At 71.1% G+C, this 457495-nt stretch carries 397 protein-coding genes, 1 tRNA gene and 28 pseudogenes (2 of these 426 only partly in view); 190 read left to right on the top strand and 236 right to left on the bottom strand.

The annotated features are described in order from the left end of the window. The 7 genes from P3T34_RS39345 to P3T34_RS39315 all read right to left on the bottom strand — a co-directional run. A protein-coding gene (locus P3T34_RS39345; protein ID WP_280671606.1) for a hypothetical protein crosses the window boundary here: on the bottom strand, positions 1-132 show its start. 162 nt of this gene lie to the left of the window's left edge; 132 of the gene's 294 nt are visible here — the first part of the coding sequence; the start codon lies at positions 130-132; the stop codon falls past the left edge of the window. 204 nt (positions 133-336) lie between these two features. Further along, complete coding sequence (locus P3T34_RS39340) at positions 337-1272, bottom strand: TauD/TfdA family dioxygenase (protein ID WP_280671604.1); 936 nt, start codon at positions 1270-1272, stop codon at positions 337-339. Further along, positions 1269-1643: a hypothetical protein gene (locus tag P3T34_RS39335; RefSeq protein ID WP_280671602.1), complete on the bottom strand. Its 375-nt coding sequence runs from the start codon at positions 1641-1643 to the stop codon at positions 1269-1271. Before P3T34_RS39335 ends, P3T34_RS39340 begins: the two co-directional genes overlap by 4 nt. 460 nt (positions 1644-2103) lie before the next feature. Continuing rightward, entirely contained in the window at positions 2104-2592 is a 489-nt protein-coding gene (locus P3T34_RS39330) for a hypothetical protein (protein ID WP_280671600.1), read from the bottom strand. 695 nt (positions 2593-3287) lie between these two features. Further along, complete coding sequence (locus P3T34_RS39325; protein ID WP_280664185.1) at positions 3288-4367, bottom strand: IS3 family transposase; 1080 nt, start codon at positions 4365-4367, stop codon at positions 3288-3290. Positions 4368-4369: 2 nt separating this feature from the next. After that, on the bottom strand, positions 4370-4774 hold the full coding sequence (locus P3T34_RS39320) for a hypothetical protein (RefSeq protein WP_280664184.1): 405 nt from the start codon (positions 4772-4774) through the stop codon (positions 4370-4372). 59 nt (positions 4775-4833) lie between these two features. Further along, on the bottom strand, positions 4834-5058 hold the full coding sequence (locus P3T34_RS39315) for a hypothetical protein (protein ID WP_280671598.1): 225 nt from the start codon (positions 5056-5058) through the stop codon (positions 4834-4836). 159 nt (positions 5059-5217) lie between these two features. Between P3T34_RS39315 and P3T34_RS39310 the strand changes: the two genes are divergently transcribed. The 3 genes and pseudogenes from P3T34_RS39310 to P3T34_RS39300 all read left to right on the top strand — a co-directional run. After that, positions 5218-5391, top strand: coding sequence for a multicopper oxidase domain-containing protein (locus P3T34_RS39310; RefSeq protein ID WP_280671597.1), 174 nt, complete (start codon positions 5218-5220; stop codon positions 5389-5391). Positions 5392-5621: 230 nt separating this feature from the next. Then, the gene (locus tag P3T34_RS39305; RefSeq protein ID WP_280671594.1) at positions 5622-6656 is read left to right on the top strand and encodes a hypothetical protein; all 1035 of its coding nucleotides are present in this window, start codon (positions 5622-5624) and stop codon (positions 6654-6656) included. 119 nt (positions 6657-6775) lie between these two features. Continuing rightward, positions 6776-7170, top strand: a pseudogene (locus P3T34_RS39300) (transposase); the annotation flags it as partial. A gap of 545 nt (positions 7171-7715) precedes the next feature. Here the strand turns inward: P3T34_RS39300 and P3T34_RS39295 are convergent. Continuing rightward, a complete protein-coding gene (locus tag P3T34_RS39295; RefSeq protein WP_280671592.1) occupies positions 7716-9545 on the bottom strand; it encodes an FAD-dependent oxidoreductase in 1830 nt (609 codons plus the stop codon). A gap of 432 nt (positions 9546-9977) precedes the next feature. Further along, positions 9978-10232, bottom strand: coding sequence for a hypothetical protein (locus P3T34_RS39290; protein ID WP_280671590.1), 255 nt, complete (start codon positions 10230-10232; stop codon positions 9978-9980). A gap of 549 nt (positions 10233-10781) precedes the next feature. Here P3T34_RS39290 and P3T34_RS39285 point away from each other — a divergent pair. The 3 genes from P3T34_RS39285 (at position 10782) to P3T34_RS39275 (ending at position 12731) form a co-directional block, all read left to right on the top strand. Continuing rightward, positions 10782-11351, top strand: a complete 570-nt coding sequence (locus P3T34_RS39285; protein WP_280671588.1) for a hypothetical protein — start codon at positions 10782-10784, stop codon at positions 11349-11351. A gap of 694 nt (positions 11352-12045) precedes the next feature. Further along, positions 12046-12246 carry a transposase gene (locus tag P3T34_RS39280; protein WP_280671586.1) on the top strand — a complete coding sequence of 67 codons (201 nt, stop codon included), beginning with the start codon at positions 12046-12048 and terminating at the stop codon, positions 12244-12246. Beyond that, a complete protein-coding gene (locus P3T34_RS39275; protein WP_280671584.1) occupies positions 12243-12731 on the top strand; it encodes an IS5 family transposase in 489 nt (162 codons plus the stop codon). Before P3T34_RS39280 ends, P3T34_RS39275 begins: the two co-directional genes overlap by 4 nt. Before the next feature lie 252 nt (positions 12732-12983). Here P3T34_RS39275 and P3T34_RS39270 read toward each other — a convergent pair whose 3' ends face one another. Continuing rightward, a complete protein-coding gene (locus tag P3T34_RS39270) occupies positions 12984-14045 on the bottom strand; it encodes an IS630 family transposase (RefSeq protein WP_280670005.1) in 1062 nt (353 codons plus the stop codon). A gap of 78 nt (positions 14046-14123) precedes the next feature. On the opposite strand from P3T34_RS39270, the gene P3T34_RS39265 reads away from it, so the two are divergent. Continuing rightward, a complete protein-coding gene (locus P3T34_RS39265) occupies positions 14124-14456 on the top strand; it encodes a hypothetical protein (RefSeq protein WP_280670004.1) in 333 nt (110 codons plus the stop codon). 100 nt (positions 14457-14556) lie between these two features. Here P3T34_RS39265 and P3T34_RS39260 read toward each other — a convergent pair whose 3' ends face one another. Together P3T34_RS39260 and P3T34_RS39255 are read right to left on the bottom strand one after the other, a co-directional pair. Continuing rightward, positions 14557-15051, bottom strand: coding sequence for a pyridoxamine 5'-phosphate oxidase family protein (locus P3T34_RS39260; protein WP_280671582.1), 495 nt, complete (start codon positions 15049-15051; stop codon positions 14557-14559). Positions 15052-15123: 72 nt separating this feature from the next. After that, entirely contained in the window at positions 15124-15549 is a 426-nt protein-coding gene (locus P3T34_RS39255) for an HAD-IA family hydrolase (RefSeq protein ID WP_348534745.1), read from the bottom strand. Here P3T34_RS39255 and P3T34_RS39250 point away from each other — a divergent pair. The 4 genes from P3T34_RS39250 to P3T34_RS39235 all read left to right on the top strand — a co-directional run bounded on the left by P3T34_RS39250 (position 15539) and on the right by P3T34_RS39235 (position 19163). Continuing rightward, complete coding sequence (locus P3T34_RS39250; protein ID WP_280664184.1) at positions 15539-15943, top strand: hypothetical protein; 405 nt, start codon at positions 15539-15541, stop codon at positions 15941-15943. The genes P3T34_RS39255 and P3T34_RS39250 overlap by 11 nt on opposite strands. 2 nt (positions 15944-15945) lie before the next feature. Continuing rightward, positions 15946-17025 (top strand): IS3 family transposase, encoded by a 1080-nt coding sequence (locus tag P3T34_RS39245; RefSeq protein WP_280664185.1) that lies wholly within the window; start codon positions 15946-15948, stop codon positions 17023-17025. 79 nt (positions 17026-17104) lie between these two features. After that, entirely contained in the window at positions 17105-18037 is a 933-nt protein-coding gene (locus tag P3T34_RS39240; protein WP_280671580.1) for a group II intron maturase-specific domain-containing protein, read from the top strand. Between the two features lie 91 nt (positions 18038-18128). Continuing rightward, positions 18129-19163 carry a hypothetical protein gene (locus tag P3T34_RS39235; RefSeq protein ID WP_280671578.1) on the top strand — a complete coding sequence of 345 codons (1035 nt, stop codon included), beginning with the start codon at positions 18129-18131 and terminating at the stop codon, positions 19161-19163. Here P3T34_RS39235 and P3T34_RS39230 read toward each other — a convergent pair. The 5 genes from P3T34_RS39230 to P3T34_RS39210 form a co-directional block, all read right to left on the bottom strand. Beyond that, positions 19060-21489 (bottom strand): FUSC family protein, encoded by a 2430-nt coding sequence (locus P3T34_RS39230; protein ID WP_280671576.1) that lies wholly within the window; start codon positions 21487-21489, stop codon positions 19060-19062. The genes P3T34_RS39235 and P3T34_RS39230 overlap by 104 nt on opposite strands. A 112-nt stretch (positions 21490-21601) precedes the next feature. Continuing rightward, positions 21602-22033 carry an OsmC family peroxiredoxin gene (locus P3T34_RS39225; protein ID WP_280671574.1) on the bottom strand — a complete coding sequence of 144 codons (432 nt, stop codon included), beginning with the start codon at positions 22031-22033 and terminating at the stop codon, positions 21602-21604. Positions 22034-22073: 40 nt separating this feature from the next. Next, entirely contained in the window at positions 22074-22916 is an 843-nt protein-coding gene (locus P3T34_RS39220) for a hypothetical protein (protein ID WP_280671572.1), read from the bottom strand. A gap of 571 nt (positions 22917-23487) precedes the next feature. Next, complete coding sequence (locus tag P3T34_RS39215; protein ID WP_280671570.1) at positions 23488-26232, bottom strand: AAA family ATPase; 2745 nt, start codon at positions 26230-26232, stop codon at positions 23488-23490. A gap of 63 nt (positions 26233-26295) precedes the next feature. Continuing rightward, entirely contained in the window at positions 26296-26847 is a 552-nt protein-coding gene (locus P3T34_RS39210) for a TetR/AcrR family transcriptional regulator (protein ID WP_280671568.1), read from the bottom strand. 93 nt (positions 26848-26940) lie between these two features. Between P3T34_RS39210 and P3T34_RS39205 the strand changes: the two genes are divergently transcribed. Continuing rightward, entirely contained in the window at positions 26941-28182 is a 1242-nt protein-coding gene (locus P3T34_RS39205) for an MFS transporter (protein ID WP_280671566.1), read from the top strand. Positions 28183-28412: 230 nt separating this feature from the next. Continuing rightward, positions 28413-28850 (top strand): ester cyclase, encoded by a 438-nt coding sequence (locus P3T34_RS39200; protein WP_280671564.1) that lies wholly within the window; start codon positions 28413-28415, stop codon positions 28848-28850. Between the two features lie 72 nt (positions 28851-28922). On the opposite strand, the gene P3T34_RS39195 is transcribed toward P3T34_RS39200, so the two are convergent. Next, positions 28923-29642, bottom strand: a complete 720-nt coding sequence (locus P3T34_RS39195; protein ID WP_280671562.1) for a hypothetical protein — start codon at positions 29640-29642, stop codon at positions 28923-28925. A 55-nt stretch (positions 29643-29697) separates the two neighbouring features. After that, on the bottom strand, positions 29698-30588 hold the full coding sequence (locus P3T34_RS39190; RefSeq protein ID WP_280671561.1) for an MBL fold metallo-hydrolase: 891 nt from the start codon (positions 30586-30588) through the stop codon (positions 29698-29700). Between the two features lie 256 nt (positions 30589-30844). On the opposite strand from P3T34_RS39190, the gene P3T34_RS39185 reads away from it, so the two are divergent. The 3 genes from P3T34_RS39185 (at position 30845) to P3T34_RS39175 (ending at position 33838) form a co-directional block, all read left to right on the top strand. Beyond that, a complete protein-coding gene (locus tag P3T34_RS39185; protein WP_280671558.1) occupies positions 30845-31573 on the top strand; it encodes an alpha/beta hydrolase in 729 nt (242 codons plus the stop codon). Positions 31574-32105: 532 nt separating this feature from the next. Then, complete coding sequence (locus P3T34_RS39180) at positions 32106-32957, top strand: alpha/beta hydrolase (RefSeq protein ID WP_280671556.1); 852 nt, start codon at positions 32106-32108, stop codon at positions 32955-32957. Between the two features lie 29 nt (positions 32958-32986). Beyond that, entirely contained in the window at positions 32987-33838 is an 852-nt protein-coding gene (locus P3T34_RS39175; RefSeq protein WP_280671554.1) for an alpha/beta hydrolase, read from the top strand. A gap of 53 nt (positions 33839-33891) precedes the next feature. Here the strand turns inward: P3T34_RS39175 and P3T34_RS39170 are convergent. From P3T34_RS39170 to P3T34_RS39160, 3 genes and pseudogenes are all read right to left on the bottom strand, one after another. Further along, positions 33892-34813 (bottom strand): annotated as a pseudogene (locus P3T34_RS39170) (transposase family protein). Positions 34814-34921: 108 nt separating this feature from the next. After that, positions 34922-35263 carry a hypothetical protein gene (locus P3T34_RS39165; protein WP_280671552.1) on the bottom strand — a complete coding sequence of 114 codons (342 nt, stop codon included), beginning with the start codon at positions 35261-35263 and terminating at the stop codon, positions 34922-34924. Between the two features lie 268 nt (positions 35264-35531). Next, positions 35532-36275: a helix-turn-helix transcriptional regulator gene (locus P3T34_RS39160; protein WP_280671551.1), complete on the bottom strand. Its 744-nt coding sequence runs from the start codon at positions 36273-36275 to the stop codon at positions 35532-35534. A 156-nt stretch (positions 36276-36431) separates the two neighbouring features. Here P3T34_RS39160 and P3T34_RS39155 point away from each other — a divergent pair, with 156 nt between their 5' ends. The 4 genes from P3T34_RS39155 to P3T34_RS39140 all read left to right on the top strand — a co-directional run bounded on the left by P3T34_RS39155 (position 36432) and on the right by P3T34_RS39140 (position 40352). Beyond that, the gene (locus P3T34_RS39155) at positions 36432-36632 is read left to right on the top strand and encodes a hypothetical protein (protein ID WP_280671549.1); all 201 of its coding nucleotides are present in this window, start codon (positions 36432-36434) and stop codon (positions 36630-36632) included. Positions 36633-37644: 1012 nt separating this feature from the next. Continuing rightward, complete coding sequence (locus tag P3T34_RS39150) at positions 37645-39624, top strand: CHAP domain-containing protein (protein WP_280671547.1); 1980 nt, start codon at positions 37645-37647, stop codon at positions 39622-39624. A gap of 144 nt (positions 39625-39768) precedes the next feature. Beyond that, positions 39769-40023 carry a hypothetical protein gene (locus P3T34_RS39145; protein WP_280671545.1) on the top strand — a complete coding sequence of 85 codons (255 nt, stop codon included), beginning with the start codon at positions 39769-39771 and terminating at the stop codon, positions 40021-40023. A 125-nt stretch (positions 40024-40148) separates the two neighbouring features. Then, positions 40149-40352 (top strand): helicase associated domain-containing protein, encoded by a 204-nt coding sequence (locus P3T34_RS39140; RefSeq protein WP_280671543.1) that lies wholly within the window; start codon positions 40149-40151, stop codon positions 40350-40352. 379 nt (positions 40353-40731) lie between these two features. Here the strand turns inward: P3T34_RS39140 and P3T34_RS39135 are convergent, their stop codons facing one another. From P3T34_RS39135 to P3T34_RS39120, 4 genes are all read right to left on the bottom strand, one after another. Continuing rightward, on the bottom strand, positions 40732-41136 hold the full coding sequence (locus P3T34_RS39135; protein WP_280671541.1) for a hypothetical protein: 405 nt from the start codon (positions 41134-41136) through the stop codon (positions 40732-40734). 249 nt (positions 41137-41385) lie between these two features. After that, positions 41386-41892 (bottom strand): hypothetical protein, encoded by a 507-nt coding sequence (locus P3T34_RS39130; protein WP_280671539.1) that lies wholly within the window; start codon positions 41890-41892, stop codon positions 41386-41388. A 388-nt stretch (positions 41893-42280) separates the two neighbouring features. Further along, positions 42281-42727 (bottom strand): hypothetical protein, encoded by a 447-nt coding sequence (locus tag P3T34_RS39125; RefSeq protein WP_280671537.1) that lies wholly within the window; start codon positions 42725-42727, stop codon positions 42281-42283. Positions 42728-43009: 282 nt separating this feature from the next. Next, complete coding sequence (locus tag P3T34_RS39120) at positions 43010-43450, bottom strand: hypothetical protein (protein ID WP_280671535.1); 441 nt, start codon at positions 43448-43450, stop codon at positions 43010-43012. Between the two features lie 162 nt (positions 43451-43612). On the opposite strand from P3T34_RS39120, the gene P3T34_RS39115 reads away from it, so the two are divergent. Next, positions 43613-46591 carry a BTAD domain-containing putative transcriptional regulator gene (locus tag P3T34_RS39115; RefSeq protein ID WP_280671533.1) on the top strand — a complete coding sequence of 993 codons (2979 nt, stop codon included), beginning with the start codon at positions 43613-43615 and terminating at the stop codon, positions 46589-46591. Between the two features lie 186 nt (positions 46592-46777). On the opposite strand, the gene P3T34_RS39110 is transcribed toward P3T34_RS39115, so the two are convergent. Then, the gene (locus P3T34_RS39110; protein ID WP_280671531.1) at positions 46778-47326 is read right to left on the bottom strand and encodes a transposase; all 549 of its coding nucleotides are present in this window, start codon (positions 47324-47326) and stop codon (positions 46778-46780) included. A gap of 108 nt (positions 47327-47434) precedes the next feature. Between P3T34_RS39110 and P3T34_RS39105 the strand changes: the two are divergent. Continuing rightward, positions 47435-48441, top strand: a pseudogene (locus tag P3T34_RS39105) (IS5 family transposase). A gap of 375 nt (positions 48442-48816) precedes the next feature. Here the strand turns inward: P3T34_RS39105 and P3T34_RS39100 are convergent. After that, positions 48817-49515 carry an SDR family NAD(P)-dependent oxidoreductase gene (locus P3T34_RS39100; protein WP_280671530.1) on the bottom strand — a complete coding sequence of 233 codons (699 nt, stop codon included), beginning with the start codon at positions 49513-49515 and terminating at the stop codon, positions 48817-48819. Between the two features lie 105 nt (positions 49516-49620). On the opposite strand from P3T34_RS39100, the gene P3T34_RS39095 reads away from it, so the two are divergent. The 3 genes and pseudogenes from P3T34_RS39095 (at position 49621) to P3T34_RS39085 (ending at position 51676) form a co-directional block, all read left to right on the top strand. After that, on the top strand, positions 49621-50499 hold the full coding sequence (locus P3T34_RS39095) for a helix-turn-helix transcriptional regulator (RefSeq protein WP_280671528.1): 879 nt from the start codon (positions 49621-49623) through the stop codon (positions 50497-50499). 86 nt (positions 50500-50585) lie between these two features. Beyond that, positions 50586-50708: pseudogene (locus P3T34_RS39090) on the top strand (IS3 family transposase); the annotation flags it as partial. 422 nt (positions 50709-51130) lie between these two features. After that, positions 51131-51676 (top strand): hypothetical protein, encoded by a 546-nt coding sequence (locus tag P3T34_RS39085; RefSeq protein ID WP_280671526.1) that lies wholly within the window; start codon positions 51131-51133, stop codon positions 51674-51676. Here P3T34_RS39085 and P3T34_RS39080 read toward each other — a convergent pair. Continuing rightward, positions 51633-51998, bottom strand: a complete 366-nt coding sequence (locus P3T34_RS39080) for a transposase (protein WP_280672667.1) — start codon at positions 51996-51998, stop codon at positions 51633-51635. The two genes, P3T34_RS39085 and P3T34_RS39080, sit on opposite strands and share 44 nt — an antisense overlap. Here P3T34_RS39080 and P3T34_RS39075 point away from each other — a divergent pair. From P3T34_RS39075 to P3T34_RS39055, 5 genes are all read left to right on the top strand, one after another. After that, on the top strand, positions 51924-52100 hold the full coding sequence (locus P3T34_RS39075) for a hypothetical protein (RefSeq protein ID WP_280671524.1): 177 nt from the start codon (positions 51924-51926) through the stop codon (positions 52098-52100). The genes P3T34_RS39080 and P3T34_RS39075 overlap by 75 nt on opposite strands. 68 nt (positions 52101-52168) lie before the next feature. Next, on the top strand, positions 52169-53287 hold the full coding sequence (locus P3T34_RS39070; protein ID WP_280671522.1) for a tyrosine-type recombinase/integrase: 1119 nt from the start codon (positions 52169-52171) through the stop codon (positions 53285-53287). Between the two features lie 495 nt (positions 53288-53782). Then, positions 53783-55525: a tyrosine-type recombinase/integrase gene (locus P3T34_RS39065; RefSeq protein ID WP_280671520.1), complete on the top strand. Its 1743-nt coding sequence runs from the start codon at positions 53783-53785 to the stop codon at positions 55523-55525. Further along, positions 55515-55955, top strand: coding sequence for a DUF6262 family protein (locus P3T34_RS39060; RefSeq protein WP_280671518.1), 441 nt, complete (start codon positions 55515-55517; stop codon positions 55953-55955). Before P3T34_RS39065 ends, P3T34_RS39060 begins: the two co-directional genes overlap by 11 nt. Positions 55956-56621: 666 nt before the next feature. After that, positions 56622-57089, top strand: a complete 468-nt coding sequence (locus tag P3T34_RS39055) for a transposase (RefSeq protein WP_280671516.1) — start codon at positions 56622-56624, stop codon at positions 57087-57089. Here the strand turns inward: P3T34_RS39055 and P3T34_RS39050 are convergent. Further along, the gene (locus P3T34_RS39050) at positions 57061-57549 is read right to left on the bottom strand and encodes a hypothetical protein (protein WP_280671507.1); all 489 of its coding nucleotides are present in this window, start codon (positions 57547-57549) and stop codon (positions 57061-57063) included. The two genes, P3T34_RS39055 and P3T34_RS39050, sit on opposite strands and share 29 nt — an antisense overlap. Before the next feature lie 506 nt (positions 57550-58055). Between P3T34_RS39050 and P3T34_RS39045 the strand changes: the two genes are divergently transcribed. Beyond that, positions 58056-58178: a hypothetical protein gene (locus tag P3T34_RS39045; protein WP_280671506.1), complete on the top strand. Its 123-nt coding sequence runs from the start codon at positions 58056-58058 to the stop codon at positions 58176-58178. Between the two features lie 12 nt (positions 58179-58190). Then, on the top strand, positions 58191-59141 hold the full coding sequence (locus P3T34_RS39040; protein WP_280671504.1) for a replication-relaxation family protein: 951 nt from the start codon (positions 58191-58193) through the stop codon (positions 59139-59141). A 223-nt stretch (positions 59142-59364) separates the two neighbouring features. On the opposite strand, the gene P3T34_RS39035 is transcribed toward P3T34_RS39040, so the two are convergent. From P3T34_RS39035 to P3T34_RS39025, 3 genes are all read right to left on the bottom strand, one after another. Beyond that, a complete protein-coding gene (locus P3T34_RS39035) occupies positions 59365-60087 on the bottom strand; it encodes an MFS transporter (RefSeq protein WP_280671502.1) in 723 nt (240 codons plus the stop codon). Positions 60088-60206: 119 nt separating this feature from the next. Further along, on the bottom strand, positions 60207-60665 hold the full coding sequence (locus tag P3T34_RS39030) for a cupin domain-containing protein (RefSeq protein WP_280671499.1): 459 nt from the start codon (positions 60663-60665) through the stop codon (positions 60207-60209). A gap of 29 nt (positions 60666-60694) precedes the next feature. Then, on the bottom strand, positions 60695-61108 hold the full coding sequence (locus tag P3T34_RS39025) for an ester cyclase (RefSeq protein WP_280671497.1): 414 nt from the start codon (positions 61106-61108) through the stop codon (positions 60695-60697). Positions 61109-61228: 120 nt separating this feature from the next. On the opposite strand from P3T34_RS39025, the gene P3T34_RS39020 reads away from it, so the two are divergent. Beyond that, complete coding sequence (locus tag P3T34_RS39020) at positions 61229-61849, top strand: helix-turn-helix domain-containing protein (protein WP_280671495.1); 621 nt, start codon at positions 61229-61231, stop codon at positions 61847-61849. 46 nt (positions 61850-61895) lie between these two features. On the opposite strand, the gene P3T34_RS39015 is transcribed toward P3T34_RS39020, so the two are convergent. Beyond that, complete coding sequence (locus P3T34_RS39015) at positions 61896-62681, bottom strand: SDR family oxidoreductase (RefSeq protein WP_280671493.1); 786 nt, start codon at positions 62679-62681, stop codon at positions 61896-61898. Between the two features lie 233 nt (positions 62682-62914). On the opposite strand from P3T34_RS39015, the gene P3T34_RS39010 reads away from it, so the two are divergent. Continuing rightward, complete coding sequence (locus P3T34_RS39010; RefSeq protein ID WP_280671491.1) at positions 62915-63829, top strand: helix-turn-helix domain-containing protein; 915 nt, start codon at positions 62915-62917, stop codon at positions 63827-63829. Positions 63830-63998: 169 nt separating this feature from the next. Here P3T34_RS39010 and P3T34_RS39005 read toward each other — a convergent pair whose 3' ends face one another. The 3 genes from P3T34_RS39005 to P3T34_RS38995 form a co-directional block, all read right to left on the bottom strand. Next, positions 63999-65078, bottom strand: coding sequence for an IS3 family transposase (locus tag P3T34_RS39005; protein WP_280664185.1), 1080 nt, complete (start codon positions 65076-65078; stop codon positions 63999-64001). 2 nt (positions 65079-65080) lie between these two features. After that, complete coding sequence (locus P3T34_RS39000; protein ID WP_280664184.1) at positions 65081-65485, bottom strand: hypothetical protein; 405 nt, start codon at positions 65483-65485, stop codon at positions 65081-65083. 438 nt (positions 65486-65923) lie between these two features. Then, the gene (locus P3T34_RS38995) at positions 65924-67183 is read right to left on the bottom strand and encodes a hypothetical protein (RefSeq protein WP_280671489.1); all 1260 of its coding nucleotides are present in this window, start codon (positions 67181-67183) and stop codon (positions 65924-65926) included. 172 nt (positions 67184-67355) lie between these two features. Between P3T34_RS38995 and P3T34_RS38990 the strand changes: the two genes are divergently transcribed. After that, on the top strand, positions 67356-69050 hold the full coding sequence (locus tag P3T34_RS38990) for an IS1634 family transposase (RefSeq protein WP_280671487.1): 1695 nt from the start codon (positions 67356-67358) through the stop codon (positions 69048-69050). A 109-nt stretch (positions 69051-69159) separates the two neighbouring features. Here P3T34_RS38990 and P3T34_RS38985 read toward each other — a convergent pair whose 3' ends face one another. The 4 genes from P3T34_RS38985 to P3T34_RS38970 all read right to left on the bottom strand — a co-directional run bounded on the left by P3T34_RS38985 (position 69160) and on the right by P3T34_RS38970 (position 72322). Beyond that, positions 69160-69435, bottom strand: a complete 276-nt coding sequence (locus P3T34_RS38985) for a hypothetical protein (protein ID WP_280671485.1) — start codon at positions 69433-69435, stop codon at positions 69160-69162. Between the two features lie 308 nt (positions 69436-69743). Then, the gene (locus P3T34_RS38980) at positions 69744-70649 is read right to left on the bottom strand and encodes an AraC family transcriptional regulator (protein WP_280671483.1); all 906 of its coding nucleotides are present in this window, start codon (positions 70647-70649) and stop codon (positions 69744-69746) included. Between the two features lie 489 nt (positions 70650-71138). Beyond that, positions 71139-71498, bottom strand: coding sequence for a hypothetical protein (locus P3T34_RS38975; protein WP_280671481.1), 360 nt, complete (start codon positions 71496-71498; stop codon positions 71139-71141). 53 nt (positions 71499-71551) lie between these two features. Next, the gene (locus P3T34_RS38970; protein ID WP_280671479.1) at positions 71552-72322 is read right to left on the bottom strand and encodes a phytanoyl-CoA dioxygenase family protein; all 771 of its coding nucleotides are present in this window, start codon (positions 72320-72322) and stop codon (positions 71552-71554) included. Between the two features lie 297 nt (positions 72323-72619). On the opposite strand from P3T34_RS38970, the gene P3T34_RS38965 reads away from it, so the two are divergent. Further along, positions 72620-73078, top strand: a complete 459-nt coding sequence (locus tag P3T34_RS38965) for a hypothetical protein (RefSeq protein WP_280672682.1) — start codon at positions 72620-72622, stop codon at positions 73076-73078. A 24-nt stretch (positions 73079-73102) separates the two neighbouring features. On the opposite strand, the pseudogene P3T34_RS38960 reads toward P3T34_RS38965, so the two are convergent. Then, positions 73103-73345: pseudogene (locus tag P3T34_RS38960) on the bottom strand (ATP-binding protein); the annotation flags it as partial. On the opposite strand from P3T34_RS38960, the gene P3T34_RS38955 reads away from it, so the two are divergent. The 3 genes from P3T34_RS38955 to P3T34_RS40030 all read left to right on the top strand — a co-directional run bounded on the left by P3T34_RS38955 (position 73322) and on the right by P3T34_RS40030 (position 75298). Then, positions 73322-73570, top strand: coding sequence for an HAD-IA family hydrolase (locus P3T34_RS38955; protein WP_280671477.1), 249 nt, complete (start codon positions 73322-73324; stop codon positions 73568-73570). The pseudogene P3T34_RS38960 and the gene P3T34_RS38955 overlap by 24 nt on opposite strands. Before the next feature lie 106 nt (positions 73571-73676). Continuing rightward, positions 73677-74858 (top strand): chromate efflux transporter, encoded by a 1182-nt coding sequence (chrA, locus tag P3T34_RS38950; RefSeq protein WP_280671475.1) that lies wholly within the window; start codon positions 73677-73679, stop codon positions 74856-74858. Further along, positions 74843-75298 carry a MerR family transcriptional regulator gene (locus P3T34_RS40030; protein WP_348534743.1) on the top strand — a complete coding sequence of 152 codons (456 nt, stop codon included), beginning with the start codon at positions 74843-74845 and terminating at the stop codon, positions 75296-75298. Before chrA ends, P3T34_RS40030 begins: the two co-directional genes overlap by 16 nt. Here P3T34_RS40030 and P3T34_RS38945 read toward each other — a convergent pair. The 5 genes from P3T34_RS38945 to P3T34_RS38925 all read right to left on the bottom strand — a co-directional run bounded on the left by P3T34_RS38945 (position 75240) and on the right by P3T34_RS38925 (position 78744). Continuing rightward, positions 75240-76088, bottom strand: coding sequence for an FAD:protein FMN transferase (locus tag P3T34_RS38945; protein ID WP_280671473.1), 849 nt, complete (start codon positions 76086-76088; stop codon positions 75240-75242). The two genes, P3T34_RS40030 and P3T34_RS38945, sit on opposite strands and share 59 nt — an antisense overlap. A gap of 5 nt (positions 76089-76093) precedes the next feature. After that, complete coding sequence (locus tag P3T34_RS38940; RefSeq protein WP_280671471.1) at positions 76094-76597, bottom strand: FMN-binding protein; 504 nt, start codon at positions 76595-76597, stop codon at positions 76094-76096. 13 nt (positions 76598-76610) lie between these two features. Continuing rightward, the gene (locus P3T34_RS38935) at positions 76611-77039 is read right to left on the bottom strand and encodes a hypothetical protein (RefSeq protein WP_280671469.1); all 429 of its coding nucleotides are present in this window, start codon (positions 77037-77039) and stop codon (positions 76611-76613) included. A 273-nt stretch (positions 77040-77312) separates the two neighbouring features. Continuing rightward, positions 77313-77669, bottom strand: coding sequence for a pyridoxamine 5'-phosphate oxidase family protein (locus tag P3T34_RS38930; protein WP_280671467.1), 357 nt, complete (start codon positions 77667-77669; stop codon positions 77313-77315). 79 nt (positions 77670-77748) lie between these two features. Beyond that, entirely contained in the window at positions 77749-78744 is a 996-nt protein-coding gene (locus tag P3T34_RS38925; protein WP_280671465.1) for a nitroreductase family protein, read from the bottom strand. Between the two features lie 185 nt (positions 78745-78929). Here P3T34_RS38925 and P3T34_RS38920 point away from each other — a divergent pair, with 185 nt between their 5' ends. Continuing rightward, on the top strand, positions 78930-79646 hold the full coding sequence (locus P3T34_RS38920) for a CBS domain-containing protein (RefSeq protein WP_280671463.1): 717 nt from the start codon (positions 78930-78932) through the stop codon (positions 79644-79646). Positions 79647-79685: 39 nt separating this feature from the next. On the opposite strand, the gene P3T34_RS38915 is transcribed toward P3T34_RS38920, so the two are convergent. Beyond that, positions 79686-80729, bottom strand: coding sequence for a zinc-dependent alcohol dehydrogenase family protein (locus P3T34_RS38915; protein ID WP_280671454.1), 1044 nt, complete (start codon positions 80727-80729; stop codon positions 79686-79688). A 243-nt stretch (positions 80730-80972) separates the two neighbouring features. Here P3T34_RS38915 and P3T34_RS38910 point away from each other — a divergent pair, with 243 nt between their 5' ends. Both P3T34_RS38910 and P3T34_RS38905 read left to right on the top strand, forming a co-directional pair. Next, on the top strand, positions 80973-81827 hold the full coding sequence (locus P3T34_RS38910) for a universal stress protein (protein WP_280671452.1): 855 nt from the start codon (positions 80973-80975) through the stop codon (positions 81825-81827). A gap of 79 nt (positions 81828-81906) precedes the next feature. Further along, a complete protein-coding gene (locus tag P3T34_RS38905) occupies positions 81907-82725 on the top strand; it encodes a hypothetical protein (protein WP_280671449.1) in 819 nt (272 codons plus the stop codon). Between the two features lie 30 nt (positions 82726-82755). Here P3T34_RS38905 and P3T34_RS38900 read toward each other — a convergent pair whose 3' ends face one another. Both P3T34_RS38900 and P3T34_RS38895 read right to left on the bottom strand, forming a co-directional pair. Continuing rightward, entirely contained in the window at positions 82756-83667 is a 912-nt protein-coding gene (locus P3T34_RS38900) for a universal stress protein (protein ID WP_280671447.1), read from the bottom strand. A gap of 90 nt (positions 83668-83757) precedes the next feature. Beyond that, the gene (locus P3T34_RS38895) at positions 83758-84648 is read right to left on the bottom strand and encodes an aquaporin (RefSeq protein WP_280671445.1); all 891 of its coding nucleotides are present in this window, start codon (positions 84646-84648) and stop codon (positions 83758-83760) included. A 24-nt stretch (positions 84649-84672) separates the two neighbouring features. Between P3T34_RS38895 and P3T34_RS38890 the strand changes: the two genes are divergently transcribed. The 5 genes from P3T34_RS38890 (at position 84673) to P3T34_RS38870 (ending at position 87716) form a co-directional block, all read left to right on the top strand. Beyond that, entirely contained in the window at positions 84673-84954 is a 282-nt protein-coding gene (locus P3T34_RS38890; protein WP_348534742.1) for an acetate--CoA ligase family protein, read from the top strand. A gap of 50 nt (positions 84955-85004) precedes the next feature. Further along, positions 85005-85382 (top strand): ML domain-containing protein, encoded by a 378-nt coding sequence (locus tag P3T34_RS38885; protein WP_280671443.1) that lies wholly within the window; start codon positions 85005-85007, stop codon positions 85380-85382. A 397-nt stretch (positions 85383-85779) separates the two neighbouring features. Further along, complete coding sequence (locus P3T34_RS38880; RefSeq protein WP_280671441.1) at positions 85780-86925, top strand: site-2 protease family protein; 1146 nt, start codon at positions 85780-85782, stop codon at positions 86923-86925. Between the two features lie 50 nt (positions 86926-86975). Beyond that, complete coding sequence (locus P3T34_RS38875; RefSeq protein ID WP_280671439.1) at positions 86976-87140, top strand: universal stress protein; 165 nt, start codon at positions 86976-86978, stop codon at positions 87138-87140. Positions 87141-87272: 132 nt separating this feature from the next. Next, complete coding sequence (locus tag P3T34_RS38870) at positions 87273-87716, top strand: universal stress protein (protein WP_280671437.1); 444 nt, start codon at positions 87273-87275, stop codon at positions 87714-87716. 24 nt (positions 87717-87740) lie between these two features. Here P3T34_RS38870 and P3T34_RS38865 read toward each other — a convergent pair whose 3' ends face one another. Genes P3T34_RS38865 through P3T34_RS38850 form a run of 4 tightly spaced genes read right to left on the bottom strand, consistent with a single transcriptional unit; the run spans position 87741 to position 89746 of the window. Further along, positions 87741-88685: a hypothetical protein gene (locus tag P3T34_RS38865; RefSeq protein ID WP_280671436.1), complete on the bottom strand. Its 945-nt coding sequence runs from the start codon at positions 88683-88685 to the stop codon at positions 87741-87743. Next, a complete protein-coding gene (locus tag P3T34_RS38860; protein ID WP_280671434.1) occupies positions 88682-89341 on the bottom strand; it encodes a cytochrome b N-terminal domain-containing protein in 660 nt (219 codons plus the stop codon). The genes P3T34_RS38865 and P3T34_RS38860 overlap by 4 nt, the downstream gene beginning before the upstream one ends. Then, a complete protein-coding gene (locus P3T34_RS38855) occupies positions 89338-89526 on the bottom strand; it encodes a hypothetical protein (protein ID WP_280669972.1) in 189 nt (62 codons plus the stop codon). Before P3T34_RS38855 ends, P3T34_RS38860 begins: the two co-directional genes overlap by 4 nt. A gap of 46 nt (positions 89527-89572) precedes the next feature. Next, positions 89573-89746 (bottom strand): hypothetical protein, encoded by a 174-nt coding sequence (locus P3T34_RS38850; RefSeq protein WP_280671432.1) that lies wholly within the window; start codon positions 89744-89746, stop codon positions 89573-89575. Positions 89747-89887: 141 nt separating this feature from the next. On the opposite strand from P3T34_RS38850, the gene P3T34_RS38845 reads away from it, so the two are divergent. Then, on the top strand, positions 89888-90595 hold the full coding sequence (locus P3T34_RS38845; RefSeq protein WP_280671430.1) for a response regulator transcription factor: 708 nt from the start codon (positions 89888-89890) through the stop codon (positions 90593-90595). Here the strand turns inward: P3T34_RS38845 and P3T34_RS38840 are convergent. From P3T34_RS38840 to P3T34_RS38830, 3 genes are all read right to left on the bottom strand, one after another. After that, complete coding sequence (locus tag P3T34_RS38840; protein ID WP_280671428.1) at positions 90587-92368, bottom strand: GAF domain-containing protein; 1782 nt, start codon at positions 92366-92368, stop codon at positions 90587-90589. The two genes, P3T34_RS38845 and P3T34_RS38840, sit on opposite strands and share 9 nt — an antisense overlap. A gap of 16 nt (positions 92369-92384) precedes the next feature. Next, entirely contained in the window at positions 92385-92846 is a 462-nt protein-coding gene (locus P3T34_RS38835; RefSeq protein ID WP_280671426.1) for a universal stress protein, read from the bottom strand. A gap of 103 nt (positions 92847-92949) precedes the next feature. Next, positions 92950-93567, bottom strand: a complete 618-nt coding sequence (locus P3T34_RS38830; RefSeq protein ID WP_280671424.1) for a TetR family transcriptional regulator — start codon at positions 93565-93567, stop codon at positions 92950-92952. Positions 93568-93694: 127 nt separating this feature from the next. Between P3T34_RS38830 and P3T34_RS38825 the strand changes: the two genes are divergently transcribed. The 7 genes and pseudogenes from P3T34_RS38825 (at position 93695) to P3T34_RS38795 (ending at position 97909) form a co-directional block, all read left to right on the top strand. After that, complete coding sequence (locus tag P3T34_RS38825; RefSeq protein WP_280671422.1) at positions 93695-94432, top strand: CocE/NonD family hydrolase; 738 nt, start codon at positions 93695-93697, stop codon at positions 94430-94432. 29 nt (positions 94433-94461) lie between these two features. After that, the gene (locus P3T34_RS38820) at positions 94462-94896 is read left to right on the top strand and encodes a DUF6069 family protein (protein WP_280671420.1); all 435 of its coding nucleotides are present in this window, start codon (positions 94462-94464) and stop codon (positions 94894-94896) included. A 224-nt stretch (positions 94897-95120) separates the two neighbouring features. Next, positions 95121-95309: pseudogene (locus P3T34_RS38815) on the top strand (long-chain fatty acid--CoA ligase); the annotation flags it as partial. A gap of 238 nt (positions 95310-95547) precedes the next feature. Next, positions 95548-95757 (top strand): BON domain-containing protein, encoded by a 210-nt coding sequence (locus P3T34_RS38810; protein WP_280671418.1) that lies wholly within the window; start codon positions 95548-95550, stop codon positions 95755-95757. A 211-nt stretch (positions 95758-95968) separates the two neighbouring features. Further along, positions 95969-96142 (top strand): annotated as a pseudogene (locus P3T34_RS38805) (CBS domain-containing protein); the annotation flags it as partial. Between the two features lie 400 nt (positions 96143-96542). Then, on the top strand, positions 96543-97016 hold the full coding sequence (locus P3T34_RS38800) for a DUF5994 family protein (protein WP_280671416.1): 474 nt from the start codon (positions 96543-96545) through the stop codon (positions 97014-97016). A gap of 35 nt (positions 97017-97051) precedes the next feature. Then, positions 97052-97909: a universal stress protein gene (locus P3T34_RS38795; RefSeq protein ID WP_280671414.1), complete on the top strand. Its 858-nt coding sequence runs from the start codon at positions 97052-97054 to the stop codon at positions 97907-97909. Positions 97910-97933: 24 nt separating this feature from the next. Here the strand turns inward: P3T34_RS38795 and P3T34_RS38790 are convergent, their stop codons facing one another. Beyond that, positions 97934-98620, bottom strand: a complete 687-nt coding sequence (locus P3T34_RS38790) for a pyridoxamine 5'-phosphate oxidase family protein (RefSeq protein WP_280671412.1) — start codon at positions 98618-98620, stop codon at positions 97934-97936. A gap of 93 nt (positions 98621-98713) precedes the next feature. Here P3T34_RS38790 and P3T34_RS38785 point away from each other — a divergent pair, with 93 nt between their 5' ends. Further along, positions 98714-99103: a DUF302 domain-containing protein gene (locus tag P3T34_RS38785; RefSeq protein ID WP_280671410.1), complete on the top strand. Its 390-nt coding sequence runs from the start codon at positions 98714-98716 to the stop codon at positions 99101-99103. A gap of 29 nt (positions 99104-99132) precedes the next feature. Here P3T34_RS38785 and P3T34_RS38780 read toward each other — a convergent pair whose 3' ends face one another. Together P3T34_RS38780 and P3T34_RS38775 are read right to left on the bottom strand one after the other, a co-directional pair. Continuing rightward, positions 99133-99768: a hypothetical protein gene (locus P3T34_RS38780; RefSeq protein ID WP_280671408.1), complete on the bottom strand. Its 636-nt coding sequence runs from the start codon at positions 99766-99768 to the stop codon at positions 99133-99135. Between the two features lie 148 nt (positions 99769-99916). After that, positions 99917-100354: a universal stress protein gene (locus tag P3T34_RS38775; RefSeq protein ID WP_280671406.1), complete on the bottom strand. Its 438-nt coding sequence runs from the start codon at positions 100352-100354 to the stop codon at positions 99917-99919. A 68-nt stretch (positions 100355-100422) separates the two neighbouring features. Between P3T34_RS38775 and P3T34_RS38770 the strand changes: the two are divergent. From P3T34_RS38770 to P3T34_RS38720, 11 genes and pseudogenes are all read left to right on the top strand, one after another. Next, a pseudogene (locus P3T34_RS38770) lies at positions 100423-100629 on the top strand (oleate hydratase); the annotation flags it as partial. A 76-nt stretch (positions 100630-100705) separates the two neighbouring features. Next, positions 100706-101599 (top strand): ABC transporter ATP-binding protein, encoded by an 894-nt coding sequence (locus tag P3T34_RS38765; protein ID WP_280671404.1) that lies wholly within the window; start codon positions 100706-100708, stop codon positions 101597-101599. Continuing rightward, positions 101596-103194, top strand: a complete 1599-nt coding sequence (locus tag P3T34_RS38760) for an ABC transporter permease (RefSeq protein WP_280671402.1) — start codon at positions 101596-101598, stop codon at positions 103192-103194. The genes P3T34_RS38765 and P3T34_RS38760 overlap by 4 nt, the downstream gene beginning before the upstream one ends. A 282-nt stretch (positions 103195-103476) precedes the next feature. Then, positions 103477-103617, top strand: a pseudogene (locus P3T34_RS38755) (carbamate kinase); the annotation flags it as partial. Positions 103618-103927: 310 nt separating this feature from the next. Then, complete coding sequence (locus P3T34_RS38750; protein WP_280671400.1) at positions 103928-106312, top strand: phosphoketolase family protein; 2385 nt, start codon at positions 103928-103930, stop codon at positions 106310-106312. A gap of 66 nt (positions 106313-106378) precedes the next feature. Beyond that, positions 106379-106564: pseudogene (locus tag P3T34_RS38745) on the top strand (universal stress protein); the annotation flags it as partial. A 419-nt stretch (positions 106565-106983) separates the two neighbouring features. Next, positions 106984-107202: pseudogene (locus P3T34_RS38740) on the top strand (histidine kinase); the annotation flags it as partial. Between the two features lie 252 nt (positions 107203-107454). After that, positions 107455-108297 carry an IS5 family transposase gene (locus P3T34_RS38735; protein ID WP_280671398.1) on the top strand — a complete coding sequence of 281 codons (843 nt, stop codon included), beginning with the start codon at positions 107455-107457 and terminating at the stop codon, positions 108295-108297. A 138-nt stretch (positions 108298-108435) separates the two neighbouring features. Beyond that, positions 108436-109104, top strand: a complete 669-nt coding sequence (locus P3T34_RS38730) for an MBL fold metallo-hydrolase (protein ID WP_280671396.1) — start codon at positions 108436-108438, stop codon at positions 109102-109104. Positions 109105-109369: 265 nt separating this feature from the next. Further along, positions 109370-109609, top strand: coding sequence for a hypothetical protein (locus P3T34_RS38725; protein ID WP_280671394.1), 240 nt, complete (start codon positions 109370-109372; stop codon positions 109607-109609). Positions 109610-109629: 20 nt separating this feature from the next. After that, a complete protein-coding gene (locus P3T34_RS38720) occupies positions 109630-110496 on the top strand; it encodes a DUF317 domain-containing protein (RefSeq protein ID WP_280671392.1) in 867 nt (288 codons plus the stop codon). Here P3T34_RS38720 and P3T34_RS38715 read toward each other — a convergent pair. The 7 genes from P3T34_RS38715 to P3T34_RS38680 form a co-directional block, all read right to left on the bottom strand. Further along, the gene (locus P3T34_RS38715) at positions 110440-111033 is read right to left on the bottom strand and encodes an alpha/beta hydrolase fold domain-containing protein (RefSeq protein WP_280671390.1); all 594 of its coding nucleotides are present in this window, start codon (positions 111031-111033) and stop codon (positions 110440-110442) included. The two genes, P3T34_RS38720 and P3T34_RS38715, sit on opposite strands and share 57 nt — an antisense overlap. Positions 111034-111228: 195 nt before the next feature. Next, positions 111229-112149 carry a substrate-binding domain-containing protein gene (locus P3T34_RS38705; RefSeq protein WP_280671388.1) on the bottom strand — a complete coding sequence of 307 codons (921 nt, stop codon included), beginning with the start codon at positions 112147-112149 and terminating at the stop codon, positions 111229-111231. Between the two features lie 175 nt (positions 112150-112324). After that, positions 112325-112459, bottom strand: a complete 135-nt coding sequence (locus P3T34_RS38700; RefSeq protein ID WP_280671386.1) for a hypothetical protein — start codon at positions 112457-112459, stop codon at positions 112325-112327. 78 nt (positions 112460-112537) lie between these two features. After that, on the bottom strand, positions 112538-113686 hold the full coding sequence (locus P3T34_RS38695; RefSeq protein ID WP_280671384.1) for a cytochrome P450: 1149 nt from the start codon (positions 113684-113686) through the stop codon (positions 112538-112540). Positions 113687-115333: 1647 nt separating this feature from the next. Continuing rightward, positions 115334-118294: a condensation domain-containing protein gene (locus P3T34_RS38690; RefSeq protein ID WP_280671374.1), complete on the bottom strand. Its 2961-nt coding sequence runs from the start codon at positions 118292-118294 to the stop codon at positions 115334-115336. 31 nt (positions 118295-118325) lie between these two features. Then, positions 118326-119837, bottom strand: coding sequence for an amino acid adenylation domain-containing protein (locus P3T34_RS38685; RefSeq protein ID WP_280671372.1), 1512 nt, complete (start codon positions 119835-119837; stop codon positions 118326-118328). A gap of 29 nt (positions 119838-119866) precedes the next feature. After that, on the bottom strand, positions 119867-121681 hold the full coding sequence (locus P3T34_RS38680) for an asparagine synthase-related protein (RefSeq protein WP_280671370.1): 1815 nt from the start codon (positions 121679-121681) through the stop codon (positions 119867-119869). Between the two features lie 507 nt (positions 121682-122188). On the opposite strand from P3T34_RS38680, the gene P3T34_RS38675 reads away from it, so the two are divergent. From P3T34_RS38675 to P3T34_RS38660, 4 genes are read left to right on the top strand one after another with little or no spacing between them, the layout of a single operon-like run. Then, positions 122189-123121: an aminoglycoside phosphotransferase family protein gene (locus P3T34_RS38675; RefSeq protein WP_348534740.1), complete on the top strand. Its 933-nt coding sequence runs from the start codon at positions 122189-122191 to the stop codon at positions 123119-123121. Between the two features lie 2 nt (positions 123122-123123). Beyond that, entirely contained in the window at positions 123124-124452 is a 1329-nt protein-coding gene (locus P3T34_RS38670) for an aminotransferase class III-fold pyridoxal phosphate-dependent enzyme (RefSeq protein ID WP_280671366.1), read from the top strand. After that, positions 124452-126221 carry a 1-deoxy-D-xylulose-5-phosphate synthase N-terminal domain-containing protein gene (locus tag P3T34_RS38665; protein WP_280671364.1) on the top strand — a complete coding sequence of 590 codons (1770 nt, stop codon included), beginning with the start codon at positions 124452-124454 and terminating at the stop codon, positions 126219-126221. Before P3T34_RS38670 ends, P3T34_RS38665 begins: the two co-directional genes overlap by 1 nt. Then, positions 126202-127560, top strand: coding sequence for a glycosyltransferase (locus P3T34_RS38660; RefSeq protein WP_280671363.1), 1359 nt, complete (start codon positions 126202-126204; stop codon positions 127558-127560). The genes P3T34_RS38665 and P3T34_RS38660 overlap by 20 nt, the downstream gene beginning before the upstream one ends. On the opposite strand, the gene P3T34_RS38655 is transcribed toward P3T34_RS38660, so the two are convergent. Beyond that, positions 127527-129254 (bottom strand): alpha-amylase family glycosyl hydrolase, encoded by a 1728-nt coding sequence (locus P3T34_RS38655; RefSeq protein WP_280671358.1) that lies wholly within the window; start codon positions 129252-129254, stop codon positions 127527-127529. The two genes, P3T34_RS38660 and P3T34_RS38655, sit on opposite strands and share 34 nt — an antisense overlap. A gap of 89 nt (positions 129255-129343) precedes the next feature. Here P3T34_RS38655 and P3T34_RS38650 point away from each other — a divergent pair, with 89 nt between their 5' ends. Genes P3T34_RS38650 through P3T34_RS38635 form a run of 4 tightly spaced genes read left to right on the top strand, consistent with a single transcriptional unit; the run spans position 129344 to position 133726 of the window. Beyond that, positions 129344-131050 carry a carbamoyltransferase N-terminal domain-containing protein gene (locus P3T34_RS38650; protein WP_280671356.1) on the top strand — a complete coding sequence of 569 codons (1707 nt, stop codon included), beginning with the start codon at positions 129344-129346 and terminating at the stop codon, positions 131048-131050. 57 nt (positions 131051-131107) lie between these two features. After that, positions 131108-131959 (top strand): SDR family NAD(P)-dependent oxidoreductase, encoded by an 852-nt coding sequence (locus P3T34_RS38645; protein ID WP_280671354.1) that lies wholly within the window; start codon positions 131108-131110, stop codon positions 131957-131959. After that, positions 131956-132498, top strand: coding sequence for a DUF1349 domain-containing protein (locus P3T34_RS38640; RefSeq protein WP_280671352.1), 543 nt, complete (start codon positions 131956-131958; stop codon positions 132496-132498). The genes P3T34_RS38645 and P3T34_RS38640 overlap by 4 nt, the downstream gene beginning before the upstream one ends. After that, complete coding sequence (locus P3T34_RS38635; protein WP_280671350.1) at positions 132485-133726, top strand: hypothetical protein; 1242 nt, start codon at positions 132485-132487, stop codon at positions 133724-133726. Before P3T34_RS38640 ends, P3T34_RS38635 begins: the two co-directional genes overlap by 14 nt. A 49-nt stretch (positions 133727-133775) precedes the next feature. Here P3T34_RS38635 and P3T34_RS38630 read toward each other — a convergent pair whose 3' ends face one another. Both P3T34_RS38630 and P3T34_RS38625 read right to left on the bottom strand, forming a co-directional pair. Further along, positions 133776-134804, bottom strand: a complete 1029-nt coding sequence (locus P3T34_RS38630; RefSeq protein WP_280671348.1) for a Gfo/Idh/MocA family oxidoreductase — start codon at positions 134802-134804, stop codon at positions 133776-133778. Then, the gene (locus tag P3T34_RS38625; protein WP_280671346.1) at positions 134801-135745 is read right to left on the bottom strand and encodes an aldo/keto reductase; all 945 of its coding nucleotides are present in this window, start codon (positions 135743-135745) and stop codon (positions 134801-134803) included. The genes P3T34_RS38630 and P3T34_RS38625 overlap by 4 nt, the downstream gene beginning before the upstream one ends. Positions 135746-135997: 252 nt before the next feature. Here P3T34_RS38625 and P3T34_RS38620 point away from each other — a divergent pair, with 252 nt between their 5' ends. Together P3T34_RS38620 and P3T34_RS38615 are read left to right on the top strand one after the other, a co-directional pair. Continuing rightward, a complete protein-coding gene (locus P3T34_RS38620) occupies positions 135998-136867 on the top strand; it encodes a TIM barrel protein (protein ID WP_280671344.1) in 870 nt (289 codons plus the stop codon). Between the two features lie 8 nt (positions 136868-136875). Then, positions 136876-137721 carry an endonuclease/exonuclease/phosphatase family protein gene (locus P3T34_RS38615; RefSeq protein ID WP_280671342.1) on the top strand — a complete coding sequence of 282 codons (846 nt, stop codon included), beginning with the start codon at positions 136876-136878 and terminating at the stop codon, positions 137719-137721. Between the two features lie 4 nt (positions 137722-137725). On the opposite strand, the gene P3T34_RS38610 is transcribed toward P3T34_RS38615, so the two are convergent. From P3T34_RS38610 to P3T34_RS38585, 6 genes are all read right to left on the bottom strand, one after another. Further along, positions 137726-140494 (bottom strand): LuxR C-terminal-related transcriptional regulator, encoded by a 2769-nt coding sequence (locus P3T34_RS38610; RefSeq protein WP_280671340.1) that lies wholly within the window; start codon positions 140492-140494, stop codon positions 137726-137728. 167 nt (positions 140495-140661) lie between these two features. Then, positions 140662-141528, bottom strand: coding sequence for a hypothetical protein (locus tag P3T34_RS38605; RefSeq protein ID WP_280671339.1), 867 nt, complete (start codon positions 141526-141528; stop codon positions 140662-140664). Further along, positions 141515-142888 (bottom strand): ferritin-like domain-containing protein, encoded by a 1374-nt coding sequence (locus P3T34_RS38600; RefSeq protein ID WP_280671337.1) that lies wholly within the window; start codon positions 142886-142888, stop codon positions 141515-141517. Before P3T34_RS38600 ends, P3T34_RS38605 begins: the two co-directional genes overlap by 14 nt. Beyond that, entirely contained in the window at positions 142875-143585 is a 711-nt protein-coding gene (locus P3T34_RS38595; RefSeq protein ID WP_280671335.1) for an HAD-IA family hydrolase, read from the bottom strand. The genes P3T34_RS38600 and P3T34_RS38595 overlap by 14 nt, the downstream gene beginning before the upstream one ends. Before the next feature lie 329 nt (positions 143586-143914). Then, positions 143915-144304 (bottom strand): hypothetical protein, encoded by a 390-nt coding sequence (locus P3T34_RS38590; RefSeq protein WP_280671333.1) that lies wholly within the window; start codon positions 144302-144304, stop codon positions 143915-143917. A 144-nt stretch (positions 144305-144448) separates the two neighbouring features. Further along, positions 144449-144793, bottom strand: coding sequence for a PRC-barrel domain containing protein (locus P3T34_RS38585; RefSeq protein ID WP_280671331.1), 345 nt, complete (start codon positions 144791-144793; stop codon positions 144449-144451). 607 nt (positions 144794-145400) lie between these two features. Here P3T34_RS38585 and P3T34_RS38580 point away from each other — a divergent pair. After that, positions 145401-147371, top strand: a complete 1971-nt coding sequence (locus P3T34_RS38580; protein ID WP_280671330.1) for a CARDB domain-containing protein — start codon at positions 145401-145403, stop codon at positions 147369-147371. A 25-nt stretch (positions 147372-147396) separates the two neighbouring features. After that, positions 147397-147576 (top strand): hypothetical protein, encoded by a 180-nt coding sequence (locus tag P3T34_RS38575; protein WP_280671328.1) that lies wholly within the window; start codon positions 147397-147399, stop codon positions 147574-147576. Positions 147577-148167: 591 nt separating this feature from the next. On the opposite strand, the gene P3T34_RS38570 is transcribed toward P3T34_RS38575, so the two are convergent. From P3T34_RS38570 to P3T34_RS40025, 6 genes are all read right to left on the bottom strand, one after another. Beyond that, a complete protein-coding gene (locus P3T34_RS38570) occupies positions 148168-149145 on the bottom strand; it encodes a hypothetical protein (RefSeq protein ID WP_280671326.1) in 978 nt (325 codons plus the stop codon). A gap of 563 nt (positions 149146-149708) precedes the next feature. Next, positions 149709-151304, bottom strand: coding sequence for an IS4 family transposase (locus P3T34_RS38565; protein WP_280671324.1), 1596 nt, complete (start codon positions 151302-151304; stop codon positions 149709-149711). A 303-nt stretch (positions 151305-151607) separates the two neighbouring features. Continuing rightward, on the bottom strand, positions 151608-152624 hold the full coding sequence (locus P3T34_RS38560; RefSeq protein ID WP_280671322.1) for a hypothetical protein: 1017 nt from the start codon (positions 152622-152624) through the stop codon (positions 151608-151610). Beyond that, positions 152621-152968 (bottom strand): PadR family transcriptional regulator, encoded by a 348-nt coding sequence (locus P3T34_RS38555; RefSeq protein WP_280671320.1) that lies wholly within the window; start codon positions 152966-152968, stop codon positions 152621-152623. Before P3T34_RS38555 ends, P3T34_RS38560 begins: the two co-directional genes overlap by 4 nt. A gap of 333 nt (positions 152969-153301) precedes the next feature. Then, the gene (locus tag P3T34_RS38550; RefSeq protein WP_280671318.1) at positions 153302-153553 is read right to left on the bottom strand and encodes a hypothetical protein; all 252 of its coding nucleotides are present in this window, start codon (positions 153551-153553) and stop codon (positions 153302-153304) included. Continuing rightward, positions 153520-153729, bottom strand: coding sequence for a cupin domain-containing protein (locus P3T34_RS40025; RefSeq protein WP_348534767.1), 210 nt, complete (start codon positions 153727-153729; stop codon positions 153520-153522). Before P3T34_RS40025 ends, P3T34_RS38550 begins: the two co-directional genes overlap by 34 nt. A gap of 426 nt (positions 153730-154155) precedes the next feature. Here P3T34_RS40025 and P3T34_RS38540 point away from each other — a divergent pair, with 426 nt between their 5' ends. The 5 genes and pseudogenes from P3T34_RS38540 to P3T34_RS38520 all read left to right on the top strand — a co-directional run. After that, positions 154156-154776 carry an L-threonylcarbamoyladenylate synthase gene (locus tag P3T34_RS38540; RefSeq protein WP_280671314.1) on the top strand — a complete coding sequence of 207 codons (621 nt, stop codon included), beginning with the start codon at positions 154156-154158 and terminating at the stop codon, positions 154774-154776. A 613-nt stretch (positions 154777-155389) separates the two neighbouring features. After that, positions 155390-156066 (top strand): annotated as a pseudogene (locus P3T34_RS38535) (ISL3 family transposase); the annotation flags it as partial. Between the two features lie 536 nt (positions 156067-156602). Continuing rightward, positions 156603-158390: a reverse transcriptase/maturase family protein gene (locus P3T34_RS38530; protein WP_280664059.1), complete on the top strand. Its 1788-nt coding sequence runs from the start codon at positions 156603-156605 to the stop codon at positions 158388-158390. A 106-nt stretch (positions 158391-158496) separates the two neighbouring features. After that, positions 158497-159324: pseudogene (locus tag P3T34_RS38525) on the top strand (transposase); the annotation flags it as partial. Positions 159325-159717: 393 nt separating this feature from the next. Beyond that, positions 159718-159868: pseudogene (locus tag P3T34_RS38520) on the top strand (helix-turn-helix domain-containing protein); the annotation flags it as partial. 212 nt (positions 159869-160080) lie between these two features. Here the strand turns inward: P3T34_RS38520 and P3T34_RS38515 are convergent. The 5 genes and pseudogenes from P3T34_RS38515 to P3T34_RS38495 all read right to left on the bottom strand — a co-directional run. After that, entirely contained in the window at positions 160081-161355 is a 1275-nt protein-coding gene (locus P3T34_RS38515; RefSeq protein WP_280671313.1) for a glycosyltransferase, read from the bottom strand. Then, positions 161352-162050, bottom strand: a complete 699-nt coding sequence (locus tag P3T34_RS38510) for a tetratricopeptide repeat protein (RefSeq protein ID WP_280671311.1) — start codon at positions 162048-162050, stop codon at positions 161352-161354. The genes P3T34_RS38515 and P3T34_RS38510 overlap by 4 nt, the downstream gene beginning before the upstream one ends. Positions 162051-162211: 161 nt before the next feature. Beyond that, entirely contained in the window at positions 162212-163846 is a 1635-nt protein-coding gene (locus P3T34_RS40020; protein WP_348534738.1) for a hypothetical protein, read from the bottom strand. A 384-nt stretch (positions 163847-164230) separates the two neighbouring features. Next, positions 164231-164727 (bottom strand): annotated as a pseudogene (locus tag P3T34_RS38500) (dTDP-4-dehydrorhamnose 3,5-epimerase family protein). Positions 164728-164801: 74 nt separating this feature from the next. Next, positions 164802-165354, bottom strand: a pseudogene (locus tag P3T34_RS38495) (transposase); the annotation flags it as partial. 390 nt (positions 165355-165744) lie between these two features. Between P3T34_RS38495 and P3T34_RS38490 the strand changes: the two are divergent. Further along, entirely contained in the window at positions 165745-167709 is a 1965-nt protein-coding gene (locus tag P3T34_RS38490) for a S9 family peptidase (protein WP_280671309.1), read from the top strand. Between the two features lie 87 nt (positions 167710-167796). Here the strand turns inward: P3T34_RS38490 and P3T34_RS38485 are convergent, their stop codons facing one another. Genes P3T34_RS38485 through P3T34_RS38465 form a run of 5 tightly spaced genes read right to left on the bottom strand, consistent with a single transcriptional unit; the run spans position 167797 to position 172076 of the window. Then, a complete protein-coding gene (locus P3T34_RS38485; protein ID WP_280671307.1) occupies positions 167797-168108 on the bottom strand; it encodes an L-rhamnose mutarotase in 312 nt (103 codons plus the stop codon). After that, a complete protein-coding gene (locus tag P3T34_RS38480) occupies positions 168105-169115 on the bottom strand; it encodes an aldo/keto reductase (RefSeq protein WP_280671305.1) in 1011 nt (336 codons plus the stop codon). The genes P3T34_RS38485 and P3T34_RS38480 overlap by 4 nt, the downstream gene beginning before the upstream one ends. Further along, a complete protein-coding gene (locus P3T34_RS38475) occupies positions 169112-169876 on the bottom strand; it encodes an SDR family oxidoreductase (RefSeq protein ID WP_280671303.1) in 765 nt (254 codons plus the stop codon). Before P3T34_RS38475 ends, P3T34_RS38480 begins: the two co-directional genes overlap by 4 nt. Continuing rightward, complete coding sequence (locus P3T34_RS38470) at positions 169873-171228, bottom strand: L-fuconate dehydratase (protein ID WP_280671297.1); 1356 nt, start codon at positions 171226-171228, stop codon at positions 169873-169875. Before P3T34_RS38470 ends, P3T34_RS38475 begins: the two co-directional genes overlap by 4 nt. After that, on the bottom strand, positions 171225-172076 hold the full coding sequence (locus P3T34_RS38465) for a fumarylacetoacetate hydrolase family protein (RefSeq protein ID WP_280671295.1): 852 nt from the start codon (positions 172074-172076) through the stop codon (positions 171225-171227). Before P3T34_RS38465 ends, P3T34_RS38470 begins: the two co-directional genes overlap by 4 nt. Before the next feature lie 474 nt (positions 172077-172550). Between P3T34_RS38465 and P3T34_RS38460 the strand changes: the two genes are divergently transcribed. The 4 genes from P3T34_RS38460 (at position 172551) to P3T34_RS38445 (ending at position 176979) form a co-directional block, all read left to right on the top strand. After that, a complete protein-coding gene (locus tag P3T34_RS38460; RefSeq protein ID WP_280671293.1) occupies positions 172551-173594 on the top strand; it encodes a sugar ABC transporter substrate-binding protein in 1044 nt (347 codons plus the stop codon). 80 nt (positions 173595-173674) lie between these two features. After that, the gene (locus P3T34_RS38455) at positions 173675-175237 is read left to right on the top strand and encodes a sugar ABC transporter ATP-binding protein (protein ID WP_280671291.1); all 1563 of its coding nucleotides are present in this window, start codon (positions 173675-173677) and stop codon (positions 175235-175237) included. Then, the gene (locus tag P3T34_RS38450; protein ID WP_280671289.1) at positions 175221-176252 is read left to right on the top strand and encodes an ABC transporter permease; all 1032 of its coding nucleotides are present in this window, start codon (positions 175221-175223) and stop codon (positions 176250-176252) included. Before P3T34_RS38455 ends, P3T34_RS38450 begins: the two co-directional genes overlap by 17 nt. Positions 176253-176283: 31 nt before the next feature. Continuing rightward, the gene (locus P3T34_RS38445; RefSeq protein WP_280671287.1) at positions 176284-176979 is read left to right on the top strand and encodes a FadR/GntR family transcriptional regulator; all 696 of its coding nucleotides are present in this window, start codon (positions 176284-176286) and stop codon (positions 176977-176979) included. Positions 176980-177149: 170 nt separating this feature from the next. Here the strand turns inward: P3T34_RS38445 and P3T34_RS38440 are convergent, their stop codons facing one another. From P3T34_RS38440 to xylB, 4 genes are all read right to left on the bottom strand, one after another. Beyond that, positions 177150-178967 carry a cellulose-binding protein gene (locus P3T34_RS38440; protein ID WP_280671285.1) on the bottom strand — a complete coding sequence of 606 codons (1818 nt, stop codon included), beginning with the start codon at positions 178965-178967 and terminating at the stop codon, positions 177150-177152. 166 nt (positions 178968-179133) lie between these two features. Continuing rightward, on the bottom strand, positions 179134-179805 hold the full coding sequence (locus P3T34_RS38435) for a FadR/GntR family transcriptional regulator (RefSeq protein ID WP_280671283.1): 672 nt from the start codon (positions 179803-179805) through the stop codon (positions 179134-179136). A gap of 71 nt (positions 179806-179876) precedes the next feature. Beyond that, positions 179877-181037, bottom strand: a complete 1161-nt coding sequence (locus P3T34_RS38430; protein WP_280672660.1) for an ROK family protein — start codon at positions 181035-181037, stop codon at positions 179877-179879. 72 nt (positions 181038-181109) lie between these two features. After that, the gene (xylB, locus tag P3T34_RS38425; RefSeq protein WP_280671281.1) at positions 181110-182540 is read right to left on the bottom strand and encodes a xylulokinase; all 1431 of its coding nucleotides are present in this window, start codon (positions 182538-182540) and stop codon (positions 181110-181112) included. Between the two features lie 116 nt (positions 182541-182656). Between xylB and xylA the strand changes: the two genes are divergently transcribed. Continuing rightward, positions 182657-183829 (top strand): xylose isomerase, encoded by a 1173-nt coding sequence (gene xylA, locus P3T34_RS38420; RefSeq protein WP_280671280.1) that lies wholly within the window; start codon positions 182657-182659, stop codon positions 183827-183829. Between the two features lie 68 nt (positions 183830-183897). After that, positions 183898-184557 carry an HAD family hydrolase gene (locus tag P3T34_RS38415; protein ID WP_280671278.1) on the top strand — a complete coding sequence of 220 codons (660 nt, stop codon included), beginning with the start codon at positions 183898-183900 and terminating at the stop codon, positions 184555-184557. 239 nt (positions 184558-184796) lie between these two features. Here P3T34_RS38415 and yicI read toward each other — a convergent pair. Continuing rightward, positions 184797-186206: pseudogene (gene yicI / locus P3T34_RS38410) on the bottom strand (alpha-xylosidase); the annotation flags it as partial. Positions 186207-186542: 336 nt separating this feature from the next. Then, positions 186543-187958: an arabinofuranosidase catalytic domain-containing protein gene (locus tag P3T34_RS38405; protein WP_280672658.1), complete on the bottom strand. Its 1416-nt coding sequence runs from the start codon at positions 187956-187958 to the stop codon at positions 186543-186545. Between the two features lie 507 nt (positions 187959-188465). On the opposite strand from P3T34_RS38405, the gene P3T34_RS38400 reads away from it, so the two are divergent. Then, positions 188466-189944, top strand: a complete 1479-nt coding sequence (locus P3T34_RS38400) for an endo-1,4-beta-xylanase (RefSeq protein WP_280671276.1) — start codon at positions 188466-188468, stop codon at positions 189942-189944. 122 nt (positions 189945-190066) lie between these two features. Here P3T34_RS38400 and araA read toward each other — a convergent pair whose 3' ends face one another. From araA to P3T34_RS38385, 3 genes are read right to left on the bottom strand one after another with little or no spacing between them, the layout of a single operon-like run. Next, positions 190067-191575, bottom strand: a complete 1509-nt coding sequence (gene araA, locus P3T34_RS38395) for an L-arabinose isomerase (protein ID WP_280671274.1) — start codon at positions 191573-191575, stop codon at positions 190067-190069. 10 nt (positions 191576-191585) lie between these two features. After that, positions 191586-192257 carry an L-ribulose-5-phosphate 4-epimerase gene (locus P3T34_RS38390; protein WP_280671272.1) on the bottom strand — a complete coding sequence of 224 codons (672 nt, stop codon included), beginning with the start codon at positions 192255-192257 and terminating at the stop codon, positions 191586-191588. Beyond that, a complete protein-coding gene (locus P3T34_RS38385; RefSeq protein WP_280671270.1) occupies positions 192254-193993 on the bottom strand; it encodes a ribulokinase in 1740 nt (579 codons plus the stop codon). Before P3T34_RS38385 ends, P3T34_RS38390 begins: the two co-directional genes overlap by 4 nt. Positions 193994-194384: 391 nt before the next feature. Here P3T34_RS38385 and P3T34_RS38380 point away from each other — a divergent pair, with 391 nt between their 5' ends. Genes P3T34_RS38380 through P3T34_RS38370 form a run of 3 tightly spaced genes read left to right on the top strand, consistent with a single transcriptional unit; the run spans position 194385 to position 198084 of the window. Continuing rightward, a complete protein-coding gene (locus P3T34_RS38380) occupies positions 194385-195548 on the top strand; it encodes a substrate-binding domain-containing protein (RefSeq protein WP_280671268.1) in 1164 nt (387 codons plus the stop codon). Next, positions 195545-197068 (top strand): sugar ABC transporter ATP-binding protein, encoded by a 1524-nt coding sequence (locus P3T34_RS38375; RefSeq protein WP_280671266.1) that lies wholly within the window; start codon positions 195545-195547, stop codon positions 197066-197068. Before P3T34_RS38380 ends, P3T34_RS38375 begins: the two co-directional genes overlap by 4 nt. Further along, positions 197065-198084: an ABC transporter permease gene (locus tag P3T34_RS38370; RefSeq protein WP_280671264.1), complete on the top strand. Its 1020-nt coding sequence runs from the start codon at positions 197065-197067 to the stop codon at positions 198082-198084. Before P3T34_RS38375 ends, P3T34_RS38370 begins: the two co-directional genes overlap by 4 nt. A gap of 175 nt (positions 198085-198259) precedes the next feature. Here P3T34_RS38370 and P3T34_RS38365 read toward each other — a convergent pair whose 3' ends face one another. After that, positions 198260-199249, bottom strand: a complete 990-nt coding sequence (locus P3T34_RS38365; protein WP_280672656.1) for a LacI family DNA-binding transcriptional regulator — start codon at positions 199247-199249, stop codon at positions 198260-198262. A gap of 282 nt (positions 199250-199531) precedes the next feature. Then, positions 199532-200785, bottom strand: coding sequence for an FAD-binding protein (locus tag P3T34_RS38360; RefSeq protein WP_280671262.1), 1254 nt, complete (start codon positions 200783-200785; stop codon positions 199532-199534). Positions 200786-201186: 401 nt separating this feature from the next. Between P3T34_RS38360 and P3T34_RS38355 the strand changes: the two genes are divergently transcribed. Together P3T34_RS38355 and P3T34_RS38350 are read left to right on the top strand one after the other, a co-directional pair. Next, positions 201187-201786 (top strand): alpha-L-fucosidase, encoded by a 600-nt coding sequence (locus P3T34_RS38355; RefSeq protein ID WP_280671260.1) that lies wholly within the window; start codon positions 201187-201189, stop codon positions 201784-201786. Positions 201787-202142: 356 nt separating this feature from the next. Beyond that, on the top strand, positions 202143-203063 hold the full coding sequence (locus tag P3T34_RS38350; RefSeq protein ID WP_280671258.1) for an NADP-dependent oxidoreductase: 921 nt from the start codon (positions 202143-202145) through the stop codon (positions 203061-203063). A 10-nt stretch (positions 203064-203073) separates the two neighbouring features. On the opposite strand, the gene P3T34_RS38345 is transcribed toward P3T34_RS38350, so the two are convergent. Genes P3T34_RS38345 through P3T34_RS38320 form a run of 6 tightly spaced genes read right to left on the bottom strand, consistent with a single transcriptional unit; the run spans position 203074 to position 207472 of the window. Then, entirely contained in the window at positions 203074-203439 is a 366-nt protein-coding gene (locus P3T34_RS38345) for a DUF1304 domain-containing protein (RefSeq protein WP_280671256.1), read from the bottom strand. Between the two features lie 45 nt (positions 203440-203484). Then, on the bottom strand, positions 203485-204000 hold the full coding sequence (locus P3T34_RS38340) for a universal stress protein (RefSeq protein WP_280671255.1): 516 nt from the start codon (positions 203998-204000) through the stop codon (positions 203485-203487). 4 nt (positions 204001-204004) lie between these two features. Next, positions 204005-205216 carry an SLC13 family permease gene (locus P3T34_RS38335; protein WP_280671253.1) on the bottom strand — a complete coding sequence of 404 codons (1212 nt, stop codon included), beginning with the start codon at positions 205214-205216 and terminating at the stop codon, positions 204005-204007. Beyond that, a complete protein-coding gene (locus P3T34_RS38330; RefSeq protein ID WP_280671252.1) occupies positions 205098-205859 on the bottom strand; it encodes a lactate racemase domain-containing protein in 762 nt (253 codons plus the stop codon). The genes P3T34_RS38335 and P3T34_RS38330 overlap by 119 nt, the downstream gene beginning before the upstream one ends. Then, positions 205856-206722, bottom strand: coding sequence for an amidohydrolase family protein (locus P3T34_RS38325; RefSeq protein WP_280671250.1), 867 nt, complete (start codon positions 206720-206722; stop codon positions 205856-205858). Before P3T34_RS38325 ends, P3T34_RS38330 begins: the two co-directional genes overlap by 4 nt. Positions 206723-206728: 6 nt before the next feature. Next, a complete protein-coding gene (locus tag P3T34_RS38320) occupies positions 206729-207472 on the bottom strand; it encodes a FadR/GntR family transcriptional regulator (RefSeq protein WP_280671248.1) in 744 nt (247 codons plus the stop codon). A 228-nt stretch (positions 207473-207700) separates the two neighbouring features. On the opposite strand from P3T34_RS38320, the gene P3T34_RS38315 reads away from it, so the two are divergent. After that, entirely contained in the window at positions 207701-209290 is a 1590-nt protein-coding gene (locus P3T34_RS38315; protein WP_280671246.1) for an SDR family NAD(P)-dependent oxidoreductase, read from the top strand. Between the two features lie 64 nt (positions 209291-209354). Here the strand turns inward: P3T34_RS38315 and P3T34_RS38310 are convergent, their stop codons facing one another. The 6 genes from P3T34_RS38310 to P3T34_RS38285 all read right to left on the bottom strand — a co-directional run bounded on the left by P3T34_RS38310 (position 209355) and on the right by P3T34_RS38285 (position 214836). Next, positions 209355-210137, bottom strand: a complete 783-nt coding sequence (locus tag P3T34_RS38310; protein ID WP_280671244.1) for a hypothetical protein — start codon at positions 210135-210137, stop codon at positions 209355-209357. Next, a complete protein-coding gene (locus tag P3T34_RS38305) occupies positions 210134-210664 on the bottom strand; it encodes a SigE family RNA polymerase sigma factor (protein ID WP_280671242.1) in 531 nt (176 codons plus the stop codon). Before P3T34_RS38305 ends, P3T34_RS38310 begins: the two co-directional genes overlap by 4 nt. Before the next feature lie 94 nt (positions 210665-210758). Then, complete coding sequence (locus tag P3T34_RS38300; protein WP_280671240.1) at positions 210759-211775, bottom strand: expansin EXLX1 family cellulose-binding protein; 1017 nt, start codon at positions 211773-211775, stop codon at positions 210759-210761. A 171-nt stretch (positions 211776-211946) separates the two neighbouring features. Next, a complete protein-coding gene (locus P3T34_RS38295; RefSeq protein ID WP_348534737.1) occupies positions 211947-212447 on the bottom strand; it encodes an LUD domain-containing protein in 501 nt (166 codons plus the stop codon). A 128-nt stretch (positions 212448-212575) separates the two neighbouring features. Continuing rightward, entirely contained in the window at positions 212576-214024 is a 1449-nt protein-coding gene (locus tag P3T34_RS38290) for a LutB/LldF family L-lactate oxidation iron-sulfur protein (protein WP_280671236.1), read from the bottom strand. Beyond that, a complete protein-coding gene (locus tag P3T34_RS38285) occupies positions 214021-214836 on the bottom strand; it encodes a (Fe-S)-binding protein (RefSeq protein WP_280671235.1) in 816 nt (271 codons plus the stop codon). Before P3T34_RS38285 ends, P3T34_RS38290 begins: the two co-directional genes overlap by 4 nt. 112 nt (positions 214837-214948) lie before the next feature. Between P3T34_RS38285 and P3T34_RS38280 the strand changes: the two genes are divergently transcribed. The 3 genes from P3T34_RS38280 (at position 214949) to P3T34_RS38270 (ending at position 219664) form a co-directional block, all read left to right on the top strand. After that, positions 214949-215620, top strand: a complete 672-nt coding sequence (locus P3T34_RS38280; protein WP_280671232.1) for a GntR family transcriptional regulator — start codon at positions 214949-214951, stop codon at positions 215618-215620. Positions 215621-215934: 314 nt separating this feature from the next. Continuing rightward, a complete protein-coding gene (locus P3T34_RS38275; protein ID WP_280671230.1) occupies positions 215935-218637 on the top strand; it encodes an SdrD B-like domain-containing protein in 2703 nt (900 codons plus the stop codon). Between the two features lie 190 nt (positions 218638-218827). After that, the gene (locus P3T34_RS38270) at positions 218828-219664 is read left to right on the top strand and encodes a hypothetical protein (protein WP_280671227.1); all 837 of its coding nucleotides are present in this window, start codon (positions 218828-218830) and stop codon (positions 219662-219664) included. Positions 219665-219703: 39 nt separating this feature from the next. Here P3T34_RS38270 and P3T34_RS38265 read toward each other — a convergent pair whose 3' ends face one another. Next, complete coding sequence (locus P3T34_RS38265) at positions 219704-221071, bottom strand: right-handed parallel beta-helix repeat-containing protein (protein WP_280671225.1); 1368 nt, start codon at positions 221069-221071, stop codon at positions 219704-219706. Between the two features lie 69 nt (positions 221072-221140). Between P3T34_RS38265 and P3T34_RS38260 the strand changes: the two genes are divergently transcribed. Beyond that, complete coding sequence (locus tag P3T34_RS38260) at positions 221141-222355, top strand: Dyp-type peroxidase (RefSeq protein WP_280671223.1); 1215 nt, start codon at positions 221141-221143, stop codon at positions 222353-222355. A 141-nt stretch (positions 222356-222496) separates the two neighbouring features. Here the strand turns inward: P3T34_RS38260 and P3T34_RS38255 are convergent. Continuing rightward, positions 222497-222585, bottom strand: a tRNA-Gln gene (locus P3T34_RS38255). A gap of 284 nt (positions 222586-222869) precedes the next feature. Between P3T34_RS38255 and P3T34_RS38250 the strand changes: the two are divergent. The 3 genes and pseudogenes from P3T34_RS38250 to P3T34_RS38240 all read left to right on the top strand — a co-directional run. After that, a pseudogene (locus P3T34_RS38250) lies at positions 222870-223547 on the top strand (ISL3 family transposase); the annotation flags it as partial. A gap of 536 nt (positions 223548-224083) precedes the next feature. Beyond that, positions 224084-225871, top strand: coding sequence for a reverse transcriptase/maturase family protein (locus tag P3T34_RS38245; protein WP_280664059.1), 1788 nt, complete (start codon positions 224084-224086; stop codon positions 225869-225871). Positions 225872-225977: 106 nt separating this feature from the next. After that, a pseudogene (locus P3T34_RS38240) lies at positions 225978-226805 on the top strand (transposase); the annotation flags it as partial. Positions 226806-226828: 23 nt separating this feature from the next. On the opposite strand, the gene P3T34_RS38235 reads toward P3T34_RS38240, so the two are convergent. The 3 genes from P3T34_RS38235 to P3T34_RS38225 form a co-directional block, all read right to left on the bottom strand. Then, a complete protein-coding gene (locus tag P3T34_RS38235; RefSeq protein WP_280671207.1) occupies positions 226829-227149 on the bottom strand; it encodes a hypothetical protein in 321 nt (106 codons plus the stop codon). Positions 227150-227281: 132 nt separating this feature from the next. Continuing rightward, the gene (locus P3T34_RS38230; protein ID WP_280671205.1) at positions 227282-228013 is read right to left on the bottom strand and encodes a hypothetical protein; all 732 of its coding nucleotides are present in this window, start codon (positions 228011-228013) and stop codon (positions 227282-227284) included. Between the two features lie 112 nt (positions 228014-228125). Then, positions 228126-228272 (bottom strand): hypothetical protein, encoded by a 147-nt coding sequence (locus P3T34_RS38225; protein ID WP_280671203.1) that lies wholly within the window; start codon positions 228270-228272, stop codon positions 228126-228128. Positions 228273-228582: 310 nt separating this feature from the next. Between P3T34_RS38225 and P3T34_RS38220 the strand changes: the two genes are divergently transcribed. Then, positions 228583-228759, top strand: coding sequence for an ATP-binding protein (locus P3T34_RS38220; protein ID WP_280671201.1), 177 nt, complete (start codon positions 228583-228585; stop codon positions 228757-228759). A gap of 109 nt (positions 228760-228868) precedes the next feature. Here the strand turns inward: P3T34_RS38220 and P3T34_RS38215 are convergent, their stop codons facing one another. Further along, a complete protein-coding gene (locus P3T34_RS38215; protein ID WP_280671199.1) occupies positions 228869-229390 on the bottom strand; it encodes a hypothetical protein in 522 nt (173 codons plus the stop codon). Positions 229391-229673: 283 nt separating this feature from the next. Here P3T34_RS38215 and P3T34_RS38210 point away from each other — a divergent pair, with 283 nt between their 5' ends. After that, on the top strand, positions 229674-230357 hold the full coding sequence (locus P3T34_RS38210) for a hypothetical protein (protein WP_280671197.1): 684 nt from the start codon (positions 229674-229676) through the stop codon (positions 230355-230357). Between the two features lie 448 nt (positions 230358-230805). Here P3T34_RS38210 and P3T34_RS38205 read toward each other — a convergent pair whose 3' ends face one another. The 5 genes and pseudogenes from P3T34_RS38205 to P3T34_RS38185 form a co-directional block, all read right to left on the bottom strand. Continuing rightward, positions 230806-231171: a cupin domain-containing protein gene (locus tag P3T34_RS38205; RefSeq protein ID WP_280672654.1), complete on the bottom strand. Its 366-nt coding sequence runs from the start codon at positions 231169-231171 to the stop codon at positions 230806-230808. A 56-nt stretch (positions 231172-231227) separates the two neighbouring features. Further along, positions 231228-231917: a transposase gene (locus tag P3T34_RS38200; protein ID WP_280671195.1), complete on the bottom strand. Its 690-nt coding sequence runs from the start codon at positions 231915-231917 to the stop codon at positions 231228-231230. Between the two features lie 215 nt (positions 231918-232132). Further along, positions 232133-232555: pseudogene (locus P3T34_RS38195) on the bottom strand (transposase); the annotation flags it as partial. A gap of 39 nt (positions 232556-232594) precedes the next feature. Next, a complete protein-coding gene (locus tag P3T34_RS38190) occupies positions 232595-232837 on the bottom strand; it encodes a transposase family protein (RefSeq protein WP_280671193.1) in 243 nt (80 codons plus the stop codon). Positions 232838-233223: 386 nt separating this feature from the next. After that, positions 233224-233607 carry a hypothetical protein gene (locus P3T34_RS38185; RefSeq protein WP_280671191.1) on the bottom strand — a complete coding sequence of 128 codons (384 nt, stop codon included), beginning with the start codon at positions 233605-233607 and terminating at the stop codon, positions 233224-233226. 396 nt (positions 233608-234003) lie between these two features. Here P3T34_RS38185 and P3T34_RS38180 point away from each other — a divergent pair. Together P3T34_RS38180 and P3T34_RS38175 are read left to right on the top strand one after the other, a co-directional pair. Beyond that, positions 234004-235404 (top strand): annotated as a pseudogene (locus P3T34_RS38180) (transposase); the annotation flags it as partial. Further along, the gene (locus P3T34_RS38175; RefSeq protein ID WP_280672652.1) at positions 235349-235702 is read left to right on the top strand and encodes a transposase; all 354 of its coding nucleotides are present in this window, start codon (positions 235349-235351) and stop codon (positions 235700-235702) included. The pseudogene P3T34_RS38180 and the gene P3T34_RS38175, both read left to right, overlap by 56 nt. Positions 235703-236072: 370 nt before the next feature. Here the strand turns inward: P3T34_RS38175 and P3T34_RS38170 are convergent, their stop codons facing one another. After that, positions 236073-236753, bottom strand: coding sequence for a CHAP domain-containing protein (locus tag P3T34_RS38170; RefSeq protein ID WP_280671189.1), 681 nt, complete (start codon positions 236751-236753; stop codon positions 236073-236075). A gap of 346 nt (positions 236754-237099) precedes the next feature. Between P3T34_RS38170 and P3T34_RS38165 the strand changes: the two genes are divergently transcribed. Continuing rightward, complete coding sequence (locus tag P3T34_RS38165) at positions 237100-237870, top strand: polysaccharide deacetylase family protein (RefSeq protein ID WP_280671187.1); 771 nt, start codon at positions 237100-237102, stop codon at positions 237868-237870. 147 nt (positions 237871-238017) lie between these two features. Here P3T34_RS38165 and P3T34_RS38160 read toward each other — a convergent pair whose 3' ends face one another. Further along, positions 238018-238650 (bottom strand): IS30 family transposase, encoded by a 633-nt coding sequence (locus tag P3T34_RS38160; RefSeq protein ID WP_280671185.1) that lies wholly within the window; start codon positions 238648-238650, stop codon positions 238018-238020. On the opposite strand from P3T34_RS38160, the pseudogene P3T34_RS38155 reads away from it, so the two are divergent. The 5 genes and pseudogenes from P3T34_RS38155 to P3T34_RS38135 all read left to right on the top strand — a co-directional run. Beyond that, positions 238621-238766: pseudogene (locus P3T34_RS38155) on the top strand (ISAzo13 family transposase); the annotation flags it as partial. The gene P3T34_RS38160 and the pseudogene P3T34_RS38155 overlap by 30 nt on opposite strands. Positions 238767-238955: 189 nt before the next feature. Continuing rightward, a complete protein-coding gene (locus P3T34_RS38150) occupies positions 238956-247067 on the top strand; it encodes an RHS repeat-associated core domain-containing protein (RefSeq protein ID WP_280671183.1) in 8112 nt (2703 codons plus the stop codon). Between the two features lie 37 nt (positions 247068-247104). Beyond that, positions 247105-247668 (top strand): phage tail protein, encoded by a 564-nt coding sequence (locus tag P3T34_RS38145; protein WP_280671182.1) that lies wholly within the window; start codon positions 247105-247107, stop codon positions 247666-247668. 8 nt (positions 247669-247676) lie between these two features. Further along, entirely contained in the window at positions 247677-248288 is a 612-nt protein-coding gene (locus tag P3T34_RS38140) for a phage tail protein (protein ID WP_280671180.1), read from the top strand. 10 nt (positions 248289-248298) lie between these two features. Then, positions 248299-248910 (top strand): phage tail protein, encoded by a 612-nt coding sequence (locus P3T34_RS38135; RefSeq protein ID WP_280671178.1) that lies wholly within the window; start codon positions 248299-248301, stop codon positions 248908-248910. 320 nt (positions 248911-249230) lie between these two features. On the opposite strand, the gene P3T34_RS38130 is transcribed toward P3T34_RS38135, so the two are convergent. Continuing rightward, entirely contained in the window at positions 249231-249764 is a 534-nt protein-coding gene (locus P3T34_RS38130) for a hypothetical protein (protein ID WP_280671176.1), read from the bottom strand. Positions 249765-250245: 481 nt separating this feature from the next. Here P3T34_RS38130 and P3T34_RS38125 point away from each other — a divergent pair, with 481 nt between their 5' ends. Next, positions 250246-250623 (top strand): hypothetical protein, encoded by a 378-nt coding sequence (locus P3T34_RS38125; RefSeq protein WP_280671174.1) that lies wholly within the window; start codon positions 250246-250248, stop codon positions 250621-250623. A gap of 195 nt (positions 250624-250818) precedes the next feature. Here P3T34_RS38125 and P3T34_RS38120 read toward each other — a convergent pair whose 3' ends face one another. Beyond that, a complete protein-coding gene (locus tag P3T34_RS38120) occupies positions 250819-251259 on the bottom strand; it encodes a hypothetical protein (protein ID WP_280671173.1) in 441 nt (146 codons plus the stop codon). Positions 251260-251657: 398 nt separating this feature from the next. Here P3T34_RS38120 and P3T34_RS38115 point away from each other — a divergent pair, with 398 nt between their 5' ends. After that, on the top strand, positions 251658-252674 hold the full coding sequence (locus P3T34_RS38115) for a substrate-binding domain-containing protein (protein ID WP_280671171.1): 1017 nt from the start codon (positions 251658-251660) through the stop codon (positions 252672-252674). Between the two features lie 36 nt (positions 252675-252710). Here the strand turns inward: P3T34_RS38115 and P3T34_RS38110 are convergent. Then, positions 252711-252821, bottom strand: a pseudogene (locus tag P3T34_RS38110) (IS630 family transposase); the annotation flags it as partial. Between the two features lie 165 nt (positions 252822-252986). Here P3T34_RS38110 and P3T34_RS38105 point away from each other — a divergent pair. The 3 genes from P3T34_RS38105 (at position 252987) to P3T34_RS38095 (ending at position 256987) form a co-directional block, all read left to right on the top strand. Next, positions 252987-254609, top strand: coding sequence for a hypothetical protein (locus P3T34_RS38105; RefSeq protein WP_280671169.1), 1623 nt, complete (start codon positions 252987-252989; stop codon positions 254607-254609). Between the two features lie 340 nt (positions 254610-254949). Then, positions 254950-255873 (top strand): hypothetical protein, encoded by a 924-nt coding sequence (locus tag P3T34_RS38100; protein WP_280671167.1) that lies wholly within the window; start codon positions 254950-254952, stop codon positions 255871-255873. Between the two features lie 478 nt (positions 255874-256351). Further along, positions 256352-256987 carry an ATP-binding cassette domain-containing protein gene (locus tag P3T34_RS38095; protein WP_348534736.1) on the top strand — a complete coding sequence of 212 codons (636 nt, stop codon included), beginning with the start codon at positions 256352-256354 and terminating at the stop codon, positions 256985-256987. Between the two features lie 44 nt (positions 256988-257031). On the opposite strand, the gene P3T34_RS38090 is transcribed toward P3T34_RS38095, so the two are convergent. Continuing rightward, positions 257032-259266, bottom strand: a complete 2235-nt coding sequence (locus P3T34_RS38090; RefSeq protein ID WP_280671165.1) for a hypothetical protein — start codon at positions 259264-259266, stop codon at positions 257032-257034. A 331-nt stretch (positions 259267-259597) separates the two neighbouring features. Beyond that, positions 259598-259912, bottom strand: a complete 315-nt coding sequence (locus P3T34_RS38085; protein ID WP_280672650.1) for a metalloregulator ArsR/SmtB family transcription factor — start codon at positions 259910-259912, stop codon at positions 259598-259600. Between the two features lie 359 nt (positions 259913-260271). On the opposite strand from P3T34_RS38085, the gene P3T34_RS38080 reads away from it, so the two are divergent. Beyond that, positions 260272-261060 (top strand): hypothetical protein, encoded by a 789-nt coding sequence (locus tag P3T34_RS38080; RefSeq protein WP_280671163.1) that lies wholly within the window; start codon positions 260272-260274, stop codon positions 261058-261060. 316 nt (positions 261061-261376) lie between these two features. Here P3T34_RS38080 and P3T34_RS38075 read toward each other — a convergent pair whose 3' ends face one another. Next, positions 261377-261655 carry a hypothetical protein gene (locus P3T34_RS38075; RefSeq protein ID WP_280671161.1) on the bottom strand — a complete coding sequence of 93 codons (279 nt, stop codon included), beginning with the start codon at positions 261653-261655 and terminating at the stop codon, positions 261377-261379. Between the two features lie 79 nt (positions 261656-261734). Between P3T34_RS38075 and P3T34_RS38070 the strand changes: the two genes are divergently transcribed. The 6 genes from P3T34_RS38070 to P3T34_RS38045 all read left to right on the top strand — a co-directional run bounded on the left by P3T34_RS38070 (position 261735) and on the right by P3T34_RS38045 (position 268771). Beyond that, positions 261735-262361 carry a sigma-70 family RNA polymerase sigma factor gene (locus P3T34_RS38070; RefSeq protein WP_280671159.1) on the top strand — a complete coding sequence of 209 codons (627 nt, stop codon included), beginning with the start codon at positions 261735-261737 and terminating at the stop codon, positions 262359-262361. Positions 262362-262453: 92 nt separating this feature from the next. Continuing rightward, positions 262454-262684 carry a hypothetical protein gene (locus P3T34_RS38065; protein WP_280671157.1) on the top strand — a complete coding sequence of 77 codons (231 nt, stop codon included), beginning with the start codon at positions 262454-262456 and terminating at the stop codon, positions 262682-262684. Continuing rightward, positions 262681-264939 carry a heavy metal translocating P-type ATPase gene (locus tag P3T34_RS38060; RefSeq protein WP_280671155.1) on the top strand — a complete coding sequence of 753 codons (2259 nt, stop codon included), beginning with the start codon at positions 262681-262683 and terminating at the stop codon, positions 264937-264939. Before P3T34_RS38065 ends, P3T34_RS38060 begins: the two co-directional genes overlap by 4 nt. A 129-nt stretch (positions 264940-265068) precedes the next feature. Then, positions 265069-266460, top strand: a complete 1392-nt coding sequence (locus tag P3T34_RS38055) for an MFS transporter (protein WP_280671153.1) — start codon at positions 265069-265071, stop codon at positions 266458-266460. Further along, the gene (locus P3T34_RS38050; RefSeq protein ID WP_280671151.1) at positions 266457-267737 is read left to right on the top strand and encodes a cytochrome P450; all 1281 of its coding nucleotides are present in this window, start codon (positions 266457-266459) and stop codon (positions 267735-267737) included. Before P3T34_RS38055 ends, P3T34_RS38050 begins: the two co-directional genes overlap by 4 nt. Before the next feature lie 89 nt (positions 267738-267826). After that, the gene (locus tag P3T34_RS38045) at positions 267827-268771 is read left to right on the top strand and encodes an isocyanide synthase family protein (RefSeq protein ID WP_280671150.1); all 945 of its coding nucleotides are present in this window, start codon (positions 267827-267829) and stop codon (positions 268769-268771) included. Between the two features lie 46 nt (positions 268772-268817). Here the strand turns inward: P3T34_RS38045 and P3T34_RS38040 are convergent, their stop codons facing one another. From P3T34_RS38040 to P3T34_RS38030, 3 genes are read right to left on the bottom strand one after another with little or no spacing between them, the layout of a single operon-like run. Continuing rightward, positions 268818-269615 (bottom strand): ABC transporter ATP-binding protein, encoded by a 798-nt coding sequence (locus tag P3T34_RS38040; RefSeq protein WP_280671148.1) that lies wholly within the window; start codon positions 269613-269615, stop codon positions 268818-268820. Continuing rightward, positions 269612-270676: an iron ABC transporter permease gene (locus P3T34_RS38035; protein WP_280671146.1), complete on the bottom strand. Its 1065-nt coding sequence runs from the start codon at positions 270674-270676 to the stop codon at positions 269612-269614. The genes P3T34_RS38040 and P3T34_RS38035 overlap by 4 nt, the downstream gene beginning before the upstream one ends. Continuing rightward, complete coding sequence (locus tag P3T34_RS38030) at positions 270677-271756, bottom strand: ABC transporter substrate-binding protein (RefSeq protein WP_280671144.1); 1080 nt, start codon at positions 271754-271756, stop codon at positions 270677-270679. Positions 271757-272020: 264 nt separating this feature from the next. Here P3T34_RS38030 and P3T34_RS38025 point away from each other — a divergent pair, with 264 nt between their 5' ends. From P3T34_RS38025 to P3T34_RS38010, 4 genes are all read left to right on the top strand, one after another. Continuing rightward, on the top strand, positions 272021-272239 hold the full coding sequence (locus P3T34_RS38025; protein ID WP_280671142.1) for a hypothetical protein: 219 nt from the start codon (positions 272021-272023) through the stop codon (positions 272237-272239). Between the two features lie 542 nt (positions 272240-272781). Continuing rightward, on the top strand, positions 272782-273696 hold the full coding sequence (locus P3T34_RS38020) for a permease (protein WP_280672647.1): 915 nt from the start codon (positions 272782-272784) through the stop codon (positions 273694-273696). After that, positions 273693-274427 carry a TIGR03943 family protein gene (locus tag P3T34_RS38015; protein ID WP_280671140.1) on the top strand — a complete coding sequence of 245 codons (735 nt, stop codon included), beginning with the start codon at positions 273693-273695 and terminating at the stop codon, positions 274425-274427. The genes P3T34_RS38020 and P3T34_RS38015 overlap by 4 nt, the downstream gene beginning before the upstream one ends. A gap of 28 nt (positions 274428-274455) precedes the next feature. Continuing rightward, positions 274456-275511, top strand: a complete 1056-nt coding sequence (locus P3T34_RS38010) for a hypothetical protein (protein ID WP_280671138.1) — start codon at positions 274456-274458, stop codon at positions 275509-275511. Between the two features lie 146 nt (positions 275512-275657). Here the strand turns inward: P3T34_RS38010 and P3T34_RS38005 are convergent, their stop codons facing one another. From P3T34_RS38005 to P3T34_RS37970, 8 genes are all read right to left on the bottom strand, one after another. Continuing rightward, positions 275658-277178 (bottom strand): ABC transporter ATP-binding protein, encoded by a 1521-nt coding sequence (locus P3T34_RS38005; RefSeq protein ID WP_280671136.1) that lies wholly within the window; start codon positions 277176-277178, stop codon positions 275658-275660. Next, positions 277175-279859 carry a class III lanthionine synthetase LanKC gene (gene lanKC, locus P3T34_RS38000; protein WP_280671134.1) on the bottom strand — a complete coding sequence of 895 codons (2685 nt, stop codon included), beginning with the start codon at positions 279857-279859 and terminating at the stop codon, positions 277175-277177. Before lanKC ends, P3T34_RS38005 begins: the two co-directional genes overlap by 4 nt. A gap of 100 nt (positions 279860-279959) precedes the next feature. After that, entirely contained in the window at positions 279960-280082 is a 123-nt protein-coding gene (locus P3T34_RS37995) for a class III lanthipeptide (RefSeq protein WP_280671132.1), read from the bottom strand. 126 nt (positions 280083-280208) lie between these two features. Then, positions 280209-280328 carry a class III lanthipeptide gene (locus tag P3T34_RS37990; protein ID WP_280671130.1) on the bottom strand — a complete coding sequence of 40 codons (120 nt, stop codon included), beginning with the start codon at positions 280326-280328 and terminating at the stop codon, positions 280209-280211. A 183-nt stretch (positions 280329-280511) separates the two neighbouring features. After that, entirely contained in the window at positions 280512-283418 is a 2907-nt protein-coding gene (locus tag P3T34_RS37985) for a LuxR family transcriptional regulator (RefSeq protein WP_280671128.1), read from the bottom strand. A 117-nt stretch (positions 283419-283535) separates the two neighbouring features. Next, positions 283536-283748 carry a hypothetical protein gene (locus P3T34_RS37980; protein ID WP_280671126.1) on the bottom strand — a complete coding sequence of 71 codons (213 nt, stop codon included), beginning with the start codon at positions 283746-283748 and terminating at the stop codon, positions 283536-283538. A 55-nt stretch (positions 283749-283803) separates the two neighbouring features. Next, positions 283804-286704, bottom strand: a complete 2901-nt coding sequence (locus P3T34_RS37975; RefSeq protein WP_280671124.1) for a type 2 lanthipeptide synthetase LanM family protein — start codon at positions 286702-286704, stop codon at positions 283804-283806. A 339-nt stretch (positions 286705-287043) separates the two neighbouring features. Then, positions 287044-287802, bottom strand: a complete 759-nt coding sequence (locus tag P3T34_RS37970; protein ID WP_280672645.1) for a DeoR/GlpR family DNA-binding transcription regulator — start codon at positions 287800-287802, stop codon at positions 287044-287046. A gap of 48 nt (positions 287803-287850) precedes the next feature. On the opposite strand from P3T34_RS37970, the pseudogene P3T34_RS37965 reads away from it, so the two are divergent. Both P3T34_RS37965 and P3T34_RS37960 read left to right on the top strand, forming a co-directional pair. Next, positions 287851-287922: pseudogene (locus tag P3T34_RS37965) on the top strand (DUF4406 domain-containing protein); the annotation flags it as partial. Between the two features lie 5 nt (positions 287923-287927). Beyond that, positions 287928-288605 carry an NUDIX domain-containing protein gene (locus P3T34_RS37960; protein WP_280671122.1) on the top strand — a complete coding sequence of 226 codons (678 nt, stop codon included), beginning with the start codon at positions 287928-287930 and terminating at the stop codon, positions 288603-288605. A gap of 231 nt (positions 288606-288836) precedes the next feature. Here P3T34_RS37960 and P3T34_RS37955 read toward each other — a convergent pair whose 3' ends face one another. Beyond that, positions 288837-289619, bottom strand: a complete 783-nt coding sequence (locus P3T34_RS37955; RefSeq protein WP_280671120.1) for a GntR family transcriptional regulator — start codon at positions 289617-289619, stop codon at positions 288837-288839. Between the two features lie 220 nt (positions 289620-289839). Between P3T34_RS37955 and P3T34_RS37950 the strand changes: the two genes are divergently transcribed. From P3T34_RS37950 to P3T34_RS37940, 3 genes are all read left to right on the top strand, one after another. After that, positions 289840-292293: a putative Ig domain-containing protein gene (locus tag P3T34_RS37950; protein ID WP_280671113.1), complete on the top strand. Its 2454-nt coding sequence runs from the start codon at positions 289840-289842 to the stop codon at positions 292291-292293. A 279-nt stretch (positions 292294-292572) separates the two neighbouring features. Beyond that, positions 292573-293418 (top strand): inositol monophosphatase family protein, encoded by an 846-nt coding sequence (locus P3T34_RS37945; RefSeq protein ID WP_280671111.1) that lies wholly within the window; start codon positions 292573-292575, stop codon positions 293416-293418. A gap of 10 nt (positions 293419-293428) precedes the next feature. Continuing rightward, positions 293429-293782, top strand: a complete 354-nt coding sequence (locus P3T34_RS37940; protein ID WP_280671109.1) for an MmcQ/YjbR family DNA-binding protein — start codon at positions 293429-293431, stop codon at positions 293780-293782. A 26-nt stretch (positions 293783-293808) separates the two neighbouring features. Here the strand turns inward: P3T34_RS37940 and P3T34_RS37935 are convergent, their stop codons facing one another. The 7 genes from P3T34_RS37935 to P3T34_RS37905 all read right to left on the bottom strand — a co-directional run bounded on the left by P3T34_RS37935 (position 293809) and on the right by P3T34_RS37905 (position 300081). Then, the gene (locus tag P3T34_RS37935; RefSeq protein WP_280671107.1) at positions 293809-294786 is read right to left on the bottom strand and encodes an acyl-CoA desaturase; all 978 of its coding nucleotides are present in this window, start codon (positions 294784-294786) and stop codon (positions 293809-293811) included. A gap of 302 nt (positions 294787-295088) precedes the next feature. After that, entirely contained in the window at positions 295089-295532 is a 444-nt protein-coding gene (locus P3T34_RS37930) for a hypothetical protein (protein WP_280671105.1), read from the bottom strand. Positions 295533-295621: 89 nt separating this feature from the next. Further along, entirely contained in the window at positions 295622-296068 is a 447-nt protein-coding gene (locus P3T34_RS37925; protein WP_280671103.1) for a hypothetical protein, read from the bottom strand. A 203-nt stretch (positions 296069-296271) separates the two neighbouring features. Next, on the bottom strand, positions 296272-296955 hold the full coding sequence (locus P3T34_RS37920) for an ATP-binding cassette domain-containing protein (protein WP_280671102.1): 684 nt from the start codon (positions 296953-296955) through the stop codon (positions 296272-296274). Between the two features lie 11 nt (positions 296956-296966). Further along, positions 296967-297710, bottom strand: a complete 744-nt coding sequence (locus P3T34_RS37915; protein ID WP_280671100.1) for an ATP-binding cassette domain-containing protein — start codon at positions 297708-297710, stop codon at positions 296967-296969. Beyond that, entirely contained in the window at positions 297707-299572 is a 1866-nt protein-coding gene (locus P3T34_RS37910; RefSeq protein ID WP_280671098.1) for an ABC transporter permease, read from the bottom strand. The genes P3T34_RS37915 and P3T34_RS37910 overlap by 4 nt, the downstream gene beginning before the upstream one ends. Continuing rightward, positions 299572-300081 carry a hypothetical protein gene (locus P3T34_RS37905; protein ID WP_280671096.1) on the bottom strand — a complete coding sequence of 170 codons (510 nt, stop codon included), beginning with the start codon at positions 300079-300081 and terminating at the stop codon, positions 299572-299574. Before P3T34_RS37905 ends, P3T34_RS37910 begins: the two co-directional genes overlap by 1 nt. A 157-nt stretch (positions 300082-300238) precedes the next feature. Here P3T34_RS37905 and P3T34_RS37900 point away from each other — a divergent pair, with 157 nt between their 5' ends. Then, entirely contained in the window at positions 300239-300877 is a 639-nt protein-coding gene (locus tag P3T34_RS37900; protein WP_280671094.1) for a hypothetical protein, read from the top strand. A gap of 35 nt (positions 300878-300912) precedes the next feature. Next, complete coding sequence (locus P3T34_RS37895; protein ID WP_280671092.1) at positions 300913-302244, top strand: ABC transporter substrate-binding protein; 1332 nt, start codon at positions 300913-300915, stop codon at positions 302242-302244. A gap of 38 nt (positions 302245-302282) precedes the next feature. On the opposite strand, the gene P3T34_RS37890 is transcribed toward P3T34_RS37895, so the two are convergent. From P3T34_RS37890 to P3T34_RS37860, 7 genes are all read right to left on the bottom strand, one after another. After that, positions 302283-302999, bottom strand: a complete 717-nt coding sequence (locus P3T34_RS37890) for a class I SAM-dependent methyltransferase (protein WP_280671090.1) — start codon at positions 302997-302999, stop codon at positions 302283-302285. Continuing rightward, positions 302996-303121, bottom strand: coding sequence for a hypothetical protein (locus tag P3T34_RS37885; protein WP_280671088.1), 126 nt, complete (start codon positions 303119-303121; stop codon positions 302996-302998). The genes P3T34_RS37890 and P3T34_RS37885 overlap by 4 nt, the downstream gene beginning before the upstream one ends. Positions 303122-303240: 119 nt before the next feature. Then, positions 303241-304914, bottom strand: coding sequence for an FAD-binding oxidoreductase (locus P3T34_RS37880; protein WP_280671086.1), 1674 nt, complete (start codon positions 304912-304914; stop codon positions 303241-303243). A 130-nt stretch (positions 304915-305044) separates the two neighbouring features. Continuing rightward, positions 305045-305569, bottom strand: coding sequence for a GNAT family N-acetyltransferase (locus tag P3T34_RS37875; protein ID WP_280671085.1), 525 nt, complete (start codon positions 305567-305569; stop codon positions 305045-305047). A 174-nt stretch (positions 305570-305743) separates the two neighbouring features. Beyond that, positions 305744-306409, bottom strand: coding sequence for a helix-turn-helix domain-containing protein (locus P3T34_RS37870; protein ID WP_280671083.1), 666 nt, complete (start codon positions 306407-306409; stop codon positions 305744-305746). Continuing rightward, on the bottom strand, positions 306406-307869 hold the full coding sequence (locus tag P3T34_RS37865; RefSeq protein WP_280671081.1) for an MFS transporter: 1464 nt from the start codon (positions 307867-307869) through the stop codon (positions 306406-306408). Before P3T34_RS37865 ends, P3T34_RS37870 begins: the two co-directional genes overlap by 4 nt. Before the next feature lie 104 nt (positions 307870-307973). Further along, the gene (locus P3T34_RS37860; RefSeq protein ID WP_280671079.1) at positions 307974-308702 is read right to left on the bottom strand and encodes a hypothetical protein; all 729 of its coding nucleotides are present in this window, start codon (positions 308700-308702) and stop codon (positions 307974-307976) included. 220 nt (positions 308703-308922) lie between these two features. On the opposite strand from P3T34_RS37860, the gene P3T34_RS37855 reads away from it, so the two are divergent. From P3T34_RS37855 to P3T34_RS37845, 3 genes are all read left to right on the top strand, one after another. Further along, entirely contained in the window at positions 308923-309762 is an 840-nt protein-coding gene (locus P3T34_RS37855) for a polysaccharide deacetylase family protein (protein ID WP_280671077.1), read from the top strand. Positions 309763-310063: 301 nt separating this feature from the next. After that, positions 310064-311473 (top strand): family 2B encapsulin nanocompartment shell protein, encoded by a 1410-nt coding sequence (locus P3T34_RS37850; RefSeq protein WP_280671075.1) that lies wholly within the window; start codon positions 310064-310066, stop codon positions 311471-311473. Continuing rightward, on the top strand, positions 311460-312815 hold the full coding sequence (locus P3T34_RS37845) for a SufS family cysteine desulfurase (protein WP_280671073.1): 1356 nt from the start codon (positions 311460-311462) through the stop codon (positions 312813-312815). Before P3T34_RS37850 ends, P3T34_RS37845 begins: the two co-directional genes overlap by 14 nt. A gap of 134 nt (positions 312816-312949) precedes the next feature. On the opposite strand, the gene P3T34_RS37840 is transcribed toward P3T34_RS37845, so the two are convergent. Further along, positions 312950-313846 (bottom strand): LysR family transcriptional regulator, encoded by an 897-nt coding sequence (locus P3T34_RS37840; RefSeq protein ID WP_280671071.1) that lies wholly within the window; start codon positions 313844-313846, stop codon positions 312950-312952. Between the two features lie 183 nt (positions 313847-314029). Here P3T34_RS37840 and P3T34_RS37835 point away from each other — a divergent pair, with 183 nt between their 5' ends. Continuing rightward, positions 314030-314608: a DUF6817 domain-containing protein gene (locus P3T34_RS37835; RefSeq protein WP_280671069.1), complete on the top strand. Its 579-nt coding sequence runs from the start codon at positions 314030-314032 to the stop codon at positions 314606-314608. A 70-nt stretch (positions 314609-314678) separates the two neighbouring features. Here the strand turns inward: P3T34_RS37835 and P3T34_RS37830 are convergent, their stop codons facing one another. From P3T34_RS37830 to P3T34_RS37795, 8 genes are all read right to left on the bottom strand, one after another. After that, positions 314679-314879 (bottom strand): hypothetical protein, encoded by a 201-nt coding sequence (locus P3T34_RS37830; protein ID WP_280671067.1) that lies wholly within the window; start codon positions 314877-314879, stop codon positions 314679-314681. Positions 314880-314922: 43 nt separating this feature from the next. After that, entirely contained in the window at positions 314923-315375 is a 453-nt protein-coding gene (locus P3T34_RS37825) for a hypothetical protein (RefSeq protein WP_280671065.1), read from the bottom strand. A gap of 128 nt (positions 315376-315503) precedes the next feature. Then, the gene (locus P3T34_RS37820) at positions 315504-316286 is read right to left on the bottom strand and encodes a hypothetical protein (RefSeq protein WP_280671063.1); all 783 of its coding nucleotides are present in this window, start codon (positions 316284-316286) and stop codon (positions 315504-315506) included. A gap of 139 nt (positions 316287-316425) precedes the next feature. Then, on the bottom strand, positions 316426-317100 hold the full coding sequence (locus P3T34_RS37815) for a response regulator transcription factor (RefSeq protein WP_280671062.1): 675 nt from the start codon (positions 317098-317100) through the stop codon (positions 316426-316428). After that, complete coding sequence (locus tag P3T34_RS37810; RefSeq protein WP_280671060.1) at positions 317073-318206, bottom strand: ATP-binding protein; 1134 nt, start codon at positions 318204-318206, stop codon at positions 317073-317075. Before P3T34_RS37810 ends, P3T34_RS37815 begins: the two co-directional genes overlap by 28 nt. A 170-nt stretch (positions 318207-318376) precedes the next feature. Then, a complete protein-coding gene (locus tag P3T34_RS37805; protein WP_280671058.1) occupies positions 318377-320089 on the bottom strand; it encodes a glycerol-3-phosphate dehydrogenase/oxidase in 1713 nt (570 codons plus the stop codon). Between the two features lie 38 nt (positions 320090-320127). Next, positions 320128-321645, bottom strand: coding sequence for a glycerol kinase GlpK (glpK, locus tag P3T34_RS37800; protein WP_280671056.1), 1518 nt, complete (start codon positions 321643-321645; stop codon positions 320128-320130). An 82-nt stretch (positions 321646-321727) separates the two neighbouring features. Further along, positions 321728-322573, bottom strand: a complete 846-nt coding sequence (locus P3T34_RS37795; RefSeq protein WP_280671054.1) for an MIP/aquaporin family protein — start codon at positions 322571-322573, stop codon at positions 321728-321730. A 178-nt stretch (positions 322574-322751) separates the two neighbouring features. On the opposite strand from P3T34_RS37795, the gene P3T34_RS37790 reads away from it, so the two are divergent. Both P3T34_RS37790 and P3T34_RS37785 read left to right on the top strand, forming a co-directional pair. Then, positions 322752-323108 (top strand): PRC-barrel domain-containing protein, encoded by a 357-nt coding sequence (locus tag P3T34_RS37790; RefSeq protein ID WP_280672643.1) that lies wholly within the window; start codon positions 322752-322754, stop codon positions 323106-323108. Between the two features lie 132 nt (positions 323109-323240). Next, positions 323241-324893, top strand: coding sequence for an APC family permease (locus P3T34_RS37785; RefSeq protein ID WP_280671052.1), 1653 nt, complete (start codon positions 323241-323243; stop codon positions 324891-324893). Positions 324894-324900: 7 nt separating this feature from the next. On the opposite strand, the gene P3T34_RS37780 is transcribed toward P3T34_RS37785, so the two are convergent. The 4 genes and pseudogenes from P3T34_RS37780 to P3T34_RS37765 all read right to left on the bottom strand — a co-directional run. Beyond that, positions 324901-325290 (bottom strand): helix-turn-helix transcriptional regulator, encoded by a 390-nt coding sequence (locus P3T34_RS37780; RefSeq protein WP_280671050.1) that lies wholly within the window; start codon positions 325288-325290, stop codon positions 324901-324903. Further along, complete coding sequence (locus tag P3T34_RS37775; protein ID WP_280671048.1) at positions 325290-325700, bottom strand: VOC family protein; 411 nt, start codon at positions 325698-325700, stop codon at positions 325290-325292. Before P3T34_RS37775 ends, P3T34_RS37780 begins: the two co-directional genes overlap by 1 nt. Before the next feature lie 135 nt (positions 325701-325835). Further along, positions 325836-326720: a geranyl diphosphate 2-C-methyltransferase gene (locus P3T34_RS37770; protein WP_280671047.1), complete on the bottom strand. Its 885-nt coding sequence runs from the start codon at positions 326718-326720 to the stop codon at positions 325836-325838. 17 nt (positions 326721-326737) lie between these two features. Next, positions 326738-327874 (bottom strand): annotated as a pseudogene (locus P3T34_RS37765) (family 2 encapsulin nanocompartment cargo protein terpene cyclase); the annotation flags it as partial. Between the two features lie 603 nt (positions 327875-328477). On the opposite strand from P3T34_RS37765, the gene P3T34_RS37760 reads away from it, so the two are divergent. Further along, entirely contained in the window at positions 328478-329080 is a 603-nt protein-coding gene (locus tag P3T34_RS37760; protein WP_280671046.1) for an acetate uptake transporter, read from the top strand. A gap of 107 nt (positions 329081-329187) precedes the next feature. On the opposite strand, the gene P3T34_RS37755 is transcribed toward P3T34_RS37760, so the two are convergent. Continuing rightward, on the bottom strand, positions 329188-332055 hold the full coding sequence (locus P3T34_RS37755) for a glycoside hydrolase family 15 protein (RefSeq protein ID WP_280671045.1): 2868 nt from the start codon (positions 332053-332055) through the stop codon (positions 329188-329190). Positions 332056-332455: 400 nt separating this feature from the next. On the opposite strand from P3T34_RS37755, the gene P3T34_RS37750 reads away from it, so the two are divergent. Beyond that, positions 332456-334519: a phospholipase C, phosphocholine-specific gene (locus tag P3T34_RS37750; protein ID WP_280671044.1), complete on the top strand. Its 2064-nt coding sequence runs from the start codon at positions 332456-332458 to the stop codon at positions 334517-334519. A gap of 80 nt (positions 334520-334599) precedes the next feature. On the opposite strand, the gene P3T34_RS37745 is transcribed toward P3T34_RS37750, so the two are convergent. The 7 genes from P3T34_RS37745 to P3T34_RS37715 all read right to left on the bottom strand — a co-directional run bounded on the left by P3T34_RS37745 (position 334600) and on the right by P3T34_RS37715 (position 341693). Continuing rightward, complete coding sequence (locus P3T34_RS37745) at positions 334600-335115, bottom strand: pyridoxamine 5'-phosphate oxidase family protein (RefSeq protein WP_280672641.1); 516 nt, start codon at positions 335113-335115, stop codon at positions 334600-334602. A 97-nt stretch (positions 335116-335212) separates the two neighbouring features. After that, positions 335213-336400, bottom strand: a complete 1188-nt coding sequence (locus P3T34_RS37740; protein ID WP_280671043.1) for a GTP-binding protein — start codon at positions 336398-336400, stop codon at positions 335213-335215. A 179-nt stretch (positions 336401-336579) separates the two neighbouring features. Continuing rightward, positions 336580-336990 carry a VOC family protein gene (locus P3T34_RS37735; RefSeq protein ID WP_280671041.1) on the bottom strand — a complete coding sequence of 137 codons (411 nt, stop codon included), beginning with the start codon at positions 336988-336990 and terminating at the stop codon, positions 336580-336582. Positions 336991-337060: 70 nt separating this feature from the next. Beyond that, positions 337061-337453 carry an AraC family transcriptional regulator gene (locus P3T34_RS37730; protein ID WP_280671039.1) on the bottom strand — a complete coding sequence of 131 codons (393 nt, stop codon included), beginning with the start codon at positions 337451-337453 and terminating at the stop codon, positions 337061-337063. 55 nt (positions 337454-337508) lie between these two features. After that, complete coding sequence (locus P3T34_RS37725; protein WP_280671037.1) at positions 337509-339545, bottom strand: NHL repeat-containing protein; 2037 nt, start codon at positions 339543-339545, stop codon at positions 337509-337511. A 178-nt stretch (positions 339546-339723) separates the two neighbouring features. Next, positions 339724-341088 (bottom strand): glycosyl hydrolase family 28-related protein, encoded by a 1365-nt coding sequence (locus P3T34_RS37720; RefSeq protein WP_280671035.1) that lies wholly within the window; start codon positions 341086-341088, stop codon positions 339724-339726. A gap of 170 nt (positions 341089-341258) precedes the next feature. Continuing rightward, positions 341259-341693: a CBS domain-containing protein gene (locus tag P3T34_RS37715; protein WP_280671033.1), complete on the bottom strand. Its 435-nt coding sequence runs from the start codon at positions 341691-341693 to the stop codon at positions 341259-341261. Between the two features lie 206 nt (positions 341694-341899). Between P3T34_RS37715 and P3T34_RS37710 the strand changes: the two genes are divergently transcribed. Beyond that, entirely contained in the window at positions 341900-342670 is a 771-nt protein-coding gene (locus P3T34_RS37710; RefSeq protein ID WP_280671031.1) for a GNAT family N-acetyltransferase, read from the top strand. 31 nt (positions 342671-342701) lie between these two features. Here the strand turns inward: P3T34_RS37710 and P3T34_RS37705 are convergent, their stop codons facing one another. Both P3T34_RS37705 and P3T34_RS37700 read right to left on the bottom strand, forming a co-directional pair. Then, the gene (locus P3T34_RS37705) at positions 342702-343625 is read right to left on the bottom strand and encodes an SDR family oxidoreductase (RefSeq protein WP_280672639.1); all 924 of its coding nucleotides are present in this window, start codon (positions 343623-343625) and stop codon (positions 342702-342704) included. Positions 343626-343672: 47 nt separating this feature from the next. After that, a complete protein-coding gene (locus tag P3T34_RS37700; RefSeq protein WP_280671029.1) occupies positions 343673-344866 on the bottom strand; it encodes a transposase in 1194 nt (397 codons plus the stop codon). A gap of 88 nt (positions 344867-344954) precedes the next feature. Between P3T34_RS37700 and tnpA the strand changes: the two are divergent. Both tnpA and P3T34_RS37690 read left to right on the top strand, forming a co-directional pair. Next, positions 344955-345287, top strand: a pseudogene (gene tnpA, locus P3T34_RS37695) (IS200/IS605 family transposase); the annotation flags it as partial. Further along, a pseudogene (locus P3T34_RS37690) lies at positions 345271-345679 on the top strand (TetR family transcriptional regulator); the annotation flags it as partial. The pseudogenes tnpA and P3T34_RS37690, both read left to right, overlap by 17 nt. 39 nt (positions 345680-345718) lie before the next feature. On the opposite strand, the gene P3T34_RS37685 reads toward P3T34_RS37690, so the two are convergent. From P3T34_RS37685 to P3T34_RS37675, 3 genes are all read right to left on the bottom strand, one after another. Then, positions 345719-346651 carry an aminoglycoside phosphotransferase family protein gene (locus P3T34_RS37685; RefSeq protein ID WP_280671027.1) on the bottom strand — a complete coding sequence of 311 codons (933 nt, stop codon included), beginning with the start codon at positions 346649-346651 and terminating at the stop codon, positions 345719-345721. A 53-nt stretch (positions 346652-346704) separates the two neighbouring features. After that, positions 346705-350217 (bottom strand): IucA/IucC family protein, encoded by a 3513-nt coding sequence (locus P3T34_RS37680; protein ID WP_280671025.1) that lies wholly within the window; start codon positions 350215-350217, stop codon positions 346705-346707. A 132-nt stretch (positions 350218-350349) separates the two neighbouring features. After that, positions 350350-352314 (bottom strand): ABC transporter ATP-binding protein, encoded by a 1965-nt coding sequence (locus P3T34_RS37675; protein WP_280671023.1) that lies wholly within the window; start codon positions 352312-352314, stop codon positions 350350-350352. Positions 352315-352639: 325 nt separating this feature from the next. On the opposite strand from P3T34_RS37675, the gene P3T34_RS37670 reads away from it, so the two are divergent. After that, positions 352640-353350, top strand: coding sequence for a hypothetical protein (locus tag P3T34_RS37670; protein ID WP_280671021.1), 711 nt, complete (start codon positions 352640-352642; stop codon positions 353348-353350). A 23-nt stretch (positions 353351-353373) separates the two neighbouring features. On the opposite strand, the gene P3T34_RS37665 is transcribed toward P3T34_RS37670, so the two are convergent. The 5 genes from P3T34_RS37665 to P3T34_RS37645 all read right to left on the bottom strand — a co-directional run bounded on the left by P3T34_RS37665 (position 353374) and on the right by P3T34_RS37645 (position 357811). After that, on the bottom strand, positions 353374-354069 hold the full coding sequence (locus P3T34_RS37665; RefSeq protein ID WP_280671019.1) for a ribonuclease H: 696 nt from the start codon (positions 354067-354069) through the stop codon (positions 353374-353376). Positions 354070-354123: 54 nt separating this feature from the next. Continuing rightward, the gene (locus tag P3T34_RS37660) at positions 354124-354903 is read right to left on the bottom strand and encodes an amino acid ABC transporter ATP-binding protein (RefSeq protein ID WP_280671017.1); all 780 of its coding nucleotides are present in this window, start codon (positions 354901-354903) and stop codon (positions 354124-354126) included. Next, positions 354900-355847, bottom strand: coding sequence for an amino acid ABC transporter permease (locus tag P3T34_RS37655; RefSeq protein ID WP_280671015.1), 948 nt, complete (start codon positions 355845-355847; stop codon positions 354900-354902). The genes P3T34_RS37660 and P3T34_RS37655 overlap by 4 nt, the downstream gene beginning before the upstream one ends. Before the next feature lie 11 nt (positions 355848-355858). Further along, a complete protein-coding gene (locus P3T34_RS37650; protein WP_280671013.1) occupies positions 355859-356737 on the bottom strand; it encodes an ABC transporter substrate-binding protein in 879 nt (292 codons plus the stop codon). A gap of 222 nt (positions 356738-356959) precedes the next feature. Beyond that, positions 356960-357811: an SAM hydroxide adenosyltransferase gene (locus P3T34_RS37645; protein ID WP_280671011.1), complete on the bottom strand. Its 852-nt coding sequence runs from the start codon at positions 357809-357811 to the stop codon at positions 356960-356962. A gap of 325 nt (positions 357812-358136) precedes the next feature. Here P3T34_RS37645 and P3T34_RS37640 point away from each other — a divergent pair, with 325 nt between their 5' ends. Beyond that, complete coding sequence (locus P3T34_RS37640; protein WP_280671009.1) at positions 358137-359408, top strand: MFS transporter; 1272 nt, start codon at positions 358137-358139, stop codon at positions 359406-359408. Positions 359409-359420: 12 nt separating this feature from the next. Here the strand turns inward: P3T34_RS37640 and P3T34_RS37635 are convergent, their stop codons facing one another. Further along, positions 359421-359657, bottom strand: coding sequence for an alpha/beta hydrolase (locus P3T34_RS37635; protein WP_280671007.1), 237 nt, complete (start codon positions 359655-359657; stop codon positions 359421-359423). On the opposite strand from P3T34_RS37635, the gene P3T34_RS37630 reads away from it, so the two are divergent. Continuing rightward, positions 359566-359874, top strand: a complete 309-nt coding sequence (locus P3T34_RS37630; protein WP_280671005.1) for a TetR family transcriptional regulator C-terminal domain-containing protein — start codon at positions 359566-359568, stop codon at positions 359872-359874. The two genes, P3T34_RS37635 and P3T34_RS37630, sit on opposite strands and share 92 nt — an antisense overlap. Before the next feature lie 65 nt (positions 359875-359939). Then, positions 359940-360944, top strand: coding sequence for a ribokinase (locus P3T34_RS37625; protein ID WP_280671003.1), 1005 nt, complete (start codon positions 359940-359942; stop codon positions 360942-360944). A 19-nt stretch (positions 360945-360963) separates the two neighbouring features. Here the strand turns inward: P3T34_RS37625 and P3T34_RS37620 are convergent, their stop codons facing one another. The 3 genes from P3T34_RS37620 to P3T34_RS37610 form a co-directional block, all read right to left on the bottom strand. Next, positions 360964-361617 (bottom strand): alpha/beta fold hydrolase, encoded by a 654-nt coding sequence (locus P3T34_RS37620; protein WP_280671002.1) that lies wholly within the window; start codon positions 361615-361617, stop codon positions 360964-360966. 794 nt (positions 361618-362411) lie between these two features. Next, positions 362412-363113: a hypothetical protein gene (locus P3T34_RS37615; protein ID WP_280671000.1), complete on the bottom strand. Its 702-nt coding sequence runs from the start codon at positions 363111-363113 to the stop codon at positions 362412-362414. 133 nt (positions 363114-363246) lie between these two features. Then, the gene (locus tag P3T34_RS37610; RefSeq protein WP_280670998.1) at positions 363247-364692 is read right to left on the bottom strand and encodes a glyceraldehyde-3-phosphate dehydrogenase; all 1446 of its coding nucleotides are present in this window, start codon (positions 364690-364692) and stop codon (positions 363247-363249) included. A 326-nt stretch (positions 364693-365018) separates the two neighbouring features. Here P3T34_RS37610 and P3T34_RS37605 point away from each other — a divergent pair, with 326 nt between their 5' ends. After that, positions 365019-365315, top strand: a complete 297-nt coding sequence (locus P3T34_RS37605; protein WP_280670996.1) for an SHOCT domain-containing protein — start codon at positions 365019-365021, stop codon at positions 365313-365315. 48 nt (positions 365316-365363) lie between these two features. Further along, entirely contained in the window at positions 365364-365807 is a 444-nt protein-coding gene (locus P3T34_RS37600) for a DUF6325 family protein (RefSeq protein WP_280670994.1), read from the top strand. A 120-nt stretch (positions 365808-365927) separates the two neighbouring features. Here the strand turns inward: P3T34_RS37600 and fusA are convergent, their stop codons facing one another. Then, positions 365928-368036 (bottom strand): elongation factor G, encoded by a 2109-nt coding sequence (gene fusA / locus P3T34_RS37595; RefSeq protein ID WP_280670992.1) that lies wholly within the window; start codon positions 368034-368036, stop codon positions 365928-365930. 362 nt (positions 368037-368398) lie between these two features. On the opposite strand from fusA, the gene pepN reads away from it, so the two are divergent. Both pepN and P3T34_RS37585 read left to right on the top strand, forming a co-directional pair. Next, positions 368399-370999: an aminopeptidase N gene (pepN, locus tag P3T34_RS37590; protein ID WP_280670991.1), complete on the top strand. Its 2601-nt coding sequence runs from the start codon at positions 368399-368401 to the stop codon at positions 370997-370999. Positions 371000-371259: 260 nt separating this feature from the next. Then, positions 371260-371994, top strand: a complete 735-nt coding sequence (locus P3T34_RS37585; RefSeq protein ID WP_280670989.1) for a YoaK family protein — start codon at positions 371260-371262, stop codon at positions 371992-371994. A 136-nt stretch (positions 371995-372130) separates the two neighbouring features. Here the strand turns inward: P3T34_RS37585 and P3T34_RS37580 are convergent, their stop codons facing one another. Continuing rightward, positions 372131-372931, bottom strand: a complete 801-nt coding sequence (locus tag P3T34_RS37580) for a phytanoyl-CoA dioxygenase family protein (RefSeq protein ID WP_280670987.1) — start codon at positions 372929-372931, stop codon at positions 372131-372133. 181 nt (positions 372932-373112) lie between these two features. On the opposite strand from P3T34_RS37580, the gene P3T34_RS37575 reads away from it, so the two are divergent. After that, a complete protein-coding gene (locus P3T34_RS37575) occupies positions 373113-373298 on the top strand; it encodes a hypothetical protein (protein WP_280670985.1) in 186 nt (61 codons plus the stop codon). Positions 373299-373353: 55 nt separating this feature from the next. On the opposite strand, the gene P3T34_RS37570 is transcribed toward P3T34_RS37575, so the two are convergent. Beyond that, positions 373354-373824 carry a DUF5709 domain-containing protein gene (locus P3T34_RS37570; protein WP_280670983.1) on the bottom strand — a complete coding sequence of 157 codons (471 nt, stop codon included), beginning with the start codon at positions 373822-373824 and terminating at the stop codon, positions 373354-373356. Positions 373825-374217: 393 nt separating this feature from the next. Between P3T34_RS37570 and P3T34_RS37565 the strand changes: the two genes are divergently transcribed. From P3T34_RS37565 to P3T34_RS37555, 3 genes are all read left to right on the top strand, one after another. Then, positions 374218-374832, top strand: coding sequence for a polysaccharide deacetylase family protein (locus tag P3T34_RS37565; protein ID WP_280670982.1), 615 nt, complete (start codon positions 374218-374220; stop codon positions 374830-374832). A 405-nt stretch (positions 374833-375237) separates the two neighbouring features. After that, entirely contained in the window at positions 375238-379257 is a 4020-nt protein-coding gene (locus P3T34_RS37560; protein ID WP_280670981.1) for a HAMP domain-containing protein, read from the top strand. Between the two features lie 58 nt (positions 379258-379315). Continuing rightward, entirely contained in the window at positions 379316-381784 is a 2469-nt protein-coding gene (locus tag P3T34_RS37555; RefSeq protein ID WP_280670979.1) for a SpoIIE family protein phosphatase, read from the top strand. Between the two features lie 43 nt (positions 381785-381827). Here the strand turns inward: P3T34_RS37555 and P3T34_RS37550 are convergent, their stop codons facing one another. Then, positions 381828-382280, bottom strand: a complete 453-nt coding sequence (locus P3T34_RS37550; protein WP_280670977.1) for an ArsI/CadI family heavy metal resistance metalloenzyme — start codon at positions 382278-382280, stop codon at positions 381828-381830. An 87-nt stretch (positions 382281-382367) separates the two neighbouring features. Between P3T34_RS37550 and P3T34_RS37545 the strand changes: the two genes are divergently transcribed. From P3T34_RS37545 to P3T34_RS37535, 3 genes are read left to right on the top strand one after another with little or no spacing between them, the layout of a single operon-like run. Then, positions 382368-382754: a metalloregulator ArsR/SmtB family transcription factor gene (locus P3T34_RS37545; protein ID WP_280670975.1), complete on the top strand. Its 387-nt coding sequence runs from the start codon at positions 382368-382370 to the stop codon at positions 382752-382754. Then, the gene (locus P3T34_RS37540; protein ID WP_280670973.1) at positions 382751-383500 is read left to right on the top strand and encodes an aquaporin; all 750 of its coding nucleotides are present in this window, start codon (positions 382751-382753) and stop codon (positions 383498-383500) included. The genes P3T34_RS37545 and P3T34_RS37540 overlap by 4 nt, the downstream gene beginning before the upstream one ends. A gap of 52 nt (positions 383501-383552) precedes the next feature. After that, positions 383553-384008: an arsenate reductase ArsC gene (locus P3T34_RS37535; RefSeq protein WP_280670971.1), complete on the top strand. Its 456-nt coding sequence runs from the start codon at positions 383553-383555 to the stop codon at positions 384006-384008. 23 nt (positions 384009-384031) lie between these two features. Here the strand turns inward: P3T34_RS37535 and P3T34_RS37530 are convergent, their stop codons facing one another. From P3T34_RS37530 to P3T34_RS37510, 5 genes and pseudogenes are all read right to left on the bottom strand, one after another. Further along, entirely contained in the window at positions 384032-385648 is a 1617-nt protein-coding gene (locus tag P3T34_RS37530; protein WP_280670969.1) for a glycoside hydrolase family 13 protein, read from the bottom strand. A 55-nt stretch (positions 385649-385703) separates the two neighbouring features. After that, positions 385704-386570 carry a carbohydrate ABC transporter permease gene (locus P3T34_RS37525; protein ID WP_280670967.1) on the bottom strand — a complete coding sequence of 289 codons (867 nt, stop codon included), beginning with the start codon at positions 386568-386570 and terminating at the stop codon, positions 385704-385706. Next, positions 386567-387436: pseudogene (locus P3T34_RS37520) on the bottom strand (sugar ABC transporter permease); the annotation flags it as partial. The gene P3T34_RS37525 and the pseudogene P3T34_RS37520, both read right to left, overlap by 4 nt. Positions 387437-387447: 11 nt before the next feature. Continuing rightward, positions 387448-388821 carry an extracellular solute-binding protein gene (locus tag P3T34_RS37515; protein WP_280670965.1) on the bottom strand — a complete coding sequence of 458 codons (1374 nt, stop codon included), beginning with the start codon at positions 388819-388821 and terminating at the stop codon, positions 387448-387450. A gap of 219 nt (positions 388822-389040) precedes the next feature. Beyond that, positions 389041-390051, bottom strand: a complete 1011-nt coding sequence (locus P3T34_RS37510; RefSeq protein ID WP_280670963.1) for a LacI family DNA-binding transcriptional regulator — start codon at positions 390049-390051, stop codon at positions 389041-389043. A 363-nt stretch (positions 390052-390414) separates the two neighbouring features. Between P3T34_RS37510 and P3T34_RS37505 the strand changes: the two genes are divergently transcribed. The 8 genes from P3T34_RS37505 to P3T34_RS37470 all read left to right on the top strand — a co-directional run bounded on the left by P3T34_RS37505 (position 390415) and on the right by P3T34_RS37470 (position 404087). After that, positions 390415-394023: a discoidin domain-containing protein gene (locus P3T34_RS37505; RefSeq protein ID WP_280670961.1), complete on the top strand. Its 3609-nt coding sequence runs from the start codon at positions 390415-390417 to the stop codon at positions 394021-394023. A 188-nt stretch (positions 394024-394211) separates the two neighbouring features. Beyond that, positions 394212-394406, top strand: a complete 195-nt coding sequence (locus P3T34_RS37500; protein ID WP_280670959.1) for a thiazolylpeptide-type bacteriocin — start codon at positions 394212-394214, stop codon at positions 394404-394406. Positions 394407-394462: 56 nt separating this feature from the next. Next, the gene (locus P3T34_RS37495; protein WP_280670957.1) at positions 394463-394639 is read left to right on the top strand and encodes a thiazolylpeptide-type bacteriocin; all 177 of its coding nucleotides are present in this window, start codon (positions 394463-394465) and stop codon (positions 394637-394639) included. 181 nt (positions 394640-394820) lie between these two features. Next, positions 394821-397559, top strand: a complete 2739-nt coding sequence (locus P3T34_RS37490; protein ID WP_280670955.1) for a lantibiotic dehydratase — start codon at positions 394821-394823, stop codon at positions 397557-397559. A 14-nt stretch (positions 397560-397573) separates the two neighbouring features. Beyond that, complete coding sequence (locus P3T34_RS37485; RefSeq protein WP_280670953.1) at positions 397574-398731, top strand: lantibiotic dehydratase C-terminal domain-containing protein; 1158 nt, start codon at positions 397574-397576, stop codon at positions 398729-398731. Next, positions 398728-400527 (top strand): hypothetical protein, encoded by a 1800-nt coding sequence (locus P3T34_RS37480; RefSeq protein WP_280670951.1) that lies wholly within the window; start codon positions 398728-398730, stop codon positions 400525-400527. Before P3T34_RS37485 ends, P3T34_RS37480 begins: the two co-directional genes overlap by 4 nt. Continuing rightward, positions 400524-402407, top strand: coding sequence for a TOMM precursor leader peptide-binding protein (locus tag P3T34_RS37475; protein ID WP_280670949.1), 1884 nt, complete (start codon positions 400524-400526; stop codon positions 402405-402407). The genes P3T34_RS37480 and P3T34_RS37475 overlap by 4 nt, the downstream gene beginning before the upstream one ends. Positions 402408-402440: 33 nt before the next feature. Next, a complete protein-coding gene (locus tag P3T34_RS37470; RefSeq protein ID WP_280670948.1) occupies positions 402441-404087 on the top strand; it encodes a thiopeptide-type bacteriocin biosynthesis protein in 1647 nt (548 codons plus the stop codon). Here the strand turns inward: P3T34_RS37470 and P3T34_RS37465 are convergent. Then, the gene (locus tag P3T34_RS37465) at positions 404073-404474 is read right to left on the bottom strand and encodes a MerR family transcriptional regulator (RefSeq protein ID WP_280670946.1); all 402 of its coding nucleotides are present in this window, start codon (positions 404472-404474) and stop codon (positions 404073-404075) included. The two genes, P3T34_RS37470 and P3T34_RS37465, sit on opposite strands and share 15 nt — an antisense overlap. Before the next feature lie 113 nt (positions 404475-404587). Here P3T34_RS37465 and P3T34_RS37460 point away from each other — a divergent pair, with 113 nt between their 5' ends. Continuing rightward, positions 404588-405253 (top strand): class II aldolase/adducin family protein, encoded by a 666-nt coding sequence (locus P3T34_RS37460; RefSeq protein ID WP_280670944.1) that lies wholly within the window; start codon positions 404588-404590, stop codon positions 405251-405253. Beyond that, positions 405250-405654 carry a carboxymuconolactone decarboxylase family protein gene (locus P3T34_RS37455; RefSeq protein WP_280670942.1) on the top strand — a complete coding sequence of 135 codons (405 nt, stop codon included), beginning with the start codon at positions 405250-405252 and terminating at the stop codon, positions 405652-405654. The genes P3T34_RS37460 and P3T34_RS37455 overlap by 4 nt, the downstream gene beginning before the upstream one ends. Positions 405655-405658: 4 nt before the next feature. Here P3T34_RS37455 and P3T34_RS37450 read toward each other — a convergent pair whose 3' ends face one another. After that, entirely contained in the window at positions 405659-406411 is a 753-nt protein-coding gene (locus P3T34_RS37450) for a TetR/AcrR family transcriptional regulator (RefSeq protein ID WP_280670940.1), read from the bottom strand. Positions 406412-406634: 223 nt separating this feature from the next. Here P3T34_RS37450 and P3T34_RS37445 point away from each other — a divergent pair, with 223 nt between their 5' ends. From P3T34_RS37445 to P3T34_RS37420, 6 genes are read left to right on the top strand one after another with little or no spacing between them, the layout of a single operon-like run. Continuing rightward, positions 406635-408305 carry an amidohydrolase gene (locus P3T34_RS37445; RefSeq protein ID WP_280670938.1) on the top strand — a complete coding sequence of 557 codons (1671 nt, stop codon included), beginning with the start codon at positions 406635-406637 and terminating at the stop codon, positions 408303-408305. Between the two features lie 26 nt (positions 408306-408331). Beyond that, positions 408332-409981, top strand: coding sequence for an ABC transporter substrate-binding protein (locus P3T34_RS37440; RefSeq protein ID WP_280670936.1), 1650 nt, complete (start codon positions 408332-408334; stop codon positions 409979-409981). Then, positions 409981-410928 (top strand): ABC transporter permease, encoded by a 948-nt coding sequence (locus P3T34_RS37435; RefSeq protein WP_280670934.1) that lies wholly within the window; start codon positions 409981-409983, stop codon positions 410926-410928. Before P3T34_RS37440 ends, P3T34_RS37435 begins: the two co-directional genes overlap by 1 nt. Beyond that, positions 410925-411830: an ABC transporter permease gene (locus P3T34_RS37430; protein WP_280670932.1), complete on the top strand. Its 906-nt coding sequence runs from the start codon at positions 410925-410927 to the stop codon at positions 411828-411830. The genes P3T34_RS37435 and P3T34_RS37430 overlap by 4 nt, the downstream gene beginning before the upstream one ends. Then, positions 411827-412837 carry an ABC transporter ATP-binding protein gene (locus tag P3T34_RS37425; RefSeq protein WP_280670931.1) on the top strand — a complete coding sequence of 337 codons (1011 nt, stop codon included), beginning with the start codon at positions 411827-411829 and terminating at the stop codon, positions 412835-412837. The genes P3T34_RS37430 and P3T34_RS37425 overlap by 4 nt, the downstream gene beginning before the upstream one ends. Beyond that, positions 412834-413607, top strand: a complete 774-nt coding sequence (locus P3T34_RS37420; RefSeq protein WP_280670929.1) for an ATP-binding cassette domain-containing protein — start codon at positions 412834-412836, stop codon at positions 413605-413607. Before P3T34_RS37425 ends, P3T34_RS37420 begins: the two co-directional genes overlap by 4 nt. A gap of 23 nt (positions 413608-413630) precedes the next feature. On the opposite strand, the gene P3T34_RS37415 is transcribed toward P3T34_RS37420, so the two are convergent. After that, the gene (locus P3T34_RS37415) at positions 413631-415103 is read right to left on the bottom strand and encodes a phosphatidylinositol-specific phospholipase C domain-containing protein (protein WP_280670927.1); all 1473 of its coding nucleotides are present in this window, start codon (positions 415101-415103) and stop codon (positions 413631-413633) included. A 244-nt stretch (positions 415104-415347) separates the two neighbouring features. On the opposite strand from P3T34_RS37415, the gene P3T34_RS37410 reads away from it, so the two are divergent. Then, on the top strand, positions 415348-416673 hold the full coding sequence (locus P3T34_RS37410) for a glycoside hydrolase family 18 protein (protein ID WP_280670925.1): 1326 nt from the start codon (positions 415348-415350) through the stop codon (positions 416671-416673). Between the two features lie 71 nt (positions 416674-416744). Here the strand turns inward: P3T34_RS37410 and P3T34_RS37405 are convergent, their stop codons facing one another. The 12 genes from P3T34_RS37405 to P3T34_RS37350 form a co-directional block, all read right to left on the bottom strand. Beyond that, entirely contained in the window at positions 416745-417269 is a 525-nt protein-coding gene (locus tag P3T34_RS37405) for a pyridoxamine 5'-phosphate oxidase family protein (protein ID WP_280670923.1), read from the bottom strand. A 122-nt stretch (positions 417270-417391) separates the two neighbouring features. After that, entirely contained in the window at positions 417392-418444 is a 1053-nt protein-coding gene (locus P3T34_RS37400) for an SDR family oxidoreductase (protein WP_280670921.1), read from the bottom strand. A gap of 84 nt (positions 418445-418528) precedes the next feature. Further along, positions 418529-419776: a beta-ketoacyl-[acyl-carrier-protein] synthase family protein gene (locus P3T34_RS37395; protein ID WP_280670919.1), complete on the bottom strand. Its 1248-nt coding sequence runs from the start codon at positions 419774-419776 to the stop codon at positions 418529-418531. 44 nt (positions 419777-419820) lie between these two features. Next, the gene (locus P3T34_RS37390; RefSeq protein WP_280670917.1) at positions 419821-420090 is read right to left on the bottom strand and encodes an acyl carrier protein; all 270 of its coding nucleotides are present in this window, start codon (positions 420088-420090) and stop codon (positions 419821-419823) included. A gap of 44 nt (positions 420091-420134) precedes the next feature. Continuing rightward, positions 420135-421421, bottom strand: coding sequence for an aspartate aminotransferase family protein (locus P3T34_RS37385; RefSeq protein WP_280670916.1), 1287 nt, complete (start codon positions 421419-421421; stop codon positions 420135-420137). Beyond that, entirely contained in the window at positions 421418-421933 is a 516-nt protein-coding gene (locus P3T34_RS37380; protein WP_280670914.1) for an SRPBCC family protein, read from the bottom strand. Before P3T34_RS37380 ends, P3T34_RS37385 begins: the two co-directional genes overlap by 4 nt. Next, positions 421920-423179, bottom strand: a complete 1260-nt coding sequence (locus P3T34_RS37375) for a GNAT family N-acetyltransferase (protein ID WP_280670912.1) — start codon at positions 423177-423179, stop codon at positions 421920-421922. The genes P3T34_RS37380 and P3T34_RS37375 overlap by 14 nt, the downstream gene beginning before the upstream one ends. Then, positions 423176-424312 (bottom strand): acyl-CoA dehydrogenase family protein, encoded by a 1137-nt coding sequence (locus P3T34_RS37370; protein WP_348534735.1) that lies wholly within the window; start codon positions 424310-424312, stop codon positions 423176-423178. The genes P3T34_RS37375 and P3T34_RS37370 overlap by 4 nt, the downstream gene beginning before the upstream one ends. A 57-nt stretch (positions 424313-424369) precedes the next feature. After that, the gene (locus P3T34_RS37365; protein ID WP_280670908.1) at positions 424370-425614 is read right to left on the bottom strand and encodes a cytochrome P450; all 1245 of its coding nucleotides are present in this window, start codon (positions 425612-425614) and stop codon (positions 424370-424372) included. Positions 425615-425852: 238 nt separating this feature from the next. Beyond that, positions 425853-426749 carry a YhjD/YihY/BrkB family envelope integrity protein gene (locus tag P3T34_RS37360; protein ID WP_280670906.1) on the bottom strand — a complete coding sequence of 299 codons (897 nt, stop codon included), beginning with the start codon at positions 426747-426749 and terminating at the stop codon, positions 425853-425855. Between the two features lie 67 nt (positions 426750-426816). Further along, positions 426817-427416, bottom strand: coding sequence for a DUF308 domain-containing protein (locus tag P3T34_RS37355; protein WP_280670904.1), 600 nt, complete (start codon positions 427414-427416; stop codon positions 426817-426819). Between the two features lie 143 nt (positions 427417-427559). Continuing rightward, complete coding sequence (locus P3T34_RS37350; RefSeq protein WP_280670902.1) at positions 427560-430247, bottom strand: MXAN_6230/SCO0854 family RING domain-containing protein; 2688 nt, start codon at positions 430245-430247, stop codon at positions 427560-427562. A 349-nt stretch (positions 430248-430596) separates the two neighbouring features. Between P3T34_RS37350 and P3T34_RS37345 the strand changes: the two genes are divergently transcribed. Beyond that, positions 430597-431157, top strand: coding sequence for a Uma2 family endonuclease (locus P3T34_RS37345; RefSeq protein ID WP_280670901.1), 561 nt, complete (start codon positions 430597-430599; stop codon positions 431155-431157). Positions 431158-431248: 91 nt separating this feature from the next. Here P3T34_RS37345 and P3T34_RS37340 read toward each other — a convergent pair whose 3' ends face one another. Together P3T34_RS37340 and P3T34_RS37335 are read right to left on the bottom strand one after the other, a co-directional pair. Then, entirely contained in the window at positions 431249-432376 is a 1128-nt protein-coding gene (locus P3T34_RS37340; protein WP_280670899.1) for a helix-turn-helix domain-containing protein, read from the bottom strand. Positions 432377-432494: 118 nt separating this feature from the next. Next, positions 432495-433124, bottom strand: coding sequence for a TetR family transcriptional regulator (locus tag P3T34_RS37335; protein ID WP_280670897.1), 630 nt, complete (start codon positions 433122-433124; stop codon positions 432495-432497). Between the two features lie 113 nt (positions 433125-433237). Here P3T34_RS37335 and P3T34_RS37330 point away from each other — a divergent pair, with 113 nt between their 5' ends. After that, entirely contained in the window at positions 433238-435565 is a 2328-nt protein-coding gene (locus tag P3T34_RS37330; protein WP_280670895.1) for an MMPL family transporter, read from the top strand. Between the two features lie 41 nt (positions 435566-435606). Here P3T34_RS37330 and P3T34_RS37325 read toward each other — a convergent pair whose 3' ends face one another. Further along, positions 435607-436653 carry an acyl-CoA desaturase gene (locus tag P3T34_RS37325; RefSeq protein WP_280670893.1) on the bottom strand — a complete coding sequence of 349 codons (1047 nt, stop codon included), beginning with the start codon at positions 436651-436653 and terminating at the stop codon, positions 435607-435609. A gap of 228 nt (positions 436654-436881) precedes the next feature. On the opposite strand from P3T34_RS37325, the gene P3T34_RS37320 reads away from it, so the two are divergent. Further along, entirely contained in the window at positions 436882-437433 is a 552-nt protein-coding gene (locus P3T34_RS37320) for a SigE family RNA polymerase sigma factor (protein ID WP_280670891.1), read from the top strand. 62 nt (positions 437434-437495) lie between these two features. Then, positions 437496-438299 carry a hypothetical protein gene (locus P3T34_RS37315; protein WP_280670889.1) on the top strand — a complete coding sequence of 268 codons (804 nt, stop codon included), beginning with the start codon at positions 437496-437498 and terminating at the stop codon, positions 438297-438299. Positions 438300-438356: 57 nt separating this feature from the next. On the opposite strand, the gene P3T34_RS37310 is transcribed toward P3T34_RS37315, so the two are convergent. The 6 genes from P3T34_RS37310 to P3T34_RS37285 all read right to left on the bottom strand — a co-directional run bounded on the left by P3T34_RS37310 (position 438357) and on the right by P3T34_RS37285 (position 442315). Beyond that, a complete protein-coding gene (locus P3T34_RS37310; protein WP_280672637.1) occupies positions 438357-439319 on the bottom strand; it encodes a hypothetical protein in 963 nt (320 codons plus the stop codon). A gap of 119 nt (positions 439320-439438) precedes the next feature. Further along, positions 439439-440758, bottom strand: coding sequence for a ricin-type beta-trefoil lectin domain protein (locus P3T34_RS37305; protein ID WP_280670887.1), 1320 nt, complete (start codon positions 440756-440758; stop codon positions 439439-439441). A gap of 249 nt (positions 440759-441007) precedes the next feature. Next, positions 441008-441331 (bottom strand): DUF6191 domain-containing protein, encoded by a 324-nt coding sequence (locus P3T34_RS37300; protein WP_280670885.1) that lies wholly within the window; start codon positions 441329-441331, stop codon positions 441008-441010. A gap of 201 nt (positions 441332-441532) precedes the next feature. Further along, positions 441533-441775 (bottom strand): hypothetical protein, encoded by a 243-nt coding sequence (locus tag P3T34_RS37295; RefSeq protein ID WP_280670883.1) that lies wholly within the window; start codon positions 441773-441775, stop codon positions 441533-441535. Beyond that, positions 441775-442059: a hypothetical protein gene (locus tag P3T34_RS37290; RefSeq protein WP_280670881.1), complete on the bottom strand. Its 285-nt coding sequence runs from the start codon at positions 442057-442059 to the stop codon at positions 441775-441777. Before P3T34_RS37290 ends, P3T34_RS37295 begins: the two co-directional genes overlap by 1 nt. Before the next feature lie 16 nt (positions 442060-442075). Then, entirely contained in the window at positions 442076-442315 is a 240-nt protein-coding gene (locus P3T34_RS37285) for a hypothetical protein (RefSeq protein WP_280670879.1), read from the bottom strand. A gap of 357 nt (positions 442316-442672) precedes the next feature. Between P3T34_RS37285 and P3T34_RS37280 the strand changes: the two genes are divergently transcribed. Then, positions 442673-444007: a DNA-binding protein gene (locus tag P3T34_RS37280; RefSeq protein WP_280670878.1), complete on the top strand. Its 1335-nt coding sequence runs from the start codon at positions 442673-442675 to the stop codon at positions 444005-444007. A gap of 56 nt (positions 444008-444063) precedes the next feature. On the opposite strand, the gene P3T34_RS37275 is transcribed toward P3T34_RS37280, so the two are convergent. Next, positions 444064-445101, bottom strand: coding sequence for an NAD-dependent epimerase/dehydratase family protein (locus P3T34_RS37275; protein ID WP_280670876.1), 1038 nt, complete (start codon positions 445099-445101; stop codon positions 444064-444066). A gap of 435 nt (positions 445102-445536) precedes the next feature. Between P3T34_RS37275 and P3T34_RS37270 the strand changes: the two genes are divergently transcribed. Both P3T34_RS37270 and P3T34_RS37265 read left to right on the top strand, forming a co-directional pair. Further along, positions 445537-445701 carry a hypothetical protein gene (locus tag P3T34_RS37270; RefSeq protein ID WP_280670874.1) on the top strand — a complete coding sequence of 55 codons (165 nt, stop codon included), beginning with the start codon at positions 445537-445539 and terminating at the stop codon, positions 445699-445701. Continuing rightward, positions 445698-446885: a methyltransferase domain-containing protein gene (locus P3T34_RS37265; protein ID WP_280670872.1), complete on the top strand. Its 1188-nt coding sequence runs from the start codon at positions 445698-445700 to the stop codon at positions 446883-446885. Before P3T34_RS37270 ends, P3T34_RS37265 begins: the two co-directional genes overlap by 4 nt. Here P3T34_RS37265 and P3T34_RS37260 read toward each other — a convergent pair. Both P3T34_RS37260 and P3T34_RS37255 read right to left on the bottom strand, forming a co-directional pair. Next, entirely contained in the window at positions 446872-447645 is a 774-nt protein-coding gene (locus P3T34_RS37260; RefSeq protein ID WP_280670870.1) for a carbonic anhydrase, read from the bottom strand. The two genes, P3T34_RS37265 and P3T34_RS37260, sit on opposite strands and share 14 nt — an antisense overlap. A 205-nt stretch (positions 447646-447850) precedes the next feature. After that, a complete protein-coding gene (locus tag P3T34_RS37255; protein WP_280670868.1) occupies positions 447851-448483 on the bottom strand; it encodes a hypothetical protein in 633 nt (210 codons plus the stop codon). 190 nt (positions 448484-448673) lie between these two features. On the opposite strand from P3T34_RS37255, the gene P3T34_RS37250 reads away from it, so the two are divergent. Both P3T34_RS37250 and P3T34_RS37245 read left to right on the top strand, forming a co-directional pair. Then, the gene (locus tag P3T34_RS37250; RefSeq protein WP_280670866.1) at positions 448674-450206 is read left to right on the top strand and encodes an XRE family transcriptional regulator; all 1533 of its coding nucleotides are present in this window, start codon (positions 448674-448676) and stop codon (positions 450204-450206) included. Between the two features lie 128 nt (positions 450207-450334). Next, positions 450335-451345 (top strand): GNAT family N-acetyltransferase, encoded by a 1011-nt coding sequence (locus P3T34_RS37245; RefSeq protein WP_280670864.1) that lies wholly within the window; start codon positions 450335-450337, stop codon positions 451343-451345. 53 nt (positions 451346-451398) lie between these two features. Here the strand turns inward: P3T34_RS37245 and P3T34_RS37240 are convergent, their stop codons facing one another. The 5 genes from P3T34_RS37240 to P3T34_RS37220 all read right to left on the bottom strand — a co-directional run. Then, on the bottom strand, positions 451399-451932 hold the full coding sequence (locus P3T34_RS37240) for a hypothetical protein (RefSeq protein ID WP_280670862.1): 534 nt from the start codon (positions 451930-451932) through the stop codon (positions 451399-451401). Between the two features lie 130 nt (positions 451933-452062). Continuing rightward, positions 452063-453310, bottom strand: a complete 1248-nt coding sequence (locus P3T34_RS37235; RefSeq protein ID WP_280672635.1) for a glycosyltransferase — start codon at positions 453308-453310, stop codon at positions 452063-452065. A gap of 156 nt (positions 453311-453466) precedes the next feature. After that, on the bottom strand, positions 453467-455011 hold the full coding sequence (locus tag P3T34_RS37230) for a HAMP domain-containing sensor histidine kinase (RefSeq protein ID WP_280670860.1): 1545 nt from the start codon (positions 455009-455011) through the stop codon (positions 453467-453469). A gap of 32 nt (positions 455012-455043) precedes the next feature. Beyond that, positions 455044-455808: a response regulator transcription factor gene (locus P3T34_RS37225; RefSeq protein ID WP_280670858.1), complete on the bottom strand. Its 765-nt coding sequence runs from the start codon at positions 455806-455808 to the stop codon at positions 455044-455046. A 131-nt stretch (positions 455809-455939) separates the two neighbouring features. Further along, positions 455940-457495, bottom strand: the 3' portion of a protein-coding gene (locus P3T34_RS37220; protein ID WP_280670857.1) for a glycosyltransferase family 39 protein. It continues 748 nt past the right edge of the window; the window shows 1556 of its 2304 coding nt (coding positions 749-2304); the start codon falls outside the window, past its right edge; it ends in the stop codon at positions 455940-455942.

The following is a 457495-nucleotide window of genomic DNA, read 5'->3' as shown; positions in this document are numbered from 1 at the left end:
CAGCACTTCGGATGGCCCGTCACCGCTGCACAGGACAGCCATCGAGGCCGCAGACCAGGGCTTGGCCGCGTAGATCACTGCGGCCGGATCAAGACCATCGAGGCCGGCTATGAGACTGATCAGCGGAATCATCTGGGCTTCTCCTTCGCCACGAGTGCTTGCCTGCCGGGCCGCCAACGAGTAGACCGGATGCCCGATCCAGGCTGCCGTGGCCGCGCAGGAAGTCCCATCGTTCATCCCAGGTCAGAGAGTATACGCGCCCTCAAGTCCAGGCCCTGGACCAGCAATTGGCCGGCGGATCCCGGCTCAGGAATCCTGAACTCGTGGTTCCCGTGGTCATGTCCCGTGGATAGGCACAGATGGTCTGCCGTCCACCCCTACCGGAACGTCGCCCGCGAGCATCACCCGGTGCATGACCCGGGGGTGGTCGAGGTGGGCTGTGTCACTGGGTTCCAGATGAATGGTGGCCCTGTTGTCCCAGAAGGCCACGCTGCCCGGCTCCCATCGGAAGCGGACGGTGTACTCGGGCCGGGTCGCCTGCTCCAGCAGCATCTCCAGGAGACGGCTGCTCTCCACGCGGGACACGCCCAGGATCTGTTCGACGTAGTAGCCGTTGATGAACAGCAGGCGCTCGCCTGTCTCAGGGTGCACCCGCACCAAAGGGTGGTCCGATGCGATCTGACGGTCCAACAGGTCGCGTGCGTAGGCGTCTTCGCCCGGCCTTGCCTGATATCCGACACCCCGGCGGTGCTCGGCACGCAGGCCATCGACGAAATTTCGTACGGGCTCTGACAGTCCCGCGTAGGCGGCTACCAGGTTGGACCAGGACGTGTCACCTCCGTAGGGCGGCACGGTCTCGGCGCGCAGGATGGTCGCGGCGGGCGGATCGATTCGGGCGCCCTTGTCACAGTGCCACCCCCGCAGCAGCGAATGGTTGCGCCGCCGACGCCACTCAGCGCGTTCCATCCCGTATCGCTCGGCCAACTGAAGCCGGTCGGCGGTCGTCTCGACCTCAGGGAAGTCCTGGGGCGACAGTCTGCCGAGTGGCTTTGGCGTGATCAGTTCGCCGAACCGGCGCGCGAAAGTGACGTGCGAGGCGTGATCCAGGTCCTGCCCCCGGAAGAACACCACCTTCCAGCGCAGCAGCGCCGCCCAGATCTCCGCAACCACTGCATCGTCCAGGACCTCTGCCAGGTGGACTCCCGTGATCTCGGCGCCGATATGGCCCGCGACCGGCTTCACCTCGATCCCCGCAACCCCGTTCGCCATCATCCGCGCTCCCTTGCATCCGGACTCACCGGGCCAAGCATGACCGTTCCCGCCTGCATACGACAGACCGCCAGCCGGTTCACGACCTTCGTCGGGGAGGACAGGCGCTTGCCGCCGCCCGCCTTGAAGCCCGTGATGACCGCCGGCTGTTCTTCGGAGCCGTCGTCCAGGCCGACGAACCCCAGGCCGGCCACCGCTCCCAGCTGAAACTCCCGCAGCCGCGCGCACAGCTTCTCGTAGCGGGCGACCGTGATCTCGCTGCAAGCGCCGCGGCGGGCCGAGGAGATCCACAGCAGCCGCCCTTTCGCATCGGCCAGGGCGAGGAACAGCAGGCCGTGCGCCCTGTGCTTGCCCGAGTAGTTCCTCCGGTTCACCCGCGTTGTGCGCCGGCCGGGTGCGGATCAGCATGCCGCCCAGCAGGACCACGCACCCGCTGCCCTTGGCCACCTTCGCCAGCGCGCGGTCCAGGCGGGGGGAGCGTGCGGCCAGCAGTCGAGCACCTCCAGCAGCCACCGGCGCACCGTGGAGGCCGAGACCGCGTTGCCGCCGGCCAGGCGGCCAGCCGCTCGTCGTTGCCCAGGTGGGGCAGTGCGATCACGGCGATCCGCCCGGTGTCCGGCTTGCGCCAGCGCGAGCGGATCTGTTTGCGGTGAGTGCGGATCAGGTCGGCCACGTAGTTGACGCTCTGGCTGGACGGCGGCAGGCGCACGGAGTAGACAAGGCTGATGTCGCCCCCCGCCAGGGCTGGTGTTCTTCTTCACACGTTTCCCAACTCCCGCCCGGTGCACATGCGTTACGGCCGAAATCAGCCCTTTCGCGGGGCCCGGCCGGGGGTTACCGGGGCAGGTAGCGCCCGGCCGGGGTTCGGGGGATCCAGCCGCGCTCGGCCAGCCTGCGCAACTTCCCGCGCACCGGCTCCACCGTCGTCGGCAGCAGATCCAGCTCCAGCTCCAGCTCGCGGGCCACGCCCTTGGCCCACAACGGGCCACCGCCGCCCGCAACGACCTCCATGATCGCCCGATAATCGGCGGGCAGGTCCTCCCGGCGGCTGTCGGGTCCGCGATGGCCGATCAGCAGCTGGCCGACGGCGCCCGGTGTCGCACCGGCGCCGGGAGCAGGCGCGACGGGCGCTCCGCCGGCGGCCTCCTCCAGGGCCTGCTGCCAGGCCGCGGCGTTGGGGCGCCCGGCGTCGGCATCCTCCTGATACTGCTGGCAGACGACTTCGGCGGCCTCCAAACGGGCCACTTCGGCCTCGGTGCCAGCCGGCTGCTTGCGCAGGTGCTCAACGCTTGTTCCAGCACCACCCGGCGCTCTGGCGGCCACACCATCAGGTTCCGAGCCATGTCCCCTCCCTTGCGGGCCCGCCACGGCGACCCCGCTCGCAGCGTAGGGGGACAAATGCGCAGCGTGCAGGCGAACCAGGAAGACGACCCGAAACGGAGTGACGGATGATCCCCCGAAGCGATCACGCCCGCGACATGCGCGAGCACCCCAACCACTCCTCACGCCAAGGCCGTTGACCTGCACGAATCACGATGAAACCTGCTCATTGGAGTGGTCCACTTCCCCGCCCGAGCAGCTGCTGGCCGTCGACCGCACCAGCGGCCCGCCGCTGCGCGCGCAGCTGGCGTACGGGCACCTAGGAAGACCCCGTGCCAGCACGATGTCGTCAACGTGAACGGCGGGCGCGGATCCTCCGGGCAGCGGCCAAACCTCCCGCCGCGCTGGCCGCGAGACCAACGACAGTAAATCCGAGACCAGGAAACAGAATCGTGCCCCACCCGAGCTGACTCGGAAACAGAGCGTGTCCGGGATGTGTCGGATCGAACAGGACGATCACCTTGTCGCCTACGGACATTCCGTCCGGTGCACTGCTCACATTGTCGATCGAGGCTTCCATCCGCTGATCATCTGTGAGCAGGGTAACGCTTATCCCTGAGGCGTCCTGCATGAGCTGCGGCTTGACATAGTCGGCGCTGGTCGGAACCTGTCAACGTGATCAAGGCAGGTGATCGTGCCTAACTTTGGGTCTGCAACTCCTTCTCGTCGGTCTCGTCGTCGGCGGGCCTGTTGATCCAGGCATGCTCGGGTATGGCCGGTGGTTCGGGGTGCTTGCGGACGAACCGCTCGGGGTGCTGGTTGTAGGCGTCGGTGAGGACCTTGGCCCGGAGTTCGCGGACGAGGTCGGCTTCGCCGTGGTGGACGTCGTAGGGAGTGTGATAGCCGATGCCGCTGTGCCGGTGGTCGAGGTGGTACCAGTCGAAGAACTCAGCGCACCACTGACGGGCGTGGGGCAGGGAAAGGAACCGGTCCGGGTAGTTGGGCCGATACTTGATCGTCTTGTACTGGGCCTCCGAGTAAGGGTTGTCGTTGGAGACCTTCGGCCTGGAGTGCGACTTCGTGACACCCAGGTCGGCCATCAGGACCGCGACGGACTTGGCGGTCTGGATCGCTCCCCGGTCCGAATGGATCGTCAACTCACCCCTGTCAACGCCCTGTTTGCCGACGGTGTCCTCGATGAAGTGCCTCGCGAGGTCCTCGCTCTCGCACGTGGTGACCATCCAGCCCACCGTGTAGCGGGAGTAGATGTCGATCATCGTGTAGAGGAAATAGAAGACCCGCTTGTCCGGACCTCGCAGCTTGGTCACGTCCCACGACCACACCCGGTTCGGCGCGCAGGCCATCAACTCGGGTTTCTTGCGCGGCGGGTGAGTGGCCTGCCGACGCCGCTCACGGACCTCGCCGCGCTCACGAAGGATCCGGTACATCGTCGACTCCGAGCACAGGTACACGCCCTCGTCCAGCAGCGTTGCGTAGACCTCGGCCGGTGCCGTGTCCTTGAACCGCTCGCCGTTGAGCTTGGCCACCACCGTCTCCCGCTCGGCGGGCGACAGCGCCTTCGGATGCGGCCGGCGCTCGCGCGCGGGCCTCGGCAGAGGCGGTGATTTGCGATGATGGCGATACCAGGTCGCCCGGTTGACGCCCAGCGCCGCGCAGGCCCGCACCCGCCCGACCACGCCGGACAGCTTCTCCAGGGCAGACGTGCGAGCGTCCTCGAAAACCGTTCCGGCCGTCCCTGTCAGACGGCGCCCGGCCATGGCTACTTCGTCTCGCCGTTGTCCGTCGCGCTGCCCGTGGCGAGCTGGTCCAGCAGCGCGGAGAGTTTTCCCTGCACCTCGATCACGGTGCGGGCGTTGCCCAACTCCTTCTCCAGTCGGGCAACTTCATTCCTGAGCTTGGCGATCTCCTTGTCGCGGGGGTCGGCCTTCGGCCTGCCCGCCGGTGCGGCCAGTGCCGTCGCGGCCCCGGTGTCGCGCTGCGACTTCCACGCCGCGATCAGCGACGAGTACAGGCCCTCCCGGCGCAACAGCGCGCCCTTGCCCTGCTTGTCCAGCCGCTCGTACTCGGCCAGGATCCTCTGCTTGTACGCCGCCGAGAACCGGCGGTTCGTCGAACGTGGTTCCACCTGCGGATTCGGGACCCCGTGGTCGTCGGTGCTGGCCACCTGGGACTACTCCTTCTCCGCCCTCGACTCAATGAATCATCCAGTATGCCTGACTTGTCTCACTTTGCCAGAGAGGGGGTGACGACTGCGGAAACCCGGCGAGCATCGCTGAAGTGCAGCCGCGCGGCCCAGTAGTCGAAGCTGCCCACGATGCCCACGATGACGAAGAGTGGGCCGATCAAGAGGCCCAGGAGTTGTCGGAAGTCGCCCTTGGGCGTCTTGGCTGCGCGTGGTTCATAAGCGTCGCTCCAGCCCTCCGCGGTCTCTACGTCGTGCGGCGTCACCACAGCCCCTCGCCTGTTGGGCCGATGTCACTCGGCTGATCGGTCGGTGATCGCTGGAAATCGTGCCGACGCTGCCCCACGCGACCGTAGCAGCCGGCTCACGTCAGCCGCTCCGAGGTTGGTTGGATCTTGACCCCGGGACTCACCTATCCGGGACAGGTGACCAGGCTGATCGCCCGCTGGGCGCCCAGCACGACCGGGGTGGACGCCGTGGCACCGGGCGAGAACCGCTTCCCCTTCGACCCCACCGAAGGACCGGGCTACGTCTGGCACTGCCACATCATCGACCACGAGGACAACGAGATGATGCGCCCGTACGCGCCGACGCGCTGACGCCGCTCGTGCCTGGCGACGTCCTCCTCCGGAGTCGCGGACGAGCAGTGGAGCTTGCGACCAACTGACGCCCAGGCCCCGACCGTTAGAACCCAAGACCGCGGTCGGAGCCTTCGTCGTTTCGGGGTCGCAGTTCCCTGTTTCAAGCCTGTGACGGCCACCGCATCAGGCCAGGACGCCTGCGGGGCAAGCTTTTCCCACTGTCGAACACCGTTCCGAGGGGAACCCTCATGCCCGCTCGCACTCCTCGCCGCGCCACCTCCGCCGCCGTCGTCCTCACCTTCGCCGTCACCGGCACCGCGCTCCTGCTCACGGGGTGCGGCCCGGCCGACGCCACCAAGGCCATGCCGTCCACCGCTTCCTCCGCGCCGACCGCCCCCACCGACCCGTCCGCCCCCACGAACCCGACCCTCGCCACCCCCACGAACCCGACCCTCGCCACCCCCTCCACAGCCCGGAGCACCCACACCACTCCCCCGGCCATGAACGGCACCGCGAACAGCAAGCTGACCATCAGCAACGGCACCCGGGACGTCCTGATGAACGGCACCTCGGTGGACTTCGGCACCGCCGTCCGTGACCTCACCTGGTCCCCGGACGGCAGCAGGGCCGCCTTCATCGACGGCGACGGCGACCTGGCCACCGCCAAGCCTGACGGCAGCGGGCGGGTGGTCGTCGCCAAGCACGTCGCCGGGCAGACCTGGTCCCACCCGGCCTGGGAGTTCACAGCCGACGGCCAGTTCATCTGGTTCGCGTCCAGTGCGGGCGGCGTCAGCACCCTGGAGAACGTCCCGGCCGACGCCGTCGACGGCACCCCTGGCACACCGCACCTGGTCCCCGGGTACCAAGAACCCGAGCTGCCACAGACCGCCAACACCTGGCCGAGCAGCCACGGTCTGAACGGCCTCGCCGTCCACGCCAACTCGCAGACCGGCGACATCTACGAGCGCACCGACTGGAACGACGGTCAGGGCACCGTGCTCACCGCCGGCTCCGAGCCGATGCTCTGCGCCAACGAGAACGAGGTGGCTTTCGTCCGCTCGGTCGGCGGGCACGACCACATCTTCTTGCTGCGCCTGGAAGGCCAGGCACCCGCCAAGGACCTCACTCCGAACGCGACCGTCGACTACACCGAACCGGCGATATCCCCGGACGGCGCCACCGTCGCCGCCCGTACACCCGACGGCATCGCCACCCTCCCCGCCGACGGCTCGGCCGCCCCCACCCTGATCTCCACCCACCCGGGACTCCCGACCTACCGCTGACCCACCCGGGCGGCCGCCCTTGTGTGATCATCCGTCATGTTCGTGTCAGGCCCCTATGATCAACCTCGGTCAGCACCACACAGCATTTGCGGGACACGGGCTATGCAGAAACAAGATCGGTCCTGGCCGGAGCGAACCGCCACGACTCTCCGCTACTCGCTCCCACCCTGGACCGGCTGGAGAGCCTTGGGCCGTTGCCCGACAACATCACTGTGCACCTGGACGCCGGCTACGACTCGGACAAGACCCGCGCCGAACTCGCCGCGCGCGGTCTGCGCGGCCGCATCGCGCACAAGGGCGAGAAGGCGCCGATCCAGGCAAGCCAGCGGTGGCACATCGAGCGTACCCACGCCTGGCAGAACGCCTTCCACCGGCTCGCCCGCTGCTACGAACGCCGAACCGCGGTCATCGACGCCTACTTTGACCTCGCCGATACGATCATCATCGGCCGGAGCCTGCTTCGTCGAGCGTGGACGACCCACCGCTGGGACACCGCCCGAACCGCCGCCCATGAGAGCACGCCTATCTGACCGCTGCTGGGTTGCCGATGCCAGTGCTGTCGTGCTCTTGGGCAGCCAACAAGCCGTAGACGCCGGCTGCGGAGCAGTTCGTCGTCCTCGTCCATGCGCGGCAGCATTCCAGGTGCCGCTGGTGGAGGCGCCCTTCGCGGCGCGGATGGGTGCCGGGGCGGCCGGTGTGTACGTCCGGCCGCCCCGAGGCGGGCTCGCCGCGCGGGGCCCGGGCCGTGGGGGGTGTGCGTTCCGGGCCGGTGCGCGGGCGGTGCCGCGCCGCGCCCTGGTGGGGGCGCTCGGCCGGATCAACGGGCGGCGGCGCGGGAGGGCACGGCCTGGTGCTGGTCTGGCAGTTGCGGGCGGCAGCGCGGTACGTCCCGGGCTTCCGGGAACTCTTGCAGGACCGCAGGGCGCTGCGGGCAGCGGGGCACGTGCGTCGGCGGGCGGGAGCGTGGATGTGGCGCCGGGCGGCTGGCCGCCGTGCTGGTGGCGGGGGTGTCCGCCCCGTTCCTCGTGGGGTGGGGCGGACACCCGGGGTCAGCGGGGGTCAGCGGGGGTGGACTTCCAGGAAGGCGCGGACCGCGGACTCCAGCGCCCCTTCGATCCAGGCGGGCTTGAGGCTGGTGTGTTCGCCGGCGAAGTGCACCCGGCCTTCCACCGTCCGGGTGGCGGGGTGGAGTTCGTGGAGCTGGCCGGGGGTGAACATGACGGCCTCGCCCAGCGCGTAGCGGGCGCGGGCCCAGGACTGGGTGGCGCCGACGCCGGTGAACTCGGTGCGGACCTTGGGGCCGAAGAGGCGTTCCATGTCGTTCAGGGCGAAGGCGTAGCGTTCGCCGGGGGTGAGGGAGTCCCAGCGCATGGCGTCGTCGGACCAGGTGTAGGCGGCCAGGACGACGCCGCCCGGGGAGCCGTCGGGGGCGTGGGAGGGGAAGTAGGTGAAGCGGCTGGCGCTGTCTGCGACGCAGCCGCCGCCGGTGAAGCCGTTCGGTCCGTTCTCCCAGAAGCGGGTCTTGAACTCCAGGAGGACCTTGGTGGCGGAGTCGTAGTGGAGTTCGGTGACGGCGCGGCGCTTGGGGTAGGACATCAGAGGCTGGATGTCGCAGAAGCGCAGGGCGCTGAACGGGACGGTGACGATGGCGTAGTCGCCTTCGAAGACCTCGGTGGGGTCGGTGGGGGCGCCGTCGCAGGACTCCTCGTCGCCGCTCTCGGCGGTGGTCTCGATCCGGACGCCGGTGTCGGTCTGCACCAGGCGGGTCATCCGCCGACCCAGGCGCAGTTCGCCCTGGAGGGGGGCGGCCATCGCCTGGGTGAGGGTGTCGGTGCCGCCCTCCAGCTCCCAGTAGCGGTTGGTGGGGCTGATGACGGCGTGGTCGATGAGGGTGGGGATGAGGGAGTAGTGGAGGCGGGAGGTCATGTTCTCCAGGGTGCCGACCGCCTGGACGGTGGGCAGGTCCCAGCCGGCCTCCTCGACGAGGTAGCGGTGGGTGGAGTGGCCGTCGTACTTCTGGAAGATGGTGGACCAGGCGGCGAGCCGGTCGGCAATCGGGCCGTCGGGGACGGTGACGCCCGTGAAGGCCTGGTCGACGGCGGCCGAGGTGGTGCTGGTCAGGGCGGTGCCGAAGGTGGCGTTGACGGCACGCGGTGACTGGGCGTAGGAGGCGCGGGTGCTCTGGGCGCCGTTGACGGAGATCTTGGTGCGGAAGTTGGCGGTGGGCGGCGTGAACGGGGCGCGCTGCTGCGCGCTGTCGCCGTTGCTCCACATCTCGCCGGTGAAGGAGCGGTAGGAGACGGGCGGGACGTCGCCGCTCGCGCTCGCGCCCGGGGTCACGTCGACGTTGTAGAAGAGGCGGCGCTTGAGGCCGAGCTTGTCGGCCAGTGCCAGGACCAGCGGGTGGAAGTCGGGTAGGCGCATCGCGCCGGCCTCGGCGTGCAGCGCCTTGTCCTCGAAGATCCCGCGGAAGGTCTTGACCCGGCCGCCGACCCGGCTGGCGTTGGCCTCGATGACGACCACCTCGTGGCCGGCCTGCTTGAGGAGCCCGGCGGCCGCCATGCCGGCGACGCCCGCGCCGACGACCAGGACCTTCTTGCGAGCCGCCCGGGCCGGCATCCGGCCATCGATCAGGATCTTCAGATAGTCCAGCTTCAGGTCCCGCTGCTCGTCGTCGCCGACCAGCAGCATCTTGCGCGCCAGGTCGCGGGCCTGACCCTCGTCCGCCCCTCCCCCGGCGGTTGCGGCGGCAGCCTGTGCCGGGGAGCCGCCGACGAAGCCGGCGCCTCCCGCAACCACCGCGACGGCGGCCGCCGAACCGAGCACGGCACGCCGCGACGGCCGTCCTGGACCGGATGCGGGGGTCGGCTGACTGGTGGACAGATCCACGGGAACTCCATCGACGTTGGGAGCAGGAAGTCGGAAACACTCGGGCCAACCCGCACCGCCTCGCCAAGGACACGACACAACCGGCAAGATCACCCGAAAGTGGCCCGACCCCTTCCAGATCCGCACCCACGCAACCAGGTGGCGCGACTGCGGCACCGCGGCCGTCCCTGCCTGCCTGCCGTGAGGCTTCCCATTGGGCATGACTTGGCATCAGCCGGTCTGCCGGACGGGAGCTTGCGCCAGCGCGAGCCGATCTTCTTCAGATGGCCGCGGATCAGGCCGCAGACCAGATCCAAGGTGGCGCTGGACAGCTCCAGGCGGCACTGGTGGACAAGGCCGTCAGGGCTCTCGGCGGGACTGGACTTCTTTCGCATGGAATCCCCAACTACCGCTGGGGGTCCGTTCGTTACGCAGAAATCCAGCCGGGACCGGTCATACGGAAGGCAGGGGCAGGGCGGTGAAACGGCCGGCGGGGGTGCGGTGCAGCCAGCCCCGGTCGGCCAGACGCTTGAGCTTGTCGCGGACCGGCTCGACCTGCCCGGGTCCAGTGCCCTTGCCGAGCTTGACGCTGACGTTCTTGGCCGGAACCGGGTCCGACGCCGCCGTCACGATCTTCATGATCGCCTGGTAGTCCGCGGGCAGCGCGCTGGTGTCCATGCCGTCCGCGCGGTGCGGGACCAGCAGCATCCCGCCCGCCCCCGGGCGACGTCGTGACCCGCTCGAACCCCTCAGCCATGACCGGGTCGTCGGTTGTCCCGGCCCGCTGGACGTCGGCGAACTGCCCGAACACCACCTCCGCCGCCTCCAGCCGCGCGACCTCGGCATCGATCTCGGCAAGCTCCTTGCGCAGCCGCTCGGCACGATCGGCCAGCACCACCCGACGCTGCATCACCCACACCAGCACATCCGCCACGAGCAGACCCTCCCCCGCATCTCTGCACGGAGAGTACGAGGCGGCTCCGGCCCGGCAGAGCGATTCCGGCGAAGCGGCCACGCAGCAGACGATCATCCCGCTACCGATCACGCCACCGACCAGCACGAGCACCCAACCCCCGCCCCAGACCCCGTGACCCGCAACTTTGAGGATGAAAACCTCTCATTTGAGAACGACACCCACGCGGCGCCACGGCTCCAAGGATTCCCAGGGGGTCGCCGGGGGCCGCTGCCCGCCCGTGCGACGGGCGCGGTACGGTACCAAGCCGGTTGATCGAAAGGGGGAACATGGTCCTGTCACGCGTGCCGAGAAGCCGCGCCGGGTGGCTCTGTCGAGCCTGGCTGGTGCTGGTGGCCGGGCTGGTCGGCGTCTTCCTGTTCGGCAGCAGCGTGCCGTACGAGCTCGGCTACGCCGGGAAGCCGGGGAAGCTGACCATCGAGTCCTGCGAGACCCACGGTCAGGGGAAGAGCCGCCGCACCGACTGCACCGGCTCCTTCACCTCGAACGACGGCACCGTGATGAACGAGTACTACGGCGACGAGAGCGCGTACCCGGCCGGCAAAGTGCTGAGCCGCCAGCGGGAGAGCGCCGACGTGCTGGATCCGGTGGGCTGGGGTGCCGCGGCACTCACCGTGAGCGCCGTACTGGGTTCGCTGGTCCTCGTCGGCGCCGGTCTGCAGGCCTTCGCCTCCGTCTCCCGACGCCATCCCACCGCTCGGCAGCGCGCGCAACGGCAGTCGCTCGCGATGCGCGGACGCACGCTGTACCCGCTGCCCCCGGCCCAACGCAGAGTTGAACGGGCTGCCTGGATCATCATCGCGGCCAGCCTGGTCGGCGCGGCAGTGATGCTCTGCATCGGCCTACTGGCCTGACGGACCGCCACCACACCCGCACCCGCAGCGAGCCGCCGCCCGGGCCACCGGGGTGGGCGGCGCGGGAAGGCTCCTCAGCGCCGCCCGCAGTGGTACGCCCCCGGACGGGTGACGCCCGCGCGGGGCGGCGGGGGCGCGGCCGGTCGGCGTGTGATCTTCCTGTCACCAAGCCCCACCCGGCTCCCATCCCGCCCCCTCGGAGCGTCCCGCTGTGAAACGCGCCAGTCCCCGCACCGATGACCTGGACGCCTTCGACGGCAACGGCCGTCAGATGCGGCAGCAGTGCATCAAGCCTCGCGACGCCGGCCGATGATCCCTTTGGCATGAGACGCTGCTGTCGTACCGATCATGGTGGGCATCGGTTCGAGTGTGGCGACTCTGTCGGGCGATCTCTCGCTTGTGCGCGCATGAAGGCAGGGCCTCCGGTTCAGCTCATGGTTGTCGAAGCCGGAGCGCACCAGGAGGCCCTGTTGTTGCAGTCTTACGCTCTCGTGTGGGTGGAGTCCAACTGGGCTGCCCCATCGTGTGATTGCGTCGCTCACCGGTTCGGGAACGCAGGTGATCGCCCTGGACGTGCACCGCGCTGTCCGTCGGACATGACGGACGCGGAATGGGCCCTCGTGCGCGACTGTCTGCCGGTGCCACTGTGGCTGGAGGGGCGGGGCGGGCAGCGGAGGGGTACTGCTACCGACAGATGTTGGACACTGTTCGCTATCTGGTGGCGGGCGGCATCACCTGGCGAGCGATGCCGGGCGACTTCCCGGCGTGGGACCGCGTCTACGCCTTCGCGCGGCGGTGGCGTGTGAAGGGCTTGCTCGCGGAACTGCACGACCGGTTGCGCGGCCTGGTCCGCGAGGAGACCGGCCGCGATCCGGAGAGCCGACCGCGGCGGTGATCGACGCGCAGTCACTGCGGGCGGCGGCCACGGTGCCGTCGGCCACCCGCGGCTACGACGGGGCCAAGAAGGTGCCGGGGCGCAAGCGGCACATCGTGGTCGACTGCCTGGGGCTGCGGCTGGCCGTGATGGTCACCGCGGCGAACGTGACGGACCGGGACGCCGCGATGCCGCTGCTGGAACGTGTCCGGGCCCGCTATCGCAGGATCGTCCTGGTGTGGGCCGACGGCGGCTACGCGGGTCGCCTGGTCAGCTGGGCGAAGCAGCAACTGGGGCTCGCTCTGGAGATCGTCAAGCGCAGCGACGACGCCTCGGGGTTCGTGGTGCTGCCCAGACGCTGGGTGGTGGAACGCACGCTGAGCTGGCTGATGCGCTCGCGGCGCCTGGTGCGCGACTACGAGACGCTGCGCGCCGTGCATGAGCAGATGGTGCTGTGGTCGATGACGATGCTCATGAACCGCCGGCTGGCCCGGCGGCGAGCGTGAACCGTCCCGGGGTGGGTTCGGGCCTTCACCCGTGAAGGCCCGAACCCACGATCGAGGGCGTCATACAGCACGATCTGGTCAATGTTGTCGAAGTGCTCCGCCGTGGCGAACAGGTCGGGATCGCACCTCACGCGATCGAGCAGCGCCGACAGGACCCGCGGATGTGCCGCACGACACAGGACGGCGAGGTTCACGTCGTGCGCCACCTCTAGTGCTGCTCCGCGGAAGTTCATGGAGGGGTGTTCAGACCGATCAGGCCGTCTTGAGTGGGGTGCCGTCGTAGGTCCACTGGTACGGCTTGGCAGTGGTGTTGTGGTTGATCACGAAGCTCTCCAGCTTGTCGATGAGGTCGTCACGGCTGGAGAAGTCGCCATACCGGAGGACTCTGCGGGCCAGGGTGGAGAAGAACAGCTCGACCTGGTTGAGCCAGGAGGCGTGCGGCGGGGTCCAGTGCACGTGCCAGCGCGGGTGGTCGGCCAGCCACTTCTTGGTGTGCTTGGCGGTGTGGGAGGACCCGTTGTCGAGCACGACATGGATGTCCTGGCCTGGGGCGATGACGGCGTCGAGCTGGTCGAGGAAGGCCGTGAAGGTCACCGCGTCGTTGCGGGTGATGATCTCAGTGAGGACCTCGCCGGTGCACACGTCCAGAGCGGCGACCAGGGACGCGGTGCCGTGGCGGCGGTACTCGAACTCGCGGCGTGCTGGCCGGCCCGGGGCGGCGGGCCGGCCGGCATGGCGGCGGGAGCGGGCGGCGATCGCGGTCTTCTCGTCGATGGAGAGCACCACCGCGCCTTCGGGTGGTTTGCGGTACAGGTCACAGATATCGGCGACGCGCTCCCAGAAGTCGGGGGTGTCGCGGCGGGTGAGCCAGCCGCGCACCCGGTGCGGCTTGAGGTCCAAATCCGCCAGGATCCGGCCGACTTGGGAGGGAGAGATCGCGGCGAAGACGGTGCCGGCGACCTTCGCGGCGATGGCCCGGTGCGACCAGGTCGACTCCGGATGCGCAGGCGCGCTGGTGGCCGTGGCCACGACCGCCACACGCACGTGGGAGTCATAGATCCTGGGTCGGCCCGACCGCGCGGCGTCCTTCAGCCCTTCCATGCCCCCGGCCGCGAACCGGCCACGCCATTTGCGCACCGTGTTCACGCTGACCTCCAGCTCGCGCGCGATGGCCCCATTGCTCCCCCCGTCGGCGGCGGCCAGCACGATCCGGGCCCGCAGCGCCGCCCGGACTTGCGACTTCAGCGAGGCCGCCGTGCGAATCAGGCGCTCGCGCACCGTCTCGTCCAGCTCCACCATGACCGCCTCGGTCATCCCCACCGCACCCTCCGCACCCCATGGCCAAGGCGATGATCATGGCGTGTGGGGGCGGCGCCCGGCAGGATGGACCCCGTGCCGAAGAACCCGCCCGAGTCCATGCAGCACCACCTGCGCCAGCGTCTGAGCGCCCGTGCGAGGGAACGCTGGCCCCAGCTCAGCGGCGTCCAGGTTCGCTTCCGCACCGGATTCGCCTATGTCGCGGGCGAGTTGCCCGACGAGGAGGAGCCGCAGCCGTTGTGCCGTCTGCGGTTCAGCGGCGTCCTGCACACCTGGGGTTTCGCCCTCTACCTCGCCAGCAGCGGCAAGTACGAGGACAACTTCCTTCCCACTGGGCTCCCCTTCGGCTCGCCGGAAGAAGCCCTGGACTGTGCCTGCGGCTTCTACCTCGGCGACCCCACGCCCTGATCAACACCCCTCCACGAACTTCCGCGGGGCAGCACTAGGTCATCCCATAGCAGCGCCGGGATCTCGTCCAGCCATGTCAGGTCGGCATCGTCGTGTCCGGTCACATCGACCTCGGGCGGGGCGACAGCGGTGAGTGTTCGATGTGACGCTCGATCCGAGCCGCGTCCCACAACGCGGCGAGAGCGATCGAGCGAGGACCATGGTAGTAGGCCTCCTCCACCTCGACGACGAGGCCCTGGATCATCCTGAGCTTGGGATCGATACGCTCGCCGCGAAGGTCCACCACGAGCTCAAGGACCCGGTTCTGATCCACCACGCGGGCGACTCCGTTCACTCGCACGGTGTCGTTCACACCCGGGATAATGAAGACCAAGCCAGCCTGGGGATTTACCTGGATGTTCCCGAAGCTCTGGAACAACCGGTTGCCCCACCGATCGGGAATGAGAAGGTGTCGATCGTCAAGCACCCGGACGAACCCGGGCTCGCCGCCGCGCGGCGAGGCGTCCGCCGCGCCGGTGCCGTCGGCCGTGGCCATCACGAGGAATGGCGACAGGCTGATGAATTCCTCGATCCAGGGGTGGAGCGTGCCGCGCACCTTGGCCGCGACCCGCGGTTTGGGTTCACCGAAGTTCCGGCGGAACGGTTGAGGATCCGCAGCACGCGATGCTCACGTGGCGTTCCGGCTCCCCCTGGACACATACGCGCCGAATACAGAGGTATCGAGATCCTTGAGGGACTCCAGTACCAGAGTGGCAATCGCAAAGCAAGGATCGCAGCGATCAGCGGCCTCGGGAACGGCGACGACCGTCATCTGGGCTGACACGCCAGCAAGGACGCCGTTGAGCGAGTCCTCGATCACAATGCATTCGTCGGGTGACGCGCCGAGGGCGGCGGCTGCGCGGAGATAGGCGCCCGGGTGGGGCTTGCCGTGTTCGTCGTCTTCGGCCGAAAACACGGCATCGAAAGATCGGTCAAGGCCGGTGCTCGCGAGCGCATGCCGAATCACCCTCTCTGGCAAAGTGAGACAAGTCAGGCATACTGGATGATTCATTGAGTCGAGGGCGGAGAAGGAGTAGTCCCAGGTGGCCAGCACCGACGACCACGGGGTCCCGAATCCGCAGGTGGAACCACGTTCGACGAACCGCCGGTTCTCGGCGGCGTACAAGCAGAGGATCCTGGCCGAGTACGAGCGGCTGGACAAGCAGGGCAAGGGCGCGCTGTTGCGCCGGGAGGGCCTGTACTCGTCGCTGATCGCGGCGTGGAAGTCGCAGCGCGACACCGGGGCCGCGACGGCACTGGCCGCACCGGCGGGCAGGCCGAAGGCCGACCCCCGCGACAAGGAGATCGCCAAGCTCAGGAATGAAGTTGCCCGACTGGAGAAGGAGTTGGGCAACGCCCGCACCGTGATCGAGGTGCAGGGAAAACTCTCCGCGCTGCTGGACCAGCTCGCCACGGGCAGCGCGACGGACAACGGCGAGACGAAGTAGCCATGGCCGGGCGCCGTCTGACAGGGACGGCCGGAACGGTTTTCGAGGACGCTCGCACGTCTGCCCTGGAGAAGCTGTCCGGCGTGGTCGGGCGGGTGCGGGCCTGCGCGGCGCTGGGCGTCAACCGGGCGACCTGGTATCGCCATCATCGCAAATCACCGCCTCTGCCGAGGCCCGCGCGCGAGCGCCGGCCGCATCCGAAGGCGCTGTCGCCCGCCGAGCGGGAGACGGTGGTGGCCAAGCTCAACGGCGAGCGGTTCAAGGACACGGCACCGGCCGAGGTCTACGCAACGCTGCTGGACGAGGGCGTGTACCTGTGCTCGGAGTCGACGATGTACCGGATCCTTCGTGAGCGCGGCGAGGTCCGTGAGCGGCGTCGGCAGGCCACTCACCCGCCGCGCAAGAAACCCGAGTTGATGGCCTGCGCGCCGAACCGGGTGTGGTCGTGGGACGTGACCAAGCTGCGAGGTCCGGACAAGCGGGTCTTCTATTTCCTCTACACGATGATCGACATCTACTCCCGCTACACGGTGGGCTGGATGGTCACCACGTGCGAGAGCGAGGACCTCGCGAGGCACTTCATCGAGGACACCGTCGGCAAACAGGGCGTTGACAGGGGTGAGTTGACGATCCATTCGGACCGGGGAGCGATCCAGACCGCCAAGTCCGTCGCGGTCCTGATGGCCGACCTGGGTGTCACGAAGTCGCACTCCAGGCCGAAGGTCTCCAACGACAACCCTTACTCGGAGGCCCAGTACAAGACGATCAAGTATCGGCCCAACTACCCGGACCGGTTCCTTTCCCTGCCCCACGCCCGTCAGTGGTGCGCTGAGTTCTTCGACTGGTACCACCTCGACCACCGGCACAGCGGCATCGGCTATCACACTCCCTACGACGTCCACCACGGCGAAGCCGACCTCGTCCGCGAACTCCGGGCCAAGGTCCTCACCGACGCCTACAACCAGCACCCCGAGCGGTTCGTCCGCAAGCACCCCGAACCACCGGCCATACCCGAGCATGCCTGGATCAACAGGCCCGCCGACGACGAGACCGACGAGAAGGAGTTGCAGACCCAAAGTTAGGCACGATCACCTGCCTTGATCACGTTGACAGGTTCCGCCCGGCCCCCGTGCCGGTGAACTGGCAGTGGGCTCACCGACCTTGATCAGGTACGCCGACGATCTGGTGGCGCTCTGTCACAGCCGTGACGAGGCCCAGCAGGTCAAGGCACGGCTCGCCGAGTGGCTGGCGCCCAGGGGTCTGGCCTTCAACGAGGAGAAGACGCGCATCGCGCACCTCGACGAGGGCTGCGACTTCCTGGGGTTCAACGTCCGCCGCTACCACGGCATGCTGCTGATCAAGCCGAGCAAGGCGGGCGTGCGACGGATCCGGGCACGGCTCACCGCCGAAGTGCTGGCCCTTCGGGGGCAGAACGCGGCGGCGGTGATCGCCAAGCTCAACCCGATCATCCGGGGCTGGGCTGCCTACTATCGGGGCGTGGTCTCCAGCGAGGTGTTCACCTCGCTGGACGACCACGTGTGGAGGCTGGTCTACAAGTGGGCCAGGCACACGCACCCGAACAAGCCGAGGCGCTGGGTCACGGCCCGCTACTTCGGCCGGTTCAACACCTCCAGGCAGGACCGGTGGGTCCTCGGCGACCGGGAGACCGGCCGCTATCTCGCCAAGTTCGCCTGGACCAAGATCGTCAGACACCAGTTGGTCATCAAGGGCGCATCCGTGGACGACCCGGCGCTGACCGAGTACTGGGCCTCACGGCGACGCAGGAACAAGCCTCCGCTGAGTCCGTTCTGGCTGCGTCTGCTCCAGACGCAGCAAGGACGGTGCCCGCTCTGCGGAAGTCTTCTCCTGCACGCCACCCAACAGCCGCAAAGCCCTCAGGAATGGGAGCAGTGGCTGCGGGCGACCCGAACGGCGGTCCGCGAGAACGCGATCACCGTCGAAGCGGGCGCAGGCAGGTCTGACGGTCGCGTCGCCTTCCGACTCATCCATGCCCATTGCCACCGCTGGCGCGGCGGCAATGGCAACAGGGAACCGGCACTTCTGGCTGCCCGTGGGCCTTCAGGGCCTGCTTGAGCCGGATGCCCGGAAAGCGGGCAAGTCCGGTTCTGAGGGGGGTGCGGCGCGGTGACGCGCCGCACCTACCCGACAAGTGGAGGTGACGTTCTTGGCCCTGCGCTCCACGATGCTCAAGGGACGCGTACTGCGCTCGGGTGACCCGCAGGGTCTGCGCCAGGAGATGTGGGCCCTGCTCACGGTCTACCAGCTGCTGCGTGCCGCGATGCTGGATGCCACTGATGCCCTTCCCGGATGCGATCCCGACCGCGCCTGCTTCACCGCGGCCCTGGGTGCCGCACGTGACACGACCACCCGCGCCGTCGGCGTCCTGCCCGCCACCGGCAGCGAGCTGACCAGCCCGATCACGGAAGCGGTGGCGGGCGCCTTACTCCCCGCCCGCCGTCCGCGGGTCAGCGCGCGCACGGTCAAGGGAGTCTCCGCCCGCTACGGACACCGCCGGTCCGACGAGGACCGCCCCACCCTCAGCACCCCGGTCACCGCCATCGACATCACCATCCATGCACCCGCCGTAGGCGATCTTCTGCCCGCCCCGTCGTCAGTCCCTGACAACCGAAATGACTTGCCGTCAGCCCCGTCGCGGGCATTGCCCTCCGTCACCACCGGTAACGTCCCTCACCGCCCGCCCGCCAGCGCCGACATGTTGTTGCCGCCTCCGGCCCCGGTGCACACCAGCAGACTGCAGGACATCCTCGCCGTCATGGGAGCCGCGCCGGACCGTGAGTGGCGAGCCATCGAACTGGCCACCGTCCTGCGACTGGACCGCAGCGACCTGACCGGTGAACTGCTCCGGTGGGCGCGACGCGAGATCCTCATCAAGACCGGACCCGGAACCTTCAAGATCCCGGCCGGGCCGCCCAGGCCCTCCAAACTCGCCGTTCGCCGCGAGGACGTGCTCGCTGTCATGGCGACCGCGCCCGACCGCCACTGGCACACCCGCGAGATCACCGCCGCGCTGAACACTGTCAAGGAGAACACTCTCGCCATCCACCTGAGCGCCTGGGCACGCAAGAACCTGCTGGTCAAGACTGCCCCGGCAACCTACGCCCTCCCCGAACACGCACCAGCAGACGCCCGAACCAACCAGCCCGATGCTGCGAACTCGCCGATCCACGCGTTGATTTGACAGAACTACTCAAACCATAACTTTTCGGCATTGCTTCGAGGTTGGTCGTGCCCGCGAGTTGGTGGTTGCTGTCGCGTGCGGCCGCGGCGATCGGCGCTTGGAGGCGTCGGGCCGCCTCCAGGTGGTCTCCTGTCCAGGCGATGCGGACGCCGGTGGCCGTTGCACGGCCGCTGGCGTCACCGAGGTCGCGGCTGACTGCTTCGAGCAACCGTGCGTTGTTCGTCCGGTCGGCCTGCAGGGGCACGGGCGGGGGCTCGCCGCGCACCAGGGCTTCGGCCAGGCCCTGGTACCAGCGCAGTATCCGGTCGGCCATGACCAGGAGTTCCTTCCGTGCTCCGGCACGGTCTTCGGGGGGCGAGTCGCCCGCGGAGCGGCGCCACAGTTCCAACACCGCGTCAGCGGCCAGGCGCAGTCCGACGACGCCGGTTACCAGGGTCGTCATCTCGCCGAGCGGGACGGCTTTGGCGCCGCGCTCGGCGAGGTAGGTGCGGAAGGCGTCGTCCAGTCGCCGTGCTGAGGCGGCGGCCCGGTGGCCATCCTGCAGGGCGGCGAGGGCTGGGGGTGGGAAGGTGCAGCAGGCCACGGCGTAGTCGACCGCGCCGGTGAGGTAGCGGGCGCTGTCGAGGTAGGCCTGGGCCAGGGTTTTGCCGACGGCGGCGGATGCGCCGCGCGGCCAGAAGAGCAGGCCGACGACCAGGCTCACCGCGCAGCCGAGCGCGATGTCCTCGATCCGGACCACGATGACCGACACGCCGGCGGGCTGGGCGATGTTGAAGAGGATCACCAGGGTGAGCGTGAACGCGGCTTGGCCGGCCGTGAAGGAGATCGCGGACGGGACGATGCCCGAGGCCATCACCGCGATCGGCAGCAGCGCCCACAGTACGGGCGGGTGGTGCCCGATGAGCTGGAGGAGAGCAGCGCCCACGATCGATCCGGCCAGTGTGCCGCCGAGGGCCCGGAAGGCGTTCTGCCCGGTGCTCAGGGCGTTGGACCGCAGCACCGCCAGGGTGCCCAGCAGGACCCAGAAGGCGTGTTGGACGCCGGCCGCATCGGCGGCCACGACCCCGATGCCTAGGCCGACAGCGCCGCGGACGCTGTTGTGCAGCCACACCGAGTGCGGCTGAAGGTGGGCCGCGGCGCGTTCCTGGGCGCTTTTGAGCGGGCCGGTCAGCGCCCCGGGTTCCCGCCCGAGCAGGCGGTCGGACCAACCGCGCTGGTGTGCTGCCCGCGCGAGGTCGAGGTTCTGGGCAATCTGCAGGACGACGAACGCCACTTCCTGGGACCGGAAGGAGATGTCGAGGCTGTCGATGACGGCTTCGAGGTCACCTTGGCTACTCTTCGGGGCGTCCGACGGCGGGAGGCGGTCGACCGCTGCGGCTTCCAGCGACGTCAGGGCGCCTCGGAGCTCCTCGGCCGCGGCGCGCAGGCGGGCGGGCGGGATGGTCGGGTCGTCCAGGATCTCGGCGGACAGGTCCAGCACCGTCGCGGCGGTCCGGCGTACCTGGCAGGCCTGGGGCGGGGCGGTCGGGCCGTTCTCGGCGGTGGGGGCGGCCTCGGCCAGGACGGCGCTGAGCCAAGTCAGCTCGTCGACGAGGCGTACCAGGGTGCGGGATTCGGTCGACAGGCCGGTGGGCCGGTAGGGGGTGGCGGTGAAGACGTGCCGCAGTCGCTGCGTGCTCGACGCGGTCTGCTGGGCGCAGCTGCGGCACCTCCCGTAGGTGGGTGTGGCGCGGCCTTCGAAGTGGTCGGCGTCGGCTCGCAGCTGCTGTGCCGCAGCGCGGCAGACCTGCGCCGCCGGGGCGCTTAGCTGGTCGGTGGCTCGTCTGGGCCACATCACCGCGACGGCGATGAAGGCCGACGCGCCGGCCAGGAGCACGCCGAGCAGCCGGTCCGGCAGCTGTCCGGGTGGTGCGGGGGCCGAGACGGGCAGGATGAACCCGAGGAGCAGCGCGGTCGTGCTGCTGGCCAGGACCGAGCTGACCACGCCCGCGAAGAGCACCGCGAGGCCCACGGTGACCGTCGCGGTAGCCGCGGTCCACACCGACCGGGTCGCAAGCGTGCCCAGTGTGACCAGGACCAGCCACGCGCCGGTCAGCGCTGTCTGCGCCCGCAGGCGTTGCGCCATGGGTCCGGTGAACTCGACCAGGAGGAGCATCGCGAACGCGCCGAACGCGGCGAACGTGCCCGTCACCGGCACGTGGAAGACCTGCGTGCACATGGCGAACAGGAACGGCATCACGACCGCGGTCCTGGCAGCACGGCGTGTGGCGGCCAGGCCCGGGTCGCGGCGGCGCAGCCACGCGGTGAGGTGGGTCAGCTGGTTCATCCAACGTCCGTCCTGGTCGGCTGGCGGGGGTGTGAAAGCGGGGCATGCCGCCCGGGGTATGCGCCGTCCCCGGGCTGCCGGGCGCTGCAGGAACGAGAGGGCTGGGAGCCCCCTATCCGTCTGAGAGCGTTGCCTGCAAGGTGACGTCGGGCACGCCCGCCAGCGCGCGGCTGACGGGGCAGTTGGCCTTGGCCGCGTCGGCGAACTGCCGGAACTTGTCCCCGTCGAGACCGGAGACCCGGCCGCTGGTGACGAGTTCGATGCGTGTGATCGTCGGGATGCCGTCGACAGGGCGCAGGGTTACCGAGGCGTCGGTCTCGATCGACTCGGCAGGGAAGCCGGCGTCGGCGAGTGCGCCGGCGAGCGCCATCGAGAAGCAGGAGGCATGGGCCGCAGCGATGAGCTGCTCGGGATTGGATCCCGGGCCGCCCTCGAAGCGGGACTTGTAGGTGACACCTCCGGTGACGCTGCCGCCGGCCGTGAACTCGCCGGATCCGGTGGGGATGTCGCCGTGCCAGGCGGCGTGGGCCTGCGAGACGGGCATCGGTCCTCCTCAGGGTATGGGATTTGGAGTTGGGCGGTGGTCAGGGCTTCTTGGCGCCGATCTCGGCGATCTGGGCGCGGGCGGCCGCGACGAGGTCCGCGTTGGTGTGGGCCTTTCCCGCGAGCCCCCAGCCGCCGTCCGGGGCCTCGGTCAGGAGCACCCAGGTGCGCTCCGCAATGGTCGGGTCGGCGGCGGCCTGGGCGACAAGGTCGGTCAGCCTGCGCACCACGGCGAGCTGCTTGTCGCGGTCCAGGGCGCCCGCGTTGGTCAGCACCTGAACGCGGACGTAGGTGCTGTCGCCGTCGACGTTGGCCAGGTGGTCCTCCGGCATCTCGTGCACGAACGCGGCGGTGTTCTGGCGGAACATCGGGATGTCGGGCACCTGCTCGACCTCCTTCAGCGTCGCCGCGAGGTCCTGGGTGAGCTTCCTGGTGTCGGCGAAGGTCCCGGCGGCGGCGTAGACGTCGATCATGGGCATGGTCTTTGCTCCTTGGGTAAGGGGTGACGTGCCGTCACTGCGGCGGCTATGGGCCCAGGACGTCTGGGTCACGCCCATCCGGTTGAGGGAGAACAGCTGGACCAGTGCCCGGCGCCGTTCGTCGTACCGCGACCCGATCAGCGTCGGTCCGCTGCCCTTGCGCTGCAGGCTCGCTCGGCGTTCCAGGAAGGTGCGCAGGATATGGTCGCTGAGCTCCGGGTCCTGGGTCACCAGCGTTTGGATCCGCTCCGCGGGGACGCGCAGCACGCGGCCGGGGCTGCTCATCAGGCCGGCGAAGTGGGCTCGCTCGCCGGTCAGCATGCCGATCTCGCCCAGGTACTCTGCGGGCCCGTAGGAGGCGACCAGCCGCTCGCCGGGTTCACCGCGCCGGTCGACCTGGTCCATCGGTGCCTTCTTTCACCCGGGCAGGCGGCGTGACAGGGTGGGTTCTCCTGGTCCAGGAATCTTCCGTCGCCTGGGGCCGGGTTTCCCTCACACGAATAGGTGAGGACTGCCTTCAGGTGGCCTGAACAGGTGAGGGAGCAGCGGGGCGGGAGGTGGAACTGTGGCTCACATCGGGGCCGACGATCCCTGTCGCCGTCCCCGCCTGTCAGCCCACGTGGAAGGCAGGAACCGACGTGACCACCACCCCTTCCCCCGCAGCGGCCTCCGGCAGATTCCTCCTCGGCGCCGACTTGCCGGTGCACCGCCTCGGGTTCGACGCGATGCGCATCACCGGTCCGGGCGTCTGGGGCGAGCCCAAGGACCTCGGCGAGGCGGTGCGGGTGCTGCGCCGGCTCGTTCGCGCCCACCTCGCCTCCGAGGACGTCCTGGCCTACTGCGAGCGCCACGACCTCGCCTTCATCCCCTGGTTCCCCATGGCGACCGGCGCCCTCGCCGACCCCGGCGGCCCGCTGGCGACCATCAGCAAGGACCACGGCCGGGGACCCGGGGCCCAGGGCGCGTGTGGGCGGCCTCAGTCGGACGGTACGTCCGCTTCGGCCCGGTGCAGAGCGTTGGCCAGTTGGACGCGCGACTGGACACCGAGCTTGCCGAAGACCACACGCAGGTGGGTCCCAACCGTGTTGACCGACACCCCGAGTTCGCCGGCGGCGGACCGGTTGGAGTGCCCCTCGGCGATCAACCGCGCCACCCGGCGTTCCGCACCAGTCAGGGCGCCCCAGCCGGTGTCGGGCCGAGGAGGGGCCGTGGGCCAGTTCGTCCGGCGGGCGCCGGCCTCGCACAGCACCCGTTGGACGTCGTCCCGGTAGACCCGAGCGTCCATCCGGTCGTAGTCGTCCCACGCCTGGTCGAGCTGCGCCAGGGCCGCCTCCTGCTGCCCGTCGGCCAGCAGGGCGCGCCCGTAGCGATCTGCTCCGTAGGCGCGCAGCAGGGGCCTTGGGCTGCGCGCGAGCACCCGGGCGCTCTCCGCCAGCATGGCCAAGTCGCCCTTCTCCCGCCCGCGCAGGCTCAGGGCCACACCCTCGAAGCTGGCCACGCCAGGGTTGCGAGATGCGGCGAGCTCGGCGACCTGGACGACGACCGAGGAGAACGCCCCGTCCGAGGCGGCGGCGCCGATCTCGAAGAACAGGCCCATCCAGCACGGCCACAGCGGCCAGTAGTTGCACGTGGTGGCAGCGCCGGACGCCACCGGCCCGAGAACCTCCAGTGCCGTGGCGACGTCGCCCCGGGCGGCCGCGAGCCAGCCGCGCATCACGGTCAGCCCCGGGCGGCGTACGTCGTCGTCGGTGTCGCTGAGCCGGTCGGCCTCCGCCAGCAGGATCGCGGCACTGCGGGTGTCACCGCGCAGTAGCGCCAGGGAAATCTGCACGATGATCGCGTCCAGTGCGTAGACGCCGTTGCCGAGCTGCTGGCCCAGGTCGAGCAGGGTCCGTGCCGAGGATTCCGCGTCGTCGCTGCGGCCCAGGTTGAAGTCCTGCCACATCTGGGCGTAGTGGAGCGCCGGGAGGATCGACCCGGTGGTGAAGGCGGCGTCGGACCGCACCTCGTCCATCAGGATCTGCGCGTGGTCGTAGCGGTCCAGGAACTGCAGCGCGGTGACCTCTTCAGCGAGCTGCTGCGGCCCGGCGAGGGCGCGCAGTTCCCGGAAGCTGCGCAGGGCTTCTTGGTGGCGCCCTTCGTTGCGGGCGGCTTCGCCGACGGCGTGCAGAGCCATGGCGAGCGCGTCGCGGTCCCCGCTCGCACGGGCCAGTTCGAGGGCGGCGGCGGCCTCGTGTGCGGCGCGGGCGCCGGTCAGCAGCCGGGTGTCCGCCAGGGCGTGGGCGGCGGTGAGGCGGGCGCTCACCGCCGGGGTGAGCGTGCCGGTGTCGAGGATCGGCCGGATGCGCGCGAGCAGTTCGCCGAGCCGGCCGCCCAGCCACAGGGCACGTGCGGCCTCGCTCTCGACCGCGCCGGCCAGGTCAGGGTCGTCCACGTGCGCGAGGATGGCGTCCGCCACGGCGATGGCATCCCCGGCGCGCTGGGTGCGGCACAGCACGGACAGGCAGCGTCGACTCAGCTCCAGCCATTGCGGCTGCTGCGGTCGCACGGTACGGAAGGCGAGCGCGGCCAGGTCGCCCGCATCCTTGGAGCTGGCGGCAGCCAGTTCCTCGGCTGCCGTGATCAGGATCCGCGCGCTGACCGTGTCGCCGCTGGTCACGGCGGCGCGGGCGTGCGGTGCGGCCAGCAACGCGTGGCCGGCGGCCAGATGGTGTTCGGCGAAGCGGCGGTGCAGGGTACGGACGTGCGTCTGCGGCATGGCCGCGCACACCGCCTCGCGCACGAGGTCGTGACGCGACGTCAGGGCCTGGTCGGCGAGGGTGATCAGAGCGGAATCCAGGGCCGCTGCGAGTTCGCTGTCGGTCCCCGAGCCGCCGGAATCCCTTGAGAAGCGCAGCGCCTCCTGCACCGCCAGCGGGCGTCCGCAGACCGCGACCAGTTCGACCAGCGCGCGCGCCTGGTCGGGCAGCGCGGCGAGCCGGCCCGCGATCGCGGCGCCGAACTCCTCGGGCACGGTGTCCGGTACGCCGCGGGCCGCCGCGCGGGTCAGGTTGTCCAGGACGTCGATGGCCAGCAGCGGGTTGCCCGCGGAGGCATCCAGGAACCGGCGGGTTCGCTCGTCGGGCCGCCGTCCCAGACGGTCCTGCGCGATGGCCGCCAGGTCAGCCGGGGTCAGCGGCGCGAGGCTGATGTGCTCCAGACGCGTCTGTACGGGGCCGAGGACCTCAGCGCCGTCCTCGCGGGTGGCCAGCAGCCAGACCACGGGCAGCCCGAGCAGGCGGGAGAGCAGAGTCCGCACGACGAAGGCGCTGACGCGGTCGACCCACTGGACGTCGTCGATCGCGATGAGGATCGGCCCCCGGGAAGCGGCGCGCTCCAGGGCCGAGGCGACGGCCTCGACCAGGAGCAGCGGTTCGTGCAGGACTGCGACGATCTGCTGGTACTCCTCGGCGGTGATCAGCGGCTCGCGGCCCGAGCGCAGCGCGGTGATCAGCGGTGCACCCGGACTGACCTGCTCGATCGGGTCGCAGGTGCCAAGAGCGGGGCGGACCTGGATCCGTCCGGCCTGCCGGCACACCTCCAGCACCAGCGCGGTCTTGCCGATGCCCGCCGCTCCGCTGACCAGCACCACTCCGCCCGAGCCGTGCCGGCTGGCGGCGCGGACCACAGCCAGCGCCCTCTCCATCGACTCGCTTCGGCCGCGCAACGTTTGGGGCTGCATCCACACCACTCCCTGACTCTGCTGACGAGCCATCAAAGCACTTGGTGAACATACGACATACGATCAGTCCGAGCCGTCGCCCAGTTGGTTGACGAGCGACCGGGCGTCCACTTCGGACAGCGTCCAGGGCAGGAAGATCACCCGGTAGATGATCGGGGCGACCACCTTGTCGATGACGTCGTCGCCGCTGAATCCGACACCAGGCCTGGCGGCGAAGGCGGCCGCTTCGGCCCGGCGGTCGCGCAGGCAGTCCGACTCGCCCTCCCCGGCCGCGGCGGCCCCGCCGCGCAGGAGGGCGGCGTTCACCGGCAGGCCGTAGTGGTCGAGCAGCTCCTGCGCCCACGCGGCCAGGTCGGCCCGCACGTCCCCGGTGTCGGCAAGCGGTCGGTCCGGGTCGAGCCGGTAGGTCGCCAGGTCGTTGATCATGGTCCGGGCATCCCCCCACCTGCGGTAGATGCTCGTATGGTTCACCCCCGCGCGCTCGGCGACCATCGGGATCGTGACCGCGTCGCTGCCCTGCTCGGCGATCAGCTCCTCGACCGCGTTGCGAATCGAGGTCAGCACCACCGCGCTGCGGCCACCCGTGCGGCGTCTGGGAGACGGTTCTGCACTCATGCAACCAGACTAACGCACACTCCTTGGCAATAAGAAGGGATTGGTCTATGTTGACTCCTAAGGCACACATCTTGGCTTTAGGAGATGCCCATCATGACCATCACCGAAGCGGAGCGGGTCCTTGGCTCCGGCCTCGCGGTGCCGACCGTCGGCCGGCCCCACCGGCGGCTTCCCTCCCACCTGGCGTTCGCCGGCTCCGCGGCCGCGTTCGCGGCGCTCTACGTGGCCGCCGGCGCGCCCACCCCGCTCCTGGTCGTCTTCGAGCAGCACTGGCACTTCCCCGCCTGGGTGCTGACGGTGGCCTTCGCCGCCTACGCCATCGGCCTGCTGGCCGCCCTGCTGGTCGCCGGGTCGCTGTCCGACCACATCGGGCGCCGCCCGATCCTGATCGGATCGCTCCTGGTAGAGCTCGGGGCGATGGTGATGTTCGCACTCGCCCCTGGCATCGGCTGGGTCATCGCTGCGCGCACCGTCCAAGGCATCGCCACCGGCGCCGCCACCAGCGCGTTCTCGGCCTCGGTCGTCGAACACGCCCCGGAGCGGCACAAGAGGCTCAGCACGATCGTCACCAGCATCGCCCCGGCCGGCGGGCTGGGCCTGGGCGCCCTGCTGACCGGTGCGGCAGTCCAGTTCAGCAGCCGCGCCGGTCTGATCGTCTTCAGCGCCCTCGCGGTCGTCATGGCCGTCGGCACGGCGGTCACCGTCTTCTCCCACGAGACCGCTCCCGGAAAGCCGGGAGCCGTACGCTCGCTGATCCCACGTGTCTCCGTGCCGGCGGCGGCGCGCCGTGAGTTCGTGGCGGCCGTCCCGGTCCACATGGCCGCATGGATGCTCGCGGGACTGTTCATGGGCCTGGTGCCCACGATCATCGAGAACATCCTGCACCTGCACAGCGGCCTGCTGAACGGCGCCACCGCGTTCGTCGAGCCGGCGGCCGCGGCCGCGGCGGGTCTCTTCCTCGGACGCCTGAGCACGCGGCGCACCATTCTGGTCGGCACGGTCGGCGTGCTGCTGGGGACCGCGGTGATCGAGGCGGGTGTCGGCGCCGGTGTGCTCGGCCTGCTGTGGCTGGGCGGCATCATCGGTGGGGTTGGGTTCGGTGCCTCGTTCTCCGGCGCGATCCGCCAGATCGCCCCGCTCGCCGAACCGCACCAGCGAGCCGGGCTGTTCGCGTCCGTATACGTGGTCGCCTACCTGAGCTTCGGCATCCCGGCGATCATCGCGGGGCTCCTGATCGCCCCGGTCGGCCTGCTGGCCACCGTTCTGGGCTACGGCGTCGTCATCCTCGCCGTCGCGGCCGTGGGCTGCCTCGCCCAGTACCGGCTCCACCGGTGACGTGCGCCAGACGGGCGTCGGCCGCGACGGGGTGGCAGTGTCCGGCGGACTCCTCTCACCCATTCAGGTGAGGGACGTCCGCTCGGTCCTGCAGAAGACTCAAGGCCATGACGTGAACGCCTCCTTGCCCTGCTGCACTTGACGGAACATCAGGCTGAAGGGGCGCGACGGAGTCGACCTGAACCGGCCGCCCTTCGGTGGCCGGAGCTGACGCCCAAGGAGTTGACCACTTGACGACCATCAACAAGTCGGTTCTCACTGTCGAAGAAGCGCGGCGGATCACCGCTCCGTTCTACGACTCCCTGAACCGACCGGCGGAGAAGGACGTGCCGGGCCTGCTGGCCCGGGCGTGCGTCGAAGACTACGAATCGCACCACACGAACGAGGACTTCCTGACGCGCGACCAGCTCGCCGACGTGTTCGAGTCGATGGGCAGGGCTGTCCCCGACCTCACGTGGGAGGTCGTCGACATGCACGTCATCGACGACAAGGTCATCGTGCGCGGGCGGGCGGCAGGGACGCCGGTGGCGGAGTTCTGGGGCGCAGCTCCCACCGGCAAGTCCTTCAAGACGATGGCGATCGACATCTTCACCGTCCGCGACGGCAAGCTCGCGAACTGCTACCACATCGAGAACTGGATGACCGCGCTTGATCAGTTGAACAGCTGACGCGGCGCCGGCGGCTCCGCCGGTGGCCGCGGCCTGCTCGGGCTGGTGAGCCTCGCGGGCTGCCCGGCTCGGTCATGCGACGTGCACCTCGTCGAGGTCGATCGAGATGAGGACCGGCTCCGATGCGGCCTGCCCGTCCTGGTCGACGGGCACGATGTACCGGTGGGTGGGGAAGACCAGCCCGGACGCGGTGATGTGCCGCTCGACGAGGTGCGCGGCGGGGGTCCCGCCGAGCACGTCGGGCGCGTAGTCGTGGCGGCGCAGCAGGCCGGCCTGGTCGTAGTAGAAGTCCTGCTCGGTGCAGTGCGTGGCCACCTCTGCCGGGAACTGCGCGCGCAGGCGCCGCCAGTCCTGGTCGGCCCCCCGCCACGGCTCCAGCTCCGTGACATGGACGCCGGGGCGGGTGAGCAGGTAGGGCGCGGTGAGGTAGTTCCACAGGGCGTAGCCGGCGAAGTAGAGCACGTGGAGTTCGTCCCACGGGTCGCCTTCACCCAGGCCTGCGAAGGCGTCGCGCGGGGTTGACCGGGCGGCGACGACCGCGCCGTTCGGCCCGAGGATCTCGACGTGGTCGGGGGTGAACACGCCGCGCAGCTGCGGGCGCGTGAAGCCGGTGAAGACCAGCCGCTGGCGGTGGACATCGACGGTCATGTCGGCGTCGGCGAGGATCCCCTCCTGGCCGACGAGGGTCCACAACAGCCCGCCGACGGCGCCCTTCGCGTGGATGACAGTCGCCGCCTGCCACCGGCTGAGCCCGCCGTGGGCGCGGAGTACGAGATCCAGCAGGTCACTCATCACACTTCCTCGCTTCGTGGGGGGCACGGCGTCCGTGTCGTCGCGCGACCGCCGGTCACAGCCAGGCGGTCAGCAGGTTCTGCAAGGGGTCTCCGCCCTCGCGGGCGAGGTAGAGCGCTCGCGCGCTGACCCACAGCACGGTGTGGCCCAGTCGCTCGGGGTAGCGCTCGTCCATCGCGTGGAAGAACCCGACCGGGCTGCCGTATCTGGCCAGGGCGTCTTGTGCGGTGTCGAGGTACTGGCGGGTCTCGGCGATGAGGCGTCGGGCGTCGTCGTCCAGGATCGGGTTCTGGTGGCTGGCGACGATGTGGCGCGGCTCCAGGGCCTCGACGGCGTCGATGCAGGCGCGCCAGGAGCCGAACTCGCCACCTGATTCCCCGAGGTACAGGTGGACGCCGTTGTAGATCACATCCCCGGCCACCACCAGGTTGAGGTCGGGCACGTGCAGCACGCTGCAGTCGTCGCTGTCCGCGTGCCCCACGTCCACGAGGGTGAGGTCGTGCCCTTCGAGGCTGATGCGGCCGCCGGGCGCGGGGACGGCGGTGACGGGCGAGGCGGGGATCTGCCCCGGCCACAGCGCGTCCCACAGAACCTCGCGGGCGGACACGTTGAGGTGCATCTGCTCGATGGCGGACGCAGAGGCGACCACTTGCGCGCCGAAGCGCCGGGCGAGAACGTCGGCGGTGAACCAGTGGTCGCCGTGTCCGTGGGTGGCGACGATGTGCGTCAGGCGCCTGCCGTGCGCCTGGACCCAGTCGCCGACCGCTTGGGCCTGCGCTGTCGTCAGCGGCGGGTCGACGAGCACGGCGTCGCGCGTACCGTGGACGAGCGTGACCGCGATCGGCTGGTAGAGGCGCGGCTCCCCGGTGGGCAGCGGTGCGGAGTCGTTCATCGGCGTCGGGTCGGCGACGAACACGTCGTAGCTGAGGGAAGAGTCCGTTGACATGATGCTCCGTCCAATCGGTCACCTGTGTCGGTCACCTGTGGGAGACAGCCACATCGTCGCCCCGTGGCCGAGTGTCGCGACATCACCCAAATACGTGAGCCCCACGGCGTGAGCTGCGGGAACGCGCCCGCGAAGTAGTCGCCTCACCTGTTCGCGTGATGTCGGCGCGGCCGGCGCAGTGGTGACCTTTCTTGGTAGAGCCCGGCGGATCGGGGTCGGTTGCGGCGTCCGCGGGCAGGTGCGGAGGTGGTGCGCGGTGAGCGATCGACCCGACACCCGGCCGGCGGAACACGGCCGGAGTGGGAGCGAGCGGCCCTGGGCGGCGCACGTGATCGTGCTGCCGGGCGGGGGCTATGCCGAGCACGCCCCGCACGAGGCGCAGCCGGTCGCTGCCTGGCTCTCAAGCCTGGGCCTGTCGGCGAGCGTCTTCCGGTATCCACTCAACGCGCGGCACCCCGAACCGCTCAACGCTCTGAGGGCGGAGATCCGGCGTCAGCGCGGGCAAGGCGCCGACCGCATCGGCGTGGTCGGCTTCTCAGCCGGCGGCCACCTGGCCGGGCACGCCGCCCTCGCTCCCAGCGAGGACCCGGCCGAGCAGGTGCAGTTCGCCGTCCTGGGCTACGCGATCACCTCCATGGAGACAGAGACCTACCGGCCCTCGCGCGTGATCCTGCTCGGCGAGGACGCCTCGCCCGAGCTGCGCAGGGCAACCTCGCTCGACTCCCTGGTGACCGGCGGGTCGCCTCCGTTCTTCCTGTGGCACACCGCCGAGGACATCTACGTCCCGCCTGAGCACACCTACCGGCTCGCCGCGGCCCTGGCCGCGCACGAGGTCCCGCACACCGTGCACGTATTCCCGCACGGCCCGCACAGCCTCGGCCTCGCCCAGGGCGCAGGCGACGCGGCCGCCTGGACGGCCTTCGCCAAGGTGTGGATCGCCGAGCAGGTCCGCGCGCCGATCCCACCGCGCGCTCACCGCTCCTGACCGCGACACGAAGGAGACCACCCACGAGGACCTTCGCTCCGATCCGGACTTCGCCAAAGGCCCCGACGTCCCGGAGTCGGTGGGCTACCACGTCACAACCTCGGCGGCCCCGCCCACCTGCTGGTCCGCGACAACGTGAAGGCATCGCGCACGAGCTCACCGCGCGGTTCATCCGGGAGGCGAACGCCCCCCGCCGGCCGGTCCCGAACGAGACCTTCAGCGGAACCAGCACCGAACTGAAGATCGACGGAGAGCGGTTCGCCCTGGCGTACACCGGTGACCGGCACCAGCCGGGCAACCTCGCTCGGGGAGGTGGACCCGGCTCAAGGTCTGGATCGACGCGGTCGTCGCCCGCGCCGCGGAACCGGTCGAATGCTGCGACCAGCGACCCTATGGCGCCTGGACATCACCTATTCGCGTGATGTCGGGGCCAACCGGCCGGGTGCTGTGCTGGTGAGGTACACACCGCCCGGCGCGTCTCGCGAATGCACCCCAGCTCCAGGGGCGACACGCCTCGAAAGGGATGACCAGGATGACGACGAGCATGACCGGCCATGCGCTGGTGACCAGGTCGGCCGACGGTCTGGGCATCCGAACGCTCGACACCGGCGAGGGCCCGGGGCCGACCCTGCTCATGACGAGCCCGTGGCCCGAGAGCCTGTTCGCGTTCCGCCGCATCTGGGACCGGCTCGCGCCGGTCGCCCGGCTCGTCGCCGTCGACCTGCCCGGGTTCGGGCACTCCGAAGGACGCACCGAGCTGTTCCGGCCCTCCGCGATGGCCCGGTTCCTGCACCGGCTGATCGGCGAATGGGACCTGGGCAAGCCCCACCTGCTCGCCCCCGACGTGGGGACCAGTGCCGCGCTGTTCCTGGCCGGCCGCTATCCCGGCACGCTCGCCTCACTGATCGTCGGCAGCGGCGCGGCCGCGTATCCGCTCGAAGTGACCGGATCACTCGCGAACATCATCGCCGCCCCCGACCTCGGCTTCCTGGACGGGTTCGACAGCCGGGCCCAGGTGGGCGCGACGGTGGAACAGGTGGCCCCCAGGGCGGAGGAGCCCGAGGTCTGGGAGGACTACGTCGCCTCCTACCAGGACGGCAGATTCGCGCAGTCGGCGCGCTACGTGCGCACCTACCCGGACGAACTTCCCATCCTGGCCGACCTCCTGCCCTCGATCACCACCCCGGTGCAGGTGATGAACGCCGAACACGACGCGCTCGTCCCGCCGTCCAACGGCGTCTACCTGCGCGCCCGACTGCCCTGCAGCCGCCTGACCGGCTTTCAGTCCGGCCACTTCCCCTGGGAGCAGAGCCCCGCCGACTACGCCGCGGTCATCGCCGGCTGGATCAACGGCGACTGCGACCACGTACGCGAAGCCGAATAGAGCCGCCACCCACACGGATCGGAACGACGATGGAGAACAGCTACAGCTACCTGGACGCCAAGACGTCGACCGTCGAGGGATCCAACGGCATCAGCTACGCCTACCGACGCCTGGGGCCGCAGAGAGGGCGCCCGCTGGTGCTCCTCCAACACTTCCGCGGCAACCTCGACAACTGGGACCCCGACCTCGTCGACGCGCTCGCGGCTTCTCGCGACGTCATCACCTTCGACAACGCGGGGGTGGCCGCGACCACGGGAACCACTCCCAACGCCATCGCCCAGATGGCGGACGACGCGATCACTTTCACCGAAGCGCTCGGGCTCGACAGCATCAACCTGCTCGGGTTCTCGATCGGCAGCTTCGTCGCCCAAGAGATCACGCTCACCAGGTCATCGCTGGTGAGCCGGGTAGTGCTGGCCTCGACGGCGCCGCAGGGCGCCCCGGGGATGCACGGCTGGGCGCCCGACATCATCTCCGCGGTCGGCGCGCCGACGACGCAACCCGAGGGCTACCTCCACGCGTTCTTCACCGACTCGCTCGGAAGCCGGGCCGCCGGCCAACAGGTCCTCGGCCGGATCTTCGCCCGGACCGAAGGCCGCGACGAGCAGAGCAACTGGCGGACCCGCAACGCCCAGTACGACGCGGTCCTGAAGTGGGGGACGCCGAACTTCGGGCTGCTGCAGCGACTCGCGGCGATCAAGCAGCCGGTCTTCATCGCGAACGGCGACGACGACCGGATGATCCTTCCCTGGTACTCCCACCTCACCGCCAGCCTCATCCCCGACGCACGCGTGAAGCTCTACCCAGACGCCGCCCACGGCTTCCTCTTCCAGCACGCCCAGAACTTCGCCACCGATGTACACACCTTCCTGGACGCTTAACGACCTGGTACGTGACTGCGGTGGCGATGTGACGGCCTGACGGACGGCCGTTGTCAGGTGGTAGCGGTGCGGTCGGAGACGAGGCCGGCGACGGCGACGTAGGTGGCCGGGAGGGTGTCGCGGCGGTGGGTCCAGCGGGCCAGTCCCTTCCAGCGCTTGTGGTCGACGAGGGCGTGTTCGACGGGAATGCGCTGGGAGGAGTGCTCGTAGCGGGCGCTCCTGGGCCTCGTGGACTTCCGGCGCGGCGATCTTGTTCGGTTTCCTCGGTGGTGTGACGGCCTTGCCAGGATGGTCCTTTCGCAGTCCCAAGTAGCCATCGTCGAGAAGCACTTGGACCTTGGGGAACTGTCGGAAGAGGTCGTCGATGCCCTCGCCCCGTATCGCGGTGGCGTCGTGCATGCGTCCGGGGCGGAGGTTGCCAGCCCACAGGGTGCGGCCCTTCGCGTCGGCGACGACGGTGGCCTTCATCGTGTTCTGCTTCTTCTTGCCGGAGACGAAGACCCGCCGCCCACCGCGATGCGGGGCCGGCCGGCGGACCTGGACCTCGGTAGCGTCCAGTCGCAGTACGACGCCCTCGGCCTGGGCGTAGGCAAAGACGTCCGCCAGGGTCCGCGACCGGACCCCGGGACGGTCGGGCACGGCGAAACCGCGGTTGGCGAGCAGGCCCCTGACCTCGCCGATTGCCCGGCTTACGGTGGAGCGGTCGACTCCGAGGAGCAGGGCCAGGACGGCATGGGGCAAGTCGTGGCGCAGGTGGATGAGCGTGACGGTCACCCGGTCGACGAACACGAGCCGATGCCTGGCACCCGCACCGGCCGCCCGTTGCCGTGCTCCACCGCGGGCAACGTCGCGCCGGCCCTCGACCACGGCCTGCCACGGAGTAGCCGGTTCGACGACCAGATCCGCCAGGTGCCGCCGCGAGATGCCGGTCAGCACCCGATGGCCGAGGACCGCACGGTTCACCTTGATCGTCACACCGTCAGATCATGCCGCCCACAACACCGCTGGTCACATCGCCGACGCAATCACGCACCAGGTCGTAAGTGCGGCGGCCTCCCGGCACAACGTCCGATCGACGTGTCGTCAATTGTCGGCCGCCAGCGGCCCGCCCCGCAGCACCACGGCCCGGTCGGCGTGGCGGGGCATCGGGACACCGTGAGTCAGCCGGCGTGCTGGATGATCCACTGCCGCTGCCCGGTCGGCGCCCGCGCAGCGGCAGTGGATCCGGTCCGAGCGCCCGTGCGCCGCCTCCCCCCGTGCCTGGTCGGCCAGGGCGTTCAGTTCGCGGGTGTGGTGCTGGAGGTCGAGCAGCAGCCCGGGGTCCGGGTGCGGGGCGGCCATCAGGCGGTCGTACGCCGCCTGGACCGCGGTGACCGCCGCGCGCAGGTCGCGTGGTGTTCTCGGCGGTTGAAGATGTGTCGCCATCTCTCCTCCTGCTTGTCTTGGCGGACATGGCACGGTCCACCGTCCACGGTCGCACCGCGCCGGGGTGCGAGTGAACGCGGGGGCTCACTCGGGCAGCTGACGCATTTCGAGCACACGCAGGCCTACCCCTGGAAGCGGATCAGCAGCCCGTATTCGTAGCGCATGCATGCCCCCTCGGGGCTGGGAGTCCGGTGGCGCCCCACCATCGTCGGTCCCGGCGCACCGGACGGCTTCGCCCGAATCAGGGGAAACCGTCCGGCATCCGCGCTCACAGCGGGCCGAGTTCCTGGGCCGGGTGAACGGCCTCGCTGCGGCGGGTGACGCACAGCTTGCGGAACACGCTCTTGAGATGCGTCTTGACCGTGTTGACCGACACGAACAGCTCGGCCGCGATCTCCTCGGTCGACAGCATCCGGACGGCCTGGTTCAGGACGTCCCGCTCCCGTTCGCTCAGCGGCTCGACCACGCCCGACGGTTGCCCGACACCCATGGTGCGCCCGTTCGTCAGGAGCAGCTCCGCCGGCAGCCAGCGGTGCGCCCACGCCAGCTGGGCGTCCCGGCGCAGCAGCCCGTGGACAGCGGACCCGCTCTCCACGAACAGGCGCCGCAGCTGCTCGGGCCGGCCCAGCGCGAGGGCCTGCGCCAGCAGGCGGTGCGCTTCGTCGAATTCGCCGCTCCTGAGCGCGGCCTGGACCCGCAGCAGACACGCCTGCACCCGGCTGGGCGGTGCCGACCGCCCGTCGGACGGCAGATCGGCGAGCGCCGTCAGGGCCGACCCGTCGCGGCCCGCGGCGAGCAGTGCCCGGGCCCGGGCCACGGTGTGCTGCGGCCATTCGCAGCTGACGACGTCCAGGGCGGCCAGCGCCGCGCCGGTGTCGCCGTCGGCCACGTGGACCGCGGAGGCGGCGACGGCGAGTTCGTCCAGCGCCCAGTGGCTCTGACCAGAAGCGGTGCAACCCGGTGCGTGACCGCCGCAGGGCGCTGCGGCGGACTCGTTCCCGGGTGGACACATGGTGCCAGGCCACCCAGTGCCATCGTGGGGTGCTTCCGGGCCGCCCAACCCGCGGCCAGACTCTTGTTCAGCAGCCGGAAGCACGACAGAGCCGGCGAAGTCCGGCTCCGGGACCAGGTCCGCAGCCCACCACGATGCCGAACGGGGAATACCGCCATGCTTTCGTCCACTCGCACCGTCCTGCGCACTGCAGCCGTCCTGCGCACCGTCGCGGGTGCGCTGGTCGGCACCGCGGGATCGGCCGCCGCGCAGCTGGGGCCGACCCGGACGGTGGCGGCCGCGGCCGCTGCCGCCGAGCAGCCGTCCGTCACCGGCCCGGTGACGGACGGCCAGGCGTGCCCGGCGTGCTGGAGCTGAGGAGCGTGGAGATCGTCCTGATCCGATTGAGGCTCAGGCTCGACACGCATACACCGGCCGACACGCTCCCACCCGCGATCGCGGCAGACATCGTGTGGGCCAACGCCCACCCGGACGACGAACTCGAGCACATCCGGGCCCGGCCCGCACCCCGGCTCCATCGGCCTCGCCCTGTTCCACCGCCACGCCGGACACCGAGCCCCCGAGACCAGCCTGCGCCTGGCTAGCCGGGCGATCACCGCCGCGCCCAGGCTGGCCGGCTGGACCGCCGAGCCCTGCACCCAGCCCTCGCCCACCACCCTCGACACAGACGACTGACTCACCCACTGCCCCACTGCCCCACAGCCCGGCACATTCCCCACGTCCGGACCCGCGCCACCGCCGCGCCCCGCCGACACAGCCGCTCGACGCGCCCGACCCACGCAACGTCAGGGGCGGCGAGGCATTGCCTCACCCGGCCAGGCGCATTCTCCGCCGGTGCGCCCCGTGCTCGTACCGATCGTGGCCATCGCCGCCCACGGGGAACCAGTTCCCCCGCCTTCTTCTCGTACCCACAGTCCGCTCAGCACCCCTACCGCCTCTGCGGTCGTCCTGCCGTCACTCGTCCTCGCGGCCGCCCCGGCCTGGGCGAACACTCCCACCAGCGACCGGATCACCACCATCAAGAACGGCGAGCCAGGACGTCCGCGCCCGGCCCGCCCGCACACAGAGTGCGATCCGCCGGTCTCGCACTCCCAGACACGTCACCGCCCGGAACCCCGGGCCCATCGCCGATCTCATCCGGGCGCAAGCACCGCTCGCCGACGGCCTGGACCACGTTCGCGCCACCGGCGATCCGCCAGACCACGCCGCCATCCGCTCATTCCGCGTGTCGCATCCAGCGTCGGGCGGACGGCTGATCAGCGCCGTCGCCGGCGTCCGGCCGGACGACACCCACCAGATAACCATGACCGCCTCGTCTCCCCCGGAGTTGACCATGCCTCGCACACCCGCACGTCGTGTAGCCGCCGGCGTGACCACCGCGCTGCTGTGCTCTACTGCGCTTGTCACGATCCCCATAGGATCGGTATCGGCGGCAACCGCCGCTCAGAACATCGCCAGCTATGCCACATCGCAGCTCGGTGCGGGCCCGTGCAGCAATACCGCCTCGGGATCCACCAACGGCAACGCTGGCTACTACGCGCCGCACACCACCCAGAACAACAGCTGCTCCCATCCTGGAACCGCAGCCAGCCCGCCGCAGAGCGGGCAGGCACAAGCATGGTGCGCCGACTTCGCCGGCTGGGCCTGGAGCCGGGCCGGCGTCACGGTCGACGGGAACCTCAGCGACGGCGCGAGCAGCTTCTACATCTACGCCAAGGCCCACAACACCTGGTCCACCGCCCCGCGCGTGGGCGACGCCGTGTACTTCGACAGCACGATCTACGGCGGCCACGGCCACGTCGCCATCGTCACCAACGTCCACAGCGACGGAACCTTCGACTCCGTCGGTGGTAACGAAGGAGACAGCTCAAGCCCGTACCTGGTCCGTCAGGACACCGGCCTCAAGGTCGGTGAGTACGTCTGGAGCGAGAACAATGTCGGGGTCTACGTTGAGGGGTTCGCCGGCCCCGTCGGCGGCACCCCGACTGCCACCCTGACGTCGATTGGCACCTGGAACGGCAGCGCGGCCAACTACAACAGCTCCCAGACCGTCTCCGGCACCGTCACTCTGACTGCCGGCGAGACGGCCGCCAGCAAGGTCTGGTACTACCTGGACGACACCAACCCAGCGGCCAACGGTGGCGCGGGGCTCATCAGCGCCAGTGACAGCGGCGGCGGCGCCAATCCGACCCACAACCTGGCGTTCAACACCGCCGGCCTGTCCGCCGGAGGCCACACCATCACCGCCGCCGCGTTCGATGGCACCAACACCAGCCAGATCGACTCGGTCAAGACGGTGACCATCACGGTGAACAACACGCCGTCGACGCCGACAGTGAGCGTGCCCGGGGGGCAAGCGGTCGGAACCGTCTCCCTGTCGTCCACCGACCTCAGTGGCAATACGGCCTCGGTCGTCTACACCATCGACGGCAACCGAACCTACACCTCGACGGCCGGCGGTGGATTCCCGGTGTACCTGGACTCCACCACACTGGCTGACGGCGTTCACACAGTCACCGCCGCGGCCTTGAACGTCGGTGGGGCAGCGTCTACTGCCTCGACCACAGCCACGTTCACCGTCAATAACTTCGCTCATGCGTCCTCGGTCGTCGATCAGAGCGGAACGACGTCCATCTTCACTGCGGACGCGTCGAACGGCCACGTCATCGATACGTCGGTCAGCAGCGCCGGCGTGATCAATGTCTATGACTTGACGGTGCACAACGGGACTCCGGCGACCAGTGGTAACCCGGTGGCGGCGGTGGACGGCAAGGGCACGGTGTCGGTCCTGACCCGTGATGGGAACGGGCACTTGTTCGACACCTCGATCACCTCAGCCGGCGCGATCAACCTGTACGACTGGACCGCCAGCAGCAGCACCCCCGCCATGGCCGGCGATGCGAGTGCGGTCGTCGACCCGAGTGGCACCCTTTCGATCTTCACGCACAACGCGGCCGACGGTCACGTGATCGACTCCTCGGTGACCTCGGCGGGCGCCCTGAACGTCTATGACTTGACGGTGCACAACGGGACTCCGGCGACCAGTGGTAACCCGGTGGCGGCGGTGGACGGCAAGGGCACGGTGTCGGTCCTGACCCGCGATGGGAACGGGCACTTGTTCGACACCTCGATCACCTCAGCCGGCGCGATCAACCTGTACGACTGGACCGCCAGCAGCAGCACCCCCGCCATGGCCGGCGGCGCGAACGCGAGCGTCGGTACTACCGGGACGCTGTCGATCTACACCTGCGATGCGTCGAACGGCAACGTGATCGACTCTTCCGTGACCTCGACCGGCGTCCTCAACGTCTATGACCTGACGGCGCACAACGGAACCCCGACCATCTAGATCCAAGGGCAGCGAGCTGCGTGGCTGTTCGGCATCGGACTCTCCGCCGCGCCCGCTGGCGCCGCCCCCGCGACCCCCGCTCCGGTGGCCGACGCCACAGACACGGCCCCTATGTACAGCGGGAGCGGGAGGGCTTGGACGCAGGTGGGTGGGCCGGGTGCGGAGTTCGCGGCCAGCAACAGCCACCTGTACGCGATCTCCGCGGACCACAGCGAGGTGGACATGTGGAACACCGGGCAGGCGTGGAACAATGCGACCAACCCGAACACCTGGACCAAGGTCGGTGGCCCCGCCGCCCACCTGTACGCCGGCAGACTGGATGTCGCACGGGATCGGGTGAGGGCTAACGCGCCGGTCAACGACGCGCGGCGGATCCATGCCCAAGCGCCGAAGCGTTAAGGGCGAACGTCACCTTGCCGTCGGCTGACGGCCCGCGCACATCCCCCGGGCCGCGGCCGAGGCGAAGCCGACGGTGTCCCGCACGGACCGGTTCCAGCAGGGCCCTGGCGGCCCTCGCCCAGTTCGTGGAGCGGAAGCGCTACGCAGGCGTCCGCCGCCCGCACGAGGAGCCGCTGGAGACCGTGGAGACCGGACCCGGCGGTGAGGAGCAGGTCGTGGTGCAGCAGTTCGCCCTGGGAACCTGGCTCAACAACCAGAAAAGCAGGAGGTCGAAGCTGACCCCGGGCCAGCTCGCGCAGCTCGCCGAACACGGCGTGGAGTGGGCGTGAACGGCGGCCAGAGGAAGGCGGAAGCGGCTGGCGGGGTGTGCTGGTGCCGCTGGTCGATGGCGATGCGGGTCCTGTGCGACGCATGCCTGACCCGCTGAACGGGCTGGTCGAGCTGGTCGAGCAATGGGACCGGCACAACGGGCGGCGCCGGACGGACCCGGGGGCCCGGACGGTCGACTGAAATGCCGAAAGCGGGACAAGAGGTCCGGTGCCCCGCCTGCGGGGCACCTCGGCTGGGAGACTCATGGGCGGCGGCCGTTCCTCGGTGCTTCGTTACTCGACATCTCGAAGCGTGAAGAACGGCCGCGCTACGTGCGCCCGGATCCCGGATCCCGGAGACCTCAGCCAGTCGAGTGACCAGCGACGATCAACGCCGGGCTCAGCACCGAGGGATGTTGGGGTCGCGGTTCACCGAGTGGGCGTTGTTGTCCACGTAGCCCGCGAAGACGTAGCCCGGCAGAGGGGCGTCCCCGAACCCGTACCCGCGGTTCTCATCGGTGACCTTGTACCAGGTGTCCCCGAGGTTGTCGATGCTCTGCCCGACCGTCCAGCACTGGGCCATGACCCACCACCCCGGGATGAGGTCAGTGGTGAGGTCCCCCTGGTCCGGGACAACCTTGCCACTTGCGGTGTTCGGGCCGTTGTAGATGCCGACCCAGTGGCTCGTGGTCAGTTGAACAGCGTCTGCTGCTGATGCGCTTCCGGTCGCCAACCCCACCCCCGTGGTGGTCAGCGCGGCCACCGCTGCGAGCGACGTGGCTCGGCGTCCCAACTTGAGCTTCATTTCTTCCTCCTTGGATCGCTGCTACTTCACATGAACGAGGCCACCAGCACGTCCAGCACGGGCGCAGCGAGGCGTTCGCCGTGCGGGCGGTTTCTGGTTGTTCTTCGGCCTCCCGTTCCAGGCGCTCCTTGAGCTCGACTGATGCTGAGCCCAGCTGTGGCTGGGGCCTGCCGGCAAGCGCTCCGTTCCCGTCGGCACCGCAGGGGTCGGACGAGCCCCCTGTGCTGCCGACGGGAACTTCGGTTAGTGCTAGAAGCCGGGGCAGGCGTCGCGGGTCTGCTGCCCATTCTCCGTGCCGCTCGCCCAGGTGGGGTGACCGTCGGGGGCATAGAAGACGAAGTTGCCGTCCTCCTGGACCTGGGCGTGGCCGCCGGAGGCACCGGAACCGATCTGGCAAGCGATCGATCCGTTGGAGTGCCTCAGCAAGATGCCGCCGGCGCTCTGCGACCAGTCCAGGTCGGTGACGCCATGCCCCCAGGTACCCGAGGCCCACATCACGGCGCCGTCCTGCTGACGGTGGATCACCAAATTTCCGTCGCTCTGAAACTTGATGTAGATGCTGGTGGGTGTCCAGGGGCTGCCCAGCGGCCAGGAGCCGAAGGAGGTGTTGTTCCCGGAATACCAGTCGGACTGGGCCGTGGTGAAGTTGGCGCAGACTTCGTCGGCGAAGGCGTTGGTGCTGGACGCGAACAGCCCGATCGCCATCAGTGCGGCGATCGCGCTGGTTTTGGCCAGCTTGTGCTTGAGGCGCATCATGGATCCTCCAGTCGTGACGCTTCGACATGCATGACGGGCCCACTGCGACCTTCTGGGCCCTGTGTTCCCGAAGGCCGCAGTAGGCCTTCGCAGTTCAGGTTCAGCGGGATGTGGCCCTGTGGGTTCGTGGAGCGATCGGTCGATGAGCATCCCGCGCGGGTACGGGGCGAGTGGCCCGCATCCGGGTCAACTCTGGTCACCGCTGGGTAGGGTTTGGGCATGCTTGGAAGGAGCGCCGAAGAAGACGAAGAGAAATGAGGTGCCGGATCCGGCTATGCCGGTCGGCCTACCGGAGTGCATCGCGCTGTCGGTCCGGTCGTGAACTGTGCTTTTGCCGCCTTGATCGAGTGCACCATTTCCGTTGGACAGCATCATGAGCGCCGCTGGATCAGGACAGCAGCTGCCAATCGGCGTTGCGGACGTCGGCGGGCAGGGCGTCGGAGTACCCGGGCCCGAGCCAGTGGACAGTTGTGCCGGGACCCGTGTTGTTATAGGTGAAGTTGGCTATCCCGACGTACTTATCGGTGTTGTTGACCAGCGAGGCGGCGTTACCGGCGACATTCACACCGTAGCCGGAGCCGTTGCCCCAGTTACTGAAGGTGAACTTACTGAGGTCGGGGTAATCGCCGGGGCTCCAGTGTTCGAACGACCCCCAGTTGTACCCGGGCGAGTTGTAGTAGAGGCAGATGCTGTTGCTGGGGCATGCCTCCGAGCCCCCAGGGCCAGCTGCGTAGGCCGATCCCGTCATCCCGGCGAGCGTGGCTGCCGCGGCTACAGCGACGATACTGATGAAAGCTGTCCGTTTCATGGCTTTTCCGGTGATCAACAGGTTCACGGGAGTCCCTTCCGGTCTCGCTGATGACAGTGCGAGTCAGCCCGCGCAGTAAGGGCGGCCTCATCGCGGTTGAGGACGGTGTGTTGCGGCGCGCCCGATGACAAGGCAGCCAGTGCAAGCGGTGCCGTATCGACTACGGCGGGTTGGCAACCGGTGATCGGGAGGCGAGCAGGTGGTGATCGCTGCGGGCCGGGGCCACGGCATCTGCTCCGCATGGCAGCCGCGGTAGACCGTGACGGTGGGAAGCCAGCAGCGGAGCGGTTGTGCGGGGCCGTTGACCGGTCAGCTGGAGTACATCGACCACGCGCCGTTGTAGAGGCCGGGGGGCAGCACGTTTGCGTAATGGGGCGGGAAGTAGCCCACGACCGGGTTGGACCCCGGGTTGTTGTAGGTGTAGTTGTACATGGTGAGGTTCTGGCTGGTGTTGTTGACCAGTGAGGCTGCGTTGCCACCGACGTTCACACCGTAGCCCGAGCCGTTACCCCAGTTGCTGAACGTGAACTGGCCCAGGTCGCCGTACTGACCAGGGCTCCAGTGTTCGAACGATCCCCAGTAGTGCCCGGGCGAGTTGAAGTAGAGACAGATGCTGTTACTGGGACACGTCTCCGAGCCCGTGGGGCCGACGGCGTACGCCGATCCCGTCATCCCGGCGAGCGTGGCCGCCAGGGCTGCGGCGACGACGCCGAGGGATGCCGTCCGCTTCCCTCCCGTTATTCCGATCATGCTCAGTTTCATGGAACTCCATTCTGGTCGTTGCGTTGGGCGGGAGCGGGCTGGCCACCCCACGGCGACGTTATGGACACCAGCCCGTCGGCCGTCCTAGATTCGTCCTTGTACGAGGTCAGCCGAGGGGGGCTGGCGCTGCTCGTGGAGTGCGGAGGGGACATGAGGTTCGGCGTGCTGGGGCCGTTGTATGCCCAGATCACCGGGCGCGAGGTCCGACTCGACGGACCGCGGCAGGCCAAGATGCTGGCCGCGCTTCTGGTCGACGCCAACAACCTCGTCGCCATGGAACGGCTGGTCGCTGTGATGTGGGACGGGAAGGCACCCGTCACCGCGGTCCGTCAGGTCCAGGACGCTCTCTCCGGGGTGCGCCGCAACCTTGCCGCGTGCGGAGCACCCGGTTCCTTAATCAGCACGCGGCGCGGCGGCTACCAGATCCACCTGGCCCCGGATCAGCTCGACCTGCTGGAGTTCGACCACGAGCGGCACCTCGCCGATCGGCACACCGCCCCGTTCGAGACAGCTGTCGCACTGCGGCGCGCGCTGACTTGCTGGCGTGGTGACGCCCTGGTCGACATCTCCAGCCAGGCCCTGGAGCTCGATGCGGCACGGCTGAACGAGAAGCGCGCGGCCACGCACAAGCTGTGCCTGAGCATCGAACTCGGCCTGGGGCGTCATCGGGAGGTCATCGAGGAACTGACCGCCCTGCTCCGCGAGCACCCCTACGACGAGCATGTCGCCGAACGCTTGATGGTCGCCCTCTACCGGTGCCAGCGGCAAGGCGAGGCACTGCAGGTGTACGAGGGGCTGCGCCGGACACTCGCACGCGAACTCGGCGTCGACCCCGCGCCGCCGCTCCAGGCGCTGCATGGGCGCATCCTGGCCGCCGATCCCACCCTGACGGACCCAGTCCCGGCGCGTGGCTCCTCGGACACGCGCCCCTCGGACACGCGCCCCTCGGTCACACGCCCCTCGGACACGCGACCGGAGGGTCCTGGCGCGGCGGCCACCGAACCGGTCATGGCGATGCCGGTGCGCCAACTGCCGTTCGACATACCCGACTTCGTGGGCCGAGCCGACGCGCTGGCCGAGATCGCCCGATTACTCGACGGGTCGGCGCGGAACCGGGCCCCGGTGGCCGTCATCGTGGGCGGTCCCGGTGTCGGCAAGTCCTGTCTGGTGACCCACGCCGCGCGGCTGGCGAGCGCCACCTATCCCGACGGCCAGCTCTACCTCAACCTCGCCGGGACATCGGACGGACCGCGGGACCCCGCGCTGATGCTGGCCGAGGCGCTCCGCGCGCTCTCGGTCGCCGGCAGCGCGATTCCGAACGGCCTGTCCGAACGGGCCGCGCTCTACCGGTCGTTGCTCGCGGATCGCCGGATGCTGGTGGTGCTGGACGACGCCGGTGACGCCGATCAAGTGCAGCCCTTGCTACCGGGGGCCGACGGCTGTGCCATGTTGATCACCAGCCGCACCCTGCTGACGCAACTTCCCGGCGCACGCCACATCGACCTGGACGTGCTGAGCCCGGCAGAGGCGCGGGAGTTGTTCACCGCAATTGTCGGGCGGCGGCGGGTCGAGCGGGAACCGGCGCAGGCCGACGCGATCATCGACTGCTGCGGCAACCTGCCGCTGGCGATCCGGATCGCCAGCGCCAAGCTCACCGGCCGCCCGGCTTGGTCGCTACGGGTGCTGCGCGAACGGATCGAGGACGAGTCCCGGCGGCTGGCCGAGCTGAGAATCGGGGATCTCAGCGTGCGCGCCAGCGTCGAACTGAGCTTGCGGCTGCTGCCGGCCGACGCGGTATGTGCGCTGAGCCTGCTGGGTCTGCTCGGCGCCCACACCCTGCCCGGCTGGGTGTTCGGCCCGCTGCTGGACCGCTCGGACGCCGAAGAGGTGCTGGACACCCTCGTCGACGCCAGCCTGGTGCGGCTCACCACAACCGACGCCATCGGCCAGCCGCGCTACCGGCTGCACGACCTGATCAGGGCCTGCGCCGTGGAGAATGCCGCCCAACTGCCGAGAGCGGACAAGCGGGACGCGATTGTCCGGGTGCTGTCCGCCTGGCTCGATCTGGCCGCGCGCGGCACCGATCGGCTGCCGACCGGGCTGCTGGCCGCCGCGCCCGGTTCGGCGCCGCGCTGGTCGCTGCCCGACACGGTCGTGGACCGGCTGCTGGCCGACCCGATCGGCTGGTTCGACGCGGAACGCGACACCCTGCTCGGCGCGGTGAAACTGGCCGCGGACTGGGGACTGGACGAGTTGGCCTGGGAGCTGGCGGCCAGCCCGGTGACCTACTACGACCACCGGTGCCTGTATCAGGACTGGGAGCACGGGCACCGGCTCGCGTTGGACGCGGCCGAGGCGGCCGGCAACGTGCGCGGCGCATCAGTGCTGCTGCGCGATCTTGGCCAGCTGCACATCTACCGAGACGAGTTCGAGGAGGCAACCCGTGTCCTGGAGTCCTCCGTCGGGCTGTGCCAAGACAGCAAGGACAAACGCGGCGAAGCGCTGTCGGTGGCGATGCTGGGCACGATCAGCCGGGTGCAGGGCCGTGACGACGAAGCCGCCGAGCGTGTCGAGCAGGCGCTTGCCATCGCGGTCGGTGAGGACGACCGGCACCTCGGAGCGCACCTGTCCTGTTCGATGGCCGTGATGCGGCTCATGCAAGGGGAACTCGACGAGGCGGAGTACTGGTTCGGTGAGGCCTTGCGCCAGGCCAGGTCACTCGCCGACGGGCACCGGGTGGCGGTCGTGCTGCGCCGGTTCAGCCGGCTGCACGATCGGCGCGGTGATCCGGACGAGGCGCTGCGCTGCCTGTGGCAGGCGTTGGCCACCTTCGAGGAACTGGCCGACGAGCGGTGCGTCGCGTACACGCTGCTGGAAGTCGGCCGCGTGTACGCCGGTCAGCACGACCGGGACGGGGCAAGCCCGGCGTTGGAGCGCGCGGCGGACCTGTTCCACCGGCACGGCGATCGTCAGGACGAGGCCGCGTGCTGGCAACTGATCGGCGACCTGGACGCCGCCGCCGGCGTCCACGACCTGGCGCGCCGGCATCGCGAGCGGGCGTTGCGGCTGTGGCAGACGATCGACGACATGAACCAGACGCATGCTCCAGCGCGACCATCATCGCCGTGACCTGACTGACGCTGCACATGCGCAAGCAGTGCGAGGCGATGCGGGACCGGCACAGGCAGCGTCCTCCCCGGGGCAGGTCAACGCCGCCCCCACCGCGCCGTCGCACCGTGCACGTCGAGCGGCCGATCGAGAAGCCGACGTCGGTCTCGTCCCGGTTGCGTATCCTGTGGGACTCTGTCGCTCGATTCACCTGTGGCGTGTTCGCGGAGTGAGGTCGAGGTCGGCGAAATGGGTGCGGCGGGTGGTGCCGAGGGGGCGTCCGCTCCGGTGGGCGTCGATGCGGTGGAGGTTGATCGCGGCGGCGCTGAAGACGTGGGCGAGGCTGGTCTTGGCCTGGCCGCGGTAGCGGCTGCGGCGGATGCTGATGGTGCGCACGGCCTGGGAGATCGTGCCTTCGACGCCGGCACGGGTGGCGTACTGCTGCTTCCACTCGTCGGTTTCCTGCAACTTGCGTTGTGACTGCAGGAGTTCGTGCTCCTCGCGGGGGTGCAGGGTCAGGCAGCGGGTGAAGCCGGTGGCGCAGGAGGGCCGGACCTTGCAGTTGCGGCAGTCCCACTCGGGGAAGATGACGACGGTGCGCGGATGGCCGTCCATGCGGGTGTGACCCCAGTAGCGGCTTTTGGCTCCACGCGGGCAGATCGCGTACTGCTCGTCCCAGTGGATGGTGAAGTCGGTGAGCGCGAAGCCCTGGCGCGGTTGGTATGAAGCAGACCCCGGTGACGACGACTCCGACATGCGGCCGTGGAGCGATGCTGCCAGCAGGCTCTAGGGCCTGTTCTGAGTTCAGATCACGGTTTGGTGGTTCGCCGACGCCGGACGGTCTCGGCCCGGTAGAACGGCGGTGTGACGCGTGGTGATCTGAGCGATGCCGAATGGGAGTTGATGGAGCCGCTCCTGCCGCTGGGCGAGCGTGGGCCGATCCCCGACCTGCGCCGACAGCTCGATGCGGTGATGTGGAGGTTTCGGACCGGGAGTCCATGGCGGGACGTCCCTGAGCGCTACGGATCCTGGTCGACCGTCTACGGCCGGTTCCAGATCTGGGCGACCACGGGGACCTTCCAGGCGCTGATGGAGGGGATGATCGCCGAGGCCGCAGCCCGTGGACAGGTCGATCTCAGCCTGGTCAGCGTGGACTCCACGGTCGCCCGCGCGCACCACCACGCGGCCGGGATGGTCGTCGACCCGGAGTTGCTGCAGGATCTGGAGAAGGCCGCCACGAAGGAAAAGGGGCTCCACAAAAGGGGCAAACCGATCCAGTAGTGGCGGCGCCCGGCCCGGCCGGCGAGACGGACGACGCGACTCGCGAGGAACGCCGTCGTGTCCGCCGTCGCCGCAAGGCCCGGCTCCGCGCGGCCGAGCTGGGACGCTCGCGCGGCGGGCTGACCACCAAGACCCACCTCGCGGCCGAACGCCAATGTCGGCCGCTGTCCTTCGTGCTCACGCCTGGGCAGGCCGCCGACAGCCCCCGCTTCATCCCGGTCATCGAGCGGATCAAGGTCCGCGTTCCGGTGGGCCGGCCCCGCACCCGCCCGGACGCGATCGCTGGCGACAAGGCGTACTCCTCCCGCGCCAACCGCGCCTACCTGCGCCGACGCCGGATCAAGGCCGTCATCCCGGAGAAGGTCGACCAGGCCGCCAACCGCAGGAAGAAGGGCTCGCGCGGCGGCCGTCCCGTCACGCACGACGCCGACCTCTACAAGGACCGCAACACCGTCGAGCGCTGTATCAACAAGATCAAGGAGTGGCGCGGTCTGGCCACCCGCTATGACAAGACCCCCGACAGCTACCTCGCCGGACTCCACCTACGCGGCGCCGTCATCTGGCTCCGCAGCCTACGGCCCGCCACATGATCTGAACTCAGAACAGGCCCTAGCTGAGACGCCCCAGAAGCAGCCCGCACCCAAGGGGCCGTCGACACCGCGCTGCTGTCAAAACCCGTGAACATCCAGAGCCTTGGCGATCACCAGGTGCTGTCCAAACCCATCGACAAACGCTGCTGTTCCTTGAAGCGAACGAAGCCAGTGGGGCGGCTGACAGGTCTGCGGGCCCATGCCGGCGGTCAGCAGCCAGGTGAAGCTTGCTGCCCGCCTCTGGAGCACTGAAGGAGAGCGGATTTCTGCCGGAGATTCCGCCGACGCCAGTAGCAGCGGCGGTTCTCCCGCCCAACCGGTCTCGATGTTCTGCCCGTTCTGTTCTTCAGGGCCGGTGACCCGGCACCGCCGGTGTCAGGACCAGGCGATCTCGCCATGGCGGTCGATGAAGCGTCCGGCGCCGGCGCCGGGCTCCTCGGTGGCGAGGGCGACGATCGCGTCCGTGCCCTCGGTGAGGGTCTGGGAGCCGCTGTGACCGTTTATGTCGGTCGCGGTGTAGCCGGGGTCGGCGGCGTTGACGCGAATGCCCTTGAGCCCCTTGGCGTACTGCGTGGTCAACATCGTCAGCGCCGCCTTCGAGGAGGCGTACAGCGGCGCGACGACGTGCGACTCGGACCGGCCGGGGTCGTGGGTGAAGGCGAGGGAGCCCATGCCGCTGCTGACGTTGATGATCACGGGGTCGTCCGAGCGGCGCAGCAGTGGCAGGAACGCGGTGGTGGTGCGGACGACGCCGATGACGTTGACGTCGAGGACGGCGCGGGCGTCGGCGGCGGTGAGGTCGCCGGGATCACCGCAGGGTCCCTGTACCCCCGCGTTGTTGATCAGGACGTCGATCCTGCCCTCGTGCTCGGCGACGTCCGCGGCGGCGGCGGCCACGGACGCGTCGTCGGTCACGTCGATGGGGACGAAGCGTGCGCCCAGCGCGGCGGCGGCCTCCGCACCCCGCTCACGGTCGCGGGCTCCCAGGAGAACGGTGTGACCGCACGCGATGAGGCGGCGAGCGGTCTCGCGGCCGATGCCCTTGTTGGCTCCGGTGATGAAAGTGATCGTCATGCCTTCGATGGTTGCCTTGACGAGGGAGCTGGACCAGGGACGCTTCGACGGTGGGAAGACCAGTACCACCCTTGCGCCCCCGCATGTGATCGGGGATGCAGGAGGATGAAGAGCATGACGACGACACCCCCCGGGGCCGGACTGGGCGCGGCGATCCGCACATGGCGGAACCGGCTGCCCCCGTCGGCCGCCGGGCTGCCGGTCGTCCGCAAGCGCCGGGCTGTCGGGCTGCGGCGCGAGGAACTGGCCGACCTGGCCGGAGTGTCGGTCGACTACGTCGTGCGCCTGGAGCAGGGGCGGGCCACGACACCCTCGGCGTCGGTGGTGGCGTCCCTGGCGCGCGCCCTCCAGCTGTCCACCGCCGAGCGGGACCACCTCTACCGCCTGGCCCAGATCGTGCCGCCGGCGGACGGCACGATCTGCGACCATCTCCCGCCCGGTATGCAACGAGTGCTCGTCCGCCTCGGAGACGTACCGGTTGCCGTGTTCGCGGCGGACTGGCAACTGGTGTGGTGGAACCACGGGTGGGCCGCCCTGCTGGGCGACCCCTTGGCCTCGCCCCCGCGGATGCGCAACTTCGCCCGCGACAGGTTCCCGGTGGGCGCCGATCACACCCCCCTCGTGCTGTGGCCGGTCACCGATACGGACCCCGACACCACCGACGCCGCCCTCGTCTCCGACCTGCGCCGCGCCACCGGCCGCTTCCCCCGGGACAGTCGCCTGGCCGCGCTGGTCCGCGACCTGAACGCAGGCAACGAGAGGTTTGCCGAGTTGTGGGCGAAGGGAGAGGTGACCGCGAACCGCGAGGTCCGCAAGACGGTCGACCACCCGTCGGTGGGCCCGGTCACGGTGGACTGCGATGTCCTGACCGACGGCGACACCGAGCTCAAGATCGTCATCATGACCGCCGCGCCGGGCAGCGAGGACGAGACCAAACTCCAGCTCACCACCGTCGTCGGCCCACCGGCCGGCACGCGTAACTGATCCGCCCCGCGCGTCGGCCGACCGGCGGCTCACGGTCCCTTGTCAATCGCTTCGCGTCGGACTACCAACGCATCCTCGACGCCTTTGCCACCGCCGAATGGGTCGACTGGTACAACCACCGCCGACTCCACTGTGAGATAGGCCACGTCCCGCCCGTCGAGTACGAGAACACCTACTACCTCACCACCACAAAACCGCAGGTTCGTTGATCGCCGCCTCCCAGCTCCCCTGCTGGATGAGCTCGCGGGCGCGCTCCTGCGTCGGGCGCGGCACCGGCAGCCGCAGAGCCTGCACGATGTCGAGGTCCCAGCCTTGCCTTCTTGCGCGCCACGAACGCAGTCGCGGTCCCATCAACCAGTTCACACATGCCCCCGGTGTCCCATAGCGGCGGCCCGCTTCAGTTGTGCTTGGTGAGGATACGGATTGGCGGGAGGCGGAAGGGAGCCTGGCCGCACATCGCCCTCTCGATCGTTTTGACCCTGTTGATGGCCCTCCGATGCCCGAGCTCCAGGCGAGAGTTAGTGGCTGTTGTCTTTCCGGGCTTGAGGGCTGCGTTTCTGCTGGTCGGGAGTAGGAGCGGTGGTCTCGGGAAGTGGTGACGTGTCGTGTCGTCGCTCTGGTGGAGGTCGGGATGCCGTCGGTCGTTGGGCTGTTGGAAGAGCGCGAGCTCACCGCTCGCCGTCGTGTGGACGGGCTGCGGGAGGAGGCCGACCGCATCCAGGCCGAGCTGGCCGTTGCCGAACGTGAGTGGAACGAGTGGGTCATCGCCCGCGCGCGCGTCGGTGAGGTGCTGGCACCGGGCGGTGGCGATGACGACGGCCCCGATGCCGCCGAGGACCTGGCGGACGGCGGTGGACTGCCGGTGCCACCCGGGCCTTCGGGATCGGCGAGGCCGAAGTCGGTGGTCCCGGTGTGGCGTGCGGGCCTGGCCCGGTCGGCCTTGTCGGTGGACTACCAGCGCATCGTGCAGGCCCTCGCGGACCGGGGCCGGCTCGGGCAGGGGGCGCTGACGTGCCAGGAGATGGCCGCCTTGTTCGGCCTGGATCCGGTGCCGGGGACGGTGGAGGGGCTGCGGGCGAAGGCGAAGCGGCTGGTGGCCCGGGGCTGGCTGGTCGAGTCGGCGCCGGGCCGGTTCACGCTCGCGAAGGCCGTGGCCGGGCAAGGCGGCGGGTCATGAGCATCGTCGCCGACCAGTAGACCATTGCCTCGGCGCTGCCGGTGGATCGCTCGAAGTCGCGCACGAGGCGGCGGCTTCGCATCAGATGGGCGAAGAACCGCTCGACGATCCAGCGTTTGGGCAGCACGACGAAGCCCCGCATGTCGTCGCTTCGCTTGACGATGGCCAGGACCAGGGCGAGGGCTGCGAGGCAGTGCTCGACGAGGCTGCCGGTGTAGCCGCCGTCGGCCCAGACCAGGGCCAGCAGGTGGTGCGCGGCCGCCACCTGAGCGAGCAGGAGCTGAGCGGCGGTGCGGTCGCCGATGTCGGCGGCGGTGACAATGACCCCGAGCAGCAGGCCGAGGGTGTCGACGACGACGTGGCGTTTTCGGCCGTTATCTTAAGCCCGCGCCGGCGTGTCCTTCATGTGCGTGAAGCACGCTGAAAGTCCCCCAACTCTCGTGGTGGATGCGGTTATCTGCCGCTGTCCATCACGGATGAGCTGGAGGCGCAATGCGCGTACAGAGGGTGGCGACGCCCGGGTCGACGACGGAGTCGTGGACGTTGCTGGGAGACGATCTGCGACCGGTCGATCCGGTGGAGTCGTTCCTGGCCTCTCTCGCGGCGATCGAGCGGTCGCCGAACACCGTCAAGGCGTACGCCCACGACCTGAAGGACTGGTGGTGCTACCTCGACGGCCGTGGACTGGACTGGAAGGCGGTCGATCTGGAGGCGATGGCCTCCTTCGTGGCCTGGCTGCGGCTGCCGCCGCCGGCCCGGAACGGGGCGGTGGCGGTGCTGCCGACGGTCGAGCACCACTGCACGGCCTCCAGCGTGAACCGCAAGCTCGCCGCAGTCAGCACGTTCTACGAGTTCCACGCCCGCAGCGGCATCGAGGTCGCCGACCTGCTGGTGACGATGCGCCCGGCCGGACGGCACCGATCGGCGGCCACCTCCTACAAGCCGTTCCTGCAGCACATCGCCTCCGGCAGACCCGAGCGGACCCGGACGATCAAGCTCAAGAACGGCCGGAAGCACCCCCGTGTCCTGACCGCCGCCCAGGTCCAGAAGATCCTGGACACCTGCGAACACCTGCGGGACCGGCTGCTGTTCGCCCTGCTCCTGGACACCGGAGTCCGTATCGGCGAGGCCCTCGGCCTGCGGCACGACGACATCGCGATCGCCGAGCGCCAGGTGACCGTGGTGCCGCGGCAGAACGACAACCGGGCCCGTGCGAAGGCCGGCCGGTCCCGCAGCATCCCGGCGAGCGCGGAGCTGATGCGTCTGTACTCCGACTACCTGCACCGGGAGTACGGCGCCCTGGACTCCGACTACGTCTTCGTGAACCTCTTCGCCGAACCTCACGGCCACCCCTGGGGCTACCCAGCCGTCTATGACCTGGTCAGACGGCTTCGGAAGAGCACGGGGATCGCTTTTGAACCCCACCAATACCGCCACACCTACGCCACCTGGCTGCTGCGTCGCGGTGCGGGGATGGAGACGGTGAAGGAGTGCCTCGGGCACGCATCGATCACCACGACGATCGACACATACGGTCACCTCACCGTCGAGGATGCCCGGCGGACGCTGGAAGCCGCGGGCTGGTTCACCGGCCGGGAGGTCCGGCTGTGACCTTCCCCGTCGAGAAGGCACCGGGCCGAACGAAGCTGCTTGAGCAGCTGATGGCCGTCGTCCGGCCCGAGTTCCGCACCGACATCTATATCCCCGCTCCGGACGACGCCGTCTTCATCGCCGACGAGTGCGCGGTCGCGGACTGCGACCGGACCGCCGAGTCGATGCGGCGCGGACTCTGCACCGCCCATGCCATCCGGTTCCGCAAGCGCGGCTGCCCGCCGATGGCGGACTTCCTCGCCGAGCCCGGACCGCCGGTCCGGGGCCGCCGGTCGCTGGCCGCCTGCGTCATCGACGGCTGCCGCTACGGACGCGGGGCCAGGAACGGCTTGTGCGCCAAGCATCGCGACCGATGGACCCGTGCCGGCCAGCCCGACCTGGCGGCCTGGGATGCCCCTGACCTGGCCCCGAACGACACCGCAACGTCCGAGTGCCGTCTGCCGTTCTGCAACCTCTGGGTCGCCAACCCCACCACGCTCTTCTGCGCGGGTCACGATGACCGATGGCATCGGCACGGCCGGCCCGACCCCCGTCCGCTTCATCACCGACTGCGAACTGGTCGGAACCGCCAGCGTCGATCTTCGCGACCTGGCCCCACAGCTGAAACTGGAGATCCAGTACGCGTTGCAGTGCCGGCACGACGCCCGCTCCCGCACCGCCGCCCCTCGCCTGGTCATGCCGGCCGTGCGACGCGTCGAGGCGCTCGGGGTCACCTCGCTGCTGGACCTGTCGGAACAGCAGTGGCGCCAGGAAGCCGGGGCCCAGGCCGACGAGTCCGCTCTGTTCCTCCTCGATGCCCGTGATGCGCTGGAGGTCCTGCGGGACGGCACCGGCTGGGAGATCGAGTACCCCAGAGATGTGTGGCGGCTCCACAAACTGCCCGGCATCACCACCCCGGCCGGGCGGCCCTGCCCGCGAGCCCGGCTACGGTTCGACCGCATCTCCCAGCCCTGGCTCCGTGAGCTGGGCAAACGATGGACCAGGCTGCGGCTGGCGTCCGGGCTGAGCATCGGCGCGGCCCGCGCCGGGGTCGACGCGCTCATCTGCTTCGGCGGCTTTCTCACGTTCGCCGGCGTCGATGCGTTCGCGCAGGTCGACCGGCCGCTGCTGGAGCGCCACCTCGCCCACGTGATGTCACAGCCGGGCGGGCACGGCATGAAGAAGACGAGGATCGGCGCGCTCAACCTGTTCTTCCAGAACATCCGGCAGTACGGCTGGGAGGACACGCTGCCCGGCACCGCGGCCTTCTACGTCGGCGACGTCCCGCCGGTCCCCGAGCAAGTCGACCGCCGTCTCGCCGAGTACGTCATGGCCCAGGTCGAGTCGCCCGGCAACCTGGACCGCTGGCCCGACGCGGCGGGACGACTGGTCACGCTCATCCTCACCCGCTGTGGTCTGCGGATCTCCAGCGCTCTGGCCCTCGACTTCGACTGCCTCCTCCACGACGGCCAAAGCGCCCCCTACCTGCGCTACTTCAACACCAAGATGAGACGCGAGGCCGCCGTGCCCATCGACGAGGAACTCGAAGCAGCCGTGCGCGAGCAACAACACCGGGTGCTGGACCGTTGGCCGGACGGGACACCCTGTCTGTTCCCCCGCCAGCGCGCCAACGTCTCGGGCAACCTCCCGCTGTCGGACGGCACTTACCGACGGATGCTCGGCCGCTGGCTGGCAACCTGCGAGGTCCGTGACGAACACGGCCGACCGGTTCATCTGACCCCGCATCAGTGGCGGCACACGTTCGCATGCCGACTCATCAACCGGGACGTCCCGCAGGAGGTCGTCCGGGTTCTGCTGGATCACGACTCGCACAAGATGACCTCTCACTATGCCAAGATCACCGACCAGACGGTGCGGCGGCACTGGGAGCAGGCAACCAAGGTCAACATCAAGGGCGAGCGCGTCTCCCTCGCCCCCGACGGGCCCCTCGGGCAGGCCCAGTGGGCCAAGACCCGCTACGGCATCGCCACCCAGACCCTGCCCAACGGCTACTGCGGGCTGCCTGTTCAGAAGACCTGCCCGCACGCCAATGCTTGCCTGACCTGCCCGGTCTTCCTCACCGGGCCCGAGTTCCTGCCGGAGCTTCGCGAACAGCGCACCCGCACCCTGACACTGATCGACAACGCCAGGAGCTGCGGCCACACCCGCGTGACCGAGATGAACCAGCAGGTCGCCGACAACCTCGACCGCATGATCGACGAGCTGGAAGACGGCCAGGAGGCTGAGCATGCCGGCTGACAACTCCCACCTGATCGTCACCGCGGCCCGTCAAAGAGCCGCGGCGACCCGCCGACGCGCGGTCGCCGCGCTGCGGCGGATGGATGCCACCGGCGCCGCGATCACCTTCGAGACCGTCGCCCGCGGGGCGGGCGTCTCCCGGTCCTGGCTCTACAACCAGCCGGACCTGAGAGCCGAGATCGAACGCCTTCGGGCCCGGCACCGCCCCGTCCCCGCAACCCGGACGGTTCCCGACCGCCAACGCGCCTCCGAAGCTTCCTTGCTCCGCCGCCTGGAGGCCTCCACCGAGCGCAACCGGCAGCTGGAGGCAGAGAACCGCGAGCTCAGGCAGGCCCTGGCACTGGCGTTGGGCGAACGCCGCACGGCCGACGTCTGCGGCATCCGCGCCACCGCGAAGCCACCAGCTCCCCGGACGATCGGCCCGTGCTGAGAAGCTGAGGCACTGCCATCACGACCACACTGTTCCGGCAGCCGCACGAGAGCTCGGCAAGGATATGCGGTCGACGAACGGAGGCTGCTGCGGCACCATCCGGGAAAGTCCGAGGACGAGGAGCACGGTGATAACCCAGGGCGTGAAGATCACAACGCGATGCGAGGCCTGCGGCGGCGTGCTGATACTCGACACCGGCCAGTTCATCGAACGCGGGCGCCTGCGCTGGGGAACCGAGGGGAACTGCCAGGCCTGCCCCGTCGCCTGGTGCGAGCAAGGCAGCGGCGACGTGACTCCGGAGGAGACCCGCCAGGCCCTCTTGGCAGAACACGGCCCCGCCCGACTGCGGCTGATAGAGCCCCAGACGAGTGCAGTGCCCGTCCTTCGTGCACTTCGAGATGTTCACGGACTGTCACTGGCACAAGCACGGGCCATAACACAGGAGTTGAAGACCACTGGTCTCGTGGGCACCCTCGTCGAGATGGAACTCGTAGCAGCCCGGCTCCGACATCATTCCGTCGAATCGACAGTCGCGACATCGTCCAGCTGACTCTCTGAGCGACACGCCGGGCGACACACTTTCCGCAGCCGGAACAGCCTCCGAGTCTCCGCGTCGAGGACACCGTCCACATCGCATCGCCCCAGGTCAGGATCGTCCTTATCGCGATGGCTCAAGATAACGGGCGCAAGCGCCACATCGCCGTCGACACCCTGAGCCTGCTGCTGGTCGTGATGGTCACCGCAGCATCGGTCAGCGACCGCGACGCCGGCCGCGACCTGCTCCAGTATCTCCGCACCCGCCACCGAGGCATCACCCTGGTCTGGGCCGACGGCGGCTACACCGGCTGGCTGGTCGAATTCGCCTCCACCGTCCTGGCCCTGGCCCTGACCATCGTCAAGCGCCCCGACAACGTGCGCGGGTTCACCGTGCTGCCGCGCCGCTGGGTGGTCGAACGCAGCTTCGCCCACCTGATCCGGGCCCGGCGCCTGGCCCGCGACTACGAAAGCCGCACCGACAGCGCCGAGGCCATGGCCTGGTGGGCCGCGTCCATCACCGCCACCCGCCGCCTGGCCCGCCGAGGAGCTCCCGCTCCCCGACGCCGCGTCAGCCGCCCCACTGCGGCTGCGGCCTGAACAGCCCCGGCCGCTCCTCGCGCAGCCACCCGCGCTCCACCAGCCGCTTGGCGCGGAACCGAGCGGCCTGCTCCCGCGCGTCACTGGCTTGCCAACCGAGATGATCACGCATCCGCCGGGCCCGCACGCCCTCCCCGCCGCCGGCCGCGTCGTCCTCGACCAGCGCCACGATCGCCGCGCAGTCACCCGCCAGCACCAAACGATCCAACCCCGGCCTCCAGAACGGCACTTCGACCTTCGGTACGACTGCTTTCACAGCCCCCACCACCTCGATCTCCGCCACGACCGGCGCTGCGGCCAGGGCCTCGACGACCTCCTCGCGCGCGACCGCCGCACGCCGCGCGGCCTCCTCGGCCTCGGCCACTGCACCCCGAAGCCGCTCCAGCTCGGCGCGCAACTCCTCCGCCCGGGCCAGCGCGGCCCGTTCGCGCTCCTCCAGCAACCCCACCACCGACGGCATCCGCCACCTCCGACACAGTGAACGTGAACCCAGCGGATCCAGCCTGCCTCCCAGCGCCGACCACATGCCTGACCTGCGAAAACTTGACACTACGTCCGCTTTGGGAATCGCTTCTGACGAGCTGACCGCCCTGGACTCCTCCAGCAAGGGCTTCCTCGCCGCGATCGCCGAACAACTCAGAAAATACGAGGTGAGGTTCATCGGCATGACGCAGATGGCACTGCGCCTCTCGGCGGTGACCCGCCAAGCCCTGCTGCAGAACCAGTCGTTGTTGAGCACGTGCGCGGCCGACTACGACGAGGCCGCCTTCGTCGCACGCCGCTGGAACGGCCACGTCACCCCGGAAACGATCACCGAACTCCCCAAGTACCACTACGTCATGTCGATCAACCTCGACGGCCAGGACCACCCCGTTCCGGGTCCGCGGCCTACCCGTCGAGGAGGTCTTCGCCCACTACGACAACCCCGACGGCATCCCCGACCTCGATGCGGCCATCGACGCCAACATGCGCCGCCGACCGGTCGGCGAGATCCTCGCCGACCTCGAACAGCTCGACACCGAGATCCTCGTCCACCACCTGGGCCTACCCGCCGGCCACGGCGGCGACCCCACCACCACCCTCGACTGAAAGAGCACCGCGATGCCGTACCAGCACCCCGCACCCAAGGGCATCGGCGCGATCGGCCAGCAGGCCATGACCGTGCTCTACCAGCACCGCCTCGTCTCCACCGACCAGCTGCACCGCCTCATCACCCCGCACCACACCGGGCCCGAGTACCTGCGCCGCCAGCTCCACGTCCTACGCGACGCCGGCCTCGCCGACCGCGTCGGACGCCGAACCCACGGGCAGACCAGCCTGCTGTGGTGGCTCACCCCCAAGGGCGCCGAAGCCGTCGAAGCCGCCGACCTCCTCCCGGCCCGGCCATACCGCATGAGCCCGCAGGCCGCCGCAGGACCACTCCAGGAACACACCCTGGCCACGATCGAAACCGGCTGCGCCTTCGTCGCCTGGGCCCAGCGGCTGGGCCACGAGTGCGGACCGCTCGACTGGTCACCCGAAACCGCCCACCACTACCGCGACGACACCCGCCCCGGCGAGGACCTCGCTCTCATCCCCGACGCCGTCCTCAACTACGTCCACACCGACCAGGCCGCCCGCCGGCGCGCCCTGCTGACCTTCTTCGTCGAACTCGACCGCACCACCATGACCATCGCCCGCCTCGCCCAGAAACTGCACGCCTACGCCCGCTACCGCCAGTACATCCCGCAGCCGCCCGGGCCTCGCACCACCCGCACCCCCGTCCGCAGCGCCGCCGCGGTCCCGGCCTGGCGCAGCCGCTACCCCGCCTTCCCCCGGCTGCTCCTGATCCTCACCGGCGCCGAACCGGCCCGCCTGCAGCGGCGCATCGCCGACCTGCGCAGCCTCGCCGCCAGCGACCCGCTCCTGACGGCCAGTGCGATCCGCATCGGCGCCACCACCCTCGACCAGCTACGTGAGCGCGGCCCCTTCGCCGCGATCTTCGTCCCCGTCCTCAGCGCGGACGGGCCGGTCGACGCCTGGCTGCGCCCGCAGAGCGCCACCCCGGCCTGATCCTGACCGCAGTGCTCTGCGGCACCATCGGGAAGCCTGGCTGACGGTTTATCAGCTGTCTCGGCGGAGCTGATAGCGCAGCCCAGGCGCCCTCTGCAGATCAAGCCGGAACGACGTTGCGGACTGCACCGACCTTGGTCGCGGGGACGGCTGGCGGCGGCGGACCTGCACGGGTGGCCCAGCGGGGAAACGATGGGGCACTTGACATGGCCTTACGACGGCATCACGCGGGTGCGCCTCCGCGTAGCCGGGGCGCGCTGCTCGGCGCGGTCACGGGGTCGGTCACGGGGTCGGTCGCCGGGAAGCGGGTGGCGACCCGTGCGGCGGTGGCGGTGGCGTGGCGGGTGGTGGTCACCAGGCCTATCGCCGCGATCAGCACGCCGCTTGCGGCGAGGATCCACCAGCCCGGGTGGCTGGCGGTGGCGAATCCGGCGTGGCCCGGGGCGCGGGTGCGCGCGGTGACGATCGCGCCCAGGACTGCGACGCCGAGGTTGTTGCCGACCTGGCGGCCGGTGGTGGTGATCGCGGCGGAGACGCCGGCCTGGGCGCGTGGCATGCCGGCCACGGCGGTGCTGGTGATCGGTGCGTTGACGAGGCCGAATCCAGTCCCGAGCAGCGCGTAGGCGGCGATCAGGATCACCCATGGCGTGGTCGGGGTGAGCGTGGTCAGCGTCAGCGCCGCGGCGGCGATCAGCAGGCCGGCGGCGACCAGCGGCGGGCGTGGGCCGCGCGCGGCGGTCAGGCGCCCGGACAGCGGTGAGGCGAGCGCGGTGGCGGCGGCCATGGGGAGGGTCAGCAGGCCGGCATGCAAGGCGCTGCAGCCGCGCACGTCCTGCAGGTACAGGGTGTTGAGGAACAGGAAGCCGGACAGCACGAGGAACGCCGTGACGGCGGCGACGAAGGAACCGGTGAACGGGACCGAGCGGAAGAACACCGGGTCGACCAACGGCTGTTCGCGGCGTCGTTCGTAGCCGGGCAGCGCCGCGGCCGCGACCGCGGACAGGACGAGTGGTGCTCACGGCATTCTCCTTGATCATTGTTGGGGCGGGTAGCCGGTGGGGGCGTTCAGGCGAAGTCGGTGGCCGGTTCGGTGGCGTACCGGCCCATCGCCTCGATCGTCACCTCGGGGGTGAGCGGCCGGCCGTTGGCGATCATGTCGCGCAGATCCCGGAAGTAGTTGACGTACAGGTCCGGGGTGAACGTGTTGAGCAGGACCGTGACGCCGTCGGTCGGGTTGGCGAAGGTGTGCGGGGCGCCGGGCGGGATCATGACCAGCGTCCCGGCGGGCGCGTCGTACACGCTCTCGCCGACGGTGAAGCGGGCCGCGCCGGACACCACGTAGAAGCCTTCGTCGTGCCGGGCGTGCCGGTGCTGCGGCGGTCCGTCGGTGTGCGGGGCGAGCGTGATCTCCCCGACGCCCAGGCGGTGCCCGGTTGTGCTGCCGTCCTCGAGGATCCGCATCCGGGTCGGGCCGAGCTGGATCGACTCACCGGCGTCCGGGCCGACCACTGAGACGTCTGCCATCTGAACCTCCAACGTAGAGAGTGCCATCGTTACAGGGCGCCGGTCTGGCGCAGCAGGGTCACCGCGTCGGCGACGGCCCAGTGCTCGAAGAACTGGCCGTCCCGGTAGCGGACCAGGTCCATCGCTCCGAACTCGACCCGGTTGCCGGACGGCGGAATGCCGAACCATGCTCCGGTGTGCCTGCCGCGGAACAGCTTGTGGGTGGCCACGAGATCTCCGTCCGCGATGCAGTGCAGCACCTCGACCCGCAGGTCGGAGAAGGCCTCGTGCAGGGCCGCCATGGTCTCGTGCACCCCCTGGCGGTCGTCGCGCTGCCCCGGCTCGACGGTGTGGTTGCGGAAGTCGGGATGGAAGAGCTCGTCGATCAGGTCGAGCCGGCCCTTCTCTTGCACCTGCTCGACGAAGTACCGCATGCGGTCGGTGGAGGACTCCTGTCCGCTCACGCCGCCACCACCTCTCTGGTTCGAATCGGTTCCCACGGGCCGCGATCCGGCCCGTGGGAATGGTGCGCCGCGGCGCGAACCGCGGTCCACGAAGATGCGGAAACTGCAAAACTGTCGGCCATGGCAACCGTCTCGGTGATCCCCCAGCGCCACCAGATCGCGCAACTGCTCCCGGAGATCGGCTCCCGGCTGCGTGTGCTGCGTCAGGCCGCCGGCCTGACGCTGCATCAGGTGGCCGCTCTGACCGGCATCGGCGCCTCCACGCTCTCGCGTCTGGAAGGCGGGCAACGCCGGCCCTCGCTCGACCTGCTGGTCCCGCTCGCCGCCGTCTACCGGACCCCTGTGGAGGAGCTGGTCGCGGTGGTGGAGCACGCGGGCGAGCCGCCGGTCGTGCACTCGCCGCAGCGACGCCGTGGCATCGCGGCGCAACGGCTCTCCCACCACACGGGCGGAATCCAGGTGTACCGGCTCGTCCTGCCCCCGCACGAGACGCCCGACCAGCGCCGCCACGAGGGCCACGCATGGATGTGTGTCCTGGTCGGGCAGGTCCAGCTCGTCCTGGCCGACACCCGGATCGCTCTCGGCCCCGGCGACGCGGCCGAACTGGACACCCGGACCCCCCACTGGTTCGGCGCAGCAGGCGAGGAGCTGGCCGAAGTGCTCTACCTGGCAGGCGGAGACGGACTGCGGGTACGCCTGCAGGCCCGTGCGACAGGCCGTCCGGTCGCCCCGCCCACCTAACGGGATGGAGCGCGGCGCGACTTCGGTCGGAATCCCGTCCTCGCGGTCATGCTTCGAGCCGGTAGAGGTCGCTCTGCCCGTCCGAGGCGGTCAGTCCGCCGTCCACGGGGATGTGCACTCCGTTGAGGTACCCGGCGTCGCGGCCGGCGAGGAACGCGATGACGGCGGCGACCTCGGCCGGTTCGGCCGGCCTGCCCATCGGCACGCGCTCCGTGAAGCGCTTGTGCAGCGCGGTCCCCTCGGCGAGCATGTCGCGCAGGAACCGGCTGCTGAGCGTCACGCCGGGGTGGACGGCGTTGACCCGGATCTCCCGTCCGTGGTCCAGTGCCATCGAGTTGGTGAGGTTGACCAGTGCGCCCTTGGTCATGTTGTAGGCGGCCTGGTTCCATTCACCGCGGAGTGCTGCGACCGATCCGACGTTGACGATGCATCCGCGCACCGCGCGCAGGTGGGGCAGCGCCGCCCGTGAGGTGAAGAAGGTGCCGTCGATGTTGGTACGCACCATGGTCCGGTAGCTGTCCACGTCGATCTGGTCGACGGTGCCCGGAACCGCGACCCCCGCGTTGTTGACCAGCACGTCCAGGCGTCCGAACCTCTCGGCCACACCGTCCATTGCCGCGGTGACGGCGGCGAGATCCGAGACGTCCACCACCCACGGGTGCAGCTCCGCACCCGTGGGGCCCTGCTCGGCGGTGTGCTGGAGGGTCGCTCCCGTGCGGCCCACGAGCACCACGGTGTACCCGTCGGCGGCGAACCGGTGCGCGGTCGCAGCTCCGATGCCCGTACCGGCGCCCGTGATGACGGCGACGGGGGCGGGACTCTGTTGGCTCACGAGATGCTCCTCCTGGGTAAGTGCTGGGCCGGAGCGGGAGGTTGCCCCCGCACTCGAAGCCTAGGAACATCGGCACAGCACAGGCTTGAACCACAGCGCCAACCGAGCAGAACATCGGCGCCAGACGGCGTCGGAGCGACCAAGGCAGGGGGCGACCGGCGATGCACAGCACTGGAGCGGAGGCCAACGGGGCAGACGGGGCACCCTCCGCGGATTCCGCACCCTCGGACAGCGTGCCACGAGCATTCGACGCCTTCCGCAGCGGCTGGGAGACGGAGATCGGCGACGGCTTCCCACTGCCGACCTTCAGCCCGGCCACGACCCGCGACTTCCGGGTCAAAAGCCGCGCCACCAAGGTCGGCGACGTGGCCATCACCGATCTCCACGGTGCCTCGGCCATCCGGACCGAGGGCCCGCTGGGCGGAGTCGAGGACCAGGTCCGGCTGTACGTCGTGCGGCGCGGCTCCTGGTCACTGGGGGCGCCGCTGGCCCGCAGCGAACAGACCGTGGCAGCCGGGCAGTTCCTCATCCGCCACATCGGCCGGCCCCTGCACTTCGAGACGGTTCCGGACACGACGGCGAAAGTCCTCGTCCTGCCCGCCGCCCTGCTGAAACCACTGCTTGGGACGCGGCAGAGCGTCAGCGGACCGGCAGACTGCGCCGAGGTGCGCCTACTGGTGGCCCACTCGAACATGATCTACGAAACGGTCGCCGACCTCGGACCGGCCGGAGTGCAGGCCGCCCACAGCACCCTCATCGAGCTGGCCAAGGCGGTGGCCAGGCGCCGGGTCGACGACGCGGAACCCCAGCTGGCCCCCGCGCTCGCCCAGGCCGCGAAGGACCTGGCGGACAGCCACCTGGCCGACCCCGAGCTCTCCGGTGCGATGCTGGCCCGTGAACTCAACGTCTCCGTCCGCAACCTGCAGCGCGCGTTCGCCGCGGCCGGAGAGTCGGTGACCTCCTACATCCGCCAGCGGCGGCTGGAAGAAGCCCGACTCGCCCTCACCGCACCCTCCGATCGGCTGAGCGTCTCGGAACTCGCCGCACACTGGCAGTTCGCCGACAGCAGCCACTTCATCCGCGCCTTCAAGAAGCACTACGGACGCACACCCACCGACTACGCCCGCTCGACCACACCGGGAACCTGACACCTGCACAGCGCACCATGCCCGAACGGAGCACGGGCCCACTGGCGGCGGAGCCCCGAGTGAGGCCAGCTGAAGGTGAGTTCTGGCTCCAGTGGCCGAGTCGCATGCTGGCGTTGAAGCAATCGGTCGGTCCGGAACCTGTCAACGTGATCAAGGCAGGTGATCGTGCCTAACTTTGGGTCTGCAACTCCTTCTCGTCGGTCTCGTCGTCGGCGGGCCTGTTGATCCAGGCATGCTCGGGTATGGCCGGTGGTTCGGGGTGCTTGCGGACGAACCGCTCGGGGTGCTGGTTGTAGGCGTCGGTGAGGACCTTGGCCCGGAGTTCGCGGACGAGGTCGGCTTCGCCGTGGTGGACGTCGTAGGGAGTGTGATAGCCGATGCCGCTGTGCCGGTGGTCGAGGTGGTACCAGTCGAAGAACTCAGCGCACCACTGACGGGCGTGGGGCAGGGAAAGGAACCGGTCCGGGTAGTTGGGCCGATACTTGATCGTCTTGTACTGGGCCTCCGAGTAAGGGTTGTCGTTGGAGACCTTCGGCCTGGAGTGCGACTTCGTGACACCCAGGTCGGCCATCAGGACCGCGACGGACTTGGCGGTCTGGATCGCTCCCCGGTCCGAATGGATCGTCAACTCACCCCTGTCAACGCCCTGTTTGCCGACGGTGTCCTCGATGAAGTGCCTCGCGAGGTCCTCGCTCTCGCACGTGGTGACCATCCAGCCCACCGTGTAGCGGGAGTAGATGTCGATCATCGTGTAGAGGAAATAGAAGACCCGCTTGTCCGGACCTCGCAGCTTGGTCACGTCCCACGACCACACCCGGTTCGGCGCGCAGGCCATCAACTCGGGTTTCTTGCGCGGCGGGTGAGTGGCCTGCCGACGCCGCTCACGGACCTCGCCGCGCTCACGAAGGATCCGGTACATCGTCGACTCCGAGCACAGGTACACGCCCTCGTCCAGCAGCGTTGCGTAGACCTCGGCCGGTGCCGTGTCCTTGAACCGCTCGCCGTTGAGCTTGGCCACCACCGTCTCCCGCTCGGCGGGCGACAGCGCCTTCGGATGCGGCCGGCGCTCGCGCGCGGGCCTCGGCAGAGGCGGTGATTTGCGATGATGGCGATACCAGGTCGCCCGGTTGACGCCCAGCGCCGCGCAGGCCCGCACCCGCCCGACCACGCCGGACAGCTTCTCCAGGGCAGACGTGCGAGCGTCCTCGAAAACCGTTCCGGCCGTCCCTGTCAGACGGCGCCCGGCCATGGCTACTTCGTCTCGCCGTTGTCCGTCGCGCTGCCCGTGGCGAGCTGGTCCAGCAGCGCGGAGAGTTTTCCCTGCACCTCGATCACGGTGCGGGCGTTGCCCAACTCCTTCTCCAGTCGGGCAACTTCATTCCTGAGCTTGGCGATCTCCTTGTCGCGGGGGTCGGCCTTCGGCCTGCCCGCCGGTGCGGCCAGTGCCGTCGCGGCCCCGGTGTCGCGCTGCGACTTCCACGCCGCGATCAGCGACGAGTACAGGCCCTCCCGGCGCAACAGCGCGCCCTTGCCCTGCTTGTCCAGCCGCTCGTACTCGGCCAGGATCCTCTGCTTGTACGCCGCCGAGAACCGGCGGTTCGTCGAACGTGGTTCCACCTGCGGATTCGGGACCCCGTGGTCGTCGGTGCTGGCCACCTGGGACTACTCCTTCTCCGCCCTCGACTCAATGAATCATCCAGTATGCCTGACTTGTCTCACTTTGCCAGAGAGGGGTCGGCGCACGGTGGCACAGGCACTGGAGTCGGCGCTGCCGGCCCAGCGGAGACGCCGACCTCCACTGCGTCCTCGAAACACGCACTCCAGACGGCTCCTGCGTGCCCCTCAGGCATGAAGATCACGATCTACGACTGTAGTACTGGCCGCTCTGGGCGTGTCTTTGGCGTGGGCGCACATGGGGCGCGTATCTGGTTGTGACCAGTCTGTGGATCCACCGTCGCGGCAGGGCCTGGTCCGGTAGATCCTCCTGCATGACACGCACGCAACTGACTGACGCGGAGTGGGAGTTCATTGAGCCTTACTGCCTATCGTGATCGGCACGTTGCTGACGCTGGGTGGCGGGGCCTGCTGCGGTGCTCATCCAAGCTCCCAGTGGGCCAAGGCGAGGAGCTGCGCGCCGGGGCGTCCGGCGCGCAGCAGGGTCGCGGTCCAGCGGTCGATGGTCGGTCGTCCGAGGGTGTCCCAGTCGGCGATCAGGCGAGTCAGACGGTCGGCCATCTCGTGAGTCCGCGGGTTGTGATCGCTGAGCAGGAGGGCGCCGCGTAGGACGCGCACCGCGTGGCTGCGGTCCCGGGTGACCAGCGCGCAACCGTTGCCGCTCTCGTCGGAGATGGGGACCTTGGTCGTGCGGCGGTCCTGGGTGGCCAGGTACATCCACAGGTCGTAGTAGGCGTCATGGGAGAGATCGTCTGGGACCGTGCCGCAGCGGTCATGGGTGAACGGCGGAACTGGCAGATCGTCGAGATGTCGGCCCGGGTGGAGAAGCCCTACCGCCACAGCGCGGCGGGCTGCTGCGATGGGACGGGCCCTCAGACCGCGGGGACCGGTAGTGATCCGGGCCAGGATCTCGAGCCCGCGGAAGCCGATCGGGCCGACGATATAGCCGCCCGGCGCAAGCTGCCCGATCCAGGCGGGCGGGACCCCTGCGATCGCGCAGGTGGTGATGATCCGGTCCAACGGCTCGTTGGAACGGGCGAGATAGCCGTCCTGTTGCTGGACGCTGACCAGTCGCCGAAGTCCAGCGCAGTCGACCGCAGCACGGGCTCGGTACGAGGTCGACCCGTCGACGTCAACGGTGAGCACCGTGGTTCCGGTAACGGCGGCCATAATGCATGCGGTCCGGCCGTCGCCTGCCGTCCCGATCTCCATGACCCTGAGGCCGGCCTTCAGGTCAGCGGCTCTCAGTACCTCGATCGCATCGCCGTGCACGCGTACCGGGGGTACGGGCGCGTAGTCCTGGTGCGGATCGGTCGGATCGCCGCCAGAGCGGCGCCAGAGGCGCTCAGCCGCGTACGCGAGGTCCTCGCCATGGAAGGGGCGTGACCGATCACGGAACAACCATCTTTTCCGGGAATGGAATTGATCAGCGGCTCGCCCCGCCATCGGCCATTGCGGTACATCAACTGCGGAGAAGGGTGGCAGCCCCACCTGTCCGGCCGACGCAGGGTCGGTCCGCATGAACTCGCCTGCTGCGAGCCACCCCACAGCGTCACCGGGCCCGCGCGGCCTGGTGGATTCGTCGCGGCCATTGACGTTGCCCAACCGAGGCCGCTCGACCGTCACTGACAACTGTCCTCGCTCGATGGGCGCGTAGAGGTAGCCCAGGCGCTCGGCCACGGTGCGCGCGCCGGACCCTGAGTTCCGCAGTTCGTGGGCACGTACAGGTCTGCCGGGCGGTGTCGGTGCAGGTCACGGTGTTGCCCGTGACGTTGGGTCAGCGAAACGTGTGGGCACACGTTTTCTGAAGTGAGGGTTGAATCCTCCTGGGGTGATCGTTCATGCTGTGGGCATGTACTTGCGGACCACTCAGCGGAAGAAGAAGGACGGGACGGCGGTCCGCTACGTGCAGCTCGCGCACAACCACCGCGTGGGCGGCAGCACTCAGGCCGAGGTGCTGCACAACTTCGGCCGCGAGGACCAGCTCGACACCGACGGTCTGCGCCGCCTGGTCACTTCGATCAACCGCTACCTCGGCGAGGGCGGTGACGCGGCGGCACCGGCGGTCGGCGGCGGCCTGCAGGTGACCGGCTCGCGTCCCCTGGGAGCGGTCTGGCTACTGCAGGGCCTGTGGCGGCAGTTGGACATCGACGCCGCACTCACGAAGATCCTGGGTCCGCGCCGGTTCCGCACCGACGTCGAGCGCGTGCTGTTCGCCCTGGTCGCCAACCGCGCCGTCGCCCCGGCCTCGAAGCTGTCGGCCGCCGAGTGGGCCGGCCGCGACGCGGCGATACCGGGCCTGCAGGCGATGGACGAGGACCAGGCCTACCGGGCGATGGACCTGCTGGTGGAGGCCGACGCCCAGGCCGAGGTCCAGGAAGCGGTGTTCTTCGCGGTCGCGAACCTCCTCAACCTCGAAGTCGACCTGCTGTTCTTCGACACCACCAACACCTACTTCGAACGCGACGAGCCCGACGCGGGTGAGAACCCGTTTCGCACATACGGCAAGAGCAAGGACCACCGCGACGACCTGCCGCAGATCACCATCGGACTGGCCGTCACCAAGGAGGGCGTGCCGGTTCGCTGCTGGTGCTGGCCCGGTGGCACCAGCGACCAGGCGATCCTGCCGCAGGTCAAAGACGACATGCGCGACTGGAAGCTGGGACGGGTGATCACCGTGGTGGACCGCGGCTTCTCCAGCGCGGACAACCTGGCCTACCTCACCCGCGCCGGCGGCCACTTCATCGCCGGGATGCGCATGCGCGACGGCAACGACCTCGCCGAGGCCGCCCTCGCCCGCCAGGGCCGCTACCAGAGCGTCCGCGACAACCTGCGGGTCAAGGAGGTCAAGCTCGACCAGGCCCCTGGCCGACGCTTCGTCATCTGCCACAACCCCGCCCAGGAGGAACGCGACCGCCACCACCGCGAGGAGGCGATCACCCGCATCGAGGCCGAACTGGAGCGCATCCGCACCCAGCGCGAACGCGACGCCAAACGCCTGACCACCGCCAAGGCCCGCGAGCGCGCGGAGGCCACGCACGTGCGCGCCGAATGCGCCCTGATCGAACACCCCACCTTGAAGCGGTGGTTGAGGACGTCGAAGAGCGGACGCCTGGCGATCGACCGCGCCAAGGTCAAGGCTGAGGGGCGGCTGGACGGCAAGTACCTGCTGACCAGCTCCGACCCGCACCTGACCGCCGAGGAGATCGCGGTCGGCTACAAGGCGCTCCTGGAAGCGGAGCGCGGATTTCGCGACCTCAAGACGGTGCTGGAACTGCGGCCGGTCTTCCACCGCCTCGAACACCGCATCCGCGCGCACGTGCTGCTCTGCTGGCTCGCCCTACTGCTGATCCGCGTCGCCGAACGCCGCACCGGCCAGACCTGGAACCGGATCAGCACCGAACTGGGCCGCGTCCACGAGGTCACCCTCACCGGCGACGCCGGACAGCTGACCCAGACCACCCCGCTCACCAGCGAGCAGGCCACGATCTACCGCGACTGCGGCATCAAACCACCACCCCGGATCACCGCAGCAGACCCCGCCTGACCAGCCACAACGCAACCGCGTGGGCACACGCCCACCCGGCCACGTTCCGCATGTTCCCGCAGCTCAGACCCCATATCGGACGCCTCCGCATGCCTACCAACTGCGGAAGTCAGGTGCCGGTGACGGCGGCGACTTCCTGAGCCAGGGCTGTCGCGTAGTCGGTCAGGCCGAGGCCGCCCGGATAGACGATCCGGCTGGACGCAGTCACGGTAGCCGGCGCGCCGGTGGCGACGGCGGTCTTGGGCGCGGGGATGACCACGCCGGCCCCGGCGCGCGCGGTGGCCGCCGCCGTCCCGGCCGGCAGCAGCGCCGCGGCCTGGAGCACGGTGATCAAGGCCGCCGGGGCGGCGATCGCCGCGATGCGTCGTCTGGTGAGCAGGTGCACTGCACTCTCCTGTCTGGTGGCGTGCGAGGGTTGCGATCCCGCGGCGCCGGTTTCCGGATCCCGCGCCTGCCTGGCCCAGGGCCAGGAGCAGTCAGCGGTTGAAGCTCAGGGCGTGGCGGCAGTCGAGGATGTGGCCCTGCGGCGCCGTCAGGTGCTGTTGCCGTGGGAGTGGTTCAGGGGGCCAGGCCGCAGCGCGTTGATGCCACGGCGCCGGTACGGCCGAGCGTGGCGTTGGCGGCGGGTGGTCATGCGCCGAGGCTAGGGACGGTACTGCGGCTTCGCGTTCCCGTTCCTCCGCCGTAAGTTGACTATGGTTCGCGGTGATCGCGGAAGGTTGTTCTGCAAACCGTGGGTGAGATGCCGTGGTAGCGGCGGAAGATCGTGGCGAACCGCTGCGAAGATGAGAACCCCAGCGTGTGAGCGACGGCCGTGACCGGCACCGCCGGGTCTCTTTGCAGCCAGTCGCGGGCGTACTCGGTCTTGCGGCGCAGCAGGTAGTCCTTGGGAGTGGTGCCGGTCGCGGTGCGGAACGCCTCGTAGAAGTGGCTCGTGGACAGCCCGGCCATGTCGGCGAGCTCGGCGGGGGTGACCGGGTCGGCGATGTGGTCTTCGATCCAGGCCAGCACGGGGACGATGCGGTGATGCGGCCAGGTCGCCGGCGGTGATCCGGTGTGAGTGAACGCCCGGGTGGCCTCCAGTACCGCTGCGGCGACGGTGTGCCGCAGCAACGCCTCGGTGGTCCAGTCGCGCTCGCCGCCGGCCAGGGCCAGGGCCCGCTCCAGGCTGTCGCGGACAGGGTCCGCCCCCGGGGCCATGAGCGGCCCCGGGACCATGAGCGCCTCCAGCGCCCGGTGGAGATCGTCCTGGCCGGGCAGCGTCGGGGCGTTGGTCCGGGCGATGAGCCAGATCAGCTCGCCGCGGGGCTCGGCGGTCAGGCCCGTGTGGTAGGCGGCGCCAGGCGGAACGCGGATGGCCTGGCCGGGGCGCACCCGATGGACCTCACCGTCGACGTCGAAGGCGAACATGCCGCGAACCGGCACGGCCAGTACCAGCAGGGTGCGGTGGCGCTCCGGCGGCCGTGCGGCATGGGCATACAGGTACCGGTAGCGGCCCAGGGCCAGCATCGGGCCCAGACCGAGCCCGGCCAGATCCACCACGGTGCGTTCGGCGGTCTGGCCCAGGTCCACCTCGTCGTTGAACGGCGGTGCCGTCATGGTCGTTCTCCCGCCCCGGGTCAGCAGACCCCGATCGTGCCATGGCACCACCGGTCGCGACAGCCGCCGTTGAACCGGCCCGCTGGCCGGCACCTGCGGAGCGATCGTCGCGCCGCCGGGATCAACGGCGTTGGGCCAGCCAGGCCGGTCCAAAACGGCGCTGCCCGTTCCGAGCCTCCGCATCACCCGGCCGGCACGGTCCAACACGGCCACCGCTGCCGACAACTCGCTTACCACGAGCGTGTCATGACGCCACGCCAGGGCGCTGGGCCTGCGCAGGCCCTCGGCGAACGTCCGCACCAGTCACCCCTGCGGACCCCGAACCACCACCCGGTCGTTCTCCCGATCCGCCAAGAGCACCTGGCCGCCATCGCGCACCATCGCGTGCAGGCAGCGAAAGGCACCGTTCCGACTGGCCGGAGCCGCCCCGAGATACTCCCCGGCGGTGCTGTGGCGGTGGACCAGCCCCGCGCCGTAACCGTCGCTCACCTAGATCGGACCCCAGTCCGGCAACGGCAGCACAGCGGTCGGCTCGAACCGTCGACCGTCATAGATCCGCAACGGGGGCAACGCGAGCTCCTCTTCGATCGTGCCGTCCAGACCCAGCGCCACCACCCGTCCGTGCCCCGGCGCATACCAGTGCCAATAGCCGCCGGACGGATCGGGGCGAGGCGCGGAGGCCGTGTCGGCGATCCACAGCAGTTCCCGTCCGCCCTCACCGAACCCCGACGTGACCCCGTGCGCGGTGATGACCGGCGTGGTGTGCTCGGCGATCAGCTCTCCGCCGGCGTCGGCGATTCGCAGGACGCTGTTCCCGGGGTCGAACGTCGCCAGACGGCCATCGGCCACGGCAGCGATACCGCGGTGCGCCCACGACGGGCGCTCCAAAGCCCTGGACACCGTCACCGCGCGTCCGCGTTGCGCACGGCCCGCACATTGCTCCGCAGACCATGGTCCATCCCCTTCTCCCGCTCCAACTTGACCATGGCGGCCGGACGGAAGTTCAGGACGTACGCGCGGCGGTGCCCGCCGGTGGTGTTGCCGCGGGAATAGTGCAGCGTCCCACCGCCGTGCGCGGCGGCATAGCCGGGGGCCAACGGCACCGGTGCTGCGCCCGGTTCGTCCTCCGAGCACTCGCACTCGATCGCGCCGCCGCCGGCACCGGCCGGCCAGTGCGGACGGATCAGGGTCTGGTGCGAGCCGCGGACGTACCACATGCAGCCGTTGTCCAACGTCGCCTCATCCAGCGCGACCCAGATGGACACGGCCCGGGTGTCCGGCAGTCCGACCCAGTAGGCGACGTCCTGGTGCCAGGGCGTCGGCACCGCGGTGTGCGGTGCCTTGTCGATCAGCATGTCGAAGTCCAGGATCACGTCCTCGCCCATCAACTCCCGGGCCTGCGCAAGAGAGCGCCGGTGCAGCGGAAGCTCGAGCAGCGCCGGAAACAGCGCGGAGGGCCACATGATCTGCGTGATGTTCTCGGAGGCGGTGCTGCGGGCACTGCCGGCACCGAGGTCCGAGCGCTTGTCACCGCAGTCGATCTCACCATTGAGGAAGCGGTCGTAGATCTCCCGGTACGCGTCGACCTCGGTCAGCGACAGCAGCTCGCCCAAAGCGGCATAGCCGTCCTGGCGGAAGGACGTGGTTCGCACGGAAACGGGGCGTGTGGTCATGCGCTCACGCTAGGACGGCGCGAGGCATCCGGCGTTCCCACTCCACCGCCGTAATTCCAAGACCATCAAACCTCGCGGTGACGTACAGACCTCAGCCGATCGACGCAGGCCCTCCGACGCGAACGCAGCACCCGCCGAGAGCAAGTGCATGAACCGGAACAGAAGCTCGCCGCCGCTCTACGGAGAGATCCTCCGCCTCCAACGTCGACTCCGCGAACACGGCCTCGACGATCGTTGACCCACCCGCTTCAACGGCCACCTCGGCGACCAATGCCGAGGCTTCGCTACGGTGCTGCCATGCCGAAGACCAGCGTCGACAACGCCACCACGAACATGCTCTGCCTGTGGCTGGAGCCATGGGGCACCGATCACTGGATGCGCCCGGGCGAAGAGTTCACGGTCGTCACCGAAGGTGAACCCGAAGAGCCAGCCTTCAACGTGGTCATCCACGATCAAGGCATCAGCGTGTGGGTGAACAACGCCAACGCCGCCGAGGTCTTCGACAAGAACGGGAACGAGGCCCCCTGCGGGCATCAGCGCCCGATCGAGGCGATCAGGCAGTTCCTCGCGGGCGCGGAGCGACTGCTGGAGCACGTCAACGCCGAGGGCAGGTCGCCTATGCACCAGGAGATGGCCCGGACCCAGTACGAGCGACTGCGGCAGGAACTCGCCGAGGCCGAAGCACTGCGAGAGGGCAAGCCGCACGTGGCAGACGGCGTCGGCAACGTCCTGAACAGCGACGACAGCGCCAGCTGAACCGACAACGCCAGATAACTGCGGCGACTTGTCCCATGGGAATCCGGCGGCCTTGATCCGCCGCTCGGAGCGGCGGCGGGCCCGGTCGTCGCACTCGGCCATCAGCAACTCGGCGAGAAAGCCGCGGTAGGTCATTTGGTCCTTCGCCGCCCGGTCGGCGAGCTCGGCGAGCTCGTTGCGGATCGACGGCAGCCTCAGGAGCCTGCAGGCGGTGTCGATGGCCGTGGTCGCGGCCTGCTCGCGGTGCTCGTCCACCACGGCATCCACCGACTCCGGCTGGACAAGCTGCTGCCCGTCATCGTCACTCTCGACGACGTACCCCGGGCAAAGCCGGCCTCCGACGCATACCTGGAAGCCGCCCGCCGTCTCGGCGCCGACCCGGCCCGGTGCCTGGCCGTCGACGACTCCGATGACGGCATCGCGGCTGCCCAAGCCGAGGCGTTCACTGCCCTGCCTGTCCTCGGCCGCCTACCTGGAGCCACCCACTTGTGACACCCTGCCAAGCCGCGGCGCAGCGACTCCTGGCAACACCCGAAGTGGTGCATTCCCAATTGCGGGTAGGGTCGCGGCGCGGTTCGGTCGACGAGGAGAGCACGACGTGGCAGCAGAGGAGGACCGGGCCGGTGGTGCCCGGGTCGGGCTAGGGACAGTAGCCCTGGAGTGGGGCCGGATCGGCTGCATCGGGTTCGGCGGTCCGCCAACGCATATCGCGCTGCTGCGCAAGCTCTGTGTGGAACGGCGGCAGTGGATCTCCGCCGCCGAGTTCGAGGACGGGATCGCGGCGACGAACCTGCTGCCGGGCCCGGCGTCGACTCAGTTGGCGATCTTCACCGCGTGGCGGTTGCGCGGGCTGGCCGGCGCGCTGGTCGGCGGGCTGTGCTTTATCGTGCCGGGGCTGGTGCTGATCCTGGCACTGGCCGCGCTGTTCCTGGCCGGGCATCCGCCGCTGTGGGTGCGGGGCACCGCAGCCGGCGCCGGGGCGGCCGTGGCCGCGGTCGCCGTCCAGGCAGCCGTCTCCCTGGTGCCTGCGAGCTGGAACCGAGCCGGCGACGGGCGGGCCGCGCGGGGCCGATGGATCGGCTATGGCCTGACAGGCGGGGCTGCGGCCGCGCTGGTGGGGCCGTGGCTGGTCCTGGTGCTGGTGGGTGCCGGCCTGGTCGAGGTCGCAATGCGGGCCGGCGCTGCGAGAGAGCGGAACCGGTGGGGCTCGTGGCCGGTGTTGGCCACCGCCCCGGCGGTAGGTGCCGGGGGCCTGCTGGCGCTGACGTGGGTGGCGTTCAAGGTCGGTGCGCTGTCTTACGGTGGCGGGTTCGTGATCATCCCGCTGATGCAGGCCGACGCGGTGCACCACTACCACTGGATGAGCGACGGCCAGTTCCTCAACGCGGTGGCGCTGGGGCAGATCACACCAGGTCCGGTGGTGCAGACCGTCGCGGTGGTCGGCTATGCCGCAGCCGGCGTGTGGGGCGGACTGCTGGCCGCCGCGGTGGCCTTCACACCGTCGTTCCTGTTCGTGATCTTCGGCGGACCCCGGTTCGACCGGCTGCGGGCCGACCAGCGGGTGCAGGCGTTCCTGACCGGCGCCGGGCCCGCCGTGATCGGCGCCATCGCCGGCTCCTCGATCCCCCTCGCTCTTGCCCTTGAGCACGCCTGGCAGTTCGGTGTGCTGGGCGCGGCGGCCGTGTGGCTGCTAGCTGCCCGCCGAGGGGTGGTCACCGCCCTGCTCGGGGCGGGACTGCTGGGCGCCGTCGCCGCCCTGGCCGGATGGCCGGTGGCCTGACCGCTGTCGGGCAGGAGCGCTCCAGCGGTCGGCGCCGGGATGGATGTTGCCCGACCAGCGGCAGAAGCGGGCTTGACCTTCGACACTGCTCCAAGGTTTACGGTCGCGGTGTGACCAGCCTTCGGATCTCCCAGCTCGCCGAACGCAGTGGTGTGCCCGCGACCACCCTGCGGTTCTACGAGGGCGCGGGCTGCTGCCCGCCGGCCGGACCGCGTCCGGATACCGCGTCTACGGCGAGGAATCGGTGGAGCGCTTGGCATTCATCGGCGCGGCCAAGCCCCCGCCGCCGGCGCCGGCCTGCTCGCCGAGCTGTTCGATCCGGCGTCCTGACCCCGTCCCCGCTCTCCGCACCCGTCGGCACAAGTCCTTCCCTCGTGCTCGTCACCCGCTCCGTTGCCCTGTTCCTTGGCGGTCAGGGTGATGGGCGGCGGGCGCGGTGAGCAGGCCGGTCAGGCCGGGGGTGTGGCGGACGGCGCCGTGCGGGTCGACGGTGAGTGCCTGGTAGCCGGTGCGGTGGGCGAGGTCGTCCAGCCAGGCGTGGGCGGTGGCCGGGCCGTGGGGGCCGGTGGTCATGGCGAGGGCGGCGGTGGCGTAGCCGTCGGCGAGGGTGAGGTCGGGGCCGGTGACGGTGACCTGGGCGAGGCCGGTGGCGGGGCGTGCGGTGCGCGGGTCGAAGACGTGGGCGCCGCGTTCGGCGGTGCCGGAGGTGGCCACCGCGCCGTCCTGCAGGTGGAGCACGGTCAGCACGGTGCCCGGGTGGTGGGGGTCGGTGATGCCGACCCGCCAGGGGGCGGGGTCGTCGCCGCTGTGCAGGCGGACGTCGCCGCCGGCGTTCAGGACGTGCCGGGGCAGGCCGTGGGCGAGGGCCAGGGCGGAGGCTGCTTCGGTAGCCCAGCCCTTCACCGCGCCGCACGGGTCGAAGTGCGGTGGGTCGCCGACCGCCCAGGCGTCGAACGCGCCGCCGCTGTCCTGCTTCAACTGCTCGCACAGGTCCAGGACTTCGCGGATCCGTGGGCCGTCGGGGTGGTCGGCGAGGGCGGTCAGGGGCAGGCGTCCGTCGCGGATCCGGCTGATCGGACTGTCCGGCTTGAACGGCGAGAAGACTTCGTCGTCGTAGTGGAGGTGGGCGAACACGGCAGCGGCTGCGGCCTGGAAGGCAGCGGGGTCGGAGGTGTCGGGGGCGGTGAGCGAGACGACGGTGCCCATGACGTGGTCGGTGGCGGTGCGCACGGCGGTCACCGGTGGGCCGCGTCGAGGGCGGCTTGGAGCGACTGCGCGTATCCGTTGGAGGTGTAGGTCGCGCCCGAGACGACGTCGATGTTGGCGCTCTGCGCCGCCAGTGCCTCGGACTTGAGTTGGGGCAGGGCGTAGGAGTCGATCTGCGAGCTGTGGCCGCCGGTGGTCTGCTGCAGCACGGTGATGTCGGTGATCTTGCCGTCGGTCAGGACGGCCTGGACCTGCACCGGGCCGTAGCGGGTGTCGACCACGCTGCCGGTGAACCGCCCGCTGGCCGAGGCCCCGGCGGAGCCCGACGACGGACTGTTCGACCCGCCCGACGGCGCGGCGGCGGTGGGTGCGCCGGGGTTCGTGGAGCCGCCGCCGGCCGGCGACTGCGCGCCCGAGGGGCCCGAGGTCGCCACGAGGGCGGAGTGCGGGGAGCTGGCGGACTCGACCTTGGCCCCGATGACCAGGGCGAGGCCGGCACTGGTGGCGAGCAGCGCCATCGTGGTCTTGTTCATGGGTCTTCCCGTCCTAGAGCTCGAACGCTTCGCTGTGGATCCGCCGTGCGGGGACCCCCAGGCGGCGTAGCTGGCGCTCGGTGGCCTGTGTCATGCCGGCGGGCCCGCATAGGTACACGTCCCGGTGGGCGGCGTCGGGCACGCTCTGGCGCAGCCGCGCGGCGGACAGCGGGTCGCCCTGGGGTCCGCTGCGCGGGCCGACCAGCGGGTACAGGCCGAAGCCGCGCCGGCGGGCGATCTCCTGCAGCTCCCGGTAGAGGACGAGGTCCTCGGCGCGGGAGGCGCGGTAGAGCAGGATGACGTCGCCGCCGCTGCCGGGCAGGCTCTCGTAGAGGGCGCGGATCGGGGTGATGCCGGCGCCTCCCGCGATCAGCAGGACCTTGCGGGTGGGGTTGCGGCGCTGTTCGGTGAAGGCGCCGTAGATGTCACAGCCATGGTCCACCGCCCGCGGCCCCCCTGCCCAGCACGGCGGGCGGTCCGACCTGCGTACCGGCCTTGACCCGAACGCAGCCAACCGCCGACAGCATCATCTGAGCCTCAGCGCATGAGTACTGGGCGACAGCGGAACACGAGGCCGTCGCGCCGATCCTGCAACGGGTGGGAGCCCGATTCAGAGGATCCTCGTAGCCATCGTCTGGTCGATGAGATGAACGGTGTGGACGTCGACACCGACGCACCCCTTCTGCTGACATTGTCCAAAGCTGACTCCTTCGTCTCAGAATCCGAGCCGCGTGCCGGTGACCAGCTCGCTCTCGATGCGCAGGTACGAACCCACGGCGCGGTGGCCCCACGGCTGCGGCCCCTCCTGGCGAAGGTCGGCGAGCTGAGCCGGGTCGGTAAGCAGATGGGATCGACCGATGACGAGCACGGACCAGCCCTGGAGTGTCTGTTCGTCGAGCCGATCAACTTGGAACCCCACGACGACGTCCTCCAGTGAGGTAGCCAGTCCTGAGCCTGCAGGCAGCGGGACGACCACGGCGCCGTCGGGGTCCAGTACGAAGCTCGTCGGACTGACGGCCGGCATCGCGCCCTCGGTGTGGATGAGGCGACCGACCGCCGTCTGACGCAGCAAGTCCAAGCTCTGCACGTGGGACCAGGTGTCGCCGGACTGACCGGACGGATCGGTCGGCAGACGCCCTGACCTGGGAGCCTCAGCGGGGATCATGGGGTTCACCGTCCAGGACGGCGTTCGCCGGACTGCGGGGGGTGGCTGCTCCTTCGGGCCCGTGTCCCAGGCGGATCAGCATCTGGGGGTGACCGGGGCCGTGGCGCGGGTCGCGCAGCGTCCAGCGCAGGTCGGGCCACTCCATGGCCTGGTGCAGCAGAGATGCCTGCAGGCCGTGGTCGGTGGCGAGCAGCAGGACGTGTTCGAGTGCTTGGCCGGCCCGCAGCCAGTCGGCGGGCGCGTCGTGCGCGGTGGAGAGCAGGACGATGCACGGGTGGGCCTCGAAGGGCGCGGGCGGCAGGTGCTCGGCGGGCCTGATGGCGGAGAAGTCCCTGACCGGCAGTCGACCTTCGGCATCCTGCGGGCCGAGCGCCGCCGGCGGAATACCGTACGGACCGTCGTCGGGCGCGTGAATTGCGTGGCGGCTCTCGGTGCCGCGCCGGGGCTCGGTGGTGCTGCGTCGCTCGGCTTCCGCGGTCACCGCCAGCAGCCGGAGAACCTCCACCTCGCCGGGCATCGCGAGTTCGGCACCCTCCGCACGGGCGGCAGCGGCGAGTTCGGCGAGGACCACCGGATCGACCGGCTGGTCGGTGAAGGGAAGGCGGCTGCTGTGTCGGCGCCAGATCGCCTCGTGCAGGTCCCGATCGCCGTCCGCGACGATCTGGGTGGGACCGGCAAGCCGGACGGCGGCCAACAGGTCCGGTTCTGCCGGGTGGGGCAGAAGCTGCACAACCGGTTCGCGCCCCAGGTGGCGGACGGCGACGCGCAGGTTGAACACGGCCGCACCGACGGAGATGTGGACCCCGCGTCCTGCGGAGTCGGTGACCTGCAGCGCCTGCTGCGGCACGGCCCGGACCTCCAGCGTGGTCGTCTCGGGACGGAAGCGGAAGCGCCAGGGCTGGGTGTTGTGCATGGATGGTGCCGCGACCGCGGCGGAGACCAGGTGCTCCAGGGCTGCGGCGTCGAGGGTCGAGGTGAGCATGAGGGCCTCCTCCGCCGGTGGAGGAGGGAGTTCCTCCTCCCACTGCCCATCGTGCGCGCGGCAGGCGTCTGCACACAGGGGCCGACCGGCCCCGCCTTCCCCGCCGAGCGGCCCTGTTCGCTTCGCCTGGCATCGGCGCAGAGTGGTTCTCGGGGACACCCGGACAGGACGAGGAGGCGGTCACCATGTCCCGGCAGCCGCACGGACGAGCCGGACTCCCGCGCCGAACCCGGGTGAGCGAGGTGATGTCCCGCCAGGTCCTCGCGATCGATCCCCGGGCAGGTTTCGCCGTAACCGTATCCGCCCTGCAGGACCACCACCACGACATGCTGCCCGTGGTCGACCGGGAGCGGCACGTGATGGGCATGGTCTGCGCCTCCGACCTGCTCACCAAGCTTGCCGTCCAGGCCCTCCCGCCCCGGTCCATGCTGTGGGAGCCCCGAAACATTCGGACGATCCGACGCAAGGCGGCCGCCGTCGAGGCCGGTGAGCTCATGAGCACGCCGGCCGTGACCGTCGGCGAGCAGACGACTGTCGAGCAGGCGGCCCTGCTGGCGCTGCGGCACCGCGTACACCACCTGCCGGTGGTCGACTCCCAACGGCAGCTGACCGGGATCGTCTGCCTGTGCGACCTGCTGAACGTCCTGCGACGCGACGACGCAGCCGTCCGTGCCGAGGTCGAGGCGGTCGCCCTGGCACCCGACCTCGGCACGGTGGCCGCGACGCTGCGCGTGGGCTGCGTACACGGTCGGGTCACCCTGGAGGCCCGCACCGTCCACCACCACCAGGCCGACTGGCTGCTTCACCGCGTACGCGCCGTCGAAGGCGTCGTCAGCGTCGCCGACGATCTGCGCTGGGAGATCGAGGACGAGGGACTGGCCGGTCCCCAGACTTCCGGCTGACCTGGGTGCGCCTGAGCACGACGAGCCTGACGAGTCCCCTTAGGTGCGGAAAAGGGCAACCTTGAGCGCGCCGTTCGCTCCGGCGTCGGCGAAGACGTCATATGCCTCCTGCATCTCGTCGAGGCCGAACCGGTGGGTGACCAGCCCGGAGACGTCGAGCCGGCCGGCGGCCAGCATGTCGAGGAGCAGCGGGGTGCTGCTGGTGTCGACCAAGCCCGTGGTGATGGTGACGTCCCTGATCCAGAGGTCCTCCAGGTGGAGGGTGGCCGGCTTCCCGTGCACACCGACGTTGGCGACCCGGCCGCCGGGACGCACCACACGGGTGCAGAGTTCGAAGGTCTCGGGCACGCCGACGGCCTCGATCGCCACGTCGACACCGCGGCCGTCACGGGTCAGGGCGCGGACCGCCTCCTCGGTGGCCTCGGCCGAGGTGAGGACGAAGTCGGCGCCGGCCCGCTTGGCGGCGTCCAGTCGGCTGGGCGCCAGGTCGACGGCGATGACCCGGGCGGGGCTGTAGAGCCGTGCGGTGGTGATCGCGGCCAGCCCGATCGGCCCCGCGCCCACCACCAGCACGGTGTCGCCCGGTTCGACCCGGCCCTTACGGACACCGACCTCGTAGGAGGTGGGCAGGATGTCGGCGAGCAGCAGCGCGGTCTCGTCGCTCACGCCGTCGGGGAGCCGGTGGAGGGAGTTGTCGGCGAAGGGGGTGCGGACGTACTTGGCCTGCGTACCGTCGATCAGGTGGCCGAGGATCCAGCCTCCGCCTCCGGTGCACTGGCCGTAGGTTGCCGCCCGGCAGTAGGCGCAGCGGCCACAGGCGGAGATGCAGGAGACCAGGACGCGGTCGCCGTCCTGCAGCGTCCGCACGGCCGCCCCCGTCTGCACGACCGTGCCGACGGCTTCGTGGCCGAGGACGCGGCCATCGGTCACCTCCGGGACGTCGCCCTTGAGGATGTGCAGGTCGGTGCCGCAGATGGTCACCGCGTCCACGCGGACGACCGCATCCTCGGCGTCCTGGATCACCGGGTCAGGGACGTCGCCCCAGGTGCGGCGTCCGCGGCCGTGGTAGGTCAGGGCCTTCATGTCCGATCACTCTCCTGGCGGGTGGCGGCTCGCTGACACCTCCAGGCTCCCGCTGCCCGCCCGGCCTGCACAGGGCCGGTCGGCCCCGGAGGGTGGGCCTCTGGGGGCATCCCGGCACCTGGGGACAGTGCATGCGGTGGCCCGCCCTGCCGCAGGGCGACCGCAGACATAGCCTGAATCGACAGCACCGACCAGGAACCCGGCGGGGACAAGGTCGTCCTCCGCGAGCGAAGGGAGCCGACGATGGGCAAGCCGGTCATCGTGGGTGTGGACTCATCACAAGCCAGCAGGCACGCGCTCGACTGGGCGGCCGACGAGGCGGTCCTGCGAACCGAGCCGCTGAGCGTCCGGCACATCTGGGTCGAGGAGACCACGAAGACGCCCGACGGCCAGGAGTCACCACCCAGCAGAGAAGCCGGCGAGGCGCTGCTCGACGAGGCCCTCGCCCGGACCCTGCGGCAGCACCCGGACCTGGAAGTCTCGATCGAGCTGCTGGACGGCCGGTTGCGCGACGCGATGACCGAGGCGGCACACGGCGCCGACCTGCTGGTGCTGGGGGCACGCGGGTCGGGCGGGTTCCCGGGCCTGCTGGCCGGCTCCACCAGCCTCTTCGTCGCCGCGCGCGCGACCTGCCCGGTGGTGGTCGTCCGGCCCACCGACACCGAGCCCGGCAGAGGCGGGGTGGTCGCGGGCATCCACGGCGACCACGGGGACGAGGAGGTCCTGGCGTTCGCCTTCGACTTCGCCCAGCGACAGCACCTGCCACTGCTCGCCGTGCACGCCTGGTCCTACCCGCTGATCGCCATGCCCGGCCACGCCAATCCTCCGATCTTCGAGGAGACCCACATCGGCGCGGAGCAGCGCCGGCTGGTCGCCGAGGTGCTGGCCGGCTGGCGTGAACGGTTCCCGCAGGTCGATGTCACCCAGTCGGCGGTGCGGGCCCATCCGGCCGGGGAGTTGGTGGCTCGCTCGCGCGAGCACCAGCTGGTCGTGGTGGGCCGCCACGGCGAACCGCGCGGCCCGCTCGGCCGCCTGGGCTCGACGAGCCAGGCCACCGTCCTGCACGCCGGCTGCCCGGTCGCCGTCGTGCCCACCTGACCCCCACGTCCGCAGGGGCACCGCTCCGCTGGCCGCCTCCGCCCGCGACGGGCACGCCGGGCCGCCGGCCGAGCAGCGGATGGACCTCGACCTGCGCCGCGGCGTGCTCACCCGGCACGCCCTGGTCGTGGACGCGCAGGGCCGGCGCACCCGTCTCGTGCAACGCCGGATCGCCAGCCAGGCCCAGCCTCACCTGGCCGTGCTGGAGACCGAGCTGCTGGCGGAGAACTGGTCCGGCCCGCTCGAAGTCCGCTCCGCCCTGGACGGCACCGTCGCCAACACCGGCGTCGCCCGCTACCGGGGCCTGACCAGCCGCCACCTGGTACCCGCCGGACAGGGCCTGGACGAGGACGGCACGCTCTGGCTGCAGGTCGCCACCGCCGGATCGCCCCTGCACATCGCCCTCGCCGCCCGCACCCGGGCGACACCGCACGAGCCGCACCGCACCAGCCGGCTACGCGACGGCTGGGCAGCCGACTCGACCTCCAGCACGGCACCACCGCCGAGGGCGTCCACCTCGGCGCGATGGCCGGCGCCGTCGACCTCCTGCACCGCTGCTACACAGGGCTGGAGATCCGCGAGGACACCCTCTGGCTGGACCCCCGCCTGCCCTCGGCGCTCGGCCGGCTCGAACTCGACCTGCGCTACCGGGGCCACTGGGGCGTCCGGATCGCCGTCGACCGGCACACGGTCACCGTCAGCCTGCGCGAGAGCCGCCAGCCGCCGGTCCGCGTCGCCTTCCGAGGCTCGACGACGGCGATCCTGCCGGGCAGAGGACGGCCGTGCCTACCTGGCCGAAACGGCCCGGCACCGCCCAGCCGTCCACGTGCAGCGCTACGCCATGAGCCGGGCCGACACCGCGCTGGCGGACCTCGCAGCCGACCGGGTCACCGAGTGACACCGCCGATCGTCCCTGGACGGGTGGAGCTCAGGGGGCGCCGCCGCCGTCCCGCCGGTCGCGGTCACCCGACGGTCCGGGCACGACGACGACCGGGCAGCGCGCGTGGTGCAGCACGCCCTGGCTGACGGAGCCCAGCAGCATGCCGGTGAAGCCGCCGCGTCCGCGTGTTCCGACCACCAGGGCCAAGGCGTGCTCGGATGCCTCGGACAGGACGGCCACCGGGTGACCGCGCACCACGTCGTGCGTCACGTCGACATCGGGGTACACCTGGGCGCGCCCGGCCGTGGCCTCGGCGACCACTCGGCGGGCCTCCTGCTCGGCCTGGTGCTCGTCGAGCCGGTCGGGGCGTCCGGTGTGGAGTCCGTAGATCACCCGCAGTCCCGCGCCACGCCTGGAGGCGGCCGCGAAGGCGTAGTCCACCGCGGCCTGCGACACCGGGCTGCCGTCCACTCCGACCACCAGGTAGGGGGGCTGCCGGGTCACGTGCTCGGGGTCCCGGACCACCACCACCGGGCAGCTCGCGTGCGCGATCAGCGAGACGGCCACCGAACCGGCGGTGAACAGCTCCCGCACTGCCGGGAGGTGCTGCGAGCCCAGGACGAGCAGCGCCGCCCCCTGCTCCTCCAAGCGCAGGACCTCAGCCGGCTCACCCTCCGCCAGCACAACGTCCACCACCAGCCCTGGCTGCCGTTCACCGGCGAAGCGTGCCGCCTCCCCGAGGGCCCACTCCCCCGCCGCATGGATCAGCCTGGCCTCCTCGTCCGCTTCGGCCCAGAGCAGCGGCCGCGCGCTCACGGGTGTCGGCGGTCGACAGACCAGCACCAGGCGCAGCGGCAGGTCGCGGCGGTGGGCCTCGTCGGCCGCCCAGGCGAGCACCATGCGGCTGGGGTGCTCGGGGTCGACTCCGACGACCGCGGCTGAGCGCCTCTGCGACTGCATCGCGTTCTCCTTCCGTCCGTTCGCACGCACTGACCGTCCCCCTCCAGCCTCCCCCTCCCGGCTCCCGAGGGCAGCCGGGGTGGAGTGCGGTCAGTCGAGCGGCCTACCGCACTCGGGGCAGACGGCCGACGGCTCGGCTACTGCATTGCCGGTGGGGCCGATGTCGGTCCGTTCCTTCACGAGACGAGCCCGCTGGCCCTGGGCCGCCAGGACAGCCGCCGCCGAGTGCGGCCCGCGCAGGATCCAAGCGAGCGGAACGGCGAGCACCGCACCTATCAGCGGCCCCACCAGGTAGATCCACACCTGGCCGGCGCTGCCGCTGACGACGGCGGGGCCGAGGCTGCGCGCGGGGTTCATCGATCCGCCGCTGGCGGGACCGGCCCAGAGCCCGGCCAGCACGACGTAGCCGCCGACCGCGATGGCGGCGTTGTGACCGATGTTGCGGGCCCCGGACGCTGTTCCCAGGATCACCGTCACCAGACCCAGGGTGAGCACGATTTCCAGGACCAGCGCGGTGCCGTCCCCCACCCCCGGACCGGGCACGGTGGCCCCCAGTCGGCCCACCGTGCCGAACAGCGCGCGCAGTAGGCCCGCCGCGGCGAACGCCCCGACCGTCTGGGCGAGGACGTATCCCGGCACCCGGCGCCAGGGGAAGTCCCCGCGGGCCGCGAAGGCCACCGACACCGCAGGATTGAGGTGGGCACCCGACGTCTCCCCCAGTGCGTAGATCAGCGCGAGCACCATGGCACCCGGCGCGACAGCCTGCGCGGCCGGGCTCACCTCCCCCCTGGACACCGCAGCGACCACGCCCGCACCTGCGGCCACCAGGACCAGGAAGAAGGTGCCGACGGCCTCGGCGGTCAGGCGCTCCCACTCCGGCCAGCCGCCCTTGACCGCCTCGGCCGCCGCGGCTCGGCGGGCCCGCACCTGTCGAATCCTGGAGACCACTTCGGGCGCCGCTCGCGCACCGTCGTCGCTCATCGTTCTCACCCCGCCCTTCAGCAGTTGCCTGTTTCATTCTCGGCAGCGGCCGACCGGGCCCCCAGGGCCGGAAGGGGTACAGCCGGTCGGGCCGGACTGGCCCGACCGGCCCTGATGGCCGTCCAGGACCTGCTCGCCCGACTCTCCCGGCTGGCCGACGACCTCCCCCATCTCGCCGAGGCCGACCTCAACCCGATCATCGCCACCCCCGACGGACTGCTCTGCGTGGACGCGAGGGTGCGGCTGGAGCCCCGGCACCCGCTCGACCCCTGCCTGCGTCGACTGCGCCAACCGGCAGCAGGCTGAAGGGCAGGAAACCGGCATCGCCCTGTAATCGTCACGCTACTGTGTGCAGCATGGCTAGTTACCAGGTCAACGACCCTTCAGGCACCAACCTCATGGAGGTCATCAACGATGTCCTGACGCCCGACCCTCCGGTGAAGGGCGCTGACCTGCGCATCGCCATCTCCGGGAAGCTGCGCAAGGTCCCCGCCAGCGGTGCGAAGGTCGACACCCTGCTGAAGTACGGCATGATCGCCATTGCTAAGCAGAGCGACGACTGGGCCCAACTCTTCGCCGGCAGCACCGCCCCGACTGCGCCTGGCCCGGTCACGTTCGCCGTCACCCTCCCATGTCCCAGTGACTCACCCAGCGGCAAGTACGCCTACTCCCTCACCGCCACTTCGGGGGACGACGTCATCGTGGACCTCACCGGAGCCTTCTTGCTCAGCTGAGGCCGCTCCCACACTGGCCCGTGTTCCCCACGCCGATCAGCGTGGCGAACACGGGCCAGTCGTCGATCCCACATACCGCCAACCGTTGTCGTGTTGGGCTCAGGAGCAGCTCCTCAGTCCCAGGTGGATGGGTGCGGTCACCCCATCAAAGTCCGCCGCTCAGAGCCAATTCGGTGAGAATCCGACAACACGGATGAGACCGAGCGAGAATCCGCCAGCTGCTCTGCGACAGGACATCTACTACGTGCGGTCGCGTGGGAGTAGAGCCGGGGCGGCACAGTCGCGAATGAGAAAGGGAATGAGGACGACGATAGAAGTGGCCTCCGTACCGACCGAGCAGGCACCAGCCGGCCCGGCCGGCCCCGGCAGCGGGGTAACACCAGAAGGCAGGGACACCATGAAGGGCACCGTACCCCTGGGACGGATCCTCGGCGTGCCGCTTCGCATCCACTGGAGCGCGCCCCTGCTGGTCCTTCTCCTGGCCGACAGCCTCAGCAGCAGCACTCTCCCCGCCTGGGCGCCGGGGCGCTCCGCCACCGTCTACACCACGGCCGGCCTCCTCGGTGCGCTGCTGCTGATGGCGAGCCTGCTCGCGCACGAGGCGGCGCACGCGGTCACCGCGCGACGGGCCGGAATCGAGGTCGAGGACGTGACGGTCTGGGGGCTGGGTGGGGTCACCCGGATGGGTCGCGCCCGGACTCCCCGGGTCGACCTCGCCGTCTCGGTGATCGGGCCCCTGACCAGCTTGGCGCTCGGCGGAGTCGCGATCGCCGCCGGTCTTGCGACGCAGCATGCGCTCCACTGGGCGATTCCCTCGGCTGTGCTGCTCTGGACCGGCTGGGCCAACCTGCTGCTCGGCGCGTTCAACCTGCTGCCCGCCGCACCTCTGGACGGCGGACGGGTCCTCCAAGCAGTGATCTGGTGGCGCCGGGGCGACCGCGAGCAGGCGCAGCGGGTCGCCGGCCGCACCGGCCAGGTCGCTGGAACGCTGATGGCCGTGGCCGGCTGGGTCGAGCTGACCCACGGCGCGAGTGCCGGCCTGTGGCTGATGCTCGTCGGCTTCTTCGTCTCGATGTCCGCTGTGGCCGAGGTCCGCCGCGCCACGCTGGAGAGCGCGCTGCGCGGAGTCCTGGTGGCCCAGGCGATGTCCTCACCCGTCGTCACCGGGGCCGACTGGTTGACCGTGGACCGATTCCTCGTCGAGGTCGCGACGAGGGGCCGCCACTCGGCGATCCCCCTGCTCGACCTCGACGGACACCCGAGCGGCATCGTCGAGCTGCGCCGACTCGCGACGGTCCCGCCCGCGCGGAGGGGCGAACTACGGGCGCGCGAGGTGGCCATCCCTCTCGCGCGCTGCGCACAGGCCGCGCCCGACGACAGCCTCCTCGACGCACTGGAGCGACCGGGTGTGACGATGCCGCTGCGGATCCTGGTGCTCGACGCCGGAAGACTGGTCGGCATCGTCACCGGCCACGACGTCTCCCGGATCGCGCAGCGGAGCGTGCCCGCGACGCATCCCATAAGGGGCCGCCCGACCGGCTGACCGTCCGTTCGGCCACGATGCGGGGCCGGGGGCTCTGCGCGAGGATGGCGATGCGTGGACCAGCGCGCCGGCAGCACGCGACGACCCCGGCCGGAGCCGACCTGCTCGTCCTCGGACGCCGGATCCGCCGACACGGCACCCCACGCATCGGACCCGCCGCGCACGCCCTGGTGCACCACATCCAGTGTCCGATCGCGGTGGTTCCCCATGTGTGACCAGCAACCTCCGGCGGCTCCCCGCAGTGGGGCCGGCCGTCCGGACGGGCCCGTGCCCGGGGCCGTCCGGCCCTGGGCGCCCGCGCGCCGAAAGAGCAGCCTGAGACTGTCAACCGAGTAGCGAGGTGCGAGATGAGTGCAGAAGAGTCGGCAGGGAGTCGGATCGTGGTCGGAGTGGACGGTTCGCCGTCCTCGAAGGCCGCGCTGCGCTGGGCGGTCGATCAGGCCCAGCGGACCGGTGCCGTGGTGGACGCGGTCGCCTGCTGGGCGTACCCGACGGTGTACGGCTGGGGAATGACCGGGGTGGATCCCGAACTTCCCGACGCCACCGGGAAGATGATCGCCCAGGCAGTGGCCGAGGTAGTCGGTGACGACCCGCCGGTGGAGGTCCGCGAGAGCGTCGTGCTCGGCAACGCCGCAGAGGTACTGCTGGACAGGGCTCGGCGGGCCGAACTCCTGGTGGTCGGCAGCCGGGGCCACGGCGGCTTCTCCGGCGCCCTGCTCGGCTCGGTGGGCCAGCACTGCGTGCAGCACGCACACTGCCCGGTCGTCGTGATCCGCCACGCCGAGAGCTGACCGGCCGGTGCAGAGCCCGCTTCGCTACCGCTGTTCGCGGTAGTGGTCGCGCCAGATCAGGCGGTACACCTTCGTCCACCGGGGGACGGACCGGACGCCGGGGATGAACGGCACCAGGACGAGACCGAGGCTGAGCACCGCCATGAGCACCCAGATCAGGGCGTCCGCGTTGGTCGAGCTCTTGAACGGGTCGATCTGGTACCAGAAGGTGTACAGCCACAGCCATGCCTGCCCCGGGTAGCTCCCGGTCTCGTTCATCATGCCCCACTGGTCGCCGGACAGGTGCTGGGCGTCGGCCAGGCCCGCCAGGTAGGCGCCGTCGGTCAGGAAGAGCATCGGCTTGGTGTAGTCGGTCTGGTAGAAGTGGCCCTGGGCCAGCAACTGTCCGTCCAGGCCGCCGGCCTGGGCAAGCGTCAGCAGCCGTCCGGCCAGTACCGGGACGGGTCCGTAGTCGCCCGGGGCGACCTGGGCGGGGTCGCCGCCCGGGGCCTTGCCGAGCGCGTCGGAGTAGGCCGCGGTCCACGTCTGCTGCCGGTCGCTCGACGCGGCGCTCCAGGCGGCGAGCGCGGCGGTGACCTCCGCCGGTTCGGGGGCCTGGCGCAGCGGGCGCAGGACGAAGTCCTCGGCGGTGTCGACCGGGATCCGCACGCCGGCGGCCCGTTGCAGGCCGAGCGGACCGATCTTCTGGCCCGCGCCGGGGGTGTCGTTGTACGGCGGACCGTACTGCGCCGTCGTGCTGGTGGCGCCGAGCTCGGCGACGGCCGTCGCGGTGAAGTCGCCCGGGGCGGCGGCGGACCAGGCCGCCAGGGTGACCGGTTTGTCGTCCGGGGAGGAGAACAGCGCGGCGAGGCCCGCGGTCAGCAGTGCCACCACGACCAGCGCGATGGTGAACTCCTTGAGCAGGTCGTACGGGCGAGTGGGGAACGCGGCGGACTCGGGCTCCGCCGCACGGCGGGAGAGCGGTTTCACGGCCGCCCCTGGACGGCGCCCGGTTCCGGGAGCGCGGCGTCGATCGGCGGCACGATCCCGCGGCGACGGACCAGCAGGACGTGCAGGCCGGTCAGCGCGCCCAGGGCGAGGGGCAGCAGCACGATGTGCCACATGAGCATCTGGCCGAAGTCCAGGACGTTGAACCAGGCACCGATGCCGACCGCGTTGAGGCCGTCCTTGGCCTGCCCGGAGATCCACTGCGAGTCGAAGTTCTGCTGCGTCAGATAGCCGGTGAAGGCGGCGCCGACCGAGGCGAGGAAGCAGACCGCCCCGGTCATCCACGTCATCGCCCGCCGACCGCGCCAAGCGGCCATGAAGAACTTGCCCCACAGGTGGATCACCATGAAGAACATGAACAGCTCCACACCCCACAGGTGCAGACTGTTGACGTACTTCCCGACGCCGGAGACGTGCCACCAGCCGGGGCCCTCCAGGGCGAGCAGGCATCCGGTGGCGACCACCACGACCAGCGCCGACACGGTGAGCACGCCGAAGACGTAGATCCACGAGGCCATGTACGCGGGCTGGGTGTCGGGCAGCAGCTTCTCCGGCGGGAGGGTGCGGACGGCGTACCGGCGTACCGCCCCGGTCCACCCGCCGGGGCGGACGTCCCTTGACGTCGCGGGGTCGCTCACCTGCGCCCCCGCCCCTTCGGGAACGGCAGCAGCACCGCCGCGACGAAGACCAGCACCATCAGGCCGACGACGACCAGGTTCGCCACCGAGATCTGCACCACGCCCCAATGGACGTAATGCCCGGTGTGGTTGAGATCCACGGGCGCTGCGAGCACTCGCTCCGCAGACGCCGCTGCCACCGCCATGGTCGGCCCCTTTCCTGGGCAGGTACGGCGTCAGTCTCGCCCGGCCTCAGGGGAACGGCACGCCGGTGCGGAGCCGAACGGCCGAGCCGCAGCTCGGCCGGTCCTGCTCCGCGGCGGCCACGTGCTGCTTCACCGCGACGCAGCTGTCGGGTGCCACGGAGATCGAGTCGATGCCGCACCGCACCACGAAGCGGGTGACGACCCCGATGAGCGGCGCCACCGGCGCAGCAGACCGTGGCCTCCTCCTGGCCGTGGCGCAGCAGCGTCGCCAACGCCCGGCGGCTCCCCTCGACGGGCCGGGCTCCGGCCTTCCCGGCACACTCGGAGATGACACTCCGGATCCGCCCCGGCGGGAGCACCCATGGACACAAGCGAAAGCTGCGACCCGCAGTCGATCCGCGTGTTCCTGCTCGACGACCACGAGGTGGTCCGGCGCGGCGTGCGGGACCTGCTGGAGGCAGAGCCGGACATCAAGGTGGTCGGCGAGGCCGGGACCTGCGCACAAGCGCTCGCCCGGGGGCCCGCGGTGCGGCCCCAGGTCGCCGTGCTGGACATCCGGCTTCCCGACGGCGACGGGATCAGTGTCTGCCGGGAGCTGCGCTCCCGGATGCCGGAGCTGCCCTGTCTGATGCTCACCTCCTTCGACGATGACGACGCGCTGCTGGACGCGATCATGGCTGGCGCCGCGGGGTACGTCCTCAAGGACGTCAAGGGCGCCGACCTGGTCACCGCGGTGCGGACCGTCGCCGCCGGGCAGTCGATGCTCGACCCGGCCACCACCGCCCACCTGATGGCGAGCCTGCGCTACCACGGCGATCCCCAAGCGGGTCCTGGGCTTGCCGACCTCACCCCCAGGGAGCAGGAGGTGCTGGCCCTGATCGGCAAGGGCGAGACCAACCGCCAGATCGGCCAGGAGCTCTACCTGGCCGAGAAGACCGTGAAGAACCACATCTCGCGCATCCTCGCCAAGCTGGGTGTCGAGCGCCGGATCCAGGCCGCGGTCATCGCCACCAGGCTTGAGCAGTCCGACGGTTCCCAGGGCACGCGCCGCCCTCGCACCTCATCCTGAGTTCCGGCCGGGCTCACCGAGGTAGGGCAGCGGCACCCGCCATTCCAGGCGTGTCCCGCCGGTCGGGGCCGCCTCGGCTCGGAAGGTCCCGCCGAGCCTCGCCGCTCGCTCGGCGAGATTGTCCAAGCCGCTGCGGCGCCCGCCGTCCGGCAGGCCGACCCCGTCGTCGGTGACGGTCAGCGCCAACTCACCCTCCACGGCCAACGCCACCTCCACCGTTCGGGCCCGCGCGTGCCGGGCGACGTTCGACAGCGCCTCCACCAGAACGGCCAGCACCTCCTCGGCCAGCGACGGAGAGACCCGCAGGTCGATCAAGCCCTGCATCCGCAGCGCCGGGACGAACCCCAGGGTGGCGGCGGCCCGTTGGACCGCGGCCACCGCGTCGGCCCGCAGGCCACTGCCGGCCGGGCCGTCCTGCCTGGTCCGCAGTCCGAAGATGGTCGACCGGATGGTCTTGACCGTGTCGTCCAGATCGTCGATGGCCCGCAGCACCCGCTCGGCGGCCTCCGGGTGCTCGATGAGCCTCACCGCGCCCTGCAGGGTCATCCCGGTCGCGAAGAGCCGCTGGATCGCCTGGTCGTGCAGGTCCCGGGCGATACGGTCGCGCTCCTCCAGCAGGGCGACCTGCTCGGAGTCCCGTCGCCGCTCGGCCAGCTCCATCGCCACCGCCGCCTGCCCCGCGAAGCCCGGCAACGGAGCACACTCCTGCGACTCGAACACCGGCCGGCCCGCCGCCCTGGCCAGCATCAGCACCCCGCGGACACCACCCTCGGTCGTGCCGATCGGGACGGCCACCGCCGGGCCCAGGCCCTCCCACCGCGGCGGACCAGCCGTGATCCTCGGGTCCCTGCTCACGTCGACGCTGGTGACCAGCCCCCCGCTGCGGACCGCTGCCCCCGCGAAGGAGCCCTCCAATGGAAGGACCAGTCGGCGGTGGGCCTCCGCCGCCAGGCCGACGGCGAACCGCACCTCGAGCTCGTGGGAGCCCGGTAGCGGCAGAGCAACCACGGTCAGATCGGCGCCGGCGATCTCACCGGCTCGGACGACCAGCAGATCCAGCACCTCCTCCTGGGAGTGCCCCGACATCAGACTGTTGGTGAGTTCGCCGGTCGCCAGCAGCCAACGCTCGCGCAACCGCGCCTGGGTGTACAGCCGGGCGTTGTCGATCGCCACCCCGGCGGCCACCGCCAGCGTCGCCAGCACCGCCTCGTCCTCGGCGTCGAACTCCCCGCCGCCGCGCTTCTCGGTGAGATAGAGGTTGCCGAAGACCTTGTCGCGCACCCGGATCGGCACCCCGAGGAAACTGTGCATCGGCGGGTGATGGGCCGGAAATCCGTAGGAGGCCGGATGCCCGGACAGCTCCGCCAGGCGCAGCGGTTCGGGATGGCGGATCAGCTCGCCCAGGAGACCGTGCCCGGCCGGCAACGGGCCGATCCGCCGGGTCTGCTCCTCGCTCAGGCCCACCGGGACGAACTGCGACAGCCACTGGTCCTCGCCGATCACTCCCAGCGCCCCGTACTCGGCATCCACCAGCGCCACCGCGGCCTCCACGATGTGCCGAAGCACCTGGCCCAGCTCCAGCTCCCGGCCCACCGACAGCACCGCCTCCAGCAGGCCGTGCACCCGGTCCCTGGTCCCCCGGGCCACGTCCAGCCTCGTCTGCGGCTCGTCCAGCAGGTCGTCGAGCTGAAGGCGTGGCACGTGCGGAGGGTCCGCCTTGGACGGACGGTCCACGGGTATCCTCCCTGCGCTCGGGGCGGGTACTGCCTTCATCTGGGCGGAGCCGACCTCAGTCGCCGCTGCCTTCCCCGGGGCCACGCACGATGACGACCGGGCAGGAGGCATGCTGCACGCAGTGCTGCCCGACCGAGCCGAGCAGGGCTCCGGCGAACCCGCCGTGACCACGGTTGCCCACGACCAGGAGGTGCGCCCCTCGGGCAGCGTCCAGCAGCACGGCGGCAGGATGTCCCCGGACCACCCGGGTGCGGATCTCCACCGGCCGATCGGGGCCGATGGCCCGGTCGATGGTCTCGACGAGGGTCTTGCCCGCGTTCTTCTCGTAGTCGAACACTTCCGCCTGCGGAGGCGTCCAGCCGTACCAGGCGGACGGGTACTCCCAGACAGCGACCGCCTCGACCACGCCGCCGATCAACCCCGCCTGGCGCACCGCCCACCACAGCGCCGCCTTCGACGGGTCCGACCCGTCGACCCCGACCACGATCCGTGGCGCAGCCATCTCGTCGTCGCTCATCGTCCACCGCCTCTGGCGCTCGGAACACCCGCTTCCCACCCTGCCCGGAGGAGCGGCGTGCAGCCACTCCAGGGCTCGTCGGCCTGCACCCGGACGGACCCGGTCAGCTCAGCGTCGAGCTGTCGCCGAGCTTCGTGGGCAGGGGGTCGGCGAGGTAGTGCTGGATGGTGGGGGCGAGGAGGTCGGTGACGGTGTCAGCGGGAAGGGTGGCGATGTCGCCGACCTGCCAGATGTAGCGGTTCATGACCAGGCCGACGATCTGGGTGGCGATGAGGCTGGCGCGCAGGCTGCGCTCGGAGTCGGTCAGGCTGTGCGAAACGGCGGCCAGGACGAGTTGGGAGAACAGCTGCCGCAGGCGTTGCATGGCGGCGGGTTCCTGGGCGGCGGTGAGGATGATGGCGCGCAGGATCTCGGCCGAGGCGGGATCCTCCCACAGGCGGAGGTTGGCCTGCACGAACGCGCGTCCGCGCTGGTGCAGGGGCTGTTCGGCGGCGGCGGCCACGGCTGCGCCGAACGCCTCGGGGGGTTCCATGACTGCTTCCAACAGTCCGGGCTTGGTGCGGAAGTAGTAGTGCACCAGGCCGGGGTCGACGCCGGCGTCCTGGGCGACCGACCGCAGTGAGGTCGCGGCGTAGCCGCGGGTGGCGATGGATCTGCGGGCGGCGGCGAGGATCTTGTCCGCCTGTTCTCCGCGTTCTCCCCGGGGACCTCGCCCAGTCACGCACTTCACCTTCCGCAGCAGGTCGTCGAGGACCTCCCTTGCCGTCCGCGACAGTTTCATCATACGCTGAAATTAATTTCCACATGCGATGAAATTAGGAGTTGGCCATGCACACATTCAAAGACGAGTGGGTCACGGCGTCCGACGGTGTCCGGATCTGCGTCGACGCTCCGGGCGCCCGCCGCGCGCGGAATCCGAATGGCCACCCCGGCGCGCCGAGCCGACCGCGCTCTACCTGAGCCCCGATCCCGCGCACGCCGTCGGCTCACTCAACGACGGCAGCCTCACCAGCACGGCGCCCAACCGGCCGGCCGGGCAGCCGACCGCCTACGACTACCCCAACCCCGAGTGGACGGTGGGCACCACCGTGATCACCGACGGCATCCCACAGCCCACCCGCGGCATCCTCACCTTCACCACCCCGCCGCTGGAGCGCGACACCGAGGTCACCGGGAAGATCACCCTCGTGCTGTACGCGGAGTCCGACCAGAGCGACACCGACTTCCACGTCAAGCTCTCCGAGCAGAAGGCCGTCCCGAAGCTCAAGCAGACCCTCATGCGCAGGGTCGCCAAGAACGTACCGCCGCCCTCCGCGACGGTCACCCGCGGCTGGCTGAAGGCCTCCCACCTCACCCACCCGCCCCAGCCGATCGAGCCGGGAACCGTCGTCCGCTACGAGATCGAGGTCTGGCCGACCTCCTACCTGTTCCCCAAGGGCAGCCGCATCCGCCTGGAGATCGCCAACGGCGACTCCCCGGTCGCCGACGGCCTGTTCCACCACTACTACGGCCACCAGCTGGGCCGCGACCTCATCCACCACGACGCCGACCACCCTTCCCACATCATCCTGCCCCTCATCCACTGACCCCCTACACCTCCCACGGAGCAGTCAACATGGCCACCACACCGTCGAGAACCCCTCGCCCTCCCAAGACCGCCGGCTGGGCGGTCCGACCGGCCGCCATCGGCATCGGTCTCCTCGCGAACCTCGCGTACGTGCTCGTCCTCACCGACATCGCCGGCTACGACCTCAGGACTCCCGCCGTGTTCGGCCAGCCGGCCCAGTCCATCCTGATCAGCCTGGTGATCGCCAGCTCCGTCGTCCCGCCGCTGCTCGGCTGGGGACTCCTGGAACTGCTGGAACGACGAGCCCCACGGCGCGCCACCGCCATCTGGGCGACGCTCGCCGTTCTGGTGCTCGTCGGCGGTCTCCCCTACAACGGGGCCGGCGTCACACCGTCCGACCAGCTCCTGCTGGCTCTGCTGCACCTCATCATCGGTGCGGCGGTGATTCCCGCCTTCGTGATCACGTCACTGCGCCGATCCTGACGCCAGCTCAGGCGCCCGAGGAGCTCGTGGTGCCATCACCGGCGCCGCCAACGACGCCCCGGCCTCCCCTCCTCCCCACCTGGCCCGCCCCACGCGCCGCCGCACCTCCCCCGGAGACCGTCATGACCATGCCCTACCTCGCCCAACGAGACCAGCAGCAGACCCTGGAATGGCTCCACGGCGAGCTGTTCACGGTCCTGCTCGACAGCCAGGCCACCGAAGGAAAGGTCGCAGCGGTGGTGGTCCTCAAACCCGAAGCGCACGCCACCGCCGAGGAGATCCGCGACCACGTGAAGGCACAGGTCGCCGCCTACAAGTACCCGCGGGTCGTCACGCTCACCGAGGCACTCCCCAAGGGACCGACCGGCAAGATCCTCAAACGGGAGATCGTCATCACCCCGACCGAGTCCTGACGGTGGCCGTCCACGCAGAAGCCAGGTTGCCCGATAGCCGGACAGGGACCGATCGGCCCTGGCCGGGGCGGCTGCGCGGGCGCAGTCTGGGAGCAGGAGGGCGCTCCTGCTCTCGGCAGGGATCCACACCCAGGAGGCGTGAGGGCCATGCAGCACCGTACCGTCCACGACGTGATGACCCAGGGGGTCGTCACCGCCCGGCCCGACACCCCCTTCAAGGTGAGGCCGGACGGCTGCGGTGGAGGTCACCGTGCACGACGGTGTCGTCACCCTGGCCGGCCGCGTCGAGCAGAAGAGCCTGATCCCGATCGTCGAACGGCTCTGCCGATCGGTCGACGGCGTCGTCGCCGTCCACCACACCCTGGGCTACGTCACCGACGACACCGACCTCGAGCTCGGAAAGCCCCTCCTCCACGGCGTGGTCGGCCCCCATACACCCCATCAGTGACGCCGCGGTCGCCACCGCGGACCGGCTCGCAGACCGCCTGGGAATGAGCTGCGCCGACCTCGGGACTTTCGGGCCCGGGTGAACGCCCCGACCGGCCCTTCGCGAACGTCCCCGTCACGAGGACCGTCGAAGGTGAGCGAACCACTCCGGGCACCGGCCAGTACGCCGATCGGCGTGCAGGACCCGGTGATCGGCCGTCGAGGAGGACACCATGAAGCATCCGCACACCGTCGGCGACGTCATGACCCACGCCGTGATCGCGGTGGGCCGCGACGCACCGTTCCAGGAGATCGTGGAGAACCTGCGCCAGTGGCGGATCAGCGCGCTGCCGGTCCTGGCCGGCGACGGACGCGTCGTCGGCGTGGTCTCCGAGGCCGACCTGCTGGCCCGATCCGTGCCCGGAGTCGTGGACGTACAGACCCTCATCAGCATCGGGCCGGCCCCGGGCACCGACAGCGATGCCGCTGCGGCCACCCGCAGCAGCGGAGCTGTCCGGTGAGGGGTCTATGCGGCCACCGCCGAGCACCGTCGGCAAGCACCCTGACCAGGCCGGACTGGCCCGTCCGGCAACCGACGGGGACCGGACGGCCCAAGCCCGGCAGGGCGCCGGCAGGGCACGCTGGAAGCGATCCGCCCGGATCATCCACTCCCCGCCGCCCGGTCGCGCAGACGCTGGACCTGAGCACCCTCCGGAACATGACGGAGCGAGCAGAACCATGAACCATCGCACGGGCCAAACGCAGTGCCCTCCGCTACTCCGACTCAATCCCTAGGCAGGTACAGAGATGACTACTTCCTTCGAATCCGCGACCGCCCAGCCGCCGGCCCTGCCCGCCCGGGTCTCGCTGACACCCGCCGGCGCCTCCCCCGGGAGACTGGATGGGGCCTGGTGGCCGCGCTCGCACGACCTCGTCCACGAACTCCCGGCGCTCGCAGCGGAGATGGACCCCCGGTGGGGACGGATCATCCGCGTCACCGTGAACCCGACCCACTGGCCGGTCATTCCCCGCGAGGTCCCGGTCACCGGCCACCTCATCCAACTCGGCTGGTTCGAACAGGAGCAGGACGCGGACGAGGTGATGGTCTGCTCCTTCGTCCCACGACGCCTGGAACTGCTGGTGATTCCCCCCGAGACCGAGGCATCCGTCGCCGAGCGCCTGATGGCGGCCGCAGCGGACCCGGCCAACACCCGCACCGGCACCGCCCTGCTGGCAGCCTACGGCGCGCCCACGGCTGGGAGGCCGACTGGTCGGGGGTGACACCCGCCCTGGTGTACTGAGTCTTAGGAAATCCGATGAGACACCCGGTCATCGTGGGAATCGACGGTACGGACGCCAGCCACGACGCGGTCGGTTGGGCCGCGGAGGAGGCCCGTCTGCGTGGCGTCCCCCTGCACGTCCTGCACGCCTGGCTCGGCGAGACCCTGAACGCGCCGGCCGGGCAGGTGACCCGGCAGACCCGCGACACCGGCGAGGAAGCCCTCGAAGCGGCCCGCGAACAGGCCCGCATGTACAGCCCGGGTCTGGAGGTCACCACCGAGCTGGTGGACGACTACGCCCGCGAAGCTCTGTTCGCCGCATCGGAAGAGGCGGACCTGCTGGTCCTCGGAACCCGCGGCTCCGGCGGGTTCTCGCGCCTGCTGGTCGGCTCGACGAGCCTGCACCTGTCCGCCCACGCCCTGTGCCCGGTCGTCGTGGTCCACCCGCGAGACGCCCGGTCGACTCCCGGCGGCGTCCTGGTGGGCGTGGACGGAGAGCAGGGCGGCAAGGGCGTGCTCGCCTTCGCCTTCGAGGCCGCAAGGAGGAGGAATCTGCCGCTGCAGGCCGTGCACGCCTGGAACTATCCCCTGGTCAACGGGCCGGGCCACACCTTTCCCGCCGTGTACGAGGAAGAGCACGTCGCAGCCGAGCGGGAGCGGCTGCTCGCCGAGGCACTTGCGGGGACACAGGAGAAGTACCCCGACGTGGAGGTGGCGGCGATCGCCGTGCGCTCCGGCGCGGCGAAGCTGCTGGTGACGCTCTCCGAAGCCCACCAGCTGGTCGTGGTCGGGCGCCACGGGGCGGTACGCGGGCCCCTGCGGCGTCTGGGCTCGGTGAGCCAAGCGGTCGTACAGCACGTGCAGTGCCCGGTCGCGGTAGTGCCAGTGGGGTGAGCGCACCTGGCGGCCGTGACGCGCTCAGGCCGGGCGAATGGTCCGGCCGGTGACGCGGGTCGGGTTGATCCGCACCCAGAGGTCACGCCTGCCGCCCGCCCAGGGCTCCACCGCGGACTGCTCCATCAGGCGCTGGACTGCTGCGGGCTCGGTGACGTGCTCGACCGTTCCGACGACCACAACGCTCCACCCCCGGCTGCGGGCCTCATCGATCTGGTCCACCTCGAAGGCCACCTCGCCGCCCGGCTCGGCCGCGGTCACGGTGCCGGGGGCCGTGCGGTAGACGACAGTTCCGCCGAGGACGGTGTAGTTGACCGGGACGATGGCGGGCCCGTCGGGCGTGCACATCGCCAGGCGGCCGACCCCGTGCGTGCCGAGCCGGTCGCGGGACTCCTCGGGACCCAGCTTCCACAGCGCCTGCCCGGATGCCGCGTGGCCCCGCCCGGGCGGACCGTCACTGCTGCCCTCCAGCAGCTCCTGCGGCGTCGTCTCCAGAGCTGCTGCCAGTCGGTGCAGGCCGACACTGTCGAAGTCGCCACCGAGTTCCTCCAGCAGCTGGAGGTAGCGGGGCGCCATGTCGGCACGAGTGGCCAGCTGCTCGTGGCTGAGTCCGAGCTGTCGGCGGCGCTGCGCCACCCGCTGGGCAAACCCGCCCTGGCGGCCCACGGTCGAACTGCCGGACCCGTCGGACGGCGTGATGTCCTCGCTCACGACCGATCACCTCCTCCCACCGAGCATGACACCGGCGGCGCAGAGAGGCTGTCCGGGCCACCATGGAGGGGCCCCTCAGCATCGGAGACCACCATGGACTACGGACTCAGTGTCTGGCTCGACCTCCCGTTCGCAGACGCGGTCGAACGCGTGCGAGCCGCACTGGCCGCAGAGGGTTTCGGCATCCTGACCGAGATCGACGTCCAGGCGACGCTTCGCGCCAAACTCGGGGAGGAGATGGAGGACTACCTGATCCTCGGCGCCTGCAACCCCCCGCTCGCGCACCGCGCCCTCGGCGTCGACCGCCGGATCGGCGTGCTGCTGCCGTGCAACGTGGTCGTCCGCACTGCCGACGGCGGCACCGTGGTGGAGGCCATGGACCCGCAGGTGATGGTGCGGATCACCGATCGAGCGGAGCTTACGCCGGTCGCGGACGAGGCGACGGCCCGGCTGCGTGCCGCGCTGGACACCCTGCACGACTGACGTCGACTTCGACGGCGGTGCCAGGGCCTTCAGCGTTCACCGTTGCCCGGGCGGCGGCTGCGCCCGGACCAGAACGGCTCGACCTGCTGCCAGCCGCGCTCCCAACCGCACTCGGCCCGCCGGTCGAGCGCCCGGCGGCGGACGGCGTAGCCGGCCCACACCGCTGCACCTGTCACGGCCAAGGCGCCGAGCCCGTACGTTCCGGCAGTCGTCTCCAGCCGACCGTCGGATTGCGGCGGCGCTGCCGGATTCCCGCTGTCGTCGACCCAGAGCGATATCCGAACCCCCGACGCCGTTCCGGGCGGTACCGGGACGACGCCGATCCGGTGGCCGGTCCGCGGGTAGTCCCAGGCCGCCTTCGCCGAGGTGGCGGTCGACGCCGGGTTGTCGCCTACGGCGGCCAGCGTGGTGGCGGTCACCTGGTGGCGGTGCTGGGCGGTTTGGTGGGCGTGCGCCAGCATGCCGTCCAGCTGGGCCAAGGCGAGCAACGTACTGATGGCCACGCAGAGCGCCAGGGTCACCGTGACGGTGAGCAGCAGCCGGCTTCGGGCCCGGTCGACCGGGCGGCAGAGCGGGTTGCGGTCCTGCCCGACGGCGCGCCGCAGCTGGCGCGAGAGAAGCGTGTGTGAGTACGGGTGCCGGTGCGAGACAGATGCGGCGGGCATGGCGCGCCTCCTCGGTGCTGCGCGGTTCCTGCGGCTCTGCCCTCAGTCTGTTGTGCCGGCCTGTGCGGTCCCTAGGGTCCAGCGGTACCGGAAGGTGGGCCGGTGGGCCCACCCCCCGGTACCGCTCGTACGGCCCCGCTCGGCCCGCTCAGCCCTCCCGCACGATGACCACCGGGCAGGGGGCATGCAACGCGCAGCGCTCGCTCACGGAGCCGAGCAGTGCCCGCGCGAAGGTGCCGTGACCCCGGCTTCCCACGACCAGGAGCTCGGCGCCGCGGGCCGCGTCGATCAGCACGTCGGCCGGGTTCCCGGGGACCAGCCGCCGCCGCACCTCCACCGGTTGCCCATCGCCGAGCACCTCGGCGAGCTCTTGATCGAACTTCCGGCGGGCGACCCCCTCATCGAGGTCCGGGGCGATCACGGGCGCTGACCAGCCGTACGCCACCAGCGTCTCCCACGCACCGACAGCGTCCACAGTCCCCCCGATCAGCTGCGCGTGGCGGATCGCCCACCGCAGAGCCGCGTACGACGACGGCGAGCCGTCGACACCCACCACAACCCGCGGTGCCGCCTCGTTCCCGGTCATCCCAGCTCACCTCACCGTCGCTACCGAACCCCTTCATCCCCCACGCTGCTCCCATTCCGCCCGACCGGCCAGCAGAGGCCTCGGCCCTCGCCTTCATCGGCCAGTTCGCCGAGGTCCCCGACGACGTCGTCTTCACCGTCGAGTACTCGGTGCGTACCGCCTGGACCGCCGTCGCGCAGCTGCTGAAGCTCGACAGGCAGCCGCCGCCCGTCTACAAGGGCCAACACGACCCGCGCGTCCTGGTGCACGCCCTGCAGACCATGCACCGCCGGTAACCCCGCGATCCGCTCCTGTGCCCGAATCTGTGCGGTTCGCTTCACGAACCGGCGCGAAGAGAGGAACCTCGGCGTCATGACAGCAGCAATCTCGGTCTCCGGACTGGTGAAGACCTTCGGCCGCACCCGCGCCCTCGACGGCCTGGAGCTGACCGTCGCCCAGGGCGAGGTGCACGGCTTCCTCGGGCCGAACGGCTCGGGGAAGTCCACCACCATCCGGGTCCTGCTGGGCCTGCTGCGCCGCGACTCGGGCACCGCACGGCTGCTGGGCGGCGACCCCTGGCACGACGCCGTCACGCTGCACCGCCGACTGGCGTACGTGCCCGGCGACGTCACGCTGTGGCGCAACCTGTCCGGCGGCGAGGCGATCGACCTGCTCGGGCGGCTGCGCGGCGGCCTGGACGCGGGCCGCCGCACCGAGTTGCTGGAGCGCTTCGAGCTGGACCCGACGAAGAAGGGCCGCGCCTACTCCAAGGGCAACCGGCAGAAGGTCGCCCTGGTCGCCGCGCTGGCCTCCGAGGCCGAACTGCTGATCCTGGACGAACCGACCTCCGGACTCGACCCGCTGATGGAGGAGGTCTTCCGCCGGTGCGTCAGCGAGGAGCGCGACCGCGGCCGGACCGTCCTGCTCTCCAGCCACATCCTGTCCGAGGTCGAGGCTCTGTGCGACCGGGTCAGCATCATCCGGGCCGGGCGCACCGTCGAGACCGGCTCACTCACCGAACTGCGCCACCTCACCCGGACCGCCGTCAGCGCCGAACTCGCCGCCGATCCCACCGGATTGGAGAGCCTGCCCGGCGTCCACGACCTGGTGGTCGACGGCAACCGGGTGCGCTGCCAGGTGGACGCCGAGCACCTGGACGCGCTGCTGCGCGCGTTCGGCCGCAGCGGCGTGCGCAGCCTCACCAGCCGCCCGCCGACGCTGGAGGAGCTCTTCCTGCGCCACTACGCGACCGAGGTGACGGCGTGACGGCCCTGACCGGCACCGGCCCGCTGCTGCGGCTCGCCCTACGCCGCGACCGGATCACGCTGCCGGTCTGGGTCTACCTGCTCACCGCGTCGGTCGCCTCCACCACGTACTCGTTCAAGAAGCTCTACGGCACGGCTGCTTCGCGCGATCAGCTCGCCGCGAGCCTGGCGGGCAACGGCTCGTTGCGGGCGCTGTACGGTCCGCTCGGCGACAGCAGCATCGGCGGCATCACGGTGTGGCGGATCGGCGTCACCGGTGCCGCGCTCGCGGCGGCCATGAGCATCCTGCTGGTCGTGCGGCACACTCGGGCCCAGGAGGAGGACGGCCGGCTGGAGCTGATCGGCGCGGGCGCCGTCGCCCGGCCCGCACCGCTGACCGCCGCGCTGGCCGCCGCCGCCCTCGCGAACGGGCTTCTCGCCCTGCTGACGACGGCCTCGCTGGTCGCCCTCGGGCAGCCGCTCGCCGGGTCGCTCGCCTTCGGCTGCTCGCTGGCGGTCTGCGGCCTGGTCTTCGCCGGCGTCGCGTCCGTCACCGCGCAACTGGCCGAGACCGGGCGGGCGGCGAACAGCCTGGCCGGCGCCGCCCTCGGCCTGGCGTACGTGCTGCGCGCGGCCGCCGACGCGTCCACCGTCCACGGGCCGGGCGCGTTGAACTGGCTCTCCCCGATCGGCTGGAGCGAGCAGGTCCAGCCGTACGGCGCCGACCGGTGGTGGGTGCTGCTGCTCTCGCTCGCGGTGGCAGGGCTGCTGGCCGGCGTGGCCTACACGCTGGTCGGCAGGCGGGACCTGGGGTCGGGGCTGCTGCCGCAACGGCCCGGCCCGGCCACTGCGGCGCGCACGCTGCGCACGCCGTTCGCGCTGGCCGTGCGGCTGCAGCGCGGCACGCTGGCCGGGTGGTGCGCGGCCTTCGCGGTGGCCGGTGGCGTGTTCGGCGCCATCGCCAAGGGGATCGTGGACCTGGTCGGCGGCAACCGCCCGGTGGCGGACGTGCTGCGGCGGATGGGCGGTCAGCACGGCGTCGCCGACGCGTACCTGTCCAGCATCATGGGCGTGCTCGGGATGCTCGCGGCCGTCTACGCCGTGCAGTGCGTGCTGCGGCTGCGTGCCGAGGAGACCGAAGGCCGCGCGGAACCGGTGCTGGCCGGCCCGGTGTCCCGGCTCAGCTGGGCAGCCGGGCACCTGCTCTTCCCCCTGCTCGGCAGCGCAGCTCTGCTGACGTGCGGCGGGCTCGCTGCCGGTGCGGCTGAGCACGCGACGCTCGGCGACCAGGCCGGATCGGTCGCCGAACTGCTCAGCGGTGCGCTGGTCCAGCTGCCGGCCGTCTGGCTGACGGCCGCCGCCACCGTCCTGCTCTTCGGCCTGGCGCCCCGGTGGACCTCGGCGGGCTGGGGCGTCCTCGCCGCCTTCGTGCTGATCGGCTGGCTCGGCCCCGCCCTGCAGGCGGACCAGTGGGTGCTCGACCTCTCCCCCTTCACCCACACCCCGCACCTGCCTGGTGGCACCTTCGCCGCCCAACCCCTGCTCTGGCTCACCCTCCTGACCGCCACCCTCACCGCAGCGGGGCTTACCGGGCTCCGCCACCGCGACCTCGGCTGACAATCGAGCCCCAGAGCGGATCCACGCCCGACCGCCACCGCGGCGCGGGCTCTGGCGGTGGCCCGGGCGGGGCTCGGGTTCGTGTTCCTCTGGGCGTTCTTCGACAAGGCGTTCGGGTGGGGCTACGCCACGTCGAGCAGTGGTGCGTGGGTCAACGGCGGCTCACCCATGAAGGGGTAGCGAGCTGGTGGTCGGGTTGTGTGAATAGGTGAGGAGTAGCTCGATCGGGTGAGCTTCGGGTAGAGAGGTGTGGGGCGGTCCCGCTGGTCGGTTAGCGTCGGTGGTGCGATCTGGCCCAAGGCCGACGCGGTTGCCACCTTCGTGGAACGCACCGGCGGCCTGGCCGCCATCGGCCCACTGGACGACGCCCTCGGCATCCTGCTCGGCACCACCGTCCGCCCCACCGCCCATGGTGGGCGGTGAAGCGAACGCCCCAACGGCCACAAGGGGCGCGAGGAAGACGTCAACCGGTACTGGTCCCCGCTCACCACCGGGGTGATCCCGCCCGCCGTGAGCACCCGGACGTCGACCGTGCCGGTGCCGGCCGGAGCCGTCGCCACCGCTCGCGCCCGTTCGGCCGTAGTAGGGGGCCGTTCGGCCCACCGCCCGCGCGGCCGTCGGCCCCGACCGGCCCTGTCCCCGGCCCTCGCCGCAGAGGACGGTATAGGACAGAGCGAAACCGCCGTACACACCCCGCACCGCGCCGCCCGCCGGACCCGAGGAGACCGTTCCCATGCGCGAGACCGCCCCTTCGACCACCGCCCCGCTACCCGACCAGGAACTGCGGGAGCTGGACGCCCACTGGCGGGCCGCCAACTACCTGGCGGTCGGCCAGATCTACCTGCTCGACAACGCACTGCTGCGCGAGCCGCTGCTCCCCGACCACATCAAGCCCCGCCTGCTCGGCCACTGGGGTACCTCCCCCGGGCTGAACCTGGTGCACACCCACGTCAACCGGGTGGTCAAGCAGCGCGGCCTGGACGCGATCTGCGTCTGGGGCCCGGGCCACGGCGGGCCGGCCGTCCTGGCCAACTCCTGGTTGGAGGGCAGCTACACCGACACCTACCCGGACATCACCCGCGACGCCGACGGCATGGCCCGGCTGTTCAAGCAGTTCTCCTTCCCCGGCGGAGTGCCCAGCCACGTCGCCCCCGAGACACCCGGCTCGATCCACGAGGGCGGGGAGCTGGGCTACTCGCTCTCCCACGCCTACGGCGCAGCGCTCGACAACCCCGGCCTGCTGGTCGCCTGCGTGGTCGGTGACGGCGAGGCCGAGACCGGACCGCTGGCCACCGCCTGGCACAGCAACAAGTTCCTCGACCCGGTGCACGACGGCGCCGTGCTGCCGATCCTGCACCTCAACGGCTACAAGATCGCCAACCCCACCGTCCTCGCCCGACTGCCCGAGGAAGAACTGGACGCCCTGCTGCGCGGCTACGGCCACGACCCGATCCACGTCACCGGCCACGACCCCCTCGCGGTCCACCAGTTGATGGCCGACGCGATGGACACCGCCGTCGACCGGATCACCGCCCTCCAGCAGGCCGCCCGAGTGCAGAGCGATACCAGCCGCCCGCACTGGCCGATGATCGTCCTGCGCACCCCCAAGGGCTGGACCGGCCCGGCGGAAGTCGACGGCCTGCCGGTGGAAGGGACTTGGCGCGCCCACCAGGTCCCGCTGGACCAGGTACGCGAGAACCCCGAGCACCTGGCCCAACTCTCCGCCTGGCTACGCTCCTACCGCCCCGAGGAACTCTTCGACGAGCACGGCCGCCCGACCCCGCAGGTGCTGGCCTGCATCCCCGAGGGCCGGCGCCGGATCGGGGCCAACCCGCACGCCAACGGCGGCCTGCTGCTGCACGAGCTCCCAATCCCCCCGCTGGAGCACTACGCCGTCCCCGTAGACAAGCCCGGCTCCACCCTGCACGAGCCCACCCGGGTCCTGGGCGACCTGCTGGCGCAGATCATGGCGGACACCGCCGAGCGCCGCGACTTCCGGATCGTCGGCCCCGACGAGACCGCCTCCAACCGCCTCCAAGCCGTCTACTCCGCCACCGGCAAGGCCTGGCAGGCCGAGGTGCTGGCGACCGACGAACACCTCGCCCACGACGGCCGGGTGATGGAGATCCTCTCCGAACACACCTGCCAAGGCTGGCTGGAGGGCTACCTGCTGACCGGCCGGCACGGCCTCTTCTCCTGCTACGAGGCGTTCGTCCACATCGTCGACTCGATGGTCAGCCAGCACATCAAGTGGCTGCGCACCACCCGGAAGATCCCCTGGCGCGCACCGATCGCCTCTCTCAACTACCTGCTCACCTCGCACGTCTGGCGCCAGGACCACAACGGCTTCTCCCACCAGGACCCCGGCTTCGTGGACCACGTGCTCAACAAGAGCCCCGAAGCCGTCCGGGTCTACTTCCCACCGGACACCAACACCCTGCTCGCGGTGGCCGACCACGTCCTGCGCAGCCGCGACTACGTCAACGTCGTGGTGGCCGGCAAGCAGCCCTGCTTCGACTGGCTCACCCTGGAGGAAGCCCGCGCGCACTGCTCGCGCGGCGCCGGCATCTGGCCCTGGGCCGGCACCGACGACGGCAGCCGCGAGCCGGACGCCGTGCTCGCCTGCGCGGGCGACGTCCCCACCCAGGAGGTGCTGGCCGCCTCCGACCTGCTGCGCGAGCATCTGCCGGAACTGGCCGTCCGGGTCGTCAACGTGGTCGACATCGCCCGCCTGATGCCCGCCGAGGAGCACCCGCACGGCATGCCCGACTCGGAGTTCGACGCGCTCTTCACCCGCGACAAGCCGGTGATCTTCGCCTACCACGGATACCCCTGGCTGATCCACCGCCTCGCCTACCGCCGCACCGTCCACCCGCACCTGCACGTGCGCGGGTACAAGGAGTCCGGCACCACCACCACACCCTTCGACATGGTCGTGCGCAACGACCTCGACCGCTACCGCCTGGTCATGGACGTCATCGACCGGGTCCCCGGCCTCGCCCTCCGTGCCACCGCCGTCCGCCAGCAGATGGCCGACGTCAGGATCCGCCACGAGGCCTGGATCCGCGAACACGGCACCGACCTGCCCGAAGTCACCGACTGGACCTGGCACGGCTGACCAGCTCACGACTCGCCGGGCCCGGCGGCACCGCTTCCCCCTGCAACCCGACGGAGGTCGACCACCATGTACTTACCAGTCGTCGTCGGAGTCGACGGCTCACCGGACGCTCTGGCAGCCGCCGCCTGGGCCGCACGCGAGGCGGCGGCCCGCCACCGCCCGCTGCGCATCGTGCACGCCGTGGCCCTGATGCCGCACCTGCTGCCCAGTTCTCCGCGTCCGGTCGCCGTCGTGCCCGGGCAGGCCGAGCGAGCCACCTGAGCGACGCACCGGCTCACGGTGCGTTCGAGAAGGTCACGGCACTGATCAACTTGTCCAGAACCGTCTCCGGCGGCAGCCGTGGCCTGCGCCGGTACGTACGACGAAGCTCCGATGGAACGGGGTGACCTTCCAAGTCGCCTCGCACCACCGAAGCTTCGATGTGTCGTCAGTCTGCCACTGCCCGCCGGACTCCCCGGGGTAGTTGGTGCCGAGCCCGACCAGTGCGCTCTCCGAAGACCTGCGACTCCGCCCAGCAGCGACGTAGGGTGACCGTTGTTGAAGCTCAGTGCGTGGTTACGGTCGTGGGCTCCCCAACAGTCAGGGGCCTCAGGGACGCCTCAAGGCCCTTGGCGCAGTCGGACACAGAGCAGGGGAGAGCGCCTGTGGGTGGGGACCAGGTACCGTCGCGGATGCCGCAGTTGCGGTTGGACGAGCTGCTGGAGGAGCTCCAGGCGCGCATCGACGCGGCCCGGGGCACTCGTGACCGGGTCCACAGCCTGCTGGAGGCCGTACTGTCGGTCGGCCGGGAGCTCGACCTCGCGCAGGCGCTGCGGCGGATCGTGGAGGCGGCCGCCGTGCTGGTCGACGCCCGCTACGCGGCGCTGGGCGTGATCGGTCCCGACGGGCAGACACAGATGGAAGGCTGAGGTATCCAAGACCAAGCTCGCCGACGCCTTGTGGCCCGTCCTGGAGCAGAAAATCGTTGCCTCGCTGCTGAACCCGGACGCTCCACTGCCTTCGATCGCGAGGGTACCTTCGAAACCAGATGGTGCTTAGAGGTCGCGCAGATTGGCGGGCTGATGCGAGCCACCAGGCAGACGGAACGGGCACAGGTTCCGTGATCATGGAGTTGCGACGCTCTGTGATCTTGGGGGAGACCTGTGCCTGTGCTGCCATCCTGGCTGACCGAACCGCTGTGGGACCAATTCGCCGCCATGCTGCCGCAGCGGCCGGAATTCGATCCGGCGCACCCGCTGGGCTGCCACCGGCGCCGGATCGGCGACCGGCTCGTCTTCGACAAGCTGCTGCAGGTCCTCCGGTTCGGCTGCTCCTACGAGGCGATAGCGGACTCCACCTGCTCGGCCACGACGATCTGCAACCGCCGCGACGAGTGGATACGCCTGGGGCTGTTTGCCCGGCTGAAGCAGATCGCGCTCGGCGCCTACGACCGCATCGTCGGTCTCGTCCTCGACCAGATCGCCGTGGACGGCGCCATCACCAAGGCCCCGGGCGGCGGCGAGGCGGCCGGACGCTCACCGGTCGACCGGGGCAAGCAGGGAATGAAGCGCTCGGGCATGACAGACGGCTACGGCATCCCGCTCGGCCGCGTCCTGGCCGGCGCCAACCGCCACGACTCCCCGCCGCTGGCCCCAACTCTCGATCTTCTGAGCGAACTTGGTCCTCTGCCCGACGAGATCACCGTCCATCTCGACGCCGGCTACGACTCGGCCAACTCCCGTATCCTGCTGGCCGAGCGTGGTCTGCACGGCTGGATCGCTCGCAAGGGGATCAAAGCTCCGATCCAGGCCACCCACCGGTGGCACATCGAGCGCACGCACGCCTGGCAGAACGCCTTCCACCGGCTCGCGCGCTGCTATGAACGCCGGACCAGCGTGATCGTGGCCTTCTTCGACCTCGCCGACACGATCATCATCGTACGCAGCCTGATCCGCCGAGCCTGGACCAGTCACGGCTGGGCAGCGCGCCCCCAATGCCGACCATGACCAGGCACCCATCTCCATCTGCGTCCCCCGGCCGCATGGAGAACGCGCATGGGCGAGCTGGATCACATCTCCGCACACCTGGTGAGCCGTCAGCGAACGAAGGCATAGCGGCGGGCCCGGCCGCGCAGGCTTGGGGGTATGGATGTGATCGAAGTGCGGCCGAGGCTGCACATGCTCCGCTTCCCGGTAGGGACCGCTTATCTGTGGCGGGACGGCGACCGGCTGACCCTGATCGATACCGGGACGGCGGACTGCGCGACGGAGATCGAGGAAGTGCTAGAGGGCGAACTGCGGCGGATCGTTCTGACGCACTGGCATGAGGACCACGCGGGCTCGGCCGCCGAACTGGCCGCCCGGCACGGGGCGGAGGTGGTGGCGCATCGGCTGGAGGCTCCGGTGATCCGGGGCGAGGCGACCGGGGCGCCAGCGGTGTTGGAGGAGTTCGAGCTATCTATCAGAGCGGCTCTTCCGCCGCTGCCGCCAGCTCCACCGTGCCGGGTGGACCGGGAAGTCGAGGACGGCGACATCCTGGACTTCGGTGGCGGGGCTGTGGTCATCGCGGTGCCTGGACACACCGAGGGGTCGATCGCGCTCCACCTGCCTGGACCGGGCGTGCTGTTCACTGGCGATACGGTCGCCAACGTCGGCCGGACCATGCTCGGTGTCTTCAATACCGACCGCGCCCGTGCCATCGAGTCGCTGCACCGGTTGGCCAAGCTGGAGGTCGAGACGGCGGTCTTCGGGCACGGCGACCCGATCGGCCGCGGCGCGACGGCTGCGCTGCAGGCAGCAGCAACAACGGTGTGACCGTGCCCCACTCGGCGCAATCGCAGGTTCCGTGATCACGGGGCCATGACGCTCCGTGATCACGGAACCTGCATTTGCCACGCCTGCCCACCGGACAAAGCTGTCGCCTATCTGTGCGACCTCTTAACTGTCTTGGGCTTCTTGGTCACGCCGGTAGTGTCACACTCCGCGGCCCCAGTCTGCTGCCCGTTCTGCCAACCTGGGGAGCAGGGATCCGCTACACGATCTTGCATGGCCGTCGTCGTCCTGCCTCAACATGCTGCACTTGGCAGAGAACAACCCTGCCCAGGCCACCCGGTACTGGCGGCCTGCCGACCTGGCCCGCCTTCCCATCCAGGCCACCGCGACGCTGACCGCGCCGAGCCCCCTGAAGGTCGCGCGGATGCGGGCAGCGACCGCCCGCTCCACACCCGCGCCGAGGCCGAGCACCTCCGCGCTCGCCTACACCACCGTCACCCGGCCTGCGGCGCTCCCGAGGCCCGCGCTCGCCGGCCGAGCCCGCTGACCCGCCGCGAGGACCCTGCCATGCCCAACACGCCTGACACGCCTCGCGAGTACCGGGTCGCCCCGCGCTACCTCGCCAACGCGGACGCCGACGGTTCCGAAGCCGTCCAGCCGCTGGTCGACGCCGGCTGGGCTTTGAGCCAGGACGACGAGGGGAACACCTTCGTCGTCTCACCGGACCTGCGCGCCCGCGTCGCGGACTTCACCACCGCACTCGCCGACGCCTACACCCACGGCCCCGGCGCGTACCTGAACCGCGACGACCGGACCGTCGGAGTCGAGACGTGCCTCGGACTCCTCGCCGGAAAGTGGAGCCTGAACCCCGCCACCCCCTTCCTCACCTACCAGTCCCCGGACCGTTTCGTCCGACTCCACGTCCAGGACAAACCCTTGCGGCACGACGCCGAGATGGCCAGCGACACCGAGCGCTGGCTGTTCGAGGCCGGACCGCCCGGCCAGTTCTGGTACGCCACCGCCTCCTCGCGCCTGCCCGAGCACCTCCTGCAGGCGCTGACCACCGCCGTCACCAACCCGGCCCCGGTCCACCGGTCCATGCGGCGCATCGACCTGGCCGACCTTCCTGCCGTGGCCACCGCGACGCCGACCGCGCCGAGCCCGCTGGAAGTCGCGCGCGTCCGCGCGGCCACCGCCCACTCGACCACCTCCCCTTCCTCGCGCCCCCCGCTGGAGGCCCTCCACCTTTCAGACCTGGAGGGCGAGCTACTGGAGAAGGTGTTCGGGGTGCGGGCTGCGGCGCTGGATCACCAGCTCACCGGCGCCCGCCGGTCGAGATCGACCAGCGGGCGCCGGCGGTATCGGTCGTGCGAGGTATCAGCTGAGCCGCTTGGCGAGTTGGGCGTAGAGCCCGGTCAGGGCGGCGGCGGGTGAGACGGGGAACATGTTGAGGAACCCGTGGATCAGGCCGTCGTAGTTGCGCACGAAGACGTCCACGCCCGCCTTGCGCAGCGCATCGGCGTAGGCCTGGCCCTCGTCGCGCAGAGGGTCGAACTGCGCGGTGCCGACGATCGCGGGAGCGAGGCCGGCCAGGCTTGCCGCGTTCAGCGGGGAGACCTGGGCGGAGCCGCGGACAGCGGGGTCGTCGCCGGCGTAGAGGTGCTGGATGTCGATGAGGTTCTCGGTGGTGAGCATGTACCCGGTGGCGTTCTCGACGCGCGAGGGGTAGGTGCCGGTGAAGTCGGTGGGCGGGTAGGCGAGCAGCTGGGCGGCGAGCGGGAGGCCCTCGTCGCGGAAGGTCTGGGCGATCACGGCGGCGAGGTTGGCGCCCGAACTGTCGCCGGCCGGGGCGCAATCGCCGGCTGGCGCCACGGGAGTGACCGCGCGGTGCGCGGCCGCCGCGGCGAGGGGCTGCGGGAACAGGACGAGCAAGGCTGATGCGAGCGCGAGTCGCACCTGTCGAGCGGTCAACCTGGGATCCTCGATTGGGGTGGGGACCTGTTCTGCCAGAACCTAGAGGACCCCGACCAGTCGCAGTCCCTGCTCATCTTCACCGCGACGCATGGCGCCGACAGCTACGACAAGCTGGATCTGTTGAACGTCCTCGGCGCGGACAGCTTCCCGATCGGCTCACGCACCCGGGGACGGCGGCACCGGACTCGTGAACTACTGCTCCAGGCCCAGCCGGAAGGCGTGGTAGGGGATACGACGCTCCCACGGCTCCCAGTGAGCCGTCCGCTCCGGCGTGATCATGTGTCCGATCGGGCCCGCGATGCACAGTCCGTCGAGGACCTCCTGCCGCACGGCGGCGCGGATCACCAGATCGGCGAGCTGCTGGCCGTTGCCGGTGACGTCGACATCCCACGTACCGGCGCTCAGGCCGCCCCGGACGGCCTGGACGGCCGCGGGCGTCCCGTTGCGGGACACCATGGCCACTTCGCCCAGCCGTCCGGTCTCCCTGAGGGCCTCGACGGCGCCCAGCATGGTCTCGTCGTTGTAAGGGATGAGGCCGTCGAGTCGGGGGAAGTCGGCCAGGATATTGAGTGCCTTCTGCCGGCCGCCCTCAGCCACATCGCTGACGTTCTTGTACCGGGGGTCCTCGGGGTCGTTCACCAGGTGCAGGCCCATCAGGCGCAGTCCCCGCTGGAGGCCCATGACCAACTCGTCGTCGTCCACGGAGCCGGGGCCGCCGATCACGGCGACGTCCGCTCCGGTCGGCAGCAGCGCGGCGAGATGCTCGGCCATGTAGACGCCGTGGTTGAAGTTCGGATAGACGATGGACGCGGAAACGGGATAGTGCGGGCGCTCCAAGGTGATGACGGGGATGCCCTGCCGCATCGCGGCCGCCGCCCCCACCGCTGCGGAGTCGGGGGTGACCACCCAGACCACGATCGCGTCCACCCCCGCCTTGACACCGGCCAGCATCGCGGCGTCGGCGGTGTCCGGCCAGTCCTTGTCGCGGAAGTCGGCGCAGATCACCCGCAGTTCGATGCCGCTCTCGGCGAGCCGGCACTGCAGACCCTGGCCGACCGCGTCGACGGCCGCGTTCGCGCCGTACTCCATCGGGCTGACGTACAGGACGCGCATGGTGGTCGATCTCCCTGCTCTCGGGCCGGTGACGGTGAGTCATGCCTTGTTCCCGCGCGTGGTTCCCGCCGCGCCAGTGGGTCTGGCGGTTCCAGAACGATCCGCGTCGCGGGAGCGCGGCGCGGATCGTCGGTGACCTTGCTTCACCGCCGGCCCAGGGGCTTGGCGGTGTTCCTTACGCCTCGTGCGTCCGGTAGGCCACGCTCTGCAGGACCTCCTGGGTGATCTGCGCGAGCGGCGCGGTGGCCGCGTCCTCGGTGAGCAGTTCCTCAGCGCTGGGCAGGGCCGAGGGGTCGATGTCATTGGACATGTCGGGCTCTCCTCTACTCTCGGGTATCTCCTGGTGCGGATTCATCAATCGCGTCGATTGCCGACGGCGGAGTGATGGTCAGGGGCCCAGTTCCAGGTGCACCCACTCCGGTCCCCACATCACGGGTACGGCTGGGCGGCGGCGGAATACCGGGTGGGGTTCGGCCAGGCGCGCGTTGTGCTCCGGGGCGGCCAGTGCGCCGCATATCTCCTCGGTGATGGTGGTGGCCAGATGGTTGCCGAGGCAGATGTGCGAGCCGACTCCGAAGACCAGTTCTCGTCCCTGGCGGGGACGTTCGTGCTTGAAGACGTCGGGCTCCGGAAAGCGGCTGGGATCACGGCTGGCACGCAGGACCACGGTGCGCACGAATTGGCCGCGCCGAATGGTCTCGCCGTTGATCACGACATCTCGTGTCGCGCGCCGAAGAGCCGTTTCCACTGCGGGACAGGCGAAGCGCAGGGTCTCCCGCACCACCTTCGCGAGTTCCCGCCTGTCCTGGCGAGCCTGTTCCAGGACGGTGGCGTCGCGGAACAGGTAGTACGCCGCGGCGGCGATCAGGTAAGTGGTCGTGTAGAGGCCGGCCGTGTAGAGCGCGCGGGCATTGGCTGAGATTTCCTGCTCGGAAAGCCCCCCGCCGTGTTTGCGCCGTTCCAGCGCATGGGCCAGCACGCTTCCGGCGGGCACCGCGCGTGCATCCGCCACCACCTCGCCGATGAGGCGGTCGATCGAGGTGACAGCCTCGACGACCTCGGCCAGCAGGCCCTCCGACCACTGCGGCGTTCCGAAGGCGCCTGCCCTGACCGTGACATCCGCCCACTGGCCGAACTCGGCGCGTGCGTCCGCGGGGATGCCCACGACCTCGGCCATCACCTCGCGGAGGACCGGCTTGCCGATGTCCTCGACGACCTCGGCCCGACCGGAGGGCAGGCAGCCAGTGACCGAATCATCAACCACCTCGCGGATGGAGGGGCGCCAGGCCTCGACGGACTCCCGGGTGAAGGCGTCACGCAGCTCATGCCGTAGTCGGCGATGGGCCTGCCCGCCAGTGTAGAGCGGGATGTGCCTGGCCTGCTCCCACAGCGGTTCCAGGGCCGTACGCTCTGCCGCGGTCCCAAGACCACGGGGCAACGGAAGGAGCGGAACCTCCAGCGCGCTGCTGCGCATGACCGCCACGGCCTCTGCGTATCCCTCGACCACCCAGCAGCCCAACGAGTCGCTGAAGTGCATCCCCGGACCCGGCCGACCTGCCGCTGCCATCTGCCCAGTCACAGGGCAGTTCGGCGAGGAAGCCGTCGACGGCTTGCCGGCCACTCCCGCGGCCAGGCCGCTGTGGAGGGAGCTGTCAGCCACGGGGAACGACCACCTCAAGCCTTCTTGGCAACGCATCGGTTGAGTCGAAGATCGGTTTGTAAGGCCGCTGCGTCGCCCTTGAGTTCCGGCGGGCATGTGCAGCTGGTTTCCGCGTCATCACGCATGCTCTATCGATCGGGCGAGCGTGAGCCAGGTACGGGCAAGGAGCATGCTCGAAGCAGCGCCGAACAGAGGGGCTCCAGCCAGCCGTTGATATGGAAATCAGCCAAGTGGAGGATGAGTTACAATGGTGCAACTTTGCTGACGGCGTGTCAATACTCTCCTGGACCTGCCCGTTGACCTGGGTCTTGCATGATGGCTCGTCGGACTCCCGGCAGTCGCATCCAAGGGCTGGTGCAAACCGTCACGGGGCGTAGATGCCGTGCTGAACCACCAAGTTCGCACGTCTGTTGGCGTTAAGAGTCCTACGCCTTGTCCGCGCGCGTATCGCCCGCACAATGCCCTGCGTGCCGAAATCAATGCCTTCTGAGCACCGTCCAGGACAACAGGATCACCGAAACCCAAGCCTTCTTCGGAGGTCGCGTCCCGAAAGGGCCGGACCTCATCGCCAACCCAGGCGGGCGCGTGCTGGCGGAACTCGGCCTGAGCGCGGCCGAGCAGGTGGAACCACTCCTCCTCGCTCCAGCCCCAGAAGGTCCCGCCGGTCTCCGCGCAGGCGTCAGCAGCACTGCGACCACGTCGAGCATGGCCCGTCGGCGATGCGGAGTGGGCGGGGAGTCCATTGCGGAGTTGACCGTGCCGTTCGGCGCGGTGCGCAGGGCGACGCGCGCACCAGGGGTGATGCTGGTGGCGCGCTGGATCTGGGCGGGGAGGATGAGGCGCCCGCGCTGCCCGATCGTGACGTCAGCGGCTCGTACCGGCAGCGCAGGTCTCCCGTGGTCCACTCCGAGAGATGAACCGAACGGTCGAGGCCGGGAGGTGGCGGGCCTACCGAGGCGAGCACTTCCGGAGGCCATCGGTCGGGCACGAGCTGCTGGCGCAACCGCGAGGGCAGGGAGACTGTCGACCAGGCCAACCGACCGGCAAGGTAACGCCGCGCCACCGGCAGGACGGCGCCCCGAACCTGCACCGCGCCAGAACGACTGGATGTCCCGTGAGTGGCCGGATGTAGCGGCTGGCGCTGCGGGCAACCAATGCCATGCTGCGAAGCCGGGGAGGACTCTTGCAATGGAGGCGGGGGAAGCAGCGGAGGCGGGGGCGGGGACAGCGGGGGCGACGGCGGGAGCAGCGGCGGGGACGGGGGGTGACAGGGGTCTGGGAAGCTGCCCGACCACCGTCGTCTCGGCTCCTACGCGGCCTGGATGCCACCGACAACGAGCTTCTGGTGGAATGTCAGCCGGCTCGCCGGTACTCGTTGATGAGGCCTGCGACGGCCTGGCGACGTTTGATCCGGGTACCGACCCTGCTGAGCGGTACGCCTGCTTGTCGAAGACGGCCGGCACTGAACGCCCCGGGTCCCTTTGACGTCATGTCAAGAGAACCCGGGGCGCGCTCGGACTGCGGCTACGACCTGGTCATGACCGCCCGGTCGAGGCTCCCGGCGAAGTCGGCGAGCAGCTCGGCGAGATCGCCCGCCAGTTGGCGTGCCTCGGCGACCGAGATGAATTCACCCCGGTGAGCGACCGTACTGGTGAGCTCGCCGTTGTGTTCCGTGAGCGTCACCGTGAGGCCGAACTGCTTGTCGTGCACCGCCAGGGACTCGGTGTACACCGGTGTCAGCACGGCGCCGCCGAGTTCGGCATGGCGGTTGGTGCGCGAGTTCATGTTGAGGATCAGATCGCCGAACGGAGTGCGCCCCTCCCTCCGTTCCGGGTCGAGGTGGGCGATCACCACGTCGAAGGGCACGCTGCTGTGCTCTGTCCCGTCCAGCGCCGCGGACCGCAGCTGCCGCAGCACATCGACCACCGCGGCACCGGGGGCGAGCCTCGACCGCAGCACCATGGTGTTCAGGCACGGGCCGAGAACGTCGGCGAACCGGCCCTGGTTCCGGCCGCGGGAGGCGATCGGGACCTCGAAGGTGATGTCGCTCTCGCCGCTCCATCGGTGGAACACGACCGCCAGTGCGGTCGCCGCGACGATGAACCAGGAGACGCCGAGTTCGGCCTGGACCGGCTGCAGTCGGCCGAGCAGTCCCCCGCCGGTCGCCATGGCCACCGACCCCTCCTCCTGCGGCGTGGCAGACGTAGGGACGTCCACATACGCCGGGGCACCGGACAGTGCGTCGGCCCAGTACCGTAGGTCCGCGGCCCAGGTCCCGTCCGTCTTCTCGGCCTGCTGCGCGGCGACGAACTCCCGGTACTGAACGGCTGCGGGTCCGGCCGCCCGTCCTTGCCGGGCAGCCGCATGGCACCGCTCCAACTCGGCGAGCAGGATGGGGATCGACTCACCGTCGATCACCAGATGGTGCACGCAGACCAGCAGGGCCCGGCGCCCGGCGCCGAGGTCGGCGACGGCCACCCGCAGGAGCCGACCGGACTCCGGATCGAACCTGCGCGTCGCGGCGTCCGTCAGCCAGGCGGTGATGCCGTCGTCAGGGCTCGCGGTGCCCCGCAGGTCGAGTTGCTCGATCTGCGGCTGCCACGGCTCTCCCACCTGCTGCACGAGCGCGCCGTCGCGCTCGACGAACCGGGTGCGCAGGATTTCATGGCTCTCCACCAGCATCGCCAGCGCCTTGCCCAGCAGGTCCGGCTCCAGCACGCCGGAGGTCTTCCACGCCAGGCAGACGTTTCCGCGCGCGGACTCGTCGGACTGTTCGATCAGCCAGATCCGCTGCTGGAAGTTGCTCGCGGGGACCTCCGCGCCGTCCGGCGCGACGGCGGCGTCCGGACCGGTCACCTCAGCGGTCGGGCCGACCGTCGCCAGGACCTGGTCCGTGAAGTCGCGCAACCGGGGGAAGGTGAACAGCACCCGGATCGGAACCTCCACCCCGAAATGCTTTCCCGCCTGTAGCGTCAGCGCCTCGGCCAGCAGCGAATGCCCGCCCAGCTCGAAGAACGAATCCTCGGGGCCGATCCCCTCGAAACCCAGTACCTCCTCCCACACCGCCGCCATCTCGGCCAGCCCACCGGACCCGGCCCCATCCGGCCTATCGGTCGGTACGACGGCCGGCACGACGGCCGGCTGGGGGGCCGGCTGGGGGGCCATCGTCGGCCTGGCGACGTGCCCGAGGACCGGGGCGAGGGTCGTCCGGGGATCGGCCGCGATGGTCTTCAGGATCGCCAGGTAGTCCTCGGCCAGGTCCGCCACGGCGGCCGGGCCGACCGCGCCCGTGGGGTCCTTCCACAGCACATGGGTACCGCCGGTGTCCTCCCTGACCATCACCGCGAGCGTGTACCCGGCGGTGCTCTCCACGTCGAGCATGCTCAGCGTGCAGGAGGTGCCACCGGAGCGCAGTTCGAGGTTCTGCACATCGACGTCGGCGCGCTGTCCCGCGTGCCAGTACTGGAACAGGGACTGATGGGTGTGGGCGCGGGCCTGCGGACCGGTGAAACCCGCCTCGCGCATGATGGCGGGAAGCGGAAGCTCGCCGTGGCTCAGGGACTCCTTGACCGCGGACCGCAGCGCGCGTATCAGCTCCGCATAGCTGTCGGTGGCTCGGAGCCGGTGCCGGATCGGCAGCGGGTTGACGAAGTAGCCGACCGTGTCCCGGAGTGAGGGGTCGGTCCGGCCGTGGAACGGGATGGACACCATGAGGTCGTCCAGGCCGCTGTGCCGCCGAAGCAACGCGAAGTAGGCACCGAGCAGCACGGTGAAGTAGGAGCACCCCAACTCCTCCGCGCAGGACCGGAGATGGTCCGCGAGTTCGGGAGGAACGTCAGCGCTGAACATGGTGCGCCGAGGCTCCGGGCCAGGGTTGGACGGCAGGGCGAGACCTGGGGTGCCGGAGCCCAGTGCCCGCTTCCAGTAGGCGCGGTGCGCGTCTCCGGCCTCGGTGTCCGCGAGCTCCCGGGACCGGCGGGCGAACGAGGTCAGTGTGTCGAGATGGTCGGACGGGCGCAGTGCCTCACCGGCATAGGCCCGCCGGAGCCCGTCCAGCATGATCAGGACGGAAGCGCCGTCGAACACCAGGTGGTGGACGACGAACAGGAGCGCCGTCCAGTCCGGCCCCCGCAGCACGTACACCCGTGCCAGCGGCCCCGAACGGAGGTCGATCGGCACCTGCCACGCCTCCCGCGCCGCCTCCATCACGTCGGCCGTCACGGTCCGCTCGATCACCGGGATCTCGGGCGCCTGCGCCCAGCTCACCACGGGGCCGTCGTGGGCCCGGGCGACCCGGGCCCGCAACTGGGGGTACGCCTCTCCCACGGCGGCCACGGCCTGCCGCAGCCGCGGCACGTCCAGCTCCCCGCGCACCAGGAACGCCAGGGGGATGATATGGCTCATCTGGTCGGGTTCGAGTTCCCAGGCGATCCACATCGCCTCCTGGCCGACGGACAGCGGGATGCCCTGCTGCGGCGTGCCCATGCCGTGCTCTCCTTGCGTAGTCGGTAGGCGTTCAGGCATCGAGCTCGGCCAGCGCCCGGCGGTCGGTCTTGCCCGACAGGCCCAGGGGAAGTCCCGGCAGCTGCACGAACCGGCTCGGCACCATATGTGCGGGGAGCACCGCACGCGCCCGCTCGGCCAGCACCGCGCCGGGCAGATCGGTGTCGGCGGTGTAGTAGGCGGTCAGGATCTGCCCGCCGATGCGGCTGCGACCGTTCACCACTGCCAGGTCCCCGACCTGTTCCACCTGCCGAAGCACCGCCTCGATCTCGCCCAGCTCGATCCGGAAGCCGTTGATCTTCACCTGGTCGTCGGCCCGGCCGGCGTAGCAGAACACGTCGGCCCCGGTGCGGGTGGCCAGATCGCCGCTGCGGTAGAACAGCCGCGTCGGTCCGCCGGGCAGCGCCAGCGAACGGAACCTCTGCGCGGTCAGCTCGGGCCGGCCGACATAGCCGAGCGCGACTCCCTCACCGGCCACCCAGATCTCGCCGACCGCGCCGCGCGGCACGGGCACGCAACTCTCGTCCAGTACCTGGAACTCCCAGCCGCGCAACGGCTCCCCGAGGTCGGTGGCGAACTCCCCGCCGCTCGGGGCGGCGTCCAGTTCGGCATCGCCGAGCAGCCTGGTGCTGACGAACACGGTCGTCTCGGTGATGCCGTAGGTGTTCACGAACTCGCAGCGCCCGGGCACCGTCTCCCGCCAGTCGCGGACCGCCGCCACATCGACGGCCTCCCCGCCGAAGATGATCCGTCGCACGGTGACCGGCGGCAGCGGCGACTGCCGCACCGCGGCCGCCAGATAGCGGAACACCGAAGGCACGATGCTGACCACCGTGACCTGCTCGCGCACCAGCAGTTCGGCGGTGGCCCGGGGCGAGAGAGCGGTCTCCGCCGACACGATCACCAGGGTCGCCCCGGTCGCCAGCGCACCCCACATCTCCCAGACGGAGAAGTCGAAGCAGTACGAGTGGAACAGTGTCCACACGTCGTCGCGCTCGAAGTCGAAGCGCTCGCGCACGGCCTCCACCATCGCGACCACGCTGCGCCGACGCACCTCCACGCCCTTGGGGCGACCGGTGGAGCCCGAGGTGTAGATGACATAGGCGGCCGCATCCGCGTCGGTCTCCGCGGGCTGCCACACCGGTGGTTGCGCCGACCAGTCGACGCGGTCCACCCGCAGGGTGGCCTCGGCCGACAGGCCCTCGGGCAGCTCCCGGTCGGACAGGACGACCGACAGGCCGCTGTCCGCGGCCACGAACCGCAGCCGCTCCAGCGGATAGGCCGGATCGATGGGAACGTAGACATGGCCGGCGGCGGTCACCGCCAGTACGGCGACCACGAGGTCCACCGTGCGCCCGAGATGCAGCCCGATCCGCACCGGACCGCTCGGGCACTGCTCGCGGATGGCCGTGACCAGCACACCGACCCGGTGGGCCAGTTCCGCGTAGCTGAGGGTCTCCCGCTGGTCGCGGACCGCCGGGCGCTCACCGGCCAGGGCCGCCTGATTGCTGAACAGTTGGAACATCGCCATCCGTTTCCTCGTGCCGGTAGCGGTCAGATGCTGACGCGCACGCGCAGCCGGCGCAGCCAGGCATCCACTTGCAGGACCATCTCCACGTTCGCCCGGCCGTACCACCCGCCCCGGTCCAGCAGGGCCGGGTCGGCCACGACCTGCCGCACCCCGGCGACGTCGATCAGCGGACGGACCGGAGCCGTCGAGTCGTCCAGCAGCGTCTGCAACCGCTGCACCAGCGCCGACTTGTAGCTGTCGGCATAGGTGATCGGATAGGGCACCTTGGCCCGGGTGAGAACCGACTCCGGCACGAGGTCCTTGGCGATGGTGCGCAACAGGCTCTTGCCCCGGCCGTCGAACCACTTCATGTGCACCGGAACGTTGTAGAGGAAGCTGACCAGCCGGTGGTCCAAGAAGGGGAAGCGCACCTGCAGTCCGGCGGTGGCGCCCAGCCGCTCGGAGTGGTGGGCCGCCTGCTCCAGGAGCCGGGTCGTGATCAGGTAGTCCGACTGCCGGCCCAACCGGTCCTGCCGGGAATCCCCGGGCAGCTGCGGCACCTCCGCGCTCGCCTCCCGGAACAGTCGGTCGCAGTAGCCCCCGACGTCCACGCCGCGCAGCAGTTCCGCGTCGAACAGCGCGGTGCCGATGCCGTGCTCCAGTCCCCAGGTGCGGGTGCGCTCGATCCAGGGGAACGCGGTGAACTCGCGGTCATCGTCGATACGGCCGCCCATACTGCCGAACACGGTGTCCGCCGCCTCGCCGCTCAGGGCCACCGGGACATGTCCGGCCACCCGTCGGCTGAACAGGAAGGGTGTGATGTTCTTGTCCCCGAAAGGCGAGGGATAGTCCTTGGCCGCCAGCACGGTGGCCAGCGTCACCGGATCGGACAGCTCCTCGGGACGGACGGTGACCTCCTCGTGCCGGCAGTTCCAGAACCGCACGACGTCCTGGGCGAACGGCCGGTCCGGGACTGCCGCGGCCGTGTCACCGAACGCGACGGTGAAGGTGCGCGGGGCGGTACCGGAGGCGCTGGCGGCCAGTCCGGTCAGCACACTGGAGTCCAAGCCTCCGGACAGCAGCACCGCCGGCTCGGTGCCGTGCAACTCTCCGGCCACGGCGTCGTCGAGCAGACCGCGCACCTGCTGGATCGTCTGCGCCAGGTCCAGCTCATGCGGCCGGGCCTCCAGGACCCAGTACCGGCGGCTGGTCTCCCCCTCGGGGGTCAGGTGCACGGTATGGCCCGGCGGCACCTCGCGCATGCCGCGCAACGTTCCGCGCCCCGGACTCCGGAGCTGGGTCAGCAGGGCGCACAGCCCCTCCGCGTCGATCTCGGGAGCCGCCAGGGGGTGCGCGGCCAGGGCGGCCACGTCCGAGGAGAACACCGCGCCGTGCTCGGTGGGTAGGTAGCTCAGCGGCTTCACGCCGAACCGGTCGCGGCCCAGCACCAGCTCCCGGCCGCGGGCGTCCCAGACGGCGAAGGCGAAAGAGCCCTCCAGCCGCTGCGCGGCCGCCGCTCCCCACCGCAGATAGGCGTGCAGCACCACCTCGGCCACCGAGGGCCCCTCCGGTGCGGCGGTCTCCCCGGGCCCGACGGCCGACCACAACTCCCGTGCGTTGTGCAGGTATCCGTCGCAGACCGCGACCGCGGCCGGACGACCGTCCTGCCGTACACAGGCGGGTTCCCTGCTGCCGGTCCACGCCGCGTCGACGCGCTGGGCCAGCACGGCGTGCCGGCTGTGCCACATCCCTGTGCCGGACCCTCCGCGGGCCACCAGGTCGGCTGTCAGCCGGGCGGTAGCCGCGTCCGCGTCACGCAGATCACGGACGCTGTCCACCCAGCCAGTGATTCCGGACATTCGCTACCTCCGGTTCGACGACGAGTGCCTCTGGAAATCCCGTCGTGGTCGAATATCCGCCTCGGCGAATCCGCCCCGGCTGCTTTCCGACGCGCACATCCCGCACGGTCTCCGCCGCTCGGTCGCCCATACTCACACCCCCGCGGTCTCGCGCACATCCCCCTGGCGGGCAGCCATCGGCTGCCTCCGCACACGAACCGCCGGCTACCCGACCGGGTGATGTGCCGCCACCCTGACCGGGTCGAGCATCTTATGCACGCAACGGACAAGGAATGACTCGGCCGGACTATCACGCGATGAATGGCGAGGGCAAAGGAAATGACGGATCATCATTCCCGCCGGCCCACTGTCACGGCAGGCTCGATCGAATGGGTTGATGATGTTCTTTCCACGCACTGGGGTGTGCGCCGGGAAAGCAGCCGACCGGTTCCGCTGACCAACGGCGGAGAGGCGCCGCTCAGTCACACGGCGGCTCTGTGGCGGACCGTGCACGGTGGGCGTGACCATGTGTTCAAGGTCCAGCTGAACACCGATGCCGTCCGCGACGCCCGCTTCTACCCGCTCAAGCAGCGGATACTCCAACGCTGCCTCCAGGTCGGCGTTCCGGTGCCCCTCGCTGTGCCGACCACCGCCGGTGAACCCGCGGCCTGGCGGGACGGACATGTCTGCGAGCTCATCCCGCTGGTGGCCGGAACGGCATCGGCGCACAGCACGGCCGCGCAGGCCCGCGCCGTCATCACCACCGGCCTCGGACTGCGCGCGGTACTGGACGGCCTTCCGCCGGAGCAGGTGGCGCAGTTGGCGTCGATCGGGCTGCCCGCCCTCGTCGACGAGGCGGACTGGCTCCGCGCCCTCGACGACGGCGTGGACCGCCTGCTGCCGTCGGCGCGGTCACGTGACGACTCCTGGGGAAGGGTCGCCGTCGAGGCGCTGGAGGGTCTCTCGGACGCCCGTCCCCTGCTGCTGGCGGCCCGCCCGTCCCTGATGGAGGTGCCTGCGGAGCGGCTACGGGTGATCCACGGCGACCTGCACCACCACCACTTCCTCTTCGGCGCCGGCGGTCGGCCCGAGGTTGCCGCTGTGCTCGACTTCGACAATCTGACGGTGGGAGACCGGCTGCTGGACCTCGCCTGGGTCGTCGAGACCTCGGCCCGGGTGCGGGGCGGAGCCGGGGCCCGCCAGGCCGCGCTGAGCGCCTTCCGCTCCCGCGCTGTGGGCCAGGGCCTGCTGGCCCCCGGCGAGGAGCGGCTGCTGATGCCACTGCTCATCGCCCGGGCCGTGCCCGTGGTCGTGGACATCGCCAAGGACATCCTCGAACGGGACCTTCTGAGTCCGGCCTGGACCGGCTACCTGGAACTGCTCGACACCCGCCGCCGACTCGCGCTGCACCGGCTTCTTTCCAGCACTTTCCCAGACGAGACCGAACTTCCCGAGGACTGAAGATGACCACTGAAGCGCCTGGCACTCCGAACTGGCCCGCCCCCGCCGACCTCTCCTCCTTCTGCTTCGAGGTGCCCTACTCCGAGGACTCCATCCTCTTCGAACGCGCCTCGGGCATCAGGCTGTTCGACACCGCGGGACGCGGCTACCTCGACGCCATGTCCGGTGTCTTCGTGACCTGCTTCGGATACGACTGCGAGCCGATCCGGAGCGCGGTGGCCGCGCAGCTCGGCCGGATGGCGTTCAATCCGCCGCTGCACGGGACCAACCAGAACGCCCTGGCACTCGCCGAGGCACTCGTCGGGCTCGCACCGCCCGGGATCGTCAGCGCCAAGCTGGTCAACGGCGGCTCGGAGGCGGTGGAGGCCGCGCTCCGGCTGTCCCGGCTGTACCACCGCGAGACCGGCGACAGCGGGCGCTACAAGACCATCAGCTACTTCCACGGCTACCACGGCGCCACCTTCGGCTCGCTCTCGGTGACCGGCCGTCCCGACGTCAGCCGCTTCGGTCCTGGCCTGCCCGGCGCCGTGCACGTCTGGTCGCCCGACGCCCTGGAGGACTTCCTCGGCGTCCCCGCGGAGGAGTCGGGCCGGCTCGCCGCGGAGCTGATCGAACGCACCATCGAGGCGGAGGGCCCGGACTCGTTCGCCGCGATCATCGTGGAGCCGGTGATCCACCTCCGTGGCATGGCCGTCGCCCCGCAGGGCTACCTGGCCAGGCTGCGGGAGATCTGCGACCGGCACGGCATCCTGCTGGTCTTCGACGAGATCGTCACCGGGTTCGGGCGTACCGGCCTGCCGTTCGCCGCGCAGACGTTCGGGGTCACACCGGACCTGATGTGCGTGGGCAAGGGCATCTCCGGCGGGTACGCGCCGCTGGCCGCAGTGCTGATCCACGAGCGGATCAGCGCCGTTCTCGGCGACGGCTCCGGGCCCGTCTCCTTCGCGCCCTCGCACACCTATGCGGCCAATCCGATGGCCTCGGCGGCCGGCCTCGCGGCGGTGCGGCTGTTCACCGGGGACGAGTACCCCAAGCGGATCGCCGAGCTCGCCGAGCGCTTCGAGTCGGCGCTGCGGGAGGCGGTGGGGAGCCGCGGGAACGTCCGAGCGCTGGGGCTCCTCTACGGCGTCAAGCTGTCCACGCCCGGGGACGTCGTCGACGGCAGCCTCGGCGAGCAGGTGGCCCGGGCATGTCTGCGGCGGGGGCTCATCATCCGCGGCCAGGACGACTGGATCGTGCTCGCGCCGGCGTTCGTCACCACCGAAGAGGATGTCCAGAGCATCTGCCGCACCCTCGCCGAGGCGCTCGACGAGACCCACGGGACCCGCTGATGGGCGCTCAGCCAGCGGACTTCGAGCGGGCCGTCGCCACCTCCGCGCCGCAGCTGACCCCCGAGGAGAACGCTGCCGTCCAGCGCGAGCTGTCGCAGCTGCGCCGGCTCGGACTGCGCGACGGGCTGCTGGCGACGATGCGGCAGATAGCGGCGGCCGTGCCGGAGCGCCTGTACCGGGACAGCGCCGAGGTCCTGCTGCGGATGCACGAGATCGCCGGCTCCGGCAACCACCAGAGCTGCCTGTCCTCCCTCCCGACCGTACGCGCCTGCTTCGAGCTGGGTCTGATCCCCCCGGCCGGTACGCGCGCGCCGGCCGACCTGATCGTCGGCCGCGGCCACATCGCGCCCAGCTTCTACGCCGAGCAGTACGTCCGCGGCGACCTGCCGTTCCTGCCCCTGGCCACACTGCACCAGGGCGGGATGACCGGTGTGGTCAACCAGGACTGGGGGTTCCGCAACACCATGCGCTACAGCCTCGGTGTCGGTGTCGCTCAGGCTGTCAGCCTGGCATGGGAGTTGAAGCGCCAGGGCGACGAGCGCAAGGTCGTGTGCCTGGCCGGCGACGGCGAGCTGCACGAGGGCGTGACCTTCGAGTGCATCCGCTTCACCGACGAGGCCGAACTCGGCAACCTCATCATGGTGGTCGACGCCAATGACATGGGGATCGAGCCGCTGCTCAAGCCGCTCAACCGGGACTACCTGCGCAGCTACTTCCGCTCCGTGGTGGAGGTCGACGGCAGGGACTCTGCCGCGGTCCAGGCCGCCCTGGCGGAGCTGCTCGCGACTCCGGGCCCGACCGCCCTGGTCTGCCGCACCCGCAAGGACGGCCACAGCTACCGGCGTCCGAGCACCGGATCCGCTCCGGCCCGGCCGACCTTCGCCTCCACCGGCGGCCGGCGGCTCGCGGAGCTCCAGCGCCGGTCGGGGCGCGAACTCGCGGTCTTCACCGCGGATCTGGCGGCCAGGTTCGGACTGTCAGGACAGGTGCCGTACCAGAACGTCGGGCTCGCCGAGAGCCTCGGCATCGGGCTGACGCTGTCCCTGCCGCCGGAGCACCTGAAGGTCGTCGCCACGGACGCGATGTACTACATGGACTCGCTCAGCATGCTCACCGAGGCGTCGACCAGCGTACGCAACCTGCTGGTGCTGGCGGGCCGCAACTGGGGGGCCTGGGGCGGCTCGGCGAACGCCTTCAACCTGCTCGCACTGATCGCCAACACCCGCGTGTACGAGCCGATCACGCCCGCGGAGTTCCAGGCGTGCACGGACCGGCTGGAGGGCGAACCCTCAACGGTCCACGTGCTGAGCATGGTCGACGCCCGGTTCGACGAACCGCCCGCGGACTGCTCCGCGGACATCGACGACGGGGTGTGGCTCAACGCCCCCGAGGCCGGCGACTGCGACCTGGCGGTGGTCAGCTTCGGCTACGCCAGCACCCTGCTGGCCCGGGCGAACGCCTCGCTGGGGATCCCCCACCTGCACTGCGCCGCGCTCAACCCGGTGCTCCGGCAGGAGGTTGTGGAGCGGCTGGCCCGGTTCCGGCACGTCCTGTCGGTCGAGTACAACGGCGTGCACGGTGGGTTCGGCGAGTGGCTGCGCAACCGCTACCTGCTGCCGGTCGCGGTGCACGGCGTCGAGGCGGACATCGACAACTGCGTCCACGACATCCAGCTCCAGCGGCACGGCATGAGCCCCGCACAGCTGCGCGACCTGCTGATGTCGTTCCGCAACAGCCAGGAGGCGCACTATGCGATTGCACGTACATGACTACACGGCGGTGAACCTCTCCGGAATCCTGGACGGTGCCGTGCTGATGCACCAGCAGATGGCGCAGCTGCTGTCGGCCCGTGCTGACGTCGTCCTGCACGATCAGACGGCCGGCCGCGACTGCCTGGCGAACGTCGGGGACGGGGACGTGGTCTACGCCGGGAACGGCCCGTACGCGCACCTCTACCACCTGTGGCGGGAGCAGCACGGCACCGACTTCCGGATCGTCCGGGAGGTGCACACCACTTTCTGGTCCGGTTACTGGACCCAGGAGGAGCTGTGCGCTCCGCTCACCCGCCCCGGCGACGTGGTCCTGTTCCCGAGCGAGTTCACCCGGCAGGTCTTCCTGCGCGAGTTCCCGGGTACCGGTCCTGGCAACTCCGCGGTGGCGTACCCGATGCTGGCGCGGATCCCGCACGCCGCGCAGGCACCGGTCCCACCGCCGGGCGCGCCCCTGCGGATCGGCTACCTCGGTGCGCTGTCGGAGGCGAAGAACTTCGACCAGGTGCTCGGGGTGTTCCAGCGGTACCACCGGGAGTCCGGAGGGCGGGCCGAACTCGTCTTCGCGGGCAAGCCCAACCACCCGCGCTGGGAGACCGGGACGATCCTCGCCCGGCTGGCGTCCGAGGGTGTTCCCTCCGAGGCCGTCACCCCGCTCGGGCTGCTCCACCCCTCGGAGCTGACCGACTTCCTCTCCCGGATCGACGTGCTGCTGTTCCCCAGCACCGCCTCCCGGGAGAGCCTCGGCCGAGTGGTGGTCGAGGCCCTCGCCCATGGGATCCCGGTCCTGGCCGCGGACATGGGACCGGCCGTCGAGCTGCTGCCCGCCCGCAACCTGGTGCCCACCACGCTGCACACCGAGACCGTGTTCGGGATGGACAGGATCGGACCGCTGGGGGTGGTCGACGAGGACGTGCTCGTGGCCCGGCTGCTGGAACGCGACTACGAGCCGGCCCGACTGCCGGACAGCACCGCGCCGTTCGAGGACGAGACGCTGTGGCGCGCCATGGCCGGCGAGCTCCCGTCGGCCAGGCTGCGCCACGACAGTGCCACGGTCGGCCGGGTCCGGGTGCGAAGGCGGCCCGGCGGCGGCCATGAGCGGCTGCTGGCCGAGACCGAGCAGGTCTTCCTGGAGTACTTCCAGCGCCGTGACCAAGCGCTGCTCGCCCGGATCGCCGCCAGCGAGCACGCCACCGGGCTCCCCCGGCCCGAGTTGCGCGCCATCGCCACCCGCCCGGGGCGCAGCCTCGCCGACTACCGTGCGCTCCCCGCGCTCGTGGACGCGCTGGCTGTCCCCCCGTTGACCTACTCCCTGGACTCCGGGCCGAGCGGGCGCTGAGCCGTAGCCGGGCGCAGCCAGACGGTGGTGTCGGGGGGCAGTACCCCTGCGGTGACGGGCGCGCTGGCCAGCAGGATCTCGTCGTCCGGGTCGAGCCGCAGCCCGCCAGGACCGAAGTTGACCAGGCAGCGCAGGTCCCGGCCCCGGTGAAAACCCAGCCATTCACCGGAGTCGGGACCATCCAGGCGGCAGCCGTCGGTGCCGGCGGGGTACGCGCGCCGCAGCCGCAGCGCGGTCCGGTACAGCGTCAGGGTGGAGTCTGCGTCGGCCTGTTGGGCCCGAACGGTGAGCGAGGACCAGTCGGCCGGCTGCGGAAGCCAGCAGTCCTCGGGCGGCGCGGCGCTGAAGCCGTACGGCGCCTCCTCCCCCGTCCAGGGAATCGGTACGCGGCAGCCGTCGCGGCCCGGGTCGGTGCGTCCTGACAGTTCCCACAGCGGGTCCCGGCGCCGGTCCTCGGGCACATACGCCTGCGGCAGGCCGAGTTCCTCGCCCTGGTAGATGTAGACCGCCCCCGGCAGCGCCAGGGTCAGCAGGGCCGCCGCCCGGGCGCGCCGCAGCCCGGCAGGACCGCCGCCGAGGCGGGTGACCGGGCGGACGGCGTCATGGCTGGACAGCAGCCAGGTCGCCGGGGCCTGCACGGCCGCGGTCGCGGCAACCGACTCCCCGATCACCCGACGCAGCTCCCGTCCCTCCCAAGGGCACTGCGCGTAGGCGAAGTTGAAGACGTGCTGCAGCTCCCCTCGGCGTACGTAGCGGGCCAGCCGTTCCTGGTCGAACAGGATGACTTCGCCGACGAGCAGTCTCTCGCCCGGTGGCGCCTCGACGTCCGGCGCCGGGTGGTCCGCCAGCAGGGCCCGCCACCGGCGGTAGAGCGGATGCACCTCCGCACGGTCGTAGTAGGGCATGAGGTGGTAGCGGTCCGGCTCCTGGTGCTGCCCGGGCCCGGCATCGGGCAGGTCCGCGGCCTTGAACAGCGTGTGGGCGACATCCACCCGAAAGCCGTCGGCGCCGTGGTCGAGCCAGAACCGCAGGATGCGTTCGTACTCGGCGACCACCTCGGGGCTGCGCCAGTTCAGGTCGGGCTGGTCCGGGGTGTGCAGATGGAGGTACCACTGGGCGGGGCCCATGTCGTCTCCTGGCACCCGGCTCCAGGCCGGGCCCCCGAAGGCCGACTGCCAGTCGTTGGGCGCGTCCTGCCCTCCCGGACCCCGTCCCGGCCGGAAGACGTACCGGTCCCGCGCCGGGGCGCCGGCCGGCGCGCAGAGGGCCTGGCGGAACCAAGGGTGCGCCACCGAGGTGTGGTTGGGCACCAGGTCGACCAGCACGCGCAGCCCCAGGGTGTGGGCCCGGTCGACCAGGGCGTGCCAGTCCTGCAGGGTGCCCAACTCGGGTGCGACCTCGGTGTGGTCGCTGATGTCGTAGCCGCCGTCCGCCAGCGGTGACGGGTAGAAGGGGGTGATCCACACCGCATCCGCTCCGAGCTCCGCTACATGGTCGAGCCCGGCCGCGGCACCCTTCAGATCCCCGGTCCCGTCGCCGTCGCCGTCCGCGAACGACCTCGGATACAGCTCGTAGCAGACGGCGTCACGCCACCACTGGCCCACGGTCCGGCTCCTTCGCTTGTCGCCTGCGCCCGCCCCGATGCTGATCGCCCCGATGCGTCGCCACATCACCCGGGTGTGCAGTCCCCGCACCGGGTGAGCTCCTGTACCCGACCGGGTGATGTGGCGGCGGTCCGCATGCGGCGAAGCTGGCGGAACGTCATCCTGGAGGCCAGCACACCATGTTGATCTGTGGAATCAAAGTCACTCATGACGGCGGGGTCGCCGTCATCGAGGACGGTCAGCTTCGCTTCAGCACCGAGGTCGAGAAGCTCGGGAACGGGGAGCGGTACAGCTCTCTCGGAGATCTTGAGCGGGTGACCGAGATCCTGCGGTCGGAGGGCTTGGAACCGGCCGACGTCGATCAGTTCGTCGTCGACGGCTGGTTCACGGGGGACGACTCCGAGCAGGTCGTGTCCACGGAGCCGTCCCGCATCCGCACGCTGAGCGGTGGCCGCCCGCTGGAGCTCACGGTCGCGCCGTACCACGATCGGGTGGGCGTGGGCGATCCCATCGCCCGGCACACGTTCGGTGACCACGACTTCGGCGCGCCCGGCAGCGGCTACGCCAGCTACCACCACGTCAGCAACCACCTCCTGGGCGCCTACTGCTCCAGCCCGTTCGCGGCCCGCGGCGAGGACGCCCTGGTGCTGGTCTGGGACGGTGGGATGGCACCACGCCTCTACCGCGTCGAGGCGGCGACCCGGACCGTTGCCTGGGTGGACACGCTGTTTCCGCTCGCCGGAAGCACCTTCTCCGATTTCAGCTCGCAGTTCGAGCCGTTCATCAGGAACACGGACGGCCTCACCCCCGATGAGGCGATGCGAAGCGACCTGTCCATTGCCGGGAAGGCCATGGCCTATGCCGCCCTCGGCAAGGTGGAGGAGTCCGCGTTCCCGGTGTTCGACACGATCCTCGCCGACTTCCGCGACGCGCCGTCCAACGACACCAAGGACGTCGGCCGGAAGGTCGCCGCCAACCGTGACGAGCTGTTCCCCGGGCTGACCAACGCGGACCTCATCGCCACCTTCCAGGCGTATGTGGGGAACCTCGTGCTGGAGCGGATGCGGTCGCTGGTACAGCGCGGATCGAGGGTGTCCAGGCCGAACCTGGTCCTCGGCGGTGGCTGCGCACTGAACATCAAGTGGAACAGCGCGCTCCGTGGCAGCGGGCTGTTCAGGGAGATCTGGATCCCGCCGTTCCCCAACGACTCGGGAGCGGCCATCGGCACCGCCAGCTGCGAGATGTTCCGACGGGAGCAGCGCATCGCCCTGGACTGGAACGTGTACTCGGGTCCGCGGGTGGCCGTCGGCGATGTGCCGGCCGGATGGCACCCGACGCCCTGCGATGAACGGCAGTTGGCGGGACTCCTGCACCACCGGGGCGAACCCGTTGTGGTGCTGTCCGGTCGGGCCGAGATCGGACCGCGGGCGCTGGGCAACCGCAGCATTCTGGCGCCGGCGACCAGCCTCGCCGTGAAGGACCGGCTGAACGCCATCAAGGACCGGGCGTCCTACCGGCCGGTGGCCCCCATCTGCCTGACCTCGCGTGCCGCCGAGGTCTTCACCCCGGGTGGCAGCGACCCCTACATGCTCTTCGAGCACCGCACGCGGGCAGGCTGGACCGAGCGCATTCCAGCCGTTCTGCACCTGGACGGCACGGCTCGGCTGCAGACCATCGACGCGTCGACGGACACGGCGACCAGCCGGATCCTGACCGCCTACGAGGAGATCAGCGGTATCCCCGTGCTGTGCAACACCAGTGCCAACCTCAATGGCAGCGGCTTCTTCCCCGATGTCGCATCGGCGGCCAGGTGGGGCGGTACCCACTACATCTGGTCCGACGGGACGCTCTGGACCGGCCCCGCGGCCGGCGCGACGGGAACCTGACGGAGCATCAACTCCTCCCGCTGCCTTCCTTCCCACCGACCCGGAGGTCGTACGCATATGAACACCCGACAGGAAGATCCGCCGGAGACGGCCGACGCCCACCGCGGCAAGGTGGTCCTCGTGGTCGGCGGCGGCCGGGGCATGGGACGCGCGGTGGTGGAGGCGTTCGCGCTGCGCGGCGCGCGGGTCGTCGTCGCCGACACGGACCATCTGGCGTCCGCGTACAACCACTACCGTTCCGCGGAGGTCGGCGGATTCGCTGCGGCCGGGGAACTCGCGGCAGAGCTGCGCGACCGGGGCTGCGACGTCACCGCCGTGGCGGCCGACGCCGCCGACGAGGGCTCGGTGCAGGCGCTGCTGGCCACCGTGGGCGAGCGCTACGGGCAGCTGGACACGGTGGTCAACGCCTTCGGTGTCACCCATGTCTGCACGGTCGAGCAGATGGAGCTGGCGGAGTTCACCCGAGTGATAGAAGGCAATCTCAACGGTGTCTTCTTGGTGTCCAAGCACGCTCTCCCGCTGCTGCGGGCCGACGGCGGCGGATCGATCGTCAACTTCTCCTCTGTCTCAGGCCGCAGCGGCTTCGCCAAGGTGGCGCACTACTGCGCGGCGAAGTTCGGGGTGATCGGGTTCACCGCCGCCCTGGCCCTGGAAGAGGCGCGCAACGGCGTGCGCGTCAACGCCGTCTGCCCCGGCATCGTCCGCACCAATATGTGGAACTACCTGCTCGAGGAGTTCACCCGGCCCGGGGAGACCGAGGAGGAGTGCTGGGAGCGGATGCGGATGATGATCCCGCAGCGTGAGTTCCAGCAGCCGCAGGACATCGCGGAACTGGTCCTCTTCCTCGCCTCCGCTCGCCGGATCACCGGGCAGGCGGTGAGCGTCGACGGCGGGATGTCAGCGCCGTGACGTCGTCCGCAGCGCCCTTCGACGACATCGGGCCGCGGCTGGAGTTGACCGCCCCGGCCGGCTCCGACCTCTACCGCCTGCCCGGCGTCAGGGAGATCGACGCGGTGCCCGAGGTGTCCCGGACGCTCGACGGCGACTTCACGCTGTCCGTCCGGGTGGCCGTCCAGGGCAGCCGGTTCGCGGACGCGGGCGGGCTGCTGGTGCACACCGCGGACGGCTGGACCAAGGCCTGCGTGGAGCGGGCACCGGACGGCCGGTGGTCGGTGGTGACCGTGGTGTCCCGGCCGGAGTCCGACGAGGCGGCCGGCCCGGAACTGGCCGGCCCCGCCACCGAACTCACGGTGGCGCGGGAGGGCCGCCGGCTGGCGTTCCTGCACCGCGAGGAGGCGGCCGGCGACCACCGGTTCGTCCGCACCCTGCGGATTCCCTCGGGACCGCTGAGGGTGTCGCTGTTCGCACAGGCCCCCTTCTCGGAGCGCTGCACGGCCACCTTCCTCGACCTCCGCTTCAGCCTGGAGCCGCTCCGTGACCGCCGTTGAGCACGCCGCACCTGCTCTGCCACGGGACCTCGTCGGCCATGTGACGCGGCTTTCCGAGCGGCTCGTCCGGCTCGACGCGCCGTTCGACGCCGCAACCGCGGTCGAGGACACCCGCCGTCGCGCCCGTGAGCTGGGGCTTGCGCCGGAGGACCTGGACGCGCACCTGCGCCGGGGGCTGAAGCAGTCCGGAGCCCTGGGGCCGGACGAGGTGGCCGAGTACCGCCGCAACCTCCGCGCCGTGCTCGACGCGGTCGGCGTGGCGGACCCTCGGCGGCCCACCGCGCCGGAGCTCTTCGCCGCGTTCCTCCGGATGGGCCGCGAAGTGGCCTCGTCACTGGCCGCGGCGCTGCCCCGGCAACCGGACCGCACGGTGGTGTTCCTGGGCACCGACGCGGAACACCTCAAGATCGTCCATGACCTGCTGGCAGACGACCCGCAGGCGTCAACGGTGTTCTACCTCAGCCGGCTGTCGCTGCTGAGCGACGCCGAACGCACCGTGCTGTCCCGTACGAGCCGGACCGTGTTCGGAGCGGACGAGGTCACCGCGCGCAGTTCTGAGGGACGCCACCGGGCATGGATGGACAACGGCCTGGTCGCCTCGCAACTGGCCAGGCTGGTGTCCGGTGCCCGCGCCCTGGCACAGCGGTCGGCGGCCGGCGGGGAGACGTTCGAGCAGCTGTTCCTCGCCCGTTTCGCCGACGAGGTCGCGCACCGCACGGACCAGCGGGCGCGGCTGCGCCAGGGTCCGCTGACGATGTTCGGCACTCCTTTGCCCGAGACCGACGCGGTGGTGCGGGCCGGCATCGACAGCGGCCTGTTCACCGAACGCTGCCTGGACGCGGGTCGTCGGCTGCTCGCCCGGTCAGCGGCCGACCCGCGGCCGCTGACCGTGGTCGACATCGGGGCGAACGGCACCCAGCCGGCGCTGCTGATGGGCGCCGCCGAGGTGCTCGGCTCGGCAGCCGAGGTCTCGGTGTGCCTGTTCACCCCGCACCCCGACCGGTGGGGACCGCCCGGCGGACGCTTCAGGCTTGCGCAGGCCACGTCGCTGTTCGCGCTCGGAGTGGAGACCGTCAAGACTTTCGCGACCGACTACCGGGGGGCCGCCCAGGGGGCCGGCCACACCCTGGCCGAGCTACCCGCGGACCAGCGGCTGCTGGCCCACCTGAAGCACCTCGCCTTTCATCGGGCCGCCCTGGAGGTCAGGGCACGGAGTGCCGAGGGGTGAGGCCGGGGTACCGAAACGCGGGAGCCCCGGCCCCACCGGTGCCGTGCGCTCAGGCCACGGACACGCTCTCGCCCGTCTCCAGGGAGCGGCGGACGGCCATGGCCAGCCGCACCGTGAGGACGCCCGCCCGCCGATCCGGCGACGGCGCGGTGCCGCCGCGCAGCGAGCCGATGAAGTGGCTGAGGGCGTACTCGCTGATCGCGCCCCGTGCGGGCAGGGCCCACGACTGCCGGGTCGGCTCGGCGGACGCCGCGGTGGCCCAGGTGAGGTCACCGAACATATGGTGAAGGCCGGTCAGCCGGGCCTGCCCCCGGGCCGTGTAGACCGACAGGGACGCCGGTGTGGCCATTGCCTGCGCCCCGAGCGCCCCGCCCGTCAGCACGGCTGTCGCGCCCGAGGCGAAGGTGATCACGACCGCGACGCCGTCCTCCAGCGGGTTGCCCAGGTAGGACTTCCCCGCCGCCATCACCCGGACCGGTTCTCCCATGAGGAAGCACAGGGTGTCGAGCAGATGGCACGTGTTCTCGTTGACCACGCCGTTGCCGTTGGCCGGATCCCAGATCCACGGCGGGGAGTCGTCCCGGGGAAGCATCAGGTCGGCGTTGACCACCAGCGCCTCGCCCAGCGGCCCGTCCAGCAGCTCGCGCAGCCCGGCGACCGCGGGCAGATGGCGCAGACAGAAGTCCATCATGATCGGCACGTCCGGGAACCGGTCGCACAGCTCGCCCATCTCCCGGGCGTGCTCGTCGTCCGTGGCGAAGGGCTTCTCCAGGAAGATCGCGACGCCCCGCTCGCCGGCCTCGGCGATCAGCCTCGCCCTTGCCCTCGGCGGAACGGCGATCACTATCGCGTCCAGTGATTCCCTGCGGATCATCTCCGTGCCGTCACGGTAGCCGTTGGCGCCCAGTTTCTCGGCATACGGTTCGAGGTCGATTCCCTGGCCCTCGGGATCGAGGTCGGCCACCGCGACCAGATCCACGCCGGCCATGGTGGACAACACCTTGGCATGGCACCGCCCGAATCCGAGGCCGACGACGCCCACGCGCACGTCCTCATGGTCTTCCGGTGCAGCGGTCATGCAATCTTCTCCTGCCATTCCTCGTTCTCCCCTTCGTTTTTCCAGGTGTTCTGCGGAACTTCGGCGAATATCGCGGTGACGGCCTTCAGCAATTCCGGGTCCGGGGCCGTACCGAACGCGCGGATATTCTCTTCCAGATGGCTTCTGCTGCCGGTCCCGGTGAGTACCGAGGCCAGGTCGTCCTGACCCGACGCGAACTGCATCGCCAGAAAGGCCAGATCGGTGCCGTGCCCGGCGCACAGCGCGGCGGCCCGGGCCGCCGCCGCCTTGAGCTCGGGGGCGGCGGGATGCCACGAGGGTGCTCCCCCTGTGGTGAGCAGGCCCATGGCCACCGGACTGCCGAGCAGGGTGGCGACCTGCCGACCGCTCCAGTCGGCTGCGGATCCCGCCAGGCCCTGGTCGTGCAGCCCGTAGCGGCAGTACGAGAGCACCACGTCGAGTGAGGCGGCTTCGAGCGCCGCGGCGAGCACCGGCAGCGTCAGTCCCGACACGCCGATCGCCCGTGCCCTGCCCTCTGCGCGCAACTGCTCGAGCAGCGGCAGTACCTCCCCGATGACCTGGCCCGGCTCGCCGAACTCGATGTCGTGGGCGAGCAGCACGTCGACGTGGTCGGTCCCCAGACGGTCCAGACTCGCCTCGAACTCCGCCCTGATCCGCCGCGCCGAGAAGTCGAACTCCTCCGGTGCGTAGCAGCCGACCTTGGTGCCCACCACGACCTCGTCACGCCGGCCGCGCAGGGCCCGGCCGACCATCTCCTCGGCCAGCCCGCCCCCGTAGGAGGGGGCGGTGTCGATGAGGTTGATCCCGGAGTCGAGCCCGTGCAGCAGGGTGCGCAGGGACTCCTCGGGGTCCCTGCGGCCGAATATCCCCATGAAGGACGTCGTCCCCAGGCCCAGGCGTGACACCTCGAGGCCGGTGTTCCCGAGCCGTCGATACTCCACGGAAATTCCTCCCCAGACCGACCGGCACATGGTGGGCGGTCTTATTTCTCTGAAAATTCGCCGGAACGGCAACGGGCATGGCTGCGGGTAATGATTCCCGAGCCGAACGTCCGCCATATCACCCGAACGTGCAGTAGCAAGGCCACTGATGCTCCCGGCAATCCCCCCGGACACTGCGGCGACCCTTTATCTGTACAGCCGCTAGACTGCTGGGACTCAGCGAAGGGATGGGAAAGGAGCGGTATGGGCGACATGAGAGATATCCCGCTGGCACCGCGGTTCGGATTCAATGCCGCCGGGCTCGCCGACCACCGGCTGCCTGATGCCCTCTCCGTCCTCGCTGACCTCGGCTACGACGTGGTGACCCTCGCCGTCGGCCACTGGCCCATCGACCCCTGGGTCGACGAACTGCAGCACGAGGTGGAGCTGCTGTCCAACCGCCTGGACCGGCTCGGGCTGGGCGTGGTGATCACGGCCGTGTCCCGCTACCTGCTGGACTCATGGCAGGCCGATGTGCCGAGCCTGCTCTCAGTGGAGAGCGGCCGGGAGCGGCGGGTCGGGCTGCTGCTCCGCGCGGTCCGCATCGCGGCCGAGCTGGACGCGGGGGCGGTGGTCTTCCGCAGCGGCGCGGCTCCCGCCGAGGCGTCGGACCGGACCGCCTGGAGGCGACTGACCGAGAGCTGCTCCAAGGTGCTGGAGTTCGCCGAACGCGAGGACGTGATGCTCGCGCTGGAGCTCTCGCCGGGGATGTTCATCCGCACCTGCGGTGACTTCGAGGAGTTGGCCGACCGACTCGGCCGACCGAACCGCCTGGCACTGGTCCTGGACGGTTCGGGTGACGGGGTGGCCCCGGTCCGGCTCGCGGCCGACGACGTCCGGCGGGTGCTTCCCGCCCTCACCCAGGTCAACATCACGGACGTGCCGGACTCCCCGACCGGGGAGGGAGTCGCCGCACGGCTGTCGCCGATCCTGCCGGTGCTCTTCGAGAGCCGGCGCCGGCTGCTCGTGTCGGTCGGCTCAACCGAGCACGGCGCGCTGACCCCGCAGTACGCGCAGCGCGCGCTGGCCGATCTCCGCTCGACCTTCGGCGGATCCTCCCTGGGACCGGGATCGGGTAGGTGATCGACGGTATGGGGATTCACCCGACGATCCACACGGTGATGTTCTGGAACCTGCACGTCGTCGGCTTCGAGCGGAAAGCCGGTGACGACACGCGGTGGAACCTCCAGCGTGACCTGATCAGGCAGCGCCGGCCCAGCGTGCTGATGGCGGCCGAGGGCTGGTGCTGGGATCTGGACGACCGGGCCCTGTTCGAGGATGCCAAGCGGAGCCTCGACATGGAGGGCGCGCTGTTCGAGGCGAAGACCGGATGCCATCAGGCGATCTTCTGGCGGCACGACGTGAGCCTGCTGGAGTCCGAGGCGCAGTGGCACGAGCTGGCGCAGTGGCACGGCTACGGCAGTGCGGTCCTGCGACTGCCGGGCCGCACCGAGCCGATCCGGTTCACCGTGTCGCACCTGGACCCGTACAGCCCGCTGAGCCGCGGGATCGAGTCCGACCGGCTGCGTGGCTTCCTGGGCGCCGACCCGACCACCCCGACCGTGCTGGCCATGGACGCCAACACGGTGCCACCGGGCGACCCCGAGCCCGACTGGTCGGCACTGCCCGCCCATCTGCTCGGCAACCATGTGCTGCCTGGCGGGACCGAGGCCGATCGGACGCCGGTGGAGCGCCTGTTGGGAAGCGCGCACGCGCCGATCCTCACCGATGTCGCCGCTCATCTCGGCGACCGGCGACCCACGTTCGCCGCGCCGCAGGAAGGAGATCCGCCGCGCCGCATCGACCTCTTCCTGGCCTCTCCGGGGCTGCTCCCCCATGTCGTCTCCTACCGTGTCGTCAGCAGCCCCGAAACTGATCCGGCCAACGGCCCCGCCGCGTCGGACCACCGGCCGATCGAGATGGACCTCGCGCTGTAGGGACTCACCCGTCCTCGTCGTCCCGGTGCATCCGGGCCAGCTCCACCCGCGAGCCGATGCCGAGCTTCCGAAAGACCTGCCGGAGATGGAAGTTCACCGTGTGCGGGGACAGGAACATCTGCCGAGCGGCCTCCCTGTTGGTGAGCCCGGTCGCCACGAGGTCCGCCACGGCGCGCTCGGTAGGGGTCAGGCTCCCCCACCCCGTGGACGGGCGGGTGTCGTAGGTCCAGTGCCTGCTGCGCACGCCGAGTCGGCGCAGCAGACTGCGGACCCGGGCCGTGTCCGGCGCGGATCCGGCCTCCTGGTATCCGCGCAGTGCGGCCTGGAGGTGATCGGCCGCCGCCATCCGGTCGTCGTACGGGACGTCACCCCCCGTGCGGGGCGCATCCTCGAGCAGCAGCAGGCCCAGGTCCTCCTCGGCCTGCGTCCGGGCCCAGGGATCGAGATGTCCGGCCGTGGCGCGCCTCAGCGCCGTCACCGAACCGCGCAGCACCGCGTCGGCATGGACGGCGGCATCGGCCAGGATCCTGACCCCCGGGTTGAGCGCGGCCGTCTCCTGCGCAAGAGCGACGATCCGTTGGGCGAGCACATGGTCGCCCGTGGTCTCCGCGGCACGCACCAGCCAGGCCGGGACCGCGGGCCCGGCCAGTGACACCGCGCGCAGGGTCGTCTCCGCTCCCTGCCCGAGGTCTGCGAGCGTCCGCAGGACCCCACCCGGTCCGTCCTGGGCCTGCGCGACCCTGAGCAGTGTCAGCAGGCCGTGGCCGACCCCCGCGTCGAGGCAGACCGTGTCCATCAGTGCCCGCAGGCGCCGGGCGCACTCGGCCACCTGGTGCTGGTCGCCCCGGCGCAGCGCGACCTCGGTCTGCACCGAGAGGGCCACCAGTACGGCGGCACCGATCTGGGCGCCCCCGTAGGCATCCAGTACCGCCTGCGCGTGTGTGTCGGCGTCGTCCAGGGCACCGGCCACGAGCGCCAGCAACGCACGCGGTGCCAGGACCAGCGGGTTCCAGGCCGGCAGGTCCAGGTCGGCCAGTTCCTTGGAGAGTTCACCGATCACCAGGTCGGCTTCGTCGAGTCGGCGCAGCTGGATGAGCATGGTGGCCAGCATCGGTCGGCTGTCCCAGACGTACCCCGCGACCGAGCCAGGACCCACGAAGTCCTGGACCGACCGGATCTCCGTCAGGGCCTCGGCCACCAGGCCGCTGTGCCAGCGGGTGACACCTCGCAGCAGCCCGGCGGCCACGACGGACTCCGGCTCCCCTGCGGACCGCAGGGCCTCGGCCTGGGCGTCCGCGGCCGCCGGATCACCGGGGCGGTAGCTCGCCCGGGCCCTCAGCGCATCGATCCTGCGACTGTGCGCCGCGGTCAGGCCCGGCCAGAGCAGTGCCGACCAGTCCGCCGTCCCCGCTGCTCCGGAAGCACCGGACGACGGAGCCCCGGTCATCAGGTCGATGGAGGCCAGGGTGTGGCGCAGCTCCGCCGCGGACATCGGGTCGCAGGAGCCGGCCAGTGCGACCCTGGCCGTCTCCGCCGCCCTGGCCAACTTCCCCTCGGCAGCCAGGCCGAGGACGGTGATGACCTGCAGGCGGGAATGGACGGAGCTACCGGACACCGGGTCCAGCGCCTCGCTCGCCAGGTCGACGGCGCGGCGCGGTGAGACCTTCAGCAGCTCCCGGGCGGCACGCTCGAGGTCTTCGACCGCCCGGCTCTCGCCCGCCTGCACGGCCTCGGCCAGCCGCTCGGCCGCCGACAGGTACTCCCCTTCACGCATCAGCGCCCCGCCCAGGTCCCGCAGGAGCGCCGACCGTACCGGCGGCGGAAGCTCGTCGCGGACACACCGCCAGACCAGTTCACGGCGGAAGCCCAGACGACAGCCCGTACTCTCCAGCAGACCCGACGACACCAGCTCCTGGACGGCCGGCAGCAACTCCAGTGCGCTCAGCCGGAGCAGGGACGTCAGGTCGGCGAGGGCGAAGGACCTGCCGACAACCGCGGCCACGTCCAGCAGGGAGCGGCTCCCGGCCGAGAGCCCGGTCAGCGGCCGCAGGACGAGCGACCGCACCTGCGGCGGCAACGGCCCGCTCACCGGAGTCGCCAGCCCCTGCCCGACCGTCAGGGATCCGGTGGCAAGGAGCGCATCCGCCAGGTCCAGTAAGGCACCGGGTGCTCCCTCCTCTGCCGAGCAGAGGTCGAGCAGTTCAGCCGACGGCTCTGCCCCGAGCGCATCGGCAAGGACCTGCGCCACCGCGCTCTCGGCCAGCGGGCCGAGCACACAGCGGACCGCCCCGTGATCCGCCAGCGCGGAGAACAGCCGGTCCATCCGGCAGCCGCCCCCGCCGGGCTGCCGCGCCAGGAAGAACGCTGCGGGCAACTGCCGTGTGGATAACTCGCGCAGGGCCACCACCGTGTCCGGGGCTGCCCACTGCAGGTCGTCCAGGACGACGAGCACGGGTCGCCCGGGCGGACCCGATCCCAGCTGCTCGCCCAGCCGCCGCAGCAGCTCGGCCGGTGGCGCCGCCGGATCCCGCAACGCGCCCGGATCGAGCCCCAGCGAAACCGGGAAGTCCGGGGCTCCGAGGTGATCGGCCGTCACCCGGCCGGCCGCGAACCCCCGAGCCCGGGCTGCGTCCATCACCTCGGTCAGCAGTCCGGTCTTGCCGCTGCCGGGGCCGCCCTCCACCAGGGCGAACGCGCTCCGGCCCGCGGCCGCTTCCTCCAGGAGTCCGGTGAGCAGGCCGAACTCCGCGTCCCTGCCCCGAATTGTGCGCATGGTCTCTCCCTTGCTCCAAGCAGCGTGTGTCCGTGTGCCGCCTGTCATGTGTCGCGGTACCCCGTATCGTGCGACCTTGCTGCCGGCTGAGCCCGCCCACCCGGACCGGGCCGCGCTCCTTCCGCACAGAGCCTCAAGGGGTAGGGCTGATCACCACGGGCTCGCCGTCAGGTCGTGGTGTGTCCGGCCGGAGGGCCGGCCAACGGCACGTCCAGTTCGCCCTTGAAGTAGCCGCACATGACGTCGGCGTCCCAGCCGCCCATCCAGAACTTGACCGACCAGGGCTCCTCCCCGTCCAGCTCGAGCCCGGCCAGCAGCTCGCCTTCCGCGACCGCCTTGCCGATCAGCGGGAAGTGGAACTCCTCGATCGCAGTCATGTTGACCACACGCTCGTTGGCCGGGTCGGCCAGCGCGATCTCCAACTCGCGGATCCGCTTGGCCAGGCCGGCCCGGCGCACCGGGTCGTCCTCCCGCTCCAGGTCCGCGACCAGGTCGCGGTGCCGCTCCACCCGGCTGGCCAGCGGGTCGGCGATGCCGGTACCCGAGCGGACCAGCTCGGGGTCGGTACGGAAGGCCAGGCCACCGAAGCGCTCCAGCCGGGCCCGCGGAATGCGGTGCACCGGGAGGTCCGGGTCCTCCGCCCACATGATCATCTCACGCTCGATCAGCAGTCCGGGCGCGCTGATCTCCAGGTGGAAGGGGACGATCGGCTCGCGACCGGCCACGGTCAGCACGAAATTGCGATTCTCGAAAATCGGATCGCCCAGCAGGTCGACCTTGGCCCCGACCAGGGCGGGCAGCTCGCTCCCCGCCGCAGTGGCCCGGGTCACCCGCACGCCAACCGGTGGCATATGGCTGCGCACCACCTGCGGATTGGGATCGTTCAGCACGATGATCCGGTCCAGGTCGGGCTCACCGGCCAGCGCGAAGGTGCTGCCGCTGACGCCGCGAAGCTCGTCGGTAGGATCCGGGTCGGTGGCGAGCCGGCACATGAACCAGCCCTCGAACTCCAGTGACAGGTCACGCGTTTCCATGGGATCCCGCTCCATTCGGCTGGACTGTGGTCGGTGTGTCGGTAGCGAGCTGCTCGGCGAAACGGCCGGCCATCAGCTCGACGTTCTCGGCTATGAAGGCGATCCGCTTACGGACCGCCGGTGCGGTCGCCGGGGACCGCCCGATCCGATCGGCGAGCCTGCGGCAGCGCGCGGCGAGGTCGAACAGCCGCTCGCCGAAGACCCGGTGGGCGATGGTGCGCTCGGGGATCAGCTGCAGCCCGCGGCTGAACTCGAAGGGCGCCCCGGCCCGCGGCCCCGCCCCGTCCGCACCGGCGGGCAGCTCGGTGAGGAGCTCGCCCAACGGGCGGATGAACATGGTCATCAGCGGGAAGAAGACCACCTCCTGCAGCCTGCCCATCTCGCCGGCGCTGTCGTCGGTGCGTCCGAAGAAGCGCAGCAGCATCAGCACCATCAGGCTGTAGCCGGCGTTGAACGCCTCCGCGGCCTCGCGGGCCAGAGGATCGGTGATCAGCCCGACGCCCGCGGCGTCGGACGGCCTGCGGACGGCCGGGTTGGTCAGCGCGGCGCGGGACGGCTCAAAGGCGAGGCCGACCGCCTCGGCCGCGGCGATCTCCGCCGCGAGCTGCTCGCGGATCCGCAGCAGGCGGCCGTAGTGCGAGCCCTCGGAGTTCTCGGGTGCACCCTCGCCCTGCTCGATGATCAGGTCGATCGCCCGCATCGCCGACGCCCGGTCGGTGATCGGGAAGGGCTCGGCCCCGTAGCCGGTGGCGACGTCGCCCTCGAAGACGCCGTCGGGGTCGACCACGGAGGCGGTGTCGATCTGGCGCTGGGCGGCGCCGATGAACAGCTCCTCCTCGTCCAGTTCGGTGAACAGGCCGCGGATCCGCTCGTACAGCAGGCCGACGGTCAGCCGCTCCCCGCCGCCGTCGGCCGGCTGCGGCACCCGGTGGATCTCGGACAGCAGGGCGGTCGGCAGCTCGTACACCAGGTACCGCTCCAGGGTGGCGGGCGTCAGCGGCTCGAGCGCGGAGGCCACCCCCAGCGGGTAGTACCGCTCCGGCTGGGGGAAGTTGGGGCGCTGCAGGTAGGGCGCCGCGCCAACGGCAGCCAGCAGGTTGAGCACCAGGCCGAGGTGGAGCATCTCCTCGCGGCTCAGCAGCAGCAACTGGCCCTTCCACTCGCGGATCGTCTCGATCTGCACCTGGTCCACCCCGCCGTCCTCCGGGCGGTTCTTCAGCGAGAACGCGGTGTACATGTACTGCAGGCACAGCGAGTGCTCCAACTCGGCGGCCTCACAGAGACAGTCAACCAGCTGGGCCCGCAGGGCGGCTGTCCGGGCGCTGCGCTCCGGCAGCACGTGATAGTCAGTCAGCGACACGGTGTCCCTCGTCGAAGAGCCGGCCGAGAAGCTCGGTCGAGATGTCAGGGTGGCCGGCGACCACCAGGTCGGCAGCGGAGTAGTCGAGCGTGCGGGTCAGCGCGGTGGGCACGGCGACGACTCGCAGACCGGCCGCGCGCGCGGCGTGGACACCGGTCAGCGAGTCCTCCACGGCCGCGCACGACGCGGCGGGCAGGCCGAGTCGTCGGACCGCCTCCAGATAGGCGTCGGGGGCGGGCTTGCGGAGTTCCACGTCGTCCCCGCCCACCAGCACCTCGAACCGGCCGCGCAGACCGTGCTGGTCCAGGCAGCGCTCGACCCACCGCCGGGGGGCGGCGGAGGCGACGGCGACCCGTACGCCCGCCTCCCGCAGCCGGTCGAGCAGGGCGACCAGGCCGGGCACCAGTGGGACGGTTTCGGGGCGCAGGTTCTCCTCCCACAGCCGCTCCAGCCGCCGCTGCATGGCCTCGGCGGCGCCCGGGTCGCCGGTCCGCGCGGCCAGCCCCGTGAAGAGGGCCGGGTAGCCGTCGGTGCGGCCACACACCGCGCGCGCCCAGTGCTGGGCCGGCAGGGCGGCACCGTACTCCTGGAACACCTGGGCGCAGGCAGCGTAGTCCGCCGTGATGGAGTCGACGATGACGCCGTCGTGGTCGAACACCACCGCCCGGGGAAGCCCGTGTCTGCTGTCGGACGACACACTGGACCCCTTTCCACTCGATGATGACGGGCGGTCGCTTCGACCCCCGTCCGACACCTGAGATCCTGCTCCGGGGCGTCGCGGCAGACATCACCCAAGCGTGCGGAGCCCGGCACCGCGGCGGGGTGCCCGGGGGCAACGCGGGTAGGATGCCGCCCGCAGATTTGTGCTATCCGCACAACCCGTCAGGATTCGGCATGATCCTGCGGCACAACGCTGCTCTGCTGCCGGAGCGGGTCCGCCTCCAGGTCACGGATGTCCACACCGTCCCAGTGGACTTCCCCCTCGGGTTGGCAGGTTGAGGCCGCAGAGTAGCCTCATGAAGGCGTTCAGGCGCGGGAGACGCGGACCAGCCGGTAGTCGGGGCGGTGCTGGGTCCGGTACGGGACCTTGGTCCGCTCGGCTCTGTCGTCCCCGAGCTCGACCTCGGTGCCCTGCTGCGCGTTCAGCTCCTCCTGCGCGTTCAGCTCCTCGACGGTGAAGGTCAGGGGACTGTGGACCGCCGCGCCGGCGTTGCCGGTGCGGGCCCCATCACCTCGTCCAGGCAGGAAGCGAGGTCGTTCCTCGATCATGTCGGTGTAGTCCTTTGTCTCGTGGTCCAGCACGAGGATCGTCCGCTGGACCTCCGGCTCCCCGGCACCGTCGACCGCTGGACGCCGGGCCGGCGATGAGTCGCCCGGGACGAGCCGTGCGACCTCCGCCACCCCACCCTCGCTCACGGGACTCCACCCGGCGAGGGCTGCTCGGGCACACCTGTTGCCCGTGAGGGCAGTCGGCGCCGGACGGCGGCAACCTGCCGCCGCTCGGCCTCCAGACGCAACCGGACTGACAACGACGAAGCCACCCGTCGGATGCGCCTGTGGCTACTGGCGCTGGTAGTGCTCCTGGACCTGCTCGCGGAAGGCGATGTCACCAGGTGTCTTGCTCGGGTCGTACTGGGGTGACTGCCTGATCTCGTCCTTGGTGCGGTCGACGTGGACGGTCCGTCCGTCGCGGTCGATGCGGGTGATGGTGCCGGCAGGGAGCAGGACGTGGGTGCCGAAGGTCCGCGGCCCGGTGTCGACCACGAGGTACGCGGAGCCGACCTCGTCGGTCTGCTGGTCGATCCTGCCGAGGTGGCCGTCGGTGGCCTCGACCCGGTAGCCGGTCAAGCTGAGGCCCGGTTCGTAGTTCGAGTCCGGGTGGTAACTCCAGAGTTCGCGGCTCATGGGTGAGGTCCTTCCTCCGATTGACGGAGCTGGGTGTCGGGTCCGCCCTGCCTCCCAGTGTCCGCCGGACCGACTGTCGACGGGAGGGCGGGCCCAGCCACGCAGGGCTCTGCTCGACGGCACCAGGTGGTCCACCGATACCGACAGCGCCGAAGCAGCTCAAACCAGCATGCGCACACAGCATCGCCATGACACCTATGCGTGACAGAACTTCGGGATTGCCGCACCAGAGACCTCACGCCGCCCGCTCTCGCACCCCGGCTGGCGGAGGCCCTTTACTACCGGACGCTCGAGTTCCTCGGGCTTTCGCCACGGCTTGAACGTCGTGGCGACGTCTGGGAAGCCCCCGGATAAATCCGGGGGAGGAATCACGTTCACCGCCGGCTCACCGTCGAACTAGGCGACACCGCCGAGCCCGGTGACCGCCATGTGCTGGCCGGCCAGCACGGCCGACCACCATGGTCTCGTCGTGCCTGCACTCGTTCGAACCCACGCCCAGTTACGCTTCGCCCGCACGTCATCACACTGAGTTAGCAGCGGCGTGTGTGCCTCCGTCCAGGGAGTGCACGAGATGGGCTGCTCATCCTACGACTGAGATGGAGACAACATGACGCGGAGCAGACGGTCCTGGGTGCGCGATGTGGTCACCGCGGCGCTCGGACTGGTGCTCGTTGGTACGCCGGCTGCTCTGGGAGGAGGGTCGGCGCTGGCCGCGCCCTCTGACCGGGCGGTGAGGGGGAATGCGCCGCACTCCCGGGCGGGCGTGTGTCCGCAGGTGCCGATCTGGATGAACACCGGTGGCGGCAACGACATGCTGATCGAGTACTCCCCGACCGGCACGCAACTGCTGAGCGTACCTGTGGTCCGGGACTACGGCGACATCGCGTTCACCAGCAACGGCACCCTCTACGGGGTTACCTTCGGCACTTCCGCCGTGTTGCCCTTCCTCTACACCATCAACCCGACCACCGGCACCGAGACGGCGTCGGTGCCGGTCACCGGACCGGCGGCCACGATCGGCGGACTGAACGCTCTGACGGCGCTGCCGAGCGGGTTGCTGCTGCTCGGCTCGAACAGCACCTCCACGATCTACACGCTCGACCCGGCGACTGGGGTGAGCGCGGTGTTCAGTGCCTCGTTCCCGGCCGGGGTCGCCTCCGCGGGGGACTTCCTCATCCTTCCCGGTGGCGACACCCTCGCGCTGGGGGTCAGTAACACGAGCTCCCCGGTCTTCCGCATTCATCCCGACAACACGGTCACCGAGATCGGCACCATTCCGCAGTCGTTCGGCGCCGCCCAGTCCGGCGGCAACGTCTTCCTCGCCGGTAGCAGCGGCGGCATCTACGAGCTGACGTCGGTCCCGACCGCTCCGTCGACCAGTCCGCTGCCCGTGACCACCGTCGTCACGACTACCAACGCCTTCTACGGCGCGTCGTCAGTACAGGACGCCGGGACCTGCAGCACGCAGTCGCTGAACATCACGAAGTCGGCCGCTGAGGCCGACTTCCAGGCCCCGGGCGAGACGATCCACTACACGTACACCGTCACCAACCTCGGCCTGGACCCGCTGACCAACCTGAGCGTGACCGACGTGACCCCGGGCGTCGTCATCTCGGGCTGCGGCACCAACCAGCTCGCCCCCGGCCAGTCCACGGCCTGCCAGGCCACGTACACCACGACCGCGGCCGACGTCGCGGCCAAGAACATCCCGGACCGGGGCCACGCCAGCGCCTACGACCCCAGCAGCAGCCAGACCGTGACCGCGACCAGCAACCAGGTCACCACCCCCCTGGTGGCCATCTCGGTGGTCAAGAACGCCGGCCAGACCGAGTTCACCGCCGCGGGGCAGACCATCAACTACACCTACACGGTGACGAACAACGGTGCGCAGCCGCTGACTAACATCGGCGTGGTGGACAACGGCCCCGGCACCCCGACGGTCGCCTGCCCCGCGGGCCCGGTGACACCGGGCTCCTCCATCACCTGCACCGCGATGTACACCACCACCGCCGCGGACGTGGCCGCGGGCAAGGTCGTCGATACCGCCCACGTGTCGGGCACCACCCCCGGCGGCCGGACCATCACCTCGACCAGCAACACCGTGACGGTGCCGTTCGCCGGCCTCAAGATCGTCAAGGCGGTCGAGGAGACCGCGTTCTCGATGGCCGGCCAGACCCTGCACTACACCTTCACCGTCACCAACACCGGTAACACGTCACTGAGTTCACTCGCGGTGACTGACGCGGCTCCGGGCTCGCCGCAGGTGACCTGCCCGGTGAGCACCCTGGCGCCCGGCGCCTCCACCACCTGCACCGCGACCTACACCACCTCCGAGGACGACGTGGACGCGGGAAAGATCACGGATACCGCGACTGTCGCCGGCACCGCCCCCGACGGCACCGACGTCACCGCGGACAGCAACACCCTCACCGTAGTGGCCTGCACCCCGTGCGAGGACAAGGACCACGGCGGCTGCAAGGGCGACCACCCGGGCGGCAAGGACCCCGGCTACGGTCACCACCGGCCCTCCACCGTGCCGAGCACGGGCCACGGCCAGCAGCGGCTCGCAGCCCGGTGACAGCGACTCCCACCACGAACACCCTGTGCCCGCAAAGCCGGCCTCCTACCACCAGGGCGGCTCCCTGGCCAACACCGGCGCACAGGTGAGCACCGCGAGTCTCGGGGCGAGCGGCTCGCTCGGTCTGGGCGCGATGGCCCTCCTCCTCAGCCGAGCCACCAAGCGTCGCAAGCCCGCAGAGCAGCAGCCCTCCACCCAAAGCTGACCACTGACGGCCGGCCAGGCACCCCACGACGGCCCCGGGGACCCAAGCTTGGGTTCCCGGGGCCGCTGCCGTCCATCCACGCCCGCAGCCATGTCCTCTGCCACTGATCCTTGACCGTTTGCCACTGAACATTGACCAACGCGATTTTCTGCCACTGAAGATTGATCACCGCAGGTCGGCGCGTTACTACTGTCGGCGGCGTGGCTTTGTTCACGAGTCCTGACAGCGGTTGTTCGGTTCTCCGGGAGGCACTCTCTGGGGGCCGAGGTCGATGTTCACGGGAACGGACAGCACCCGGTCGGCGGCACCGGCGCGGGTGAGAATGAGACCTGCTCAGTAGCTGCGGCTCGTCGGCCAGTGGAACCGTCAAGGACCCGGCCCGGCTCCACTCAGCGCACCGGGCAGACCGCTGGCGACCGTCGGGAAGAGCGGTCCTCCCGTGCCACCGCACCACACCGGATGACCGACAGCGCGCTGCTGCTCGGCGCCGAGCAGCAGCGCTCCCCCGGTCCCGTCGGCACCAGGACCAGGAGTTGTCCCACTCCTGATATCACCGGGTGTCACACTCCGGGCAGGGTGGTCCGGACGTTCTCAGTAGCGCAGCACGACACAGCCGTCCTGGCCGGGCGCTCCGGCCCGGCCCACCTTCGGCCAGCGGTTGTCGTAGTCCGCGTTCCAGGAACCCGCGTCCCCTCCGAATTCGCCGACGCCGCCGACTCCTTGGGAGGTCCCGCAGCCGTCCAAGCCCGACAGATTTCCGGAGTTTCCGCCGGTTACCCACTCACCTCCACGGCCGGCCCCGTAGGACTGGCTGCCGTCCCTTCCACGCTCGCCGTGCCTTCCCGGCATGCCCTTGTATCCAGAACAGTCCAGGCCCTTCCCCTTCGACTCCCCACCGCTGTCGGGGAGATCTCGACCGCCTTCACCGCCGTGGCCGCTCAGATCACGGGCGGTTTGCTGGCCATTTCGCTGGCTGTCCTGGCCGGCAGCGCCTCCCCACGCTCCCGAACCACCCCAGCCGCGAGCATAGTTGCCTGACTTCTTGTCCCACGCCCAGGACGAGCCGCCGCGATCGCCCCCACCACCGCCGTTGCCCTGCCACCGGAGTCCCTCAACAAGCGTGTAACCGCCGCCGGGGCCCCCGCGCCCGCCCTCCCCCACGACGATCTCGATGGTCTGCCCGGCCCGCACTGGCAGGACACATTCGGCGGCCCCGGCGCCGCTGCCACCCGCGCCGCCACCGCCACCACCACCGAAGGAGCCGTAGGGTGTCCCGGGGCGGTCACCGTTACCGCCGGCACCGCCGCCACCACCACCGCCACCACCACCGACCACCGTGGCCCTCACCTGCGTGACACCCTCCGGAACAGTGAAGACGTGCTCACCCGGCGCCTTGAACACCTCAATCCTGGGCGCCGCCGCGGCGACATCACCAGCACGCCCCTGCGCGGCGGCGGGCGTCACCGAACCAACCAGCACCGCAGCCACCACCATCACGGCCACCCGCCAGACCCGGCCACTGCCGCCGCCCTGCAAACCACCGATGCACGGACCAGACTCCTCGGCCACACCACTGTCCTATCTCTCGTATCAGACCGGACCTCACGACGCCGAAGCACGCAGGTTCGGGAAGCTGGAAGCCGCGCCACACAGCAGCGCCCCGGCCGTGACGACCGAGGCGCCGCTGAGCACTTCGACTTACCCGCCCGGTCCAACGACTCGGGTACGCAGTGGTCACCCGCCGGAAACCCACGCTGCCACCCCCGTGCTGTCGAAGCCCGTGAGCAAATCCCGTCTCCTCCAAGCGGTTCAGTGCCTCCCGAACCGCTGTCGAAGTGCTGTCACCCCTCACGGACATAGCCAGCGGCGCGGCGATGAGCTTCCGTCTTCAGTCGCCATCACAGCCACTGTTCGGCTGGCGATCAAGCCAATCTCCTGCCTCTGGGGCTGCTCCGGCAGGCCGCTGACCTGCGCGGTCAATCTTCAGTGGCAGAAACCGTCATCCGTCAATCCTCAGTGAGTACTTTTCAACCTGAAGTTGCTGGTCACGGGGTCTGGTGTGGGTCGGGGGTGGGGTGCTCGTGCAGGTCGGTGGCGTGATCGCTGGCAGGTGATCGTCCAATGCCGCGAAGTTAAGGGCTGGGAGCCGGTGTCCAGGTGTCGGGGCGCGTGAGTCTGTATGTGGCTCGGGCGGTGCGTTCCAGGAGTCCTTGGCGTGCCCAGCGCCCCAGGGCGACGCTCGGACTGTTGACGGGTTTTCGGCCGGTGATGCCGAGCTGTTGCGCAAGGTCCGGCGCCGTCCAGGGCCGGTCGGTGTCGGCCGTCATGATCGTGCAGATCCTTGTCCAGCGGCCGGCGCGTCCTTGAGCATTCGGGCTTCCGGTGGTCTGGGCGGTGGGCAGCGCGGGTGGATGGATGGCGATGTCGAGCGCCATGACGGGGATGCTCGCCAGTGGACGGCCGTCACGGTTCCACGTGTGGTAGCGAGAGATTCCACATTTCACGACGCGCGCTGAAACCCGCGGGCGACGCGGCGGCATTAGAGCGCCCAGGACTGCGACGCCGATGTTCCCGACCAGATCAACTCGCCTTTCAGATAGATGAGTTGAGAATGGTCGGCTGATCTGGACAACCGTGTCGCGGGCCGCCTCCAGGGCCACGGTGAAGGCGGCCCGGTCCGGGTCGCAGCCCGGAACGGTCTCCACCGCCGTGACCATCGCCGAGCGCAGGGCCTGATAGAGCGCCAGGAGTCCCCACATCTCCTGCACGAGACCGGCCGGGTCCTTCGACCTCAACACCCGCCCTTTGAGAAGGGTGTGACGTAGAGCGAGGAAGGACGACTCCACCTCCCAGCGTTCGTGATACAGGTGCACGAGGCGGCCGGCCGGGTCGGTTCGGTGGTCGACGAGGGTGGTGAGCAAGCGGTAGGTGCCGGTGATCTGGCCTCCGTCGGCGGTGTGTGCCCGCACTTCGGCCTCCACGACCCGCAGGGTCAGATCGGCGACACGGGTGAGGTACGAGCCGTCCGGCAGCAGCGTGAGCACAGGAAAGCGCCGACTGGAAGTGCAGCGAACCAGGAACTGGGCGCCCTGCTCGGTGATGGCGGTCAGCAGGTCATTGCCGCCGAAGGCGCGGTCGCCCAGGACCAGCATGTCGGCGCTGAGGCGATCCACCAGCCGCCGTGCGTACGCGATCTCGCCCTGGTCGACCGGGCCGAAACAGGCCCCGAGTAGACCGCGTGTCCCGGTCTCGCACAAGGTCATGAGCATCAACTTCGGATAGCCGACCTCCCCGAACCGGTTCGTGAACCGTCTCAGCCATGCGCGGTTGCGCTCGTGGTCGGGGACCGCGAGGCTGCTGCAGCCGTCGAAGGCCACGGTCCGCCACCGTCGATAGCACACCCCCGGGGTGGACGGCTGGGCCAGCGGGCCGGCCAGCACCTCGAACAGCTGCTTCAGGGGCGTCGCACCGATACGGCGGCGCAGATCACGAAGCGCCTTCTCGGATGGACCAGGAACCCGCACGGCAAGCCCCGCGATCAGCTTGCCCCACACCAGACGAGCGCCCACGTACTCGAACAGCCCCAGAGCAAGGACGAAGTAGACCCCCACCCGGGAGGGAAGATCACGCAACCGCTGTTCCCGGGCGCCGGTCTCGTCCAGGATCGCGTCGACCAGCTCTGATGGCACGACCTGCGTCAACTCGCCTATGTGGCCGGGCGCGAACACATCGACCTACCGGTGATCATGCCCCGAGCGGCCCGAGCACCCCAACCCCACCCCACATCAGCCCCGTGACCTGCAACTTCATGTTGAAAAGCACTCATTGCTCACGGGCAGCAGCGGCTCCAGGCACGCCCACTCAGCATCACCCAGATCCCCCTGACCAGTGATACGCGTACAACGAGTCACATGATCGGAGGGACACGGCCTGGTGCCTGTTGCGGAAGTGGATCTGTAAGGCGGGACGCCGCGCCGAGGGGGAAGTCGTGCGCGGTGTCCACCGAGAGAGCCGAGCGGGTGCGGGGTGGGCTACTTCGTGCTGAGGGGGTTCTGTGTTTCCGGTGTGGGCTTGAGGTAGCGGACGGCGGCTACTGTCACCAGGGTGACCAGCGTGACGGCGAGGAGGTAGCGGACGAGTACGCCGAGGTCGCCGTACCAGGAGCTGTACCAGGGGAAGACGCCGTAGAAGGCGAAGACCATGGAGAAGCTGAGGGTCAGCGGGAGGGCGGCCAGTGCGGTCGCGGCGGGCAGCAGCCGGCCCCAGCGCAGGGAGGCGAGCGGGAGCAGGTTCAGTACGAAGTAGACCCCGGTCAGCATGGCTGCGGTCTGGCCCGGGACGCCGAAGAGATCCAGGTGGTTCTGCAGGATGCTCACGGCTGGCAGCAGGACGGGCAGGACGGCGTCCCGGGGCCGGCGCACGGCGGTGCTGTCGAGCAGGTCGCCGGGGGCGGCGAAGACCAGCAGGGCCCACAGCACGCCCGCCCCGGCGGTGGAGACCAGGGAGGCGTAGTCCGGCGCCAGGCCCGGCGCCCACATCCCCTCGAGGAGATAACCGACGAACCACTGGGCGACGGCGGCCACTGCGGCCAGGACGGCCAGGATCCGGGCGGCGGTCCACCTGCGGAGCAGCATGGCCGCCACGACCAGCAGCCAGAGCACGCCGGGGACGGCTGCGGCGACCACCGAGGGGCGCCCGTCGCCGATTGTGTCGGCCGTGGGGATGGCCATTTGCCACTCTTGCGGGAGGTGCCACAGGAAGGGCAGTTGCTGGCAGAGCGCCATGGCGGCGGCCAGTGGTGCGGTGGTGGCGAGCAGCCGTCCGCCGGTGCCGCTCGCGGTGGTGCCGGTGCGCACGCGCAGGCCGTAGGCGGCGATGCCGGCGGTCTCGCGGGCGGTGGCCAGGCGGCCTGCGCCCTCGGTGGCGTCGGCGTGGACGGCGGTGATCTCCTCGCCGCGTTCGGCGCGGTAGGCGGCGGGGTAGGCCCGCAGGGCCAGCCGCAGCCCCCGCGACATGGTGGCGGTGGTTCTGGTGGTGCGGGTGTTCATGCGAGGGCTCCCCTGGCCGTCGGACGGATGGTGCTCAGACGGCGGTCTGCCTCGGCCACCACTGCGCGCAGCCTGTCGGCCTCGGCGGCCAGCGTGGCCCGCCCGGGCTCGGCGAGGGCGTAGGTGCGGCGGGCGCGGCCGTCGATCACCTCGTCGCGCTCGATCCGGATCAGGCCCTGCTGGAGCAGGCGGTCCAGCGCGCTGTAGAGCGTGCCGGTGCGCATCCTGACCCGGCCCTCCGAGATGAGGGCGATCTCCTGGATCAGGGCGTAGCCGTGCCGGGGGGCGTCCGCCAGTGCGGTGAGCAGAAGCAGCGTCGGCTCCTGCATGGAGCGTTCTGTCATACGGATACATATATCGCCCATCGGCATATGCCGTCCAGGGCCTCGCTCGTAGAACTTGCCGGCGATCAGTGGGAGCGGCTGGGTCCGGCATTCCGCGGCCGTCATCGCCTCTATCTCCTGCTCCTGCCGCTCGGCCTCCTTGGCCTGCTCGTGTGTGCGGCGCTGCTCGCGTTCCTGGGCGTCGCGGTCGAATCAGGCCGCCCTGCCCTCCGGGTCGGCGAGGGCGTCCTGGAGGATGCCGAGGCACGCCGCGCCTTGCTTCGTCAGACGTTGCCGACCTGTGCGGGTCACGGCGCGCGACAGGGTGGCCGCGCCGCGTTCGGTTCGTCTGGTCTACTGGGCGGGCAGCGCTCCGCGCATCACCACTCGGGCGTGCTCGACCAGGGCCTGCGGGGTCAGCTCGGCCAAGGTCTCCCAGGTGTGCGCGATCAGGGTGTGGGCTGTGGCTACCATCGCGGCCTCGTCGAGCGGGCGGCCCGGGAGGTCGACAGTACCGGTCAGCAGGGCCTGGAGCAGGGCGTACAGGTTCGCGGTGCCGACCTCGCGGACAGTCAGCGACAGGTGCGCCGAGGACTCCTCTCCCACCGCGCTGGCGAAGTGCGCGAACCCCTGGGCACGTAGAGGACTTCACCCGGTCGCAGCACAGTGTCCAGCAGCACCTCGCCGGGGTCGGCGTCCTCCCGGCTCGGCTCCCAGTTCCCGTCGGCCGGCCCGGCGTGCACCCGCCAGCGCTTCTCGCCGCTGATCTGGATCGCCAGCACGTCGGCGTCGTCCCGGTGCACCGGGCGGCCGGGTTCCGATGAAGGAGTTCTTGTGGTCCCGCAGGAACTCCATCAGCCGGATTACCTTGCGGAGGTTGTCGTCGGCGATGTGGTCCTTCTCCCGCATCCGGGCGGTGAAGCCAACGGGGTCGGTGTGCTCCCACCGGTTCTCGCCCCGGTTGACGATCACCTCCCGGCTGTCCTCCAGGAACAGGTGCGAGACGATGTCGACGTGCATGGAGTTGGCGTAACGCAGCTGCGCGCAGCGGCACTTGCGGGTGTGGGGCATGCAATTGGCCGGCGGATCCGGCTCAGGAATCCTGACCCCGTGGTTCTCTGTGGTCATGTCCCGTGGATAGGCACAGATGGTCTGCCGTCCACCCCTACCGGAACGTCGCCCGCGGGTGGATCCCGTAGAGTCGGCCAATGGCGAAGTATTTCGACGTGCACCCGCAGACCCCCCAGGCCCGCACCATCGGCACCGTGGCCGACAGCCTCCGCTCCGGGGCCCTCATCGCGTACCCGACCGACTCCTGTTTCGCCCTGGGCTGCCGTATGGGCAATCCCGAGGGCCTCGAACGGATCCGGTCGATCCGGCGTCTCGACGACCGCCACCACTTCACCCTGATGTGCGAGAACTTCGCCCAACTGGGGCAGTTCGTCCACATCGACAACGCTGTCTTCCGCGCGATCAAGGCGGCGACGCCGGGCAGCTACACCTTCATCCTCCCCGCCACCAAGGAGGTCCCGCGCCGTCTGATGCACCCGAAGAAGAAGACAGTGGGGGTCAGGATCCCCGACCACGTCGTCACGCGGGCCCTGCTCGCCGAACTCGGCGAGCCCCTCGTCTCCAGCACCCTGCTCCTCCCCGGCGAGGACGAGCCGATGACCCAGGGGTGGGAGATCAAGGAGCGGCTCGACCACGTGCTGGACGCCGTGGTGGATTCCGGCGACTGCGGTACGGACCCGACGACGGTCGTCGACTTCTCCGGCGACGGGGCGCAGATCGTCCGGCGCGGGGCCGGCGACCCCACGCCGTTCGAGTGACGACGCGGTCCGGCTGACAAAGCCGGCCACCGAGGAGAACCCGGCCGTCGCCGAGACGCCGGCCGGCGCCGCCCTGATCGAGGACCTGGTGCAGCGCGGACCTGCCGCGCCGATCTGGCACCCGCTCCACAACAACGGCCGGCGGCCGGGCGGGTGCCCGTCGGCGTAGGCGGTGCGCAGCCCGGCTTCGGCGACGTGCGATTCGAGGATCATGTTGGAGACCTGGCGGGCGCCGACCGGGTTGCCGGTGCGCGAGCAGGCGTTCGGGTCGGGACCGGTGCGGTGGTGCTGGTCGTGCATCCGGCGCCCCTACCCGGCCCTCCCGGGCCCGCCCCCTCCCCCGCTCCCCTCCTCCGGCCGGTGGCGCCGCAAGGCGGGGCCGCCGGGCCACCGCGCAGCGGCAACCCACCACGCCGTCGGCGCGACAAACGGGCGCTGAGCTGCGCAAACGCCGCTTCCGGCAACACCTCCTGACGCAACCCCGAGTAGCAAGCCCAGCGACAAGCCCGAGTGGGTCTGTACGGTCTTCGGCTCTGTCCCGTAATCGGTGGTAACGAAGGGTGACGACCGTCGTTGGCATGGTGTGCGCGATGTCAATGAGCTTGTGGGTGTGGTGTTTTCGGGACTGTCGGCCCTGGTCATTGAGGACGTGATGGACGAGGCGAGGTCATCCGGGTGTCGGCGCGGACTCGGGACGATCCGGTGCCGTGCCCGGTGTGCGGGCAGCCGACGGGGCGGGTGCATGGCTTCCACGGGCGGGTGGTCGCGGACGTGCCGGTGGACGGACGGCGGGTCGTGGCGTCGGTGCGGCTCCGGAGACTGGCGTGTCCGGTGCTCGGCTGCCCGCGGCAGACCTTCCGCGAGCAGGTTCCCGGCGTCGTGGAGCGCTACCAGCGTCGCACCAACCGTCTGGCCGACCAACTCGGATCCATGGTCAAGGAGTTAGCGGGCCGGGCGGGCGCCCGCCTCTCGCGTGTGCTGGCTTGCGCGATCTCCCGCTCGACCGCTCTGCGCCTTCTCCGCCGCATTCCGACACCGGTCGTGCGGATCCCACGGGTGATCGGGGTCGACGACTTCGCCCTCAAGCGCCGGCACCGCTACGCAACAGTGATCATTGACGCCGAGACCGGAGAGCGGATCGACGTCCTGCCCGACCGCACCGCCCGGACTCTGGTCGCGTGGCTGCGCCAGCACCCCGGGGCCCAGTACGTCTGCCGCGACGGTTCCGGCTCCTACGGTGAGGCGATCCGCCAGGCCCTCCCCGAGGCGGTGCAGGTCAGCGACAGGTGGCAGTGCGCCATGAGGCGCCTTGTCGTATCCCCGATTCAGTCGGGAAGAATTTGGAGGGAGGTTCTTGGGTCCAATGGCTTACCTAATCCGGAAACGGTGAGGGGACCGCAGCATGCCAGGAAAGTGACGACCGGGCCCAGGCATTGGGGACGGGGCGTCGCGGGACCCGCGTGATATGGCGAAAGCTGGATTGCCTGAATTCCAATCCCCAGAAGATTGAAGGTCGAATCCGCCGGAAAGATGCCTGAAACCGGCGCCGCGCCCTGCGACGGCTTGATGCCATGGCCGACGCAACCTCCAGAGCGCGGAGCGATGCCCAGCGAGGGCATTCAAGGGGATGAGTGGAACGCCTAAGTCACGCTGTTACGTACGACAAGGACGAACATGGGATCGCCTAAGGGAGGAGATCTTCCTATGGCGACGGAGGCCCCGTAGTAGTCGCCGGAGTCACGACCGGCCAAGGAGGACGGGAAAGCCGTCCGCACGGGCGAAGGGGGCCAGGTGATCGGGCACCCAAGAATCGGGAGGTATGCGCAATGCAGAGCGCCGAAACGGTGCTGGGTGTCCTCCGTGAACGCGGCAGGCGCGGCCTGCCGTGCGATGAACTATATCGACAGATGTTCAACCCGCAGTTGTATCTGCTGGCCTACGGGCGTCTCTATTCCAACAAGGGAGCGATGACACCCGGGGTCACCGGGGAGACCGTGGACGGCATGTCGCTGGGCAAGATCGAGCACGTCATCGACGCGCTGCGCCACGAGCGCTACCGGTGGAGCCCGGCCAGGAGGGTCTACATCCCCAAAGGGCGGGGCAGCACGAAACTGCGTCCGCTCGGCTTGCCGCCCTGGAGTGACAAGCTCGTCGGCGAAGTGGTCCGTCTGCTTCTTGAGGCGTACTACGAGCCGACGTTCTCCGACTCCTCCCACGGTTTCCGTCCCCGCCGGGGCTGCCACACCGCGTTAAGTGATGTGGTCCATACCTGGACGGGTACGGCCTGGCTTATCGAGGGCGACATCGCCCAGTGCTTCGACCGGCTTGACCATTCGGTCATGCTCCGAATCCTGGGCGAAAGAATCCGCGACAACCGATTCCTACGGCTGGTGCACAACATGCTCAAGGCCGGATACATGGAGGACTGGGTCTGGAACGCCACGCACAGTGGAAGTCCGCAAGGCGGGGTTGTTTCACCGATCCTGTCCAACATCTACCTGCACAAGATGGACGAGTACGTCGAGAAGGTTCTGATCCCGGAATACACCCGGGGAGGAGTCAGGCAGTCGAACCGCGCCTTTCATCGGGTGTGGGCGGCTATGGCACGCGCTCGCAAGCGTGGTGACCGCACCACAGTGCGGGAACTGCGCAAGCAACTCCGCAGCATGCCCAGCATGGATACTCATGATCCCGGCTACCGGCGGCTGCGGTATGTGCGTTATGCCGACGACACCCTGCTCGGGTTCGCCGGACCAAAGGCAGAGGCCGAGGAAATCAAGGAGCGTCTGGCGCAATTCCTGCGTGATGAACTCAGGTTGGAATTGTCGCCGGAAAAGACGCTCATCACTCATGGCCGCACCCAGGCCGCGAGGTTCCTCGGCTACGACATCACCGTGCACCACAACGACCGCAAGATCACCGGCGGACGGCGTTCCGTCAATGGGGTCATCAGATTGCGTGTCCCTCGTTCGGTGGTATCTGCCAAGCAAGCCCAGTACATGGAGCGCGGCAAACCCGCGCGTCGGCCCGAACTGCTGAACCAGGACGATCACGTCATCCTCAGCACCTACGGGTCGGAGTACCGCGGCATCGTCCAGTACTACCTGATGGCCGGCGACGTCTTCCGACTCTCCCGGCTGCAATGGGTCATGGAGACCTCGATGTTGATGACGCTGGCGAACAAGCACCGCTCGTCGGTGTCGAAGATGGCCCGCAAGTACGCGACCACCATCGAGACACCGCACGGGCCGCGCAAGTGCTTCGAGGCCCGCGTCGAACGCATCGGCAGGAAGCCACTGGTCGGACGGTTCGGCGGGATACCGCTGCGACGGGACAAGAAGACGGTCATCAATGACCGTCGGCTGGCCCCGGTCAACACCAAACGCAAGGAGCTGGTCACCCGGCTCCTCGCCGGGCGATGCGAGGCGTGCGGGCGCATCGACGAGGTGGAAGTCCACCACGTCGCCAAGCTCGCCGACCTCGGAAAGCCAGGACCAGACCGGCCCCCGTGGGCAGATCTCATGGCCGCACGGCACCGCAAAACCCTCGTGGTCTGCGGAAGTTGCCACGCAACCATCCACGGAAGGAAGTCCGTCCCAGCACTCACGGAGTAGTCACTGGAGAGCCGGGTGCGGTGACAAGCCGCAAGCCCGGTTCGGGCTGGGGGCCGTGGGAAAAGGGCCTGCTCAGCAGGCACCTCGCCGACGGCCCACCAGTACTCTGTGGAGCAACCTGTGCGGCAAGGTCCTGGCCGAGGTCCGCTCCCATGCCGCCTGCTGGGCCACCGCCGTGAACCCCGCCCGGCCCGGGGGCGTACGCGAACAAACCACCCGCCAGCGCTGGCAACAGGTCCACAACCTGCTCGACCAGGGCGTCGGCCTGCTCGAATGCGCTCGCCGCCTCGATGTCGCACTGAACACCGTCAAGCGATACGCCCGCATGCAGGAGCCCACCGCAGAGCGCCGCGCACCCCGCTACAAGCCCACGCTCGTCGACCCCTACCGCGACCACCTCCGCAGCCGCCGCGCCGCCGACCCGGCCGTCCCTGTCAAGCAACTGTTCCAGGAGATAAAGGAGTTGGGATACACCGGCAGCCTCAACCTGCTCTACCGCCACATCACCCAGGGCCGCGCCGAGGGCAACAAGCCCGTCACCACCCCGCAACGCTTCGCCCGCCTCCTCCTCACCCGCCCCGAGAACCTGCGTGACAAGGACACCGCACTCCTGCGGGAACTCACTGAAACCTGTGCCGAGATGACCGAACTCGCCCGCCTCAGCGCCGAGTTCGCGCAGCTACTGACCCCAGCGGAGGGCAACGACGCCAAGCTCACCGACTGGATCACCACAGTCCGCGCCGCCGACCTGCCCCACCTGCACTCCTTCGCGAACGGCCTCGAACTCGACCGCGCCGCCGTCGACGCCGGACTCACCCTCCCGTACCACAACGGCCGCACCGAGGGCGTCAACACGCGAACCAAGCGGATCATGAGGCAGATGCACGGCCGAGCCGGGTTCCCCCTGCTCCGCCACCGCATCCTCCTCCAGTGATCACTACACAGCGCTACCACCGATTACGGGACAGAGCCGTTGGCTGGACAGACCCACCGCACAGTGATGACGAAAGCTCGCCCACCACTGCGGGCGACCGAACCCGTTCAGCAGCCCGCGGGCCAGTGCGGGTTCGGTGTGCCGTCATCGCTCATGTGCGCCCGCCGCCAGATCTCGTTCCAGCCGTACGGCAACCCCGGCGCGAGCCGGTGGCCGCGCCCGCACGGACACGGCGCCGGCGCCCACGACACCGGCTGCACAGCTCGACCCCTCAGTGCCCGGTCGACTTCGGCTCCAGCGGTCCCTCGTCCCCGCAGGCTGTCGAGCCGCCGCTCAACGAGCAGGAGATCGCCTACCTGCGGAAGTTCGCCGGTACCCGGCGCATGGACCGTCATCGCCCAGCTGGTGCAGGCGGACGAGGACACTGGTGCGCGACGTTATCCACCGCCTCAACGAGATCGGACTCGCCCGCCTGGACCCTCGATGGGCGGGAGGCCGTCCCCGCCTGCTCAGTCCCGACGACGAGGACTTCGTCGTCCAGACCCTCGCCGCGCTCAGGTCGATCGGGCTGCCCGCCCGGACGGCGCCCCGGTCTACGTGATCCTGGACAACCTCCCTCGGGGGCTGGTACCTGCTCAAAGCCTGATCCGCAGGCGTCAAGGACGGGCCAGTTCGGCACTGTCTGACCAATCCCCCGGGCCGACCTGACCTTCCATCAGGTCGGCCCCGGTGGGGCACCTGCCGGCGCCCCGGGCATCAGACCAGCAGGAGACCACCGCACCGTTCGGCGCCGTCCTTCATCGCGACGAGGTTCGCCAGCACGTACGGGATGTTGTTCTTGGAATGCCAGTCGGTCGGGTAGTAGGTGACCAACCGCGAGCTCTGGAAGCGGGCCTGAATCTCCGGCACGAAGGCACGGTACTGGTCGTCCGTGTAGTACCAGAACGAGTTCTCGTTGTAGAAGGCGACATGTGTCGGGTCCTGGTACGCGCCCCGGCCGTCGGAGCTGGGAGTCAGGGTGAGGAGCAGGCCGCCCGGAGCCAGCAGCCGGTACAGCTCGTTGATCAGCGGGACCTTCGCGGGCACGTGCTCCAGAAAGTCCACCGCCCGGAGCAGGCCGACCGAGTCGTCAGGGAGGTCCATGCGACCAGGTAGCGTCGCGACGATGTCGACCCCCTCTCCCGGGTACTGATCCACCCCCAGGTAGCCGGGCGGCTTCCGGTGCGCCGCGCCGAGGTCCAGCGCGAGCAGTCCGCGCCGCTTGGTCCAGGCCAGCGCGTTGGCCTCGATGTACTTGTCGTACAGGGCGACGGTCTCGCGCTGGATGTAGGAATTGACCTCCGTGTCACGCTGGGTGTTGTCGATGTGCATCCGCTGCAGGTACAGGCAGCGGGGAATCCGGTGGAAGTCGCCCTCGTGGAAGAGCCGGCACATCAGGTCCTGGTCGTCCAGCACCGTGCGAGTGGCGTCGTACCCGCCGACCCGCTCGTAGACGTCCCTGCGGAACGCCCGCACGTGGTTGGGGGCGTACCAGATGTACGAGACGTTGTGCGGCGTCGGCGCCATCGAGACGGCCTGCAGAAGCCGGCGTCCATCGACGGTCACCTCCTCGTACTGCCAGCCGTGCGCCTCGTTGAAGCGCGTGTCGTCCCGGCCGCCGTCCTCGGTGATCTGAGCGGTATTGCTGTAGACGAGGACGGCCTTGGGGTTCTCGTCGAATGCCTTTGCCAGCTCCGCCAGGCAGTCCTTCGTCAGCAGGTCGTCGTGGTCGAGCTCGACGAGGATCTCGCCGCGTGCCAGTTCACAGGCCCGGCGCTTGGCCGCGCCGACCCCCCGGATCTCGTCCGCGATCTCCACGCGGACACGGTCGTCGGGGTGCTCCGGCCGCCATCGGGCACCGTTGTTGAGCAGCACGATCCACTCCCAGTCGGAGCGGGTCTGCGCTTGCAGGGTCGAGAGGCACTCGTCCAGGAAGCGCGGTCGGTGACTGGGGGTGAAGACGGAGAACTTCGGTGTCGGGGTCAACGTCATCTGCTGGTACCTGCCTGAGTGGCTGTCGGGGTCGGTGTGGGGGTCTGAGCGGGGATCTGGGTGCGATTCCGGGGCTGGATCGGTGCTGCGCTCGCGGAGTCCCGGAACCTTTCGGGGACGAGCTCCTGGAGCGACGGGTCGGTGCGCACGGCGCGGCCGAAGGCATCCTTGGCTTCGCTGTCCTGGCTCTTCTTCAGCTGGTCCTGCCCGAGCTGCAGGTACGCCGTGGCCGCCTTGGGGTCGGCGGCCACGATGCGCTGCAGGATCGCGATCGCCTGGTCGGTGTCGCTCGACCCGAGCAGGATCGCCTTGTTGTAGAGCGCCGACTCGAAACCCGGGTCGGTCTTCAGGGAGTTGTCGTAAGCCGTGCGCGCGGCAGCCGCGTTGTCGTCGTGCTGGGCGATGACGCCGAGGTTGTACCAGGCGAGTTTGTTGCCCGGGTCCAACGCCAGGACCTGCTGGAAGGTCTTCGTCGCCCCGGCGAAGTCGCTGATCTCCCCCTGCTTGATGCCTGCTTGGAGCAGTGCCCCAACCTTCGAGGCGGTTTCGGCCGCGGCAGCCGCGGCCGCCGCAGGCTTGGCTTTCGTCGTGGACGCGGTCGTGGAGTCCCCTTCGGACAGGTGGACCCAGCCGGTCACCACACCGCTGACCATGGCTGCCGCGGCGAGCCCTGTCCACAGGCGTCTTCGTTTCACGGGGTTACCTCATCAATCTGATAGTGCGACTCAGTCAGCCAACGGGAGGTGAGGACGAGGAACGGCGCGGACGGTGCCCCCGAGAAGGAAGTCGGGGGCACCGCCGTTGGGTGTAGCCATGACGCCGGATAACCGGACTGGGGATCACGCCCCGTCAGGGCCTACTTGGTGCACACCGCGTACACCGTGATCGGGATGATCACGCCGAGCGGAGAGAGCACGTTGGCCTGCCAGCCGGTGGCCGGCGAAGTCGCCGTACCACCGATAGGAGCGTCCTCCTGGACAACGGCTGCCAGCGTGGTTGTGAAACCGCCGCCGACGGCATAAGGCGTGGCAGCGGGGCAGTTCGCTGTGGCTACCGAGTTGAGCAGCCCCACGTTCTGAGCCGTCACCACCACACTCTGGGCGCCAGAGTCTGTGCCCTGGTTGCCCTGGTTGCCCTGGAAGCCCTGGAACCCCTGGTTGCCCTGGGTGCCCTGGTTCCCCTGGGTGCCCTGGTTGCCCTGAGAACCAGCAGTGCCCTGGTTCCCCTGGAACCCCTGGTTACCCTGAGTGCCCTGGTTGCCCTGAGAACCGGCAGTGCCCTGGTTCCCCTGAGTGCCCTGGTTGCCCTGAGAACCAGCAGTGCCCTGGTTCCCCTGGAACCCCTGGTTACCCTGAGTGCCCTGGTTGCCCTGAGAACCAGCAGTGCCCTGGTTCCCCTGGAACCCCTGGTTACCCTGAGTGCCCTGGTTGCCCTGAGAACCGGCAGTGCCCTGGTTCCCCTGAGTGCCCTGGTTGCCCTGAGAACCGGCAGTGCCCTGGTTCCCCTGGAACCCCTGGTTACCCTGGGTGCCCTGGTTGCCCTGAGAACCGGCAGTGCCCTGGTTGCCCTGGAACCCCTGGAACCCCTGGTTGCCCTGGTTGCCCTGAGAACCGGCAGTGCCCTGGTTCCCCTGGAACCCCTGGTTACCCTGGTTGCCCTGAGAACCAGCAGTGCCCTGGTTCCCCTGGAACCCCTGGTTACCCTGAGAACCTTGGTTGCCCTGGTTGCCCTGGAGCCCCTGGTTGCCCTGAGAGCCCTGGTTGCCCTGAGAACCAGCAGTGCCCTGGTTCCCCTGGAACCCCTGGTTACCCTGAGAACCTTGGTTGCCCTGGTTGCCCTGGAGCCCCTGGTTACCCTGAGAGCCCTGGTTGCCCTGAGAACCAGCAGTGCCCTGGTTCCCCTGGAACCCCTGGTTACCCTGGAACCCCTGGTTGCCCTGGTTGCCCTGGTTGCCCTGGAACCCCTGGTTGCCCTGGTTGCCCTTGGACCCATGGTCGCCCTGGGACCCCTGGGTGCCCTGGGACCCCTGGAACCCCTGGAACCCCTGGTTGCCCTGAGAACCGGCAGTGCCCTGGTTCCCCTGGAACCCCTGGTTACCCTGAGAACCGGCAGTGCCCTGGTTCCCCTGGAACCCCTGGTTGCCCTGAGAACCGGCAGTACCCTGGTTCCCCTGGAACCCCTGGTTACCCTGAGAGCCCTGGTTGCCCTGGTTCCCCTGGAGCCCCTGGTTGCCCTGAGAGCCTTGGTTGCCCTGAGAGCCGGCGGTGCCCTGATTACCCTGGAATCCCTGGGTGCCCTGGAACCCCTGGTTGCCCTGAGCACCGGCGTCACCCTGGGCGCCCTGCGCACCATCGTTACCCTGTGGGCCTTGCGGACCCTGGTCGCCCTGCGGACCGCAGAAGTCGTGGCGACCGTGGTGATCGTCGTCGCTCCCGCCATCGCCGTTCCAGTCACCGTTGCCCGACCACGCTGCACACGGCTCACTCCGCATGGCACCATTCGGGCCCGGCAACCCCTGAGCGTGATCGCTACCAGACCTCTCGATCGCGTCGGCCAGGGCTACCGAAGTCGGGCCCAGATTGACGACCATGGCGAGGGCACCCGCCAACGAGATTCTGGTGACGGCATTAATACGGGATCTTCGAAGCGACTGACGCTCCATACTGGAATCCTCCTCAAGGGTTCGAAGCGATCACGCGGATGCGCACGGATTCGTCAGTGCACAGAGGTGATGCCGCGCTGCCCATTTGGGCAATGGTATGTACCCGCACTAAGCGAGTTTCTACCAAACCCGGTCCCTGGAGCCGTAATATCACCCAACCGGTCGCAATCCATCAGGCGTCAACGGCATCCCGCTCCGACCAAACCGTCGGAGTCAGAGAACGACCGACTGGCCGAGTACCCGGCATGCGTCATATGAGGGCAGCAGCCCGGCCGCCACCGCCTCGGCCAGCGAAGGCGCCGCCGCATCCCTGGCAGAGAGCAGTGGGGTGCCGGCCGTCCACTCGATGCCCAACTCGGCATCGAGTGGGTGCACCGCGTGCTCACTGGCCGGGTCGTACGTCGTCGAGCACAGGTAGGTCAGCGTGGCGTCGTCGGTGAGCGCGCAGAAGCCGTGCCCCAGCCCCTCCGGGAGGTAGACGGCTCGACGCTCGACATCGTCCAGCCGGACGCCCTCCCAAGAGCCGAAGGTGGGTGAACCGACCCTCAGATCGACCACCACGTCCAGCACCGCGCCTGGGCGAGTCGCAGTGGGCGGCCCACGGCTTCGGCCAAAGGGTCGAAGCGGTACCACTCGGTGAACAGTCTGCGCTGGTCACCGTGCAGCCTAGGGATGATCTCGCAGGCGCCCGCGATCGTCAGCTCCCGGATTTCCACCGCTCGCCCTCCTCCTCCAGCAGTCCGAGCAGGTACCGGCCATATCCGCTCTTGAGCAACGGCTCCGCCAGGGCCTGCAGTCGTGTGAAGGCGGTTGCCAGGTCGTGGCGCCAGAGCCAGGTGGCGGCGATCCGCAGGTGTAGTCGGCGTGCGCCGCGGGTGACGCGGGCGGCGGCGTGCAGCAGTCGGTAGCGGAGTTTCTTCGGCTCGGCGGTGGCGAATTCGCTGTCCAGGAAGAGCGTTTGGGTCCAGGCGATGAGGTCGACGGCGGCCAGGGACAGCTCCAGCCAGGCTGCGTTGATCTGGAAGCGGCGGGAGGGGGAGCGGCCGAATCCGGTGGTCTTGCCGCAGCGGGCGGATGCGGTCTTCGACGCGGGCGTGCGCGCGGTGGCGGACCTCCAGCAGTTGCAGGGAGCCTTGGCCGCAGGGGGTGTCGGTGAGGATGACCTGGTGGCGCATGCCCTCGTCCAGGTCGAACAGGGAGAGCTGGGCGCCTGGGTGGGGTCGTTCGCGGCGGAGGATGATCCGGGTGCCCCCGGGCAGGTCCGGCAGGTCGACCAGGCCGGTGGGTTCGGCGACCTGGGCGCCTTCGCGCAGGGAGCCGTCCTGTTCGAGGGCGGGATGCCCTCACCCACCGACCCCCCTCCCAAGCAGCCATCACCGAAGTGGTGGACCAGGTCTTCCTCCCCCTGATCGGCCACTACCGTCGTCTTTCGAGCTGACAACTGCGCGCTCCATGAACACCGCCAACCCGCTCCCGCCCGCCGTTCCTGGCGGGGATCCGAGCCCTGACGGCTGGTCACCAGCGTCAAGCTCACTCGGAAAAGGACGACGATCAGGCATGCGGCTCGCCATCCTTCCGCCGGGACGTGTCCAGTGCCGGGCATGGACTGTGGCAGGGCAGTCGGGGCAGGGTCGCGTGCGGCACGATTCTCCGAAATCCGACTGACACAGGCTCGTCAGTGCGACAGGATGTCCGTTTGTCGTACCGGCGAGTGAAAGGCAGTCCGCATGCCGCACCCTGCACCGCGACCGGATCCCGAGTCGACCGACCTGCTCACCGCGGAACTGGTGGTGGACATGGCCACCCCTGTGGCGTCGGCCATCTCGCCGGACGGTCGCCTGGTCGCCTACAGCGTGGTCGCGAACAGCGGAAGGGACGGACGTCCGCACAGCTCCATCTGGGTCGCCGCCGCCGATGGCAGCGCAGCCCCGCGCAGGCTGACCGACGGCACGGCCCACGACGCCGCCCCGAAGTGGGCGCCGGACTCGGCTTTTCTGTTCTTCACCTCCGACCGCGAGGAACGGGGCACCGCTCAACTCCAGCGGATCCTTGCGGACGGCGGCGAGGGCATCGCTGAGGCAGAGTCCCTGACCAGGTGGCGCGGGGGCATCTGCGACTACTCCCCGCTCGCCGACGGCCGCACCGTCGCGCTGCTCGCCGAGGACGAGCCCACCGCGCAGGACGAACGGCGGGAGGCCGAGGGTGACGACGCGAAGGTCTGGGGCCGGCACCTCCCGGTCACCCGGCTGCGCCTGCTCGACCTGGCGACCGGCGCGGCCCGCACCGTGGACGGCCTCGGGGACCGCCATGTCGTGGAGGTGACCCAGCGTCCGGACGGCGGCCCGCTGGCCGTGCTGAGCTGGGCCACCCCCGAGCTCGACCCCGGCGTCACGACGGCAGGACTGCATCTGGTCGCCCCCGGGACGGGAGCCGTCCAGGACCTGGGCCCGGTCGGATTCGAGGCCCACTCCCCGCTCTGGTGGAACCACGACGGTGAATGGCATCTGGCCCACCTGGCAGTGACCCCTGGGCACTTGGTAGGCGCGCTCGCCGTGATCGACACGGTCCCGCCGGCGACCGGCCCGACCGTCGAACAGCGCAATCTCACGGTCGGCATGCCCGCCTGCCCCACCGAACTGGTGCAGGTCGCCGACGGGCCGCCGCTGGCGCTGTTCGCCGACGGGCTGGATACCGCGCTGTACCGGCTCGATCCGCAGTCGCTACGGTTCCACCGATTGTCCTGCGTGCCCGGATCGCTCGCCGGGCTGACCGCGAGTCACTCGGGAGAGACCCTGGCTGTGCTGATGAGCACCGCGCGCGAGCCCAAGAACGTCCACGCTGGACCCACGGGCGGGCCACTGCTCCGGCTCAGTGACACCAGTCCCGAACTGCGCGGGATCCGCTGGGGTGTCCAGGAACGGCTCAGCTACCAGGCGTCCGACGGACTCCAGTTGGACGGCCTGCTGATCCTGCCCGTCGGCCGGACCCGGGACGAGGGTCCATTCCCGCTCGTCACCCTGGTCCACGGCGGCCCTTACTTCCGCCATGCCGACGAGTTCACGCTCAGTGTGGTCGACTGCGGCCAGTGGCTGGCGACCGCCGGATACGCGGTCTTCCTGCCCAATCCCCGGGGCGGGTCGGGCCACGGCCAGGAATTCGCTGCCGTGGTGGCGGGCGCGGTGGGCGGCGACGAGTGGACCGACATCGTCGCCGGGATCGACCTGCTGGTCGCCGAGGGAGTCGCCGATCCCCAACGCCTGGGCATCTCCGGCTGGAGCCACGGCGGTTTCATGGCGGCCTGGGCCATCGGCCAAACCGAACGGTTCAAGGCCGCCATGATGGGCGCCGGCATCAGTGACTGGGGCATGCAGGCCGGGACCGGCGACTGGGGAATCATGGACGCGACGCTCGGCGGCAGCACTGGCTGGAACGGTCCGGGACCGCACCTCCATGACCGGAACAGCCCGATCTCCCACGTCTCCCGGATCCGCACCCCGGTCCTGATCCTGCACGGCGAGCAGGACACCAACGTCCCACTCGGCCAGGCGGTCCACTTCCATCGCGCACTGCGCCACTTCGGCGTCGAGCACGAGTTCGTCGTCTACCCCCGAGAGGGCCACGGGCTTCACGAGCGCGCCCATCAACTCGACGCTCTCCGGCGTATCCGCGCCTGGTACGACCGCTGGCTGTAGGCCCGTACCAGGGTGGGCAATTGAGTCGTGATCAATAGGTAGGGTCGCCCGGGCCTGCGCCCGGGCGGACCGTGGGCCGGAAAACCGTCACAGCTCCCACACCACCGGGAGGCCGGCACCCGCGCCGTCGGTCGAGTAGTCGTGGACGACGTCCAGCAGCTCCGCCATCCGGGCCTGCCAGGCGATGTTGACGGGCAACTGCTCCAACTCGGCGAGCAGGCGGGCGTAGTCCTCGCAGTCGAGCAGGTGGAACAGGTCGGTGCCGCTGCGCCAGATGGTCCACTCACGCACCCCGGCGGCGCGGATGGCGGCGGTGAGCTCGGCCGACACCTCGCGGTGGGCAGCCTCGTACTCGGCGATCCGGTCCGGGCGGACGCGGGTGTGCAGGGTGATCCTCATGACTGTTCCTCCGGTCCGTTCCCGGGGGTCGGCACGTCGGCCGGCAGCAACCCCAACTCCCTCAGCTCCTCCCACAGCACGTCCGGCACCGGGTGCCGGAGCATCGCCGCGGCGTCCTGCGCCTGTCCGGCGCTGCGCAGGCCGACCAGCACGCTCGCCACCGCCGGGTGCCCGAACGGGAACCGCAGCGCGGCCGCCCGCAGCGGGACCCCGTGCCGCTCGCAGACCGCCTTCAGCCGCAGCGCCCGGTCCAGCAGCTCCGCGGGCGCCGCCGCGTAGTCGTAGGTGGCCCCCGGCCCGGGGTCGGCCAGCAGGCCGGAGTTGAAGACCCCGCCCACCACCACGCCCACCCCGCGCTCGGCCGCCGCCGGCAGCAGTTCGGCCAGGCCGCGCTGGTCGAGCAGGCTGTAGCGGCCGGCCAGCAGCACCACGTCGATGTCGGTCTCGCGGACGAAGCGCGCGGGCAGCTCCGCCTGGTTCATCCCGATGCCGATCGCGCCGAGCAGACCCTCGCCGCGCATGCGTTCCAGCTCCGGGTAGGCCTCGGTGAGGGCCCGCTCGGCATGGTCGTCGGGGTCGTGCAGGTAGGCGATGTCGATCCGGTCCAGGTCGAGCCGGTTGAGGCTCTCCTCGATGGAGCGGCGCACCCCGTCGGCGCTGAAGTCCCACCGCCGACGGTGGGTTGCCGGCACGGCGAAGCCGTTGGCGAGATCGTCACCGCCGGCTCCGGGAGCCGGATCCAGGATGCGGCCGACCTTGGTGGAGAGTACGTACTCGCTGCGCGGCCGGCCGCGCAGTGCCTCGCCGAGCCGGTGCTCGGAGAGCCCGAGCCCGTAGTGCGGAGCGGTGTCGAAGTAGCGGATCCCCACCTGCCAAGCGGCGTCCACCGCCTCCTGGGCCTGCGCGTCGCCGACCGGGGTGAACAGGTTCCCGATGGCGGCGGCCCCGAAGGCGAGTTCGGTCACCGCCACGTTGCTGCGGCCGAGCCGGTTGCGACGGAGCGTCATCCCTTCGGCTCCGGCCGCAGGCGCAGGCCGGCCATCCCGCCGTCGACCGCGAGGGCGGTGCCGGTGGTGCTGGCGGCGGCCGGCGAGGCGAGGTAGGCGATGGCGGCCGCGACCTCCTGGGCCGTGACCAGCCGACCCGTAGGCTGACGGCCGTTCAGCGCAACCCGCTCCGCCACCGGGTCGTCGGCCGCGTCGAGCAGCCGGCCGACCCACGGGGTGTCCACCGTGCCGGGGTTGACGCAGTTCACCCGGATCCCCTCCCGCACGTGGTCGGCAGCCATCGCCAGGGTGAGGGAGAGTACCGCGCCCTTGCTGGCCGAGTACAGCGCGCGCTGCGGCAGCCCGGCGGTGGCGGCGATCGAGCAGGTGTTGACGATCGCGGCGTGCGCCGAGCGCCGCAGGTGCGGCAGCGCGGCGCGGGTGGTGCGGACGATGCCCAGCACGTTGACGTCCAGCACCCGGTGCCACTGCTCGTCGGGGTTGTCCTCCACCGTCCCGGCCGCGCCGATGCCGGCGTTGTTGACCAGGATGTCGATGCCGCCCAGGCGCTCGGCCGCGCCCGCCACCGCCTCCCGCACCGAGAGGTCGTCGCTGACGTCGGCGGTGAAGCCGAGCAGCGGCGGGGTGAGGTGGCTCGGGTCGAGGTCGAGCACGGCGACCTGGGCGCCACGCTCGCTGAGCAGCTCGGCGGTGGCCAGCCCGATGCCCGAGGCGCCGCCGGTGACCACTGCCTTGAGACCGTCGAGATCGTGCGTACTCACGCGGTCAGCTCCTTGTCTGCGACATCTGCGACATCGGCGACATCTGCGGCCCAGAAGGCGCCGTGGGGGTACTCGAAGGTGGCGATGGTGGCCGCGTGCAGCTCGGCGGAGAAGCCCGGCAGGGTGGGCGCCCGGTAGCGGCCGTTGTCGATCACCACCGGGTCGAGGAAGTGCTCGTGCAGGTGGTCGACGTACTCGATGACCCGGTCCTGGGTGCTGCCGGTGAGCGCGACGTAGTCGAACATCGAGAGGTGCTGGACGAGTTCGCACAGGCCCACGCCTCCGGCGTGCGGGCAGACCGGGACGCCGAACTTCGCGGCAAGCAGCAGGATGGCGAGGTTCTCGTTGACCCCGGCGACCCGGGCGGAGTCCAGCTGGAGGACGTCGATCGCCTCGGCTTGGAGCAGCTGTTTGAAGACGATGCGGTTCTGTACGTGCTCGCCGGTGGCGACCTTGATCGGCGCGACGCCCGCGCGGATGGTCGCGTGGCCGAGGATGTCGTCGGGGCTGGTGGGCTCCTCGATCCAGTGCGGGTCGAACTCGGCCAGCGCGTTGGTCCACTCGATGGCCTCGGCGACGTTCCACCGCTGGTTGGCGTCGATCGCCATCCGGATGTCCGGGCCGATGGCGGCGCGGGCGGTGCGGCAGCGGCGGACGTCGTCGGCCAGGTCGGCGCCGACCTTCAGCTTGATCTGGGTGTAGCCGTCGGCGATCGCCTGCTTGGCGAGTCGGATCAGCTTCTCGTCGGAGTAGCCCAGCCAGCCCGGCGAGGTGGTGTAGGCGGGGTAGCCGCGCTGCAGCAGTTCGGCGGCCCGCTCGCCCGCGCCCTCCTTGCCGCGGCGCAGCAGTTCCAACGCCTCGTCAGGGGTGAGCGCGTCGGCGATGTAGCGGAAGTCGATCTGGGAGACCAGCCACTGCGGTTCGGCGTCGGCGAGCAGCTGCCAGAGCGGCTTGCCCTCGCGCTTGGCGGCCAGGTCCCAGACGGCGTTGACCACGGCGCCGATCGCCATGTGCATCACGCCCTTCTCAGGGCCGAGCCAGCGCAGCTGGCTGTCGCCGATCAGGTCGCGGTAGACCGCCCCGGGGTCGGCGCAGATCTCGGCGACCGACCGGCCCACCAGGTGGCCGCGCAGCGCCTGGATCGCGGCCACCTGCACGTCGTTGCCGCGGCCGATGGTGAAGGTGAAGCCATGGCCCTCGGCACCGTCGTCCGAGGTGCGCAGGATGAGGTAGGCGGCGGAGTAGTCGGGGTCGGGGTTCATCGCGTCCGACCCGTCCAGCTCCCGGGAGGTGGGGAAGCGGACGTCGTAGGTGTCGATGGCGGTGATCACGGACAACGTGGTGCCTTTCACGCGTTCACGAAGGTCTGGCGCTGGGTGCCGAGGCCGTCGATGGACAGCTCGACGGTGTCGCCCGCGCGCAGGTAGGGGTTGCCGGGCAGGCCCAGGGCCACGCCGGCCGGGGTGCCGGTGTTGATCACGTCGCCCGGGTTGAGCACCATGTACTGGCTGAGGTACCAGACCAGGTGTTCGACGGCGAAGACCATGTGCTTGGTACTGCCGGCTTGGCGGACCTCACCGTTGACACTGAGGCCCAGGCCCAGCGCCTGCGGGTCGCCCACCTCGTCGGCCGTGACCAGCCAGGGGCCGAGCGGGTTGAAGGACTCGCAGGACTTGCCGAGGTCCCACTGGCCGGAGTACTCCAGCTGGAACTCGCGCTCGGAGACGTCGTTGCTGATCGCGTAACCGGCGATCACCGCGTGGGCCGCGGCCGGTTCGGCGAGGTACTGGGCCCGCCGGCCGATGACCACAGCGAGTTCGACCTCCCAGTCCGTCTTGACGGACCCGCGCGGGATCGGCACCTGGTCGTACGGGCCGACCACGGTCGCCGGGTCCTTCAGGAACACCACCGGGCGCTGCGGGATCGCCGCACCGGTTTCCTCGGCGTGGTCGCGGTAGTTGAGGCCGATGCAGACCACCTTGCCCGGTCGGGCCACCGGCGCTGCCACCCGCAGGCCGTCCGGGTGCAGCAGCGGCAGCGTGCCCGCCGCGAGCTCCCGGCGGACCCGCTCGATGCCGCCGCCGGCCAGGAAGGCACCGTCGATCTGCCCGGTCAGCCCCGAGAGCGCATAGGTGCGCCCGTTCTCTGCGAGCACTGCCGGCGTCTCGGCCCCGGGATCGCCGAGTTGCATCAACTTCATGTCCGAATCTCCTCACGCTCCGAAGGCCACCGCCGCCGTCGCCGTCGCCGAACACTTCTGGCGGTGCCTGCCGCGCTGAGCACGTCGTTGTGAACGCCCAGCACTCACGCCGATGGATACATCCGATCTATCTGCGTGCTCCGACCATACGAGCGACTTCGGCACCACCGCAAGGATTCCTCCGATGTCTATCGCGAGCCGCCACCCTACGGCCTGACATCCGATGGCAGGTGAGTGACCAACAGTTCACAGCAACACCGGCCGACACCGCGATGTCACGGTTACGAATCGTCCGAGGTCTCCCCTTGCCAGTCGGATTGCCGACTCGTAAGGTCCTGCCTACCGCGATCCATCCGATGACTCGGGAGGGCTCGCCTCTGCCGGGTATCCGCCCCGGCTGCCCCGACCCCTGCTGCGGACCTCCCCCATCTGCATCACGGCCCAGGCCTTCCCAGCCAAGGAGACCCACCCACCATGAAGTCTCGCTCCGCCAGAATCGCGGCCACCGCCGCCGCCGTCGTCGTACTCGCAGGCTTCGCCACGGGCTGCAACCGCGGCAGCTCGTCCGGCTCGGCGAGCGGGAAGCCGAAGCTCGGCATCGACCTGCCCCGCGCCGACTCCGACTTCTGGAACTCGTACGCGCAGTACATCAAGTCGAACGTCTCGTCCCAGGGCCTCGACACCCTGCCGGTGACCAACTCGCAGAACGACGTCACCAAGCTGGTCGCCAACGTCCAGGTGTTCGAGAACACCGGTGCCAAGGCCGTGGTGATGGCCCCGCAGGACACCGGCGCGATCGCCTCCACGCTGGACACCCTCGCGAGCAAGCACATCCCCGTGATCAGCGTCGACACCCGCCCGGACAAGGGGCAGGTGTACATGGTGGTGCGCGCGGACAACAAGGCGTACGGCACCAAGGCCTGCGAGTTCCTCGGCAAGCAGCTGAACGGCAAGGGCAAGGTCGCCGAACTCCAGGGCGACCTCACCTCGATCAACGGCCGCGACCGCTCCGAGGCCTTCGCCTCCTGCATGAAGAGCGAGTTCCCCGGCATCCAGGTGATCGAGCTGGCCACCAACTGGGACGGCTCGGTCGCCTCCAGCAAGCTGCAGACCACCCTCGCCCAGAACCCGGACCTGAACGGCATCTACATGCAGGCCGGTGGCGTCTTCCTGCAGCCCACCCTCGCGCTGCTCCAGCAGAAGGGCCTGCTCAAGCCGGCCGGCCAGCCCGGCCACATCACCATCGTCTCCAACGACGGCATCCCGCAGGAGTTCGACGCGATCCGCCAGGGCCAGATCGACGCCACCATCAGCCAGCCGGCCGACCTGTACGCCAAGTACGCCCTCTACTACGCCGAGGCCGCCGCCGAGGGCAAGACCTTCCAGCCCGGCCCCACCGACCACGGATCGACCATCGTGGCCATTCCCAACGGGCTGGAGGACCAACTGCCCGCCCCGCTGGTCACCAAGGACAACGTGGACGACAAGTCCCTCTGGGGCAACAACGTCGGCCACTGACCGGCTTCCGCGCCCGGCGGCGGCCGCGCCACCGGTCCGGACGAGCCGCACACGGGCACCACCGCGAAAGGACACCCGCCATGGCGGACCCCAGCCCCGTCGTCGAAGCCGACGGGATCAGCAAGCGCTTCGGCGCCACCGTCGCGCTGCGCGACGCCCGCATCACCGTCTCCCCCGGCGAGTCGCACGCCCTGGTCGGGCGCAACGGCGCGGGCAAATCCACCCTCGTCTCGATCCTGACGGGCCTTCAGCCCGCCGACACCGGCACGCTGCGCTTCAACGGCGAACCGGCCCCGACGCCGGGCGACACCGACGCCTGGCGTTCCAAGGTCGCCTGCGTCTACCAGCGCTCCACCATCATCCCGGCGCTCACCGTCGCCGAGAACCTCTTCCTCAACCGGCAGAGCAGCACCGCGCTGCGTCCGGTCAGCTGGAGCCGCCTGCGGGCCCGCGCCTCCGAGCTGCTCGCCGAGTACGGCGTGGACGTGGACCCCCGGGCCCGCGCCGAGCAACTGACGGTGGAGCAGCGCCAGTTCATCGAGATCGCCCGCGCACTCTCGTTCGGCGCCCGCTTCATCATCCTCGACGAGCCCACCGCCAAGCTCGACGCCCGTGGTATCGAGCGGCTCTTCGCCAAGCTGCGCGAGCTCCAGGAGCAGGGCGTCGCGTTCCTGTTCATCTCGCACCACCTCCAGGAGGTCTACGAGCTTTGCGGCACGGTCACGGTCTACCGCGACGCCCGCCACATCCTCACCGCCCCGGTCGCCGAGCTCGGCCAGCAGGCCCTGGTCGAGGCGATGACCGGCGAGGCCGCACAAGGGACCGAGCCCGCCTGGTCGGTGACGGGCCGTACTGCGGCAGACAGCGAGCCACTCCTGCGGGCCGCAGGACTCAGCCTGGCCGGCGCCTACCAGGATCTCTCGCTGACCGCCCGGGCCGGCGAGGTGGTGGGCCTGGCCGGTTCCGCTGCCAGCGGCAACGTCCAGGTCGGCGAGACCCTGGCCGGCCTGCACCGCCCCAAGGAGGGCACGATCACGGTGGCCGGCCGCCCGGTACGCCCCGGCCGGGTCCCGGCCGCTCTCGCCGCCGGCATCGGCTTCGTGCCGGAGGACCGCCACCTGCAGGGCCTGGTCCCGCAGCGCAGCGTCGCCGAGAACGCCACCCTCACCGTCACCGACCAGCTCGGCCCGTACGGCACCGTGCTGCCCTCGCGCACCCGGGCCTTCGCCGAGCGCATGATCGCCGACCTGGACATCAAGACGCCCGGCCCCGCCACCCCGGTCTCGGACCTGTCCGGCGGCAACCAGCAGAAGGTGGTCATCGCCCGCGCGCTCGCCACCCAGCCGCACGTGCTGGTCGCCATCCGGCCGACCAACGGCGTGGACATCAAGTCCAAGGAGTCCCTGCTCGGCACCATCCGCCAGGTCGCCGACAGCGGGAAGGCCGCACTGATCGTCTCCGACGAACTCGACGACCTGCGGGTCTGCGACCGGGTGCTGGCGATGTTCCACGGCCGGATCGTCGCCGAGTTCGACCACGGATGGCGCGACGAACAACTGGTCACCGCCATGGAGGGGATGGCCGCCGGCCCGACCGGCACGAAGGACGACGACACGAAGGAAGACCATGTCACCCAGCACTGAACTCAGCGGAGCCCCGGCCACCGTGACGCCGGCACCGGCCGGACGCCGGCTCGACCTCGCCCGCTTCCGCGACCTGTCGCTGGTACCCGTCCTGCTGGTGCTGGGCGTCATCGGCTTCGCGGTCTCGCCCGCCTTTCTGACCACCGACAATCTGCTCGGCGTCGGCCAGCAGGCCACCGAGCTGAGCCTGCTGGTGCTGGCCGAGGCGCTGATCCTGATCGCCGGCCGGATGGACCTCTCGCTGGAGTCCACCATCGGCGTCGCCCCGGTGATCGCGATGTGGCTGGTGCTGCCCGACCACGGCGGCCGCTTCAACGGCATCGGCCTCTTCCCGAGCTGGACCGCCATCCCGCTCTGCCTCGCCGTCGGCGCCGTGATCGGCGCGATCAACGGCTTCCTGATCCTCAAACTGCGCCTCAACGGCTTCATCGTCACGCTCGGCGCACTCACCCTGCTGCGCGGCCTCCAGGTCGCCGTCTCCCAGGGCCAGTCGATCGTCAACGTGCCCGCCTCCTTCCGCTACCTCGGCTCCGCCAGCTGGCTCGGCGCACCGGCCGCGATCTGGATCTGCGCCCTGCTCTTCCTGCTCGGCGGCTGCGCACTCGCCTGGCTGCGGCACGGCCGGGCGCTCTACGCGATCGGCGGCAACGCCGAGGCAGCGCGCGCCGCGGGCATCCGGGTGGACCGGATCACCTGGATCGTGCTGATCCTCGGCGGCACGCTCGCCGCCTTCGCCGGCGTCCTCTACACCGGCCACTACGGCTCGATCTCCGCCGACCAGGGCAACGGCTGGATCTTCCAGGTCTTCGCCGCCACCGTGATCGGCGGCGTCAGCCTCAACGGCGGCCGCGGCACCCTCTTCGGAGCCCTCACCGGCGTGCTCACCCTCCAACTGGTCGTCAACGTCATGACCCTGGCGGGCGTGCCGCCGCTGTGGAACCAGTTCCTCAACGGCGCGATCATCATCCTCGCGCTGATCATCTCCCGCTTCGCCTCCGGCGAGAAGCAGGAGTGACGGGCCCTCGGCGCCGGGGAGGCAGTCGGCCATGACGGTCACCGACCAGGCGATCGAACGGATCAAGGAAATGATCGTCAGCGGTGCCCTGCGTCCCGGGGCACGGCTGCCCAACGAGTCCGACCTCTCCGAGCAACTAGGACTGTCCCGCAGTTCACTGCGCGAGGCCGTCCGAGCCCTGACGGCGATGCGGATCCTCGTGGCCAAGCAGGGCGACGGCACCTACGTCTCCGGCCTCGAACCACACCTCCTGCTGGAGGCGATGACCTTCGCCGCCGACGTCTCGCACGGTCACAACGCCCGCCAACTCCTCCAGGTCAGGCGGCTGCTGGAGCCACAGGCCGCCGCCCTCGCGGCCGGCCTGCTGACCGCGGAACAGCTCGCCACCCTGGCGGCCGTCCTCGACCGCAGTGCCGAGGCCGCCGGCATCGAGGAGTTCGTCGAGCTCGACATCGAATTCCACCGCACCATCGCCGACGCCGTCGGCAACCCGGTCCTCTCCACCCTGCTGGGCATCCTCTCCACCCACACCCAGCGCCTGCGCATCATCCGCGGTACGAGCCACACGGCAGCGCGCGAGCGGGCCCACCGCGAGCACCAGGCGATCTGGCGGGCCCTCGCCTCCCGAGACGCGGTGCTCGCGGCCGGCGCCAGCGCGGTGCACGTCGCTGCGGTGGAGGACTGGCTCACCGACGGCGCCGGCCCCCGCGCCGCCGGCCTCGAATGATCCGGCCGGTCAGCCCCAGCGCGCCGAGGGTTCCGTCGATCACCGGGTTGCCCGGCGGCCAGTGGGCGCGAAACCCTTCGAAACATTCGAAGGAAGCACCTCAGGCCGACGGCCCGGCGCGCGCCCCGCTGGTGGGTGGGGTGCTGCCGGGCCGTCGGCCTGACGCGGTGTCACTTGCCGTGGGCGCCCCCGCGGCGGTGTCCGCGCAGCACCAGCACACAGCCGGCGGCGACGGCGATCAGGCCGCCGACGGCGCTGTACAGGACCCCGGCGCCCATCCCGGTGAAGGCCAGGCCGCCGGCCGTGCTGCTCCCGCTCGGCTTGGCGGTCGGCGAGGCGCCCGCGCTCCCCTGGGCGGGCCGGCTGACGGCTCCGCCGGCCTCGGACTGGGCGCGGCTGCCCACCGTGCTGGTGGCGGTGGGAACGGGAGCCGCCGCGGTCGGCGGGGCGGCGGGCGACGGGCTGGCCACGCCGGTCGCCGAGGCGGGCTTGAGCTGGAGGGTGGTGATCGAGTACGGCGGCAGCGTCTGACCGGCCGCTGTGCCCTGCGCCGCCGTGGTCAGGGCGGTGGCGCCCTTGGTGTAGGCGACGGTGGTGACCGCGCCCGGGGCCGGGGTGTATCCGGTGTAGGAGAGCGACACCTGGGCCGCGTTCTGCGGGTCCTTGTTGATCAGCATCACGTTCAGGCCGCCGTTGGCGGTGCGCACCGCGTGCACGGCCACCGACGGGTTCGCCGAGGACGACTTGACCATGGTGTCACCGGGCTGGGCCAGCGCGGTCAGCGAGCGGATGCCCCAGTAGGTGGGGAACGGCGTTTCGGCGGCCGGTTCGCAGGGAGTCCCGCCGGAGCAGGTCCCGGAGGAGAGCACGCCCTCGTCCTGGTAGTCGGTCTCGCCGTTGACGGTGGTCGGCTTGCCCGGCCCATTGTGCAGGTCCCACCAGTCCACGTTGACGGCCCCGTGCTCGAACCAGCTCATGTAGGTGTCCGGCGCGTACAGGGCCGCGGCCTGGCTGGTCTTGGCCGGCGAGAAGTCGCCGTCGGTCTCGGTGACCGCGATCTCCACCGAACCGGCGCGCGGGCCGGCGTACTTGGCGATCAGGGAGCGCAGCGCGGACGTGATGCCGGGGATCCGGTCGGGAGTGTTCAGCAGGTCGGCCGTGCCGGTGCCGCCCGGGTACCAGTGCACGATCACGAAGTCGATCGACTTGCCCGCGATGGAGAGCACCGTGTTGTTCCAGTCAGTGCTGTCGCCGGCGCCCGTCGTCCCGTCCGGGTAGCCGCCCGGGGTGGTGAGCACCGCCCCGATCTTCACCGTCGGGTCCACGGCCTTCATCGCCTGCGCGTAGGCGACCAGGTTGGTGGCGTACTCCTTCGGGCTCTTGTCGGCGTGGGTGTCGTACTCCCAGCCGTTTCCGTTCTGGTAGTGCCCGTTGCCGTAGACCTCGTTGCCGATCTCCCAGTACTTCACGCCGTAGCCCTTGGTGACGTTGGCGTACTTGACCCAGTCGGCGGCCTCCTGGGGCGTGCCGGAGCCGTAGTTGGCGGTGATGATCGGCTGGGCACCGATCGCCTTCGCGTTGGCCATGAAGCTGTCGAAGTCGGTGCCCGGCGCGACCCAGCCGTTCTCGGCGAGCGTGCGGGTCTGCCAGTGGTAGCCGTCCGCGTCCGAGCCGCCCGGGTAGCGCAGCTCCCGGATGCCGGCGTCCTTGATCAGCCAGGACGCCTTGGGGTCGTTCATGTTCGGGTCGTAGACGGCCGTGTTGAGGCCGACACCGGTGCTGGGCACCGTGCCCAGCGAGGTACCGGCGTCGATGGTGACGGCGACGGTCGACACGGCGCTCGCCCCTGGCGCCAGGGCGCCCGCGCCGGCCCCGGCCAGCAGGGTGGCCGCCGCCAACGCCGCGATGCGGCGCAGGGCACGGCCGCGGCGGTGCGTACGGGCCCGGGGCAGGGACTGCGCGGCGGGGGTCGGGTCGTCAGGTGACACGTGTGGCTCCCGATCGGAGTGTGTGGATTCGGCCGGGCGGGGCGCGCTGACTGCGGCCCGCCAATGCCTTTGCACTCCTCAGTGGTCGCCCGACGCCAAAAGGTTGCCGCCCACTCAGATTTTTTTCGCCGCCGCCGCGGGCTCGCGTCGGCGGCCACCCGTGTCCTCAGAGTGCCTTGCGCAGCCACTCCACCACGCCGCCGACGTGCACCGCCGCCCGCGCCTTGGCCGCCTCCACGTCGTGCGCGACCAGCGCGTCGAGCAGCCCGCGGTGCTCGGCCATGGTGCGCTCCACCGCCTGCTCCTGCGTGACGCCCCGCCAGATCCGGGCCCGGGCCGTGCGGTGCGCCAGCGAGTCCAGCAGGGAGGCGAGCACGGCGTTGCCGCCGGCCCGGGCGATCAGGCGGTGGAACTCCAGGTCGTTGGCGACCAGTTCCTCGACCGTCGGGTCCGCCCCAAGGCTGTCGAGCAGCCCGGCCAGCTCGGCCAGCTGCTCCTCGGTCGCCCACTGGGCCGCCAGCCCGGAGGCCGCGGACTCCAGCACCGCCCGCACCTGGAACAGCTCCACCACCGACTCGTCCTGGTGCAGGTCCAGGATGAAGGTGAGCGCCTCCAGCAGCAGCGAGGGCTCCAGGCTGGTCACGTAGGTGCCGTCGCCCTGCCGCACGTCGAGCACGTTGAGCAGCGACAGGGCCTTCACCGCCTCCCGCAGCGAGTTGCGCGAGAGCCCCAGCTGCGCCGCCAGGTCGGGCTCCTTGGGCAGCCGGTCGCCGGGCTTGAGCAGGCCGGAGAGGATCATCGCCTTGATCTTCTCGATCGCCTCGTCCGTCACGGCCACGTCAGTGCCTCCCAGTGATCCGATGTCTGACCGGTCATTATGCACGCCGGGCCGGGACGCCCCCGGGCCGGTCAGGCCAGGGGCAGCCGGGTCGGGTCGGCGATCAGCTGACGGGTCGTCAGCAGGGCCGCGCCGAGCAGCGCGCCGCGCCGCCCCAGCGTCGAGGGGCGCAGGGCTCCGGGCGGCCAGGGCCGGACCGTGACCCGGGCGGCCAGCTCCGCGCGGACCGCCGGCAGCAGCCAGTCGGCGAGCTCGGCATAGGCGCCGCCCAGCACGAGCCCGTCCGGGTCGATCAGGTTCACCGCGGAGGCGAGGGCCAGACCCAGGGCACGGCCCGCCCGGTCCAGCGCGCGCAGCGCCGCCGGGTCCCCCGCGCCCGCCCGCTCGGCCAGTAGGGCGACCGGGTCCTCCGCCCCGGCAAGCCCGGCCTCGCGCAGCACGGCCGCCTCGCCCGCGTACTGCTCCAGGCACCCGCGCGAACCGCAGGGGCAGGGCAGGCCGTCCGGGTGGACGGGGATGTGCCCGAGTTCGCCGGCGAAGCCGCGGGCGCCGCGGAACAGCTGCCCGTCGACGATCAGCGCGGCGCCGATCCCGGCCTCGGCGGAGACGTGCACGAAGGTCTCGGCGCCGTGCTCGCCTTGCCAGTACTCGGCCAGCGCACCGAGGTTGGCCTCGTTCTCCGGCTCGGGCACGGTGTCCGGGTCGGGCCAGTGGTCGGCAGGTCGGACGGCGTGCCAGCCAAGGTTGGGGGCGTGCTCGACCAGGCCCGGCTCCGCGCTCGGCACCACCCCGGGCACGGCCAGCACCCGGCCCTCGACGCGCAGTCCGAGCCCGGCCGCCTCGGCCTGCGCCTCGGCGCCCAGCGCGGCGACCTCCGCCAGCACCTCCCCGACCGGCCGGCCGGCGCTGGCCCGCTCCACCCGCCGCCACACCCGGGGCTCGCCGCGCAGGTCCACGACGCAAGCGCCCAGGTGCGTGACGCCGACCTCCAGTCCGAGACCCGCCGGTCCCCGGTCGCTCACGGCCAGCGCCCGGCCGGGCCGACCGACCCGGCCGCTCGGCGCGGTCTCCGCCTCGGTCAGCGCGCCGCGGCCGATCAGCTCGTCGACCAGCGAGGAGACGGCCGCCCTGGTCAGCCCGGTGAGGCCGGCGACGTCCGCCCGGGAGAGCCGGGCGAGCGGGCCCTGCCCGGCGATCGTGCCGAGCACCACCGCGAGGTTCTGCCGGCGCATGTCCTGCTGCGAGGCCGGCCCGCCCTCCGGGTGCCTGCTCACTCCGCCGACCGCCACCTCGCGCCTGCCCTCCTACTGGTCCCGCGCCGGGGCGCCCTGCAACGCTCCCGCCCGGCGCAGGGTATCCGTGATCCTCTCAAGCGCCTCGCCGTCCCGCGCCACCGCCTCCAGCAACAGGCCTTCGGCGGTCCGCCAGCGGCGGGCCACGACGTCGGCCGGCTCCCCGGTGACCAGCGCGGCCGCCTGCGCGGCGGCACCGAGCGCGACCAGTTCCTCGGCGGCCGGCACCTGGACGGCGCGACCGCTCAGGCGCAGCACGGTCCGCTGCCAGGCCCGCCCGCGGGCGCCGCCGCCGATCAGCAGCAGCGGTACGTCCTGGTCGGGGCTCTCGCCCCCCACGCCCAGCACGTCGTCCAGCGCGGTGAGCAGGGCGTGCGCGGCGCCGTCGTAGGCGGCCTGGAGCAGCTGGCCCGGGGTGGTGTCGTGGCGCAGGCCGTGCACCAGGCCGGAGGCGCCCGGCAGGTCGGGGGTGCGTTCGCCGTCGAGGTAGGGCAGCACCACCGCCGTGCCGCCCTCCTCGACCTCGTCCCGGCCGCGTCCGAGGAGCGCGGCGAAGCGGTCGACGGCCAGGGTGCAGTTGAGCGTGCAGGCGAGCGGCAGCCAGCCGCCGAGGGCGTCGGCGAAGCCGGCCACGATGCCGCTCGGGTCGGTGGGGCGCTTGCGGCCGACGGCGTAGACGGTGCCGGAGGTGCCGAGGCTGAGTACCGGCTGACCGGGTGCCAGGCCGAGTCCGAGCGCGGCGGCCATGTTGTCGCCGGTCCCGGTGGCGACCAGCGCCCCCTGCCGCAGCGGCAGGCCGGGGCCGACGAAGCCGACCGCCGTGCCCGGTTCGAGGACCGGCGGCAGCAGCGCCGGGCCGAGGCCGATCCGGTCGAGGATCTCCCGGTCGTAGCCGTCCGGGCCCCACCAACCGGTTCCCGAGGCATCCCCGCGGTCGGTGGCCGGCTCGCCGGTCAGGCGCTCCGTCAGGAAGTCGTGGGGCAGCCGGACGGCGGCCACCCGGTCGGCGGCGGCGGGCTCGTTGGCGCGCAGCCAGGCCCACTTGGCGGCGGTGAACGCGGCGGTCGGGACGCTGCCGGTGCGATGGGCGATCTCCTCCCGGCCGAACCCGTCCCGCAGCTGCGCGGCCTGGGGCGCGGACCGGACGTCGTTCCAGAGCAGGGCCGGGCGGACCGGCCGGCCGGCCGCGTCGAGGGCGACCAGCCCGTGCTGCTGGCCGGCGACCGACACGGCGACCGCGAGGTCCGCCCACCCGGTCCCGGCCACCGCCTCGCCGAACGCCTGCCACCACTGTTCGGGGTCGCTCTCGCGCCCGGCACCCTCGCTGACCGTGTGCGCGGCGCGCCCCTGACCGAGCACGGTCCCGGTGGCGACATCGACGGCGATGGCCTTGGTGGACTGGGTGGAGCTGTCGACGCCGATCACAACTCGCTGTACTGCCATGCGTTCCTCCGTCTGGGGGGTTCCTTCTGACGCCTCGGCATACTAATTTGTTTTTTGCCCTGACAAACAGGTCCCGGGCGAAAAATGTCCAAGCCAGGCAGTGATCGGAGCCAGCAGTGACCAGCGACCCCCTCGTCCCCACCCCGGCCGACAAGTTCACCTTCGGCCTGTGGACCGTCGGCTGGCAGGGCCGGGACCCGTTCGGCGACGCCACCCGGCCGGCCCTCGACCCGGTCGAGACCGTGCAGCGGCTCGCCGGGCTCGGCGCGTACGGCGTCACCTTCCACGATGACGACCTGATCCCGTTCGGCGCCTCGCAGGCCGAGCGCGAGCAGACCGTCAAGCGGTTCCGCGCCGCCCTGGACACGGCCGGCCTCAAGGTGCCGATGGCCACCACCAACCTGTTCACCCACCCCGTCTTCAAGGACGGCGCGTTCACCGCCAACGACCGCGACGTGCGCCGCTACGCGCTGCGCAAGACCATCCGCAACATCGACCTGGCCGCCGAGCTCGGCGCCTCGGTCTACGTCGCCTGGGGCGGCCGCGAGGGCGCCGAGTCCGGCGCCGCGAAGGACGTGCGCACCGCGCTCGACCGGCTCAAGGAGGCCTTCGACCTGCTCGGCGAGTACGTCGAGCAGCAGGGTTACGACCTGCGCTTCGCCATCGAGCCCAAGCCCAACGAGCCGCGCGGCGACATCCTGCTCCCGACCGTCGGCCACGCGCTCGCCTTCATCAACGAGCTGGAGCGCCCCGAGCGGGTCGGCGTCAACCCGGAGGTCGGCCACGAGCAGATGGCCGGACTGAACTTCCCACACGGCATCGCCCAGGTGCTGTGGCACGGCAAGCTCTTCCACATCGACCTCAACGGCCAGTCGGGCATCAAGTACGACCAGGACTTCCGGTTCGGCGCCGGCGACCTGCGCCAGGCCTTCTGGCTGGTCGACCTGCTGGAGTCGGCCGGCTACGAGGGCCCGAAGCACTTCGACTTCAAGCCCCCGCGCACCGAGGACTTCGACGGCGTCTGGGCCTCGGCCGCCGGCTGCATGCGCAACTACCTGCTGCTCGCCGAGCGTTCCCGCGCCTTCCGGGCCGACCCCGAGGTCCAGGCCGCGCTGGCGGCCTCGCGCCTGCCCGAACTCGCCGCCCGCACCGCCGAGGACGGCCTGGCCGGCCTGCTCGCCGACCGCACCGCCTTCGAGGAGTTCGACGTCGACGCGGCCGCCGCCCGAGGCATGGCCTTCGAGCAGCTCGACCAGCTCGCCCTGGAGCACCTGCTCGGCGCCCGCTGACCGAGTACGTGCCACTGTCTGCGGGCAGTGGCACGTACTCACCAGATCCACCGTGAGAGACTGACCGCGTGCAGCGACTGGCGCTCTTCGACCTCGACAACACGCTCATCGACCGTGATGCCGCCTTCGCCGCCTGGCTCGACGAGTTCGTCACCGAGCACCGGCTCGACGGCGCGGCACGCACCTGGTTGGTCCACGCGGACAGCCTCAACACCGGCCCGATGGACGGCTTCTTCCGTCGCACGCGGCTGGAGTTCGGGCTGGCCCCGTCGGCGGAGGACCTCTGGAGTCAGTTCCGTCGGCGCATGCCCGAGCTGGCTCGCTGCCGTCCCTCGGACCTCGCGGCTCTCGGTGAACTGCGGGCCGCCGGTTGGAAGACGGCCATCGTGACCAACGGGATGACGGACAACCAGCGGGGCAAGATCCACCGCACCGGCCTCGCGGCCCTGGTGGACACCTGGTGCATCTCGGACGAGGTCGGGATCCGCAAACCCGACCCCGCGATCTTCCGGCTGGCCGCGCAACGCTGCGGAACCACGCTCGACCGGGGTGGTTGGAAGATCGGCGACAGCAGCACCCACGACATCGCCGGGGGCCGCGGTGCGGGGCTCGGCACCATCTGGATCCGCCGCGACCGGACCTGGCCCGACGACCAGCCGGCACCCGACCACGAGGTCGACGACGTCGCCGAAGCCGTCGGGATCCTCCTCAGCCGGTCCGGAGCTTGAGCCGGTCCGGAGCCGTACTGCTCCGGACCGGCTCCCATGGTCAGCTCCAGGGAGATGTGGGGAATTCAGGCCGAGTAAGACCGACCGGCACATGGTGGGTGGAGGAAGGAGCGGCGTCCGGGCCGAGTCTGGGCGGTGCCGACGAGGGAGCCACTGCGGAGCATTGGCGACTGAGGAGAAGCCGTCCAGGCGACAGCCCGGGCGTCGCGACGCCGCCCACCATTTGCCGGTCGGTCTAAGAGTCCCCCGCGCAGCGACTCGGCCATGGCGTTGAAGTGCGACTCGCAGTCGCCGCCCCAGTGCACCGGGTACTGCTGGCCGCCGGCGGTGGCGGAGCGGGCGAAGAGCAGCGCCTCGCCCTCACCGCGCTCCTCGCGCAGCAGCTCGAAGACGGCCCGGTTGTACAGGTGGGTGTAGTAGTTGTGCATCCGCTCCGGGTCGGAGCCGTCGTGCCAAACGACCTCGGTGGGGATGCGCTCGCCGAAGTCGGTCTTGAAACAGTCCACCCCCTGCCCCAGCAACTGCCGCAGCTTGTTGGTGTACCAGGCGGTGGCGGCGGGGTTGGTGAAGTCGACCAGGGCCATGCCCGGCTGCCAGAGGTCCCACTGCCAGACGGTGCCGTCGGCGCGGCGGACCAGGTAGCCCTCGCGCATGCCCTCCTCGAACGGGGCGGACTTCTGCGCGATGTACGGGTTGATCCACAGGCAGATGCGCAGCCCCTGCTCCTTGAGCCTGGCGAGCATGCCCTCCGGGTCGGGGAAGGTCTCCCCGTCCCAGCGGAAGTCGCTCCACTGGTAGCCGCTCATCCAGAAGCAGTCGAAGTGGAACACGCTGAGCGGAATGCCGCGCTCGGCCATGCCGCCGACGAAGCGGTTGACGGTGGCCTCGTCGTAGTCGGTGGTGAAGGAGGTGGTCAGCCACAGGCCCAGGGCCCAGGCCGGCGGCAGGGCGGGGGCCGGCCGGTGAGCGCGGTGTACCGCTGCAGGATCTCCGTCGGCGTCGGGCCGTACACCACGAAGTACTCCAGCGCCTGGTCCTCGACGCTGAACTGCACCTGGCCGACCGACTCGGAGCCGACCTCGTAGCTGACCTTGCCGGGGTGGTTGACGAAGACGCCGTAGCCGCGGTTGGTCAGGTGGAAGGGGATGTTCTTGTAGGCCTGCTCGCTGCTGGTGCCGCCGTCGGCCTGCCAGATGTCCACCACCTGGCCGTTGCGGATGAACGGCGTGAAGCGCCCGCCCAGACCGTAGACCAACTCACCTACACCCAGACTGAGTTGACCGAGCATGTGGTGCCGCCCCGGCCGGGTCGGTGACGAAGCCGGTACCGCGCTCGCCCACCGAGGTCAGCACCTGTCCGTCGGCGGTGAACTCCAGGTTCCAGGGCCGGGCGGTGTCCACCCGCAGCGCCAGGTCACCGGCGACGAGCTCCACCACCTCCCCGTCCCGCCGCACCTTGCCGGTGCCCTGCTCCGCGCCGGGCAGCGCGAACTCCGGTCCGCGCCGCACCGAGCCGGCGTGGTGGGTGGTGCGCACCCCGATCACGTTCTCGGCCGGGGACCAGCACTCGACGGTCAGCAGCGGACTGTTGAGCGTGCCACCGCGGCTGGTCACGTGCTTCACCGGTGCGTAGAGCGTCATCCGGTCCGAACACCCACCGGGTCACATGTCTGCCGTCCGGCAGCGTGGCGACGGCATTCTGAGTGACCGCCAGATCACCGTGGAACGAGTGTGTGTCTCCCGGCACGGGCCGCTCCCTCGACTTGTCGGAACGCGAGGCCTCGCCGTCACCCGCCGCCGGTGCGCTGGCGTCCGGGGAGGGCGGGAGCGCACCGGCGACAGGCTCCGTCCCGCTCTCTGCCCTCAGAGGGGCGGATCCGGGCCGCCGGTCCAACCTGGCTGGGGGGCAGCCACGTTCGACCGGCGGAGCTCTCATTGGTGTCGAGCACGATTGTTAACGCTCACACTAACCCTGTCAAACCGGCCTCAGCCGAGGGTCCACTGCTGGTTGGTGGCGCCGGAGCAGGTCCACAGCTGGGCCAGGGCGCCGTTGGCGGTGGAGGCGCCGGTGACGTCCAGGCACAGGCCGGACTGGACGCCGGTGACGCTGCCGTCCGAGTTCAGGTGCCACTGCTGGTTGGACTGGCCATTGCAGGGCCACACGTCCACCTTGGTGCCGTTGGTGGCGCCCCTGCCGTAGGCGTCCAGGCACAGCTGGCTGCTGCCGCTGTAGACGGTGAGCTGGTCGGAGGAGGTGTGCGTCCAGGTCTGGTTCGAACCGCCCCAGCAGTCGTAGATCTGCACCTGGGTGCCGGCCGTGGTCGAGGCGTTCGGCACGTCCAGGCACCTGCCCGCACCCACCGCCCGCAACGCACCACTGGCGACCCCGTTGGAGGTGCCGTAGCCGGCGGCGGTGATGTCGGCCTGGACGGCGTTCTCGGTGGCGTCGCCCGGGTAGCCCGAGGTCATCACGCCCTCGTAGAACGTGCCGTCGGCGCCGTTGCTGTTGTCGCCGCCGATGCCCAGGATGATGGCGCCCTCCTTGTGCATCGGGTTGTAGCCGGGGACGTTGGGGCGCGCTCCGCTGTAGCCGGTGGCCAGGCCGCCGGACTGCGCGTTGCCGGAGCGGATCGCCCACTGGTTGGGCTCGCCCTTGACCATGGCGGTCAGGAACCGGTCGTTGACGCTCGGGTCGTTGGCGTTGTAGCCGGCGTTCACCCCGGAGAACAGGCCGTTCTCCTGATCGGCCATCACCCACGGTCCGTTGCCGCTGCCGTAGCCCCAGACCTTGATGTTGCCGAAGTAGACGGCCTCCATGGTGCCGTTGCCGTCGTCGTGGTTGCTGGTCTCGGCGTTGCCGTAGTCGAAGCAGCAGCCGCCGTTGTAGTGCGTGCCGTCCAGGACCGCGTACATGCCCTCCGCCTGGTCGCCGGTGGCGATCCCGTTGGTGTTGTCGTCGCGGTAGCCGGTGCCGGGGGCGATGTAGACGCCGTATGCCTGGTGCCCGCCCAGGGTGATCGGCGCGGCGGTGGCGTTGGCCAGGTTGTCGGCGTTGGGGGCGGCCCCGCCGCCGGGCCCCTGGGTGAGGTTGTTGTGCCGACCGGACTGGTCGTAGATGACGGTGATGACGCAGCTGGTGCCGGCGCAGAAGGCGTCCTGCGCCGCAGCGTCGGCGTAGCCGCCGGTGCTCAGCAGGCCGATGTCCGAGGTCGCGCCGTCGGAGGCGCGCCGCACCTGGTAGAGCGGGCCGTCGTAGGAGCCGTACAGCGCCCGCGTGGTGGAGTGCGCGGCCACGCACGGCGTGCCGCCCGCGGCGTAGATGTCGCACGGCCCCTGGGTGGCGGCCTGAGCCGGCCCGGCCGTGGTTCCGGCGGTGACCAGCGCACCGAGGACGATGGTCATCGCGGCGCCCGCTCGGGCGAGGGCGGTGGTCCGCAGCGGCCGCCGGAGGCGGCGCCAGGCATGGGGTATCTTCATCCGGGATTCTCCCTGGTAGCGCGAACGGGTAGGGTTGTTAGCGCTAACATCCTTGCTCCGGGATGCCGGTCCACGGGAAGGATGTCATGGGAGGAGACGGTGCAGTGTGCATGACCAACTGTCAAGTGGTTGCGCAGGAACCGGGTTTGGTCACCTCGGCCGCAGATCCCGGGCCTGCTCGGCCGCCCACCGCCGCGGGGCCTCGAAGGTTCGAAGTATTGCCGAAACTTTCAACCGATTCTTGACGCCTCATTCGGATTGCGGCTTTCCTGGCCACGGGAGCCGCTCCCGCCGAGTGCCGTTGCCGGACGGCCATGGCGATCCGCCATCCCCCACCCCCTGCGCACCCCGTGACCCGCACGGCCGGCACGCCGTGCCGTGCCGTCGCCGTCGGCGTGCGCCTTCGCCTGGAACAACCACTGGAGGTCGAACATGCATCTCAAACCTGCACCGAGGGCACCGCACCGTGCCCGGGCCGTCGCGCTCGCCGCCACGCTGGCAGTCGTGGTCGGCCTGCCGGCCGCGACCGCTCCCGCCACCGCCGCGACCGGCACGACACTGCGAGCCGCAGCCGAATCGGACTCCCGCTACTTCGGCACCGCGCTGACCGACGGCGATCTCGGCGTGAGCGGCGAAACCAGCGTCGCCGCCGCCCAGTTCGACATGGTGACCCCCGGCAACGAGATGAAGTGGGACACCACCGAACCCGCGCCCGGCAGCTACAACTTCGGTCCCGGCGACCAGATCGTCAACTTCGCCAAGGCAAACGGCATGCGGGTGCGCGGCCACAACCTGGTCTGGCACGCCCAGCTCCCCTCCTGGGTCAGCAACCTGCCCGGCAACCAGGTCCAGGGCGCGATGGAGTCCCACATCACCACCGAGGCCGCCCACTACAAGGGCCAGGTCTACTCCTGGGACGTCGTCAACGAGCCGTTCAACGACGACGGCAGCCTGCGCCAGGACGCCTTCTACAACGCGATGGGCCCCGGCTACATCGCCGACGCCCTGCGCACCGCCCACGCCGCCGACCCCAACGCCAAGCTCTACCTCAACGACTACAACATCGAGGGCGAGAACCCCAAGAGCAACGCCCTCTACACCCTGGCCTCCCAGCTGAAGTCCCAGGGCGTCCCGCTCGACGGCATCGGCTTCGAGAGCCACTTCATCCTCGGCCAGGTGCCCGGCGACATGCAGGCCAACATGCAGCGCTTCGCCAACCTCGGCCTCGACGTCGCCGTCACCGAGCTCGACGACCGCGTCCAACTCCCGGCCGGCGGCAGCGCCCTGGCCCAGCAGGCCACCGACTACGCCACCGTGGTGCGCGGCTGCCTCGCCGTCAGCGGCTGCGTCGGCGTCTCCCAGTGGGGCGTGGACGACGCGCACTCCTGGATCCCCGGCACCTTCCCCGGCTACGGCGCCGCCACCATGTACGACGACAACGACCAGCCCAAGCCCGCCTACGGCGCGGCGCTCTCCGCCCTCGGCGGCGGTTCGGGCCCGGGCGGCGGCGGTAGCAGTGGTGCGTTGCGGGCGGTGGGTGCGGGCAGGTGCCTGGACGTGCCGAACGCCTCGACCACGGCCGGCACCCAGGTGCAGATCTACGACTGCTGGGGCGGTTCGAACCAGACCTGGACGCACACCTCCTCCGACCAGCTCACCGTCTACAGTGGCAGCAGCCAGCTGTGCCTGGACGCCTACGGCAGGGGCGCCACCAACGGCACCAAGGTGGACGTGTGGCCCTGCAACGGCCAGTCCAACCAGCAGTGGCACCTGAACTCGGACGGCAGCGTCACCGGCGTCCAGTCCGGCCTGTGCCTGGACGTCACCGGCGCCTCCACCGCCAACGGCGCCCTGGCCCAGCTGTGGACCTGCTCCGGCGCCACCAACCAGCAATGGACCTCGGCTGACTGATCGTCACCAACTCACGACGGGCCCGGACCACGGAGCAGCAGCCCCGCCACCCGGGCCCGTCACCGGTGCCGCGTCAGGCAACCTGCGCCCCCGTCGCGAAGGTTGCCTGACGCGGCACCGGCTCAGAACCCCTGCGCCAGGCGGTGGTAGGCCTGGTTCCAGCGCAGCTCCCGGGTGAACCGGCGGGTCGTGGTGTCGGCGTCGATCACCAGCAGCTCGACCCCGAGCATCTCCGCGAGGTCGTCCAGCTCCTCGGTGCCGACCGCGCTGGAGAGCACGGTGTGGTGGGGCGCGCCGGCCGTCAGCCAGGCCTCTGCCGAGCTGCGCAGGTCCGGGCGGGGACGCCAGACCGCCCTGGCGACCGGCAGGTTGGGCAGTGGCGCCGACGGCTCGACCACGTCGATCTCGTTGGCGACCAGCCGGAACCGGTCCCCGAGGTCGGCCAGGCCGACCACCACGGCCGGGCCCGGTTCGGCGTCGAAGACCAGCCGGACCGGGTCCTCCCGGCCGCCGATGGACAGCGGATGGATCTCGCAGGACGGCGTACCGGAGGCGATGCTCGGGCAGACCTCCAGCATGTGCGCCCCGAGCACCAACTCCCGTCCGGGCTCCAGGTGGTAGGTGTAGTCCTCCATGAAGGAGGTGCCCCCGGGCCGGCCGGCGGCCATCGCCTTGAGGGTCCGCAGCAGCAGCGAGGTCTTCCAGTCGCCCTCGCCGCCGAAGCCGTAGCCGTCGGCCATCAGTCGCTGCACGGCGAGCCCGGGCAGCTGGCGCAGGCCGCCGAGGTCCTCGAAGTTGGTGGTGAAGGCCTTGAAGCCGCCCGCCTCGAGGAAGCCGCGCAGGCCTACCTCGATCCGGGCCGCGTAGCGCAGCGAGTCGTGCCGCGCGCCGTCCGCGCGCAGTTCGGGCGCGAGGCGGTAGGTCTCCTGGTACTCCTCGACCAGCGTGCCGACTCCCTTGTCCAAGGTGGAATCCACCGCCGCCACCAGGTCGTTGACGCCGTAGGTGTTGACCGAGACGCCGAACCGCCGCTGCGCCTCGACCTTGTCGCCCTCGGTGACGGCGACGTCGCGCATGTTGTCGCCGAAGCGGGCCAGCCGCAGGCTCCGCAGCTCGGCCCGGCCGGTGGCGGCCCGGGCCCAGGCGGCGATCCGAGCGGTCACGGCCGGGTCGCTGACGTGCCCGACGACGGTCTTGCGGGCCACCCCGAGCCTGGTCTGCACGAAGCCGAACTCGCGGTCGCCGTGGGCGGCCTGGTTCAGGTTCATGAAGTCCATGTCGATGGACTGCCACGGCAGGTCGACGTTGGCCTGGGTGTGCAGGTGCAGCAGCGGCTTGCGCAGCCCGGACAGGCCGGTGATCCACATCTTGGCCGGCGAGAAGGTGTGCATCCAGGTGATCAGGCCGATGCAGTTGTCGTCGGCGTCGGCCTCCAGGCAGACCCGGCGGATCGCCGAGTCGCTGGTGAGCACGGGCCGCCAGACCAGCCTGACGGGCAGCTCGGACGACTGCCCCAGCGCGGTCGCGATCTGCTGGGACTGCTCGGCGACCTGGCGCAACGTCTCTTCGCCGTACATCTCCTGACTGCCGGTCAGGAACCAGATCTCGGGTCCCTCGTTGGTCCGGTTCAATGCTGGCTCCTCACTGGGCCGCGGGGCGCTGGCCGTAGACGTGTCGGTAGCGGTGGTTGAGGCTGTCGATGTCCGCCTGGGCGATCGGCAGCGGATCGCCCAGCTGGCGGGAGATGTGCACGGTGCGCGCCACGTCCTCGCACATCACGGCCGCCTTGACCGCGGCCTTGGCGTCCTTGCCGATGGTGAAGACGCCGTGGCTCTTCATCAGGACGGCCGACGAGCGGTGGCCGCTGAGGGTTTCCACGATCCCCCGGCCGATCGAGTCGTCGCCGATCAGCGCGAACGGGCCGACGGGGATCTCGGCGCCGAACTCGTCGGCCATCGCGGTGAGCACGCAGGGCACCGCCTCGCCACGGGCCGCCCAGGCGCAGGCGTAGGTGGAGTGGGTGTGCACCACTCCCCCGACCTCGGGCAGGTGGCGGTAGACGTAGGCGTGCGCGGCGGTGTCGGAGGAGGGCCAGTGCTTGCCCTCCACCACGTTGCCGTCCAGGTCGCAGACGATCATGTTCTCCGGCGACAGCTCTTCGTACGGGACGCCGCTGGGCTTGATCACCAGCAGGTCCTCGCCCGGGACGCGGGCGGAGACGTTGCCCGCGGTCCAGACCACCAGGCCGTAGCGCACCAACTCCTGGTGCAGGTCGCTGACCTGGCGGCGGATCGTCTCGATGGTCGTGGTCACGGTGCCTCGCTCGGGGCGGTCAGGTCAGTGCGGTCGGTCGGGGCGGTGCCGCCGGCTGCTGCCAGGGCGGCGTTGCGGATGCGGCGCAGCCGGTGCAGGGTGCCATCGGTGGCGAACCGGTCGTGCAGGGCGCGGTACTCGGCGTAGAGCCGGTCGTACGCGTCGGCCCGCTCCGGGTCGGGCCGGTACGCGGCGGGGCGAACCCGGCCCATCGCCGCCGCGGCGGCCCGCACGTCGGGGTGGGCCCCGGCGGCGACGGCGGCGTGGATGGCGGAGCCGAGGGCCGGCCCCTGCTCGGACACGGCGAGCGAGACCGGCCGGCGCAGCACGTCGGCGTGGATCTGCATCAGCAGGGCGTTCTTGCCGAGGCCGCCGGTGACGATGTACTCGGTGACCGGCACCCCGCCCTGCTCGAGTGCCTCCACGATGACCCGGGTGCCGAACGCGGTGGCCTCCAGCAGGGCGCGGTAGACCTCCTCCGGACGGGTGGCCAGGGTGAGGCCGACGATCACACCGGAGAGGTCGTGGTCGACCAAAGTGCTGCGGTTGCCGTTCAGCCAGTCCAGCACCACCAGGCCGTGCCCGCCCACGGGTTGGCCCGCGGCCTTGCGGGTGAGCAGCTGGTGCGCGTCCTCGCCGGCGGCCTCGGCCTCGGCGAGGTAGTCGGCGGGCAGGCCCTGGCGCAGCCACCACGCGAAGATGTCGCCGACGGCGCTCTGGCCGGCCTCGTAGCCGTAGCTGCCGGTGACGATGCCGTTCTCGACCACGCCGCAGATGCCGGGTACCTCGGCCGGCGCGGCCCCGTTGACCACGTGGCAGGTGGAGGTGCCCATGATGGCGAGCAGCTGCCCGTTCTCCACGGCCCGCGCGGCGGGCGCGGCCACGTGGGCGTCCACGTTGCCGGCGGCGACCGCGATGCCCTCCGGCAGGCCGGTCCAGCCGGCCGCCTCGGCGGTCAGCGAGCCGACCCGGGAGCCGAGCGCGGCCAGCGGGTGCTCCAGCCGGGTGCGGGCGAAGTCGGCGAACTGCGGGTGCAGAGCGGCGAGGTAGTCCTCGCTCGGGTAACCGCCGTCCTGGTACAGGCCCTTGTAGCCGGCGGTGCAGGCGTTGCGGCTCTCGGTGCCGGTGAGCTGCCAGACGATCCAGTCGGCGGCCTCGATCCAGCGCTCGCAGGCCGCGTAGACCTCGGGGTCCTCCTCCAGCAGTTGCAGCGCCTTGGCGTACTGCCACTCCGCGGAGACCTTGCCGCCGTAGCGCGCGATCCACTTCTCTCCGCGGGCGTGGGCCAGGGCGTTGATGCGGTCGGCCTGCTCCTGCGCGGCGTGGTGCTTCCACAACTTGGGCCAGGCGTGCGGGCGTTCGGTCCACTGCGGGAGCTCGGCGAGCGCGGTGCCGTCGGCGCGGGCGGGCAGCACCGTGCAGGCGGTGAAGTCGGTGGCGATGCCGATGATCCGGGCGGGGTCCACGCCCGCGGCGGCCACCGCGGCGGGGACGGCGGTGCGCAGCACCTCGCGCCAGTCCGCGGGGTGCTGGAGCGCCCAGTCCGGGGGCAGCGCCGCGCCGGTGCCGGGCAGCCGCTGCTCGATGACGGCGTGCGGGTACTCGTGGACGGCGGTCCCGAGCTCCTCGCCGTCCCGCACCCGGACCACCACGGCCCGACCGGAGAGCGTGCCGAAGTCGATGCCGACGACGTAGCGGTCCGGGTCCGCGCCCGGGTTGACGGTTGGCACGGTCACGTCTGGTCCTTCGCTCCGAGGGGTGTCCGGTGTCGTTGCCGGTCGCCGGCGGAGCCCCGCACCCGACGGCAGGCAAATTGTTAGCGCTAACAATCACCCTGTCAAGAGCGCTGACAAGGGCGCGCACGAGGCGCGTCCAAGCACCGCACCCCGAACCGACTGCCGACACGACGACCCGTCGGGCCATCGACGGGGGCTCGAACACCCAACTCCTGCCGACCCGTTGACGCCCAGCTGTGTGAGCGCTAACAATACTCGCCACCCGCTGAAACGCCCGTGCAACACGACCGCCTCCAGCACGCCCGCCTCCACCACGCCGGCACCCCGAGCCCCACTGGCACCCGTGACCCGCCGTTCCCCACCCGGTACGGCCCACCGAGAGGACAGCACCGTGCGCACCGCAATCCCGCCCCGCCGAACCGCCCCCCGCCGAGGCTCAGGACTCATCCGGCTCACCGTCCTGCTTGCGGCCACCTCCGTGGTGCTGTCCGCCGCCGCCTGCAGCAAGCAGGGCGCCGGCGCCGCGAGCCCCACCACCTCCGGCGCCACCGCCGTGAGCATCCAGGGCGACATCACCTTCAACGACGCCAACCTCGCCGAACTGGACCAGTCGATCAAGGACGCCCTCGCCGGCCAGGACCTCTCGCAGCTCAACGAGGCCATGGTGGTCAACGTCGCGGTCGACTACTGGAACGCCGGCAAGATCGGCTTCAACAAGGGCACCAGCGACCTGTCCATCAAGGGCACCTTCCAAGCCCCCGCGAACGGCCGGCTCGACCAGCAGCTCTCCATGCTCTCCGCGCTGCACTCGCAGAACCTCACCGGCCTGGAGGTGTCGGCGATCGACGCCACCGCCGTCAAGGCCCCGATCGACTCCTACACCAGCGCCGGCGTCCCGGTCCTCGCCATCGACTCCCCGCTGCCCCCTGAGGACGGCGCGGCGCTCTACCTCGGCACCCCGAACTACCAGGCCGGGCAGAAGGCCGGCGAGGCGATGAAGGCCGCCCTCGGCGGCAAGGGCCAGGTGGTGGTCCTGGTCGGCTCGCTCACCGCCTCCAACGCCGTCGAGCGCATCCAGGGCTTCGAGGACGCACTCAAGGGCTCGGACGTCAAGGTGCTCCAGAAGATCAGCGACGGCATGGACCAGTCCAAGGCCCTCTCGAACGCCGAGAACGCCTTCCAGACCGACCCCGGCGTCAACGGCATCTACGGCGTCTACTCCTACGACGGCCCCGCAGCCGGCCAGGCAGTCCAGTCCTCGGGCAAGAGCGGCACGATCAAGGTCGTCTGCGACGACAGCGACCCGCAGACCCTCGACTTCATCAAGAAGGGCGTCATCCAGGCCAGCATCCTCCAGCAGCCCTACCAGCAGGGGTACACCGGCGCCTACCTGCTCGCCGCCCTCAAGGTGCTCGGCAAGGACGCCACCATGGCCCTGGTCAAGCCCTACCTGGAATCCGACGGCACCACCCTCAGCTCCGGGGTCGGCGTGCTCACCCAGGCCAACCTCGCCGACTACCAGTCCATGCTGGCCAAGCTCGGCATCAACGGATGACCACCGGGACCGACGCCGCCATCGCCCTGCGCGGCGTCAGCAAGAGCTACGGGCCGGTCACCGTGCTGGACCTGCCCGAGCTGGAGCTGGCGAAGGGGCAGATCGTCGGGGTGGTCGGGGAGAACGGCGCGGGCAAGTCCACCCTGATGGGCGTGCTCTCCGGCACCGTCACGCCCAGCACCGGAGCGGTACTGGTCGACGGCCGCCCGCTGCACGGCGGCCGCCCCGACCACGCCAAGGCCCTCGGAGTCGCGCTGGTGGCCCAGGAGTTCCCGCTGGTCGGGCAGTTGTCGGTGGCCGAGAACCTGCTGCTCGGCCGCCGCCCCGACGGCGCGGACCAACGACCGCTGGGCCGCTGGCTCTTCGACCGCGGCGGCACCCGCCGAGCGGCCCGCGAGCTGCTCGACGAGGTCGGCGTCGCGGTCGACGTCGACCAGCAGGTAGAACAACTGCCGGTCCCGGTGCGCCAGATGATCGAGATCGCGAAGGCCTGGGGGCAGCGCCCCCTGGTGCTGATCCTGGACGAGCCGACCTCCTCACTGGGCCCGGTCGAGGCACGACAGGTCCTCGACCTCGCGAAGCGCCACGCGGCGGCCGGCGGCTGCGTCCTGTTCATCGGCCACCGCCTGGACGAGGTACGGGAGTTGGCCGACCGGGTGATCGTCCTGCGGAGCGGGCGACTGGTCGCCGACCTCACCCCGCAGGAGGCCACCGAGGAACGGCTGATCCGCGAGATGGTCGGCAGCGAACTGACCCGGATCGACGTCACCCCGCCGCCGGCCGACCGGGCCACCGTGCTGTCCGCCCGCGGCCTGACGGCCGACGCTCTCGGCCCGGTCGACCTCGACCTGCGGGCCGGCGAGATCGTCGGCGTGGCCGGGCTGATGGGCTCCGGCCGCAGCCGCCTGCTGCACACCCTCATGGGCGCCCAACCGAGCACCGGCGGCACGGTCACCCTCGGCGGAGCGGACTTCCACCCCAGGCACCCCGCCGACGCGGTGGCGGCCGGCATCGGCCTGGTGCCGGAGGACCGCAAACAGCAGGCGCTGGTCCTCACCCACTCGGTGCGCTGGAACGCCACCCTGACCACCCTGCGCGGGATCAGCCGCCGCGGCGTGCTCACCCCGCGCGCCGACCGCGCGCACGCCGACCGGATCATCCGGGACCTCAGGGTCCGCCTGCACAGCCCGGAGCAGCCGATCGGCGACCTGTCCGGAGGCAACCAGCAGAAGGTGGTCTTCGGCCGCTGGCTGGCCGCGCGCCCCCGGGTTCTGCTGCTCGACGAACCCACCCGAGGGGTGGACGTCGGCGCGAAGGCGGACATCTACCGGCTGATCGACGACGCCGCCAAAGAGGGGCTCGCGGTCCTCGCGGCCTCCTCCGAACTGGAGGAACTGCTGTGGATCTGCCACCGGATCGTGGTGATGGCGCACGGCCGGATCGTCGCGGACATCCCGCGCGACCGGTTCAGCAAGGAGATCATCATGACCGCCGCGGCGGGGACGGAGGTTTCGACATGAGCACCGGTACGGCACCGGCTCCGGCCGGGAAGCGGGAGCAGTCCGGGAGCATCGCGGGCGAATCGGCGCTGAGTCGGCTCGCGCGCAGCCCCGAGGTGGGTGTGGTGGTCGCCTGCGTGCTGCTCTTCACGGGCCTGGCGATCGCCAAGCCGGCCTTCGCCGGGGCGGTCAACCTGCAGAACATGGGCGCGGACCTGGCGCAGTACGGGGTCATCGCGATCGGCGAGTCACTGGTCATCCTGACCGGCGGCATCGACCTGTCGGTGGGCGCGCTGCTCGGCCTGTCCGTGGTGCTCGCCGCGTGGTTCAACGTCAAGGCCGGGATGCCGGCCGGGCTGGCGATCCTCTGCACCCTGGCCCTCACCGGCCTGGTCGGGTGGGTCCACGGGCTGGCCGTCACCAAGCTCGCCATGCCACCGTTCGTCACCACCCTGGTCACCTACACCGTCGCCCAGGGCGCGTCGCTGGCGATCACCTCCGGCATCCCGGTGGTCGGCATCTCCAGCCTCTTCGGCGACCTCAGCCAGACCTTCGTGGCCCAAGTCCCGCTGCCTGCCGCGCTGTTCACCGTGATCGCGATCGCGGCCTGGTTCTTCCTGGAGCGCACGTACGCGGGCCGCCAGGTGTACGCGGTGGGCGGCAACAAGGAGGCCGCCCGGCTGGCCGGCATTCGCGGCGACCGGCGGATCATCGCCATGTACGTCACCAGCTCGCTGCTGGCCGGGTTCGGCGGCGTGCTGGTGGCCGGCCGGATGGGTGTCGGCTCCCCGACCGTCGGCGTCGGCTGGGAGCTGTCCGCCATCGCGGCCGCGGTGATCGGCGGGGTCTCCCTGGTCGGCGGGCAGGGGCGGATCCTCGGCATCGTCGCGGGCGCCGTGCTGCTGGAGCTGATCAACGACGGCATGATCGCACTCGCGGTCAACGCCGACTACACGAACATCGTGCTGGGCGTCGTGCTCGGGCTGGCGATCCTCGCCGACCGGCTCCGCGCCCGGCGGTTGTCCCGCCGCGGATAGTGGGGTCGCTGTCCGTCGGCGTGGCACGCGCGGTGGGGTCGCCGCGCGCAGAGGCCGCCGTGCGCAGCGGGTGCACCGCGCGCACGGCGGCTTCGTCATGCCCGGCCGCGTGCGGTCCGACCCATCGTGGTCGGCCGCACCCGGCCGACCTGGTCTCGTGCCAGGTGATGGCCGGTCAGTCGCGCGCGACGGGCCCAGTGCTGCGGCGCAGCACCATCTCCGGCGAGATCCGCACCGGCGCCGGGGTCTCCCGCCCGCCCGCCAGTTCGGCGACGAGCAGTTCGAGCGCCCGCCGACCCAGTTCCCCGAAGTCCTGCCGCACGGTGGTCAGCGGCGGGGTGAAGTACGCCGCCTCGGGGATGTCGTCGAACCCGACCACGCTGATGTCGCGGGGGATCGACCGGCCGGCCTCGTGGAAGGCCCGGAGCAGGCCGAGCGCCATGTGGTCGTTGGCGCAGAACACCGCACTGACGCCGTCGGTCTGCGCGATCCGCAGTCCGGCCTCGTAGCCGGACCGCGCGCTCCAGTCGCCGCTCTCGACCGGCGGCACCTCGGCACCGGCGGCGTCCAGGGTGCGGCGCCAACCGTCCTGGCGGTCCTCGCTCTCCATCCAGCCGATCGGCCCGGCCAGGTGGTGCACCGTGCGGTGCCCGAGGTCCAGCAGGTGCCGGGTGGCCGCCTCGGCGCCCGCCCGGTTGTCCACCGACACCAGCGGCACCCTGGCCTGGGTGCCCGAGCCGACCGCGACCACCGGCACCGAACTGGACAGCTTGGCGACCGCACTGATCGCAGAGGTCTGCGGCGCGATTACCACGACCCCCTCGACGCCCTGGTCGCGCAGGCGGTCAACGGCCTCCTGGACCGAGCGGCTGTCCAGCGAGCGCAGGCTGGCGACGCTGACGAAGTACCCGGCGCTGCGGGCCGCCCGCTCGATGCCGTCCAGCATCGAGGCGGGCCCGTACAGCGTGCTGTCGAAACTGACCACGCCGAGCGTCTGGGAGCGCCGGGTGACCAGGGCGCGGGCAGCGGAGTTGGGCCGGTAGTCGAGCTCACGGATCGCCGCGAGCACCCGGTCCCTGGTGTCGGGGCGCACGTGCGGCGCGCCGTTGAGGACTCGGGACACCGTCTGGTGGGACACCCCGGCCAGCTTCGCGACATCCGCCATCACCGCCTGGCGCTGCTCCGTGCCGTCGGCTGCTGCTCCCACTCCCAGCTCCCCTCCTCGATATCGGGACACGACCGCTCCCGCGCCTGGCAAGCGTATCTGCCCGAGCAAATGTCAGCGTGACCATGGATCCGGCTCGTTCGCCGGCAAGGACGGCCCGTCGACGGCGGTGGTTCCTATGCCCTTGACGCCGCCTATACGGTGCGCGATGGTGACCTGGCGCGGCGTAGCGGGCGGTGCGCTTCCAACTCCCACCCCCTCTCCCGACACTTTGACGGAGCGTCAGAACCCGTCGTGGAAGTGCCTGGCGACGAAGTCGTTGCGGAACGTGCCCGCCGGATCGAACTCGCCCAGAAGCCTGCGGAAGTCGTCCCAGCGCGGGTACGACTCCCGGATCACCTCGGGCGCCGTACGGAAGACCTTGCCCCAGTGCGGCCGGGCGCCGAACGGGGCCAGCGCCTCCTCGATCGCCTCGACCGCGTCCGCCACGGCCACCGTGTCGGGGAGCCAGGTGAAGTGGAAGGCGACCGAATCGCGTCCGTACGCGGGGCTGAGCCACAGCGCGTCCGCGGCCACCGTGCGGATCTCGCTGATCTGCAGGGCCGGTGTAAGCCGTTCCCGGACGGCGTCCAGCGCGTCGAACGCGCGGACGGCGTCGGTGCGGGCGACGAAGTACTCGGACTGCAGCTCGGCGCCGCTGCTGGGCGTGAAGTCCAGCCGGAAGTGCGGCAGCCGGGTGTGCCACCGGCCGGGGACACCCAGCTGCCGTGTGCAGGGCTCGGGCGGGCACCCGGGCACGGGATGGCGCGGGCCGTCGGCGAGCACCGCGCCGTGCCAGGTCGCGGGAGCGTCGGGACCGCCCCGCTGCTTGAGCCAGAGCTGGTCGATCCGGTCCGTCCGCCAGCTCGTGAAGAGGCTGACGCTGTAGGCCGCCGCCATGATCTCGTCGAACCGTTCGCGCAGCACGGCCGTCGGCAGGCCCTCGTAGACCCACTGTCGGACCTCGAACGCCGGCACCACGTCCAGGGTCAGCCGGGTGACCACGCCGAGGGCGCCCAGGGCAACGACCGAACCGGGGAACTCCGCGGCGCTGCGGTCGATCGTCACCAAGGTGCCGTCCGCCCTGACCAGTTCGACGGCCCGCACCGCCGTGGCGAGGGAGCCGTTGCCGACCCCCGAGCCGTGCGTCCCGGTGGCGCACGCGCCCGCGACCGAGATGTGCGGCAGCGACCCGAGGTTGTGCAGCGCCCACCCCGCCCGGTCCAGCACCTCGGCGAGCTCGCCGTACCGGATCCCGGCGCCCACCGTGACCGCGCCGGCCCGCTCGTCCAGCTCGACCACCCGGGGCAGGGCGGCAACGGACACCAGGTCGCCCGTGGTGTCGGCGACGGCGTTGAACGAGTGCCCGGTCCCGAGTACCCGCAGGGACCGGCTGCCCACGACGATCCGCTGCAACTCGGCGATGGAGCGAGGTTCGTGGAACCGCTCGGCGCCGAACACGATGTTCCCGGCCCAGTTGGTCGCGGCGACGGTCATGGGGGTTGCCTCCTCGGTCACGGGAACGCACCGGCGTGTTCAGCAGCGGGTCGCCGCCCGCTCCCAGTGCGATCGATCCGATGTATATGCCTCCCGTCGAACAGGCCCAGTGCGTGACGTCGAATTGCCGGAACGACCGGAGCAGTCTCGCACGAGCAGTGACCGAGCACGAGATTAGCCCCTGCGAACTGGGCATTCTCGTAGTGGAGACTCATGTCCCCCCGCCATCGAAGACAGTCGATTCGACTCCGCCGAGCCGGACCTGGCAACTCCAGATGGCAAAATACATCGGACATATAGCCGTCCAGTGTCTTGACGCGCTGCCGTAACGGCCGCGATACATGTACCTGAACCACGGCACCCCTCCCACCGTGAGCGTTCCAGGAGCAATCGGAGCATCCATGTCACGATCCATCAGCCGCAGAAGTGTGCTCACCGGTCTGGCAGTTGCGACCGTCGCCACCGTCATCCGCCCCGGCGGCGCCGTAGCCGAGGCCGCAGTGGTCGAGGCCGCAGTGGTCGAGGGGGACCCGCTGCCCCTGGTCCCGCTGCGCATCCCGCAGTTGGACCAGGGGGCCTGGCAGCAGCCGGACAGCAAGATCCAGTGGATGCGCGACAACAAGCTCGCCATGTTCATCCACTGGGGCGTCTACTCCGCGCCGGCCCAGGGCGAGTGGTACATGTTCGGCTCGCAGACCCAGCCGACTGCCTACCGGGCGAAGTACGCCGCCTCTTTCGCCACCCAGTCCCAGTCCTACAACCCCACCGCCTGGGCGCAGTTGGCCAAGGATCTCGGTGCCGCCCAGGTTGTGCTGACCACCCGTCACCACGAGGGCTTCGCGCTGTGGCCCAGCGGCCACCCCAACGCCTGGCCTGACGCTGCGCCAGTCTTCGCAGCGACTTCGCCGCTTCGCGGCTCCGGACCAAAGATCGCATTCCCGCCCGGCCTGAAGGCCGGGATTCCCTGCGAAGATAGGGGGATGGAGGTGTTCAGCAGCTGACCCGGACGGGTCGGCGCGGGTCCGCCGGATCGTCATCCGGGAACCTGACACCCACCGGGGAACACCTGGCGGCCACCGAGCCCACGTCCGTCCTGCCCATCGGGCCGTGAACCGACATCGAGCACACCGCGGTCAAGAGCGAACTTCTCCACACATAGCGGAAGTTGATCGTGAGTCAGAGACCGGCCGCAGGCTGGACGACCCCGAGGTGTCGGGCTCCGGGCCGCTCTGACGGCCCGACGGCCTCACGGCCTGTCGACTGTGCCGGGCGTCCCTCGGCGGCATAGCGTGACCGGTGGCGCCCGTCCTTGCGGAGACGGCACGCCAGAGACAACGGCACCTTGGAGGGTTGGTTCATGCGCGCGGTGACCTACGACTCGTACGCCCCGGACAACTCGCGGCTGCGCTACGGCGAGGTGGCGGATCCCAAGGTCGGCCCCGGGCAAGTGCTGATCCAGGTCCGCGCGGCGGCCGTCAACCCGGTCGACTGGAAGGTCATGGCCGGCGGCCTGGACGGCATGATGGACACTGTCTTCCCCGTCATCCCCGGCTGGGACGTGGCCGGCGTGGTGACCCGGACCGGCCCCGACACGCCCGAGTTCGCCCCCGGGGACGAGGTGATGGCCTACGCCCGCAAGGACGTGGTGCAGGGCGGCACCTTCGCCGAGTACGTCGCGGTCGCCGCGCCGTCGGTCGCGCGCAAGCCCGCCGCACTCGACTGGGCGCAGGCGGCCGGGCTGCCGCTGGCCGGCCTGACCGCACTGCGCAGCCTGGACCAACTCCGGGTCGGGTCCGGTGACGTGCTGCTGGTGCACGGCGCGGCCGGCGGCGTGGGCAGCCTGGCGGTACAGCTCGGCTCGGACCGCGGCGCCCGGGTGATCGGCACCGCCTCGGAGCGCAACCACGCGTTCATCCGCGAGCTGGGCGGCGAGCCGGTGAGCTACGGGGAGGGCCTGGTCGAGCGGGTGCGGGCGCTGGCGCCTGACGGCGTGACAGTCGTGGCCGACTTCGTCGGCGGCCAGCTGGAGACCACGCTCACGGTCCTTGCCGACGGTGGCCGCCACGTCTCGGTCGCCGACCCGGGCGTGGAGCAGCACGGCGGTCACTGGATCTGGGTCCGCCCTGACGGCGCCAAGCTGGCCGAACTCGCCGCGGCGGTCGACCGGGGAGCACTGACTGTCGAGGTCGCCCAGACCTTCCCACTGGAGCGCACGGCCGAGGCCTTCGACGCCAGCCGCACCGGCCACACCCGCGGGAAGCTGGTCGTCCTGCCCTGACGGCGCGGCGTCAGTAGTGGCTCGCCAGCACCAGGGCGAGCCCGATCAGCGCCGGAACGGTCTGGACGAAGAGGATCTTCCGGCTGGCGGTGGCCGCGCCGTACGCGCCGGCCACCGCCACGCACACCAGGAAGAACACCTTCGCCTGGAAACCGACCGGGTCCGAGGCCACCGCTCCCCACACCAGACCGGCGGCGAGGAAGCCGTTGTACAGGCCCTGGTTGGCCGCGAGCGCCTTGGTGGCGGTGGCGAACTCGGCCGTGGTCCCGAAGGCGGCCCGGGCCCTCGGGCCGGTCCACAGGAACATCTCCAGGACCAGGATGTACACGTGCAGCGCGGCGATGAGCAGCACCACCGTGGTTGCGGCGATCGACATGGGCACCATGATCACACGGGTCGGCGGCCACCACGGCCGTCTCCCCTACCGGTGCCGTGGCGGAGTGGGCGGGGGCGGGTCGGCGGGGGCCGCTCCGGGCCAGACCAGCAGAACGGGGCACGCGGCGTGGTCGACCACGAAGCGCCCTGCGGGGCCGAGGCTGTGCGGCCCGAGGTGGGTGCGGTCGCCGTCCCGGGCGAGCACGAGCAGGTCGGCGCCTTCCGCGGCGGCCACCACCTCGCGCTCGATCCGGCCGGTTCGCGCCACCTGGACACAGGGCCGTCCCAGCAGCTCGGCGGCGGCTTGGAGCAGTTGCCGGGAGGAGTCGGCGGCCAGGTCCTCCAGGCGGGTGCCCGGGTCGCTCCCCCAACCCCCGCCCTGGTGCTGCCCCTTCGGATGCCCGCGTCCGAGCAGACCGGCGAACGCACCGTGCGCCACCCCGGGCACCTCGGTGCCGGTGACGTGCAGCAGGACGATCTCGGCGCCCTGAGCGGCGTGCGCGCGGGCGGCTTCCACGCAGGCGGGCCAGGTGCCCTCCGCGATCCACACGACGACGGCCACGGCCTCACCCTCCGACGATCTGCAGCGATCCCCACAGTGCTACCACAGCCAGCACCAACGCCGGCGGCACGACGAGCAGTCCGAGCCGGGTGAACTCGCCGAGCGGGACGTCGGTGTCGTGCTCGTGAACGATGCGCCGCCAGAGCAGGGTGGCCAGAGAACCGGCGTAGGTCAGGTTGGGGCCGATGTTGACCCCCAGCAGCACCGCGAGCACCGCGCCGGGTCCGGCTGGGGCGGCGAGCGGCAGCAGGACGAGGGTGGCGGGCAGGTTGTTGATCACGTTCGCCAGGACGGCGGCCAGGGCGGCGGTGCCGAGCAGCGCCGGCAGCGCGGTGCCGTGCGGCACGAGGTGCGCGAGCCCGGAGGCGAGCCCGTTGTCGACCACCGCGCGCACCACGATCCCGAGCGCCAGCACGAAGGCGAGGAACGGTACGGCGGCGGCCCGCCCGATGGCGGTCACCGTGGTTCGACGCCGGGTCAGGGCCCGCACCGCGAGCGTCAGGGCACCGGCCAGCGCGGCCCAGGCCGGGTCGATCCCGATCGCCGAGGCAAGGACGAAGCCCGCCAGCGTGCCGGCGACGGTGAGCAGGGCGAACAGCGGCATCTCGGGTGCCGCCCCGCCCGCCGGCGCCTGTGCGCCCGCATCCAGATCGGCCGCGAAGAACCGCCGCAGCACCACGTACTCGACCCCGATGGCCACGAGCCACGGCAGGGCCATCAGCGCCGCGAACCGGGTGAAGCCGAGCCCGCTGGCTGTGAAGGCCAGCAGGTTGGTCAGGTTGGAGACCGGCAACAGGAGTGACGCGGTGTTCGACAGGTGGGTGCAGGCGTACAGGTGCGGCTTCGGGCGGGCCCCGAGCCGGGCGGCGGTTGCGAAGACCACCGGCGTGAGCAGCACCACCGTGGCGTCCAGGCTGAGCACCGCCGTGATCACCGAGGCGACCGCGAACACCTGCACCAGCAGCCGACGCGGACGTCCTACGGCGCTCCGGGCCATCCAGGCCCCGCAGGCGTGGAAGAGGCCCTCGCCGTCGCAGAGCTCGGCGAGCACCAGCACGGCGGCGAGGAAGCCGATCACCGGACCGAGCCGCGCGGCCTCAGCCGCGGCGTGGGCCGGCGAGATGGCACCGGTGGCGACCAGCAGGACGGCAGCCGGGACGGCGACCACCGCCTCCGGCCAGCCCCACGGCCGCACCACGGCGCAGACCAGCACCACCACCAGCAGGCTGACCGACAGGGCCTCGGCGAAGAACGTGTTCAGGGTCGGCTCCAGGAGAGGTGTCAGCGGTGATCACCATCCTGGCATCCCCGGCGTCTGCCGCTGCCCCGGGGGCCGCGCGCCCCGGCCGCCGTGTCCTGAAAGTACGGCAGGTCGCGATCACCGGTCCGGGCAGCCCTCGACCAGCTGATCCGTGTTCTGACGAGCCGTCAGACAGTCGCCACCGACGGCGGGAAGGAGAGCCGGTAGCGTCCGCCGGCCGCTTCCTGGAGCCGGTACCGGCGGTCGTCGCCGGGCACCGCCGCAGCTCGTCCGGGTCGTTGCCCCGGTGGGTGCCGGTGGCGACCAGGATCACCACGTCCTCAGGCCGGACGATGCCGTCGAGCTCGGCCAGGACGGCCGGGATCATCAGGTGGCGCGGCTGCGGGAGGGTGCCGTCGCAGGCCGAGATGGCCACGGTCTGGCCCGGCCTGCCCCGCTCGCGCAGCGGCCGTCCGGTCACCGGTCGGCGCAGCGCCGCGCGGAGCACCGCCGTCTCGTCGGCGGCGCCGGCGTGGTGCAACGGCTCCACCACGGTGGTGAGGGCAGGGTCGACCTCGATGTCGAGGCCGGTCGTGCCGTAGGCGAGTCGGACCTTCACGCCGCGTCCTCCTCAGACGTCTTCGCCAGCCGGTAGACCCGGGCCGCCGTGCCACCGAAGACCTGCGCGCGCTCGTGCGGCTCCAGACGGCCCGTCAAGTTCTGTGCGGCACTGACGACTTCTCCGTACGATGCGGCCAGCAGGCAGACCGGCCAGTCGGAGCCGAACATGACCCGCTCGGGTCCGAAGGCGTCCAGCGCGACCTCGGCGTACGGGCGCAGGTCCGCGACGGTCCAGCGGTTGTGGTCGGCTTCCGTCACCAGGCCGGAGAGCTTGCAGGAGACGTGGGGCTCGCGCGCGAGCTCGCGCAGCCGGTCGGCCCAGGACCCCAGCTCGCCGCGCGCGATCGGCGGCTTGGCGAGGTGGTCGAGGACGAAGCGCTGCTCCGGCAGGGCGCGCACCGTCTCGATGGCGGCCGGGAGTTGGTGCGGCAGGGTGAGCAGGTCGTAGCAGAGCCCGGCGTCGCCCACCGCGCGCAGGCCGCGACGGACGTCGGGGCGGTTGAGCCAGGCCGGGTCGGCCTCGCCCTGGACCAGGTGCCGCACGCCGACCAGCAGTTCACCGCCTGTGCCGTGCCGCAGGTCGGTGAGGGTGTCGGCGATCGCGGGGTCGGTGAGGTCCGCCCAGCCGACCACGCCGGCGACCAGCGGTTCGGCAGCGGCGAGTGCGAGGAACTCCCTGGTCTCGTCGAGATCCGGCAGCACCTGCACCAGCACGGTGCGCCCGATGCCCGCCACCTTCGCCAGCGGCGCCAGGTCGGCCGTCCCGAAGTCCCGCCGGATGGCCGCCGACTCCGGTGCGTCCAGCCAGGCTTGCGGTCGTCTGGTCAGGTCCCAGACGTGGTGGTGCGCGTCGATTCTCACGCGCGATCACTCCTCGGTCGATGGCAGGGCAGAGAAGGGCGGAACGCTGGTCAGGCAGCCGTCCGGTGCACCCTCGGCCAGGTGCTCGCGCAGCCAGCGCTCGGTGCTGCTGATGTGCAACAGTGCGGCGGCCCGGGCGAGTTCCGCGTCGCCGGCGACCAGGGCCCGGTGGATGGCCTCGTGTTCGTCGATGGTCCGGTCAGCCGCGCCGGCATCGGACAGCCCGCGCCAGATCCTCGCCCGCAGGGTGCGCCCCGAGATGTGCTCCAGCAGCGAGGCCAGGGTCTCGTTGCCGGTGGCCCGGACCACCGCCCCATGGAAGGCGGCGTCGTGCTGGTTGAGCAGTTCCACGTCGTCCCGCGCGGCGCGCATCGCCGCCAGGTGCCGCTCCACCTCGGCGAGGTCCTGCTCGGTGGCCCGGCCCGCTGCCAGACCGGTGGCGACCGGCTCGAAGAGCCTGCGCACCTCCGTGAGCTCCAGGATGCTGTCCCCCCGCAGGAGTTCGACCGCGCCGCCGAGACCCTCCAGCAGCAGAGCGGGCGCCAGGCTGGTCACATAGGTCCCGTCACCGCGTCGGATCTCCAGGACCCGTGCGACGGCCAGCGCCTTGACCGCCTCGCGCATGGTGTTGCGCGAGAGCCCGAGCCCAGCGGCGAGCTGCGGTTCGGGAGGCAGCTTCGCCCCGGGGAGCAGGTCCCCGTCCCGGATCAGCCGGCGGATGCGCATGATCGCTTGATCGGTCAGTGACACAGCGACAACCTAACAGGTGGTCCTACGTCTGGGAAGCAACAGGATTGATCGCATCGACGACCCGATGCCGTCAGCGCGTCAACTGACGCCTGTGATCTGTAGTTTTGCAAATGTTTCGCGCTCCACCCCTGGACCCCTGGAGCTACACCGCCTATACATACATCCAATGTATGTGGCTAGCGCGGGGAGAGAAGCCGTGGCCGAGATGATCACCCCGGAGAACCTGCCATGAGCGCGCCGGAGTTCGCCGGCCGCACCGCCGTCGTCACCGCGGCAGCCGCCGGCACCGGGCTGGCGACGGCCCGGCTGCTGGTGACGGGCGGCGCCCGTGTCGCCTACCTGGCCCCGGACCCGCGGGACCTCCCCGAGCCGCTGATCAGGGTCCACACGGACTTCGCGGACGACCACTCGGTCCGGGCCGGCGTGGCCTGGGCCGCCGAACTCCTGGGCGGCATCGACCTGCTGGTCAACGTTGCGGGGAGCGGCACGCGGGGCGGCGCGGACCGCCCCGCAGACGAGTCACCCGGTGCCCCGGAGGCCGCCCAGGGCGTCTGGTTCAACAGCCGGCCGAAGGCGGGCCTGTCCGAGGAGCGGCAGTTCGTCCGCCACGTCGAGATCGAGGGGCTGCCGACCGGCGGCTGGGGCTATGCCTTCCTGCCCTACGTGGCCCGCTACGTGCGGCCGTTGGGACTTCCCACGCTCAGCCACACCGGCCGGTTCCACGAGAGCTGGGGCGACAACGCCGCCCCCAAGCCCCGCGCCGCGCTGCACTACGAGTGCAGCCAGATGCTGAGCCTCGGCCTGACTCGCGGCGTGGGCGACGTGCTGCACCCGCGCGGCGCCCTCTCGCCCGCGGTGTACGAGCTCATCGGCTCGGTCTACGGACACGTCGAGCGGTGCGAGCCGTTCATCGACGGGGGCCGGGTGGTCAGCGAGGTCGCCGTGCTGGTGGACCCCGCGCTGGGCGACAACCCGGGCGCGAGCGGCATCGGTGCGGTGCGGGCGCTGCAGCACCTCCGCGCGCAGTTCGACCTGCTGCCGCCGGACTCGGACCTGACGGGGTACCGGGTCGTGGTGGTCCCGGAGTCGACCCCGGTGGACGACGCCCTGGCGGTGCGCCTGCAGCAGTACCGCGAGAACGGCGGAGCCGTGCTGCTGATCGGGCCCGCCCTGCTGAAGAACGGCACCGAGCCGGCCCTGCCCGACCTGCCCGTCGAGGGGCTCGCGCCGGCGGCCGTCGGCGAGTCCTTCCTCGCCTGCGAGGGCGTGCCGGGCGTGCCGGCCGACTTCCCGGTGATCAGCTACGGCTCCCGCCTGACCGCTCGCGCGGCGGCCGGCGCCGAGGTCCTCGCCCGGGTGGTGGCGCCCTACTTCCCGCGCAGCTGGGACCGGTTCTGCGGCCACTCCTACACGCCGCCGGCCGACCTCACCGACGAGGTCGCCGTCGCCGTCGGCGGCGGGGTGGCCGCGGTGACCGTCCCACTGCTGGAGGCGTTCCACGAGCACGGCCTGGAGGCGTACCGCCACCTGCTCGGCGCCGCGCTGGACCGCCTGCTGCCGGACCCGCTCGTCCGGGCCGGCGGCCCCGTCCACCTGGAGACCACCGTCGTGCGCACCCCCACGGGCACGACGCTGAACCTGATCAGCTTCGTCCCGGCCCGCGAGACGCCCACGCTCGACCTCGTCCACGACCCCTCCCGCTGGTCGACGTCCCCGTCTCGCTGCGGTTGGACGGTGAGCCGCTGTCCGTGCGGCTGCAACCCGAGGGACGGGACCTGCCCTGGGAGCACGACGGCACCTACCTCCACGTGCGGGTGACCGCCCTGGACGGGCACGCCATGGTCGTGGTCGACCACAACTGACCTGAGCCGAAGCGGACCCCTCACTGCGCCGGTGCGAACCCTCCCCAGACCGACGACGCGGAGCCGCCCGACCCCAGCGCGTCCACCCGGTAGGCGTCGCCCGCGGCGCTGCGCACCCCGGTGGCGTGGTTGAACTGACCGGCGAACTCGTGCTCCCCGGCCGGCACCGTGCGGCCCGGCTTGAGCACCCAGCGGTAGACCAGCGCGCCGCCGGTCTGCTGGACCGTGACGGTGAAGTCGTCGGTCGGCAGGGTCCGCCAGTCGCCGGTGTCCTGCACGCCGCCGGTCTGCGCGAAGCGCAGTTCCACCGTGAGCGAGGTGAGCGGCTGGGTGGTCTTCAGGACCAGGTTCTCCTGGGACCAGTAGACCGTACTGTGCGGATCCACCGAACCGGCCGACCACAGCGGCCCGTTCTGCGCCTGGACGGCGGCCGACGGTGTCGGGCGCGGACTGCTGGGCGTGGTGACCGGCGCCGGCAGCACGGGAGTGGGCCGGGACGGCGGCGTACCGGGCGTGCCGGTGGAAGCCGACGGGGACGGCGAGGGGCTGGCCGGCGCGACGACGGTGTCCGAGGACGAGGAGGTCGCGACCATGGCGGCGACCGCGAGGCCGCCCGTCGCCAGAATGCCGCCGGCGACGAGGCCTGCGAGTGCGGCCCTGGGCACGGACCTCAGGCCGCGCCGCGCCCGGTGGCGGACGGCCGGTCCGGCGACGCCGCGCTGCACCCTCGCCAGCATCCTGGCGTGGTCGGGCTGATGGGCCTGGGCGGCCTCGTGCAGCCGCCGAGAGATCTCCTCGTTCACCGGTTCCTCCTCCCTGCCATCAGTTCGCCGACCGCTCGTGCGCCGAGTGTGCCTTCCAACTCGGCCATTCCCTTCGAGGTCTGGCTCTTCACCGTGCCGACCGATATGCCGAGCGCCACCGCGGTTTCCTTCTCCGACAAGTCGAAGGCATGGCGCAGCACCACGCAGGCCCGCTTGCGGAACGGCAGGCGGGCGAGCGCCGCACGCACGTCCAGTACGGCCGCTACGTCCGGCCCGTCCGTCCGTTCCGGGGCACGGGTCCAGAACAGCGTGATCCGGCGTCTCTCGCGGACCGCGCTGCGGATCCGCTCCCGCGCCATGTTGGCCACCACCCCGCGAGCGTAGGCCAACGGGTGGTCGGCGCCGCGCAGCCGGTCCCAGCGCTGCCACAGGGCGACCAGCGCATCGGCGGCGAGGTCGTCGGCCGCGTCCCTCTCTCCGGTCAGCAGGTGGGCCAGGCGGGCCAGTTCGGCGTAGTGGCGTTCGAAGAAATCGTGGAACTCCACCGACGCGTCATCGAGGAGCATCTTCCTCGGTCGCCCTCTCATCAGTACAGGTCGAAAACATGTGCGCGTTAACAAGGGGGTGCAGCATAACAGCGCCCGGAAACGGGACCGGACGTCAGTGCCGGGCGAACTGCACCCCGGTCGGTTGCACGACGTCCGGCTGCACGGTGATCCCGTCCAGGGTCAGCTGCTGGCCGTAGATGTCGGTGAGCCTGAGCTCGCCGCCGCAGCCGGTGCCGTCCGTGGAGAGGAAGTAGTTGAAGTCGGAGCGCGGCAGCTGCTGCCAGCCGCCGGCCCCGCGGACCTCCAGCTCCGCCAGCGGGTTCCGGTGGCCGATCACCTGGATGCCGCACCACCACTTGCTCGACCCGGTCTTGTACCGGATCGAGACCGTGCCCACCGAATCGGGGCTCAGCAGCGTCCAGGTGATCGGGAGCCGGCCCACCGAGAGGTCGGCCAGTTTGGCGAACGCCTGCTGGCTGAGGTCGAGTTGGCCGGGCGCGCAGGGCGCCGGGCAGTCGTTGACGATCCGCACCGTGATGGCGGCGCCGCTCGCGGTGCGCACCGACACGTAGGCGCCGCAGGCCTTGGACGACTCGTAGTCGGTGTAGTTCATCGCCGCGATCATCATGTCGTCGGAGGGGCCGTACAGGCAGGAGCCGTTGCCGTCAGCCGCGGCGTAGGCGGTGGCGACGCCCTGGTTGGTGACACCGGGCTTGATCCGTCCCGCCAGGGTGGCCGCCGCGGGGGCCGCGCCCGCGCTGCCGCTCGCGGCGGCCGTCGGCGCGGCCGACGCCGCCGGCACCGGCGTGCGTGTGGGTGCGGCCGAAGGCGCGGGTGAGGCAGTGACCGAGGCCGGTGCCGAGCTCGCGACGCTGGGCGATGCGTCCGCGCTCGCGCTCGCGCTGCTGGCCGACGGCGCGGCCTCGGCGGTGGGCGGGACGCTCGCGCCCGGCGCGGCGGTGCCGGCGGCCGCTAGGGCGGCGGGGTGCCCGGGTTCTCCTCCGCCCCCGACCAGGAACGTCACGACCAGACAGACCAGGACGCCGACCACCAGCAGCGCGAGGGGAACGCCCCTGGCCGGCCCGTGCCTGTGCCACGGTCGCTGGGCGGCGTGCTTCGTTGCCTTCATGGCCATCCATTCGGTCGATCGAGCCGGTGTTACACCGCTCGGTTGCCGCCGGGGCCAAGAAGGTTGCCGCCCTCGCCGTTATTTTTCGGAGGATCGTATGTCCGGAGGATCGCCCGGACCTGACAGTGGGGGTTAGCGCTCACATCCACTGGGGCCAATCCGCTGTCCTCGCTACCCGTCGACCAGGACGACCGTCAACCGGCGTGGGCCGTGGACGCCTTGCACACGGATCATCTCGATGTCGGCCGTGGCGGACGGTCCGCTGATCCAGGTCAGGGGCCGGCGCGGGTTCAGCTCTCCGATCACCTCGGGAATCGAAGAGACCACCTGATCGGCACGGACGACACAGAGGTGCAGGTCCGGCAGGAGGGTGGCGGCCCGTCGGCCTTGGCCCGGGCCGCCGTCCAGCACGAGAGTGCCCGAGTCGGCGATGGCTGCCGTACAGGTGGTCAGGACGGCATCCACCGTGTCGAGTCGGCCAGGCGGGAGCGGCGGGGTGTCGGCGATCACGGTGCCGGTCCACTCGGCCAGCCAGGGCGCGGGGAAGCCGCCCGGAACCACCGCGCTGCCGTCGGGCAGGGCCGCGGCCAGCACGGCCGCGACGTCCGCCGACCGGACCCGGTGGACGGTGGCCCCGTACTCGACCAGCCGCTCGACGAACAGCGCGAGCACCGCTGGACGGTCTGCCGGCTCGATTCCGGGAGCATGCTGCAGGTACGTGCGTGGCACCGCGCCCGACTCCGCACGCTGGGTAGCGGTTGCCGCGCGTACACGGGCCAGAATTTCATCGCGGGCGCTGCTCACTCGGTGCCTCCATCGGTGCCGCCGTCGGTGCGCTCCCACCAGGCGCGGAACGATTCCTTGGGAACGCCGGGGACGATCCGGCTGTCGGTCCAGCCGGAGAGCGGTCCCGGCAGTTTCTTCTTCGGAATCAGCGGGCCGGCCTTGCCCGCGGCCCGAATGGCCGCGTTCCAGGCGGCGGGGTGCTCCATCACTGCGCCGACGGCGCGCAGGGCGGCCTTCTCACCGGGGTGCTTGACCTTCGCTTCGCCCTCTGCGACCTGGTGTCGCAGCTCCAGCAGGACGTCCGTGAAGCGGATCCGCACGGGGCAGACGTCGTTGCAGGCGCCGCAGAGCGACGACGCGTAGGGCAGGGAGGCGGTCTGCGGATCGTCGAGGCCCTTGAGCAGCGGGTTGAGAATCGCTCCGATCGGGCCCGGATAGACCGAGCCGTAGCTCTGCCCGCCGGTGCGTTCGTAGACGGGGCAGATGTTCATGCAGGCGCCGCAGCGGATGCAGCGCAGGGCCTGGCGTCCGACCTCGTCAGCGAGAGCGCGGGTGCGGCCGTTGTCGACCAGGACCAGGTGGAACGTCTGCGGGCCGTCGCCGGGGGTGGTTCCGGTCCAGGTGGTGGTGTACGGCGACATCCGCTCACCGGTGGCGTTGCGAGCCAGCAGTTGCAGGAAGACCTCCAGGTCGCGCCAGGTCGGGACAACCTTCTCCAGGCCCACGAGGGTGATGAGGGTGTCGGCCAGGGTCAGGCACATGCGTCCGTTTCCCTCGGACTCGACCACGACTGCCGTGCCGGTCTCGGCCACGAGGAAATTGGCACCGCTGACGGCAACCTTGGCCTTGAGGAACTTCTCCCGCATGTGCAAGCGGGCGGCCTCGGCCAGCTGCTGCGGGTCGTCGCTGAGCCCTTCGGGAGCAGGGCGGCCGTGGCGGCCCATCTCGCGCACGAAGATGTCGCGGATCTCAGCACGGTTGCGGTGCAGCGCGGGGACCACGACATGCGAGGGCAGGTCGTCGCCGAGCTGCACGATCGCGGCCGCGAGGTCCGTCTCCCGGGCGTCGATCCCGGCGGCCGCCAGGGCGTTGTCGAGGCCGATCTCCTCCGTGAGCATGGACTTGACCTTGACGATCTCCCGCTCGCCGGTGGCACGCACCAAGTCGGTGACGATCCGATTGGCCTCGGCGGCGTCGCGCGCCCAGTGGACGGTGCCGCCGGCGGCGGTGACCTGTTCCTCGACCTGGAGCAGGTAGGTGTCGAGGTGGGCGAGGACATCGTCCTTGAGCGCGGCAGCGGAGTCGCGCAGCTCTTCCCAATCGGGGCGCTCCGCAACGAGCTTGGCTCGCTTGGCGCGGATGGTCCCGGTGGCGCGCGCGACGTTGGCGCGCAGTTGAGCGTCACGCGTGGCGATGGCGGCGGCCTGCGGGAAGGCGGGCCAGCCTACGAAGGTGCGGCTCATCGGGTCAGCTCCCGCGTCGAGTGCGTCGAGTCCGTCGAGTGGGGCAGGTCGGCGACGTGGGGCAGGTCGGAGACCGGGCCGTCGGCCCGGGTGCGGGCAAGGATCTCGGCCAGGTGCATGGTCCGAACGGTCTGCCCGTCCTTGGCGAGGCGGCCTCCGATGTTCATCAGGCAGGAGTTGTCGACGGCGGCGAGCACGCTCGCGCCGGTCTCCAGGACGTGGCGGGCCTTGTCGGCGTTCATCGCTCCGGACACGGCCGGATTCTTCACCGAGAAGGTCCCGCCGAACCCGCAGCACTCCTCTTGCGCGGGAAGTTCGATGAACTCGATCCCGGCCACGGCCCGCAGCAGCCGGTACGGCCGGTCGCCGACCGGGGCGGCGCGCAAGCTGTGGCAGGTGGGGTGGTAGGTGACGCGGTGCGGGAAGTAGGCGCCGACGTCCTCGACGGCGAGCACATCGGTCAAGAAGCCCGTCAGTTCGTGGACCCGGGGCGCGAGCTCGCGCACAGCGCGGGCCAAGCCCGCATCGCCGACGGTCTCAGCCGCACGCTCATAGGCTTCGGCGGGCATTGCGCCGCAGGAGGCCGACGGGACGACGATGGCGTCGTACTCGCCGAACACCTTCACGAAGTGTGCGGCCAGGCGGGCGGTTTCGGCTCGGTAGCCGGTGTTCCAGTGCATCTGCCCGCAGCAGCTCTGCGCCGGGGGGAACTCGACCTCGACCCCGAGCCGGCGCAGCAGCCTGACGGTGGCCTGCCCCGAACGCGGGAACAGCCCGTCATTCAGGCAGGTCACGAAGAGTGCTGTGCGCACGGGGAGCCTTTCGGTGGGTGCTCTCGACCTCGGTCGCGCTCATGCAAGCATGCATACAAGCATAGATGCAAGCTTGGATGCCGAATCCACCCGAACGGGCCAGACTGGTCCCGTGTCCAAGCCACAGCCTGCCGCTGACCTCGCCTACGCCCATCTGCGCGATCTCCTCCTGAGTGGTGCCTACCCGGGCGGCGAACTGCTGTCCGAGGGGACCGTGGCAGCCGAACTGGGCATCTCCCGGACCCCGGTGCGTGAAGCGTTCCTGCGCCTGGAGGCCCAGGGCTTCCTCCGGCTCTACCCCAAGCGCGGCGCGATGGTCACCCCGGTCACCCCCGGCGAGGCCATGGCCGTACTCCAAGCCCGACTGCTGATGGAACTGTTCGCCCTCGACTCCCTTTCGACCGAGCCCGACGAGGCCGTGCGCGCCGTTGGCGAGGACCTGCTCGCCCTGGCGGCGCGCGAGGCGACCGAGGGAGCCGCGTCGCCCACGGGCCCGATCCTGGAGACCGCACGTGACTTCCACGCGCGTCTGATGCGGGCCGGCGGCAACAGCGTGCTGGCCGCGTCCCACGCCGCACTCTGGGACCAGCAGATCCGGGTCAGCGCCGCCTCCACCGCCCGTCCCGCACACGTTGCGGCGGACATCGAGGAACACACCGCACTGGCCCGGGCCTTGGCCGACGCCGACCGGGCGGCCGCCCGCGACCTGCTCGTCCGGCACATCGGCGCCGTGGGCCACCGCATCGGCCTGGCGCGGGAACCCCGGCTTCCGTCGCGCTGCTGACCCGGCCAGCGGTACGCCATGAACGGGCTTACGGCCACCGCGGGTTTGCGGGGCGGAGCCGAAGACCGGACAGACCCGGGTCAAGGTAAAAACCGCTCATTGTTCGACAGGTTCACACAGACGAAATTCGCCATTCCACCAAGATCTTGCCTAAATCCCCCTTAAGCTCGCCCGCAAGGCGGTTCTCCGCCATGTCACGTACTACCTCCTGATGGGGGCAGTTGCCCCCGTGTGAACGATGAGAGCAGGGGATGACAGAGACACGTGAACAACTAGCACGCAGCGCACGCGGGCCCGGTCGGCTACGGCCGAGCATGCCTGCTGTGCGCGCGATGGGCGGCTTAGCGGCGCTCGTACTCGGGCTCGGCAGTTGCTCGTTGGTGTTGGCGCCGTCGGCGTACCCGCAGGCCGGGGACGGCACGGTGACGGTCCGGGTGATCCGGGCCGTGGACACCAGCGGCACCTGGACGCCCGGCCTGGAACCGGGCATCGGCGGCGTCACGGTGACCCTCAGCGATGACGCCGGCACCAGCATCAACGGGGTCACGGCGGCCGACGGCACGGTCACCCTGGCCCCGGCGCAGACCAAGGCCACCGGCGGCAAGTACCGCGTGCAGGTGGTGAATCCGCAGCCGGGCGTGCTGTTCCCGGCCTTCGCCTCACCGCAGGGCCTGGACGGCGCACCGACCCAGCTGAGCAGCAACGAGGAGTTCGTCGACCTCTCCGGCAAGAAGAGCGTGTCCTACACCACCGGTCTGTGGAGCCCTGGCGACTACTGCCAGAAGAACGCGCCGCTGGTGACGACCTGTCAGCCCGCCACGCGCGAGGGCGGATCCCAGCGCACGCTGGTCTCCTTCCCCTACGACACGCGCGGCCAGGACGGCGTGGGCGGTGTCAACGTCACCGACATCGCCACCAACGCCGACACCGGGACGCTGTACGGCATCGCCTGGAACAAGGCCGACAAGCGGGTCTTCTCCTCGGCGGTGGCCAAGCGCACCACGGACTACGGTCCGGGTGGACCCGGCGGCATCTACGTGACCGACATCGCGGCGAAGAAGACCTCGCTCTTCACCGTGGTCCCGGACGCGGGCACAACGGTGCACGGCCCGGGCACCGATGACGCCTTCCTCGCCGTGCCCGGCAAGGAGAGCCTGGGCGGCATCAAGATCACCGACGACGGTTCCTCCCTGTTCGTCGTCAACCTCGACGACCGCAAGCTCTACGAGTACGACGCCACCGCCGCGACCGCTGCGGCGCCCAAGGCCGCCTTCAGCATCCCGGACCCGGGCTGCCCGGCAGCCGGGGACTGGCGGCCGTTCGGCCTCGGCATGCAGGACGGCGCCGGCTACGTCGGCGGTGTCTGCTCCGGCGAGTCCACCGGCAAGACCTCCGACATGCGCGTGGTGGTCATGCCGTTCGACCTCGCCACCGGGGCCTTCGGCAAGCCGGTGCTGGACCAACCGCTGAACTACCCCCGGCAGTCCACGGTCGGTTCGGGCGCGTGCGACGGCGGCACGGGGTGGTGGCCCTGGACCAATACCTGGCCGACCTCGCAGAACGGCCAGGCCTGCACGAGCTACCTGGCCCAGCCGGAACCGGAGTTGGGCGAGATCGGCTTCGAGACCGACGGCTCGATGCTGCTGGCCTTCCGCGACCGGTTCGCCGACCGCGCACCGGCCGGCCCCACGCCGGGAACCCCCGGGCTGGTGCTGTCGGGCGGAGACCTCAACAAGGCCTGCCTGTCGGGCGGGACGTACGTGTTGGACACCAACGACGGCTGCGGGCTCTCCCCCCGGGGTACCCGGTTCTTCGACAACAGCCGGCTGGGGGCCCACCACAACGCCGCGTTCGCGGGGATGGCGCTCTCCAAGGTGGAGGACAGCATCGCGGTCTCCAGCTACGACCCCAACAGCACGGCCTTCGGTGCCGGCACCGCCTTTGTCGGGCGGGACGGCAAGCAACACCCGCCGGACGGCCTGCGGCTCAACCCCGCGAGCGTCAACTCGGCTTTCGGCAAGGGCGCCTCGATGGGCGACCTGGAAGTGCTCTGCGACCAGGCGCCGTTGCAGATCGGCAACCGCGTCTGGTACGACCCGCAGCGCACCGGCATCCAGGACCCGGGCCAACTGCCGGTGGCCGGAGTGACGATCCACCTGTACGACGGGACCGGCAAGTTGCTCGGCACGACGAAGACGACGGCGCGGGGTGAGTACTACTTCGACGACTCCGACGTCACCGGCGGACTCAAACCGAAGACCGACTACACCATCAAGCTCGACAACCCGGCCGACTACGCCAAGGGCGGTCCGCTCTACGAGTGGGTGCCGACCGACGCGAACGTCGGGACCAACCACTTCATCGACTCCAAGGGGACCGTGCCGCCGGGTACGGCATACCCCGTGAAGGCGCTGACCACCGGTGGGCCCGGGGAGAACAACCACACCTACGACTTCGGCTTCCGACAGCAGGAGGGCGTGCTGCGCGTGGTCAAGCACGACCAGGACGGCAACCCGCTGGCTGGAGCCAGGTTCCAACTGTGGGAGGAGAGCAACGGCATCGACGGCCTGCAGACCGGCGGGTCGAAGCCGGACACCAAGGTGGGTGACGTCTGCACCACCGGGGCCGACGGCATCTGCCAGGGCAGCGGCACGGTGGGGACGTACTACTGGCAGGAGGTCAGCCCGCCCGCGGGCTACGCCGCGCCGGACTCGACGGTCTTCGGACCGCTGGTCCTGACTGCCGACAACCTCACCACCGGGGTCTCGGTGACGGCGGTCAACCAGAAGATCGTCACCCCGACGCCGACGCCCACGCCGTCGCCGGGCACGTCCCCGACAGCGACGCCGACACCGGTCGCGTCGGGCCCGGGCTCGCCGCCCGGCTCGCACCTGGCCTTCACCGGCATGGACGAGGCGGTTCCGCTGGCCCTGGTCGGTGGCGCCGCGTTGACCGCGGTCGGCGCGACGGTGCTCGTGCTGGCGCGCAGGCGCAGGGCCTCGGCACAGCAGGGGTAGGCCCCGCGTAGGCCCCGCGAGGGGCGGCCGGCACCGGTGAACCCGGGGCCGGATCGGGCGGGTTCGCCGGTCACCGGCCGGCGAACCCGCCCGACTGCGTGACCGCCCGCCTGGGTGACCGATCGATCGTGTGACCGGTCGGCGGGGACCCGACCACACCACACCCACAGCGATGAGAGAAGACGACCGCATGGTTCGAAAGACCAAGACCCCCGGGCCCGCGCCGCGCCGGACACGCCGGCTCAGGGCCCTGGTCGCGCTCGCCGTGTGCGGCGCCGCGGTGGGCGGCGTGGCCGCGTACCGGGGCTTGTCCGGCGGCAGCGGCGAGCGGCCGGTGACGATGGACGAGGCCTCCCGGCTGGCGCTGTCGCGACTGAACCTCTACCAGGCCAGCCCCGTGGCGGTGACCCTGACCGCCGCCGAGGGCGGCGGCGTGGTGCTACGGGTCAGCGGGGTGGTGGACTACCGGACGCACCACGGCGTCGGCAGCTACCAGACCATCGGGGCCGGGCCCACCGCTTCGTCCGGCGCGGCAGGCTCCACCGCCGCCCCGCAACTCGACCACGGCCTGATCGTCTGGGACAGCGACGGCCTCGGCCTGGCCCCCGCGCTCGACGGCACCCCCGCCTGGCAGCAGGCCGAGCACATCCCGCGCTCGGGCTGGTCGCCGCGGTCCTACACCACCGATCCGCTGGACGCCGGGCTCCAACTGCTGATCGGTCTCGGCGCGGACCGGCCCGACAACCCGCTGCTGCTCGCCCAGTCCGGCGCCCGCTGGCTGGGCCGCGACCGGGTCGACGGCCGCGACTACGACGAGATCTCCGGCCCGCGGGCCACCGGCACCACCCCGGGCACCGGCCCCGACGGCGGAAAGTCACCGCTGACCTACTGGGTGGACGCCAACGGCGGCCTGCTCCGGGTCACCATGCGGATGCCGGGCCTGGGCACCCCGACCACCCTGGAGTTCACCGGGCACGACGCCGACGCCAAGCTCCCGGAGGCACCATGGGACACAGGCGCCAACTGAGACTCGAATACCTTGACATACCGCAGATTTGACGGAGCGTCAATGTGCCGCCGGTACCGCGCCGGCGTCCGTGGGCAGCGGGTACGCGTCCGGATCAACGGTCCCCTGCACTCCGGCCGCCGAGCCGACCGCGGTCGTCGGGCCGGCCACGGTCGTCGGGCTGGCCCCGGTCGTCGGATCGGGCATCGACGGCTGCGCGGGCGGCGCCGGCACCTGGCTGAACGGAACACCCGGCGGCGCCTGCACCGAGGCCGCCTGACCGCTCGGCAGGCTGCCCCGCCCGCTCGCCCCGCAGCCCGCCAGGCCCTCCAGCCCGGGCGGGCTCTGGGTGACCGGCTGGTTGCCGCTGAAGCAGTTGCCGGGGTCGGCGGCGGCCAGCACCAAGTCCTCGCCGTTGCCGGTGACCCGGTTGCCGGTGACCTGGTCGCCGCTGGCCGGGTGCCCCGGCGGGTCGGTGATGATCACCCCGACCGCCGTGTTGCCCTGGACCAGGTTGCGCTGCACACGGTCCCCCGTGCCGCCGCCGATGCCGATCCCGATCCCGAAGCCGCCGTCCGCCTGCTCGGGCGTGTCGGCGGCGTTGTTGTCGGTGATCACGTTGCCCGCGACCACCGCGCCGTGCTGCGGGGCGAGCGCCTCCTCGTCGTTGGAGTTGACGGTGACACCGACCCGGTTGCCGGTGACCAGGTTGCCCAGCACCGAGACGCCCTCGGAGGCGTTGGTGACTTCGATGCCGACCGCGTTCTGCGCCATGGTGTTCCCGCGGACCAGGGTGTCGCAGGGCCGGCACTGGCCGACGTAGATGCCCGAATCGGCCTGCCCGGAGGTGTAGGAGTCCTCGATCACACCGCCGTGCGCGTCGAACGCGTAGATGCCGTACAGGCCGTTGTCGTACGAGGTCACGCTGGTCGCCCGGAAGCCCTGGACGGCCGGGAACCGGGTGGTGTCCAGCGGGTTGTACGCCGAGCCACCGGCCCCGCGCTGCTGCAGCTTCTGGTCGGTGACGCCGGTGAACAGCACGCCGTTGGCGAGGTAGTCGCGCACGGTGAGGTTCTCCACCGCCGAGCCCGCGCCGGTCACGGTGATGCCGTTGACCAGTCGCACCCCGCCGTCGAGGACCACCGCGTTGCGGTCCGTGCCGCGCAGCACCAGGTCGGGCTTGGTGACCTGCACGCTCTCCCGGTACACACCCGGGCCGATCAGCACCGTGTCCCCCGAACGGGCGACGTCCACCGCCTGTTGCACCGTGTGGAAGTCCTGCGGCACCCGCAGCACCGTCCCGGCCGGGTGCTTCGCGTCGGCGGACGACGGACCGGAGGAGGAGCACCCGGTGGCCGCGAGCGCCACCGCCGCGACCAGCGCCGACAGGCGCACCACCAGCGCCCGTGGCCCGGCCGGTCGGATCATCTGAAGACTCAATGCAGGTTGAGCAGACGGCATTTGCATGACAGGTGTTCTATCGTCTCCAATAGCCGCATGCCCACCGAACCGGAAATCGCGCAGGATCCCGTCCGCCCGGTCAGCGCCGGATTCGGGCGGCGGAGAGCCCTGCTCGGTGTCGGCGCGGTGCTCGCCGCAGGAATCGGCGCGGCGGCCGACGACCTGGCCGGGAAGGAACTGACGGCCGGTCACGAGCGCGCCCCGGCCGCCCCGCCGGCCGAGGCCGCGATCCCCTTCCACGGACCCCGGCAGGCCGGGGTGAGCGCGCCCCAGCAGCCGGCCACCCACCTGCTCGCCCTCGACCTCCCGCAGACCTCCGCCGCCGCCGACCGGCAGACCCTGCGCACCGTCCTCGACGAGCTGACCCGCACCCTCGCCACGGCGGCCTCCGACACCCCGTCGGATGCACGACTGCAAGGCGTCGGCACCACCCGGCTCACCTCGCTGGTCGGCGTCGGCCCGGGCCTGGCCACCCGGCTCGGCCTCGACGTCCCCGCCGGCCTCGCCGAGCTGCCGGCCTTCCCCGGCGACCAGTTGGACCAGGCCCGCGGCGGCGGCGACCTGCTGCTCCAGTTGTGCGCCGCCGACCGGTGGACGCTGACCGTGGTCGCCGAACTCGCCGCCACCGCCGCCCGCTCCACCGGCGCCACCCCGCGCTGGAGCCAGTCCGGCTTCCTGCCCGTGACCACCCCGGGGACCACCCCGCGCAACCTGTTCGGCTTCAAGGACGGCACCTCCAACCCCGCCCCCGCGGAGGACGAGCAGTTCGTCTGGGGCCCGCCCGGCGCGCACCAGAACGGCACGGTGCTGGTCTACCGCCGGATCCGGATGGACGTCGCCGGCTTCGCAGCCCTGCCCGCGGACCAGCGCAACCAGGCGATCGGCCGCCACGAGAGCGACGGCGTCCCGCTCACCGGCACCGCCGAGCACGACGACCCGGACATCTACGCCAAGAACCCCGACGGCTCCTACGTGATCCCCGCCAACGCCCACGTCCGCCTCACCAGCCCCCGCCTCGACGGCGGTACCCGGATGCTCCGGCGCAGCTACAGCTACGACGACGGCCCGACCGACCGCGGCCTGCTGTTCTGCGCCTTCATGCGCGACCCCGCCCAGTTCATCCGGGTCCAGGACCGCCTGGCCACCCGCGACGCCCTCACCCCCTTCCTCCAGCACCAGGCCTCGGCCGTGGCCTACGTACTCCCCGGCACAGCCCCCGGCGGCAGCCTCGGCGAGCAGCTCTGGGCGTAGCGTCGCCGGCGGTCCGGCTTCGCACAGCTCCCGGGCGAGGTGCGCTGATCTCTGCTGGGGACTGCCGATTCCACTCTGCGAATCATTGGATCGCCGCGCCACGGCTGTACGGCTGTACAGCCGTACGGCCCACGCCCTGGGCGGAGAAGGCAGGATTCGAACCTGCGTGGGCTTGCACCCGACCGGGACCAGAGTCCCGGCCCCCGATCAACCACTCCGGGCACCTCTCCCCGGGACCAACCGCCTGTGCGCTGCGGTCCGTCCCCGTGCCCACAACTATCCGCCCCGCCCCTGACGGTGACCTGACTCCGCCCTGACCCCGCCCGTCGGCTCAGCCGCCCGTCCCGTCGCGGCGAACAAGCCGCTGTCGCCGAAGGCCAGTGCGGCGAAGTGTTCGGCGATGCGCCGGTGTCGGGTCTGTCCAGCCAACGGCTCTGTCCCGTAATCGGTGGTAACGAAGGGTGACGACCGTCGTTGGCATGGTGTGCGCGATGTCAATGAGCTTGTGGGTGTGGTGTTTTCGGGACTGTCGGCCCTGGTCATTGAGGACGTGATGGACGAGGGCGAGGTCATCCGGGTGTCGGCGCGGACTCGGGACGATCCGGTGCCGTGCCCGGTGTGCGGGCAGCCGACGGGGCGGGTGCATGGCTTCCACGGGCGGGTGGTCGCGGACGTGCCGGTGGACGGACGGCGGGTCGCGGCGTCGGTGCGGCTCCGGAGACTGGCGTGTCCGGTGCTCGGCTGCCCGCGGCAGACCTTCCGCGAGCAGGTTCCCGGCGTCGTGGAGCGCTACCAGCGTCGCACCAACCGTCTGGCCGACCAACTCGGATCCATGGTCAAGGAGTTAGCGGGCCGGGCGGGCGCCCGCCTCTCGCGTGTGCTGGCTTGCGCGATCTCCCGCTCGACCGCTCTGCGCCTTCTCCGCCGCATTCCGACACCGGTCGTGCGGATCCCACGGGTGATCGGGGTCGACGACTTCGCCCTCAAGCGCCGGCACCGCTACGCAACAGTGATCATTGACGCCGAGACCGGAGAGCGGATCGACGTCCTGCCCGACCGCACCGCCCGGACTCTGGTCGCGTGGCTGCGCCAGCACCCCGGGGCCCAGTACGTCTGCCGCGACGGTTCCGGCTCCTACGGTGAGGCGATCCGCCAGGCCCTCCCCGAGGCGGTGCAGGTCAGCGACAGGTGGCAGTGCGCCATGAGGCGCCTTGTCGTATCCCCGATTCAGTCGGGAAGAATTTGGAGGGAGGTTCTTGGGTCCAATGGCTTACCTAATCCGGAAACGGTGAGGGGACCGCAGCATGCCAGGAAAGTGACGACCGGGCCCAGGCATTGGGGACGGGGCGTCGCGGGACCCGCGTGATATGGCGAAAGCTGGATTGCCTGAATTCCAATCCCCAGAAGATTGAAGGTCGAATCCGCCGGAAAGATGCCTGAAACCGGCGCCGCGCCCTGCGACGGCTTGATGCCATGGCCGACGCAACCTCCAGAGCGCGGAGCGATGCCCAGCGAGGGCATTCAAGGGGATGAGTGGAACGCCTACGTCACGCTGTTACGTACGACAAGGACGAACATGGGATCGCCTAAGGGAGGAGATCTTCCTATGGCGACGGAGGCCCCGTAGTAGTCGCCGGAGTCACGACCGGCCAAGGAGGACGGGAAAGCCGTCCGCACGGGCGAAGGGGGCCAGGTGATCGGACACCCAAAAATCGGGAGGTATGCGCAATGCAGAGCGCCGAAACGGTGCTGGGTGTCCTCCGTGAACGCGGCAGGCGCGGCCTGCCGTGCGATGAACTATATCGACAGATGTTCAACCCGCAGTTGTATCTGCTGGCCTACGGGCGTCTCTATTCCAACAAGGGAGCGATGACACCCGGGGTCACCGGGGAGACCGTGGACGGCATGTCGCTGGGCAAGATCGAGCACGTCATCGACGCGCTGCGCCACGAGCGCTACCGGTGGAGCCCGGCCAGGAGGGTCTACATCCCCAAAGGGCGGGGCAGCACGAAACTGCGTCCGCTCGGCTTGCCGCCCTGGAGTGACAAGCTCGTCGGCGAAGTGGTCCGTCTGCTTCTTGAGGCGTACTACGAGCCGACGTTCTCCGACTCCTCCCACGGTTTCCGTCCCCGCCGGGGCTGCCACACCGCGTTAAGTGATGTGGTCCATACCTGGACGGGTACGGCCTGGCTTATCGAGGGCGACATCGCCCAGTGCTTCGACCGGCTTGACCATTCGGTCATGCTCCGAATCCTGGGCGAAAGAATCCGCGACAACCGATTCCTACGGCTGGTGCACAACATGCTCAAGGCCGGATACATGGAGGACTGGGTCTGGAACGCCACGCACAGTGGAAGTCCGCAAGGCGGGGTTGTTTCACCGATCCTGTCCAACATCTACCTGCACAAGATGGACGAGTACGTCGAGAAGGTTCTGATCCCGGAATACACCCGGGGAGGAGTCAGGCAGTCGAACCGCGCCTTTCATCGGGTGTGGGCGGCTATGGCACGCGCTCGCAAGCGTGGTGACCGCACCACAGTGCGGGAACTGCGCAAGCAACTCCGCAGCATGCCCAGCATGGATACTCATGATCCCGGCTACCGGCGGCTGCGGTATGTGCGTTATGCCGACGACACCCTGCTCGGGTTCGCCGGACCAAAGGCAGAGGCCGAGGAAATCAAGGAGCGTCTGGCGCAATTCCTGCGTGATGAACTCAGGTTGGAATTGTCGCCGGAAAAGACGCTCATCACTCATGGCCGCACCCAGGCCGCGAGGTTCCTCGGCTACGACATCACCGTGCACCACAACGACCGCAAGATCACCGGCGGACGGCGTTCCGTCAATGGGGTCATCAGATTGCGTGTCCCTCGTTCGGTGGTATCTGCCAAGCAAGCCCAGTACATGGAGCGCGGCAAACCCGCGCGTCGGCCCGAACTGCTGAACCAGGACGATCACGTCATCCTCAGCACCTACGGGTCGGAGTACCGCGGCATCGTCCAGTACTACCTGATGGCCGGCGACGTCTTCCGACTCTCCCGGCTGCAATGGGTCATGGAGACCTCGATGTTGATGACGCTGGCGAACAAGCACCGCTCGTCGGTGTCGAAGATGGCCCGCAAGTACGCGACCACCATCGAGACACCGCACGGGCCGCGCAAGTGCTTCGAGGCCCGCGTCGAACGCATCGGCAGGAAGCCACTGGTCGGACGGTTCGGCGGGATACCGCTGCGACGGGACAAGAAGACGGTCATCAATGACCGTCGGCTGGCCCCGGTCAACACCAAACGCAAGGAGCTGGTCACCCGGCTCCTCGCCGGGCGATGCGAGGCGTGCGGGCGCATCGACGAGGTGGAAGTCCACCACGTCGCCAAGCTCGCCGACCTCGGAAAGCCAGGACCAGACCGGCCCCCGTGGGCAGATCTCATGGCCGCACGGCACCGCAAAACCCTCGTGGTCTGCGGAAGTTGCCACGCAACCATCCACGGAAGGAAGTCCGTCCCAGCACTCACGGAGTAGTCACTGGAGAGCCGGGTGCGGTGACAAGCCGCAAGCCCGGTTCGGGCTGGGGGCCGTGGGAAAAGGGCCTGCTCAGCAGGCACCTCGCCGACGGCCCACCAGTACTCTGTGGAGCAACCTGTGCGGCAAGGTCCTGGCCGAGGTCCGCTCCCATGCCGCCTGCTGGGCCACCGCCGTGAACCCCGCCCGGCCCGGGGGCGTACGCGAACAAACCACCCGCCAGCGCTGGCAACAGGTCCACAACCTGCTCGACCAGGGCGTCGGCCTGCTCGAATGCGCTCGCCGCCTCGATGTCGCACTGAACACCGTCAAGCGATACGCCCGCATGCAGGAGCCCACCGCAGAGCGCCGCGCACCCCGCTACAAGCCCACGCTCGTCGACCCCTACCGCGACCACCTCCGCAGCCGCCGCGCCGCCGACCCGGCCGTCCCTGTCAAGCAACTGTTCCAGGAGATAAAGGAGTTGGGATACACCGGCAGCCTCAACCTGCTCTACCGCCACATCACCCAGGGCCGCGCCGAGGGCAACAAGCCCGTCACCACCCCGCAACGCTTCGCCCGCCTCCTCCTCACCCGCCCCGAGAACCTGCGTGACAAGGACACCGCACTCCTGCGGGAACTCACTGAAACCTGTGCCGAGATGACCGAACTCGCCCGCCTCAGCGCCGAGTTCGCGCAGCTACTGACCCCAGCGGAGGGCAACGACGCCAAGCTCACCGACTGGATCACCACAGTCCGCGCCGCCGACCTGCCCCACCTGCACTCCTTCGCGAACGGCCTCGAACTCGACCGCGCCGCCGTCGACGCCGGACTCACCCTCCCGTACCACAACGGCCGCACCGAGGGCGTCAACACGCGAACCAAGCGGATCATGAGGCAGATGCACGGCCGAGCCGGGTTCCCCCTGCTCCGCCACCGCATCCTCCTCCAGTGATCACTACACAGCGCTACCACCGATTACGGGACAGAGCCGAAGACCGTACAGACCCTCACCGCCGCGCCGTCCGGGAACAGCGTCCTGACGATCAGATGCGCCAGCGCGATCCCCAGGATCTCGACGTTCCAGCTCGCCCGGGAGAAGAAGGAGTGGGCCCGGTCGTGCGGCCAGGCGCGGGCCAGACCCGCCCCGGTCAGCATCCCGGTCACCGTGCCGGGGCCGGTCTGCGCGACCAACCCGGTCACCAACGCGGTGAAAGTCGCGAAGCCTGGCGCGGTGAACACGCGTAGCTTCTCCAGTACGGCCAGCAACGACGCCGGCACCGTCGGACTCGCAGGCATCGCGGGTCCCCCTCCCCGAATGCGGTCACCACCCCGCCGATGCTGCCGCAGCTCCGCCCGCCACGGGCACGAACACTGAGTGCTTCACCCGTCAAGGTGATCGCCGGCTGGCCCCCGCACCCCGGGTACGGCCTACCGGCGCGACCAGGACAACCGGCGCCGCGGCTGCTCGGGGAAGGCGACGGCGCAGTGGAAGCCGTCGTCACCGACGGCGCGCCGCAACGTCCGCACCACCGCCTCGGGATCGTCATAGGGGCCGTTGACGTAGAAGGGCTTGCCGTCGCGGCCGAAGCGGATCGGGCAGGGGCCCACGGGCTCACCGAGCACAGCGGCGGCGGCATCGAAGTCCGCCTCGGGTTCGAACCCGAGTTCGCGAGCGTAGGCCGCGGCGCCGAAGACCAGGGCACGGGCAAGCTCGGCGGGAACGGGCACATGCCCCTCGAAGGCGCTGAAGTAGACCTGCCGGTGCCCGCCCAGTCGACTCTCACTCATCGGCTCCGGGGCAAGCGCGTTCTTCACCCCCAGACACCACACATCCAGCAGGAACCCGGCGACCTGCGCCTTCGCGGAGCGCGTGCTGTCCGCGGCGACGAGCACGGCGACAAGGCCGCGCACCTCCTCGGCGTCGGAAGCCCCTGGGTCAAAGCGCGCCCACTGCGGCGCACCCGCAAGATCCACGCTGCGGCTCCAGCCGGCGTTCACCCAGCAACGCGGCTCATCACGACCCGATGCCGAGACCTGTACGGCGCCGTTGAGCACCCCGACGACATCTCTGACGCCCACCCCCAGCGTCCTGGCGATCGCCTTCGCCGACTGACCCTGCTGGTCCAGTTGCTGTACCTGCTCCACAAACCGCTCATTCACAGCCCCACCCTACGGTCGCCGCCAAGACCGCAGGACCCAAACGCCAACAGCCACACTCGCCAGAGTGACCCCGCGAAAACGGCGAAACTCGAGGGGCTTCGCACGTGGGGTGTTAGGTCTCCAGCCAGCGGGGGCGGGTTTCGTCGATGCCGAGGAGTTCGAGCAGGTGTGCTTCGAATCCTCGGCTGATGAGGATGGTGGGTGGGCTGGTGGCGGTGCCGGGTCGGAGCATGAGACTGTCGAGCTGGTAGAAGATCATGCGGCCGGTGGAACACGCTCACCGCCCGCATAGAAGTCCAGGTCAAATGCCGCCAGGACATCATCACCGAACGCACCGACCGGTGCCCCCACCACGCCCCCACCCTGATACACCGTCAACCGGTCAATCTTCAGTGGCAGAAACTAGCGTTGATCAACCTTCAGTGGCAAACGGTCAAGCTTCAGTGTCAGAGGACAGCTGCAGCGGCCGTTTTCAGCGACTCGGCGGCGCACCGGTGGCGGTGGGGTCGGCGGCCTCGATCAGGCCCTGCTCCAGGGCCTGGCGTACCAGCAGGGCAGCATCGTCGGCCGTGTCGCAGACGAGCAGCGAGCTGGTCAGCGAGCGGCAGGGCCGGTCCCTGATCATCACCAGCAACCGGGCTCCCAGCGACTGGTATCCGCTCTTCCCCAACCCCGTCGTCGCCGAGTCGCTCCTGGACCGGCTGATCAACACCAGCCACCAGGTCATCATGAACGGCCCCAGCTAAACGGCCGAACAAGCGACCTCGGAATCCCACCGACAACTGACCCGCCCCACCGGGCTCGGCCGCTCGGACCAGGCTGACCAGCTGTGCTGATCAGGCCGGCTGGGCGGCCTCACTCGTAGACGCGGGCCGCACCGAGCTGCCAAGCCACAGAGGCCCAGGTCACCGGTTCGATCGATGGAGTGCCCAGGAACACCGGGGGCCTGCCGAGACTGGCACCGAGCCACGACTCCCATGACTCCAGGAATCCGGCCATCGAGCCGCTCGCCCAGCCACCGCCGTCACCGGCCCACAGTCCCCGGGCCAGCCTGTCTGCCGTCCAGGCGCGGTTCCGGGCATAGTCGGCTGCCAGGGCCAGCAGCAGGGCACGCAGGTCTCCGGGTGAGGCGACCGACGGCTCGTCTCCAAGGGGCGCGGGCTCGGCAAGCCCGGCCGACGGTGCGTCCAGTGCGCCGAGCAACTGCTCGGCCAGGCCTGGCCAGCCGGGCTCCGGACCCCGATCAGGAAGGACGTCGGCCCAACGGAGTAGGACGTCGTCGATCTCCGGGGCGTCGGCGCCGAGGCCCTCGAAGCGCCCGATGAGGCACCGCAGCAGGGCGCAGAAGTCCTCGCCAGTCTCCACGTTGTTCGTCACCGCGCGAGAGTAGGGCTACTCGGGCGAGCCCGTCGACTGGATATCTGGGCGGTCAAGTTCCAGCGCGGCACTCCTCCAGGCAGCTGATCGACGAAGCGAGCGGGTGGGGAATTCCTTGGCGTTTGAGCCGAATTACGTGACCGTCGACACTTGTGGCCCCAGTGACCGATCCATCCGGATTGAGCAGTGTTCATGACGGTATGGCGACGGGGCGCGAAAAGTTGTCCACAGGTGAATCTGGGTTGGATCTTGCCGTAGCCCGAACGAGAGGATCTGACACCAAATGACCGTTAACCATGGATTCGCGCACCACGTCTACCCCAAGGGCACGACCGGGTGGGCCTGGTACGGCGGGGAGAGCGCTGACGATCAGATAGCGGAGTGGAGCGGGCAGCTGCGCGACCTGGTGCGAGCCAAGGGCCCGGTGCGCACCCGGGACCGGGCGCGGGCCGGGGTCGTGGACGGGGCGGTGAACCTGTTCGGTCTCCACGGGCTGGCCTCGATCCTGCTGAACCAGCTGCGCGTGGTCCGGGACGGCTGCCGGACGTGCCGTCAGCGCCTGCTGGAGTCGTTCGGGGGCGACCCGGCCCTGGTGGCTGCGATGGCGATGTGGGTCTGCAGTCACGTGATGGACACCTACAACGACCTCTCCCGGGAGATGCTGGAGCGCGGTGACGCGGGTTTCCGCCGCATGGCGCGGGCCTACTCGCTGAGCGCCTACCGGTACGGCTTCGGAGTGCGCGAGCTGGCGGACATCTACGCGGTCGCCCGGCTGATGGCGCCGATGGACCTGTACCAGGCGGCCGAGCGGGCGTTGGACGTGCTGGCGGCGGAACACGGTGACCCGCTGGTGTTCGGCTCCCTGTTCGGCAACCACGTGCCCTGCGAGGGCGACGAGGATGCCGAGATGCCCAGCCCCGTGGTCACCGTCGTCACCGCCGCCGACATCGCCGCGCGGTACGCCTGACGCCTGCACCCCAGCACGACGATGGCGTTCACCGGTGCGGAGGTCATCGTCACCGTCGCGCCGCGCGGTGTCGGCACAAGCCGCGGCGGCCGGAGTTCCAGCACCCCCGGCCGCCGCCTGGACCCTGCACTACTCCCAGCGCATGCCCAGCTCGGTGAGCCGCGCGGCGCGCTCGATGGGGATGTCGCCGCGCCTGCTGCGGCTGTTGGAGGCCCAGAAGGAGAACGCCGAGCTGCGCCCATGCTGGAGACGCCGGGGCCCCGTTGGGGGGGGAAAGCCGGGTCGCCGCTCGACTGGACGAGAAGGCCGGCCCCGACCGGTTGGAGTGCCGGCAGTGCGTCAGCGACCAGGAGAGGGCGGGGCTGGGCCCGCTGATGCTGCTTGTCAGCGGCCAGATGGATTTGGCTCTGGCGCGAATTTCGTGAAAGCCGCCTGTCCAGCAGTCAGGTCAGGGCAGGTGGTGGCGGGGGCCGCGCAAGTCCGGGGCGAAGAGGTCCAGCGACGGGCCTTCGAGGGCGATGGCGGTGAGGCCGGTGGTGGTGCCGGATGCGTGTTCCTCACCGGGCTCCCAGCGGACACCGTCGCCGGCTGAAACGCAGATCTGGCGCCCGTCTGGGCCTGCGACCCAGCCTTCGCCCGTGATTACCAGGAACAGCTGGCTCACCGGGGCGGGGTGCGAGCCGATGGTTCCACCGGGCTCGATGGCCAGGCAGGTCAGATGAACAGGCCCCTCTCCGGCGGCGACGCGGGTAGCAGTGGCATCCACACTGTCGAAGCGATCGATGACCTTCTCCGAACGGTCGAAGCGAAACATCTCCAAGAGGGGCCTCCTCGCAAGATCCGGAAAGCACTGATCGTATGGGAAGACAGTCATCGTGCCGAGAGGAGGACGCGCTTGCGGAGGAGGTCCAGCTTGGCGCGTCCGAACATCTGCCTCTTGATCATCTTGATCTTGTTGTTGTGGCCCTCGACGGCGCCGGAGCTGTAGCTCAGGCTCAGGCCGGCGATGACCGCGTCGAGGTCCTGGTCCAGGCCGGCCGTGAACGTGTGCAGGGCCGCGATCGAATCGGCCTGGACTTGCGCGACCCAGTCCCTGAGCTCGTGTCCGCGGCGGTTGTTCATCAACTCGGCGAATACCCTAACGTGTTGGGCGGTGCGGTCCAGAGCGGGACACCGTGCCAGGACCTCCTTGAGCCTCTGGCTCTGGTCCTCGTCGAGGCTGTCGGGATGGCGCGTGATCCAGCTGGTCACGTCCCTGGTCGAGGGTTTCCTGCGCGGCGGATCAGAGTGCGGGAAGGCCTCTCGCAGCCTGCGGACGTAGGCTTTGACGACCTGCTCTCCGCCGGGGTAGCCGCGTTCCTGGAGCTCTTCGAACAGGCGGCGGGCGACGGTGCAGCCCTGGGCCCACCGCTGGTGGAGGTAGGGCTTGTAGGGGTCGAGGATGCTGGTGCGGCCCGTCCACTTGCCGACCAGCAGCTCGTCCGGGTCCGCGGCGTGGGCCAGGCGGCGGACGGTGTTGCGGGCCAGACCCAGACGGCGCGCGATCTCGCGCAGTGCCACCCCGGTCTCCAGGAGCGCGTGGACGGCCGTGTGCTGTTCGCGGACGCGGTCGGACAGTCGTCCGGATCGGCGGGGACCGGCTTCGGTCGGCGCGGGCAGCGAGCCGCCGCCGGCGGGGCAGGGTGGCCGGCGGGTGTCACGGGTGGTTCGTGCAGCAGTGCCCGGTGGTGGACGACGGTCTTCTCGACGGCTTCGGCGAGGTTCTTCCAGATGTGCCACCTGTCCGCGACGTGGATCGCGTCGGGGGCGCCGAGTCGCCCGGCTTCGGCGTAGGCGGCGGAGCGGTCGCGGCAGATCACCTGGACGCCCGGGTGCTCGGCCAGCCAGCGGGAGACTGTCGCGACGGTGCGGTCGGGCAGCAGGTCGACGGGCCGGCGCGTCTCGATGTCGACCAGGATCGTCGCGTAGACGTGTCCTTTGCGCAGTGCGAACTCGTCCACGCCGAGCACGCGAGGCGTCGTCGGCGCGCTCTCCGGGAGGGCTCGTATCAGCCGCAGCAGCGTGGATCGGCTCACCGGAGCGGCGAGAGCGTCTGCCAACCGGGCGCCGGCGCGGCTCGCGAGCATCAGGGCCACCTGCTGCAGAGCGGTCTGCAGGCCCTGGCTCCGCCGCCCGTGACGGAAGGTCAGACCTGGCACCTGCTCGGCGAACGTCGCCTGCGGGCAGGCTTGCTGGCATCACCGGAATCGTCGGACCTGTAATTCGATGACCACACGCCGCTGGCCCGCCGCCGTATCGTCCAGACGGCGCACGTACCGGCTGTGCACCCGCGTCGAGGCGGTTCCACACGCCGGGCACTCGGCCCGAACCGTCGTCGCGGCGGCCTGGACCGTCACCAGCTCGTCTCGGATGGCGATGGTGTCGAGCACGACGTCGTCGGTTCGGTGGAACCAGAGGTCTTGGAGGAGCGCGTCAGTCACGAGGGTTCATGATCGCGGCTTCGGTGACCCTCCCTGGCTCTGGCACGGAAAGTGATCCAGAACCAGCTTTCACCCGGCGCCGACACGTCGGCGGTCTTGGTCCAGGTGAACGGTGTGGGTCCTCGTTCCAGTTCTCCCCACCCACCACCAGACCGGCACCAAACCCCGCCGCACTGGCCAGCCCGCAGCATGCACTGCTGTGGACTGCGGATAGGACCACAAACAGACTCAGCGCGCGGGCGACGTGCTGATCTGCTTCCGGTGGCAAGACGGGCCCGTTCCGGCTCTGCCTTCGCCTGTTCCGGACCTCCGTGGCGCCGCGAGGAGGGACGGGCCACACGATGCCCGCGACGATCAGGGCGAACGGGATCTGCGGCAGAGTCGTTTCACGGTGCGGGGGTTGCCGCCGAGGCTCGGGAGCTCTGGGCAGCTGAGACAGGAAAGACCAGGTCGTTCGTACTGCGGGGTGTGTTCACCGCGATGTACCCCAGAGGGCTGCCCGTGTCGGTGGTGATTCGCCAGGACGTCATGTCGGTGCCTGAAACTCCGCATGCGGCGTGGACCGGAGCCTGCTCACTGGGTTGCAGGGTCACCGACGTGGTCTCAAGGTCGCAGTAGGCACCAACGCACTGGTCCACCACGACAGGTGCGGTCGAGTCGTTGCGGATGGACACGGCGCTGTAGTTCATCGGGTCGGTCGGGTCGACTGACCCGCAGCCCTTGTCCATCATCGTTGCGTCAGCCCAGAAGAGAAGCCCCATCAGTGCCACGCCGCCCCCTCCCACCAGGACCGCGCAACCGATCCCGAGGCGGCGCGGCCAGCGGCTTTGGGACGGAGGCGCAACGTAGTACGGCCACTGTGCTGGTGCGTTCCCCATGTGCTCGCTTCCACTGCCGACCGTCACGGCAGGGCATCCCCTGCCCCGCAGCCCAGGAGACGTTCACCCGCTCGGAGTGGTTCCACCGACGCTCGACGGTGTTCATGCCCGACGCAACGGAAGACGTCGGCGCGGCCTCGCGGCTGCCCCAGAGGGTGGTGCCGATCTCCGCTTTGAGCAGGCCGAAGACTCTGTTGCTCAATTCGGGCCGTGGGTCGGTTGACTGCGGCATGATCGCTCCTGCGGTCGTCTCGTGGGCAGGCGGTCGCGGGGGTGGTGCGGGTGTCGATGAGGGCGGCGGGACTGCCGGAGGTCCTGGAGCAGACGGCGCTGGTCGCGGCGGCGGCTTTCCCGAAGGGGAAGCTGGCTATGCGGGTGCGGGAGAATCTGGCTGAGGTCTTCGCGGACGAGCCGTTCGCGTCCGCGTTCGGGATGCGCGGGGCGCCGGGCCTGTCACCGGGGATGCTGGCGCTGGTCACGGTGCTGCAGTTCGCGGAGAACCTGACCGACCGCCAGGCCGCCGGGATGGCGGTCCGGGCGATCGACTGGAAGTACGCGCTCGGCCTGGAGCTGACCGATCCGGGGTTCGACTTCACGGAGCTGGCGAAGTTCCGGGTCCGGTTGGTCGAGCACGGCATGGAACGCCTGATCTTCGACCGGCTGGTGGAACACTGCCGCCAGGATGGGCTGATCGAGGCCGGGGGCAAGCAACGCACCGACTCCACCCATGTCATCAGCGCGGTGCGGGACTTGAACCGGTTGGAGCTCGCCGGTGAGAGCGTGCGCGCGGCGCTGGAGGCACTGGCCACGGCCGCTCCGACCTGGCTCGCACAATCGGTACCGGTGGCGGAGTGGGAACTGCGCTACGCGGCCAGGATCGACTCATGGCGGCTTCCCTCGTCGAAGGCGAAGCGGGAGCGGCTGGCCGAGGTCTCCGGCCAGGACGCCCTCGCGCTGCTGCACGCGGCTCACGCACCCGGTGCCCCGGTGTGGCTGCGCGGGAACGAGGCGGTCCAGCTGCTGCGACGGATCTTCCTGCAGACCTACTACGTGCACACCGACGCCCGGGGACGGGAGGTGGTCAGGAAGCGGGAGGCCGAAGTGGACGGCGTCCCGCCCGGCCATCTGCGGCTCGCCTCCCCCTACGACCCGCACGCCCGCTGGTCCGCCAAGGGAGACGAGCTGTTCTGGTGCGGCTACAAGGTCCACCTCACCGAGACCTGCGACGACAGCCCCGACGGCGCCGCGGCCGGGGCCCGGACCCGGACTCCGAACCTGATCACGGACGTGGTCACCACCGCCTCGACCGCACCTGACGTGACCGCCACCGCCGGCATCCAGCAGCGACTGACCGAGCGGCAGGTCAAGCCGGGCGAGCACTACCTGGACTCCGGCTACCCCTCCGCCGACCTGCACGCCGCTGCCGCACGCGAGGGCATCGCCATGATCACGCCGCTGCTGGCCGACCACTCCCGACAGGCCCGGGCCGCCGAAGGCTTCGACAAGAGCGCCTTCCGCATCGACTGGACAGCACGTCAGGTCCGCTGCCCCGAAGGCCGCACCAGCACTGGCTGGTATCCCGTCCAGCAGCACGGCCACGACGCCATCGTGATCGAGTTCGCCTGCTCCGACTGTGGCACCTGCCCCTCCCGCGACAAGTGCACCACCGCCGCGCGCGGCAACCGCATGCTCACCCTGCGGCCCCGCGAGCTGCACGAGACCGTCGCCGCCGCGCGCCGAGCAGAAGACCGACAGCTGGCAGACCAAGTACGCCCTCCGGGCCGGTGTCGAGGGCACCATCAACCAGGCCCTCGACGTCACCGGCCTACGCCGGGCCCGCTACCGCGGCCTGCCCAGGACCAGCCTCCAGCACGCCTACTCCGCCACCGCGATCAACGTCATCCGGCTCGACGCCCACTGGGCCGAAGACCCCCAACGTCCCTGGACCAGCCGACTCTCCCAACTCGCCCACCAACTCGCGGCCTGATCGACGAGCCCGAATAGAGCAACAGAGTCCCTGGGTGACGGCTCCTACCTGGCCCGGATCGGCTACGGCGTACTGCCCGCCCTGCTGACCGTCCGTGTCATCGAGGCCTCCGTCACCGTCACCCTGGCCGACGGAACTCGGCGGCCGGGAAGGCGGCCGGGTCGAGGAGGCTGGTCAGCAGTCGCCCGTATCAAGGCCCGAACCCGCAAAAACCCCACCAGCAAGTACAGGCCGAACGCCGGCCAACAACCAACGACCAGCCAGAACTACACCGTCCACACCACCGTCACGTTCTTCGAGCACGGACTCGCCAACCGCTCACGGACGTAAACGCAACGGTGTTGACCTTGACCCACTTCTGGAGCAGGCCCTACGGCCGGTGCGGACGGTGGGGTGCGGTTGCCGGCCCGGCCCCCGTCCCGGACAGCCAGGTGGCCAGGTCTTCCCAGAACCCCCGCGCAGGCGTGACGGCACTCGGGGTGACGTACGCGGTGACCGTGTGCCTCTCGGTGCTCTGAAACGAGCCCACCGGGATGTCGGTGGCTTTGACGGTTTCGTTGACCACCAGCGATGTCTGGGCGAAGTGCGCTTCGGTGCTGCTGTCGTCGCCGCCGAAGTCGCCGTTGGTGATCTGGATCGAGCCGTCCGCACCGATCGCCGTGACAAGGCCGACGTGCTCGTCGCTGTATACCGCGGCGTCCCCAAGCTGCGGGTGGTACCCACGGTCGGTGTGGACGGTACTGCCGTTCTTACGGGCCGAGCCGGTGAAGGAGACCACGTCGGCGTTGAGACCGGTGACGTTCAGACCGCTGTTCCGCCAGACCCAGGTGGCGAAGTCCGCGCACCAGTACTCGGGGACGCCGGCCCAGCCCACGCAACTCGTCTCGAACTCCGTACCGCCCAGGCTGTTGGGCGCGGGATTGACCAGGGAACAGGTACCTGCCCCCTTGTCGACGTTGGCCAGCGCCAGGGCGATCGCGTCAGCGGGTGAGTGGGTGACCGCGGGCGCCTCGGCGACGGCCGGGGCCACTGACAGGGTCGGTACGAGCATCGATGACAGACAAGACACCAGCAAGATCGCGGTGTGGCGCTTCATCACCGTGGGGTGTCACTCCTCGCTGTGCCAGCTTCCGGCGCGGGGGCAGGACGGTGCGTCTGCCGACATCACGTGCCGATGCGAGTACACCCGGGCGCCGTCCCGGAAGCCGTTTGCCGCACGGGACGCTCCGCTGAATGGGGGCACCGTGGCGAATCCTTGACAGGAGGTCAGGAGCGCGGCGACTCCGTGTCCCGGCACGCTCTCCCCCATCGGACGAGGTCGAGGGGCCGCCACCCGCGTGGAGCCGTACCGGCGCGGTTCGTCATCGGACCCGGCCGCCGCGGCACACACTGGCCGAATGGCACAGACACACCATTCGCTGCCGCGCCGACGCTTCCTCGTCGCGGGTGCGGCCACACTGCTCACCCTCGGTGCTCCGTCCGGACCGGCCGCCGCCAAGTCCGGGTCGCGCCGCTCGAGCCGGTCGCTTCCGATGCCGGAGAGCGAGGTCGACGCCGGCTCGATGGTGATGGCCCTCACCTTCGACGACGGCCCCAGCCCGCAGTACACGCCTCAGGTGCTGGACGTGCTGCGCGACAACGGTGTCCACGCGACGTTCTTCGTCTGCGGTGACAACATCGGGCTCTATCCGGACGTGCTGCGCAGGATCGCCGCGGAGGGGCACACCGTGGGGAACCACTCCTGGTCCCACCCCGACTTCGTCGACCTTTCCGACGACTACGTCCGTGACCAGATCCAGCGGACCCAGGACGCCGTCGAGAACGTCGTCGGCCGGGCCCCGGTGCTCTTCCGCGCCCCCTACGGCAACTTCACCGACTCCACCCTCTCGATCTGCGCCGACCTCGGCCTGCGCCCGATCTCCTGGTCGGTGGACCCCACCGACTGGGCCAACCCCGGCACCGACACCATCATCAACCGCGTCCTGGCGGGTGCCGCCACCGGCGCGATCGTACTGAACCACGACGGCACCGAGGGCGGCGACGACGATCCGCCCGCCGGCACCGGCGGCGACCGTTCCCAGACGGTGGCGGCCCTCACCAGCTACCTGCCGCAACTGATCTCCGCCGGATACACGTTCACCACCCCCGACGCCCACCCGCCCCGGTAGTCGGCCGCGGCGCGCGAGGCGGCCGGGAGACCTTCAGCAGTTCACACGTCCGCTTGACGTTGCGGCCGCCCTGCTTCTCCACCTCGATGAACGGGTGCACCGTCACCGGGTCTCCGTCGCGAAGAAAGCCGTGGTGAACTCAACCGGTCAGCGCAACAGGGCCTCCAGCCTATCGGCTGGTGTCTCGAAGTCGAGGGTCCTCCGAGGTCGGGTGTTCAGCCGCAGGGCGATGGCATCCAGGTCGGTCTGGGTGAGGTGCCCCATTCCGGTGGCCTTGGGCAGGTACTGGCGCAGGAGGCGGTTGGTGTTCTCGTTGGTGCCGCGCTGCCATGGGCTCTGAGGGTCGGCGAAGTAGACGGCCAGGCCGGTCGCAGCCGTGACGTTCTTGTGGGCGGCCAGTTCCATTCCGCGGTCCCAGGTCAGCCTCTTTCTCAACTTGGCTGGCAGGGTAAGTATTTGGGCCGATATTCGTGCGGTGACGGTGGCCGTGTCGCGCCGGTCGAGCTCGACCAGCTGCGGTTCGGCGGGCCCCTCGCCCCGCGCCTGCGAGCAACCCGCCGCACCGAGACCCTCTACCCTCTGCGGCGCCTGCGCCAACGCCTGCGCCAACGCCGCCCAGAAGGTGACGCGGCTGGTGTCGGCGGCGCGGGGTTCCTTGCGGGTCTGCCAGCGCCAGGCGATGCGTCGGCCCGGGGTGACCTCGAAGGCGCGTCCGGCTGGAGGTCCTCCCGGGCGTCTCCAAGTCCGGCCGTGGCCACGGAGGCTAGGTTGCTCGGCCACGGCGGGGTACGGGCGGCGCGAGGACCGCTGGGATGAGCGAGACCACGGTGCGCCGCGGGGTCGAGGAGCTGGAAGCAGGAAGGGCATCGCTGCCCATCGGGCGAGTCCGCGCACCAGATGCACACCCCGGTCAGATGACGCCGGACGCCGACTTCTCGTGACGGCGACCGCCTATCTCGGGGGACACGCTGGGGGAAACTTTGCCATCAAACGCCCTATCTGCCCTACTGATGGCTCGGCGGTATCTTCGCGAGATTCCAGTTCCGGCTGCGGTGGCGTCCGATGCCCGCCCGACGGGAGTAGCTATGGCAAGCACAGGGCAGCAGGCGGCCGCACCCGGGGTGCGGGCGTCGCAGGTCTTCCTCGGCGACGCCGTCGCCAACGCGGTGAACATGTTCCGCGGTGAGGTGAACCTCCCGATCAACCTGGTGTCGCTGAGCGGGCGCAACGGACTCGATGTCAACGTGGCCGCGTTCTACAGCAGCGGCGTGCACCGTGCGGCGCAGCGTTGGAACCTCACCGAACCCACCGATCTCCTGGGCCTGGGTTGGTCGTTGCCGTTCGACCGGATCACCGCTGAGCACCAGGACAGCGGCACCAACCTGGACGACGTGTTCTACCTGGTGACCGGCGGCGCCCCGAGGCAGCTGGTACGGGTCGGCGCATCCGAGGGGGCGCAGGTCTTCCAACTGCGTGACTACCAGTTCTGGGACATCCGCTACTACCCCGACGCCGAGCGCCAGTACTGGCAGATCGTGCGCGAGGACGGCGCCACCTACACCTACGGGCGCGGTGCCGTGCAGTGGGGCGTGCGCTGGGGCAACTGGATCGGCCCCACCACGGCGGCCAACGGGGCGAGCTTCCCGGTCGCCTGGAACCTGGACGAGGTTCGCTCGATGGCCGGCGACACGATGTCCTTCGCGTACGACACCGACGAGGCCGCGATCGGCGTGAGCGAAGGCGCGCGGTACACCCGCTCCTGCCGACTGCGCCGGATCGTCGATGTCTTCGGCCAGAGCGTCGACTTCTCGTACCTGCCGAAGGAGCCGTTCGAGGCCCCGCCACCGCAAGTGCCCCCGGTCGGTGGCCGCAACGCCTACCAGTACCGCCTCGAAGACCGCTACCTGGACCGGATCGAGGTTCGGGGCCGCGACGGCGCCCTGACGCTGACCACCAGGCTGGACTACGAGTTGCGCAATGTCTCCCGTTCTCCGCGCGACGATGCGTACACCAAACGCTACCTCGTCGGGATTCGCCAGGAGGTTGCGGGCGGCACGTCACTCCCGGGGGCGGAGTTCGACTACCACGGTGGCGCAGCAGCGCTCCCGGGCGCGCTGAAGAGCGTCCTCACCCCGCAGGGCGGCTGCTCGCAATACACCTACGAGGCTGTCCCGCTTCCCAACACCGCCCTGCGGGTGCCCGTCACCAGCCCGGGCGCGGGGTGGACGCCGCGGGTCTGGCAAGGCCCGACGTACACCGTGGTCACCTGGGAGAACTCCGGCACGGGCCAGGTCAGGACCGATGTGTACTCCTGGAACGGCAGTTGGTCCAGTCAGAGCGACACGCGCAACTGGCTGGCGGTCCCGGGGACTGTGCGGGTGCTGACCGGTGAGGGGTTCTTCGCGATCTGGTACCGCGACGCGCGTAGCAAGCAGTACCGGGTCAACGTGGTGCGAGCCGACCGGTTCCGCTTCGGCGAGTGGGACCGGACGCCGTATCAGGTCAGCCTCGGCGCGTCGATGAGCGACCCGGCGGTGAGCGTCGGATCGGGATTCCTCGCGGTCGCCGATGCCGCCGCCGGACAACTCAAGGTCATCAGCTGGGACCCCGTCGGCTCGCGCTGGATGGAGCACGCCTTCGGGTTGGCCGGTGTTGCCGAGGTCGTGCTCTCCAGCGGCGTGAACTTCCTTGTCGCCGCCACCTACGCCGCCACCACCCGGACGCTGAGAACCGAGCTGTTCTACGCCGATCCCGGGCGGAACTGGCAGCGCGGGGGGTCCCTGAGCGAGGTCGTGGACATCGACTGGACGGCGACCCGCCGCGAGCACATGCTCGCCACCGGAGCGTCCTTCGCCGCGCTGGGCTTCGTCACCGCGATCGACGAGCCGTCGAAGTCGGTGAAGTACGCCACCCGGCTGCTCACCTGGTCCACGACCTACGGGTTCGGCACGCCGGTGAAGGCCGACGGGGCGCAGCCGCTGGACGTGCGCAACCCGGTCGGGTACGTGGTGGTGAACGGGTCGACGGTCGCCAACGGTCAGCACCTGTACCGCTTCGACGGCGCGCACTGGCAGTCGGTCGCCGGGGTGAAACCGGTCACCGGATCGCTCTACAGCTACAGCTACGCCGCCGACAGCGCTTACGTCACAACCGTGAAGTCCGAGAACGAGTGGACCAGCGAACTCTACGAGTACGACCCCTACCGCAATGCCTGGCGCCCGAGCACTCGCTTCAGCGGGACCACCAGCGGCCTGCCGACGCTCGCCCCGGGATACCGCACGGTCGGCCGCGACCTGCTGCGGCGTACCGCCGACGGGAAGTGGACCAAGGCATGCACCCTCCCCGCGAGCGCGGACCTCACCACCCTGGTCAACGCGGCGCCGACGTACCTCGCGTACCAGGACGGCGACGGTTCGACGCACGTACTGACGCTCGCCGACGGCCGGGTGCTGGAGAGCGCGACGCTCGCCGGGGAGCGGGTGGTGGTGCCGGACGCCCAGCCCGGCCAGATCCTCACCGGACCCGGCGCGTTCCTCACCTACCAGGGCCCGGAGTTCGACAAGGCCACCCACCTGGCCCTCTACCGCGTGGTAGGCGGTGCGGTCGCCACCCGTTTGGTCGCCCACCCGGTCGTCGAGGCGCGCAGCGACAGCGGCTACCAGACCCAGCGCACCACCCTGCGCTACGACGCGGCCACCGCCACCTACGACCCGTACGGTCTGGTGACCCAGTTCGTGACCGTCCGGGCGACGCCCGGCGACGGTGGGGACGGCTGGGTCGAACGGGTCTTCTTCAACGGCCTGAGCCCGTCCGTTCCCGGCGTGGTCTACCCGCCCTCCGACGCTTACACCAATGCCCGCACCTACTTCAGCCAGCTCAACGGACAGCTGTTCCGCAGCCGCGCCTACGACGCCGACGGCCGACAGGTCACCGAGAGCCTCAGCTACCCGTACACGTACACCGGCGGCGACAGCGGCCGGCGCATCGCCGGTGCCTACACCAGGACGCGGCGCCAGACGGACGCCACCGCAGGGAAGTTGATGTCCACCGGGCCGGTCGGGGTCGCGGAGCTGGACGGCCAGGCGCTGCCGAGCGCACTGCGGAACCGGTTCGCCGCCGCCGGGCTGCCACTGCTGGACCCCGTCACGGTCGAGGTCGACCGGCCCGGCCGGCGGTGGACACTGACCGACGCCGCCGGCGCGCACTACCAGCTCGTCGCCGACGGCACGGACGTCACCGTGTACGGGTGGCTGCGCACGGCCACCGAGTACGAGTACAACGCCAAGGGACAGCCCTGCCTGGAGCTCACCGAGAACGTCGATGACAGCGGCGTCACCCGGCGGCTCAGCCGTCGCACCACCTACGCCTGGGAGGTGTACCGGCAACTCGCCGACCTCAACTGCCTGGTGCCGGTGAGCCAGGCGACCTCCGAGGATCTGACGGCCGCCGTGGTCACCGCCAGCACGGTCACCACCTACTCGAACGCCTGGGGCCCGTGGGCGGCCCACCGCGGGTTCCAGTGGCTGGGCACCGGCACACCGGAGTTCACGGGCTGGGCAGCCGACGCCGACCCCGGCCCACACTGGCTGGCGGCCCGTCAGGTGCTCGCCGTCACCGCCCGGGCCCAGCCGCTCGCCGCGCTGGACGAGGGCGGCCACCTCGCCGCCGTCATCTACGACCGCGAACGCCGGTTCGCGGTCGCGACCGCCGCGGGCGCCGATCCACAGGCCGACGAGGCGTGCTACTACGGCTTCGAGGAGTACGAGGACGCCGGCGGATGGACCCTCACCCCGGCGGGCCTGGACCCGGCGCTCTACATCACCGAGGGCGCCGCGCACTGCGGTTCGCGGCGCCTTGCCGTCCCCGGCGACCCGGACACCGCGATCGGCCTCACCAACGAGCTCACGCCGGCCCGTGGCGACCTGCCCTACCAACTCTCCTGCTGGGTCTGCACCGAGCCGGGCTTCGTCAGCGACCCGGAGCTCGCGGCGTGGCGGATCACGGTCCGCGGCGAGCAGGGCGGCACGGCCGAGATCGTGACCGCCATCCCCGCCACCGACGACCAGTGGCAGTGGCTGCACCAGCTGATCGACCCGCGGGCGCTCGGGGTGGGCGCGCTCCAGTCGCTGACCCTCACCGTCACCAGTCGGCAGGACCACCACTACCTGCTGGTCGACGACCTGGCTTTCGCGCCGGTCCAGGCGAGCCTGCGCGCCTCGGTGTACTCGCCGGACGGACAGGAGCAGCGCGCTACCGTGGACATCCTCGGCGACTGCCGCCGCATCGCCTACGACCTGCTCAAGCGTCCGGTCGTGGAGATCGGCCCGGACGGATCACCGCTGTCGATGTCCGCTGACCAGCTCTGGCGCACCGCCCCCGGCGGCTTCGATGCGGCCCGCCCCAACGGCTCGCTGCTGGTCGCGCTGCGCGGGCAGGGCAGTTTCACCGACTTCCGGCAGGGCAAGCAGTGGCAGGCCCAGTGGCAGCCCAGCGCCTGCTGGCACCAGAGCCCCGGCCTGCTGCGCCACGCGTCCACCGGCACCGGGAAACTGACTCTCCGCCAAACACCGGACAGCGGCTGGCTGCTGCGCTTCGGCCTGGCCGGTGACGTCCCCGTGGCCGGGCCGCTGCGGCTGACCTTCGGCGGGGGCTGGTCGGTGCACTGGAGCGAGGGCGCCTGGTCGCTGCACCGACCGGACGGCAGCGCGGTCGTCTCGGCCGCCGGACCGGTGGGCACCGACCTGCTGCTGGCCACCTGGCCGCACCGCGTGCTCTGGTACGTCGACGGCCAGTTGGTGCTCCAGCACCTGGACCCCACAGGCTTCGCCGGGCCGGTCGAGCTGGCCTGCGAGGGGGACCTGGCGCTGCGCTGGATCGCGCTCGGCACGGATCCGGTGGTAGCCGTCTCCTGGACCGACAACTGCGGCCGCCCGTACCAGCTGCAGCGCATCGCGGACACCCGGATCCGGGTCTGCGCCACCTGCTACGATCACGCCGGCCGGGCGGCGGTGGCGACCAAGAGCGTCGAGGTCGACGGCGAGCCGGTCGGCTACCGGCCCGCCCTGGTCACCGAGTTGGACCCGGCGACCGGCGCGATGGGCAACTGCGAGCTGACCCGCGCCTACCGGGAGGACGAGGGCTACCCGTTCACCCGCACTGTCTTCGAGCGCTCCCCGCTGGGCCGCCCGGTCGAGGCGGGCCGACCGGGCAAGGCCTTCGCCGTCGACACCGCCAAGCCGGCCGGGCAGCGGCACACCACCCGCACCGAGTACCGCGTCAACAGTTACGAACCGCTGCTGCCCGACCTGCCGGCCGGCACCTTCCCGGTGACCGTGACCATCGGCCCCGACGGTCTCACGGCGCGCACCTGGACCGACCGGCTCGGCCGGACCCTTGCCACGGCACAGGGCGACCTGGCCGGCGCCCCGGGCACCTTCGCACTCGCCCGCAACTTCCACGACGCCTACGGCAACGTGGTGCGCCGCGAGCAGCCGAACCTGTTCGACACCCGGGTCAGCGACCGGGAACGCTTCGTCGAGCTGACCAGCTACGACTTCCTCGGCAACCCGCTCACCGCCACCGGCCCCGACCTCAACGGCAGCGCCGAGTACGTCTACGACACCCTGGGTCGGCGCAGGTTCAGCCAACTCCCGCAGGCCGCCGCCGAGGGCTACCTGTGCTACCGCCGGTACGACAGCCTGGGCCGGCTCACCGAGGAGGGCACCTGCGACGCAGCCTGGGACCGCGTCCGACTCCAGGCGCACGCCGACGACCCGGCCTGGCTGCCCGCTTCGGGCACCTGGCTCACCCGCCACCGGTACGACGGCGACGGCAGCGACCCGCGCCTCTACGGCAGGCTGTGGCAGTCCTGGTCCGGTCCCTGCGACGGCGAGGAGCCTGCCACCGTCACCACCTACGCCTACAACGAGCTGGGCCTGGTGACCTCCCGCACCGTCAGCGTGGCCGCCTACGCCAACGGCGCGCCGCACACGGTCGCCTTCGCCTACGACGCCACCGGGGCGGTCACCGACATCACCTACGACGCCCTCCTGGGGCCCGAGGCGTTCACCGCCGGCCTGCGCACCGACGACTTCAACGACCTGGTCACCGTCACCGGCGACCACGGCGGGCGGAGCACCGAACTGGGGCGCTTCGCCTACCGGCCTGACGGTGCCTTGGCCACAGAGGTGCTGGCGCCGGGCACAGTGGCCGAGCTGACCCGCAGTTACCGCTACACCCCGCCGGGCTGGTTGGCTTCGGTGACGGACCGGTACTTCACCGAAACCACCGACTACACCACCGGCGGCCGGGGCGGCGCCGGCTACCACGACGGCCGCGCGGCCCGCGTCACCACCGGCTTCACCGGAGTGCGGCAGGACGGGTTCGTCCCCGACTTCGACTACCGGTACGGCTACGACGCCCTGGGCCGACTCGCGGAGGCCCTGAACAGCGCCGGCGCGCAGTTCGGTGTCAGCGGGCTGGACTACGACGCCAACGGCAACCTCACGGCCCGCACCATCGGCGAGCTGGCGCAGCGGCTGAGCTACCAGGACGGCACCAACCGGCTTCGCGCAGTCGAGGACGGCGTCGAGAGCGGCGCGTTCGACTACGACCGTGACGGGGACACCACCGACGCGCCATCGCTGGGCGTGTGCGACCTGCGCTACCAACGGATCAGCCGACTGCCTGCCGGACTGTCCAGCCCGGCGGGCGAGTTGCGCCTCGAGCGCGACGCCGCGGGCACCATGGTGTACCGCGCCGGCCCCGACGGGCAGCGGCTCTACGTTCCCGGCGACGCGGGACCCCTGGCGCTGCACCGCACCGATGCCTCCGGCGAGCGCCACCGCGGCTACCTGGTCCCAGGGCCCGGCGGCACCCTCGCCATCTGGTCGCCCGAGGGCACCGCCTACGTGCTGCGCGGCAGGCTCGGCTCCACCCGGGCGCTCTACGACGGCTGCGGGCTGCTGGTCGGCGCGTTCAACTACCTGCCGTACGGCGGGTTCCTGGGCACCCCGCTGGACCTCGGCGCCTCGACCACGTACCCGTACCTGTTCACTGGTGCCGAACGCGATCCCGTCACCGGCCTGTACCTGTTCCCGCTGCGGATCTACGACCCGAGCACCGGTCGGTTTCTGAGCACCGACCCGGCTGGTCAGTACGCGAGCCCGTACCTGTACGCGGGCGCGGACCCGGTCAACACCTTCGACCCCACGGGTGGGTTCGCCTGGTCCTGGGCGGCGTTCGGAGCCGTGGTGGGCGGCCTGCTGGCCGCGGCCGCCGGCATCGCGCTGACCATCGCGACGGGCGGTCTGGCGCTCGGGTGGATGGTCGCGGGGGCGGTGGTGGGCGGCCTGGCCATCGGTGCGGGACTCGCCAGCGCCGGATACGGGTTCGGCAAGGCCGACGCCTCCACGTCCACGTTCGACGTGGCGGAGTGGGGCATCATGGTCGGGCTCGGCGCAGCTTTCGGTGCGATGTCGGCGGGACTGGGGTTCGTCGCGGTCGGCGCGGGCACGGCGACTGCATTCGGCGTAGAGACGGTCATCGGGATCGGCATGGGCGCGCTCGACGGCTTCGTCACCAACGGCTCGCTCAACGCCTACCACCCCAACTCCGGTGGCTTCATGGCGGGCGCGGGCGCCGGAGCAGGGTGGGGGGCGCTCGGCGGTCTCGCGGGCGGTCTCGTGGGCGGCGTACTCGGCCGGGGGCCCATGCTGCGCACGAGTCGGACCCTGAAGGCCGTCGGCAATACGGCAGAGGCGGATCGTGGGCAGATGCACACCTTCGTGTACCGCAAGTTCCCGAGAGTGGAGCCGGAGTACAAGATGCACGTGCTGGTAGGTGCGAAGCCGGCGGGCGAGGACCTTCACATCACTCATCTGGTGCGCCCGACGAAGCGTGCGGAGATCTACGGGGAAAGTCCTGACTGGCCGACCGTCCCGGTGCATCCGGACGCGACCTGGACCTCGGTCGACGTACCTACCGCCAACGCTGCAAGAGCAAGAGGATTCGCCGAGGGGCAGCTCGCATTGCCCGACGTGGGGAACTTCTCCTTCCTCACCAACAACTGCACCACGTATGCCCGGAGCGTCCTGCGGGAGGCCGGCCTCTATCCGCCGATTTGGACAGCCACACCCTCTTCATTGAAGCTCTGGATGCGAACGATCGGTCAACGGGTAAATCTAGGCGTGGAATGAACGACAACGTTCCCCTGAGGAGTAACGAGGAGCAACAATGACAACAGACGCCCCATCACCCATCCCTGTCGGCACCATCGTGGCCTTCGCCGGCCAGTTGGACCCGGTCTGGCTGCAGGGCCAGGGCTGGCTCTACTGCGACGGGTCCCAACTGCAGCAGTCGCAGTACCAGACGCTGTACTCCGTCATCGGCGGCAACTACGGTGCGGGACCGGGCACGTTCAATCTGCCCGACCTGCGCGGCCGGTTCACCCGAGGAGTCGACCTCGGGGGCGGACGGGACCCGTACGCCAACTCCCGGACCCCGTCGAACCAGGGCGGGCTCGCCGGGAACAATCCCGGCTCCGCGCAGGACTACTGCACCGCACAGCCCACCAGCGTGTACACCACGGACAGCCAAGGCGGCCACCAGCACAACGTGGAGCACCTGCCGACGGACCAGGAGGGGCTGGCGACCGCCGGCAGCCACTACGCGGTCTGGCCGAGCGCCAGCGCGACCAGCTCCAGCGACGGCAACCACACGCACACCGTGACCGGCGGGGACGCGGAAACCCGCCCCATCAACAAGTACGTGTACTTCCTGATCAAGTTCGACGGATGAGGACGACGATGACCACCACGCAGAAGAACCTCCCCTCCCAGGTGATCCCGGTCAACGGCGTCCTGGTCGGCTCCGTCATCGGCTACGGCGGGATCATCTCCGGAAACTCCCCGGCACCGGCGGGTTGGCTGTTCTGCGACGGCTCCGCTGTCTCCCGCTCCACCTACGCCGACCTCTTCAGCGTGATCGGCAGCCAGCACGGCGGCGGAGACGGCACGAGTACGTTCAACCTCCCTGACCATCGCGGGCAGTTCCACCGAGGCGTCGACGACGGCACCGGGAACGACCCGGACTCCAGCACCCGCACCGCGGCCAACCAGGGCGGTGCCGTTGGCGACCAGGTCGGCTCGGTCCAAGGCCGGGCCACGGCCAGGCCGACCGCAGAGGCATTCGGTACCGACAGCCAGGGCGGCCACACGCATTCGATCGACAACCTGCCGACCGCGAGCTCGCACTCCTACGTCTCGGCGTCGCACTACGCCAGGTGGAACAGCGAGAGCGCCGACAGCGACAGCGTCGCGGACCATTCGCACTCCACCACCGCGGGCGGTGGGGACGCCGACACCTGCCCGATCAACATCTACCTCAACTACCTGATCTACTACGGCATGACCTCCTGAGGAGTGAACAATGACGGATCCGGAGTTCACCAAGCCGGTCGTACCGCTGGGCGACCTGGTGGTCGGCGCGATCCTGCCCTACGGCGCCCTGCTCGACGTGGGCGCGCTGGAACAACAGGACTGGTTGTACTGCGACGGGTCGGGGCTGGACCCCTCCACCTACCCGGACCTGTTCGCGGTCATCGGCACGCTGCACGGCGGCAACGGCACGACCACCTTCAACCTGCCCGACTACCGCGGACACCTGCAGCGCGGCGTCGACGACGGCACCGGGCGCGACCCCGACGCGAACAGCCGCACCGCGGCGAACCCAGGAGGAGTCGCCGGCTCCCGGGTGGGTTCCACGCAGGGCCACGCCGCCGCCCTGCCCACGGTCACGCCGTTCTCGCTGAACTGGACCGGCGCCCACTCCCACACGCTCACCGGTGTCCCTACCGCCAGCTCGTCCACCGCCGAGATCGGCAGCGCCCGGTCCATCTGGACCGCCGACAGCACGAACACCGACAACGCGGGAGCTCACACCCACACCGTCAACGGCGGCGGCGACTCCGAGACCCGCCCGACCAACGCCTACGTCAACTTCCTCATCCGCTACAGAGCCCCCAACAGCCAACTGATGTAGACCACCGTTCAACCGGCGTTCACCGAACGCACCGTCCAAAGCGGCTGTTCTTCCCCCCGACGTTCACGGCCCCGGTCCTACCGTGCCGGCGACATATCACCCTCGACTCGCGATCGGATGAAACGGCAATCGAACGCAGATCAGCCGCCCCGAGCGGGGCGGCGCGGCTGATCTCGGGTCCGGTCAGCCGGCCACGGTCCCGGCGACGGCCCGCCCACCTTCAGCGGCTTCCCGCGCCCGCCGGCCGGCGTCGACCTGGCGGCATCCGGCGCACAGCCCCCGTCGCGGGTCCGGGTGGGGAACCCTCGTACGCTCTCTCCTCAGAAGCGCCACACCTGGGAGAAGTCGTTGGGGTTGCAGGCGGCGACCGACAGGTAGGCGCCCGGACCGTTGGACTTCAGGCACTGCCCGGTCGCGACGTTCTGCAGCACACTCCAGCCGTTGTTGCTGTAGTACGTGTGCCACCGCTGGTTGGCGGGCAGGGCACCGCCGTCGGCGGCGTTGAAGTCGGTCCCCGCACCGGCGTCCCAGATCTGCACCGCGCCGCTCGCGACGTCCAGGTCCAGGACCTTGCCGGACGTACCCGGCAGGATGGCGAAGGTGCCACCGTCGAAGCCGTACCAGCTGACGCTCTGGGATCCGCTGAAGTTGGTGCCGTAGGTACCCACGCGAGTGCCGTTGGCCTGGCCGTTTGCCTGCACGTCGAGGCTACTGTCCTGGTACGCGTAGTTGCTGACGGAAGGGCTCGCGCCCGCCGCGGAACCGAGCCCGTCGGCCTGGGCGGTACCGGTGGCGACACCGGCAAGGGAAACGGCGGCGACGGCCGCCGCGGCAACTGTGCGGACGATGGACATGAATAGCCTCCAGAAGGTGGTCACCCGGGACGGCGTCCCGAACTGGCCACCAACGTCGTACTCGGCGATCAATAGCCCGTACACGCCCGTTAAATGCGCCGCACCTGCCGCTGCGGTCCGGTGCGGGGCAGGACGCCAGCACCGCCAGTCTGCTGCGGGAGTCCTCGCACCCGCTATACAGCGGTGGGCCGCGCCCGGGCGGCGGGCGATGGGTGTCTGTGTGAAACGATTCCTTCCACGGACATCGCGCGCCCCGGCCCCGGTTGCGTCCACAGCCAGGACCCGACCGGCGCGTTGCCGGCAATCGCGCCCGATCTCGGCGCCGGGTGAAACCACGGTTCAACCGCCGCCGACACCCGATTCAACGCGTCCGGACCACGAAGGCACATGCCTTCGATCCGTCAGGAACCACCGGGCCTGGGCCTCTGTCGCCGCACGGGGGTGGACAGCACGAACGGCAGCCAGCCACGAGGATGGACCCATGTCTGCCGTGCCCATCGAACCTCGCCCCCTGAACGCCGCCGAGAGAGCCGTGCTGGAGCACCTCCTGGAAGCCGACTTCGCCGGCGCCCCGCAGCTGCGCGGCCAACTGGACCACACCCAGGTGGTGGCCACCTGGGGAACCGGGTCGGTGAGCGTCGATCTTCGGGTGCTCGGACCGGAACAGCATCCCGCCGCGCCCTCCACGCTCCTGCCGACCGGCGCAGGCGTCTACGACCACAGCGGCCAGTACATCGGCGAACTGCTCCTCTGGGCCGAGGGCGGCACGACCCTGTCAGCCCTGGAGTACGCCTGGGTCACCGACGAGATGCCCACCTGCCTGCCGCCCCTCGACCGGATCCAGCGAACAGCCGGCTGACCGCCAGTCACGGATGAGGCGGCCGGTCACGGACGGGGCGGCCGGCGTGGCCAACTGCGGTACGCCCTTCGACCGCCACGCGTGCACGGCGCAGCTCGTGCCGGGACAGGCCGGGCCGGGACAGGCCGGGCGGCGGGACGGGTCGATGTGGGCCGACTTTTCAGCTGGAGGCGAGTGTGCGCCGGTGATCCCCGGTCAGCGGCGGCCGGTGGCCAGGATGACGAGGAACTGGCCGCCGCCCGCCTCGACGTCGGCGGTCACCGCCAGCCCCGGTACCAGCCGGGAGAACCGCTCCACCAGCCAATCCGCCGCCTCCTGGGCGTCCTTCCTGGTCGGACAACGGCCCACCATCTCGCGGCCCCCCTTGCGCTCCAGCCTCCCGGCCACGGTGATCAGCGGCGCGGGTTCGGCCACGTACAGGCGGTCCGGCCAGGCAATGACCACCTTGACCGCGCCCTTGCGGGAGTTGCACCCGCGGTGCGCAAGCCGCTCGGCGACCTTGGCCTTGCGGTCAGCGGTCCGGCTGTCGACGCTGGGCCCCCGCGGGTCGTTCACCGACTCGTCGGGGTCGACCGACTCGTCGCACACCCAGCACCGCCAGCCATCACGCTCGGCCACATCATCAAGAAGACTCATCCGAGCAAACTAGCCTGCCCCGCCGCCACCCCGCACACCAGGACCTCGGCGAAGGTCGCTCGCACCGCCAGCGCCCCGATCACAGGGACGGACCCGGTCGGCTGCGCGGCCAGGCGCTCTGCTCACGCCGGCTGACGCCGGTCCACACCAGATCCGTGACGCCAAACCCTTGACGTTAGAGCGTCCAGCCGATGTCATATGTTCAATCTTGTGGCCATGTGTTGAGATCTGGTGGTTCCTTCCCGGCGTGCTACCCCTGCCTTCCCCTCCGCCGGCCCAAACGGCTCCCCACCCCCTGGGCAGGCTCCGCAGCCGTCCCCGCCCCCGCCCCACGCCAGTCGGCCCCAGGCAGCACCCTCGACCGTCCGCCCAGCAGTGTCGACCAAGGAACCCCCCTGATGAACAACCCGCAGCCGCACTCCCTGAGAGTGCTCGCCGCCACGCTCGTCCTCTTCGGCGTCGCCGCCTGCTCCACCCACCAGGACACCCGGATAACGGGACCGATATCGCTGACCTACCTGCAGAAGCAAGGCGACCAGCAGTACTTCCTCGACGAGGCCGCCGGCGCCAAGGCACGGGCCCAGCAACTGGGAATCGACCTGACCATGGTCGACCTCGGCAACGACCAGGGCAAAGCCCTCAGCGCCGAGAAGCAGGCCATCGCCCAACGAACCAACGGGTTGATCGTCGTGGTGCCCGACCCGGCCGTCGGCCCCCAGGTGGCGAAGATCGCCAAGGACGCCAAGGTCGCCCTCCTGACCTCGGACGACCAGATCTGCACCGACCTGCCCGACCCCAGCGTGTGCGCACACCAGAACCTGCTCCCCCGCGTCGGCTTCAGCAGCGAGCAACTGGGCACCCAGGTCGGCCAACGGGCCGCCCAGGAGTTCGCGAACTCCGGCTGGAGCGCGGCCGACACCCAGATCGTCGCCGCCTGGCAGCCCGACGTCAACGTCTGCCGCCAGCGGGTGGACGCCGCCGACGAGGCCTTCCTCGCGGCCACCGACCGGGTGCTCTCCGTCGACGTCGCCACCGACAACACCACCACCGGCGCGCAGAGCGCCGTCGCGGCAAGGATCGCGGTGACCCACGGCATCAAGCACTGGATCGTCTGGGGCTGCAACGACGAGAACGTGCAGGGCGCCACGGCCGCCCTCGACAACGCCGGCGTGCAGCCCAAGGACATCATCGGCGTCGGCCTGGGCGCCTACCTCGCCTGCCAGGACTGGCGCGCGGGCCGGCCCACCGCCATGAGAGCCGCCCTGTTCATCAACGGCGCCGACGTCGGCGCCCTGGCCGTCCAGACCATGTACGACAAACTCACCACTGGCAAGGACTTCCCCGCCGAAACGTTCGCCCCCACCACCATGGTCGACGCCTCCACCTGGCAGACCACCGCCCTGCACTGCACCTGAACCACCCCACCACCGCGACACCCTGGCCGGGACGCCCAAAGCGTCGCGGTGGTGGGCGTCGGCGTTGCGCCAGCGCGGGTAGCGGCGCAATGCCCGGGCCTGGACCGTGTGGTCAGGGTGACGGGAGTCGGCGAGGGTGAACGCCCGGTTTCTCTCGCCAGCGAACCGACGCCCGCATCACAGCCTCCCGCTGGCCGGATTGACAACTCCTTGACGCCGAATTCCGCACTCCGCTCTGTTCCGGAGCATATGACGAGGTGAAGGATCGGAGCGTCGAGCCGTCGGATGTACGGCACCTCACAAGGAGAGCCCGTGCAGGAACACGCCGAGCGCAAGGAAGCCCCCGGCCAGTCGGCCAAGGCCTCCACAACGCGCCGGACGGCCACATCATCAGCGCCCGGCAGGGCCGCCCACCGGCTGTCCCCGGGCGACATGCTGGCGCTGCAGCGCACCGTGGGCAACGCCGCCGTCGTGGCCATGCTCCGGTCGCCGTCCGCCCCTGTCCAGCGGGAGACCGAGGACATCGAGGTGACCACAGGCCGAGCCAAGAACACCCTCGACACGATCGCGCAGAACGTCGGCACGACGACCGCCACGACCATCGGATCGCAGTTCACCGACCCCACAGTCAGCACCCCCGCCTCCTACGCCGGCGGCATGGCCGCTCCCTTCTCCTCCGCAATCGCCGCAGGCGCCGGCCTCGTCACCGGCATCGCAGCCATACGCCGCGCCCAACACGACAAGGACGCCGCCACACCCGGCGACTCAACACACCGGGACGCCTCCCGCGACCTCGACAGCGCCCGCGCCGAGGTCGGCCAGAGCGCCTCCGGCCTGGTGGGCAACATGCTCAACGGGGCAGGCGGAGCGTTGAACTTCGCCGGGCAGGCCCCCGCCGTGTACAACGCTGTCCTCTCGGCGGGCGCAGCGGTGACACTGCCGGCGTCGATGCTCCAGACGGCACGGTACGCCCGCAAGGCCGCCAAGGCGCAGGACCGGGTCGAGGCACTGCGCAAGCTCATGACCGCGGAGACGGAAAATCCGAAGAAGGCGCTGGAGGCAGCCGACCAGGAGGTCGCCGACTGCCGCGAACTCGTCGATGCGCTCAAGGAGTTGCACACGGCCAAGAGCGCCGTCTATCAGGCCCGCCTCCAGGAGATCGGCCGCTCCCCCGCGGACCGGCCGATGGGAACGGACCTGGACACCCTGAAGCAGGCGCTGCTGGAGGTCCATGAGCTGGAGCGCAAGCTCCATGAGGCCGACCACGGCCTCCAGGAGGCACTGGCAGGGCACAAGGAACGCCAGGACGCAGCGGACGCGATGCACCGTGCACTCACCGAGGCCGCGCAGGAAGTCACCCGGCATCGGCCTGATGCTCCCGAACCGCTCTCCCTTCGCATGATCCAGGCGTATGCGACGCGCAAGAACGAGCGCGGCCGGATCAAGAAGATCATCGCGGCCACGGGCGGGGCCCTGGGGACGTCAGGATCCGTCGCCGCCCTGGTCGCCTCGATCGCCGTCGCCGCCGGAGCGAGCGCAGGTGCGAGCACGCTCCTGGCCACCCCGGTCGGCTGGGCGCTCGCCGGCGCGGGCGCCGCGGTGGGGCTGAGCCTGGCCACGTACCAGGCGTGGAAGTACTTCGCCAAGCGCTGGGAGCAGTTGGCCGAGCACGACGCGAGCGGGAAACCGACCCGATCCCCTCTCGCCCGACTCGGCAAGACCCTCGCTTTCTGGAAGAAGGCCGGCCCGGGCAAGCGCAAGGAGTACGCCGGAGCGCTCTACCGGATGGCCGAAGGCGAGCAGGACGCCGACCCCGTCCGCACGCAAGAGGCACGCAAGACCATCGCCGCGCTCGGACTCGACTGGGACGCGCTCACGATGAACGCCCAACCCGAAAGCGCCAAGAAGCTGATCGCCGCCAAACTCGCCTCGTAGCCCCCCCAGGCAAAGGACGGTGGCCAGCGCGGCAAGCCAGAGTGCCGTCAATGCTCTGAGTGAGCGTCAGAGACGCCTGCCGGTAGTCGAGAACGCAGCCGGCCGACTCCCGGCTGGAGTGAACCCGGCGGGCGGGCAGGGCCGTAGTGGTGATGCGAGATCACTTTCCGGTGGCAGGGCCCCAGATCTGCGACAGAACCGATGATCGTACAGATCGTCCCTGGGGGCCGGCCGCTGCGGATTACCACACCGCCAGTCCGCGACGCTGCGACAGTCACCAAGCGAACAGAATCAATCAGCAACAGACAAAAGTTCAGCGATAATGCTATCAATATGTCACATGTGCAATTACAGTCGCGGAGAGCGACTCGCGGTGGCCGCCGCGCAGCCGGCTGACGGCCGCTCCGTCACCGTGCACCTGGGCGGCAAGGACATCCAGGTGCAACTCAACCCGCGCACCGGCATCGTCCCGATGCGCGGTCAGCAGAGCGCACCGCTCGCCGAACCGCTTCAGTCCGGCGCCACCGCCGTCTACCCGCCCGACTCGCCTACCACCGGACTCCAGTACCGCTCGGGACCGATGGCGAGCGCACCCAAGGTCTACCTGGATTTCTGGGGCAGCCAGTGGTACACCAACAACCCCACTGAGAACGCCACCGAGGGCTACCTGCAGGCCCTCTTCACCGGTCTCGGGTCGTCCAACGACACCTGGTCCACCATCACCAGCCAGTACACCGACGGCCACGGCAACGCGCCGACCTTCAATGGCTCAGTGCTCGCCGGTGCCATGGTCGACACCAGCAACCCCGTCCCGGTCTGGGCCCAGCAGGCCGACATCGCGGCCGAGGCACAGAACGCGGCGCAGCGGTTCGGCGTCTCCGGTACCAACGTCAACATCATCGTGGTGAGTCCGAGCGGCACCCACCCCGACTTCTTCCCCAAGCAGGGGTGGTGCGCCTGGCACAGCTGGAACGGCCACGTCGGCTACACCAACCTGCCCTTCCTCCTGGACGACGGCTCCATGTGCGGCGCCAACTCCGTCCAGAGCCCGATGGACGCCTTCAGCATCGTCGCCGGCCACGAGTACGCCGAGACGATCACCGACCCCCAGCCCACCAGCGGCTGGGTGGACTCGAACCGCGAGGAGATCGGCGACCTGTGCGCCTGGAACCACGACAGCCTCGTCGCCCTGGGACCCTGGAACTTCGCAATGCAGCCGCTCTACAGCAACCGCGCCAGCGGGTGTGTCCTGTCTTCGCAGTGAACCGGTGATCCGGCCGACACCGCCAGGCCTCCCGTACGGAAGTGTCATGAGATGAGTTCATTCCCGGAGTTGGGGAGAGCCAGGCCCGGGAACTCCGCCCCACGTACTTCCTTGGCATCACCACCGGTCAGGTCGCGGTGGGCGAGCTCTTCACCGGCCATCCGTCAGGCTCCGTGGTCGCGCGGTGGGCCGGCGGTGCGCTGCTGAGCCTGCTGACCGGATTCGGCGCGCGCTGGTGGGCCGATCGCTCGGCGCACGGGACGAGTTACCGACTGGAGGCGGTGCTGCGCCGGGCGTTGGCCGCACAGCTCGCCCCGATGCCGCTGGGCGAGGTGCAGCGGCTGGGCTCGGGCCGGATCAAGAAGGTCATGCAGGACGACGTCAAGGCGCTGCACAACGTGCTCGCCGACGCGCTCCCGTTCGTCGGCTCGGCCATCGCCCAACCGCTCACCGCGCTGGTGGCGTTGAGCGTGGTGCAGTGGCGGCTGCTGCTGGCCGTGCTGGTGGTCGTGCCGATCGCGATGGTCTGCATGTCGCTGATGAGCCGCGACCACACCGCCGCGTCGGCGTCAGCTGCCTGGAACCGGACGACCTACTGCGGCACATCGCCGTCGTCTTCCAGGACGTCTACCTCTTCGACGACACCATCCGCGCCAACATCGCCCTCGCCCGCCCCGACGCCACCGACGCCGAGATCGAGGTCGCCGCCCGCGCCGCCAACGTGCACGAGTTCGTCGACCGGCTGCCGCAGCGCTACCAGACCCGCGTCGGCGAGATCGGCTCCTCGCTCTCCGGTGGCGAGCGCCAGCGGATCTCGATCGCCCGGGCCATCCTCAAGGACGCCCCCGTCGTCCTCCTCGACGAGCCGACCGCCGCCCTGGACACCGAGTCGGAGGTGGTGGTGCAGCAGGCCATCGAGCGTCTGGTCGCCGGCCGAACCGTGGTCGTCATCGCCCACCGGCTCTCCACCGTGGTCGGGGCGGACCAGATCCTCGTGGTCGACGGCGGCCGGATCGTCCAGCGCGGCACCCACGCCGACCTGCTGGCCGCTCCCGAGGGCCGCTACGCCAGGATGTGGGCGGCCCAACTGGCGGCGCGCAGCTGGCACCTCTGACGGATCGCCATGTCAGAGGTGCCAGTCGGCGTTCGGGAGCGGGGTTACTTCTTCGCCGGCGGGGCGGCGCTGGTGTGGTGGTGGACCGCCTCACCGACGTGCAGCTGCTCCTCCGGCTGGCCGGCGAGTTTCGGCAGGACGTGGGTGCCGAACGGGTCCGTGATCGTCACGGCGTTCCCGTCATGGCGCACCTTGTGCGGCGAGCCCTTGGAGTAGCCCGCGAGCTCCGCCCCCAGGACCGGGGTCGAGTCGCTCACCACGCCGAACCCGCCGCTGGGCAGGGTCAGACTGGTCGCGGTGGCGCCGATCGTGGTGAAGTCGGACTGCTCACCGGCGTACGCCGTGCCGAAGCTGCCCGCACCGCTCACGATGGTGCCGGCGGGCACGGTGACCGGGACGCTGGTGCCGGCCGGACCCTGCACGGTCACCACGCCGCCCTGCACGTAGGCGCTGACCGTACCGGCGGTCTGGGTCTGCTGCCAGGCAGTCTGGTTCTTCAGGACGGTCCCGCTGTCGGTGAGGGTCTGGTCGACCGCCGGGGTGTCGGCCGTGAACCAGGTGCGGTAGGTGGACAGGATGCTGCTCAGGGTCTGCAGCGCCAGCCGGTCGTTGGTCAGGTTCGACTGGTGCATGAAGAACGGGCGCGGGTCGTTGGACAGCACGTACCCGAGCGTGATCTGGGTCTGCAGCGGCAGGACGTAGCTGGACCACCCGGTGTTCAGGTCCAGCGGCGCGATGCACGTGGTGGTCGCCGGGTTGATCTCGCAGTTCCCGCTGCCACCACTCGCCTTGGACCCGTAGAGCCAGTTGTACTCACTCACCTCGTCGGCCTGGGTGGACACGTTGTAGAACACGTTGATCGGGTGGCGCGGGGTGCCCAGCGCCGAGCCAATCTGACGCTGGCCGCTCTCGCGCGAGGCGTCGACGCCGAGCCACTGGATGTTGTTCTGGGTCAGCGCCGCCAGGAAGTTGGGGTTGTCGGCCGGCTGCTGCGGCAGCATCACGGTGCCCGAGTGCTCACCCGCCACCAGCTCGTTCGGCCGGAACGGCAGTCCGTTGGCCTCACCGAACTGGATGTTCTGGGCGATCTGGGAGCTGATGTCGGCCTGGCTGTCGTAGAGGACGTTGCCGGAGGCGTCGGTCTGGCACTTCCACGGGATCACCGAGAAGTCCTGCACGCAGCCCAGGAAGGTGTGGTCGTAGGTGTGGTTGAGCCACCAGAAGCTGTTCTTGTTCGCCAGCAGCGCGGTGGTCAGCGGGTCGACACCCTGTGCGTTCTGGTAGTCCACGCTGGGACCGCCGTTGAACAGGAAGTCCAGCTGGTAGTTGTTCTGCTGCTCCCAGGTGACGGCGTTGGCCACGTCGGCCGGGGTCATCCGGATCGGCGTGGTGGCCGGCACCCCTGCGGCACAGTCGCCCTCGCCCGGGGTGCACTTGCCGCTCTGGCTCCACTGGGAGTTGGCATTGAACAGGTCGTCGATGTGGGCGGAGAAGAAGTTGCGCCAGTAGCCCAGGTGGACACCCCGGGTCACCCAGTCCACGATTCCGTGAGCCAGCAGGTGGAACTGCTGCTGGTAGTAGTTGTAGGCGAAGTTGAGCTCCAGCTGCTCGCGCCCGCCGCTGGTGTAGACCCCCGCGAGGACGCCCTGTGTCGAGGTGCCGGGCACCGTCTCGGTGAGGAAGGGCTCGAAGTGCGAGCCGGTGGCCGGGTTGTCGGCCATCGGCGTGGGCAGGTAGCCGTACGAGCCGCTGCCGCCGGCGGTCCCCTCGAAGGCCACCGGCCCGTTGAGGTAGCGGAAGGCGTCGGCCGTGGCGGAGGCGGTCGCGGTGGCGGTGGTCCCGTCCAGCGACCCGGCCCACTGCGCGGTGTTCAGCCCGAGGTTGGCGCCGGGCCACACGTATGAGTCGACCTGCCGTACGTGGTACGCCACTTCGTAGCTTGCCAGGGAGGCCAGTTCCGCCGCGGAGAGCTGTGACGGTGCGTCGCTCGGCAGCACGACGCCCTCGAAGTGGCCGTGCGGCGTGCCGTCGGGCAGCGTGTCGGCCAGGAACGCGCCGGTGATGGTGGCGCGGTTGGCGCTGGTGAGGTCGACCACGGTGGTCGGGACGCCCTCGGAGGCCAACTGGGCCTGGATCGCCTCGTCCCACGGGTTGCCGTCGGTGACCACCAGCACGTTCAGGTCTACCCGGGAGGTCGCGGCCGAGGCCGGGGTAATGGTGGCCAGGCCGATCACGACGGTCGCGACGGCCAGCCCGACCAACGGCAGGGAGCGGAACATACCGCCGCCCCCTGTAGTGCTTTTCTTGCGTCTCATGGGAGCCGATACTGCCGGACCCGAAGGGCGCCCGTCTCAATCTCCATCCAACGCTGACCAAAAGCAGGGGATTTCTCAGGATTGCCCTGACCCAACGCCATGTATATGTCATTTGATGGACGTATGTGAGGACGTTTGCCCAGGCCCGAGCACCGAGAGGGAGGAGTCGGGACGAGCTCGGCGAATGCGTGGACACGGACATCGGAACGCGTCCCCGACGACGCACTGACAATAATTCTCACCGTTCCCGCGCCCGGCCCTCGGGATTTCCCGGCGCGTTATCCTCTCATGCCGGTCAGGTCAGTCGCAGGTGCTCGACATGGGCGAATGCCTGGTCGAGGAGGGCGGCGACGTGGTGGTCGTAGACGAAGGTGCGGCCCTGGCGCTGGCGAGCGACCAGGCCGAGGGTGCACAGCAGGCGCAGTTGGTGGGAGCAGGCGGACTGCTCCATGCCGACGGCCGTGGCCACTTCGGTCGACGGGCAGGCGCCTTGGCGCAGGCGGGCGAGGATCAGCAGCCGTGAGGGGGCGGCGAGGGCTTGAAGGGTGGCCGCGAGTTGCTCGGAGGTCAGCGCCTGCAGCGTCGGCGGCCCGTCAGTCGCCGCGCCCAGCCGTCGGCGCAGGACGGCGGCCGCGGCGACGGCTGCGGCGGTGTACCTGAGCAGAGGACGAGCGTGCAGGGCCGTCCGCCGGGTCGCGTCGTCACCGGGCCAGGCCGTCCGGCTGCGGCCACGCCGCCACCCGCCCCTCGTGGTCGGCGATCACCAAGGTGCGCGGGCCGGCCCAGCGCAGCCCGCGTGACCGCCATTTGCTCGATCGCTCGACGCCGCCGCGGCCGCGCTGCCGGGGCCTGGGAGGGGAACAGTACGGGGTTGTCGTGCCAGGACCTCCAGTCGCCCGACCGAACGGGTGGTGAATCCGGGAGGTGGTCGGACAGCTGCAGAGGGCGGGTGCGAGGATGGTGGGCACTGTGACGACCCGGCAGATTCGGATGCTCCGCGCCGTGGTCTTCGCCACCCTGTGCGTGGCGTTGGCCGCCACCGCGCACGTCAGCATGTCCGAGGCCATGCTGCCGGGGTCCGTACTGCTGGGAGCATTTGCCGGGACGGCGGGCGGTACCTGGCTGCTGGCCGGGAGTCGGCGCGGGCCCGCGGCGATAAGCGTATGGATGGTGGCCGTCCAGGCCGCGCTGCACGTGCTGTTCGAGGCCACCGCTTCGGTGGGCCCCGGGGCCGGTCAGGCGGTCCGAGGGGCACCCGACTGGGTGAACCTGCTGCTGTGCTCACCCGGTGGCGCGAACCTGGCCGGGATGAGCCCGGAGGGGCTGGCCAGGACGGCCGGCCTGGATCCTGACACGCTGTCGGTGACGGGGTCGGGTGGCATGGCTCCGATGCACGGCATGGCCGCCATGGCCGACCTGCAGGGCACTGGCACCGCGCACAGCATGGTCGGCATGGGCTCGGCACCGCTGGTGGACGGCCTGTCCGCGGGCATGCTGAGCGCCCACCTCCTGGCAGCTCTCGCGTGCGCACTGCTGCTCTGGCGGGGCGAGGCCGCGATCGTCGGTCTGTTCGAGGTCCTGCGCACACTGGCCGGGGCGCTCCTGCCGGTTCTGGCGCTGCTCGTCCTCGCCCCGCGCGGGTGTGAACCGGCGGCACCGGCGCGCCCGAGGCCCTGTCACACCCGGCTTCCCCGGCTGGCGGTGCTCTCGCATGCGCTGCTGCGGCGCGGGCCGCCCTGCCCTGCCCCGGCCGTCTGAAGCGCCCGCCACACACCACAACTCTGCGTCAGCTGCGCCTCTCGGCGCGGTGAGACAGCACAGTTCGGTGTGCCCGTGGGCACGGTCACCCCTTCGCGACCGGCCGCTGCGGCCGGCTGCGTCGCGGGGTCCAGCCGCCACACCACCGTGAACCGAGCGCCCGACCCCGGTCGGCGCGCCGATTTGTCCTGCCACGACGTGCCTGATCTCGCGGGCAGCGCCGCGATGCGGCCTGGCCGCGTCGTGGACGGCTGGTGCGGTGAGCCATCGACTGCTCGACGGTGCCGCTCGTGCGGTGCCGTCCTCGTTCCTGCCTTCAGGACCCTTCATGAGCAACAGAGACAACGCCGTTCCCCACTCGCTCGTCGCCGCTCAGCGCGGCGAGCACAGCGGCGACGATCCGCTCCGACCGCTGCGGGGAAGGACTCCGAGCGGCCGACGCCATCTCCTGCGCGCGCCGGGCACCGGCCAGCCAGGCGGCGCAGTCGGCGCACCGCACGAGGTGCGAGGACCACTGCGGGCCCTGGTCGGGTCCGTCCGCGAGTTCGCCGTCGAGGTGGGCGGACATCGCGGCGCGGTAGTCGGCACAGGTCATGAGCCCATGCTCCCCCACCTGCGGACGGCGGGGGTGGAGACCTCCGCTCCTGCCGGAGCCCGCAGGCCGGAGGTGGCCCGTGGATGACGAACGGCTGACCGCTCTGGCCCTGGCTGCCGGTCAGGGCCGCGCGGAGGACGTCGAGGCGTTCGTCCGGGCCACCCAGCGGGATGTGTGGCGCTTCGTCGCGCATCTCACAGACGTCGAGTCGGCCGACGACCTGACCCAGGAGACCTTCCTACGGGCGCTGACCGGTCTGCCCGCCTTCGCCGCCCGGTCCTCGGCGCGCACCTGGCTGCTCTCGATAGCCCGGCGCACGGTGGTGGACCGCTACCGCAGTGCGGCGGTCCGGCCGCGCTGCGCCGCCCTGGACCACTGGGAGGAGGCCGCGGAACTCCAGCCGTGTTCGGCTGTGGGGTTCGAGGACCAGGTGGTGCTGGCCGACCTGCTGACGTTCGTACCGGCGCAGCGACGGGAGGCTTTCGTGCTGACCCAGGTGGTCGGGCTGAGCTACGCGGAGGCCGCGGCTGTTGCCGGATGCCCGGTGGGCACGGTGCGCTCGCGTGTCGCCCGGGCCCGGGACCAGCTCGTCGCGCTGCTGCACTCGGCGGAGTCCGAGGACGGCTGGTGCCCGGGTTCGGGCGTGGACGCGGGGCGCGGCCGGGCGGCTCGGCAGGGGGAGCCCCCGCCGACGCTGGCGGCCTGACGGCTGCCCTTTTCCGAGATATCTCGAACCGTCCGCCGGCGCACCCTCGCGCGGCGCCGGAGGACCATGACCTGGAGACAACGATGAGTTCGATGATCACACCTGTGCCTGGAGCACGTGCTGCGGCGCGGCCGGGCCGGATCCTGCTCGGCTTCGCCCTGCTGCTCGCCCTGCTGTTCGGCGCCTCGCACGCCGCCGGCCGTCTGGTGGGGCCGCCCGCCCCCGGCCCGAAGGGGCCCGGCCACGGGCCGATGGGCAACGACATGTCCGGAGGAATGATGGCCGGGCTGCGCCCGCTCACGGCTGAGGCGGTGTCGCGATGAGCGTGCACGCCTCGGGTTCCACCACGGCCGACGTCGCTCAGCGACTGGTGACGACCGATCTCGCGGTGGGCGGGATGACCTGCGCGGCCTGTGTCTCGCGGGTGGAGAAGAAGCTGGCCCGCCTCGACGGCGTCAGCGCCGGAGTCAACCTGGCCACCGGCCGGGCCCGGGTGCTGCACCCGGTCGGCGTCCCGGTGGCCGAGCTGGTCGGGGCGGTGGAGAGCGGCGGGTTCACCGCCGAGCCGGTCGCCGAACGGGCGCTGCCGCCCGCGGGTCCGGAAGACGCGGACGAGCGACTGCGGTTGTGCCTGGTCGCGCTGTTCGCCGTGCCGGTGATCGCGGTGTCGATGGTGCCCGCGCTGCAGATGCGCGGCTGGCAGTGGGCCTGCTTCGCGCTGGCGGCCTATGTGGTGACGATCGGCTCGGCCACCTTCCACGAACGGGCCTGGCGTGGTCTTCGGCATGCCACCGCGACCATGGACACCCTGGTCAGCCTCGGCGTCCTTGCCTCCTTCGGCTGGTCCGCGTACGCGCTGCTGTTCGGCGGAGCCGGTGCGCTGGGGATGCGGATGCCGTTCTCGCTGACCGCCGGGGCGGATGGCGGCGCGCACGTGTACCTGGAGGCAGCGGTGGGGGTGCCGTTGTTCGTGCTGTGCGGCCGGTTCCTGGAAGGGCGGGTGCGGGTGCGCACCGGCTCGGCGCTGCGGGCGCTGGCCGAACTGGGCGCGAAGGAGGTCTGCCTGCGCGAGGACGGTGCCGAGCGGCTGGTCCCGATCGGGCAGCTGCTGCCGGGCCAGGAGTTCGTGGTCCGGCCGGGCGAGAAGGTCGCCACCGACGGCGTGGTGGTCGAGGGCAGTTCGGCGCTCGACGTGAGCCTGCTGACCGGCGAGAGCGTGCCGGTGGAGGCGGGCCCTGGTGACCGGGTGATCGGGGCGACGCTCAACGTCGGGGGATCGCTGCTGGTGCGGGCCACGGCCGTCGGCGCCGACACCCAGCTGGCCCGCATCACCGCCCTGGTGACGGACGCCCAGGCCGGAAAGGCCCGCGCGCAGCGGCTTGCCGACACGGTGGCCGGGGTGTTCGTCCCCGTCGTGCTGGGTATCGCGGTCTGCGTGCTCGGCTTCTGGCTGGGCACCGGGGCCGGCTCGTCGCGGGCTCTGACGGCTGCGGTCGCGGTGCTGGTCGTCGCCTGCCCCTGCGCGCTCGGCCTGGCGACGCCGACCGCGCTGCTCGCCGCTACTGGCAGGGGTGCGGAGCTGGGCGTCCTGGTGCAGGGGCCGGAGGTGCTGGAGAGCCTGCGCAGGATCGACACCGTGGTCCTCGACAAGACCGGAACCCTGACGAGCGGACAGATGAAGCTGGCTTCCGCGACGCCGGCGACGGGGTTCGAGATCGACGAGGTGCTGCGGCTGGTCGGCGCGGTGGAGCACCGCTCCGAGCACCCGGTCGGTCGGGCGCTGACCGCTGTGGCGGGGCAGCCGCTGCCCGCGGTGACGGAGTTCAGGGCGACTACCGGTCTCGGTGTCCAGGGGACGGTGGAGGGCACGCGGGTGCGGGTGGTGCGGCCCGACAGCGTCGTCATGCCCCAGGAGTTGCGTGACGCGCTGGCGCGCGCCGAGGCGGCCGGGCAGACGGCGGTGCTGGTCGAGCTGGACGGGCGCGCGGCCGCGGTCCTCGCGGTCGGGGACAGCCTGCGGCCCGGCAGCTACCGCGCCGTGCACCGGCTGCGCGGCATGGGCCTGGAGACCGTGCTGGCAACCGGGGACCAGCCGGGAGCTGCCCGGTCGGTGGCCCAGGAGCTGGGCATCAGCGAGGTCCACGCGGGCGCCTCACCCGAGCGCAAGGCCGAACTGGTGGCGGAGCTGCGCGCGGCGGGACGCAGTGTCGCCGTGGTGGGCGACGGGGTGAACGACGCGGTCGCGCTGGCCTCGGCCGACCTCGGGATCGCGCTCGGCTCGGGCACGGACGCCGCGATCGGGGCAGCCGGGCTGACGCTGGTGCGGGGCGACATCGAGTCGCTGGTCGTCGCGGTCCGCCTGGCCCGGCGCACCCTGGCCACCATCCGCGCGAACCTGGTATGGGCGTTCGGCTACAACGCGGTGCTGATCCCACTGGCGGCGGCCGGGCTGCTCAATCCGATGATCGCCGCGCTCGCCATGTCGGCGAGTTCGCTGCTGGTGGTGGCGAACAGTCTGCGGCTGCGCACCTGGCAGCCCGCCCCGCGCGGGCAGGGCCGCTCCCGACTCGGGGCCTGATCCCGGCCCGGTCGACGAGTCGTCCCAGAAAATCATTCATGCGTTCGGAACTTCCGGCGGCCTGCGGCCGACTGCTGTGACGGACGCCGTCGCCCGACGGTGTCCGTCACGACAGAGGGACTGACCGTCATGGCCTCCACCGCAGCGCTCAACCAGCCTGCCGTCAAGGACCGTTGGAGTCTGGTCGCAGTCGCCGGGATGCTGTCCTTCGTGGCGATGCTCGACATGAACATCGTCAATCTCGCCCTCCCCGATCTCTCGCGTAGCTTCGGGATCTCCGCCGGTACTGCCCAGTGGGCCGCGCTCGGCTACCAACTCCCGCTCGTGGCACTGCTGTTGCCTGCCGGTCGATGGCTGGACCAGGTCGGGACACGCGCCGCGCTGCTGTTCGCGGTCGGCGGCTTCGCGCTGTGCAGTGCGGCGGCTGCGGCCGCACCCTGGGCGGCCTGGCTGATCACCGCCCGGCTGGCCCAAGGCGCTTTCGGAGCCGTCCTCTTCGTGCTGATGCCGGTGCTCGCCGCCCGGTCGGTACGGCCCGAATTGCGCGGGCGGGCGATGAGCGTGCCCGCCACGCTCGGCCCACTCGGTGCGGTGACCGGGCCGGCATTGGGCGGCCTGCTGCTCGACCACCTCGGGTGGCGGGCGATATTCCTGGTCAAGTTGCCGGTCTGCGTCGCCGCCCTGGTGATCGCCTACCGAGACGCGCCGCTGGGGGGCGGGCTGCGGCTACCCGACCGGGCCTCACTGGGTGACGCCGGCCTGGTCGGAGGCGCGGTGGCGGCGCTGCTCCTGGCGCTGACCCTCTCCCCCGGCTCCCCCGCATGGCTGCTGTTGGCCGTCGTGGCTCTGCCGCTGACCGCGCTCTGGTGGAGAAGACCCGGCGCGCGGCCCATCAGCTCGGCACTGCGGGACTCCGGGACGTACGGGGTCCACGGGGCCGTCCTCGCTCTGGCGGCGGCCTTCGCCGCGATGCGCTACGTACTCGCCCTGCACCTCCAGCAGGACGATGCCGTGAGCGCCACCGCCACCGGGCTGACCACGCTCTGCTTCCCACTCGGGATGGGCCTGGCCGGGCCGCTCGGCGGACGGCTCGCGGACCGCTTCGGCGCCCGACGGCTCGCCGCCATCGGCGCCACCGTGACCGCAGTCGGCCTGCTGCTGCTCGTCCCGCTGAGCACCGGACGGTCGCTTCCCGATATCGCATGGCGGCTCGCGCTGGCCGGCATCGGCATGGGCCTGTACGGCGGGCCGGTCCAGTCACTGGTGATGACCGCCCTACCACCGGACCGGATCGCCACAGGTGGGTCGGCGGTACAGCTGGCGCGCAGCCTCGGCTTCACCCTCGGGCCGGCGCTCGCCACCGCGGCGTGGGGCCTGAGCGGCTCCGGCCCCGGCGGCGTACGAGCCGGACTGGGACTCGCCGCAGCCGCCGCCTGCTCAGCCGCGCTCCTGCTCGCCTTCCACGGCACTGCCACCCGACGATCACCCTCTGCCCCCCGCCCGAAGGAACCCGTTTCATGACCCAGCCCGAGCACGACCCGACCGTCACCCCCCACTGCCCGGTCACTGGCGCCACCACGGCCGAGCCGATACCGCTGTACGGCGCCGCCTACAAGAGCGACCCGTACGACCTCTACCGCGAGATGCGCGAGGCCGGCCCCGTCCACCGGGTCCGCTTCCCCAGCCGCATCGCCGCCTGGCTGGTCACCGGCCATGACGCCGCTCACCACTCGCTGAACGACCCGCGCCTGGGCAAGAACCACGCCCTGGGCAACGACTACTGGCGCAGCCTGGCCTCGATCATGCCCGAGCCGCAGCACTCCCAGCTCCAGGTCCACCTGCTGCACCAGGACCCGCCCAAGCACACCGACATGCGCCGCCTGGTCCTGGACGCGTTCGCGCCGCGCCGCATCGAGGAGTTGCGCCCTCGCTTCCAGGACCTGGCGGACACCCTGGTCGACGCTCTTCCGGACGAGAGCGGCGCCGATCTCGTCCAGGGCTTCGCCGCGCACTACCCCTTCCAGGTCCTCGCCGAGGTCATCGGCCTGCCCCCCGAGCTGGCGACCAGGTTCGACCGGGACTGGGGCAAGGTCGTCCAGCCCGTCGGACCACAGGACCCCGGCCGTCCTGCCTACGAAGGCCGGCTGCGCGGCCTGCAGACCTATATCGCCGACGTCGTCGCCCACAAGCGCGCGCACTGGGACGACGACCTGCTCAGCCGCCTCGTCGTCGCCCAGGAGAGGGGGGAACTCAGCAAGGAGGAACTGGACTCCATGATCTTCCAGCTCCTGGTCGCCGGCCAGGAGCCGGTCACCAACCAGATCACCACCATGCTGATCACGCTGCTGCGCCATCCCGACCAGCTCGCCCGACTGCGCGAGGAGCCCGCCCTCATGCCCCGGGCGATCGAGGAACTCCTGCGCTACGACAGCGCGTTCGAGCTCACCACCTGGCGGTTCTTCGCCGAGGACAGCGACCTGCACGGCACCCGCATCCCGGCCGGCGACTCCGTGATCATCTCGCTCTGCGCGGCCAACCGCGACCCCGAGCAGTTCCCCGACGCCGACACTCTCGACCTGGAGCGCACGCCGAACTCCCACCTCGCCTTCGGCCACGGTATCCACTTCTGCCCCGGCGCGGCTCTCGCGCGCGCCGAACTCCAGGTCGCCATCGCCACTTTGCTCACCCGTCTGCCCGGTCTTCGGCCCGCCGGCGACCTGAACGATCTCGTCTGGATCCCCGCGGTGCTGGCCCGCGGCGTCAACAAGCTGCCCGTCGCCTACGACAAGCGCACCTGACGCACCGCCGAATCCCTGACCTCCCTGACCACATGCGCCTTGGCCGCAGCGCCGAGGCGCCATCCCGCCATGCCCTCGTGGAGGACCGCATGCCGCCCGTCGGCACCAGTACACCGCACGCGCCGTCCGTCGCACGCACCTGCGCCGCCATCCTGAACCTGCTCCTGCCCCACCGCCGCACCGCCGACCCCGACACCACCGGCGGCATCGACAGCTTCCCCGAACAGCTGCGCCAGATAGCTGACTTCGTCCGCGCCGAGGACCCGATCGTCATCACGCTGCCCGGCTTCCCCTGCAAGTCCCCGAGCCCCGCCAAGGTCCTCGGCCATCTCCCCGACGAGGGCGAACGCCTCTCCCTCACCTTCCTCAACGGCCTCTGCTCGGCCATCCATGAGGTGTACGCGCCCGGCGCCAGGATGGTGATCTGCTCCGACGGGCACATCTTCGGCGACCTGATCCACGTCCCGGACGACCACATCGACGCCTACGCCGACGAACTTGCCGCCATGATCCGGCGCGAACACCTCGACCACCTCTCGGTGTTCGACCTGCGCGACGTCCTCGGCGACCTCCCCTACGACGCTAAGCGCGCCCACGTGCACTCCCAGTACGCGCCCACCGTCGAGGAGTTGCGCGTCGAGGTGAAGTCCGACGAGGCCACCCTGGCCCTCTACCGGGGCATCACCCGGTTCCTGACCGAGGACACGGTCGGTTTCGAGGGCACCAGATCGGCCCTCCAGCGCGAGTGCAGACAGCGCGCCTACGGCGTCATCCAGCGCAGCCGGGCCTGGGGCGACCTCATCGCCGAGCACCACACCCGCTCTGTGCGGCTGTCCATCCACCCGCAGCGGCGCGGCAGCGCCAAGTTCGGCATCCGGCTGCTCGACGCCCAGGACGCCTGGAGCACACCGTGGCACTCCACTGTTGTCCACCGCCGCGACGGAGGTTGGGAGTTGATGCGCCGCAGCGAGGCCGAACAGCTCGGCCGCGTCATCGTCCGCGACGGCCGGCCCAGCCACGTCGAAGCCTGGTAGACACTGTGAAGCCCGGCGCCCACCCTGAACAAGTGGGCGCCGGGCTTCACACCGGTTCGGGCGCGTCCTGCGGTGCGGGCGCACGGTGGTCGAAGGCGATCAGCGGGTCACCGGTGAGCGGGTGCTCCAGCACCGCCGCGCGGACCCCGAACACCGCCGCCAGCAGCTCCGGGGTGAGCACCTCGCGCGGCGACCCCGAGGCCACCACCGCTCCCTCGTGCAGTACGTGCAGCCGGTCGCAGAGCGAGGCGGCCGCGTTGAGGTCGTGCAGCGAGATCAGCGTCGTCCGGCGCTGGGCGCGCAGCAGGGCCAGTAGCTCCACCTGGTGCTGCACGTCGAGGTGGTTGGTCGGCTCGTCCAGCACCAGGACGTCCGGCTGCTGGGCGAACGCCCGTGCCAGCAACACCCGTTGGCGCTCACCTCCGGAGAGTGCGGCGAAGCTCCGTCCCTCGTGCCCACTGAGACCGACGTGAGCGAGGGCCTCGGCCACGACCTCACGATCAGTGGCATCCTCCCCCACGAAGGCCCGTTGGTACGGGGCGCGGCCCATCGCCACGACCTCGCGGACGCTGAACTCGAAGTCACCACCGCGCTCCTGAGGCAGCGCGGCGATGTGCCGGGCGGCCTCGACCGGCGTCATCGACCGCAGGTCCCGGCCGGCCAGCAGCACCCGGCCCGCCGACGGCTTCAGATGCCGGTAGACGGTGCGCAGCAGAGTCGACTTGCCGCTGCCGTTGGGGCCGACGAGTCCGGCGATCTCGCCCTCCGCCGCGAGCAGATGGACGCCGGAGAGCACCTGGCGCCCGGAGAGGGTGACGGTCAGATCCTCGATGGCGATTCTCAACTGCGCTCCAGGCGTCGGTCCAGCAGGTAGAGCAGGACGGGTGCGCCAATCAGGGAGGTCACCACGCCGATCGGCACCTCCTGCGCGGCGAGTGCGGTACGGGCGACGGTGTCCACCACGACCAGCAGCACCGCCCCGGCCAGCGCCGAGAGGGGCAGCAGACGGCGGTGGTCGCCCCCGACCATCAGGCGGCAGACGTGCGGCACCAGCAGACCGACGAAGCCGATCGCCCCGGAGACGGCGACCAGGACGCCGGTCAGCAGGCTGGTCACCGCGAAGAGTTCGCGCCGCAGCCGGGTGACGTCCACGCCGAGTCCGGCGGCCGTCTCGTCGCCCATCAGCAGCGCGTTGAGGGAGCGGGCGCGCCCCTGCAGCACGAGCAGGCCCAGGGCCACGGCAGCGACAGGGAGCGGTAGTTGGCTCCAAGTGGCGCCGCCGAGGCTGCCCATCAGCCAGAACAGGACGCCGCGGGTCTGCTGGTCGTCGCCGGCCTGCAGCACGAGGAAGCTGGTGAACCCGGACAGGAACTGCCCGATCCCCACGCCCGCCAGCACCAGCCGCATCGGCGCGAAGCCTCCCCCGCGCCGGGCGAGGGTCCACACCAGCGCGAAAGAGGCCAGCGCCCCGGCGAACGCCGCCGAGGAGACTCCGATCCCGACGGCCGAGCCCACCCCGGCACCGAGGACGATCATCGCGACCGCGCCCAGCGACGCGCCGGAGGAGATGCCCAGCAGGTAGGGGTCGGCCAGCGGATTGCGGACCATCGCCTGGACGGCCGTGCCGACCAGGCCGAGCCCCGCTCCGACCACTGCCGCCAACAGGGCTCGTGGTGCCCGCAGTTGCCAGACGATCAGGTCGCGGGTGCCCGGCTGCGGCGTGTCCCCCGCCAGTCGGCGGCCGACCACCGTCCACACCTCGCCGACAGGGATGTCGACCGCGCCCAGCGACACCGCGACGGTGAGCGCAACGAGCAGGGCGACGGCCAGCACCGCGGCGACCAGGCCGACCGGAACGGTGCGTACGGGCCGGCGGCCGGCCGCCACGACCGCTTCGATGGTCATCTACTGGCCGTCCTTGACCAGGTCGGGGTGGATGATGTGGGCGATCTGCTGGACGGTGTCGGCGTCGCGGACGCCGGCGATGGTGGTCACCTCCGAGCCGATCCGCACGAAGTGGCCTTCCTGGACGGCCTTGAGGCCCTTGGTAGCCGGGAAGTCCTTCAGGAACTGCTCGGCCGCGTCGAATGCCTTCTGGTTCGCCGCGTCGCTGCCCTGGTTGCGCACGCCGAGCTGGATCCAGTCGGGGTTCTTGGCGACCACGTCCTCCCAGGAGACCGCCTTGAAGACCCCGTCGCAGTCGCCGAAGATGTTCCGGGCGCCGGCCAGGGTGATCACCGCATTAGCGACCTGCTTGTCGCACTCGGCCATCGGCTGCTTCGTCCCGGCGTCGTAGTCGAAGAAGAAGTACGACGGCTCCTGGTCCGCGCTGACGCCCTTGAGGGCTGTTCGCACCGCGCCGACCTTCTGCTCCATCCCCGCCACCAGCGCATCGGCCTTGGCCGAGGTGCCGGTGACCGCGCCCAGGCTCCTGATGTCGGCCTCGACCTGGGAGAGGTCCTGTTGCGGGCCCTTCAGCATCGTGGCGCAGGCCGTGGAGTGCAGGTAGATGTGCTTGATGCCGGCGGCGGCGAACTCCTGCTCGGTGGGGGCGGAGCCCATCGCCCCGCCCATCGAACCCATGGCGGCGAAGGTATCGACGTACAGGTCGGCGCCGGAGCCGAGCAGCTTCTCCTTGGCGATGACCGTCTGACCCAGCACCGGCACCTTGACGGCCTGGCCGGCGAACTGGGCCGGCATGGTGCCGACACCGGGCGGAAAGCCGGTGCCGATCACCCGGTCCCCCGCGCCGAGCCACAGCAGCATCTCCAGGCTGGAGGCGTTGCTGGTGACGATCTTCTGCGGGGCGGACGTGAAATTGGTCTGCGCCCCCGCGCAGTCGGTGACCTTGACGGGGTAGGCGGCGGTCGTGGATGCTCTCGCCCCGGCCGTCGCCGCTGAATCGCCCGACTTGGCATTGCTGCCGCAACCCGTGACGAAAAGGGCAACCGCGGCGGCCGCACCGCACAAAGCGCGAGAACGCATGGGACTCTCCTGGTGATCCGGATTCGCTGGGACCGCCAATGCGAGCCCGCCCAGGTAGTCGGTCGGAACTCCGCCCGAGTTCCCGCATCCCGCCAGGATTTTCGGCACCTTGAACGGCGGCCTCGACCACTCCCCACTATCCGGAAAACCGCAGCTCGCACACCGAATTACCTTGCCCTGCAAAGGGTTTGAGACCACCAGGCGACCGGGCATCGAAGAGGCGACGGACCACAATCACGACAGGGGCAACCCGGGGTGGCACAGATGAACAGCACCGGCTCGGAACCGATCGCGACGTTCTGCGGGAACTGCAACTGCGGCTGCCCACAGCTCTTTCTGGACCCGGCGGCACCCGAGGACCGGCGGGTGAGGATCACCGACGACTTCGGGCAGCAGGTGCAGATGAGCGAGGAGCAGTTCCGCGACCTCGTCGCCCAGGCCAAGAACGGCACGCTGGACAACCTGGCCACGACGGCCGCCTGACAGAGCGGCATCCCGGCCCGCACGGACCGGGGCACCGCTCTGCCGGCGGATCTCGCGTCTGCTACTCCTGCGCGGTACCGCCGCCGCTACGGCGGCGCAGACCGAGCACTGCTGCCGTAGCGACACCGAGGACACCCACGACGATCCCGGCGACGCCCAGGGCTCGAGCGGTCGAGTCGCTCGCGGCACTCTTGGAGGTCGTGGCGGGGGCGGCGCTCGAAGCGGGCGCAGCGGCCGAGTCAGCCGTGGCGGCGGTCAGCTTGAGGGCCGGCGCCCGGCGGCCACCCCACCGCGTCCCGCTTCCCGCCGCCGCGAGGTGGCCGCCGCCCGTTCGCCGCAGGCAGATGGCCTAAACTCAGCCGCAGGTGCCCGTCCGGGTGACTGCGGCTGAGGGTGACCCGGGGGAGCGACAGGCCGGCATGGCGGACGAGATGATCATGGACGTGCTTCGCCAGGCCGACGTCGACGCCGACGTCGACACCACGGCTGAGCCGTCGACGCCCCGCCGGCGGAGCCGCTCGCTGGAGCTGCTGGTCGTCGGCATGCTGGCCCTGCTGCTCTGCTCGCGTCTGACGGGCGGTTGGCACAGCACGCCCTGGCTGCAGGCCTGGATGACGGTCTTCATCGCGATCTGCGTCCAGGCGCTGCCGTTCCTGCTGCTCGGCACCGTGCTGTCCGCGGCCGTCGCCGCGTTCGTCCCGACCTCCTTCCTGGAGCGGGCGCTGCCGAAGAACCCGGTCCTCGCGGTCCCGATCGCCGGTGTGGCGGGGGTGGTGCTGCCCGGCTGCGAGTGCGCGTCGGTGCCGGTGGCCGGCCGGCTGATCGCCCGCGGGGTGGCGCCGGCCGCCGCGCTCGCGTTCCTGCTCTCCTCGCCCGCGATCAATCCGGTGGTGCTGGTCGCGACCAGTGTCGCCTTCCGGGGCCATCCGGAGATGGTGCTGGCCCGGCTGGTCGCCTCGCTGGCCACGGCCGTGGTGATGGGCCTGCTGTGGGCGCGCTTCGGCCGTCCCGAGTGGCTGCGGCCGCGGGTGCTGGTCGAGCCGACGGGGGACCGGGGGCGGTGGGGGACGTTCCGGGCCTCGCTGGAGGAGGACTTCCTGCACGCGGGCGGGTTCCTGGTGATCGGCGGCATGACGGCGGCCACCCTGAACGTGGCAGTGCCGCGCGCGGTGCTCGGCTCCGTCGCGGGCATCCCCGGGGTGTCGGTGCTGGTGCTGGCGCTGCTCGCGGTCCTGCTGGCGGTCTGCTCGGAGGCGGACGCGTTCGTCGCCGCCGGGCTGAGCGGCTTCTCGCCAGTGGCCCGGCTGGCGTTCATGGTGGTCGGCCCGATGGTGGACACGAAGCTGATCGCCCTTCAGGCGGGTACCTTCGGCCGCGCGTTCGCCTGGCGGTTCTCCGCCGCGACCTTCGTGGTCGCGGTGGCCACCGCCGCGCTGGTGGGATGGGCGCTGCTGTGAGGCGCGAGGTCCGGGCGGTCCTGCAGGTGCTGCTGGGCGCGGCGGTGCTGCACATCTCGCTGTTCAGCGAGCTCTACCTGCGGTACGTGCGCAAGGCGCTGCGGCCGTATCTGGTCGCCACCGGTGTGCTGCTGGTCCTGATCGGCCTGGTCAGCGCGGTCTGCGTCGTGCGGGACCTGTGGCGCGGCGGGCAGCACGACGACGATCACGGCCACGCACACGCCCACCACGGGCACGCCCACGGCGGTTCGCGGATCGCCTGGCTGCTGACGCTGCCGGTGCTCGGCATCTTCCTGATCGCGCCCGACGCGCTGGGCGCCTACACCGCACAGCGCTCGGTCGACACCACCGTCAAGCCGGCCGGCGCGGGCGGCTTCCCGCCGCTGGCCGCCACCGACCCGCTGCCGCTGCGGCTGGCCGACTTCGACGCGTTGGCGCTCTGGGACTCCAACGCCTCGCTGAAGGGCCGCCGCGTGGAACTCACCGGCTTCGCCACCCCGAAGAAGGACGGCGGCTGGTACCTCGCCCGGCTGACCATCAGCTGCTGCGCCGCGGACGCGCAGACCAGCAAGGTCGAGATCCGCGGCGTCGGCGCGCCGCCGAGCGGCGCCTGGGTGCGGATCGTCGGCATCTGGCAGCCCGACGGCCCGCCCGGTCAGGGCGGGGCCCTGCCCGTACTGGCCGCGCAGCAGTTGACAGGTACCTCGGAGCCGGGTGACCCGTATGAATGAGCGAGCCATGGTCAGCGGAGGAAGGTCGATGGTGCGCAGCTCTCGTGGCACCGCCGCGATGGTCGTGGCGGGAGTCCTGGTGGCACTCGCCCTGATGCCCGCAGGCGCCGCGCCGAAGCCGCCGAGCGTCGGCGCCGTCCCGGTGGCCGGCACGCCGAGCAGCGGCGGGGCCCGCACGGTGACGCTGGTCGACGACGGCTCCGCTGCGGACACCGGACCGCAGCCCGCGCAGCCACCCGTCGACAAGCTCAAGCCGGGCGAGCGGCCCCCGCAGTTCGCCGTCTTCTCCTGGGACGGCGCGGTGGAGGACGACAGCCACCTCTTCTCCCAGGTCCGGACGGCGGCCGAGGCGAGCAGCGCCCGGACGACGTTCTTCCTGCGGGGGATCGATCTGCTGCCGGCGGCGAAGGGGACGCTCTACCAGGCGCCGCAGCACGCCGTCGGTGACGCGGGCGGCCCGCTGCCCACCGATGACGTGATCAAGGCGACGCTGTCGCAGCTGGGCCGGGCGTGGCTTGATGGCGACGAGATCGGCAGCGGTTTCAACGGCCGGTTCTGCGGCTCCGGCGGCGCGGCGGCCTGGAGCACCCAGGACTGGGCGGGCGAACTCGACCTCTCCTCCTCCTTCGTCCGGTTCTGGAAGACGAACACGGGCTTCGCGGACCTACCCCCGTTGCCCTTCGACTACTCGAGCGAGCTGGTGGGCGGCCGCACGCCGTGTCCGGAAGGCCGGCCGAACCTCCTCCCGGCCGAGCAGGCGGCCAACTGGCGCTATGACGCGAGCGCTGACGGCGGCTCACCGGCCTGGCCGAGCCAGGTCGACGGCCTGTGGCAGTTCGCGCCCCAGCAGCCGCAGACCCGGGACGCCTACCTGAGCGCCTTCGAACGCGCCTACCAGGGCAACCGGGCACCGTTCCTCCTCGACACCCCGCTCCGGGCGGGGGACGGCGGCAGCGGCGTGCAGGCCGCCGAGGACGTGATGCGCAGTGTCTGCCGGCGAGACGGCGTGCGCTGCGTGTCCTTCCGCGAACTGGCCGACTGGCTCGACGCGCAGGACCCCGCCGTGCTGAGCCGCCTGCGCTAGCCGGCGCAGTCTGCCAGCCACAGTCGAACTCACCACGACACTTGCCACACGCCGGCAGGCCGAAGGCTGAGTGAGACACGCCGCTGCCGGCAGCACGGCATCGCGGACAAGGCCAGGGACGACCTGCTCGACGTGGTCGCTGATGTTCAGGGGCGCACGGCAGTCCCCGACAGGGTCACCACCCGATCAAAGCTGCTGTCGAGGTCCTCGTCACCGTGGTGCACGACAAGGAGGCCGCGTCCCCCGGTCTGCTCCTTCAGTGTCCGGAGCACCAGGTCCCTCCCGTTCTCGTCGAGGTTCGCGAACGGTTCGTCGACGAGGTAGAGGTCCGCGTCCTCACACAGGAGTGCGGCGACCCCGACCCGCTGCCGCTGGCCGGATGACAGCTCCGAGGGGAGCTGGTCAGCCAGGGCGTTCAGTCCCATCGATGTGCGCAGCCGCTCGTCGGCGACCAGTTCGCGTACCGGCAGCGGGGGCAGACTCACGGGAGCGGTCAGGCTCGCCACTCGGGGCGGCAGCGCGACCAGCCCGGTGTCGGGGGCAAGCGTCCCGGAGATAATGTGCAGGAGCGTCGTCTTGCCGCAGCCGTTGGGGCCCCGGAGCAGGACGTGCTCGCCGGCGCGCAGCTCGAAGTCGTCGATCGATATGTTGACGCCGTCGCCGTACCCGACCCGGGCGCCGTGGACCAGCACTGCGGGCCCCTCGTCGTGGTACGCGGTCGCCTGGGAGTCGCGCAGGGTGTGGATCCGCTTGAGTACGGCGGTACTCCGGCGGGCCTGCGGAATCATGTTGACCAGGTCGAAGATCCCGGTGACGGCCCGCCAGAGCGAGTTCACGAAGGCGAGAAAGCCGCCGAACGTCATCCGTCCGGCGAAGACGAAGTAGGCCCCGGTGACCATCGAGGCGGTGTCCGACAGGTTCATCACGAGGTCGCTCAGCGTGCTCTGCTTCTGGGCGAGCCGGTAGTTGGTGAAGGTGATGCCCAGGTAGCGGCTCAGTCCGTCCTTGTTCGCCGTTCGGGTGCCGGGCAGCAGCGACGGCAGACCGCGCAGCGCGTGGAAGGCGTCCAGCGTTCGGGTCAGCTTGTTGATGTACCCCGCCTCCGCGTCCCGTTCACGCTCGGTGTTGTCCTCGATCCGCTTGCCGATGGCGTTGCTCACGACCACCAGCGGCGGAATGATGACGAGCAGGATGAAGCTCGCCTGCCAGGACAGGTACAGCAGCACACCGAGGAAGACGGCGGACGCGAGCGCCTGCTTCGCGATGCGGATGCAGATGTCGACGGCCGGCAGCACGCCCTCGTAGACATCGTTGTGCACCCGGCTGACGTAGGAGGCGTTTCCGGCCTCCGACACCTTTCGGCCGTCCAGGGCGAGCGTGCGGTCCAGCAGTTCCATCTCCAGCAGCAGGACCAGCGAGTTCTCGAACCGCTTGCGCCAGCAGGCGATCCAGTAGCCCCCGTAGTTGAGGGTGAGTCCGAGCAGCAGGTAGCCGGCGCCGAGGGCGAGGAACCTGCGGAAGTTCCCGGCCAGGATCGCCGTGTCGAACAGTGCTTTGAGCAGCAGCGGGTGCACCAGGGCTTCGATGCCACCCGAGACCGCTTCGGCGACCATGATCACCACGAACCGGGTCCGGTGCCCGTGCAGCGTGCGCCACAGCTCCTTCACCGCGACACCTCGTCCAGCAGGAAGTCGGCCGTACCGCCGTGGTTCACGCGGTGCAGTACCCGCAGCACGCCGGCCGAACCGGTCAGGTAGTCACAGGAGCAGCGCAGCAGCCCCTCACCGGGGACACCCAGGGGCACCACCCCGTCACGACGTGGCATCCCGAACCGCTCGGCGGGCTCGAACAGGAACACCTTGTTCACGAAGTCGAGTTGCCGCAGTGCGGTGTCACGGTAGGAGGTGTCGCCAGTGATCGCGGCCGCGTCCAGCAGCGCGTCGGCGATCCCGGAGATGCCGAACGCGTACCCTGGCAGCACCGAGTACGTGAGGTCCAGCCCGCGCAGGACGGTTCGCGCGTCGTTCAGCCGGCCGTAGCGAAGCAGCACCTGTGCGACGCCCGCGGAGCCCACCTCGACGTACGGCTCCATGGTCCCCTGGTGTTCGAACATGACCAGGCCGTCTTCCAGGGGCTTGACATGGGCCATCTCCCAGTCCAGCGCGCCGCGTCCGAGCCGCAGGCAGCGTTCGTCCCCCGTGATCTGGTGCATCCGCAAGAGGAACATCGCGACACCGGCCTGACCGAAGCCCAGGCCGGTCAGCGGCCCGCCGGACGAGAACTCGTTGAGCCAGTAGACGTGCCGCCCGTCGTACTGCGCGGTGTCGCACAGGACCTGCGCGCACTCCTTGGCCGCGGCGAGATCGCGTTCGACGTGGCCGTCCAGGTAGAAGCGGAGATTGGTCATGCCCAGGCCCGCGAGGCCGTAGTAGAAGGTGTGGTCGCCGATCCCCGGTGCGCGCCGATTGGCCTGCGCCAGCAACTGCCGGGCCTGCGTGCGGAGTCCGAGCGAGTCAGCTGCCCAGGCGACGCCGGCCAGACCGTTCATCAGGCCGTCCGGGTACTGGGCGACGTCGATGTCGGCCAGCTCCTCGCGCAGCCAACCCAGCCATTCGGGACGGATCGGGACGCCGGATGCCTTCAGCGCCCACAGGACGCCGCTCGCTCCGAAGCCGAGGCTCAGCGGGTTGGTGATGTGCGCGAACGGGTCCACCGGAAAAAGCGTTTCCCGGTCGGTGTCGGCGGCGGCCTCGACGAAGGCGGCCACCCCGGCCTGGGCCTCGGCCAGCCCGAGCCGCTCCTCGACGACCAATCGCGGCGGTGCGGCCTTGACCTCGGCGACCAGCTCCTCCTCCTCCTCCTGCTCCAGGAAGTCGAGTACCTCGGTGAGCGTGATCCGCGCCTGCGCCAGGTCCGTGAGCAGGCCGTGGATGCGCGCCGGCCAGCCCAGACCGTCAGTGAAGACCCGGTAGAGGTCGAGGACGTCCGGGCGCAGGTACGACATGGCCGCGATCGGGAAGATGAAGTACGCCATGGTGGTCGCCACGCCGTACAGGTCGTCCTCCCGCACGGGCCCGTTGAGGCGGCGCCGGGAGTGGCTGAACCCCGGTGTGTACAGTTCGACCGGTTTCTCCAGGTGTGCGTCCACCGCATCGGCCTCGGTCAGCCGGCAGGACTCCAGGTCGACGACGGTGACCTCGAAGGTGTCGGGGTCGACGAGCAGGTTCGCTGCGCTGAGATCACCGAGGATCACCTGGCGGTCGTGGGCGGCCCGGACCGCGCGCGCGAGTCCGCGGAAGACGGCGAGGTAGATCCGCAGGAACTCCCGCGACTGCTCGACGGCGAACCCCGGCCGGGCGAGCGGGTTGCGTTCGAGCAGCACCGAGCGGATGTCCGTGCCGTCGACGAACTCCTCGGCGATGAAGTCGTGCTCCCAGTGGCGGAACGTGGCGATCGGGACCGGGAACGAACCGGTGTCGGCCAGCCGGTTCAGGAACGTCCATTCACGGGCGAGGATGTCCACCGCGTCGTGGTCCTGACGCGGGTTGATGTTCGTGTGCGGGCGGGCCTCCTTGAGTACCACGGGCCGGTCGCCGTTCGCCGTGTCCTCGGCCGTGTACACCCCTCCCGAGTTGGAGAACTGGATGGCTCCGGTCACCCGGAAACGGCCCCCGAGCAGGTCGCCTTGGTCCGCGTCGTCCGCCGGCTTCCAGTCGGTGAACGGCCAGGGCTGCCACGGCGGCTGGGCGTACCCGGGGCGCCGGTCGTCGGTGACCGGGCCGGCCGGGCCGACGATGTGCGGCAGCTGCCGACCCAGGACGTCCAGGGTGTGGGTGGGGAGGAGCTGGCCGTACCGGAAGTAGAGCGCCTTGCTGTCCCGGTAACGCAGGTCGGAGAGCACGTAGGCGCCCTCGGCGCCGTCCAGGATGCGGGCCAGATCAGCCAGGCACGCGCGGAACTCGTCGTCGTCGCGCGGGTAGACGGTGACGAGCTTTCCGCCGCTGCCCCGGGACATGGCCTTGGAATTGAGCATCTCGAATATGTTGAGATCAAGAGCGATCTTGAAGTCGATATGACATGTGGTCAGATACGTGATCACCGATGCTGCGACTTGGTGCACATTGCGCTGACTCGCCGACACGTGGATCTTCCAACCCTGCGCCGGCAGGTCCGGGTTGTGCCGGTAGCTCCACCAGATACCGCTGCGGACGAATCGCGCCCGTTCCTGCTCATCGAGCGGCGCGAGGAAGTGGTCGGGCCTCGGCTCGTAGTAGACATCGAGTGGGTCGAAGAACAGCGTGTTGTTCCAGGCGAAGAGGAATCGGTAGACCCATCGTTCGTCGCGCATGTCCGCCTCTGTGTGTTTGTCCGGGGACCGCCGCGGGCGGTAGGTGAGGGCAGTGGGCCGTGCGGGGGTGCGGCGCACCCCCGCACGGCCCACCGTTGGACTACTCTCGGCCGCCCGGGTCCTTCACCTTGCAGCAGTCGCTGCTGCTGCTGGTCACACTGATGGGGGTACCCATGCTCTGGCTGACGCGCGGCTTCAGGTTCTGAAGGTTGAGCACGCTCATGCGGATCATCTCCTCGCTGGTCGAGAGCGCGATGACGCGCTCATGGGGTGGAACGGATACCGGCCGATCGGCATAGCCGACGTGCGACGGTGCGGCGCACTCCCGCACAGCTCACCGTCGGATCGATCAGTTGCCGCCCGGGTCCTTCACCTTGCAGCAGTCGCTGGCGCTGCTGGTCGTACTGCGGACGGCAACACTGCTCGGCCTGACGCGTGGCTGCAGGTTCTGAAGGTTGAGCACACTCATCCGGACTCATCTCCTCGCTGGTCGAGAGCGCCACGACGCGCTCGTGGGGTGGAACGGGTACCGGCCGATCGGCATGGGCCAAGTCAACAACGCGCGCCGATCACGCACATCGGGGATCGCACCGCACGTTTCCCCCGCACCCTCCCCATGTTCCCCGTGCACCCTCCCCATTGGGGGTCGGCCTCAGTGGCCGGCGAGTTCGACGGACAGGGCGTGCAGCGCGGCCCGGTCGCTCCGGCCGGTCTTGCGCTGCAGGCTCGCCAGGTGCTTCTCCACCGTGCGCGGGGAGATGGACAGCCGCAGCCCGATGTCCCGGTTGCCGAGCCGGTCGGCGAGCAGAGCGAACACCTCGTACTCGCGCGTGGTCATCCCGAGCGCGCGCAGTTCGACCGGTATCTGCCCGTACCCGCCGCGGCGTTGGACGACGGTCGCGCCCGTGCGACGGAGCAGGGCCCGGCAGGCGGCCGCGACCGGGGCCACGCCGAGGGCGTCGAAGTAGTCCCCGGTGACGCGCAGCCACGCCACCGGGTCACCCCAGCCGTCGTTCAGCGCCGCCTCCGCGGCCAGCCGCAGGGCGAGGTGGCTGCCCGTCGGGAACGTGCCGGCGGACGACCACATGGCCTCGACGGTCAAGGTGGCCTGGTCGGCCTTGCCCTCACGGCCCAGCAGCACCGCCTCGGCGACCAGCAGGAACTGCCGGTTCCAGGCGAGTTCGGCCGCCGGGGCCTGCGCCGCGGTGGCGTGCTCGGCCCGGCCCGCCCGGCCGGCGAGCACGTCGAGCAGGGGACGCAGGCCGTAGCGTCCCGCCAGGTAGAAGAGGTTCGGGTGGTCGCGTTCCCAGTCCGCCGCCGCGGCGAGCTCGGCCTCGGCCAGCGCCCGGTCCTCCTCCAACAGCGCGCAGACGGCCCGGCACAGGCCGAGCATCACCGGCACCAGGAACGACCTGCCGCCGCCCGCCCGCTCGAAGGCCAGCAGTTCGTGTTCCATCTCCCGTCGGCGACCCTGGTGCGCCGCCAGGGTCGCCGCGGTCAGCAGCAGGTAACGATGGGTGGCGAGATTGCGCATCCGCACGGTGGCGTCGAGACAGCGGCCGATGATCTCCCGGGCCCGGGCCGGATCGCAGGTGAGTGCCGCGTACATGGCCAGCAGCCCCTCGGTCCGCTGCGTGAGGGTGATCGATCCCAGCTCGTCGGCCGCCAGCAGGGCCTGTTCGAGCAGGCGGGCCTCGCCGGTACGCATGAAGGCGTTGGCACCGAGCCGGATCAGTGCCTCGAACCGCCAGCTGGGCAACGCGTGGGCGTCGGCGACCGCGAGCATCCGCTGCAGATACCCGTCGGCTTCCTCGAATCCCCGCTCACGCGCGAGCATGGCGAGCAACTGCCAGGCCTGGCAGGCCAGGACGGGCAGCCCGTGCCGCTGGGCCACCTCGGCCGCCTCCCGGGCCTGCCGCTCGGCATCCGCCTGGCGGTCGTCATGCCCCGGCAGCAGAGCCAGGTGGCCCTGGACCACCGCGAGCGCCGCCGTCTGCGCCGGGGCGCCCCGGTCGCCGAGGAGGTGCTTCGCCGCCGCCAGCTGATCGCTGCTCTCGGTGCTGCGCTCGATGACCAGCGCAGCCCAGGCCAGCCGGGTGTGCAGGGCGATCCTGCGGTCGATGCTCGGCGCGGCGGCGCCGACGGTCGGGAGCGTGTCGAGCAACTCCAGCGCACGGTCCACCTGCCCGGCCTCCGCGAGGGCGTACAGCAGGGACTCGGTGATGTCGGTGCGGTCCGCGGCTGCGGCGAGCCGGTGCCCGTATTCGAGCAGGCGGATGGCCTGGCCGGACGTGCCGCCGGTCAGCGCCTGCCGTCCCGCCTTGGCATACAGCCGGGCGGCTCCGGCTTCGTCCCCCGCGGTCTCCAGCAGCGTCGCGGCGAGGTGGTGGCGTCCGTCGCCGAGCTCGGGCCCTGCCTGCTGGAGCGCGGTGGCGGCCCGGCGAGCGATGACGGCTCGTTCCGCACGGGAGACACCGGCCAGCAGCGCCTCGCCGATCAGTGCGTGACGGAACGCGTAACCGTCCACCGTGGTGCTGTCGGGGACGATGAGTTCCGCCTCCTCGGCCGCTCGCAGCTCGGCGAACAGGCTCCGCTCGTCGCTCCCGGTGACGAGCTGGACAGTGCCGACCGAGATCCGGGGGCCGAGCAGTGCCGCCACCACCAGGAACTCCCGCGTCTTCGGGCCCAACGCCTCGGCCCGGCGGCCGTAGGCGCGCACCACGCTCGCCGGCACGGCGGCCGTGAGGTCCCCGGCCACCTGCCAGAGCTCCCCCCTGCGGCGCAGCGAACCGGTGGCGACCATCTCGGCCAGCAACTCCTCGACCAGGTAGGGGTTTCCGCCACCGATCTCGGCCAGCCGGTCGGCCACCTCGGCCGGTACCTCCTCCGCCAGCGCGCCGAGGCAGCCGGCCGCGAGCGTCTGAACGTCCTGGACACCAAGTGGTCCGAGCGTGAGGACGGCCGCCGCCCGACGCCGTTCGACGGCCTGGAGCAGGTCGAACGCCGCCCCGGCCGCTGGGCGCAGGGTGGCCAGCAGAAGCACCGGCAGACCGGCCAAGTTGTCCACCAAGTACTCCACCACAGCGACGGTTTCGACGTCCGCGTCGTGCAGGTCCTCCAGCGCCAGCACGCAGCCGGTGTCCCGGCCGAGGACGGTGAGCAGGCGCAGCAGCGCCTCGGCGAACTCGATCACGCTCTCCGGATGGCCGGGGGCGGTAGCGGTCCGCCATTGCGGGACTGCCCGGGCCAGTGCCGACCGGTACGGACCGAGCTCGGCGTCCTGCGGCGGACCAGTGCGGCGGAAACGGGAGTTCAGCGCCTCGATGAGTGGGCGGAAAGGGGTGCCGGCAGCGCTCGGGCTGCCCCGGCCGCGCAGCAGCGGCACCCCCAGCAACGCGGCCTCGTCCGCACACTCGTCGGCCAGCCGGGACTTGCCGATCCCGGCCTCACCCGAGAGCAGCACCGCCCGGCCGCAGCCCTGGTGAAGCTCCTTCAGAGTGCCTCTGAGCAGCGAGAGTTCGCTCTCCCTGCCGACCGTTACCGGCGATTTGGTACGCATACCCGCAGGTTAATCGAGCCGACCGACGATCTGGAAGGGCGGCTTGGCTGCAGGACCGGCGGCGCGGCCCGGGTACCCTGCGTGGGCGCCCGGACCGCTGGGTCGGACGGGTGGGTGCTACGCGTCTGCCTCGGGCGACGTGACAGGACATGTCTGGGTCTCGATGATCGTCTCCGGCGGCCCCCACGCGTCGCGCTCCGACAGCAGGTCCGCCCGGCGAGTGAGCGCGCCGGAGGTCCAGAGGGCGATCTCACCCGCGGGATGCCCGAGTGACCCGTCGGTGCGCAGGTCCGGCTGCTTCCAGGAACGGACCAGGTCGATGGCTTCCATGGCGTTGTGCCTTCCTCTCTTCAAGCGTCCCGGCACCCATACCGGTGACGCACACTCAGATCCGGTGTCCGGGCTCGGCGTGCAGCAGCAGCGCCGAGGCGGTCCGGCCGGGGAACCCCAGTCGCAGCAGTCCGTGGCCGATGCCCGCGAGCCCGGTCAGCAGACCGGGGACGACGAGCCCACCGGGGGCGCCGCAGCTCGGCCCGTCCCGTTCGACGGCGGCCAGCAGCAGGTCCGCCCGGCGATGCCGGACGGCCTGCGACACGGGGTCGGACAAGCGGGTCAGCAGTTCGAGGCCGCCGAGTTCGCCGTGGCACAGGCTGTGGTCCACCGCGGGTGCCGCACGGGCGAGTTCCCGCACGGCTCGCTCGACCACACCCCGCAGCAGTGGGTCGGCCGCTGCGATCGGCCGGTCGGCCACCGCCAGCGCGAGGCCCGGCAGGCCTTGGCACCACGAGTCGCCGCGGACGCGCTCGGCGGCCGTCCGAAGAGCCGCCAGCCCGGCGCGCTCGTACCGGGCGCCACCGCCGTCGGACGCGAATCCGAGCAGCGCCCAGCCGACCCCGGCCGCACCCCGGTGCATGCCCGCCTCGGGTGGCAGCGGCCGGGCGGCGAGCTCGGCCGCGCACGACATCGCGCCGCGCCATGCCTCCGCCGAACCGGTGCTCCGGTGGATGGCGAGCAGGGCGGCGAGGCCGCCGGCCAGACCGTCGAGCACTCCTGACGTGGTGTCAGGTGTGGCCACCGAGACCGTGAGAGCGATCGCCGGAGCGGTCAGGGCACCGATCTCACGGTCGTCCAGTGCGTCGGCCACCGCGCTGACGGCGTAGGCGATGCCGCCCAGTCCGGCGAATCCTCCCGGCCCGACCGCTTCGGCATCCTTCGGTCCGTCCGCGAGCCGCTCCAGCAGGCCGGGAAGCGGCTGCAGCGCCCGGCGGGCGAGTTGCGCGTAGCGGTCGGACCCGGTGAGCCCGGCGAGTTGGGCGAGGAACAGGGCCACGCCGGTGAAACCGCCGCCCAGATCGGCGCCGCACGGCCTGAGTTGCCAGTACCGGTCCCCGAGCAGCTCCAGGTCGAGCCAATTCACCCGTGTGGGGCGCTGATGTGCCAGTTCGACGAGCCGGTCGCCGATGGACCGGGCGGCGGCGAGCATCCGTTCCGGGGCCGGACCGGTCGGCGGCCGGGCGGTGGTGAGTTGGATGCTGGGGAACTGGGCGGCGGACGACGGGTGCGGCGGAGCGGTCGACCTGGCGGCCATCGCCGCCCGAATGATCCACTCCTGTGCCCGACGGTCTTCCTCCCCCATCGCGCGGATCCGGTCGGTCGCCGCATCGAGGCCAGGACGTGTCAGGGCACCGGGAATCCGTGCCCCGGTGCCGCTCCACAGGTCCGGCGTGCCAGGCCGGGTGGTGAACAGGGGGATGTCGTCGTCCCACAACTGCGCCAACTCGTCATCCAGCAGGGCGGGGTGGCCCGGCCCGGCGAGTTCGTCCGTGCCCAGCAGCCCGAGCAGTGCGTCCTTGGCGGCCGCGTCTCGCAACACGTCGGGGTGCGTCGCTTCGGCCAGCAGGGTCGCGTAGGTCCGGGTGGGCCGCAGCACCACGCGGGCCACATCGGCCGCGAAGCGCCGCAACAGTCCTGACGGCCCGAGCAGTTCGTCCCGTCCGGCGACGACGGCCCGGTACCCCGCGCGGAAGCCGGCCAGCAGTGCGTCGGTGTGGGCCGCGGGTTCGGCCTGCGTCCCGGCGAGCCACGGCCGGTTGGCGGCGCCGGCGAATGTGCCGGCCTGGCGGACCAGCCGCATCCGGTCGGTACCGGCGTCCGCCCAGCCCACCGAGTCCACCGGCAGCGGCACGCCGGTGTCGCCGCCGAGCCCCGAGGCGTCCAGCGCCGTCCGGTCGCCGACCAGCAACTGCGGCAGCAGACCGGTCCGGTAGACCGACGCCCGCAGCGCCGCCGCAGCCGGATCCTCGGCCCCGTGCGTCGTGATCACCGGGTGGAAGAGCGTTTCGACATCGATCAGCACTGGTTCGTCACCGCGGGCGATCAGGTTCTCGCAGTGCAGGTCGGTTCCGTCCAGGGCGTACAGCAGGGCGAGCAGGGCGCCCTGCCGGCGGTAGAAGCGTTCGAGTTCCTCCGGCGTCGCACACGGCTGATGGGTGACGTGCTCGACCCACCCGTAGCCGTCCCGCTCCAGCAGGCCCAGCACCGGTAGCCCAGGCGCGCCAGGCCGGGCGTTGAACCACCCGGCCACCTCGTTGAAGTGCCGGTGCATGCCCAGCGGCCTCGGCTTGTAGACCACTCTGCGACCGTCGGCGAAGCGCAGGACGGCGACGCTGCGGCCCCGTTGGTGCCCGTCTCCGGCGCCGGCGTCCACCGCGACCAGGCAACCGGGATCGGCTCCGCCGAACAGGGCCGCGACGATCTCCACCCGGTCGGCATCGAAGCGGCCGAGCAGCTCGGCCAGTGCCGTGACGGCGTCGAGGCAGACCCGACCGAGCAGGCGCGCGAGGACCGGGTACTCGGCGAACAGCGAGGTCAGGCTCTGCGGGGCGGACATCAGGGCGACGAAGTCGCGGAACCGGTCGGACGCCGTGTCACCGACCAGTCGTTCGGACACCCTGGCCACGTTCAGTTCCAGCACGAGGGTACGGGCCGAGCGGCGCGTCAGGACACGGGCGAGCCACGGCACGAACGCGGCCCGGACCGCCGTGAGGTCGACCGCGGGCCCGCCGGTCTGAGCCGACAACCGCTCGGCAGCGTGCTCGGCCAGGGGCGTCAGCAGCGAGACGAAGCCGGTGATGCCCGGGAGTTCACCGGCGGGCGGTCGAGGGGCCGGCCGCAACACGGCCAGCGTCTCGTCGACGAAGGCAGCCCAGTCGGGCCGGTCGGCGGGGAACCGCTCGCCGCCGGACAGTGCCCGTGCCCACCACGCGTCCGCACCTGCCGCTGCCAAGGAACATGCCCGCGGATCCATCACAGGGCGGGGTTCCATGCCATCTCCCGGTTGAGGTGAAGTGCTGTGAGCGCCCGGGGCATTGAGCGTGCTGGTAACACTGGCAGACATCGGCCCGGTCAGACCAGGGATTCGGCTACCGCATCCGGTGACGGAGTGGATCACGTAGTCGGGGCACGTACTTCTATCGTTGTCCGGGCAGACCTGCTCGGACAGACTCGGTCATGGTGCCTGCGCCCGATCACCCGTCAATTCCTGTGGATGGCTGAGCCATGGTGGCGGCTTGGCGGTCTGAATGCCGTGCCAGCCTTTCGGTGACGCCGCGTTCGGTGGGTGCCGTCAGCCGGCTGCCAGGATCTGCACACCGTGTGCTTTGAGTTGCTCGACGACCGCGTCGTGGGGGTCGGCGTCTGTGATCAGTGCGCTGACTTTCTCCCAGGGCAGCACGCGGAACCGCGAAGCCGTGCCGATCTTCTCGGAGGAGGCGAGGATGTAGGTGTCCGCGGCCCGCGCGGACAGGGCGCGCTTCATCGCAGCTTCCTCGACGTCCGCGGTAGTCAATCCCGCTTCGGGGTGCACACCGGTGACGCCGAGCAGGCAGAGGTCGGCGGAGATGTTCTGCGCGGCCTCGACCGCGGCGGCACCGCAGGCTACCGCCGAGTGCTTGAAGACGCGGCCTCCGAGCAGGAAGAGCTCCGCCTGCGGATGGCCGAGCAGGGCTGCGGCGATCGTCGGGCTGTGGGTGATCACGGTGCAGGCCAGACCCTTGGGGAGCGCGTGAGCGACGGCGAGGGCGGTGGTGCCGCCGTCGAGAATCAGCGTGCCACCGGGCCGCACCAGAGCGGCGGCCACAGCGGCAACCTTCCGCTTGCCGTCCGGGGCCACGCTCTGCCGGGCGGCGTAGTCCACCACCGCCGGCGAGACGGGAAGCGCGCCGCCGTAGACCCGCTGGCACAGTCCCTCGGCGGCCAGATCGCGCAGGTCGCGCCGCACGCTGTCCTCGGAGATCCCCAGTTCGGCAGAGACGTCCTTAGCGACGATCTTGCCTTGGCGAGCGAGTAGACCGAGCAGGTGTTCGCGCCGTTCAGCAGCCAGCATCCTTATTCTCTCCTGTTCTTGCATGTTTCTGCATGTATGGTAGCGCCCGTGACCGACCAACCCATGCTCATCCTGATCGCCGGCCCCTACCGCTCCGGCACCGCCGGCGACCCGCAGGCCGCCACATGACAAGCCGCCCCGGCATCGACACCCCCGACCACCGCGGCCGCACCGACCTCGACCAAGCCGGACGCGACCTCGACCGCAACCCCGACATCCAGATCCGCGACGTCGAGCTCACCTCCCAGGGCTGGCACGTCCTGCGGCGCACCACCTTCGACTACCGCCGCCGCGACGGACGCTGGGAGACCCAGCAGCGCGAGACCTACGACCGCGGCGACGGCGCCGTCGTCCTGCCGTACGACACCCAGCGCCACCGCGTCCTGCTCACCCGCCAGTTCCGCTACCCGGCCTACGTCAACGACCACCCCGACGGCATGCTCATCGAAGCCGCCGCAGGGCTGCTCGACGCGGACGACCCGCCCGCCGCCGTCAGACGCGAGTGCGCCGAGGAACTCGGCGTCACCCTCGGCCCGCTCACCCACGTCCTTGACGCCTACATGAGCCCCGGCTCCGTCACCGAACGCCTCCACTTCTTCGCCGCTCCCTACACCCCGGCCGACCGGACCGGGACCGGCGGCGGACTCGAGGAGGACGGCGAGGACATCGAAGTCCTCGAACTGCCCTTCACCCAGGCCCTCGCCATGACCCGCGACGGACGCATCACCGACGCGAAGACCGTCCTGCTCCTGCAATGGGCAGCCCTGGACGGGCCCTTCGCCCCCACGGCGGACGGCCACTGACAACGCGTGCATGTAACGCACAGTCGCCCGCGAAGCCACTGGTACGCGGGGCGTCCTCGACCGGGACGCGGAACGGGCCTGGAACCGGCGACAGGGTGTTCACCGGCGCAGTCTCAGCCCTCCGGATGCGTCAGTGCCAAAGGACTTGCCGGCGGTCGGGCCTGGGCTTCGGAGCGGCCGCCTCGCGTGCGGGAGAGTCGGGGGAAGGTGTAGGCGGCCGCGTGAGTGCGGCTACGGCTGTTCCGGTGTCAGGCGGGTGGTGAAGCTGAAGCGGTCGCCGCGGTAGAGGGAGCGGACGCACTCGACGGGGCGTCCCTCCCGGTCACGGGAGACGCGGTTGATCAGCAGCATGGGCAGGGCGGGGCTGGTGCCGATCAGCTGCACCTCGCGAGGGGAGGCGAGGACCGTCTCGATCCGTTCGTCGGCTTCGGCAAACTCCACCCCGGCCGCGCGCAGGAACGCGTAGAGGGAGGTGGTCGGGTCGAAGTGGGTGGCGAGAGTGGGGAATCGCTGCAGCGGGAGGTAGGTGCTCTCCACTCCGATCCGCTCGTCGTCGGCCAGCAGCAGCCGCTCCAGGTGCACCACGGCGGCCGCGAGGGGGATCTGCAGGCGTTCGGCGAGGTCGGCGCCGGCGGGGAGCTGTTCGAGGGTGACCAACTGCCGCCCCGGGCGCCGGCCCTGCCTGCGGACTCCCTCGGTGTAGCTGGCGAGGATCAGCGGCTGCTCGAACTTGGGGCCCGCCACGACCGTCGAGCGGCCGCGGCGCTGGAGCCGGCCCTCCAGGCGCAGTTCCCTGATGGCCTGGCGCACGGTCATCCGGGAGACGCCGAAACGCTCCGCCAGCTCCCGTTCGGTGGGCACGACGGCGCCCTGGCTCAGGGTGTCCAGGACCGTTGAGATCTTGTGCTTCACCTGGAAGTACTTGGGAGCCTCGCCGTGCTCGGGCAGGCCCTCGCGGGCGGGCCGCAGCGCGGCGGACGGTGGAGCGCCGGCCTCGGCGGCAGGTGTGGTCACCCCGTCAACGGTAGCCGAGGCAGGGAGCGGCGAGCGCCGTGGCGCCGGGTGAACGCCGGCCCAACGCCAGTTCCGCAGCACGCCGTTCGCCCAGCCGTCGTCTGCCGGGCAGCTGCCGGTTGTGCGCCGTCCGCCCGGCACGGCCATCCTCGTCGCGATTGGGCTAGCCCAATTGTACGTACGCCTGTGGTTCGAACCCCGCTTCCCTCGGAGGAACTCGATGTACGGCAGACTCAGATCAATCAACCCGTGGACCAGCCGGGCGGTGGCCGCCGTGCTGCTCGGCGCGGCGCTGACCACCCCCGCCGCCTTCCCGGCCGCCGCTGCGACCACCAGTGCGAACCTCCTGCTCAACGGCGGCGCGGAGACCTCCCAGTGCAGCCCCGGCGGCTGGGAGGAGACCACCCTGGCGGGCTGGCAGATCACCTCCGGCGACCCGGTGATCAACTGCTACAACGCGACGAACGGCGCCAGCACCACCACCCCCGGCTCGCCGACCAAGGCGACCGCCTACTTCCAGGGCGGCTCGCGCGGCTCCTCGGAGATGACGCAGACCACCGACGTCTCCTCGGCCGCCGCCGCGATCGACGCGGGCGGCGTGCACTCCACCGTCTCCGGCTGGCTCGGCGGGGTCGGCAGCTACAACGACGCCGCCGCGGTGACGATCACCTACCTCGACTCCTCCGGCGCCTCGCTGGGCACCTCCTCCATCGGCCCGGTGCTGGCCGCCGACCGCTCCAACACCACCGAATTCCTGCAGCGCAGCGCCACCGCGACGGTTCCCGCCGGCACCCGCTCGATCCTGACCGCGGTCGACTTCACCATGACCGGGACGCAGAACGACGGGATGGCCGACGACCTCTCGCTGACCCTCGACACCCCGGCCACCGCCCCGACCCTGACCGTCCCCGCCTCCACGGTGCCCGGCTACGACCACGTCTTCGTCGTCATGATGGAGAACAACAACTACTCGGCGAGCTCCAACACCGTCGACGGCGGCGCCGGAGTCATCGGCAACTCCGCCGCCCCCTACCTCAACAACACCCTGCTCCCGATGGGCTCCCTGCTCACGAACTACCATGCCAACACGCACAGTTCCGACCCGAACTACGAGGCGATCGCGTTCGGCAACTCCTTCGGGCGCAGCAACCACAGCACTCCGGGGGCCGACTGCATCACCAACCCCGCCTGCGCCGCGACGAACAACGGACTGAACGACAACCTCGACGCGGCCGGCAAGAGCTGGAAGCAGTACGTCCAGAGCCAGACCAGCAACTGCCAGACCACCGGCAGCGGCAACTACGAGACCGACGACGTCCCGTTCTACTACGACCCCAAGATGCAGAGCGACAACGCCTACTGCCAGGCGCACTGGCAACCGCTGCCGCAGCTGCTCAACACCGACCTGGCAAGCACGGCGACGACCCCCGCGTTCGTGTGGGCCGACGCCGACTCCTGCTACGACATGGAGGGTTGCGGCATCGCGTCCGGTGACACCTGGCTGAGCCAGACCCTCCCCACGCTGTTCAACTCCCCCGCCTGGACGCAGCAGAAGTCGCTGCTCGTGCTCACCTGGGACGAGGACGGCGCGAACTCCCCCGGCGGGTTCGGCCCCGGCCAGACCAACCAGGTCGCCACCGTCCTGATCGGATCGCAGGGCACCGTCAAGGCCGGCTACCAGGACGCGAACCGCTACGACCACTACAGCACCGCCCGGGTCATCGAGGGCGCGCTCGGGCTGACCACGACGATGACCGACAACGACAAGTGGGCCACCCCGTACAACGAGGTGTTCACCGGCGCCGGCACCGGTGGGACTGGTGGCACCGGTGGGAACACCGTCACCCTCGCCGACCCCGGCGCGCAGACCTCCACTGTCGGCACCGCGATCAGCCCGCCGCAGATCCAGGCCTCGGACTCGGACCCCGGCCAGACCCTCACCTACGCTGCCACCGCTCTGCCCGCGGGCCTCACGATCGACGCGAGCACCGGACAGATCACCGGCACCCCGACCGCCGCCGGCACCTCCACGGTGACGCTCACCGCCACCGACACCAGCGGCGCCAGCGCCGGCACGTCCTTCACCTGGACCGTCGCGCCCGCCGCCGGATCCACCTACACCGTCCCGATCGTCAACCCGGGCGCCGAGACGGGAGCCTGCCAGTCCTCCATGGGCACCGGAACCCCCGCCCAGGCCTGGACACTGACCAACTCGCCGCAGCAGGTGTGCTACGGCGCGTCCGGCGGCTATCCGACATCCGCCCAGGGACCGACGTCCCCGGCATCCCCGGGCAACGCGTTCTTCGACGGCGGGAGCACCGCCACCGCCTCGATGACCCAGAACGTCAGCGTCGCCGACCACGCCGGCCAGATCGCCGCCGGAAACCTCCCCTACACGCTGTCCGCCTGGATCGGCGGCTACGCGACGCAGGGAGACAACGCCGGACTCACCGCCACGTTCCTCAGCTCCTCGGGCGCGTCACTGGGCACCGCCACCCTCGCCCCCGTCACCGCGGCCCAGCGCGGCAACCAGACCGAACTGCTCTACCAGTCGGCCACCGGCACCGTGCCCGCCGCCACCGCATCCGTCAAGTTCACCGTCAACTTCACCCGCCAGGCAGGAACCGGCGACGACGGCTACATCGACAACATCGCCATGACCTTCCCCAACTGACAGCAACGAACACCCACTCCAGGCCCGCTACGCGGGCACCATCTCCTGAGCGGGGACGCGCCTCGGTGCGTCCCCGCTTTCGCGCGTGCCGCAGCCGCCGACGGCGACAGCGACAGCGACAGCGACAGCGACAGCGACAGCGCTGGGCCGTAACCGAAGCAGGGGCCAGGGCCTCAGCTGAGCGGTACCCGACTCGCGCAGGCCGGTCGGGTCGCCGCGCAGGCGGGGTCGATGCCGGCCTCAGGAGCGGGTAGGGCCGCCGCCGGTATCCTGCCCGACATGATCAACTCATCTGCGGGCCTTGACGATACCGAGGTTGCGATAGCCGCGGCGTGTGCCGGAGCCGACGTGGTGCGCGGCATGTACGGTCGGCGGCTCGCCCGCATCGACAAGGGCGGCGGGGACTTCGCCACCACCGCCGACGTCGAGGCGGAGAAGGCGATCCTCGGCGTGATCCGCGCCGCCCGACCCGATGACGCGGTGCTCGGCGAGGAGGGCGGGCGCCACGGTAGCGCCGAGGCCGTCCGCCAGTGGCTGGTGGATCCCCTGTGCGGCACCCTCAACTACGCCGCCGCCACCGCACTGGTGGCCGTCAACGTGGCGCTGCGCGGCGCAGCGGCGGCGGTAGCCGACCCGTTCAGCGGCGAGGTCTTCTTCACCGACGGTGAGAGCGCCCGGGTACGGCACGACGGAACCGAGGAGCAGTTGGCACCCACGTCCACCACCCGGCTGGTGGACGTCAATCTCGATCCGCCGTTCCCGAGCGCACCCGGCGTACGCGCCGTGGACCTCCTGGCCCACCCCGGGTTCGTCGAGCAGTTCCGGCCGCGAGTCGTGTCCACGACGCTGGCGTTGGCCTGGGTCGCCGCCGGCAAGCGTGCCGCGTACGTCACCGACGGCGGTGATCTGTCCGGGAGCGTGCACTTCGCCGCCGGCATCGCCCTGTGCCAGGCCGCCGGCTGCGTGGTCACCGGGATCGACGGCGCACCGATCGGACCGGCGGGCCGCGGACTGGTCGCCGCCGCCGACACCGAAACCCACGGGCTGCTGATGTCGATGCTCCACAGCCGAAGCGGCCGAAGCGGCCGAGCCCAGAGCACCCCGCACGGCCGTCCCGCGTCCTAGGGTGGTGGCCGTGATCGATGCCGATGATGTCCGCCGTATCGCGCTGTCCCTCCCGCAGACCGCGGAGAAGGAGGCGTGGAAAATTCCCACGTTCCGGGTGGCTGGGAAGATGTTCATCACCGTCCCCGACGATCAGACGTCCTTCGCCGTGCGGTGCCCCAAGCATGATCGGACGGAGCTGATCGCCTCGGAGCCGGAGAAGTTCTGGGTGCCGCCGCACGAGGCGAGTTCAGCCTGGGTGCGCGTGCGGCTCGGCGCCCTGGACGACCTGGCCGAGCTGTACGACATCCTGGTGGACTCCTGGAAGCAGGCCGCACCCGACCACCTCGTCGAGGCGTTCGACGCTGAGGCCCGGCCGCGGTAGGCGCTGGGCGGTGGGCCGTTGGGGCGTCACGATTGCCGACGCGCTTCGAGGCGGGCCGGGGCGGGCCAGTGCACGTCCCGGACCCATCCGAGACGCTCGAAGAGGCGGATGACCACAGCGGACGGGTCGATCTGGCCGCGGTCGACCCCGTGGCGGGCGCTGGTGGGCTCCGCGTGGTGGAGGTTGTGCCAGCTCTCACCGAAGGAGAGCAGGGCCAGCGGCCACAGGTTGGTGGCTCGGTCGTGTCGGCGGGTGCGGAACGGGCGCCTTCCGATCATGTGGCAGAGCGAGTTGACGCTCCAGGTCACGTGCTGCAGCAGGGCGACGCGCACCAGGCCGGCCCAGAGCAGGGCCGTCAGTGCGCCGTGCCAGTTGCCGCCGATCGCCCAGCCCACCGCGAAGGGCAGGGCCAGGGACAGGATGCACAGGGCCGGGAAGGCACGGGTGATCGCGCGCAGATCCCGGTCGGCGAGCAGATCCGGGGCGTAGCGGGCCGGTGGTGTCACGTCGCCGGTGAACAGCCAGCCGATGTGGGCGTGTGCCAGGCCGCGGAGCTCGGCTCGCATGGTGGTGCCGTAGCGGAACGGTGAGTGCGGGTCGCCCGGGCGGTCGGTGAAGGCGTGGTGGCGGCGGTGGGTGGCGACCCAGCCGATCACGTCACCCTGGAAGCTCATCGACCCGGCCACCGCGAGTGCGACCTTCAACCCCCGGGTCGGCACGAAGCTGTGGTGCGTGAGGCCGCGGTGGAATCCCACCGTCACGCCCAGGCCGGTGATCGTGTAGAGCACGACAGCCAGGACGACATCCAGCGGCCCGATCAGCCGTCCCCACAGCACCCAGCCCGCCAGTCCCAGTGCGGCGAAGGGGAACATCACCACCAGTGCGGTCGCCACCAGTTGCCAGCGCGGCACGGTCACGCGGTCGGCTGCCTCGTCACGTGGGAACGGCGACGTGCCGTCGTACGAGGGCTCCTGCGGGGGCTTCTGCGGCGGTTCGCGCGTCACGGCGGCACGCGCGTGGGCCGATGGCTCTGTCGTCTGCCCCGAGATGGACACACCCTGCTCCTTTGCCGTCTCGTCTGCGACGCAGCCAGGGTCAGGGGCAGCTACTGCACGGGCCGCCGTGGCGGCCCAGCGCCACGGCGGTCCAGAGTGTGGTTCGTCTCAGCGCCCCCGGGGCCCGACGAACGAGATGGCTCGCGGACAGAACCGGCGGCTCCCTTCCACGATATCCCCCGGGTGGTCCCGGATGGCCGTCTGAGCCCCGGCCGTTGATCGCCGTCCGGACCGGGTCGGTGATCCGCCGATCAGACCGAACCGGCTTCCGGCTCGGTCTCCGGCTCGGCTTCCGGCTCAGGCTCGGGGGCGGTGGCGCGGTGCTGGGCGGCGACCGCCCTGCTCAGCGCCTCCCGCAGTTCGGCCGCCGACTGCTGCGGGTTCTCACTGGTGGCGCTGATCCGGGCGAAGGGTGCGGGCTGGCGCAGGTCGACGCAGACCACGCCGCGCCGCTTCGGGCGGACGGCGACGAAGTCCCGCCCGCCCGGATGCCGCCAGACCCCCAGCCACCGCGCACCGGGGACCTGTACCCCGTGCTCCCTGGTGCCGCGCAGGGCTCGCCACGCGTCGGGCTGGAAGGTGACGTCCTCCACCGCCGCCACAGGCACCCGGATGTCCCCGTGCCGGGCTGCGGCCTTCTCCAGGCGGCCCAGCCGGACGACCAGTTCGTCGCCGTCGATCGCTATCTTCGTCATCGCTTCATCCTCGCCGTTCCTGCGGCTGCCGCGCGCTGAGGGCGGCAGCCGGGGCTGCGCGGAGCGTCACAGAGCCCGGGCACCGGGGCTCACGGGACCATGCGGGAGCCGGTGTCCGCGGCCTCGGATCCAGCCTCGGGTTCGGGTTCGGCCTCGGGCTGGGGTCCGCAGGCGGGCGGTCCGGGCTGCGGGGGCTGGGCATGGGCGTGAGCGCCGAGCGGACGAGCGCCGTGCCGCTCGGAGCGGTGTCCGCGGGCGTCGGTGATGCGCTGGCGGGGCGTGCTGGTCATGCCGGGCGGGACCGGGATCGGCCGCCGAGCCAGGATCCTGCCCACCCAGCGGTGCCCGCACTGCGGACAGTGCGCAGCCCCTGCGGGCGTGTACGGGGACTCCACAGCGACACCGTCGCGGGAGAAGTACTCCCAGTCGGCTCCGTCGTCGTCCCGGTAGCGCTGGACGTCGAAATCGGTGCTCCACTGGTTCCAGCAGTGGCCACAGGTGAACTCCACGCGCTCCAGGGCCAGCTCCGTGATCATCGTCTCCACCTCCCACCGAACGCCGTACGGCGGCCCGCTCCGGCCCGCTCCGGCTCGCAGGCGGGAGCGCTCCTCCCTTGGCTGTGCGCCTACCCACCGATACTCCGATATACCTCCGCCGGCGGTGTCACGGCAACCGCTCACCAGGGGCCGCACCGGCGACGTCTGCGGAACCCGCACGCTGGGTGTTTCGGGCGGCCCGTTCAGCCCCGGCGGAGTTCGCCCGCCTCGCCGAGCCAGACCAGCCGACCGCGCTCCAGAACGTGCACCACGGCGTCGTCCGGTGCCCAGGGCGGCAGGGTGCGTGCGGTCAGCAGGACCGCGCGGCCGGCCCGGGCCCGGTCGGTGAGCATGCCGCGCAGCCGGGCCACCACGGCGGGGGCCAGGCCGCGTTCGGGTTCGTCGAGCAGCAGCAGGGCAGGGTCGGCCAGCAGCGCCCGGGCGAGGGCGACCAACTGCTGCTGCCCGCCGGAGAGATCGGTGCAGCGGCGGCCGAACAGTGCGGTCAGCTCCGGGAATCGGGCCGCCGCCCGGTCGGGCGGGCCGGACAGGCCGAGCGTCTCGGCCACCGTCAGGGTCGAGAAGACCGCCCGGCGGGCCGGGACCAGCACCACGCCGAGCGCGGCCCGGCGATGGGCGGCCAGCGTGGTGACGTCCTGTCCGGCTACGGTGACCCGACCCTGGTAGGGGCGGGCCAGGCCGGCCAGGGTCGCCAGCACGGTGGAGCGCCCGGAACCGTTGCGGCCGACCAGGAAGCCGAGCCGCCCGTTCGGGCAGCGCACGTCCACCCCGTGCAGGCGCTCGACCCTTCCGTAGCGGACCCGGACGCCGCGCAGCTCGGCGGCCAGGCCGCCGCCCATCGGAGCGCCGCCCGTCGCAGCGCTCACCGTCGGAGCGCTCACCAGAGCCGCCGGACTCGCTGGTCGGCGAGGACCCGCTCGATCGGACCGGTGGCGACCACCCGGCCACCGTCCAGCACGTACGCGAGTTCGGCGAGCCGGGAGACCAGCCCGAGGTCGTGCTCGACCAGCAGTACGCCCGCGCCCTCGCGGGCCACCAGGGCCAGCACCCGGGCGACCCAGGCGACTTGGCCCGCGTCGAGGCCAACCGAGACCTCGTCCACCAGCAGTACGCGCGGCGATCCGGCCAGCGCTCTGGCCAGCTCGACCAGCCGGAGTACCCCGAGCGGCAGGTCGCCCGCCGGGCGGTGGGCGAGCGAGGTCAAGCCCAGCAGCCGCAGCGCGCCGGCCACCCGGTCCCGGACCGCCAGCGGGTGGCCGGCGCGCTGCCGCTGCTGCTCGGCGCCGACCTGGACGTTCTCCGCGACCGTCAGCTCGGGGAAGACGGCCACCTGCTGGAAGGTCCGCGCCACGCCCAGCCGGGCCCGCCGGTGGCAGGGCGACCGGGTGATATCGCGGCCGTCGAGCAGGATCCGCCCGCCGTCGGGGCGGGCCAGTCCGCTGAGGCAGTCGAGCAGCACGCTCTTGCCCGCGCCGTTCGGGCCGACCAACGCGGTCACCCGGCCGGGGCGGACCACCAGGTCCACGCCGTCCACCACCGCCACGCCGCCGAGCCGCCGCAGCACCCCGCGCCCGGCGAGCACCCCGGCGCCGTTCTCAGCCTCGGTCCCGCTGCCGCTCATCCCGCCGCCGCCCGCCGGACCCAGCCCGCGAGCCCGCCGGGCAGCCACCCCGCCCCCGCCGCGAGGGCGCCCACCACCACGGCCGACATCCCCGGCACGGTCGCCGCGTCCAGCCCCACCAGGGCGAACGCCGCCAGCACCGCGCCCACCGCGCTGTCCACCCCGGCCACCACCACGGCCGCGAACCAGAGCAACCCCTGCAGCGGGTCGAACACCGAGGCGTCGAACGCCTCGCCGCCCAGCGCGAGCAGCACCCCGCCCGCGCCCGCCAGTCCCGCGCCCAGCCCGAAGACCAGCAGCTTGACCCGGGGCACCGCCACCCCCGCCGCCCAGGCGCCCGCCTCGTGGTCGCGCATCGCCACCAGGGACCGGCCCAGCCGCCCCCGTCGCACCGCCGCCACCAGCAGCGCGCTCACCCCGAGCACCGCCAACTCGGCGGCGTAGAAGGCGTGGTCGCCGCGCAGGAAGACAGGTCGCCGCACGGTCAGGCCGGCCGTCGCGTAGGGCTGCTCGAAGACGAAGCGGCTCAGCCCGACCGCCAGCGCGAAGGTCACCAGCGCCAGCACCAGGCCGCGCCGGTGCACCACCGGGCGGCCGATCAGCACCCCGGCCGCCGCCAGGCCGAGGACGGTGACCACCAGCGCCGCGCCCACCGGGACCCGTCCCGAGGCGAGCAGCGCGGCGGCGAGCGCGCCCAGGCCCGCGAAGGCGCCCTGGCCCAGCGAGACCAGCCCGCCGCCACCGGTCACCAGCACCACCGAGAGCAGGATCAGCGCCAGCGCGGGCACCGTCAGCACGGCCCGCACCCCGCCCGCCCGCAGCGCCAGCGGGGTGAGCAGCGCGAGCGCGCAGGCGGCGGTCGCCCAGACCCAGTTCCAACCCCAGCTCCAGCCCCAGCCACCACCGTGCGGCCGCCCGAGCTGCGGCAGCCCGCCGCCGCCCAGCAGGCCCTGCTCGGCGAAGCCCTCGACGAAACCCCACGGCACCAGAGCGGCCACCAGCAGCGCCACCGCGAACAGGTTGGACTGCACGGCGTCCAGCAGCGGCCCGAGCATGCCACCCGGATGCAGCCAGGTCAGCTCGGACTGGCCGATGCCCAGCGCGAGCCCGACCGCCACCGCGATCGGCAGGCTGCGCAGCCGGGCCGCCACCGCGACCGCGAGGGTCTCCATCACCAGCAGCGGCAGTCCGTACGGGTCGAGCAGCACCAGCGGCGCCAGCAGTACGCCCACCAGCCCGGCCGTGAAGGAGCCGAAGGCCCAGCCGGCCGCCGCCACCCGCCCGGCGTTCACCCCGGCCAGCTCGGCCAGGGTCGGATCGGCGGAGACCGCCCTGGCCCGCACCCCGAAGCCGGTCCACCGCCCGACCGCCCAGAGCGCTACCGCGATCACCAGCACGGTGCCGAGCTGGGCCACCGCGTCCACCCGGAGCAGGTGGCCGCCGGGCAGTGTGACGGTCCGCGCCGGGACCAGCGCCGGCACGTCGGCCAGCGGCGTGGTGCCCCAGATCGCCGCGACGGCGCCGATCAGCAGCACCAGGACGCCGACGCAGGCGACCACCAACTCGCCGGTCGCCGCCTGGCGCCGCTGGAGCGGTCCGAAGACGGCCAGCTGGAGCAGCACGCCGAGGCCGGGTGCCACCACCAGCAGGCAGAGCACCGCGCCCCAGCCCACCGGCCACCCGCGCACCACCACCAACTCCCGCAGCAGATAGGCGATGAAGACGGCGATGCCGCCCTGCGCCAGATTGAGCACCCCGGTCAGCCGGTAGCAGATCACCAGTCCGACCCCGCTGAGCGCGGCCGCGGCGCCGACGGCCACGCCGGCCAGCGCGAAGTCGATCGCCAGCCCGGGGTCGGCCATCAGAGCGGGCCGTCCGCGGGCAGTACGTCCGGCTCGCAGACCGGACACGGCGCCAGCCCGCGCGCCCGGACCGCCGCGCCGTCGACCGGGACGGCCTGCGGTTTGCCCGCCACCAGCGGGCAGCCGGGGCGGTGGCAGAGGGTGCCGCCGGGCACCGCGACCAGGCCGCCGCCCGCCACCGCCGCCCCACCACCCGTGTCGGTCCAAACCTCGGGCGGCCGCCAGTCGACGGCGGTCGACTCGGCCGGGGTCGGGCCTACGGTCAGGGCGTCCGCACGGCCCGCGCCCGGGGTGCGCAGCGCAGCCCAGACCACGCCCGCCACGATCAGCGCGGCGCCCGGCGCGGTGGCGGAGGCGAGGTAGGGAAGCTGTCGTGCGGTCAGCCGCTCGCCCGAGACGGCGTACCAGCCGAGCACGCACATCGCCCCACCCAGCAGGGCCAGCAGCCAGCCGAACGGTGCGCCGGCGAGCAGCAGCCGGGTGCGGGCCGGGCGCCCCGAGCCGTCCATCGCGATCCCTTCCGCCGCCCCGCCAGAGGGCCGGCGTCCCGCCGGCCGCGCCGCCCGGGCTCGCCCGCCCGTCGTGTTGCGGGCCGGCGGTCGATCGGCCTTCATAGTGTCACCTGCGTCACACTCGGTCGCAGCGCGAGACCAGGTGGAGAAACCCATGCGCACCATGCCCAACGACCGGCCGGCCGACCCGGCGCGGTGCCCGTCCGCAGAGCCGCGGTCCCACTCGTCCGGCCGCCTCGGGCCTGTCCTGCCGCTGCTTCGCACGGCGGCCGCCGTGCTTGGCGTCCTGCTGCTGGTGGCCTCCTGTTCGAGCAGCAAGAAGAGCAGTTCCAGCACCACCCCGACGCCTGCGGCGAGCAGCGTGCCGGCGGCGCCGTCCGGGTCCGCCGCGTCCTCGCCGTCCGCGACCGGCAGCGCCCCGGCCGACGTGGCCGCCGCCACGGCGCAGGTCACCCAGAACTGGCAGAGCTTCTTCTCCCCGGCCACTCCGATCAGCACCAAGGCCGGGCTGCTGCAGAACGGCGCCCAACTCCAGCCGCTGCTCCAGGTCTTCGCCGCCGACCCGCGGATCTCGCAGATCAGCGCGCAGGTCACGAACGTCCAGTTCAGCTCCGCCGGCACCGCGGTCGTCACCTACAACCTGCTGCTGCAGGGCCAGGTGGTGCAGCCCAACGCGGCCGGTCAGGCGGTGCTGGAGGACGGCACCTGGAAGGTCTCGCAGAGCACGCTCTGCGGGCTGGTCGCGCTGAGCGGCAACACCGCGGCCAGCGCGGTGCCCGGGTGCAGCAGCTGATTTCGGCAGGGCGAGGCCGGACCCGGACCGGTAGGGTGGCCGCCACGCTGGCGGCCACCCTGCTGGTGCTGTCCGGCTCGCTGGCCGGCTGCGGCTCCCGGCTGCCGCAGAGCGACTTCGCCGCGCCGAGTCCGACGGCCGCCGGAGGCAACCCGGCCAGCGACACCGGGGTGACGCCGAGCCAGATCAAGATCGGCATCGTCACCTCGCTGACCAGCCCGCTCGGCACCGAGGTGCTTTCCGGGCCCCGGTACGGCGCGCTGGCGTTCTTCCAGGCACTGAACGCGGCCGGTGGCCTGCACGGGCGGACGGTGCAGGTGGTGACCTGCGACGATTCCGGCAACGGCTTCGGCAACCAGCAATGCGTGCACAAGCTGATCGACCAGGACCAGGTCTTCGCCTTCGCGGCGGGCAGCGTGCTCGACTACGCGGGAGCGCCGTACGTCAACGGCAAGGCGGTGCCGGACGTGGGCAGCCAGCCACTGGGCACCCAGTACGACCAGTACCCGCACCTGTACGGGATCTACGGCAGCAACGCCCCGCGCGAGGGCCGCTCGGTCGGCTGGGACGGGACGCTCTTCCTCAGCACCGAGGTCTACCGCTACTTCAAGCAGCGGCTGGGCGTGCGGCGGGCCGCGGTGGTCGCCTACAACCAGGCGGAGTCGCTGAGTTACGCGCACCAGCTCGAGCAGGGCCTGGCGGCCGAGGGCTACCACGTGCTGATGAAGACGGTGGACCTGGCGCTGCCCGCGTTCGCCGCGGTGGCCACCGCGATGGCCTCCGACGGCACCCAGATCGTCTTCGACGCGATGGACACCCGGGGCAACACCGGGCTCTGCCAGGCACTGGACGCGGCGGGGGTGCGGCTCGCCGCCAAGGTGACCAATGTGCAGAACTGGACCCAGACGGTGGCCCGCGACTACGCGGCGGCGCCCGGCTGCCGCAGCGTCCTGTGGGCCACCTCGTCCAGCCGCAACTACGCGGACACCCGGTACCCCGCCGTCCAGCAGTTCCGCAGTGCCATGGGCCGCTTCTACCCGGACCGCGAACCGCTGCTGTCCGCCTGGGAGTTGGAGGGCTGGGCGGGTGCGCAGTGGCTGACCGACGCGATGGACTCCTGCGGGGCGACGCTCACCCGGGCCTGCGTGGAGCGGTTCATGAACCGGGCCCAGCCCTATGACGCGCACGGGCTGCTGATCCCCGCCGACTTCGCCCGCGAGCCGCGCCCCAGCGGCCTGACCCGCGCCTGCCTGAACGTGGCCCGCTGGCAGGACGCCACCCCGGCGGGCGGCTCCGGCTGGGTCACTCAGGTGCCCGACATGGACACCGACTGCTTCGACGTACCGCAGCTCCCCTACCAGCCCTGAACCGCCGGCCGACCCGGACCTGACACTCAGCACACGTGTTAGCGCGGCAGGCTCTGGGTGATCCGCCACAGACGACGCGGCAGCTCGCCTTCCTCGAAGGCGTCGACCTCCCGCAGGATCCAGCCGTCGGCGAGGGCATCGACCAGGTTGCGGGAGAAGAAGTGCACGGCGAAGCCGCCGTGTTCGAAGATGCCGTCGCCCCGCTCCGTGCCGGCTCCGTAATGGGCGTCCCCGGTGTGCCGCACCGTGTAGACGAAGGTGCCGCCGGGCCGCAGGACTCGCCGGACCTCGCCGACGAGCGCGTGGATCTGCGCGGTGCTCAGCGCCATGCACAGCAACATGTGGGCGAAGACCGCGTCCACCGAGGCGTCCGGCAGCGGCAGCGGCTCGCGCACGTCGTGCACCGCCGTGCTGACCCGCCCGTCGACACCCTGGGCACGCGCGGCCTGGTCCAACTGCTCCAGACCGATGGCGGAGAAGTCGGTGGCCCACACGGTGAACCCCTCGCGCGCGAAGTACAGGGCATCGCGGCCGTGCCCGGCCCCCAGCTCCAGGACCTCGACCGCCCCGACGGTACGGAACACCGAGGCGGCGTGAACCGCGGCGGCGGAGGGCTGCCCGCCGTACATGCCCGGGTGGGCACGATAGGTGTCCTGCCAGTGCCGCCGCTGCGCATCCGCCAGGTCCGACTCTTCACCCGTCACGCCACTGCGCTCCCGCTCCCGTTCCCCGCTGCCGCAGGTCTCGATCTTCACCTGGTGAACAGGGTTGCATACCTGGACAGGTACAGCGGCCAACCCTCGTCGCCGGCGACGCCTTCGGCGACGGCCTGCCAACCCGGGCCGTGCCGGTCGATGTTGCGGTGCTCCAGCTCCACCCGGGTGCGCCCGGAGGACTCGGCGATGAACCGGACAAGGGCGCGGGCCTGGTCACCGAGCGGGCCGTGGGACCCGGCGTATATATCGACTCAACCCGGCGACCAGCGGGCGGGCGCGCTCAACTTCCCGGCAGGGCCTGCGGAAAGCGGAACAGCCCCTGCGGGTCGTAGGCCTGCTTCACCTGCCGCAGCCGGGCCAGGTTGGCGCCGTAGTACGCCTGCTGCCAGCCGGCCAACTGCGGGTCCAGGTAGTTCTGGTAGGCCTCCCCGCTCGCGTACGGGCGCATGGTCGACCAGACGTCCTGCAGCCAGCTACGGGACTGGTCCACCGCCGGACCCGAACCCGCCCCGGGGTCGGGGTAGTTGGCGATGTACTGGGCGATGAACAGCGCGTCGCGGTGGACGAACGCGGTGTCGCCGGGCGCCACCCGGTTGACCGCGCCGCCCAGTGCGTCGAAGGTCACCGCCGCGCTCCCGCCCTGCGGCACGGTACGCGCATACCGCTGGACCGCCGCCACCAGCGCCGCGATGCCACTGCCGCTGATCGCCCGGTTGTAGAAGTCGGAGCGGGCCGCGTACGACTCGCGGGTCAGCCGGCCCTGCGGACTGTGCCCCGGCAGGCTGCCCGGCAGATGCGCGGCGGCCTGCGACCAACCGGAGACGCCACCCATCACCTGCATGGTGGCCAGGTAGGACGCCGAGTGCAGCGAGACGGTGCCGGGCGGGACCGCAAGACGGCTGATCTGGTTCGCCAACTCGGCTTGCGATCCGAGGTAGTTGACCGTCGAGGTGACCTGGAGTCGGCCGTCCGGCCAGGTCAGCAGATGCAGGTCGGCCCAGAGCTGGTCGGGGGCGGTCGGCGCCCACTGCTGCCAGGCCTCCACCACCTTGGCCGCGGACGACCACGGCCAGGAGAGGAAGCCGTACGCGCAGTCCACCGCCGGGCTGGTCCGGAAGTCCAGCGAGGTCACGACGCCGAAGTTGCCCCCGCCCCCGCCGCGCAGCGCCCAGAACAGGTCCGGTTCCGCCTGCGCGTCCACCCGCAGGATCCGGCCGTCGGCGGTCACCACCTGAGCGCCGGTCAGGCTGTCGCAGGTCAGCCCGTACGCCCGGCTGGTGACACCTATCCCGCCGCCAAGCGTCAGCCCGGCCACGCCGACGCTGGGGCAGGAGCCGGCCGGGATCGTGACGCCCCGGGCGGCCAGGCCGGTGTAGACGTCGATCAACCGGCTCCCCGCGCCCACGGTGGCCGACCCTGCGGAGGCGCTCACCGCGTTCAACTCGCTGACGTCCAGCACCAGTCCGGTCCCCGAGGACCAGCCCGGGTAGCTGTGGCCGCCGCTGCGCAACGCGACCGGGACGGCGTACCGGCGGGCGAACGCCAGCGCGGTGACAACGTCCTGGGCGCTCGCCGCGTACGCGATGCCGCCCGGGCGCACGGTGTCGAACTGCGGCTGGTACAGCCGGCCCGCGGCCGCGTAGCGGCTGTCGCCGGGCAGCACCACCGGACCGCTGAGGTCCTTGGCCAGCGCCGCCCAGTCGGCCGGCCCGGCCGACGCGGTGGACGCGGTGGACGGCGACGTCGCGGAGCCGGGCCGCGGTGTCGAGGGCCGGGCACTGGCGCCCGCGGCACCGGTCCCGGTCTGCGTGCCGGAGCCCGCCGGGCGGCCGGCCGAACTGCACCCCGCCAGCGCGGCCGCCGCGGCCGCCCCCATCCCGAAGCGCAGCAGCTGCCGCCGCTCAGGCCCCGGACCGGTGGGATCCGCCACCTGGTCACCGCTGCTGTCCCGCATCGCCACACTCCCGGCTCGTTGAACGCCACCCGCGGCAGGCGCCTGCTGCCATCGTCCGCTTCCCCTGTGATAGTCGCAGCGTTCTCGTCCACGGTTCCGTCAGGCCGCCCCACCCCGCCGACGGCGCGGGTCAGGCTCGCGCGGCGGTGCTCGCCCTCGCCCCCGGCGGGCGCACCATAAAGACGTCGATCGGGTCCTCGGCCTCCAGTACGAATCCGTGGCGCTCGTAGAGCCGGCGGGCCGCACTGCCCTGCAGGACGTTCAGGGCCACGGCCATGCCCTGCGCGTCGGTCCGCTCCAACACCGCGCGCAGGACGGCGGATCCGAGCCCGCGGCCCTGATGCCGCGCAGCAAGGTAGAAGTGCTCCAGCCACTGCCTGCCCTCGGCGGGCCGGACCGTGACGCATCCTGCGAGTTCGCGATCGACCATGATGATCGACGTGTACCGCGTGGAGAACGAGTCCCGCAGCCGCTGCCGCACCCGGTGCTCGTCGTAGCGTCCAAGGCGCTCCAGATCCGCCCGCATCACCTTGGCCCGCAACTCCACGAGCGCCTCGACGTCCGCCGGTACCCCAGGACGCAGCACCCACCCCTCGCCCTCGCCCCGCACCGCCACATCCGATCGCGTCCCGTTCCCCAACACCTCAGCATTCATGATCGGATTATCTCAATCCGGCTGCTCAGCAGGCGCACCAAGGTCGCCGGGCCCCCGGCGCTCATCGAAGCGCTGCTGAACGACGCCGAGATTGAGGCGCTGCGACTGCCCTGGGCACCCTGACGACGATCCTGTCGCCCCCACACCCGCAGGACGAGCGCCCACCGCGTCCGGTCAGCCGCGCGGCGGGCGCAGCGGGACGCCGGTGGCGACCAGCGAGTCGTCAGCGGGCCGGTGGGCCAGCGGCTGGTCGGCGGGGCGGAAGCCGGCCAGGTGCACGGCGAGGTAGCGGCGCCAGACGTCGGGGGCCTGGGTGACGGTGTCCTCGATGAGGCTGCGCAGCGTCAGGACGCAGAGGTAGACATCGGTCAGCGTCAGGTCGGCGCGGATCGTGCCGGCCTGCTGGGCGTTGGCCAGCAGGGTGCCCATCAGCGCCCAGAGTTCCGTGCGGCGGGTGTCCGTGGGGGGCGGGAGTGCCTGCCACAGCCGGGAGAGGCAGCCGCAGTGCGAGGCCATCGCCGCGCCCATGTGCCACAGCGCGGCCTCCAGGCCCTCGCTGTACGGCTGTTCGGCCAGCGTGCGACGGGTGCTGTCGAGCACCTGGTCGAGGAGTTCGTCGTTGAGGGCGGTGATCAGCGCGTCCTTGGTGGGGAAGCGCCGGTAGAGCGTGCCCATGCCGACCCCGGCCCGCCGGGCGATCTCCTCGACCCCGGCTTCGGGGCCGAGTTCGGCGAAGACCTCCCAGGCGGCCCGCAGCAGGCGTTCCCGGTTCTGCGCCGCGTCGCGGCGCAGCGCCCTGGTGCCGGTCGGTGCGGGCCCGCCTGGGTGGCTGGTGGTCATACGACGGTCGATCCCTCGGTTTCGGGTACCTGGCTCGGTACGGCCTGCTGCGCCTGGGCGGCGCCCGCCGTGCTCCTGCGCAGCGTCGGGATGAGCAGTGCGGCGACCGCTGCGAGCACCGCGGCCCCGGCGAGGAACCAGAACGTACTGGAGTACCCCGAGTCCTGCGGGAACGGGTGTGCGGCGGTCACCCCAGAGGTCAGGATACTGGCCGCCACGCTGCTGCCGACCGCGCCGCCGATGGTGCGGATGTTGGCGTTCATGCCGCTCGCCACGCCGGTCTGGACCGGTGAGACCGCCTCGACGACGATCGAGGACATCGAGGAGAACGCGAGCCCCATGCCGATGCCCATCAGGCTGGAGGCGAGGTAGATCTCCCAGCCCTTGTCGTGGGCCAGGGCGAGCAGCGCGAACGGAGCGATGGTGACGAGGCCGCCGGCCACCAGCACCCGCTTGGAGCCGAAGCGGGCGGCCAGCGGGCCGGTCAGGACGCCGAGGACGAACATGCCGATCGTCATCGGCAGCATGTAGACGCCGGACTGGGTGATGCTCGCGCTGAAGCCGTAGCCCGCCAGCTTGGCGGGGGTCTGCACCAGCTGCGGCAGGAAGGTCATCGCGGTGTACATCACGACGCCGAAGAGCAGCGCGACCAGGTTCGCGGTCCACACGGCGGGTATCCGCATCATCCGCATGTCGATCAGCGGGGCGTCCGACCGGAGTTCGACGATGATCCACAGCGCGGCGAAGACCACGGCGGCGGCGAACAGGCCCAGGATGCGGCCCGAGCCCCAGCCCCAGCTCGGGCCCTCACTGACCGCGAGCAGCAGCGCGACCAGCCAGACCGAGAGCAGCAGCGCCGCGCCCCAGCTGATCCGGCCCGGGGTGCGCACCGGGGACTCCGGGACGAACCAGTAGGTGGCGACGGTGGCGACCGCCGTCATGATCATCGGGAACCAGAACAGCCAGTGGTAGTCCATGTTGTCGACGATCGGCCCGGCCAGCAGCAGGCCGAGCCCGCCGCCCACGGCGGTCAGCGCGGCGGTGATACCGACCGCGCTGCGCACCCGGACGGCGGGGAACTCGTCGCGGATGATGCCGAAGGCCAGCGGCAGCACTCCCCCGCCCAGCCCCTGGATCACCCGCGCGACGATCATCAGGCCGATCGAGTTCGCCATACCGGCCAGCGCGGACCCCGCGGTCAGCGCGACCAGGGTGACGATGAGCATCCGCTCCTTGCCGGCCTTGTCGCCGATCCGGCCCAGGATCGGCGTGGCGACCGATGCCGACAGCAGGTAGCCGGTCATCAGCCAGGTCGCGGTGTCCTGGGTGGTGTGCAGGTGCTGCATCAGGGTCGGCAGGACCGGGATGATCAGCGACTGCAGGAGGGAGTAGGCCGCGACCCCGAGGAGCAGGACGGCGAAGGTGACGTTGTAGTGCGGACGGGTGTCGGTCCGAGCCATAGGTGTGGGCCCCAGGAGAGTAGGAACCGGAGCTTCAACTCCGGATAGCGAAAACTAGCAGAACCGGAGAATCGACTCCGCATCCGCCCCGTGGGCCATGCGTCTCAGCGGTGGGGCATCCCGCCGACGAGGTCCTTGAGGGCGTCGAGCCGGGTACGGCGGTCGGGCGGGTAGCGGCGCAGGGCGCGCTCGGCTTTCCGCGAGCCGTCCTGGTAGCGCCAACGGGCCCACGGCGAGGCCGGTTTGGCCAACCGCAGGAAGGCGCACAGGGCGACGAGCGGGACCAGCAGCCCGATCACACCCAGGGCCGTCTTCCCCTTGAGGATCACCCCGACGCACAGCGCCAGGTTGACCAGCAGCAGACCGGCGAAGACGGCGTGCGCGGCGGCGCCCGTGCCGGTGTCGGAGAACGGGTTGAAGCCGGCGACCAGCAGCAGGCCGACCCCGGCCGCCAGAAACGCCGCGTCGACCGACTTGCGGCCCTCCTCCGCCCAGTAGACGTCCCTCAGGTGCAGCCACAGGGCGAACTCGTCCAGCGTGAGCGCGGCGCCCGCGCCGAACAGCACGGCCAGGATCTGCACCCCGGGCTCGCCCGGGCGGTACGCGAACTCGATCGCGCCGGCCACCACCATCGCCAGGATTCCGTAGACCTGGTGGTGGACGTGGGTCCCGCCGACGTCGACGTTGCGGAACGGCCCGCGGCCGGCCCGGATCAGCCGGGTGACCACGCGGGTGGCCACGAACGTGAGCACGAAGGCCCCGAGCATCCACAGCCCGACCCCGTGGTCCGGCCCACCGATCTCGACGTTGATCTGCACGGCCTCGTGGCGCACGGTTCCTCGCACCTCCGCAACGGCGTGGCTGACCTCGCCCCCGCCGCCAGCGGCCCGAAACCCTCCCGCTCAGCGTAGCCGGATCGAGCAGCCACGGCCGGGCGGAGCATTCGAGCCCCAAGGCGGCTCGGCGGCAGCGATGGCTGTCCGGTGAGCCAGTCGGTGGACCGTCCCAGGCGCGTCGAGCCGTGCGCCAGGGGCGCGCGGCAAGACTGCGAAGATGACCGACTCTCAGACGTCCTTCTCCCGCCGCCTGCTCCTCGCAGCGGGCGGCGCCACCCTGCTCTCCTCGTGCGCTGCGGCCGGCACCACGGTCAGCGCGCCGACACACTCGGCCAAGCCGCCCGCGCCGGCGGGAGAGACAGCCTCCGCGTCACCCGCCGCACAGACCTCCGCGTCACCAGCCGAGCCGCCCGCCGAGTCGCCCGCCGAGCCCGCCTTCACCGTGGATGCCGGGCCTATGACGGCCGCCCTCACCTTCGACGACGGCCCCAGCCCGATCTACACCGCCCAGATCCTCGCGCTGCTGCGCCAGTACGGTGTCACCGCGACGTTCTTCATGATCGGCGCCAACGTGGAGAAGTACCCCGACGTCGTGCGCCAAGTCGTCGACGAGGGACACCGCCTGGGCAACCACACCTGGTCCCACCCCGATCTGGGCGACCTGTCCGACGCCCAGATCCGCGACGAGATCGAACGCACCAGCGACCTCATCGCCACAGTCGGCCGCACCCGACCCCCCGTCCTGTTCCGCGCGCCCGGCGGCAACTTCACCCCGGCCTCGCTGACCATCTGCGCGGACCTCGGACTGCGGCCGATCTCCTGGTCCGTCGACCCCATGGACTGGTCCAGACCCGGCACCGACGTCATCGTCGCGACAGTCATGGACCACACCCGCACCGGCTCGATCGTCCTCGAACACGACGGCTGCCTCACCGACCAGCCCATCACGCCGGGCGGACCCGCCGACCGCTCCCAGACCGTCGCCGCCCTCGCCGACTACCTCCCCCGCCTCCTGCACGCCGGCTACCGGTTCACCACCGTCGGCCCCACACCCTGACAGCCATCCCCGGCTCGAAGCCGATCAGGCAGATTCCGCACGGCAGATTCCCCAAGGGAATTCGTCGAACGCATCAATGCTGCTTATGACTCAATTGGTCCTTTCGAGTGAGTTTCACGGAGTGGGTGACTGGCATCGCCCAGGACGGTCCACTGGGCGCAATCGAACATGCCTCAGGTCAGTGCGACGAGGCCGCAACAATCCTCCTGGCGAACGAACAATGCGTGCATCTCCCGCCAGCAGTACGCACTTTGACGTTCCATCACTTCTCCGTGCCGAGGACGAGGACAAGGACCAGCCGATGACCACCGAGACCGTTCAGCAGAACCAGCGGAGCCTCAGTACCTCCGCCGCCAGGAATCTCGCCACCACCACCAAGACCGCGCCCCAGATGCTCGGGATCACCCCCCGCTATCTGCTGCGCGCCCTGCCCTGGGTCGACCTGGAGGCCGGTGTCTACCGGGTCAACCGCCGCCGGGGCTTCATCCTCGGTGACGGGCTGATCAGCACCTACGCCGACGGCGGCGGCACCGCCCGGGTGATCGCCGAGGACCTGCGCGAGATCGCCTTCCTCAGCGAGCTCACCAGCCCGGTGCTCAGCGCTCTCGCCGCCGGGTTCGTGCAGCGTGAGGTCGCCGCCGGCGAGCTCATCGCCGACGCCGACGCCCCTGCCGGGCAGCTGCACATCATCGCGCTCGGCCGCGCCGAGAAGCGCGCCATCGGCCCGTACGGCGAGGACGCCCTGCTCGCGATGCTCGGCGACGGGGACTTCTTCGACGTCGCCGCCTGGGTGCGCGGCGAGGCGATGGCCTACCGGGTCAGGGCGTCCACGCCGTGTACGGTGCTCTCGCTCGACCGGCGGATGCTCACCGAACTGGCCGACCGCGAGCCCGCGTTGCGCGCCCAGCTGGACGCGTACGAGGCCGACGGGCAGGCTTCGGCCGACCGCGAGCACCCGATCGACCTGACCGCCGGCCACAGCGGCGAGCCGCACCTGCCGCAGACCTTCGTGGACTACGAGGAGAGCCCCCGCGAGTACGAGCTGAGCGTCGCGCAGACCGTACTGAAGGTGCACACCCGGGTCTCCGACATCTACAACTCCTCGATCGACCAGGTCCAGGCGCAGCTGCGGCTGACCGCCGAGGCGCTGCGCGAGCGCCAGGAGTGGGAGATGCTCAACAACGCCGAGTACGGGCTGCTCAACAGCGTCGCGCCCGGCCAGCGGGTGCACACCCGCCGGGGCGCGCCGACGCCCGACGACATGGACGAGCTGCTCGCCCGGGTCTGGAAGCAGCCGGCGTTCTTCCTGGCCCACCCCCGGGCGATCGCCGCGTTCGGGCGTGAGTGCACCCGGCGCGGGGTGCCGCCGCAGATCGTGGAGCTCTTCGGCAGCCCGTTCCTGACCTGGCGCGGGGTGCCGCTGCTGCCCTCCGACAAGCTCGACCTCAAGGGTTCGGGCGAGTCGGCTCCCGGGACGACCAACATCCTGCTGATGCGGGTCGGTGAGGCCGAGCAGGGCGTGGTGGGCCTGCGTCCGTCGAAGGTGCCGGACGAGGTCGAGCCGGGCCTGTCGGTGAAGGCGATGGGTGTCGACCACCAGGCCATCACCTCGTACCTGGTGACGAGCTACTTCTCGACCGCCGCGCTGGTGGACGACGCCATCGCCGTGCTCCAGAACGTCGAGGTGTCGAACTACTATGACTACTCCTGACACAGCCGCACCCGCGGCGCTCGCCCATGCGGCGGGCGGACCCCGGTACTGGCTGCCGCAACAGCCGGTCCAGCGGCCCACGGTGACGTCCCCTTCGGCTCCTTCGGCTCCGGCCCCGGCTCCGCCGAGCGGCTTCGACGTCGAGGCCGTCCGGCGCGACTTCCCGCAGCTGCACCGCGAGGTGAACGGCCGTCCGCTGGTCTGGCTGGACAACGGCGCCACCACGCTCAAACCCCGCCAGGTGGTCGAGGCGGTCGCCCAGCACTACGCGATGGAGACCTCCAACGTCCACCGCGGTGCGCACAGCCTCGCCAAGCAGGCCACCCAGGTGTACGAGGAGGGACGCCAGGCGGCGGCCGAGCTGCTCGGCACCCAGGACCAGGGCGAGATCGTCTTCGTCCGCGGGACGACCGAGGCCGTGAACCTGGTGGCGCAGAGCTGGGGTCGCGCCAACCTGGGGGTGGGCGACGAGATCCTGGTCTCGGCGGCCGAACACCATTCCAACCTGGTGCCCTGGCAGCTGATCGCCGCCGAGCGCCGGGCGAGGATCCGGCCGATCCCACTGCTGCCCGACGGACAGCTCGACCAGGACGCGTACCAGGACCTGCTCGGCTCCCGGACCAGGCTGGTCGCGCTGACCCATGCCTCCAACGTGCTGGGAACCGTCCCGCCGGTGGCCGAGATGACCGCGCTCGCCCACCGGTACGGCGCCAAGGTCCTGGTCGACGGCGCGCAGGCGGTGAGCCACTTCCCGGTGGACGTCACCGCCCTGGACGCCGACTTCTACGCCTTCTCCGGGCACAAGATCTTCGCGCCCACCGGGATCGGGGTGCTCTTCGGCAAGCGTGAGCTGCTGGAGGCCATGCCACCGTGGCAGGCCGGCGGCAACATGATCGACTCGGTGGAGTTCAAGGAGACCACGTACGCTCCCATCCCGCACCGGCTCGAAGCGGGGACCGGCCACATCGCCGGGGTCGCCGGACTGCGGGCGGCCCTGCAGTACCTCGCCGGGCTGGACCGGGAGGCCGCCACCACGTACGAGGAGCAGCTCACCCTGTACGCGATGGGCGCGCTGTCGACCGTCCCGGGGCTCCAACTGATCGGCGACGCACCGGGGAAGATCGGGGTGCTGACCTTTCTGCTCGCCGGGACCGACCCGATGGTACTGGCCGGGGCACTCGACCAGCAGGGCATCGCGGTGCGCGCCGGGCACCACTGCGCACAGCCGGCGCTGGCCTCCTTCGGCCTGCAGAGCGCGGTCCGCGCCTCGCTGGCCCTGTACAACACCGTTCAGGACGTGGATGCCCTGGTAGCCGCCCTGCACGACGTCCAGGCCGGATAGTTCGCCTGGTTCGCCTGGTTCGCCCCCCTGGCATACGGCGGAGGACTCCACGTCCGGTGGGGTCCTCCGCCTTGCGCTCCCGACGACGGCGAACCAGCCCCCCGCGCCTGGAGGTTCGACTGGCGAGCCGTCGCTCACGGCCTCGGTGCGCAGCTGAGGCTGACGGTGTCGGCGAAGGTCCGGGCGAGCGGGGTGAGGGCGTCCCAGCGGCGTACGGCCCAACCCACCGACAGCCGTGGCAGGTCGGGGATGGGGATGAACCGCAGGGCGCCGTCCTTGCCGTGGACGTAGTGGTCGGGCAGGGCGGGGACGACGGTGTGTCCGAGGCCGAGTTCGGTCAGCAGGATCGCGGTGTCCCAGTCGGCGACGCTGGGTTCGGGGCTGGTACGGATCCCCAGTTCCGTGAAGGCCGCGTCGAGGTGGGCCCTGGAGGAGGAGTTCTCCGGGAGACGGATGTGTCGGATGTCCGCGAGATCGGCGACCTCGATCCGGGAGCGCGCGGCGAGCGGGTCCTCGGCCCGGACGGCCAGGACCCACGGCAGCTCGACGACGGGGCGCTGCTCGATGCCGCGGACCGGGGAGCCGAGGGTGAGCCAGGCCAGATCGATGGTGCCGGAGGCAAGTGCGGCGAAGCACCTGCGACTTGAGCCCTCCGTCTGGAACTCCAGGCTCACCTGGGGGTAGCGCTCTCGGAACGCGACGACGGCCTCGGCCATGAAGTGCCGCACCGTGGTCGCCCCCGTCGCCACGCGCACGGAGCCGACTTCACCGCGTACGAGCTCGTCGATGCGGCGCAGAGCCAGGTCGAGGCCGGCGATGCCGTCCGCTGCCGCCGCCTGCAGAACGCGTCCCGCCGGAGTGGGCACCACACCGCGGGGATGCCGCTCCAGGAGGCGGGCGCCCGTCTCCTGCTCCAGCCGCTTCACGTGCTGGCTCACCGCGGACTGCGTGCAGGAGAGCTCGCGGGCGACGGCGCTCAGACTCCCGCTCTGGCACACCGCCACATAGACGCGCAGGTCATCAAGGGTCATGAACCCAAGCTATCCCTTGGGTCAGGCCTAGGAAACCCTAGGATTGACTTGGAGTCAGCTCATCCCCAATCATCCTCACAGGGCCAGGGCGGCAACCCGTCCCGATCCCCGCTCCGGTCCGGACCGCAGCCGGGGCAAGGGACGGGTGCCGACCCGCCAACCCGGACAGGAGCGCCAGACCCGATGTCCATACCTCCCGCAGCCGTCACCCAGGCCACCGCGATACTCGCCGAGCTGGGTGCCGGGACAATTGACCATCCCGGCGGCACCCTCCTCGCCCACCTCCTACGCGTACGGGAGCAGCTCGCCGCGTGGGGCGCCCGCCCTGCGCTGCAACTCGCGGGCCTGTGCCACGCGTTCTACGGCACCGACGGTTTCGCCACGGCTCTGCTGCCGCTCGATCGCCGCCCGGAACTGGCGGCGGTGATCGGCGCCGAGGCCGAGGCGATCGTGTACCTCTACGCCAGTTGCGACCGGGCCGCCTCCTATCCCGCACTCGCCGATCCCGACGCCGCCTTCCATGACCGGTTCACCGGCCGGGCCTTGACTCCCGGCCTCGGACTGCGCCAGGACTTCGCCGAGTTGTCGGCCGCGAACGAACTCGACATCGCCCGCGTCGACCCGGCCTTCCGTGAGACCTGGGGCGCAAGGCTGCTCACCTTGTTCAGCCGCTGTCAACCGCTGCTGAGCCGGCCCGCCTGGAACGACTGCCGCACCGTGCTCGCCTCCCACCCTCTCCCCCAGCCGGGTGCGAAACCCTGAGCGGGCCGCCCCGCGTCGCTCACCGGCCCGGCGCCGTCCGGTTGCCGCCGGGGATCCGGGGGCTCCGGGGTCAGCGGGTCAGCGCGGTGTCGGCGGCGGCGAGGATGGCACGGAAGGTGCGGGTGATCACCGGCCTCGCGAAATGCCGGGTGAGGAGGGCGCCGAGCAGGGGGACGGAGATCTCGGCACGGGTGGTCCAGCGCACCGCGGTGCCGCCGTCGACCTCGGTGAACGTGACTCCTCCCCCGGATCTGTCCGGGGGAGGAGTCACGATCCACTGGAGCGTGGACGGTCGCTGCCGCGTGGGTCGTGGGTCAGGAGGTCGCCGCGGCCGGCTGGTCGATGTGGATCGCGAACTTCTTCGCGTCCGCGTTGGCCGACGGGTCCGCGCCGATGTCGGAGACCGTCGTCACCATGACCGCGGGAGCGTCCGGCACCCAGTTGGTGGTCTTCGACTGCACGATGACCGAGGTGGTCTGCTCGGTGCCGTCGCAGATGATCAGGTCCTCGGACACCCGGGTGGATCCGAACGCGATGGTGGACGGGTCCTGCGGGTCGGGCTGCTCAACCGAGACGTTCAGCGAGCGCTCGCCGGCGGGCGTGTCGCAGGTGTAGGCGACGTCGACATGGACCTTGCTCGGGTACTTCGCGTCGATCACCGCCGCGTTGATGCTGATGGTGTCCGTCGCCGACGCCGAGGGCGCCGACGCCAGTGTGCCGACGCCCGCGAGCAGCACGGCCACACCCAGTCCGACGAACCGTTTCATATGTCCTCCTTGGTTCCTGAGCCCCCGGACCCACTATCAGGTGACCCTCGGCCGCGGGCGACTGGACAGCCGCCGAACGCGCGGGCACCCGCTGCCGGCGGCTGGAACCGGATGACGGTTGGAGGTGGTCAGCTGTTGCTGATTCGTTCGCCCATGTACATGCCGCAGGCGTTGGAGGTGATGCCGGTGGCCGAGACCCAGTAGCCGGTGGGGACCGGGGAGTCCGAGCAGATGGTGATCCCGTTGTACGGGAGGCTGAGCGTGCCGCCCAGGTACTCGCCGCAGGCGTTGAGGATGGGGTTGCCGGTGATGACCCAGCCGGCGGGGATCGGCGAATTGCCGCAGAAGCTCATCCCGTTGGACAGCGTGTTGATCCGACCGCCCAGATAGATGCCGCAGGCGGCGTTCTGGTAGTTCGCGGTGATCACGTAGCCAGCGGGCATCGGCGTGTTACCGCAGATGGCGATCCCGTTGTAGGCCGTGGAGATCACCTCGCTGTACCACTGCGCGCAGACGTTGTTGGGGTTCTCCGCGGTGATCACGTAGGTGCTCGGGATCGAGCCGTTGGAGTTCCCGCAGATCTGGATGCCGCTGTAAATCGTGTTGATCCGGCCGCTCTGGTACGGCCCGCAGCTGCCGGTCGTGTAGTTGGCGGTGATGGCGTAGCCGCTGGGGATCGGCGAGTTGTCGCAGATGGTGATCCCGTTGGACGGCGGCTGGATCGTCTCGGTGAGATAGCCGCCGGTACAACTTCCGGTCAGGGTCTCCGAGACGATCACATATCCCGGCGGCACGGGAGAGCTCCCGCAGACGGTGGCCGCCTGCGCCGCGCCGGCCAGGAAGACAACACTGCCTGCGACCAGGGTGAGCGCGGTCAGCAAGCGCCCCAACCAGGTACCTATGGACTTCATGACTCTCCCGCTCTCTCGGCCCGGTTCCGCTGAAACCGGGGAACGGCCCGTCGTTGGGGGGTGCCCCCGGGCCGCCCGAAAGGCTAGGGGGGACGGCCGCGCCCCAGCAGCCACCCGTTCGGGGGGCTTGCGAGAGCCGTCATGGCGCGTCGAGGGCGCCGAGTCCGTCCTCGCGTACCCGCATGGCCAGATCGGTCTTCGTGTACGTGGGGCGGTTCGCCTGCTGGTACTTGGCCTTGACCCGGTCCAGGTAGTCCTTGGCCGTGTTCGGTGTGATGCCCGCGCGCCGGGCCGCGGACTTCAGGGTCATCCCCGAGGCGTAGTCGAGGAGGATCCGCAGTTCCCTGGGCGACAGCCGGGGCCGACTCGGGCTCTCGTCGTGCGCGCAGGCGAAGGCCAGCTCCGGGGAGAGCGCGGTGCCGCCGGCCGCGACCTCCTCGATCGCGGCCACCAGCGTCGCCAGGTCGTTGTCCTTGGTCAGGTACCCGTCGGCGCCTGCCGCGAGGGCGGCGAGGATCCGCGCGCGGTCGGGCACGGTGCTGATCACCAGCACCCGGCTGCCGCCGGCCCGCAACCGCCGGATGTTCTCCGCCGGTGCGGAGCCGTCCCGGAGCACCAGGTCGAGCAGCACCACGTCGGCGGCGGCGTTCGCGCTGCTGTTCGCCTCGGCGAGTAGTTCGTCCGCTGTGGCGGTGGTGGCCAGCAGGCGCACGCCCGGTACGTTCGCCAGCCAGGACCGCATCCCGTCCAGCAGCATCCGGTCGTCGTCGACGACCGCGACCGTGATCACCTCGGCCACCGCAGTTCGACGCACACGCCCTCGCCGGGCGAACTCTCGACGGTCGCCAGGCCGCCGACCTCGCGCAGCCGGTCCTGCACCGAGCAGCGCAGGCCGAGCCCGGGGACGACCCGCGCGGGATCGAACCCCGTACCCCGATCGACGACGCTGACCACCAGCCGGCCGGGGCCGCCGGCCGCGGTCAGGTACGCGTGCCCGGTGCCGGCGTGCCGCCGTACGTTGTTCAGCGCCTCGGTGACCGCGTCGCCCAGTGCGGCGGCGACCTCGGCTGGCACCGGGGGCAGGTCGTGGTACTGGGCAGTGACCCGCAGGTTGAGGCTCTCGGCGGACCGGACGGCCTCCTCCAGCGCCGCTCCGACCTGCGGGTGGTGCTCCTCGTCCGCGGTCCGCTGGATCAGTCGGCGCAGATAGGCGGCCTCGCGGGCGCAGCGCTCGCGCACCAGCGGCCCGTTCGCGTCCACGCCGCCGCCGGCGATGGCGGTGAGGGTGGCGAGCACGGTGTCGTGCAGGGCCCGGTGGTGTTCGAGCCGCTCGGCGTACCTGGCCTTGAGCGCCTCGGCGGCGAGCGCCCGCGCGCCGGCCTGCTCCAGCAGGCGGCCCTCCCGACGCAGGTACCACCAGAACACCCAGGCCAGGATCGCCGACGACGCCAGCGAGTTGAGGTCGCTGCCGAGCACCGCGGTGCCCGCGCCGATGGTCTGATACGCGCTCAGGTGGGCCGCCGCCACCAGCACCACCGCCCCGACGATCCAGCCGCCCTCGAAGGCGACCGCCGCCGTGGCACTCGCCGAGCTGCCCAGCAGCACGACCCAGGCGATCGAGGCGGGATCGCGGCCCGCGCCGCAGGCGAGCGCGAGGAGCGGCAGCGCGCACCCGCTGACGACCACATCCAGCCAGACCGCCCGGGCGGCGAACCAGCCGTCGCGCAGGGCGCCGCGGAAGACCAGCACGCTGCACAGCGCGGCGGTGCCCAGGAGCGCCCACGGGGCCGCGCCGTCCCGGTGATGCTGGGTCAGGACGAGGAAGCCGCCGGCCAGGTGGCTGGCGCGGTAGAGCATGGTCGCCAGCACCATGAACGACCGGGCCCGGCGCAGCCCCGCCACTGCCTCGTGATCAGCCAACGGTGAATCCGCCTCCGCACGCCCGCGCCTTCGGTATCCAGGCGAACGGCCTGCCGGACCACCGAGTTCCCACCCAGCAACTCCCCGGCAGACTCTCACACTTCGGCCGCGCCCGGCAGCCTGCTGGAGTACGCCGCCGAACGTGACGCCGAGCCTCAGGTCAGCTCAACTCAGGTCAGCGGGACGATCTCCGGAGCTCCCAGTCGCACCGCGTCGGCCGTACGGTCGTCCGGCTGGTGCTGCGCCTCGCGCTCGGCCTCGACCCGCTTGGTGTAGTGGTCGACCTCGCGCTCGATCTGCTCGCTGTGCCACCCGAGCGGGCCCGCCACCAGGTCGGCCACCGTGCGGGCGGCGTCCACCCCGCGGTCCCAGGACTCGATGGAGATCCGGGTGCGCCGGGCGAGCACGTCGTCGAGGTGCCTGGCCCCCTCGTGGGTGGCCGCGTAGACGGCCTCGACCCGCAGGTAGTCGTCGGAGCTCGGCAGCGGCTCGCCCAGCGACGGGTCCTCGGCCACCAGGTCGAGCAGCTCGTGGACCAGCGAGCCGTACCGGCGCAGCAGGTGCTCGATCCTGGCCACGTGCAGCCCGGACTCCCGCGCCAGCGACGACCGGGAGTTCCACATCGCGTGGAAGCCCTCGGCGCCGACCAGCGGGACGTCCTGGGTGGTGCTCGCGGGGACCTTCTCGTCCAGGTTGCGCACCGCCTCGTCCACCGCGTCCTTGGCCATCACCCGGTAGGTGGTGTACTTGCCGCCCGCGACGACGACCAGGCCGGGCACCGGGTGGGCCACCAGGTGCTCACGCGAGAGCTTGCTGGTCTCGGCCGCCTCACCCGCCAGCAGCGGTCGCAGGCCCGCATAGACGCCCTCGACGTCCTCCGGCGTCAGCGGCGTCACCAGCACCTTGTTGACGTGCTCCAGCAGGTAGTTGATGTCCTTGGAGCTGACCGCCGGGTGGGCCTTGTCGAGGTCCCACGCGGTGTCCGTGGTGCCGACGATCCAGTGCCGGCCCCAGGGGATCACGAAGAGCACGCTCTTCTCGGTGCGCAGGATCAGTCCGGTGCGGGAGTTGATCCGGTCGCGCGGGACCAGCAGGTGCACCCCCTTGGAGGCCCGGACGTGGAACTGGCCGCGGGTGCCCGCCATGCCCTGGGTGTCGTCGGTCCACACGCCGGTGGAGTTGATCACCTGCTTGGCGCGCACCTCCACCTCCTGCCCGCTCTCCAGGTCCCTGACCACCGCGCCGACCACGCGCTCGCCCTGGCGCAGGAAGCGGGTGACCCGGCTGCGGTTGGCGACGTGCGCGCCGTAGGAGGCCGCGGTGCGCACGATGTTCATGGTGTGCCGCGCGTCGTCCACCTGGGCGTCCCAGTACTGGACGGCGCCGATCAGCGCGTCCGAGCGCAGCGCCGGTGCCTCGCGCAGGGCCTGGCGCTTCAGCAGGTGCCGGTGGTGGGGCAGGCCGCGGGCGGTGCCGGAGGTGATGCCCATCGTGTCGTAGAGCAGCACACCGGCACCGACGTAGGGCCGCTCCCACAGCCGGTGGGTGAGGGGGTAGAGGAACGGCACCGGCCGCACCAGGTGCGGGGCGAGCCGCTGGATCAGCAGCCCGCGCTCCTTGAGGGCCTCGGCGACCAGGCGGAAGTCGAGCATCTCCAAGTAGCGCAGACCGCCGTGGATCAGCTTGCTGGACCGGCTGGAGGTGCCCGACGCCCAGTCACGGGCCTCCACGAGGCCCACGCTCAGGCCCCGGGTGACCGCGTCCAGCGCGGCGCCCGCGCCGACCACGCCACCCCCGATGACGAGGATGTCGAGCTCCTTCTCGCCCAACCGGGTGAGCGCCTCGGTCCGGGCCTGCGGGGAGAGTGCCACTGGCTTCACCATGAGTCAGCCTTTCGCTAGTGCTTACCTGACGTCAGTGCTTACTTGACGTCCACCCAGTCCAGCGTGCGGGTGACGGCCTTCTGCCACCCCGCGTACCCGTCGGCGCGCCGCTGCTCGCTCCAGGTCGGCTCCCAGCGCTTCGACTCCTGCCAGTGCGAGCGCAGTTCGTCGGTGTCCCGCCAGAAGCCGGTGGCCAGACCGGCGGCGTAGGCGGCGCCGAGCGCGGTGGTCTCGGCGACCACCGGACGGCTGACCGGGACGCCCAGCACGTCGGCCTGGATCTGCATGCACAGCTCGTCGGCGGTCACGCCGCCGTCCACCTTGAGCACGTCCAGGTGGACACCGGAGTCCTGTGCCATGGCCTCGACCACGTCCCGGCTCTGGTAGCAGATGGCCTCCAGGGTGGCCCGCGCCAGGTGCCCGCCGGTGTTGTAGCGGGCCAGGCCGACGATCGCGCCACGGGCGTCGGAGCGCCAGTACGGGGCGAACAGGCCGGAGAAGGCCGGCACGAAGTACATCCCGCCGTTGTCCTCGACCGTGCGGGCGAGCCGCTCCACCTCGGCGGCGCTGCTGATGAGCTTCAACTGGTCGCGCAGCCACTGGACGGCGGAGCCGGTGACCGCGATGGAGCCCTCCAGCGCGTACACCGCGGGGCTGTCGCCGAACTGGTAGGCGACGGTGCTGAGCAGGCCGTGCCGGGAACGCACCAGCGTGGTGCCGGTGTTGAGCACCAGGAAGTTGCCGGTGCCGTAGGTGTTCTTCGCCTCCCCGGGCGCGAAGCAGACCTGGCCGACGGTCGCTGCGTGCTGGTCGCCGAGCACCCCGGTGATGGGCACCGCTGCGCTCAGCGGCCGCGACGTGCGGGTGGTGCCGAACGCGTCCGGGTGCGAGGAGGGGTTGATCTTCGGGAGCATGCTCCTCGGGATGTCGAACAGCGCCAGCAGCTCGTCGTCCCAGTCCAGGGTCTCCAGGTTCATCAGCATGGTGCGGCTGGCGTTGGTCACGTCGGTGGCGTGGATCCCGCCCGCCGGGCCGCCGGTGAGGTTCCAGAGCACCCAGCAGTCCGTGGTGCCGAAGATCGCGTGCCCCGCCTGCGCGTCGGCCCGGACGCCGTCCACGGTGTCCAGGATCCACTTGATCTTTCCGCCGGAGAAGTAGGTGGCGGGCGGCAGGCCGGCCTTGCGGCGGATCACTTCGCCGTGGCCCTCGCGTTCGAGGGCGGCCGCGATGGAGTCGGTGCGGGTGTCCTGCCAGACGATGGCATTGCAGTACGGCCGGCCGGTGCGCCGGTCCCACACCACGGTGGTCTCACGCTGGTTGGTGATCCCGATCGCCACCAGGTCGGCCGGCGACAGGCCGCCCTGGCGCAGCGCGGTCTGCATCACCGAGTTGGTGCGCTCCCAGATCTCCACCGGGTCGTGCTCCACCCAGCCCGACCGGGGAAGGATCTGGGTGTGCTCCAGCTGGTGCTTCGCCACCTCGTTGCCGTCGTGGTCGAAGATCATGAATCGCGAGCTGGTGGTCCCCTGGTCCACCGCTCCGACGAACTCTGGCATCACTGCCGCCTCTGCTGAGTGGGGGGCTGGGCAAGGTGCTGTGGGTGCTGTGGGTGCTGTGGGTGCTGTGGGTGCTGTGCGATCAGCCCACGGGTTCGAGGGGGGCCTGAGCGGGCTCGGCCGGCTCGTCGCCCCCCAGATGCGGGGTGATCAGGAACCGGTAGGCGAGACCGCCGACCACGGCGCCGACGAACGGACCGACGATGGGCACCCAGAAGTACAGGTGCCCGTACTGGTCGCGCCAGGCGGTGTGATACCCGGTGACGTAGCTGGCGAGCCGGGGCCCGAAGTCGCGGGCCGGGTTGATCGCGTAGCCGGCGTTGGTGCCCCAGGCCATGCCGAGGGCCACCACGATCAGACCGACGATGAACGGCCCCATGTTGGCGCCGGGCGGCGCGTTGAGCACATCGGTCACGGCGAAGACGAGGAAGATCAGGATGGCGGTGCCGATGATCTGGTCGCGCAGCGCGCCCAGGTCGCTGATCGGCAGCGTGCCGTTCCCGGGGAGGGTGGAGAAGACGATCTGCGTCTTGATGGTCAGTCCGGGATCGGCCTTGTGCAGGATCTCCGTGTAGTTCCAGCGCACCAGCAGGGCGGCGACGAACGCGCCCGCCGTCTGCGCCAGGGCGTACGGCAGCACCTTGTGCCACGAGAAGCCCTTGAAGAGCGCGAGGGCGACGGTGACCGCCGGATTGAGATGCCCACCGCTGATCCGCGCGGCGGTGTAGACGCCCAGCGTGACGCCGAGCCCCCAGGCCCACGCGATGCTGTCGTGGCCGCCGATGCCGGCGGCGACCACCTGGGCGACCACGGCGGTGCCGAAGAGGATGAGGATGAACGTGCCGGCGAACTCGGCGCTCAGCTCGCCGGCCAGTCGTCGTCCGGCGCTCTGCGCCGTTCTGCTTGCGGTGCGCGTGCTCCCCGTCATTGGCCTGGTTTCCGTTCGCCGGGGTCGTCAGGGTTCGTCCAGCCCAGCCTGGGCGAGAACGGCCGCCGGGGCCTCACCAGCGCGGCTGTTCGAGTCGGGGCCGGTGGTGGGCCTTCAGCGTCGCGCGATGCCGGGGCGGGGCGCAGGATGGATGGAACGCAGGGACGGAGGACCGCTGGTGATCGAGATCGGTGAGATTCGCGAGTGGTACGGACACGATGTGGTCGATTCCAAAGGCCGCAGGATCGGCACCCTGGAATCGATCTACGTGGACACGGCCACCGACCAACCGTCGTTCGCCACGGTCATGGTGGGTCTGCCGACCCGGCACCGGCTGGCCTTCGTGCCGGTGGAGGAGGCCGTCGTGGGGCCGGGGTACCTCCAGGTCCCCTACCCCAAGTCGCAGGTGAAGGACGCCCCGTCGATCGAGACCGACGGGGTCCTGCCGGCCGAGGACGAGGCGGCAGTGTTCGGGCACTACCAACTCGCCTACCAGCAGGGCACGGGGGGCGAGCGCCGCCTGGCCCGGCGCTGACCGGGTGACCACGGCCGGCGACCACGGCGGGCGGCGACGGGATTCCGGTGAAATCCCCGTTTTGTGGGTAGACGTCCTGAGCCGTCGGATTTGCCCGCCGGCGCGGCAGCGGTGAAACGCCCAGGAGGCATCATGGCCACGACCACCAGTGATCGCGGCAGTCCCGCCGCGACCGGCCACTTCCGCCGTGACATCGGATTCTGGGGCCTGCTGTTCGTCTCCCTGGGATCCATCATCGGCTCCGGCTGGCTGCTGGGAGCGCTGACCGCCGCCACCATCGCGGGCCCCGCCTCGCTGATCTCCTGGGTCATCGCCGCCGTCATGCTCGCCCTCCTCGCCCTGGTGCACGCCGAGCTCGGCGCCGCCTACCCCGTGGCGGGCGGCACCGCCCGCTTCCCGTTCTTCGCGTTCGGCTCACTGGCGGGCTTCGGCGCCGGCTGGATGGCCTGGGTGCAGGCCGTCAGCATCGCCCCGGTCGAGGTGGAGGCCACGCTCTCGTACAGCGCCCACATCAGCTGGGTCAAGGACAACGTCACGATCCTGCACACCAACGGCACCCTCACCCCGGCCGGGCTGCTGATCGCCAGCTGCTTCATGCTGCTGTTCACGGTCGTCAACCTGGTCGGCGTGAAGCTGATGTCCGACACCAACACGGTCGCGGTGATCTGGAAGACGATCGTCCCGCTGATGACGGTCGTCGTGCTGATGTCGCTCACCTTCCACAGTTCCAACTTCAGCGCCGGCGGCGGGTTCGCACCCTACGGCGCGCACGGCATCTTCGCCGCGCTCCCAGCCGGTGTGGTCTTCGCACTGCAGGGCTTTGAGCAGGCGATCCAGATGGGCGGCGAGGCGCGCAACCCGCAGCGCGACATCTCGCGCGCGGTGATCGCCGCCATGATCATCGGAACGATCGTCTACCTGCTGCTCGAGGTCGCGTTCATCGCCGCGATCGACCCCGCCAACGTGGCCCACGGCTGGGCCAACCCGGTCGGCAAGGGCGACTTCGGCCCGTACGCCACCCTGGCCACCGCCGCCGGGGCAGGCTGGCTGGCCACCGTGCTGTACATCGACGCGGTGATCTCCCCCGCCGGCACCGGGCTGGTCTACGTCGCCACCGCCTCCCGGCTCTCCTACGCCATGGGCCACCAGCGGGCACTGCCGCGCCGGGTCTCCTGGCTCAGCCGGCGCGGCGTCCCGGTGAGCTCCATCCTGCTCGCCTTCGTGATCGGCGAGATCGCCTTCCTGCCGTTCCCCAGCTGGCAGTCCCTGGTCGGGCTGATCACCTCGGCCACGGCCATCATGTACGCCTTCGCACCGGTGTCGCTGCACGCCCTGCGCCTGCGCGACCCGGAGCAGGTGCGCCCTTACCGCCTGCCGGCCTGGCGGGTTCTGGCGCCCGCCGCCTTCGTCTCGGCCAATCTGATCATCTACTGGTCCGGCTACGAGGCGGATTGGAAGCTGGGGCTCGCCCTGGTGGTCGGGCTCGCCGTCTTCACCGCCACCCGCTTCAGCCTCCCGCTCGAGGAGCGCCCGGCGCTGCACTGGCGCAACTCGGCCTGGGTCTGGCCCTGGCTCGGCGGCCTGATCCTGATCGGCCGGTTCGGCCGCTACGGCGGGGGCAACTCCATCCCGGACTGGTGGGACCTGCTGATCGTGATCGTCTTCGCGCTGGTCGTCTACGCGGCGGCGGTCCGGCTGGCGATGAGCAGCGACGACGTCCACAGCGCGGTCCGGGCCGAGGAGCGGGGCGAGTACGAGGCGCCCGCCGGCGCCGGGGCCGACTGACGTGAGATCAGGGCGCGGGTACCGGTGAGGTGGCGAGGCGCCGGTACTCGCTGGGCGGCATGCCGACCAGCTCGGTGAAGCGGGTGCTGAAGCTGCCCGGCGACGAGCAGCCCACCGTGAAGCAGACGTCGGTGACGCTGAGGTCGCCCCGACGCAGCAGCACCATCGCGCGCTCGATACGGCGCGTCATCAGATAGGAGTACGGCGACTCGCCGTACGCGAGGCGGAACCGGCGGCTGAGGTGCCCGGCCGACATGTTCGCGCCCCGGGCGAGCGCCTCGACGTTCAGCGGCTGCGCGTACTCCCGGTCGATCCGGTCCCGGACGCGGCGCAGCCGCGCGAGATCGCTCAGGCGCTGCGCCGCGGTCAGTGCGTGCGTCCAGGCGGGGTGGCACATCAGCGGAGCTCCTGGATGCGGACCAGGTTGCCCGCGGGGTCGCGGAAGGCGCAGTCGCGGATGCCGTACGGCTGCTCGGTCGGCTCCTGGACGACCTCGGCATCGCCGGCCTGCAGCTGCTCGAAGGTGGCGTCGAGGTCGCGGGTGGCCAGCAGGATCCAGCCGTAGGTGCCCTTGGCCATCATCTCCAGGATGGTGCGTCGCTCGTCCTCGGTGACCCCGGGGTCGGCGGCCGGCGGCGCCAGCAGGATGGAGGTGCCGGGCTGGCCGACGGGTCCGACCGTGATCCAGCGCATCTTGCCGTGTCCGACGTCGCTGCGGACCTCGAAACCGAGGGTGTCGCGGTAGAAGGCCAGCGAGGCGTCCGGGTCGTCGTGCGGCAGGGCGCTGGTGTGAATGCTGATGTCCATGGCCGTCACGTTAGCGGCGGCTCGGTGGTCGGCGCTTCTCGAATCCTGACCGGTCCGGCACTGCTGCGAGGGGCACCCCGGCGGTGTCATCGCCGGGGTGCCCCTCGGGTGTGGTCGGGGGCGGGTCAGACCCGGTCAGACGCGGTCGGCGGCGATCAGGAGGTACTGGAAGGAGCCGTCCTTGTAGGAGGAGATGAACGCCTCCTCGATGCCGGTGACCAGGGCGGAGGTGGCCCGCAGTTCCCAGTAGGGCAGGGTGGCGGCGGTGAGGTCGATGACGGCCTGCGGGACGAGGCGGTTGTCGGCCATCGCGCGCAGGTACTCCCGGCGGGAGTGGATGTTGCACTCGAAGTGGGCGTTGATCTGCGAGACCCACTTGGAGGGCTGCCCGTAGGCCGGGTTCCAGCAGCCGGTGATGGTCACGTAGCGGCCGCCGACCGCCAGGATCCGGGAGTGCTCGGCGAACAGGTCGTGCAGGTCGACGTACATGCTGGACTCGTTGTTCCACGAGCCGGCCGCCTGACCGGTCTCGAACGGCATGTCCAGCATGTTGTGGACCTGGGAGCGGACGTGGCCGTCGATGCCGAGCTGGCGGGCGCGCTGGTTGCCGAAGTCGGCCTGCTTGGCCGAGAGGGTCAGGCCCTCGACCCGGCAGCCGAAGCGCTGGTGCGCCATGACCATCGACCCGCCCCGGCCGCACCCGGCGTCCACCAGCATGCCCTCGCGCGGGACGTCGCCCAGGTGGTCGAGCAGTACGTCGGCCTGCGCGGACTCCAGCCGGTGCAGCTCGGCGACCACCTTCTTCTCGCGCTCGCTGTCCCCCGGGGCGCCGACGGCGGCGAGGTCGACGTCCCCGATCCCGTAGTGGTGGTGGTAGAGGCCGTCGACGTCGCCCAGGCGCAGGTTGACGGGGCGGGCCTCCTGGTCCCAGTAGCGGGCGATGTCGTCCTGGTAGGGCGTGGCCGGGCCGGGGATCGCGGCCGTGGTGGCGGCGTCGGGGGTGAGGTCCATGGTGGTCACTTCGGTCAGCTCCTTGGTTACCAGAAATCGGGCAGGCTGTAGCGGTAGGTGTTGGTGCGGTGCCAGTGGTGGTTTCCGTCGACCCAGGCGGCCGCGCCGCGCAGGAAGCGCAGCACCGCCGGGTCGGGGTGGGTGGCGGCCAGGGTGGCGGTGGCGGCCTCGAAGGCGTGCATCAGGTCGTTGTGCACGTCGACGGCCTTCAGGTAGGCCTCGCGGTCGCTCAGGCCCTCGCGCTCGGCGATCACCACCGGCAGGTTCAGGTGCTTGCCGGGGGCGGCGAGCTCCTTGGTGTAGGAGTACAGGTCGTTGACGATCGTGGTGGCGTTGGAACCGAGCGCGATGACGCGCTGCATGGCGGGCAGGGCGTGGACGTCGGCGGGCAGTTCGTAGCCGCCGACGGTGTCGGTGATGGTGGGGCAGGGGCGGAAGTTGTTGAACTGGCGCATCGCCAGGTACTCCCACACCTGCGGGCTGTGGTTCGTCTCGGCCCAGGCCGCCTCGGCGAGGTAGCCCAGGTGGAGGCGGGCCATGTCGTGCCGGAAGCGGTCGGCCTGGGAAGGGGTGGCGGCCCGGGTGAAGTAGTCCATCGCGGAGCGGTAGGCGCGCCGCGGGGCGTCCGCGTGCAGCGAGTCCTCCCAGTGCGGCTGGTACTCCCCGGTGGTGTGGAGCGGGTCGAGGGCGGTGTGGGCCAGCAGGAGCCGGCCGCCAAGGCCGACCGGCGAGCCTCCGTGGTCCTCGCAGTAGAGGTCGTCCAGTGCGTTCTCGGCCGCCATCAGCCGGGTGGCTAGCATCAGATGGTCGACGGTCGGAGCGTCCGGGTGGCAGACGACCATGTAGCGGCCGAGGGCGAAACCGTCGAACTGGTCCTCCCACTCCGGCGGATACAGCTCGACCTCGTCCAGGGCCCAGGCCTTGATCCGCCGCCCCACCTCGGCCACCCGCTCGGGATCGGGCTCGGGGACCGGGTGGTAGTAGAGGCCCGGGACCGGCTCACCCGGCTCGGGCGGCCCCTCCCGCCCGGGCAGCGCGTCCAGCTCGGGCGGTCCGTCCAGTTCGGGCAGCACCGGGCTCTCGGGCAGTTCCGCAGCGAGCGGGTGCAGGCTCGCCGTACCCAGACCGCTGGGGCCGCGCAGAATCCGTTCCAGGGCATCGGAATTCACGACCGCACCACCGCGGGCCCGCTATTCAGCGCGTGCGAGTTTGCGTGCGGGTGCGACCTTGGATCGGATTTACCGGAGAATCCCGTTTCAGGCATTGCCTACTCCTTCAGTAGAGTTGCCGACTCTTCCAGTTGATTGACCACGGACGCGGGTCGGCAATCACCGCCGTACCTCTCACTGCGTTTCGATTCGCACGCCATGAACGTAGAAATCAAAGATGCTTTCGCCACCCCCGGAATGACCATGACGACGGTCCGCCATTGAGCCATCTCATCGATAGTAGGGGCTGAAGAAACGGTTTGTCTCGGATAGCCGAGTCTTCCTTTAATACGTTTATCCGCCGCCCTTACCGGAGAGCAGCACCTCCGAGCGGAGTGCCCAACGACAGAGACACGAACGTGCGTTCTCATTTCTCCTCTCTGTTCTATTTCTCAACAGTCACATCAGCACCATCTGAATCAGCTTTCTCAGACGTACGAGAACAGTTCACTCTTGTCAGAAAAACCTTGCGTACTACTGGTTTTAAGCCGTTTGATCGCGTCAAAATACTGGTTCTGTCACCTATTCGTCCCGCACGTCCTCGAAAGGATGACGCCTATGGCAACCCAACCGTCAGCCCCGTCGACCGCCGCTGCCGAGATCGCCGACCCCGCGCCGCTCGGCCTGGCCGGCTTCGCCATGACCACCTTCGTGCTCAGCTGCTTCAACGCCGACCTGCTGGACGCGAAGCTCGGCGCGGTCGTGCTGCCGCTCGCCCTCGTGTACGGCGGACTGGCCCAACTGCTCGCCGGAATGTGGGAGTTCCGCAAGGGCAACACCTTCGGCGCCACCGCCTTCAGCTCGTACGGCGCGTTCTGGCTCTCGTACTACTTCCTGGTCAAGACCGTCCTGCCGAGCCTCGGCGACGACCCGCACACCCACCAGGCCGTCGGGCTCTTCCTGCTCGGCTGGACCATCTTCACCGCCTACATGACGGTGGCCGCCCTGCGGGTCAGCGGAGCCGTGCTGGCCGTCTTCGCCTCGCTGACCGTCACCTTCGCCCTGCTCGCGGCGGGCGCCTTCGGATCGAGCGACAGCGTCACCAGGATCGGTGGCTGGTTCGGCCTGCTGACCGCGCTGCTGGCCTGGTACGCCTCGTTCGCGGGCGTCACCGCCTTCACCTTCAAGCGCTCGATCCTCCCCACCTGGCCGGCCCGCTGACCACTGGCCGCTGACGCACTGACCCGGCTGACACACTGACCCGGCTGGCACACCGGCGCGCCGGAGCGAGATCCGCTCCGGCGCGCCGCGCCGTACCCCGCTCAGGGTCAGCAGCCGTTCAGGCCCTGCCAGGCGCTGACGGTGTCACTGGCCGGGTAGCTGGTGGCCGCGCCCTGGAAGGCGAAGGACCGGTTGCCGACGTAGCCGCAGCCACCGCCCTCCTCGACGTTGCTCCAGGAGCCCAGGGTGTACTTGTACTGGAGCGTGGCGCCCGGGACGCTGGTCACGGTGAGCGTCCAGTGCGTGGCGTCGACCTTCGTCATCGGGTAGAGGGCCGCGTTCCAGTCGTTGGCGGCCGCCATCCCGGTGCCCAGCGCGCTGAAGTCGCCGGACAGGTGGACGGTGGCGGTGCTCGGGGTGTTCGCCGGGACCGTCACCGTGATGACCGCCGCCGCCGAGCCGCAGGTGCCGGGGCCCTGCCAGTTCCCGACCGTGTCCGTGGCGGTGCCACGGTTGACCGGCATCGAGCGGTTGCCCACGCCTGCGCAGGACGTGCTCTCCTCCGCGTTGTTCCAGTTCCCGCCCAGGTCGTACTTGTAGGCGAGCGTGGCGTTGGCGGCGGCGTTGACGGTAGTGGTCCAGTGCGTCGCGTCCAGCCGGGTCATCGCGATGCCGTTGGCCGCCCAGTCGGACTGGCCCTCGCCGAGCGCCGACAGGTTGCCCTCGAGGTAGACGGTCTGCCCGGAGGCGTCGGTGTCGACCGGGACGGTGACGGTGACCTTCTCGCTGACGGTGCCACCGCCGCCGCCCGCGTAGCGCTGGGCCACCACCGCCGGGGTCTCGACCGTCCTGCCGGCCGAGATGTCGATGGCGAGGCGGACGTACTGGGCCATCGCCCACATCAGCGGGGTGGAGGAGTTGTCGGGCTGGCCCTGGGTGAAGCCGTCGGCGGAGGCGGTCGGCCAGATCTGCTCGGAGATCTGGTAGCCGGCGTTGGCGGCGTTGGCCATGCTGCTCAGCATGGCGTCGGCGTCGGTGGTGTTGCCGACCTGGACGTCGTACTCGCCGCGCTCGCCGGACAGCACGGGCCAGGGGCGGCCGACGCCCGCGCCGGTGTAGTCGGCTCCGGTGGACGTCTCGCCGTAGCCGTCGTGGTTGTAGCGGTTGAAGTAGGTGCCGTAGCCCGGGATGACGGTCCTGATGGTCGAGTCCACGGCCGCCAGGGAGTTGGTGATCTGCGCGGAGCCGGGCGGCTTCACGCCGAGGCGGCTCAGCTCCAGGAAGCCCTGGTCGACGATCGCGCGCTGGTCGAAGGATCCGCCACCGTTGGCGATGTTGACGGTGTCGGAGGCGTTGGGGTTGCCGTTGGGGGTGATCCGCACGTAGTACGAGCCGTTCCCGATCGGTCCTGAGGTGGTGTAGGTGTCGGCGTCGACGGCGGCCTGGAAGGTGTCGGCGGTCTTCAGGTAGCCGGCCGCGTCGGTGGAGTCGCCGTTGGCGGTGGCCAGGTTGGCGGCGCAGACCAGGCCGGCGACCTCGGCGGCCATGGTGGAGGGCGAGTAGCCGCCGTTCTCCTCCCAGCGCTCCTGGCCGGTCCTGGGTCCGTTGGCGACCAGGTAGTCGGCCAGGGTCTTGATCTTCGCCCAGGTGGCGGCGTCGGTGCGGCCGAGCTGGTAGGCCAGGATGGCGGGGAAGGCGACCTGGTCCAGCTGGGTGCCGCCCCAGACCTGGGTGCCGTTGAGCCAGGAGTTCTGCTTCACATAGCCGCTGGAGGTCTCCTCGTAGCCGAGGATGTAGCTGAGCGCGTCGTTGGCGTCGGTGCTGTCGCCGGCGGCGAGCAGGGTGGACGCCATCTGGAACTCGTCACGGGTCCACACCAGGTGGTAGCCGTGCTGGCCGGCGCTGTTGGCCAAGACGCCGGCGCCCCAAGGGGTGTTCGGCGCGGCGACGAAGCCGCCCACGTAGTTCTTGTCCTCGTCGGCCTTCACCTCCATCAGCGAGACGTCGTACTGCTGCAGGAGCTTTGCGTTGCCGGTCACCGAGGCCGGAGCCGCGTGCAGGCCGGCCAGCCAGCTGTGCCAGCCGCTCTGGAACGAGGTCTCGGCGGCGGCAAAGCCGCCCGACAGTGAGGCCGTGGCGTCGGAGACGGCAGCGCCGGTGGTGGTGTCGAATCCCAGCGCGAGGGTGAAGGCGGTCGATCCTCCTGCGGCGACCGGGACTTGGCCGGTCTGGGTGAGGTGCCCGGCCGCGGAGACCCCGCTGTAGGCGGTCGACAGGTTGCGGTTGGCCACCAGCAGGCTCGCGCCGTCGCTGGCGGTGCCCGCGTAGCCGGTGTTCGTCGCGGTGAACCCGGTGGAGGCGGCCATGGCGCTGGCCACGCTGCCGTTGGACGCGGTGAGGTCGCCGCTCGCGTCGGTGCCGCCGGAGTTGCCCATCCCGTCGTTGTTCAACGCCGGGCTGTACTGGGCGTACAGGTAGAGCGGCGAGGAACTCAGGTTGGTGAAGGTGGTGTTGATCAGCACGACCGACCGGGCGGGATCGGCGACATAGCTCTTGGTGATCGTGTACTTGCCGTTGGCGGCGGTGTTGGTCTGCTTCCACTCCAGCGATGTCGGGTCCACCAGCGAGATCGCGTGACTGGTGTTCGCCACCTCGTTGTCGGTGAACGTCGACCCGTCGGTGACGTAGTACTGCAGGCCGAAGGTGTCGGGGTTGTCGACCTGCGGGTACATCACGTTTTCGAGCTGGCCGTCGCCGAGTGAGTACCAGACCTTCGAGTTCGCCTGGATGGCGTCCGCGAAGCCCTGGACGTGCGGTTCGTTCCAGACCGCGTTCACGCCCGGCCCGCCCGGCGCGGTGGCGGCCGCCGCGACGCCCGCGGACGCGGTCAGTGCGGCCGCCGCCAGCGTCAGCCCGGCGGTGAGAAGTGCTGTCCTGCGCTGCCACGGCCTTCGTCGGCCCCTGGAGCTGGTCATCTGCGCACGCCTTCCGGTCGCCGGCAGGGTGGGGGCGCCCGGGGACGGCGACCTCCCCGGGCGCGCAGCCGCCGCCGCAGTCCTGACACTGCGGCAGCCCGCTCGGGCCGGTCGGGCCCCCAGCGGAATCGGCGTGCCAGAGCCTCCCGCCAGTCCCTGTTGCTGTCAATACTCGAAGCAGAGACTGCCGATGAGAACGCCAGATATTTCAGTTATTGAACGCATGGCCTCGGGAGCTGGGGTTGACGGTCGCGGCCCGGGCAGGTCATTTCCGCTCGGCGACGCCAAGTGTTCACATCGATTCATCTCCCCGCTATCGTGCTACCGATCGGTAGACATCTGGCCGACCGACAGTCTCCTAGCCACAAGGTGTATATACCGCTTTCGTTGGAGGCCCCCCATGTCGCCCGTCACCCGTCGCACGTTCCTGGGCTCCGCCGCCGCGCTCGGCGCAGCCGTGGGACTCGACGCCCTGCCCCTGGCCGCGCCCCGCGCGGCGGCGGCCACCACCGGGACGATCCAGGACGTCAAGCACGTCGTCGTGCTGATGCAGGAGAACCGCAGCTTCGACCACTACTTCGGCTCGCTGCGCGGCGTGCGCGGATTCGGTGATCGCGCCACCATCCAACTCCCGGACGGCAACAGCGTCTTCAACCAGGTCAACGGCAGCGGCCGGCAGTACCCGTGGCAGCTCAGCGCCACCAACACCTGGTGGTGGGGCAGCAGCGGCGAGACGCTGGCGCAGTGCGACGGCTCCCTCGACCACTCCTGGTCCACCCAGCACGAGGCCTGGAACAACGGGAAGATGGACTCCTGGATCGCCGCGAAGGGCTCGCCGCGGACGATGGGCTTCATGAACCGCTCGGACATCCCGTTCCACTACGCGCTGGCCGACGCCTACACCATCTGCGACGCGTACCACTGCTCGATCCTGTCGGCCACCGGCCCCAACCGCACCTACCTGTGGTCCGGCACGATCGACCCGAACGCCACCGCGGGCGGCCCGGCCTACGACGGCGGCAGCGAGAGCGGCCTGCACTGGCAGACCTACGCCGAGGCGCTGCAGAACGCCGGGGTGAGCTGGAAGGTCTACCAGAACGCCTCCGACAACTTCGGCGACAACGCCTTGGCCTACTTCAACCAGTTCACCGGTGCCCCGAGTTCGAGCCCGCTGAGCCAGCGCGGCATGGGCTCGGTGCCCAGCACCGGCTCGACGCCGGACGACATCGCGGCCGCGATCAAGGCCGACGCGCTGGCGGGCACGCTGCCGCAGGTCTCCTGGGTGGTCGCCAACCAGCTCTTCTCCGAGCACCCCGACGGCCCGCCGGAGAACGGGGCGCACTTCGTCAACCTCGTCCTGCAGGCCCTGGCGGCGGACCCGACCACCTTCAACTCCACCGTCCTGTTCCTCAACTACGACGAGAACGACGGCTTCTTCGACCACGTGCCGCCGCCCGCCGCACCCGCCGGGACCGCCGGCGAGTTCTACTCCGGCACCAACATAGGCCTCGGCTTCCGGGTCCCCATGATCATCGCCTCCCCGTGGAGCCGCGGCGGCTACGTCGACTCCCAGGTCTACGACCACACGAGCGTCATCCGCTTCCTGGAGACCTGGACCGCCGCCCTCGGCACCCCGGCCGTCTGCTCCAACATCAGCACCTGGCGCCGCCAGGTCTGCGGCGACCTCACCGGTGCCTTCGACTTCACCAAGCCCGTCTACGGGCTCCCGGCCCTGCCCGGCACCAGCGCCACGATCAACCAGGCCACCGCGAACACGCAGATCAACCCGAGCCCGGGAACCAACTCCATGCCCGCCCAGGAGAGTGGCACCAAGCTCGCCCGCGCGCTGCCCTACCAGCCCAACGCCTGGGTCGACCGCATCGAATACGACGCCAACAACCAGATCCTGCTCTGGATCGACATGGCCAACCAGGGCCCGCGGGCCACCGCCTACGCGCACTACTCGATCTACGCCAATGCTCACCGCACCGGCGGCCCCTGGCAGTACACCGTCGCGCCCTACAACGCCTCGACCGGCACCGACGGCAGCACCAGCGACTACTTCAACATCGGCGCCAACTACGGCAACGGCCAGTACGACCTCACCGTCGTCGGCCCCAACCGCTTCCTGCGCCACTTCACCGGGGACGCCACCGCCGCCGGGAAGACCGCCGAGGCCTCGGCCTCCTACGCCCCCGCACCGGACACGGGCAGCCAGGCGGTCTGGTTCACCATGACCAACACGGGAGCCTCGGCCGTCACCTTCACCATCACGGCGAACAACTACCGCAGCGGCACCTGGACTTACCAGGTCGCCCCCGGGGCCACCGCCTCGGACTACTTCAACGCGGTCACCATCGCCCAGGGCTGGTACGACTTCACGGTCACGGTCAGCAGCGACCCCACCTGGTCCCGCCGGGCCACCGGCCACATCGAGACCGGCGCGGGCAGCATCAGCGGCTGACGTCCGGCGCCGCGAGCGCGGGGCCGAGGAGAGCGCTGGTCCGGCTGCTCTCCTCGGCCTCGGCGGCGGGCGATCAGGCCCTAGTCGGCCCGTGTCCAGAACTGACGCGGCGCGAACCCGTCGCGCCGCAGCCAGTGCTCGGTATAGACGATCCGCTCGGCCTCCACCACGACCAGGGGCCCGGACGGAGGCTCGTCGAGGGACAGCGAACGCTCGACGTGGTCGGACTGCCATCGGAAGGCCGACCAGTAGTGCGCGAAGTCGCCATCGCCCTCGTCCAGCACGCGAGCCTGGCCGAACACCTGAGCGCCCCGGCTGCTGGCCTGACCGACGAGCGGTGCGAAGACCCCGACCGAGACGCGTGGGTCCGCCGCGATGTTGCGCATCTTCGGCGATGCAGCAGCCGCAGTGAACATCAGCGCGAAGTCGAGATGGTAGTAGCGCACCGGCGTCGCCAGCGGTCCCGCGTCCCCCGACGTCGCCAGTACACACATGTTCTGCGACGAGAGGAGGTTCAGCACGCGCTCTTCGAGGCGCGCACGATCGAGTCGCTTCTTGGGACTTGGCCCGGCCAGCCAAGGATTTGTCACAGGCATGATCGATTTTCGCACACGCTTTCATCCGTCAGGCGAGAGCACTCCGGCCCAGTGCGTGAGCAAGCCGCGCTCGTACGCCGGCTGCGGGGGGCAGGAGTCAGGACACGGCGTCCAGCAGGTCCTCGAACGCGTCGGGCAGGGTCTTCCAGCCTGACGCGCCGACCGCGAGTTCGGCGTCGGTGAGCAGGCAGGAGTCGAGCAGTTCGACGATCCCGTCGGTGTCCAAGCCCTCGGCGGTGAAGCAGAGTTGCTGGACCCGGTCGCCGTGCAGGGGGTGCCAGTCCAGAGCGGCGGCGGCCTGCCGGGTCGGCGTGCAGAGGTCCCAGGCGGCGTCCGGCAGTGAGGCCAGCCAGGGGCCGCACTCCTCCACTGCCAGGCTGGCGCCGGCGGCGTCCCAGGCGAGCATCAGGTCGGGGCGGTTGGCCAACCAGAACCGCCCCCTGCTGCGTTGGGCGGCGGGGACCAGCTGGTCGAGCGCCTCGTGCAGCCGGGAGGGGTGCAGCGGGCGGCGGCGCTCCCAGACCACGGTGGCCACGCCCGCCTCGTCGTGCTCCTGGGGCAGCAGCGCGATGGTCGGGTTGACCCGGTCGCGGGCGGCGGCGACGTCGAAGCCGCCGAGCGCCGCTCGGATCAGCCCGCCCGTGCCGAGCTGGACGGTACGGGCGGTGGGGTGCAGTTGGCGGAGCATCGAGAGCCCCGCCAGCCGTTCGGGAGCGTCACCGTCGCGGCCGGCCCGCGGCACGGCCAGCACGGTGGCGTACTCGACCTGGTGGGCGAGCGCCTCGGCGCAGGTGCGGCCGTCACCGGCGCAGGTGTGCAGGCCGTGCTCGACCAGTTCGTCCGGTACGGACAGCTCGCCGATCAGCCGCAGCGGGTCCACCGCCGTGACCACACCGGCGAGTTCGACCACCTCGTGCAGGCAGCGGTCGCCGACCTCGCCGCCGGCGATCAGCTCGACGACCGGGTGCGGGTCGCTGCCACCCCACAACTCGACGACGGCGAGGCCGTGTTGTCCGAGCTCCGCGATCCTGAGCAGTTCGGGAAGCAGGTCCTCGCGGACCGCGCAGCACGGGCAGTCGTTGCTGAGCGGGACATCGGTCGGCGCGAACTCGCCCTGGATGTCGCGGATATGGCGGTGTACTACGCCGGCGGAGGCGTCCCGCAGGTCGTGGTGGAGGACCACGGCGTCGACGCTACCCTCCAGGAGTTCGACGACGGCCTGACGGCGTTCACCCTCATGCAGTCCGGCGACGACCACCACCGGCAACCTGAAGTCTTCGGGCATGGTTACTCCTTGGCTACCAGCTGGATGTGCGGACGCCGGGACAGGCACAGGGCCCGTCCCGGCGGGACTCACAGTACTCTAGATGGAAACGACTTTCATTTCCATCTAGGCGGAAGCGCAGGACAGGACACGGCGAGGTGCCCGGGACGTCGAGGACGTCCCGGGCACGTCGGGGTCGGTTATGCGTTGGGCTGGGTGAAGCGGATGCGGTTGCCGAAGGGGTCGCGCAGGCCGCAGTCGGTGCCGTACGGGCGGTCGGTGGGCTCCTCGGTGAACTCAACGCCCTGGGCCAGCAGCGTCTCGTAGGTCTTGCGGCAGTCGTCCGTGGTGAAGATCAGCCAGCCCCCCATCGCCCCCTTGGTCACCAGCTCGCGGACCTGCTGCGCGGTCTCCTCGGACATGGCCGGTGCGCCCGGCTTCTCCAGCAGGATCTGACGCTCCGGGTGGCCGGGGATGCTGATGGTCAGCCAGCGCATGAAGCCCAGGTTCACATCGGCGGTGACCTCCAGGCCGAGCTTGCCGACGTAGAAGTCGATGGCCTCGTCCTGGTCGAGGACGTATATCTGCGATTGCGTGATGGCGTTGAACATGTGCACCACGCTACGGGCTCGGCCGGCCGGAAACTTATCCAAAATTGCTCAACCGGACAACCGGAAGAAGTCAGCCGCTCGGCCGCGTCCAGGCCATCGTGAAACACGTCGGCACGCCCGTGGCCGCCGCCTGCTGACGGTACGTCCTCGGCGAGCGACCGACGATGTCGCGGAACGTACGGCTGAAGGTCCCCGGGCTGGCGAAGCCGACTTCGAAGCAGATGTCCGTCACGCTGCGGTCGGTCTCCCGCAGCAGGGACATCGCCCGCTCCACCCGGCGGCGCTGCAGGTAGCGGTGCGGGGTCTCGCCGAAGGTGGCCCGGAAGGTGCGGATGAAGTGCGCCTGCGACACATGGGCGATCCGGGCCAGGGCCGGGACGTCCAGCGGCTGCGCGTAGGCGCGGTCCATCGCGTCCCGGGCCCGCAGCATGCGGCGGTTGGTCTCTTCTACGGCGCTGCTCACGGTGGCATCACACCACAGTCGGGCGCCCACCACCGACCAGCCGTCGCGGTCACGGTCACGGTCGCTGCGGGGCGCCGATCAGCGGGGTGCGCACCGGCGCGGCGAGTCCGACGAAGACCACCAGCTCGTGGCCGCCGGGGTTGGTCTGAAGCGGCACCGTCTGCCAGTTGTTGGCGAGCCAGACGTTCCCGGACGGGTCGATCTGCACCCCGGTGTTACGCAGCAGGCCGTCGCTGGTGTAGCCGGTGGCCGCGGGCGAGATCGGCTCGCCCGGCTGCACGCCCGTCGGGCAGGCCCCCGCGCGGGCGCCGCAGAGCTGGGCGAGGCGCTGGCCGCCGAAGTTGGCCACCCAGACGTTGTCGTCGCCGTCCACCGCGATGCCCCAGGGCACGAACAGCCCGCCGTTGGTGAACGGTTGCGCGGGGGTGCTGCCGTCGGGGTTCACCCGGGTGACCGAGGCTCCCTCCCCCGGGGCCCGCAGACCGCTCACCGCGTCGGCGAGCGACTGCGCCGTACCGTCGTTCTCACAGGGCAGCGGCACGATCCCGCTGTTGGCCACCCACACGTTGCCCAGGCTGTCGGCCGCGGCACCCATCGGCTTCTTCAGGCCCCCGCCCGTCACCGCCCGCACCGGCGTGCCGTCGGGGGCCAGCGCCACCACGTTGTCGCTTCCGTGGCCGGTCACCCAGACCTGGCCGCCCGGATCGACGGTGATGCCGAACGGCTTGACCAGCCCATCGCCCGCCGTGAGGTTCTGCGCCCGGGCCGGGTCGCCGTGCGGGATCCGCGTCACGCTGCGGCCGCCGCAATTGGCGACCCACACCGTGCCGTCCCGGTCGGCGGCCATGCCCTGCGGCTGGACGATCCCGCCCACCTGCCACCCGGTGCGCGGCGAGCGCGCCGTACCGTCCGGGGCGAACTGCGAGACGCTCCGGTAGCGCGTGGAGGCGTCGAGCGGGCAACCGGAGCCCTGGAAGCCGAAGTTACCGGCCCACACGTCGCCGGTGGGGTCGAAGGCGATCCCGAAGCCGGCGCCGTACACGCCGCCGCCCCGGTACGGGGAGCCGGGCACGGTACGGCCGTCCGGGGTGAAGCGCAGCAGCGCCCGGCCTCCGCACACCGAGGCGTGCGGGTCCGCGCCGAAGCGGTAGTTGTTGACCACCCAGGCATCGCCCTGTGCGTCGAAGGCGATGTTGCCGGGCCCGTCCAGTTCGTGGCCGTCGCCCTGGTAGCGCAGGGCCAGGGTCCAGGCCGTCGGCGCGGCGGGCAGCGCGGGGGCGAAGAGCGGGCGGACCGTGGAGAGCGCGAACAGCTCCTGCACCCGCACGCCCGGCGCGCGAGCGATCTCCACCAGGGCCTGGAAGGTGTCGGTGGGCTCCGGGCGCCCCGGGCGGGCGGCCGCGCGGAGCAGCTCCCCGCAGGTCCGGCCCGAGACGCAGCCCGCCAGCAGGTTGGCCAGTCCGTTGAAGGCTTGCAGTGTGGAGGTCTGGTCGCCGTTGGGCGCGGTCGCCAGGAACCGGGCCGTCCCGCCGCCCGCGACGTCGGCCAGGTTGTGCGAGACGGCTGCCGCGTTGCGGACTCCGGGCCGGGTGCCGCTGATCCGGCTCTGCTCGGTGAACTGCGCCATGGCGTAGGCGGCCGCCACGGTGGTCTGCTCGTCAACCACCGCCTGGGGGAAGGCATCCGGCGCCCCGAGCACCGCGGCCAGCCGGACCGGACCTCGCCCGCCCTGGCCCGCAGGGGCGACGCCAGGTGCGTCGGCTGGTGCGTCGGCGACCAGGTAGAGCACCGCGTCCGGATCGGCGCTGCTCCGGTAGCCCAGCTCGAACCGGCCGTCGGCGCCGCTGCGCCCGCGTGCCAGGACGGTCGGCCGGCCGCGCTCACCCTCGCCCGCCCGGTAGAGCGTCACCTCGGCAGCGGCGATCGGGCAGTCGCCGTCCCGGACCACCCCGCTCTGCCGGCGCACCGCCTCCACCGGCCGGTGCTCGGCCACCGCGGCGGGAGTGGCGGGAGCGGCGGGAGCGGCGGCCGCGAAGGCGGCCGGGCCGGCCAGGACGGCGGCCACCAGGAGGGCAGCAGGTCGGCGGCGCATACACGGCTCCGGGGTCTTCCACACGGCGGCGCCCGTCGGTCGAGCCGTGCGACGGCTCGATCCGGGGGCGGGGGACGGGGAGAACTCTCGCCGCCGCCCGCCCCCGGACAGCCCTGACAGGCCCCGCGCACCGGCACAATTCCACCGAACGGACCCGTACCGGTGCGTAGCGGGTGAGCTAGCCGAGGGCCGTCGACAGCCAGGCGCCGCCCACCCGTACGTAGAGGTGCTTGGTGGCCGTGTCGACCGCCATGGTCCCGTCGAGCGGCGGGTGCGTGAAGGACGCGTCGCTGACCGGTCCGGCCACCAGGCGCAGCGGCGGGTTCGGGGCGTTCCTGACCGGGACGGTGCCGCCGTTCTGTCCCCCGACGTTCCCGTAGCAGTCGTCCACCCGGAAGTCGCCCGCGCTGGAGCTCTCATAGTAGATGTGGCTGCCGGCCGGCTGGGTGCCGTAGAGCCCGACGACATTGCGCAGCACTGCGGTCGTCCCCGGCCCCGCGTACAGGTCGACGCCTGAATTCACCGTCGCGGTGGACCCGTTGGCGATCAGGACGTTCTCCAGCGCGCTGGCGGTGCCCGCCCAGGCGATGATGTTCTGCACGGTCGAGTAGCCGGGGGCGAAGCCGCCCGCGTAGGCGTAGATGTTGGTCGCGTATACGTGCTTGCAGGAGGCGTCGACCTTCAGGTGCGGACCGCCCTGCATGCTGGAGGTCTCGAACTTGCAGTCGGTCAGGTAGATCCCGTTGGGGTTGTTGGTCGCCGCGGCGCCCTGGGTGATCCAGAGCGCGCCGGTGCCGAACGCCTCGATGCGGCAGCCGACGAAGTGGATCTGGTTGACGTTGTCGCCGCTGTACCCCCAGGTGTTCACCGTGGCAGAGGAGGAGTTGCGCAGCCACACGTTGGGCTGGGTGGTGCTGCCGGGGGTGCCGCTGCTCGACTCGATCACCAGGTTGTAGAACCGGGAGTCCCAGAACTCCACCGCGTCGATGCACAGGTCGTTGTTGCTCGACATGAAGACGTCGCGGATGTAGGAGTTGTCGTTGTAGTAGAGCTCCAGGAGCAGCCCGGTCTTGCCGTTGCCGTTGAACCCGAGGTTCTCGACCGAGCAGTAACTCCGGTGCGTGGCACCGCTCGGATCGGTGCCGGCTCCCGACATCCGCAGCAGGATGCCGTTACCGCCCTTGAGCAGCGTGGCGCCCTTGCTGCTCGCCCCCACCAGCCGGATGCCGTTGCCGCCGACCGTCAGCGCGGGGTTGCCGTTCGCCGGGGTGACCAGGTACTTCCCCACCGGGAAGTAGACGGTTCCTCCCCCGGCCGCCGCCGCGGCGTTGAGCGCGCTCTGCACCGCCGCGGTGTCGTCGGTCGCGCCGTCCCCGAGGGCGCCGTAGTCCTTGACGCTGAGCCAGTCCAGCGAGCCGGTGGCCGCGGCGGCCGGTGTGGCCCCGGCGGTCACCGCGACACCTGCCAGCCCCAGGCCGGCTACCGCACCGGCGAGCAGGGCTCGACGCGGCGTGCTGCTTCGTGAATCCCCCGATATGGTCACTCTGTTGTCCTCGCAGTAGCTCGCAGGCGGTGATGGGTGGCCGACCTGGCGGCCGGGCACGGCCGCAGTTTAGCTGAGGGAAGATCAGCTCCCCCCGACCCGCTGCGCCCAGACGGGTATGCGACAGGGCGCCGGAACGACTTTGTGCCGGCGCCCTGTCGCGGCCGACCTCAGCGGTTCACGTAGATGCTGTCCATGAACTCGAGGATCTGGCGGTCGGTCAGCCGGTTCCCCTCGCGGTGCCCGTGGGCGATGTCCGCCTCACTGATCATGCCGACGATCATCTCGTTGTCGATGACCGGGATCCGGCGGATCTGGTGCTGCTCCATCTTCTTCAGCACCATGTCGATGTCGTCGTCCGCGCGGACGCAGTGGAGGTGTCCGGAGAGCTCCATCGCCTTCATGGTCGCCGGGTCGCGGCCCTCCGCGATACATCGCGTCACGATGTCGCGGTCGGTGATGATGCCCTTGAGCTTCTTGTCCTCGCCGCAGATGGGCAGGGCGCCCACCCCCATGTCACGCATCATCCGGGACGCGTTCAGCAGGGTGTCGTTCGCATCGACACACTTGGCTCCACCGTGCATGATGTCACGCGCTGTGATCACAGCAGGTCCTCTCGGGTCGCACCGCCCGTCCGGCACCCGGATTGCCACCAGGGCCGTCAGGTACGGAATGTAGTGATGAGCTCACTTTAAGCAGCGCATCCCGAGTGCGCACGAGGAGACTGCCGGCACAGGGGGATGAAGGAGCGGAAGCCGACCGATCGCTGAGATCCTGATCCAAGCGGGCACCACCGGCAGGGAGCGCATTCATGAGCAGAGACATCCTGGCGACCCTCGACGCCGAGCGCAGGGCCATGGGCGAACCGGCCGGCCGCGGGGGCGTGGTCCGCGAGTACGCGGCCGACGGTTCGCAGTGCCGGATCGTGTTCTCGCGGCTCGCACCCGAGGAGGTCGACGAGGTCATCCGCGCGGAGCAGGCCCTGGCCCGCGACGGCGGCTACGCCTTGGAGTGGAAGGTCTACGGTCACGACACCCCCACCCCTCTGGCCGAACGGCTGCTCGCCGCGGGCTTCGAGGCGGACGATCCGGAACTGGTCCTCGTACTGCCGGTGACCCAGGCGACCATGGCGGCCTTCGGCGCCCCCGAGGCCGAGGTCGAGGCCGAGGTCCGACGCGTCCGCGACGAGGCGGGCCTGGTCGACTACGCGGAGATCGCCCGCGAGATCGGCCGCCGGAACCCGGACGAGGAGAAGCAGCAGCTGGCCGCGATCCTGCGAGCGGAACCGGAATCGATGAGCGTCCATGTCGCGTACGTCGACGGGGAGCCGGCGGCGTGCGGGCGCATCCACTTCCGGGCGGGCGGCGACTGCGCGGAGCTGGCCGGCGGCCGGACCAAGACCACCCACCGCAAGCGGGGACTGTTCACCGCCGTCGTCGCCGCCAGGCTGGCGGAGGCGTACGAGCGCGGCCGCACCCTGGTCTTCACCGACGCCCTGCCCACCTCGGAGCCCCTGCTGCGAAAGCGCGGCTTCCAGGTCGTCACGTCCACTCAGCCCTTCGTGTACGAGCCCGCCGCCTGAACTGTTCGCGGCCGGCCCTCCTCGCGGCTGCTCAGGCGGCCGGGGTGCGGAAGTAGTGGCCGCGGTCGAGGTCGTCCAGGAGCCCGGGCTGCGTCGGCTGCCAGCCCGTCAGCTCGCGGGTCAGCTCGCTCGACACCGGGCTGTCGGCCCCGATGAACCCGGCCAGCCAGCCGAAGTGGCCGCCCGCGTCCTCGGGAGCGACGGCGGCCACCGGGAGTCCGAGGTGGCGCCCGATCACCTCGGCGACGGCGCGGATCGGCACGCCCTGGTCCGCGACCGCGTGCAGCGTCGACCCCGCCGGGGCCTTCTCCAGCGCCAGCCGGAACAGGTGGGCGGCGTCGATGCGGTGCACGGCGGGCCAGTGGTTGGACCCGTCGCCGAGGTAGCCGGAGACGCCCTTGGCGCGGGCGATGGCGACCAGGGTGGCCAGGAAGCCGTGGTCCCCGTCGCCATGGACCGTCGGAGCCAGCCGCACCACGGACGAGCGGACGCCGCGCGACGCGAGGGCGACCGTCGCCTCGGCGTTGGCCATCCGGGTCTGCACGCCGCCGATCAGCGGCGTCGCGGCCGGGTCGTGACGGTGGCCGTCCCGCTCGGTCGCGAGCCGCCCCGGAGCGAGCCCGAGCACCCCTGCGGCGATGACGAACGGCCGGTCGGAACCCGCGAGTGCCTCGCCGAAGGTGTCGATGGCGCGCCGATCCGCGTCGGCGGCGCCCTGGAAGTCGCCCGAGAAGGCGATGTCGTGCTTGAACGCGAGGTGGAGCACGCCGTCCGACGCGGCGGCCGCGCTGCGCAGGGCGTCGAGATCGTCCAGGGTGCCGCGAAGCACCTCGACCCCGGCCGCGGAGAGGGCGGCGGCCGAGGCGTCCGAGCGGGCGAGCCCGACGACCTGATGGCCGGCGTCGATGAGTTCGGGAACGACGGCGGAGCCGATCCAGCCGGACGCGCCGGTGATGAGAACACGCGTGACTCCTCCCCGCCCTAAGGGGACGGGGCTTCCTGTTACGCCGGGTTGGCGTCGCAGTGGACCAGCCCGGCCCGTAGAACGTTGATGGCACCCACCGTGTCCGCGTGGTCCGTGTGGCCACACCGTACGCAGTGGAACTTTGCCTGAGTGGTTCGGTTCTCCCCGGAGACGTGGCCACACGCGGGTTGTGGGCACGTCCGGGAGGTGTTGCGGGGGTCCACCGCGATAATCGTCCGGCCGGCGCTTGCAGCCTTGCTGGTGAGGATCCCGAGGAACACCCCCCAACCCGCATCCGTGATCGACTTGTTCAGCCCGGCCTTCGAGGCGGCACCATTGGGCAGGAAGCCGCCCGGCCGCGCGGGGTCCGGCTTCGGCTTCGGCGCACGCACCATGTTGCTGATGCTCAGCTTCTCGTGCGCGATCAGATCGTGCCGGCGCACCAGGGTGAGGGCGGTCTTGTGCGCGTGGTCGAGCCGTTGGCGGCGGACCTTGCCGTGCAGGTCGGCGACCTTCTCGACGGCCCGGCGGTGCTTCTTGGAGCGCTTGTCCCGGCAAGCACGGGGGAAGGTGGCCAGGTGCCGCTGAGCCTGCGCGAGGGCCTCGGCGTTCTCCCGGCCGAAGCGCGGGTTGGAAACGAAGCCACCGTTGGAGTCGGCAAGGAAATTGGCGATGCCCAGGTCGATCCCGACCACCGAACCGGTGGGTTCCAACGGTTCGGGCTTGGACTGCTCGGCGGTCAGCACCACGCACCAGCGCTTGCCCTCGCGCTTCACCGAGACGGTCTTGACCCTGCCGACCACCTGACGGTGCTGGTTGACCTTGACGTGCCCGACACCTCGGAACCGGACCCTGCGAGGGTGACCGGGCATCGAGTCCCACCGGCAGCCGTCCCCGTCCCTGGGGAAGTCCACCGTGTCGAACCAGTTCACGCCCCGGAAGCGCGGGTATCCGGGTTTCTCGCCGGACTTGACCCGACGGAAGAACGCGGCGAACGCCTTGTCCAGACGCCGAAGCGTCGCCTGCTGGCTGGAGAACGACCACCGGCCCTGGCGCTGCGGGTCGAACGCCCGAATGTCTTTGAGCTGCGCCGACTGCTGGCCGTACTTGACCGTCGTCTTCGAGGCGTGACGGTAGGCGTCGCGCCGTTCCTCCAAGGCCCCGTTGTAGAGCGAGCAGTGGTCGACCAGCATCGCGGCGAGGGCCTGGACCTGACGGGCGGTGGGTCGCATGAGGAACTTGTACGCACGGATCTGCGTGTCCAACGGGTCCACCCCCTTCCTGATCGCAGGTCACCTTAACACCTGTCAAACTTGGCGCATGTCACCACGCTGGGAACCAGATCCTGATATCCGCCGGGGAAACCATGTCGTCTATCACCTGCACGCACACTTGGTGTTCGTCACCAAGTACCGGCGTGAGGTCTTCAACGACGAGATGCTGACGCGCTGCGAGGCGATCATGCGGGACGTATGCGAGAGCTTCGGTGCGGAGCTGCGGGAATTCAACGGCGAGGGCGATCACGTCCACCTGCTGGTGCACTACCCGCCGAAGGTCGCCCTGTCCAAACTGGTCAACAGTCTCAAGGGCGTCAGCTCCCGCTACCTGCGGGCCGAGTACACCGGACGGATCAACCGAGGTGCTGTTCGCGGGCGCCGGCACCCTGCAGGAGCTTTTCGCGGGTGCCGTCGCCGGCGCGCCTGCGGGCGCCTCGCCGATCGACGCGGTGGCGGCCGCGCTCGAGGCGGGTGCCGCACTGCTCGGGGAGCGTCGCGAGCACTCCCAGCAGCGCCAGGCCGTGATCACCGCGAACAGGGAGCTCCAGGAACGCGAACTGATCAAGCTCGCCTCACTCGCCTCGGCCATGGCCGACGCCTTGCGCGCGCGGCGTCGCCGATCCGGCCGCGAGTCTGGCCGCCGAGGCGGGGATCGCCGTCTTCAAGGTCGCGTTCGAACGCTGGATCAACCAGACCGGCCAGCAGGACTTCTCACACCTCGTCCGGGAATCGCTCGACGAGCTCAAAGCCGTCACCGCAGGCAGCTGAACCACCAGCGGACGGCCCCGGCCCGGCCGTATGGTGCTACTACGCACGGTCCGCGAGCAACTCCGCGAGGCAGTCCGCGAATCGGGTGATCAGGTCCAGGCGTGCGCCACCGCGGGCGATCCGGAATCCGTGCCGGCGGCCCCAGAACGCGGCCTGGACGGCATGGAACTGCGCCCACCGCTGGACGCGCGATCGATCGACCTCCGCGGCCTCGGCGAAGACGTCCAGGACGCGGTGGGCGGCGGCGCGCAGGTTGTCCGCTTCGAGGAGCGTCAGCGCGCGCGTCTTGAGCAGCGTGCCGCCGTCGTAAGCGGGGTCTCCCACGTATCCCTTGGGGTCGACGGCCAGCCAGGGCTCACGCTCGGCGCGCAGGATGTTCCTGGCGTGGAGGTCGCCGTGGATGAGGGTGTCCGGCTGGACGCGGCCCAGCTCGCGGGCGGTCGCCACCGCGGCGTCCACCACGTAACGCGGCATGGTGTGCGGCAGTTGCTCGGCGTCGCTGCGCAGTTGCCGCTCCCAGGAGTCGGCCTGCCGGCTCAACCGGGGCAGGCCCGGTGGCGCCGGGACAGCCAGCCGGCGGTTGATCCGCCCGGCGACCGCCACCACCTCGTCACCGTCCTCGACCTCCGCCAGGGTCGACGCCCTGACCCGCTCCAGGACCATCGCGAAACGCGCGTCGTCGCGCTCGTGCAGCAGGACGGCCCCGCGTCCGCCCCACGCCGCGAACGCGTCCGGCTCATGGATGTTGCCGGGGTGCGGAAACGACACCTTCAGCACCGCTGTCCCCTCGGCCCGCCGTCGCACCGGGACGATGACTCCGACGCCCCCGTGCATCACCTCGCCGTCCGGCACGCATCCCCAACGGTCCATCAGTTCCTCTACCAGCGTGGGCAGTTCGGTGAGCCAGGCCGCGCCCGGCTCACCTTCACGCTCGACGGTGCCCCGCGCGAACGCCTCCGGTACCTCGATCATTCGGGCACCATACGCTCCGCTGCGACGTCAGGGCCACGACTCACCGCCACGATTCACCGGCCGTACGTGCTGGGAGGTGGAGCGGATTGGGGAGGTGGACGAACACGTCCCCCTGCTTCGGGTGCAGTCGCATCCGCACGAACGCCTTCTCCGGCAGCGTCGGCCCCAGCAGCGCGGCGGTGTCCTGCTCGATCGCGTCGCGCAGCGCGTCCGTCGCTCCCGCGCCGACGTCGGCCTGGACGGCGCGGACCACCTCCCGTACGGTCCCCCACAGTTCGGGGGGCCGGCAGCCCGTAGTGGGCGCTGAGATGGTTCACCAGCACGCCCAGGTTGCCCTGGATCACCGCGTGGGAGATCTTGGCCCGCACCACGTCGAGGTCCGGTGAGACCGTCACCGAGCCCGGGTACGGCGTGAAGTCCACCCCGGCCGCGGCCAGTCGTCCCGGGTGCAGGCGCAATCCGGCGCTGTCGCGCAGCAGCAGACGCGCGGGGCGGCCGTCCGGGTCGACGGCGAGGATCGTGTTCTGCAGATGTGCCTCCAGGGCGATGCCACAGCGCGCGAGCAGCGGCAGGACCGCCGAGCACAGCAGCTCGGCATACTCCCGCAGGAACTCCCGGGCGGCGCTCGCCAGCGGGACCCCGGTCGACCTCGCGCTGCGGTCCACCAGCTCGGTCAGCAGGGTCCCGCCGGAGAACGGGGAGTGGGCCAGCAGCGCGCAGCCGCTGACCGCGCTCTCGCCGGGGTGCAGCTGGTCCGCCGGGTCGGGGCGGACCAGCGCGCACAGACCGCGCAGTCGCGCCGGGTCGCCGGACCCGGCCTCGGCCGGCGTGGTCTCCGGCGGGGCGAAGGCCACCCCGGCCAGCTCGGGGACGAAGACCGCCCGCCCGCGGAGCCGGGGCTCGGCCGCCAGCAGCCGGTCGATCACCCCCGCGATCTGCGGGCTGTTACGGGTGGTGGCGGGCGAGATCGTCCGCCGAAGACCGGTCAGCTGGATGTCCAGCGAGACCTTCACCGCGTACCTGCGCCCGTCCCGGCCCGGGTCGACCGTCACCAGGCTGCGGATCGACGCGGTGGGCCGGCAGGGCAGGACGGCCTCAGGCAACAGCACCAGCGCGCCCTCGGCCAACTCCGACGCGTAGAGGGCGGGGATCCGCTCCCGCGCCTGCCAGGGGTGGACGGGGACCAGTGCGTACTGCGCCGGGTCGACGCCGCGCGCCCGCAGCCCGCGCTCCGCCTGCGCGGCGATCTGCGGATACCCGGCCGCGAGCAGCTCGCCGACCGAGCCGCGCTCGCCGGGGCTCTCCAGCAGCAACTCCCGGCGGACGGCGGCCAACTGGACGCCGACCACGGCTCCGCTCTCCGGGGTGTAGGCGAGGACGTCGGCGGTGGAGAACCCCCGGCGGGTGCGCCGGCACGGGTGCAGCGGGTGGCCCTCCGCGTTCAGCGCCTCCAGCTGCAGGGCGACGGTGCTGGGCGCGCCGTGGAGGGAGCTCAGCAGGTCGGGTCCGCTCAGCCGCGCTGCCCTGCGGGCCACCAGGGCGCGGGCCAGCGCGCGGTTGGCCGCCGAGTCGGCGAGCTCGGTGCGGAACTCCTCGGCGGCCTCGCCGCCGGGCTGACTGGACGGGTCGAGGCTGGACTGGTCGAGGCTGGACTGGTCGAAGCTGGGCAGGTCGACGCCCTCCCGGAGCAGCGCCGCTCGCAGGTCGTGCCGGGTGTCGCGGCGGGCGGCGGGCAGCTGTCCGAGCCACTCCACGGCCAACTGCGGATCCAGCACGCGCAGTTGCTCCAACACCCCGTCCTCCAGGGCGTTCAGCGGCTCGCCCAGCGGGTTGGGGGCGTCCACGTGGATCGCCTCGGTGACCTTGCCGCCCAGCCGCATCCGGACCAGCGCCTTGAGCTGCCACCGGTCGGCGAGCAGCGCGCGGGCCTCGTCCACGGCCTCGGCCTCCGTCTGCGCCAACCGGCCGAGGGCGCCGACGACCGCCTCGCGCACCACCTCCCAGAGGCGCTCCTCCGCACAGCCGCCCGCCTGTGCCAAGGCCGGTACCAGCTCGGCCAGTTGGTTGCCGAAGAGCGGGAAGAACAGCTTCCGGCGCAGCTCCCCCGCGTCCCGGGCGTACAGAGCCGACCCCGGCAGCAGGGTGACGGTGTGTCCGCTGCGCGCCAGCCGGGCGGGCAGGATCCGCAGGCTGCCGAAGTCCCGGACGACAGCCCGGCAGGGCGAACCGCCGCGCAGCACCAGCACGGTGTTCTGCGCGTGCGCCTCCATCGCGACGCCGTACCTGACCAGCAGGGTCAGCAGCGGTTCCACCAGGGTGCCGAGGCAGCCCCGCAGCCAGTCCTGGGGTGTCAGGCCGGTCTCGACGAGCAGATCGTGGACGAGAGCGAGCCCGGTCAGCGGAGACCGTGCGAGCAGTGCGGCCATCGGCAGGGCGACCTCGTCCGGGGCCAGCGTCAGCTCGACGTCCTCGCGCAGCACCGCGCCCAGCGAGCGGCGGCGTGCCGCGTCCTGGCGGCGCGGCTGGAAGACCACCCCGGCGTACTCGCGCGCGACGCCGAGGCGGCGCACGGCCGCGTCCTGCTCGGCGATCGCGGCCAGCAGGATGCTGAGGCGGGGACCGTTGTGGGCCGCCTCCGGGGACACGCCCCGGACCGCGGTGGTGAGTTGGACCTCCAGCGCGGTCTTGACGTGCAGCCCCGGTACGCCCGGTTCCCGGGCTGCCAGGGTCCGGGTGGAGAGCAGCGGCATGGCCTGCACGGTGGCGGCGAGCGGCACCACCACTCCCGCCGCCAGGGCGTCCCCGTGCAGCTCGGGCAGGGCGTGCTCGAACTGGTGCGGGTGGACGGGGACGAGCACGAAGTCGCCCGGTGGGAGGCCCGCCGCCACCAGCTCCGCCCGGGCCTGGGCCACCGCGCCCGGGAACGCCTCGGCCAGCACCCGGTCCACCGCGGCCAGCCCGGCGGCCGGGTCCATCGGGTCGCCGTGCCCGGTTCCGTCCGCGCCGGAGGCCGCGTCCCGCCGGACGGCCACGAAGCGCAGCGGGAACACCGCCCCGAATTCGGGGGCGTAGCGCGTCAGCTCGGCTGCCGACATGCCGCGCCGGCTCCTGGCCGAGGGGTGTAACGGGTGGCCGTCCAGGGCCAGTTGCTCGAAGCCGACCAGCGGCGAGTGCGTGGCGAGGCGCTCCAGCAGCTCCGAGAAGGGCCGCTGCTCCTGCCACGGGCCGATCGCCCGCAGCTTCTCCGCCTGGCGCGCCGCCTCCTCCAGAGCCAGCGCATAACCCTCGACGCCGGCCGCGGTCTCGGCGCGGAGCAGCCCCCAGTCGCCCTCCGGGGGCAGCACTCCGCGGGCGAGCAGCCCGTCCAGCAGGTCGACCGGGTCCGGGCCCGGGCCGTCCACCCGGTGCTTGCCCGCCAGGTTCACCGTGCGCACGGGCACCCCCAGCGCCGCCGCCTCCACCAGGCCCTCCCGGACGAGCGCGGAGACCAGGCGGTCGAGGATGCTCGCGCGGGCGGCGAGGAGGGCTCCCGACTGATCGCCGGGCACCTGCGGCAGTTCACTCATGAGCTCTCTCTCCCGCTGTCGACGGCTGCGGTTGGAAGAGTGCCCATGGTGGCTCCGGCTAATCGGCCCGCCGAGCCGGAGGGGTGCGGGTGCGCAGGGGGGTGCGGGTGCCCGGCCGGTGAGGTCGCCCTGTCAGCCGGCGGTGCGCTGGCCGGGGACGGCGCGGTCGCGTTGGAGGTCCAGGAGTTCGCGGAACAGGCCGTGCTGCTGCTCGGCGAGCTCCGCCCAGGTGCCGGTCTGGACCACGCGGCCCCGGTCCATGACGATCACCCGGTCGGCGACGGCGGCGTTGGCGATGTTGTGGGTCACCAGCAGGGTGATCCGCTCCGGGGCGAGGCCGCGCAGGGCGTGCAGGATGCGGTGCTCGGCTCGGGGGTCGAGGTCGGAGGTCGGCTCGTCCAGGATCAGCAGCCCCGGGTTGAGGGCGGTGCGGTACAGGGCGCGGGCGACGGCGGCGCGCTGCCAGCCCCCGCCGGAGAGCTCCGCGCCACCGAGCCAGCCCTGCGCGAGGAGGGTGCGCCAGCCCGAGCGCAGCCGGTCCACGATCTCGTCGAAGCCGGTCTGCGCGGCGGCGCGGCGCACCTCGTCCATCAGGTCGTCGGTCAGGTGGCCCAGGTGGATGTTCTCGGCGGCGTTGAGCGGCCAGCGGGCGAACTCCTGCGGGACCCGGGCCACTCGGGTCCACATGCCGTCGGCGTCCAGCCGCTCGACCGGCACGCCGTCCCAGGTGATCTGCCCGGTCTGCGGGAGGTAGAGGCCGGCCAGGAGCTTGAGCAGGGTGGACTTGCCGCTGCCGTTCTGCCCGATGACGGCGACGACCTCCCCTCGGCGCAGCGTCATGTTCACGTCCTGGAGGGCGGGTTCCTGCTGGTCGCCTGGGTAGGTGTGGGCCAGGCCCGTCACCTCGACCACGGACGGGGAGGCGGGGGTGACGTCGCCGCGTCGGATGCGGTGGCCGCCGGCCTCGTCCAGGAAGGTGAAGAAGTCGTCCAGGTAGAGCCCCATCCGGTAGAGGCGGGCGCCGTTGCCGACCATGCCCTGCACACCGCCGGCGGCGGTACGCAGCGCGAAGGTGGCCCCACCGGCCGCCGCAAGGCCGATCCGGCCGGTGGCGATGAGGAACAGCAGGGTGCCCCAGATCAGCGCGCTGCCCGCGCCGGTGCCGACGGCCGCCCAGAGCGAGACCCTGGCGGCCTTGCGGGTGGCCTGGTCGGTGGCGGCGATGATGCGCTCCTCGGCCTGGCGGTACTTCTCCATCACGAACGGGCTGACCTGGTCGGAGCGGACCTGGTCGGCACGGCCCTTGTCGATCAGGAACCAGCGGTAGATCCTTAGCGCCTGGCGCTCCTCGTTGGTGGCGAGGGTGGACAGGTAGTGCAGGCGCGCGGTGCGCACCGCGGCGATACCGGTGGGCACCGAGCCCAGCAGCAGGAACGGCAGCAGCAGCGGGTCCAGGGTGGCCAGGATCCCGGCCGCCGCGATCAGGGAGACCGTGGCGGCGATCACGTCCTGCGCGTTGGAGAGCAGGTCGGGGGTGGTGGCCGCGCCCCGGTCGGCGGACTCCCACTGGTCGTTGTAGGCGGGTTCGTCGTACGCCTTCAGCTCGGCCTCGCAGCCGGCGGCGATCAGCGCCAGGTCGGCCTCGCGGTTGATCCGGGGCGAGACCCGGGTGGAGAGGCTGGTCACGCTGATCGCGAGGACGGCGCGCAGGCCGGCCGAGGCGGCGAGCAGCGTCAGGGACGGCGCGGCGTGCCGCAGGTGCTGGCCGACGGGCCCGGGGACGAGCAGCGCCCGAAGCGTGCCGGTGGTGGCGTACAGGGCGAGCGCGCCGAAGACACCCGAGAGCAGCTGGCACACCAGGAGCAGCGCGGTGGAGGCGGGATCGGCGGCCCAGGCGAGGGACAGCGCCCGGCGGACGAGCTGGGGCAGGCGGCGGAGCATCGCCGCGGTCGACATCGACGCGTTGGCCGCGGAGCGCCTGTCGCCGGGGAAGTGGGCCCGGAACTGCTCGCTGTGCTCCTTCCCCTCCGGGTCCGGGGGGACGGGCGGAGCGATGTCGGCGGGTCGCTGCTCCGACTTGAGAATGTACCTGGTCACGTTGCTCCCTGGGTTCGCCGGTTCTGTGCTGGCCGCGGGCAGCCCGGAGTGCGCGCCAACTCCGCATCGCGGTAGGCGTGTTCGGGTGGCAGGAGTACCGGTCGGTACGCTGCAGGACGGGGCGGGCTGCTGGTGCGGTCCCCGATCCTGGCAGCGGTCCGGCGCCCCTCTCGGCGTGTCCCCGCGGGTCTCACTCGATCCGGGCGAATCCGTGTCGGCGTCGGCGAGTTGGTGGCGGTCGACCGCCCGATCACTTCGCCGGCGCACCACCACGGCATGAAAACCATTCGACGGGACTGATCACCGCAGACCATGATGCGCAGTCGTGACGACGTCTAAGCAGTTCCTGGTCCAGGCCGCCGCCCGCAACAACGCCGAGTGGTGCTCGGCGATGAGCCGATCACACGGCCTGGCAGGTGAGTTCGGGGTGCAGGCCTGGGCGGCGCCGGCCCGGACGCCGCTGTACTACCCCGACGCGGTGACGCTGCTGCCGGGCGCCGACGCGGCGGCGCTTGCCGCCCGGATCGATACCGCAGCGCCCGGCGCCAGTGTCAAGGACAGCTTCGCGGACCTCGACCTGACGGGGGCCGGCTTCCACGTGCTGTTCGAAGCGCAGTGGATCCACCGCCCCGCGAGTGCGCCGGCCATCGCGTCGGAGCTCGCCTGGGACGTGGCGGGCGACGCGCAGACGCTGCGCGCGTGGGCGGTCGCCTGGGACGGCGGAGACGGCCAGGCGGACCTCTTCCGACCCGAACTCCTCGACGACCCGGCCACGTTCGTGCTCGCGGGGCGGGCCGCCGACGGCCGGGTGGTCGCCGGCGCGGTGGCGAGCCGCAGCGACCAGGTGGTCGGAGTCTCCAACGTCTTCGCGGCGGACGGCGGCGCCGACGCGGCTTGGCCGGTCGTCCTGGAGGCGGTGCACCGGCTGTTCCCCACCCTGCCCGTGGTCGGCTACGAGCACGGGCAGGACTTGGCGGCCGCCGTTCGGCACGGCTTCGAGGCGGTCGGTCCCTTGCGGGTCTGGCTGCGCGGCTAACGCGTACCGCGTACCTCAGTGGCTCAGCTGTGGGTGGCCGCGCACTGCGGATGGCCCCAGCTGCTGCCGACCTTGGTGATCGTCTCGCCCTTCGCGTACGGGCGGCCGCACGGGCAGGTGCCGGGGAAGCGCGCGGACAGCGTGCGCGAGCCGCCCGAGGAGGCGCGCTTCGCCGGGAGGCTCGCGGACGGGGTGGAGCCGCGGGCCGCTCGCGGTGCGGAGGCGGCGACCGGGTCCGGCACGGGCAGGTCGGCCGCCGTGCCGCCGGCGGCCTGCTGGGTGCGGGCCGCGTCGCTGGCGGCCTTGTCAGCGATCGCGTTCAGCGGATCGCCGTTCACCTGGTGGGCCGGGACATAGACGAAGGTCACGTCCCGGCCGGTCAGCAGCGCGTCGATCCGCTGGATCAGCTCGCGGTTGGCCACCGGCTTGCCGGCGGCGGTCTTCCACCCGTTGCGCTTCCACGCCGCCAGCCACTTCGTCGCCGCGTCGCGGGTGTACGTGCTGTCCAGGCGGACCTCCAGCGCGACGGCGGGGTCCGTCACGGTCAGCAGCTGCTCCAGCGCGGTGAGTTCACCGATGTTGTTGGTGCTGTGCCCCAGCGGGCCGGCCTGCCAGCGCTGCGGGACGCCCGCGCTGTCCGCGATCACGAAAGCCCAGGCCGCCGGGCCGGGATTGCCTTTTGCTGCTCCGTCGCACGCCGCGATGACTCGTTCGATCATGCCCTCGATGATGCCAGGTCGCGGCGGGCACGGATTTCTCCCCCCTCCAGGCGGCTAACGCTCCAGCACCCGGGAGAGGAAGCGCCGGGTCGAGTCGTGGCGCGGATCGGTGAGCACCTGCTCCGCGCTGCCCCGCTCGCGGATCACGCCGTCCTCCAGGAAGCAGACCTGGTCGGCGGCGTGCCGGGCGAAGCCGATCTCGTGGGTGGCCATCAGGATGGTCAGGCCGCGCTGCTTGAGGTCGGCGACCACATCCAGTACCTCGCCCACCAGTTCGGGGTCGAGCGCCGAGGTGATCTCGTCGAAGAGCAGCAGCTCCGGCTCGGTGGCCAGGGCGCGGGCGATCGCGGCCCGCTGCTGCTGGCCGCCGGAGAGGCGGTCCGGGTAGTCCTGCGCCTTGTCCGCCAGCCCGAGCCTGGCCAGCAGCTCCCGGGCCGACTCCTCCGCCTGCTTGCGCGGGACCTTGTGCACCTGCCGCGGCGCCAGCGTGATGTTGTCCAGCACGCTCAGGTGCGGGAACAGGTTGTAGGCCTGGAAGACGATGCCGATCCGGCGGCGGGCGACGTTGGCGTCCAGGCGCGGGTCGGTCAGCTCGGTGTCGCCCAGGTGGACGGTGCCGTCGTCGACGACGTCCAGCAGGTCCACGCAGCGCAGCAGGGTCGACTTGCCCGAGCCGGAACCACCGATCAGGCAGACGACCTGGTGCTCGGCGACGTCCAGATCGATCGAGCGCAGCACCACGCGCGACCCGTACTGCTTGCGCAGGCCGCGAATCCGCAGCAGCGGGTCGCCGCTCCCGGTCGGTCCCCCATGCTCGCTCAGCTGCTCGCTCACTGTCCGGCCTCCGCCCAGGTACGCAGCGCCGATCGCCGCTGCAGTCGGTCGGCATACCTGGTCAGCGGGATGGTCACCGCGATGAACAGGAGCGCCGCCCCCAGGTAGGGGGTGTAGTTGAAGGCGTAGTCCGCCTTGATCTGCGCGACTCTCAGCGCCTCCAGCGGCCCCAGGACGGCGACCAGCGCGGTGTCCTTCTGCAGGGCGATGAAGTCGTTGAGCAGCGGCGGCAGCACATTGCGCACCGCCTGGGGCAGCACCACGCGCCGCAGCGTCTGCGTCTCACTGAGCCCGAGCGCCCGTGCGGCGTTGCGCTGCGCGGGGTGCACCGAGTTCAGTCCGGCCCGGAACACCTCGCCCACGTAGGCGGCGTAGGAGAGCACCAGGGCGATCACCCCGAGCACCCAGGGCTGGGAGGGGGTGCCCTGCAGCTGGAGCGCCGGCAGCCCAAAGCCGACCAGGAAGACCAGCAGGAGCGTCGGCACCCCGCGGAACACGTCCACGTAGAGGGTCGCGGCCAGCCGCAGCGGCTGCAGGCCGGGCGCCCGGGTCACCCGCACCAGCGCGATCAGCAGGCCCAGGGCCAGGATCAGCACCTCGGCCACCAGGAACATCTGAATGTTGAGCCAGAAGCCGTCCAGGATCGCCGGGAGCGTCTTGCGGAACTCCGCGCCGTTCAGGAAGAGGCTGTGCACCCGGTCCCAGCCCGGTGAGGCGACCGCGGCCGCCCCCACCGCGAGCAGGCCGGCCAGCGTGCACAGCGCGGCGATCACGCTGTTGCGCCGCTTGCGGGCGCGGCGGAACCGCTCCCGCTCCTGCTGCCGGGCGCTGGGCCGGTAGTCGGCGTCCGCCCGCTCGTCGCGCTCGTGGTCCTGCTTGTCGGCCCGGTCGTTGGCCTGCTGGTTGGCCTGCTGGTTCAGCTCGGCCGTGGTCTCGTGTTCCACTGGTCGACCCGCTACGGCTTGAGCTCGGGGGCGTTGGCGGAGGACGCCAGCCACTGGGAGGTGAGCCGGTCGAGCGTGCCGTCCGCCTTGAGCCCCGCGAGCGCCTGGTCCACACACGCGGTCAGCCCGCTGCCCTTGCCCAGCAGCAGGCCGAACTGCTCCGGCGTGCCGCCGGCGTAGCCGAACTGGCCGAGGATCTTGCCGCCCTGCAGCTCCGATCCTGCCAGGTAGAACACCGTGGGCAGGTCCGTGACGACCGCGTCGATCTGGCCGTTCTGCAGCGCGTTGACCTCGTCGTTGGTGGTGTTGAAGACGCTCGGCTGCTGCGTGGGCTTGATCTCGTCGATCACCGCCTGGTAGCTGGTGGTGGCCACCTGCACGCCGATCTTGGCGTCCTTGAGCGCGGACAGCGAGGTCGCGCCCGCGTACTTGGACTTGCCGAGCACCAGGACGGCCTGACTGGCCGTGTAGTAACTGGTGGAGAAGTCCACCGCCTTCGCTCGCTCCGGGGTGTTGGAGATCTCGTTGATGTCGAAGTCGAAGGTCTTCGCGCCGGGGGCATAGGAATTGTCGAACGGTTCGACCACCCACTTCACCTGGCTCTGGCTGAATCCGAGCTTGCCGGCCACCGCATAGGCGACGGCGCTTTCGAAGCCCTTGCCGTCCGCCGGGGTGTTGTTGTCGAACCAGGGCGCATAGGCCGGGGAATCGGTCGCGACGGTCAACTGCCCCTGCTTGTACAGGTTCGGACTGTTGATCGAGCAGGCTGCGCTGCCGGCGCCGCTCGCGGCCGAGGTCGCCGACTTCTGGGGCTGCGGAGCGCAGGCGGCGGCCGTCAGCACGACAACGGCCCCCAGCGAGGCGGCAACGACTGTGCGGGCACGGGACATGGTGGTTCCTTTGGCAGAGATGTCCGGGACGGAAAGTACACGGACGGTACGAGAGGAGGGGCCGGCTGTTCGCTCAGCGACACAGGTCGGCGGCGCAGCGCACGAGATCAACGTGGCGGCGGCGTACCAGCGCAATGGTTCCGGACATACGTTTCAGCATTCCGGGCTACGCAGTGCGGTGTCAATGCGGCGGTCGTCGTTCGACAGCGCCGGGACGAGCTGTCAGCTGGTGAGTTGGAGCACCTGGTCGCCTTCGCGCAAGCCGAACAGTTCGGCTGCGGAGCCACCGCGCACCACCAGTTCGGCGAATCCGAGGCCCGAACTCCCGGTCGTGATAGCCGGTTCGCCGTACGGCACGTCGGGCAGCCGGTCGTAGCAGCGCACTTGGACGCTACCGCCGTCGCGTGCGCTGCGGACGGGCAGGCCGCGGGCCTCCCGGTAGCCGGGGATGGCGGCAGCGGGCCGATCCAGCTTGCAGTTGCCGAAGTTGTCCACCACGGCCACCCGTACTTCCCCGTCCACTGCGGCGTTCTGACATGGCGTCAGCACCTGGTGCGGCCGCGCGGGGACCGGGCGGCCGTCCACCAGCCAGCGGGCCAGCAGCGGCACATACCAGAGGCTGCGGAACTGGGTCCGGGTGATCTCCTCGACCTCGGCCGGCGCCAGCTCGGCCCACTGCGCGGCGGCGGCCTCCAGTACCTCGCGCACATCGGTGACCTGGACCTCCGTCAGTCCCAGGTAGGTCGAAAGCGGCTCCAGCACACGGGGGTTGAGGGTGCTGATGACCAGGTTCTCCCGGTGCCGGAAGTAGCAGAACGGTGCTCCGTTGGGCCAGTGGCCGTCCCGCGGCGCGATGTTGACCAGGACGACGGTCGGGTGCGTCGGGCCGCCGACGATCTCGGTGGAGCGGAGCAGATCGAGCAACGTGAGCGCGGCGACGCCCTCCGGGTCCGGCCCGCCCAGCGGCAGGACGGTCGGCGTGGCGCCGAAGAGCGCGGCGATCCGGGCGGACTGCCGGGCCAGCGCGTTGGGGTCGGCGCAGTCGGTGAGGGAGATAACCGGCGGATGGGCCATGGCGGGGTCTTCCTTTGGGTTTGGGCAACAAAAAACGGACCCTCCGTTTCCGGAGGGTCCGTCGCGGTGATCGCGCACACGGCTTCGCTAGCGAAGCGCCTCCGGAGTTCGGGGCATCATTCGCATCATGGCGAGCGTGGCGGTGTGCTGCATGCAGCGGACGATAGCACCACGCACGACCGCCCGCTCCGGCCTGACCAGCATGTGGACCAGCCGGGCGATCGCGGCGTCGCGAGAGCGGCGGCGGGGCAGCAGGGGCGGCGCCAACTTTCGCCTCCCACCGAAACGTTGGTATCCGACCCGACGGCCCTGAAGACTGCGGCCCGTGCGCTCCTCCCTTCTGCGACAGGCAGACTTCCGCTGGTTCTTCACCGGGCAACTGGTATCCCTCCTGGGCACGTCGATGGCCCCGGTCGCGCTGGCGTTCGCGGTTCTCAGCGCCTCCGGCCGCACCGGCGACCTCGGCATCGTCCTCACGGCCCATATGGTGCCGATGCTGGCCTTCCTCCTGCTGGGCGGCGCCACGGCCGACCGGTTCTCGCGAAGAACCGTGCTGGTGGCAGCCAACCTGGGCTCGGCGCTGACCCAGGGCGGCGTTGCCTGCCTCCTCCTGACCGGCCACTACTCGCTCCTCCTGGTGGCCCTCCTGGAGTTCCTCAACGGCGTCCTCGCCGCGTTCACCACACCAGCCCTGCGCGGTGTGGTCCCCGAGCTCGTCGGCAAGGACCGACTCCGGCAGGCCAACGCGCTGCTGGGGTCGATGCGCAACGCCACGAAGATCCTCGGACCGAGCGTGTCGGGAGTCCTCGTGGTGGCCGTCGGCAGCGGCCCAGCCATCGCCTTCGACGCCGTCAGCTATCTCCTGGCCGCCGGGTGCCTCACCCGGCTGTCCCTCGGCACCGCCCCGGCCGCCCCCCGCTCGACCACCGTGCCGGCCGACATCCGCGACGGGTGGACGGAGTTCCGCCGCATCCGCTGGGTGTGGCTGGTGAGCCTGTCCTTCTGCCTGATGAACCTGGTGCAGACCGGCACCTGGCAGATCCTGGGCCCCCAGCTCACCCGGCAGACCAGTGGCGAGGCGACCTGGGGGTTCGTACTCAGCGCCCGCGGCCTCGGCATGCTGGTGATGAGCGCGCTGATGTACCGCCTGGTGGTCAGGCACCTGCTACGGCTGGGGCAGCTGATGAGCGCGCTCATTGCCCTTCCCCTGCTCGCACTCGGCGCGCACCTGCACACTCCCTGGCTGATCGCCGCCGCCTTCGTCGCCGGGTTGGGCTCCTCCGTCGCCGCCATCAGCTGGGACACCTCGCTGCAGGAGCACGTTCCCGCGCACGCGTTGTCGCGCGTCTCGTCCTATGACGACCTGCTGTCGTATCTGGCGATCCCGATCGGCCAGCTCAGCGTGGGTCCGCTGGCCCAGGCCTTCGGCGGGTTCCGGGTGATCACCGTCACCGGCGTCGTCTACGCCCTCGCGGCCGTGGCCCCGCTGGCCTCCACCGCCGTCCGCCGGCTGCCGCACGCGCGCAGCGACAGCGCGGAATCCGCCCCCGCGCACCCGGCGCCGCCGCCACCGCAGACCCCGCAACCGGCCGGCTGATTCGAGCCGGCGCTACCGCGTGACGGCGTCGAGGATACGGTCGGCCACCAGCTCCGGCTTGTCGGTCGGCAGCGCGTGGCCGGCGCCGGGCACGATCTCCACCCGGGCCGAGGGTACGAGCCTGCCGATGCGGTCGGCGACCTCGCGCGAGTCGTGCATGGCGCTGCGCGCCCCGAGCAGGAACAGCGCGGGGACCCGCAGAAGCAACGGAACGGCCCAGCCCGACCTCCTCGAAGGCTTCCTCGCCAAACAGCTCCGCGCCGCCCAGCAGACCGGGGAGATCGAGGCCGGCAGGAACCCCGAGATGACGGCCGCCGGGATGCTGGCTCTGGTCAACGGCCTGGGCTCGAGCGTGCTCGGCGGCCAACGCACCGGGGAAGCCGCGCTGGCGATCCTCACCCATCACCTGGACGAGCTGTTCCGACCCGCTTCTGCCGGCCTCGATGACCGTCCACCGCTACCCTGATCGCCAGCTGGTGCCGTCGGCCTCAGCGGACCAGATCGGCACCACGAGCCACGGAGTGCGGAGCCATGACGGAACGACTGGTGGTCGTAGGCAGCCTCAATATGGATCTGTCGGTCACCGTCCCGCGGCTGCCCGAGCCGGGCGAGACCGTCCCCGGCGCGGACGCGGTACGCGGCGCCGGGGGCAAGGGCGCCAACCAGGCCGTCGCCGCCGCACGGCTGGGCGCCCGGGTGAGCCTGGTGGGCCTGCTGGGTGACGACGCGTTCGGCGGCGAACTGCGCGCCGGGCTGGCCGCCGAGGGCGTCGACGACCGCGCCGTCCGCACCCTGCCGGGCACGGCGACCGGACTGGCCCTGATCGTGGTCCAGCAGGACGGCGAGAACACCATCACGCTCTCCCCCGGCGCCAACCGCCGGCTCGACCCTCCGACGCTGGAAGCCCTGCTGGACGACGTGCTGACGGACGACCCGCTGACGAAGCCGGCCGCCGCCGTCCTGCTGCAGCTGGAGGTGCCGCAGCCCAGCGTGCTGGCCGCCGCCCGCCGCGCCCGGGCCGCCGGAGCGCTGACCGTGCTCAACGCCGCGCCGCGCCCCGATCCAGGCCCTCAACTCGCCGAGCTGCTGGGGCTGGTGGACGTCCTGGTGGTCAACGAGACCGAGGCGGCCGGCCTGCTGGGCCTGACCGCCGAGACCGGAACCCGCCAGGAGTGGGCCGAGCGCGCGCAGTTGCTGCGCGCCCAGGGCCCGGCCACCGCGGTGGTCACCCTGGGGGCGGCCGGCGCGGTCGCCGCCGGGCCGACCGGGCGGCACAGCGCCGCCGCATTCCCGGTACGGGCCGTCGACACGGTCGGCGCGGGCGACGCCTTCTGCGCCCAACTGACCGTCGCGCTCAGCGCCGGCCGCGCCCTGCCCGAGGCGCTGCGCCGAGCCTGCGCCGCGGGCGCGCTCGCCGCGACCCGAACGGGGGCACAGCGCTCACTGCCCACCCTGGCCGAGGTCGACGCCCTGCTCAACGCCCCGCCCCTGCTCAACTCCCCGCCCCGGCCCACGGAGCAGCCGAAGGCGCGATGAGGGCCGGGCGCTCCTCCGGTCAGCCGCCCACGAGGAGGTCGGCCAGGTGGGCGCACTTCTGTGGGTGGGCCTGGAAGTAGCGTCCGAGGTGGTGGGTGGCGTCGGAGAACTCCAGGTGGGTGAAGTCGGCGCGGCTGGAGAGGGCTTGGACGAGGGCCCGGTTCACCGCAGGGGGTATCACGTGGTCCTCGGCGGGCACCGCGAGGACGGCCCGCCCGGTGAAGTCCGCGTACGTCTCCAGGGCCGCCGAGTCGCGCCAGGCCTCCCGAGTGCGGATGACCTCGGTGAAGCCCGCGTCGAACGGGAGGCTCCAGGCGCGGCGCGGGTAGACGGCCGGGGCCAGCAGCGCGACGGCCGGCACTCGGCTGCCGTAGTGGCAGAGCAGATCGGCGACGGTCTGCCCGCTCATGCTGGCGCCGACCAGGAGCAGCTGATCGCCGGCGGGTACGAGCTCGTCGATGACCGCCCGCGCCTGCTGGAAGCGGCGCTCGAGGCTCAGCTTCTGCAGGAGACCCGTGCTGGCACCGTGGCCCGAGAAGTCGGGGCTGACCGACTGGCAGCCCCGTTCGGCCAGCAGGCGCGCCAGCTGCTGATGCACGTACTGGTCGGCGGTGCCCGCGCCGTGCAGAACGACCGCGCTGAGGCCGGCCCTTGCCCCGACGGGCTGAGTCACTCCGCAGGCGAGTTTCTCGCCTCCCACCGCCACCGCGTGCTGAATCGTGTCGACCTGATGCGTCCCCACTGAACCCATAACCTCTTCCTGCGAACGAAGTACTGCACTGCGGGGCAGCTGCCGGTCCCGGGAAGGGCGGCAGGTCGGACGGTACGAGAACGCCGAGCCGGCCCCCGTGGCGGTACTTCGGGGCCGGCATATCGCCTGGTGGTTGAGCCGTGCGGACATCGGTCGGCCGAACGTCAGTCGGCCGAACGTCAGCTGGGTGAACGTCAGCTGGGTGAACGCCAGTTGGCTGGACGCGGGCTGGCCGGCTGCCGTTCGTCGGCGGTGAGCCGTGCCGGCAGACACTCCCTGGCGTCAGGCCACTGGTGGCGAGGAGCCCGGAGCAGACGCCGGGCCCAGATCCTCGAAAGCGCGGGTGAGCAGCATCAGCTTAGCCTTGGAGTTGACCGGGATTCGCCACTGCGCCTGGGCATAGCCGTCCAGGCAACGGCAGATCGCGGCAGGCGGTAACGCAAAGGCAGCGGCGGCCACCGCATTGGTGGACCGCCGCTGCCGCGGCTGCTACAACAGGCGCCGGGCCTCAACCGAGACCGGGCATCGGGCCGCCCCGGAGACTCAGCACTGGGGACGGCGGCCGTGGTTGGCCTTGTGCTTGCAGCGCCCCTTCTTCTTGCGACGCCTCTTCGATGACATGGCCGCTCCTCTCACAGAAAACCGCTCTGCCGGCCCCCTTCCAAGGTGGCACACCAGGGCTCCGACGGCGCGCCGTCCCCCGTCCGGCCACCGGATCAGCTGGGATCGACGGCGTCCCCGAGCGGTGCGCTGTGCCAGCGGTCGAAGGCGCGGCGCGGGTGCCCGGGCAGTTCGCCGCGTCCGGTGGCCCAGAGCAGGGTGGGCCAGCGGTCGGTGTCCTGGGGAGCCTCGGGGAAGAGCCGGGCCAGGGCCCGGTCGCACAGGTCGGCGGGCGGGTTCCAGGGCAGGTTGAGGCCGGTGGCCACATCGTGGGTGTGCACCAGGGTCTCCACCACCCCCATCGCGGCGAAGCCCTCGGGGTCCGACACCCCGTACGCATGGAAGGCGCGGGTCTGCGGCGCGACCGTCCGGACCATGGCCGTCAGCAGTGCGCCACCGGTCTCCAGCACCTGCAGCAGCCCGGCCGGGCCGACGGCACGGTCCACAAACACCACATTCGGGGGCCCGTCCGGCCGGTCACGCTGCCAGCGCAGCGGCACGAAGCCGTCCAACGGCGGCCGTTCCGGGCCGAGTTGGGCCGCGTAGGCGAACAGTCCGTCAGCGGTGTGCTCCAGGGTCTCCCAGCAGTCCCACACCAACTCCCCCGCCGGCACGCACCAGTCCGCGTCGAGCGCGCCCGCCAGCGTCGCGACCGCGCTCCGTACGGCCTGTTCGACATCGGCTGCCGTGACCGCCTGCGGGGCCGACGCCCGGGTCGTCGGTGGTCCGCCCGCCCGAGTTCCATGATCATGTGGCATGGCCCGACCCTATCCGACGGCAGAACGCGCGGTGGGGTGGCAGTCGGTCCCGATCAGGATCGACTGCCACCCCACCGCCATCCCGCAGCGCCGCCCTACCGGGCGGGGCGCCGGGTCGGACCGTCGGCCGGGATCAGAGCGCCGGGGCCGGGTAGGTCGGGTACTCGACGCCGGAGACGTGCTGGACGACCCGGATGACCTGGCACGAGTAGCCGAACTCGTTGTCGTACCACAGGTAGAGGATCGCGTTGTCGCCCTCGACCTTGGTGGCACCGGCATCGACGATCGAGGCGTGGCGCGAGCCGATGAAGTCGCTCGACACCGCGTCGGGAGCGCTGATGAAGTCGATCTGGCGCCTCAGCGGCGAGGTCAGCGACACGTCGCGGAGGTAGTCGAGGACCTCCTCGCGGGTGGTCTCGCGGGCCAGCTGCAGGTTGAGGATCGCGATCGAGACGTCCGGCACCGGCACGCGGATCGAGCTGCCGGTGATCTTCGCCTTGAGGTCGGGCAGCGCCTTGGAGACGGCCGAGGCCGCACCGGTCTCGGTGATCACCATGTTGAGCGGTGCCGACCGGCCGCGACGGTCCGAGCTGTGGTAATTGTCCAGCAGGTTCTGGTCGTTGGTGAACGAGTGGACGGTCTCCACGTGGCCGCGCAGCACACCGAACTCGTCCTCCATCGCCTTCAGCGGCGGGACGATCGCGTTGGTGGTGCAGGACGCGCAGGAGAGGATCTGCTCGTCCGGCTTGACCGTGTCGTGGTTGACGCCGTGCACGATGTTGGGGACGTCGCCCTTGCCCGGCGCGGTCAGGACCACCTTGGCGATACCCGGGCGCAGGTGCTTGGACAGACCCTCGCGGTCGCGCCACCGGCCGGTGTTGTCAATGAGGATGGCGTCGTTGATGCCGTACTCCGTGTAGTCGACCTTGGTCGGGTCGTCGGAGTAGATCACCGTGATCTCGTGACCGTTGGCGATGATCTTGTTGTTCGCCTCGTCGACGGTGATCGTGCCCTGGAACTGGCCGTGGATGGAGTCGCGCCGCAGCAGCGAGGCGCGCTTCACCAGGTCCTCGCCGGCACTCTTCCGGACGACCACGGCGCGCAGCCGCAGACCGTTGCCCGAACCGGCCTTCTCGATGAGCAGGCGGGCGACCAGGCGGCCGATCCGGCCGAAGCCGTACAGGACGACGTCGCGCGGCGCGTTGCGTTCCATCTTGTTGGCGCCCGTGGCACCGGCGACGGCAGCGGCGGTGAACTCCTCGACCGAGAGGCCGTGGTCGTCGGCCTTGTAGGTCGCGGCGAGCATGCCGATGTCGATCTGCGAAGGACCGAGATCGAGAGTGGTCAGAGCCTGCAGGAACGGCAGCGTCTCGGTGACCGAGAGCTCCTCGCCGGCGATCTGGCGAGCGAAGCGGTGGGTCTTGAGGATGCTGACCACCGACTTGTTCACCAGGGAGCGGCTGTGCAGCAGGACCGTGACGTCCCTCTCCCGATGCAGTCTCCCGATGATCGGGATCATCGACTCCGCGATCTCCTCACGGTTCTTCCAGTTAGTGAACACGTCCTCATTGACAGTCACAGGTCCATCTTTCAAGCTAGGCGATGCTCTTATATTAGCTTTCGGCCATCCGGCTCACTCACGCGCACCCGCCTGAGCAGCGAGGTCTCCCGCCCGCGCCCGGACCGCCGGGTTCGGGCCGTGGTCAGCGGCGGGCCGGCGCCGCGATCCGGTGGCCGAATCCGACGACCGGTCGGCCTCCCCGCTCCCCACCCATCCCGCCCTCCGCAGCAGCCGCAGTGCCCTCGGCGGCAGCGCAGTGCCCTCGGCGGCAGCGCGGATCGAGGAGCACCATGGAATAACCGGGCCACCGACAAGCTCGCGGACCTGAAAGGTGGGAGAGCCACATGCCCCGTCTACTGCGAAGCGTCGCCCGCACCGCCGCCATCGCCGGGACGGCGACCGCCGTCTCCAACGGCGTGTCACGGCGGCAGGCCGGCCGATGGGCGCACCAGGACGAGCTGGCCGCCCCTGCCGCTCAGCCGGCGCCAGTCGCAGCCGCGCCGCCGGCAGCGCCCGTGACCAGCGGCGACAGCATGGACAGCAAGATCGACCAGATCAAGCAGCTCGGTGACCTCAAGACCCAGGGTCTGCTGACCGACGCCGAGTTCCAGGAGCAGAAGAGCCACATCCTCAACTCCTGAGCACATCGGGCGGACATCGGAGATCGCAGAACGCACATCGGAGTTGGCATGAGCGACGACATCGAACAGCTGGGGCCGATCGACTATCTGATCGTCGAGTTTCCCGGCAGCCGTATGACGGGCGAGGGCCTCCCGCTGCTCGTCGACCTGGTCGACCGGGGCATCATCCGGATCCTGGACCTGGAGTTCGTGAAGAAGGAGCTCGACGGTTCCATCACCGCCATACAACTCGCCGACCTGGCGGGGGACGGCGGCCTGGAACTGGAGATCTTCGAAGGCGTCACCTCGGGCCTGCTGGGCCAGGACGACTTCGCCGAGGCGGGCGCCGCGCTGGAGCCCGGTAGCTCGGCGGGGATCCTGGTCTACGAGAACCTCTGGGCCGCGCCGTTCGCCGCGGCCCTGCGGCGGGGCGGCGCGCAGCTGGTGGCCGGCGGTCGGATTCCGATGCCGGACATCCTGGCCGCCCTGGACGCCCTGGAGACCGCGTCCTGACCAGCGTCGGTTGGCCGGGCCTTGAGGCGCCACGGTGACGGCCCTGCCCTTACGCGGGCAGGGCCGTCACCGGGGCAGCGGAATCGGCGGAATCGGCGGAATCGGCGGAATCGGCGGAATCTAGCGGGACGGTGTCCCGGTCGGCGCCGGCGCGTAGCCGGTGGGCCGGGCGGTGAAAGTGCCGCGGCCCTGCGTCCGGCTGCGCAGCCGGGTCGCGTAGCCGAACAGCTCGGCCAGCGGCACGGTCGCGGTGATCACGGCCGTACCCGCCTGCGAGGTCGAGCCCGAGACCCGGCCGCGGCGCGCCGCCAGATCGCCGAGCACCCCGCCCACACCGTCCTCTGGGACGGTGACCGTGACCTCCACCACCGGTTCGAGCAGCACCAGCACAGCCGCACGCAGTGCCTCGCGCAGCGCGAGCCGGCCGGCGGCGCGGAACGCCAGCTCCGAGGAGTCCTTGGAGTGCGTCGCCCCGTCGGTGAGGGTGACCCGCAGCCCGGTCACCGGGTGCCCGCCGAGCGGGCCCTCGGCCAGGGCGTCGCGGCAGCCGGCCTCCACCGCGCGGACGTACTCCTGCGGCACCCGCCCGCCGACCACGGTGGACCGGAACACGAACTCCGCCTCGCCGCCGGGGGCGGCCGGCTCCAGGTCGAGGACGACCTGCGCGAACTGTCCGGCCCCGCCGTCCTGCTTGACGTGCCGGTAGAGCAGCCCGGACACCCCGCGCCCGACGGTCTCCCGATAGGCCACCTGCGGCCGGCCGACACCGACCTCAAGCCCGTGGGCTCGGCGGATCTTCTCCACCGCGACCTCCAGATGCAGCTCGCCCAGCCCCGACAGCACCGTCTGCCCGGTCTCGGGATCGGTCCGGACGACCAGCGAGGGATCCTCCTCGACCAGGCCGGCCAGCGCCGACACCAGGCGGTCCGAGTCACTGCTCCTGCGGGCCTCGACCGCCACCGAGACCACCGGATCGGCCACGGTCGGCGGTTCGAGGAGCAGCGGAGCCCCGGGAGCGCACAGGGTCGCCCCGGCGCGGGCCGCCTTCGGTCCGATGACCGCGACGATGTCCCCGGCCACCGCCCGGTCGACCTCGGCGTGCCGGTCGGCCTGGACCCGCAGAATCCGGCTGATCCGCTCGGTGCGCCGCGCGCCCACGTCCATCACCACCGCTCCCTTGTCGATCGTTCCCGAGTAGACCCGTAGATAGGTGAGCCGCCCGGTGGCGGTCGAGTTCACCTTGAACACCAGTGCCGCGAACGGCGCCGCCGGGTCGGCCGCCCGCTCCTGCAGCGCGCCGGCCGCCGCGCTGTTCCCCGCACCTGTAGTCACGGTGCCGCGCACCGGCGGCACGTCCAGGGGCGAGGGCAGGTAGGCCACCGCCGCGTCCAGCAGCGGCTCGATGCCGCGGTTGCGGTAGGCCGAGCCGCACAGCACCACCACGCCCTCGCCGGTCCGGGTCAGGTCGCGCAGCGCTGCGGCCAGCGTCCCGGCGGAGAGTGTGGACCGCGCGCAGAACTCCTCCAGCGCGCCGGGGTGCAGTTCGGCCACGGCCTCCTCCAGCAGTCGGCGGCGCCTGCGCGCCTCGTCCAGCAGGGCGTCCGGTACCGGGCCCTCCTGGTACGTGCCGCCGCCGCCGGCCCAGCGCAGCGACCGCAGGTGGAGCAGATCCACCACACCGGTGAACCCGTCCTCCGTGCCGATCGGCAACTGGACCACCAGCGGCGCGGGGTGCAGCCGCCGCCGGATCGACTCGACCGCCGAGTCGAGGTCGGCGCCCGAGCGGTCCAGCTTGTTGACGAAGGCGATCCGCGGCACCCCGTGCCGGTCCGCCTGCCGCCACACGGACTCGCTCTGCGGCTCGACTCCGGCCACGGCGTCGAACACCGCGATCGCGCCGTCAAGCACGCGCAGCGAGCGCTCCACCTCGTCGGCGAAGTCGACATGGCCCGGGGTGTCGATCAGGTTGATCCGGTGCCCGTCCCAGGCGCAGCTGACGGCTGCGGCGAAGATGGTGATGCCACGATCGCGCTCCTGGGAGTCGAAGTCGGTGACTGTCGTGCCGTCGTGGACCTCGCCCCGCTTGTGGGTGGTCCCGGTGGTGTAGAGGATCCGCTCGGTGACGGTGGTCTTGCCCGCGTCGACGTGGGCGAGGATGCCCAGGTTGCGGACGGCGGCGAGCGGACTGGTGAACTGGGCGGTCGCAGAAGGGTGCTGGTCGGTACGCATGGCCGATGGCCTTTCAGGGTGATCCATCCGGAACGGAGCAGCGCGATTCCCGGACGACACGGCCCGGTGGCACTCCACCGGGCAGAGCGAGGTCAGGTGTTCGTCGCGGACATCCGGAACCGGCCGCGCAGCCGGCACCGGGCGCACGAAGACACCAGGATCACCTCGTACCGCGACGAGGGCACAACAACAGCGGTGCGGTACCGCATGGTTGGACTCCCCTCACTCGTCACGGCGGCGCGCCCACCGATCGTGGCCGCGCGATTGCTGCGACTGTAGCGAACCCGCTGCGAGCCGCACACCGGGTTTTCCGAGACTGAGAGCCCTTGTCCGACGTGCGTGGGCTGGGGCAGCATGCCGGAATGCCAGCTCTTCTGCGTACCGAAGCCGCCGTCCGGGCCCACCTGCTCGACGTGCGTTCCTACTCCGTCGCCCTGGACGTCACCCAGGGCGACCACACCTTCCGCAGCACCACCGTGATCCGGTTCGGCTGTGCGGAGCCCGGCGCGCAGTCCTTCGTGGAGCTCGAACCCGAGACCCTGCTCCGTGCCGAACTCAACGGCCTCCCCCTCGACTTGGGCACCCACGAGGGCAACCGGCTGCCGCTGGCCGCGCTGGCCGCCGAGAACGAGCTGCTGGTCGAGGCCGACATGGTGTACTCCCGCACCGCCGAGGGCCTGCACCGCTTCACCGACCCGGCCGACGGCGCCGCGTACGTCTACGCCACGTGCGCCCCCGACCTGGGCCCGAAGGTCTTCGCCTGCTTCGACCAGCCGGACCTGAAGGCGCCGTTCACCTTCACCGTCACCGCACCCGACGACTGGACGGTGATCGGCAACGGCAAGGCCGGTCAACTCACCGACGGCCGCTGGGAGATCGCCCCGGTCGGGCCGATCTCCCCGTACTTGGTCACCGTGGTCGGCGGCCCGCTGCACTCGGTGCACGCCGAACACGACGGCATCCCGCTGGGCCTCTACTCCCGCCGCTCGCTCGCCGCCGAACTCGACCGCGAGGCCGAGGAGTTGTTCACGGTGACCCGGGCCTCCTTCGACCGGCTGCACGAACTGTTCGAGGAGCGCTACCCGTTCGGCGGCTACGACCAGGTGTTCGTGCCCGAGTTCAACTGGGGCGCGATGGAGAACCCGGGTTGCGTGGTGTTCCAGGACGAGATGCTGTTCCGCTCGGCGCCCACCGGCGTGCAGCGCGCGATGCGAGCCGTCGTGGTCTGCCACGAGATGGCGCACATGTGGTTCGGCGACCTGGTCACCCTGGCCTGGTGGGACGATGTGTGGCTGAACGAGTCGTTCGCCGAGATGCTCGGCCACCGGATCGCGGCCGAGACCGTCGGGGACGACGGCATCTGGACGCTGTTCGCCGCCTGCCGCAAGGGCTGGGGGTACGACGCCGACCAGCGCCCCAGCACCCACCCCGTCGCCGCCACCGGCGCGGCCTCCGCCGCCGAGGCGCTGTCCAACTTCGACGGCATCTCGTACGCCAAGGGTGCCGCGACGCTGCGCCAACTCGTGCACTGGCTGGGCGACGAGAGGTTCTTCGCCGGGCTCAACGCGTATTTCGCCGAGCACCGCTGGGGCAACGCGGAGCTCGGCGACTTCCTCGCGGCGCTGAGCGGCGCCGACGGCCCGAAGGCCGCTGACGGCGGCTCCGGCGACCCAGAGGACGGCCCGGACGTGCTCGGGTGGGCGGACCGCTGGCTGCGGACCACCGGCGTCGACACGCTGCGGATCGAGGTGGACGCGCAGGACGGGACGCTCAACTCCGCCACCCTGGTCAACGACGGCAGCCGCCCGCACCGCGTGCGGATCGGCGTGTACGCGTGGGAGGGAGACGCGATCGTGGCGCGCCGGCGGCTGGACGCCGAGGTCGGCCCGGGCGCCCGCACCCCGCTGCCCGAGCTGGCCGGCACCGCCCGCCCTGCCCTGCTGCTGCCCAACGACGGCGACCTCAGCTGGGCGCGGATCCGGCTCGACGAGCACTCGGCGACGACCGTCGCGGACTCGCTCTCCGCCGTCACGGACGAGTTGGCCCGCGCCATCCTCTGGGAGCACGCCCGCGACCTGGCCCGCTGCGCCGAGCTGTCGGCCGACGGCTACCTGCGGCTGGTCGCCGCCCACCTTCCGGGCGAGAGCGCGGACAGCATCGTGGAGGCGGTGCTGACCTTCGCGCTCGACCACGTCGTCGCCCGATACCTCGCCCCGGCCGACCGGCCCGAGGCGCTGGTCCTGCTCGGCGACACCGCGCGGGCCCTGCTCACCCGTCCGGGCGCCGGTCGGGGCCTGCGGATCGCCGCCCTGCAGACGGTGATCGCCACTGCCTCGGGCGAAGAGCAGCTCGCCGAGCTCACCGGCTGGCTCGCCGGCCGCGACCTGCCGCACAGCCGGGCGGACGGCCAGGCGGACGGCCAGGCGCACGGTGCGGCGGACGGCCAGGCGCACGATGCGGCGGATCGCCTGGAATTCGACGCCAAGCTGCGCTGGGCCGCGCTGACCCGGCTCGCCGCTCTCGGCGCCGCCGACGAGGGGCAGATCGCCGCCGAGCTGTCCGCCGATCCCAGCAACACCGGCGAGCAGGGCGCGGCCCGCGCCCGGGCCGCGCTCGCCGACGACGCGGCCAAGGAGCGCGCCTGGGAGCTGCTGTTCACCCCCGGCGCGCTCTCCAACCACCAGCTGACCGCGACCGCCGGGGGCTTCTGGCGGTCCGGTTCGCCGTCCACCCAGCAGGCCTACGTGCGAAGGTACTTCGAGCAGATCGCGGCCGCCGGCGAGCGCGGCGGCGCGATCGCCAAGGCCCTGGGCAGCGCGCTGTTCCCGGCGGGCGCGGCCGACGCCACCACGATCAGCGCGGCCGAGCAGTGCCTGGCCCGCACCGACCTCGCCCCGCACCTGCGCCGCTTCCTCGCGGACGGTCTCGACGACCTGCGCCGGGCGGCGGCCCACCGGTCCTGACGAGCACACCGGTGTCCGCCCCTGCCCGCGACGAGGCCACACCACTCGTCGCGGGCAGGGGCGGACGTGCCACGGCGACCCGATCAACCTGCCGGAAGGCTGGATCGCGGAGCAGCGCAAGCGCCTCAGCGACCTGCGGGCTTCCTGGAACCCGATCGCATCAGCGTAGGGACCCATCGTGGACAGACCGATCTCCGGGCCCGCAGGCTGGTAGCTGACAGTCGGCCCGCCAACCGGCGGGCCCGGAGATCGGAGTTGCTGTGTCTGCCGTACTGCGCGAGGCGTGGTCCACCATGGTGCCCGACCGGGACGACCCGCACGGTCCGCTGCCGCCGCTGATGCTCGCCCTCACCGTCGTCACCGGCCTCATCGACGCCTTCAGCTACCTCACCCTCGGCCACGTCTTCGTCGCCAACATGACCGGCAACATCGTCTTCTCCGGGTTCGCGATAGCCGGGGCCACCGGGTTCTCCCTCGCCGCCTCGGTCGCGGCGCTCGCGGCCTTCAGCCTCGGCGCACTGCTCGGCGGCCGCCTCGCCCATAGCGCCAGCCGCCACCGAGCCCGAGTCCTGCGACTGACCCTGGCCGTCGAGACCGTCCTGGTGGCCGGCGCCCTCCTCGTCACCCAGCTGGCCGACCAGCCGTACGGCGAAGGCCCCCGCTACCTGCTGATCGTCCTGCTCGGCCTCGCCATGGGGGTACAGAACGCCGCCGCGCGGGCCCTGGCCGTCCCGGACCTCACCACCACCGTGCTGACCCTGACCATCGCCGGCGCCGCCGCTGACAGCCGACTGGCCGGCGGGCCGGGCGGGCGGGCCGGACGCCGGCTGCTCTCGGCGGCGGCGATGTTCCTCGGCGCCCTCGTCGGCGGCTTCGCCGTGCTGCACGGCCACCCCGGGCTCGCGCTGCTGCTGGCCGCCGTCCTGCTCGCGGCGGGCACCCTCACCGCCATGCTGCTCACCCGCTCCCGCGCCGCCTGGACCGCCCCGGCGTGAGCCCGCTCACGGGTCGGCGAGGTTCCTGCGGTCGGCGAGATCGGCGACCCATCGAGAGTCGCGAGGACGGCGAGGCGCACCAGCCGACCGTAGCGGTGATGCCCGCGGACGACCACGCGAAGCCCGACAGCCGTGGCTACGCCAGGCCGAGGCCCAGTCGGACCGCGCGCTCGACCGGGGAGTGGATGCCGTCGCGGCGGTCCAGGTCGAGAAGGTCGGCCTGGCCGGACGGCAGCAGCGGGGGCTGGGCCATGAAGCGCGGGGCGGTGCCGTGATTGGCCTGAGCAGCGTGGATCAGGAACGGGTGGCAGAGGTAGACGTCACCGGCCTGCCCGGTGGCGAGTGCCAGCGGCCGTTGCGGGGCGTCGAGCATGTCGGCCTCGTCCATGGCCGCGCAGAGGGTGAAGACGTCCATGCCCCGATCGCCGGCAGGCCGCAGGAACGACGGGACGTCCAGGTGCGAGCCGACCTTGATCCTGGTCGGCGCGGTCTCGGCGTCGATGTCGGAGAAGAGGAAGAGCATCAGCAGCGCCCGGCCGCGCGAGTTGATGTTGAGCCAGTATCCCGCCTCGCCTTCGGGGGTGTAGCTGCCGTCCATGTGCCAGCCGGTATCGCCCGGGTCGGCGGGGTGCGGGAAGCGGATGGGGAAGGTGCCCAGGCCGACGCGTGGCGCCCAGCGGCCCGGGCCGACGAGCTGGTCGAAGGCGCCGTGGAGGCGCTCGGAGCCGGCCGCCCGCTGGAACGGCTCGTCCGCGTAGCCGCCGAGCCTGACGACCGGCTCGGTCCAGGCCGCCGGGTCGTCCGGGTCGAGCCCGGTCTCGCGCCACAGGAACGCCCGGCACTCCTCTGCCAGTGAGCGCGAAAACGCCTCCGGCAGGCGGACGAAACCGTCCAGGACGAACCGCTCGATCTGATCAGCTGTCAGTACATCCCTCATCCGGTCGATTCTCGGCACACTCGCGAAGATCGGCAATCGACTTTTCGTGGCCGTCCTCTGCCGGGATTCTGCCGGGATTCAGCCGGCCCGTCCTGCCCGGAGCGCCGTCCCCGCCGGTCTGGGATACGGTGGCGGAGCAGGCGGGCAAAGACCCCGTCCCCGTCTCCCGGGACGTGACGCGATGATTGTTTTCGCCCTGCTGATACCTCCGCTCCTCCTCGGCGTGCTGCTGCTGCTCGGCCGATTCGAGGACCAGGTGTTCAGCCCACGACCAACCGAGCAACCACCGCTGCAGATGCTCACTGGGGAACTCGCTCTGCCGACCGCGGAGCCGGAACTGCCGCTCGCCCCCGAACAGGCGGCCTGAAGGGCTACGGCCTACGGGCCGTCGGTCCTGAGGGCTATCTGAGGGCTGTGGGGTCTCAGGAGGCGTCCACCCTGTCCTCGGAGACCACGTGAACGGCGGCCTCCTCCGCGGAGGCGACCGCTCCGTCGATGCCGACGTCCTGCGCCAGCATCCCCTGCCGGCCGTCACCCGGTGCGACCAGCCGACCCGCACGGTCGTCGCCGACCTCGCCGTCGACGAGCTCACCGTCGGTGTCGCTCGCGTCGCCCATGCCGTCCCCCGCCGCGAGCGGGCGCAGTGCGGGGTCGGGCACCTCCTCCGCCAGCCGCTGCTCCAGGCTCACACCCTCGCGCTGCTCGCGGACCGTGGTGCCCCGGCGCTCGACCGCGAGCGGATACTCGGGGGGCGACCAGCCCTCATCGAACGGGTCGGCCTCGCGATCACTGAGGGTGTCCGCCGAGTCCAGAATGCCTTCGTCCGCGGTCACCTCGCTACCGTCCGGCTGGTAGACCCCGTCAGCCCTGGCGTCGTCGGATTCCCTGGTCATCGGTTACTCCCTGCTGAGCGGTCGGCCCCCGGGTCCTGTATCCAGCACAGCACACCTGCCAGCCCGGCGTCACCCGTCCCCCTTCACCCGTCCCCGTTCACCCGTCCCCCGCAGCCGGGCTGCCAGGCGCTGCTCCAGCTCTGGCGGCAGCGCCGTGACTGTCGGTGGCAGCGCGGTCACCTGAGGGGACTACTCGATCTGCGGGCCGGCGCGGCGGATGGTGATACTGCGATCGTGATGACTCGTACTGGTATAACCAATCGCCCCTCGCGGCGACACCTGCTCACCGCCGGCAGCCTGGCGGTCTTCTCGCTGTGCGGCATCGGGCGCGCCGCGGCAGCCCCGTTAGCCAAAACAGCACTGACCAGAGCGTCCGGCACGCCTCGTGCGCCGATGGACGACTCCGCCGCGGACCCCGAATACTATGTGCACGCCGGGTCCATGGCGCTGGCCCTGACGATCGACGACGGACCAAGTGCCGACTACACGCCGCAGGTTCTGAGCATCCTTCGGCAGTACGGCGTCACGGCGACGTTCTTCATGGTCGGTTCCAACGTCGACCAGTACCCGGACGTCGCGCGCCAAGTCCACGACGAGGGCCACCTGATCGGCAACCACACCTGGTCGCACGTGGACCTGGGCACCCTCTCGGCCGACCAGACCCGCGACGAGATCCAACGGACCAGCGACATCATCGCGCAGGTCACGGACGGGACTTCGCCGACCCTGTTCCGTGCGCCGGGCGGCTACTTCACCCACGCCGCCATGGCCGTCTGCGGGGATCTCGGGCTCGCACCCATCTCCTGGTCCGTCGATCCCGAGGACTGGTCCAACCCCGGCACCTCGGCCATCGTCGACCGGGTACTGAGCAACGCCACGACCGGTTCGATCATCCTCAACCACGACGGCCTGGGCGATCGGTCGCAGACCGTCAGCGCCCTTCAGACGTATCTGCCGCAACTGATCGACAGCGGCTACCAGTTCGTCCTGCCCGACCCGGCGCGCTGACCGCCCGCAGGGTGGCCGGTGGGCCGGCTGCTGGAGATCATCGGCGCCGCGCAGCTGTTCTCCGGCGAAGATGACAAGTCTCACGCACCGCCGCACCGGCCCCCGGTGATCCCCCGCTCCCCCGAGAAACCCGCTGCGGTCCAGGTCAACGCGCTGTCGGCGCGACTTGGGCCGCGCGGTCCAGGGGGCTGCACGGCGTGCCACGGCGGCCATTCGTCCGGTCGGGACTGTGCCGGTGGGGAGTGGTTTGCGGTAGCTTCGCCCACGGCCCGGTTCGTCTTTCGGATGCTGTCCGGTGCCTGGTACCGGTCCGCGAGGAGACGGTCCGTCCGTCGTCCGCGGCGCCTCGGCACCCGCCGGGTCCGCAGCACCGGTGGGTGGACGGACGAAGGGTTGAGGGCGATCATGAGCGAGACATCGACGCCGGGGACACCTGCCAGGAGGAACGGTGCGGCGGCCACCGAAGCCGTCGGGGAGCCGGGGCTGCGCCGGCTGCTGGCGGGCCTGACCGCGGTGCGGGACGGCGACTTCGGCACCCGGCTGCCGGACGACGCGGACGGGCTGCTCGGCGAGATCGCCACCGTCTTCAACGGCATGGTCGACCAGCTCTCGCTGTTCACCTCCGAGGTCACCCGGGTCGCCCGCGAGGTCGGCACCGAGGGCCAGCTGGGCGGCCAGGCCGAGGTGCCGGGCGTCTCGGGCACCTGGAAGGACCTCACCGACTCCGTCAACGCGATGGCGGGCAACCTGACCAGCCAGGTCCGCGACATCGCCCAGGTGGCGACCGCGGTGGCCAAGGGCGACCTCTCGCAGAAGATCGACGTCGCGGCCCGCGGCGAGATCCTGGAGCTCAAGAACACCGTCAACACGATGGTCGACCAGCTCTCCTCCTTCGCGAAGGAGGTCACCCGGGTCGCCCGCGAGGTCGGCAGCGAGGGCCGGCTCGGCGGCCAGGCGCAGGTGCCGGGGGTCGCCGGCACCTGGCGCGACCTGACCGACTCCGTCAACGTGATGGCCGACAACCTCACCGCGCAGGTCCGTTCGATCGCCCAGGTGACGACGGCGGTCGCCAAGGGCGACCTCTCGCAGAAGATCCGGGTGGACGCGCGCGGGGAGATCATGGAGCTGAAGGAGACCATCAACACGATGGTCGACCAGCTCTCCGCGTTCGCTGACGAGGTGACCCGGGTCGCCCGCGAGGTCGGTACCGAGGGCTACCTCGGCGGCCAGGCCACCGTCCGGGGCGTCTCGGGCACCTGGAAGGACCTCACCGACAACGTCAACGTGATGGCGTCCAACCTCACCGGTCAGGTCCGTTCGATCGCCCAGGTGGCGACGGCGGTCGCCAAGGGCGACCTCTCGCAGAAGATCACCGTCGAGGCCAAGGGCGAGGTCGCGGCGCTGGCCGGGGTGATCAACACCATGGTCGACACACTGTCGGCGTTCGCCGACGAGGTGACCCGGGTCGCCCGCGAGGTCGGCACCGAGGGCACCCTGGGCGGGCAGGCCCGGGTGCCGAATGTGGCGGGGACCTGGAAGGACCTCACCGAGAACGTCAACTTCATGGCGAACAACCTGACCAACCAGGTCCGCAACATCGCGCAGGTCACCACCGCGGTGGCGCAGGGCGACCTGACCCGCAAGATCGACGTCGACGCGCGCGGCGAGATCCTGGAGCTCAAGACGACCATCAACACGATGGTCGACCAGCTCTCCGCCTTCGCCGCCGAGGTCACCCGCGTCGCCCGCGAGGTCGGCAGCGAGGGCCGGCTCGGCGGCCAGGCCGAGGTGGAGGGCATCTCGGGCACCTGGAAGCGGCTGACCGAGAACGTCAACGAGCTGGCCGGCAACCTGACCCGCCAGGTCCGCGCGATCGCCGAGGTCACCAGCGCCGTTGCCGAGGGCGACCTCACCCTCTCGATCACGGTCGACGCGCCGGGCGAGGTCGGGGACCTCAAGGACAACATCAACTCCATGGTGGAGTCGCTGCGCCAGACCACCCGGGCCAACCAGGACCAGGACTGGCTCAAGACCAACCTGGCCCGGATCTCGGCGCTGATGCAGGGCCGGCGCGATCTCGCCGTGGTGGCCGAGCTGATCATGGACGAGCTCGCCCCGCTGGTCTCGGCCCAGTACGGCGCCTTCTACCTCGCCGAGGAGACCCCGGGCGGCACCGAGCTCGCCCTGGTCGCCCCCTACGGCTACCCGCTCGACGTCCGCCGGTCCGCCCGCTACCGGCTGGGCCACTCGCTGGTCGGCCAGGCCGCCCGCAGCAGGCGCACGATCTCCGTCGACGACCTGCCGCCGGGCTACGTGACCATCTCCTCCGGCCTCGGCCAGGCCTCACCGGCCGCCCTGATCGTGCTGCCGATCGTGGTCGAGGACCAGGTGCTCGGCGCCATCGAACTCGCCACCGTGCACAGCTTCACCCAGATCCACCGCGACTTCCTCGACCAGCTGATGGAGACCATCGGCGTCAACGTCAACACCATCATGGCCAACGCCCGCACCGACGAGCTGCTCGACGAGTCCCAGCGGCTTGCCGGTGAACTTCAGTCCAGATCAGGTGAGTTGCAGGCACGCCAGGAGGAACTCCAGTCATCCAACGCCGAGTTGGAGGAGAAGGCGGCGCTGCTGGCGGCGCAGAACCGAGACATCGAGACCAAGAACCTGGAGATCGAGCAGGCCCGCCAGGAGCTGGAGGACCGCGCCCACCAACTCGCCCTCGCCTCCAAGTACAAGTCCGAGTTCCTCGCCAACATGAGCCACGAGCTGCGCACCCCGCTCAACAGCCTGCTCATCCTGGCCCAGTTGCTCGCCCAGAACCCCACCCGCAACCTGTCGGCCAAGCAGGTCGAGTACGCCGGGATCATCCACTCCGCGGGCTCCGACCTGCTCCAGCTGATCAACGACATCCTGGACCTCTCCAAGGTCGAGGCGGGCAAGATGGACATCGACCCCGAGCGCATCCCGCTGCGCCGGCTGCTCGACTACATCGAGGCCACCTTCCGGCCGCTGACCGGCCAGAAGTCGCTGGACTTCCGGATCAGCACCGCCCCCGGCGTGCCGGCCGAACTCCTCACCGACGACTACCGGTTGCGTCAGGTCCTGCGCAACCTGCTGTCCAACGCGGTGAAGTTCACCGAGCGCGGCAGCGTCGAGCTGCGCATCGAACCCGCGGACCCCACGCGGCTCCCCGAGCCCGCCGGCCAGGGCGGTCCGGTGCTGGCCTTCCACGTGGTGGACACCGGGATCGGCATCCCCGAGCAGCAACTGCAGTCGGTCTTCGGCGCGTTCCAGCAGGCCGACGGGACCACCAGCCGCAAGTACAGCGGAACGGGGCTCGGCCTCTCCATCAGCCGGGAGATCGCCTGCCTGCTCGGTGGCGCCATCACCGCCAGCAGCACCCTGGGCCAGGGCAGCACCTTCACCCTCTATCTGCCCACCGAGCGGCCCGAGTTCACCGACCGGCCGGGCGGCGGCGCAGCCCGCACCTCGCCGGGCTCCGACGCCGCACCCGCCGACGAGCCGAGCGGGCCCCGCCGGGGAACCGCGCTCCCCCAGCAGCGCCGCCGCCTGCTGGTCGTGGAGGAGCGTCCGCGCGGCCTGCTGTCCCTGGTGGCCGAGAGCGCGGTCGCCGACCTCGCCGACAACCGCGACCCCGGGGACCCGCGCGGGCCGGTGGAGCTGGTCAGCGCCGTCGGCGTGCACGAGGCGGCCGCCGCACTGGCCGCCGAGGCGTGCCACTGCGTGGTCCTGGAGCTGGACCTGGCCGACGGGGCCGCGCTGCGCTTCCTGGCGGAGCTGGAACGGGACGCCGGCCTGCGCCAGGTCCCGGTGCTGGCCCACAACAACCGGCGCCTGGGCGCGGACCAGGAGCGGGCCCTGCAATCCCGCGCCGCCACCCAGCCCCTGGAACTGCTCTCCAGCCTGGACGAGTTGCGCGAGCGGATCGCCCTGCACCTCAACGCCTACCAGCCCGGCGACGTCCTGCCGCTGGTCCGCACCGAGGACGCGGCGCGGGCCGTCACCCAGCAGGTCGGCGCGGAGCCGACCGGGGCCACCGTGCTGGTCGTCGACGACGACGCCCGCAACCTCTACGCCATCACCGGAATCCTGGAGCTGCACGGACTGACCGTGCTGCACGCGGAGAACGGCCGCGCCGGGATCGAGCGGCTGGCCGCCCACAGCGGCATCGACCTCATCCTGATGGACGTGATGATGCCGGAGATGGACGGCTACGCCGCCACCGCGGCCATCCGGGCCATGCCGCAGTATGCCGAGCTGCCGATCATCGCGGTGACGGCCAAGGCGATGCCCGGAGACCGGGAGAAGAGCCTGGCCTCCGGCGCCAGCGACTACATCACCAAGCCCGTCGACGCCGGTGACCTGATCGCCTGCATCCGGCGCTGGCTGCGCGGGTAGCAGCGCCCGCCATCCCCCGCCGGTCCCGCAGTATCGAGCATCCGTCAGGAGCGCCGCAGTGCAGATCTCCCAGCAGCCCGGAGCGACCGCTCCCGTCGCCGCCACCGACGCCGGTGACGCCGACACCACTGACGCCGGCGCCGCTGCCGGCATCGGGCGGCTGGCCTCCACCGTCGAGCGGCTGCGGCGCGAGGTCCACGAGGCACAGGCCGCAGCCGACGGCCGGGCGCTGATCGAGCTCGCCAAGGGCATCCTGGTCGAGCGGTTGCAGTACGGGCCCGCGCAGGCGGCCCGGCAGCTGGAGGGGCTCGCCGAGGCGGCCGGCCGGTCGGTCCTGGAGCTGGCCGCCGAGATCACCGACCAGGCCGCCCGCGACGGGCTGACCGAAGCCGCCCGCCCCCCAGCAGTCACGGACGTGGCGGGCCCGTCCGTCGCGTCCGCCGCGTCCGTCGCCCTTCGCCTGCGCACGGCCGAGAGCGGTGCGCTGGCCGCCGGTGACGCCCAGGCCGTCGCGCGATCGCTGCTGGATCACGCGCTGGCGCCGCTGGGCGCGGTGGCCGTCGCCATCTGGGCGGTCGGCGGCGACGGGTCGCTCACGCTCGTCGGCGACGCCGGCTTCGCCCCCCAGGAGGCCGCGCGCTGGCACTACGTACCGCCCGGCGTGGGCACCCCGGCCGGGCGCGCCGTGGCGCAGCGCGAAACGCTCTGGTTCGCCACCCTGAGCGAGGCCGGATCGGCCTCGATCGGTCACCAGCACGCGGCGGGCGGCCGGGTGGCCGCGCCGGCTCTGCGCAACGGGCACCTCGTCGGCGTGCTGGAGATCTGCTGGCCGCACGCCCTCGAACCGCAGGCATCCCGGATCCGGCGCCAGATCGACGCGCTGGCCGAACTCTGCGCGCACACCCTGGACACCCGCGCCCTGGACGCCCGCACATCAGCGGACCCGCTGCTCACCGAACTCCTCAACCTCACCAACGGGTTGAACGACCCCGCGCTGCTGCTGCGGCCGCACCGCGATCACCAGGGCCGGCTGGCCGACTTCCGGATCGAGCACCTCAACGACCGTTTCGTCGACTTCGCCGGACGCCCGCGCAGCTCGGTCGCCGGGGCGTTCCTGCTGGAGGCGTATCCGCTGGCGGCGCAGAGCGGCGGACTCTTCGACCAGGTCCAACACGTCCACGCCACCGGCGAGCCGTTCCGAGCCGAGCGGATGAGCCTGACCGTCACCGTCGACCAGGTGCCGCTCACCGCGGTGGCCGACGTCAGCCTCAGTCGACACGGCGACCGCGTGCTGCTGATCTGGCGGGTCCAGGACCAGGCCGCGCGGTTGGCGAACCTGCTCCAGCACGCCCAGCGACTGGGCCGGATCGGCGGCTTCGAGGAGAACCTCAGCACGGGCGAACTGACCTGGAACAGCACGCTGTTCGAGCTCTACGGGCTCCCCGTCACGGCCACCCCGATCCCGCTGACGCAGCTGGCGGCGCACGCCCATCCCGACGACGGGGCCGCCATCGGCCGCTTCCTGCGCACCCTCCTGCACCACCGGCGCCCCTCCTCCACCGCCTTCCGCCTGCAGCGCCCCGACGGCAACGCCCGCCATATCCGGGTGGTCGCGGAGCCCGTCCCGCACGCCGGCCCGCAGGAGGCCGACCCGCAGGACGGCGGTTCGCAGGACGGCGGTTCGCAGGACGGCGGCCCGATCACGGTGCGCGGGGCCTACCAGGACGTCTCCGCGCAGCACTGGACGGAGGTGGCGCTCGCCGCGACCCGCGACCAACTCGCCCACAGCGAGCAGCAGTCGGCCGAACACAACCGCCTGGCCCGGCAGTTGCAGCACGCCATCATGCCGCCCAGCCGCGGCCCGATCGACATCGGCGGGCTGGACATCGCGGTCCGCTACCGCCCCGCCGAGAAGGACCACCTGGTCGGCGGCGACTGGTACGACGCGGTCGTCCTGCCCAGCGGGCAGGTACTGCTGTGCGTCGGTGACATCGCGGGCCACGGCATCGAGGCCGCGACCGGCATGGTCGCCCTGCGCAACGCCCTGCGCGGCCTCGCCGCCACCGGGGCGGGCCCGGCCCAACTCCTCGGCTGGCTCAACACCGTGACCCACGACCTGACCGACAACGTCACCGCCACCGCCATCTGCGCCCTCTACGACCCCGACAGCCGCACCCTGCGCTGGGCGCGGGCCGGGCACCTCCCGCCCGTCCTGCTGCGCGGTGACCAGGCCGACACCCTCCCGATGGCCGGCGGCCTGCTGCTCGGCGCCATCGCCGACGCCGAGTACGAGGAGCTCCAGACCCGGCTGGAGACCGGCGACACCCTGCTGCTCTACACGGACGGCCTGATCGAGCGCAAGGACCGCTCGCTGGCCCAGTCGCTGGGCCACCTGCTGGCCACCGCCAAGGCGGCCGGCCGACCCGACGGCGGCATCCCGCTGGACCGCCGACTCGACCACCTGCTGACCCACAGCAGTGCGGACACCGACGACGACACCTGCATCATCGGCATCCAGGTGCGCTGAGCCGCCGGCTGGGCCCCGGCTGGGCCGCATAGGTCGACGCCGCTCAGCAGCAGCTGGACTCCGCCGCCTCGGGCACCCCGGCCGAGGTGGTGGCGCAGCAACGGCCGTCTGCCTGCCCGGTCATTGCGTCCGCGTCGGCCTTGACCACGTAGACCTCCCACGGCTCCCGGCCGGGGCCGTGCACCCAGACCTTGTCCTGGACGGCATAGCAGCAGGTCGCGTCCTGCTCCTCCAGCGTGGCGAGCCCCAGCTCGGCCAGCCGGGACGTCGCCGCGGCCACCTGCTCGCCGGTCTCGACCTCGACGCCGAGGTGGTCGAGGCGGGTGTCCTCGCCCGCCGTCCCCTCGATCAGGACGAGCTTGAGCGGGGGCTCGGCGATGGCGAAGTTCGCGTAGCCGGGGCGGCGCTTGGCGGGTTCGGCGCCGAACAGCTTGGCATAGAAGGCGATCGAGCCTTCGAGGTCGGCGACCCGAAGGGCGAGCTGGACGCGGGACATGGCAGTCTCCCCTGATCCGACGTTGCATCGACGACTGTCGATACAGTCGAGGTTGCCAGTCGCATAGAAGAACGTCAATATAGATGCATGTCGAATCTGAAGTTGCAGGTGCTCGGCCAGGGCGGCCCGGGCGAGGCGGCGGCGTGCTGCTCGCCGCTGGTCCGCGAACCGCTGGGTGACGAGGCCGCCGTCGAACTGGCGAGGATGTTCAAGGCCCTGGCAGACCCGGTCCGGCTGCGGCTCCTGTCGCTGATCGCCTCGCACGAGGGCGGCGAGGCGTGTGTCTGCGACCTGACCGGCCCGTTCGACGTGTCCCAGCCGACGATCTCCCACCACCTCAAGGTGCTGCGCGAGGCCGGCCTGGTCGACTCCGAGCGGCGCGGGACCTGGGTCTACTACTGGGTGCTGCCCGCCGCCCTGGCCCGACTCTCCGCGCTCCTCGAAGCCCCGGCCGCCCCCGGCGGCTCCCGATGACCCTGACGACAGCCCCTCTCGGGCGCCGGGCCGCCGTCGAGTTCCTCGGGACGGGCGCGCTGGTCGCGGTGGTGGTCGGCTCCGGCATCCAGGCCGCCAAGCTCTCCCAGGACGTCGGCGTGCAACTGCTGGCCAACTCGCTGGCGACCGTGTTCGGCCTCGGGGTACTGATCGCCCTGCTCGGCCCGGTCTCCGGCGCGCACTTCAACCCCGCCGTCACCCTCGCGGCCTGGTGGACCGGTCGGCGCGGCGGCGAGGGGGTCAGGCCGCGCGAGGTCGCCGCCTACGTACCCGCGCAGATCGCCGGTGCGATCGGCGGCTCGGTGCTCGCGGACGCGATGTTCGCCGAGCCGCTCGTCCGCTTCTCCACCCATGACCGCTCGGCCCCGCACCTGTGGCTGGGCGAGGTGGTGGCGACCGCCGGCCTGGTCCTGCTGATCCTCGGCCTGGGCCGCACCGGCCGCGCGCCCTTCGCCCCGGCCGCGGTCGCCTGCTACATCGGCGCGGCCTACTGGTTCACCTCCTCCACCAGCTTCGCCAACCCGGCCGTCACCATCGGCAGGGCCTTCACCGACACCTTCGCCGGTATCGCCCCCGCCAGCGTGCTGCCGTTCATCGGCGCCCAACTCATCGGCGCCGCCGTCGCCGTGGCCCTCGTCGCGGTCTGCTTCGGCCGACCCGCGGCGTCCGACGAGGAGCTCGTCGCCCCGCCCGGCGAGCAGCAGCTCGCCGCCTCCGGCCACTGACCTCGCTCTCCCAGCGCTGTCCCGTCTGTCCCGTTCAAGGAGGAACCCTGCCGTGAGTGCTCCCGCCGTTCCGTCCGTGCTGTTCGTCTGCGTGCACAATGCCGGGCGGTCCCAGCTGGCCGCCGCCCTCCTCACCCACCTCGCCGGGGACCGGGTGCAGGTCCGCTCGGCCGGGTCCGCCCCCGCCGACGCGGTGAACCCCGCCGCCGTCGAGGCGCTGCGCGAGGTCGGCATCGACATCTCCGCCGAGACACCGAAGGTGCTGACCACCGAGGCCGTGCAGACCTCCGACGTGGTGATCACCATGGGCTGCGGCGACGCCTGCCCCTACTTCCCCGGCAAGCGCTACCTGGACTGGCGGCTCGCGGACCCGGCCGGCCAGGGCATCGAGGCGGTCCGCCCGATCCGCGACGAGATCGAGCGGCGCGTCCGCGGCCTGATCGCCGAACTCGGCATCGAAGCGGCGGACGGCTCCGCGGAGGCTGACCACCGCTCCCCGCACGAGTGAGGCCCCGCAGCGGCATCCCCGGGTCAGGCCGGGCGCAGCCAGGCGGCCGCGTCCGGGGGGAGCTGACCCTCCGTCAACTCAGCGCTGCTGAGCAGCACCTGGCGGTGGGCGGGCAGCGAGGCGGATGTCTTGCCCAGGTTCGCGACACAGACGAACCCGGGCCCGCGGGTGAAGGCGAGGGTCTCGGGCTCGCTCGGCAGCCACGTCATCGGGCCGTCGCCGAGGCCGGGCTCGGCGTGCCGCAGGCGCAGTGCGCTGCGGTAGAGGTTCAGCATCGAGTGCGGGTCCGCAGCCTGCCGATCGACGGTCAGCTCCGCCCAGCAGTCCGGCTGCGGCAGCCACGACGTGGCGGCCGGTGCGGGCGCTTCGCTCGGGCTGAAGCCGAACGGTGGTGCCGAACCGGCCCAGGGCAGCGGCACCCGGCAGCCGTCGCGGCCCGGGTCGGCGCCACCGGTGCGGTGGAACATCGGGTCCTCGATCACGGCGGCGGGCAGATCCTCGACCTCCGGCAGCCCCAACTCCTCACCCTGGTAGAGGTAGACGGAGCCGGGCAGCGCCAGGCTGAGCAGCGCCGCCGCCCGCGCGCGGCGCCGGCCGGACTCCAGGTCGGTGGGAATGCCGTGCGCCTTGGCCGCGAAGTCGAAGCCGGTCTCCGCCCGTCCGTAGCGGGTCACGGTCCGGGTGACGTCGTGGTTGGCCAGCACCCAGGTGGCGGGCGCGCCGACCGGGGCGTGCGCGGCCAGCGTCGTGGTGATCGCCTCGCGCAGCCGCTCGGCGTCCCAAGGGCAGGTCAGGAAGCCGAAGTTGAAGGCGGTGTGCAGCTCGTCGGGGCGCAGGTAGCGGGCGAACCGCTCGGGGTCGGGCAGCCAGACCTCGCCGATCAGCGCGCGCGGCGGAGCGTACGACTCGGCGACCTTGCGCCACTCCCGGTAGACGTCGTGGATCTCGTCCCGGTCGAAGTAGGGGTGCGGATGGCGCCCCTCCACCAGGTCGGGCAGCGCGGGATCCTTGATCACCTCGGCGGCCGAGTCGATCCGTACCCCGGCCGCGCCGCGGTCGAACCAGAAGCGCAGGACATCCTCGTGCTCGCGGCGCACCTCGGGGTGCTGCCAGTTCAGGTCGGGCTGCCCGGCGGCGAAGCGGTGAAGGTACCACTGGCCGTCGGGGATCCTGGACCAGGCCGCGCCGCCGAACTGCGACTGCCAGTTGTTGGGCGGCAGTTCACCGTTCGCGCCGCGTCCGGGGCGGAACCAGAAGCGCGCACGCTCCGGCGAGTCGGGGCCGGCGTCGAGCGCCTGCCGGAACCACGGGTGCTGGTCGGAGACGTGGTTGGGGACGACGTCGACGATGGTGCGGATACCGTGGTCCAGCGCCTGCGCGATCAGCTGCTCGGCCTCCTGGAGCCGGCCGAAGGCCGGGTGGATGGCGCGGTAGTCGGCGACGTCGTAGCCGCCGTCCGCCATCGGCGAGGCATACCAGGGGCTGAACCAGAGCGCGTCGACTCCGAGTTCGGCCAGGTACGGCAGCCGGGAGCGGACCCCCGCCAGATCGCCCACGCCGTCGCCGTTCGCGTCGGCGAAGCTGCGCACATAGACCTGGTAGATCGCGGCGCCTCGCCACCACTCGTCGGGTCGGTGCACGGTAGGAGTCTCCTTCGGGTCACGAGTCAGGGTTGCGGAATCGGGCCGCCGGAGCTCAGCCCTTGAGGCTGCCCGCGGTCAGGCCGGACATGATGGAGCGCTGGAAGATCAGGAAGAACACCACGGTGGGGACCGCCGAGATGGCCGCGGCCGCGATCAGCACGTTCTCCGGCACGCCCAGCGAGAGCGAGTAGATCCCCGCGTTGAGGGTCTGCTGTGCGGGGTCGGGCTCGGCCAGCAGCGGCCAGAGGAAGTCCTTCCACACGTTGACCAGGGCGAAGATGGACACCACGCCGATGATCGGCCGCGACATCGGCAGCACGATCGCGACCAGGGTGCGCAGCGGTCCGGCACCGTCGACGGCGGCCGAGTCGAGCAGTTCCTGCGGCACCGAGTCGAAGAAGCGCTTGAGCAGGTAGATGTTGAAGGCGTTGGCCACCGAGGGGAGCCAGATCGCCCAGGGCGTGTTCAGCAGGTTCAGGTGCAGCAGCGGCAGGTCGAGCACGGTGAGGTACTGCGGGACGATCAGCACCATCGCCGGGATCATCAGCGTGGCCAGCATCAGGCCGAGGATCGCGTTGCCCAGCACCGGGCGCAGTTTGGAGAGGGAGTACGCGGCCGCGACGTCCAGGACGAGCTGGAAGGCGAGTGCCCCGAAGGCGTACCAGAGCGTGTTGAGCAGCAGCCGCGCGATGTCGAGCCGCTCCCAGGCGGCACGGTAGTTGCCCACCACCACGTGGTGCGGATAGAAGGTGGGCGGCGTCTGGATGGACTCGGTGGTGCTCTTCAGCCCGTTGGTCACCAGCAGGTAGATCGGGCCGATGAAGGCCACGGTGAAGAGCACCACCACCAGGACCAGCACGATCCGGTAGCGGCCGTGCCTGAGCTGGGCGGTGTTGACGAGCGTGCGGGTCCCGCTCATGGCTCCAGCCTCCGGTTGAGTCGCACGTAGACGGCCGAGAAGCCGGCCAGCACCAGCAGCAGGAGCAGCCCGAGCGCGCAGGCGGCGCCGTAGTTGGAGAAGTTGAAGGCGCACTGGTAGATCAGGTAGACCACCGTGGTGGTCGAACCGTCCACGCCCTGGCCGCCGTTGGTGAGCACGAAGGGCTCGACGAAGACCTGCATGGTGGCGACGATCTGCAGCATCAGCATCAGCGAGAGGACCGGGGCGGTCTGCGGGATCGTCACATGTCGGATCCGGCGCAGCAGTCCGGCGCCGTCCAGCTCGGCCGCCTCGTACAGTTCGCCCGGGATGCCCTGCAGCGCGGCCAGGTAGATCAGCGTCGCGCTGCCCATGTTCATCCAGGTGGAGGCGAGCACCACCGCGAGCATCGCCATGTCCGGGGACTGCAGCCAGCCGGAGGTGGGCAGGTGCAGCAGTTCGAGCACCCGGTTGAAGAGCCCGTACTCGGGGTTGTACAGGTACTTGAAGAGCAGCAGCGCGGAGACCGGCGGGAGCATCACCGGCAGATACACCAGGACCCTCAAGTAGCCTCGTACGTGCCGCAGTTCGTTCATGATCACTGCCACGGCGAACGGCAGCGCGAAGCCGAGCAGCAGGGCCAGTCCGGTGAACTCGGCGGTGTTGCGCCAGGCCGGCCAGAAGCTGGGGTCGTTCATCACCTGCTTCAGGTTGTGCAGGCCGACCCAGCTGGTCCGGCCGGCCCGCGCCTTCTGGAAGCTCATGATCACTTCTCGGACCATGGGGTACCACGAGAAGCAGGCGAAGCAGAGCACCGCTCCGATCAGGAAGCCGTGCGCGGTCAGGTTGCGCCGCAGCGACCGGGAGAGGGCCGAGCTCACTGGGCGTTCGCAAGGACCTCGTCGACCTGGGCGGCGGCCGTGTCGAGCAGCTTCTGCAGGTCGGCCTTGGGGTCGGTGAGTGCGGAGGCCATCGCGTTGTCGAGGATCTTGTAGATGGCCTGGGCGTTGGCGGGCTCGGTGACGCCGGGCACGTCGGCGGCGACGAAGGGCGCGAAGGCCTGCACCGGCATGGTGGCGTCGGCCGCCTTCAGCTGGGCGTCCTTGGCCGCCGTCGCGCCCTGGAAGAGCTGCGGCTCCGGCAGGCCGACCGCCTGACCCGAGGCCTTGGAGCGGGCGTAGTCGTACTGCTGGCCCTGCCCCTCGGTCAGCCACAGGTAGCTGAGCAGCTGGATGCCGGCCGTGATCTGCGCCGGGGTGTCCTTGGCGTTGAACATGTAGTCGTCGCCGCCCGCGAGGCTGCCGACCCCGGGGCCGTTCTGGCCGGGGATCGGTCCCATGCCGAAGTCCTCGTAGTGCGCGCCCAGGCTCTGCACCATGTAGGTGATGTCGTCGGGGGCGGCGATGTACATCCCGAGCTTGCCCGCGGCCATCTGCTTCTGCAGGTCGCCCCACTTGTACAGCTGGGTGGCGCCCATGACGTTGTCGTCGAAGCGCAGCTTGTGCAGGTTCTGCAGCACCGCGAGGCCCTGGGCGTTGTCGAAGGCCGCCTTCGTGCCGTCACTGCTCACCATCGTGCCGCCCTGCGCGTACATCTCGGCGGTGAAGTGCCAGCCGCCGTTGTTGCCGGCGCTGTAGTCGCCGTAGCCGGCGATGCCGTTGCCCAGCGCGGCGATCTTCTTGGCATCCGCCTCGACGTCGGCCCAACTCTGCGGCGGCTGGTCGGGGTTGAGCCCGGCCTGCTGGAACAGCTTGCGGTTGATGATCATGCCCATGGTGTAGTTGGTGCGCGGCAGGCCGTAGGTCTTGCCGCCGCTCTGCAGCGGGCCCCACACCGACGGCAGGATGTCGTCCTTGACCGGCAGGTTCTGGCCCGTGACGTACGACGTGATGTCGGCGGCCCGGCCGGCGTCCAACACCTGCTGGCGGTCGGTGAAGTAGGTGTAGAAGAGGTTGGGTTCGGTGCCGCCCTTGAGCGCCGCGGTGAACAGCTCGGGCGTCTCGCACGGGAAGGTGTCGATGCTCTTGACCGTCACGTTCGGGTGGAGCTTCTCAAAGGCGGCGATGTCGTCCGCCCACTGCTGACGCTGCGTCGGGCGGCTGGTCGGCGGCGCGCAGTCGATGGAGATGGTGACCTTGCCGGCGCTGCCGGCGCCGGAGTTGGAGGGCGAGGAGGAGGAGGAGGAGCTGGAGCACGCGGCCGCGGTCAGCGAGAGAGTGGCGGCGATCAGCAGCACTGCGGATCTGCGCATGGGCGGGAAGCCCCCTTCGAGGCGGTGTGGGGTGGCGAGGTGGCGGACCACACTTAAGCACCGCTGACCGGGCGACCACAAGATATCGACGAAAACTCGCAAGAAATCAACTGCTGGGCGGACCACCACGACTGAGGCCTGACAGCAGACATGACAGAGGGCCGGACCCGTGGGTTCGGGTCCGGCCCTACGACTACGACTGCGGCTACGTCTACGGCTTTATGGTTTCGGAGCCAGCCCGGTCGAGCCGCGCACCACCAGCTCGGGTTCGAAGAGCAGCTCGTCATGCGTGACCCGGGCGCCCGCCAGCTCGCCCACCAGCAGCCCCACCGCCGCGCGCCCCATCGCCTCGATGGGCTGACGGATCGTGGTCAGCGGCGGATCCGTGCAGGTCATGAAGGAGGAGTCGTCGTAGCCGACGATCGACACGTCCCGCGGTACCTCCATGCCGCGACGGCGGGCGGCCCGCACCGCGCCGAGGGCCAGCGGGTCGGAGGCGCACACGATGCCGGTGACGCCGCGCGCCAGCAGCCGCGCCGCGGCGGCCTGGCCGCCCTCCAGCGAGAAGAGCGCGTGCTCGATGTCGTCCTCACCGAGCTCCAGCCCGGCGCGGGCGAGCGCCGGCCGGGCCGCCGCCAGCTTGCGCCGCGAGGGCATGTGGTCGGGCGGCCCGAGCACCAGCCCGATCCGCCGGTGGCCCAGCGAGACCAGGTGGCCGACCGCCTGCTCGACCGCCACCGCGTCATCGCAGCTGACCTGCGGGAAGTCGAGTTCCGGGATCGCGGCGTTCATCAGCACCGTCGGCACGCCGCGCTGGAAGAGCAGTTCGTAGTGCTCGTGCGGTGACTCGGCCTGCGCGTAGAGCCCACCGAAGAAGACCACACCCGAGACCTGCTGCTGGAGCAGCAGTTCGACGTAGTCCGCCTCGGAGACACCGCCCCCGGTCTGCGTGCAGAGCACCGGGGTGAAGCCGCGCTGCGCGAGCGCGCCGCTGACCACCTCGGCGAAGGCGGGGAAGATCGGGTTCTGCAGCTCCGGCAGGACCAGCCCGACCAACCGCGAGCGCTCCCCGCGCAGTTGGGTCGGACGCTCGTAGCCCAGCACGTCCAGGGCGGTCAGCACCGCGCCGCGGGTCTGCTCGGCGACGCCGGGTTTGCCGTTGAGCACCCGGCTGACCGTCGCCTCGCTCACCCCCACCTTCTTGGCCACTTCGGCAAGTCGTCGTGTCATGGCCAACAGCCTAGAGCACCCATCGCAACTGACTTGCTGCTGGCTGCAAAATTCCGGCAGCCCTTGCCGCAAGCGGTTGACCCGGCCGAACAGGCCCCGTCCTGCGGTCTGGGCCCGGACCCAGGCTCGCACTTGCTTCAGATCTTGCAAAGGAAAGTAAGGATTACACAGATCTGCATTTAGATATTGCACCTTGATGTCGGAGACGTTACGGTTCCCCTCGCGTCGGCACCCCATCCCCCACCAGCCGAGCTCGCGCGGCCCTCGCCGCCCTCCGGGTCCGCCCTCCCTCTCCCGCACGGTGGCGCCGACCACGTCAACTGTCATGCCCATGAGGTAATTTGCTGTTGAAGGGAGCAGAAGGTGTTCCAGCCCGTCAGAAGTCTGAGCCGAGCACTCGCCCTGCCGGTCGTCACCACGTTGCTGGCCGGCGTGGGCGTCCTCGCACTGGCGCCCCAGCCGGCCTCGGCCGCCCCGCGCACCGGCGCCCCGCATACCGCAGCCACCGCCACCGCCACCGCCACCGGTGGCAGCGGCGCCAACCTGCCGTACGTCGAGGTGCAGGCGGAGAACTCCGCCACCAACGGCACCGTCATCGGCCCGAGTTACACCCAGGGCCAGCTGGCCGACGAGGCGTCCGGGCGCAAGGCCGTGACGCTGCAGGGCACCGGACAGTACGTCACGTTCACCACGCCGGTGGCCACCGACTCGATCGACTTCCGCTACAGCATCCCGGACACCGCGAACGGGTCGGTCTACACCGCGCCGCTCTCGCTCTACATCAACGGCAGCAAGCAGAGCGACTTCACCCTCACCAACGCGTACAGCTGGTACTACGGCAGCTACCCGTTCACCAACACCCCGGGCAGCAACCCGCACCACTTCTACGACGAGGCGCACCGCCTGCTGCCGACCAGCTATCCGGCCGGCACCACCTTCAAGCTCCAGGTCGACGCCGAGGACACCGCCTCCACGTACACGCTCGACTTCGCCGACTTCGAGCAGGTCGGCCCGGCGCCCTCCCAGCCAGCCGGCTCGGTCTCGGTGACCAGCGAGGGCGCGGACGCGACCGGCGTCAACGACGCGACCAGCGCGTTCAACGCCGCGATCAGGGCGGCCGGCCCCGGCGGCACGGTGTGGATCCCGCCGGGCACCTTCAATGTCCCCGGCCACATCGGCGTCAACAACGTGACCATCGCCGGCGCCGGCATGTGGTACTCGACCGTCACCGGCACAGCCCCCGGCTTCTACGGCAACTCCGCGCCCAACCCGAGCAGCAACGTGCACCTGCAGAACTTCGCGATCTCCGGCAACGTCCAGGAACGCGACGACAGCGCCCAGGTCAACGGCATCGGCGGCGCGCTGAGCAACTCCACCGTGTCGAACATCTGGATAGAGCACATGAAGGTCGGCGCCTGGATGGACGGCCCGATGGACAAGCTGACCTTCAGCGGGATGCGCATCCGCGACACCACCGCGGACGGCATCAACTTCCACGGCGGCGTCACCAACTCGACCGTCACCAACAGCGACATCCGCAACACCGGTGACGACGGCATCGCCACCTGGGCGGACTCCAGCCTCGGTGCCGACGCCAACGACACGATCTCCGGCAACACCGTGCAGCTGCAGATGCTCGCCAACGGCATCGCGATCTACGGCGGCCACGACAACACCGTCACCGGCAACCTGGTCCAGGACACCGGGCTCACCCAGGGCGGCGGCATCCAGGTCGGGCAGCGGTTCACCTCCACCCCGGTCGGCACCACCACCATCTCCGACAACACCCTGATCCGGGACGGCAGTCTCGACCCCAACTGGCAGTTCGGCGTCGGCGCGCTCTGGTTCGACGGCAGCCAGGGCGCGATCACCGGGCCGATCAACGTGAGCAACGCGCTGATCGAGCAGAGCCCGTACGAGGCCGTGCAGTGGGTCGAAGGCACCGTCAGCGGGGTCTCGCTCACCAACGTGACCATCGCGGGCACCGGCACCTTCGCGCTGCAGGAGCAGACCGGCGGCGTGGCGACCTTCAGCAACGTCACCGCGACCGGCGTGGGCGCGCCCTCCCCCGTGTACAACTGCGAGGGCGGCAACTTCACGGTCACCGACGGCGGCGGCAACTCCGGGATCAGCGGCACCCCGCTCTGCGGCCCGTGGCCCGCCCCGGTCTACCCGCCGTACCCGCCCACCGGTGTCACGGCCAGCCCGAGCGCGCTCAACTTCGGCTCGGCCGCGACCGGTTCGACCAGCGCCGCGCAGAGCGTGACGGTCAGCAACCCGACCGGGTCGGCCGCCGCCGTCTCCGCGATCTCCACCAGCGGCGACTTCGCGCAGACCAACACCTGCGGGACGTCGATCGCGGCGGGCGCCTCCTGCACCGTCGGCGTGACCTTCACCCCGACCGCGACGGGCGCCCGCAGCGGGAGCCTGACCGTCAACGCGGGCGGGGTCACCAACACGGTCGCCCTGGCCGGGACCGGCACCGCACCCGGCCCGGTGCTCAACGCGAGCCCGGCGAACCTCTCCTTCGCCGCCACGGTGGTCGGCTCCTCGACCGCCGCGCAGACGGTCACGGTGACCAACTCCGGTACCAGCGCGGCCAGCGTCTCCAACGTCGCGGCGACCGGTGACTTCAGCCAGACCAACACCTGCTCGACCGTCGCGGTCGGCGCCTCCTGCACCGTGAACGTCGTCTTCACGCCCACCGCGGGCGGCGCGCGCACCGGCACCCTGACCATCACCGGCAACGCCAACAACAGTCCGACCACGGTCGCGCTGAGCGGCGCCGGCATCGACAGCAGCACCAACATCGCGGCCGGCCGGCCGGCTTCGGCCAGCTCGGCCAACGGCCCGTACGTCGCCGCGAACCTCACCGACCCGGACCCGTCGACCTACTGGGAGAGCCAGAACGGCTCGTTCCCGCAGTGGGCCCAGGTCGACCTCGGCCAGAGCTACCAGCTCGGCAAGGTCGTCCTCAGGCTGCCGCCGTCCAGCGCCTGGGGCGCGCGCACCGAGACCCTCTCCCTGCTGGGCTCCACGGACGGCTCGACCTTCTCGACGATCCTCGGCTCGGCCGAGTACACCTTCGACCCGAACGCCGGCAACAACACGGTGACGCTCACCTTCAACGCCGCCACCGCCCGGTACGTACGGGTGAACATCACCGCGAACACCGGCTGGAACGCCGGCCAGCTGTCCGACTTCGAGGTCTTCCCCAGCGGTGGCGGCGGCTCCAACTCCGCTACCTTGACGGCCAGTCCGAGCACGCTGACGTATCCCGGCCAGACCGTCGGCACGGCGTCGGGCGCGCAGAGCGTCACGGTCACCAACACCGGCAGCGCGGCCGCGACCGTCACCGGCGTCACCACCACCGGCGACTTCGCGCAGACCGACACCTGCGGGACGTCGATCGCGGCGGGCGCCTCCTGCACCGTCAGTGTGACCTTCACCCCGACCGCCACCGGCACCCGTACGGGCAGCCTGACGGTCAGCGGCAACGCCGGCAACAGCCCGCTCACCGTCGCCCTCACCGGCACCGGCAACCCGTCCTCGACCACCAACCTGGCGCTCGGCGCCACCATGACCGCCAGCGGATACACCCAGAACTACGTGCCGTCCAACGCCAACGACGGGAACAGCAGCAGCTACTGGGAGAGCACCGACAACGCCTTCCCGCAGTGGCTCCAGGCCGACCTGGGCAGCGCCCAGACCCTCGGTTCGGTCACCCTGCAACTCCCGCCGTCCACCGCCTGGGCCACCCGCACGCAGACCCTGAGCGTGCTGGGCTCCACCGACGGCAGCACCTGGACCACCCTGGTCGGCTCCGCGAACTACACCTTCGACCCGGCCACCGGAAACACCGTCAGCATCACCCTTCCGACCGCGACCAGCGCCCGCTACCTGCGGCTGAACTTCACCGCCAACACCGGCTGGCCGGCCGGCCAGGTCTCCGAGTTCCAGATCTTCGACTGATACCCGCCTGAGCCACGCGACGGGGGCGGCCGCACCACGCGGCCGCCCCCGCCGCCGTAGCGGGGCAGCGGGCATGGTGGGAGCGGAGTCAGGCACAACCGAGATTCGAGTGGGCGTCAACTGACGGTTGGTCAGCTCCTCACCGGAGTGCACCCCGGACCATGTTCCCAAACCACAGGGAGACCGCCATGTCCAACAGCACCGGCACCACCGACAGCCCCAGCTTCGAGCTCGCCGACCTCGACCTCGGCGAGCTCACCGTCACCTCGATGAGCGACAGCGCCGCGCTGCCCGAGGGCGGCGCGTCGTGGGGCTCCAGCTCCTGCCAGGGCTCGTCCTCCTGCGCTCAGCCGGAGCCGACGCCGGGGCCCATCGCCGCCTGACACCGGCACGGAGCCGACCAACACACCGCTTCCCCTCACCTCCCAGGGAGTTCCGCATGTTCGACACCACCGACCAGCCGACCTTCGAGCTCGCCGACCTCGACCTCGGCGACCTCACCGTCACCTCGATGAGCGACAGCGCCGCGCTGCCCGAGGGCGGCGCGTCGTGGGGCTCCAGCTCCTGCCAGGGCTCGTCCTCCTGCGCTGAGCAGCGGCTGTCCTACGACTTCTGACACCGGTTCTGACACCGGCACGGAGCTGACCAGCGCATTTTCCCTCGGGTCACCCCGAACTGCCCTGGTCCCAGCCGAGGGCTGGTGACCACCCCGGGTCGCACGGATGCCCCGTGCGCCCCGGGGACAACCTCGGATCAGCGCACGGACCGGGCTCGACGGCCTCAAGAGACGGGATGCCATGAGGGACTCCACGGGACACTCCACGGGACACCAACGCCCGGTCGGCGGCTACGCGGTGCACTGCGCGCCCTACGCCCTCGCCCGCGCCACCGTGCTGTGCCACCCCGCCGAGCACCCGCAGGCCGCGGTGTTCCGCGCGGAACTGACCCGGCTGACCGAGCTGGAGAGCGAGCTGGCCGAGCTGCGGCCCGCGCTCGGCGACGCCCTCTACGCCAGCCGGGACGGCCACTCGCAGACCTTCCACCGCGAGGTGGTCCTGCCGCTGCGCCGCTCGCTGCACAACGGCCGCGAGTCCCGGCCCGCGCTGCTGGAACGCCTGGGCGACCTGCCCCAGCGGGTGCCCGAGCTCGCCGCCTGGCTGTCGCTGCGCCGCCGCCGCGCCGCGCTGCTCGCCACCGCCGACGACCTCGCCCAGGCTGCCCTGACCGTCGAACGCGGTGCGCTCGCGGAGCTCTGCCGGGAGCCGGCGCTGGCTCGGGCGGTCGCCCTGACCAGCAGCGATCTGCTGCGCGCCGTCGAGCGCGCGGGTACGGGTGCCGCCGACCGCCGGGCCCGCAAGGAGGAGCCCGGGGTGCTGCGCTACGCACTGCGGGCCAGCACCAAGACCAGTCCGCTCTCCTGGTTCACCGTCGTCGGCTGGGGTGCGCTGAGCACCGAGGTGCCCGCGCCCGGGCAGCCGCACAACGCGGGCGCCGGGCTGGCCACGGGCCCGCTGACCCCGGTGGTCGAGGTCAACCGCACGCTGGTCAGCGCGCTCAGCCAGGCGCTGCTGGACTCCCCGCGCCGGCGCGCCGGACTGCCGCACCGGATGACCAGTACTGCGCGGATCAGCGGCGGCCGGGCGGCCTACGCGCGCAGCCGGCTGGAGTTCGCCGGTGGCCGCTACCTGATCGGCACCGAGGACGAGGTCGAGCTGGCCGCCACCGGCCCGCTGTCCTTCGTCACCTCGCGCTGCCAAACCCCTTCCACGCTGGCCGAGTTGACCGAGTGCCTGAGCTCGGCGCTGGGCGGTCCCGCGAGTGGCTCGGCCGCCGCCGCGTTCCTGGAGCAGCTGACCGAGGCCGGCCTGCTGATCCCCAGCGAGCCGCTGGATCCACAGGGGGACGAGCCGCTCACCCGCCTGGCGAAGTGGCTGCGGGCTTGGCCCGAGGATGCGGAACTGGCCGAGCAGCTCGACGAGATCGCCGACCGCACCCGGCAGTTCGCGCTGACGGCGGCCGCCCGGCGCCCGGCCGACCTCGCCGACCTGGAGAGCCGCTGGACCGCCGTGCTGGAGCACGCGGGCCGCCCGGTTCCGGAACGGGGCGCGCAGCTGACCGTGCTGTCCGAGGACGTGGTGGCGCCGACCCCGCTGCGACCGGACGGCCAGCTCTCGACCACGGACACCGAGGCGCTGGCCGAACTGACGCCTCTCGCCGAGCTGTTCGACCTCGGCCACGTCGTGCGCCGGACGGCCCTGGAGCGCTTCGTGGCCCGCTACGGGCGCGGCGGGAGCTGCCCGGACGTGTGGGAGTTCGGCAGCGAGATGGTCGCGGCGTGGGAGCAGGCCTGGCAGTTGGCCGGCCTCGCTCCGCAGCGGCAGGTGGAGCTCGTGGGCGGTCTTGCGGGGCTGGCCGAGCTGCGGGCGTCGGTGCTGGCCGCCGTGAACGGCCCGGACAGCGGCCCGAACAGCGGCCCGGACAGCGGCGGGGACGGCGGCGGGGACGGCGGCGGCGCCGGCGGGGTGCGGGACATCGCGTTGCCCGTGGGGTTGGTCCAGGGGCTCGGCGCGAGACTGCCCGCCTGGGCCGTCGAACGGCCGCTCAGCTACTCGTACTTCGTCCAGCGCGACCTCGACGGCGAGCTGCTCTGCGTCAACCAGGTGTACGGTGGCTGGGGCCGGTTCACCAGCCGCTTCCTGGATACGCTGCCCCCTGCAGCCACCACCGAGGTCGCCCGCCAGCTCCGCCGAGGCCTCGGGCCCGGGGCGCGAGCCGCCCAGGTCCGCCCGGTCGGCGGGTTCAACGCCAACCTCCACCCGCTGCTGGTCCCCGACGAGATCGGCCCCGACCGGCGCTGGGCCTCGATCGGCGAAGCGGAACTGGACCTGGTCCACGACGAGGCCGGCGACCAGCTCCGGTTCCGGCTGCGCGCCACGGGCGAGTGGCTGGACGTGCTGTACGCCGGCTTCCTGGCACCCGTCATGCTGCCGCCACGGCTGGCCCCGCTGCTCTGCGACCACCCGCACGGCGTCGTCGACTTCCGCGCGCTGCTCCCCCGCACCACGCTGGCGGCGCCCGGCGGACAGGTGCTCCACACGCCGCGGCTGACCTACCGCCATGTGGTGCTGAACCGGCGCCGCTGGCACCTGCCAGCCGAGGTGGTCACCGCACTCGGCGCCCAGCTGGCCGCCGACACAGAGGTCCCGGTGGCGACCGCGGCCCGCTGGCGCGCGCTGCTCGGGCTGCCCGAGCAGCTCTTCCTGCGCCCGGCTCCGGTCAGCTCGGAGAGCTGGAACGCCGACGCCCTGCTCACTCGACTGCGGCAGCCCAAGCCGCAGTTCGTCGATCTCGGCAGCGCCCTGCACCTGCGCTGCCTGGGCCGGTGGCTGGCCCGCCAGCCGGGCGGGGTGGTGCTGGAGGAGGCGCTTCCGGCGCCCGGCGGGCAGGCCCGGCCGACCCGGGCGGTCGAGCTGGTGGTGGAGGCCTATCGTGCCGGGCGGCCTGCCCGTGGTGAACGTGGTGAACGTGTCCAGTGAGGCAGGAGACGCCCGTGTCCAGTGACCAGGAGGTGCCCGTGTCCGATCCAGCCGCCCTCGATGTGGTCGCCTACTACCATCAGCCGCTCAAGGGCCCGCTGCTGCGCGGCGCGATCCTGCCGCTCGCCGAGCGGTACGCGCGCCAGGGCCTGACGGTCCAGGTCGAGCGGCACTGGCTGCACGGCCCTCACCTGCGGCTGCGGATCGAAGGCCCGGCCGACCAGGTGGCGCCCGCCGCCGAACAGGCTGCGGCCGCCGTCCGCGAGTGGCTGCGCGAGCACCCCTCACTCAGCGACCGCGGCGAGGCCCAGCTGCTCGCCGAGGCCGCCGAGGCGGGCCGCATCGAGCTGATCGCCCCGCCGTACGGCCCAGTGGTGCCCGACAACACCGTCCAGGTCGAGGGCGTCGACCGAACCGCCGTGCGCGCCCTGCTCGGCGACGACGGGTCCGAGCTGCGCGACGACCTACTGCGGCTGGGCCTGCCCGCCCTGCGCGCGGGCTCGCACTTCCTCGGCGAGCACGGGGACAGCGGCACCGCCCGGCTCCAGCTGCTCGTGGCGGCACTCGCCGCGCACGCCGCCGCGCATCCGGGAGCGCTGGTGGGCGGCCACTACTCGTACATCTCCCACCTGGAGGACTTCCTGGTCCACGACGACCAGGACGGCAGCCTGCGGCGGAGTTTCGAGCAGCACTGGCAGAGCGCCGGCGGCGCGGTGACCGCTCTGGTCGAGCGGATCGCCGCCGGCGAACTGCTGGAGCGGGAGCGGCCGTGGGCCCGCTGGTCGGCCGACGCCTGGCGGCTGACGGAGCACCGGCTCGACGCCGGGGCCGACCTGCGCGGGAGCCCCGCCGCGTACCAGGAGCGCGCGGCGGCCACCGGTGATCCGGGCCAGCTGGAGCGTTGGAGCCCCGAACTGCGCACGCGGTACAGCGAGTTCCACCAGCTGCTGGCCCGCTCCGATCCGCAGGGCTCGATGCTGGGGCGCACCGACTACCTGATCTACCGCGCCTGCACCAACGGCCTGTACCGGCTCTTCACGGTCTGCGACGTTCGGCCGTTGGAGCGCTATCTGGCCGCGTACCTGGTCATCCAGGCCGTCCCGGTGCTCACCGGGCACCACTGGCGCGACCGGATGAACGAGGTCATCACCGCTGTGGAGGCACGCTCGTGACCACGTCCCTCGATCCGGTCCCCGGCCTCGGTGAGACCGGGGACGCCGAGGACGCCATCGATGGCGTCGATGGCGTCGACGCGCTGGCCGGCTGGCGGCTGCGGCCGGGAGTCGCGCTCACCCCGCTGAGCAACGGACTGCACCTGCGGGGTTGGCGCTCCAGCGTCACCATCGAGGGCAGTCGCGCCCTGCCCGCGCTGTGGCAGCTGCTGGAGGCGGTGCTGCGCACCGGCGACCCCACCGCACTGGAGGCGCCGACCGGTTCGCCGCTGCGCGGCGCCCTGAACACCCTGATCGGCCATCTGCACGCCCACGACCTGCTGGTGGCCAGGGACGGCTGCGCCGCGCGGTGGCTGAGCGCCGCCGCGCCGCACCCTGCAGCGGCGGCGCGGGCCATCGCGGCGGCCCGTCCCCGGCTGCGGGCCGGCGATCCGGCCGACCCGCTGGCCCAGGCCGCCGCCCGGGCCCTGCGCCGGGCGGGGGCGGTGCCCTGCGTCGCCGCCTGGCCCGCCGGGCCCGCCGGGCTGCTCTTGCTGTCGGCCGGGCCCGGGCGGTCGGCGACCGTCGCGGCCGGGGTGTCGGGGGGCGGCGGTTTCGTCACGGCGGTGGGCAGTCCCGAGCAGGCCGAAGCGGACGCGGCGGCGCTGACCACCCGGCTGGGCCTGGTCGCCGACGACGGGTCGGGCACGACGGCCGGGCCCGCCGCGTCCGCCGCGCTGACCGCCCTGGTCGCCGGGGCCGCCGCCCAGCGGTTGCTGTGCGCCGTCGCCGGGCTGCCCGATCCCGCGCATGACGGTGAGGACCACCTCGTGCTGTCGGGCCTGCCTGCGGTCCTGGTCGCCGAGGCCCGTCCGCTGCGGGCCGACTACCACGCCTGGCTCGGCCCGCAGGCCCTGGACCACGATCGCCGCGCACCGCTCCCGCCGCCGGACACCCTGGCGCAGGCGCTGCGCCGGGTGGCCGCCCTCGGGGACAAGCGGGTCGGCGTGCTCACCCCGGCCCTGCCCGACGCACTGCCGCAGCTGCCCGTCGCCCTGGTCAGCGCCCAGCTGCCGCTCTCGGGGTCCGAGGGCACGCTGCTGGCGGCTGCGGCCCGCACCGATCTGGCCCGGCTGGACGCGGCCTGCCGGGTGGCGGAACTGCGCCTGAGCGACCCGCACTCCCGCATCACGGTCGGCGCGACCCCGGACCACGCCTGGGGTCGCGCACTGCGCCGGGAGGCGGCACACCATCTCGGCGACCACCTCGGCGACCGCTTGCCCAGCCGTTCCTGGGACGATCACCCACACGCCCGGCACTGGTGGCGCACACTCACCGAACGGCTCGGCCAGTCAGCCGAACTGACGGTTCATCAATATGGAGCCGCGTACGTCGCCTCGGTACGGACGGTGGGCCGACCGCCGATCCGAGCCGTCGAGGCGAGCGCCGGCGACGCGGTCGCGTTCGCGGCGCTGGGCGCGGTGGCCCACGCCGTCAGCCGCCGCCATAACCTGACGTTCCATCGGTTCTCCTTGCCCAGCGGAGCATCAGCCCCGCTCGCGATAGCCGACCTGGAGCTCGCCGGCTGGGAGGACGAGGGCTGGACGACCGGTTGGCTGGCCGGCCTGGCCGCCAGGGAAGGCGCCCTGCGCACCGCCCTGTGCCGACAGACCGGCCTGCGCCCCACGCCGTGGAGGCCCGTCGGCGCGGACGCCGCGACACTCTCGGCAGCACTGCACGCCTGCGGTTTCACCGTCCTCAGCAGCACGTCGAACGCCGACCAAGCCGCCAAACCCGCTGAGGAGGTTTACAGTTGAGCCCGCTGCCCGTCCTGACCAGCGAAGCCGCCCTGGCCATCACCACCGGCTCGGCCGTCGTCCTGCTGGAGGAGTGGAACCTGGAGCTCGCCGAGAAGTTGAGCCGGCACGCGCTGACCCACCCCGTGCTCCTGGTCCCGGTGCGCAGCGACGGCGCGCTGACCGTGATCGGCCCGGTGCTGCGGCCGGGGGCGCCGGCCTGCCTGAGCTGCGCCGAGTACCAGCGGCTGGCCACCGCCGGCGGCCGGGTGCCCTGGCAGAGCCAGCAGTTGGCGTTGGCCGGGCTGGTGGCGCCCGCCCTCGACGAGGCCGCCACGGCCCTGGCCGAGGCGCTGCTCGAAACACAGGAGACCCCGGACCCGCCAACGGACCAGCCCGGCGCCACCGTTCAGCTGCTGCACAGCGGCCGCGCCACCTGGTCCACTCACCGGATCCGCCCGATCGGCGGCTGCGCGGTCTGCGCGCCACTGCCGCCGGACACCGCCCAGGCCGCCCAACTCCCGTGGACGGCCCGCCCGCTGTCGGATCCGGCGGTGCTGCGCAGTCCCAACTCCCGTACCAACGCGGCCTCCCTGCGCGAGGCCCTGTGCGACGAGCGGTTCGGCCCGGTGCGCCGGCTGACCAGTACCGAGGACTCGGCGTTCAGCCTGACCAGCGCCTATGTCACCGACGGCCGGGCGCTGGACGACGGTGGCTACGGGCGGGCGGGCGACTTCGAGAGCAGCGAGCGCATCGCTCTCTTCGAGAGCGTGGAGCGGTACGCCGGGATGCGCCCGACCGGCCGTCGGACCGTCGTGCGCGCCTCCTTCGAGCAGTTGGGCGCCGACCTCGCGGTGGCCCCCGAGCGGCTCGGCCTGCCCGACCCCCGCTACCACGGGCACCCGGCCAGCCGCACCGTCCGCTACACCCCTCAGCTCGAACTCGACTGGGTACACGGCTGGTCGCTGACCCGCGACCGCTCCCTCGCGGTGCCCGAGCACGTCGCCTACTGGGAGGTCCCGGGCGCCGACCGGCCGCACGTCGTCTACGAGTGCTCCAACGGTTGCGGGCTCGGCAACAGTCCCCAGGAGGCGGTGCTGTACGGCCTGTTCGAGGTCGCCGAGCGGGACGCGTTCCTGATGGCCTGGTACACGGCCACCCCGCTGCGTCGGATCACGCTGCCCGCCGACGACCCCGAGCTGCTCCAACTCGCCGACCGGACAGCCCTGCTGGGCTACCGGCTGACCCTGCTGGACGCCACCAACGACCTCGGCATCCCGGCCGTGGTCGCCGTCTGCCGGTACCAGGGGGCCCACCCGGACGCCCCGCGAGTCTTCCTCGCCGCCGGGGCGCACCACGATCCGCGCAGCGCCATCCGCTCGGCGGTGATCGAGGTGGTCACCACCGTCCACGCGTCCGCCCGGCGCGCGCTGACCGCCGAGCGCCCGTACGGGCCCGAGCGGCTGCGGCCGATGCTGAGCCGGCCGGAGCTGGTCCGCACCCTGGACGACCACGTCGGCCTGAACACCCTGCCCGAGGCCCAGCCGCGGCTGGAGTTCCTGTTCGCGGACACGCCGGAGCTGGACTGGCGCGAGGCCTGGCCCGGGACGCCGGAGCCGGTGCACGACCTGACCGCGCTGCTGGAGCGGACCGTGCGGCGGCTGTCCGGGCTGGGCCTTGAGGTGATCGCGGTGGGCCAGGACGAGCCGGGCGTGCGCGACCGGCTCTGCCTGCACTGTGCGAAGGTCATCGTTCCCGGCGCCCTGCCGATGACCTTCGGCCACGTCAACCACCGCACCCGGGGCCTGCCGCGCCTACTGGAGGTCCCGCACCGGCTCGGCCGAGTCGAACGGCCGTTGACATACGAAGAGTTGACGATCCATCCGCACCCCTTCCCGTGATCCCGACGCGATTCCGACGGACCGAGGACCCTCATGGCCGACTGGCACAGCTTCCACCTCTTCCTGCACAGCGACACCGCCGCGGTCGACGCCGTCCTCACCGAGGAGTTGGCCCCGCTGCTCGACGGCCTGGTCGCCGACGGGCAGGCGGCGGCATGGTTCTTCATCCGCTACGGCGAGGGCGGCCCGCACCTGCGGATCCGGCTGCGCGGGCTGACGCCGTCGGCCGCGGCCGAGTTGCCCGACATGCTGAGCCGGCTGGGCAAGGCAGTGCCGGCCGTCGAGGGCCCCTGGCCGTCCACGCACGCCGAGGTCCAGCCGGTACCGTACGTCGCCGAGACCGAACGCTACGGCGGAGCGGCGGCGCTGCCGGAGGCGGAGGAGCTCTTCGCGGTCTCCTCCCGGGTCGCGGTGCTGGCGCTACGGCGCCCGCCGCGCGCGGCCGACCGGCTGGCCCTGGGCATCGACCTGGCGCACACCACCGCGCTGGCCCTGGGCCTGGGCCCGCTCGCCGCCGCCCGCTGGCTGCGCCGGCACGCGGCGGGCTGGCGCTGGGTCACCGAGGTCCCCCTGCTGCCGGGCGCGGCCGTGCATGCCCGGGTCAACGCCGTCTTCGCCCTGCAGCACGAGGCCCTGGTGAGGCGCGCCGAGACGCTGCGGGCCGGCCTGGAGCGGGAGGACGCCGCGCCCTGGCTGCTGGCGTGGGCGGCCGCGGTGCGCGGCAGCGAGGGCCGCGAGCTGTGGGTGTGGGCCTCCCAGCTGCACATGCTGTTCAACCGGCTGGGCATCAGCCCCGACGAGGAGCGGGCCGTGTGCCGACTGGCCGCCCGCACGCTGCTGGACGCGGGCGAGCCGCCCTCGTTCTTCCCCGAGGGGCATCGCGCGCCGGACCGCCAGTATCTGGAACGGAGCAAGTTCCAGGCGGGCCGCCCACAGGACAGCGCGCTGCGGCTGCTGCCGTCGGACCTCCTGTCGGACCCCCTGGAGGGCTCCCAGCACTCGGCGCCGCCCGAGGTCGCGCTACCCGCCGGCCCGCTGCCGGAGCGCTCGCTGCACGAGGTGACGACCGCTCGCGTCTCGGCGCGCGGAGCGCTGGTCGGCCCGCTGGACGCCGGCACACTGGGCACCCTGCTCTGGTCCTCGCACGCCGAGAGCCACCGCACCGAGCGGTGGCTGCCGGGGCAGCGGCTGCCCGAGGGCGCCGCGCGCTCGGTCCCGCACCGCCCGTACCCGAGCGCCGGCGCCCTCTACACCGCCCGCCTGCGGCTGATCGCGCTGAACGTGGACGGCCTGTCGGCCGGCACCTACCAGTGCGTCCCCGAGCGCCGCGTGCTGCGGCCGGTCGGCCCCGCCCCGTCCGTCGCCGAACTCACCGCCCTCTCCTCCTACTTCTCGCGCCCCGCCGACGATCCCGACCTGGTCGACATCACCGACGCGCCCGCCGTCCTCGGCCTGTACGTGGACTTCGGCCTGCTGCGCCGGCGCTACGGCCTGCGGGCCCTGCGCCTGGGCCTGCTGGAGGCCGGGCACCTCGCCCAGACCCTGCTGCTCAGCGCGACCGCGCTCGGGCTGTCGAGCATTCCGCTCAGCGGCTTCCTCGACGACCTGGCCCACGAACTGCTGGGCCTCGACGACCTGGACCAGCCACTCCAGTACCTGCTGCCGCTAGGCCATGTCTGACGGTTCGCGGCGGATCCGCCAAGTCGCCATCTGCTCCTGGAAGTTGGGGCAGGCGACGATGTCCGTTCTGCTGCACTGGAGGGCATGGGTCAGCAGCTGGTGGGCGTGGTCCAGGTCGACCATGCGCTGCTCGATCTCGGCGACCTTGGCGCTGATCATCGCCTGCCTGCGCGGCTGGTCCTGCTGGAACTCGGCGATCTCGGCCAGGCTCAGTCCGGCCTGCTGGCACTTGCGCAGCAGCACGATCCGCTCCGCGGCCTGCGGCGGATAGCGCCGCTGGCCGCCCTGGCGTTCGGGCGCGGGGAGCAGGCCGTGGCGCTCCCAGTACCGGATGGCCGAGGCGGGGACTCCGGTGATCTCGGTGAGCCGGCCGATCGTGATGAGCACGCCCGTTCCTCCTTCAGTTGACTTAAACCATAGTTCAAGTTGAAGAGTGGGCCCTGCACCGGACCAGCGGCGGATGAGCCACCGCCGGCCGCAGAGAAGCAGGAGCCGATCAGATGACAGGCATGCACAAAGTTGCGCACCAGGCGCATGAACTCGTGGAAGCCGCCGAGCAGTTGTTCGTGGCGGGGGTGATGTCGCACTCGGGCCACGCCAACCTGAGCGCCAGGCTCGACGCCGAGCGCCTGCTGCTGACCCCGGGGTTCGTCCGCGGGCTGCGGTCCGAGCAGGTGGCGACCGTGAGCTTCGACGGGCAGGTCCTCGCCGGCGAACTGCAGTCCGTCAGCACCGAGATCATCGCCATGCACAGCGTCGTCTACCGCGCCCGCCCGCACGTGGGCGCGGTCATCCACACCCACTCCCCCGCCGCGACGGCCTTCGCCGTGGCCCACCGGCCGCTGCCCTGCCGCACCGAGCCGATGCTGCGCTTCGGGCAGGCCGAGGAGGTACCGGTGGTGCCCTGGGGGCCGCGCGGATCGGACGTGGCGGTCCGCGGCATCGCCGAGATCCTGGAGCAGCGCCCCGGCACGGCCGCGGTCCTGCTGGCCAACCACGGCCTGCTGGTCTTCGGCCCGGACTCGGCGGCCACCGCCCGCCTCGTGGTGGCGATCGAGGAGAGCGCCGAAGCGGAGCTCGCCGCGCGGGCGATCGGCGGGGCCGTGGACTTCCCCGAAGGCGCACTGGAGGCCGTCCGCGCCTCGATCGCGCGGGTCGCGTCATGACGGACGACGCCCGCACCGCACGCCTCGAGGCCGTCCGGGACCGCTACCGCGCGACGCTGGGCACCGTCCCCGGCGGCGTGCAGGAGCGGCTGCGGCTGGCCCTCGCCTTCGACCGGCTCGCCACCGAGGAGGCGGTGATGGCGCTGCGGCACCTCGTGCTGACCGAGAACCCGCTGGGCGGGCGGGTGCAGCAGCTGGTCCACTTCGGACAGCTGCTGGCCCTCGGCCGGGCGGATCCCGCTCGAATTCACGCGCGGGGAGCGCTCCACGCGGGCGCGGTCGCCGCCGACCTCATCGGGGTCGCCGAGACCGCGCTGCTCACCGCGGGCGTGCCGGCCTACGCACTGGGCATGGAGATCATCGCCGAACTCCTGCCGGCCGAGGAGGGCGAGGCGCAGTAACCGCTCAGGCCTCGCGCCCGGCCTGAACACGCTCGGCCTGAGCGCTCTCGATCCGCACGGCGATGCCGTCCAGGAAGGTCGCCAGGATCATCCGGAACACCTCGGCGTCGTCCCGGAACAGTTCCGTCAGCCGCTGCGCGCTCTGGCGCAGCAGCGGGAACTCGGCCTCGGGCAGCGTGGCGTACTTGATCGCCCAGGCCGCCTCGTCCTTGGCCTGGGTCGCCGGGTCGAGTGACGAGAACGCGGCCGAGTACTGCGTCATCGCCAGCGTGAGATCCACGAGTTGGCGGGAGTACTCGGCCGCCTCGACCACCGGCAGGCCGGCCCGGTGCAGCGCCGCGATGAGCAGTTCGAGCCCGCCGGTCTCGGCGGGGCCGGCGGTGGTGCGGGCCGCCGCGAGCACGGCGACCACGGGTCGGGCCAGATAACTCGTGCGGATGCTCTCGGCGGTGACGGTGAGCCAGCTGCGCCAGTCGTCCGACGGGCCGTCGGGCAGGGCGGCGCGGGCCAGCTCGGCGCCCTCGGCGACCGTCAGTTCGGTGAGGGCGAGGACGAGTTCGTCCTTGTCGCGGAAGTGCCGGTAGACCGCGGTCGGGTCCGCGCCCAGTTCCCTGCCCAGGCGGCTGAAGGTGAGCTGGCCGCCCCCCTCGGGGGAGCAGAGCCGCAGCGCGGCCTCCAGGATCGACTCACGTGTGAGCACCACCCGCTGCTTCGACGTCTGCTGCTTCGACGCCGGCTGCTCTGCCTGCCGTGCCACTCGGGCCTCCACGCGGGTCTCTCCTCATCGCCGTTCGAGGGTCGCTCGGGATCACTGCCCCCGCAGTGGGGGCGCTTCATCCGATCGTAACTGCGCACTGCTGTCAATGGCATTGACATCAGCATTGTCAGAGGCTTTGCTACTCCACACATCCGGCAGCGCCGCCCCCGGTCCTCCCCCACCCTCGGCCGGCAGCGAGCTTCCCCCATGCTCTGGAGCGCCCGTGCATCGTGATCACCACCCCGCAGACCTGGTCTTTCTCGGCGGCCCGGTCTATACCGTCGACCCGGCGCGCTCCTGGGCCGGCGCCGTCGCCGTCCGCGACGGACGCATCGTCACCGTCGGCCAGGACGCCGACGTCCGCCCGCTGATCGGGCCCGGCACCGAGGTCGTCGACCTGGCCGGCCGCCTGCTGCTGCCCGGGTTCCAGGACGCGCACGTCCACCCGGTGCTGGCCGGCACCACGCTGCGCACCTGCGACCTGCACGAGCTGCACACCGCCGAGGAGTACGTCGCCGCCATCGCCGAGTACGCCGCCACCCGCCCCGACGCCGCCTGGATCACCGGCGGCGGCTGGAGCATGGAGGCCTTCCCCGGCGGCACCCCGCACCGCTCGCTGCTGGACGGAATCGCCGCCGTCCGCGACCGCCCGGTCGCCCTGCCCAACCGCGACGGCCACGGCCTGTGGGCCAACAGCCGCGCCCTGGAGATCGCCGGCATCGACGCCGGCACCCCCGACCCGGCCGACGGCCGGATCGAGCGGGACGCCGACGGCCACCCGACCGGCATGCTCCAGGAGGGTGCCGCCGAGCTGGTCACCCGGCACATCCCCGCCACCTCCGAGGAGGAGCGCTACAAGGGACTGCTGGCCGGCCAGGCCTATCTGCACTCCTTCGGCATCACCGGCTGGCAGGACGCCGCCGTCGGTGCGGCCTTCGGACCCGGCGACGTCTACGGCGCCTACCTGCGCGCCGACCGCGAGGGCACCCTGACCGCACGGGTGCGCGCGGCGCTGTGGTGGGACCGCGAGGGCGGCCTGGAGCAGCTGGCCGGGTTCCAGGAGCGCCGCGCCGAAGCCGAGCGGGGCGGCGAGCGGTTCCGCGCCGGCACCGTCAAGATCATGCTCGACGGCGTCGCCGAGAACCACACCGCCGCCATGCTGGAGCCCTACCTGGACGGCTGCGGCTGCTCGTCGGGCAACTCGGGCCTGGACTTCGTCGACCCCGCGAAGCTGGGCGGCTACGTCGCCGAGCTCGACGCGGCCGGCTTCCAGGTGCACTTCCACGCGCTGGGCGACCGTGCCGTGCGCCAGGCGCTCGACGCCGTCGAGGAGGCGCTGCGCCGCAACGGAGACCGCGGCAACCGCCACCACCTCGCGCACCTCCAGGTGGTCCACCCCGACGACATCGCCCGCTTCCGCACCCTCGGCGCGACCGCCAATATGCAGCCGCTGTGGGCCTGCCACGAGCCGCAGATGGACGAGCTCACCATCCCGTTCCTGGGCGAGCGCCGCTCCGGCTGGCAGTACCCGTTCGGCTCGCTGCTGCGCTCCGGCGCGATGCTCGCCGCCGGCAGCGACTGGTCCGTCAGCACGCCCGACGTGCTGGCCGGCGTCCACGTCGCCGTCAACCGCACCGGTGAGGAGGAGCCCAACCGGGTGTTCGGCCCCGAGGAGCGGATCGACCTCGGCTCCGCACTCGCCGCCTACACGGCCGGGACCGCGCGGGTGAACCACCTCGACGCGCTGACCGGCTCGGTCGAGAGCGGCAAACTCGCCGACCTGGTCGTGCTCGACCGCAACCCCTTCGACGGCCCGAACCAGGCCATCGCCGAGACCCGGGTGCTGCGCACCTACGTCCAGGGCGAACTGGTCCACGCCGCAGCCTCCGCATGAGAGCGCCGAGAACGAGGAGATCCGAAGTGAACACCAGACTGCTGCGTGCCGTCGTCTCCAGTTCGGCCGTGGTCCTGCTGGCCGCCGCGTGCGGCCCGGGCACCACCGCTCAGAAGGCGGGCGCCGCCAGCAACTTCTCGACCGCGCAGGTGACCACCGCGCCGGGCACCGGGAAGCTGGCCGACCTGGCCTGGTCCGGCGACTACCGCGCGCCGTACTCCGAGGACCCGGTCAAGACCGCCGACTACCCCGAGGAGACCATCCTCGGCAATGTGTGCGAACCGCTGATCCGGGTGGCGGCCGACTACTCGATGCATCCGGGCGTCGCCGCCTCCTGGTCCCAGCCCGACCCCAAGCACGTCGTGGTGCAGATCGACCCGCGCGCCACATTCAGCGACGGCAAGCCGGTCACCGCCGACGACGTGGTCTACAGCCTGGCCCGCAACCTGGACCCGGCGGTGGCCAGCAACTACGCCGACTCCTACAACGACGTCGACACCATCACGGCCACCGGCCCGGCGCAGGTGACGATCGCTCTGACCAAGCCGGACTACATCTTCGTGCGCAACCTCGGCATCCTCGGCGCGGCGGTGGTCGAGAAGGCCTTCGCGGTCAAGGCGGGCGCCAACTTCGGCAACGCGGACACCGGCGTCGTCTGCTCCGGCCCGTACGCGGTGCAGTCCTTCGACGGCACCAACCAGCTGGTGCTGAAGAAGAATCCGGCCTACTGGGATCCGAGCCACGCCGGCAAGGCGGACACGGTCACCTTCAAGTTCCTCTCCGACCCCTCGGCGCTGGCCAACGCGCTCTCCTCCGGCTCGCTGCAGGGCGCCTTCGACCTGCAGAGCTCGACCATCGCCCAGCTGAGCAAGGCGGCGGCCGGCAAGCTCTACATCGGCGGCGCGGGTTCCACCACGCAGAACGTCGACCTGGCCGTCTCCAGCCTCACCGGCGGCCTCGCCGACGCCCGCACCCGGCAGGCGCTGAGCATGGCCATCGACCGCGCGGGCATCGCCAAGGCGATCTACGCCGGCGCGGCCGACCCGCTCTACGCCGTGGCCGGCCCAGGCTTCTGGCTGAACGGTCCGGCGACCTCCAGCTACCAGGCGGCCTACGACCAGTTGGCCAAGGCTCCGGACCTGGCCGGCGCCACCAAGCTGGTGCAGCAGGCGGGCGCGACCGGAAAGCCGGTCACCCTCGCCTACGCGGCCGGTACGCCCTCCCAGGCCCAACTCGCCCAGGTGCTGCAGCAGACCGGCCAGTCGATCGGCCTGAACATCAAGATCGTCGGCCTGCCGGACCAGCAGTACGGCAGCCTGTTCACCGACCCCAAGGCCCGGGCCGCCTACGACGGCTTCCTGACGATCAACTACCTGGAGTTCCCCGAGGCCGCGAGCATGTACGCGAGCTACGCCACAGCCACCGGCGTGCAGAACTTCAACGGCTACGCCAACCCCGCCGTGCAGGCCGCGCTCGACGCCGCGCAGGCCACCGCCGACCCGGTGGCGCGGGCCACGCAGGTGCTCAAGGCGCAGGCGATCCTCGGCCAGGACCTGCCCTGGATCCCGATCGTCCAGCCGCGGGCGCTGCTGTTCCAGAACAAGGCGGTCACCGGCGCGCCGCTGACCTTCTCCTACATGGACAACGCCTGGGCCACCGCAGTGGGGGCACCCTGATGGGGCGCCTGCTGCTGCGCCGCCTGGGCGGGTTGGCCACGACGCTGCTGCTGTCGAGCCTGGTGATCTTCGGCAGCCTCTACCTCGCACCCGGCAGCCCCGAGAACGTGCTCTTCGGCAACCGGATGCCCACCGCCGCCGTACGGGCGGCCGCCCGGCACCGGCTGCACCTGGACCAGCCGCTGCCGGTCCGCTACTGGGACTGGCTGACCGGCGTGCTGCACGGCGACCTCGGCACCTCGATGGTCACCGGCCAGCCGGTCGCGGACCGGATCAGCTCGGGGCTCGGCACCACCGTGCTGCTGGTGCTGATGACGATGGTGCTGGTCGTCGTCGTGGGACTGGCCATGGGCCTGGCCGCCGCACTGCTGCCCGGCCGGGTGGACGCCGCGGTCAGCGCCCTGACCTCGGTGTCCGTCACCGTCCCGCCGTTCGTCGCCTCGACACTGCTGATCTCGGTCTTCGCGGTGCGGATGGGCTGGTTCCCGGCCTCGGGGCTGGGCAGTGGCCTGGGCGGCAGGATCGACGGGCTGGTCCTGCCGGCCTGCGCCATGGCGGTGCTCTCCTGCGGCTTCCTGGGCCGGGTGACCCGCAACGCGGTCCGCGAGCAGCTGGACCGCGAGCACGTCCAGACCGCGCTGGTGCGCGGCCTGCCCCGGCTGGTGGTGCTCCGCAGCCATGTGCTGCGCAACGCGCTGGCACCGATCGTGACGGCGGTGGGCCTGCTCACCGCAGGAGCCTTCGCCTCGACGCTGGTGGTCGAATCGGCCTTCGCGGTGCCCGGGATCGGGCAGTTGACGATCCAGTCGGTCGCGCAGAAGGACTTCCCGGTGGTCCAGGCGGTGGCTCTGCTGCTGGTCGGCGCGTTCGTGCTGTGCAACGCGGCGAGCGATCTGATCCAAGCCGTCGTCGACCCGCGCCTGCGCGAGACAGGGAGCACGTCGTGAAGGAGACACTGCTCAAGGCGGCCAGGCGACTGGGCCGCTCCGGGACCGCCTCGGCCGTTCTGCTGCTGGTGGTCCTGGTGGTGGCGATCGCCGCACCGCTGCTCGCCCCGCACGACCCCAACCAGGGCAGCCTGCTGGACGCGTACAGCGGTCCGTCGGGCGCGCACCCGCTGGGCGCCGACGGGATCGGGCGCGACATCCTCAGCCGGCTCGTGTTCGGTGCGCGGACCAGCCTGCTCGGCCCGGCGCTGGTCGTCGTGGTCTCGCTGCTGGTCGGCATCCCCCTTGCGCTGGCGGCCAGTTGGTACGGTGGCTGGGTGGACGCGGTGGTGGCGCGGGTCTTCGACCTCGTCTACGCGCTGCCCGGGCTGCTGCTCGCGGTGCTGACGGTCGCGCTGTTCGGCCCCGGCCTCACACCCGCGGTGGCGGCGCTGTCGGTCGCCTATGTGCCGTTCCTGGCCCGGATCGTGCGGGCGGCGGCGCGTCAGCAGCGGGTCAGCCCGTATGTCGACGCGCTCGCGGTGCAGGGCTTCGGCGTGCTGCGGATCACCGTCCGCCACATCCTGCGCAACATCGCACCGGTCGTGGTCGGCCAGGCCACCATCGCCTTCGGCTACGCACTGCTCGACCTGGCCTCGCTCTCCTATCTGGGACTGGCCGTCCAGGCGCCGACACCCGACTGGGGCGTCATGGTCAGCGACAGCGACGCGCTGCTCAAGGGCTACTGGCTGCCGGTCGCCGCGCCCGGCGTGCTGATCGTCCTCACCGTGCTCGCGCTGACCGTCCTCGGCGCACGGATCAGCGGGGACAAGCCGCCGGGCTACCTGAAGCGCCGTAAGCGGGCCGCCGCCCCGGCGGACTCTGCCTCGACGGACCGCACTGCTGTGGGAGCCGCCGCATGACCGCCGTACCCGTTCCACTGCTCGAACTGTCAGGCCTGACAGTCGACTTCGCCACCGAGGACGGCGGCTCGCGGGCCTTGCTGGCCGGCCTCGACCTGACCCTTGCACCCGGCGAGGCGCTGGGCCTGGTCGGCGAGTCGGGCTCGGGGAAGTCGATGACCGTCCGCGCGATCACCCGGCTGCTGCCACCCGCGGCGACCGCCCACGGCGCGATCCGCTTCGAAGGCCAGGACGTCGGCGCGATGGACGCCTCCGCGCTGCGCGCCTACCGCGACGGCGGCGTGGGCCTGATCTTCCAGGACCCGCGCGCCCACATCAATCCGACCACCAGGATCGGCGCGTTCCTGACCGAGGCCCTGCGGCACAACCGCGGCCTGGGCCGAGCCGAGGCGCTGGCCCGGGCGGAGGCGGTGCTGGCCGAGGTCGGCCTCGACGACCCCGCCCGCCGGCTGCGCCAGTATCCGCACGAGGTCTCCGGCGGCATGCTGCAACGCGTGATGATCGCCTCCGTGCTGCTCGCCGAACCCCGGCTGATCCTGGCCGACGAGCCGACGACGGCCCTGGACGTCACCATCCAACGCGAGGTCGTCGCCATCCTCGACCGGCTGCGCCGGGAGCGGGGCATGGGCATGGTCTTCATCACCCACGACCTGGACCTCGCCCTGGCGGTCTGCGGCAAGGTCGCGGTCATGTACGCGGGGCGGATCGTCGAACTCCGCGACGCCGACAGCCTGCACGAGCGCGCCGCCCACCCCTACACCCTCGGGCTGCTGGGCTCACGCCCGGCGATCGACGCGCGGGCGGAGCGCCTCACGGCCATCCCCGGCCGACCCGTCTCCGCCTTCGAGGCCGGGCCCGGGTGCGCGTTCGCGCCGCGCTGCGCGTTCGCCACCCCGGCCTGCGAGAGCGAGCCACCGGCGCTCGCACCCTTCGACGGCGGACTGGTGCGCTGCGCCCGGGTCGAGGAGATCCACGCGATACGAACGAGCAAGGAGGCCACGGCGTGAACGCGGTGGAAGTGCGAGAGCTCAACAAGTTCTTCAAGGGCCACCACGCGGTCGCCGACGTCAGCTTCGACATCCCGGCGGGCGGCTCGCTCGGCATCGTGGGCGAGTCCGGGTCGGGCAAGACCACGATCGCCCGGATGCTGGTCGGGCTGGAGTGCCCGACCAGCGGCAGCATCGCCGTCCTCGGCCGCGACCGCAGCCGCCCGGCCCGCGGGAGCGCCGAACGGGGGGCCAGGGCCAAGGAGTTGCAGATCGTCTTCCAGGACCCGTACACCTCGCTGGACCCGCAGCAGAGCGTCCGGGCGGCCGTCGACGAAGTCCTGCGCCATCACGGCGGCCGCACCGCGGTGGAACGGGCGGCGCGCCTGGACGAGTTGGTCGACCAGGTCGGCCTGACGATGCGTCAGGCGCTGGCGCGCCCCCGCGACCTGTCCGGCGGACAGCGCCAACGCGTCGCGATCGCCCGCGCGTTGGCCGCCGGGCCGCGCGTGCTGGTACTGGACGAGGCAGTCTCCGCGCTGGACGTCTCCATCCAGGCGCAGATCCTCAACCTGCTCGCGGACATCCGCGCGCAGACCGGACTCGCCTACCTGCTGATCTCCCACGACCTCGCGGTGGTCCGGCAGTTGTGCGACACCGTCCTCGTGTTGCGACGCGGGCAGGTGGTCGAGCAGGGGGACTGCGCGCGGGTCCTGGACGATCCGGCGCAGGAGTACACCCGGGCGCTGCGCGAAGCCGTCCCCGTCCAGGGGTGGCGGGTGGCCGTCTGAGCCCGCCCTGCCTCGACGGCGGGTTACGGCAGCGCCCACCGCTGGGCGCCGGTGCCGTTGCAGGACCAGATCTGCAACCGGGTTCCGTCCACCGTGGTGGAGGACGGGTCGTCCAGGCACATCCCGGACTGCGCGCTCACCAGCGCGCCGTTCGCGTTCGCGCTCCACTCCTGGTTCGCGCCGCCGTTGCACGGCCACAGCTCGACCGCGGTGCCCTGGCTGGTACTTCCACCGGTGACGTCCAGGCACTGGCCGTTGATCCGCAGCGTGCCGTCGGTGGCCGGACGCCACTGCTGGGCAGCGGTGCCGTTGCAGGAGTACAGGTCGACCGCGGCGCCGTTGGCGGCCGAGTCGCCGTAGTCGTCCAGGCATTTGCCGGGGATGCCCGAACTGACCTGGCCGGTCCGCCAGATGCCCGGGTTGCGGTCGATCAGGCCCGCGATCACCGCCCAGCCCGGGTAGTCCATCCGCAGCACGCCGGTCTTGCCCGCGCCGCCCGCGTCGAGGTAGTCGAGCAGGTGCTGGTTCTCGCCCTCGCCACCCAGGTAGCCGCCCGCCATGTCGGCCGGATCGGCGCCAAACGGCGCGCAGTTGGCCGAGGTGTAGGTGACGTAGAGGGCGCCGGTCCGGTCGGCTGCGGCGTTCGCGAGGTTGGTCTGCGCCTCGTTCCACTTCTTGCCGAGGTCGCACTGCGTCCAGTCGTTCTCCACCGTGCCACCCGGGCCGCCGCCGGTCAGCTGGGTCAGGCCGAAGCCCGGGTAGATCTCGCCGACCGGGCCGGTGAAGTCGGTCAGCACGATGTGACCGCGCACCTGGCCCAGCGTCGGCACGGCGGCGGTGCCGCTGCCGGTGACCGTGGGCGCGTAGAACAGCCCCGGGTAGCGGGCCAGATAGCCATTGAAGACGGCGATCCGATCCGCCTGGGTGGTGTTCGACGGATCGTCGGCGCAGTGGCCGATGGAGGCCGTCCCGCTGCCGCCCTCGGTGGTGTCGGCGTCGCACTCGCCGTGCAGGTCCATCATGATCGTCTCGCTGGGATTCGCGCTCAGGAAGGCCTGCGCGTGCGTCAGCACATCGTCGAAGTTCGCGTTCTGGTAGACGTCGGTGTGGTGGATGACGAACGCGCCGCCGATCACCCGCACCCGGATGTCGATCGCGCGGATCCCGGCGTCCAGCTGCGCGGCGAGGGTCGCGGCGCTGTCGCCGTGGTCCTCCTGCGCCTCGTACGCCCAGGGGGCCAGACCGCCGTGGATGGCGAGCGTGTCGTGCGTCCCGGGGATGGACATGGCCCCCAGGCTCGTCCCGTCCGGCACCTGGCCCATCCAGCCGGGGTGGCTCTGCCCCGTCAGGCTGTTGAAGGCGCTGGACGACGAAGTCGGCTGCGCGGACGCGGGGGTGGGCGCGGCGAGCAGCGCGCCGGTCGCGGCCGCCAGTGCGGCGGCGACGGCAACGACGGCCTTGGCGGCACGTGGCGGGCGTAAGGCGGGGATGCGCACGGGGATCCTCCTGGGGCGGGGAAGCGGGACAATCGCACGACCGCGTGGTCGGCCGTGCGATTGTCCGCCCCGGACGCCGGCAGCGGAAGGCCGCCTTCGTCATTGACCCGGCGGGCGGCGGACTATACCTTCCCTCTCATTGGTCTATGCCAATAGCTTCGTCATGCCCTTCGTCACGCCCTCCCTGCACCTCCCGCGTCCCCCACCGCCGCTCCCGCTCGCGGCGCCCGCCGAGGAGAGTCCATTGCCAGCGATCCGCCGCACCGCCGTCCGCCGCACCGCCGTCCGCAGAGCAGCCGCCACCGCTGCGGCCGCCACCTGTGCCTTCGCCCTGCTGGGCGCGGCCCCCGCCGGTGCCGCGCCGGCGCACCGGGACGGCGGCCAGAAGGAACTGACCGGCTACTTCACCCAGTGGGGCATCTACTCCGGCTTCATGGAGAAGAACCTGATCAGCACCGGTGAGATCAACCACCTCACCGAACTGGACTACGGGTTCAGCGACGTCACGGCAGGCGGCCTGTGCGGCAGCGGCGACAGCTGGGCCGACTACCAGCGCCCGTTCTCGGCCACCGAGTCGGTCGACGGGCAGGCCGACCAGGCCGGCCAGGCGCTGCTCGGCAACTTCAACCAGCTGCGCGAACTCAAGGCGAAATACCCCAAGTTGAAGATCGTGATGTCGATCGGCGGCTGGTCCTGGTCGGGGCGGTTCTCCCAGCTCGCCGCAACCGCGGCCGGCCGGCAGAATTTCGTCGCCTCCTGTGTGGACCAGTACCTCAAGGGCGACCTCCCCGGCCTGCCGGCGGGAGCCGCCGCCGGCATCTTCGACGGCTTCGCGGTCGACTGGGAGTACCCGGGCGAGCCGGGCAACGGCAACCCGTACGGCCCGCAGGACACCCCGGACTACACGGCGCTGATGCAGGAGTTCCGCCAGCAGGAGACCCAGGCCGGCCAGGCCGACGGCACGCACTACCTGCTCACCGCCAACACCTCCGCCAACCCGGCCTACGCCGCCAAGCTGGAGCTGGGCAAGGTCGCCAAGGTGGTCGACTGGTTCAATGTGATGACCTTCGACTACCACGGCGGCTGGGAGGCGACCGGGCCCACCGACCTCTCCTCCGCGCTGTTCCAGGACCCGCGCGACCCGAACCCGGCCAACGACCGGTACAGCGTCGACCAGGCGGTCCAGTACTACGAGCAGCAGGGCGTGCGCCCCGAGCAGATCGGCCTGGCCATCCCCTACTACGCCCACGAGTGGAGCGGCGTCGCCCCCGGCCCGAACGGCGATGGGCTCTTCCAGCCCGCCGCCGCGGGCGTGCCCGGCACCCCGGACTACAACCAGGTGGTCACCGCCCCCGGCGAGACCTACTGGGACCCGCTGGCCGCCGAGCCCTACAAGTACGACCCCGCCGGCGGTGTCTTCTCGACCTACGACGACCCGGCCTCGGTCTGGATCAAGGGCCAGTACATCCGCGCCAAGGACCTGCGCGGCACCTTCGTCTGGTCGATGGACGGCGACACCAGCGACGGCAGCCTGACCGCCGCGCTGGGCGAGAGCCTGAACGGGCACTGATCACCCCCGCCCACCCTGGCAGCAGCGCCGCGGGACCTGCGGGGCCCGCGGCGCTGCTCAGCCGGCGAACCTCAGTCCTCGAACCGCCACCGGGTCGCGCCGTAGGGTTCGGCGGTGGCGACGCCGAAGACGGTCCTGATCCGCATCCGGTACAGCTCCCATGGCGGCGGACCGGCGCTGGGAGCGTTGAACGGCGCGGTGAAGGCGGCACCCTCCACCTCGGCGGGCCACCCCGCCGCCTGATAGACGGCCGCGAGCCTCTTCAACGTCTCCTCGTCGGTCACCCGCGCGGCCTCGCCCTCGGCCACGAGGTCGATGCCCTCCAGCTTTGCCGAGAAGGTGCAGGCCGGGTTCGCCGCCAGGTTGCGGGCCTTGCGCGCGTCAGGGCTGCTGGTGAAGTACAGGTCGCCGTCGAGCCACGCCGCCCCGATGCCCGCGGCGCACGGGCGGCCGTCCGGGCGGACCGTCCCGAGGAAGGACGTGACAGCCGGGCTCGGCATGGAGACCCGGAGCGCGTCGTCGGCTCTGCCCCACGGCAGCGCCGGATTGCCATAGCGGTCGAGGTCGGTCACCTCGACCGGTTCCCTACCGGTCATCGCCCATCACTCCTTCGCGAGGCTCTCCCACCGCTTCCCCCAGCTCGCGTACCCGCACGACCACCCGCCACACCGGCAGGGTTTCGCCCTCGCCCGTACTGCGCGCACGGCTGTCTCGCCGCTCAGCAGCCGACCTTGGCCAGCAGGGTCCACGGCTCGGGGCGGGCCAGCGCCAGGCGGGGTCTGGTCGCGGCCCAGTAGCGGACGGAAGCCGCCATCACCGCCGCCGGGTCCTCGACCGTCCAGGTGGGCTCGAAGGGCTCGCTCATGCTGGTGTAGCTCTGGAACATGGCGAGCAGCTTCACGGCCTGGCTCTGGATGGGCGAGAGGTACTGGTCGGCGAGCGGCCGGAAGAAGCGGTCCCAGCTGTCGCCCGAGACCAGCGGCGGCCGCTCGATGGGGGCGACGCCCTGGGCGGTGCGGCACTCGTTGAGGGTCGTGCAGACGACGTCGAGCAGTTCGTCGAGGGTCAGGCTGCCGCGACCGCCCGCCAGCACCTCGGTGCGCGGGCGCGACGGAGGCGGGCAGAGTACGGCGGCTGCGAGCACCGTCGCGACCTCGTCCACCGGGCTGATCTCGGCGTAGCCCGCCGGATCGCCGACCACCACGGCGGCAAGTCCGGAGACCAGCGCCTGGAGCAGCGTGTAGGGGCCGGAGAAGCGGGCGATCGCGCCGCTGCCCCGCCGCCCGACCACCAGCGGCGGGCGGACCAGCGTCAGCGGGCCGGGGTGCTCCTCGCGGGCGAGCTCCTCGCACTTCGCCTTCGACCACTCGTAGCCGTTGCGGTACCCCTCGAACTCGGCGCCGCGCAGGTCTTCGGGGTTGCGGACGCCGCCGACGTAGGCGGTCGAGACCTGGACGAGGTGGGTGTCGCGGTCCGCGAGGGCGAGGACGGCGCGCAGCGGGTCGATGTTCGCGGCGACCGCCTCGTCCCGTGCGAGGGTCCAGCGGGTGCTGGCCGCCGCGTGCACGATCACGTCCCAGTGGCCGGCCAGGGCGGCGGGCGGCGGCTCGGCGCCGATCCTCCAGCGCACCAGGGACTCGTCCTCGGCCCGCCGGGCCACCCGGACGAGGGTGTGGTCGTGCCGGCCGCCGTGCTCGCGGGCCGCGCTGCGCAGCCGCTGCACGAGCTCGCTGCCGATCACACCGGTCGCACCCGTGAGAAGGACTCGCATGGCTTGGTCTCCGTCGCTGACTGGTTCGGTTTTCACTGTGCGGGGGCGTTTCACTGCGCGGGGCGTTTCACTGCGCGGGGCGTTTCACGGCGCGGGGGCGAGGACCAGGCAGGCGTTCTGGCCACCGAAGCCGAAGGAGTTGGACAGCACGTGGGCGGGCGGGACGGCGCGCGGCGCGCCGCTGACCAGGTCCACCAGATCGGCCTCCGGGCTGCTGGCGAGGTTGGCGACGGGCGGCACCACGCCGCGGGCGGCGCAGAGCAGCGCGAGCGCGGCCTCCACCGCGCCGGAGCCGCCGATCAGGTGGCCGGTCACGCCCTTGACCGCGGTGACCGGCGGCGACTGGCCGTCGAAGCAGCGGTAGATCGCCCGGGCCTCCGCGCGGTCGCCCGGCAGCGTCGACGTCCCGTGCGCGTTGACGTGGCCGATGTCCGCGGCGGAGAGTCCGGCGTCGGCGATGGCCTGGCGCATGCAGCGCGCGGCGACCTCGCCGTCCTCGTGCGGGGCGACGATGTGGAAGGCGTCGCAGTTGTCCGCGTACCCGGCGATCTCACCGTGGATCACGGCGCCGCGCGCCTGGGCCGCGTCCCAGCGCTCCAGGACCAGGACGGCCGCCCCCTCCCCCATCACGAACCCGTCCCGCTCGGCGTCGAAGGGGCGGCTGGCCAGCGCGGGGGCGCCGTTGCGGGTGGACATCGCCCGCATCCGGGCGAAGGAGCCCATCACGACCGTGGTGAGCGCCGAGTCGACGCCCCCGGCCACCGCCACGTCGAGCTCGCCGTAGCGGATCTTGCGGGCCGCCTCACCCAGCGCAGTGGTTCCGCTGGCGCAGGCGCTGGAGTAGGTGGTGCAGGAGCCCTGGAACCCGTAGCGCATGGCGAGGCGGCAGGCGGGCGAGTTGGCCATGGTCCGCGGGACCGTGTGCACTGGCAGGTCCCGGGGCCGCGCGGCGTGGCTCAGGGTGACGGCCTCCATGCTCGGCAGTCCGCCGATCCCGGTGCCGATCTGCACCCCCACCCGCTCGGCGGGCTGGCCGGTGGGCAGTTGGGCCCCGGCCACCGCGTCCGCCGCCGCGCAGAGCAGCAGCTGAGTCGTCCGGTCGACCTGGCGCGACTCGCGGCGGGTCAGGTAGGCGTCGAGGTCGAACGGCGGGACCAGGCAGGCGAAGTGCACCGGCAGGTCCTGCTCGACCAGCCGGTCGACCCGGGTCGCGGTGGACTTGGCAGCCAGCAGCGCCGCGAACACGGCCTCGAGCCCGTTGCCCGCCGGGCACTTGACGCCGATGCCGGTGACGGCGACGCGGTGTCCGCCCGAGGGGTGGCGGCCGCTCACTCGGCCGCCTACTCGGTCACTCACTCGGCCGCTCGGTCGGCCGCTCACTCGTTGCCCGCCGTCCGGATCCGCAGCAGGCGGGTCTGCAGCAGATCGATCGCGTGGCCCACACTCTGAGCCGTCGTCAGATCCTGCAGCTCGATCCGCAGTTCCAGCCGCCGCTCCAACCGGGCCCCGATCTCCATGAGTTCCAGACTGTCGATGCTGTAGTCCTCCAGCAGGCTGGTCCTCTCGTGCACCTCGGCCGGCTCCGTGCCGAGCACGTCCGAGATCACCGTCCGGACCGTCAGGGCCAGTTCCTCGCGAGTGGGCATGTCGCTCCTTCCGCCGCGCTCGGCGACAGCTGTGCTGGGTGGGGTCAACTGGCGCCGCCTGCCTGCACGGTGCGCTCGGCCACCGCGATCGCGGCGTCGAGGATCCCGGCCGCCTGCGCCACGTCGGCCGACGTGCTGATCAGCGGGGGCAGCAGGCGTACGGTGGTGGGGCGGCTCAGGCAGGGCGATACCAGCAAGCCCTCGGCGGCCAGCTCGACCACCACCGAACCGGCGGCCTGCGGGGTGCTGAAGTCGATCCCGCGCAGCAGCCCGCGGCCGCGCACCTCGCGCACCACGCTGGGATGCCGCTCCCGGATCCCCTCCAGCACCCCGTCCAGCTGGAGGGACAAGTCCCGTCCGTGCTCGGCCAGTTCCTCGATCGCGTCCAGCGCGGCGGGCAGCACCGCGCAGCTCAGCGGGTGGCCGCCGAAGGTCGCCGAGTGCAGGAAGGGGTCGGCGGCCAGCGGGGCGTACAGCCGCTCCGAGCACAGCAGCGCCGACAGCGGGGCGACGCCGCCGCCCAGCGGCTTGCCGAACAGCACCGCGTCGACCGGCAGGCCGTCGGCGAGCGCGACCGAGCGCTCGCCGCACCGGCGAAGCCCGCACTGGATCTCGTCGGCGATCACGAAGCTGCCGTGCCGGGCGGCGTCCTCGCACCACTGCCGCAGCACGTCGGTGGCCAGCGGCAGGGCGCCGTTCTCGCCCTGCACCGGTTCGAGGACGACCGCCGCCACCTGGCCGCCGGCCACCTCGCGCAGCACCGCGTCCGGGTCGTCCGGGTCGATGTGGACGACGTCCGCCACGCAACCGAGCAGGCCGACCCGGTAGAGCGGGTTGTGGGTCAGCGCGAGCGCTCCGAGCGACTTGCCGTGGAAGCCACCGCGGACCGCCAGCACCCGGGGCCGGCCGGTGGCGAGGCGCGCCAGCTTGACGGCGACCTCCACCACGTCGGCGCCGTTCAGTCCGAAGTAGACCTTCGGCAGCACGTCGCCCAGGTAGCCGGAGAGGCGGGCGGCCGCCTCGGCCGCGACCGGATTCGCCAGGCTCCGGGTGGAGGTCGGCATGGCGTCGAGCTGTCGGCGGACCGCCGCGACCGCCGCCGGGTGGCGGTGCCCGAGCAGGGTGACCGCATAGGAGCCGAAGTCGAGCACGGTACGGCCGTCGGACAGCGTCACCCTGGCCCCCGCCGCGGACGCCTCCACGGCGCCGCGACCGGCGAAGCTCCCGGTCAGGGCGAGCTTCGGGGAGAGGTGGCGGCGCAGCCGGTCGAAGACCTCGGCGGCATCCGGGGCGTCGGCGACGACCGGAGCGCTGCTCTGCGTGGTCGTCACCGGACGGCCGCCTGATCGAGCAAGTCCTGCTCGGGCGACCGCTGCTGGAGCGGGCGCTGTTCGGGCGACTGCTGTTCGAGCAGCCGCTGTTCGAGGGCCGCGAGCATCTGGGCGGCGCTCTCCCGCAGCGCGTCGGCCGCCACCGGGTTGAGCATCTCCGCGAGCAGCGGGATGCCGATGTCGAAGTCGACATGCAGCGATACCGTGCTGCCGCTCCCCGGCCCGGGCCGCACCGCCCAGTGGCCCACGAACTCCCCCAGGTCGCCGCTGACTTGCTCGAAGTCGAAGCGACGCGCCGCATGGTCGATCAGCTCCGTCTCGGTCCACTGCAGGACCGAGCCCTTCAGCCGGACCGCCCATGCGGTGGTGCGGTGCGTGTCGTCCGGCTGGTCGACGATCTCGACCGAGTCGACGCTCTCCATGCAGTCCGGATATTTCAGCACGTCCACCACCGCCGCCCAGGCCTCCTCGGGCGGCACCGCGATGCTCAGATCCACTTCAACACGTGGCATGACGGGTCCTCTCTTCGTGGCATTCAAGCGGCTGTGCGACGGGTCGCGGCACGGCTCGCGGGACGGGCTCCGCCGTGCGTGGCGGGGCGTTCGGGCCCAGGGCCTCGGCGCGTGCGGCGGCCAGCGCCGGCGGAAGCAACCGCCGCAGCACGGCGCGCGGCAGCGGGCGGACGTGCGTCATCGCGTACCACTGCTCGACCAGCGAGCAGCCCAGTTCGAGCTTCGGCTGGTACGCGGTCTGAGCGAAGCGGATGTGGCGGCAGCCGGTGGCCATCGCGAGCCGGATCGCCGCGTAGTGCAGGTTGTGGTAGAGCCGCGCCTCGTGGGCGACCCGGTAGTCGAGGCCGATCCGGGCGCCGGTCGCTCCCGAGCCCGCGAAGAGGCAGAGCAGGAAGGCGACGGGCTGCTCCCCCTCGAAGCAGACGACCAGCCGCCGGCGCAGGCCGGCACCACCCTGCACGGCGGCCAGGAACGAGGCGTCGAGCAGATCGAGCGTCTGGTCGGCCCGGTCCATCACCTGCCGGTAGAGGGCCAGGAGTTGAGGCAGCAGGTGCCCGAACTCGTCCAGCACCTCGATCCGCAGCTCGCTGCGGGCCTCGAACTTGCGGATCTTGCTGCGCGCGTTGCGCCGCGGCTTGGCCGGGAGGCCGGCCAGGTAGTCCTCGAACGAGGGCTCTCCCAACGGGAGTTCGGTATCGGGCAGGCTCGGTACGAGGAAGAATCCGGCGGCCGCCAGTGCCGGACGCAGGGGGTCGAGATCGGCCGCGGCGAAGTCCTTGAACACCACCGTGCCCAGCCGCTCGCGCCGCGCGAACTCCAGCACCGCTGCCACCAGCAGCCGGCCGACCTCCGCACCGAGGGGGCCCGCCGCAAGGACGTGCCCCTGCCCCAGCAGGTTGCCGCAGAACAGCATCGGCACCCGCAGCAGCCGGGGGAAGACTCTGCGCACCGGTGCGAGCAGGCGCCGCTCACGCGGACCGACGACCCGGTCGAGTCGCAGGTCACGGAACAGGCACAGCGGCAGCACGGCCACCACCTCGCCGCCGCCGCGACGCACCACCAGGTAGGCGTAGCGGTCGGGCCCGACCCGGCCCTGCTCCAGCGCGCTGAAGACGCCCCGGGACCACATCGGGTCGTCGGCCGGGACGAGTCGTTCCCAGAGGTCACCCGGCAACTCCTCGATGCTGCGCAGCACTTCGACGCGGTAGCCGTACTCCTGGCCGGCCTCCGGCTCCACCCCGCTCACCCGATCCGCAGCGGGCGGCCGTCCAGGAAGTCCCGCAGCGGGCGGGCCATCCTGGTGCGGGCCGGCGGGTGGAAGGTGAGGCCGACGGCGGCCGCGGCCAGATACGAGCCCTCCGGGGATCCGATGAACGCCATCCCGCCCAGCGCCGCCAGGCAGGCCCTGGTGGTGTGCGCGATCGCGTCCTGCGCGGCATAGCGGGCGGTCAGTGCCTGGACGAGCAGCGCGTCGCTCCACTCCTCGTCTGCCATCGCGCGCGCGACCGCCTCGACCGCGAGCATCGCCGCCTCGACCGCGATCAGGAAGGGGGTCGGATCGTCCTCCCCGCCGCCCCGGCGCCGCAGCGTCCGCTCCACGAGCGCGCTGGCCATCCCCAGGTAGCCGGCCGTCAGCAGCACCTCGAACCAGAGGAACCCCGCCACATTCAGCGCGTCCGGAACGGCGTCGGCGGTGACCTCGGTCGGCACCACCATCTGCGGGTCCAACTCGACGTCCGTGAGCACGACTTCGTCGCTCTCGGCGCCCGCCAGGATCGGGGTTCCCCAGAACGGCCGCACCTCGATCCCCGGGGTGGCCGCCGGGATCAGCGCGACGGCGAGGCGGTCCACGCCGTCCTCGCCGGTCAGCACCACAGAGGCGGTCAGCAGGTCCATGGAGCGCGAGAGACTGCACGGCATCTTGCTGCCGTTCAGCACGATCCGGTCGCCGCGCCGCTCGGCGGTGATGTGCGGCGCGAGGATGTTCTGGCCGGCCCGGCCCTCGGCGAACCCCGAGGCCACCAGCATCCGTTCCTTCGCGATGGCCTCCAGCAGCAGCCCCTCCAGACCGCTGCCGTACTTGGCCGCCTCGACCAGACCCGCGATCGAGAAGTGGTGCATGGTGCTGGCCACCGCGAGCGAGGGGCAGCGGGCCCCCACCGCGCGCTGCACCCGGACCGCCTGCAACGCGCTCGCCCCCGAGCCGGCGTTGACCGCCGGTACCAGCAGCCCCGGGCCGCCGGCGTCCCGGAACGCCTGGATCGCCGGGCTGGGCGAGCACTCCAACTCCGCCAGCGGGTACCGTGCGAGCGCCTGGTCCAGCCCAGGCATGAACGCTTCGAGCGCGGTGCGCTCGCGATGCAGGAAGTTCACGTGCATGTCCTTCGAGAAGCGAATTGCGGGGGAACCGGCTCCGGGTCGGGCTTGCAGCGACCGCTAGCCGGTGGTGACCAGCGGGAGGCTGTCGAACGAGCGCAGGCAGGCCGACTCCCGCCGCACCGGCGGCCCGGCGAGCGCGAGAGCGGGGAATCTGGCGACCAGCCGCCCGAGCAGCACGGCCCCCTCCAGCCGGGCCAGCGCCGCACCGAGGCAGTGGTGCGCCCCCGCGCCGAAGCTGAGCACCCGGACGTCCGGCCGCCGCACCAGGAAGGCGTCCGGGTCCGGATACCGCTGCGGATCGCGGTTCCCGGCGCCGAGCACCGCCGTGACGCTGCCGCCGGCCGGGACCGCGACCCCGCCCACCTCCATCGGGCGGGCGGCGAGGCGCTCCGTCATCAGCACCGGCCCGTCCCAGCGCAGCGACTCCTCCACCGCGCCGGACAGCAGGCCGGGATCGGCTCGCAGCAGCGCCAACTGGTCCGGGTGGGTGAGCAGCGCGAACACCGAAAGACCGAGCAGGCCCGCCGTCGTCTCGAAGCCCGCGACGAAGACCAGCAGCAGCAGGTCCACCAGCTCATGCTCCGTCAACTTCGCCTCCCCGGATCCGACTTGGGCGAGCAGGGTCGACGCCAGATCCTCGGTCGACCTGGCCCGCCGCTCGCGCAGCAGGGCGGCGAAGTACTCGCGCAGGGCCAGCACCGCGTGATCGGCGCGCTCCCAGTCCGCCGCCGTCCGCACCGGCTCCAGCAGCCGCCCCGCGCCCTGCCCCAGCAGGTGGAACTGCGCCTGGTCCTCGCGTGGCACACCGATGAGCTCACCGACCACGGCGACCGGCAGCGGATACCCCACCAGCGCCTGGAAGTCCGCCGCACCGCCGTCCGACGACAGGTCGGCGAACCGGTCGAGCAGCTCATCCGCGATCTTCTCCACGCTCGCCGACAGCGCCGCGACCCGCCGGGCACCGAACGCCCCGAGCAGCGGCCGCCGCAACCGCTCATGGCCGACCCCGTTCGTGCCGAGCAGCGAGGAGTAGAAGAAATCCGCAGCCGGATACCCCACCCACTCGGGCCGCTCCCGGACGAGCCAGTCCCGATCGGGAACCACGAAGCCGGGGTCGGCCAGCGCGGCCTGGCAGTCGGCGAACCTGGTCAGGAACCTGGTCCCCAGAGTCTCGTGGCAATAGGCGGGGTCAATGCTTCTGAGTTCCGCGAGCGGGGCATAAGGGTTCCCCCTGGCCTCCGCGGCGAAAGCCGACAGCAGAGCCGCCTCTGCATTCACCGGGCTGTCCAAGGTTCCGTCCACCGAACTCGCTCGCCTTTCGACCGCGGCCGTGCATGCGCGCGTGCATGCCGCATTGATGCGGACGGGGACCGGTAGGTTCGTCAACGTCCGAATTCACCCTACCCTTTGCCGCCCCGCAAATACACCCATGCCGACTATTCTCGAATATCATTCGATATGCGCACGGCGGTCATTTTTATATCAACTCAGAATTTTATCTTCTCGTTTCCAGATTGCTCTGTCCGCTCCGACCGCTTTGTCAGGGACGGTGCCTGCGGTCGTCGCGATCGCGGCGGGTGGACAACTGCCGTCGGGTGGAGCGCCAGCGCGATCGCATCTGGTCGACCAGGTTGTCCCACTCGCGCCGCACCTCGTCGTCGGCGGGCCGCTGCCCCTGGCGGATCCGGCCGAGCTCGTCGGTCACCTCGCGCCCCAGCGCCGCCGATCCGACCAGCACCAGCATGGCCCCGAAGAGCGCCGAGATCATCGCGAGGACCGCGCCCACCGCGCCGTAGCGGGTGGCGTAGGAGTTGAAGAGATGCGGAAGGTAGACGGTCGCGCCGACCGAGTAGACCGAACCGAGGACCGCCGCGAGTACACCGAACGCCAGGAACTCCCGCCAGGCAACGCGTTTCGCGCAGAGCACCCAGCCGCTCCAGACCAGGAACACCGCCGTCAGCGGCACCTCGCACACCGCGGCTGCCAGCTGAAGGCGCCCACGGCCCAGAACGACCTGGATCCAGCCGGAGACCAGCAGGTAGGCCGTGAGGCCGAGGACCCAGCGCAGGCCGTTCGGCGTGTTGCGCATGCTGAGCGGCTTGAGCTCCCAGGTCTGCTCCAGCAGCCGCTGCGCGGCCCGCGTGAAGCTCAGCGCCGAGAGCACCAGGAACACCGACCCGAGGACGCCCAGGCTGGTGGCCTCCCCGGCCGGCTCGAACAGCTTCCTGACCGCCTCCGCACCGCCCCCGCTGAGGCCGTAGCGGTTGACGATCCGGTCCGCGATGTCCTGGTGTCCGGAACGGCTCAGCACGATGCCGCTGAGGATCGTGAGCGGGATCAGCGCGGTCAGCGCGCTGGAGGCCAGGGCCATCGAGCGGTCGAAGCCCGCGATCCGCTGGAAGCGGTTGAGGACGCGCAGCGCGAACGCCGGACGCAACCAGAACGTCAGGGTTCTGGTGAGGCGCTCGCGCCCGAGGTGTGCCGTCCGGGCCGTCCCGCCCTCCTCAGGGCTCGCGCGGCAGCGTCCGGCGCAGCACCGAGCGCAGCATCAGCGCGACGCCGGCCTCGACCAGACCGAGCAGCAGCAGCCACACGCCCAGCAGGCGGGCGAGGGCGACCGCCGACTCGACCGGGTAGCTGAGGACGAAGATTCCGGCGACGGTTCCGAGCAGGCCAACGAAGATCGACAGCCCTCGGGAGGGCAGGTCGCGCTCGGTGAGCGCCACGAACAGGGTGACGACTCCGCCCACCAGCCAGAAGACGCCGACGACGAGGGCGAGCAGGGCGACCGTCTGCACCTGGTGCCGCAGGCACAGGACGCCGGCGATGATCGACAGCAGCGACAGGAACACGTACATGGCGCGGGCGCCGGTGGTGGACCCATCGTGAGAGAAGGCTGTCACGAAGCGAGCGACCCCCGCAACAAGCAACTGCAGGCCAATGATGATCGCGACGACCCGGGTGGTCTCCTCCGGCCAGCAGAGCAGCACGATCCCCGCGACGATCGTGAGCACGCCGAAGCCGAAGGCCCACTGCCACGACTTCCCCAGACCGGCCAGGAGATCCTGCGGGTCCTGTGCGGCTGATTCGAGTGGTGTAGTCATGATGTCGACTCCCTCGATGACCGGACGATGATGACCGGACGACCGGACGACCTGCGCGCACCACGTCCGTCCACTCGATCATCGCCGCGCGCCGCCGCGCCCGCAACGCACCGGATCGCCACGCGGGGCTCACAGGCCCCGGGTCAGGCCGACGGCTTCAGCGCGCTCACCACGTCGGCGGCCGTGAGCAGCCGGACCCGGCTGGACTCGATCGCCGACGGGTACAGGGCGTAGACCTCGGCGCCCGGCGCCAGCCGCAGGTCACCGCGAACCAGATAGGCAAGTTGAGCGGGCGTCGAAGCCAAGGCCTGCTCGGCACTCCCCTGCTCGCCACTCCCGTCGTGGTCCGGCGAGGAGATCCGGGCCGCGAAGGCCGCGACCTGCTCGCCCGCACGGCGGTCGTACCGGGTGGCGGAGCCGTCGACGTGGCGGACCAGCACCGTTCGGGCGCGGGTGGCAGCGTTCCACACAGCCAGCTCGCCCAGGCCGACGCGGGCGCCCGAGCTGTACAGCGCGGTCAACTCACGTGCCAGCACGGCCAGTTCGTCCTGGTGCCGGTGGACCGCGTGGTCGGTACCGGTGACACCGTGGACGACATCGAGCCAGCGCAGGGAGCGGGCCGCCGTGTCGAAGACGAACGGCACGCTCGTCCGCGCCCGGCCGACCAGGTCGAACCGCTGCTCCACCGCCCGGGGATCGAAGACGGCCCCCACCTCGCCGGCCTCGGAACGCACCAGGACACCGGCGAAGGCCTCGGCCATGTCCTCAAAGGCGACATTGTTGTACGAGAAGCACACCGCCACGACATAGCGCACGCCGGCCCCGGCGAGGAGGTCCAGGTCCAGATCGGCGAACTCGCTCGCGCCGTCGGGCGGCGGCGCGCTGGTCAGGTCACCGGAGTGGACGGCTCCCGCGTCGGCGAAGCGAAGCGCGGTGTAGTCGCAGGTACCGAGGTGCTGCCAGTCCGCGTCGAACATCGCGAGTGCGAGGTCCAGGTCCACCCGCCCGTGCTCCTCGTCCTCCATCCAGTGCACGAAGAGGCGCAGCGAGCGGCCCGCCGGCACGGGCAGCTCGCTGCCGCGTGGCAGGGTCAGCAGCGCGCGGGAGGCCGTCCGCTCGGCGAAGGGCGCGAGGATGCCGTCGAGTTCGGCGTCGATCACGGCCAGCTCGACGCCGCCCGCGCACCCGGCCCGACGCGCGGCCTCCTCGGCCAGCACCCGCACGGCCTCCTCCACCGCGGCGGCCGGCACCGGGGCGCGCTTGTCGGCGATGATGTGCGCCTTCGCGGTGCCGCCCTTGGGGAAGAAGACGCGGTGAGTCGCTGTCGGCCCCCGGCGGGCGCGCAGCGCTCCGAGTGCCGACAGCAGCACCGCCGGGGAGACCCGCGGCGCGGCCGCCCGCGTCGCGGCGAGCACCGCCCGCGACTGCTCGGCGTCACCGCCGGCCAGCCGCAGCATCAGGTCCAGCCGCCGCAGCAGCTCGCCCGGGCGCTGGGTCAGCTGGGCGAGCGCCGCGGGAAGGTCCTGCTCGGCCAGCGCCCGCTCGACCTGGCGGCCCCAACTCGGCAGCACGACCCGTCCCCGGGCATCGCCGGCGCCGTCGGGCCCACCGGAACCGTCGGATCCACCGGAACCACCGATCCGCGCTGCGGCGCGCAGGGTGTCGGAGAGGCTGTCCTCGCTCAGCCGGGTCTCCCTCAGCGCGGCAACAGCAAGGGCGGCGCGCGGATAGCGCTCGGCGTACTCGAACACGTGCAGCTGCTCGGCCAGCCGCAGCCAGCGGCCGCGGTGGCGGCGCATCTCCTCCGCCGCTGTGGTCGGATCACAGCGGTCCAGGGCGGTCAGCAGAGCGCGCCGCAGTGGTCGGTGCAGGCCGCGGATCCGCGGACGGGTCAGCAGGCCCGCGTCGCCGCCGGACAGGACCGAGGCCAGCCGCAGTACATCGGTGGCCGTGGTCAGGTGTTCGGTCACCACCGGAAGCGCGAGGTCCCGGCTCCGCGCATCCGACAGCAGCCAGCCGAGCACCAGCGCCTTCGTCTCCCGGCCGGGGATCTCCGCGGGCAGCCAGGACAGGTCGGTGCGGCCGGCCTCGGCCAGCAGCACCAGCAGGTCGTCACGGTCCTGCGGGCTGAGCGCGCCGGACCGTTCGAACAGCGTGGCGAGCTCCGCCAGCACGGCCGCGGTGAGCTCGGCTCCGCCGCCACCGAACGCCAGAACACGCAGCCGCTGGGGCAGTTCACGCTGCGGATCGGCGGCCGTTCGGGGGCTGGCCGGCTGCAGGAACGGGTCGTCGGGATCGATCCGCCGGTGGCAGATCGGGCAAGCGGAGAAATCGCCACCGTCGAAGCACGCACGGCAGACCAGATGCGCGCAGGGCGCGACCGCGTGGACGAACCCCAGCTGCCCGCACAGGACGCACGGCTGCTCCGGCTCCTGCAGCAGGACCGAGAGGACCCGTCGCAGGTAGAAGTCGAAGGTGTCGGCGGGTATCGACGCGGGAAAGTCGCGGAAGAGCGGCAGGTGCGCGCGGTCCGCGCCGAGAGCGGCATCGAGGTCGGCCAGCAAGCCACGACCGGCGACCGAAAGGCCGGTGTCCGTGAGGGAAGCGAGCGCGTCCCGCAGCGATCCGGACAGCAGGTAGCCGCGGTCGAGCAGGTCGGCCTCCAGCAGCGCCACCCCGCTCGCCCCGCTCGCCCGGCTCGCGGACGCCGCCGCTCCCGCTCCCGCCGCCGCGGTCGGCAGGTGGACGACGCCCCGTCGCGCGAGGAGCACAGCCCCCAGGCTGCGCGCCGCCATCGGCGCACCGGGCGTGGTCGTCACAGTCGTGGGCACTCGTCGATCCCCCTCCGGGGAAGGGCCTGCGCCTGGGCACCGGCCTGGGTGTGGAAAGTCCCGCCGGGCCAAGAGGCCGGCGGGACCGAGACGTTGAGGTGCGGCGGGGATGGAGCGCGCTCGTGTCATAGAAAGAAGAGAGGAGAAGGAAGCACCCTCAGGAGCCGCCGCACGCCTGTGAACATACCAGCGGAACGACCAGGCCGTCTCCCGAGATTCGGCGCACCGCACCAACTCGCACCCGCACCAACTCGCGCCCGCGACGCGGCTCCCGGCCGAGCCGCCCCCGCAATCCCCCATCGAGGTGCCACCCTTGACACGCCGAACCCGAAAGAGAGGAGGACCGCGCATGACCACAGCTCATGAGGACTACAGCAACGTCGCCGACCCCGAACGCGCCCTCAAATACGCCGTTCAACGCCTCGCCGGAGACCGCGCCGAGATCATCGAGGGAGTCATCACACCCATGTCCCCGTCCTGGGCGCACGAGAACGCCGCCGATGTGATCCGCGAACAGCTCGGCCCCCGCATGCGTGCCCTGGGCCTGCGCGCGGGCTCCGGCAACCTCGATCTCCCCCAGTCGGAGAACTGGTACATCCCCGACCTCGCCGTCGTCCCGGCCGAACTCGCCAAGACAGAAGGCGCGTTGCTTCCCCACCAGACGCTTCTCGTCGTCGAGATCACCTCCCCGACCAACGCCGACACCGACCGCATCGTCAAGCGCCGCCGCTACGCCCAGTACGGCGCACCGCTCTACCTGCTGGTGGACCGCCAGGCCCGGACCTGCACCTTGTTCTCGCAGCCCGGCGGACACCTCGGCTACACCCGCGTCGAGGGCCCGCACCCGTTCGGCACGAGCGTTCGACTTCCCGAGCCCTTCGACCTGGACCTCGACACGACCGACCTGTGACGGCTCGCCGCGGCTTGCTCCCGGCCGGGGTCACGCAGGGCGTGCAGCACCAGCAGGTCGGTGCCGGTCGGGTGCGGCGGGACGGGCCGGGTCATGGAGCGGTCTCACGTGGCATCGGGGTGGGGGTGGCCCGGCCGGCGGGGGCGGCCGCGGCGTGTCCGGCGCCCCGTCCGCGGGCCCGCGCGACGATGTCGCCGCCCTGGACGCGGACCGCGTACTCGGTGGCGTCGTCGGCATCCGGTACGCCGACGGCCGCGGCGAGTCGGGCGCGGTCGTCGAGGACGAGGTGCAGGCGCGGCCAGGCGTCCGGTGCGAACGCGCGCCGCAGGCAGTGGGCGAAGTCGCCGATCCTGAGCTGCACGAGGCGTCCGGTCTCGGCCGGGTCGCTCGTCACCACGGCCACGGTGACGCGGTCGCCCGGACGGGCGGCGCGGACGATCTCCTCGGCGGCGCCCAGTCGGCTGGTGCCGAGGACGGCGATCACGCCGTCCTCGGCGAAGCCGACCCGGCGGCCGGTGAGCAGCTCCGGCAGCTCCTCCGGCGGCGTCCACGGATCCTGGCAGGCTCGCGCGGAGCGCACGTACGGCAGGTGCGGCGGGTCCCAGCTGTCGGCCAGCTGGAGCCCGGCCAGGTGCTCGCACGCGTGGGCCACGTCGAAGGGGTCGCCGGAGCCGAGCGCGCTGCCGGCCAGCGGGCCCGGACCGTTCAGCAGCCGCAGGACCAGCTCGGCCCGGCGGACCTGCCGCTCCCTCGCAGCGCCGGCGGGGAGCCGCGACTCCAGCGCGAGCGCCAGCAGCAGCGCCTCAAGGCGGGTGACCTGCGCGAGCGCTCCGAGGGCCGGCTCGTCGTCGACCACACCGCCCAGTTCGCCGAGCCGCACCCGGCGGAACGCCGGTACGTCGTCGGTCAGCGGCAGTTGGTGGAGCCAGGCGCGGGCGAAGGCGCCCAGCGCCGCGGCCATGGACGGCGGCGCCGGCGGCGGCTCCTCGTCACCGGCGCCGGGCTCGACCCGGTCGACCTGGTCGACCAGCACCGCCAGGTAGAGCGCACGCTTGCTCGGGAAGTTGGAGTACACCGCGCCACGGGTCAGCTCGGCGCGCTCGGCGATCCGGTCGACTTTCGCCTCCGCGTACCCGCGCTCGCTGAACTCCGTCCGCGCCGCGGCGAGCACCGCCGCGCGGGTCTGCTCCTGCTGCTGGGCCCGACTCAACCGCACCATGGGTGACCTCCTTCCCTCACCTCAGCAAGATACACCGAGCATCCCGATGATGTCGGCATCTGGGATTTGAGAGTCCGCTCACGCCGCCCGCCGCCCGGCAGGACGGCAGGACGGGAACTCAGGCCGCGGGCGCGGGCGACTCGATCAGGACCGCGAAGGCCTTGCGGACGAACTCGCCGAGATCCACCGCATGGCGAGTCGGGTCGGGCAGCCGCACGTAGGTCAGTCGGATGGCGCGCAGCACACCCGCCCCCGCCCGGGCCAGCACGGCCGCGCGGAGCAAAGCATTGGGGTCCGCGGGATCGGCGGCGTCCACGGCCAGGCGCTCCAGGAAGACCTGCGCCAAGGACTCCTCCAGGTCGAAGAGGAGCAGGCGCTCCCCGCGGACGGCCCGGTCGGCGGCCAGCGGCTGCGGTCCGGCCAGCAGGATCGTCGCGACGTCGCCGTGGGAGACCTCCAGGACGGCGTTGCACAGCGCGATGAGCGCCGGCTCCTGCGGCGGGCGATTGCGGAGCTCGTCCAGGATCAGCGGGACGAGGTCCCGGAACTGCTGCAGGATCAGGCTCTCCTTGGACGGGAAGTAGCGGAAGAACGTCCGCTCCCCCACACCCGCGGCCACGGCGATGTCCCGCACCGTGGTCGCCTCGTAGCCGTTCTCCTGGAACAGGCGCGCTGCCGCCTGGATCAGCGCCTGGTGGGTGCGCTGCTTGTTCTGTTCTCTGCGCCCTGGCTCCGCTGCGGTCTCCACCCTCGGAGTATCTCACCCTCAGGGATGATCTGGCAGTCCTGCCACTTTGTTAATGTGGCAGGACTGCCAACTTCTCCGGTTGACGGACCACCCGCACGGATCACGGAGCCGCCATGCCCACCTTCCTCTACCGCCTCGGGAGCCTCGCCTTCCGCCACCGGCGACGCGTCCTCGCGCTCTGGCTGGCGGTGATCGCGGGGGTCGTGGCCTGCATGGTGGCCTTCGGCGGCACCGGCAAGCTCGACAACACCTTCACCATCCCGGGCTCGGAGTCGCAGCAGGCGATGGACCGGATGAAGACCGACTTCCCGGCCTCCTCCGGCACCAGCGCGCAGCTCGTGTTCACCGCGCCGGCCGGGCAGAAGGTGACCGACCCCGCGGACAGCGCCGCCATCACCGCCACCCTCACGGCCGCGCAGTCCGCGCCGCAGGTCGCCAAGGTCGTCAGCCCCTTCACCACGCACACCGTCTCCACCGACGGCAGTACCGCAGTGGCGCAGGTCCAGTACGAGGTGGCGCAGAGCGGCCTGCAGCCCGATTCGCTGGACGCGCTGAAGTCCGCCGTCGCCGGCGCGGACCACAGCGGGATGCAGGTGCAGGTCGGCGGGGCCGCGTTCGGCAACGCCCCGTCCAAGTCCAACACCGACGTCATCGGCGTGGCCGTCGCCCTGCTCATCCTCGCGCTGACCTTCGGCTCGCTGCTCACCGCCGGCCTGCCGATGATCACCGCGATCGCCGGCGTCGCCACCGCCGTCTTCGGCGTGCTCTCGCTGACCGGGGTGGCGACGATCTCCTCGACCGCGCAGAGCCTGGCGCTGATGATCGGTCTGGCGGTCGGCATCGACTACGCGCTCTTCATCGTCAGCCGGCACCGCTCCCAACTCGCGCACGGCATGGATCCGCAGGAGTCGGCCGCGCTGGCGGTCGGCACCGCGGGCAGCGCGGTGGTGTTCGCCGGGCTGACCGTCGTCATCGCCATGGCCGGACTCACCGTCATCGGCATACCCTTCCTGACCGCGATGGGGCTGAGCGCAGCCGGGGCGGTCCTGACCGGCGTGCTGGTCGCGATCACCCTGCTGCCCGCGGTCCTCGGCTTCGCCGGAAAGCGGCTGACCCCCAAGCCGGGCTCACGGGCGATGCGTCGCGAGCAGGCGGTCGGCGCGGGCGAGCGCGCCACCGTCGTCGTCGACAGCGGCTACGACGGCGGCAGCGCCCGGGGCAAGCCCGCCGCGAACGCCGCCGAGCGGTGGTTCCGGCTGGTCACCCGCCGTCCGCTGCTCACGGTGGTCCTGGTGATCGCCGCCGTCGGCGCCCTCGCCTGGCCCGCGCACAACCTGCGCCTGGCGCTCCCCGACAACTCCACCGCGCCCGCCGCCTCCTCCCAGCGGCTCGCCTACGACCGGATCAGCCAGGAGTTCGGCCCCGGCTTCAACGGACCGCTGCTCGTCCTGGCCGACACCGGCGCCGGCACTGCCTCCGGCGCGGGCACCGACCCCACCGCCGCCGCCCAGCAGCTCGCCACCACCCTGCGCGGCCTGCCCGATGTCGCGGCTGTCGGCAAGCCGGTCGTCAACCCGGCCACCCACACCGCGCTGCTGCAGGTCATCCCGGACAGCGCTCCCAGCGACCAGGCGACCAAGACCCTGGTCAACACCATCCGCGCCGACCGGGACACCCTGCAGCAGCAGACCGGCGCCACCGTCCAGGTCACCGGCAACACCGCCGTGAGCATCGACGTCGCGGCGAAGCTCAACTCCGCGCTGGTGCCCTTCGCCGCAGTCGTGGTCGGCCTCTCGCTGCTCCTGCTGCTGCTGGTCTTCCGCTCGATCGTCGTCCCGCTCAAGGCCGCCGCGGGCTTCCTGCTCTCGATCGCCGCCACCCTGGGCACGGTGGTCAGCGTGTTCCAGCTGGGCCACTTCTCGGGGCTGGTCGGCGTCGACAAGGCCGGGCCGGTCAGCAGCTTCCTGCCGATCCTGCTGCTCGCGGTGCTGTTCGGGCTCGCGATGGACTACGAGGTGTTCCTGGTCTCCCGGATGCGCGAGGCATACGTCCGCACCAGGAGGCCGCTCGACGCCGTGCTCAGCGGCGCGCGGCACAGCGGACGCGTGGTCACCGCCGCAGCGCTGATCATGATCGCGGTCTTCGCCTCGTTCCTCGGCTCCGACAGCCTGATCCTCAAGCAGATCGCGTTCGCGCTGGCCGTCGGCGTCCTGATCGACGCGTTCGTGATCCGGATGACCTTCGTCCCAGCCGTACTGGCGCTCACCCGGCACGCGGCCTGGTGGCTGCCGAAGTGGCTGGCCCGGCTGCTGCCGAACCTCGACATCGAGGGCGAGCGGCTGGAGCACGAGCACGCACACCGGGCGCAGCCGACCGGGGCCGACAGCGACGCCACGGTGAGCCGGCTCGACGAGCACCGGTCGGCGTCCATGCATAACTGACGGATCATCAACTTCAGCTCACCGGCCCGTTGATCGGCGCCTCACTGCCCCGCCGTGCGCAGTGGGGCGCCGACGTCGTGCATATGACGCAGCGCCTGCCGGTAGGAGTCAAGCAGCGAGGTCTCGGCGTACGGGATCCCGACCGCCTCGCAGTGCGCGCGCACCAGCGGCTGGGCGCGGCGCAGGTGGGGGCGCGGCATGTTGGGGAACAGGTGGTGCTCGATCTGGTAGTTGAGACCGCCGAGCACCCAGTCGGTGAGGAGGCCGCCGCGCACGTTGCGTGAGGTGAGCACCTGGCGTCGCAGGTGCCCCCAGCCTTCGCCGTCCGGGTCGGGCATCTCCATGCCCTTGTGGTTCGGGGCGAAGGTGAGTCCGAGGTGGAGGCCGAAGAGGGCGTGGTGCAGCAGGGCGAAGGCCAGCGCCTTGCCCGGGGAGAGCACGGTCAGCAACAGGGCGGCGTAGCCGACGAGATGGGCCGCCAGGAGCACGGCCTCGACGGTGCGCTCGCGCGGTGCCTGGCGCTTGAGGTCCTGGAATCCGTACACCTTCAGCGCGATGCCCTCCAACAGCAGCATCGGGACGAACAGTTGGGCCTGGTGGCGGGTCAACCAGCGGGCGAAGCCGGTGCGTTGACCGGCCTGCTGCTGCGTCCAGACCAGCGCGCCGACGCCGACGTCCGGGTCCTTGTCGACATGGTTGGGATTGGCGTGATGGCGGTTGTGCTTGTCGTTCCACCAGGCGTAGCTCAGCCCGAGCAGCAGATTGCTGTGCAGCAGCCCGACGGCTCGCCCGGCCCGCTTGCCGCGGGTGATCTGCGCGTGGCCCGCGTCGTGTCCGTAGAAGGCGGTGCGGGCCCACAGGACGGCCAGCGGCACAGCGAGGAGCAGGCTCCACCAGCTGTCTCCGACGAGTACCAGGGCGGCGGCCGTGCCGACCAGGGCCAGCAGGTTGACGGTGATTCCGCCTCCGTACCAGCCGATCCTGCGGTCGAGCAGCCCGTGGTCCCTGACCGCCTTCAGCAGGGGCACGAAGTCGCTGCCCGCGCGCGGTTCGGCGGTGGCGGTAGGGGTGGTGCTGAGGTGTGGCATGGTCTCTCCGGCCGGTCGTCGCCCCCCGCAGTGACCTGCGCTGACTCCGTGAAACCTACGGACCGGGGACGTACCGCGGCCATCACGCCAGCACCCCGAAAGCGGCAGGGCCAACCCGAGACCGCGCCCGGGGGAAAGCCCCACCTGTCGCTCCCCATGGCCCACCCGCGCGGCAGATTTCCCGCGACCGCTTGCAACATCACCGCCGGTCCACCGCGTTAGGCAGGCATGGACCACTCACCGACGAGCAAACCGGAACCGGCGCCACCGGGCCCGCTCGATTTCCTGGACTTCGCCGCCGCGCAGGGCGGCCGGCTCTACCGGACGGCGTACCTGCTCACCGGCGGCGACTCCCACCTGGCGGAGGACCTGGTGCAGGAGGCGCTGAGCCGGCTGTACCCGCGCTGGAAGCGGCTGTCCCGGCTGGAGAATCCGGCCGGGTACGCCCATACCGTCCTGGTCAACACCTTCCTGAGCCTGCGGCGGCGGCGCAGCAGCAGCGAGCTGGTCACCTTCCAGTTTTCCGAGGTCGCCGTCCACGACGGGGATCCGACACTGCGGCTCACCCTGCTGGATGCCCTGCGCGACCTCTCGGCTCAGGACCGCGCGGTGCTCGTGCTGCGCTTCTGGGAGGACCGCAGCATCGAGGAGACCGCCGCCGCGCTGCGCCTGACCTCCACCGCGGTGCGTTCGCGCAGCCACCGCGCCCTGAACCGGATGCGCGCTCTGCTGGGCACCGGATTCGCCGAGCGCTCACGCCCGGCGGTCGAGCCGCGCTGACCTGGCGCTGCGCCGCCATGGTCCCTCACCTACCAGACCCGAACCGGAAGCAGGCTTCTGCCATGCCCTTTGAAGACGAGTTCAGCCATGCCCTGCGGGAGGCCGCCGAAGCCTCGCCGCCGACCTCGGTGGAGCTGCTGGCGATCGGCGCCGCGCAGCGCGGCCGGCGCCGCAAGCGTCGGCGCACGGTGGTCGCGAGTGCCTCGGCCATGGCGGCGATGGCGTGCGTAGGCGTGCTGACGCTGCAGCTGCGCCCGTCGGCCGACGTGTCGAGCCCGAGCACGGTGGGGACGACGGCCGACCCAGCAACGCCGGCTGCTACGCGCAAGCTGCCACCGCTGACCCCGGTGCCGGCCCCGGTGACCAGTGGCCAGCTGCTGGAGCTGTTCAAGGCCGAGCTGCCCGCCGACCTGCGGCTCAGCAACGCGATGACCCAGGACGGATCGGCCGGCGGCTCTGTCCAGTTGACGGCCGCCTACACCGCCACGGACGGCCACCACACGGGCGGCGTCGAAATCAACCTCACTCGAGCGCCGGCCCACCCCGGCCAGCGCGCGAGCGTGGGCCCCTGCTCGGGCGGCATCCCCGACTGCACCACCACGGCGGAGCCCGGCGGCGCGTCCCTGAGCCTCTACCTACCCGCCCAAGCGGCCGGTGGCGAGCAGAACTGGACCGCCACCCTGGATCGGCCTGACGGGAGCGCGTTGACCATCAGCGCGGGAAACATCCCGGGCCCGGGCTCCGGCCGGGACACGCCCTACCCCAACGCTCCGCTGCTGAGCGCGGCACAGCTGACCGCCCTCGCCCTCGATCCGGTCTGGCAGCCGCTGATGGCCAACCCGGGCGGCACTTCGACGGCCGGGTGACCCAGCGCGGTCCGGCGGGACGGTGATCCGGTGGTACAGCGAGACGGCGGTCAGCGGTCAGCGCGTGGCGTGCGAGCGCCAGTACGTGAACTCGTCGACCGGGTTGCCGCTGAGCTGCCACGGCCACGCGGTGACCGTCCCGCCCAGTTGCCCGAAGATCTCCGCGGCGTCGGCCGAGCGCTTGGCCTGGACGAGGACGTAGGCGAGCAGATTGAGATCGGCCAGCGCCGCCGCGTGCCGCAGAACGCCGGGTTTCCAGTTGGCGACCGCGTGGTCCAGCACGGCTGTCGCACGCGCTTGGTGCCATATCTTGTCGGCCAGCAGCTCGCCGACACCACCGCCGGACGCGGCCCTGCGATAACGCACGAACTCCGCGGTCAACTCCAGGGCAGCGACCGGAGATTGCCAAAGTCCCTGCGATCGCACCGAATCCAGGAAATCGAGAACCTGCGAGTTCGATCCGCTCTCCTCGGGCGAGAGATAACCGAGCATCTGCAGGTGCGCCTCCCGGTGGCTGCGGTCGCGATCGACCACCTCCTGCCACACGGCGAAAACCTCCCGCTGACTTCTGCGCTGCACCCGCATCAGCCCGAGCAAAACCACCCAGGGCGTCGGATCCTCCTGCCTCAACTCGGCTGCCCGATAGCACCGTTCGGCCGTGACCTGCGCATCCGTCGCGGCACCCGCCTGGCGGGCCCGCACCAGGTCCACCCATGCCTGGAACAGCAACGCGTCGGCGTTCTTCGGGTTCCGCAGCAGCCAGAAGCGCGAGAGATTGGAGTCGGCCGCCTTGTCGGCCAGCACACTGATCCGATGCGAGCGACGGTCCCAGTCCGTGCCCGCCGCCCGCAGGATCCGCTCGATCTGATCGGCCTGGATCTCTCTCATGCTCGATATCGGAGACGTGTCCAGTTGTTTGCGAACTCGTCCGAGCTCCTTGTCGTCGAGTTCGGGCTTCAGACGCGGGGTGGGGGAGCGGCGATTCCCGAAGAGCGGCATGGCCGGATCCTGAACCACCACGTACAGCAAAGGCAAGGAATGCGGAGCAGATCGTTATCTCCCGGTAAGGAAACGAGACGTTACCGAGGCGTAAACCGTCGGTGGCCACCGAAACCGACGGGCCGCGCGGTCTGGTCAGGTCAGGTCGGCAGGGTCCAGGCCTGGTTGGCGCCGCCGGTGCAGTCCCAGATCTCCACCTGGGTGCCCGGGGTGGTGGACCACCCGGTGTCGTCCAGGCACCTGTTGGACTGCGGGTTGTACAACGAGCCGTCGGAGCGCGGTATCCAGACCTGCGCGCCGGTGTTGTTGCAGTCGTAGAGATCAACCAGGGTGCCGTTCGCGGTGCCGCCGCCGTTCACGTCCAGGCACTTGCCCAGCACGTGCAGCGTGGTTCCCGCCTGGACGAAGCTCCACTGCTGGGCGGCGGTGCCGTTGCAGGTGTAGACCTGGACGGGGTTGTAGTTCGCGGTGCTGGCGGAGCGGTCGTCCAGGCAGAGTCCGCCGTAGCCGGTGATCGCCCCTCCCCCGCCGCCAGTGCCACCGCCGCCACCGGTGGTCGTGTAGGCGGCAACGTACCCGACGCTCATCGTCGCACCCGAACTGGTCGCACCGGTCGGCGTGTTGCAGCCGCACTGCCCGTTGGGGAAGCCGCCGCCGATGGCGAGGTCGAAGATGATGGACAGGTTGTGGTCGAACGCCTGCTGCCAGGTGGCCGTACCGACCTGGCTCTCGTTCACGCTGAAGTACTGGCTGCCGTCGAGGTACCAACTGACCGACTCGGCCGAGGTGTTCGTCCGGTCCAGGATGATCGAGTAGGTGTGGTAGCCGCCCTGGCAGCCGGGGCAGGCGCGCAGCCCGCTGCCGATGCCGGTGCTCTCGTTGCACGGGCCGCCGGGGAGAACACCGCAGTGGATCGTGCCCGCAACGTCGGAGAGCGCGTTGACGTCCTCCATGATGTCGATCTCACCGTTCTCGGGCCACTGCCCCGGGCCCAGCATCCAGAACGCGGGCCAGTAGCCCAGGCCGCTCCCCGGGTTCGGCTGCATGATCGACGCGGTGACCTCCAGCTTGCCGCCGGCCGGCGCGCCGACGTTCGCGCTCGGCGTCTGGATCCGGCCGGACGTCCAACTCCCGCCGTTCTGCAGGGCGGTGATGTCCAGATGGCCGTTGCCGTCCAGGTAGACATTGCTGGTCGAGTTGGTCATCGTCTCGATCTCGCCGGTGCCGAAGTTCGAGCCGGGACCAGTGTCGTAGATCCAGTTGGACCCGTTCGGCTGACTGCCCGCCGCGCCCGCGAAGTCGTCGCTGAAGACCGTCGTCCACCCCGAGGGCGGCCCGGGTACGGTCACGGCCCCGGCGCAAGCCGGCAAGGCCACAAAGGTGGCGAGCACGGCCGCCGCACCCAGCGCCACACCTCGGCGCAGGCGTCGTACGAGCGAGGGTTTGGTTCCGGTTGTCATCTGCGGCTCCCAGGGATCCGTCAGCGCAGGCCCAAGTGTCCGCGCCCGCTGGTGTGTTCGGAGTATGTGGTCCACACCAATGAGCGTCAAGCGTGTCAACTGTCCTCGTTTCATGGTCTTTTGGCGGCATGGCCCCGACCTGTCGGAATGGTCGGCGCGGGGTGCACGGACCCGCGAGGGCGGGGGAGCCATTGAGCCGTGGAGTGTCGCGTGCCCGGTTACACAGCACCCGGAATGTGACTCGCGCGTCTACCCTCGCTTTCGAACGACCGCGATGCCTCTGTCCAAGTCGATGCCCGTCCGGGGCGGCGCGCCAGCCTGATCGTCGTCTCGCAAGACCAGTTGGGCCTGGCGCTGCTCGATTTGCACGCGCTTACTGGCATCGAAGAAGGCGTGCAGCTCCTCGGCTGCGGCGGCACCAAGGCCGAGCCCACTGCTCGGCCCGCGCCCGGCCATGCGACGGCACAGCCATGCCGGACGGCCGGAACGCAGCACGACATGCCGGACTGAGGCCAGCGCGAAGGGCACGACCATCAGCACTATCATCAACAGCAGACCGGCTATCGTCACCATGCTGACCCAACGTGCGAACGGAACGCGCCCGTTCCCGACTGCTGACGCCCGATCTGAGAGTGCCTGATCAGAGCCACTCGCCGACGGCCGCGACCAGCACCGTTGCTTCATAGCGGACGGCGGCTTGTCATACCGTGTCCGGGATGGTGCACCAGATGTCGCGTCTGCGCAGGCATTGTGGTTCGTCGTGCGGGTGGTCGGTCATCCGGCGCAGCCGTGCTCGGCGTCCAGGTTGGCCTTGACCACGCGTCCGCGCAGGGTCTCGCCGCGATCGGCGGGGCGGACCTGCTCGGGCTTGCGGGTGATCTCGACGCCGCCGCCGGGCGGGCGCAGGTAGAGCTCGCCATGGCGGTTGTCCATGACGACCAGGATGCGCAGCGACTTGCGGTCGACGACGTACGAGCCGGTCGGGGGAACGTCATCGTCGGGGGCGACGGTGCTCATCATTCGCTCAAATCCCTTCGCACAGCGGACAGTTCGGCCAGCCCAGCGGGCACGACCGCGCCGGGCACCACGCGGCTCGAACAGCGCGCGTGATCCTTGAGACAATCGGCGATCGCCTGCACGGTACGCACGTTGCACCCGCCGATCTCGACGTGAACGCCACGAGGGAGGAGGGTGACCCGGCCACCCTCCAGACCGGGCAGCAGCGGCAGACCGTTGAGCTCCAACGCGTCCACCAGGGCGTCAACCGCCCGCTGCGCGGCTTCGCGAAGCTCGCGGACCATCCGGGCCTCTTGGGACTCAACTCTGTCGCTTGTCACGGGCGTCCAGTCCCTCCAGGATCAGTTCGGCGATCATTACGACCACGTCGGCTCGAGCCCGCCCGAGATCGACCAGGACAGTGCCGGTCAGGGCCGAAGCCGGGTCGAGCCCGACAGACGGAAGCGGCGCCCCGGCGCGAGCCAGCGCATCCGTCAATTTCGTTACTGCGATGCGTGCTTGCTGGCGTTGGGCCTGGATATGCCGGCTCAGGATGGACATGAGTCAGCTCCCCTCCGCAGGGCTCTGGGCGATACCTGGTGGCGGATCCGCAGAAGGGTCATGGCGTCCTCAGTGAGTAGGGATTGATCGGGCGTTGGATCAGCAAGAAATGCTGCCGCTCGGTTCGCTTCCAACCTCGATCGACCACCTACTGTGTGCCCTGCCGTCGTATCGCCACCAGTTCGCGCCGCGATCATCTGATGCACCGTTGCACTCGGCGGGGATCACTGAGATGTCATCTGTCCATAACCAGTGAAAACAGCTGATGTGATGCTGTATCAGTTAGGAACGAGGCAAGCTGGTCCCTGCACCGCGAATCGCATCCGGCGCGCAGGACGGATCGGAAGGGGTCTGCGGATGAAGACCACCAGGACACTGCTGTGGGTTCTCGTATCCGAGCAGCGTCACTGGAGTTACCAAGACTTCGAACGTGAGTTTGCAGCTGCGGCCAACGATCTGGCAAAGCGGCTCAAGGACCGCAAGTTCGGCGGCCTCACCATCTCCGAGCCCACCTTCCGCCGCTGGACGGCGGGACGGGTCGACCGTCCTGCCGGCAGGTCTGCCCAGGTGTTGGAGCAGATGTTCCATATGCCGGCATCAGCGCTGCTGGTTCCGGCTCCCGAGGGCGACCTCAGCCCGCAAGTCCCGTACGACCTCGAAAGCGACCTCGCGATGACCGCACGTGACGCCTCGGATCATGCCTTCTCTGTGGCTTCCCAAGCCCTGTCCAGTATGTCTTTGGAGCAGTTGCGCGACGACATCGTCAACCTGTCGCGCAGCTATCACCAGAAGTCGCCCTTCGACATCTTCCGTGACGGCAAAGCGTTGAGGGAGAGCGTGGCGGACATGTTGGATCGCACCCAGATCCCCGCCCAACGACAGGAACTGCTCATCACGGCCGGGCAGACGGCGGCGCTGCTCGCGATGTCGGCGTTCGACCTCGGATCCCTGGGGGCGGCCACCCGGCTGGCCCGCTCTGCTGCGACCTACGGAGAAGCTGCTCGCTTTGATCCGCTGAGGGCCTTCGCCGGCGGGACGTTGGCCATCCTGGCGTACTGGGACGGCCGTCCAGCTGAGGCTCTCCAGCACGTCAAACAGGCACAGATGTACCAGGGGATCGGCGCGGTGGCGCGCGCCAGACTCGCCGCCATCGAAGCCCGTGTCTACGGCCACCTCGGCGACGCCGTACGCGCCGAGCGAGCGGTGCGGGCCAGCCTGGACGACCAGGGCGATGACACCGATGATCTCCACGACGGAATCGGCGGGGAGTTCCACCACGACGCAGCCCGCCTCGCCCGTTCCCACGGCACGACATTCCTCCTCCTGCGCAACGGCGCCGGAGCACAGCAACAGACCGGCCAGGTCCTGGCGTTGCAGGCAGCGCTTCCCGTAGGCCGCCGGACACCGCGTATCGAGGCGGAAGCTCGTGCTGACGGTGCCGCCGGCTTCCTGCTCGCCGGTGATCTGGACGGCGCGGTCGACATGCTGAAGCCGATTGCGACGCTCCCCCCGGACCGCCGCATCGCCGGTCTGGTAGAGCGCGTCCACCGTGTGCGCAATCTCCTCATCACCGAGCCCGTCTGCACCGCCCCCACAGCCATCGCGCTGGGCGAGGACTTGGAGGAGTACGTCCGTGCGTCTGTTGCGAAGCAACTCCGCCCCGGGGTGACCCGCCTTTCCCTCGGCGGCTGACTTCGTCCCTCTGTCATCGACAGGCGCGCGTCCAGTGGAGCTGGACGCGCGCCGTCTCATGACAGGGCCGCAACGGCAGTGAGAATCGCCGCCTCCTTCTCCGGCGCGATGCCGTGGGCGGCGGCCCTTGGGTGCGGAACCGGCAGGCTGCCGGACTGAAGCGACGCCCAGGTATCGGCAACGGTCTCCACCAGCGGACGGCAGCTCAACCCGGCCTCGTACGCGGTCGTCGAGTCGATGAGCCACACTCCCTCATTCGTGCGCCACAAGGGAAGTTCGGTCCACTGCTCCACGCCGTGCTCCAGTAGCAGGCCGTCGTCCACCCACTCCAGACTGCTGCTGCTTCCGGTGGCGTCGATGCACGACTGCAGGAACCGAGCCATCGTGTCGCGGCCGATCGGGGCGGTGACGTTGTGGACCCCGCCACCAGGCCGCTGGGCGACGTCGAGCACGAACCGGGCCACGTCGCGCACATCCACCGGCTGGATACCCTTGTCGGGGTTGCCCGGCGCCAGGATCCGCCCGCCGCGCTCGGCGCGATGGAGCCACCACGGAAGTCGGCCGACGTACTCCCCGGGGCCGAGGATCACCCCTGGCCGCAACAGCCAGGACCTGTCGTCCCCGAAGGCCGCCAGGACAGCACGTTCGGCGCCGGCCTTCTGCCGTCCATAGTGAAGGTTGGGGCCGACCCAGCCTTCGGGGTTACGACCGTAGTCCTCATCCGCATCGGGTGGGCCGTCCAGCAGAGGATCGCCAACCCGAAGCGGCTGGTCGGGCCAGCCGGCGTACACCGAGGCCGTCGAGACGTAGACGTACCGGTCAGCTGCGGCCTCCAGAGCCTGAGCACCGGCGAGAACCGTCCGAGGCGGTTGCTCGCCGGCAGACGTGTCGATCACCGCATCCCAACGCCCGTACCCGGCAAGGCGTGCCAGGTCATCGTCATCGGTTCGATCGCCGTGGATCGCCTCGACGCCGGGCACGTCCGGCCCGGAACGGCCTCGATTGAACGTCGATACATCCCAGCCGTGTTCCAGAGCGTCCTGGACCACTGCGCGGCCCAGAAACCATGTCCCGCCCATCACAAGAATCCGCATGACCGAGATCCTGCCGAATGCGGCGGCATCATCGCCACTTCCAGACCCGGCCACTGCGCTCCGGCCCCAGGCCGAGCGCGGCATACGGGCAGCGGATGACACCCCGGTGATAGCGGACGACTCGGAACCTCCACAGAATGAGTTACCGGTGATATGGCGTTGACGCCCCGCCACCGGAGACCGTGGTGGACCACGCGATCGACCGACAGTCGCCGCCCCAGCCCGTGCAAGCGCGTTGAGAACGAGCAGTTCTGATGGCCAGTCTGGTACTCCGCCCGGTGCAGGACAACCGATCCCCCTCGGCAATCGTGGAAACGCACCGGGCGGACCAGCCCCCGAGCGCGAGCCGGCCGTCACCCCCGTGCAGCCGGTGCCCTACCCATCCCGCACCCCGGGAAGGGACCATCAGTACCGACGCGACAAAGGAGACCAACCATGATCGCGAACGATGGCGGCCACGGAGGCGGCGGAGGAGGTGGCGGCGACCAGGGCGGCGGCGGAAACTCGGACCTGGTCCCCGGTCAGCCGTGGACGCCGCCGCCGGCCCCGCCGACCCCCGACGGCGGCCCGCCTCCCGGTGACGGAGGCCACCGCAAGTGACGCTCGCCCCTGAGTGGGAGGACCGCCCCGGCCGTGCGCCGGGGCGGCGCCTTCCCGACTACGTGACCCCCCAATGGGCAGCCGCGTTCACCGCGCTGCCCCGCTCGCTGTTCCTGCCCGACCTGATGTGGGCCCACGACATGGCCACCGGGCGGAGCCGGCCGCTCGACCGCCGCACCGACCCCGACGCGTGGACGCAGGCGGCCGACGCCGACATCCCGATCGTCACTCAGTGGGACGACGGCCAGCACGCCGGCACCGAACCGGGCACCGTGCCCACCAGTTCGGCGAGCATGCCCAGCGTCGTTGCCGGGATGCTCGCCGAACTCGACCCCCAACCGGGGCAGAAGGTGTTGAACATCGGCGCCGGCACCGGATGGGACACGGCGCTACTGGCGCACCGGCTCGGCGACGCCAACGTCTACGCGGTGGACGTCGATCCGCAGGTCACCGCCGACGCCCGTAGCCGGCTCGGGGCGGCCGGCTACCGGCCCACCGTGATCTGTGGCGACGGCCGGTTCGGCTGGAAGGCCGGCGCCGCGTACGACCGCGTCATCGTGTCCTGCGGCCTGCGGCAGATCCCCGGCGCCCTGGTCGAGCAGACCCGGCCGGGCGGCGTGATCCTCGCACCGTGGGGCACCCATTACGGCAACGCCGATGCTCTGGTGCGACTCACCGTTCACGACGACGGCACGGCCGCCACCGGGCCGTTCCTGCGGCCGGTGGAGTTCATGAAACTTCGCGCACACCGCCTGGTGTGGCCCGAAGCGCCGGACGCCGGCGGCACGGTGGAGGAGTCCACCACCGTGGCCACCCTGCCGGCACATGGGCAGTTCGACCCGTTCCCGTTCGCGCTCGGCCTTCGACTTCCGCACGCCACCCACGCGTTCCAGCCTCACGACGACGGCGCCCGCACGCTGTGGCTGTACAGCCTCGCAGAGCCGGCCTGGTCCGCTGTCACCTTCCGGGACGGTGAGCCTGAGCACCAGGTGCGGCAGTACGGCGCCCGGCGCCTGTGGGACGAGTTCGAAGCGGCGTACGCGTGGTGGCTCGGCGCCGGCCGGCCCGGCTTCGACCGCTTCGGGCTGACCGTGGACACCGCCGGCGACCACCGGGTGTGGCTGGACGACCCCGACCAGCCGGTGAACCAACCTGGTCGTCCTCCGAGCGTCAGGGGAGCATGAACTCCACGCAGCCGGTGTCCAGGGAGTAGTAGGCGCCCACCACTTGGACCCGGTGCTCGGAGACGAGCGGGGCGAGCAGGGGGTCCTCGCGGAGCTGGTCGGCGGTGAGGCAGATCTGGGCGCGAACGGTGTTGTCGACCTGGTCGCCGGGGTGGGGCTTGGCTGCCTCGTAGGCGGGCTTGAGGGCTTCGACGACCGCGACGAGGTGGGCCGGTACCTCGGTGCCGTTGTTGAGGGCATCCACCGCGAAGGTGACGGCGCCGCAGCGCTGGTGGCCCATCACCACGACCAGCGGGGTCACGGCCTCCTCGGCGCCGTACTCGACCGCGCCCTGGATCAGGTCGTCGTTGGTCTGGGCCGCGGTTCGCACGACGTACAAGTCCCCGACGCCACGGTCGAAGACGATCTCGGGCGGCACGCGGGAGTCGATGCACGAGAAGACGGTCGCCAGCGGGTGTTGGCCCGCGGCCACCGCGAGGCGGCGGGCCACGGTCTGGTGCGGATGCAGGAGCTTTCCGGCCACCCACCGCTCGTTGCCTTCGACCAGCCACCGCAGCGCCTCGTCCGGCCCGGGCGTGTCCGCATCCGGCACCAGCGGCTGCGTCGGATCGGCGATGCTGCGGGGCTGCGCGAACGCCCGGGCGGTTCCGAGGAGGGGGACGGCGGCCACTGCGCCGGCGCCGCCGACGAGAAAGCGGCGTCGGGTGGCTGAGCCGGCGACGTCCGCCTGCCGGTGGCTGTCAGCTGGTGAGTCATGCATCGTGATCTCGGCTTTCCTGGTGATCTTGCTGTTGTCGCCCCGATCACGAGTCTGGATGCCGAGCCACCCGGCCCGCCCTGCCACACCGCGCCCTCCCCCGCCCGGCGGCTGCGGATCACCCACTCGGCCGCACGGGTGCAGGGCCGCTCCCGCCTGCGGCAATAGCCGGCAAGCGGGAGCGGCCCTGCACCTGAGGTACTCAGGGTCAGACGGTCAGCGCGATCGCTTCCATTCGCAGGGACTGACCGACCGTGCCGACCGTGTCCCAGACGTTGGCGCCCTGGCACCTCGTGCCCTGCCAGCCGATGTTCTGCACGTGGGCGTCCGCACACACGCTGCCGGTGGGGACCATGATGCTGAGGGCCTCCATCCGCAGCGACATCCCGACGGTGCCGACCTCTAGGACATCGCCGTCGTTTCCGCAGACCGGATTCTGCCAGCCGATGTTCTGCACGTGCGCCTGCGCGCACACTCCGCCGACACCGGAGACCGCGATATTGAGCGCCTCCAGGCGGAGCGACTGCCCGACGGTGCCCGCGATCTGCCCATCGCATACCGCTGCCTGCCAGCCGATGTTCTGGACCTGGGCGGCGTAACAGATGTGGCGGCCGGTGTCGTTGGGGTGCAGGATGGCCTGCTTCTGCAGGGCGGCGGCCAGGGCCTGCTGCATCGCCTTCGCGTTGGCCTGGTCGCCGGTGCTGGCGGTGGTGTGGGCGGACTGTGCTGGCTGGGCAGCGAAGGCCGTGGGGCCGGTGGCGGCCGAGAGACCGGCGGCGAGCAGGCCGGTGGCGAGCAGCGTTGCCACTCGGGCCGGGCGTGAGCCGGTGATGAACCGCATGGTGAGCCTCCAGGATCGTTGGACTGTCGGTGAGTTGTCCACCTGACGCCGATCCTTGGGTTTTCGGTCGAGTTCGCCTAGGGCGGCGCCTGGGTGTGTGACACTGTCACCGACCGGATGCGTGCGAACTGCGCTGTGAGACGACGTCACCGGCGTTTCGTGACACTGTGATCCCCGGGGGGATGGTCTCGTGTCGTACTGGACTGCGCTGCCTGACGGGCTGAGCCCGGATCAGCGGCAACTGGTGGAGGAGCTGCGCGCGTTGAAGGACGCGCATCGGCTGTCGTTGAAGCAGCTTGGGGTGCTGACGCACTACAGCCATGCCTCGTGGGAGCGCTGGCTGAACGGCAAACGGCTCGTCACCCGGGAGGCGTTGGCGGCCCTGGCCGGAGCGCTCGGCGTGGACGGCACCCGGCTGCTGCGGTTGCTCGGTGACGTCCATTGTCCTCTGTCGCCACCCGACGGCAGTCGGCCACCGACCCCGGCGGCCACGGTGTCAGTGGCCCCGGCATCCGTGCCGGCGCAACTTCCGGCGGTGGTGGCCGACTTCACCGGCCGACGCGAGCAACTGGACGAGCTGGTCGGCCTGCTGACCACCGGCGGGCACGGGCCCGGGCAGGTCCCGGTGGTCGCGGTCACCGGCGCCGGCGGGCTAGGCAAGACCGCACTCGCCGTCCAGGCCGGACACTTGGCCGCCCTTCACTTCCCCGATGGGCAACTGTACGCCGACCTGCGGGGCGCCGACCTCGCCCCTCGGGATCCCACGGAGGTGCTGGGCCAGTGGCTGCGGGCGCTGGGCGAGGATGCCGGGAGCATCCCGTCTCAGGTCGAGGAGTTGGCGGCGCGCTTTCGCAGCCTGCTGGCCGGGCGGCGGGTGCTGGTGGTGTTGGACAACGCCGCCGGCGCCGCGCAGATCCGCTCGCTGATCCCCGGCACGGCCGGCTGCGCCGTCCTGATCACCGCCCGCACCCGCCTCAGCGACCTGCTCGCCACCCGCCATCTGCCGCTGAGCACCCTCGACGACCAGGAGGCGGGCGAGTTGCTCGCCGCGGTCATCAGCGATCGGCGGACCGCCGCCGAACCGGAGGCGGTGGCGCGGGTGCTGGCCGGCTGCGGGGGCGTGCCGCTCGCGCTGCGGATCGCCGGCGCCCGCCTGGCGGACCGCACCACCTGGGCCATCGCCACCCTGGCCGATCGCCTGGAGGACGAACGCCACCTCCTCGACGAGCTCACCCTCGGCGACCTCGCCATCCGCACCGCCTTCCACACCAGCTACCACAACCTCCCGGGCATCCGGGCCGGGCGGCCGAGTACCGGAGCGCAGGCGGGCAGTTCAGCCGATGGGTCCGCGGCGTGGGCGTTCCGACTTTTGGGGCTGTGCCCCAGCACCCGCTTCACCGCACACGCTGCCGCCGCCCTCCTCGACCTCCCCCTGCGACGAGCCGAGGACCTGCTCGACACCCTCGTCGAGGCCCACCTCGTCGAGGTCGACGGCCCCGACCGCTACCGGCTGCACGACCTGCTGCGCACCTACGCGGCCGAACTCACCCGCCGGGACGAGACCACCGAGCAGCGGCAGGCGGCGTGCGAGCGGCTGGCCGGCTGGTACCTGCGCGCCTGCTACCAGGCCCGACAGGCCCGACAGGCCACGCGCCTTCCACACGGTCGTGGCCGTCCGCACGGCCGCGCGCCCCGAGCCAGCCGTCGTCTCTCCCGACCGTGACACCGCCATCGACCGCAGCACCGCCCGCCGGCCGCGAGTTCGACCCGCGACCCCGAGGCGTAGCGGCGGCGTAGCGGCGTAGGAAAACCGCTGGCGGGATCCTGCTGCCAGGAGGACGCTTGACGGCTGTGGAGATACGTGAGCTCGACCCGGCGCACCGCGCCGAGGACCTGGCGGCCGCGTTACCGGTCGCGCGTGCTGTGCTGGCCCAGCAGATGCCCGGCTTCCCGGAACTCCCGGCAAGTATGCTGCGGCTGTGGTGCCTGCCCGACTGGCAGGCGCACACCAGCGTGTTCGCGGCGTTCGACTCCCCCGGGGCCGCAACGGCCGACGGCCTGGTGATCGCCGAGTGGGAGGACGACGCCAACGAGGACCTGCTCGTCGCCTCCGTCTGGGTCGCCCCGCACGCGCGGGGGCGCGGCGTCGGCTCCGCGCTGTGGGCGGACGTGCTGCGCCTGGGTTCGACGCTCGGGCGCCGGCGGGTGACCACCAACACCTCGGCCGCGCTGCCCGTCGACACCCTGGTCACGGCCAAGGGCGGGCGCCAGGTGGAGAAGGCGACCAGGTCGGTGCTCGACCTCACCGCCGTGCCACCCGTCCAGCTCAACGCCGCCGCCCGCGCCACGCCGAAGAACTCCCGCTACGAGCTGGTGCGTTGGACCGACCGCTGCCCCGACCGGCTGGCCGAGTCGTTCTGCGCCGCGATGGAGGCGATGAACGACGCGCCGCAGGGTGAGATGGTGTACGAGCACGTCGCCCACGACCTCGCGCGGCTGCGCGGGCGCGAGGAGCTCAGCGTCCGGGCCGGAGTGCGGCGGCACGTGCTGGCGGCCGTCACCGAAAGCGGCCAGGTCGGCGGGTTCAGCATCTTCGTCAGCACCCCCGACGGACCGAGGTCCCTGGATATCTGGGACACCGGTGTCAGCCGCGAGCATCGCGGCCAGGGCCTCGGCCTGCGGATCAAGGCCGCCCAGACGCTCTGGATGCTCGACGAGTTCCCCGCCGCCGACTGGGTCCAGACCTTCAACAACGCCGAGAACCAGCACATGCTGACCATCAACCGCGCCCTCGGCTACCGGCCGGCCGAGCAGTGGTCCTGGTACGAGTTCGACAACTCCGCCCGGCCCGCGACCAGTTGACAATCGGAATCGTCAACTCCCGAAGGGAGCCACTTGCTTCTGACCCGGGAGCGTCACAGGTCCGTGCCGGAAACCCACACCACCGGGTGCGCCGGATCGGTCGTCCCGTCCACTGCCACGGACCGGGAGTCGGCCTTCTTGGCCCTACCGGGACTGTCCTGGCCGTAGACCATGGTGGGGTTGACCGGCGGGGTCAGGCCGCACAGGCCGCGCGCGGGCTGGACGGGCACTCCGGGACTATAGGTGGTCCAGCCGCCGGCCACCTTTGTGGTCGCACTCGGCGATTCGAACTGACTGGCCATCAGGAACGTCGCCAGGTCTGCCGGCGTCGTGGTGAAGCGCAGCGCCAGGTCCGACTCCCCTTGCAAACCGCCTACGTCAGCGCTGAAGACGATGTTCGTGGCGCTGGAGGGGACAACCAGGCCGAAGTGCCCGGTCGCATCGGCGAGGGAGAGGTTGTTGCCGCTGCTCTGCGGGCAGACCCTTGAATCGGTCGCCGCGACCTGGTTGTCCGGCGCCCCGAACGCCGAGTCCAGCATCGACTTCGCACCCCAGCCGAGCAGGCTCAGCAGGACGACGGCACTCACCGAGATCGTCAGGCATCCAGGTCTCTTCAAGGCCCCGTGCGCTCCCCTACGTGGATGGGTTCAGAGAGTGTGATCGTAACCGGCGTCCCGACAGAACATCAGCGAGGCCGCCGGCCGCTCTGGCCGGTGGTCAGTTCCCCGTGCCGGGGCCGTCGCCCTGGGCCGGGGGGCGGGGGGCGGTGAAGATCCAGGCGCGGAAGAGGAGGAAGCGCAGCACGGTGGCGGCGAGGTTGGCGGCGATCAGGACGGCGAGTTCCGCGGAGCGCGGGGCCGCTGTGCCGAGGGTGTGCAGGGCGGCGAGCGCGCCGGCGCTGAGGGTCCAGCCGACGGCGAAGACCAGCAGTCCCTGGGCCTGGTGGCGCAGCGCACGGGCGCGGCCGCGGACGCCGAAGGTGAGCCGCCGGTTGGCGGCGGTGTTGGCCAGGGTGGCGAGCAACAGGGCGAGCGCGTTGGCGAGTTGCGGGCCGGTGGCCTGGCGGCAGAGCGTGTAGAGGGCGAGGAAGAGCGCGGTGCTCGCGACGCCGACGGCGGTGAAGCCGAGCAGTTGGCGGGCCAGCCCTGCCGGGACCTGGTCCAGCTCACCGTCGCGCGGGTCGTCGCCGAAGGGCCGGCGCAGCCGGTCCAGCGGGAGCCGGCCGGTGGTCAGGGCGCGGCCGACCCGCCAGACGCCCTTGAGGTCGTCGGTGGCGGTGCGCAGCAGGTCGACGCTGGAGTCCGGGTCGTCGACCCAGTCCACCGGGACCTCGTGGATCCGCAGGTCCGCCCGCTCGGCGAGTACCAGCAGCTCGGTGTCGAAGAACCACGCGGTGTCCTCCACCAGCGGCAGCAGGCGCTGGGCGACGTCGGCCCGGATCGCCTTGAAGCCGCACTGGGCGTCGGAGAACCGCGCCGCCAGGCTGCCGCGCAGGATCAGGTTGTAGGCACGGGAGACCAGTTCGCGCTTGGGCCCGCGCACCACCCGCGAGGAGCGGGTCAGCCGGGAGCCGATCGCCAGGTCGGAGTGGCCCGAGATCAGCGGCGCGACCAGGGGCAGCAGCGCGTTGAGCCCGGTGGACAGGTCGACGTCCATATAGACCAGCACCGGCGCGTCGGAGGCGAGCCAGATGGCGCTGAGCGCCCGTCCGCGTCCCTTGCGGTCCAGCCGGACCGCGAGGACCTCGTCGAACTCCTCCTCCAGCGCCCGCGCCACGCCCGGGGTGGTGTCGGTGCTGGCGTTGTCGGCGATGGTGATGCGGAAGGTGTAGGGGAAGGCGGTGGTCAGGTGCGCGTGCAGGCGGCGCACGCACGGGGCGAGGTCCTGCTCCTCGTTGTACACCGGGATCACCACGTCGACCACCGGCTCGTCGCGGTCGGTGGGCAGGAACTCCCGGGCCGGCATGGCGGCTTGACGGTGGGAGGGGGTCGGCGTGGGCGTCAGTGTTCGCATGGGGCCACCGTGCTCGGCGCTGCTGTCGCCACCGTGTGCCGCGGGTATGACCCGGCTGTGAACCGCAGGCCCGCTGTGAACCGCAGGCCAGCTGTGAACGCAGGCCCGCTATGAACCTCCCGCCCGCGCCGTGGCGGCCACCTGGTGCGGGGGCAGGCTGACGGTGAAGACCGTACCGCCCGGTGCGCTGCGCACCGCGATCTCGCCCTCGTGCGCGGACACCACGGCGTGCACGATGGCCAGGCCCAGGCCGGTGCTGCCGGCGTGCCGGGAGCGTGAGGCGTCGCCGCGCGCGAACCGGTCGAAGATGTGCGGCAGCAGTTCCGCCGCGATGCCGGGGCCGTCGTCCGCCACCTCAAGGAGCAGCCGCTCGCCCTGCTGGTAGGCACGCGCGGTCACGGTGGTGCCCGGTGGGGTGTGGTGGCGGGCATTGCCCAGCAGGTTGACCAGCACCTGGCGCAGCCGCGCCTGGTCACCGAGCACCAGGGCAGGCTCGTCGGGCAGTTCGAGGCGCCAGTGATGCGTGCCGCCCGCCGCGCGGGCGTCGCTGACGCAGTCCACCACCAGCGGGGAGAGGTCCAGTGGCGTGAGGTCCAGCGGAGCCGTCGACGCCGGGCGGCCGGCGTCCAGCCGGGCGAGCAGCAGCAGGTCCTCGACGAGGGCGGTCATCCGGGCGGCCTCCGACTCGATCCGGCTCAGGGCGTGCCGGGTCTGCGGGCCGATCTCCTCGCGTCCGCGCCGGGTGAGTTCGGCGTAGCCGCGGATCGACGCCAGTGGGGTGCGCAGCTCGTGGCTGGCGTCGGCGACGAAGTGCCGCACCCGCAGCTCGCTCTCCTGGCGCGCCGCCAGCGCCGAACCGACGTGGTCCAGCAGCCCGTTGAGCGCCGCGCCGACCTGGCCGACCTCGGTACGCTGGTCGGTGTCGGCTTCGGGTACCCGCTCGTGCAGGTCCACCTCGCCCTGGTGCAGCCGCAGTTCGGCCACCCGGGTGGCGATGGCGGCCACCCGGCGCAGCGGGCGCAGGGCGGAGTCGGTGGCGACGAAACCGACCAGGCCGACCGCGAGCAGGGCGCCGGCGCCGACGCAGAGCTCGGCGGTGACCAGGCGGTCCATGGTGTCCTGCTGGTCGGACGCGGGCAGGCCGACGAGGATCCGGTCGCCGTTGCGGTTGTCGTGCGCCAACTCCACCCGGTAGGGCCCGAGTCCGGGCACGTCCACCGAGTGGGCGATGCCCTCGCGGCCGGTCGCGAGCGGGGCGAGCACGGCGAGTTGGGTCGGGCCCAGCTCGGTGGTGTCGGGGCTCAGCGAGCCGGAGCTGGTACGGCCCTCGACCACCTGGCCGCCGTCCACCACGGCGCCCAGGGTGGCCAGCGGCTGGCCGGGCCCCAGGACGAAACCCAGGTCGCCGCTCGGCAGCATGGGCGCGCCCGGCGGACCGGCGGCGCGCATCGCGACGTCGTCCAGCTGGCGGTCCAGCTGGCCGTAGAGGTCCTGGTGCAGCACCACCGCGGTGACCACCGCGACCACCGCGCACGCCACGGCGAGCAGCGAGAGCAGGGCGGCCAGCAGGCGGGCCCGCAGCGACCAGCGGCCCACCCGGACCAGGCGGGCGGCGCGCTTCGGCCGGGGCGCTGCGTTCGATGACCGCGGCACGGCGTTCGATGGCCGCGGCGCGGCCACGGTTCTCATCCGGCCTCGGCGGGGCGGATCGAGTACCCCGCACCCCGGCGGGTGCGGATCATCGGCTCCCGGCCGACGTCGATCTTGCGGCGCAGGTAGGAGATGTACAGCTCGACGATGTTGGTCTGGCCGCCGAAGTCGTAGGACCAGACCCGGTCCAGGATCTGCGCCTTGCTCAGCACCCGGCGGGGATTGCGCATCAGGTAGCGCAGCAGCTCGAACTCGGTCGCGGTCAGCTCGATCTCCTCGCCGGCCCGGCTGACCTCGTGGGTGTCCTCGTCCAGGACGAGGTCGCCGACCACGATCCGCGCCCCCTCGCGGGCGGCGGCCGCCCCCGACCGGCGCAGCAGTCCGCGCAGCCGGGCCACCACCTCCTCCAGGCTGAACGGCTTGGTGACGTAGTCGTCGCCGCCCGCGGTGAGGCCGGCGATGCGGTCCTGGACCGCGTCCTTGGCGGTCAGGAAGAGCACCGGGACCTCCGACAGCTCGCGGCGCAGCCCGAACAGCACCTGCAGCCCGTCGATGTCGGGCAGCATGACGTCCAGGACGACCGCGTCGGGCTTGAACTCGCGGGCCAGGCGCAGCGCCGACACGCCGTCGTGGGCCGTACGCACCTCCCAGCCCTCGTAGCGCAGCGCCATCGACAGCAGCTCGGTGAGCGCCTGCTCGTCGTCGACGACCAGCAGGCGCAGCGGCGTGCCGTCGGCCCGGCGGAGCTCCGGGTTGCCGCCGGGGCCGGAGGAAGGCGTGGAAGAGGGGAAGACGACCATGGCCGCCATCCTGGACGGCGGCGCTGAGATGTTCCTGTGCCGATCCTGTGCGCCGGCTAAGAACGGCTGAGAACGGCCAGGCCACCGCACTGGTGGCCTGGCCGTTCTGAGTGGGTCGGCTGGTCAGCTGGTCAGCTGCTCGGTGCCGACAGGTCGTAGACCGTGGCGGTGCCGACGGTCTTCGCGGTGAAGTGCGCCGTGACCCAGGCGGTGATCTGCGCGGAGTCGGAGGACGAGCCGCCCATGCCGCCAGCACCCATCCCGCCGCCGGCGATGAAGTAGTGCACCTTGCCCTCGCGGACGTCCTGCTGGAAGCCGGCCAGGCTCAGCGAAGGGTCGGTGCCGTTGAAGCCGCCCAGCGCCATCACCGGGCTGCCGACCGCGAGTTGGTAGCCGGCCTGGTTCTGCGAGCCGACCGCGGCGGCGACCCAGGTGTAGCCGTGGGCGCCCTGCTTCAGCAGTGCGGCCAGCTCCGGGCTGACCCGGGTGCCGTCCAGCAGCCCGCCCATGCCGCCACCACCGCCGCCCATACCGCCACCGCCGCCGCCCGGTCCGCCGGTACCTGCGGTCGTACCCGTGGTCGCACCTGCGGGCATGCCACCCGGGCCACCGAAGCCGCCCGGACCGCCCAGCCCGCCCTGGCCGCCCTGGCCGGCGCCCAGCCCGCCGCCGAAGCGGCCGCCGGGACGCCCCGCACCGCCGCCGGGCATGCCACCGCCGCCCGGTCCGCTCGCGCCCTGCACGCGCGGCCCCGCCGTCACGATCGACCCGGTGTGACCGGTCGCGACCGTGTCCAGCGCGTACGCGGCGGGCCCGGCGAGCCCCAGCGCCAGCGCGGCCACCCCGGTGACCGCCGCCAGCCGCCCACCGAGGCGCCTGCCCGGCACCGCCAGGAGTACGGCCGCCAGGAGCCCGCCGAGCAGCACCACCCAGCGCAGCCACGGCACAAAGCCGCTGCTGCGCCCGAGCAGCACGAACGCCCACCCGGCGGTACCTGCCACCACCACCCCGAGCAGCAGCGCGTACGGCAGCCGCCGCCGGGCCCGCCACAGGCCGTCCACGCCCATCCCGACCAGGGCGGCGATCGCCGGGACCAGCGCGACCGTGTAGTACTGGTGGAAGATCCCGCCCATATAGCTGAACGTCAGCCCGGTGCTGACCAGAAAACCGCCCCACACCAGGAAGGCGGCGCGCGCCGAGTCGGTGCGCGCGTAGCGCCGGGTGGCCCACAGACCGAACACCAGCAGCACCAGCGCCGCCGGCAGCAGCCAGGCGATCTGGCCGCCGATGTCCGTGCCGAACAGGCGGCCAAGACCGGTGGAACCCCACTGGCCGCCCGACCCACCGCCGACCGGTCCGTGCCCGAGGGCGCTGGTGGCACCGCCACCGGCAGCGGCGCCACCGCCACCGCCACCGGGAGCGCCCCCGGGAGCGCCGCCGCCACCGACGCTGCCGGTCTCGTTGCCGGTCAGCCGTCCGAAGCCGTTGTAGCCGAAGGTCAGCGACAGGAAGCTGTCGTCCTGCGAGCCGCCGACGTACGGCCGATCGGCGGCCGGCACCAGCTGGACCACCGCCACCCACCAGCCCGCGGCCACCACCAGCGCCGCCCCCGCCGCCAGCAGCTGCCGGATCCGGCGCCACAGTCCCGTCGGCGCGACCACGAGGTAGATCAGTGCGAACGCAGGCA

Origin of the sequence: Kitasatospora sp. MAP12-44, assembly GCF_029892095.1 — a bacterium.
GTDB lineage: Bacteria > Actinomycetota > Actinomycetes > Streptomycetales > Streptomycetaceae > Kitasatospora.
Note: the sequence above shows the minus strand (reverse complement) of the source record. Positions and strands in the feature narration are given on the sequence as shown.

Bases quoted from the DNA above. Each gene is read 5' to 3' on its own strand.
- P3T34_RS37275 (WP_280670876.1), bottom strand. From the start codon at position 445,101: ATGCGGATTCTTGTGATGGGCGGGACATGGTTTCTGGGCCGCGCAGTG.
- P3T34_RS38820 (WP_280671420.1), top strand. From the start codon at position 94,462: ATGGCCACCACACCGTCGAGAACCCCTCGCCCTCCCAAGACCGCCGGC.
- P3T34_RS37315 (WP_280670889.1), top strand. From the start codon at position 437,496: ATGCCCTTTGAAGACGAGTTCAGCCATGCCCTGCGGGAGGCCGCCGAA.
- xylB (WP_280671281.1), bottom strand. From the start codon at position 182,540: ATGGCAGTACAGCGAGTTGTGATCGGCGTCGACAGCTCCACCCAGTCC.
- P3T34_RS39220 (WP_280671572.1), bottom strand. From the start codon at position 22,916: ATGGACCAGGTCGACCGGCGCGGTGAACCCGGCGAGCGGCTGGTCGCC.
- P3T34_RS37645 (WP_280671011.1), bottom strand. From the start codon at position 357,811: ATGGCCCATCCGCCGGTTATCTCCCTCACCGACTGCGCCGACCCCAAC.
- P3T34_RS37255 (WP_280670868.1), bottom strand. From the start codon at position 448,483: ATGCGGTTCATCACCGGCTCACGCCCGGCCCGAGTGGCAACGCTGCTC.
- P3T34_RS39175 (WP_280671554.1), top strand. From the start codon at position 32,987: ATGGAGAACAGCTACAGCTACCTGGACGCCAAGACGTCGACCGTCGAG.
- P3T34_RS37805 (WP_280671058.1), bottom strand. From the start codon at position 320,089: ATGGTGAAGCCAGTGGCACTCTCCCCGCAGGCCCGGACCGAGGCGCTC.
- P3T34_RS37845 (WP_280671073.1), top strand. From the start codon at position 311,460: ATGACTACTCCTGACACAGCCGCACCCGCGGCGCTCGCCCATGCGGCG.
- P3T34_RS38795 (WP_280671414.1), top strand. From the start codon at position 97,052: ATGAGACACCCGGTCATCGTGGGAATCGACGGTACGGACGCCAGCCAC.
- pepN (WP_280670991.1), top strand. From the start codon at position 368,399: ATGCCAGCTCTTCTGCGTACCGAAGCCGCCGTCCGGGCCCACCTGCTC.
- P3T34_RS39270 (WP_280670005.1), bottom strand. From the start codon at position 14,045: ATGACCGAGGCGGTCATGGTGGAGCTGGACGAGACGGTGCGCGAGCGC.
- P3T34_RS39290 (WP_280671590.1), bottom strand. From the start codon at position 10,232: ATGCTGCTGGTCCCGCACCGCGCGGACGGCATGGACACCAGCGCGCTG.
- P3T34_RS37340 (WP_280670899.1), bottom strand. From the start codon at position 432,376: ATGGTGCGGTTGAGTCGGGCCCAGCAGCAGGAGCAGACCCGCGCGGCG.
- P3T34_RS39190 (WP_280671561.1), bottom strand. From the start codon at position 30,588: ATGTCAACGGACTCTTCCCTCAGCTACGACGTGTTCGTCGCCGACCCG.
- P3T34_RS38875 (WP_280671439.1), top strand. From the start codon at position 86,976: ATGCGTGGACCAGCGCGCCGGCAGCACGCGACGACCCCGGCCGGAGCC.
- P3T34_RS40030 (WP_348534743.1), top strand. From the start codon at position 74,843: ATGGCCGGTGGCCTGACCGCTGTCGGGCAGGAGCGCTCCAGCGGTCGG.
- P3T34_RS37740 (WP_280671043.1), bottom strand. From the start codon at position 336,400: ATGCCCGAAGACTTCAGGTTGCCGGTGGTGGTCGTCGCCGGACTGCAT.
- P3T34_RS38355 (WP_280671260.1), top strand. From the start codon at position 201,187: ATGTCACGATCCATCAGCCGCAGAAGTGTGCTCACCGGTCTGGCAGTT.
- P3T34_RS39110 (WP_280671531.1), bottom strand. From the start codon at position 47,326: ATGTCGGAGTCGTCGTCACCGGGGTCTGCTTCATACCAACCGCGCCAG.
- P3T34_RS37820 (WP_280671063.1), bottom strand. From the start codon at position 316,286: ATGAAGTCCATAGGTACCTGGTTGGGGCGCTTGCTGACCGCGCTCACC.
- P3T34_RS37950 (WP_280671113.1), top strand. From the start codon at position 289,840: ATGTACGGCAGACTCAGATCAATCAACCCGTGGACCAGCCGGGCGGTG.
- P3T34_RS38445 (WP_280671287.1), top strand. From the start codon at position 176,284: ATGACGGTCACCGACCAGGCGATCGAACGGATCAAGGAAATGATCGTC.
- P3T34_RS37835 (WP_280671069.1), top strand. From the start codon at position 314,030: ATGTCCATACCTCCCGCAGCCGTCACCCAGGCCACCGCGATACTCGCC.
- P3T34_RS39210 (WP_280671568.1), bottom strand. From the start codon at position 26,847: ATGAGTGCAGAACCGTCTCCCAGACGCCGCACGGGTGGCCGCAGCGCG.
- P3T34_RS37285 (WP_280670879.1), bottom strand. From the start codon at position 442,315: ATGTCCATCCTGAGCCGGCATATCCAGGCCCAACGCCAGCAAGCACGC.
- P3T34_RS37625 (WP_280671003.1), top strand. From the start codon at position 359,940: ATGACGGAACGACTGGTGGTCGTAGGCAGCCTCAATATGGATCTGTCG.
- P3T34_RS37880 (WP_280671086.1), bottom strand. From the start codon at position 304,914: ATGCGGGACAGCAGCGGTGACCAGGTGGCGGATCCCACCGGTCCGGGG.
- P3T34_RS37850 (WP_280671075.1), top strand. From the start codon at position 310,064: ATGACCACCGAGACCGTTCAGCAGAACCAGCGGAGCCTCAGTACCTCC.
- P3T34_RS37565 (WP_280670982.1), top strand. From the start codon at position 374,218: ATGGACGACTCCGCCGCGGACCCCGAATACTATGTGCACGCCGGGTCC.
- P3T34_RS37945 (WP_280671111.1), top strand. From the start codon at position 292,573: ATGATCAACTCATCTGCGGGCCTTGACGATACCGAGGTTGCGATAGCC.
- P3T34_RS38480 (WP_280671305.1), bottom strand. From the start codon at position 169,115: ATGACGCTCCGTCGCAACCGGCTCGGCCGCAGCAACGTGGCGGTGACC.
- P3T34_RS38720 (WP_280671392.1), top strand. From the start codon at position 109,630: ATGCCCAACACGCCTGACACGCCTCGCGAGTACCGGGTCGCCCCGCGC.
- P3T34_RS37775 (WP_280671048.1), bottom strand. From the start codon at position 325,700: ATGGACATCAGCATTCACACCAGCGCCCTGCCGCACGACGACCCGGAC.
- P3T34_RS38880 (WP_280671441.1), top strand. From the start codon at position 85,780: ATGAAGGGCACCGTACCCCTGGGACGGATCCTCGGCGTGCCGCTTCGC.
- P3T34_RS38660 (WP_280671363.1), top strand. From the start codon at position 126,202: ATGCGATTGCACGTACATGACTACACGGCGGTGAACCTCTCCGGAATC.
- P3T34_RS38610 (WP_280671340.1), bottom strand. From the start codon at position 140,494: ATGCGCACAATTCGGGGCAGGGACGCGGAGTTCGGCCTGCTCACCGGA.
- P3T34_RS37550 (WP_280670977.1), bottom strand. From the start codon at position 382,280: ATGTCCCGCGTCCAGCTCGCCCTTCGGGTCGCCGACCTCGAAGGCTCG.
- P3T34_RS37785 (WP_280671052.1), top strand. From the start codon at position 323,241: ATGGCCACGACCACCAGTGATCGCGGCAGTCCCGCCGCGACCGGCCAC.
- P3T34_RS38020 (WP_280672647.1), top strand. From the start codon at position 272,782: ATGCTGGCCCTGCTGCTCTGCTCGCGTCTGACGGGCGGTTGGCACAGC.
- P3T34_RS37460 (WP_280670944.1), top strand. From the start codon at position 404,588: ATGACAGGCATGCACAAAGTTGCGCACCAGGCGCATGAACTCGTGGAA.
- P3T34_RS38060 (WP_280671155.1), top strand. From the start codon at position 262,681: ATGAGCGTGCACGCCTCGGGTTCCACCACGGCCGACGTCGCTCAGCGA.
- P3T34_RS38765 (WP_280671404.1), top strand. From the start codon at position 100,706: ATGACAGCAGCAATCTCGGTCTCCGGACTGGTGAAGACCTTCGGCCGC.
- P3T34_RS38620 (WP_280671344.1), top strand. From the start codon at position 135,998: ATGAGAGATATCCCGCTGGCACCGCGGTTCGGATTCAATGCCGCCGGG.
- P3T34_RS38315 (WP_280671246.1), top strand. From the start codon at position 207,701: ATGAGCGCGCCGGAGTTCGCCGGCCGCACCGCCGTCGTCACCGCGGCA.
- P3T34_RS37225 (WP_280670858.1), bottom strand. From the start codon at position 455,808: ATGGTCGTCTTCCCCTCTTCCACGCCTTCCTCCGGCCCCGGCGGCAAC.
- P3T34_RS38055 (WP_280671153.1), top strand. From the start codon at position 265,069: ATGGCCTCCACCGCAGCGCTCAACCAGCCTGCCGTCAAGGACCGTTGG.
- P3T34_RS39280 (WP_280671586.1), top strand. From the start codon at position 12,046: ATGTTGGACACTGTTCGCTATCTGGTGGCGGGCGGCATCACCTGGCGA.
- P3T34_RS37260 (WP_280670870.1), bottom strand. From the start codon at position 447,645: ATGCATGACTCACCAGCTGACAGCCACCGGCAGGCGGACGTCGCCGGC.
- P3T34_RS37735 (WP_280671041.1), bottom strand. From the start codon at position 336,990: ATGTTCAACGCCATCACGCAATCGCAGATATACGTCCTCGACCAGGAC.
- P3T34_RS38145 (WP_280671182.1), top strand. From the start codon at position 247,105: ATGACAACAGACGCCCCATCACCCATCCCTGTCGGCACCATCGTGGCC.
- P3T34_RS39095 (WP_280671528.1), top strand. From the start codon at position 49,621: ATGAAGAGCATGACGACGACACCCCCCGGGGCCGGACTGGGCGCGGCG.
- P3T34_RS38245 (WP_280664059.1), top strand. From the start codon at position 224,084: ATGCAGAGCGCCGAAACGGTGCTGGGTGTCCTCCGTGAACGCGGCAGG.
- P3T34_RS38845 (WP_280671430.1), top strand. From the start codon at position 89,888: ATGGACACAAGCGAAAGCTGCGACCCGCAGTCGATCCGCGTGTTCCTG.
- P3T34_RS38045 (WP_280671150.1), top strand. From the start codon at position 267,827: ATGCCGCCCGTCGGCACCAGTACACCGCACGCGCCGTCCGTCGCACGC.
- P3T34_RS38450 (WP_280671289.1), top strand. From the start codon at position 175,221: ATGTCACCCAGCACTGAACTCAGCGGAGCCCCGGCCACCGTGACGCCG.
- P3T34_RS37500 (WP_280670959.1), top strand. From the start codon at position 394,212: ATGTCCAACAGCACCGGCACCACCGACAGCCCCAGCTTCGAGCTCGCC.
- P3T34_RS37905 (WP_280671096.1), bottom strand. From the start codon at position 300,081: ATGGACGGCTCGGGGCGCCCGGCCCGCACCCGGCTGCTGCTCGCCGGC.
- P3T34_RS38115 (WP_280671171.1), top strand. From the start codon at position 251,658: ATGAACAACCCGCAGCCGCACTCCCTGAGAGTGCTCGCCGCCACGCTC.
- P3T34_RS38275 (WP_280671230.1), top strand. From the start codon at position 215,935: ATGCCTGCTGTGCGCGCGATGGGCGGCTTAGCGGCGCTCGTACTCGGG.
- P3T34_RS38585 (WP_280671331.1), bottom strand. From the start codon at position 144,793: ATGAGCCGCGAACTCTGGAGTTACCACCCGGACTCGAACTACGAACCG.
- P3T34_RS37780 (WP_280671050.1), bottom strand. From the start codon at position 325,290: ATGTGCCACCCCGCCTGGACGCACGCACTGACCGCGGCGCAGCGCCTG.
- P3T34_RS37290 (WP_280670881.1), bottom strand. From the start codon at position 442,059: ATGGTCCGCGAGCTTCGCGAAGCCGCGCAGCGGGCGGTTGACGCCCTG.
- P3T34_RS37915 (WP_280671100.1), bottom strand. From the start codon at position 297,710: ATGAGCGGCAGCGGGACCGAGGCTGAGAACGGCGCCGGGGTGCTCGCC.
- P3T34_RS38025 (WP_280671142.1), top strand. From the start codon at position 272,021: ATGAACAGCACCGGCTCGGAACCGATCGCGACGTTCTGCGGGAACTGC.
- P3T34_RS39045 (WP_280671506.1), top strand. From the start codon at position 58,056: ATGCGCCGCCGACCGGTCGGCGAGATCCTCGCCGACCTCGAACAGCTC.
- P3T34_RS37355 (WP_280670904.1), bottom strand. From the start codon at position 427,416: ATGACTACACCACTCGAATCAGCCGCACAGGACCCGCAGGATCTCCTG.
- P3T34_RS37300 (WP_280670885.1), bottom strand. From the start codon at position 441,331: ATGGTGACGATAGCCGGTCTGCTGTTGATGATAGTGCTGATGGTCGTG.
- P3T34_RS37840 (WP_280671071.1), bottom strand. From the start codon at position 313,846: ATGACCCTTGATGACCTGCGCGTCTATGTGGCGGTGTGCCAGAGCGGG.
- P3T34_RS37270 (WP_280670874.1), top strand. From the start codon at position 445,537: ATGATCGCGAACGATGGCGGCCACGGAGGCGGCGGAGGAGGTGGCGGC.
- P3T34_RS38120 (WP_280671173.1), bottom strand. From the start codon at position 251,259: ATGAGTCTTCTTGATGATGTGGCCGAGCGTGATGGCTGGCGGTGCTGG.
- P3T34_RS38460 (WP_280671293.1), top strand. From the start codon at position 172,551: ATGAAGTCTCGCTCCGCCAGAATCGCGGCCACCGCCGCCGCCGTCGTC.
- P3T34_RS37380 (WP_280670914.1), bottom strand. From the start codon at position 421,933: ATGCCACGTGTTGAAGTGGATCTGAGCATCGCGGTGCCGCCCGAGGAG.
- P3T34_RS39060 (WP_280671518.1), top strand. From the start codon at position 55,515: ATGCCGGCTGACAACTCCCACCTGATCGTCACCGCGGCCCGTCAAAGA.
- P3T34_RS39085 (WP_280671526.1), top strand. From the start codon at position 51,131: ATGCCGTCGGTCGTTGGGCTGTTGGAAGAGCGCGAGCTCACCGCTCGC.
- P3T34_RS38150 (WP_280671183.1), top strand. From the start codon at position 238,956: ATGGCAAGCACAGGGCAGCAGGCGGCCGCACCCGGGGTGCGGGCGTCG.
- P3T34_RS37570 (WP_280670983.1), bottom strand. From the start codon at position 373,824: ATGACCAGGGAATCCGACGACGCCAGGGCTGACGGGGTCTACCAGCCG.
- P3T34_RS37490 (WP_280670955.1), top strand. From the start codon at position 394,821: ATGAGGGACTCCACGGGACACTCCACGGGACACCAACGCCCGGTCGGC.
- P3T34_RS37540 (WP_280670973.1), top strand. From the start codon at position 382,751: ATGACCCTGACGACAGCCCCTCTCGGGCGCCGGGCCGCCGTCGAGTTC.
- P3T34_RS39160 (WP_280671551.1), bottom strand. From the start codon at position 36,275: ATGTGTCCACCCGGGAACGAGTCCGCCGCAGCGCCCTGCGGCGGTCAC.
- P3T34_RS38905 (WP_280671449.1), top strand. From the start codon at position 81,907: ATGGACCTCGACCTGCGCCGCGGCGTGCTCACCCGGCACGCCCTGGTC.
- P3T34_RS37925 (WP_280671103.1), bottom strand. From the start codon at position 296,068: ATGATCACGGAGCTGGCCCTGGAGCGCGTGGAGTTCACCTGTGGCCAC.
- P3T34_RS37280 (WP_280670878.1), top strand. From the start codon at position 442,673: ATGAAGACCACCAGGACACTGCTGTGGGTTCTCGTATCCGAGCAGCGT.
- P3T34_RS37960 (WP_280671122.1), top strand. From the start codon at position 287,928: ATGACAAGCCGCCCCGGCATCGACACCCCCGACCACCGCGGCCGCACC.
- P3T34_RS38855 (WP_280669972.1), bottom strand. From the start codon at position 89,526: ATGGCGGTGGCAGCGGCGTCTGCGGAGCGAGTGCTCGCAGCGCCCGTG.
- P3T34_RS38990 (WP_280671487.1), top strand. From the start codon at position 67,356: ATGTACTTGCGGACCACTCAGCGGAAGAAGAAGGACGGGACGGCGGTC.
- P3T34_RS38555 (WP_280671320.1), bottom strand. From the start codon at position 152,968: ATGACAGAACGCTCCATGCAGGAGCCGACGCTGCTTCTGCTCACCGCA.
- P3T34_RS38540 (WP_280671314.1), top strand. From the start codon at position 154,156: ATGGCGAAGTATTTCGACGTGCACCCGCAGACCCCCCAGGCCCGCACC.
- P3T34_RS39115 (WP_280671533.1), top strand. From the start codon at position 43,613: ATGAGGTTCGGCGTGCTGGGGCCGTTGTATGCCCAGATCACCGGGCGC.
- P3T34_RS37510 (WP_280670963.1), bottom strand. From the start codon at position 390,051: ATGACACGACGACTTGCCGAAGTGGCCAAGAAGGTGGGGGTGAGCGAG.
- lanKC (WP_280671134.1), bottom strand. From the start codon at position 279,859: ATGCGCGACGAACGATGGGTCTACCGATTCCTCTTCGCCTGGAACAAC.
- P3T34_RS37725 (WP_280671037.1), bottom strand. From the start codon at position 339,545: ATGCGCCGCCGACCTGCTGCCCTCCTGGTGGCCGCCGTCCTGGCCGGC.
- P3T34_RS38680 (WP_280671370.1), bottom strand. From the start codon at position 121,681: ATGTCCGGAATCACTGGCTGGGTGGACAGCGTCCGTGATCTGCGTGAC.
- P3T34_RS38235 (WP_280671207.1), bottom strand. From the start codon at position 227,149: ATGCCTGCGAGTCCGACGGTGCCGGCGTCGTTGCTGGCCGTACTGGAG.
- P3T34_RS39120 (WP_280671535.1), bottom strand. From the start codon at position 43,450: ATGATCGGAATAACGGGAGGGAAGCGGACGGCATCCCTCGGCGTCGTC.
- P3T34_RS37630 (WP_280671005.1), top strand. From the start codon at position 359,566: ATGGCGCTGCGCGCCCCGAGCAGGAACAGCGCGGGGACCCGCAGAAGC.
- P3T34_RS38910 (WP_280671452.1), top strand. From the start codon at position 80,973: ATGGGCAAGCCGGTCATCGTGGGTGTGGACTCATCACAAGCCAGCAGG.
- P3T34_RS37710 (WP_280671031.1), top strand. From the start codon at position 341,900: ATGAGCAGAGACATCCTGGCGACCCTCGACGCCGAGCGCAGGGCCATG.
- P3T34_RS38135 (WP_280671178.1), top strand. From the start codon at position 248,299: ATGACGGATCCGGAGTTCACCAAGCCGGTCGTACCGCTGGGCGACCTG.
- P3T34_RS38100 (WP_280671167.1), top strand. From the start codon at position 254,950: ATGTGCAATTACAGTCGCGGAGAGCGACTCGCGGTGGCCGCCGCGCAG.
- P3T34_RS38035 (WP_280671146.1), bottom strand. From the start codon at position 270,676: ATGACCATCGAAGCGGTCGTGGCGGCCGGCCGCCGGCCCGTACGCACC.
- P3T34_RS39155 (WP_280671549.1), top strand. From the start codon at position 36,432: ATGCTTTCGTCCACTCGCACCGTCCTGCGCACTGCAGCCGTCCTGCGC.
- P3T34_RS38065 (WP_280671157.1), top strand. From the start codon at position 262,454: ATGATCACACCTGTGCCTGGAGCACGTGCTGCGGCGCGGCCGGGCCGG.
- P3T34_RS38345 (WP_280671256.1), bottom strand. From the start codon at position 203,439: ATGTCGATCGCCGCAACCACGGTGGTGCTGCTCATCGCCGCGCTGCAC.
- P3T34_RS38730 (WP_280671396.1), top strand. From the start codon at position 108,436: ATGGATGTGATCGAAGTGCGGCCGAGGCTGCACATGCTCCGCTTCCCG.
- P3T34_RS38170 (WP_280671189.1), bottom strand. From the start codon at position 236,753: ATGCTCGTACCGACCCTGTCAGTGGCCCCGGCCGTCGCCGAGGCGCCC.
- P3T34_RS37665 (WP_280671019.1), bottom strand. From the start codon at position 354,069: ATGATCGAACGAGTCATCGCGGCGTGCGACGGAGCAGCAAAAGGCAAT.
- P3T34_RS38090 (WP_280671165.1), bottom strand. From the start codon at position 259,266: ATGTTCCGCTCCCTGCCGTTGGTCGGGCTGGCCGTCGCGACCGTCGTG.
- P3T34_RS39205 (WP_280671566.1), top strand. From the start codon at position 26,941: ATGACCATCACCGAAGCGGAGCGGGTCCTTGGCTCCGGCCTCGCGGTG.
- P3T34_RS38885 (WP_280671443.1), top strand. From the start codon at position 85,005: ATGGCTAGTTACCAGGTCAACGACCCTTCAGGCACCAACCTCATGGAG.
- P3T34_RS39180 (WP_280671556.1), top strand. From the start codon at position 32,106: ATGACGACGAGCATGACCGGCCATGCGCTGGTGACCAGGTCGGCCGAC.
- P3T34_RS38130 (WP_280671176.1), bottom strand. From the start codon at position 249,764: ATGTCCATCGTCCGCACAGTTGCCGCGGCGGCCGTCGCCGCCGTTTCC.
- P3T34_RS37435 (WP_280670934.1), top strand. From the start codon at position 409,981: ATGGGGCGCCTGCTGCTGCGCCGCCTGGGCGGGTTGGCCACGACGCTG.
- P3T34_RS38925 (WP_280671465.1), bottom strand. From the start codon at position 78,744: ATGCTCACCTCGACCCTCGACGCCGCAGCCCTGGAGCACCTGGTCTCC.
- P3T34_RS39065 (WP_280671520.1), top strand. From the start codon at position 53,783: ATGACCGATGGCATCGGCACGGCCGGCCCGACCCCCGTCCGCTTCATC.
- P3T34_RS38835 (WP_280671426.1), bottom strand. From the start codon at position 92,846: ATGAGCGACGACGAGATGGCTGCGCCACGGATCGTGGTCGGGGTCGAC.
- P3T34_RS37700 (WP_280671029.1), bottom strand. From the start codon at position 344,866: ATGCGACCCACCGCCCGTCAGGTCCAGGCCCTCGCCGCGATGCTGGTC.
- P3T34_RS37320 (WP_280670891.1), top strand. From the start codon at position 436,882: ATGGACCACTCACCGACGAGCAAACCGGAACCGGCGCCACCGGGCCCG.
- P3T34_RS38530 (WP_280664059.1), top strand. From the start codon at position 156,603: ATGCAGAGCGCCGAAACGGTGCTGGGTGTCCTCCGTGAACGCGGCAGG.
- P3T34_RS38205 (WP_280672654.1), bottom strand. From the start codon at position 231,171: ATGTTTCGCTTCGACCGTTCGGAGAAGGTCATCGATCGCTTCGACAGT.
- P3T34_RS38775 (WP_280671406.1), bottom strand. From the start codon at position 100,354: ATGACCGGGAACGAGGCGGCACCGCGGGTTGTGGTGGGTGTCGACGGC.
- P3T34_RS38405 (WP_280672658.1), bottom strand. From the start codon at position 187,958: ATGACCATCGTCCTCGGTGCGCTGGTCACCGCCGGAACCACGGCCGGG.
- P3T34_RS38965 (WP_280672682.1), top strand. From the start codon at position 72,620: ATGCCGAAGACCAGCGTCGACAACGCCACCACGAACATGCTCTGCCTG.
- P3T34_RS38780 (WP_280671408.1), bottom strand. From the start codon at position 99,768: ATGCCCGCCGCATCTGTCTCGCACCGGCACCCGTACTCACACACGCTT.
- P3T34_RS39230 (WP_280671576.1), bottom strand. From the start codon at position 21,489: ATGAACCAGCTGACCCACCTCACCGCGTGGCTGCGCCGCCGCGACCCG.
- P3T34_RS38270 (WP_280671227.1), top strand. From the start codon at position 218,828: ATGGTTCGAAAGACCAAGACCCCCGGGCCCGCGCCGCGCCGGACACGC.
- P3T34_RS38695 (WP_280671384.1), bottom strand. From the start codon at position 113,686: ATGCACTTCAGCGACTCGTTGGGCTGCTGGGTGGTCGAGGGATACGCA.
- P3T34_RS38490 (WP_280671309.1), top strand. From the start codon at position 165,745: ATGCCGCACCCTGCACCGCGACCGGATCCCGAGTCGACCGACCTGCTC.
- P3T34_RS38685 (WP_280671372.1), bottom strand. From the start codon at position 119,837: ATGTTCCAACTGTTCAGCAATCAGGCGGCCCTGGCCGGTGAGCGCCCG.
- P3T34_RS38840 (WP_280671428.1), bottom strand. From the start codon at position 92,368: ATGAAGGCAGTACCCGCCCCGAGCGCAGGGAGGATACCCGTGGACCGT.
- P3T34_RS38210 (WP_280671197.1), top strand. From the start codon at position 229,674: ATGACCGTTAACCATGGATTCGCGCACCACGTCTACCCCAAGGGCACG.
- P3T34_RS39225 (WP_280671574.1), bottom strand. From the start codon at position 22,033: ATGCCCGTCTCGCAGGCCCACGCCGCCTGGCACGGCGACATCCCCACC.
- P3T34_RS37390 (WP_280670917.1), bottom strand. From the start codon at position 420,090: ATGCCCACTCGCGAGGAACTGGCCCTGACGGTCCGGACGGTGATCTCG.
- P3T34_RS38300 (WP_280671240.1), bottom strand. From the start codon at position 211,775: ATGAAGGCAACGAAGCACGCCGCCCAGCGACCGTGGCACAGGCACGGG.
- P3T34_RS38605 (WP_280671339.1), bottom strand. From the start codon at position 141,528: ATGGAAACGCGTGACCTGTCACTGGAGTTCGAGGGCTGGTTCATGTGC.
- P3T34_RS38485 (WP_280671307.1), bottom strand. From the start codon at position 168,108: ATGAGGATCACCCTGCACACCCGCGTCCGCCCGGACCGGATCGCCGAG.
- P3T34_RS37370 (WP_348534735.1), bottom strand. From the start codon at position 424,312: ATGCACGTGAACTTCCTGCATCGCGAGCGCACCGCGCTCGAAGCGTTC.
- P3T34_RS38375 (WP_280671266.1), top strand. From the start codon at position 195,545: ATGACCACCGGGACCGACGCCGCCATCGCCCTGCGCGGCGTCAGCAAG.
- P3T34_RS38125 (WP_280671174.1), top strand. From the start codon at position 250,246: ATGTCTGCCGTGCCCATCGAACCTCGCCCCCTGAACGCCGCCGAGAGA.
- P3T34_RS38615 (WP_280671342.1), top strand. From the start codon at position 136,876: ATGGGGATTCACCCGACGATCCACACGGTGATGTTCTGGAACCTGCAC.
- P3T34_RS37400 (WP_280670921.1), bottom strand. From the start codon at position 418,444: ATGCGAGTCCTTCTCACGGGTGCGACCGGTGTGATCGGCAGCGAGCTC.
- P3T34_RS38350 (WP_280671258.1), top strand. From the start codon at position 202,143: ATGCGCGCGGTGACCTACGACTCGTACGCCCCGGACAACTCGCGGCTG.
- P3T34_RS38870 (WP_280671437.1), top strand. From the start codon at position 87,273: ATGAGTGCAGAAGAGTCGGCAGGGAGTCGGATCGTGGTCGGAGTGGAC.
- P3T34_RS37745 (WP_280672641.1), bottom strand. From the start codon at position 335,115: ATGCCTGTGACAAATCCTTGGCTGGCCGGGCCAAGTCCCAAGAAGCGA.
- P3T34_RS38630 (WP_280671348.1), bottom strand. From the start codon at position 134,804: ATGACCGCTGCACCGGAAGACCATGAGGACGTGCGCGTGGGCGTCGTC.
- P3T34_RS38560 (WP_280671322.1), bottom strand. From the start codon at position 152,624: ATGAACACCCGCACCACCAGAACCACCGCCACCATGTCGCGGGGGCTG.
- P3T34_RS38400 (WP_280671276.1), top strand. From the start codon at position 188,466: ATGCATCTCAAACCTGCACCGAGGGCACCGCACCGTGCCCGGGCCGTC.
- P3T34_RS37515 (WP_280670965.1), bottom strand. From the start codon at position 388,821: ATGCGCAGATCCGCAGTGCTGCTGATCGCCGCCACTCTCTCGCTGACC.
- P3T34_RS37980 (WP_280671126.1), bottom strand. From the start codon at position 283,748: ATGGAAGCCATCGACCTGGTCCGTTCCTGGAAGCAGCCGGACCTGCGC.
- P3T34_RS37755 (WP_280671045.1), bottom strand. From the start codon at position 332,055: ATGACCAGCTCCAGGGGCCGACGAAGGCCGTGGCAGCGCAGGACAGCA.
- P3T34_RS39050 (WP_280671507.1), bottom strand. From the start codon at position 57,549: ATGCCGTCGGTGGTGGGGTTGCTGGAGGAGCGCGAACGGGCCGCGCTG.
- P3T34_RS37345 (WP_280670901.1), top strand. From the start codon at position 430,597: ATGACCACAGCTCATGAGGACTACAGCAACGTCGCCGACCCCGAACGC.
- P3T34_RS37560 (WP_280670981.1), top strand. From the start codon at position 375,238: ATGAGCGAGACATCGACGCCGGGGACACCTGCCAGGAGGAACGGTGCG.
- P3T34_RS39325 (WP_280664185.1), bottom strand. From the start codon at position 4,367: ATGGCCGGGCGCCGTCTGACAGGGACGGCCGGAACGGTTTTCGAGGAC.
- P3T34_RS38690 (WP_280671374.1), bottom strand. From the start codon at position 118,294: ATGGGCACGCCGCAGCAGGGCATCCCGCTGTCCGTCGGCCAGGAGGCG.
- P3T34_RS37970 (WP_280672645.1), bottom strand. From the start codon at position 287,802: ATGCTGGCTGCTGAACGGCGCGAACACCTGCTCGGTCTACTCGCTCGC.
- P3T34_RS39070 (WP_280671522.1), top strand. From the start codon at position 52,169: ATGCGCGTACAGAGGGTGGCGACGCCCGGGTCGACGACGGAGTCGTGG.
- P3T34_RS38455 (WP_280671291.1), top strand. From the start codon at position 173,675: ATGGCGGACCCCAGCCCCGTCGTCGAAGCCGACGGGATCAGCAAGCGC.
- P3T34_RS37855 (WP_280671077.1), top strand. From the start codon at position 308,923: ATGACCGACTCTCAGACGTCCTTCTCCCGCCGCCTGCTCCTCGCAGCG.
- P3T34_RS38365 (WP_280672656.1), bottom strand. From the start codon at position 199,249: ATGGCGGATGTCGCGAAGCTGGCCGGGGTGTCCCACCAGACGGTGTCC.
- P3T34_RS38370 (WP_280671264.1), top strand. From the start codon at position 197,065: ATGAGCACCGGTACGGCACCGGCTCCGGCCGGGAAGCGGGAGCAGTCC.
- P3T34_RS37405 (WP_280670923.1), bottom strand. From the start codon at position 417,269: ATGACCGGTAGGGAACCGGTCGAGGTGACCGACCTCGACCGCTATGGC.
- P3T34_RS38750 (WP_280671400.1), top strand. From the start codon at position 103,928: ATGCGCGAGACCGCCCCTTCGACCACCGCCCCGCTACCCGACCAGGAA.
- P3T34_RS38265 (WP_280671225.1), bottom strand. From the start codon at position 221,071: ATGATCCGACCGGCCGGGCCACGGGCGCTGGTGGTGCGCCTGTCGGCG.
- P3T34_RS38165 (WP_280671187.1), top strand. From the start codon at position 237,100: ATGGCACAGACACACCATTCGCTGCCGCGCCGACGCTTCCTCGTCGCG.
- P3T34_RS37615 (WP_280671000.1), bottom strand. From the start codon at position 363,113: ATGCCACATGATCATGGAACTCGGGCGGGCGGACCACCGACGACCCGG.
- P3T34_RS39100 (WP_280671530.1), bottom strand. From the start codon at position 49,515: ATGACGATCACTTTCATCACCGGAGCCAACAAGGGCATCGGCCGCGAG.
- P3T34_RS37305 (WP_280670887.1), bottom strand. From the start codon at position 440,758: ATGACAACCGGAACCAAACCCTCGCTCGTACGACGCCTGCGCCGAGGT.
- P3T34_RS38465 (WP_280671295.1), bottom strand. From the start codon at position 172,076: ATGAAGTTGATGCAACTCGGCGATCCCGGGGCCGAGACGCCGGCAGTG.
- P3T34_RS38800 (WP_280671416.1), top strand. From the start codon at position 96,543: ATGACTACTTCCTTCGAATCCGCGACCGCCCAGCCGCCGGCCCTGCCC.
- P3T34_RS39020 (WP_280671495.1), top strand. From the start codon at position 61,229: ATGGCAACCGTCTCGGTGATCCCCCAGCGCCACCAGATCGCGCAACTG.
- P3T34_RS38900 (WP_280671447.1), bottom strand. From the start codon at position 83,667: ATGCAGTCGCAGAGGCGCTCAGCCGCGGTCGTCGGAGTCGACCCCGAG.
- P3T34_RS37910 (WP_280671098.1), bottom strand. From the start codon at position 299,572: ATGGCCGACCCCGGGCTGGCGATCGACTTCGCGCTGGCCGGCGTGGCC.
- P3T34_RS39245 (WP_280664185.1), top strand. From the start codon at position 15,946: ATGGCCGGGCGCCGTCTGACAGGGACGGCCGGAACGGTTTTCGAGGAC.
- P3T34_RS39005 (WP_280664185.1), bottom strand. From the start codon at position 65,078: ATGGCCGGGCGCCGTCTGACAGGGACGGCCGGAACGGTTTTCGAGGAC.
- P3T34_RS38970 (WP_280671479.1), bottom strand. From the start codon at position 72,322: ATGACCACACGCCCCGTTTCCGTGCGAACCACGTCCTTCCGCCAGGAC.
- P3T34_RS39165 (WP_280671552.1), bottom strand. From the start codon at position 35,263: ATGGCGACACATCTTCAACCGCCGAGAACACCACGCGACCTGCGCGCG.
- P3T34_RS37825 (WP_280671065.1), bottom strand. From the start codon at position 315,375: ATGAAACGGTTCGTCGGACTGGGTGTGGCCGTGCTGCTCGCGGGCGTC.
- P3T34_RS38290 (WP_280671236.1), bottom strand. From the start codon at position 214,024: ATGAGCCGCACCTTCGTAGGCTGGCCCGCCTTCCCGCAGGCCGCCGCC.
- P3T34_RS37470 (WP_280670948.1), top strand. From the start codon at position 402,441: ATGGCCGACTGGCACAGCTTCCACCTCTTCCTGCACAGCGACACCGCC.
- P3T34_RS39130 (WP_280671539.1), bottom strand. From the start codon at position 41,892: ATGATGCGCCTCAAGCACAAGCTGGCCAAAACCAGCGCGATCGCCGCA.
- P3T34_RS38650 (WP_280671356.1), top strand. From the start codon at position 129,344: ATGTTGATCTGTGGAATCAAAGTCACTCATGACGGCGGGGTCGCCGTC.
- P3T34_RS37900 (WP_280671094.1), top strand. From the start codon at position 300,239: ATGCGCACCATGCCCAACGACCGGCCGGCCGACCCGGCGCGGTGCCCG.
- P3T34_RS38940 (WP_280671471.1), bottom strand. From the start codon at position 76,597: ATGAACAAGACCACGATGGCGCTGCTCGCCACCAGTGCCGGCCTCGCC.
- P3T34_RS38980 (WP_280671483.1), bottom strand. From the start codon at position 70,649: ATGACGGCACCGCCGTTCAACGACGAGGTGGACCTGGGCCAGACCGCC.
- P3T34_RS38260 (WP_280671223.1), top strand. From the start codon at position 221,141: ATGCCCACCGAACCGGAAATCGCGCAGGATCCCGTCCGCCCGGTCAGC.
- P3T34_RS37455 (WP_280670942.1), top strand. From the start codon at position 405,250: ATGACGGACGACGCCCGCACCGCACGCCTCGAGGCCGTCCGGGACCGC.
- P3T34_RS37235 (WP_280672635.1), bottom strand. From the start codon at position 453,310: ATGCCGGCCCGGGAGTTCCTGCCCACCGACCGCGACGAGCCGGTGGTC.
- P3T34_RS37930 (WP_280671105.1), bottom strand. From the start codon at position 295,532: ATGACGAAGATAGCGATCGACGGCGACGAACTGGTCGTCCGGCTGGGC.
- P3T34_RS37990 (WP_280671130.1), bottom strand. From the start codon at position 280,328: ATGAGTGTGCTCAACCTTCAGAACCTGCAGCCACGCGTCAGGCCGAGC.
- P3T34_RS37795 (WP_280671054.1), bottom strand. From the start codon at position 322,573: ATGACGGGGAGCACGCGCACCGCAAGCAGAACGGCGCAGAGCGCCGGA.
- P3T34_RS39215 (WP_280671570.1), bottom strand. From the start codon at position 26,232: ATGCAGCCCCAAACGTTGCGCGGCCGAAGCGAGTCGATGGAGAGGGCG.
- P3T34_RS37575 (WP_280670985.1), top strand. From the start codon at position 373,113: ATGATTGTTTTCGCCCTGCTGATACCTCCGCTCCTCCTCGGCGTGCTG.
- P3T34_RS37685 (WP_280671027.1), bottom strand. From the start codon at position 346,651: ATGATCGAGGTACCGGAGGCGTTCGCGCGGGGCACCGTCGAGCGTGAA.
- P3T34_RS37525 (WP_280670967.1), bottom strand. From the start codon at position 386,570: ATGAGCGGGACCCGCACGCTCGTCAACACCGCCCAGCTCAGGCACGGC.
- P3T34_RS37760 (WP_280671046.1), top strand. From the start codon at position 328,478: ATGGCAACCCAACCGTCAGCCCCGTCGACCGCCGCTGCCGAGATCGCC.
- P3T34_RS37985 (WP_280671128.1), bottom strand. From the start codon at position 283,418: ATGCGTACCAAATCGCCGGTAACGGTCGGCAGGGAGAGCGAACTCTCG.
- P3T34_RS39340 (WP_280671604.1), bottom strand. From the start codon at position 1,272: ATGATGGCGAACGGGGTTGCGGGGATCGAGGTGAAGCCGGTCGCGGGC.
- P3T34_RS38140 (WP_280671180.1), top strand. From the start codon at position 247,677: ATGACCACCACGCAGAAGAACCTCCCCTCCCAGGTGATCCCGGTCAAC.
- P3T34_RS38645 (WP_280671354.1), top strand. From the start codon at position 131,108: ATGAACACCCGACAGGAAGATCCGCCGGAGACGGCCGACGCCCACCGC.
- P3T34_RS39055 (WP_280671516.1), top strand. From the start codon at position 56,622: ATGGCTCAAGATAACGGGCGCAAGCGCCACATCGCCGTCGACACCCTG.
- P3T34_RS38515 (WP_280671313.1), bottom strand. From the start codon at position 161,355: ATGACGTTGACCCCGACACCGAAGTTCTCCGTCTTCACCCCCAGTCAC.
- P3T34_RS37600 (WP_280670994.1), top strand. From the start codon at position 365,364: ATGAGCGACGACATCGAACAGCTGGGGCCGATCGACTATCTGATCGTC.
- P3T34_RS38895 (WP_280671445.1), bottom strand. From the start codon at position 84,648: ATGAGCGACGACGGTGCGCGAGCGGCGCCCGAAGTGGTCTCCAGGATT.
- P3T34_RS38030 (WP_280671144.1), bottom strand. From the start codon at position 271,756: ATGCGTTCTCGCGCTTTGTGCGGTGCGGCCGCCGCGGTTGCCCTTTTC.
- P3T34_RS38785 (WP_280671410.1), top strand. From the start codon at position 98,714: ATGGACTACGGACTCAGTGTCTGGCTCGACCTCCCGTTCGCAGACGCG.
- P3T34_RS37545 (WP_280670975.1), top strand. From the start codon at position 382,368: ATGTCGAATCTGAAGTTGCAGGTGCTCGGCCAGGGCGGCCCGGGCGAG.
- P3T34_RS39135 (WP_280671541.1), bottom strand. From the start codon at position 41,136: ATGAAGCTCAAGTTGGGACGCCGAGCCACGTCGCTCGCAGCGGTGGCC.
- P3T34_RS37680 (WP_280671025.1), bottom strand. From the start codon at position 350,217: ATGAGTGAACTGCCGCAGGTGCCCGGCGATCAGTCGGGAGCCCTCCTC.
- P3T34_RS37495 (WP_280670957.1), top strand. From the start codon at position 394,463: ATGTTCGACACCACCGACCAGCCGACCTTCGAGCTCGCCGACCTCGAC.
- P3T34_RS38305 (WP_280671242.1), bottom strand. From the start codon at position 210,664: ATGCTCCTCGATGACGCGTCGGTGGAGTTCCACGATTTCTTCGAACGC.
- P3T34_RS39305 (WP_280671594.1), top strand. From the start codon at position 5,622: ATGCCCGCTCGCACTCCTCGCCGCGCCACCTCCGCCGCCGTCGTCCTC.
- P3T34_RS38580 (WP_280671330.1), top strand. From the start codon at position 145,401: ATGACGCGGAGCAGACGGTCCTGGGTGCGCGATGTGGTCACCGCGGCG.
- P3T34_RS37875 (WP_280671085.1), bottom strand. From the start codon at position 305,569: ATGAATGCTGAGGTGTTGGGGAACGGGACGCGATCGGATGTGGCGGTG.
- glpK (WP_280671056.1), bottom strand. From the start codon at position 321,645: ATGCCAGAGTTCGTCGGAGCGGTGGACCAGGGGACCACCAGCTCGCGA.
- P3T34_RS38705 (WP_280671388.1), bottom strand. From the start codon at position 112,149: ATGCGCGTCCTGTACGTCAGCCCGATGGAGTACGGCGCGAACGCGGCC.
- P3T34_RS37865 (WP_280671081.1), bottom strand. From the start codon at position 307,869: ATGGCTCGGACCGACACCCGTCCGCACTACAACGTCACCTTCGCCGTC.
- P3T34_RS39030 (WP_280671499.1), bottom strand. From the start codon at position 60,665: ATGGCAGACGTCTCAGTGGTCGGCCCGGACGCCGGTGAGTCGATCCAG.
- P3T34_RS38075 (WP_280671161.1), bottom strand. From the start codon at position 261,655: ATGACCTGTGCCGACTACCGCGCCGCGATGTCCGCCCACCTCGACGGC.
- P3T34_RS38225 (WP_280671203.1), bottom strand. From the start codon at position 228,272: ATGATCTTCTACCAGCTCGACAGTCTCATGCTCCGACCCGGCACCGCC.
- P3T34_RS38700 (WP_280671386.1), bottom strand. From the start codon at position 112,459: ATGTCCAATGACATCGACCCCTCGGCCCTGCCCAGCGCTGAGGAACTG.
- P3T34_RS38430 (WP_280672660.1), bottom strand. From the start codon at position 181,037: ATGCGCCGGCAGAACCTCGCGGTGGTGCTCGGCACGATCGCCGGGCAG.
- P3T34_RS37330 (WP_280670895.1), top strand. From the start codon at position 433,238: ATGCCCACCTTCCTCTACCGCCTCGGGAGCCTCGCCTTCCGCCACCGG.
- P3T34_RS38360 (WP_280671262.1), bottom strand. From the start codon at position 200,785: ATGACCGTCGCCGCGACCAACTGGGCCGGGAACATCGTGTTCGGCGCC.
- P3T34_RS40020 (WP_348534738.1), bottom strand. From the start codon at position 163,846: ATGCGGAGTGAGCCGTGTGCAGCGTGGTCGGGCAACGGTGACTGGAAC.
- P3T34_RS38010 (WP_280671138.1), top strand. From the start codon at position 274,456: ATGGTGCGCAGCTCTCGTGGCACCGCCGCGATGGTCGTGGCGGGAGTC.
- P3T34_RS37605 (WP_280670996.1), top strand. From the start codon at position 365,019: ATGCCCCGTCTACTGCGAAGCGTCGCCCGCACCGCCGCCATCGCCGGG.
- fusA (WP_280670992.1), bottom strand. From the start codon at position 368,036: ATGCGTACCGACCAGCACCCTTCTGCGACCGCCCAGTTCACCAGTCCG.
- P3T34_RS38050 (WP_280671151.1), top strand. From the start codon at position 266,457: ATGACCCAGCCCGAGCACGACCCGACCGTCACCCCCCACTGCCCGGTC.
- P3T34_RS37870 (WP_280671083.1), bottom strand. From the start codon at position 306,409: ATGACCACCAGCCACCCAGGCGGGCCCGCACCGACCGGCACCAGGGCG.
- P3T34_RS37995 (WP_280671132.1), bottom strand. From the start codon at position 280,082: ATGAGCGTGCTCAACCTTCAGAACCTGAAGCCGCGCGTCAGCCAGAGC.
- P3T34_RS38670 (WP_280671366.1), top strand. From the start codon at position 123,124: ATGACCACTGAAGCGCCTGGCACTCCGAACTGGCCCGCCCCCGCCGAC.
- P3T34_RS37295 (WP_280670883.1), bottom strand. From the start codon at position 441,775: ATGAGCACCGTCGCCCCCGACGATGACGTTCCCCCGACCGGCTCGTAC.
- P3T34_RS39195 (WP_280671562.1), bottom strand. From the start codon at position 29,642: ATGAGTGACCTGCTGGATCTCGTACTCCGCGCCCACGGCGGGCTCAGC.
- P3T34_RS37425 (WP_280670931.1), top strand. From the start codon at position 411,827: ATGACCGCCGTACCCGTTCCACTGCTCGAACTGTCAGGCCTGACAGTC.
- P3T34_RS38920 (WP_280671463.1), top strand. From the start codon at position 78,930: ATGTCCCGGCAGCCGCACGGACGAGCCGGACTCCCGCGCCGAACCCGG.
- P3T34_RS37650 (WP_280671013.1), bottom strand. From the start codon at position 356,737: ATGTCCCGTGCCCGCACAGTCGTTGCCGCCTCGCTGGGGGCCGTTGTC.
- P3T34_RS38665 (WP_280671364.1), top strand. From the start codon at position 124,452: ATGGGCGCTCAGCCAGCGGACTTCGAGCGGGCCGTCGCCACCTCCGCG.
- P3T34_RS37580 (WP_280670987.1), bottom strand. From the start codon at position 372,931: ATGAGGGATGTACTGACAGCTGATCAGATCGAGCGGTTCGTCCTGGAC.
- P3T34_RS39040 (WP_280671504.1), top strand. From the start codon at position 58,191: ATGCCGTACCAGCACCCCGCACCCAAGGGCATCGGCGCGATCGGCCAG.
- P3T34_RS37750 (WP_280671044.1), top strand. From the start codon at position 332,456: ATGTCGCCCGTCACCCGTCGCACGTTCCTGGGCTCCGCCGCCGCGCTC.
- P3T34_RS38915 (WP_280671454.1), bottom strand. From the start codon at position 80,729: ATGAAGGCCCTGACCTACCACGGCCGCGGACGCCGCACCTGGGGCGAC.
- P3T34_RS37325 (WP_280670893.1), bottom strand. From the start codon at position 436,653: ATGCCACACCTCAGCACCACCCCTACCGCCACCGCCGAACCGCGCGCG.